Origin of the sequence: Microbacterium trichothecenolyticum, assembly GCF_041938625.1 — a bacterium.
In the GTDB taxonomy this organism is placed as follows: Bacteria; Actinomycetota; Actinomycetes; order Actinomycetales; family Microbacteriaceae; genus Microbacterium; species Microbacterium trichothecenolyticum_D.
Genome location: NZ_CP169427.1, coordinates 4207533 through 4636707 on the forward strand (window position 1 = coordinate 4207533; position 429175 = coordinate 4636707).

A 429175-nucleotide genomic window follows, 5' to 3' on the forward strand; every position below is an offset into this window, starting at 1 on the left:
CCCGAGACGCGGTCCCCGGCGTCCGTCACGATACGGAGGTAGGCGGCGGAGTAGTCGGGGTCGGGGTTCATCGCGTCGGAGCCGTCGAGGCTCAGCGACGTGGGGAATCGGATGTCTGTCGTCTCGAAGGCGACGATGCGGCTCACGGGGCGTTCTCCAGCGGTTCGCGGTTCGGGGAGTCGAACCGCTCGAAGTGTAAACATCGGATGTCTATACTGTCAATCACGCCCGCGGGCCGCGACGGCATCGACGCCGCCCCGCATCGAGAAATCCAGGAGAGCCATGAAGTTCGCGCGCCTCGGCGAGTCCGGCAGTGAGATCCCCGTCGTCCTCGACGCAGATCGCTACCTCGATCTGCGCCCGCTCACATCCGATGTCGACGGTGGATTCCTCGCCGATGACCCCGTCGGCCGGACGACCGCCGCCATCGCCGGAGGACTCCTCCCCGAGCTCGCAGGCGCCGCCGGGCTGCGGATCGGCGCCCCGATCGCCCGACCGAGCGCGGTGATCTGCATCGGACAGAACTATGCTGCGCACGCGCGCGAGTCCGGTGCGGAGCCGCCGACCGTGCCCATCATCTTCCTGAAGACCCCGAACACGGTCGTCGGACCGAACGACGCCGTGACGATCCCGCGCGGCAGCGAGAAGACCGACTGGGAGGTCGAGCTCGGCGTCGTGATCGGCGGCCGCACGGCGTACCTCGACAGCCCTGACGAGGCCGACGCGCACATCGCCGGCTACGTCGTCGCCAACGACGTCTCGGAGCGCACGTTCCAGATGGAGATCTCGGGCGGGCAGTGGTCGAAGGGCAAGATCGCGCACGGCTTCAACCCGACCGGTCCGTGGCTGGTGACACCCGACGAGGTCGACGCGCAGAACCTCGGCCTGAAGAGCTTCGTGAACGGCGAACCCCGTCAGGACTCGAACACGAGCGACATGATCTTCGACGTGCGCGCCATCGTGCACCACCTGTCGCAGTTCGTCACCCTCGAGCCCGGCGACCTGATCCTCACGGGCACGCCGCAGGGCGTGGCGTTCGGCGGGAAGTTCCCCTACCTGAAGGCGGGCGACGTCGTCGACATCGAGATCGAGGGTCTCGGCGCGCAGCGCCAGGAGTTCGTCGCATGGGAGGCGCGCCGATGAGCGGGCAGCAGCTGGACGGCCTCGTCGCCGTCGTGACGGGCGGGGCGTCGGGCATCGGCGCCGCGATCGCGACCGCGCTCGCCGACGAGGGCGCCGAGGTCGCGGTGCTCGACCTCGATCCGTCGGGCGCCGACCCGCGCTTCGCCGCGTTCGCCGCGGATGTGTCGGACCGCGCCGCGGTCGACCGGGCGATCGCCGCCGTCGGCGATCGGTTCGGGCGCATCGACATCCTCGTGAACAACGCGGGGGTCGGCGCGCAGGGCGACATCGCCGCGAACGACGATGCCGAATGGGCGCGCGTCTTCTCCATCAATGTCACCGGCATCGCGCGCGTCACGGCGGCGGCGCTGCCGTGGTTGCGGAAGTCCCCGTCCGCCGCGATCTGCAACACGTCGTCGATCGCGGCCACCGCGGGCCTGCCGCAGCGTGCGCTGTACAGCGCCTCGAAGGGCGCCGTGCTCTCGCTCACCCGTGCGATGGCCGCCGACCATCTGCGCGAGGGCATCCGCGTCAACGCCGTCAATCCCGGCACCGCCGACACCCCGTGGATCGGTCGCCTGCTCGCGAGCGCCCCGGACCCCGTGGCCGAGCGCGCCGCCCTCGAGGCCCGCCAGCCCCACGGCCGGCTGGTGTCGGCCGCCGAGGTCGCCGGGGCCGTGCTCTACCTCGTGAGCCCGTCGTCGGGCTCGACGACCGGCACCTACATCGAGGTGGACGGCGGGATGTCGCCGCTCCGCCTGCGCCCCGCCGGCTCCTGATCGCTCAGGCCCGGCGGTAGACGGGGCGGGCCGCGGCATCCGTTCCACAGGTCAACCGCGCTTCCACAGGACGAATCCCCGTGGGGTGCCCCAGCGATGGTGGAGTCTGGTCCTGTGGAGGAGATGAACTCAGGGAGTAAGGATCCCCGGGCTGGTGGGCGCCATCAGTACACGCCGGCCGAGCGGGCCGAGGCGGTGCGGATCGTTCGGTCGTCGAAGGGGCGCACGATCTTGGAGATCGCCGCGGAGTTGGGCATCAATGACAAGACGTTGAACCAGTGGGTCGTGCAGGCGCGCAACGCGGACATCGATCCGGAGGGCTCGATGACGGATGCCGCGAAGCGGCGGATCCGGGCGCTGGAGAACCAGGTCGCGCAGTTGGAGAAGGATCTCGAGTTCGAGAAAAAAGCGCGGGCCTTCACCCAGGCGATCTCACTGCGTCGGAGAAATTCGAAGTGATCGATGGGTTGAAGGCAGACTTCGGGATCAAGTACCTGTGCGGCAAGCTCGGTGTGTCCGAGTCCGGATATCACGCCCGTCAGAGCCGGCCGCTGTCGGCGCGGGAATCGCGGCGGTGGCAGACGACCTCGCGAGTGCTGGGTGCGTTCGTGCAGTCCGGCCGCGCGGATGGGCACCGCAAGATCGCCGCGACACTGCGCGCCGACGGCTACAGCGTCAACGACAAGACCGTGCTCGCGGTGATGCGGGATCTGGGCGTGATGGCTCCCGCGGCCCGGGCCGCGTATCGGAAGGCGGCCGCGCGTGCCCGACGCACACCGGACCCCGCCGACCTGGTGCAGCGCCGCTTCAACGACACGATCCGGCCCGGGACGGTGCTGGTGGGCGACATCACATACGTCGCCACCGCGGAGGGCTGGTTGTATCTGGCGACCGTCATCGACCTGGCCACCCGCATGGTGATCGGCTGGGCAACCGGGAAACGACAGACCGCGGAGCTGGTCGTCGCCGCCATGAAACGTGCCCAGGCGACCGGTCACGTCCAGCCCGGTGCGATCTTCCACTCCGACCACGGCACCCAGTACCGCTCCAAACGGTTCGCCCGCTTCTGCACCCGTCACGGCATCCGCCGCTCGATGGGTGAGAACTTCGAATGCTGGGACAACGCGGTCGCGGAATCGTTCTTCTCGAAGATCAAGAACGAACGACTCCGCTGGCTGCAGCTGACCACCCGCCGCCACGCGACCCGAGAGATCGCGGACTACATCGAACACTTCAACACCACACGCCGGCACCAGACCCTCGGCTACGCCACCCCCGCCGAGACCATGACCCGACTCACAACCCGACCCGCTGCAATCGCAGCCTGAAACGAAAGGAGCAGGGACCGACTCCACGACACGCGGAGCGCCCTACCGGCGATCGTCCTGCGGAACGCCGGTTGACCCGTCGAGCAGGCCCGCACCGCACGACGCCGCCGCGCCGCGCGCGCCGCGGCATCCGTTCCACAGGTCAACCGCGCTTCCACAGGACGAATCCCCGGCGATCGTCCTGCGGAACGCCGGTTGACCTGTCGAACGAGGCGGATCGTGGGTGCGCGCCGCAGAGCCTGCGGCGGGACGGATGCCGCTACCCCAGGCGGTAGACGCGCTCCGTGTTCTCGGCGAGCACCGCCTTCTGGCGGTGCTCGCCGACACGGTCGGCCAGCCACGACGTCACCGTGTCGAGCCAGCGCCCGTACGGACCGGAGACCGGCCAGTCGCTGCCGAACAGCAGGCGGTCGGGGCCGAAGGCGTCGAGCGCCACGTCGAGGAACGGCCGCACCTGGGCGTCGGTCCACTCGCCCGTCGATTCCGCCGGCAGGCCGGAGAGCTTGCACACGACGTTCGGGCGCTGTGCGAGGTCGCGGAGCGACTCCGCCCACGGCGTGCCGTCCGCCGGCTCGACGTCGCCGGGCGATCCCACTTCGGGCTTGCCCAGGTGGTCGAGCACGATGGCGAGGTCGGGCAGGGCGTCGGCGAAGGCGACCACATCGGGCAGCTGCTCCCACCGCACGCACGCGTCGAAGGTGAGTCCGGCGGCGGCCACCGCCTCCGCCGAGCGCAGGAATCCCGGCCGCAGACAGAACCCCTCCGGCTCGGACTGCAGCAGGCGTCGCACCCCGACGACGACGGGCCGCTCCGCGAACGCCGCGAGGTGCTCGTCGGACGCCTCGGGGTCTTCGAGCGGTGCGCGTGCCACGATGCCCCGCACCGGGACGCGGGAGGTCAGCGACGTGACCCAGTCGACCTCGGCGATCGCCTGCTCGGGCGCGCACTCCGCCTGCACGAAGACGAAGCGGCAGTCCGCGTCGGGGGCGTCCTGCAACGCGATGTCGAGCTCGTCAGGCCCGAAAGATCGGAGCAGAGGTCCTTCGAGCCACTCGTAGGTCAGGGCCTCGGGGTCCCAGAGATGGAGGTGTCCGTCCACGACTCGCATGTCAACATCATGCCGCCGACGCGCGGTGGTAGCAGCATCCGTTTGTTCTTGACATCCGATGTCTAAGATGAGCCCGTGGCCGTCACCGACGAAGCGATCGAGAAGATCAAGGACATGATCGTTCGCGGCGAGCTGACCCCCGGGTCGCGCCTGCCTCCCGAGAAGGACCTCGCCGAGCGCCTCGGACTCTCGCGCAACTCGATGCGCGAGGCCGTCAAGGCGCTCGAGGTCATCCGCGTGCTCGACGTGCGGCGCGGCGACGGCACCTACGTCACGAGCCTCGAGCCGAAGCTGCTGCTCGAGGCGATCTCGTTCGTCGTCGACCTCCACGACGACGACTCACTGCTGGAGATCTTCGCCGTTCGTCGCGTCCTCGAGTCCCACGCGACGGGGCTGGCGGCGCAGCGAGCGGATGACGACGACGTGGCGGGATTGGATGCCGAGATCCGGGGCGTCGCGACCGACACCGACATCGAGTCCCTGGTCGAGCACGACGTGCGGTTCCACAGCGCGATCGCGCGGCTCGCGGGCAACGACTACCTGGCGAGCCTGCTGGAGAGCCTCACCAGCCAGACCGTGCGGGCCCGTGTGTGGCGCGGGCTCACCCAGGCGGGCGCCGTCGAGCGCACGCTCGCCGAGCACCGCGCGATCCTCGACGCGATCGCCGACCACGACATCGAGCTCGCCACGGCGGTCACCCAGGTGCACATCTCGGGCATCGAGCGCTGGCTGCGCCAGGCCCGCGACGCCTGACCGCCGCCGCCCCGGCGCGCGTGACGCGCCCCCGGCCGGCAGCATCCGTCGACATCGCGCGATCTCGCCGAGACGACATGATCGCCGCGCACGCAACGTGTCAGCTCGGCGAGAACGCACGATCGCTGCACCGCCGCGCGCCGCGCCCGGCCGCGACGCCCGGCTACGCGAAGCGCACGGTCTGCTGCAGACGCGTGCGGTAGTCGAACACCTCGTTGCCGCCGATGTCGCGGGCGCCGGTGATGCCGCGGCGCAGCACCGTGGCCAGCGCGCTGCGCGAGACCACGGCCACCCGCACGCCGCGCACGCGGCCGATCTCGTCGATGGGGGTGAGCACGTCCTCGTCGGGCAGCACCACGATCGCGCCGCTGAACCGCACGCCCGCGGCGCGCGCGATCACGCGCATGCGCGAGAGCAGCTCGGCGAGGGGAGTGCCGGGCACGCCGTCGCCGACGAACTCGCCGCGGCGGATGCGCACCGGGCCGCCGAAGTCCTCCGACAGCACACCGTACAGACCGCTCGGGCCGAGCACGATGTGGTCGACCTTCGCGTCGGGGTCACCATGGCGCCCGGCGGCCGCCACGTCGTGCCACACCGTGTACCCCATGCCGAGGTCGGCCACGACGCGGGCCGTCGCCTCCTCGGCGAGCGCGTCGGCGAGCAGGCGCCGCAATGCCACCGGCGCCGAGCGCACGAGCGCGGGGTCGTACGGGTCCTCGAGCGTGACGCCGCGCCCCGCCCACTCGCGGATCAGCGTGAGATACCGCTCGCGGCGCCAGCCGCCGGGGTGCCCGTACGAGCGGGCGCGCGGACGGGTGTCGGACCGGGCTGCCGGGGGCCGCCAGCCCGACCACTCCGGAGCCGCCGCCTCGCCGAACCCGTGCCCGCGGTCGTACGCCGCGCGCGCATCCGGTGTGCCGACGAGTTCCCACGCCCGCTGCACCTGGATGAACACGGCCGCGTCGCCGCCGGTGTCGGGGTGGGTCTGCCTCAGGCGCAGGCGGTACGCCTTGCGCAACGTCTCGTCGTCGACCTCGGGGTCGACCGCGAGCACCTCGTAGGCCGACGCCGAGAGCGGACTGTCGAACACGTGCCCTCCCCCGGGACTTCGATGACGGATGCTGCGCGCCGCCGTCGGCGGCGGAGATCAGGTTACGTCACGCCGGCGTGTCCGGCTCCGCGCGCCGTTCGTTGCGTCGCGCGTAGGCGGCGGCGCTGCGGCTCGACAGGGCGAGCAGCAGCAGGATGTCGATGCTCAGCGACAGGAACGTACCCGCGATCTCGATCTCCTGCCCCTGCGCCCACCACGCCGTGAACGAGGTGCTGATCGACAGCACCGCGATGAGCATCACGAAGACGCGCGCCCAGTTGACCCCGCGGTACACGAAGAAGGCCAGCCCGAGGTCGATGAGGAGCACCGTTGCGCCGGTGCCGATGACGACCCACAGCGCGGCTTGCCTGCCCTCCGGCGTGGGGTCGAACCCGTCGAGCACCGAGTCGGGGTCGGACAGGATCGCATCCCACCCCGTGGCGATGCTCACGAGCACGACGACGCCGGCGATCACCCGCAACAGGATGAGGAGAACACCCGCTACGGTCGAGATCGGCCGCTTCATCTCCGGGTCGAAGCGCGGCGGTTTGAGCAGTCGCCCGGCCGGCTCGTACGCCGGCCGCTTGTGCGGTGCGGGCATCTCGGTGGTCACGCCACCACCTCCCCCGCGCTCTCGACGCGCGGCTGGACCGCGCGCACGTCCACGATGGGCAGGTCCCCGTCGGTGCGGATGCTGTCGCCGCCGCCGTTGCGGGCGTGATAGCCGGTGGCGAAGTCGGCGATGACGTCCACGGTGACGCGGGGGTCGGCACCGCAGATCGACGAGACGATGTGGTCGCGCTCGACATCGGTGTCGGCGTCGATGCGGTGCGTGACCTGCAGCGTGAACAACGAGAGCCCGACGCTCGTGTCGAACGTGCCGGCGGCGAGCCAGTCGACGCGGCGCCCGCCCGGCAGCAGCCAGTCGTCGGGGCAGCGCCAGAACCGCACGTGGTGGCGCTGAGCGGGGTTCCCGTCGACCTCCTGCTGGTAGGCGAAGTCCTGCTGGCGGCCGAAGAGGAAGAGCGGGCTCACCGGCGCCTCGTCGTAGCTGCGCCGCGTGAGCGTCGACGTGATGATGCGCCACGACGAGCCGAGCGTCACCGGATCCGCCTCCGTCCAGCCGGCCGCCTCGAGCGAGGCGCGGATCTGATCGCCGGTGCCCTGGAACGCGAGGTTCACCGGGTCGCCCAGGAGCCCGTCACTGGTGCGGGTGCGCCCGATGAAGTAGTCGGGCACGTAGATCGTGGTGAGGATGCGGTGCAGCCTCGGCAGCACGAGGTAGGCGAGCAGCACCCAGAACACGAGGAAGAACGGGATGCCCCACCACCCGACGTGGAACGTCTCGGTGAGGCTGAGGTACGCGAGCCACAGTGCCGCGAGCCCGGCGAAGACGAAGAAGAACCAGTCGATCGCGACGCCGATCGAGTAGCTCCTCCGGTGCCGGGTGCTCACGATCCCTCCTCGTCGCCGATGCCGGCGTCAGCCCCAGAGCGGGACGTCGGGCCGGTGGGCGAGGGCGGTCTCGCCGACGTCGTCCGGCAGCTCGGCCAGGGTCGCCGGCTGCCAGCGGGGGGTGCGGTCCTTGTCGATCACCTGCGCCCTGATGCCCTCCGGCAGGTCGGGCTGGGTCGTCGCGAACCACATCACCAGGCCGTACTCCTGGTCGAGCGCGTCCCTGAGACCCGGGAGTTCCCGAGCCCGACGGATGGCGGCGAGCGTCACCGCGAGACCGGTCGGCGACAGTTCGCCGAGCAGGTCCGCGGTGGCGGATGCCTCGGGCTCGGGGCGCGCCCGCAGTCGCTCGACGATCTCGGCGACGGTGTCGGCCGCGAACGCGTCGTCGATCCACTCCCGCGCGGCGATGAGCCTCGACGGAGCCGGCGTCTCATCGAACAGCAGCACGAGCTCGGCCGGGCTGGACGGGTCGGCGCGCGTCTCGAGCGCGTCGCGGACGGCGTCGAGGTTCTCGTGGGGCACGTAGTGGTCGGCGAATCCGGCGTAGATCGCGTCCGAGGCATCCATCACCGCGCCCGTCAGCCCGAGATACTCGCCGAGGCGGCCCGGCGCGTGGGCGAGCAGCCACGTGCCGCCGACGTCGGGGGTGAAGCCGATGCGCGTCTCGGGCATGGCGAGCTGCGAGCGCTCGGTCACGATCCGGATCGCCGCGTGGCCCGCGACACCGATGCCGCCGCCCATCGTGATGCCGTCGGCGAAGGCGACGAACGGCTTGGGGTACTCGGCGATGCGCGCGTTGATCGCGTACTCGGCGCGGAAGAACACCGCCGCGTCGTCGGCACGGCCGCTCGTGACCTGCTCGGCGAGCCCGCGCACATCGCCGCCGGCGCACAGTCCGCGCTCGCCGGCGCCGTCCAGCAGCACGACGTCGACCTCGGTGTCGTGCTCCCACGCGTCGAGCGCCGCGTGCAGCTGCTCGACCATCTCGAGGTTGAGCGCGTTGATCGCACGAGGCCGGTTGAGGGTGAGGTGCCCGAGGCCCCCGCTCGTGCTGACGAGGACGGTGGGCTCGGCGGCGGTCTCGGCGAGGTCGGTCACGAGCGCAACGTTACCGGCCGCGCCAACTTCTCCCACGCTGAGACCGGATTTCCGCCAGGATGGGACGCAGTTCTGCATTGAGTCCGCAATGGAGCGGCCCCGTACATTGCCCCGCGGGGTGTCGCCCACGACCGACGAGAGGGTTCGGCATGCCCGGAGGCCAGTCGCTGGAGTTCTCAGCTGTCACGAAGCGCTTCGGCGCCGTCACGGCAGTCGCAGGTCTCACGGCTCGGGTCGAACCGGGAAGGGTCACCGGATTCCTCGGCCCGAACGGCGCCGGCAAGACCACAACGCTCCGGGTGCTCCTCGGCCTCGAGAAGCCGACCGACGGCCACGCCACGATCGGCGGCAAGCGCTACGCCGAGCTCGACAAGCCGCTGCAGACGGTCGGCGCCGTGCTCGAGGCATCCAGCTTCCATCCGGGCCGCACCGCCGCCGCGCACCTCACGATCTACGCGCAGGCTGCCGGACTCGCGAAGACGCGGGTGGGCGAGGTTCTGGACCTCGTAGGACTGACGGATGCTGCGAACCGCAAGGTCGGCGGATACTCGCTGGGCATGCGCCAGCGCCTCGGCCTCGCGTACGCGCTCCTGGGCGACCCGGGCGTGCTGGTGCTCGACGAGCCGGCCAACGGACTGGATCCCGAGGGCATCCGCTGGATGCGCGGGTTCCTCCGCCAGCTCGCCGGCGAGGGCCGGACCGTGCTCGTCTCATCGCACCTGCTCGCCGAGGTGCAGCAGACGGTCGATGCGCTGCTGATCATCTCGCGCGGACGCCTGGTGTTCGAGGGCGGGGTCGACGAGCTGACGGACCCGCGCGAGTACGCCACCGTCGTCGACTCCCCGGACCGCGCCGCGCTGGCGTCCGCGCTGAAGGCCGCCGGCGTGCCGTTCGAGGTGCTGCGCTCGGGCCTCACCGTGCGCGGCGTCGACCCGACCGCGGTCGGCGCGGCGGCCGCCGCCGGCGGCGTCGCGCTGTCGGCGCTGCACCGCCGCGGCCCGGCGCTCGAGGAGGTCTTCCTCGACCTCGTGAACGGCACGCGCATGCATCCGAGCGCGGCCGGTCATGCCGTGACCACGGATGCTGCGCCCTCGGCCCCGCCCGCAGAACCCGCCGCCTCCGAATCCGATGAGGCGGCCGAATCAGCGCTCACGGCCGCCGAGCTCGACGCCGAGGCGACCGCCGCCCCCGGAGCCGCCACCGCACTGGCTGCTGCCGCCGGCGCCGCCTGGGCCGCAGAGCGCGACGCCTCCCCCCGCTCGTTGAGCGAGCGAGGAACGCGCTCGTTGAGCGAGCCTGCGAGTCGAGACGCAGAGATGAAACGCCCTGAGCCCGGCACAGACACCGAGCCCGAGACCGGCACGACGCCGGCCCCCGTCGCCTACGCGGTCGCGAGCACCGGCGTGATCGACATCGTGCCCTCCGCAGCGCCCGAAGACGCCGACCCCGACGTCGAGGCCATCGGCCAGATCGACGAAGAGCTCTCGGCTGAGCCCGAGGGGGCGCCGATGTCCGAGGAAGAGGCGGCGGCGGCGGCCGAGTCGGCGCCCGAGCCGGAGCCCGAGCCGGCGTCGGAGCGCGAGCCTGTGCTCGAGCCCGAGCCCGAGCCTGAGCCTGCGCCCGAGCCCGAAGTCGCGCCCGAGGCTGGGTCCGAGCCCTCGCCCGAACCCGAACCCGCCCCCGCCGCGGCCGATCCGTGGGCGCCCGAGGACGCGGATCCCGACGTCGACGCCATCGGCGAGATCGACGACGAGCTCTCCGCCCCCGAGCCGCCCGACGCCGACGACGACCGCCCGTGGGAGCACTACGTCAAGACCGACTCCGACATCGAGGCCGACGCCTTCTTCGCCGCCTTCGACCACACCGACGCCCCCGACGGCGAATCGAACCCCGACGCCGAGCCCGAGCGCAAGCCCGAGCCCAACGCCGACCCCGAGCGCAGGCCCGAGCCCAACGCCGAGCCCGAGCGCAAGCCCGAGCCCAACGCCGACCCCGACGCCGAGGCCGACCCCGAGCGCAAGCCCGAGCCCGAGCCCGAGCCCGAGGCATGGGTACCGCCGGAGGCCGAGCCCGAGGCATGGGTACCGCCGGAGGCCGAGGCCTTCGAGGACGCGGTCGCCCACACCCCGCCCACGGACGCCACCGAACCACCGCACGAGTCCGGGGACGAAGCATCCGTCTCCTCCGAAACGGATCGGGACGCCGACGCCGTCACCGCACCCGCCGACGAGGAAGGAGGCGACCGATGAGCCTCACCGCCGCGACCCGCGCCGAGAGCACGAAGCTCTTCTCGACGAGCATCTGGTGGATCCTCGCGATCGTCCTGTTCGCGTACGTCGCCTTCACCGCGGCGGCGCTCGGCTTCGTCTACGCGGCCGCCGCGACCGGGGCGCTTCCCGGGAACGCGCCGCCGCTGCCCGAGGAGGGCCTCGCCGCGACGCTGTACAGCACCGCGACCACCGTCGGCTACGTCTTCCCGCTGCTCGTCGGCACGCTGATGGTGACGGCGGAGTTCCGTCACAAGACCCTGACCCCGACGTTCCTGGCGACGCCTCGCCGCGGCCGTGTGCTCGTCGCGAAGCTCGCCGTCGGCGTGCTGATCGGCGTGGTGCTCGGCGTCATCGGCATCGTCGCGGCGGTCGGCACGTCGGCGGCGTTCCTCGCGGGCTTCGGCCTCGAGACCGACATCACCTCGCCCGACACCTGGGCGATGCTCGGACGGATGCTGCTCGCCTACGTCCTCTGGACGCTCATCGGCGTCGGCGTCGGCGCCCTCGTGCGCAACCAGGTGGGCGCGATCGTCGGCGTGCTGGTGTTCACGCAGTTCATCGAGCCGATCGGGCGCACCGCCGCCGCGTTTGTCGAGGGGCTCTCGGATGCCACGCGCTTCCTCCCGGGCGCGGCGAGCGATGCGCTGGTCGGTGCGAGCGTCTACACGGCGACCATCCCGCAGGGCTCGGCAGATCCGCTCGAGTGGTGGGCGGGCGGGCTCGTGCTGCTCGGCTACGCGATCGTGTTCGTGGTGCTCGGCCACCTGGTGAGCTGGCGCCGCGACGTCAGCTGAGGCTCCCGCCCCCGGTCGTCGAGCGAGCTTGCGAGTCGAAACGCAGAGTCGAGACGCGAACGATCAGACGGCGGGCGCGGGTGCCGGTGTCTTGCGCCCGCGCGGCTTGCGCTCGGGAACGACGGGGATGGTCCCGGTCTCGGCCGCGATGTCGACGACGTCGGTCGGCTCGGCGGCGACCTCGACGCGCAGCGCCTGAACGAGGGCGAGGCCGTGGCGCGTGGTCAGGATGACGCGCTGATACTCGGGGTGGCCCTCGAGGTCGATCACGACACTGGGCCGGTGCCGGCGGATGATCGCGAAGTCGTCGCCGCCCGCTGAGCGCCACGTGCCCATGGCGACGATGCCGCGCACGTGCGTGCCCGGGCTCGGGACGCCGCGCAGCCACGTCCACGCGTCGTCGGTGAGCTGCACCTTGGTGATCGTCGAGCGCTCGATGACGACATTCCCCTTGCGGAATGCCAGGGCGCGCTCGGACACCGACAGCACCACTTCGAGCTGCGTCGAGTCGAGCAGCAGGGTCACCATGTGCCCAGTCTGCCAGCGCGAGCGGGTGGAACCGGCCTCATTTGCTTACGGGAGGGCAACGATCCTTCGCCCCCGGCACCCGTGTGCGGTGCAAGACTGGATCGGTGACCGTCGTGTCCCCCTCCGTCACCGCGTCTCCCGCCGCGGCCTCACTCGCCGCCGTCGACGCCGCGCTCGACCGCGCCGCAGCGGGAGCCCGGCTCGATGCGGCCGACGCCGAGACCCTGCTCGGCGCGACCGGCGCGCGGTTCGAGCGTCTGCTCGAGATCGCCGGTGATCTGCGCGACGCAGGGCTCGCAGCATCCGGTCGCCCTCGTGTGATCACGTACTCGCGCAAGGTGTTCGTGCCGCTCACGACGCTGTGCCGCGACCGCTGCCACTACTGCGTGTTCGTCGACACCCCCGGTCAGCTCCTCAAGAAGCACAAGCCCGCGTACATGTCGCCCGAGCAGGTGCTCGCCGTCGTGCGGCAGGGCCAGGCGATGGGCTGCAAAGAGGTGCTGCTGACCCTCGGCGACCGCCCCGAGGAGCGCTGGCCCGAGGCGCGCGCATGGCTGGACGAGCACGGGTTCGCCTCGACGATCGCGTACGTCGCGCACATCGCGCGTCTGGTCACCGCCGAGACGGGGCTGCTCGCACACGCCAACCCGGGGGTGATGAGCGCGGAAGAGCTGCGGATGCTGCGTCCCACGGCGCCGTCGATGGGCATGATGCTCGAGACGACCTCGCGCCGGCTCTACGAAGAGCCCGGGCAGGTGCACTTCGGCTCGCCCGACAAGGACCCGGTCGTGCGGCTCGCGGTGATCGACGCCGCTGGGCGCGAGCGCGTACCGTTCACGACCGGCATCCTCGTCGGGATCGGCGAGAACGTGCGCGACCGCGCCGAGTCCCTCGTCGCGATCCGCGATGCGCACGAACGGCACCAGGTGGACGGACAGGGCCACGTGCAGGAGGTGATCGTGCAGAACTTCCGCGCGAAGCCCCGCACCGCGATGCAGGGTGCGCCCGACGCGGAACTGCTCGAGTACGTCACCGCTGTCGCGGTCGCCCGGCTCGTGATGGGGCCGCGGATGCGGATCCAGGTGCCGCCGAACCTGTCGGACGCCACGGAGTTCGGCCTGCTGGTGCGCGCCGGCGCCGACGACTGGGGCGGCGTCTCGCCGCTCACCGCCGACCACGTCAACCCCGAGCGCCCGTGGCCGCACCTCGACGACCTCGCCCGCATGACGGCCGAGCTCGGGTTCGAGCTGCGCGAGCGGTTGACCGCCCAGCCCGAGTTCGTGCTCGACGGTGAGACGTGGATCGACCCCGCCCTGCGGCCGGCGGTGTCGGCGCTCGCGGATCCCGCCACCGGCCTGGCCGCAGCATCCGTCCCGGCCGCCCTTGCGGCGAATCGCGGCGGTTCGACCGAGTCGACACGTTCCACGCGCACGCAAGACCGCGACTCGGCGGCAACGCCTCGACTCAATGCCGCCCAGCGAGACCTCGCGGGGGCCGACCGGGAAATCCTGGACCCTGCGGCCGTCCCCGCGGGGGGCACGGCGAATCGCGACGTTTCGACCGAGTCGACACGTTCCACGCGCACGCAAGACCGCGACTCGGCGGCAACGCCTCGACTCGAAGCCGCCCACGGCCGGCGCGGCGCCAAGCGGCTCGCCGAGACGGCGGCGGCCGACCCGCTCGCGCTCGACGACGCCGAGTGGGTCGCGCTCCTCGAAGCCACGGGCGAGGACCTCGACCTGCTCGCGGCGACCGCCGACGACGTGCGGCGCTACACCGTGGGCGAAGCCGTCACCCTCGTGGTGAACCGCAACCTCACGTCCACCGGACTCCGTGCGGCCCCGACCGACGACCCCGCAACCTTCACCCTCGACGACGTCCGCGCGATCGCGGCGGACGCCTGGGACCTCGGCGCCACCGAGCTCTGCGTGCAGGGACTCCTCCCCGCGTCGGAAGACGCCTCGGCCTACCTCGACATCGCGCGGGCGGTGAAGGCCGTGGCTCCCGGCATCCATCTCCATGCCTATCGTCCTCAGGACGTGCGCGACCTCGCCGACCGCTCGGGTCGCGGCCTCGAGGGCGCCCTCGCCGCGATGCGCGAGGCCGGCGTCGACACGGTGCCCGGCACCGGCGTCAAGGTGCTGAGCGAGCGGGTGCGGCAGCTCGTCGCGCCGACCGACCTCGAGATCGACCGCTGGGTCGAGGCCATCACCGCGGCGCACCGCGCCGGGTTCCGGTCGACGAGCGTCATCTTCTACGGACACGTCGAGACCGCCGAAGAGCGCATCACGCACCTGCGGCAGCTCCGCTCGATCCAGGACGAGACCCGCGGCTTCAGCGAATTCGTGCCGATTCCGCTGCCCGGTCCTGCGGGCGGCGTTCCCCTCATCCCCGGCCGCGGACCGCTCGACGAGCACCGCGCCATGGTCGCCGTCTCGCGATTGCTGCTGTCGGGCAGCATCCCGCACGTCCAGATCCCGTGGACGCGCGTCGGGCGCGAGGCATCCGTCGTCCTGCTGCAGTGCGGCGGCGACGACCTCGGCGGCACCCTGCTCGACGGTCGCGTGAAGCCGGAGGCCGGCATCGAGCACGGCCTCGAACTGCCCGTGACGGATGCCTCGGCGATGGTCGCACGCCTGTTCCGGCCGTTCCGCCTGCGCACCACGACCTACGGTCAGGTGGGCCCGCGGTGACCCGCGTCGAGGTCGCGATCGTCGGCGCCGGATTCGCCGGCATCGGCGTGGCGGCGGCGCTGCGCCGGGCCGGCCGCGACGACTTCGTCGTCCTGGAGCGGGGGGCATCCGTCGGCGGGACCTGGCGCGACAACACGTATCCGGGCATCGCGTGCGACGTGCCCTCGCACCTGTACGGGTTCGCGGCGCACCCCAACCCGACCTGGTCGGGCACGTATGCGAAGGGCGCGGAGATCCACGCCTACCTCGAGCACGTCGTCGATGCCGAGGGCCTGCGTGACCGGCTGCGGCTCGACACCCCCATGCGATCGGCCCGATGGGATGCCGCGCACGACGTGTGGCGCATCCACACGCCCGGGGAGACCGTCGTGGCCGACGTGCTGGTGCTCGCGTGCGGGCGACTGACCGAGCCGACGATCCCCCGGATCGCCGGACTCGAGCAGTTCCCGGGGCCGCTGTTCCACTCGGCCCGGTGGGATCACTCGGCCGAGCTCGCCGGCGCGCGCGTCGGCGTGGTGGGCACCGGAGCCAGCGCCGTGCAGATCGTGCCGGAGCTCGCCCGCACCGCCGCGCACGTGACACTCTTCCAACGCACCCCCGCGTGGATCGTGCCCCGCGGCGGCGACGACTACTCCGACGCGGACCGCGCCCGGTTCGCCACGACGCCGCAGGCGCTCGAGGCGCTCCGCGCCGACCTCTACGCGGAGGGCGAGGCGCGCTTCGCGTCACGGTCGGGCGACTCCGCCGCTGCGTCCGAGGCCGAGGCCGTGGCGCTCGCGCACCTCGAGCGCCACGTCGCCGACCCCGCGTTGCGGGCCGCCCTCACTCCGGACTACGCCTTCGGCTGCAAGCGCGTGCTGCTGTCGGACGACTTCTATCCGGCCGTCGCGTCCGACGCCGTCTCGCTCGTGAGCTCGGCCCTCGCCGAGGTGGAGGGCTCGACGCTCGTCGCCGCGGACGGCAGCCGTCACGCGGTCGACGCGCTCGTCCTTGCGACCGGGTTCGCCTCGACGCGGCAGCCCTACGCGGACCTCGTCGTCGGCGAGGGCGGCGTGACGCTCGCCGAGCACTGGTCGGGGGGCATGACGGCGTTCGCGTCAACCGTCGTCGCCGGGTTCCCGAACCTTTTCGTACTCAATGGCCCGAACGCCTCGCTCGGCCACTCGTCGTCCGTGCTCATGATCGAGGAGCAAGCGGGCTACGTCACCCGTGTCCTCGACGCACGCGCCGGTCGCGCGCTGCGCGTCGACCCCGAGGCTGAGCGAGCCTACACCGACGAGATCGCGCGGGCCGCGGCATCCACCCGCTGGATGACCGGCGGATGCCGCAACTGGTACGTCGACGAGCGCTCGGGTCGGCTCGCCCTGCTGTGGCCCGGAACCGTGGATGCCTTCCGGGAGCGGCTCGCCCGCGCCGACGGCTCTGAGTTCCTGCCCTCGCCCGAACCCGCTCCCCTGCACCGCTGAGAGGAAACCCATGCCCGTTCCCCTGCGCTTCGGCTACAAGGCCTCGGCCGAGCAGTTCGGCCCGGCCGAACTGCTCGACTACGCGATCCAGGCCGAGGAGGCCGGGTTCGACTCGGTCTTCATCTCAGACCACCTGCAGCCGTGGCTGCACGACGGCGGGCACGCCCCGGCATCCGTCCCGTGGCTCGGGGCGCTCGGCGCGAAGACCTCGAAGGTGCTGATCGGCACCTCGGTGCTGACGCCGACGTTCCGCTACAACCCGACCGTCGTCGCGCAGGACTTCGCGACCCTCGGCGTGATGTACCCGGGGCGCGTGATCCTGGGCGTCGGCACCGGCGAGGCGCTCAACGAGGCGAACCTCGGCATCACCTGGCCCGACCCGCCGGAGCGTTTCCAGCGGCTCAAGGAGGCCATCGGACTCATCCGCCGGCTGTGGTCGGAGGACCGCGTCAACTTCGACGGCACCTACTATCACGCGCACAACATCACGATCTACGACAAGCTCCCCGAGCCCGTGCCGATCTACATCGGCGCCGCCGGCCCCGCCGCGACGCGACTCGCGGGCCGCATCGCCGACGGCTTCATCACGACGTCGGGCAAGAAGCGGGAGCTGTACACCGAGACCCTGCTGCCCGCGCTGCATGAAGGGCTCGAGAAGGCCGGCCGTCCGGCCGACGCCATCGACACGCTGATGGAGATCAAGGTCTCGCTCGCGGCGACGCTCGACGAAGCGCGCGAGAAGACCCGCTTCTGGGCGCCGCTGGCGCTCACCCCCGAGGAGAAGATGGGCGTCGACGACCCCATCGAGATGCAGCGCCTCGGCGAGGCGCTGCCGATCGAGCGTGCGGCGTCGCGGTTCATCGTTTCGGACGACCCCGACGAGCACGTCGAGCGCATCGGCTGGTACATCGGCCTCGGGTTCCGCCACCTCGTCTTCCACGATCCGGGCCACGACCAGGGCGCCTTCCTGCGGATGTACGGCGAAGAGATCCTCCCGCGCCTGCGCGCGAAGTACGCGTGACCCCGCTGTTCCGCCGGCGGGGTCGCAACTCCTCAGATTCAGTGGCGCCACCGCTCAGTTCGACCGCACCGACCCCGTCACGCGCGAAAACTGAGGAGTTGCCGTCGCCGCGGTGGGTCGTGGTGGTGCCGGTCAAGCCCTCGGCCCGCGCGAAGTCGCGGCTCGAGGTCGACGGCGTCGGCCGCGCGGATCTCGCCCGCGCCATCGCCCTCGACACCCTCGCGGCGGCGAGCGCGTGCGAGCTCGTCGCGCAGGTCGTGGTGGTGACCGACGATGCCGCACTCGCCCGCGAGGCCGCGATGATCCCGGCGCTGCGGTTCGTCCCGGAAGGCGACGCGCGCGGACTCGACGCCGCGGTAGCCGCAGGCGTGGCTGCCATCGATCCGGGAGGACGGATGCCGCGCGCCGCCCTTCTCGGCGACCTCCCGGCGCTGCGACCCGCCGACCTCGCGGACGCACTGCGGGCCGCAGCATCCGTCCCCCGCGGCGTCGTTCCCGACGCGGAGGGCACCGGCTCGACACTCGTGACGGCCGGAGTCGGCGTCGAGTGGGAGTCGTCGTTCGGCGATGGCTCGTTCGCACGGCATGTCGCGCTGGGGTGCCAGGCCCTTCGGATTCCGGATGCCTCGACCCTGCGTCGCGACGTCGACACCGCGGCCCAGTTCGAGGTCGCTCGGGTCCTCGGCCTGGGTCAGCGCACGGCTGCCCTGGTGGAGGCCGTCCGCCCGACCTGACCGCAGGTAACCGAACTGCCCCCTCCGCCCGGACAAAGGCGGGCGGATCCCCGCCATCCGGCGCTATCGCCCGCTGCACGCGAATAGCGTGAGGGTATGAGCGACTACCAGGTGCTGGAGATGGGCGGGCTCGACGCGTGGCGGGCGCACTACGGCGGGTTCACGCCCGACCGCTCGCGCGACGGCCGCCGCGTCGTCGACCACGACATCACGATGCAGTACATCGGCATGACCGCGAACGCCTTCGAGCCCGGTGAAGAGGCGGGCTACTGGCACTCCCACGCGCGCGTCGAGGAGCTGTACGTCTTCCTCGCCGGGCGCGGGCAGATGGGGCTGGACGACGACGTCGTCGACGTCGGCCCCGGCACCGTCGTGCGGGTCGGGCAGGGCGTATTCCGCACCTGGCGCGCGACGCCCGACAGCCCCGAGCAGCTGCGGTGGCTGTGCATCCGCGCTGGGGGCACGGAGCTTCCCCACCTTCCCGACGACAGCACGCGCGACAACGACCGCCCCTCTCCCTGGGGGTGAATGCGGCGGATCAGGCGACGAGCAGGTAGACCGCGCCGACGATCGTGAAGACGATCACGAGCTTCTCGAAGACCGACTGCGGCATGCGGTCGGCGAGCCAGCGGCCTCCGAGCGCGGCCCCGACGACGAGTGGCACGAGCACGAGGTCGATAAGCAGTCCGGGGACGGTGATGATGCCGATGCCGATCGAGAACGGCACCTTGAAGAGGTTGACGATCGCGAAGAACCAGGCGGCCGTGCCGAGGAACGCCTTCACCTCGAACCGGGCAGCGAGGAAGTACATCGACATCACCGGCCCGGCGGCGTTGGCGACCATCGTGGTGAAGCCGCCGAGCGTGCCGTAGGTCGCGGCGGCGACGCGGTGCGAACCGCCGGTCTCCACTTCTGCGACGAACCGGCGGCGCAGCAGGGTGATCGCGATCACCGCGAGCAGGATCACGCCGATCGACTTCTTGACCCACACATCGTCGGCGAACCACAGAAACACCACGCCGAGCAGTACGCCGACCACGACCGCGGGCGCGAGTCTGACCAGGGTGCGCCAGTCCGCGTGCCGGCGGTACATGGTCACGGCGAAGATGTCGGCGACGATCAGCAGCAGGAGCAGGACACCGGTCGACTGCTTCGCCGGGAGCACGGCCGCGAAGATCGCGACGGCGATCGTGCCCGCGCCGGGCACGGCGGTCTTCGACAGGCCCACGACGACGGCGCCGATGCCGAGCAGAGCCCAGGCCCACCACGCGAGTTCGGGCACGTTCAGACTCCGGCGGCGGCGAGCGCCGCCTCTCCGAGCGCGGTCTGGCGCTCAGCACTCGCGCTGAGCGACGAGGGAGCCGAAGCGTCCGTCATCCAGAGCGGGCGGACGAGCGGACGGATGCCGAGTCCGGCGACGTCGACCGCGAGAGCATCGTCCTCTTCGGCGAGGAGCCACGTATCGAGCAGCCCTCCGCTCGCGCGGCTGCCGTACAGAGCCGCCACGGCCGCAGCGGAGGTCTCGACGCCGATCGCGGTGAGGCACACGTCGGCCATGCCGCGCACGACCTTGCCGCCGATGATCGGCGAGACGCCGACGATGGGTGCCGGCGTCGAACACAGCGCCTCGCGCACGCCCGGCACGGCGAGGATGGGGCCGATCGACACGACCGGGTTCGACGGGGCGAGCAGCACGGCGTCGGCCTCGGCGATCGCCTCCGCGACCCCGGGGGCTGCGGAGGCCGCCTCGATGCCGGGATTCTCGAACCTCGCCGGGGCGAGGGTCGCGCGGTGGCGGGTCCACCACTCCTGGAAATGCAGGCGCGTGCCGTCGTGGAGCACGACGATGGTGTCGACCTCGGTGTCGGTCATCGGCAGCAGTCGCGCGCCGAGGTCCCAGCGGTGCGACATGCGCTCGAGCACGTCGGTGGGCGTAAGACCTTCGCGCAGCCAGCCGGTGCGGGCGAGGTGCGTGCCGAGGTCGAGGTCGCCGAGGGTGAACCAGGGCCAGCCGGCGCCCCACTCCTGCAGCTCGTGGTTGACGCGCTCGCTGTCGCCCTGGCGGCCCCAGCCGCGCTCGGCGTCGTTGACGCCGGCGAGCGCGTACGTGATCGAGTCGACGTCGGGCTGCAGTCGCACGCCCGACAGCCAGATGTCGTCGCCGGTGTTGACGACGACGGTGAGGGCGGCGGCGGTGTCGTCGACACCGCGGGCGCGCAGCGCGCCGCGCACGCCGAGGACGAACCGGGAGCCGCCGACGCCGCCCGCGAGCACGACGATGCGGGGCGTGCCGGTCACGGGGGCGTCAGTTCCGGGTGTCGAGCCCGCCGAGACGCGGAATCATGCCGGTCTTCGGGGCGAACTCGTCGGCCGCGTGAGGGAGGGAGAACTTGCCGACCGCGTCGATGAGGGCGTCGACGGTCTGGGCATCGGCGATGACGTCGACGTCGAGGCCCGCGCGACGCGCGTCCTTCGCGGTGCGGGGGCCGATCGCGGCGATGAGCGTGGTCTCGGGGATCACGGGGAACTGCTCGTGCACCTGCTGCGCGACCGAGCCGCTGGTCACGAGGATGGCGTTGATGCGGCCGGACTGGACGTCTTCGGCGATGCGCTCGGTCACCGGCACCCCGACGGTGCGGTAGGCGACGACGCTGCGGACGCGGTGCCCCGCCTCGGTGAGCATGCGGGTGAGGACCGGCTTCGCGATCTCGCTGCGGAGGGTGAGGATGTCGCGGGCCTCGGGCTCGAGGGCGATCAGCTGCTCCGCCATGCCGGCCGCCGAGTTGTCCCGCTCGGGCACGAGGTCGACACGGTAGCCGACGGCGAGGAGCGCCGCCGCCGTCGTCTCGCCCACCGCGGCGACCTTCGTCGTCGCCGGGACGACGGCGCGATACGCGTAGAGGACATCGACCGTGGTTGCACTGGTGACGGTGAGCCACTCGAACTTGCCGGCGGCGAGGTCTGCGAGCGCCTGGTCGAGCGACGCCTGGTCGTTCGTGGGGGCGAAGTTGATGAGCGGAGCGATCACGGGCGTCGCGCCCTGGCGGCGCAGAGTCGCTGCAACACCGTCGCCCCAGGGGCCGCCACGGGGCACGAGAACGCGCCAGCCGGTCAGGGGTTTGACGGACTGCTGCTGTGCTGCGGCGGTGTTCATAAGGGGGTCGACTCTCGATGATGCTCAGTCGGCCGCCCAAAAAGAAGATCGAGGCAGCCGATGCGCGATTCGAATCGGGTTCGCGCGATCGGCAGCTAACGCATCATTGCACTGCCTTGCCTCCCGAGCATACCCCCGATCGCGAACGGCGTTACCCCGCTCAGGGCGGGGAGCGGGAATGCCGGCCGGATCAGCGGGTATAGAGACGCACGAAGCCCCAGACCGCCGCCCCCACCGCCGCAGCGCCCGCGATGACGGCGACCGCGGTCAGCGCGGGGTTGCGGCGGTTGAACGCTCGGGCCCGCTCGATGCCGTCGTCGACGGCACGCTCGACGCGACGCGGGACGTTCGCCTTCTCCTCGATGGCGGCGAGCGCCGCCTTGAGCTCGGTCCTCGCCTGTTCGACGGGATCGTTGATCCCGAGGGGCACAGCGGTGCGAGGCAGCGCGACGGAGTTCTTCGACAGCGGCACGGGCGCGTCAGAGCTCATCGCGCACCTCCTTCACGTCCAGGGCGATCGATTGGACCGGGTTGCGGCGCTCGCCGATCCGGCGGAAGTAGAGGACCCCGATGATCGCGAAGACCGCCGTGACGATCAGCATCGCGAAGAACACGACGAGGGCCGACAGCCACACGGGCCACCACGACGACAGCCCCGCGATCACGAACGTGCCGAACACCGGGACGGACCAGAACAGCACGAACAGCGCGGCGAAGACCCAGAGGGCTCCCCATCCGCCGTCCTTCGCGGTCTTGGCGAGCCAGGCCTTCGCGGCGTCGATCTCCGCGATGACGAGGTTGCGGACCAGCTCCGGGATCTCTCCCAGGAGGGTGAGCAGACTGTCGTCCGCGCGGTCACGGAAGCCGCGGGGGGTGGTCATCACGTCAGGCCCCGCCGCGCCCGTTCTCGGAGGCGTCGTCGATGGCGTCGTCGACAGCGTCCTTCACGGCCTTGGCGGAGGTCTGCGCCGCCTTGCCCACGTCGTCGGCCGAGTCCTTGCCGACCTTGATCGCCGCATCGAGCTTCTGGCCCGCGGTTCCCTTCGAGCCGGCGGCCTGCGTGACCTTCACAGCCGACTCCCACAGCGTCGACGGCAGCGCCATGGCCTGGGACTTCGCGAAGTCCTTCACCTTGCCGACCTGCGTCTGCACGGGCTCGGTGTTCCACACCTTCAGCCACTGCGTCTTGATCTGCTCGTAGCGCTCACGACCCGCGCGCGTACCGAGCACATACCCGATCGCGAGTCCGACGACGAGTCCAGCCTTGCCCTTCATGAGGTCTCCTCACGCTCGGTGTGACCTGACGACCTTCCCAGGGTAGCCCTGTATGCCGATTCCGGCATCCGCCCTTGACAGGGCCCGCACTGGGAGGGTTCATTCCGCCGCCGCGGCACCCCACAGCGCATCATGACGAAGTCGATCCGCTTCTTCCTGCGCGTCGGCGACGACCTGCGCGAGGCCGCTTCCCGACAGCCAGGCGCCGACTGCGGCGAGCCCCGGCGCGCGGGCGATCGCCGCGCGGGCGGCGTCGGTGCGATGGCGCCGGCCGAGGGTCGACGCGGGAGGAACGAGGGTGTACGCATCGCGACGCGCGCCGGCGATCCGGCCCTCGTCGAGCTCGACACCGAGGAGGACGGATGCCTCGGCCGCGGCCATCACCGCGGCATCGGCGTCGGACAGTCCCTCGGTCGCGGGCGCGATCCCCGGGGCGCCGAAGGCGACGCGCAGCACGTGGCGCCCCGCGCCCGCCTCCTGCGCGAGCCACTCCCAGCGAGCGGTCTCGTGGACCAGGCCGGTCGCGCGTGAGGCGCCGGGGACCGCGTGGACATGGGCGCCGCGCGGCGCCGTATCGAGCTCGGGGCCCTCCACCACCAGCGTCACGACGTCGCGGGCGATGCCTGCGGCGGCGACGTCGGCGAACTCGGGGGCGCCGAGCGCAGCGGCCAGGAGCGAGCGCGCCGTGCTCTCCTCGGTCGCGACGATCACCGCGTCGGCGTGCAGCCGATCCGGGGCGGCGGCCGCGATCGTCGCGAGCTGCACCGTCCACCGCCGGTCGCTCCGGACGAGAGCCGTCGCCATCGCTCCGGTGTGGATCGCGACCTCGCGCTCGGCGAGCCTGTCGGCGAGCGCAGCCGTGAGCTGCGGCATCCCCCCGCCCAATCCCTCGATCGACGAACCGGGAGCATCGACGCGCACATCGGCGACGGCGCCGCCGAGCCACCCGGTGCGGGTGAGGGCGTTGCTGAGTCCGGGGGCGGCGATCTCGACGTCGACGTCGACGGGGTCGAGACCGAAGCGGTCGATGGTGAGGGGTGCCACCAGGCGGTCCAGGACCTTGTCGCCCATCCGGCCGTGCACGAGGCGACCGAGGCTGCGCTGCGTGCCGATCGTGAGCGGCGGGCGGAGGCGGTCGATGTACGCACGCCACGTGCCGTCCCAGCCGATGATCCGGCGCACGCTCTCGTCCCACGGATTGGCGGGGATGCCGAGCACCTGTTCGACGGGCAGCGGCGCCGCGGCGCCCTTCGGCAGACCCGCGATCCACTCGCGGTCGTCGCGCGGGCGCACGATCGCAGCATCCGGGAGCACCTCTTCGGCGAGTGCGCGCACGGCGCCGCCCCGCGTGGACCAGCAGGTGACGCCGGTCTCGAGGTCGAGTCCCGCGATGCGGGCGGACCCGATGATGCCGCCGAGGCGGTCGGATGCCTCGACGAGCGTCACCGCCATGCCGACCTTGGCGCACTCCCAGGCGGCGACGAGTCCGGCGATGCCGCCGCCGATCACGACCACCCGCGTCTCACGGGCGTGGTCGACGAGTTCCTGGAACGGCTCCGCGGGGACGGTCACGGCATCCATCCTCCCACCCGCGAACTGTGACGCCCGGGGCCGCGGTGGGAGACTGGGCGCATGACGCTCCACATCACGGGCGACGACGCCGCCGACCGCCTGCTCACCGACGACCCGCTCGCGCTGCTGATCGGGATGCTGCTGGACCAGCAGGTCGCGATGGAGACGGCGTTCGCCGGACCGCTCAAGATCTCGGAGCGCGCGGGGACGCTGGATGCCGCGGCGATCGCGAGCTTCGACCCCGAGGCGTTCACCGAACTCTTCAAGGCGACGCCGGCGGTCCACCGGTTCCCCGGGTCGATGGCGGCCCGCGTGCAGGCGCTGTGCGCGGCGGTCGAGCAGGACTGGGGCGGTGACGCGTCGGCGATCTGGACGCGCCCCGCGGCGGATTCCGACGCGGCGCCCGATGGCGCGACCGTGCTGAAGCGACTCAAGGCGCTGCCGGGCTTCGGCGAGCAGAAGGCCAGGATCTTCCTCGCGCTGCTCGGAAAGCAGTACGGCTTCACCGGCGCCGGCTGGCGCGACGCAGCCGGTCCGTACGGCGACGAGGGCTCGTTCCGGAGCGTCGCCGACATCGTCTCGCCGGAGTCGCTGACGAAGGTGCGCGAGCACAAGCGCGCGATGAAGGCTGCGGCCAAGAGCTGACGCGGGGCGCTCGATGAAGAAGACCGGAGGGGATGTCGACGAGTTCGTCGCCGCCGTGCGGCCGGCGAAGCGCCAGCGCGACGCCGTGACGATGATCGAGCTGCTGCGCGAGGTCACCGGCCGGGAGCCCGAACTCTGGGGCACGATCATCGGCTTCGGCTCGTGCCACTACCGTTCGGCGGCCGGGAGCGAGGGCGACGCCCCGATCGCCGCATTCTCCCCGCGACGCGAGTCCACGACGGTGTACACGCTGCGCACCGCAGCGCACGGTGAGCGGCTCGCGAAGCTCGGCCCTCATGACACGGGCGTGAGCTGCCTGTACCTCAAGGATCTGGACCAGGTCGACGCCGAGGTGCTCCGCGAGATCGTCGCCGAGGACTACCGCTGCGTGCTCGCGGGCGAGACCGGCGAGATGACCTACACCGTCACGGACTGACCGCCCTCGGCCCAGCGCTCTCGAGGGGCCTTCAGAAGGGGGCTTCGCCATCGTAGGGTGCGGCGAGGAGTCGGGTGAAGATCGTGGAGGCACGAACTGCGCGGCGGAGAGCGGTTTGTCGACGCAGCGGCGTTGGGACATCCAGTGGCGGCCATCGCCGGGGCGCCACTCGTCAGCCGCGATCCAGCGGTCTCGACCACGCCATCTCGCGACCGAGCTGACCTGTCTGCCGGAACAGCTGCACCTGGTGGGTGTCCGCCAGCACCAGCGCGAGCTCCTCGCGATCGGCGGGTGCGAAGTCCAGGATCCGCCAGAACGGTCCAGAGCGGCGGCTGAACAACCAGGCGGTCGTAGCCCCTTCATCTGCGGCTCGGTCCAAAGCGAAGCGCGCCAGCGCCGTACCGCTCCCCCGCGACCGTCGCGTCGGGCTCACCGCGACGCTGCGGATCAGCACATGCCGACCGTCCGCGCTGGACTCGTAGCCCGCGCTGCCGACGATCGCGCCCATCGGGTCGCGCTCGAGCCAGAGCCGAACACTCGGCGCATCCAGGCCGCTCAACGTCAGATCCGCGTCGGTCAGGAAGGCCGTCAGTGCCACGACTTCGGTCGGCCCGCACCCCTCAAGCTCCACGCCGCCAGTCAATCATTCGGGTTCTCCACATCCCGGCCAGGACTGGACACCAGGTCCCAACCGCTGGCTAGGGTGGGGGGAACCCGCCCGGCCCGCCCCACTCGCCTGGAGACAGATCATGCTGCCGTTCCTCATCGTCGGAGGCGTCGGCCTCGCCGTGCTGCTGATCTCGCTCATCGTCGGCGACATCTTCGATCACTTCGACATCGGCGACGGCGCCATCTCAGGCACCGCCCTGGGCATCGCGGCGGTCGTGTTCGGGGCGTCCGGCGCCCTCACCACCACGAACGGGCTCGACACCGTCTGGGCGTACGTGCTCGCCGCCGTGCTGGCGGTCATCGCCTACGTCATCGCCGTGGTCCTCGTGAAGCGCATCACGAAGAGCTCGGACGGGGTACCGGCCTCGGCGCTGGGCCTGTCGGGCGTCACGCGCTCCACGGTCTCGCCCGCGGGCGGCGAGGTCAGCCTCGACGGTCCGCACGAGGTCGAGCGACGCCTCGCCTACGCGGACGACACCATCGCCGAAGGCGTGCGCGTGCGCGTCGTCGAGCACTCCGGCACCCGCGTCAAGGTCGTCGCGGAGTAGATCCCCACCGCGGTCCGGTCCGGGAACACCGGGCCGCGGCATCCAACGAGAAAGGTCGTCCATGACGAACGAACTCATCCAAGTGATCGCCGCCATCGCGCTCGTCGTGGCGGTGCTCGGGCTCATCACCTTCATCGCACGGCGCATCCGTCGCGTCCCCCCGAACGAGGCGCTCGTCATCGTCGGGCGCGGTGCCGGGCGCCCGGCGCCGGGCGAGACCGGCAGCGGCCAGCGCGTCGTGATCGGCGGCCGCACCTTCGTATGGCCGATCCTGCAGCAGGGCTTCTCGATCTCGCTCGAGCAGCGTCAGATCGGCATCACGGTCGAGGGCGTCGACAAGAACCGCATCAAGATCGCGATCAAGGCGTCGATCAACTTCAAGGTCTCGGGCACGGAGGACGGTGTGCGGCGTGCGGCACAGCGCTTCCTGTCGCAGCAGGACCTGCTGACCGAGATCATCAAGGAGTCGCTCGAGGGGTCGCTGCGCTCGATCGTCGGCGACATGACGATCGAGCAGATCATCTCCGACCGCAAGAGTCTCTCCGACCGCGTCGTCGCCGAGACCAAGGCGGACCTCGTCGAGCAGGGCCTGCAGGTCGACCTCCTCAACATCAGCGACATCTCGACGCCCGGCAGCGACTACCTCGCGAACCTCGGCCGCGCCGAGGCCGCCCGCGCCCGCCAGGTCGCCGAGATCAGCGAGGCAGAGGCATCCCGCGCGAGCGAGTTCGCGCGCATCGAGGCGTCCGAGCAGATCGCCGAGCGCCAGAAGGCCCTCGCCCTCAAGCAGGCCACGATCAAGGCCGAGACCGACCGCGCGAACGCCGAGGCGCAGGCCGCGGGCCAGCTCGCGACCGCCGAGCAGGACAAGCTCGTCGCCGTGCAGGAGCGCGAAGCGCTCACCGAGCAGGCGCTCGTGACCCAGGAGCGTCTCGACATCGAGATCCGCAAGCCCGCCGAGGCCGAGGCGTACGCCGAGGTGCAGCGCGCGACCGCTCTGCGCGACGCGGCCAACGCCGCGACCGAGGCCGACGCGTTCAAGCGCACGAAGATCGCGGAGGCGAACAAGGTCGCGGCCGTGCAGGACGCCGAGGCATCGGCCGCCGCCGTGCGCTTCGCCGGTGAGGCCGAGCGCGACAAGCAGGTCGCCCTGGCCGCCGGTATCAAGGCCGAAGGTGAAGCGCGGGCCTCGGCGATCCAGGCCGAGGGTCTCGCCGAGGCCGCGTCGACCGACGCCAAGGCCCTCGCGCTGCAGAAGTACGGCGAGGCCGCGCTCGCGCAGGAGATCATCTCGCGTCTGCCCGACATCGTGCGCGCCGCGGCCGAGCCGATCGCCTCGATCGACAAGCTCACGGTGGTCTCGACCGACGGCGCGTCCGAGATGACGAAGACCGTCGGCCGCGTGCTCGGCGAGGGCACCGAGGTCGTGAAGGGCCTCACCGGCCTCGACCTCACCACGCTGCTGCAGGCCTTCGCGCTGAAGACGGCGGGAGCGGATGCTACGGCCCTCGCCGACGGCGCGGGCACCGCTGCGAAGAAGGCGGCGAAGGACGCCGCCGCCGCGATCGGCGGCTGACCCCTTCTCGGCGAAGCGCCCGGTCCGCCGAGGGCCGGGCGCTTCGCCGTTTCCTTCGCCGTCCGGTGCGGCTGGCTTGCGCCGGCAGGTCGATGCGAGCCCTGCCGGTCGGCGGCGACTGCGGCAGTTTCCTGCGAGTGCTGCGTCATACGACGGCACACTCGCCGCAAAGTGCAGCACTCGGGTGGCTGTCGGGGTTCGACGGCCGTCGCCGGGGACTGGAGCGTCGCCCGCCGGAGCCTACTTCAGCACGCGGCCGCTCACCGCGAGCGTGAGCCGTCGCGGCATCACCCGCGCCGCCCAGGCGCCGAAGGCGTTGGCGCGACCGGAGACGACGCTCGGCGGTACGTCGTCGCGATCGAGCCGACGGAGGGTCAGCTCGACCACCTGCGCCGGCGTCTGAAAGCGCCCGACGGCCGCGTCGGCGCCCGTGATGTCGAAGAACTCGGTGCGCGTCGCCCCCGGGCTGACCGCGATCACGCCCAGCCCCGAGCCCTTGGTCTCGTGCGCGAGGGCCTCGGTGAAGCTCAGCACGAACGCCTTCGTCGCCCCGTACACGGCCATGTTGGGGCATGGCTGGTAAGCGCCCGTGCTCGCGATGCCCACGAGCGCGCCTCGCCCGTCGGCGATCATCTCCGGAAGCACCTCGCGGGTGATCGCGACGAGTGCCGCGACGTTGACCTGCACCATCTCGCCGATGCGCGCGGCGTCGGCCTCGGCGAACGCACCCTTCATGCCGAACCCGGCGTTGTTGACCAGGGTCTGCACGCGGATCCCCCGCTCGTCGAGTTCCCGCCGGAGGGCGGCCGCGGCATCCGGTCGCGTCAGATCCAGGGCGATCGGCGTCGCACGCACCCCGTGGTCACGGGTGAGCCGGTCCGCCAGATCGCGGAGCCGGTCCTCGCGGCGGGCGACGAGCACGACGTCGGCGCCGCGGGCGGCCAGCTGCGTCGCGTACTCGACGCCGAGTCCGGCGCTGGCGCCGGTGATGAGCGCGGTCGTGCCGCGGTGGTCTCTGGTCATGGCAACCAATGTAGACACTGACAGCATTGTTGTCAATGCCAACATCACGCTAAGGTGGGAACGTGACGGAGCGTACTTACCACCACGGCAACCTGCGCGCCGCGCTCCTTGAGCGTGCATGGGACGCCGTCGACGCAGAGGGCGCCGACGCCCTGTCGCTGCGGCAGCTCGCACGTGACGTCGGGGTCAGCCACGGGGCATCCGCTCGCCACTTCCGCGACAAGCAGGCACTCCTCGATGCCCTTGCGGTCGAGGGGTTCGCACGCCTCAACGCCGCGCTCGGCGCAGCGGTGTCGGGCGATGCACCGTTCGCCGACCGGTTCCACGCCGCCGGCGACGCCTATGTGAGCTTCGCCGTGCGGCACCCCGCGATCCTGCGCACGATGTACACCGCGAAGCACCACGAGGCGGCGTCCGCCGAACTGATAGAGGTCAGCCACGTCGCGATGCCCGCGCTCGTTGCGCTCATCACCGCCGCGCAGGAGGCGGGCGAACTGCCGCCGGGCGCGGCCGAGGAAGCCGCCGTCGTCGCCTTTGCGGCAGTCCACGGCGTGGCGACGCTCGCGACCGACGACCTGCTCGACGGCTTTCCCTGGCAGGACGCCACCGCCGCCACCATCACCGCCGTGTGGCGCGGGCTCGTCTCGGCCGGCTCATCGACCCGAACCGCCTGAGGCGACGCACGTGCCGCGTCCCGACGGGTCGCGGCATCCGTCTCCCGGATCAGGAGATCTGGCGACGACAGGACGATCCACGCCGACATGCCCTGCCTCCGCCAGATCTCCTGATCTCGCAAACGGCGGAAACGACGGATGCTGCGACCCGGCGGGGTCGCAGCATCCGCCCTTCGGCAAGCTCAGGGAGCGGGAAAGGTCAGGCGCCCTTCAGGCGCTCCGCGAGGTAGGCGTGCAGGCCGTCGAGCGGCACACGCTCCTGGCCCATCGTGTCGCGGTCGCGCACGGTGACGGCGCGGTCGTCGAGCGAGTCGAAGTCGACCGTGACGCAGAAGGGCGTGCCGATCTCGTCCTGGCGGCGGTAGCGGCGGCCGATGGCGCCGGCGTCGTCGAAGTCGATGTTCCAGTCGCCGCGCAGCTGCTCCGCGACCTCGCGGGCGATCGGCGAGAGCTGCTCGTTGCGGGACAGCGGGAGCACGGCGACCTTCACGGGAGCCAGGCGCGGGTCGAGCTTCAGCACCGTGCGGGTGTCGGTGCCGCCCTTCGCGTTCGGCGCCTCCTCCTCGTGGTACGCATCGACGAGGAACGCCATCATCGCGCGGGTGAGGCCGAACGATGGCTCGATGACGTACGGGATGTACTTCTCTCCCGAGGCCTGGTCGAAGTACGTGAGCGACTGGCCCGACGCCTCGGAGTGCGAGCCGAGGTCGTAGTCGGTGCGGTTGGCGACGCCCATGAGCTCGCCCCACTCCTTGCCGGCGAAGCCGAAGCGGTACTCGACGTCGATCGTGCCGTCGGAGTAGTGGGCGCGGTCCTCTTCGGGCACGTCGAAGCGGCGCATGTTGTCGGGGTCGATGCCGAGGCCGACGAACCAGTCCCAGCACTCGTCGACCCAGTGCTCGAACCACTCCTGCGCCTCGGCGGGCGGCACGAAGTACTCGATCTCCATCTGCTCGAACTCGCGCGTGCGGAAGATGAAGTTGCCGGGCGTGATCTCGTTGCGGAACGCCTTGCCGACCTGGCCGATGCCGAACGGGGGCTTCTTGCGGCTGGCGGTGAGCACATTCGAGAAGTTGACGAAGATGCCTTGCGCCGTCTCGGGTCGCAGGAAGTACAGGCCCGACTCGTCGTCGACGACGCCGAGGTAGGTCTTGACCAGGCCCGAGAACGCCTTGGGCTCGGTGTACTGGCCCTTCGTGCCGCAGTTGGGGCAGGGGACGTCGGCGAGGCCGTTCTCGGCCTTGCGCCCCTTGCGCGCCTCGAAATCCTCGATCAGGTTGTCGGCACGGAAGCGCTTGTGGCAGTGAAGACACTCGACGAGCGGGTCGGTGAAGGTCGCGACGTGACCGGATGCCTCCCACACGCGTTTGGGCAGGATGATCGACGAGTCGAGGCCGACCATGTCGCCGCGGCCGCGCACGAACGTCTGCCACCACTGACGGCGGATGTTCTCCTTGAGCTCCGTGCCGAGGGGACCGTAGTCCCACGCCGACCGCGACCCGCCATAGATCTCACCCGCTTGGAACACGAACCCGCGATGACGGGCGAGGGCGATGACTTTGTCGAGGCGAGACTGCTCGGCCACGGTGGCTCCAATGGTCGGGAGGGGGATGCACGAAGGTGCGAGAGGCCGCTTGACGCGGCATCCGTCAATCCTAGTCGTGCGGCGCCGGACGGATCCGGTGAGGAATCCGGGACTCTGGCGCGCGGGCCAGGACCGGCCTAGCATGTGCGGCATCGAGCGGACGCAGCGATGGGGAGGCTCCGTCATGGACGAGACCGCGACCGAGAAGACCACCGAGCAGGGGGCCGAGGAGTTCGGGGGCCGCGTGTTCGGCCAGCTGCTCGAGGCGATGGAGCTGCTGTCGATCTACCTGGGAGACCGGCTCGGTCTGTACGAGGCGCTCCTGCAGGGGCCCGCGACGTCGGCCGAGCTGTCGGCGCGCGCCGGCGTGCACGAGCGCTACGCCCGGGAGTGGCTCGAGCAGCAGGCTGTCGCCGGCATCCTCGAAGTCGATGGCGACGCGACGTTCCGCCTGCCGGCCGCGCAGGCCGAAGTCCTCACCGACCCCGCCTCGTTGGCGTACTCCGCACCGTTCGCGAGGCTCTTCGTGTCGGCCGCAGCCCAGATGCCCGCGCTGCTCGACGCCTACCGCTCGGGTGGCGGCGTGCCATGGGCGCGTTTCGGCGTCGACGCCCGCGATGGTCAGGGCGACGTCAACCGGCCCTGGTTCGAGCAGGCGCTGGCGGGGGCACTCGCTGCCGTGCCTGCCGTGCACGGCGTCCTCTCGCGGCCCGACGCCGGGATCGCCGACGTCGCGTGCGGCCACGGGTGGTCGACCATCGCACTCGCCCGCGCCTACCCCGACGCCATCGTCGACGGCTTCGACCTCGACGAGCCGGCGATCGCGTCGGCGCGGGAGCACGCGGCCGGGATCGAGAACGTGACCTTCTCGGAGCTGCGCGGGGAGCAGCTGGCTGAACAGGGCGAGGAGCGGTACGACGCGGCATTCCTCTTCGAGGCGCTGCACGACATGCCCGACCCGATCGGCGTGCTCTCGGCGATCCGCCGGGCTCTGCGCCAGGACGGGATCGTCGTCGTGATGGACGAGGCCGTCGCCGAGACGTTCGCCGCGCGCGGCGACGAGGTCGAGCGCGCGATGTACGGGTACAGCCTCCTGATGTGCCTGCCCGATTCGATGTCGACGCCCGGCTCGATCGCCACCGGCACCGTCATGCGACCCGCCACGCTCGAGCGGTACGCGCGGGAGGCGGGTTTCAGCGCCGTCACCGTGCTGCCGATCGAGGGTTTCGCGGCGTTCCGGTTCTACCTGCTCGAGCCCTGAGCGCCACCCGGCCCGGTGTCATCCTGTGCGCGGTCGAACGCGCGATCCCACTCCTGCAGCTCCTTGCGCCGGCCGATGAGGCCGTCGAGCGACACCTGGAAGTGGAGGCCGCGGCGCGCGTTGACCTGCTTGATGTTCTCGACGAGCTCGGTCGAGAACGACGTCAGCGCGGTCCGCACCTCGCGGACGCGTTCGACGGGGTCGTCCCACAGGTCGGGGTGCTGCAGGATGTCGAGCAGGTAATCGCGGTCGAGCGCCGCCGTGAGCTTGCGCAGCGTCTCGCCGTACTCGACGGCGGCGGTGGCGCGCTGCCCCTCGTCGCCTTGACGGTCGAGCCGGTCGAAGAGCTCGGTCGTGTTGTTCGCGACGGTCACGATCTCGCTCGCCACCTCGGTGGCATCGCGATTTCCGGATGCCCCGGCCGCCGCGTACTCGCCGCTCAGCGCGCGCAGCCGCTCGACGAGCGGGCGCACGGTGTCGGGAAGCGGCGCGTGATGGCCCGCCGAGCCGCGGCGGCGACGGAGCGACCTCGCCATCGTGAAGGTCGCGGCGCCGAGCGCGACCAGCACCGCGACTCCGACCGCCAGGCCGATCGCGAGGCCGGCATCCCCGCCGCCCTGGCCGGAGTCGGAGGGGGTCGCGGCGACCACGCCGTCGACGGTCTGCAGGATCGCGCCCTCGAGCGAGTCGGCCGAGTTCTCGGCCTCGTTCGCGATGAGGGTCGCTTCGCCGGCCTCGAGCACGCGGGATCCGGCGGAGAGATCGTCGCCGACCGCGACGATGATCGTCTGGTAGCCGGGCAGCCCTGCGAGCTCCGTCACGATCTCTGGCCCCGTCGCCTCGAGCGCGGCGTTGTCGGAGAACACCGCGACGGCGATCGACTCGTCGGTCACCTGCTGCTCCAGCGTCTGTCGCAGGGCGTCCGCCCCCGACACCTCGTCGGACACGTAGACGTTGTTCTGCGCGAGCGCGTCTGCGGCCTCGCCGACGTAGACGCCGCCGGTTCCGTCGGCGGCCCAGGTCTGCAGCATCCGTCCGCCGTTCAGAAGTTGTTGATGACGGACGCGAAGACGAGGTCGATCTTCGCGGCGTCCGACGCGTCGAACCACTGGCCGCCGGTCGCCTCGGCGATCCGCTGCAGAGCGCCGGTGTCGGCGCCCTCGCCGTACGCGATCGGGAAGATGCGCACCGGGGCCTCGTCGCCGCCCTCCTTCGAGGAGGCGCCGATCTTGGCGACGAGCGAGTCCAGCGAGATCTCGGAGTCGGTGTCCTGGCCGTCCGACAGCAGCACGATCGCGTTGATCCGGCCGGGCTGCGCCCGCGCGACCATCTCGTCGTAGGCCGCGGCGATCGCGTCGTACAGCGGCGTGCCGTCGCGGTGGGCGAAGCGCAGGTCGTCGAGCGAGGAGTCGACGGACTCCCGGTCGGACGCCAGCGGGGACACGTCCCGCAGCACGACGATGTTCTCGCCGGCCGCCGACTCCACGCCGGTCGTGAACGCCCATACCCCGACCTCGTCCGACGAGCGGAAGTGGCCGAGGGTGGCCTGCGCGCCCTCGATCGCGCCGTCGAGCTTCGAGCGGCCGTCGCCGATCGCCTCGTCCATCGAGCCCGAGATGTCGATCACCTCGAGCACCGACGACGGCTTGCGGATCTGCGTCCACTGGTCGATCGCGGCCGACACCACGTCGACGGCCGGCTTCGGCAACGTGATGGCGGGCCCGGCGGGATCGACCCCGTACTCGGCCGTGAAGAGGTCGCCCAGCGGCACCGAGGCATCCAGCGGGCGGAAGCCGTAGTCGGGAAGGATCTCCTGCGCCGCATCGGTCTGCAGGAACGCCGCGAACGCCGCGCCGGCCTCTGCCTGCTCGCGCGTGACCCAGTCCGCGCCGAGCACCGTGATCGGATTGTCGGACCACATCGAGCCGCCCGACGGGTACACCGCGACGAGCTTCTCCTTCGGCGGGGTGAGCGTCTCGCCCGGCTGGACCGTGTGCGAGTCGGGGTTGCCCTGGTTGTAGTTGAGCAGCGACGTCTCTTCGAGCGCGACCGCCGAGACGTACCCCGAACCGCCGGCCCCGTTCTGCGTCTCGTCGTAGAGCCGCGTCAGGACCTTGCCGGTCGTGTCGCCGTAGTGGATCACGCACTCCTCGAACACGCGCGAGAACTCCGCGGCCGCGGCCACGTCGTCCGCGGTGAGGTCGGCGGACTTGCCGGCGGCCTCGTACGACTGCATCAGGATCGCCGAGAGCCCGGTCGTCGAGGTGTTGGGGTTCGTCTTCGAGATCTTGAACGATCCCCACAGCGGCTTGCCGACGCTCGCCCAGCCCTCGGGGTCCTGGCAGAGCGCCTCGAAGTCGGAGATGCCGATCGGCGACGCCGGGTAGCCGAGCGCCTTGGCCATCGTCTCGGGAACGCCGAACACGACCGGCGTGTGGGTGAACGATTCGGGCTCGCCGACGAGGGAAGCGGATGCTGCGGCCGCGACCCGATCGGTCCAGACGGTCGACGCGGGCGACCACATCGCCGGCCAGCGGCGCGTGTCGTCGTCGGGCCAGTCGCCGCCCGCCGTCAGGAAGCGGGTCGCGTCGCCCGACGAGACGTTGATCGGGTGCACCGTCGCACACTCGGCGAGCTCAGCGTGCTGGGACGACTCCTTGAAGGCGTCGGCCAGCGCGTCGAGCATGTTGACCTTCTCGGACGAGGTCGCGACGACGACACTCGTGCAGCCGTCGTCGGCGAAGTCGCCGTCGCCCCGTCCCTCGGTCACGGGGTCGGCTCCGAAGCACCCGGTGAGCGCGATCGCCGAGGCGATCAGCAGCGCCCCACCGGCGGAGAGACGCGGTCGGATCCGGGCGAGGGGCGAACTGTCGGCAGGCGAGCGCCGGCTTCGTGCGGCCATGGCAGAAGCCTAAGGCTCAGCGGTCGGCCCGCACAGACGCCGGGAACCTTCCCTGGCGCGGGATCAGGCCTCACGCAGGGCGTCGCGACCCACGTCGGCGATCGAGCTGTGGCCCGACAGCCCCAGCGTGATGTCGAGCTCGGCGAGCACGTTGCGCACCACCTCGCGCACGCCGGTCTCGCCGGCGATGCCGAGGCCGTAGGCGTAAGGGCGCCCGAGCGCGACCGCGGTCGCGCCGAGCGCGAGCGCGATGAACACGTCGGAGCCCTGCCGTACGCCGGAATCGAACACGATCGGCACGCGCCCGGCGACGCGCTCGGCGATCGTGGGCAGCACCTCGAGAGTCGGCACGGACTGGTCGATCTGGCGCCCGCCGTGGTTCGAGATCCAGATGCCGTCGACGCCGGCGTCGAGGGCGCGGATCGCGTCGTCGGGATGGACGATGCCCTTCAGGATGATCGGCAGCGACGTCCACCGCCGGGCCTTTGCGAGGTCGTCCCACGTGAGCGCGGGAGTCGAGAACACGTCGAGGAACGTCTCCACCGCCGCGCGCGGCAGCGGCGAGCGCAGGTTCTCGCGCACACTGCTCGTCCCCGTGAGCGCCGCGCCCTTGCGCGCGATGCGCACTCCCGCGGCGACCGCTTTCGGGGTGACCTTGACGGGCGGTGCAGCGTCGGCAGCAGCATCCGTCCCCCGCGACCGCTCGCGCACCAGCTGCTGGAAGACGGGGTCGCTCGAGTACTGCGCGATGCCCATGGCGCGGGTGAACGGCAGGTAGGCGAGGTCGAGGTCGCGCGTGCGCCAGCCGAGCAGGTGGGTGTCGAGCGTCACGACGACGGCTTCGCACCCGGATGCTTCGGCCCGGCCGAGCAGCGACGCGTTGAGCTCGTCGGAGGCCGACCAGTAGAGCTGGAACAGCCGCGATCCGTCGGGAGCCGCCGCGGCGATCTCCTCCATCGGGAAGGACGCCTGGTTCGAGAGCGTGTACGGCACGCCGAGGGAGGCCGCGGCCCGTGCCACCGCGAGGTCGGCGTCGGCGTGGGCCATCTCCATGACCCCGAGCGGGGCGAGCAGGAGCGGGGTCGCACGGCGGACGCCGAGGAAGTCGATCGACAGGTCGCGCGCCGACACATCCCGCAGCGGCCTCGGCCACACCTGCCACCGGCCGAAGGCGGCGCGGTTCGCGGCGACGGTGCGCTCGGCGCCCGCTCCGCCGGCGATATAGGCGAACGCCTCGGCGCTCAGCGCCTTGCGCGCCGCGGTCTCGAGGGCGTCGGTGTCGACGGGCACACGAGGCCGGGTGCCGCTGATGCCGGCGCGGTAGATCTCGGACTGCGTCCGGCGTGAGATGCCGCGAGATGTCGCGACGGGGTCTGCGGGCGCGGCGCCACTGTGAGCCATGGCGCCAGCCTAACCAGGGCGCTCCGCGGGCTCTGCGCGAATACACGATGGTGCGGATGCCGCGAATCGCGGCATCCGGCGATGTCAAAGATCGAGCTGCCGGTCGAGGTTCACCGCCGCGTTGATGAGCGACAGGTGGCTGAACGCCTGGGGGAAGTTGCCCAGCTGCTCACCGGTCAGCCCGATCTCCTCGGCGTAGAGCCCCAGGTGGTTGGCATACGTGAGCATCTTCTCGAATGTCAGGCGTGCTTCTTCGGTGCGTCCCGTGCGCGTGAGCGCGTCGACGTACCAGAACGAGCAGAGCGTGAAGGTGCCCTCCGAGCCGCGCAGCCCATCGGGCGACGCGGCCGGGTTGTAGCGGTACACGAGGCTGTCCGACACGAGCTCCGCCTCCATCGCCTCGAGAGTCGAGAGCCACTTCGGGTCGCGCGGTGAGACGACGCCCATGACCGGCATGATGAGGTTCGCGGAATCCAGCACGTCGCTCCCCTCGTGCTGCACGAAGGCACCGCGATCGGCATCCCACGACGTGGCCATGAGCTTCCGGTAGACCTCATCGCGCTGGCCGCGCCATCGCACGATGTCGGCGGGTCGGCCGCCGGATTCGGCGAGACGGATGCCGCGATCCAGCGCCACCCAGCACATGAAGCGCCCGAACGTGAACTTCTTCCGTCCACCGCGGGTCTCCCAGACCCCCTCCTCGGGCTGATCCCAGTTGTCGCAGACCCAGTCGAGCATGCGGCTCACGTCGGACCATTCGCCGTCGCTGAGATGGAAGCCGTGCTCGGCGGCGAGCCGGATGGAGTCCATCGCCTCGCCGTAGATGTCGAGCTGCAGCTGGTCGGCCGCGCCGTTGCCGATGCGCACCGGCGACGAGTCGCGATAGCCGCGCCACTGCGGCAATGTCGTCTCTGCGAGATCGGACGTTCCGTCGACGCGATACATGATCTTGAGCGGGCCGGACTCGTCGCCCGCGCTCTCCTGCACCCGGTCGGTGAGCCACTGCACGAAGGCCTCCGCCTCGTCGCGGTAGCCCAAGCCGAGCAGGGCCTGCACCGAGAACGATGCGTCGCGGATCCAGGTGTAGCGGTAATCCCAGTTGCGCTCGCCCCCGACCTGCTCGGGCAGGCCCGCCGTGGGAGCGGCGACCAGGGCGCCGGAGGGCGCATAGGTGAGGAGCTTCAGCGTGATGGCCGATCGGTGCACCATCTCGCGCCAGCGGCCCCGATACGTCGAGCGTCCCACCCAGTCGCGCCAGAAGCGCTGGGTCTCGAGATACATCCGCTCGAGCTCATCGATCGAGACGCGACGCGGCGCGGCGCCGCCCGTCTCGATGAGCACGCCCGTGCGCTCGCCGGCGTGCAGCGTGCCGTGGACGCGCAGTCCGCCTTCGACCAGTTCGATCGTGCCCGCCTGCTGCTCGCCGCGGCGGATGATCTCGCCGACGCGGTGCACGGTGAGCGACTGATCCCCGCCCCGGAACAGCACCCCGTCGCCGAGCGCCGGTTCGACGCCGGTGTGCGCGACGGTCCCGTACGTGAACGCGGGCCTGATCTCGCCGACGAACGTCATGGACCCCCGGACGACGCGGATGAGACGCGCGATGCGGTGCCGATCGGTCGGTTCGTCGCCCGCGATGGGCATGAAGTCGAGGACCTCGCCGACGCCCTCCTGAGTCATGAACCGAGTGAGCAGGATGGCCGTGTCAGGAAGATACAGCTGCCGAGTCACGTAATCGTCGGTCTCGGGGCGCACGCGGCAGAAGCCGCCGCGCCGCGCGTCCAGGAGCGACCCGAACACGCTCGGCGAGTCGAACCGCGGCGCGCAGAACCAGTCGATCGACCCCTCGGTGTCGACGAGCGCGGCGGTCTGCAGGTCGCCGATCAGCCCGTGGTCCGAGATGTCGGGATACTCGCTCATGGGTCCGCCCCCTGCTCGTGCCTGCCATCCGCCGTCGGTGGCGCCGGCACGATGTCGAGCACGCGCGCGGACATGGCGCCAGCCTAGTGGCGCGCGTCCCGCCGGCAGCAGGGACTTCCCCGCTTCTTGCGCCGGGTCGGTCCTCACGCAGCGCGCCGCGGGGTCCGACGTCGGCAATCGCGTCGAGCCCGCCGCCGACACGGTCCGTATACGTATCGGCGACGGGGGTTGGGAAAGCGCTCGCCGGGAACCTTAGGGCATCGGACGCCGGCTGCGCAAGGCGTGCCGGTCACCTCGTAAAAACGTTTCACGAAGTTCTTGCCTCACGACGCGACGCCGTGCCAGACTGCGAGCGACCGCGCACGGGAAACGCTTTCCGTGCGGTCGACAACAAAATCGGACCGCGACCCCGTCGCGATCCACCGGACAGGGCTCGAGTCCGTACGCGCCCGGTTCACAGACGACGGATGCCGCGACGCCGCGGTGTGCGCCGTCATCCTTTGCCGATGCTGACAACAGGAGGAACCGTGCCCCACGTGTGGCGACCTGCACCTCACGCCCCCACCGCCCGCGCACCCCGCCGCGGGCTTCGACTCACCGCGATCGCCGGCGCCACCGCCGTGGTCGCGGCGCTCATCACCGCGACCCCCGCCGCGGCCCTGCTCCCCGCGGCCGAAGACGGCGCCTGGCGATTCGACTTCGGCACCGCGACAGGCGCCGTCGCCGAAGGCTGGCAGCAGGTGCGGACGACGTCGCTGTATACCGCCGAGGCAGGCTGGGGCGTCACCGTCCCCGAGGGCGCCACGCTGTTCGACCGCGATCGCAGCACCGACGGCTCCCCTGTCGGCCCGATGGAGGACGACTTCGTCGCCGGCACGAACTGGGGCTTCCAGCTCGACGGCGTCCCCGAGGGCGACTACGAGGTCACCGTGACGATCGGCGACGGTCTGAGCTCTGCGTCGGGCACGAACGCCACCGTGACCCTCGAAGGCGTCGCCCAGACGCGCATGACCTCGGCGCGCGGCCTCCACACCACGGCGACGTTCAGCACGACCGTCACCGACGGCCAGCTCACGGTCGGCTTCACCGGCTCGGGTCTCGGCGCGTACGTCAACGGCCTCGTCGTCGCCCCCATCGTGCCCGACGCGCCCGCCGAGCTCGCCACGACCCGCGTCGCCTGGAACGGCGTCGACCTGACGTGGGCCGCTGTCGAGGGCGCCACGACGTACCACGTGCTCCGCGCAGCCGTGGCGAACGACACCACGGGCGAGTTCGCTCGGATCGCCGAGACGACCGACCCCTCCTACAGCGACACCTCGGTCGCCGAGGGCGCCTCGTACGCCTACGCGGTCGTGGCCGTCAATGACGACGGCGTGACCTCCGCCCCCTCCGCGGAGGTGCGATCGGGCGTCATCCCCGAGCTCGTCGCCCCCGCGGCGCCGGGCGACCTCGCCGTCGCGCAGGTCACGCGCGACGCGGTCGTGCTGTCGTGGTCGGCTGTCGCGAACGGCGACGAGTACGTCGTCGAGCGCGCCGGCGCCGACGGTGTCTTCTCCGTGCTCGCGACGGTCGCGACGCCCGGATACACGGATGCTGCCGACACGGCGCAGCAGTGGACCTACCGCGTCAGCGCGCGCAACCAGGCGGGTGCCTCGCCGGCCTCGGCACCGGTCACCTCGAACATCTACACCGCTCCGGCCCCGCTTCCCGCGGGCGACGTGGTGACGTTCGACTTCGGTCCGGGCCAGGTGGCCGAGGGCGCACTGTCGGTGACGTCGTCGACGGCGTACAACGCGGAGTGGGGCTACGGCTTCTCGACCGCGCCGAGCACGGCGACGCCCGACGTCGACCGCGGTGGCGACGACCCCCTGCGCGGCGACTTCGTCGCGGCAGCGGGCTCGACCTTCGAGGTCGACCTCGGCGCCGGCGACTACTCGGTGCGCCTCGTGTCGGGCGACGCAGAGGCGCCGACCACGACGACCGTGACGGCCGAGAGCATCGCGAAGGTCCTGGCGAACCCGCAGGCCGCGGGCGCGTACCTCGACATGTCGTTCACGATCGCCCTCGTCGACGGCACGCTGACCCTGCAGTTCGCGGGCGACGCGCCCGCCGTCAACGCCCTGACGATCACACGCCTGCCAGCGCGTGTCGCCGGGGCCATCTCGACGGCGTTCATCACGGGCGACTCGACCGTGCAGACCTACGATCCGATCGCCTACGCACCGCAGGCCGGCTGGGGCCAGATGATCGACCGGTTCTTCGCCGACGACATCGCCTTCGCCAACCACGCCATCGGCGGCCGCTCGTCCAAGAACTTCATCACGCAGGGCCGTCTCGACGAGGTGCTGCGCAGCATCCGTCCCGGCGACTACCTCTTCGTGCAGTTCGGGCACAACGACGCGACGCAGGGCGTCGACGACCGATACGCCAGCCCCGCGGACTACAAGGAGTACCTGCAGGTCTACGTCGAGGGCGCGCGCCAGCGCGGCGCGACCCCGATCCTCGTCACGCCCGTCTCGCGGCGCAGCTTCGACGCGGCGACCGGCCTCTTCAACGTGAGCTTCCCCGAATACGTCGACAAGATGAAGGAGCTCGCGGCCGAGGAGGACGTGCTGCTCGTCGACCTGTCGGCGTCCAGCCGCGCGTACCTGAACGAGATCGGCCCGGAGGCGGCGAAGGCCGTGTTCCTGCACGTCGATCCGGGCATCTTCCCGAACCGGCCGGCCGGCATCGTCGACGACACGCACTTCCAGGAGTACGGCGCCATCCAGATGGCACGGCTCATCGCGCAGGACGTCGCCGACCTCGACTCCCCCCTCGCCGCGAAGGTCGCCGACGTCGCACCACCCGCCGACGTGCCCGCGGCCCCGCAGAACGTGGTGGCCGGCGCGATCAGCAACGGCGGCGCGACGTTGCAGTGGGACGCCTCGCCGACGGCCGACATCTACAAGATCTACCGGCAGGCCGTCGCCGACGCCGCGCCCGAGTGGACGCTCGTGGGCATGGTGACGCAGACCAGCTCGATCGTGCAGGGCCTCGCCGAGGGCACCGGCTACCGGTACCGCGTCGTCGCGGTGAACGGGCGCGGCGAGTCCGCCCCGAGTGCCGCCGTGACGTTCACGACGAAGCAGGCGCTGTACAAGTACGACTTCCAGCTGGCGGGCAACCCGCTCATGGCGGGCTACACCGAGGTCAACCCGAACACGGCCTACACGGCCGAGCGGGGATACGGGTTCCTCAACACGCTCGCTGCGAACGCCGGCCGTGACCGCGGCGCCGCCACCGGCTCGAACGACCTCGTCCGCGACTTCGTGCTGCCGGGCGACAGCTCGACCTTCGCCCTGGACGTGCCCAACGGCACCTACTCGGTGAAGACGTACTCCGGCGACTGGATCGGCTCGACCCGCACGAGCTTCCGCATCGAGGGCAAGGAGGCCGGCACCGGCAACGCCGGCACGGGCAGCGTCAACTCGACGCTGCGCGGACCGTACCTCGTCACCGACGGGCAGCTGAACGTCGAGGCGTACGGCGCCGCGGCGGGGACGCGCCTCAACGGCCTCGAGATCACGCCGATCCTGCTCGGGCCGGTGGGCCTCGAGGTCGCCGATGTGAACGCCGACCCGGCAGCACCGAGCGTGTCGCTGGCGTGGGACGCCGAGCCCGGCCTGACGTGGAACGTCTACCGGACCTCGCCCTTCGACGCGAAGCCGGTGCTCGTCGCCGCGGTGAGCGAGCCGGCGTTCGTCGACACGACCGCCCGCGTCGGGCTCGACTACGCGTACCACGTGACCGCCGTCGACCAGACGAAGCTCGAGTCGGTGCCCTCGGGCACCGTCGAGGTCTCGTTCGTCGAGGCCGATGTCGCGCCGCCGGCGACACCGTCGGGGCTCGCGGTCGAGAGCATCGAGAAGCGCTCGGTGGAGTTCTCGTGGGCGCAGCCGCTCGGCGCGCTGTACTCCCTGGTGTTCCGATCCGAGGTGGAGGGCGAGCGCGGCGAGCTGATCGGCGTGGCCGACGCGGGCCGCTACACCGACACCGACGTGCTCACCACGATCCCGTACTTCTACACGGTCGTCGCGGTGAACGCAGGCGGCGCCGGCGCGGCCTCGGCACAGCTCGGGACCGAGGCGGTGACGGTGCTGCAGCGGCAGGCCGAGTACCTCGACCGTGCCCCGGCGGCGGTGTCGACGGATGCGGGCAACCTGGTGTCGTGGCGCATGCTCGGCACCGATCCCGACAGCGTCGCCTTCCACGTCTACCGCGACGGCACGCGGATCACCTCCACGCCGGTCACCGACTCGACGAACTATCTCGACGAGGCCGGGGGCGCAGCATCCGTCTACTTCATCACCACCGTGCTGGACGACGTCGAGACCACTGAGACGGTCTCGTTCGGCGTGCAGACCGGCGCGTACCGGGCGGTGCCGCTCGACAAGCCGGCCGACGCGTACAGCAAGGACGGCCAGCCGTACACGTACTCCGCCAACGACACCAGCGTGGGCGACGTGGACGGTGACGGCCAGTACGAGCTGCTCGTGAAGTGGGACCCGTCGAATGCGAAGGACAACTCGCAGGCCGGCTACACCGGCAACGTGTACCTCGACGCCTACCGGCTCGACGGCACGCGGCTGTGGCGCATCGACCTGGGGGTGAACATCCGGGCGGGAGCGCACTACACGCAGTTCCAGGTGTACGACTACGACGGCGACGGCCGGGCCGAGGTCATCATGAAGACCGGCGACGGCACGATCGACGGCGTCGGCCAGCCGATCGGGAACGCCAGCGCCGACCACCGCAACAGCTCGGGCTACGTGCTGACCGGGCCGGAGTACCTCACGGTGTTCAACGGCCTCACCGGCGCCGCGATCGACACCGTCGACTACGTGCCCGCCCGCGGTGATGTCGGGGCCTGGGGCGACGCGTATGGCAACCGGGTCGACCGGTTCCTCGCGGCGACGGCCTACCTCGACGGCGAGCACCCGAGCGCGGTCTTCAGCCGTGGGTACTACACCCGCGCGGTGATGGCGGCGTACGACTTCGACGGCTCGCAGCTCATCCAGCGGTGGGTGCTCGACTCGAACGACGACGGCAACGAGGGCTTCTACGGGGAGGGCAACCACAACCTGTCGGTCGCGGACGTCGACGGCGACTCGAAGGACGAGATCGTCTTCGGCTCGGCGACGGTCGACGACGATGGGGAGCTGCTCTACTCGACCGGTCTCGGCCACGGCGACGCGATCCACGTGTCGGATCTCGTGCCCTCGAACCCGGGCCTCGAGGTGTTCGCGGCCCACGAGGAGATGGGTGCGGCGGGCAACCGCGGCGCGACCATGCGCGACGCGCGCACCGGCGAGATCCTGTGGGACATCCCCGCGGTGAAGGACACCGGTCGCGCCGCGTCGGGCGACATCGACCCGCGCCACGAAGGGTCCGAGGGATGGGCCATCGGCGGCGACGCGGCGTGGAACTCGCCGGTCGGGCAGTTGAAGTCGTCCACGGGCGAGCTCATCGGCGAGAAGATCCCTGCGGCGAACTTCCTCGCGTGGTTCGACGGCGACCCGCTCCGCGAGATCGTCGACCACGACTGGGACGCCACCACGTCACAGGGCGTGCCGACGATCGCCAAGTGGAACTGGGAGACCGAGTCCGCCGACGTGATCGTGAAGGCCGACGGCGCCCGGTCGAACAACTCGACGAAGGGAACACCGAACCTGCAGGCCGACCTGTTCGGCGACTGGCGTGAGGAGATCGCGTGGCGTTCGGCGGACTCGACCGAGCTGCGGATCTACGCGACCACCGCCGAGACCGACCTGCGCATCCGCACGCTGATGCACGACCCGGTCTACCGCCTGTCGGTCGCGTGGCAGAACACCGGCTACAACCAGCCGCCGCAGACCTCGTTCTTCCTCGGCGACGGGATGGATCTGCCTGAGGCGCCGCGCATCGCGGTCACCGGTGACCCTTCGGGAGCGACGGATGCTACAGCCCCGGTGCTCTCCGGAGTCCCGGCCGACGGCACGCTGCTGCCGAGCACGGCGACGTTCACGGTGGCGGTGAGCGCGGACGACCCCGAGTCGGGCGTCCGCAACCTCGACATCGCGTTCGACGGCGTGCCGGTCGCGCCGGGACAGCAGATCGCCCTCGCCGACAAGGTAGGCGTGCACACGCTCACCGTGAACGCGGTCAACCACGACGGCCTCGTCACGGCCGCCTCGGTGCAGCTGCTGGTGTTCGACGACGAAGGCGCGACGGCGGCCCCTGGCCGCGGTGCGCTGTCGACGAACTCGGGCTGGGAGGACGGCCTGCACGACGGCACGTTCACGGTGTCGATGAACCTCTGGTCGGGGGTCAACGGCGCGGTGTACAAGCTGTACGAGAACGGCACGCTCATCTCGACGAAGCTGCTCGACGCGAACTCGCCGAAGGCGCAGCTGTCGACCGTCGACGTGTCGGGCAAGCCCAACGGCACCTACGTGTACACGGGCGAGCTGATCAACGCGAAGGGCACCACCGCGACCACCTCGGTGACCGTGAAGGTGAAGGATGCCGCGCCCGCCACGCCCGTCCTCTCGCACGACAACTGGGACAAGGACGGCAACTACACGGTGACGGCCAACCTGTGGTGGGGCACCAACGGCACGACCTACCGCCTGTTCGAGAACGGCACGGTGATCGACCAGCAGTCCCTCACCGCCGCTTCCCCGAACGCGCAGCAGGCCTCGACCGCCGTCGCGGGACGCGCACCAGGCACGTACATGTACGTCGCCGAGTTCGCGAACGCCGCCGGAGCCACCAGCTCGAAGTCCATCACGGTCACGGTGAAGTAGCCCGGATCACGCAGACGCGGCCGGTCGCCCTCGGGCGGCCGGCCGCTTCGCGCTCTGCGCCGAGCCCGGGGCGTGTCGACTTCGCGCGCCAGAGCGCGCTCCGCTAACGACCGATACGTGGCCTTTGCCCCCTCTCGTTGAGCGAGCGAGGAACGAGCGAGTCGAAACGCGCCAGGGCCGGCGTCAACGCAGGGATCAGCCGCCGAAGCCGCACCAGGCGCCGACCCAGGTCAGGATCTTGCCGCGCATCTCCTCGCCGACGAAGAGCTCGACCTCGCCGGGCTCGCCGTCTACCTCGATGCGCAGCGGGAAGATCGTGCCGCGCTTGTCCTCCTGCACCGCGTGCGGGTCGCAGCGGGTCGGCGTGAGGGGCAGCTGAACCACGACGGGGTCGGCGTCGTCCGCCGTCACGTGGAGGTCGAGGCGGTACAGGTCCTGGTCCGCGGACAGGCCGTCGAAGTCGAGCAGGTTCGTGCGCTCGACTCCGACCAGGGTCGCCTCGGCCTTCCCGGTCGGGGTGACGGTCAGCTCGAGCGCGGCTGGCTCGCCCGACGGTGACGGGGTGAATCCGGTGAAGGCCAGGGCCGCAGCATCCGTCACCCGCTCGAGCAGGCACTCGCGGGCGTGCAGCGCGGCGACGAAGCCGAGCGGGTCAGGAGCGGATGCCGTCGCCTCGGTGCGGCCGGAGTCCGAGACGATCTCGATCACCGCCTCGGCCTCCCCGTCGTCGGGCACCGAGCACTCGACCTCGGGGAGCTGGACGCGGATGTCGGCGGAGCCTCCGGCGGGGATGGTGCTCGCGCGACCGGCGATCACGCGCTGGGCCGTGCCGTCGAAGCGGGGGTCCTCCACGTGGACATCGCCCACGGTCACCGCGGTGTCGGAGGCGTTCGAGATCCGCACCTGCGCCTGGCGGGGTGCGACGTCGGAGCGCAGCTGGTGCAGCTCGACCGTGAGCGCCGGCGTCGGTGCCGGCGTCGGTGCCGGCTCGGGCGGGGAAGGCGTCGCCGCGCAGCCGGTGAGCACGATGGCGCAGACGAGGATCGCGGTGACCCGCGGGGGTGCGTCACGCCACGGCATCCGCAAACGTCCCGGCGGCTACCGCGTGAGGGTCTCGCGCGCGACGGTGAAGTCCTCGAGCGCGACGGGGTCGATGTCGACGCCGAGCCCGTGGCCGATCGGTACGCGCACGTGCCCGTCTTCGAGCACCGCCGGCTCGGTGACGATGTCGCGCGTGTAGAACCGGCTCGAAGCCGACACGTCGCCGGGCAGAGTGAAGCCCGGGAGCGCCGCGAGCGCCGCGTTGGCCGCGCGGCCGATGCCCGTCTCGAGCATGCCGCCGCACCACACCGGCACGCCGGCCGCGAGGCAGCGGTCATGGATCCTGACCGCCTCGAGGTACCCGCCGATGCGGCCCGCCTTGATGTTGATGACGGATGCCGAGCCCAGCGCGAGCGCGTCGGCCGCCGCCTTGTCGGACACGATCGATTCGTCCAGGCACACCGGGGTGCGCAGGCGCTTCGCCAGCGTCGCGTGGTCGACGAGGTCGTCCTCCTGCAGCGGTTGCTCGATGAGGAGGAGGTCGAAGCGGTCGAGCTCGGCCAAGGTGTCGGCATCCGCCATCGTGAAGGCGGAGTTCGCGTCGACCTGCAGCGGGATCGCCCCGAAGGCATCGCGCACCGCGGCCGTGTCGGCGACGTCGCGACCGGGCTTGATCTTGATCTTGATGCGCACGTAGCCCTCGTCGAGGTAGCCGCGCACGTTCTCGACGAGCGCGGCGGGATCGCGCTGGATGCCGACCGACACCCCGCTCGGCACCCGATCGCGCACGGCCCCGGCGTACTCGGCGAAGCTGCGCCCCTCGGCGCGGAGCGCGGCGTCGAGCACGGCGAGCTCGAGTCCGGCCTTGGCCATGCGATGACCCTTGAACGGTTCGAGGGTCTTCGCCACCTCCTCCGGCGCGAGGTGCTCGCGGTCGAGGAGCGCCGGGGCGAGGAAGCGCAGCGCGACGTCCCACGCGCCCTGCGTGTACTCGCTCGAGTACAGCGGATCGGCCTGCGTGACGATCTCGCCCCAGCCGTCGCCGTCCGCGGTGAGCGCCCGGACGACGATGACCTCGCGCACCGTCTCGGTGCCGAAAGACGTGGTGAACGGAGCGACGAGCGGCAGGTGCAGCACCCGCAGCTCGAATCCTTCAAGGGTGACGGATGCTGCCGGGCGGGCGATGGGCATGCGCTCAGCGTACGCCCGGCCGCCGCCGGAGCGAGGCGGTCAGTGCGCGAAGCGCGCGGTCGCGCCGTCTCGGAGGACCGGGACGTACGTCGACCGGGCGACCCGCGGCCGCCGGCGACGCGGTTCTGCCGGCGGGTGCGCCGTTCCCCGCAGTGCGTCGCTGAGAGCGACGATCAGAGTCTCGATGTGCTCGCGCATTGCTTCTTCTCCTCGGTTCGTGTGAGAAGAGCGGCGGGCGTGTGCGCTGATACGTCCGTCTGCCTACCTGTCCGTCACGGTACGCCGGGGTTCCGACATCCCGGCGCCCTCTGTTCACCCGTCACGACGTGCCGCGCGAGCCAGCACTTTGCGACAGGTGAACGGTCTTGCGAATCAGCTTCGAAGGTCAGATGGGGAGTTCGGCGAAGGCGCGCACCGGGAAGGTGCCGAAGCCCTCGACCGCGGGCGGTGCGGCGGTGAAGCGGGCGCCGCGCGGCGGCAGCGAACCGAGGTTCGCCAGGTGCTCCACCACGTGCACGCCGGCACCGAGCAGCAGCGAGTGCGCCGGCCGTTCTCCGCCCGACTCGGTGTCGTCGATGTTCACCGAGTCGATCCCGACGAGCACCGCGCCGGCGTCGACGAGCCACTGCGCCGCCTCGCCCGTCAGGAACGGCGCGCCTACCCCATACTCGGGCTGACCGAACCAGCGGTCCCACCCGGTGTGCAGCAGGACGGCCGCGCCACGCACGTCGCGATCGGCGAGTGTGGATGAGCGGATGCCGCGGCGCGAGGCATGCCACGCATCCTCGAGGTGGAACACCTCGGCGCGCAGGCCCACGAGCGACGACAGGTCGAGGCCCGCCAGATCACTGCCGTCGGCGTACCGGTGGAACGGGGAGTCGAGGTACGTGCCCGTGTTGCCGATCATGTGGATGACATCCATCGCGAACTCGGTGCCGGGAGCGTAGCGGGCGCGCGAGTCCTCTCGGGTGAGGTGGGGCGTGATCGTCGGGGCAGGAAGGCCCGGGTAGGTCACGAGCCCGGCACGGATCGGGTGGCTGAGATCCACGACGCGCGTCCCGCTGGTCGCCGAGGGCGCGGCATCCACTCCCCTGCTCCCGCGATGCGGCTCCTCGACGATGCGCAGGCCTCGGAGCTCCACCTCGTCGACGAGCGCGAGCCCGAGGTGCGCGATCAGCAGCCGGGCGATCTCGTCCTCGGACGCATCGGCGCCCGGAAGGTCGAGCCGGAACCCCGTGCCGGCGAGGCCGCCGCCGTTCGCGAAACGGATGTCGAAGTCGAAGTGGGCGCGGTACTCGGGCATGGCGGTCAGCCTAGGGGCGCAGCATCCGTCAGCCAGCGGAGTGAGCCGCACAATGGCAGGCGATCCGTGCGACTCGGCAGGATCGCTCCGTCGGATGACGATGGACCGCAAGAACGAGGCCGACGGCACACCGGCATGACCGATGAGGAGAAGCGGCGCGATCAGCTGACCTCGGCGCCGAACGCGGTGGGGTCCGACGCGGACCCGCGCATCGACGTCACCCATCGTGGGGGCCTCACCCGCATCGACATCCGCGACGACGCCGACGTGCGGCCGGGCGATCCGACCCGCGACCCCGGGGAGCAGTCAGGGCCGGACCAGCAGGTACCCGCGGTCGTCGTCGAAGCCGCCGATGACGAGGCCCTCGGCCAGGTGCGCGACGAGCTGCTCGCGCACGTGCGCGCGCCAGACCGCGGCATCCACCGGTGTCTCTCGGCGGAGGGTCTCGATGTCGTGCGGGATCTCGACCGATGCGACCACACGCTCGTCGTCGGGCGTGGGAACCGGAGGCGCGGCGAGCGCCCACGACACCATGATCCGGTCGGTCTCGTCGCCGCGGTTGACGCCGTCGTCCATGGGTCCGTAGTGGTTCACGAGGTACTCGGTGACCCGGGTGCCGAGCACGCGCAGGTTGAAGTGGGCATTGCGGGCGACGAGCGGGTCGAAGGTCCACGTGATGTGCCCGACGCCGCGCTCGAGCCCCCACTCCTGCTGGTGCCGCTTCAGCACGCGGCCGAGCCCCTGCGCCTGGTGGTCGGGCAGGACCCCGGTGATGTGGCTGTGCATCGAGCGCGCGGCGGGCTCCGCGAAGAAGGCGACGGATGCCCCGACCATGCGGTCCTCGTCGTAGAGACCGACCGCATAGTTGCCGGCGTGGGCCAGGGCGCGCAGCAGGTTCGGCGGCATGCCGCCGCGGTCGCCGCCCCACACCTCGGCGAGGACGGCCGATGCGCGGTGCACCTCCTCGACGGTGTCGAGGAAGCGGATGTCGATGCCGGGCGGCGTCACGGTCTCGGCCATGTGCTCACGGTACTCCGCCGCTCGCGCATCTCGTCTTCGCGTTTCGACTCGCAAGCTCGCTCAACGACCGGGCGGGGGCAGGGCCCGGTGCCTGCAGCCCGAGATAGCCTGAACTGATGGGTACGGGTGACGAAGACGCGAGAAGAAGACTCACCCGGATGCCCCGCCAGGGCGCCATCGTGGCGGTCCTGGCGATCGCGGGGCTCGCGTCGTCGTTCATGTTCACGCTGGTCGTGCCGATCCAGTCGAAGCTCCCGGAACTCCTGAACGCGAGCCGCGACGACACCGCCTGGGTCGTGACCTCGACCCTTCTCGCGGCCGCCGTGATGACGCCGATCGCCGGGCGCCTCGGCGACATGTACGGCAAGCGCCGCATCGTCCTCGTGCTGCTCGCGCTGCTGGTGGCGGGATCCGTCATCGCCGCGGCATCCACCGGCATCGTCGGCGTGATCATCGGCCGGACGCTGCAGGGCGCCGTGACCGGCGTGATCCCGCTCGGCATCTCGATCCTGCGCGACGTGCTGCACGAAGACAGGGTCGACTCGGCCATCGCGCTGATCAGCGCGACGCTGGGCGTGGGCGGCGCGCTCGGCCTGCCGATCAGCGCGTTCATCACCGAACGCAGTGACTGGCACGTGCTGTTCTGGGTGTCGGCGGCGCTCGGTGCTGTCGTGTTCGCGCTCGTGCTGTGGATCGTGCCGGTGAGCGCCCTGCGCACGGGCGGGAAGTTCGACTACGTCGGCACCCTCGGCCTCGCGGTCGGCCTCGTCGGCGTGCTCCTCGCGGTGTCGCGCGGCAACGAGTGGGGCTGGACCTCTCCCGCTGTGCTCGCCTGCGGCCTCGGCGGTCTCGCCGTGCTGCTGCTGTGGGGCTGGTACGAGCTGCGCATCACCGATCCGCTCCTCGATCTCCGTGTCGCCGCACGCCGCCCGGTGCTGCTCACGAACCTCGCCTCGATCGCGTTCGGCTTCTCGCTGTTCGCGTCGAACGTGATCTACCCGCAGATGCTCGAGCTGCCGGCCGCGGCCGGCGGCTTCGGCCTGTCGCTCGTGGCCGCGAGCCTCATCGTCATGCCGGCGGGCCTCGTGATGATGGTGCTCTCGCCGTTCTCGGGCCAGCTCGCGCGCACGGTCGGGCCCAAGCTGCTCCTGGTGGTCGGCGCCATCGCACTGGTTGCCACCTACGCCTTCACGCTCCTGTTCTCGAGCGAGGTGTGGCAGATCCTCGTCGCGAACATCGGCATCGGCTTCGGCATCGGGTTCGGGTACGCCGCGATGCCGATGCTCATCATGCGCTCAGTGCCCCAGTCCGAGACGGGCGCGTCGAATGGTCTCAACGCCCTCTTCCGCTCGCTCGGCACCAGCACCGCCGCCGCCGTGGTCGGCGCGGTGCTGGCGACCTTCGCGGTCGAGATCGACGGTGTGCCGGTTCCCGACCCGGCGGCGTTCCACATCTCGTTCCTGCTCGGCGGTGGGGCGGCGCTCGTCGCGCTGCTCGTGGCCCTGTTCATCCCCCGCCATCACTCGCCCCAGGAGCGGCATCCGTCCCTCCCCGAGTGACTCGCGAGCGCTGCTCCTCAGCTGAGGAGCAGCGCCTCGTCCCTCACCTGAGGACGACCGACCGGGGGCGTGCGCGCCGGGGTCTATCGCGCCGGAGCGCCCCGTCGCTAGCCTGACCTCTACCGGGGGCGACGGGAGCAGACGCATGGACGGGCGCGATCAGGGCTTTCAGGGGGACGACGCGACGGGGCGCGACCGCAAGCCCGAGCAGGTCCCGGTCGGCCCGCCCGATGGCGCGACCGCGGCGGCGGACGCCACGCGCACCGGGACGGTCGCTGCGGCGAGCGGAACGGATGCCGCGGGCACCACCGCCCCGACAGACGGCGCCGACCACGACACGAGGTTCTTCGGGCAGCCGTGGGCGCTCGCGCACATCTTCGGCGTGGAGATGTGGGAGCGCTTCAGCTTCTACGGCATGCAGGGCATCCTGCTCATCTACATGTACTACTCCGTCGCCGACGGCGGCCTGGGCATTCCCGAGGCGACGGCGACCGGCATCGTCGGCGCCTACGGCGGCACGGTCTACCTCTCGACGATCCTCGGCGCGTGGGTCGCCGACCGCCTCCTCGGCTCGGAGCGCGTCCTCTTCTACAGCGCCTGGGTCATCATGGCGGGCCACATCGCCCTCGCCCTGCTGCCGAGCGTCTGGGGGCTCGGCGTCGGCCTCATCCTCGTCGCCGTCGGGTCGGGCGGCCTGAAGGCCAACGCGACCGCTGTCGTCGGCACGCTGTACTCCGCAAAGGACCCTCGCCGCGACGCGGGCTTCTCGCTCTTCTACCTCGGCATCAACCTCGGCGCGTTCCTCGGGCCGATCGTGACCGGGTTCCTCCAGAGCAACGTCGGCTTCCACTGGGGGTTCGGCGCCGCGGCGATCGGCATGGCGATCGGCCTCACGCAGTACTCCTTCGGCCGCAAGCAGCTGCCGGCCTCGTCGCGCATCGTCGCGAACCCGCTCCCCGCGAACCGCCGCGGCATGATGATCGGAATCGGAATCGCCGGCCTGGCGGCGATCGTGGTGCTCGTGCTCACCGGCGTGATCCGCGCCGACAACCTCGCGGGCATCGTGATCCTGGTGACACTCGCCGCGGCGATCGCCTACTTCTCGGTCATCATCTCGTCGCGTGCGATCAGCGGCGACGACCGGTCCCGCGTGATCGGCTTCATCCCGCTGTTCATCGTGAACGTGGGCTTCTGGTCGCTGTACCAGCAGCAGTTCACGGTGCTGACGATCTACTCCGACAAGCAGCTCGACCGCACGATCTTCGGCTGGGAGATGCCGGTGTCGTGGGTGAACTCGATCAACCCGATCTTCGTCATCATCCTCTCCGGCGTGTTCGCCGCGATCTGGACCAAGCTCGGCGACCGCGCGCCGTCGGCCCCGGTGAAGTTCTCCCTCGGCGCGATGATCATGGGCGTCGCGTTCCTGCTGTTCCTGCCCTGGGCGAACGGTGCACCGAACTCGACGCCGCTGATGGCCATCGTGATGATCCTGTTCGTGTTCACGATCGCCGAGCTGTTCATCTCGCCACCGGGCCTCTCGGTGACGACGAAGCTCGCGCCGGAGCGCTTCCACACCCAGATGGTGGCGCTGTACTTCCTGTCGATCGCGCTGGGCACCGCGATCGCCGGCTGGCTCGCGCAGTTCTACGACCCCGAGGACGAAGTGCCGTACTTCACGATCCTCGGCGGCATCGCGATCGTGCTGGGCCTCGCCCTGCTCGCCGCGGTCAAGCCCGTGCTGAAGCTGATGCGGGGCGTGCGCTGAGAATCACGGATGCTGCGGGCCGCGGCATCCGGGATCCGCGCGGGTTCGCTGATCCCGATGCGCGGCATCAGCGGATGCCGGTTCCCGCCCGATCCGGGGCGGGCTAGCGTCGCGTCCATGACCAGGTATCCGGGCATCGCAGGCCGCACGATCGTCGTCACCGGGGCGGGAGGCGGCCAGGGCGCCGCGGAGGCGCGTGTGCTGGCGGACGCGGGAGCGCGCATCATCGCCACGGACGTGACGGATGCTGCGACCGCCGCCACGCCGGGCATCGAGTACCGGCGCCTCGACGTCTCGGATGAGCGCGATTGGGTCGCTCTCGCCTCCTCCCTGACGGAACTCCTCGACGGCGAGCCGCTGCGCGGCCTCGTGAACAACGCCGGCATCACGCATCGTGCGCGGCTCGGCACCGTCGAGCGCGCGGACTGGGATCGTGTGCTCGCGGTCAACCTCACGGGGCCGATGCTCGGCATCCAGGCGCTCGCGCCACTCATGGGGCCTGGTTCGTCGATCGTCAACATCGGTTCCTCGGCCGCACTCAACGCGCACTACCCCGTGGCGTACACGACGTCGAAATGGGGGCTGCGCGGTCTCACCCATGTCGCGGCGACCGAGCTCGGGGCACGCGGCATCCGTGTCAATGTCGTGCACCCCGGCTTCATCGAGACGCCGATGACCGCGAACGCGCCCGAGGCGATGCGGGCCGCGCAGCTCGCCCTCACACCGCTGGAGCGTCTCGGCCGTGCCGACGAGGTCGCCGAGGCCGTCGCGTTCCTGCTGTCGGACGCGGCGTCGTACCTCACCGGCGCCGAGATCCCGGTCGACGGCGGAGCGACGTCGTCGGCGGGCGCCAAGTTCATGGCCGACCGCATCGCGGGCGTCTGACCGGTCCCCCGGGGCCGCTCCGGCACCGTCGCGATCACGCGATCTCGCCGAGTCGACACGTTCCGCGCGTGCGGATCGTGTCATCTCGGCGAGAGCACACGATGTCGACAGCGCGACCTACCGGGCGACCTCCTCGACACGCGCGACGTCCAGCTGCTCGACGAGCTTGCGGGCGCCGCGCACGGCGATCGCGACGCTCATGAGCGTCGGGTTCATCGTGTTGGCCGTCGGGATCAGGGCGTTGCCGCCGACGACGAGGTTGTCGAACCCCCACACGCGCGAGTACGGGTCGGCCACCGACGTGCCGTCGTCGGCCGGCCCCATCCGCAGCGTGCCCATGTAGTGCAGGCTCGACCCGTTGGGCAGCAGCCGTGGCTCGGCGACGAAGGCGCCGAGGGCGGCGCCCGCCCGGCGGACGCGCGCGGTGGCCTCGTCGAGCTCGGGCTGCTCCGCATCCGTCAGCGCGTACTCGATCGTCATGTTCGGGAAGCCGCGGTAGTCGAGCTCGCTGTCGTCGAACGCGACGCCGTCCTCGACGCGCGGGTGCTTGCGCACGCCGTAGCCCATGTTCACGTAGCCCCAGCGGTTGCCCGCAGCGGGGTGCGAGGGGTCGAGCTGGAAGGGCGGGTTCTCGGCGTACATCACCTGCAGCGAGTACGGGTGGTCGGGCTCCGAGAACGGGATGCGGTTGACGGCCGCGACCGGGTCCGCCGCGTTCTGGGCGCGCCGCGCGAGCTCGGCCGCGAACTCGTCGTCCGTGATCAGCGCGCTCATCCGCTCCTCGTCCAGGGCGACCGTCGTGATGACGACGTGGTGCTCGGTGAGGTAGCGCCCGAGGGCGCGGGGACGGATGCCGCTGGCCCACAGCAGCTGCGGAGAGCGGAAGGCGTCGGCGGCCACGACGACCACATCGGCCGGGAAGAACGAGACCTCCTTCGTGCGGAGGTCCTCGATCGTCACCCCGGTGACCACGCCGTCTTCGTGCTCGACTCGGCGCACGAGCGTGAGGTCGCGCAGCTCGAACCGCGCCGACTCGGGGGTGCCCTCCACGATGAGGGGTCCCAGGACCGTGTTCGCTCCGGCCCACACCATGGAGCCGTCCGGCTGCGGATCGCCGGCGACGGGCAGGGTGCTCACGCCGTAGCCGGCGGGCAGCTCTGCGCCGAACTCGTCGTTCAGGAGCGAGCGGATCGCGGTGCCGATGGGCGAATCGGCGAACGCCGCGTGCTGCGCGTGCAGGAGACCTTCGGCGGTCGAGATCAGGTCTTCCCACTCGGCGTCGTCGATGAAGTCGACCTTCTCGCTGAAGGCCGGCCGGGGGATCGCGCAGGTCCAGTGCGCGCCCTGGCCGCCGACGTTCGTGGCGGCGGCGGCCGCCGGGAAGGTGGGCGCGTGCGCCGACCCCGGTCCGCCGAAGTCGAGCAGATGTGTGCCCTGCCGTGCGGTGAACATGCCCTCGACGACGACGCCGGCGGGGATGCCGAGGCTCTCGCGGAACGCTCCCGACTGAGGCCCCTGCGACATCTCGCGAGCGCGCGCCTTCTCATCGGGATCGGCGATGTTGCGGACGCTCTCGCCGGGGACCGCGGTGAGCTGCGGGCCGGCCTCGAACATCACCACGCGAGCGTCGGGGCTCGACTCGAGGATGACGCGGGCGTAGGCGGAGCCGATGGGTCCTGAGCCGACGATGGCGACGGTGGGGGTGGAAGACATGGGAGTACCTCTTCTGATCACGCGGTGAGGGGTTCGGAACGGGGGGCCGGTGCGGGCTCGGACTCGTCGGAGAGCCGGCCGGCGGGAAGGAGGAACGCGGCGACGACGCCGGCGGCGTAGGTGACCGCGAGCGCCGCGAAGACGGGAGCGAAGACGCCGCTGTAGATGGCGGCGACCTCGGTCTGCACGGCGATGGATGCCTCGTGCACGAACTGCGGCGTCAGCGTCGCCGCGTCGAGCGACTCCGGCAGCAGCGCGGCGACGCCGAGGCCGATGACCCCTCCCACGATGGCAGTCGCGACGGTCGAGCCGATCTGGCGCACGAGGTTGACGGTGGCGGTCATGCTGCCGGTGTCGCGCCGGGGCGCGGCGCTCTGCACCACCGCGATGACGAGGCTCATGAACGCGCCCGTTCCGATGCCGACGACGGCCATGACGACCATCGGCACCCAGAGGGGCAGCCCCACCGGCAGCAGCGACATCACGAAGAGCCCCGCCGCGCCGAGAGATGTGCCGACGATGCAGTAGACGCGATAGTGGCCCGTGCGGCTCACGAGCCACCCGGTCACGAGGTTGGACACCAGCATCCCGAACACGGTCGCGATCGGGACGAGACCCGACACCGTCGCGCTCGTGCGGTAGGCCATCTGGAAATAGGTCGGCAGGTAGGCGGTGATCGAGAAGAGGCCGACGCCGATGATGGCCGACAGCGCCGTCCCCGAGGCGATGGTGCGGTTGGCGAAGAGCCGCAGCGGCACGAGCGGCTCGGCTGCACGCAGCTCGATGAGGAAGAACGCCGCGAACGCCGCTCCCGCCACCACGAACAGGACGACGGATGCCGCGACCCGCGTGGGATCGCCGACCCAGGTGACGGCGAGCACGAGCGCGACCATGGCGACCGCGAACGACACCGCGCCGGCGATGTCGAAGCGCCGTCGCCCGAAGCCGGGCAGGCGCGGCACGGCGACGAGCGCCAGGAGGAGGGCCGCGATGCCGAAAGGGATGTTGATCCAGAACACCCAGGGCCAGCCCCAGTAGTCCGTGATGAGGCCGCCGAGGACGGGGCCGACGAGGATGGCGACGGGGAAGGCGGCGCCGATGATCGCCATGTACCGCGGGCGCTCGCGCGGCGTGGTCACGCGCGCGACGATCGTCTGCGACATGAGGTGAAGGCCGGCCGAGCTCATGCCCTGCACGACACGGGCCCCGATCAGCTGCGGCATGTCCTGCGCGAAGCCGCACGCGAGCGAGGCGACGAGGAAGAGCACGAGCGACACGAGGAAGACCCCGCGGGGGCCGGCGGCGTCTCCGAGCTTGCCGAGGATGGGCAGCAGCACCGTGCTCGCCAGCGTGTAGCCGACGACCACCCACCCCATCTGAGCGAGCGCGCCGAGCTCACCGGCGACGGTCGCGAGCGAGGTCGCGACGATGGTGTGGTCGAGGGCTCCGAGGATTGCGACCGTCAGCAGGGAGACGATCAGGAGGCGGAGCCTCCACGGTGACATGCTCATACGCGTTCTGGCCCGTACGACCGGGCGATCGACGCGACGGGGTGTGCCCCTGCGCGGCTTCGCCACAGGGAACGGGCCCTTCCGGGCCCCGACGTCACCGTCGATTCTAGCCATTCTTTAGTCGAAAAATAACTAAAGAATCACGGCCGAGTTCGTGCACGGGAGCGCGTGCGCGCCGCGGGCAGCTCCGGGGCGACGACCGGCGCACCCACCGTCCCGATGAGCTCGCCGATCCCCTCGACCGTCATGCGCACCTCGTCGCCTTCGCGCAGGGCCGGGATCGCGGACCCCCTGCCCCACAGCTCGCCGAGGCACCCGCCGTTGCCGACGGTTCCGCTTCCGAGCACGTCTCCGGGCACGACCCGGGAGTTGCGCGACGCGTATGCGACGAGCTCGGGGAACGGCCATCCCATGTTCGACACGAGGTCCTCTCCGACGAGCTCGCCGTTGATGCGCACCTCGGCGCGGATCGCGAGGAAGCCGTCGTCGTCGAGGTACGCCTGCAGCTCGTCGGCCGTCACGATCCACGGGCCGAGACTGGTGCCGAAGTCCTTGCCCTTGGCAGGCCCCAGGCGCACCTTCATCTCGCGCGCCTGCAGATCACGCGCCGACCAGTCGTTCATGATCGTGTACCCGAAGATGCGCGCGGCCGCATCGGCCGCGGTGAGGTTGGACTCGCCGACCCCCGGAGCGTTGCCCACGACGACGGCGACCTCGAGCTCGAAGTCCAGGCGCTCGGAGACCGGCGGGGCGACGGACTCGCCCGGCCCCAGGATCGTATGGGGGTTGGTGAAGTAGAAGGTCGGCGCCTCGTACCACTCCGGAGCCACGAAGCTCTTCCCCTCCACACCCGCGCTCACCCCTTCGACGTGCTCCTCGAAGGTGACGAAATCCCGCACGGATCCCGGGACCAGCGGCGCCAGCAGGCGCACGGCGCCGAGCGCCGTGCCGGACTCGCCCTTCACCCGGCCGAAGGCGGCGTGCGCAGCATCCAGCCCCCCGGCGAGGATGTCGGCGACCGTCTGGCCGTCGGGGAACGCGATGACCCGATCCTCGACGACGAACCCCTCGTCGATGCGGGCGCCGTCGGCCGTCCAGCGCGCGATCCTCATGCGGAGACCTTCGTGCGCAGCAGCTCCGCGGCGTTGCCGGCGAGGATGCGGGCTGTGATCTCGGCGGGGAGGTCTGCCGAGCGCACGAACGCGACCGGATCGTCGAGCCCCATGTCGAACGGGAAGTCGCTGCCCAGCACCACGCGCGAGCCGCCGGCGACCTCGACCAGGTGACGCACCGCGATCGGGTCGTGCACGACGGTGTCGAACCACAGCTTCTTCAGGTAGCTGGACGGCTCGTGCGCGCAGCGTCGCGCCTCGGGCCGCACCCGCCACGCCCGGTCCGAGCGCCCGATCGCGAACGGCAGGTATCCGCCGCCGTGGGCCACGACGATCTTGAGGCCCGGATGCCGGTCGAGCACGCCCGCGAAGATGAGGTGCGACAGAGCGACGGCGTTCTCGGTCGGCTGCCCCACGGTGTTCGAGAGGTAGAAGCGGTCCAGACGCTCGTCGAGGCTGCAGCCGAACGGGTGCAGGAAGATCACGCACCCGAGCTCGGCGGCGCGCGCCCAGAACGGCTCGAGGCGCTCGTCCGACAGCTCGACGTCGGCGGCGAACGACGAGATCTCGACGCCGGCGAGACCGCGTCCGAGCACCGCGTCGTCGAGATACTCGACGAGGTATGAGGGATGCTGCAGCGGCACGACGCCGAGGCCGACGAGGCGGTCGGGAGCCTGAGCGACGTGCTCGGCGATGAGCCGGTTGATCTCGCCCGCGATCCAGCCCGCGAGGCCCTCGTTCGCCCACGGATAGAAGTGGTTCGGCGAGACGCTGACCCACTGCCGGTCGACGCCCTGCTCGTCCATCGCGGCGAGTCGCGCGTGCACGTCGGTGAGCTTCGGGATCCGTGCGCCGACCATGGCACCCGAGGCCTGCAGGCTCTCGACGCCGTTGCGCCGGCGCTCGAGATCCGCGGCCGCGGCCACTTCCTCCGGCGCCCGGCGCTCGACCTCCGCATGCAGGGCGGGCAGCAGCAGGTGCGCGTGGACGTCGACGACCGGCATCCGGTCGCCGCTGACCGTCACGAGCTCAGTCATGCGGGAACCGCCATCTGATGCGCGATGCCGAACATGAGCCCCGCGACGTCGGCGTCCCGGACGCCGTCGAGCTGCCACTGGCCGAGCTGGACGGATGCCTCGACCACGGCCTTCGCGCGTGGCAGCCGGCGCGCGTGGAACTGATCCCACAGCGACGCGTCCACCTCGTCGCGGTCGATCAGCAGCTCGGTCAGCACGAGCGCATCCTCGAGGCCCTGCGCGGCACCCTGCGCGATCGTCGGAGGGCACGAGTGGGCGGCGTCTCCGATGAGCACGACCCGGCCGCGGTTCCACGGCTCCTCGACGATGTGCTTCGTGAACCACGTGTAGTTGGCGTGCGCGCCACCCTCGAGGTCGGTGCGGATCGAGTTCCACGGACCCTCGTAGGCGCGGGACTCCTCGAGCATGACGCGGGTGGCGTCCTCGTCGCTGATGTCGAAGCGGTCCTGCGCCTTCTCGACGAGGAAGGCGTACATCGTGCCCTCCCCGGTCGGCGTGTAGCCCGCGATGTACACGGGGCCGCCGTAGTAGAGCTCACTGCGCACGACCTCGGCCGGCCGCGAGACGAACGAGCGCCAGATGCCCATGCCGGTCGGCTCGGGCTTGGCCTCGATGCCGATGAGCCCGCGCACAACGGAGTTCAGGCCGTCGGCGCCGATCAGCAGGTCGTACGCGCCGGCGGAGGTGCCGTCGACGAAGACCTCGACCCCGTCAGCGCTCTGCTCGAGCCCCGTGACCTTGGCGCCGAAGCGCACGTTCGCGCCGGCCTTCTGCGCGTGATCGAGCAGGATGCGGGCCAGCGCGGGCCGCGGCATCCCCATCGCCGCCGGGTAGTCGGGTCCGCCGGTCTTGACGTCCGGAAGCTCTGCGACGATCGGCGCACCCGGGCCGGGAGCGCGCAGGTTGAGCCCCTCGAAGGAGTAGCCGGCGGCGCGGATGTCGTCCCACGCGCCGAGCGCGTCGAACACGCGCAAGGCGTTGCCCTGCAGCGAGATGCCGGACCCGAGCGCGCTGAGCTCGGGCTTCGCTTCGAAGACGTCGACCTCGACGCCGGCCTTGGCGAGCTGGATGGCGGCGGCGAGCCCGCTGACGCCGCTGCCGGCGATCGCGACCTTGTTCACTGCGGTCATGTCAGAACCTCTCTGTTCTTGGTCTTCGGGTCTAGAGAATCGCGACGGGGTTGATCGGCGAGCCGACCGCCCCCGTGATCGGCAGCGGAGCCGCCGACAGCAGGAAGTCCCACCGCCCGCGCGCCGCGCACGCGTCGGCGAGGGCGTCGAGATTCCACATCTCGCCGATCGTGAGGCCCATGTTCGGGATCACGACCTGGTGCAGCGGCTGGAACGCCGGAGCGTCGAACTCGTTGGGCCGCACTTCGAAACCCCACGTGTCGGTGGCGATGGCGGCGATCTCGGTGCGATGCAGCCACCCGGCGGTGGTGAGCGACAGGCCCGGCGCCGGTCCGCCGGCGTAGTCGCCCCATCCGTCGCGGCGCGTGCGCGCGTATTGGCCGGTGCGCACCAGCACGATGTCGCCGCGGCCGACGCGGCTCGACGCGCCCTGTGCGGCGATGGTCGCCTCGAGGTCGGCGACGGTGATCGCGTAGCCGTCGGCGAGCTCGCCGGTGTCGGGTGCGAGATGACGGCCCACGTCGAGCAGCACACCGCGCGAGACGATGACGGATGCCGCGTGCTCGATGCCCGTGACGAGGTCGCCCTCGCTCGTCACGACGTCGCCGGCGCGCCGGCCGTTCCAGGCGTTGCCGTGGTCGAAGATGTGGCCGAGCCCGTCCCACTGCGTGGAGCACTGCAGCGGCATCGCGATCACGTCGTCGGCGCCGCCGATGCCGTGCGGGAAGCCCTGGTTGCCGCGCTCCGCGTCGGTGCCGGTGTCGGTCATCGTGTGCACCGGGTTGGTGCGCCGGCGCCATCCCTTCTGCGGGCCGTTCGTGTCGAACGCCTGCGCGAGCGAGATCACCTCGCCGTCCTGCACGAGAGCGGCGGCCGCGACGCGCTTGGCGGCGTCGATGAAGTTGAGCGTGCCCAGCACGTCGTCCTCCCCCCAGCGGCCCCAGTTGCGGAAGGCCTCCGCGCGCGCGGCGATCTCGGCCGCGGGATCGGTGCGGTCGAGGTCGGCCGGGTTCTCACCGGTCATACGCCGGTCACCCCCTCCGCGACGCAGCGGACGACCTGGGTCCCGAGACCCTGGATCGTGCCGGTCATGACGTCGCCGTCGCGCAGGAACCGCCGCCAGTGCTGGCCGTTGCCGGCAGGGCTCCCGGTGAGGAGGATGTCGCCGGGAAGCAGCGGCATCGTCTGCGACGCCCCGGAGATGAGCGCGGGGATGTCGAACAGCAGGTCGCTGGTCGAGGCATCCTGCATCACGTCGTCGTTGAGTTCGAGCCGCACGTTCAGGTCCGACCCGTCGACGAACGGCGCAGGTACGAGGAACGGCCCGGTCGGGAGGAACCCGGGGGCGTTCTTGGAGCGGTACCAGTCGGTGCCGATCTCCTTCATGTCTTTGCGGAACACCAGGTCGCGCGTGGTCACGTCGTTCACGATCGTGTACCCGGCGACGTGACTCAAGGCGTCGTCGCGGGAGACGCGGAACGCCTCGCGGCCGATGACCACGGCGAGCTCGAGCTCCCAATCGTGGACGTCGCTGTAGGCCGGGAGAATCAGCGCGACGTCGTCGCCGACCACGCACGCGGGAAGGCCGATGAAGAAGTACGGCTCGCCGTTCGCCTTGCGCTCGTCCATCATGCGGGCGGCGAACTCGCGCGCCTCGTCGGGCGTGCGGTCGGTGTTCTGCGTCAGCCCGGCGGCCACGAGCTCGATGACGTGCTGACGGTAGTTCGCACCCGTCTGCAGCACCTGACGCGGCTCGACCGGAGCTGTGAGTGCGACGTCGGCCAGCGGCATCCATTCGCCCTCCGACTCGACGAGCGCGCCGAGGCGGTCCCAATCGGGTGCGGCGAGGAACGCGTTGAGGTCGGGCGCGCCCAGGTCGTCGGCGTCGAGCGGGCGGATGCGGTCGCCCGCGACGAGGCCCAGGCGCACGTCGGCGCCCTCGCGGTAGCGGGCGAGGGCATAGGGGGCATCGAAGCCGGCGGTCAGGTCGTGGTGCGTCATCAAGGTCTCTTGCTCTCCATCGTGCGAGGTGGTGCGGCCAGGAGCGGGATCGGCTCCGCTCCTGGCCGGGTCTGTCAGCCCTGGCCGTGCTTGGCGTAGGGATTCAGCAGGGCGTCCTTGATCTCGTCGGGAACGCCCTCCTCCGTCGCCGACGGACCGTCGGCGGGCGGGAAGGACTCCGTCATCGACATCGGCATCGCACTGTTGCGGTAGAAGTTGTTCGACCCCTGCGACGGCTTCCAGGTGTTGGCCTCCCAGTCGGGGACGTAGTTGCGGTAGCCGCCGGTGTTGAGCTCGATGCGCAGGCTCGAGGGCTCGCGGTAGTACAGGAAGTTCTGCTCGCCGATGCCGTGGATCGACGGGCCGTACTCGATCGGGTAGCCGTTCTCGCCGAGGATGTCGGCCGCGATGAGCAGCTCCTCGCGGGTGTCGACCCAGAACGCGTAGTGGTTCACGCGGCCGGCGCGGGTGGAGCCGTCGAGGACGACGCCCAGGTCGTGCGACTTCTCATTCGTGGTGAGGACGGAGAAGACCGAGATGGGCGCCTCGTCGAGCACCGTGCGGGCCATGAAGCGGAAGCCGAGCACATCGACGTACCACTTCACGAAGCCGTCGACGTCGCTCGTGGCGATCGTGACGTGGTCGAGCTGGCGCGGGGCACCGGCGACCTTGCTGCGACGCGAGGGTCGGTCGGGGTAGATCGAGGCGGCGTCGCCCTCGGCGTCGTGGTGGCGCGTGACATCCCAGTGGAGCGTCAGCGTGTGACCCCACGGCCCCGTGAACCGGTACGCGCGGCCGATCTTGTGGACCTCGACCCACTCGCCCCGGACACCGGCGCCCTCGACGCGCTGGGCGGCCTCCTCGAGCGCCTCGGGGCTCGAGGTGCGCCATGCGGCGGTCACGAGACCCGGCTCGTCACCCGGAACGACCACGAGGGAGTAGGCGTAGTAGTCGCCCCAGCAGCGGAGGTAGACCGCGCCGTCGACGCGGTCGACGACGGTGAGGCCGACCTGCTTCACGTAGAAGTCGACGGATGCCTCGACATCCGGCGACGTGATGGCCACATACGAGAGATGCGACAGAAGCTTGATCATCTTCGATCCTTTTCGGTGAGTCGTCGGGGTGATCCCGTCACCCACTTTCGCCGAAGTCAGGCATATCGAGGAATCCCATATCGGCTATCTCTCGGATCACCGACGTTTATGCGGATCGTCCCGTACGCAGGGCGTCGGCGAGCGCGGTGTCGTGGCGCAGATCCGCGAGGTCAGAGGACCGCCGGGTCGTGTCTGCCGCCGCGATCGCGCGGCGGAGCGCAACGCGCTCGGAGCTCTCGAAGCGCGCAGGCAGGATGCGTCGGCCCGCGGCGTCGGTGATCGCCACGACGGTGTCGCGGTCGGCGTCGATCTCGACGCGCGCCCCGGCCACCGTCGTGATCCGCACGCGACCGAGGGACGGTGCTCCGGATTGGAGGGCGGCAACGACCGACACCACCGCGCCGTGCTCGGATTCGAGGAGACCCAGCACGCGGCCGCCCCACGACTCGGCCGCGCGGAGCATGAGCGGAGCGCCCGCGATGACCCGCGCCCAGCCGATCGCGTCGCGCAGCGCCAGGGCGAGCGTGCGAGCAGGTGCATGACATTCGACGACGAGTGCGCCGGCAGCCGGCAGGCCCTCGATCGAGTCGCTCACCCCGGCGACCATGTCGGCACGGAGCAGGGGCCGCTCGACGACCACAGGCGTCGCATCGGCGAGGGAGGCGAGCGCATCCAGCGATTCGACCGGGGCAGCAGAGGGCCGGGCGACGACGACGGCGGCGGCGCCGGCGCTCGCTGCGTCGGAGGCGCCCTGCCACCACGCGTCGTCGCCGGCAACGACGACGACGACGCCATCGACGTCATGGCTCGCGATGGCACTGTCGGGCAGCTCGGCCACCGCGACGCGGTACGGCTCGAGGTCGGCACGGACGCGGGTCGTCATGATGCGGCTCCGATCAGCTCGGCCGCCGTCTCGGCCAGCTGCAGGCCGTAGCGGGCGTCGTCGAGCAGCTCGTCGTACTCGACAGGCAGGCCGGCATCCAGCAGCTCCGCGAGGGCGCGCCACTCCGCGACGTACCCGTCGCCGGGGTCGTGCGCGTAGATCGTGTCGCGCCCGTCGGCGGCGCGCACACGCACGCGCGCTCCGCCCGCGTGCACGAACGGCGGCGGGAAGCTGACGTCCAGCCGGTCGGTGGTCGTTGCGACGGCGATGCGCCACAGCGTGTCGGCGCCGTCCGGAAGCATCGCCGTCGTCAGCTGGACGGGGATGCCGCTCGCGACGAAGCCGACGGCGTATCCGACAGGGGGCAGCGCACGCGCGAAGACGACGCGCTCGAAGCGCGGCGCCAGGTCGCGCACGAGCGGCAGATCGTGGATCGCGAGCCCGGTGAGGAGCTGACGCACGACGCCCGCCGCCACTTCGGCGCGCGTGAGGTCGGGAACGCCGCGCCCGACCGCCGCCGCCTCGGGGAGCTCCGTCACGAGCTCGTGATAGCGCGCGTTCGGCGGCAGCGCGAGCGTCACCGAGATCGACACGACGGGCCCTCCCGACGCCGTGAGGTGGTGCTTGGCGCGTCCCCACGCCGGGTCGAAGTAGTGGTTGGTGCCCACGATGAGCGCCACGCCGGCGCGGCGGCACGCCTCGACGGCTTCCTCCGCCTCGGCGACCGTCGTACCGATGGGCTTCTCGCAGAACACCGCGCGCTTGCCCGCTGCGACGGCCGCGACGATCTGGGCCGCGTGCTGGGCGGGCGGGCTGCAGATCGCGACGACCTCGACCTCGGGGTCCGCCATGATCGCCTCGGCGCCGGTCGACGACCGGGCGTCGACGCGGGCCGCGAGCGCGGCCGAACGGCCGCTGCCCCCGTCGGCGATATGCACGACGCGGAAGGCATCAGCCAGGCGCTCCAGGGTCGGAAGGTGCAGCGCCGCCACCCCGGGACCGGCACCGACGATACCCACGCCATGCGTCATGACGCCTCCTTACTTCGGCTGGAAGCGTACCTAAGTTCGAAGCAGTTTGACTATACATATCGCGATTTCCGCATCTGCCGCGCGGTGTTATGTAAGAATCGACCATGGCCAGAGAGTCCACCCTGCGGTTCGGCGCACAGACCGACGAGATGACGAGTCTGCTGCGCATCGTGAACATGGTTCGCACCGGCGAGGCCACCACGCGTCCCGAGATCGGGCGCGTGACCGGACTCGGCCGCGGAGTCGTGACGCAGCGCGTCGACCACGCCATCGAGATGGGCTACCTCGCCGACGGCGAGTTCGGCCCCTCGTCCGGGGGCCGCGCACCGCGCACCCTCCGGTTCCGCGGCGACGCCGGTCGCATCGTCGTCTGCGCACTGGGTGCGCTTCACATCCACGTCGGCGTCGCACTCCTCGACGGCGACGTCATCGATCAGGAGCATGCGCCGTGGGACATCGCGCGCGGCCCGGCCGAGACCCTCGACAAGGCCCTCAGCATGATCGACGAGGTGCTCGCACGCACCCCGGACGTGCCCGTCTGGGGCATCGGCGTGGGCGTCCCCGGCCCGGTGGACTTCGACAGCGGCCGCCCGGTCGCGCCGCCCATCATGCCCGGCTGGAACGGGTTCGACGTGAGGCGCCGCTTCGAGCAGCGTTACGACGCGCCCGTGTGGGTCGACAACGACGTGAACCTCCTCACATTCGGTGAGCGGGCGCGCCGCGACGACGACCGCCTCGACCTCATCTACTGCAAGATCGGCTCGGGCATCGGCGCCGGACTGCTCTCGCATGGCCGCATCCATCGCGGCGTCAACGGCGCGGCCGGCGACATCGGGCATGTGCGGGTGCGCGATTCCGACGCCCTCTGCCGCTGCGGCAAGGTCGGCTGCCTCGAAGCCGTCGCCGGCGGCTGGGCGATGATCCGCGATGCCCTCGCCGAGATCGAAGCCGGCGCCACCGGCGTGCTCACCGCCGCTGTCACCGAGGGCGAAGAGCTCACGCCCGAGCGCATCTCGCTCGCGGCCGAGAACGGGGACGCCCTCGCGATCCGGCTCGTTCAGCGCTCGGCCCGCGTGGTCGGCGAGTCGATCGCGGCGCTCGTCAACATGTTCAACCCGTCGGTCATCGTGATCGGCGGCGCGATGGCCGGCGCTGGCGAGCTGCTGCTGGCCGAGGTGCGCCAGCGCGTGTACGAGCTGTCACTCCCCCTCGCGACCCGCGATCTGACGATCGCGCAGTCCATCAACGATCGGGGCGAGCCGTTGCGGGGCGGCGTCGAGATGGTGCGCGAGCAGCTCTTCGAGGTCACCTTCCCCCGCTGGTTCGGCGATGGGCGACCCTCCGTCGGCGCGATCCGGGGCCCGCTCGACGCCGCAGCGTGAGCAAGACGTCACACACTCTCGCCCACTTCTTACGAAAATCGATAAAAGCGTGTAGCTTCCTGTCTGAAGCCGCTGGACCCGGCTCCGACACGAGGGAGTGAACACGATGGCGTTGCCGCTGCTGCTGGACGATGCGCTCGTCGCGACGGAGTCGGGCTTCGCCCTGCGCGTGAGCCTGCCGTGGATCCGCTCGATGCCTCTCGCCGGCGTCACCGACCTCGCGGTGCACGTCGACGGCTCCCCCGCTCCCGTCACCATGCGGCTCGACGGCCGTGACGTCGAACCCGCCGTCCTCGCGGCCGAGCCCGGGTGGTGGTTCATCCAGGATCGCCTCGAGCTGCGCGGTGGACGGATGCTGCGGCCCGGCGCCCACGATGTCGCGGTGTCGTTCGTGCTCGTGGTGCCGTACCTCCAGGCCGGGCCGTCCGGGCCGCTCACCCTGCCGTTCCGCGCCGAACGTGCGCTCGACCTGGGGGACGCAGCATCCGTTCGCCCGTACTCGACCGCGGCACGCGCGATCGTTCGCGAGCCGGAGGGCACGTCGCAGGACGACGTTCCGGGCGAGTGGACGATCTCGGCGAGCGCGTTCAACTGGACGCCCGAGGTGATCCGTGCCGAACGGCCCGCCGCCGACATCGCGGTCGGTGTGGTCGAGGACCGCGTCGCGTCGCACATCGAGATCGAGGCCGGGCAGGTGTGGCGCTCGTTCCCGGAACCGTCGGACGCGGAGGTCGACGCTCTCCGTGAGCGCCTGGCCGCCGCGGACGGTGCGGTGACGATCGTCGGCGCGAGCCTCGACGACTGGGCTTCGGCCACGCGCCGGCGCACCGAGGAGGAACGGCTCGCCTTCCTCGTACCCCAGCTGCGCGCCGCCGCACGGCTGGGCGCCCGGGGCGTGCGCGTGCCCTTCGGCCAGACCGGGCCCGAGCTGCTGCGGCTCGCACAGCCCGTGCTCCACGAGCTGGACGTGGTGCTCTACGAGGAGATCCAGGGCCAGCAGACGCTCGATGTGCCCGCTGTCGCGACGAACCTCGAACTGCTGCAGGAGCTCGATGACCCCCGCATCCGCGTGCTGATCGACATCAGCCTGCTCATGCCCTCCTTGCCGCCCTCCTACCTCGAAGAGCTGCGCGACGGGGGCGTCGACGAAGACCTGGTCCGGCGCCTCGAGACCGAGTGGCGCGCACCCGAGACCCACCAGGCCGTGGTCGCGATGCTCCGCGAAGGCCGCGTGCCGCCCGCGGTGCAGACGCTCTTCATGAACCTGCTCGTGCGCTTCGGCCGCTCCGACGTCGCCGAGCTCGAGCCGCTGCTCCCGCTCACATCGGGGGTGCACCTCAAGTTCTGGGATCTCGACGACACCGACGGACGCGTGTCACGGCCCATCGGCGACATCGGGGCGGCGCTGCGGCGCACCGGCTTCGCCGGGACCCTCACCAGCGAGTGGGGCGGCCACGAGTGGCTCGACGCCGACCCCACGACGACGACCCGAGCGCACCTCGACCTCGCCCGCGGCGTGCTGGCCGCAGCATCCGTTCCGGCACGCTGACGGGCGTCCGAGCGGCGTCAGCCGCCGGTGGGAGTCCAGGCGCTGCCGTTGTCCGAGCTGCGCCCGACGGCATCGAGGACGCGCTGGATGTGGAGGCCGTCGTCGAACGAGGGCTCGGGCTGCGTACCCGACGCGATCGCGGTGACGAGGTCGGCGACCTGGTGGCTGAAGCCGTGCTCGTAGCCGAGCATGTGCCCCGTCGGCCACCAGGGCGCGAGATAGGGATGGTCGTGCTCGGTCACGAGGATCCGCCGGAAGCCCTGCTCGGTGTCGGGGAGGGTCGCGTCGTAGAACCCGAGCTCGTTCATGCTCTCGAGGTCGAACGAGATCGCACCGAGCGATCCGGCGATCTCGATGCGGAGCGCGTTCTTGCGCCCGGTCCGGAAGCGCGTCGCCTCGAACGATGCGAGCGCACCGGACGCGAGCCGGCCGGTGAAGAGGGCGAGGTCGTCCACCGTCACGGCGCCGCGCTCCTGACGTGCCGTTCCTGAGAGCCCGACGCCCTCGCCGAGCAGCGGACGCTCGGTCACGATCGTCTCGAGGATGCCCGAGACCGTCTCGACGCGCTGCCCGGTGATGTATTCGGCCAGGTCGACCGCGTGGGCGCCGATGTCGCCGAGGGCTCCCGAGCCCGCGCGGTCCTTCTGCATGCGCCAGGTCAGCGGCGCCTCGGCATCCATCAGCCAGTCCTGCAGGTACTCCGCGCGCACCTGGCGGACGTCGCCGATGCGGCCCGCCGCGACCAGGTCGCGCGCGAACGTCGCCGCCGGCACCCGACGGTAGGTGAAGCCCACCATCGAGCGCACGCCGCGGGCCGCGGCACGAGCAGCGGCATCTGTCATCGCCTGCGCCTCGGCGACGGTGTTGGCGAGAGGTTTCTCGCACAGCACGTGCTTGCCGGCGTCGAGGGCGGCGATCGCGATCTCGGCGTGCGTGTCGCCCGGCGTGACGATGTCGACGAGATCGATGTCGTCACGGCTGATGACCTCGCGCCAGTCGGTGGCGCTCTCGCGCCATCCCCACTTCTTGGCCGCGGCCGCCACGGCCGAGGCATCCCGCCCCACCACGACGTCCATCGACGGCGACAGCGGGAGGTCGAAGAAGCGGGGTGCGACGCGCCAGCCTTGCGAGTGCGCAGCCCCCATGAAGCCGTAGCCGATCATGGCGACACGCAGCGGCCGGGTGCCGGAAGCGGTTTCGTCGGTTGTCAACGCGGTGTTCCCCTCGTGAGGCGGTCGCGGGCGCCCGCCGTTTCGACGGACGCCCGCGAGGAATGACTTACTCGAAGGACAGGTCGATGTACTGGTCGACGTTCTCCTTCGTGACGACGGGTGCGTCGAGCACGACCCGGTTGGGGATGCTCGGCGTGATGAGGTCGCCCATGGTCTTGCTCTGCGCGATGAGGCGCGCGAGCGCGACGCCGTCCGCCGCCTGGGTCGACGGGTAGATGACCGTCGCCTTCAGCACCGTGTCGTCGGCCTCGATCGCCTCCATCGCGCTGCGGCTGCCCGCGCCGCCCATCATGAAGAACTCGTCGCGACCGGCCGAGTCGATCGCCGCGAGCACGCCGATACCCTGGTCGTCGTCGTGGTTCCAGATCGCGTCGATCTGCGGGTTGGCCGCGAGCAGCTGAGATGCCGCAGCCTCGCCGCCGGCGACCGTGAAGTCGGCTGCCACACGGGCCGACACCTCCAGGCCGCAGTCCTCCAGCGCGTCCGCGAAGCCTTGCGAGCGGTCCTGCGTCAGCGGCAGCGAGTCGATGCCGGCGATCTCGGCGACGAAGCCTTCGCCACCGAGCTGCTCGCAGATGTACGTGCCCGCGCTCACCCCCATGCCGTAGTTGTCGCCGAGGATCGTGGTGCGCGCGGCGAAGGGGCTGGAGAACTCGCGGTCGACGTTGATGACCGGGACGCCGGCCTCCATCGCCGCGATGGCCGCCTCGGTGAGGGCCGCGCCGTCGGTCGGCAGAAGCACGATCGCGTCGACGCCGTCGTTCACGAAGGTCTCGACGGCGGCGATCTGGGCGATCGGGTCGTTGGTGCCCTCGGCGACGCGGAGCTCGACGTCGTCGAAGCTGTCGGCGGCCGCCTGCGCGCCGGAGTTGATGGCGCCGAGCCAGCCGTGGTCGGCGGCGGGGCCCGAGAAGCCGATGACGACCGTGTCGCCCGACTCCGCGTTCTCCTCGGACGTGGTGCCCTGGTCGACGACGTTCTCCTCGTCGGCGCCGGTGCCGGTGCAGCCCGCGAGAAGTCCGACCGCCGCGACGGCGGCAGTACCGGCCAGCAGAAGCCGTGTGCGCACCTTCAGGTGTGAGCGCATTCTTTCCTCCTTGAAATGTGATGCAGTGCGGCAGCGCACGGGGCGAGCTCCGGAGCAACGGCGCACGGGCCTACCGTCCACGCTGACGGGCTCACGGTAGCAGGCGCATGGGAATTGCGACAGCTTTTGCATTAGTTGCGGCAGAAGCGTTTTTACGCAACTTTCGCGCTGGGACAGGGAATTACCGCATCGTCGCACTCACAGACGACCTCGCAAGAGGCCATCGACGCGTTCGAGGCCGCATGTTATGTTCATGCCGTGATCAAAGACGACCATGAATCGGCGTTACTCGTCGTCCAGGGCGTGACGAAGTCGTTCGCGGGTGTCAAGGCGCTGCGCGGCGTCGACCTCGACGTCCGCGCCGGCGAAGTGCACTGCATTCTGGGCCAGAACGGTGCCGGGAAGTCGACACTCATCAAGACGCTCGCCGGGGCCCACAGCCCGGACGAGGGCACGATCTCGTGGCTCGGTGAGCCGGTCCAGATCCCCAACCCTGAGTCGGCCATCGAGCTGGGCATCGCCACGATGTATCAGGAGCTCGACGTCGTCGACGGTCTCACCGTCGCTGAGAACATCTTCCTCGGCCATGAGCTGTCGCGCGGCGGGTTCACGAAGCGCTCCGAGGCGGCCAAGCAGACGCGCGAGCTGCTCCGCCGGCTCGGACACGGCAACCTCTCACCCCACACCGAGGTCGGCTCGCTGAGCGCGGCGAGCAAGCAGATCGTGAGCATGGCGCGCGCCCTCTCGCACGACATCAAGCTCATCATCATGGACGAGCCCTCCGCCGTGCTCGACAGCGAGGAGGTGAAGAACCTCTTCCACGTCGTCAGGGAGCTGACCGCATCGGGCATCGCGGTGGTCTACATCACCCATCGTCTGGAAGAGATCCGCCAGATCGGCGACCGCATCACGGTCCTGAAGGACGGCAGGTCGATGGCGAGCGGCATCCCCGTCTCGGGCACGTCGACCGCCGAGCTCATCAAGCTCATGACCGGTCGTGAAGTCGCGAATGTCTTCCCGGCACCCGTGCCGGTCCCGGCCGACGCCCCCGTCGTGCTCGAGGTGCAGGATCTGGCGCTGTCGGGCGTCTTCGAAGACGTGTCGTTCTCGGTGCGCGCCGGTGAGATCGTGGGGCTCGCGGGCCTGGTCGGATCGGGACGCTCCGAGATCCTCGAGACCATCTACGGCGCACGTCGCTCGACGAACGGCACGGTGAGGGTGGCCGGCGACGAACTGCGGCGCGGATCGGTCGTCGCGGCAGTGGGTGCGGGGATCGGTCTCTCGCCGGAAGAGCGCAAGAGCCAGGGGCTCGTGCTCGACGAGCCGGTCTACTTCAACGTCACGCTCGCGTCGATGAGGCGGTTCGCGAGGGCGGGATTCCTCGACGAGCGCGGCGCACGAGCGGCGGCCCGCGCACAGATCGAGTCGCTCGAGCTGCGTCCCGCCGACCCCGATCGCCCCACGATCACGCTCTCCGGCGGGAATCAGCAGAAGATCCTGCTCGCGCGCTGGCTCGTGCACGGCACCAAGGTGCTGCTGCTGGACGAGCCGACGCGAGGCGTCGACGTCGGCGCGCGCGCCGAGATCTACGCGCTCATCCGCGAGCTCGCCGCCGCAGGGAACGCCATCGTGGTGGTCTCGAGCGAGATCGAGGAGGTGCTCGGTCTCGCCGACACCGTCCTCGTCATCGCCGACGGCCGCATCCTCGAAACCCGCCCCGCCTCCGAGATCGACGAGCACGGCGTGCTCGACCTCGTCATGAAAGGAACCGCCGCGTGAGCGAGCAGACCACCGGGACCGCTGGGGTCCCCACCGCCAGCGAGGCACCGCCGCCCGCCGGTGCGCCCGAACCCGCCCAGACATCCGGAGTCCGCCGCGTGCTGTCGGGGTCGGTCGGACGCAACCTGGGCCTCGTCGTCGCACTGCTGCTCCTCGTCATCGTGGGAGCGGTCACCGCACCCGACACGTTCTTGAGCGTGAGCAACACGCTCACGATCCTGCGCCAGGCGTCGATCCTCGGCGTCGTGGCCATCGGCATGACCCTCGTCATCACGGCGGGCGGCATCGACCTGTCGGTCGGCTCGGTCCTCGGTCTCGCGTCGGTGGTCGCGACGCTGGCCGCCATCCAGGACCTCGCCGACCAGATCCACTGGATCCTCATGATCGTGATCGCGCTGCTCGTCGGCGTGGCGGCCGGCCTCATCAACGGCATCGTCATCGCATACGGCAAGGTCGTCGCCTTCATGGCGACGCTGGCCATGCTGATCGCGGCCCGCGGACTCGCCGAGGTGCTGGCGGAGCGCCGCACGCTCCAGGTGAAGGACCGCGACTTCATCCAGTTCCTGAACCTCGACATCATCGGCGTCGACATCCTCATCTGGATCTTCGCGATCGTCGCGGCGATCGGCTGGGTCGTGCTCAACCGCACGACATTCGGCCGGCGCACCGTCGCCATCGGCGGCAACCGCGAGGCCGCCCGCCTGGCGGGCATCAATGTCAAGCGGCACACCATGTGGCTCTACGCGATCTCGGGACTGTGCGCCGGCATCGCCGCGATCATGTACCTCGGACGCACGACAGCCGGCACCTCGACGCACGGCACGCTTCTCGAGCTCGACGCGATCGCCGCCGTCGTCGTCGGCGGCACGCTGCTCGTCGGCGGCCGAGGAACCATCACGGGCACCGTGTTCGGCGTCCTCATCTTCACGACGCTGACGAACGTGTTCGTGCAGAACAACCTGAACTCGTCGATCCAGGCCGTCGTCAAGGGCGTCATCATCGTCGTCGCCGTGCTCCTGCAGCAGCGCTTCGCCAGGCCCACGGGTCGCGCGACGTGAGCGCCCCGGCCGTCGCCGGGGCGCGGCATCCGTCGACTCCCCGCTTGCGGACGCGCCACCTCCCGCAACTGATTGACTGAGTCGTGGTCACTCTCTCCTCTGAATCGGCCGTCGCCGGCAGCGGCGCGATGGAGCTGTTCCAGCTGCTGCGGGACGGCGTGCCCCGCACGCGCGCCCAGCTCGCGAAGTCCACCGGTCTCGCGCGGTCGACGATCGCGGCCCGTGTCGAGGAGCTCATGCGGATGGGGCTCATCATGCCGGTGGCGGATGCCGCGTCCACCGGTGGACGACCCCCCTCTCAGTTCGCTCTCAACCCGAGCGCCCGGGTGGTGCTCGCGGCAGACATCGGCGCATCGCACACCACGGTCGCGGTGGTGGACCTCACCGGGGCGATCCTGGCCGCGCGCACCGAGTCCCTCGCCGTCGCGGAGGGGCCTGAGCGCGTACTCACGTGGGTGGTGGACGCCGCGGTCGGGCTTCTCGAAGACGCCGGGCGCGACGTGCGCTCCCTCGTCGCCATCGGCATCGGCGTGCCGGGTCCGGTCGAGCACTCGACCGGGCAGCCGGTCAACCCGCCGATCATGCCGGGCTGGAACCGGTTCGACGTGCCCGGCTGGGTTCAGCAGCATCTCCAGGTGCCGGTGCTCGTCGACAACGACGTCAACATCATGGCGCTCGGCGAGCGGGCCACGGCGTGGCCGACCACGGCGCACCTCATGTTCGTGAAGGTCGCCACCGGCATCGGCGCGGGCGTGATCTCCGGCGGCGAGCTGCAGCGGGGCGCGCAGGGGGTCGCCGGCGACATCGGCCACGTGCGCGTCGCGCGAGGTTCGTCCGTGCCGTGCCATTGCGGCAATCAGGGATGCCTCGAAGCCATCGCCTCAGGACCCGCCATCGCCCGTGCGCTCCGGGCCCAGGGGGTTCCCGCCGAGAGCGGCGACGACGTGGTGGCACTGGTCAAGCAGGGCAACCTCGATGCGATCCAGGCGGTGCGCCAGGCGGGACGCGATATCGGCGAGGTGCTGACCGCCTGCGTGAGCCTGATGAACCCGTCGGTGATCGCGATGGGCGGCTCGATGTCGCGCGTCGGGGAGCACCTCATCGCGGGCGTGCGCGAGGTCGTGTACACGCGCTCGATGCCGCTCGCGACCGAGCACCTCGCCATCGTGCCGTCGGCGGCCGCCGAGAACGCGGGGGTCATCGGGGCGGGCATGCTGGCGATCGAGCACGCGCTCTCGCCTGAGGCCTTCCACTCGCTCGCCGGCTGACCGTTCAGCGCGGGTGGCCGTCGCGGCCCGGCGGCCGCATGTGCAGAAACTTCTTACGAAATCAGACACAAGCGTGTAGCTTCTTGTCGAAAGCTGAGCTGTCAGTCGACCGCGGTCGACCTCGGCATGCACACCCGAGCCCCAAGGAGCACGATGACGTCCCCTGACGTGCACGCACAGGATGCGAAGCGGATCAAGTGGAGCTACATGGACCACTGGCGCGCGAACGGCCCCGCAGGCCCCTATGACCAGTGGCAGTCGCGCCGCGCGATGACCAGATTCCTGCGGCAGGTGGCCGCCGTGGGCTTCGATGCGATCGACACGTTCGACTTCCGCATCTGGCAGATCTTCGAGCAGTACGGATCGGTCGCCAACTACCAGGAGTTCGTGCAGGAGCAGGGACTCGAGCGCATCGTGAACACCTTCCACGGCGTCTACTACACGCCCGATCGCTATGCGCCCGAGGTTCCGGCCACGCACGGCACGATCCTCGACGACTTCAAGGTGACGATGGATCGCTGGTCCGACATCCAGCTCGAGAACATCATCGTGATGCCGGGATCTCGCTACTTCGACGAGGCGGGCGTCCCTGACGACGGTCTCAAGCATGCCGCCGACATCTGGGGGAAGGTCGGCGAGCTGACCCAGGATTACGGCGTCAACCTGACCTGCCACCACGAGTTCTACGCCGGCATCCGCACGCGCGACCAGATCGACCGCTTCTACTCCTATGCCGACCCGCGGTACGTGAAGTTCTTCGTCGACACCGCGCAGCACTGCATCGCCGACGTCGACCCCGTCGACGTGTACGAGAAGCACCACGAGCGCGTGACGGGATTCCACTTCAAGGACACCCGGTTCAAGGACACCAACGAGGACTACCGCATGTTCCCGGACGCCGAGGTGTCGGCGAAGACGACCGAGAAGTGGTTCTACGAGATGGGCACCGATGAGGGCCTCGTCGACTTCGAGTCGATGATGCGTTCGGTGCGGGACCACGGCTATACCGGCTGGATCAGCGTGGAGCACGACAAGGCCGACAAGCTCGGAGGGGACTACTCGGAGAGCACGGCGATCGCGCGGTGGTACGCGAAGAACGTCCTCGACGGCATCTATCAGGAGAAGAGCGCATGACCGGCATCCGTTGGGCGTACGCCCTCAACCAGTGGGACACGAACATCGATGCGTTCGTGCGCAAGCGCGAGCACGAGCGCGCCTTCAAGACCGTCTCGATCAGCGGCTTCTCGGCAGTGGAGCTCACCGCGGTGAGCTTCGGTGCGTGGGAGCCCCTGGGGACTCCGCAGCAGATCACCGACCTCCACGGATCTCTCGACGGCTTCCGCGAGGTGCTGCGCGCATGCGCGCTCGAGGGGGTCTCCAGCTACGTCTACGACCCCTTCGTCGGGTTCGACGTCGAGATGGGCCGGGGATACGACCCCCTGCTGGAGACGAGCATCCCGAAGATCACCGAGACTGCTCGGTGGTTCGCGGGCGCGCTGCGCGCTCTGGGCGGTGACGTGCTGGTCGTGCGGCCGGCCGGCTCGGCGTGGCAGACCGGCCCCCTCAGCGATGAGCAGATCGAGGCCTTGGCGCGGTGCTGGAACACCGTGGGCGCTGCGGTCGCCGAAGACGGAGTCGCGCTCGCCCTGCACTTCGACTTCCTGTCGGCGCTGCGCCTCGACAACGGGCTCGAGCGGCTCCTCGCCGCAACCGATCCCGAGCTCGTCGGGCTCGCTCTCGACACGGCCGAGTTCGCCATCGCCGGGATGGACCCGGTCGACTTCTACACCCGGCACGCAGCGCGGGTACGCCACGTGCAGCTCAAGGATGGTCGCGCCCTCGTCGACGATGAGGAGGCCCGCACGTCTCACGCGGAGCACTTCGTGCGCACGGAGGGTGGAGCCCGCGGCATCCTGCGCTGGTTCTTCGAGCCGACGGACGAGGACGGGCTCGTGGACTTCGTGGCGTTCACCGAGGCGCTGGCCGACCACGGCTACTCGGGCTGGATCGTGGTCGAGTCGGACCAAAGCCCGCACCCCGCCGAGAGCACGATGGTGAGCGGCTGGTACGTCCAGCAGGTGCTCGCGCCGATCCTCGAGACCGCTCGGTCGATCGCGACGCCAGTCTGACCATGGATCCACGATGACGACGGCTCCCGGTCCACGGATCGGGAGCCGTCGTTCGATTCAGCGAGGTTCAAGGCCCGCGGCGCGATAGATGTCGTCCACGACACGCATGGTGCCGACACCACGCTCGGCGTCGAGGATGCTGGGAGAGCCGTCCGCCAGCACGGCGACGAGGTGCTCGAGCTGCCGCGCGTAGCTGTTCTCACCCTCGGCGGCCTTGTCTTCGAGAACGACCTCGTCCCCCGCGCTGACGCGCAGCGTCGCTCCCCACTGCGGCACGATGACGCTCGTGGCCTCGAGCCGGGCGTCCGACCCCTGGATCCGCAACGACATGGCGCCTTGGTCGTCGCCGATGAAGGACGAGCGCACGTGCGCGGGAGCGCCTGACGGCAGCCGCAGGATGGCATCGGTCTGCAGGTCGATCCGCGGGTCGTCGTCGGAGAGCACCGCCGCGGCCGACGCGACGACGGGCTCGCCCCACGCGGCCCGGATGAGGTCGACCGCGTAGCACCCGACGTCCATGACGGCCCCGCCGCCGAGGTCGCCGTCGAGGCGGATGTTGCCGGGCTTGACGACGAAGTGGGGGATGCTGAAGTCGACGTCCACGCGCTCGATGTCTCCGAGCACGCCCGACCCGATCACCTCGAGAAGACGCCGCGTGAATCCGTGGAGCCGGTAGTGGAAGCCGACGAATGCGCGCCGGCCCGTCGCGGCGGCGGCCTCTGCGATGGCTGATGCGGTCGCACCGTTCACCGACAGCGGCTTCTCGCAGAGGACGTGCTTCCCCGCCCGCAGCGCACGGATCCCCCATTCGGCGTGCGTGATCGGCGGGAGTGCGAGGTACACGAGATCGATGTCGGGATCCGACAGGATCGTCTCGTAGCCGCCGTGCTTCGGCAGGTCTACCCGCTCGGCGAAGGCTCGAGCGCGCTCCGGGTCTCTCGCGCCGATCGCGACGACGCGAACGCCCTCCACCTCGCGGGCAGGCTCCACCATCGCGCGTTCGGCGATGCCACCGGCACCCAGGATGCCGATTCGCAGTTCCGACGCCATCGTTCAGCCCTCGTGGTTGTAGTACGGCCAGGGCAGGAACCGGCGCTCGCCGCGGCGGTCGGGGCCCTCGAGCGTCACCTCGCCGGTCGCGGCCCACTCGACGCCGCGCGGGAACATGCGGATGAACTCGATGCGCCGGAACGTGTCGATGTCGTGACCGATGGTGATGGTGAACGACCGACCTTCGCCGTACTCGTTGATCCACGCGATGGGCTGGTCGGTGTTCATGCCGTTCAACGCGGCGATGCCGCCCTCGGGGATCTCGACCGGGTAGTGCGACATCGGCCACATCGGCGCCTTCTCGTACGACTCGAGGTCGTCGAACGTGGTGAGCAGCACCTGCGCGCCCTCGTAGAGGTCCACGCCCGTCAGGATGTCGTCGCCGGTCACGGTCCAGCGGGCACTGATCCCCTCGGTGATCGGATGCCGCGGCTCCACCGTGTCGAGCTGCGCCTCGCCCCATGGCCGGGGGCGGAGACCGGTCTCGTAGGCGCTGAGCTTCGCCCCGCGCATCACGTTGTACTCCTCGGGGTAGCCCCAGCGGTCCTCCTGCGCGGCGGAGCCGTGGAACCACACGATGCCCTTGCCGTCGTCGTGCACGAACTTGAGGATCGCGGCATCCGTCTCCGGTCCGAACCCGACCGCCTTCTCGAAGAAGCCGTCCCGACCCTCGAACACCACGATCAGCACGTCGTACTTGTCGATGATGTCGGCGCCGAGCCCGCGCGGGTCTTCGACGACCCGCACCTTGAAGCGCCCGGTGTCCTCGAGAAGCGTCGTGATCCACTGGTTGTGCAGGCGGAAGCTGCGGTGCTCGTTGTCGTGCTCCCGGGTCATGTGCCCGGACAGGATCAGCACGTTCAGCACATCGGTCATGGATTCTCCTTGCGTCAGCTGCCTCCGGGCACGCCGAACACCGGCCCCATCGGGCCGGTCTTCAGCCGTGCCGCGGCTAGTCGGTCTTGGTCGAGAAGGCGGCGTCGAACGCCGCCGCCGGCGGAGTGATGGCGTTCAGCTTGCGGACGAACTCGATGGCCTCGGGGGCACCGTCCAGGCGGTCCATGCCGGCGTCCTCCCACTCGATCGAGGTGGGCCCGTCATAGCCGATCGCGTTGAGCGCGCGGAAGAGCGGCTCCCACGGCACGGCGCCGTGTCCGGTCGACACGAACGTCCAGCCGCGACGCGGATTCGCCCACGGCAGGTGCGATCCCAGCACGCCGTTGCGTCCGTCGAGGTTGGTGATGGACTCCTTCACGTGCACGTGGAAGATGTGGTCCGCGAAATCCAGGACGAACGCCACCGGGTCCAGCTGCTGCCACATGAAGTGCGACGGGTCGAAGTTGAGCCCGAAGCTCTCGCGGTGCCCGATCGCCTCGAGCGTCGCCTTGGCCGTCCAGTAGTCGTAGGCGATCTCGCTGGGGTGCACCTCGAGGCCGAAGCGCACGCCGACCTCCTCGAACACGTCGAGGATCGGGTTCCACCGGTCGGCGAAGTCCTGGTAGCCGGCGGCGATCCACTCGTCGGAGGCCGGCGGGAACATCGCGACCGCCTTCCAGATCGACGAACCCGTGAAGCCGTTCACGGTCTTCACGCCCAGCTTGGCGGCGAACCGGGCGGTGTTCTTCATGTCCTCGGCGGCCCGCTGACGCACCCCTTCCGGCTCGCCGTCGTCCCACACCCGCGCGGGCAGGATGTCCTTGTGGCGCGCGTCGATGGGGTCGTCGCACACCGCCTGGCCGGTGAGGTGGTTCGAGATCGCCCACACCTTCAGGCCGTTGCGCTCGAGGATGTCCTTGCGGGACTGCACGTACTCCGCGTCGTCCCAGCGGGACACGTCGATGTGGTCGCCCCAGCAGGCGATCTCGAGGCCGTCGAAGCCCCATTCGCCGGCGAGCCGCGCGACCTCCTCGAACGGCAGATCGGCCCACTGGCCGGTGAACAGGGTGATCGGACGAGGCATCGAAGCTCCTTTGCTTTGTTGTTGCTATAAACCTATCCGGGGATCCGCCCGGAGCAACCGGTCAGCGCGAGATCGTCTCGGCCGCGACCGATGCCTCGACGCTCACCCAGCCGGACCCGGTCGCCGCGCTCTCCTCGACGGCCGCGAGCACACGCTGCACCGACAGCCCCTCCGCGAAGGACGGGTGCGGGTCGGTGCCCTCGGCGATCGCGGTCACGAGGTCGACGACCTGGTGGCTGAACCCGTGCTCGTAGCCGAGCATGTGGCCCGCAGGCCACCACGCGGCGACGTACGGATGCTGCGCCTCGGTGACGAGGATCCGCGTGAAGCCCTGCGTCGCCTCGGGCGCCGTGCGGTCGTAGAACCAGAGCGTGTTGAGGTCTTCGAGGTCGAACCGCAGCGCGCCGGTGGAGCCCGACACCTCGATCGAGAGGTCGTTCTTCCGTCCGGTGGCGAAGCGGCTGGCCTCGAACGAGACAAGGGCTCCTGAGGAGAGGCGCCCCGTGAAGAGGGCGATGTCGTCGACCGTCACGTCGCCGACGCCCTCCGCTGCCGTTCCGGAAAGACCGGAGCCTGACCCCTGCAGCGGCCGCTGCTTGACGATCGTGTCGAGCACGCCCGAGACCGCGGTCACGTCGAGGCCCGTCACGAACTGCGTCATGTCGATGATGTGGGCGCCGATGTCGCCCAGCGCCCCCGAGCCCGCGTGCTCCTTCTGCAGGCGCCACGCGAGCGGCATCTCGGGGTCGACGAGCCAGTCCTGACGATAGGCGGCGCGGACCTGGGCGATCTTGCCCACGGCGCCCTGCGCGACGAGGTCGCGCAGGAACGTCACGGCGGGCACGCGGCGGTAGGTGAAGCCCACCATCGAGCGGATGCCGCGCGCGGCGGCGCGGGACGCGGCATCCGCCATCGCCTCCGCCTCGTCGACCGTGTTGGCCAGCGGCTTCTCGCACAGCACGTGCTTGCCGGCCTCGAGTGCGGCGATGGCGATCTCGGCGTGGGAGTCGCCGGGCGTGACGATGTCGACGATGTCGATGTCGTCACGGGCGATCACCTCGCGCCAGTCGGTCGCCGACTCCTGCCAGCCCCACTGGGCCGCGGCATCCGCCACCGCCTCGGCGTGGCGCCCGACGACGACGGCCATCTCGACGTCGTCGGGCAGGCCGAACATACGGGGAGCCTGCCGCCATCCGACCGAGTGCGCAGCTCCCATGAAGCCGTACCCGATCATGGCCACGCGCAGCGTCATGCCAGCACGACCTCGCGCTCGACGGGCACGCGGTTGGTGACGTAGCGGCCGGGGCCGCCGTCGGTACCCGGCATGATCTGCATGTACAGCAGGCGCATCGTCAGGACGACCTCGACTGTGAGCTTCTCGCCGGGCTCGGGCGTGCGACCCAGGTCGATCACGACCTCGGGCTTGTCGGCGACGAACCACAGCGTCTCGGACTGCTCGGGCAGCTCTTCGATGCGATAGCTCTTGCCCTGAAGCTCGAAGCGCAGGGAGTCCTTGGGGATCTCGACGCCGTTGACGGATGCCGCGACATCGTCGACCGCCGAGAGCCAGAGGCTCCGGTACCAGGGCAGCTGCACCGCGACGGCGATGCCGCTGTCGGTACGGCAGACGTCCTTCTCGGAGAAGAGGGAGTTGTGGGTGGCCATGGCTGATCCTCAGGCGTAGGTGTCGGTGAAGGTCTCGTGCGGCACCGGCGGGGCGGGCTCGAGCTTCTGCACCGTCTGCGGGCTGTACGGGTGGTTGGTCGAGGGCACCGGCTCGTCGGCCGGCGGCATGAAGACGGGCTTGCCGTCGTCGCCGAAGTACATGAGGTCGAGGTCGAAGGCGCCCTGGTTCTTCAGGCCGAAGCTGACCCAGTTCTCCTCGAACGGCGCGCGGGCGAGCTCGTAGCAGCGGAACTTCCAGAACTTCCACTCGCCGTCCTGCTTGAGGAAGTCGATCGCGTACTTGCACCACACCCAGTGCGCCCAGACTTTCTTGCCGAGCACCTCCTCGGGGGAGTACATGTCGGGGAAGGCCTCGGCGACCTTGGGGTCGGTGAGGCCGGACTCCGTGCCCGCCATGAGCCACACGCCCTTGGCGGTCTTGCCGTCCGCGGCGACCTCGATGACCGGCGTCGTCGTGGCGTGCAGGATGAGCTTGCCCTCGGGGTGCGGGCGGTCGCGGTGGTAGCGGGTCACGCTCTCCCACGTCGTGTACTGGCCGGCGTTGGTGTATCGCGCGCGGATGCCCTCCGTGCCCTCCTTCACCCACAGCGGGATGATCTGCTCATCCTCGAAGGCGTTGTGCAGGTACATGTACCGGTTGAACAGGTTCTCGACCTGTCCGCGGTCTTCGGCGCGCTGCGCGAGCCGCTGCGCGGCGACGAGCTGCTCGCGCAGGTCGGCGAGCTCGGCGGCGAGGTCGGCGACCGAGATGTCGGTCGTCGTGGTGTCAGACATTGGCGGTCTCCTTGGACTGCTCGGCGACGGTGTCTTCGATGGCCTTGCGCATGAGCGCGTGCTGCTTCTTCACGAGGTCGATGGGGTCGGCCTCGCCGAGGTCCTGGAAGGCGTGGCCCTCCCACTCGCTGGACAGGTATCCCTGGTACCCGCCCACGACGAACTGCTTGACGATGCGCGGGATGTCCATCGCCGGCTCGTCGCCGTTCTCGTCGATGTCGTAGAACTTCGCATGTACGTGGAAGATCTGCGGCATGATGTCCAGCCACTCCTCCGGCGGTACGAGCCCGTGCATGTTGAACGCGAGGCGCGTGTGCGGTCCGAAGCCGACCGGGTCGACACCCTCGCCGATCAGATAGTCCTCGAACTTCTGGTTGCGCTCGTTCATCGGCATCGGCTCGTGCCAGATCTCGTCCATCACCGCGAAGTGCTTCGGATCCATGCCCATCAGTTCGAGCTGGTCCAGCAGCAGCGGAGACAGCGAGTGCATGGTCGACGAGAAGTCGGCGGTGAAGCCGAGGCGCTCCGACTGCAGCTCGTCGTACATCTCGCGCATCTGCACGACGGCCGGATTGTTCGGCCCGGACGGCGCGTGGATCTCGTAGCCGAGGTACTGGTCGTACTTCTCCGCGAGCGGCAGGAGGCTGCGCAGCAGCTCCTTGCCGTGCGAGCGGATGACGACCTTCTTGAAGCCGAGCGTGTGCGCGGTCTTCAGCTGGCGGGCGAGGAAATCGTGCTCCTCGTCCGGCGTCATGTCGCGGTCCTTGCGGCGGCCCATGTCGAGGTTCGTGCCGACGGCGCTCGCCTCCAGGCCGTACTTCTCGAGCGAGTCGAACCAGAGCTTCACGAACTCCTGGTCGACGTCGGGGTACGTGCGCAGCAGCTGCGCGATGTTGAACTCGACGCCCGGCCCGATCCCCTCCTCGGCGACGGCGGCGATGAGGGTCTCGGGCGTGTAGAGGCCCGCGGCGAACTCGCTCGTCAGAGAGTACAGGGTGGTTCCGAGCTTGATGCCGGTGCCGGCGATGCCGTCGGTCATGCGGATGCTCCTTGCGTGGTCGGGAGCCAGGCGGCGAGCTGGGCCCGCGCCTCGGCGAGGTCGGTGGTCATGCGCGAGCCGGCGTGGGCGGCCGCGGAGCGCTGCACCGCCTGCTCGTCACGGATGATGTCGAAGGGGCTCTGCCAGTAGTTCCAGTGCCAGCCTTCGTACTCGCTGGAGATGGCGCCGTTGTAGCCGTTTTCGACGAGCAACGTCACGAGGTCGCGCACCGGCACCGAGGGCTCTTCGCCCGACTCGTCGATGCCGAAGAACTTGCCGTGCACATGCTTGATCCACGGGAAGATCTCGAGCCAGTCGTCGACGCGGGCCGGGCCGAAGAGTCCCGTGCCGTTGATGCCGAAGTCGATTCCGAGGTCGGGCCGCCCGTGCTGCGCCGCCAGCCCGATGAACCGTCCGAAGCGCTGTCCGTGATCGGCCTGGTCGGCCGGCGGACCCTGGTGGGAGAACTCGTCCCAGAGTCCCGTGACCGCGGCCAGCAGCTCCTCCGACGCGCCGCGCCGGCGGTAGGCCTCGATGAGCGAGGGCGCGAAGCCGGAGACGGTGGCACCCCAGTCCATGGTGAAGCCGAGGAACGGCGAGCCGACCTTCTCGTACCGGTCGCGCAGCGCCAGGATGCGCGGGTGGGAGGCGTATTGGTCGGCGTGCACCTCGAGGGCGAGCGTGACGCCGTACTCCTCGGCGATCGGCGCGAGCGCCTCCATCGAGTCGGGCGTGATCGAGATCTGCACACGGGCGATCGGGAAGCCGAGCGACGCTGCGGCCGCGATCTGACGGCGCATGTACTCGAGCAGCTCGTCCTGCGTGAGAAGGCGATCGCGGTGGATGCCGATGTCGGCGTTCACGGCGAGCGACGTGGTCACGAGCCCGACCTCGTCGACGAGGTCGCGGAACCAGCCGGCGAACCGGTCGTCGATCTCGGGGAAGCCGCGGAAGCTCGAGAAGCCGATGATCTCGAGGCCCGGGCCGAACCCGTCGGCGGCGACCTTGCGGATGAGCCCTTCGAGGTCGTATTCGCGGCCGTGGAAGGCGCGGGTGAAGCTGTAAAGCGTGACGCCCTGAATGGGCGCGCCCTTGGTCTCCGGGGCGCTCATGCCGCCACCGCCTTTCGTGCGGTCATGGTCTTGGCGTCGTGCTCCTCGATGTGGAGCACTTCGTCGGCGCCGATGACGATGTAGGGGATGTAGAGGACGAGGCCGACCTCGACCTTGTGCTCGGCGTCGTCCGGGAGCACGAGGTCGCCCGACAGGACGGCCGAGTCAGTGGGGAACCACCACTCCTCCGTGTTCGGGACGAGCTCGTCGAAGGTGAAGGTCTGGCCGTTCATCCCCCAGCGAAGGGAATCGGCCGGCACCTCGACGCCGTCCACGGTGAGCGTGGCGCGGCCGATGCACGACGCAGGCAGTGCGCGGTACCAGGGCAGGCGAACCTCGACCGAGACGCGGCCGCCCTGGGTCGTGAGCGTTCCCTGCTCGATGATGCGATCGGGGATCACAGAGTCCTCCTTGACACTTAATTCTTCTTTCTACACTGTAATGTCTTAATCAGACATAAGCAAGGAGCTATTGCGGTCGCGGGCGATGCGACGAGCACCACGGACCGCGAGCGCGACCGACGTGAGTGTCGGATTGCACGCCGTCGGGGTCGGGATCACCCCGTTGCCCGCCACGAAGAGACCGGGCACGCCCCAGACTTCGCTGTCGGGGCCGCAGACACTGCGACCGTCGTCGGTCTCGCCCATCCGCGTCGTGCCCTGGTAGTGCAGCGAGGCGCCCAGAGGCATCGTGAACGGACGGTCTCCGATCGGCTCGCCGACGGCCTTCGCCAGCTCGACGATCTCGATGCGTGCCCGCTCGAGAACCTCGTGATCACGCTCCGTCAGCGTGTAGTGGAGGCGCATCGCCGGCATGCCGTACGAGTCGCGCTCGGAGTCGGAGAACTCCACACGGTCGTCCCACTGGAGGTCCTTCGCGCAGAAGAGCCCCAGCCCGACGATCGACCCTGGAATCACGGGATCGTCGTGGGCGAGCGGCACAGGCGATGCGTCCAGCTGCATGATCTGGCCGTGGAACGGCATGTCGTCGGTGAACGGCACCCAGCTCACGCCGCTCTGTTCCGAGAGGGTTCCGGATGCCGCGATCTGATCGTGCGCAGGAGGCTCGACGCCCCGCAGCCGGGCCGCGTAGACCACCTGCGCCTGGTCGTTGAGCATGCGGCCGAGCGCCGCGGGGCGGATGCCGGACTCCCACAGCACCTGCGGGGTGCGCAGCGCGTCGGCGGCGACGACGACAGTGCGTGCGCGCACCTCGTGGATCTCGCCGGTGCGCAGGTCGCGCACCTCGACACCGGCCGCCCGGCCCTCTTCCACGAGCACGCGCGTCACGAGCGACTCGTCGAACAGCGAGAAGTTCGGGTTGGCGCGCGTGACGTCGCCGAGCACCACGTCCGAACCCGACCACACCAGGCGGCCGTCCTCGCGCCGGTGCACGGCGAGCGGCATGCGCTGTACGCGCGCGGCTACGTCACGGTCGTCGTCGACCACCGCGGCCAGCCGTTCGCGCACGAGCGCGGTGAACGGCGCCGAGTCGAAGGCATCCGTGGTCACCCCCAAGAGGCGATCGCCCTCGTCGAGCAGGTCGTCGAGGTCGGGGAGGAAGGAGATCCGCTCGCTTCCGCCCGGTCGCGGGCAGGCGCCGGTCCAGTGCGCCGCCATGCCGCCCACGTTGCTCGAGAAGGCGGCGACCGGCAGCCCGTCCTCACCGTCGGCCTGGTAGCCGTCGGAGAGGAGATAGGTCCCGGGGCGCGCGCGTCGCATGCCGGATGTGACGGCGCCCGGGTTGTTCACGGTCGCCTCACCGGCCCCCGGCCCCTCCGATCGCCGCTGCGCCTCGGCACGGCGATCGGCGTCCTCGATGTTCTTCACATGCGCGCCCGGCGGGTCGGAGACCGTGGGCCCGACCTCGAACATCGCGATCGCAGCATCCGGAGCCTCCTCGCTGAGGATGCGCGCGTAGGTCGCCCCGGCGGGTCCGCTGCCGACGATCGCGACGTCGACCGCCGCGGGGTATCGGCTCACGCCGAGACCGCCAGCTCGCGGACGAGGGCGACGGATGCTGCGGACTCGACGGTCGGGTAGTACTCGAGGCCGATCGGCCCGTCGTAGCCGCTCGCGCGGAGGATGCCGAAGCGCTCGGCCCAGTCGAGCGAGCCGGTGCCGGGCTCGCCGCGGCCCGGAGCATCGGCCAGCTGCACGTACTTGACGAGATCGCCGGCGTTCGCCAGCTCCGCGGCCATGTCTTCGCCCTCGACGGCGGAGTGGTAGATGTCGTACAGCACGCCGAACTGCGGGGAGGCGACGCCCCGGGCCACGTACACGGCCTCTGCTGTGCGGTCCAGCAGCGACCCGGGGTGGTCGACCCGCACGTTGACGGGCTCCAGCACGAGCGTGATGCCGGAGCCGTCGATCTGCGCGATCGCCTTCCGGTAGATCTCGATCAGCTTGTCGAGCTGCACCTGGCGCTTCCAGCCGCCGAAACCGGTTCCGCTGCCCACGACGATCCGGGGGCAGCCGAGGTCCTGCGCGATGGAGACGCCCTCGTCGAGCTTGCGGTAGAACTCCGAGTGGTCCCACGGCGGGATCATGAACTGGGTGCGCGGCTCCGCGAGCTGAGCGGTGAGCTGAGTGCCGGTCTCCTGCAGGGCGGCCTTGAGAGCGGGCAGATCCTTCGGCGTCGCCGGGGCGTCCGCCCCGGTCGGCCCCCACATCTCGACGGCGTCGAACCCCGCCGCGGCGGCGGCCCGCACACGGTCGTGGTAGTCGCCGGCCTCGGTGAAGAGCAGTTCGATGTTGGGTGCGAGTTGATACATGACGTCTCCGGTCGGTGTGTCGGATGAGTGGGCGACGTGCGGATGCTTCTCAGCCGTCCGCTCGACGATCCGGCCGCCCCCGAATCGGTGCTGGAGGTCAGCCCTTCAGGCCGCCGCCGAAGCCCTGGATGAACTTCTTCTGCGCGAACATGTAGAACAGCAGGATCGGGATCATCGAGATGATCACGACGGCGAAGATCTTGTTCCACGCCGAGACGAGTCCGCCGACATAGGTGTACATGGCGACGGGAAGCGTCTGGGTGGTCGATCCGCCGAGGAAGATCAGCGAGTTGAAGAAGTCGTTCCAGACGATGAGGCCCGCGAGGATCGCCACCGTGCCCGTGGCCGGTGCCATGAGCGGGAGCACAACCCGGAAGAAGGCCTGCGTGGGCGATGCGCCGTCGATCACAGCGGCCTCCTCGTATTCGGTGGTCAGACCGCGGAAGAAGCTCGCGTAGAGGAACACCGACAGCGGCAGCAGGATGCCGATCCACAGCAGGATCATGCCGATCGCGTTACCGGTGAGACCCACCGAGCGCGCGCCGATGTAGAGGGGCACGGTTCCCAGCTGCGCGGGGAGGATGATGGCGATGAGCACCAGATAGAACGTGAAGTTCGTCCACGCCCTCGTCCGCCGCGTGATGACGTATGCGGCGACCGAGCCGAAGAGGACCAGACCGGCGACGGCGCCGCCGGTGATGATCACGCTGTTGAGGATGCTCATCGGGATGCTGTTGCGGCCCCCGGTGGTGAGCACCTCGACGAAGGCGGTGAAATCGAGCGAGGACGGGGGCGTGAGGGCGCTCGTGGTGAGCGCCTCCTCGTCGGTCTTGAACGCCGTGGCGATGAGGAAGTACAAGGGCAGCAGCCCGAGGAGGGTGACGACCCAGATGGCGACCTCGCGGGCCGCGGTGAGCTTGGTGTAGCGGAACATGTCAGGCGGCCCTTCCGACGGCGTCGCGGTCGCGGGTGGCGTACTGCTGGAGGATGGCGAAGACGAGGATGATGAGCGTCAGCACGAGCGCGAGCGCCGAGCCGAAGCCGAACTGGCCGAGCGAGAAGGCCTGCTTGTAGACCTGTGTCGCGAGCGTCTCGGTGGCGCCGGCCGGGCCGCCGCCCGTGAGGGCGAAGATCTGGTCGAAGATGCGCAGGCCCTGGATGATGCCGAGCGTGGTGGCGATGGCGATGGAGGGACGGATGGCCGGCACCGTCACATTCCAGAAGCGCTGCCAGATGTTCGCGCCGTCCAACGCGGCCGCCTCCTCGATCTCCACCGGGACCGACGCGAGGCCGGCCAGGTAGATGACCATGACGAAGCCGGTCTGCTGCCAGACGACGGTGAGCAGGATCGCCCAGATCGACCAGGTCGGGTCGGCCAGCCACACCTTCTGCCACGACTCCAGTCCGATCGCCCCGAGGAACCCGTTGAGGGGGCCGTTGAACTGGAAGATGAACTTCCAGATGTACGCGACAGCGAGCGGGCTCAGGACCACCGGCAGGAACAGCAGCGTCCGCAGGATGTAGCGCGTCTTGAGCGTCCGGTTGATGGCGAGCGCGAAGCCGAGCCCGAGGATGTTCGTCAGGATGACCGAGCCGAACGCGAGGAAGAGCGTGTTCACCACGGCGCCGACCATGAGCGGGTCGTTGAAGATCCGCACGAAGTTGTCGAGGCCGATGAACTCCCAGTCGCCGAGGCCGGTCCAGTTCGTGAAGGCGAAGAACCCGCCCGTCAGGGTGGCCATGTAGTGGACCGCGATCACCAGGATGATGGCGGGGAGCGCCCACCACCAGTGCCCGTAACTGATCAGGGGCCGTCTGCCGCGTGGGCGTGGGGTACGGCGTGCTTCGGGAGGCACCGTGAGGGTGCGAGTGGCATCGCGCTCGATCGTCACTGTCATCTGCTCTCTGACCTCGTCGTCACGCGCCGCGATTCAGCGGCGCACTGCCACTTTCACACACTTGCGTCGAAAGCACACATTAGTTCTAGCGATATCCGATATAAGTGGCGCGTGCCACTGCGTGGCCGGTGGGCCAGCGAGGATGAAGGTCATGCCCCCGACACCGCCGTCGCCGCCGACCCCGCCGGAACTCTGGGATCGCTTCATCGATCCTCCGGACGCTGCCCGCCCGCGGGCCTGGTGGCACTGGATGGACGGCAACGTCGATCCGGCCGGCGTCGTGCGGGACCTCACCTGGCTGCACAGCGTCGGCGTGCGCGGCGTCCAGCTCTTCGACGGAGGGATGGGCGTTCCCGTGGTCGTGCCGGAGCCCGTGCGACCGGGGTCCCTGGCGTGGCACGAGGCGATCCAGACGGCACGGCGCACCGCCGCCGACCTGGGCCTCGAGCTCGCCGTGGCCACCTCGGCGGGGTGGAGCGCGACCGGAGGCCCATGGGTCGAGCCCCGCGATGCGATGAAGAAGGTGGTGTGGTCGGAGGCGATCGTCGAGGGCGGTGGCGGGCGCACCTCCGTACTGCCCCCGCTCCCTGCCACCGCCGGGCTCTTCCAGGACGCGGGTCGGTGGGGTGCGGCTCCGCGTGAGCCGTGGGCGACCGATTGGCGCGTCGTCGCCTTCCCGGCGGAGGACGCCCACGCCGTGCTGCAGCCGGACCGGATCCGTGCGTCGAGCCCCGTGGCGGACACCGACTGCCTCACCGACGGCTCCTTCGAGGCGGCGCTCGCGCTGCCTCGCGATCCGGACGCGTGGTCGTCCGTCTGGCTCGAGGCCGAGTTCGACGAGCCGGTGACGGTGCGTGCAGTCACCGTGGGCCTACCCGGCCCGCGCGGTTTCGGCGCGGCGCCGCCTCCCCACGCCGTGCTCGAGGCCGGCGACGGCGACGCGGGCTTCCGGCCGATCGCGACACTGGATGCGACCACCGTGCCGGCCCGCACGGCGTCGTTCGCGCCTGTGACCGCCCGGCGCTTTCGCCTGGTCCTCTCCGGCGCGAGCGCGGCCGAGGCGCTCCCGCCCGTCGCCGACGGTGTGCGCACACCGCCGGTGCTGCGCCGCAGCGATGCGTTCCTCGTCTCGGAGTTCGCGCTGCGCAGCGGCGGCCGGGTGCACTGCGCCGAGACGAAGGCGGGATTCGGCGCCGCGCCGGACTACTACGCCGTCGATACGGACGAGCGCGCAGACAGCGCCGCCGTGCGCGCCACGGACGTGCACGACCTCACCGCGCTCGTCAACGACGGACGGCTGGAATGGGATGCTCCGCCCGGACGGTGGCGCATCCTCCGGCTGGGTGCCTCTCTCACCGGCCAGACCAATGGCCCCGCGCTCGCCGACGTGACCGGGCTGGAGGTCGACAAGCTCGACGGATCACGGGTCGCTGCGTTCCTGGAGCGCCATCTGGCGGCGTTCGAGGCGGAGTCGTTCGACGCACTCCTGAGCGACAGTATCGAGGCGGGCAGCCAGAACTGGACGGACGCCATCGCCGAGAGGTTCCGCGAGCTGCGGGGCTACGACCTGACGACCTGGCTGCCGACGCTCGCCGGATACGTGGTGGGCGGCGCGGAGGCATCCGACCGCTTCCTGTACGACTACCGGCGCACGCTCGCCGAGCTCCTCGCGACGGAGTACTACGGCACGCTCGCGTCCGAGGCCCACCGTCGACAGATGAGCTACTACGCCGAAGCCCTCGAGGACGGGCGTCCTCAGCTCGGCGACGACCTGGCCATGCGGTCGCACGCCGACGTGCCGATGGGGGCCATGTGGACCTTCGACCCCGAGTCCGGGCCACGGCCGACCTATGTGGCCGATCTCAAGGGCGCGGCATCCGTCACCCATGTCCATGGCAAGAGCTGGACCGGCGCGGAGGCGTTCACGAGCTTCGACCGGCCGTGGGCGTCGTCGCCGCGCAGCCTCAAGCACGTCGCCGATCTGCAGCTCGCGCTCGGCGTCACCCGCTTCTGCATCCACACCTCGCCTCACCAGCCGCTCGCCGCTCCGCCGCCCGGCGTGGCCCTGGCGCCCTTCCTGGGTCAGGCGTTCACGGCGGCCGAGACGTGGGCGGGCATGGCGAGGCCGTGGATCGACTACCTGGCGCGCTGCTCCGCACTCCTGTCGGCCGGCGAGCCCGCGGTCGACATCGCCCTCTTCGTCGGCGAGGAGGCGCCGGTCACGGGTCTCTTCGACGACGCCCTCGACACTGCGGTGCCCCGCGGATTCGACTTCGACTACGTCGGCCCCGACGGACTGGCGCTGTTGCGCGTCGATGAAGACGGCCAGCTGCGATCGCTCGGCGCCCGCTACCGGCTGCTGCTGCTCGGCGGCTCCAGCCGACGGCTCACCGTGGCGACGCTGCGTCACCTGAAGCTCCTCGTCGACGCGGGGGCGACGATCGTCGGCCTCCCTCCCGAGAGCTCTCCGTCGCTCGGCGACGACGACGAGGAGTTCCGCCGCGTCTGCAACGAGATCTGGGCGTCCGAGCGCGACACCGGCCGGGTGATCGCCACGTCGGACCTCGCCGCCGCACTGGCCGTCCTCGGCGTGCGCTCCGACGTCGAGATCGCCGGGCCCCCGGTCCGCACCATCGCGCGCATCGTGGACGGGCGGCGGATCACGTTCCTGGCCAACCCGGCCGCGGAGGGCGTGCGGGTGCGGGTCTCCGTCCCTGAGCACGTCGGCGCCCTCAGCCTCTGGGACCCTGTCGAGCTGAATGCGACTCCACTGCCCAGCATCCCGACGGACGACGGTCGCATCGTCGCGGAGATCGGCCTGCCGGCGTTCGGATCGGTCTTCGTCGTGCCGTGGGCAGCGGACCCGGCCGGCGACGCGGGCGCTGTCAGAGACGCGGGCGCTGTCGGAGACGCGGCATCCGTTCACCGTCTTCCGCTCGGCAGCCGACCGTGGTCGTTGACGTTCCCGGCCCGACGCGAGATCGCACTGCCCGGAGGGCCGGTGCTGTGGACGGAGCTCGACAGCCAGTCGCGCGGCTTCTCGGGGACGGCGGTCTACCGGGCCGACTTCGAGGTGAACGGCCCGCTCGACGCCGGCCGCGTCTGGATCGACCTCGGCCGCGTCCACGACATCGCGAGGGTGGTCGTCAACGGCGTGGACTGCGGCGTCGCGTGGACGGAGCCGTTCCGGGTCGACGCCACGTCGGCGCTGCGCGTCGGGGCCACCGTGCTGGAGGTCGAGGTGGCCAACCCCTGGCGCAATCGACTGATCGCAGAGGCCGTCCGGCCGTCCGGCGAGATCTTCGCCCCGATGACGGGGGTGTTCGAGCCGTCGGCGGAGCCGCTGCCGGCGGGACTCGCGGGACCGGTGACCGTGCTCTTCGAGAACGGCCGCTGACCGGGCGGAATGTGCGGATCAGCGGGGCTATTGCGCCGTATAAACGATACTAATGTCAGAAACCGGCGAATGTGTGTCAAAGTGAATTCGCGGCCAGCGGCCGAGCCAGCAGCCCGAGCTGGCGACAACGAAGTCACGAAAGGGTCGAAATGCCACAGCACACAGCTTCCCGGCTCCGGTGGCCGCTCCTTGCGGCGCCCATCGCGGGAGTCCTCATTCTCGCCGGCTGCAGCGGCGGCGGCGCCGATGACGGCGGCAACACCAACGACGACGGGGGCGACACCGCCGCCGGCTTCTCGCTCATGGTCGCTCAAGCGAACGACCAGGACGACTACTGGGGCGAGACCGCGGCGAAGTACACCGAGGAGACCGGTGTCGAGATCGAGGTCATCCCGTACCCCTCCGACGCGTACAACACGCAGGTCACGACGCAGCTGCAGGCCGGCAATGCGGCGGACATGATGATCCTCGCTCCTGGCACCGGCCAGCCGATCTCCGTGGTGAACCTCGCCGAGGCCGGCTTCCTCGAGCCGCTGAACGAGACCTCCGCCGCCACGATCCCGGCGGGAACCGAGGCCGAGTACACCTACGACGGGAACATCTACGCGCAGCCCGCTGCTCTCGTGCCGGTCGGCTTCATCTACAACGGCCCGGGCGGCGAAGAGGCCGGGATCGACGAGTACCCGGCCACGTACGAGGAGCTCCTCGAGGCGTGCACCACGGCGCGTGACGGGGGCAAGACCTTCACGGTGCTCGCGGGAGGCGTTCCGTTCAACACGGGTCTCTTCTCGATGCTTGTCTCGGCGACCCGTGTATACGCCGAGACGCCCGACTGGAACGAGCAGCGTGCCGCCGGCGACGTCACCTTCGCCGACAGCGGCTGGCGCGACGTTCTGGAGGACGTCATCGAGATGAACGACGGCGGATGCTTCCAGGACGGCGTCGCCGGTGGCACGTTCGACTCCATCACCCAGGGCATCGGGTCGCAGTCGTCCCTCACCGCCGCGGTCCCCGGCTCCGCGGCGTCCTCCATCGCGAAGGGAACCGGTCTCGACCTGACGGTGCAGGCCTTCCCGCCGGCCGACGGCGGCGAGCCCTACACCCTCGCTTCGGCGAACTACGCCTGGGCTGTCAACGCGGCATCCGAGGACGACGTCAAGGCCTCGGCGCAGGAGTTCCTCGACTGGCTGGCCACTCCGGAAGAGGCCCAGGCCTTCGCCGAGCTGTCGGCCTTCGTCCCGATCACGGGTGCCACGGCAGACAACCTGCTGCCCATCTACGAGCCGATCGGCGACCTGCTCGAGAACGGCGACTACGCGGGGCTGCCCAACGCCACGTGGCCGAACCCCGCCGTCTACGACGCGCTCGGCGTCGGCGTGCAGGGCCTGCTGACCGGCCAGAAGACCGTCGACCAGGTTCTCGAGGAGATGGACGCAGCCTGGGACAGCTGAGCCCGGACTGATTGCGGGTGGGGATGCCGCCCGGGGCTTCGGCCTCGGGCGGCATCCCTGTTCCACGAGGAGAAGGAGGAGCGATGGACCGCACCCCACGCGTGAGCCGGCTGCTCGCGGACATGACGGATGCCGAGAAGCTGGGACAGCTGCAGATCGTGTTCCGGCCCGACCCCGCCGACGCGGCGCAGCTCGTGCGCACGGGACTCGGATGTGTCTTCTGGCCGCCCTCGGCCGGCGCGACGAACGCGCTGCAGCGCGTCGCCGTCGAGGAGACGCGGCTGGGCATCCCGCTCCTCGTCGGACTCGACGTCGTCCACGGCCAGCGCACCATCGCCCCCGTCCCGCTCGCGCAGGCCGCCGCCTTCGACCCGCCGCTCGTGACCGCGCTCGCCGCGCTCGCGGCGGCGGAGGCGCGGTCGGGCGGGGTGACCTGGACGTTCTCGCCCATGGCCGACATCTCCCGCGACCCGCGGTGGGGGCGCGTCGTCGAGGGCTTCGGCGAGGACGTGCACCTCACCGGGGCGATGACGCGCGCCATGATCCGCGGCTACCAGGGCGACGACCTCGCCTCTCCCAGGTCGATCGCGGCGACCGCGAAGCACTTCGTCGCGTACGGCGCGCCGGAGGGCGGGCGCGACTACAACGGCGTGGATGCCTCGGAGCATCAGCTGCGCAACGTCTACCTCGAGCCGTTCCGCACGGCCGCGGAGGCCGGCGTCGCTTCGGTCATGGCGGCCTTCAACACCGTCGCGGGCGTGCCGATGCACGCCAACCGCAGGCTGCTCACGGGCGTCCTCAAGGACGAGTGGGGGTTCGACGGCGTCATCGTCGGCGACGCCGACGGTGTGCGGAACCTCCTCCCCCATCGCGTCGCGGAGACCGTCGGGAGCGCGGTGCGCCTGGCGTTCCACGCCGGCCTCGACATCGAGATGGGCGGTGCCGCGGCGGAGCTCGATGCGACCGAGCGCGCAGGACTCGATCGGACGCGTCTGGATGACGCCGTCGCGCGCGTGCTGACGCTCAAGGAGCGGCTCGGCCTGTTCGACCGCCCTTACGTGGACGAATCCGTCGAGATCACGGAGCCCACCGCCGACTCGCGGGCGCTTGTGCGCCGCGCAGCGGCACGCTCGGCCGTCCTGCTGAAGAACGACGGCACGTTGCCGCTCGAGAACCCCCGTCGGGTGCTGCTCACCGGCCCGTACGCCGACTCCACCGATCATCTCGGCGCGTGGACCCAGTACTTCGGCGCCCGCGCGGGGACGATCGTCGACGCGTTGCGCACGCGTCGACCGGACCTCCACCTCGAGGTCGTACCCGGCGTGGACTTCCTCGGCGACGACACCTCCGGCATCCCCGCCGCCGTCGCTGCAGCAGAACGCGCCGATCTCGTGGTCGTCTGCGCGGGCGAGCCCAGCGCCCTCTCGGGCGAGGCGGCGTCGCGCAGCGACCTGCGCCTGCCGGGCCGGCAGGAGGATCTGATCCGTGCGATCGCGAGCACCGGCACGCGCTTCGTGGTCGTTCTCGAAACCGGCCGGCCGCTGGTCGTCGCGGACTGGATCGATCTCGCGCCGAGTGTGCTCGTGGCGTGGCACGGCGGCACGGAGGCTCCCGCGGCGATCGTCGACGTGCTGCTCGGCGACGAGGATCCGGCCGGTCGCCTTCCGATCTCATGGCCACGCTCGGTCGGGCAGATCCCGATCCACTACGCGCACGAGAACACCGGCCGCCCCGCGTCCACCGGCGGCCGCCTCACCACGGAGGAGAGCGACGTCGGACTCCACGGCCCCGACAACGTGCAGGACAAGTTCACGTCGAAGTACCTCGATCTCGAGCTCGGGCCGCAGTTCCCGTTCGGCCACGGCGCCGGGTACGCGGCGTTCTCGCACAGCCCTCCGCGCGTCTCGGCTGCCGACGTCGACCGCGCGGACCTCGAATCGGGAGCATCCGTGACGCTCGAGATCGAGGTGGCCAATACGTCCGGGCGCGCCGGCGATGAGGTGATGCAGGTGTACCTCGAGGATGTCGTGGCGAGCGTGGCACCGCCTGTCCGCCGACTCGTCGCCTTCGAGCGCCGGGCGATCGCTGCCGGTGAGACGGCGGTGTTCTCGTTCGAGATCGGCTGTGCGCAGCTCGGCTTCTGGGCGACGGATGCTGCGTCCCCGGCGTTCGTCGTCGAACCGGGCCTCTTCCGGCTGCACGTCGGCGCGACCCTGCAGGCGACCCAGGCCGTCGAGCTCCGCGTCAGCTGAGCGGCGTGTACCGGAAGTCGCGGAACCGCACCGCGCCCGTCCCGGCCGCGTAGAGTGCGGGCCGGAGGCTCAGCAGGTCGGCCATGGTGTTCGCGTGGTAGCCGGACGTCTCGTAGCGGATCGCGTGCCGGGTCCATTCGCCGCCCGGCTCGCGGTACCAGCCGGTGACGACGTGCTCGTCATTGCGCAGCCGCAGCTGCAGCAGGCGAGTGCGCGGCGCGGGCTCGCGCCAATGGGTGACGTGCCCGCCCGCGTAGCTGAGCATGCGCTCCCCGTCGATGGCCATGCCGCAGAAGAGCCGGTCGTTGAAGAAGAGGAGCAGACCCGCCTCCGCCCCGTCGTCGAGCAGCTCCACGTCGACCTCCACCTCGTAGGAGTGGTCGCCGGTCAGCAGCGCCAGCGGAGAGGTGCTGCCGGGTCCCGTACCCTTCGCGGCGAGGACGAGTCCGTCGTCGACGCGCAGGCGAGAGGCCTCACCGGGTGACGGCGCGTGGAAGGCCCATCGCTCCCCCAGCCGCAGGACCGAGAAGTCGTCGTCGAAGGACCTCGAGCCCCGTTGCGGAGCAGCACCGGCCGGCGCTTCCAGCTCTCCGCCGATGTCGTCGCGGAGGCCGACAGGCCAGCCGTCGTCGGTCCAGCCGATCGGCTCGAGGAGGATCTGGCGGCCGAGCGTGCGGTACCCGTTCTGGTAGCCATGCGAGATCATCCACCACTCGTCGCCGTCGGGGCCGGGCAGCATCGTCGCGTGCCCCCTCGACCACCATGCCTGCGCGGCATCCGTGGTCCTGGCCACGGGGTTGTGCGGACTGTTCTCCCACGGTCCGTGGACTGAGCGGGATCTCGCGACGATGACCATGTGTCCGGTCGGCGGTCCGCCTGTTCCTCCGACAGCGCTCACGAGGTAGAACCACTCGCCCCGCCGGAAGAGCTTGGGCCCTTCGAGGGCATACGCCTCGGTGATCCACTCGTCGGGGTACCGCCAGCCGTCGTACACCTGCTCGAGTTCGCCGGCGGTCGCGAGGCCGTCGTCGGTGAGAGGGATGCGACGGATGCCGTTGACGAAGAGGTGGCGTCTGCCGTCCTCGCCCACGACGTGGCCGGGGTCGATCGCCCATCGGACGCCGAGGTCGATGGGCTCCGACCACGGCCCCGCCATCGAGTCGGCATGGATCACGAAGATCGACGGCGCCTCCAGCTGCGACCACGGGGCCGGGATGAACGGGATGTAGATGAAGAAGCGTCCGTCGTGCTGGGCGATGTCGACCGCGAACGTGCTGCCGAGCGGCTCCGGAAGCGCGGCGCACTCGTAGGTCCAGTTCACGAGGTCGCGCGAGCGGTACAGCAGCAGTCCCGGCGCGGCCTCGAACGACGAGTACGTCATCCAGTACTCGTCGCCGACCCTGATGATCGCCGGGTCGGGCCGGTCGCCGGCCAGGATCGGGTTCGTGAACGTCACACCCGAGGCGCTCACGTCGCGGCTCCACGCCGTGCAGCCTCGACGGCCGGCACGGCGCCTGGTCGCGCTGCGGCGATCCACTCGGCGACGACAGGCGACGCCGCGAAACGTTCTGCCATCAGCAGGTACCCGGCAGCGCTGGGATGCAGCCCATCCGGCAGCTCCTGCAGGTCGCCCTCGCCGAAAAGATCCAGTCCATCCAGGGAGAACAGTGCGGGGTCTTCCGCGGCGCGTGTCCGGACGATGTCGCGCAGGATCTCGCGCACCGAGCGCAGGGTGAGGGGCGGGTCGAAGATGTCGGGCGTACGGACCGGGGTTCCGCGTCGCTCGCCGGTCTCGGGGTCGGTCACGGTCGGGCCCGGTGTGTCCTCGTGCATCGGGCAGATGATCGGCGAGATCACGAGAATCGGGGCCGTCGGAGCGCCATCGCGGATCGTGTCGAGGAATCCGTGCACGGCGGGAACGAACGTGCGCCGCTTCATGGTGTCGCCACCGACGATGTTGATGCCGACCTTGAGGCTGAGCAGGTCCGCGGCCGAATCGCGCATCGCCCGAGCTGTGAACTGATCCAGGTGGGCGTTCGCGGCGAAGCCGAGGTTGGTGACGTCCAGACCCAGCTGGTCGGCCGCAGCGACCGGCCACACGCCACGGGGTGTCGCCGCCTCGAGGCAGTGGCTGATCGAGCTGCCGTGATGCCACCAGCGCAGCCGGTCGAGGGGCTCGGCGGGCCGAAGCAGGGCATCGGCGCGCGCATCTTGGATCTCGACGGTGTCGGTCTGCGGCAGCCACACGACGACGCGGCGCTCCCCGACACCCGTTCCGCCGAGCTCGAACCGCACGACGGCGGGCTCGCCCTTCACGAATCGCGGACCGCCGGGCTCCGCCAGATGCAGTTCCGAACCACCCGTCACGCGGACATCGTCGACGGGCCGGCCGTCGACGGTGGCCGAGAACACCGCGAAGCGGACATGCTCGGGAACCCAGGGCAGATGCAGACCGGTCGTCTCGACGGTGAGCTCGATCCACGTCGCCGCCGTCCGGAACTCGCAGCGCACACCCGAGGCCTGCTCCGCCGCGATCCGCATCCAGTCCGAGTCGCACTGCGCCCGGGCGCGCAACGGCAATCGCAACGGCGTCAGGCCGGTCGCGCTGATCTCGACGTCGACAGCCCCGCGCAGGCTCGCCCGGATGAGGTCGGCCGTCTCCTGATTCATCTGATTCCCTCGGTGCTCGGCTGACAGCGTGCGCCGCCCACGGCGACCCTCAGAATTCTCTTCGCTGGGGCGTTGAGCGTGCGATCCACTCGGCGACGGCCTGGATCGTCGGCAGCGCCGTCGGATCGGCGGGCTCGTTGATGTGGCCGTGGCCGGCGCCGGCCTCGAAGTGGACCGAGACCGGGATGCCGGCGGCATCCAACTGACGCGCGAACGCCTCGCCCGACGGGCGAAGATCGTCAAGCTCGCACACGACGATCAGCGTCGGCGGAAATCCCCCGGCCGGACCCAGCGCCGCGAAGGCGTGAGGATCACCGAGCCCCTGCACCGAGCCCGCGAAGTTGGAGGCGAGCGCACCATGCGGCGAGTCCGGGTCGACATGGCTGGACGCCTCCGGTCCGTTCGGATGCACGACGGGATAAACGAGGACGAGCCCCGCAGGGCCGTGCTCGCCGGCATCCCGCAGCCGCGCAGTCGCACCGGCCGTGAGGTTGCCGCCCGCGCTCGCGCCGCCCAGCGTCACCGCCGTCGACGGAACGCCGAACAGCTCGTCGGCGTGCGCCAGCGCATAGTGCCACGCGCTCAGCACATCGTCGGACGGCTCGGGGAAGTGCACGTCGCCGAGGCACTTGACGTAGTCGACGGCGAGCACCGGGATGCCCCGGGCCGCGAGCTCCAGCGCGACCCAGTTCGACTCCGGCATGTCGAGGTGACCGCCGATGAAGGCGCCGCCGTGCACCCACACCAGGGCGCGGCCGGATGCCTCGGCCGAGGCATCCGTGTACAACCGCGCCGGCACCGCACGGGCAGCACCGTCGATCGAGATCTCGCGCGTCTCGACGTTCGCGAGGTGCGGGAAGCGACGCTGCAGCGACGCGGTGTCGATGTCGGGGCGCGGGTCGGCCGGCTCGCCCCTCTCGCGGAACAGGCGCAGCACGTCGGGGAGCGGCAGCGTGCGGAAGTCGACCTCCGTGTCAGACACGCGCACCTGCCACGGCGTGCATCGAACGACGGATGAGGTCATGCTGCTGGCGCACGAGCACCAGCGGGTCTTCCTCGCCGAGCTCGGCGAAGGCGTGGCCCTCCCACTCGCTCGACCAGTAGCCGCGGTAGCCGCCCTCGACGAAGACGCGCACCAGCTCCGGGTAGTCGATGGCCGGCTCCTGGCCGTTCTCGTCGATGTCGTAGAACTTCGCATGGACGTGCGTGATCTGCGGCATGATGTCGGCCCACTCGCGCGGGTCGACGTGGCCGTGCATGTTGAACGCGAGGTGCGCGAACGCGCCCAGCCGGCCCGGATCGAAGTCGCGGCCCTTCAGGTAGCCGATGAACTCCTGCTGCCGCTCCTGCATGGTGGCGTCGGTCGCCCAGATGCGCTGCAGCTCGGCGAGCGCGTCGCCATCCAGACCCGCGCGCTCAACGGCCCGCAGCAGCGTCGGCGACATGCTGTGCATCGTGGACGAGAAGTCCGCGACGAATCCCAGCAGCGGCGAGTCCAGCTCGGCGTAGGTGTCGCGCACCTTCATGATCGGCTCGGCGTTCGGCCCCATCGGCGCGTGGATCTCGTACGCCAGCTGGAGCTCGAGGGTCTCCGCCACCGGCAGCAGCCGGCGCAGCAGCTCCGGCTTCGCGGACTGGATGCGCACCAGCGGGAACCCGAGCTTCTTCGCGCCCTGGAACATCAGCTCGCTGAATTCGAACTCCTCGTCGGGCGTCATGTCGCGGTCGCGGCGGCGGCCCATGTCGAGGTTCGCGCCGAACGAGCTGGCGTCGAAGCCGTGCTTGTCGAACGCGGACCGCCATTGTGCGACGAACTCGTCCGACACCAGCGGGTACGTCGGCAGCACCTGCGACGCGACGATCTCGATGCCCGGACCGATGCCGAGCTCGGCCACGCGGTCGAGCAGGCCGTCGAAGTCGTACCAGCCCGCGCGGAACTCGGCACTCGCGGAATAGAGCGTGAGACCGAGCTTGAACGGGTCGTCCGCTGCGGCCGGCGGCGGAGGCGCGATGTCGGTCGCGGTCGCCGGGGGCGCGGCATCCGTATCGGTCACCGTCAGGGTGAATGCCTGGCGCACGACGTTCGGCACGTACATGCCGGGGCCGCCGTCCTGGCCGGGCGCGATCTGCATGTAGGGCAGGCGCAGCTCGCCGATGAGCTCGACCTCGTGCTGCTCGCCGAGCGCGATGGGCTGGTCGAGCCGCGCGACGAGGAGCGGATGCTGCTGCAAGAACCACAGCGTCTCGCTCTGCTGCGGCAGCTCGGCGATGGAGTAGCGGGTGCCGTCGAGCTCGAAGGCGAGGTCGTCGGCCGGGATCTCGACGCCGTCGACGGTGAGGCGCAGCGTCGAGACGGACGAGAGCCACAGGCTCCGGTACCAGGGCAGGGTGAGCGTGAGTGCCAGCCCGTCCGGGTGCGGCCGGAGGCTGTCTTCGGCGATGAGTCCGTTGGGCATGGTTCTCTCCGGTGGGGTGTCAGATGCGGGAGGCGATGGAGCGGATGAGCGAGTGCTGGCGACGCACCTGTTCGATGGAGCGCCACGGGATGCGCTCGCCCTCGTATTCGCTCGAGAGGTAGCCCGTGTAGCCGGCGTCCTTGAGGGCGCGGAGGACCGGCTCCCACGGAATCTGCTGGTCTTCGAGGTTCTCGTCGATGTCGTGGAACTTCGCCTGGATGAAGACGACGTACTCCGCGATGTCGGCGATGTCGGCGGGGTCGACGGCGATGCCGTCGAGGAAGGCGGGGCGGCGGCCGGGCAGCTCGCCGGGCTTCAGCGGGATCGGGCGGTCCTGGAAGATGCCGGTGTCGAGCAGCAGGCCGAAGTGCTTCGTCCCCGTGCGCTGGATGAGGCCGATGTAGTCGTCGACGACCTCGTGCTTGATGGGCGTCGGCGAATGGATCTCGGGGCAGATGACGACGTCGAGCTCGGCGGCGAGGTCGAGCGAGCGCTCGACGGACTCGGTCCAGATGGGGTGCGGGACGAGGTCGCTCGAGACGACGCCGATCTTCGGACGCACGAAGCGGAAGCCGAGGCGCTTCGCGAGACGCAGGTCGCGCTGCAGCATCGCCGCGCCCTCGGTCGCCGTCAGATCGCGCGCGTTCACGCCGCTCGAGTGCAGGCGCGTGTCGATCCACGAGCCGTAGTTCGTCGGCTCCAGCGAGTACTTCTCGAGGAGAGCGAACCAGCGGTCGATCCACTCGGTCGTGGGCTCGGGGTACCGCTCGATGTGGCCTTCGCCGAGGATCTCGATGCCGGTCGCGCCGACGTCGGCCACCGCCGCGAGCGCGGTCTCGAGGTCCATGACGGTGCCGTAGTCGGTCATGAAGCTGTAGAGGCTGACGCCGTACCGGAACGGGCCGCCGTCCTCCGACGAGGTCAGCGTGATGTGCCGCGACACCTCGTAGGTCGACGGCTGGTGCTCCTGGGGGATGTACGACATGCGCAGGCGGAGCTGGATGGAGACCTCGTGCGTGCCCTCGGGAAGCCCGCCCGGGTGGGGCACCGTGACGATCGCGGCCTCCTCGAGCGGCCAGCGCACGCCCTCCGAGTCCCACAGCTCCTGCAGCGAGTAGGTGCGGCCGGCGAAGGTCCAGAGCGGCACCTCTGCCGGGACGTCGACGATGCTTCCGACACGGACGGCGACGCCGTCGATGAGGGATGCCGCCATCCCGCGGTACGACGGCATGCGCACGCGGAACTGGAAACCGGTGATCTCACCGCCCTCGCGGACGTTGCGGAAGCCCACGGACTGGATGAGATCTCTCTCGAGAAGCATCGATGCTCGCTCTCTGGTTCGGGACCGCGCTGCTGCGGGCCGGGAGTCCTCTCGAGCGTATCAGCGTTAGGCGTGATTTAGACATAAGTAAGTCTGATGTGCGCATAATCGCCATCCAGGCCGCGCATCGTTGCGAACGATGCCACCTCCCCCTCGCATAGATTGCACGGATACACTGGGCGGAGGCATCCCGAACCTGGAGGAGCACACCGTCGTGTCCGATCAACCGCTGCTCTCCCGGCTCGATCTGAACCTCCTGGTCGCCCTGGACGCACTGCTCACCGAGCGCAGCGTGACTCGCGCCGCCGAGCGGCTGCACCTGAGCCAGCCGGCGCTGAGCGCCTCGCTCGCCCGGCTGCGGACCCACTTCAACGACCAGATCCTCGCGCGTCGCGGAAACACCTACGAGCTGACACCGCTCGCCCTGCGCCTCACCGAGCACACGACGACCGCACTCGAGGCCGCCCGCCGCGTGTTCGAGAGCCAGGCGACGTGGAGCCCCCGAGATTCGACCCGCGAGTTCTCGATCTACGGCTCCGACTACGGCTTCGCCACCATCGGCAGCGAGGTGTCGCGGCTCGCCGCCGAGGCCGCCCCGGGCGTGCGCTTCCGGTTCATGCTGCACAACCCCGCGATCGTCGACGATGCGCTCAACCGGCTGCGCTCGGCCGACGGCATGGTGATCCCGCACGGCTATCTCGTCGACCTCCCCTACGCGGACCTGTGGCGCGACGGCTGGGTCGTCGTGGCCGCGGAGTCGAACGAGCAGGTCGGCGACGAGCTCACGATGGACGTGCTCGGCGCCCTGCCGTGGGTCTTCACGTACCAGTCGCGCACGGCCTTCACCTCGGCCGCCCGCCAGTTGCAGCAGCTGGGCATCGAGCCCCACGTCGAGGCCGTCGTCGAGAGCTTCCTCGCGCTCCCGCACTTCATCGCCGGCACCAACCGCCTCGGCCTGATCCAGGCGGGACTCGCCCACGTCGCCGAGTCCGTGGCAGGAGTGCGCACGCTCGAGGCGCCCTTCGACGCCACGCCCGTCGTCAATGCGCTGTGGTGGCACCCCGTCCACGGCCGCGACCCCGAGCACGCCTGGATGCGCGGCATCTTCGAACAGGCCGTAGCATCCGTGTCCAATCGCCCGACCTCCGTCGTGACCCAGCCGGTCTGATCCCGCCGCGGGTTCTACTCCCGGGAGACCGCGATCTGCTCGGGCTCGAGCTGCACCGCCCAGCCCTCGATCGTGCCGGCATTCTCGTACTCCTCGATCTGCAGGATCCGGCGGCCGCGCTCGACCGAGTGGGGCAGCGACGCCGTCACGAATGCGCTGAGCGTGAGCCACGCGTTCTCCTCGAAGGCGATCCCATCGAACACGAGCACGTTCGCGTCGACGATCTCGCGCGTGTCGGCGGCCGCTCGCGGCGATGCCGCCTGCACGGCACGGGCGCCGTTGACCTTGTTGGCGGCGACGACTCCCGCGAAGCCCTCGCTGAGCACGAGCGTTCCGAACGCGTCGACGCCGGCATCCTGATCCGCGACCACGGCGGCGCCGACACGGATCGAGAAGATCGGGTAGTCGTCGCCGGGGTCGAGCTGGTCCGCGCCGTGCCAGACCACCTCGTGGCCCGCGGCCTTGGCGCGGGCCTCAAGGGCGCGACCGAGTTCGTAGCCGCCGTGATCCGCGGCGAAGTGGATGCGTGCCATGGGATGACCCTCCTCGTCGATCTCGATCACACCGGCGGCGCGACGAAGAGACCCTTGTCGATGTCGTTGAAGGATTCGCGCGCGATGAGCTCGCTCATCTCCTGCGCGGTTCCCCACTGATCCTGGTTCGACACGTCCTTGATGTTGAGCCGGTGGGGTTCCCACGTCTCCTCGTCGACCACCGACAGCTCGGTGGTGTACTCGATCGTGTTGCCGGCGGGGCTGAGGAAGTACGCGAACGTGTTGTCGCCGGCGTTGTGCCGACCCGGACCCCAGATCATCCGCGCGCCCGAGCGCAGGATCTTGCCCGCGCCGCGCATCCACTCCTCGATGCCGCGCATCTCGAACGAGAGATGGTGCAGCGAGTGATGCGGGCCCATGGCGATCGCGACCGAATGGTGCGTCGGGTTGCAGCGCATGAAGTGCATCATGCTCGTGCCGTCGGGACGTGTCAGCGAGTCCGAGATGGTGAAGTCGAGATGGTCGATGTACCACTGCGCAGACTGCTCGAGGTTCGCGGAGTTGAACACGACGTGCGAGAGCTTGGCCGGGATGGGCTCGCGCTCACGGATCTTGCGTGCCTCGCGTGTCTGGTAGCCGGTCGAGAACTCCAGCACGCGCCCGTCGCCGTCGAACACGCGGAAGCCGTACCCGCCGCCGAACCCCGTCAGCTCCTGCGGCTCGTGCACGAACTGCACGTCCTCGGAGTGCAGCTTGGCCGCGAGCGCCTCGAGATCGCCCCGGTCGGCGACGGCGAACGCCGCGAGGTCGACACGCTTGTCGCCGCGACGCAGGCGCAGGATGAAGGGCTCGCTCGAGCCTTCGGCGGCGAGGTGACTGAGGCCGTCCTCGGCAGCGACCTCGGTGAGCCCCCAGTGCTGGACGAAGAAGTCCCGCTCCGTCTCGAAGTCCGGCACGGCGAGGGCCGCATATCGGAGGTGGGACACCAGGCGTCGGGTCATCATCGACTCACTTTCTTGAGGACGATTCCATGCTCACCCACCATCCGATATCGAGGAAGTTGATATTGCCGATCGACCGCATCAGCCTCGCTGATCAGACACGAACGCATCGACCCGGCGCGAGGCAAGCGTCGCACCGAGGGCGGTCAGCCCAGCCGCGACGAGCACGACCGCCCCCGACACCGCCATGTTCGCCGTCGGCCCGTAGGTCGCGGTGAGCTGGCCGCCGGCCCACGAGCCGCCCGCGATCCCCACGTTGAAGAGGACCACGATCGACGCGCTCGCGAGGTCGCGGAGGCGATCGGATGCTGCGCGCATGAGCGCCGTCTGGATCAACGGGAACATCGCGCCGGTGCCGGCACCCCAGAGCGCCAGGGCGATGACCACGACGACCGTCGCATGCGGCGCCGCGGCGAGCGCGGCGAAGGCTCCCACGAACACCAGCAGGGTCGTGGTCAGGGCTGTCCGTGGGAACCGATCGGCGAGGCTGCCGGCCACCGCCACCCCGACCATGCCCGCGGCGCCGAACACGAACAGCAGCGCGCTCGCCCAGCCGTCGGCGATCCCGGCCGACTCGGCGAGGTACGGCCGGATGTAGACGAACGCGAGGAACTGCGCGAGGCCGATCAGCAGCCCCGCGATCCCGAACGCCACCAGCGGCGGGAGCGATCGGTCGTTGCGCAGCGGCGCGCGCTCCCCCGCGGCGACGGGCTCGACCACCGACCGCGGAAGCCTGCGGTACACAACGGCGGCGAGCAGCAGCATCCCGATCCCCATCGCCGCGAACGAGACCCGCCAGCTCGTCAGCTGCGCGAGAGCCGTCGCGACGGGAAGGCCGAGCACCGTCGCGACCGTGCCACCGCCGGTCACCACGGCGAGGCCGCGACCGAGCTGCGCGCCCGACAGCAGCGATGACGCGTACACGATGACGATCGCCCAGAACACGCCGTGCGCGACCGCCGCGACCGCCCGGGTCGCGAAGGCGAACTCGTACGTCGGTGCGAAGGCGGTGGCGACGTTCGCCACCGCGAACACGGCGAGCGAGACCGCGACCACGATGCGGCGGTCGATGCGGCGCGTCGCACGCGTGAGCGGGATGCTCGTCGCGATCACCACGATCGCCCAGACCGAGACGAGCAGCCCGATGCGCAGCGGGTCGACGCCGAGGTCGCGGGCCATCTCCGGCATGAGCCCGGCCGGCAGCGACTCGGCGGTGACGGTGACGAAGACCCCCAGCGAGAGCAGCACCAGCGCACCGAGTGGGAAGCGTGAGACGGAGGTTTCCGGGAGGGTGACGGAGACTGTGGACGAGGTCATGCAGCGAGGCTAAACTTTCACATCAATGTCAATGTCAAGCTTTCGGGGCCGACACGGGAGGCATCGCGGCATGAAGATCGGCGAGCTGTCGCAGCGCACCGGCATCCCCGCACGGATGCTGCGCTACTACGAGGAGCAGGGACTGCTGGCGTCCGAGCGCTCGGCGAACGGCTACCGCGCGTACGACGAGGCTGACGTGGAACGCGCGACGCGCGCCCGCGGCCTCGTGCAGGCGGGGCTGTCGACGCGACTCGCCAAGGTGGTGCTCGACGTCGAAAGGCAGTGCGCGATGGCAGAGCCGACGTGCTCACGCGAGCTCGCCGAGATGCTCGCGACCGAGCTCACCGCGCTCGACGACCGCCTCGCTTGCCTCACCAAGAGCCGCGACGCGGTCGCCCGCTACCTCGACCTCACCCGCAACGGCGACCTCGTCCGCGGCCCAGGCGCCGACTGAGCCGCGCGCCCGGCCCCGACATCCTCGAAACAGGTCATTCCCGCCGAACCCGAGGGCCACGTCCCCGTGTTCGGCCGAAACGCCTTGGCTCGGCGACGCCGCCTCAGCTACGGCTCGAGCGTGAGCGACGCGGCGATCGGCACGATCTCCTCGCGCAGCGCCATGATCTCGCGCACGTGCTCCTGCAGGCGCTCGTCCTCGGCGAGCTCGGGGGTCCACTGCGGGACGGGCTGAGCGACCCCGTCGGAGCCGGGGACGACAAAGACGCTGAGGCACTGCGTCGTCAGCGTCCGCTCGTCCGGCGTGCGCGGATCGGCGGTCCACACGCGGGTGCTCACGTGCATGCTGTGCGGGCTCGTGTAGACGATGCGCGCGTCGACGTCGACGAGGTGGCCGATGACGACCGGAGCGAGGAAGTGGATGCCGCCGGAGTAGACGCCGACCGCGGCGCTCGCCTCGTCCCCGTCCTTCGCCCACGCCGCCGCAACCGCGTAGCCGGCCTCGTCGATCCAGCGCATGACCGTGCCGCCGTGCGCCTTGCCGCCGAAGTTCACCACGCCGGGCGGCGCGAGGAACGTCAGCGTGATACGCGGGGCGGTCGAGGCCTCCGTGTAGTCCTCCTCGAGCATGAGGCGCTTGATCTCGGCGCGCGATTCGATGCGCTCCAGCGCCCCCTCGGCGAGCTTGTGGTCGGAACGGGTCACCGGGGTCCACGCCGGCACCTCGGTGGGCCGCCCGTCGGCGCCCTTCGCCACGAAGACGAGGATGCACGTCGTCGCCGGCGTGTACAGGCGCTCGCTGACCTCGGTCGACGAGACGGTGACCACCACGTGCATGCTCGTGCGCCCGGTGTAGACGATGCGCGCCTGCACCTCGATGAGGCTGCCCGGCGCGATGGGCCGCCGATGGCGGACATTCCCGACGTAAGCCGTCACGCAGTACGCCCCGGCCCAGCCGACGGCGCACGCGTAACCGGCCTTGTCGATCCACTCCATGACGCTGCCCGCGGCCACCGAGCGTCCACCGGCGGCGGTGTCGGCGGGGACCGCCATGAACCGCATCGTGATGCGGTCGTCGCGGGCCGCGGCCCCGGAGGTGGTGCTCATGCCGTCAGAGTACGGGCCGCAGCATCCGCGTGTCCCGTGGATGTCGCGCCGGCCGACCTCAAGAAGCGGCGTTCCTTCGCACAGGGCAGAATCGAACAATGGCCGTCTCCCCGCACCTGAATCCCGACCACGCCTGCCTCATCGTCCACGGCAGCGACCAGCCGGGGATCGTGGCGGCGGTCTCGGCGATGATCACGCGCATCGGCGGCAACATCGTCGCGTTCGACCAGTACTCCGACAACCCCGAGGGCGGTGCGTACTTCCAGCGGGTGGTGTTTCACCGGCCGGGCTTCGCGGCCGACCGCCCGTACGTCGAGGACGAGATCGCCCGGACGCTCGTCGGGTTCGACCTGGAGTGGTCGCTGACCGACCAGTCAGTGCCGAAGCGCATGGCGATCCTGTCGTCGAAGCAGGACCACTGCCTGCTCGACCTGCTGTGGCGCCACCGCCGCGGCGACCTGCCCGTGACCGTGCCGATGGTGATCTCGAACCATACGGCATCCGCCGAGGACGTCCGCTCGTTCGGCGTGCCGTTCTTCCACGTGCCAGGCGTCGCCGGCCCCGACAAGTCGGCGTCCGAGGCGAAGATCCTCGAGCTGCTGAAGGGCAACGTGGATTTCGTGGTGCTGGCGCGCTACATGCAGATCCTGTCGGGCGACTTCCTCACGGAGCTCGGGGTGCCGGTGATCAACATCCACCACTCGTTCCTGCCCGCATTCATCGGCGCCGAGCCGTACAAGAAGGCCAAGGAGCGCGGCGTCAAGCTCATCGGCGCCACCTCTCACTACGTCACCGATGACCTCGACGAGGGCCCGATCATCGAGCAGGACACCGTGCGCGTCACCCACGGCGACTCGGCCGCCGAGCTCGCGCGCCGCGGCGCCGACGTCGAGCGCCAGGTGCTCTCCCGTGCCGTGCTGTGGCACGCCGAGGACCGCGTCATCCGCCACGGCAACCACACGATCGTCTTCTGACCTTCGGGTCGACGCGGCGCGGCTGGAGGTTGTCGCGGCTCCGGTCAGACGAGCCGCAGCTCGGCGTCGATGGCCGCGGCCGTCTCCCGCAGCGCGGGCAGGTGCCGCTGGAGCACGTGCTCGACGGTGTCCCGCGTCGCGCTCGTCGAGACGTTGACCGCGGCCACGACGTCGCCGCGGCGGTCGTGCAGTGGCACCGCCACCGAGCGCAGGCCCGGCTCGAGCTCGCCGTCGACGAGGGACCAGCCCTGTGCGCGCACGCGGTCGAGCTCCTCGCGCAGCGCGGTCGCGTCGGTGACGGTGCGCGCGGTGAGGGACGGGAGGACGGATGCTGCGAACAGCTCGTCGACGGCACCATCGGGCATTCCCGCCAGCAGCACGCGCCCCATCGACGTCGCGAACGCGGGGAACCGGGTGCCGATCGTGATGCGGACGCTCATGATGCGCCGAGTCGGAACGCGCGCGATGTAGACGATGTCGCCGCCGTCCAGGACGGCCGCCGAGACGCTCTCGTCGACCTCGCGCGACAGTCGCTCCAGGTGAGGCTGCACGATCTCGGGGATCGACAGCGCCGAGAGGTAGCTGAACCCGAGCTCGAGCACCCTCGGAGTCAGCGAGAAGGTGCGGCCGGCCGCGCGGACGTAGCCCAGCTGCTCGAGCGTGCGCAGGAACCTGCCGGCGGCCGCGCGCGTGATGTCGGCGCGGCGCGCCACCTCGCTGAGCGTCAGCTCGGGGTGTTCGGCGTCGAATGCACGGATGACGGCGAGCCCGCGCGCCAGCGACTGGACGACGTCGCTGCTGCGCCCGCCCTCGCCGGCTGCCGGGTCGACGGAGGCATCTGCGGACGAGGTCACCGGCTCACCCTACCGATGCCGCCACAGGCGTCGGACCGGGTCGACGGCTGCAGGCTCCTGCGCCCGCTGCGTCGTGCGACGCCGCACTCACAGGAAGCGGGAGCGGTCGCGCCAGGCCGCCTGCCATGTTCAGCGCTCGAGCACGACGGCGAGCCCCTGCCCGACGCCGATGCAGATCGCGGCGACCGCGACACCACTGCCGCGACGGGCGAGCTCGTGCGCGGCGTGCCCGATGATGCGGCCGCCCGAGGCACCGAGCGGGTGGCCGATCGCGAGCGCGCCGCCGTGGATGTTGACGCGCTCGGGGTCCAGGCCCGACCACCCCTGGATGTCGGCCAGCGACTGCGACGCGAATGCCTCATTGAGCTCGACGAGGTCGACATCCGCCCACGTGCGACCGGCGCGGGCGAGCGCCTTGTTCGCGGCCTCGATCGGCGCCAGCGGGAACACGTCGGGGTCGACGCCGTGCGCCGCGCGCGCGGTGATCCGGGCCAGCGGCTCACTCGGGAGCGCGCCCTCACGGCCGAGCAGCACCGCGGAGGCGCCGTCGTTGATCGGCGACGAGTTGCCGGCTGTGACGCTGCCCTCGCCGTCGGGGGCGAACAGCGCCTTCAGGCCGGCGAGCTTCTCGACCGAGGTGTCGTCGCGGATGCCCTCGTCACGCGCCAGCTCGGCGCCAGGCACCTGCACGATCTCGCCGTCGTAGACGCCGGCGGCCCACGCGGCCGCGGCGAGACGGTGCGAACGCACCGCGAACTCGTCCTGCGCCTCCCGCGAGATGCCGTGCTCGCGGGCGATCTTCTCGGCGGACTCGCCGTTCGAGATCGTCCAGTGCTTCGGCAGCTTCGGGTTCGTCATCCGCCACCCGATCGACGTGTTCCACAGGGTCTGGTTGCCCACGCTCGGCCACGGCCGGGGTGACTTCTCCACGACGAACGGCGCACGGCTCATCGACTCCACGCCGCCCGCCAGCACGATGCCGACGTCGCCCGCGTCGATCGCGCGCGACCCCTGGATGACCGCCTCCACCGACGACGCGCACAGCCGGTTGACCGTGACGCCGGGCACCGACGTCGGGAAGCCGGCCAGCAGTGCACCCATGCGCGCGACGTTGCGGTTGTCCTCACCGGCCTGGTTCGCGTCGCCGAAGATCACATCGTCGATGCGCGCCGGGTCCAGTCCGGTCCGCTCGATCGTCGCCTTCATCACGACGGCGGCGAGGTCGTCGGGGCGGACGCCCGCGAGGGCGCCGCCGGCGCGGCCGAACGGGGTGCGGACGGCGTCGTACACGTAGGTGGCCATGTCATTCACCTTCCCGGATGCTGCGGGTCGCGGCATCCGTCAATTCCAGGCCCGTGAGCTCGGCGAGGAGCTCGACGGTGTTGTCGCCGAACGCCTCGCGCACCGCGAAGCCGTCGGGGGTGACGTCGAAGACCGCGTGGTCGGTGTAGACGCGCGTGACGCACCCGACGCCGGTGAGCGGGTAGGTGCAGGCTTCGACGAGCTTCGACTCACCGGTCTTGGTGAGGAGGTCGGTCATCACGTACACGTTCTTCGCGCCGATGGCGAGGTCCATCGCGCCGCCCACCGCGGGGATCGCGCCGGGCGCGCCGGTCGACCAGTTGGCCAGGTCGCCGGCCTGCGACACCTGGAACGCGCCGAGCACGCACACGTCGAGATGGCCGCCGCGCATCATGCCGAACGAGTCGGCGTGGTGGAAGTACGAGGCTCCGGCGAGCGCGGTGACCGGCTGCTTGCCGGCGTTGATGAGGTCGGGGTCGATCTCGCCCGGTGCGGGCGAGGGGCCCATGCCGAGCATGCCGTTCTCGGTGTGGAGGATGATCTCCTGGTCGTCGGGCAGGTAGTCGGCGACCAGCGTCGGCGCGCCGATGCCGAGGTTGACGTACGAGCCCTCGGGGATGTCCTGCGCGATGCGGGCCGCGAGCTGCTCGCGGGAGATGCGCGTCGCCTTCGTTGCGGTCTCGGTCACTGGTCGACCTCGCTTCCGGATGCTGCAGCCCCCGCCAGCGGGCGGCCTTCGATGTCCACTCCCCCGACGAACGCGCCGGCGTCGAGCCACCCGCGCTCGCCCACGGCGACGACGCGGTCGACGAAGATCCCGGGCGTCACGACCGTCTCCGGGTCGATCGAGCCGAGCGGCACGATCTCGTCCACCTGCACGATCGAGGTGGTGGCGGCCGCGGCCATGATCGGCCCGAAGTTGCGTGCGGTCTCGCGGAAGACGAGATTGCCCCACCGGTCGGCGCGATACGCGCTCACCAGGGCGAAGTCGGCCTTGATCGGGTACTCGAGGGCATAGATGCGGCCGTCGATCTCGCGGGTCTCTTTACCTTCGGCGAGCTGTGTGCCGACGCCGGTCGGCGAGAAGAACGCGCCGATGCCGGCGCCCGCCGCCCGGATGCGCTCCGCGAGGTTGCCCTGCGGCACGAGCTCGAGCTCGATCTCGCCCGCGCGGTACAGGCCGTCGAACACCCACGAGTCGTGCTGACGCGGGAACGAGCAGAGGATCTTGCGCACGCGCTTCTTCGCGAGCAGCGCCGCCAGGCCCACGTCGCCGTTGCCGGCGTTGTTGTTGATGATCGTGAGCTCGCTCGCCCCCTGGGCGATGAGCGCGTCGATCAGCTCGACGGGCTGCCCGGCGCGCCCGAACCCGCCGATCATGATGGTCGCTCCGTCGGGGATGCCGGCGACGGCCTCCTCGACGGACGCCACGGTCTTGTCGATCACGAGCAGCCTCCTCGCTTGTTCGCTCTGCGAACACATGTACGCTCTGCGTCCCAGTGTACGTCAGGAGATGCGGTCGCCGAAACCCCCACGCCTGCCGCGTCGCGCCTTGAGGTCTCCGGGAGCACCCAAGGACGCGGCATCCGTCGCCCCCACCCTTTGCGAGATCAGGAGATCTGGCGGACGCAGGACGATCCGCGGCGAAACGTCCTGTGCTCGCCAGATCAGGAGATTTCGGAGAGGAGAGGTAGCACGCCCCATCCTGTGCGAGATCAGGAGATCTGGCGGACGCAGGACGATCCGCGGCGAAAGGTCCTGTGCTCGCCAGATCAGGAGATTTCGGAGAGGCAGAGCGCGCTCAGGACTCCTCGGCGAACACGTCCTTCGCGATGCGGAACGCCGTGTTCGCGGCGGGGACGCCGCAGTAGAGGCCCGCCTGCAGGATCACTTCCTTGATCTCGTCGACCGTGAGCCCGTTGCGCAGAGCCGCGCGCAGGTGCATCGCGAGCTCGTCGTGGTGCCCGAGCGCGATGAGCGCGGTGAGCACGGCGACGGACCGCGACCGGCGGTCGAGCCCCGGACGCGACCAGATGTCGCCCCACGCGACGCGCGTGATGAAGTCCTGGAAGTCGGCTGTCAGGTCGGTCGTGCCCGCGATCGCGCGGTCGACGTGCGCGTCCGAGAGCACCTCGCGGCGGACGACCATGCCCTGGTCGTAGCGCCCCTCGTCGGTGAGGCCCTCGCCGTCCGGGCGGCTCACGCGGCACGCTCCGCGGCGACGGTGCCGAAGAAGTCGAGCAGCACCGCGGCGGTCGCCGCCGGGGAGTCGGCGGGCGCCAGGTGCGAGGCATCCGGGATCCCGATCGCCTCGCCCCGCTGCACCCCGGCGGCGATCTCGCGAGCGGATGCCTCGGGGGTGACCGCGTCGTGATCACCCCACACCGCGAGCACCGGGGTCGCGATCTCGCCCAGCCGGTCCCGCACGTCGAAGACGGCGAGCGCGTCGCAGCAGCGGGCGTAGCTCTCGTCGTGGGTGTTCTGCAGCACGTGCAGGAGCCGCCCGGTGAGATCGGGGTCGCGCTCGATCGAGCCCGGCGCGAACCAGCGCTCCGCCGAGCCGATGATGAGGCTCGACGTGCTCTGCGCCCGCACCTGCGCGGCCCGCTCGCGCCAGCCGTCGGCCGTGCCGATCTTCGCGCCCGAGCACAGGATCGCCGCGGCCGGGATGCGGTCGCCGTGGCGCAGCAGCAGCTCGAGCCCGACGGCGCCCCCGAGTGAGACTCCCGCATAGAGGAACGGCCCGTCGATCGCAGCGGCGACAGCGTCGGCGAGCTCGGCGATCACGAACGCGGCGGTCGACGCGGGAGCGGCTCCGTGCCCGGGCAGATCCCACGCGACGACGCGGTAGTGCTCGGCGAGCGACGGGATCACGCGGTCCCACAGCAGCGTCGACGTGCCGAGCGACGGCCCGAGGACGAGCAGCGGCGCGTCGTCGGAGCCGACGGGGTCGGTGAGGGAGATGGCGGGGACGGTCACGCGTCCTCCTCCTCTGCGGTGCGGGTGGCGGCCTCGTCGACGAGGCGGCCGGCGAGTCCGGTGTAGCGGGCGGGGTCGAGCAGATCGGCCATGAACGCCTCGGGGGTCGCGCCGCGCTCCGCGGCGAGGGCGGCGACGTCGGGCGACGCCGCGAGGAGACCCGCGAGGTCGCCGCCCGCGGCGACCTCGGTCACGAGATCCGCCACGCGAGCCGCACCCAGCACGGGTCCGAGCACGATCGAGAGGCGCTCCGAGACGATGAGTCCGCCGGTGGCCGCGAGGTTGCGCGCGACCGCGTCGGTGTCGACATGGAGGCCGGCGAGGAGTGACGCCGCATGGGCGGTCGCGCCGAGCGCGAGGCGCAGCAGCTCCCGGAGCGTCGGCCACTCCGCGTGCCACGCGCCGTCGGGGCGTTCGTCGGCGGCGAGGGCCGACGCGAGATGCAGCGTGGCGCCGAGCTGGGGGGCCCGCAGCGCGGCCGAGCGGATGAGGACGGATGCCGCGGGGTTGCGCTTCTGCGGCATCGCCGACGACCCGCCGCCGGCGCCCTCGGCGAGCTCGCCGATCTCGGTGCGGCTGAGGGTCGCGACGTCGGTGGCGATCTTGCCGACGGCGTCGATCGCCTGCACCAGCGCGTCGCCCAGTTCGGTGATCGGCCAGCGGTTCGTGTGCCAGGGCGCCTCGGGCGCCGCGAGTCCGAGCTCGTGCGCGAAGGCGGCGGGGAGCGCGGCAGCGGCGTCCGACCCCGCGATCTCGGCGAACGACGCCAGCGTTCCGGCGGCGCCGCCGAGCTGGGCCGGCAGTCGGTGCTGCACGTCCTCGACGCGCTCCTTGGCACGCTCGACAGCGCGGAGCCACCCCGCGGCGCGCAGTCCGACCGTCGTGGGCACGGCGTGCTGCGTCAGGGTGCGTGCGGCCGCCACCTCGTCCCGCCGCGAGCGGGCGAGCGAGCGCAGTGAGACCTCGGTGTGCACGAGCGCCGCGACGATGCGGCTCGTCGCCGCACGGGCGACCACCATCGCCGCGGTGTCGACGATGTCCTGGCTGGTCGCACCGCGGTGCACCCAGAGACGGGACTCGGCCCCGACCCGCTCCTTGAGCCGCCCGACGAGCGGGATCACCGGGTTGCCGCCGGCGACGGCAGCGGCGGCCAGCGCGGTGCCGTCGACGCCGTGGTCGCGGCATCCGCGGAGGGCGCCCTGCCAGCCGAACTCGGTCTCGATCTCGTCGACCGCCTCGGCCGGGGCGACCCCCGCTTCGACCCAGGCCCGCGCCAGCGCGACCTCGGCCGTCACCAGCGCGTCGAGGTACGCGGCATCCGTCACCGTCTCGTCGTGACCGACGGTCACGGGCGAGAGCAGCCCCCCATCGAGTGCGGGCCGGTCACGGTCAGAAGGCAAGGAACACGGTCTCCTTCTCGCCCTGCAGGTGGATGTCGTGGTGCAGGTTGCCGTCCGGCAGGCGCGTCGCGATGAGCGTAGCGCGCTCGTCGGCGTCGAGCGAGGACAGCAGCGGGTCGGCGGCGAGGAGGTCCTCGCGCTCGGGCAGGTAGATGCGCGTCACGAGCTTGTCGGGCAGGCCGCGCGCGAACACGATGACGGAGTAGAACGGCGCGCCGCCGTCGATCGGGCCGGGGTTGCGGGTCCAGAACTCGTAGCGGCCGACGTCGGTCGTCGCCGCGCGGCCGAAGCCCGTGAACGAGTGGTCGTCACGGCGGAATGCGCCGTGGGCCCGCGGGATGCGTCCGTTCTCGTCGGCGCTCCAGATCTCGATGACGGCGTCGGGGATCGGGTTGCCGGCGCCGTCGAACACCGTGCCACCGAGCACGATCGCGCCCGGGCTGTGCGGGAAGACGACCTGATGCTTCTTGTCGTAGTCCAGGCCGAAGGCGAAGAACGGGCCGACGGTCTGCCCGCCGGTCGCCTCGTGGGTCTTCGGACCGAGGTCGCGCTTGGTGCTGGGTGCGGCGGCCATCAGTGGTCTCCTTCTTCGGGCTCGAACCAGGTCGCGTCGGGGCCGTCGACGACGATGTCGAAGCGGTAGCCCATCGAGAACTCGGGCACCGACAGGTCGTGGTCGTACAGGCCGATGAGACGGTCGCGGTCCTTCTGGCGCCAGATGGTGTTGTAGATCGGGTCGAGCGGGAACAGCGGGTCGCCCGGGAAGTACATCTGCGTCACAAGGCGCTGCGTGAAGCCGGAGCCGAAGATCGAGAAGTGGATGTGCGCCGGCCGCCACGCGTTGACGTGGTTCTTCCACGGGTAGGCGCCCGGCTTGATCGTCGTGAACTTGTAGTACCCGTTGTCGTCGGTGACGATACGGCCGGCGCCGGTGAAGTTCGGATCGAGGGGGGCGGGATGCTGATCCCGCTGGTGGATGTAGCGGCCTGCGGCGTTCGCCTGCCAGATCTCGACCAGCTGGTTGGTGACCGGACGCCCCCACGAGTCGAGCACGCGGCCCTCGACCGTCATGCGCTCCCCCTGGGGCTCGCCGGTGTGCTGCAGCGTCAGGTCGGACTCGATGGCCGCGACGTCGCGCTGGCCGAAGGCCGGCGACCACAGCTCGATCGTCTCGGGGTCGACGAGCTTCGGGTTCTTGGTGGGGTGGCGCAGCAGGCTCGACCGGTACGGCGGGAAGTCGTGCAGGCTCATGTTGAGCCGCTCCCCGGCCGCCTCCCGCCGCGCTGCGGCGGCGTGGTAGTCGACGATCTCCTGCGTGATCTCGCGCTGGGTGAGCTGGTCGGGCGAGGCCAGCAGCGACTCGGGAGCCGCCGCGGTCTGCTCCAGCACCACCGACGACGAGAACGCCTCCTCGCCCCGGGGATCGGGCTGGGCCTGTGTCATGAGGTCTCCTTCGACGACTCGGGTCGTCCCAGGGTCGCACCCTCGCGCCCTCTTGACGCCGTGGATTCCCGCTCAGCGGGAATCACGGATGCTGCAGCTCGCAGCATCCGTCCCCCTCACGCGTTGTGCGGGGTCGGCTCTGTCGGCGTGCGCTCGACCTTCCCGGCATCGCGCGCTCGCGCTGTCGAAATCGGCGATCGCTGCCGCTCTCGCACCACCTCTCCCGCTCGCGCGGTCGAAATCAGCGATCGCTGCTGTTCCGTCCGAGCGCGAATGCCGATTTCGACCGCGCGAAGCGCGAGGCCACGAGGGACCGTGCGAAGCGCGGGCCCGCCCAGCCGCGGGACGCCCGGCCGCGCGACGAGCCTCAAGGAGCCCGGAGGTCGTGGTGGAGGTCCTTCGCGGCCTGCACCACGAGCGGTCCGAGCCGGCGCTCGTCGGCGCGGGCGAGGTGCACGACGAGGCCCAAGGCGACAGGCGGCAGGCCCTCGACGCGCGGCAGCGCGGCGGCGACCGAGACGTTGCCGAGCGTCATCTCCTCGCGGGTCGTCGCGTAGCCGAGAGCGCGCGTGCGGGCGATGTCGGCGCGGAGCTCCTGCTCGGTCGTGATCGAGTTGACCGTCTCGCGCTCGAGCGGGGCCGCGAAGTACTCGCGCAGCCACCCCTCGTCGCGCGTCGCCAGCAGCGCCTTGCCCACGCCGGTCGTGTGCAGCGGGCCGCGCCCGCCCATGCGGCTCAGCGTCGGGATCGACTGGCGGCCGGTGAGGCGGCCGACGTAGAGGGCGGTCGTCGTCGCAGGCGTCGCACCGTCGAGCACCGCGAGGTGCACGTTCTCGCCGGTCGCCTCGTACAGCCGCACCATGTGCGGAAGCGCCGTCTCGCGCAGCCGCAGCGACAGCGGCGAGAGCTCGCCGAGCTCCCACAGCCGCGGGCCGATGGCGTACGTGTGGCCGGGCCCCCGCGTGAGGAGCCCCTCGGCCACGAGCGTCGCGAGCAGCCGGTGCAGCGTCGATGACGCGAGCCCGGTGCGCGCGGCGAGTGTGGTCGCAGTGACCGCCGGCTCATCGTCGGTGAAGCACCCGAGCACACGAAGCGTGCGCGCGAGCACCCCTTCGCCCTCCGCCATGGATCCTCCCCGTGCGACGTTACCCGCCTGCCGCCCAGCACCAACTCCTCAGATCCGAACTCGTTCCGCCGTGCCCGCGCGTGGAATCGGCACCGTCGACCGATTGTGAGGAGTTGCGGTCGTGTTACGGGAGCGAGTTGCGGGTGCGGCTGGGTCGGCTGGGGTCGGAGCGCGCATGCACCGGTGTGGGCGACCGGGCACGAACTCCTCAAGAGTCGACGCCACGAGCGGCTGAGCTCCTGGCGATTGGCCGTGTGAGCCGCACCTTGAGGAGTTGCAGCTGCGTGGCTGTGGGACAGTGGGCGCATGGCCAACTCGCCCTCCGGCGACTCGATGACCGAGCGCATCGTGCGCGTCCTCGAGACGTTCACGGCCGAGCGCTCGATGCAGTCGGCCGCCGAGATCGGCCGGCGCGCGGGCCTGCCGTCGTCGACCGCGCATCGGATCGTGGACGAACTCGTCGACGCGGGCCTGCTCGAACGCGACGAAGACCGCCGTGTGCACCTCGGCATGCGCCTGTGGGAGCTCGCCCTGCGAGGCTCGACGGCCCTGCGCCTGCGCCAGGCAGCGCTTCCCCACATGGAGCAGGTGCAGGCCCGCATCCGCGAGCACACCCAACTCGCGGTGCTCGAGCAGGACGAGGCCCTCTTCCTCGAGCGCCTCTCCCACCCCGACGCGGGCGCGAACATCACCCGCGTCGCCGGCCGGCTGCCGCTGCACGCGTCGTCGTCGGGCCTCGTCCTGCTCGCGCATGCCCCGTCGGCCCTCCGCGAGCGCGTGCTCGCCGGCCCGCTGCGCGCCCTGGCCCCCGAGACGGTGACGGATGCTGCGCGCCTGCGCCGCCTCCTCACGGAGGTCCGCCGCACCGGCGTGGTCATAGCGCCGGGCTCGATCGAGGCGGTGTCGACCGGTGTCGCGGTGCCCGTCCGCGACGCGGGCGAGGTCGTGGCCGCACTGTCGGTGGTGCTGCCGCGCGACACGCCGCCCGAACCCGCGGTCGCCGCCCTCCGTGACGCCGCCGCCGGCATCGAGGGCAGCCTCCGCGCCGACCGCCGCTGACGCACGCTCCCCTGTCACGCACTGCCGCACGCGCCGGCACATTGCGACAGGCGAGCACCCGGCCACCCGAGGCACGGACCGCTCCCCTGTCACGAACTGCCGCACGCGCCGGCACATTGCGACAGGCGAGCACCCGGCCACCCCAGGCACGGACCGCTCCCCTGTCACGAACTGCCGCACGCGCCGGCACATTGCGACAGGCGAGCACCCGGCCACCCCAGGCACGGACCGCTCCCCTGTCACGAACTGCCGCACGCGCCGGCACATTGCGACAGGCGAACGCTCGGCCAGCGAGAACGGACCGCCGAGCAGACTCCCGATGAACGGGAATGTGGACGAACCGCGCGCGGGACGGCCCACACTGGGGCGAGGCATCCATCTCACATTCACGAACGTCGAAGGAGACGTCCATGTCCACGATCCGCACCCGCGTCGCCATCGTCGGCGCCGGCCCGGCCGGGCTCCTGCTGTCGCACCTGCTCGGGATCGCCGGCATCGAGTCGGTCGTCATCGACCAGCGCTCGCGCGAGGAGATCGAGACGACGATCCGTGCCGGCATCCTCGAGCAGGGCACGGTCGAGATCCTCGACTCGTCGGGTGCGTCGAGCCGCGTCCGCACGGTCGGCCACCGCCACGACGGCATCGAGCTGCGCTTCGCCGGCCACGGCCACCGCATCGATTTCGCCGACCTCGTCGGCCGGGGCGTCTGGCTGTACCCGCAGCACGAGGCCCTCAAGGACCTCATCGCAGTGCGCCTCGACAAGGGCCAGGATCTCCGCTTCGGCGTGACCGCCGTGCTCGTCGAGGACGCAGCATCCGATCGCCCCCGCGTCATCGCGACCGACGCCGACGGCGCGCCCCTCGAGATCGAGGCCGAGTTCGTCGTCGGCGCTGACGGATCGCGCAGCGTCGCTCGCGAGGCGGTGACGGGTTCATCGACGGGCGGGTACTTCCGGGAGTACCCGTTCGCGTGGTTCGGCATCCTGTGCGAGGCGCCGCCGAGCGCCGACGAGCTCATCTACAGCAACTCTCCCGACGGCTTCGCGCTCATCAGCCAGCGCAGCGCGACGGTGCAGCGCATGTACTTCCAGTGCGACCCGAACGCCGACCCGAACGCCCTCAGCGAGGAGCAGCTGTGGGAGGAGCTCCAGAAGCGCGTGCCCGGCACCACCCTCAAGGAGGGCCGGATCTTCCAGCGCGACGTGCTGCGGTTCCGCAGCTTCGTCGCCCACGAGCTGCTGCACGGCCGAGTCGCGCTCATCGGCGATGCCGCGCACACCGTGCCGCCGACCGGAGCGAAGGGCATGAACCTCGCCGTCGCCGACGTGCTCGTGCTCGAGCGGGCCCTCCGCGCCCTGCTGCTCGAGAACGACGACCGGCTCATCCAGGCCTTCCCCGAGAAGGCCCTGCACCGCATCTGGAAGGCGCAGCACTTCTCATGGTGGATGACCAACATGCTGCACGTCGCGCCCGACGCGTCGGACTTCGACCGCCTGCGCCAGCTCGGCGAGCTGCAGTCGGTCGTGGAGTCGGAGGCCGGTCGCCGGTTCCTCGCCGAGGCGTACACCGGCTGGCCGCTGGAGGGCCTCGCCTGACGCGGCGGCGGTTCCGCCGTGAGGCCGGTTCGGGGCGCGGCGCGTACAGACGGGGCGCACGTCGCGCGCGCCGAACGGAGGCGCCGCGCCCCGAACCGCGACCACCCGGAATGCCGCTGAACGGGAATGAACGGATGCCGCGGCCTGCGCCTCGGCTATAGTCCGGTGCCTATGGCCTCACCGTCGCGGACCGCACCGCCCGAGCCGTCGCGGACGGCCTCGGCCCTGATGCTGCTCGCGGCCGTGTGCCTGGTCGCGATGAACATGCGGCCGGCGATCACGGGGCTCGGGCCGCTCCTCGACCAGATCGGCGCCGACACCGGCATGTCGGTCTCGGCGCTGGGCCTGCTCGCCGCAGTGCCGCTCATCGCGTGGGCGCTGTTCTCGCCGCTCGCGCATGACCTGAGCCGCCGGTACGGGCAGCCGCGGGTGTTGCTGTGGTCTCTGCTGGTGCTGCTCGCGGGCACTCTCGTGCGCTCGATCCCGGGTCCGGTGGCGAGCCTGTGGATCGGCACCGCGATCATCGGCATCGGGATCGCCATCATCAACGTGCTCATGCCCGCGGTGGTCAAGCGCGAGTTCTCCGGCCACGTCCCCGCCGTGACCGCCGCCTACACCGCGCTGCTCGCGGGGCTCGGCGCCGTCTCGTCGGGCGTGGTCGCGCCGATCTCGCACATCGAGCTCGGCGGCGATCCGGCCGGGTGGCGCTTCGCTCTTCTCATCACGGGCGCCGCGCTCCTGCCGTTCGCGATCGCCGCGTGGTGGTGGGCGCACCGGGGCGCCGGGCGCGCGCACGATCGCTCCTCGACACCGCGCGGACGCACCGGCATCTGGCGCGACCCGATCGCCTGGCTCGTCGCCGCCTACATGGGGCTGCAGGCGTCGATGTTCTACATGTTCGTGACCTGGCTCGCGCCGCTGTCGATGTCGATCGGACGCTCCGAGGTCGTCGCCGGCATCGACGTCATGGTCTACCAGCTGTTCTCGCTCGCCGGCTGCCTGCTGCTGCCGCTGGCGCTGCGGGGCGGCCTCGAGCGCTGGGCGCCGGCGCTCATCCCGTCGCTCGCGATCGTCGGCGTCGCCGGCCTCATGATCGCGCCGGGCGGCGTGCTGGTCTGGGGCTCCCTCATCGGGCTGACCGGCGGCGCGACGCTCGCGATGTCGCTCACGCTCATGGCCCAGCGCGCCCGCGACCACGACACCTCGGCGGCGCTGTCGGGCATGTCGCAGTCGGTCGGCTATGTCATCGCCGCGCTCGGCCCGATCGCCTTCGGCGCCCTGCACAGCCTCACCGGAGGCTGGACCGCGTCGCTCGCGCTCGTCCTCGCCGTCCTCGTGGCCTTGACGGCGGTAGGCGTGTTCGCCGGCCGCGACCGCTACGTCCTCGAACGTCGCTAGCGGGACGGATGCTGCGCCCCCAGGCTCACTCGCCGGGGAAGGCGAGCGTCCGCAGCAGCGTGGCGAGCGTCGCACGCTCGGTCTCCGACAGGTCGGCGTGCACGCGCTCTTCGGCCACACGGGCGGATTCCCGCGCCGCGCCCGCGAGCGCCCGCCCGGCTTGCGTCGCGACGACGACGTTCGCGCGCCGGTCGGCCGGGTCGGGCTGCCGCTCGACGAGCCTGCGCGACTGCAGCTCGTCGACGAGGCTCACCACCTGGCTGGGATCGAGCCGGAGGAACTCGGCGAGCTCGCGCTGCGAGGGCCGGGCGTCGCCCGACGTCAGCACCAGCACCGAGTACGACCGCGCCTTGAGCCCGTGCGCCGACAGCGCGGCGTTCCCCGCGGCGAGCGCGATGGCGTTGGCCCGCGCCAGAAGAAAGCTCAGGTCGTCGCTGAGCGCCGACGAGCGCAGGCCGGGTGAGGCGGCGACGTCAGCGGCTTTCGGCATGGCCACGATGCTAGTCCAATTCATGGACGAACGGAATGATTGACTTTTTCAACAGTTGGGTCTTCAATGGACCCGACACGAAGGAGTTCACGCATGTCTTCGCACGCACCGCTCGACGGCAAGGTCGCCATCGTCACCGGCTCGGGCCGCGGCCTCGGCCTCGCCTACGCCCAGGAACTCGCCCGGCGGGGCGCCGCCGTCGTGATCAACGACGTCGACGAGGCCACCGCCGCCGACGCCGTCGCCACCATCGAAGCCGAAGGCGGCCGCGCGGTCGCCGTCGTCGCACCGGTCGGCCCCACCGAGACCGCGAAGCAATTGGTGCAGACCGCCGTCGACACCTTCGGCCGGCTCGACATCCTCGTCACCAACGCCGGCGTCCTGCGCGACACCGTGCTGTGGAAGATGAGCGACGACGACTTCGACACCGTCATCAACGTGCACCTGCGCGGCACCTTCACCTGCGTCCGCGAGGCAGCCACCTGGATGCGCGAGCACGAGGTGCCCGGCCGCATCATCTGCATCGGCTCGCCCACCGGCCAGCGCGGCAACTTCGGCCAGACCAACTACGCCGCCGCGAAGGCCGGCATCGTCGGCATGGTGCGCACGTGGGCCCTCGAGCTCACGCGCGCCGGCATCACCGCCAACGCGGTCATCCCGGTCGCGGCGACCGCCATGACCGCGACGGTTCCGTACTTCGCCACCGCCGTCGAGGCCGACGCCGCGGGAGAGCCGATGCCCGCCTTCTTCCGCCACGACCTCGGGTTCGGCACCTCGGACGACGTCGCAGGACTCATCGCCTATCTGGCATCGGATGCTGCCGCCGCCGTCACCGGTCAGGCGATCGGCATCGGCGGCGACAGGCTGCAGCTGTGGTCGCACCCCGAGGCCGTCGCGACCGCCTACCGCGAGGGCGGCTGGTCGTACGACGACCTCGAATCCGGATTCGCGGAGGCGATCGGCGCGCCGCAGACGGTCGGCGAGAAGTTCCCGCCGCTCCCGGAAGAGCTGCAGCGCCCGTGACCGGCTACGAACCGGCGATCGACCTCGACGCGATCACGGCGATCGACGTGCACGTGCACATCGAGGTCGACGGTCACGGTCACGCCTCGCTTCCCGAGGATCTCGCCGCCGGCGCGGCGAAGTACTTCAGCACCGACGGCCCCAATCCCGACCTCGACTCGGTGGCGGAGTACTACCGCGAGCGCCGCATGGCGGCCGTCGTGTTCACGGTCGACGCCGAGACGCAGCTCGGCCACTCCCCGCTCTCCAGCGCCGACATCGCCGACGGCGCCGCCCGCAACAACGACGTGCTCATCCCGTTCGGCTCTGTCGACCCCCGCAAGACGACCGCGATCGACGACGCGCGCCGCCTGATCGACGAGCACGGCGTGCGCGGCTTCAAGTTCCACCCGACCGTGCAGGGCTTCGACCCGTCCGACGAGGCGCACATCCCGCTGTACGAGGTGCTGCAGGAGGCCGGGGTTGTGGCGCTCTTCCACACCGGGCAGACCGGCATCGGCGCGGGCCTTCCGGGTGGGCGCGGCCTGCTGCTGGGCCTGTCGAACCCGATGCTGCTCGACCCGGTCGCGGCGCGGTTCCCCGAGCTGCAGATCATCATGGCCCACCCCTCGGTCCCCTGGCAGGACGAGGCCCTCTCGGTGGCGACCCACAAGCACAACACGTGGATCGACCTGTCGGGCTGGAGCCCCAAGTACTTCCCCGAGCCGCTCGTGCGCGCCGCGAACTCGTACCTGAAGAAGCGGGTGCTGTTCGGCTCGGACTTCCCCCTGCTCACCCCCGACCGGTGGATGAGGGATGCCGAGACCATGGGCTCCTTCAAGCCCGAGGTCATGCCGGGCATCCTGAAGGACAACGCGGCGCGGCTCCTCGGGCTCGGAGGCTGACGTGCCTGCGCTCGAGGCGGATGCGACGTTCGGGTTCGACCCGTACGCGATCGCGGCTGCGCATCTCAGCCCGGCCGCGCGGGCGGCACTCGAGCGTCTGCAGCAGACGCTGGAGCGCAGCATCCGTCCCCTCCTCGCCGAGGCGTGGGAGACGGCCACCATGCCGCCCGAGGTGCTCGAAGCCCTCATCCCGCTCGACCTCATGCAGCCGGAGGGGATGGATGCTGCGGAGGCGGCGTCGAGCGTGTACTCCGGGTTCCGCAACTACGTGCTGGCGCGCACCGACGTGTCGGTGGCGACGTTGTACAACGCGCAGTCGGGGCTCTTCCGCACCGCGATCGCGCTGGGCGGATCACCCGCGCAGGCGGCGGGGCTCGACCCGCGCGTGCGGACCTTCGATCTGAAGGGCGTCTTCGCGCTCACCGAGCCGGAGCACGGGTCCGACATCGCCGGCGGTCTCGCCACCACCGCGCGCCGCGAGGGCGACGCGTGGGTGATCGACGGCCGGAAGAAGTGGATCGGCGGGGCCGCGGCATCCGATGTGCTCGTCGTGTTCGCCCGCGATGTCGACGACCACGCGGTCAAGGCGTTCCTCGTGCCCACCGACACGGCGGGCGTGCGGCTCGAGGCGATCGGCGGCAAGGTCGCGCTGCGTCCCATGCAGAACGCGGTGATCGCGCTCGATGGCGTGCGGGTGACCGAGGCGGAGCGCCTCCAGAGCGTGAACGGCTGGCGTGACGTGGCGCGGATCCTGCGCGCGATGCGGTCCGACGTCGCCTGGATCGCCGCCGGTCTGCAGGCCGGCGCGCTCGACGCGACCGTGCGCTACGTGCGGGAGCGCCACCAGTTCGAGCGGCCCATCGGCGGCTTCCAGCTCGTGCAGGAGAAGCTCGCCCGCATGCTCGGCAACACCGTCGCCTCGCTCGCACTGGTCGTGCAGCTGTCTGCCAGGCAGGACGCGGGCGAGTTCGCCGACGAGAACTCCGCGCTCGCCAAGATGCAGACCGCCCGGCTCGCACGCGAGACCGTCGCGCTCGGACGCGAGGTGCTCGGCGGCAACGGCATCCTGCTCGAGCACGACGTCGCCCGGTTCTTCGCCGACGCCGAAGCCGTGTACTCGTACGAGGGCACGCACGAGATCAACGCCCTCATCGTCGGGCGCGCCCTGACGGGCGCCTCGGCCTTCACCTGAACCATCCGACCGATCGAAGGAGACCCCATGACCACCACCGTCGACTACGCCGACGTCGCAGGCCTCGCCGGCACCGACCTCGGCTGGACCGAGTGGCTCGAGGTCACGCAGGAGCGCGTGAACCTCTTCGCCGACGCCACCGACGACCACCAGTGGATCCACGTCGATCCCGAGCGTGCCGCAGCGGGGCCGTTCGGCGGTGCGATCGCGCACGGCTTCCTGTCGCTGTCGCTGACCGTGAAGTTCTGGTCGGAGCTGTTCGATGTCACCGGTGTGACGACGCGGGTGAACTACGGACTCGACAAGGTGCGGTTCGTGTCGCCGGTCAAGGTCGGGGCGCGCGTGCGCGGCGGCGCCGTCATCGCCGAGGTCACCGAGATCTCCGGCGGCTACCAGTTCGCCGTCGACCAGACCATCGAGATCGAGGGCGGCGGCAAGCCCGCCGTCGTCGCCCGCGGTCTGTACCGCTTCTACGCCTGACACCCCGGTCGCCGCGCGAGGGAGCGCAGCGACCGAGTCGAAACGCCTCGAGGGAGAGGACTCCGCAACGATGCACAGGGGAATCGGGTTCTGGCTGGCCAAACGGCGCCTGAAGAACCCCGACAAGACGGCCGTCGTCTTCGGCGACCGCGAGCTGACGTACCGAGAGCTGGCGGATGCCGCCGACCGCGTCGCAGCCGTGCTGTGGCACCGCGGCATCCGCCGCGGCGACGCTGTCGCGTACATCGGCGAGAACAGCCCCCAGTTCCTGCAGGTGATGTTCGGCGCCGCGCAGCTCGGCGCCGTGTTCGTACCCGTCAACACTCGGCTCGCGGCGCCCGAGGTGAAGCATCTGCTCGTCGACTCCGGCGCGCGCGCGGTGGTGCTCGACGACGAGTTCGTGGAGCGCGCGATGGCGGGCGTCGAGGCGGGCCGGATCGCCCACGTCATCGTGACCGGCGAGGGTCTTCCCGAGCATCCCGGTCTGGCGCGGCTCGTCGCCGACGCACCCGGCGGGCACACGGTGGCCGATGTCACGCTCGACGACCCGGCCGCCATCATCTACACGTCGGGAACGACCGGCAAGCCCAAGGGCGCCGTGCTCAGCCACGGCAACCTCACGTGGGTCGCCCTCAACTGCGTCGTCGACTACGACGTGGTCTCGGCCGACGTGTCGCTGATGATCTCACCGCTGTTCCATGTCGCCTCACTCGGCATGGGTGCGCTGCCCGTGCTCCTGAAAGGAGCGACGCTCGTGCTCGAGAAGGGCTTCGAGCCGGGCCGCGCTCTCTCGCTCATCCAGGAGCGCGGGATCACGATGCTGAGCGGCGTTCCCACGACGTACCAGATGATGGCCGACCATCCCGCCTGGGCGACGACCGATCTCTCGACGCTGCAGAAGCTCACGTGCGGCGGCTCGGCCGTTCCGACGCGGATCCTCAACGCCTACGAGGAGCGCGGGCTGTCGTTCTCGCAGGGCTACGGCATGACCGAGACCTCTCCCGGCGCGACGTCGCTCGCACCCGCGATGACCCGTGAGAAGCAGGGCAGCGTCGGGCTGGCGCACTTCTTCACCGAGGTGCGGATCACCGACGAGCACGGCGAGGTCGTGCCGCGCGGCACCGTCGGCGAGATCGAGGTGGCCGGGCCCAACGTCTTCCTCGGCTACCACGGTCAGCCGGAGGCGACCGCGGCGGCGTTCACCGACGACGGCTGGTTCCGCTCCGGCGACCTCGGGTACCTCGACGCCGACGGCTACCTCTACATCGCCGACCGCCTGAAGGACATGATCATCTCGGGCGGCGAGAACATCTACCCGGCCGAGGTCGAGAACCTCATCGCCGACATCGAGGGCATCTCGGGCGTCGCGGTCGTGGGCGTCCCCGACGAGCGCTGGGGTGAGGTCCCCTGGGCCGTGGTCACGCTCCGTGAGGGCGCCGAGGTCGACACCGAGATCGTCCGCGCGCACCTCGACGGACTGCTCGCGCGCTACAAGCTGCCCAAGAACGTCGTCGTCGTCGAAGACCTCCCGCGCACCGCATCCGGGAAGGTCCGCAAGGCCGACCTGCGCGAGCGGTTCGGCCGGGGCTGACCGCCCGCCGCGGCGTCACAGCGGATACTGTCCCGGCTCGCGCCGCACCGTGATCCATCGCGTCTCGGTGAAGGCGTCGATGTTCGCCTGAGCTCCTCCGTGTCGGGACCCGGTGCCCGACGCGCCGACCCCGCCGAACGGCGCGTTCGCCTCGTCGTTGACCGTCTGGTCGTTGATGTGGACGATCCCGGTCGGGATGCGCTGCGCCATCGCGAGCGCCGTCATGACGTCACGGCTCACGATCCCGAGCGACAGGCCGTATTCGGTGGATGCCGCGAGCTCGACCGCCTCGTCATCGGTGGCGTACGAGACGACCGAGGCGACGGGCCCGAAGACCTCCTCGTGATGGGCGGCGGCGTCCGCGGGGGTGCCCGCAAGCACGGTCGGGCGATAGAACAGGCCGTCGTACGAACCGCCGGCGCGCAGCTGTGCCCCCTGGGCCACGGCATCCTGGACCAGCGTGTGCACGCGATCCCGCTGGACCTCGTCGATGAGCGGACCGAGGTGCACCTGACCGGTCGCGGGGTCGCCGACATGCATCGACTCGGCCTTCGCCGCGAGCTTCGAGACATACTCCTCGAACAGGGACTCGTGCACGATGTGGCGTCCGACGGTCATGCAGATCTGGCCCTGGTGGAGGTAGGACCCCCACGTCGCCAGGTTGACGGCCTGATCGACATCCGCATCCTCCCGCACGATGAAGGCCGAGTTGCCGCCCAGCTCGAGGTGCGCCCGCGTGAGGTGGCGCCCCGCCGACTCGCCGACGATCCGACCCGCTCGCGTGGAACCCGTGAATGCGACCACGCGCACGTTCGGGTCGGCCACGATCGCCTCGCCCACCTCCGCACCGCCGGGGACGAGCTGGAGGAGGCCTGCCGGGAGCCCCGCCTCCTGGAAGATCCTCACCATCGAGACGCCCCCGGTGACGACCGTGCGGGGGTCGGGCTTGAGGAGCACGGCGTTGCCGAGTGCGAGGGCCGGAGCGACGGCACGGATGCCGAGGATGAGCGGCACGTTGAAGGGCGAGATGACTCCCACGACGCCGACCGGCACCTGCTGCGCGAGCGACAGGCGGGGCTCCTCGCTGGCGAGGATCGAGCCGAGCGGAGCCGACGGCAGCGACGCCGCCTCGTAGCACTCGGCCGCCGTGACGTGCAGGGCGAAGCCCGCGAGCGCCGGGATCGCGCCCACTTCGCGGATGTTCCAGCCCATGATCTCGTCGGCGTGCTCCTCCCACAGCTGCGCGGCTCGGCGGAGCACGGCGGCCCGCGTCGGGTGAGGCGTGGCCGCCCACTCGCGCTGCGCTCTCGCGGCGCCTTCGGCGGCTCTCGCGACGTCGGCAGCCGAGGCGATGCCGACCGTCGCGATCGCCTGTCCGGTCGCGGGGGCGACGGAGGCGATCTCGCCGCCGCCCGCAGCGACCCACTCGCCGTCGATGAAGACCCGGCCGGCGAACGCGGCCGTGTCGATGAGGCTGGCGCTCGCGGTCTCGATCGTGGTGGACATCGTTGTTCCTTCCTGTGGCGCGTCAGCCGTGGCTGCGCGCGAGTCTCTGAGCCCGCCGGCCCTGTGCGCTCTCCGACCATCCCCTGCGCACGACCCGTGCGGCGTCGGCCGCGAGGTCGAGAGCATTGTCGAACGGAGTGCGCCAGATCGCCAGCATGTCTCCGGCGGGTGAGCCCACGAGCGAGCGGGAGAAGGCTTCCACGCCCCAGCGCCCGGTGTACCCGTCGTCGAGCGCCTGCCGCACGACGCCCGCGATGTCGACGACCCCGGTCGAGAGGGATCCTCGACCGGACTGCCCCAGCTCGAGATACCCGAGCCTCGGCAGCGCCGCGCGGATCGCCCCGGCCATGTCGGCCTCCTCGATCGCCATGTGGAAGGTGTCGAGGTGGATGCGAAGGTTGTCGGATCCGCTCAGTTCGACGAACTCGACGGCCTGTTCCGCCGTGTTGATCGCGGACGTCTCGTAGCGGTTGAGCACCTCGAAGGTCATCGCCACGCCTTCGCCCGCGGCGTAGTCCGCCACGGCGCCCACCTCTCGCGCGGCGCGCACGAGCGCAGACCGTGACGTGGGCCCGCCCGGCGGGCCGAAGCGGCCGTACGGGACCCCGTTGAGCTGATCGGCGCCGACCGCGATCGCGAAGTCGACGGCGTCGCGGAGGACGGCCGCACCGGCGCGACGCTCCGCGTCGTCCTCCGACGACACGTCCGCTCCGGGACCTTGACCGGTCATCGCGATGGGGACGAGCTCCACGTCTGCGAACACGCGACGCAGGGCCGCGGCATCCGTCCGCGACGGATCGAGGGGTGGGAGGACCGCACGCCGGTACTCGAACGCGCGCAACTCACCCAGCAGGGGCGCGAGGGCCGCAGGTGTCGCATCGGCCACCGCGATGCTGACGTGGAACGCGAGGTCGAGGTCGAGCTCGACGGAGGGGTTCATGCGCCTGTCCCGTCGTCAGAACACCGGCAGTGTGAACCGCTGCTTGAACGCCGAGTATCCGTCGTCGACGTGGACGACAGTTCCGTTGATGGCGTTCGCCTCGTCCGATGCGAGGAACGCGACCACATTCGCGATCTCCTCCGGCGCGGTGAGCGCGTTGCGCAGCTGCTCCGATGCGAAGAGCTGCTTCAGATCGTCGGAGAACTGGTTGATGATCGGGGTTCCGACGCGGCCCGGCGTGATCGCGACCGCGCGCACGCCGTAATCGGCCAGCTCATACGCGGCTGACCGGGTGAACGAGATCACGGCCGCCTTCGCCGCGCTGTAGCTGAACGCGAGCTCCGCGGCCTGCTCTCCGTAGATGGACGACGTCGAGATGATCACCCCGCCCGTCCCCTGCCGCCGGAACTGCCGTCCGGCGGCGAGGATGCCGTGGTAGACGCCGTCCTGATCGACGCGGATCATGGGCGCGTAGTCGACCGCCGGGTCGTGCTCGAGCAGCGGCTTGCCGCCCGCGATCCCGGCGTTGTTGAAGATGACATCGAGCTTGCCGAACGCGTCCACGGACGCCTGCACGGCGGCCTCGACCTGGTCGTACACCGACACGTCGACTCCGACCGCGACCGCGCTCCCCTCCGGGAGGGTGTCGACCACCTCCTGCGCCCTCTCGGATGCGATGTCGGCGACCGCCACCTTGGCGCCCTCCGCGATGAACTTGCGGACGGTCGCGAGTCCGATCCCGCTGGCGCCTCCCGTGATGAGGGCCACCTTGCCTGCCAAACGCATGTCGTCTCTTTCGTGTGTCGTGGTTTCGTCGAGGGAAGGCTCAGCGCCGGTGTGCCGGCGCCGGTGGAGGCGGTGGTCCCGCCTCTCACCGGCGCCGACGTCGTCAGCCGAGCTTGTCGGACGGGGTGATGTCGGCGGCGTTGTCGATGTCGACGAGCGTCGTGCCGACCGCTTCGAAGTTCGACTCCGGCATGGTGCCGTCCTCCTGGAACGCCACGATCGCCGCCATCACGTCGTCGTTAATCGAGGGCCACGGCTGCTCGACCGTGGCGAGGAAGGGTCCTCCGGCCTGGATCGCCGCGATGGCCTCACTCGTGGCATCCACACCCGTCACGACGGTGTCGCCGCCCGCCTCGGTGACCGCCTGCGCGGCGCCGAGGGCGGCGTCGTCCCAGCCGACCCAGACGGCGTCGAGGCCCCCGGGATTCGCGGCGAGGTAATCCGCGACGAGGGCGAGGGCCTCGGTGCGGCCGGTCGCGGGCGACACGACCTGCTGGATCTCACCGCCGGCGAGCTCGCCTCCCGCCGCCTCGATGTCCTTCGCGGCGAGGCTCGCCCGCATCCGGATGCCCGCGTGCGGGTCGTGACCGATGACCATGATCTTCTTGCCGTCGAGGCCGCCGATCTTGTCCGAGATCGCCCCCAGCGTCTGGTCGACGATGCCCTGCTGGTCGGTCGTGATGTCGAGTGCGTAGGCATCGGTGGGCTCGGTGGCCGCGTCGATCGCGAACATCGGGATGCCGGCATCCTTCGCCGCCGTCACGATCGAGCCGATCGAGGCGACGTTGGTGTAGCCGTTGTAGACCGCGTCGGCCCCCTGGCCGATCGCGCTCTCGACCGCGGGGTTCATCTTCTGGAAGTCGAAGTCGCCCTGGATCATCGTGAGATCCCAGCCGAGCTCGTCGGCCTGCTGCTCGACGGCCTTGACCCACCAGGCGCCGATCGGCGTCTGGTTGCCCGAGGTGAACGCGACGACGCGGAACGGCGCGTCGCCCCCGGCATCCTCGGTCGATCCGCCGGCGCCGCCGCCGGACGAGCATCCGGTCAGGGCGAGGAGGGCGACCGCCGCGGCCGCGATGGCTTTCACTGATGTACGCATGGAACTACTCCTTTGTGTCGTTGCGTGTTGTGTCGACGGGTGCTCGGGGCCGAAGCCCCACAAGGGGAGATGAGGGTCTGAGGGTCAGCGCTCTCGATGTCGGAGGGACGAGAGGGTCACGGCGGCGATGATGATGAGGCCGGTGACCACCTGCTGCACGTACGCGTTGACCCCGAGGACGTTGAGGCCGTTGCTCATCACGCCGATGATCGCGACGCCCACCATGGTTCCGCCGATGTTCGCGGCGCCCGACCGCACGACCGTCATGCCGAGGAACACTGCAGCCACCGAGAAGAGGAGGTTGTCCTCGCCCTGCACGGCGCTCGCGCTTCCGAGGCGGGCTGCGAGGAGGATTCCGCCGACGGCTGCGACGAGGCCCGCGATCGAGAAGGCCAGCAGGCGCGCGCGGCGCACGTTGACACCCGAGAGGCGCGAGACCTCGGCGTTGCCACCGGTCGCGTACCACCGACGACCCATGGTGGTGTACCGGAGCACGAACCAGAGGACGATGGAGATGAGGATCGCGATGAACACCGGGAGCGGGATCTCGAGGAAGCGCCCCTGACCGAGGCTGTTGAACTCGGGCGGAAGGTTGAACAGGGTGGTGCCCGCCGTGACGAGGAATGCCAGACCCGTCACGGATGTCAGCGTCGCGAGGGTCGCGACGAAGGCGGACAGGTTCAGATAGGCGATCAGCAGCCCGTTGACGATTCCGATGAGGAGGCCCACGGCGAGCCCGATGAGGATCGCCACGGCGACCGGGATTCCGTCGATCATGAGCGCTGCGACCACCGCGCCGGCGAGCGAGGAGGTCGCCGCGACCGAGAGATCGAAGTCTCCGACGACCATGACGATCGTCTGCGCACCCGCGATGATCGCGAGGATCGCGACCTGATACAGGATGTTGCGGACGTTCGTGAACGTGAGGAACACGTCGGGCCGCATCGCGAAGAAGAACACGACGAGCGCGATCAGCGCGATGACGGTTCCCGCCGAGAGGAGCGTCTGCCCCACCGAGCGGCGCGGGACCGCGACCGTGTCGGTCGTGTCCTCGATACCGGGGTTACGCATGGTCGTCATGCGAGTCCGCCTTTCCGTAGCAGTAGCTGAGGAGGACCTCTTCGTCCGCCCCTTCGGCCGCGACCTCTCCCGAGATGCGGCCCTCGTGCATGATGAGGATCCGATCGCTCATCCCGATGAGCTCGGGAAGCTCGGAGCTCACCGCGATGACGGTCGTTCCCTCCGCGGCGAGCCGCCGGATCAGCCGGTAGATCTCGCCCTTCGTCCCGACGTCGATCCCCCGCGTCGGCTCGTCCATCAGGAGGATGCGCGGCCCCCGCGCGAGCATCTTGGCGAGCACGACCTTCTGCTGGTTCCCGCCCGAGAGCTCGCCGACCGGCTGACGCTGGCTGCGCGCCTTGACGCGGAGGTCGGTCATCCCGCGGCTGACGATGTCGGAGATGCGGGCGCCCGACACCACCCCCATCGTGCTGATCGCGGGGATGTTCGCGAGCGCGATGTTGTCGCGGATGGTCGAGCCGAGGATGACTCCCTGACTGCGGCGCTCCTCCGGCACCAGCGCGATACCGGCTTCCAGCGCACGTTCGACTCCCGGGGAATGACGCAGGACCTTTCCGTCGACGGTGATCGTCCCGGCCGCGTGCCGCTGAGCGCCGGAGAGGATCCGCAGCAGCTCGCTGCGGCCCGAGCCGGCGAGCCCCCCGATGCCGAGGACCTCGCCGCGCCGGGCGACGAACGACACGTCCTTGACGCGCCGGCCATCGAGGCCCTCGACGGCGAGGGCCACCTCGCCCGTCGTCGCCGGCGTGCGCTCCGGGTACAGCTGACCCGCTTCGCGGCCCACCATGTTGGAGATGACCTCGTCGATGTGCGAATCGGCGACGTCCTTCGTCACGATCGTCTTGCCGTTGCGCATGATGGTCAGCCGGTCGCACAGCTCGAAGACCTCTTCGAGGCGGTGCGACACATAGACGATGGCCACTCCCTCGTCGCGCAGCCGGCGCAGCACGGAGAAGAGCTCGGTGATCTCGGTGTCGGTGAGCGACGCCGTCGGCTCGTCGAGGATGAGCACCCGCGCGTCGGTGGCGAGCGCGCGGGCGAACGCCACCATCGTCTGCTGGACCGGAGAGAGCTCGCCGGCGAGCTTGCCGAGCGGGATCCGCTGATGGATCCGGTCGAGCTGCTCCTTCGCCCGACGTCGAAGAGTGCGCCACTGCACGACCCCGCCGCGATTGGGCGTCTCCTCGCCGAGCAGGATGTTCTCGGCGACGCTCAGCGACGGGATGATCGACAGCTCCTGGTAGAGCGCGACGACTCCGGCGCGCTTCGCCACACGTACGTTGCCGAACTCGACCTCTTCACCCGACCGCCACAGCGTCCCCGCGTCGGGCGCGTAGATGCCGGTGACGATCTTGATGAGCGTCGACTTCCCCGCACCGTTCTCGCCGAGCAGCGCGTGGATCTCGCCCGGGAGCACGGACAGTCGCGCCCCCTCGAGCGCGTGCACACCGTCGAACCGCTTGACGATGTCGCGCGCTTCGAGTGCGGCGGTCGTCGTGGTGTCGTCCACCAGGGTCACGATCGCACCCCCTCTTCGTCGATGGCATTGCAGCGGAGGACGACCTTCGGGTGCTCGCCGCCGAGATGCGCCGCGAACGCAGCGGGTGCGTCATCGAGGTCGAAGACAGCGGCCGTGAGCTCGTCGACGTCGAGGTGCGGAAGGATCTGCAGGGCGCGGGGGAAGGCGTACGGAGAGACGAAGACCCCGGTGATCGTGAGCTCCTTGAGGTACAGGTAGTCCGAGAGGTTCAGCGGCATCTCGAAGTCCGCGGGATACATCGCCCCGTAGACCACGGTCGCGCCCTTGGCCGCGATGTCGAGCACGCCCCGCACCGCTCGCACCGAGCCCGAGGCGTCGATGACGACGTCGTAGCCCCGCCCGTCGGTGAGCTCGAGCGCACGGGCGACCTGGTCCTCCGACACCGGGTCGATGGTGTACTCCGCTCCGTGCCGGCTCGCCATCTCACGGCGCGCCGCGATCGGCTCGATCATCGTGAGGGAGGTTGCACCCGCCATGCGCATCACCTGGAGCGCCAGCTGGCCGATCGGCCCTCCCCCGACGATCGCGACGCGGTCGCCGACGCGGGCGCGCGTCTTGTCGGCGATCCGCACCGCGACGGAGGTCGGCTCGAGCAGGCACCCCTTCAGCAGGGAGACAGCGTCGGGCAGCCGGTACACCTGCGACTCGTGCCACGTGATCGTCTCGGCCATGCCGGGCCGGTTGTACTCCTGGATGTTCTCGCAGAACTGCTGCCGGCCCTCCTGGCACGGGCGGCACGTGCCGCAGAAGCGGAGGAAGTTCCCCGCGACCCGGTCGCCCACCCGCAGACCGTTGCGGTGCGCCCGCTCTCCCAGCTCCTCGACGACACCCGAGATCTCGTGGCCGAGCCCGATCGGCACGGCCGTGCCGAAGTACCCCTCCGCGAGGTGCGGATCGGAGCCGCAGATCGCGGCGTAGGCGACCCGGATCCGGACGTCCTCCGGGCCGAGCGGCTGGGCCGGGAAGTCGACGACGTCGATCAGCCCGCGGGCATCCGGATCGGGATCCCGGAGGCTCCCGATCCTCGTGACGGCGACAGTCCTCACTTCACGCCCTCCTCCTCTTCGAGCATCGTCGTCACCCGGCCGCGAGCACGCGGCGGAGGGCCGCGACGGTCGCGCTCAGTCCGTAGCCGTGCTTGTCGCGCAGCTGCTCGTCCTCGCCGAAGCCGGCGTACACCTGAGGGATGCCGAGCCGCTCGAAGGCGGTGAGGTGCACGCCGCGATCGGCGAGGACGTCGGCGATCCGCGAGGCCAGGCCGCCGTAGGCGAGGTGGTCCTCCAGCACGACGAATCGTCCGTCCGTCTCGTCGGCGCACTCGAGGACGAGGGCCTCGTCGATCGGCTTCAACGTGAACATGTCGACGACGCGGATCGACCGGCCGTCCTCGGCGAGCTGCTCGGCCGCCTGGATCGCCTGCGCCACCGTCGTGCCATGCGTGAAGATCGTGGCGTCGGTGCCCTGGCGCGCGACGATCCCCTTGCCGATGCGGATGTCGTGCTCGCCGGGCTCGTAGAGCACCATGTCCTTCTTGCCGACGGCGAGCCGGATGTAGAGCGGCCCGCGCATCGTCATGGACTGCCGGAGGATCTCTCCGACCATGAGCGGGTCGCCGATCGAGGTCACCGTCATGTTCGTCAGGGAGCACATGAGTGAGAGGTCCTCGACCGCGTAGTGGGTGGAGCCGCCGTTGCCGACGAGTCCTCCGTGCGTGCCGATGATCTTCACCGGAAGGTTCGGATAGCAGACGTCGGTGCGGATCTGCTCGAGCGCGCGCATGCTGAGGAACGGCAGCATCCCCGACACGACCGGGATGTTCCCGTCGTAGGCGAGGCCGGCCGCGATGCCGACGCTCACCTGTTCGGCGAGGCCGACGTCGAGGAAGCGGTCGGGGAACTTGTCGCGGAACTCCACGAGCGTCGCCCCGATGTCCGGTGTGATGACCCAGAGGTTCGAGTGGACGTCGCCGAGCTCGGCGAGAGTCGTCCCGATGACCGAGCGGGCACCGAGGAACTCTCCGAACGTGAACGTGACGGGCATCAGACCGTCTCCTTCCTGCGGTTGGACTCGAGCGATGCGAGCGCTCGCTCGAGATCTGCGGCGCCCAGCGAGCCGGCGTGCCAGGCGAGGTTGTGCTCCATGAAGTCGACGCCCTTCCCCTTGACGGTTTCGGCGATGACGACGGTGGGCCGGTCGCTGTCGGCGGCAGGGAGGGCATCGATCGTGGCGACGAGCTGCGCCATGTCGTGGCCGTCCGTCTCGACGACGTTCCAGCCGAAGGCGCGCCACTTGTCCGGGTAGGGCTCGAAGACGACGCGCTCCTCGGCGAAGCTCGTCATGAGCTGCCGGTTGCGGTCGATGAAAGCGACGAGGTTGCCGAGCCCGTTGCTGCGGGCGGCCATCGCCGCCTCCCAGACGCTCCCCTCGCCGGTCTCGCCGTCCCCGAGGAGGCACACCACACGGTGGTCCTCCTTGCGGTGGCGCGCGCTCAGCGCCATTCCGACGGCCAGGGGCAGGCCGTGCCCGAGCGAGCCGGTCGAGCACTCGACTCCCGGGAGCTGAACCTTGCACGGATGCATCCCGTACGCGCTGTCGAGCTGCCCGTACGTCTGGACGATCCCCTCGTAGGAGAAGAACCCCCGCATCGACATCGCGATGTACATGCAGACGGCAGCGTGACCTTTGCTCAGCACGAACCGATCCCGCGCAGGATTGGCGATGTCGTCCGGGTCGACGCGCAACCCGTAGTGGAACAGCGCCGTGAAGATGTCGGCCGCCGAGAGATCGCCGCCGATGTGAACCGCGCCCTCGTACGTGCCGCACAGGTGCAGCAGCTTCGAGCGCAGCTCGAACGCGAGCTCCTCCAGCTCGGCGACGCCGGGCCGCTGGCCGGTCTCCAGGGTGTGCGTTCCCATTCCATGCCTCCTCATCGACTGACACCGTGTGAGGTCGATCAGACGCCGCGGGAAGGTCGTCATCGACACTCGCTCTCGTCCCCGTGGCTGCGTCGCCGGGGTGACGCGAGTGACGCTAACACAATCTGCTTTACACGTAAACAGGAATATGTCTAAACACGTTGACATCTGTCTGATCGAGGGGGATCGTGGATGCCACACCCGGCCCGCGCAGCCCGCTGGAGCGCGCGTGCGCCGACCCGAACGACACAGAGAGGTGCGAATTCGATGACTGACACGCTGAGCACGGCCGCAGAGCTGCGGACCGGCTTGTTCATCGGGGGCGAGGCCCGCGAGACGCAGGAGACACTCGCGATCGCCGATCCCGGCAAGCCCGGGGCGATCGTGGGGCACGCGGCATCCGCGTCCGAACAGGACGTCGCGGATGCCGTCGCGGCCGCGCGTGCGGCCTACCCCGCATGGGCGGCGCTGTCCCCGCAGGAGCGCGCGGCGAAGATGGCCGAGGCGATCGCCGGCATCGCCGACGACCGCGATGAGGACGCCGCCGTCCTGTCGCAGGAGAACGGCAAGATCAGATTCGAGTCCTGGGTCGACGCCCTCGTCTTCGAGATCCGGTGGAACCTCGCGCTCATGCTGGCCGACGAGGTCGACAAGGGCCACACGCTCCCGGTCGTGCCCGGGGCGATCCCCGTCTCGACCGACGTGTCGTACCAGCCGCTCGGAGTGGTGACGGTGATCGTGCCCTTCAACTGGCCCATCGCGATCCTCGGCGCATCGCTGCCGCATGCCCTGCTCGCCGGCAACACCGCGATCGTGAAGCCGCCGCCCTCGGCGCCGCTGGCCACCACGCGCGTCGTGCAGCGCGTCGCCGAGAAGCTGCCCCCCGGGGTGCTCAACATCGTGACCGGCAAGGACGAGAACATGGGCGCTCTCATCACCGACGTCGACAAGGTGTGCTTCACCGGGTCGGTCAACGGCGGCAAGCGGATCATGGAGATGGCGTCGAAGAGCCTCACGCGGGTGACGCTCGAACTCGGGGGGAACGACGCCGCCGTGCTGCTGGAGGACGCGATCCTCGACGACACCCACCTCGACCGGCTCTACGCGGCGATCTACGACACCACCGGGCAGATCTGCATGAACGCCAAGCGCGTGTTCGTGCACCGCTCGCGACTCGACGAACTCGTCGCCGGGATGGCACGGCGACTCGAGCGGGCCAAGATCGGATACGGGCTCGACGAGGGCACCACGATGGGTCCGCTTCACTCGCCCGCCCAGAAGGCGTTCGTCGAGGAGATCATCCAAGAGGCGAAGGATGCCGGCGCCGACGTCCGCGAGTACGGAGAGCTGCCCTCGGGCGACCTCGCCGGTGGGAACTTCCTGCGCCCCGCGATCGTCGTCGACCCCGAGCCCTCGCTGCGCGTGGTCACCCAGGAGCAGTTCGGTCCGGTCATCCCGATCATCCCCTTCGACACCGAAGAAGAGGCGGTCCGCCTCGCCAACGACACGTGGGGCGGCCTGTGCGGCTCGGTGTGGACGGCCTCGCCCGAGGCGGCACAGCGCGTCGGCTCGCAGCTCGTGTGCGGGTACGTCTGGATCAACGATCACGGCGCCACGCGCCTCGACCTGCGCGCGCCCTTCGGCGGCATGAAGAAGTCGGGCATCGGCCGCGAGCAGGGTATCGAGGGCGTCCGCGCCTTCCAGGACACCCGCGCCATCGCGACCATCGACCCCGAGGCGCTCGCGGCTATGGCGCACTGAGCCGGCGCAGCACGCACGCGGTCCTGCGTCCCCTCGGGGGCGCAGGACCGATGCCTCTCTGTCAGACTCTTCACACGAAAGGAGCCGGATGCCTCCGCAGCCCGCCCCCACCACACGGCCCGTCCTGCCGCCCGGAACGGTCACCGAGCCGCTCGGCCACGCGCTGGATCCGGAATCCTTCACCCCCCGCCTTCTGGCGCTCCTGTCCAACGCCCTCGTGTGGCGCGAGTCGCACGAGCTCCGCCGCCGCTTCGGGCTGGGCACCAACGAGTGGCGGGTGATCTCCGCGCTCGCGATCCGGCCAGGCGCGTCGGCGACTGAGATCTCCGAGTTCCTCGGAGTGAACAAGGCCATCGTGTCCAAGAGCGTCAGCGCACTGGTCCAGCGCGAACTGCTCGTCCTCTCGGATGGGCCGCGGGGCTCGCGGCCGATGTTTCTCTCGAGCGCGGGCGCCGAGATGCACGACGCCATGCTGCCGATCTCGATGCGGGGACAGGAGCTCATCCTGTCGCATGTGAGCGGTGACGACGTGGAGCGGTTCAACGGTCTGCTTCACCGCATGCTCGAGGAGCTGCGCGATCTTCAGATCGTCGAACGCACACTCGCCCGGGCTGCCGAGATCGAGGCGGAGCACTGACCGACCTCGACATCGAGGGCGACCGCTGACCCTCGGGCGAGGTGCGCATGAGCGTCAGGATACCTATTGATATTGCCTATGCATATAGGTATCTCTGACTCCGCCCCGTCCGCTGCGGCTGTCGCGTCAGCCGACGAGACCGGCGAAGTCCCGGACGGCGGGGAACGCGAACTCGCGGTGCCGGCGCGTGAAGAGCGCGGCCGATCGGTCCGCCGGCCAGTCCTCCCCCATGTACTGACGAGGAAGCCGTGGGTCGGCGCGCAGCAGTGCGAGCCAGTCCGCCACGAGCAGCGTCCGCGCCGTGACGGGAGGAAGATCGGATGCCGCATCCTCGCGGTCCCAGTGCTCGATGAATTCGAGATGGGCCTCGCGGATGCGCTCGATGTCCCAGGCCACGCGCACCGCCTCGGCCATGGGGAATCCCTCCAGCTCGGTCGCCGAGAAAGCGGTGATCGAGGCCGGCGGCACATCCGGGATGATCGCGTCGAGGGCGGCGGCCAGGTCGACCGCACCCGGCGCGATCCACAGGCCGTCGCGCAGCACCGCGAAGCCGGACCACGTCAGCGCCGCCCGCAGGCGGTGGCGCAGGTCGCGCAGGTGCTCGGGCACGCTGAAGGTCACGAGGGTCCAGCCCTCGCCCTGGGGTTCGAACGGGGCCGGCCCGTTGACTCGACCGGATGCCTCGCGGAGCACCTCGCTGCCGTGGGCGGTCAGCTCGAAGCCGATCTCGCGTCCGAGTCGCCGGCGCTCGAGGAGCCCGCTGTCGACCATGCGGTCGAGGTTGGTCCGCACGGCCGACGCGGCGACCCCCGCGCTCTCGAGCGTGCCGATCAGAACGCTCGCGCGGAGCGGCTCGAAGTAGCGGTCGCACACGAACTCGCCGAAGAAGGCCAGGAGCAGCTGCCGCGGCTTGCGCGTGAGCACAGAGGTCTCGGCGGTCGAAGCGACGAGCACCGCGGGCCCCGGGGCGGCTGACGAACTCACGCGGCAGCCCCTGGGCGCACCGCCTCACCGCGCTTGGCACGCTGGATCTGCTCGTACACGTGCGTGCGCAGCTCTGTGAACCGGGGCAGGGCCCGTGTCGTGATCTGGTCCCGCTCGGGGGCGAGGTCGATCGCGAGGTCCTCCTGGACCCAGGTCGGCGACTTCGAGAGTACGATGACGCGCTCGCCGAGGTAGACGGACTCGTCGATGTCGTGCGTGACGAACAGGATCGACATCCCGCGCTCGCGATGGAGCTTGCGCACCAGATCCTCGAGGTCGGCGCGGGTCTGCGCGTCGACCGCCGCGAAGGGCTCGTCCATGATGAGCACCTCGGGCTCGTACGCGACGGCGCGGGCGATGGCCACGCGCTGCTGCATGCCGCCCGACAGCTGCCAGGGGTAGCTGCCCGTCGCGTGCTCCAGACCGACGGCGCTCAGGGCGTCGTCGACGAGCCGATCGCGCTCGGCGCGCGTGAGCTTCTTGTGCTTGAGCGGCAGCTCGACGTTCCCGCGGACGGTGAGCCACGGGTACAGGCTGCGGCCGTACTCCTGGAACACGAGGGCCATCTTCGGCGGCGGGGCGGTCACCCGCCGCCCGCCGAGCTCGACGACGCCCGAGGTCGGCTTGAGCAGGCCGGCGATGCACTTCAGCAGCGTCGTCTTGCCGCATCCGGAAGGGCCGACGATGCACACCAGCTCGCCGGCATCCATCCGGAATCCGATGTCGCCGATCGCCTCGACGTTGCCGGTCGACGACTCGTAGACCTTCCGCAGGTGCTCGACGTTCAAGAGCGTCGACGTTGTCTGAAGCGGCTCAGGCACGCTCCACCTCCTTGATTCCGTGATACCAGCGCAGCACGCGTCGCTCGACGAGACCGAAGATCGCCGCGAGCAGGATGCCGATGAGCCCGAGCAGCAGGATGCCGCTCCACATCTCGGCGATGAGATAGTTCCGCTGGAAGTAGACGATCTGATAGCCCAGCCCCGACGACGAGTACGCCAGCTCCGAGATCACCATCAGGATGAGGGCGATCGACAGCGACTGCCGCACGCCCGCCATGATGCGCGGACTCGCCGCGGGCAGCACGAGGTAGCGCAGGCGCTCGCCCGGCGTCACCGCGAACGACCGCGCGGTCTCTGTCATGACGGAGTCGGTGGAGCGGACGCCCTCGATCGTGTTCAGGAGGATCGGCCACACCGAGCCGACCACGATGACCACGATCTTCATGGCGTCGGTCGGTCCCATCAGCACCACGACGATCGGCAGCAGCACCGGTGGCGGCACGGCGCGGAAGAACTCCAGCATCGGCTCGAGCAGCTCGCGCAGCCAGCGATTGAGGCCGATCAGCGTGCCGGCGACGATGCCGACCGCGATCGAGATGACGATGCCGATCGCCAGCCGACCGAGACTCGGCAGCACATCGGTGACGAACGCGGGGCCGATCCAGGTGTCGACGAACGCGTCGAGGATCTCGAGGGGCGGCGGGAAGAACAGCGCCGGGCTGATGGTGGCCCAGATGCCCCAGATCACCAGCAGGACCAGAGGCAGGCCGATCGCGTAGAGCGTGCTCTCGCCGATCTTCGCCCATACCCGTGAGCGCCGGCGCGGCGTCACGACGGTGCTCGTGTACAGCGTCACAGGACCTCCTCCCCTCGCACCGACTGGTGCCAGGCGAGCGAGCGGCGCTCGATGGCGCGGAACACCAGGTTGATGAGAAGGCCGAGGATGCCGGTCACGATGACGAGGGCATAGACCACGGGCCAATTGCCCGCCGACTGGGCGAAGACGATCTCGCGGCCGAGCCCCGGATTGCCGATGAACATCTCGGCGGTGATCGCGAGGATCAGCGCCACCGCGGCGGCGAGGCGCAGCCCTGTCATGAGGTACGGCAGCGCCGTCGGGAACACCAGGTTCACGATGCGCGAGCCGCGCGAGAGCCCGAAGCTGCGCGCCGTGTCGCGCGCGACGGTGTCGACGTCGGCCACGCCGTAGAGCACCTGGATGAACACCTGCCAGAAGCTGGCGTAGACGATGATCACGAGCGCGGATTCGATGCGCAGGCCGAACATGAGGATCGCGAGCGGGATGAGGGCGACCGAGGGGATCGGCCGCAGGAACTCGACCGTGGTGTGCGTCGCGCGGCGCAGGAACGGGACCAGCCCGATGATCGTGCCGAGCACCGTGGCGAGCACGGTCGCGATGACGAGGCCCAAGCCCCACGCGGTCATCGTGCGGCCGACGTTGCGCCAGAACTCGAGGTCGCGCATCTCCTGGCCGAGGGCGGCGAGGGTGACGGTGGCGCTCGGGAAGTACCGCGGGTCGACGAGGCCGAGCGTCGGCAGCATCTGCCAGGTGACGAGGAAACCGAGGATGCCGGCGATGCCGAGCGCGATCTTGCGCAGCGTGCGCGACCGGCGGGCACTGCGCGGGCGCGGCGGCGTGGCGACGATCAGGGGAGCGTCAGCGGTGGCCATCGGCGGGTCCGATCTGGAGGAGGCGAGGGGGATGACGGGACGCGGGAGGTGGCGGATGCCGCGGGGCGCGGCATCCGTCACCATCTCGTCGTGCGACTACTGCTGCTGGAGCAGGCGGTCGTAGTCGGGCTCGGCGTCGATGTAGGCGAACTCGACGGCGAGGGCGCCGAGGTCCTCGATTCCGGCGCCGCCGAGGTCCCACGTGAAGGTGGGCAGCGTGATGCCCGCCGCGGCCTCCTCGGGGATGTCGAGGTTGGTCGCGATCGCGGCGCGCACGGCCTCCTCATTGTCGGTCGCCCAATCCAGCGCCTCGGCCATCGCCTCGGAGTACGCCGTCACGAGGTCGGGGTCCTCATCGAGGATCGCCTGCGTCGTGATGTTCGTGAGCACCGACAGCCCGGGGATCGTCGCCTGGTAAGGCTGTACGACCGACACTCCGCCGTCACCGACGATCATCGCGCGGAACGGGTCGGGCGCCCACGCGGCGTCCATGGTGCCCGCTTCGAGCTGTGCCGGCACGTCGGGGAACGCGACCTCGACGAACTCGATCGTCGAGGGGTCTCCGCCGTCGTCCTGGACGGCCTTGCGGATCGTCAGGTCGCCGGCGGCGCCGATGGTGTTCACCGACACCTTCTTGCCCGCGAGGTCGGCGGGCCGCATGATGCCCGAATCGCCCAGCGCGACCACCGCGTTGACGTCGGTCTCGTCGGCGAGGCTGTTGGCGTAGTTCCCGACGATCACGACGCCGAGATCCTGCTGGTCGGCACGGATGGGCCCGAACGGCTGGCCGATCGCGAACTGGATGTCGCCGCTGAGGAGCGCGGGGATCGCGTTGGCGCCGCCCTGGGAGGGCACCACCTCGATCTCGAGGCCGTGCTCCTCGAAGATGCCCTCATCGATCGCTGCCCACAGCGCGCCGGTCTCGGCGATGGGCAGCGCGGCGACGCGCACTTTGGTCAGCTCGCCCGAGCCGCCGGCGTCCCCGGTGGACGTGGCGGTGGACGCGGGATCGGCGGCGGAATCGGTGCAGCCGCTCAGGGCGAGCGCGGCAGCGGCGAGAACGCCGAGGGTGACAAGACTCTTCTTCATTGACGGGCCTCTCGTGACGGTGCGGGTGCGTCGGCGGCCGGGTTTCGTCCGACGCGGAGCCGGAGTCCTCACCTCGGCGTGCCGGACACAAGTCATCGTGCGCCAGACGCGAGCGATTGTCAACAGTTTCGTGACGCCCGTCACAATTCTCATGAACTAAAGCCCTCATGCATCCGTTCAACGGAACCGCGAAGCGCCCCACCTCCCGCCGACACGGAGGATGACAGGGCTTCATCAGGCAATTGGCTATTGCCATTACCTATGTCCATAGGTATTCTGACATCACTCCCCGCGGTGCGAAGGCGCCCGCGCCGAGGAAAGGACCTCGATCAGTGGCACACCAGACTCCCGTCTCGCCGAAGGCCGCAGCGCTCGTCGACGGCTTCTCGCTCGAGATGACCGGCAAGGATATCGCCGGTCTCGAAGAGGCCCGCGAAATGATCCCGCCGGGGACGAAGATCAACGTGACGTTCCTCGGCAACGAGGACCTCGAGATGCGCGTCGCCGCCGCGAAGGCCGTCAAGGAGATGGGCTTCGTCCCCGTCCCCCATCTCTCGGCTCGCCGCTTGCGGTCGCAGGCCGAGCTCGAGGAGTTCCTCGGCCGTCTGCAGGAGGTCGGCGCCACCGAGCACGTGTTCGCGGTGGGCGGCGACCCGGCCGAGCCCGAAGGGCCTTACCCGGACTCGCTCACCGTGATCCGTTCGGGCGTGCTGCAGAAGTTCGGGGTCCGCGAGGTCTCCATCGCCGGCTACCCCGAGGGCCACCCCGACATCTCCGACGACGTGCTGTGGAACCACCTCGACGAGAAGGCGCTCGCGCTCGCGCAGGCGGGATTGGATGCGGTGATCCTCACGCAGTTCGCGTTCGACACCGATCCCGTCATGACGTGGATCGACGCGGTGCGCGAACGCGGGATCGACGCACAGATCCGCATCGGCACCCCCGGCCCCGCCGGCATCAAGCGCCTGCTGGGCTTCGCCCGCCGCTTCGGCATCGGCGCCAACGCGATGATCGTCAAGAAGTACGGCTTCTCACTCACCAATCTGATGGGCACGGCCGGACCCGACCGATTCGTGTCGGACCTCGCCACCCTGCTGGCCGACGACCCGACGTCGGGCGACGTGAAGCTGCACTTCTACACGTTCGGCGGCCTGCTGGCGACGAGCAACTGGGCGCGGGAGTTCGTCGCGGCGCAGTCCTCGGGGGCGCGCCGATGACGACCCACCTGGACGTGAGGCGCGATCACGCCTGCCTCATCGTGCACGGGCCCGATCGGTCGGGCATCGTCGCGGCGGTGACGGCGCTCGTGGCCCGCAACCAGGGCAACATCGTGACGCTCGATCAGTACTCCGACAATCCGGAGGGCGGCGAGTTCTTCCAGCGCGTGGTGTTCCACCGCCCCGACCTCCAGGCGGCACTTCCCGAGATCGAGGCCGACCTCGACGAGACGCTCGAGCCGCTCGGACTGGAGTGGCGGATCACCGACCAGTCCATCCCCAAGCGCATGGCGATCCTCGCCTCGACGAGCGACCACTGCCTGCTGGAACTGCTGTGGCGGCACCGCCGCGGCGAGCTGCCGGTCACCATCCCAATGGTCATCTCGAATCACACCAACACCGCGGAGGACGTCCGCAGCTTCGGCATCCCGTTCTTCCATGTGCCGTCGCAGGGGCCGGACAAGTCCGCCGCCGAGGCGAGGATCGTCGAGCTGCTCAAGGGCAACGTCGACTTCGTCGTGCTGGCCCGCTATATGCAGATCCTCTCCGACTCGTTCCTCGACGAGGTGGGGGTGCCGGTGATCAACATCCACCACTCGTTCCTGCCCGCCTTCATCGGCGCCGCGCCCTACCGCAAGGCGAAGGAACGGGGCGTCAAGCTCATCGGCGCGACCAGCCACTACGTCACCGAAGACCTCGACGAGGGCCCGATCATCGAGCAGGACGTCGCCCGTGTCACCCACGCGATGACCGCGGCCGATCTCCAGGCCCGCGGCGCGTACGTCGAACGGGCGGTGCTCTCCCGCGCCGTGCAGTGGCACGCCGAAGACCGCGTCATCCGACACGGCAACCACACGATCGTCTTCACCTGATCAAGACGGATGCTGCGGGCCGCAGCATCCGTCATCACAGACCACACAACCCACGAACAGAGAGGTTCCCCATGGCGAAGAATCTGCAGGAGCTGCTCGACGCGCAGAACGCCGTCGAGATGCTGCGCAACTCGCAGATCGGCTCGTACATCTACCCGGTGGTCCCCGCGGACTTCCAGAACTGGATCAAGGAGCAGCGGGCGTGGCGTGACACGGCCGTGCTCTACGACCAGTCGCACCACATGGACAATGTGTTCCTCAAGGGCTCGGACGCGATCCGGCTGATCTCCGACACGGCCATCAACTCGGTCGCGACCTTCCCGGTGAACCGCGCCAAGCAGTATGTGCCGACGACCGCGTCGGGCCACGTCATCGGCGACGGCATCCTCTTCCACGAGGCCGAGGACGAGTACGTCTACGTCGGCCGCGCGCCGGCGTCGAACTGGCTGCTCTACCACGGCGAGACGGGCGGCTACTCGAACCTCGACATCACCGTCGACCGCCGCTCGCCGTCGCGCCCCTATGGCGACGCGGTGAGCCGCCGCTACTACCGGTTCCAGATCCAGGGTCCGGCGGCATGGAACGTCATCGAGAAGCTCAACGGCGGGCCGCTCGAGCAGCTGAAGTTCTTCAGCATGTCCGAGATGCAGATCGGCGGCGCGAACGTCCGCACCCTGCGTCATGGCATGGCGGGCGCCCCCGGCCTCGAGGTCTGGGGCCCGTACGAGGACCACCACCGCGTGCGCGACATCATCGTCGAGGCGGGCGCCGAGTTCGGCCTCGTGCCGGTCGGCTCCCGGGCGTACCCGTCGAACACGCTCGAGTCCGGCTGGATCCCGTCGCCGCTGCCGGCGATCTACTCCGGCGAAGAGGAGCGCGGCTACCGCGAGTGGCTCGGCGTCGACAGCTACGAGGCGACCGGCACGCTCGCGGGGTCCTTCGTGTCGGAGGACATCGAGGACTACTACCTCACCCCGTGGGAGCTCGGCTACGGCTCGTTCGTGAAGTTCGACCACGACTTCATCGGCCGTGACGCGCTCGAGAAGATCGACCCCGCGACGCAGCGGCGCAAGGTCACGCTCGCGTGGAACGCCGAGGACGTCACGAAGATCTTCGCCTCGCTCTTCGACACCGAGGGCGAGAGCTACAAGTTCTTCGACCTGCCGCTGGCGAACTACGGGTCGGCGAACTACGACTCGGTGACGGATGCCGACGGCAACGTCGTCGGATTCTCGATGTTCACCGGGTACAGCGCCAACGAGAAGCGCGCCCTGTCACTCGCGACAGTGAACCCCGATGTGCCCGAGGGCGCCGAGGTGACGGTCGTGTGGGGCGAGCCGAACGGCGGCACCACGAAGGCCTCGGTCGAGCCGCACAAGCAGCTCGAGGTGCGCGCGGTCGTCTCGCCCGTGCCGTACTCGACGGTCGCCCGTCAGACCTATCACGGGGGCTGGCGCACGCAGTACCAGCCGGCCTGAGCCGTCCGGTCGCAGCGAACGGACCGAAGGGGTCCGCCCACGCCGGGCGGGCCCCTTCGGGCATTGCGGGCGACGTCGCGCCGGGGCAACCCGATCCTGTCGCTACGCTCGGGAACGAGAGGAGACGCATGAGTCTGCGCTACGCACTGCTGGCGATCCTGCGGGTGGGGCCGCTGTCGGGCTACGACCTGCAGAAGCAGTTCCACCAGTCGGTCGGCCACGTGTGGCACGCGCCCGACTCGCAGATCTACCCAGAGCTGCGCAAGATGGAGGAGCTCGGCCTCATCGAGGGCGAAGAGCAGCCGCGCGGTGAGCGCGGCACGCGGCGGATGTACCACGTGACGGAGGCCGGCGAGCAGGCGTTCCTCGCATGGATGAGCTCTCCCCTGGACTATCAGCGCGTGCGCGACCCCGCGCACCTGCGCGCCGCCTATCTCGAAGCGGCGACCCCCGAGGCCGCGCGCACGTTCCTCGAACGGCACATCGCCCAGTGGGAGGGCGAGCTGGCGCAATGGGAGGGCGAGCTCGAGCGCATCGACGCCGTCGCCAACCCGATGCTGGTGCGCCGGCTCAGGGTGACGCCCGACGCCGACCGCGAGCGCACCATCGCGTACAAGCGCTTCGCCTACGAGGGCCTCGTCGAGCGCGCCCAGGGGGAGATCGCCTGGGCCCGCCGAGGCCTCGCACTGGTGGATCGCCTGGGACCCTGACCCCCGTCCCCGTCCCCGTCCCCCGTCCCCCGTCCCCCGTCCCCCGTCCCCCGTCCGGCCCCGATCCGCGAGAGTGCAGCTGCTCGCCGAGAGGTAGGGAACCAACCACCCTCTCGTCCACCAGCTGCACTCTCGCGGTCTGCATCCCCGGGCCGGCGACGCCAGCCCGGGGATGCAGGGGCGAGGGTCAGGGCTTGCCGGCCGCCTTCTTCACCTTCTGGGTCTCGGCCGAAAGCAGGGTCTGCGCGACGAGGTCGTCTGCCGACACCGTCACCCGGACCCGCAGCTGCACTCCGACGAGGTCGGCCGTGGGGCTGAACGACGCCTCCGTGGCTCCGGCGACAGGTGTGCCGTCCGCGATCCACTGGTAGGCGAGCGTGGCGCCCTCCGGCCCATCGACCTGCGCGGTCACCACCTCGCCGACGCGCGGGGTGCCCGCGACCACCGGCGCGGCTGCGGTGACGGTGTCGGTCGTCCCGAAGTCGAGCCACGTGCCTTCCAGCGGCTTGTAGCCCTGCGGGCGCTCATCCCAGTCGCAGACGCCCGCCGGGAACGTCGCGAGCAGTCGCGCCCACTGCGCGTCGCTCATCGCCGGATAGTCGGTCCGCGCCGGCTGTGTCAGCGCGCACTTGAGACCGTCCGCGATCAGCGGCATGCCCGCCTCCGCCCGCGGCTGCGAGTGGTACGGGTACAGCGTGTTGCACGCCGTCGACGGGTCGTCGTAATCGAGCGGCTCGGCGATGAACGCCAGCTGCGCGTCGAAGCAGCCGTCGACGAGGTCCGCTGGCCGCGCGGCTATGGTGCGTGCACGGTCGCCGGGGCCGCCGGCAGCCTCGATCGCGTCGAGCCAGTCCTCCAGCTTGTCGAGCGCGGCCACCCGCATCTGGTTGGTGTTGGCCGTTATGTTGGCGCCCGTCCAGTTGACGTGCGTGCCGGCGTCGCCGTAGGCCGCGAGCATGCGCTCGCGGATGATGGCCGACCGGTACCGCTCGTGGAAGTCGCCCGTGGGGTCGGTGTAATTGCGGATCTCGATCACCGGCGTCCACGCCAGACCGCCCGTCATCATGTTGATGCGCCCGGTCTGGTACGCCCGCTCGATCGCCTCGACGCTCGCCTCGGAACGTGCCGCGGTGCGGTTGCCGTCGACGCCCATGCCGCCGACCTGCTCGTTCAGCGACACGAACTGCTCCACCGTGATCTCGCCGCTCTGCAGGGCGTTCCAGCCGTACTGCACACCGACGTTGTCAGGCTCCACGCGCAGGCCGCGTCCCTCGGCATCCGTGCCGTAGACGTTCTTCACCATGTCGGCGATCGTGCACCGGAGGCCGTCGGGATTCGACGGCGACCAGCGGTCGGCGACCGGGATCGCCGCGTTGCAGCCCCGGTTGGGGTCGTCGACACCGTCGAAGAACGTGAATCCGAAGCACGTCCCCGACAGGGCGTGCCCCGTGACCGCGACCTTCTGCGCGTCGGTCCAGCCGGCGCCGGCCGGCGAGTTCCAGTAGTTGAGGAGACCTCGGCAGTCGTGGCCGCCGATCGTGGTCGACCGTTCGTCGGGGTACCCGATCTCGCCGAGCACGCCGTCGAGGATGCCCGGGTAATTGTTGGCGAGCAGCAGCTGCTGCATGGTGCCCGCCGACCCGCCCGAGCCGATCGTGTAGTCGACGGGTCCGAGCTGCTCGACGACGTGCTCCTTGACCATCATCGCGGTCTCGGCGCTCGTGACGTCGTTGCAGTTCTGCGCGTAGACGTTGAACGTCGCCGAAGCGACCGCGTAGCCGCGGCTGAGGAAGAGGTCGTTCTGCACGCCGCCGGTGCTGCTGCCCTGCCAGTACCCGACGCCGCACGCGCCGCCGAACGTGTAGACGAGCTTGCCGTTCCAGCCCGGGGTGGCCGTCCACGGTGCGGGCTCGGCCGTGCCGGGGACGTGGAGCACCGCGGTCTCGTAGACCGCGCGGTTGATGGTGCCGCGCTCGATGCGCACGATGAAGGGGACCGTCTCACCGTCCACCGTGGTGGTGGCGAGGTCGGCCGGGGTGGATCCGTCGGTCGGATAGTTCGCGAACTGTCCGGCAGTCGTGCGGTAGCGGTAGCTGACCGAGGGAGCCGCGACGTGGCAGTCCTCGTCGACCGCGCCGAGGTTCCACGGCGCGCCCGATGCCGTGCAGTACATGGGATGCTGCGGCCCCGAGAACACCGGACCCGTGACGGGGTGGTTCTCGATCTCGAGCTCGGCCTGCACCTGGCCGTTCTTCTTGGTGACCTGGATCTCGCTGACGCCCAGCGGCAGTCCCTCGACCAGCCCGATCAGCCGCCCGTCGACCGGGTGGAACGATTCGGTCACGTCGACACCGGCCGACACGATGCGGAAATCGTCGCGGGCTCCGGCCACCGAGACCAGCGCGTCGCCGCCGGAGACGCTGTCGGCGCGCCCGGACTCGATATCGATCGTGACCGGCTGCGAAGCGCTGACCGCGGTCGGCAGGGACAGGCCGGCGAGGATCAGTCCCGCCGAGGCGAGCACCCCCATCACGAGCGGCCCGGTTCTGGATCTCTTCATTGCACCCTCCGTCGACGTCGTCGTCATGGCGCAGCATCGTCGCTGCCGCCTACGCGACAGAGTAGAACTCGTGGTGACGCTCGTCAACGAAAGATTAAGTGTTAGCCTGCTCCGTCATCCGGCGTCGGGTGACACGCTGTGCGAGGTCGGCGTCGATCCCGCCGACCAGCGCGCGGACGCGACTCTCCGCGGCGTCTCCGAGCTCGTTGTAGCGCCGCGCCCACGCCCGGCGCGTACCGGCACGCGGCCAGTCGCCGGGCACCAGCTCGGCGGGCATGCCGGTGTCGAGCAGGCGGAACACCTGCCAGCCCAGCATGAGCCGCATGCGCTCCACGAAGGCCGCCACGGGCCCATCCGGCTGTCCCGGCTTCATGGCGGCCGCGAATCGTCGATACTCGGCGGCGATGTCGTCGAGGTTCCAGGCCGACTGCGCACCACCCGCGATCGTCGTCTGGAGGGTGGCGCGCATCGCCGTGACGTCGCCGACGCCGAGGTCGCGAAGCTCGGACATCGCCGCCGCGGCACGATCACGTGGCGACACCCACACGCCGTCGTACAGCGGCGCGAACCCGAGCCAGCGGAGCCGGGATCGCGCGAGGTGCCGCGACGACCGCTCGGACTCGGGGATCGAGAAGGCGAGGACCGTCCACAACCCGTCCCATGAGGGCTCGACCAGACCGAACGACTCGAGCCAGGCGCCCTCCTCCTCGACGATCTCCAGAGCCCGCGGGGTGAGGCTGTGGGTCGTCCGCCGGCCCGCCCGCTCGGCCACCAGCAGCCCGCCGCGCACCATTCGGGCCAGCGTCGCCCGCGCGGCGGCCTCCTTGAGACCGAGGTCGGTCAGCGCGGTCACGAGGGCGCCGGTCGGAAGAGGATCGTCGACGCCCCACCAGTAGTCGCCGAAAACGGTGAGGACCTGTCGGACCGGCGAGACCCGGCGGAACTCGGGCGAGCCGGCAGCGTCCTCGGCGAGAGTCATGCGTGACATCCTCCCACCGGCGCCGGTGGACGATATCACGCTCGAGTGGTGAGTCAAGATTGGCGACGATTTTCGCGCGAATTTCGTATGAGATTCTTCGCGATCATCGGCTCCTCGCGAGATAGTGTCAGTGCACGGACGAAGACGCCGAAGGGGGTTGGCCAGATGACGGATGCTGCGGTGCTGAGCGACGACGAGACCACAGAGCGTCCCGACCTGACGCAGGTGATCCGCGAGGCGATCCTCGACGCGCAGTTCGCGCCGCATCAGCGCCTCATCGAGGCCGATCTCAGCGAGCGCTACGGCGTGTCGCGGGCCTCCGTGCGCACGGCCCTGCTGAACCTCGCCGGCGAAGGGCTCGTCGAGCGCCTCCCCAACCGCGGGTCGCGCGTCCGCGCGATCACGGTCGACGAGGCGATCGAGATCGTCGAGGTGCGGATCGGCCTCGAGACCCTGTGCGCCCGCAAGGCCGCCGAGAACCTCACCCCCGCCGACGCCGAGGAGCTCCGGGCGCTGCGCGCCGACATCGAGGCCGCGATCGGGTCGGGCGACCTCATGGGGTACTCGCGCCTGAACCAGGAGCTCGACCGGCGCATCCGCGACCTCAGCCGTCACGGCACCGCGACCCAGCTTCTCGAGCGCCTGCGCGCGCAGTCCGCTCGCCACCAGTTCCGGCTCGCCTTCCACCCGGGCCGCGCCGCGACGTCGGCGCCCGAGCACGTCGCGATCATCGACGCGATCCTCGCGAAGGACCCCGACGCCGCCGAGGCCGCGACCCGCGCCCACCTCTCGGGCATCGTCGAGGTGCTGCACGGCATGGAGTGAGAAGCGGCGGCGGGTCGCAGCATCCGTCTCCCGCATCAGGTGATCTGGCGAGAACAGGACGATCCGCGCCGAATCATCCTGCCTCCGTCAGATCTCCTGATTTCGAGAACGGCGGAGGGGCGGACGGATGCCTCCGCCCGCCCTTCCGCCGGGCTCAGGTCACTGACCCCATGACTCGGCCGGGGCGTAACCCTTGCCGTTGTACTTCTGCACCTGCACGGTCGAAACCGCGGGCTGGCCGTCGACGGTGGTGTCGACGGTGGAGCCTTCGAGCATCAGCGGTGCCGTGAAGCCCGAGACGTCGCGCAGCGCCTCCATGAAGTTCTCGCGCGTCGGCTCGGTCATGTTGCCGAAGACCTCCTCGAGCGTCGCGCCGATCTGGTACGACCAGACGCAGTGCGGGAACGCGGGGACGTCGGGGTAGTTCGCGTACTCCGCGAGCTGCTCGAGGAAGGCGGCGCCCTCCTCACTCTCGGCGAACGTCGGCGCGGCCGCAGACTGCGCGAACGCGACGGTGTAGACGCCGGGGAACGCCGTGGCGCCACCGGGCTCGAGGATGGCCGTCGGGCTCGACGTGTTCGACGGCAGGAACCACGAGGGCAGCCAGCCCAGCTCCTGCGTCTTCTGCAGCGACGAGATCACGAGCGGTGTGATCGACATGGCGTTGAAGAACACGTCCGCGCCCGAGCCGGCGAGCTCGGTCAGCTGCGCGTCGACCGAGGTGTCGGTGGCCTCGTAGGTGAGCTCCTTGACGACCTCGATGTTGTCGGCACCCTCGATGGCCGACTTGAAGCCCTCGACGTAGCCCTCGCCGTAGTCGTCGTTCTGCGACAGGATCGCGACCGTGTGGTCTTCGCTCGAGCTCGCCAGCAGCTCGCCGAACGCCTCACCCTCGTTCTGGTAGATCGGAACGAAGCCGAGCTGCCACGGGCTCTCCTCCTGGTTGCTGAAGATGGGGTCGCCCGTCTGGATCAGCACCTGCGGCACCTCGTCGGCGATCGCCGCGTCGCGCCACGCCCGGTTGGTGGGCGTGCCGAGTCCGGCGGTCATCGCGAACACACTGCTCTTGAGCTGGTCGTAGTTGGCCTTGGCCTTCTGCGGGTCGTACTCGTCGTCGAGCGCCTCGATCTCGACGGTGCGGGTCTTGCCGTCGCCGAACTCGACGCCGCCGTCGGCGTTCTTGGCACCGAAGTAGGCCGTGATGCCGGCGACGGTGCACGTGCCGGGGCCGGCCGTGGGTCCCGACAGCGGAGTGGTGATCCCGAGGGTGATGGAGTCGTCGGTGATGCCGGGACTCGCCGCAGCGCCGCCGTCCTCCGTGCTGTCCGGCGAGCCTCCGCCGCGCGCGCAGCCGGCAGCGAGCACGGCGACGATGCCGATTCCCGCGACGACCGAGGCGACGCGCATCCTTCTGCGATTCGTGCTCATGGGTCCTGCCTCTCTGTGTGGTTTACGACTGCGTCGTAGGGGGTGGGGGTGATGGCGTCGAAGGGGATCCCAAGGCGTCGTCGACGGTCGAGGATCCCGTAACGGATCCTGCGGCATCCGCCTGCATCGCTCCGCCGGCCGGTCCGCGCCCGGTGCCGGCATCGCGGCGGCGGCGACGCCACAGCCGCGGCAGGGACACCAGGCCGCCCGGGAGGATGAACAGCACGACGAGGAGGATCGCGCCCTGGAGCATCGCCGTGATGTTCGGGTCGATGAGGTTCGTGATCTGCGGCAGCAGCACGTACCAGGCGCCGCCGAGGAGCGAGCCGATGATGCTGCCGGCGCCGCCGATGACCATCGAGGCGAGCAGCTCGATCGAGTGGCCGAAGTGCAGTGTCTCGGGCGACGTGTACTGGATCACGACCATATAGAGGAAGCCGCTCACACCGCCGATGAGCGAGGCGATCGTGAACGCCAGCACCTTGTAGCGGTAGGGCGAGACGCCCATCGACGCGGCGACCGCCTCGTTGCCCTTCACGATGGCGAACGCGCGCCCGTACTTGCCGCGCACGAGGTTGCGCGTGAGCAGGAACGTGATCGCGCCGATGAGGATCACGATGTACAGCTGCCACTGGTCGTCGTAGAGGCCGGTCCACTCCGGCGCGCTCGAGAAGCGGGCGGAGGTGCCCTGCGATCCGCCGGTGAAGTCCGACAGCCGCTTCGCCAGCGGCAGACCCACGAGCGGGAGCGCGATCGTCACCATGGCGATCGCGAGACCGCCGAGGCGCGCCGCGGCGAGCGCGACCAGGAGTCCGAACACGGCCGGCACGATGCACGCGAGCGCGAACACGAGCACGATGTTCCAGTCCTGGTTGACGCCGTACGCCGTGACGTACGCACCGACGCCGACGAAGAAGATCTGGCCCAGCGAGACCTGGCCGGTGTAGCCCATCACGACGTTGAGGCCGAGGACGGCGACGGCGAAGACGCCGATGCGCGCGATCGTCTGGTTGGCGAACTCCGGCAGGATCAGCGGCCCCACGATGAGCAGCACGACGACGAGGCCGACCCCCGCCCACTTCACCCAGGGGCGCGTCCAGAACTCCGCGGTCGAAGGCATCAGACGCGCACCACCGCTTTCCGGCCGAACAGGCCCTGTGGCCGCACGATGAGCACGACGAAGATGAGGATGAAGGGCACGGCGATCTTGAGGTCGTGTCCGATGAAGGGGACGTAGACGGCGGCGAGGTTCTCGAGCACGCCGATGAGCCACGCCGCGACGACGACGCCGATCGGGCTCGAGAGACCGCCGAGGATGCAGGCGGCGAGCGCGTAGACGAGCGCGCCGTCCATCATCCCGGGCGTGAGGGTCAGCTGCGGCGCGACCAGCACGCCCGCCACCGCGCCGAGCACGGCGGCCAGTCCCCAGCCGACCATGAGGTTGCGCCCGACGTTGATGCCCGAGAACGCCGCCGAGCCGGGGTTGATCGCGACCGCCCGCAGCGCCAGGCCGAGCTTCGTGCCGAGGAACAGCGCCTGCAGCAGACCCATGATGACGACGATCACAATGATCGTGCCGAGCGAGCGGACGCTGATCACGGCTCCGCCGATCCGGATCGTCTCGAGCGGGAACAGCGACGGGAAGAGGCGGTTGTTGTACGTCCAGATCCAGGCGCAGAGTCCGGTGATGAAGGTCAGCAGGCCGATCGTCACGACGACCGCGGTGTCGGGGTCGCCGCGCTCGAACCGGCGGAGCAGGTAGCGCTCGATGAGCGCGCCGAGGAAGAACGAGATCACGATCGCGGCGAGGATCGCCAGCACCAGCGGCACGCCGAACCCGTTGAGGGCCCACGCGATGTACGCCGACAGCACGGCCATGCCGCCCTGCGCGAAGTTGATGAGGCCGGTGGCCTGATTGACGAGCACGATCGCGAGAGCGAGCGCGGCGTAGATCGACCCCGTCGACAGGCCGTCGATCACGAGCTGGATGAACGTGCCCACCATCAGCCTCCCAGGTACGCGCGGCGGATCTCGTCCATGCCCTTGAGCTCCGCGGTCGCGCCGGTCAGGACGTTGCGCCCCGTCTCGAGCACCGTCGCGCTGTCGACGAGGGTGAAGGCGAGGTTGGCGTTCTGCTCGACGACGAGCATCGCGATGCCCGACTCGGCGCGCAGCCGCCCGATCGCCTGGTACACGGTCTTGGCGGTGCCGGGGGCGAGACCGAGGGATGCCTCGTCCAGCAGCATCAGGCGCGGCCGGGCCATGATCGCCCGGGCGATGGCGAGCATCTGCTGCTCGCCGCCCGACAGCGCCGATCCGTTCGAGCGGATGCGGTCCTCGAGCTGCGGGAAGAGCTCGAGGCAGTAGTCGACGTCGGCGCGGATCGCCGAGGCGTCCTTGCGGCGGTACGCGCCGACCCGGAGGTTCTCGCGCACCGTCAGATCGGAGAGCGTGCCGCGGCCTTCCGGCACGTGTGCGATGCCGAGGGCGGCGACCTGGTCGGGCCGCAGACCCTTGAGGTCCTTGCCGTCGAAGCGGATCGTGCCGGTCGAGCGGACGGTGCCCGATATCGCGCGGAGCGTCGTCGTCTTGCCGGCGCCGTTCGCACCGAGGATGCCGACCGCGCCACCGTCGGGAACGGTCAGCGAGACGCCCTCGAGCACCTGCACGCGCCCGTAGAACGCGCGGACATCGACGAGCTCAAGCAGCGTCATCGACCGCGTCCTTTCCGAGGTAGGCCTCGACGACGCGCGGGTCGGCCTGCGCCTGCGCCGCCGAGCCCTCCATGAGCTTGCGGCCGTGGTCGAGCACGACCACGCGGTCGGTGAGCGCCGAGATGAGCCCCATGTTGTGCTCGACGATGACGACGGTGATGTCGTCGTCGCGCACGCGCCGCACGGTCTCGATGAGCTGCTCGACCTCGGAGTGCGGGAGCCCCGCGGCCGGCTCGTCGAGCAGCAACAGCCGCGGCTTCATGAGCAGGGCACGGCAGAGCTCGACGCCCTTGTGCAGGCCGTGCGACAGCTCGTCGGCCCGCGTGCGGGCGGCCCAGCCGAGACCGTGGCCCTCGAGCAGGTCGAGCGCCTCCTTGCGCAGCGCCTTCTCGGAGCGCGTGGTGCGGGGCAGCCGCAGCGACCACTCCGCCGGGCCCCCGGGCAGGCGGCTGTGCGCGCCGAGGAGCACGTTCTCGAGGACCGTCTCGCGCAGCTGCAGCGCCGGGTGCTGGAACGTGCGGGCCAGGCCGTGTCGCGCGAGGGTCGCGGGCGGCGAGCCGAGCACCTCGTCGTCGTCGATCGTGATCGAGCCGGCGCTCGGCCGGTAGTGGCCGCTCACGCAGTTGAAGAGCGAGGTCTTGCCGGCGCCGTTGGGGCCGACCAGGCCGGAGATCTGGCCGGGCTCGACCGTGAAGGTCACGTCTTCGAGCACCTTGACACCGCCGAAGTGCAGGCTCACGTCGCGGACTGCGAGCCGAGCGCCCATGGCCCCACCTTTCGCGTCGTCGCGTGGTCGTGGTCGTTCCGGGAGTCGAGTCCCTCCCGTGCTTGGGAAACTACGGATCCGCGGCCAGATTGTCAACGATTTTGGTGTGAAGTTCCGCGACCGTGATCTTCGACACGATGCTGGCGCGCAGCGCGCGGGGGCACAGCATCCGTTTCCGTTCAACGGAATCGCTCTGTCGAGGCCGGCCGGAGCGCTCTTACGCTGACCGCAGGTTCCCCAACCGACGAAGGAAGGTCGACGATGACCACGATGACGGACACCAAGACGGAGTCGCTCGCGCAGGCGATCGACCGCGCCGGCAGCCCCGTGGAGCTGCTGCGCAACCAGAACTGGCCGGCGTTCACGTTCCCGGTGGCGCCGGAGTTCACGAACTGGCGCGACGAGCAGCGCGCGTGGAACACGTCGGTGGCGCTGATGGACCAGTCGCACCACATGACACAGCTGTTCCTCGACGGCGCGGACCTCATTCCGCTCTTGAGCTCGATCTCGCCGAACACGTTCGCGACGTTCCGGCCGGGCGTCGCGAAGCAGCTCATCTCGGTCAACCAGGACGGCTACCTCATCGGCGACGGCATCCTGTTCTACAACTCCGAGGGCCCCGAGGGTGTGGTGCTCATCGGGCACCACATCCTCATCGACTGGGTGCGCTTCAACGTCGAGAAGGCGCAGGCGGACGGCAAGGACGTGCGCTACCGCCTCGAGGCGAACTCGCACATGCGCCAAGGTCCGCCGACGTTCTACCGCTACGAGCTGCAGGGACCCCACGCCGACACCGTGATGGAGAAGGTGTTCGGCGGGCCGGTGCCCGAGATCAAGTTCTTCCACATCGGCGACGTCGAGATCGCGGGGCGCCCGGTCAAGGCGCTGCGCCACGGCATGGCCGGGCAGCCGGGCTTCGAGTTCTACGGCCCGTGGGAGGACAGCGAGGTCGTCCTCGACGCACTCATGGAGGCGGGTGAGGAGCACGGCATCCGCCGCGTCGGCGCGAAGGCGTACTCGTCGTCGCCGCTCGAGTCGGGGTGGGTGCCGACGCCCTTCCCCGCCGTCTTCGACGACGACTTCGCCGAGTACCGCGAGTGGCTGCCCGCCGCGCGCATCGGATCGATCGGCGGATCGCTGTATTCGACCGACGTCCACGACTACTACATGACGCCGTTCGACATCGGGCTCGGGCGCTCGGTGCGCTTCGACCACGACTTCCACGGCCGCGAGGCGCTCGAGAAGCACGCCGAGAACCAGCGCCGCCGCAAGGTCACGCTGATCTGGAACGCCGACGACGTCGCCGCCGTCGTACGCTCGCAGCTGGAGCCCGGCACGCCGGCCAAGTACCTCGACTTCCCGAAGGCGCGGTACGGGCTGTACCAGATGGACCAGATCCTGAAGGACGGCGAGCAGGTGGGCATTTCGACGGATGCCGGTTACGTGGCGTACGACCAGCTCTACATGTCGCTGGCGACCCTGGACGCCGGCATCCGCGACGGCGACGAGGTCGAGGTCGTGTGGGGCGAGGACCCGATCTCGCGCAAGGACTCGGTCGAGCAGCACCGGCAGGTGCGGATCCGCGCGACCGTCGCCCCCGCGCCGTACCACGACTACGCCCGCACGGTGTACCGCCAGAACGCCTGAACCGCCAACCCCGCGCCGGCGCCCGGATTCCGCTGAGCGGAACCGCGGCGCCGGTGCGGGGTTAGCATGGCGGCGTCGTCGAGGAGGATGCCGTGGCACGAGGATCGGCCGGAGAGTCGGTGCTTCACCGGCACCTGCGCGTGCTCGAGAGCTTCGACGCGTGGCATCCGTTCCTCACGCTGACCGAGATCGCCGACGCGTCGGGCATCCCGCCGTCCACCGCGCACCGCCTCATCGCCGAACTCGAGCACGAGGGCCTCCTCGAGCGCCTGCCGGATCGCACCTACCGCCTCGGGGTACGGCTCTGGGAGTTCGCGAGCCGCACGCCCGGCGCCGTCGGGCTGCGCGAGATCGCCCGCCCGTGGCTGGGTGCGGTGCACGAGCGGGTTCGTCAGCACGCGCAGCTGGGCGTGCTGAGCGGCCGGGACGTGCTCTTCATCGATCGGATGTCGACCCGCGACGCCGTCGTCAACGCGACGCTGATCGGGGGCCGCATCCCGCTGCACGCATCGTCGAGCGGGCTGGTGCTGCTGGCATACGCCGATGCGGCGCTCGTCGCCGACGTGATCGCCGGAGGGCTGCGGACGTACACCGCGCGCACGATCCGCACCGGACCCGAACTGCGCGCGCAACTGCGCCGCGTGCGGGAGGAGGGCTACGCCGTCACCGAGGGGCACATCCACCCCGAGTCGCGCGGGATCGCCGTGCCCGTCACCGGACCCGGCGGCACCGTGTACGCCGCGATCGGTGTCGTGGTGCCCAACGACGGCGCCTCGACGCATGCGTACGCCGAGCTGCTGCGCCGCGCCGCCGCGGGCATCGCGCGCGACCTCGCGGTCGCGTACCGGCCCGACGTCGACGAGCGGACCCACGGCATCCGCTCGCTGGTGAGCGGCTCACGACGCTCGCTCGAGTATCTCGAGAGCCTCGACACCGACCCGCGCGGCTCGGGTACTCATCCCGCCCTCGGCCCGACGCCGGTGCCCTAGGGTCTGCAGCATGACGACGATCGCGGTCCTGGGGCTCGGCGAAGCCGGGCGGCGGTACGCGCGCGGCCTCGCGCACGCCGGAGCGGAGGTGCGCGGCTTCGACCCCGCGCACGATCTCGGCGACCCCGATGTGCCGCAGTTCGCCTCCCTCGCCGATGCCCTCGCCGGGGCCGACGTCGCGCTGAGCCTCGTGACCGGCCATGCTGCAGCATCCGTCGCTCGCGAAGCCCTGCCGCATGTCGCCGCGGGTGCCGTATACGCCGATCTCAACACGGGGGCGCCCGAGCTCAAGCAGCGCATCGCCCGGCTCGCCGCCGACCGCGGGCTCGCGATGGCCGACGTCGCGGTGCTCGCGCCGGTGGTGCGCGCGGGACACCGCACGCCGCTGCTCGCCAGCGGACCGGGCGCGCGGGAGTTCGCCGCGCGGATCGGGCCGTTCGAGGTGCCGGTCGACGTGGTCGACGGCGACGCCGGCGAGGCCGCCCGCCTGCGGCTGCTGCGGAGCGTGTTCATGAAGGGCCTCGCGGCGCTCGTGCTCGAAGGGCTCGGCGCGTCGCGTGCTGTGGGCGCGGAGGACTGGCTCCGCGCGCAGATGGCACAGGAACTGGGCCCCGACGGCGCCGCGCTGATCGACCGCCTCGTCGACGGCTCGACGACGCACGCAGTGCGCCGCGAGCACGAAGTGCGCGCCGCCCTCTCCGCGCTCGAGGCGTCGGGCCAGCACGCCGACATGACCCGCGCGACGCTCGCGTGGTTCGAGCGGCTGGTGGCCGAGCGCGACCACGACTGACGCCACTCGCCGAGGTGGCACAACACGCCGTCATCGCCGGGGCGACACGACCACGAGCGCCACCTTCGTCGGCCGCGCGCCGTCCCGGGCCCGCCCCGTGCCGAGCCCCGGCCGACGGCGCCTGCAGCCCCGGGCCCGACCGCGCCCAGCGCCGTGCCCGGCCGACCGCGCCCCGTGCTGCTACACCGCCGCGGCGGCCGTGCGCCAGCCGCCGTGGTACTCCTGGCGGGCGGTCACGGCGTACGGCACCGGGCTCACCACCGCACGCACCGCCAACTGCTCGTGCGGCTCGACGGTGGTCTTGCGCGAGCCGCCGTCGGGCTCGCCCCACACCACGCGCACCTCGGCGCCGATCGGCACGTCGCGGTCGACGGTCGCGAGCGACAGGCCGCGCTTCTCGTTGGCCGTGACGCCCGTGAACAAAGACAGGCCGATCGTGTCGCCATCGGCGTCGATCACGGCGTCGTAGTTCGACGAGCCGTAGTTCGCGTTCGGCAGGTCGAAGAACTGGTACCCGGGGCCCTCGCGGTCGATCACGGTGGTGAGGAGCTTGGCGAGGTCTTCGTCGTTCCACGCGAGCGTGACCTTCTTGCGCTGCGTCTCGGGGTCGACCTGCTCCAGCGCCTCGCGGCCGATGAAGTCGTGGTCGAACTTCACGAACGAGCCGTAGCCGAGGTCCCACGGGTTGAGGTAGTAGTCCTCGATGTCCTCCGACACGAACGACCCGGCGAGCGCGTTGATCGCCTCGTAGCTGTTCGCCGGGAGCCACTCGCGGTAGCGGCGCTCGATGTCGCCGCCGGTGTAGATCGCCGGCAGCGGCGACGGGATCCAGCCCGACTCGAGCGTGTTCGACGAGTACGCGCGCGAGCCGCACGGCTCGAGGCCGAACTCGCGGCCCGCCTCGAGCACCGCGTCGCGGATGCGCCCGTGCTCGGCGTACGGGCCCCAGATCTCCAGGCCCGGCGCTCCGGCCATGCCGTGGCGGAGCGTGCGCACGTGCTGCCCCGCGATCTCGAGCTCGCCCATGTGGAAGAACCGCACCTGCTCGACCTCGTGTCCGGCGAGCTTCTCGATGATGGGCCACGCGTTCGGCCCCTGGATCTGGAACCGATAGAACTCGCGCGTCACCGCCGCGCCGTACGGGCGCGACGGCGAGCGGTCGTCGTAGCGGGTCTCGACGTCATAGCCGCCGGTCTCGGCGTGGAACTGCAGCCAGTTCGCGCCGGGCGCGCGGCCGACGTAGACGTACTCGTCCTCCGAGAGATGGAACAGGATGCCGTCGCCGATCACTCCGCCCGTCGACGAGGTCGGCACGAACTGCTTCGCCGTGTTCACCGGGAAGTTCGCGAACGAGTTGATGCCGGTGTCGGAGAGCAGCGTGAGCGCATCCGGTCCCGTCATGAAGAAGTTCACCATGTGGTGGGTCTGGTCGTAGAGCACGGCCGTCTCGCGCCAGGCCTTCTGCTCGCGCCGCCAGTTCGAGAACTCGGCCGGTACCACCGGGTAGATATACGTGCCCAGCTGCGAGTTGCGGAGCATCTCGACGACGCTCCCCCGCTCGTCCATGAGTTCCTGCAGATTGCTCGCCATGCCTGTCTCGACTTCCTCGTCCAGTGGGTGATGCCGGGTGACCTGACCGCGATGCTACGTGGCGGCGATACCTACAGCCAGAGGTATTTGGTCGCCACGATTGTAGACAATTTGTTGACCATTTCGCCACCGGTATGGTTCGCTGGCCCCATGACAGACACCGCCGTCGACACGCTCCTCGTCGTCAGCGCCCACGCCGGCGACTTCGTGTGGCGGGCGGGCGGCGCGATCGCCGCCGCGGCCCTCCGGGGCGAGCGCGCGGTGGTCGCCTGTCTCTCGTACGGTGAGCGCGGCGAGTCGGCGAGCCAGTGGCTGGACGGCAAGTCGCTGGACGAGATCAAGCGCATCCGGCGCGACGAGGCCGAGGCCGCAGCATCCGCTCTCGGAGCCGAGATCGAGTTCCTCGACCTCGGCGACTACCCGCTCGTCGAGTCGCGCGACGCGGTGTCGCGCCTGGTCGACCTGTACCGGCGCGTGCAGCCCACGCTCGTGCTCACGCACACGCTGCGCGATCCGTACAACGGCGACCACCCCGCGGCCGCCCGGATGGCGCTGGAGGCACGCGTGCTCGCGCAGGCGATCGGCGTCGCGAACTCCGACGGCAGCTACCCCGGCAAGGACGACATCATCGGCGCCCCGCCGGTGTTCTTCTTCGAGCCGCACCAGCCCGAGCAGTGCGACTTCACTCCGAACGTGCTCCTCGACATCACCGAGGCGTTCGGGCGCAAGCGCGCCGCGATGGAGTGCCTGCCCGCGCAGAAGCACATGTGGTCGTACTACACCGACCTCGCGATCCGCCGCGGCGTCCAGCTCAAGCGCAACGCCGGCCCGAACCTCGGCCTCCACCACGAGACCATGGGCGAGGCCTACATGCGGCACTTCCCGCAGGTCACCGCGGTGCTGTCGTGAGCGGAGTGCGCCCGTGATGAAGCCCGTCATCGTCACCGACATCGAGCGGACGGATGCTGCGACCGCCCGCGCGCTCGGATCCCACGGCGTCGCGACGGTGCACGAGGCGATGGGCCGTACGGGACTCGTGGGTCCTGGCATCCGTCCCATCCAGGACGACGTGCGCGTCGCCGGAACCGCGGTCACCGTGCTGAGCCACCCCGGCGACAACCTCATGATCCACGCCGCCGTCGAGCAGTGCCGCGAAGGCGATGTGCTCGTGGTCACCACGACGTCGCCCTCGCTGGACGGCGCGTTCGGCGAGCTGTTCGCGACGGCCCTGCAGGCGCGCGGCGTGCGCGGGCTCGTCACGACGACCGGGGTCAGGGACATCGCGGAACTGCGCGGGATGGGCTTCCCGGTGTGGTCGGCGGCCGTGTTCGCGCAGGGCACCGTGAAGGCGACGCCCGGTTCGGTGAACGTGCCCGTGGTGATCAACGGAGTGACGGTGCGCCCGGGCGACGTGATCGTCGCGGACGACGACGGCGTGCTGTGCGTTCCCCGGCGGGACGCGGCCGAGGCCCTCGCCGCCGCCGACGCGCGCATCGCGAAGGAGGAGGCCGACCGCTCCGCGTACCGCGGCGGTGAGCTGAGCCTCGACCGCAAGGGACTGCGGCCGCTGCTCGCCGAGCTCGGCATCGAGTACGTCACGCAGGCCGAGTACGAGGCGCGCGACCATGAGCGCGCCTGACTCCGTGCAGGGCGGCATCCGCTGCATGCTCATGCGGGGCGGCACGTCGAAGGGCGCGTACTTCCTCGCCACGGATCTGCCGGAAGATCCGGCCGAGCGCGACGACCTGCTGCTGCGGATCATGGGCTCGCCCGATCCGCGCCAGATCGACGGCATCGGCGGCGCGCACCCGCTGACCAGCAAGGTCGCGGTGGTGTCGCCGTCGAGCGCCGAGGGCGTCGATGTCGACTATCTGTTCCTGCAGGTCGGGGTCGACACGGCGACAGTGGCCGATGCCCAGACCTGCGGCAACCTGCTCGCCGGCATCGGTCCGTTCGCGGTCGAGCGGGGCCTGGTCTCTGCCACGGGCGCGCGCACGACGGTGCGGATCCGGCTCCTCAATACCGGGGATGCCGCGACTTCGGTCTTCACCACGGTCGACGGCCGCCCCGACTACGACGGCGATGCCGCCATCGACGGGGTTCCGGGCACGGCGTCGGCCATCGAGCTCGAGGTCGGGGGCGGTCCCGGCAAGGCGCTGCTGCCGACCGGCCACCCCGCCGATGACCTCGACGGCGTCACCGCGACACTCATCGACAACGGGATGCCGGTCGTGCTCCTGCGCGCCGACGAGCTCGGCGTCGACGGCTCCGCGTCGCCCACGGCGCTCGAGGCCGACGCCGATCTCGCCGCGCGCATCGAGCGCATCCGGCTCGCCGCTGGCCCCCTCATGGGACTCGGCGACGTGTCGGCGCAGACGGTGCCGAAGATGATCCTGCTCTCGCCACCGCGCGCGGGCGGCGCGATCTCGACCCGCGCCTTCATCCCGACGCGCGTGCACACGGCGATCGGCGTGCTGATGGCAGCATCCGTCGCCGCCGCCCTTCGGATCCCCGGCGCGGTGGGGCACGACATGGCCGGCCCGCTCGACGAGGAGGACACCGCGATCGAGCACCCGAGCGGCACCTTCCCGTCTCGCGTCCGCGTCACCACGGACGAAGCCGGCGCCTGGCGCGCGACCTCGTTCTCCCGGCGGACGGCCCGCAAGCTCTTCGACGGCACGGTCTTTCCGAGGCCGCGCCGATGAACCACGTCAGAGAGGACGCCCCATGACCGCCGACACATCGTTCGACGTCGCCCACCTCGCCCACGTCGAGCTGCTGACGCCGACCCCGACCGAGAGCCGCTGGTTCTTCGAGGACCTGCTGGCCATGCGCGTGGTCGCCGAAGACGGCGACTCGGTCTACCTGCGCACGTGGGACGAGTACCAGCTGTACACGATCAAGCTGACGGCATCGGATGCTGCGGGCGTGGGTCGCACGTCGTTCCGGGCGTCGTCGCCGCAGGCGCTGGAGCGGCGCGTCACCGCGATCGAGGCGACAGGCCTCGGGCGCGGCTGGGTGGACGGCGACGTGGGCTGCGGGCCGACGTACGAGTTCACCGACCCCGACGGCCACACGATGGGGATCTTCTACGAGGCCGAGCGGTACGAGGCCGGTGACGACGACCGTCCGGCGCTGAAGAACCAGGCCTCGCGGTTCCCGGGCCGGGGTGTGAACGCGCGCCGTCTCGACCACATCAACTACCTCGCGAAGGACGTCGAGGCGAACGGCGCGTTCCTGCGCGACGCGCTGGGGATGCGCGAGTCCGAGCGCATCCGCCTCGACAGCGGCAGGTTCGCCGCGTGGTGGTTCCACTTCTCGCTGAAGTCGTACGACGTCGTCTACTCCGACGACTGGACCAAGCACGGCAACCGGCTGCACCACATCGCGTTCGCGCCCGACACCCGGGAAGACATCCTCAAGGCCGCCGACATCTTCCTCGAGAACGGCATCCACATCGAGTCCGGCCCGCACAAGCACGCGATCAACCAGACGTTCTTCCTCTACGTCTGGGAGCCCGGGGGAAACCGCATCGAGTTCGCCAACGCCGGCGCCCGACTCCTGCTGGACCCCGATCAGCCCGTCGTGGAATGGACGGAGGCCGAGCGCCGCAAGGGCCAGGCCTGGGGCATGAAGACGATCGAGACCTTCCACACCCACGGCACCCCGGTGGTCGACGCGCCCGGTCACTGAGCCCGGCGCGCCCGGCTCAGCTGCCATCTCGGGTTTGGGGCGCATTCACTCCGTTGGGGCGCAGATTCTGCGCCCCAACGGACGAAATGCGCCCCAAACCCGAAGCGCGGGGCCGAGGTCGGGGCTCAGCGCCAGACGTCGGCGGCGATGTCGACGACCTCGCGCACCTTGGCCCACTGCTCGTCCTCGGTGAGGACGTTGCCCTCCTCGGTCGAGGCGAAGCCGCACTGGGGGCTCAAGGCCAGCTGCTCGAGCGGGGCGAACGCCGCAGCCTCGTCGATGCGATGCTTCACCGCATCCACATTCTCGAGCTCTCCGGTCTTCGACGTGATGAGCCCGAGCACGACCGTCTTCTCGCCCTCCGGCAGGAACCGCAGCGGCTCGAAGCCGCCGGCGCGCTCGCTGTCGTACTCGAGGAAGTAGCCGTCGTAGGCGGTGTTGCCGAGCAGCTGCTCGGCGACCGGCTCGTACCCGCCCGACGAGATCCACGTCGAGCGGAAGTTGCCGCGGCAGACGTGCGTGGTGATCGTGAGGTCGTCGGGCTTGCCGTCGAGGATGCGGTTGAGGATTCCGGAGTACCGCTCGGCGATGCCGTCGGTGTGGATTCCGCGCTCGCGCGCCTTCTCGAGCTCGACCTCGGAGCAGAGGTACGCCCACGCGGTGTCGTCGAACTGCAGGTAGCGGGCGCCGGCGTCGTAGAACGCGGCGACGGCGTCGCGGTACGCCTGCACGAGGTCGTCGACGATGTCGTCGCGGCCGTCGTACCCCGAGCCCTCGAGGTGACCCGGCTCGAGGCGGAAGTCGAGCACCGTCGGCGCCGGGATGCTGAACTTCGGCACCGCGCCGGTGCTGCGCTCGAGGAGGCTCTTGAGCGAGCGGAAGTGGTCGAGGAACGGGTGAGTGTCGCTGAAGCCGATCTTGCCCGAGATCTCGATGCCCCGGGGCTTGGTCTGCACGCCCTGGAACTGGATGCCGTGGTCGAGCTCGACGATCTCGACGCCGTCGAGCAGGCCGAAGAAGTCGAAGTGCCACCACGAGCGGCGGAACTCGCCGTCCGTCGCGAGCTTCAGGCCGGCGTCGGCCTCGCGCACGACGAGCTCGGCGATCGCGGTCTCCTCCGCGACCCGCAGCGCATCGGCGTCGATGTCTCCGGCGGCGAAGCGGCGACGCGCCTCGGCGAGTTCAGCGGGACGGAGGAAGCTGCCGACGATGTCGGCGCGGAACGGCGGTGTTGACACCCTCGCAACGGTACCCGATGCCTTCCCCCATAGGTACTCGCCCGTCACCCGGCGTCACCAAACCACGGCGAGAGGCGCGGGTTCAGAAGACGTACTCCATGAGGTCCGTCCCCAGGATGCGGAAGGCCTCGTGCGCACGCAGGCGGTGCGAGATCGACAGGTCGTCGAAGCACACGATGAGCGCGTACGACACTCCGGCGCGCGGGCCTGCGAGCACACCTGCCTCGACACGGATGCCGGCATCCCGGCCGGTCTTGTTGATGAAGAGCAGGCCGTGCTCGTCGTTCTCGTGCGAGAACGGGTCGAGGCCGGTCGCGGAGGCGACGAGCGACAGGTCGTGGTTGAGGCTCAGCCACTCGGCGACCTGGGCGCTCACACGCGGCGAGACGACCTGCGAGTTGACCAGCGCCGCGAACACCTCGGCCAGCTCGCGGGCAGAGCCGAGAGCGAAGTGCGGAGCATCGTCGGGCCCGCGCTCGTCGCGGAACCGGTCGAGCAACGCCGAGCGGGCGAGACCGAGCTCCTCGATGCGGGCGCGCACGGCGGGGATCCCCACGCGGCGCAGCAGCGCGTTGGCGGCGAGCGCGTCGCCGGTCGACGCGGTGAGCACGGCGAGGTCGACAAGGGGAAGGGCGGGCGCCTTGAGGTGCTGCCACACTCCCCCGACGCCGACCGGCTCGATGTGCGCGCGGTCGATGATCTCGAGCGGCTCGAGGCGCCCCGACTCGAACGCGGCCGCCACCTCGATGAGCAGCGGCACGACGCCGAGCCCGGCCACCGGCAGGGTCACGAAGTCGTCGCCCGACAAGACGGACGTGCCGCGGTCGAGGTCGGTGATGCGCACCGAGATCTTGGCCCCGGATGCGGCGAGATCGTCGAGCGCCTTCAGCGTCGACGTGAACGAACGACGACCGGCCGCTGCCCTCTTCGGCAGCCGCCGACCGGTGCTCCGCCCTGCCCCCCGCAGCGACTCGGCATCCTTTCTGGGCTCCATGCCCACGGAGTTTCCCTCCCCTTGACGTTGTTGCGGGGTGATCGGGCCGCGCGCGGCCCGTCCGTCACCAGATGGTGACGCGCTGGTCCTCGTCGAGCCAGAGCGCATCCGACTCGGTCACACCGAACGCATCGTAGAACGCGTCGATGTTGCGCACGATCTGGTTGCACCGGAACTCGTTGGGCGAGTGCGGATCGATCGTGAGCAGACGGATGGTCTCCGCATCCCGCCCCTTCTGCTGCCAGATCTGCCCCCAGCTGAGCAGCAGTCGCTGGATGCCCGTGAAGCCGTCGAGCTCGGGCGCGCCGGTGCCGTCGAGCGAGAGCTCGTAGGCCTTGATCGCGATGCCGAGGCCGCCCAGGTCGCCGATGTTCTCGCCGATGGTGAGCGCGCCGTTGACGTGGTTGTCGTCGGCGAGCCCCTGCGGCACGAGGGCGTCGTACTGTGCGATGAGGTTCTTGGTGCGCTCCTCGAAGGCGGCGCGGTCGTCGTCGGTCCACCAGTCGCGCAGCGACCCGTCGCCGTCGAAGCGGCTGCCCTGGTCGTCGAAGCCGTGGCCGATCTCGTGGCCGATGACCGCGCCGATGCCGCCGTAGTTGGCGGCGGCGTCGCGCTCGACGTCGAAGAACGGGTACTGCAGGATCGCCGCCGGGAACACGATCTCGTTCATGAGCGGGTTGTAGTACGCGTTGACCGTCTGCGGGGTCATGAACCACTCGTCGCGGTCGATCGGCTGGCCCACCTTCGCGAGCTGGCGGTCGTGCTCCCAGACATGGGCGCGGCGGACGTTGCCGACGAGGTCTTCGGCGTCGATCTCGAGGGTGGAGTAGTCCTTCCACTTCACCGGGTACCCGATCTTCGGGGTGAAGGCGTCGAGCTTCGCGAGCGCGCGCTCCCGGGTCTCGGGGCTCATCCACTCCAGGTCGGCGATCGACTGCCGGTAGGCCTCGATGAGGTTCGCGACCAGCTCGTCCATCGCCTCCTTGGCAGCGGGCGGGAAGTGGCGCTCGACGTAGACGCGGCCGATGGCCTCGCCCATCGCGGCCTCGGCGAGGCTGACGCCGCGCTTCCACCGCTCGCGGTTGACCGGGACCCCGGTCAGCTGCGTGCCGTAGAACCCGAAGTTCTCGGCGACGAACTCCTCCGAGAGGAACGGCGCCGCGGAGTGCACGACGGCGAACCGCAGCCACGCCTTCCAGTCCTCGAGGCGGTCCTCGACCAGCAGCGCGCCAAGCCCCTCGAAGAAGCTCGGCTGGTAGACGTTGATCTCGGCGAACGCGTCGGCGTGGTCGGGCGCCGCGCTGTCGCGCCAGGGCGTCAGGTCGACGCCGACGAGCTCCTGCACCTCGTCCCACGTCTTCAGGTTGTACGTCTTGACCGCATCGCGGCTCGAGACGTTGTCCCAGTGGTGGGTGGCGAGCTCCGTCTCGATCGCGACGATCCGGTCGGCGGATGCCTCGGCCTCGGCCACGCCCGCAAGCTCGAGGATGCGCTGCACGTGCGTGCGGAACGCGATGCGTGTCTCCTGGAAATTGTCGAGACGGTAGTAGCTCTCGTCGGGCAGCGACAGTCCGCCCTGGATGAAGAACGGCACGTAGCGCTCGGGGTTGCCCGGGTCGGGCTCGAAGTAGAGGTGGATCAGCGCGGCGACCCCGTCCCGCTCGAACTCGCCGATCGTGCGCAGGAACCCGGGGATGTCCTCGATCGCCTCGACGCGGGCCAGCGACTCGGCGAGCGGGGCGGCGCCCTGCGCCTCGATGCGCTCGGTGTCCATGAAGCTCGTGTAGAGGTCGCCGATCTTGCGGGCCTCGGTGCCGGGTTCGGCCTGCTGCGACTCCTCGACGATCGCGTGCACGTCCTTCTCGGCCTGCTCCGCGATGAGGTGGAACGAGCCCCACCGCGCCTTGTCCTCCGGGATCTCGGTCCGTTCGAGCCAGCTGCCGTTGACGTGGCGGAACAGATCGTCCTGGGGGCGGATCTCGGCGCTGAGTTCCTCGAGCGCGAGACCGGAGCGGGGGGCATCGGTCATGCGTTCCAGGGTAGTCGTCCCGAGCCTGGACAACTCTCGGGAGCGGCCGGATCGCCGCTCGTGACGACATTGTGATGAACGGATGCTGCGCCAGGGCGTCGGCGCCGCCTCTTAGGCTCGTGGGGTGACGACCGACACCCTGAACCGCGACATCCTGCGGCTCGCGGTGCCGGCGCTCGGCGCCCTGATCGCCGAGCCGCTCTTCCTCATCGTCGACTCCGCGCTCGTCGGCCACCTCGGCGTCGAGCCGCTCGCCGGCCTCGGCATCGCGAGCGCGGTGCTGCAGACGATCGTCGGGCTCATGGTGTTCCTCGCGTACTCGACGACACCCGCGGTCGCGCGCCGGTTCGGGGCGGGCGACCCGTCGCGTGCGGTGTCGGTGGGCATCGACGGCATGTGGCTCGCGCTCGGCATCGGCGCGGTGCTGGCGCTCGTCGGCTACGTCGCGACGCCGCTGCTCGTCGGCCTGTTCGGCGCGACGCCCGAGGTCGCTCAGCAGGCCGAGATCTACCTCGGCATCTCGATGTGGGGCCTGCCCGCGATGCTCGTCGTGTTCGCGGCGACCGGACTCCTGCGCGGCATGCAGGACACCGTGACGCCCCTGTGGATCGCCGGCCTCGGCTTCGCCGCCAACGCCCTGCTCAACTGGCTCTTCATCTACGGCTTCGGCTGGGGCATCGCGGGCTCGGCGATCGGCACCGTCGTCGCCCAGTGGGGCATGGTCGCCGCGTACGCGGTCGTCATCGGGCGGCTCGCGCGGCGGCACGAGGCATCCGTCCGTCCACAGCGCGACGGGGTGCGGGGCTCGGCGCGATCCGGCGGCTGGCTGTTCCTGCGCACGGTGTCGCTGCGGTTCGCGCTGCTCGCGACGGTCGCCGTCGCGACCGGGCTCGGCACGGTCGAGCTCGCCGGGTGGCAGGTCGCCTTCACGATCTTCTCGACCGCGGCGTTCGCGCTCGATGCTCTGGCGATCGCCGCCCAGGCCCTCATCGGCAAGGGCCTCGGCGCGGAGGACAGTCCGCTCGTACGCCGCGTGCTCGGCCGCACCGTCGCGTGGGGCGCGTGGTTCGGCGTGATCACCGGCGCGATCATCGGCGCGCTGTCGGGGGTCATCGGGCTGGCCTTCACCGGCGACGCCGGCATCGCGACGCTCGTGCAGCCCGCCCTCATCGTGCTGGCGATCGCTCAGCCCGTGTGCGGCATCGTCTTCGTGCTCGACGGCGTGCTCATCGGCGCGGGAGATGCGAAGTACCTCGCGATCGTGGGGGTGCTGAACCTCGTGCCGTTCGTCCCCGCGCTCGCTCTCGTGGCCTGGCTGCACCCCGTGGGTGCCGCCGGGCTCGCGTGGCTGGCCGTCGCGTTCTTCGGCGTCTACATGCTCGCCCGGCTCGCCACCCTCGGCTGGCGCGTGCGCGGCTCGGCCTGGCTCACCGCCGGGGCGTGACCGGCGTTTCGACTCGCGAGCTCGCTCAACGACCGGTGTGACGGCGGCACCATTCGTACATGACGACCGCCGCGGCGGCGCTCGCGTTGATCGAGCGGGTCGAGCCGTACTGCTCGATCTGGACGGTTCCGGATGCTGCCGCCAGCGCCTCCGGCGACAGCCCCGGTCCCTCCTGGCCGAAGAGCAGCACGCACGCCTCGGGCAGGTCGGCGGCGGGCAGCGGCAGCGAGCCCTCGACGTTGTCGATCGCGATCACGGGGAGGGACGCGGCATCCGCCCATTCGGTGAATGCCGCGACGGTCTCGTGGTGGCGCACGTGCTGGTAGCGGTCGGTCACCATCGCGCCGCGGCGGTTCCAGCGGCGCTTGCCGATGATGTGCACCTCGGCGGCGAGGAACGCGTTGGCGCTGCGCACGATCGAGCCGATGTTCATGTCGTGCTGCCAGTTCTCGATGGCGACGTGGAACGCGTGGCGGCGCGTGTCGAGGTCGGCGACGATGGCGTCCATCGTCCAGTACCGGTAGGCGTCGACGACGTTGCGGGCGTCACCGTGGGCGAGCAGCTCGCGGTCGTAGCGCGGATCGTCGGGCCACGCGTCCGGACCGCCCGGCCACGGCCCCACGCCCACCGGCAGGGTGGGCTCGGCGGGCTCGGCGGCGCTCGGATCGGGCGGATTCACCGGCCCAGGCTATCCGCCGCGGAGCGCGCGCCGCGATCGGGCGATCAGGTGTGGTGCACCTGGTGCCACTGGCCGCGTCGCGTCTCGGCGAGCGACGCCCGCCATACCCGGCGGGCGGGCCGCGCCATCCTGCGCTCCCGCACGCCCTCCATCACGTGATGGATCGCCGCGACCAACTTCGTCGTCATCTGTACCGCCTGCTCTCGAGGATGTCGAATCAGGCATATCGCCGATCGCGGTCGAAGTGACTGGGGGTTGACACGCCGACACCGACGTGCCCGACCGGTCGCATTTTTCGGTGGTCCGAAACGGCGGACGTTCTCGGTATGCCGCGGCTACCGCAACCGCGTGTGGACGACGATCGCGGGGATCGCAGCATCCGTCTTCCTCATCGCCCTCAACGCGGTTCTGCTGTACCTCGTGCTGACGGGGCCGATGAGGGCCGCCCGGTACCCTGAAACCGTGGCCTCCCCCGCGATCGACGACTACCTGAAGACGATCTACCACCACACCGAGTGGCAGGACGATCGCATCACGCCGTCGCAGCTGGCCGCCGAGCTCGGGCTCGCGCCGTCGAGCGTCACCGAGATGGTGCAGAAGCTCGCCGCGCAGGGTCTCGTGACGCATCGCCCCTACGGCCCGGTGTCGCTGAGCGAGGCCGGCGAGCTGCGGGCCGCCGCGATCATCCGGCGGCACCGGCTCATCGAGACGTGGCTCGTGCGCGAATTCGGCTACGCGTGGGACGAGGTGCACGACGAGGCCGAGGTGCTCGAGCACGCGATCAGCGACCGGCTGCTCGAGGGCATCGACGAGCGGCTCGGTCGCCCGCGCTTCGACCCGCACGGCGATGCGATCCCGGATGCTGCGGGCCACGTCCATCGCGAGCCCTTCGTGCTGCTGGCGGCGGCGCCGGCGGGTCATGTCGGGCGGGTGCTGCGGGTGAGCGACCGCGACCCCGAGCTGCTCCGGGCCGTCGAATCGGCCGGCGTGTCCGTCGGCGCGACCGTGACGGTGACGGATGCTGCGACTCTGGGGATCGCCGGGTCCGAGGTGTCCCTGCCCGAGGCCGCGGCCGACGCGGTGTGGCTCAGCGCCTGACGCGCGCCGCGATCCCGAACGGCCAGCGAACGCCTGTCGCGGTCTCGGCGACGTCCCACAGGCGCGCGGCCACGACCGGGTCGCGGGTGATCTTCGAGGCGGTGTGCTTGCGGGGCTCGCCGCGCGAGCCGGTGCGCGGACCCCAGAACTCGCCGCCCTCGACGTCGGGGTCGGTGAGCGCCCGCACGAGCGGCCAGGCGCCGTGCTCCTTCGACTGCGCCATCGCCGCCTGCAGGTTGTCGCGGAAGCGCTTGGCGCGGGAGGGCTCGTTGACGCCGACGATGCCGGGAGTGCGGCCGCCGGTCGAGTAGCCCGGGTGGGCGACGACGCTCGCGACCGGGATGCCGGCCGCCCGCAGGCGGCGGTCGGCCTCGAAGCCGAGCGCCATCGTCGCGACCTTCGACTGCACATACGCGCGCCAGGCCGAGTAGCCGTCGACGAGCTGCGGGTCGACGGGGTCGTACGGCGTGAGCGACGTCGACATGCTCCCGACCCACACCATGCGCCCGTGGGCCTCGGCGAGGGCGGGCAGGAGCTCGCCGGCGAGCGCGTAATGACCCAGGGCGTTGGTGGCGAACACGACCTCGTGCCCGTCGATCGTGGTCTCGCGCGTCTTCGGCGCGTGGACGATCCCGGCGTTGAGCAGCACGCCGTCGAGGGCGCCCTTGCCGCGCACGCTCGCCGCGGCGGAGCGCACCGACGCCAGGTTCGAGGTGTCGAGGATGAGCGGCTCGGTCGCGTCGGGGGCCGCCTCGGGCACCCGGCGTCTGATCGCAGCGCGTGCCGCCGACAGCCGGTTCGGATGGCGCGCCGACATGAGCACGCGCGCTCCTGCGCGCACGAGCTGTTCCGAGGCGAAGTAGCCGAGGCCGGCGTTGGATCCGGTCACGAGGTACACGCGTCCGGAAAGGTCTGGGAGGGTCCGGGGGTCCCACGTCACGGGAACGACCCTACGCCCGACCGGCACCTAGTCTGGACGCATGCGGACCCGCGCGGACATCGAATGCTGGCTCACCGACATGGACGGCGTGCTGGTCCACGAGAACACCCCCATCCCGGGGGCATCCGACCTCCTCCAGCAGTGGACCGATCAGGGCGTGCCGTTCCTGGTGCTCACGAACAACTCGATCTTCACGCCGCGCGATCTGTCGGCCCGGCTGCGGGCCTCCGGCCTCATCGTGCCGGAGGAATCGATCTGGACCTCCGCCCTCGCCACCGCCGACTTCCTCAAGTCGCAGATGCCCGGCGGCTCGGCGTTCGTCATCGGCGAGGCGGGCCTGACGACCGCTCTCCACGAGGCCGGCTTCATCATGACCGAGACCGACCCCGACTATGTCGTCGTCGGCGAGACCCGCAACTACTCGTTCGAGGCGATCACGAAGGCGATCCGCTTCATCAACGCCGGCGCCCGCTTCATCGCGACCAACCCCGACGCGACCGGACCCTCGACCGAGGGCGTGCTGCCGGCGACCGGTGCCATCTCCGCGCTCATCACGAAGGCGACCGGCATGGAGCCCTACGTCGTCGGCAAGCCGAACCCGATGATGTTCCGCTCGGCCCTGAACCAGATCGGCGCGCACTCCGAGAACACCGGCATGATCGGCGACCGCATGGACACCGACGTCGTCGCCGGCATCGAGGCGGGCCTGCACACCGTGCTCGTGCTGACGGGCATCAGCGACGACACCGAGATCGCGCGCTACCCGTTCCGCCCCGACGAGGTGCTGGATTCGGTCGCCGACCTCCTCGACCGCGAGCCCGTCGAGTCGGAGGACCCCGAGCTTCTTTAGGCGCGAGCTCCCGCAGGGCACCGCCCCCGCAGCATCCGTCCCGCACCTCAGATCTTGGCGATTCGCCAGATCCGGCGCGGTTCTCCCCAGCTCTTCGGCGACTCGCCAAGAACCGGCGCGTCAGGCACGCGGTCGATTTTGGCGACTCGCCAAGAACCGACGCGCAAGGCGCCGATTGTGGCGACTCGCCAAAAGCGGCTGTGTAGGGACGACATCGGGAGAACGGATGCTGCGGCCCGGGGCCTGCGACAGATGAGGTGCGGCGGGCTTCCGCAGCGCCCGCCGCACCCCGGGCCCGCCGCGCCGGTCGGGCCGCACCCGGTCAGGCCGAGACCGCGGCGCGGACGTCGAGGTCGGCGGCGTCGAGGCGGGCGCGCACGTCGGCGTCGAGCACGAGCTCGGACGCGGCGAGCGCCTCCTCGAGCTGCGCGACGCTCGAGATGCCGACCACGGGGATCACCGGCACCTCCGCACCGAGCAGCCACGACAGCGCGACCTGGTTCGGGGTCGCACCGATCTCGGCGGCCACGTCGTGGAGCGCGCGCACGCGCTCGCGGTTGGATGCGTGGCGCATCGGGGCCCACATCGGCTTGTCGTCGCGGGCGAACGCGCCCTGGTGCAGCGGCGAGTACGCGGTGATCGTGAGCGGCGGCCGGCCGTCGGTGCCGGCCGCGGCGACGTAGTCCAGGAGCTCGGCCGACACGTCGTTCGTGCGGCCGAACCCGGGGCTCGGGTAGACGTAGCTGTACCCCTGCTGCACGACGCCGTATGGGTCGACGCCCTGGCGCAGCGCCTCGTCGCGCGCCTCGATCAGGCGCCACAGTGCGACGTTCGAGATCCCCGAGATGCCGACGAGCCCCTCGCGCTGCAGCTGCCCGAACGCGGCGACGGTCTCGGCGATCGGCGTCTCGCGGTCGTCGACGTGCCCGTACAGCACGTCGATGCGGTCGACGCCGAGGTGCTGCAGGCTGAGACGCGCCTCGCGGGCGACGACCTCGCCCGACCGCCCCTGGAAGTTCGTCGGCTCGACGTTCTGCAGGGGCAGCGCGGGATTCTTCTTCGCGGCGCCGAGCTTGGTGGCCAGGCGCACATCGCCGAGGCCGCCGCGGCGGCGGATCCACGCGCCCAGCACGTCCTCGCTGTCGCGGCCATGCCCGCCGACCCACGCGTTGTAGTTGTTCGCGGTGTCGACGAAGGTGCCGCCCGCGTCGGCGAAGCGGTCGAGGATCTCGAGGGATGTCGCGGTGTCGGTGCGCGTGCCGAAGAACATGGTGCCGAGGCACAGGGTCGAGACCTCGAACGAGGTCGTGCCGTTGGAGATGGTGCGGTACTGCATCGGAGTGCCCTTCTGTGGTTCGTAATCCCATCGTGGATCGCGGGCGGTCTGGGAGTACGATCCGATTCCATGGCAGAAACCCAGACCAATCCGGTCGCCTGGGAGACGCTCCTCGATCTCGCCGCGTACGACGGCCCGCGTCACGTGAGGCTGGAGCAGGCGGTGAGGGATGCTGTCGCCACCGGGCGCCTGCCCGCCGGCGCCGCGCTTCCCCCGAGCCGGCTGCTCGCTGCGTCTCTCGGGGTCTCGCGGTGGGTCGTCACCGAGGTGTACGGGCGGCTCAGCGCCGAAGGCATCCTCGATGCCCGCACCGGTTCGGCGACGCGGGTCGCAGCATCCGTCCGCGCCACCGCTTCGCGGCCCGTCCCGGAGGCTGCCGTCCCGATGCGGCGGCCCCGCTACGACCTCGCGCCCGGCGTGCCCGACCTGCGGAACGCGCCGCGGGCGCAGTGGATGCGCGCGATGGCCGAGGCGCTGAGCCAGACGCCGGATGCCGAGCTGTTCCGCCTCGACGGTGATGTGCCGGCGGCCCGCACGGCGCTCGCGGCGTATCTGTCGCGGTCGCGCTTCGCGCGGGCCGACGCGGACGCCGTCGTGGTCACGCACGGCGCGGCCGACGGCATGCGGCGCGTCGCCCGGGCCCTGCGCACCCTCGGGCACACCGCGCTCCTCGTCGAGGATCCGTCGTGGCAGCGCATGCGGCAGGTCGCCGCCGCGGAGGGGCTGACGTCGGTGCCCGTTCCCGTGGACGACGGCGGGGTCGACGTCGCGGCGCTGGCCGAGGCGTCCATCCGCACCGGCGCGCGAGCGGCCCTCGTGACGCCCGCACACCAGTTCCCGACGGGGGTGCCGCTGTCGGCCGAGGGGCGCGAGCGGCTCGTCGCGTGGGCCCGCTCGTGCGACGGGGTCGTGATCGAGGACGACTACGACGCCGAGTTCCGCTACGACCGGCGCCCGATCGGCGCGCTGCAGGCGCTGGCACCCGACCGCGTCGTGCTCGCCGGCAGCCTCAGCAAGACCGCGACCCCCGCGCTCGGACTCGGCTGGCTCGTGCTGCCGCCGTGGCTGCGCGACGCGGTGCGCGACGCAGGATCGGCGGCCCCGTCGACGCTCGACCAGCTCGCGCTCGCCCGCTTCCTCACCTCCGGCGGTCTCGACCGGCACCTGCGGGGCGCCCGCACGCGCTACCGGCGGCGGCGCGAGGCGCTCCTCGCGGCGCTCGATCGCGCGCTGCCCGAGTGCCGCGTGTCGGGCATCGCTGCCGGGCTGCATGTCGTGCTCGACCTGCCCCCCGGCGTGCGGGCGGCCGACGTCGTGCGCGCCGCCGAGCCCCGCGACCTCGGCCTCACCGACATCCGCCGCTACCGTGTCTCACCCGACGCGCCGGCACCCGAACGTCTCGTGCTCGGCTACGGCGACCTCGCCGACCCCCTTGTCGACGACGCGGTGCGCCTGCTCGCCGCCATCGTGCGCGAGGTCGGAGGCTCCCGGTAGGGTCGCGGCATGGGCGCGCTCGACGACGGCGAGATGGTGGAAGCGACGGATGCCGCGGCCTGGCGCTCGTGGCTCGACGCGAACCATCGCACCTCCAAGGGGGCCTGGCTCGTGCGGGCGCGACCGGGCTCGGGGATCGAGGTCGTCGGCTACGAGGACGCGATCCTGCAGGCGCTGTGCTTCGGGTGGATCGACGGTCCGGTGCGCTCGTTCGACGACGCGCGCGGGGGCCTCTGGTTCGCGCCGCGGCGCGCGACGAGCGGGTGGGCGGCGACGAACAAGGCGCGGCTCATCCAGCTGGAGGAGGCGGGACTGATCACCGAGGCGGGCTATCGCGCGGTCGAAGTCGCCAAGGCCAACGGCGCGTGGACCGTGCTCGACAACGCCGAGGCGCTGCGCGAGCCCGACGACCTCGCGGCCGCGCTCGACGCCGTCCCCGCCGCGCGCATCGCGTGGGACGCGTTCCCGCCGTCGAGCCGCAAGCTCGGCATCGCGAACGTCGACATGGCGCGGCGTCCCGACACGCGGGCCGCGCGCGTCGCGAAGATCGTGGCGGATGCCGCCGAAGGGAAGCGCCCGTGATCTCCGAGACCGAGCAGACTCTGCTCCTCCTGACCGCCGCGATCATCACGCTGGGCACGCTCACCGTCATCATCTGGCAGTGGTGGCGCGGGCGAGGCAAGGGCGACTGAACCCCGAGCCCTCCCGGCGGCGGGCACGACCCGTCGCCGGTCAACCCTTGCGCTGTTCGCGGTACGCGCGCGGGCTCATGCCGTGCATGCGGCGGAACTGCCGCGAGAAGTAGAACGGGTCGTCCAGTCCGATCCGGCGCCCGACCTCGGCGACCGGCAGATCTGTCGTGTCGAGCAGGGAGCGGGCACGCGCCATCTTCAGCGCCTGATGGTGGGCGAGCACCCCGCCGCCGGTGGCCCCGCGGAACAGCGCGGCGAGGTGCGATGGCGACACCCCGACCATCGCCGCGAGCTCCGCGACCTGCACGCGCCCGCCGATGCGCTCCTCGAGATAGCGCATGGCGCGCTCGAGCGGTGCGCCCTCGCTCGGCAGCGCCCGGTCGGCGGCGAGCTGGGTGAACAGGCGCCACGCCATGCCCGACGTCGCGACCAGGTGCGCCGGCGTCGTCCCGCTCGCGAGCGACACCGCGATCTCATCGAGCAGGGCGGTGACGCGGTCGACCTCGCGCAGCGACACGGTGAGCCGTTCGGGACGGATGCCGGCTGCCGCCGTGAGCTCCGGGACGTCGGTCCCGCGCACGTGACACCACCAGATCGTCCAGGGGTCGGTCGCGTGCGCGCCGTAGGAGTGAGCCACGCCACCAGGGATGACGATCGCCGTCGAGCTCCCCACGCGCGTGCGGACGCCCTCCGCCTCGATCCATCCCGACCCGGCGACGCACACGATCACGATCGTCTCTTCCGCTCCGCCGGGACGGTGTCGCCCATGGTGTCGCGCGCGAGGGAAGCACCCGGCATCCGTCACCAGCATCCGCCGCGTGACCGGTCGCTCGAGCGCGGCGTCGACGAGCGGGCGCGGGACGACGCTCAGTCGCTCCCGTTCGAACCCCTCGGCGCGCTCCATTCCGGCATCCTGTCACGAACCACCGTCGGATCGTCCAGGTCTCCCGCATGATCCGCCATGGTCGCGGGGTCCGCCGCGACGTACTTTTGCCAGGTGACCGACGACGCCGACGCTCCGAGCCGCATCGAGCTGCCCGATGCTCCCCCCGATCAGGCAGCGATCCTCGCGGCGGGTGGCGTCGCGTGCTGGAGCGAGCCGCTCTGGATCGACACCTACGAGCCGGGAGAGCCGGATCCGTATCCGCTGTTCCTCGACCGCAGGGTGTACCAGGGGTCGAGCGGCAAGGTGTACCCGCTGCCGATGATCGACAGCGTCGCGCATGAGAAGGCGCCGCGCGCGTGGCAGGCGATCCACCTCGAGAACGCGTTCGTGCGACTCGCGCTCCTCCCCGAGATCGGCGGTCGCATCCACATCGGCTACGACAAGGTCGCCGGCTACGACTTCTTCTACCGCAACAACGTCATCAAGCCCGCGCTCGTGGGGCTCGCCGGCCCGTGGATCTCGGGCGGTGTCGAGTTCAATTGGCCGCAGCACCACCGGCCGGCGACCTTCCTGCCCGTCGATTCATGCATCGAGCGCGAGGATGACGGCGCCGTCGTCGTGTGGCACAGCGATCTCGACCCGCTGCAGCGCATGCGCGGGATGCACGGGGTGCGCCTGAGGCCCGGCTCGTCGCTGATCGAGCTCGAGGCCAGGCTGCACAACCGCACCGATGTGCCGCAGACGTTCCTCTGGTGGGCGAATGTCGCCGCGCGTGCGCACGAGCGGTACCAGTCGTTCTTCCCCGACGACGTCGCGTACGTCGCCGACCACGCCCGCCGCGCGATCACGGCGTTCCCGCGCGCCGACCGCCCGTACTACGGCGTCGACTACCCCGCGCTCGCGGCCGAGCGGGCTGACGCCGACCGCATCGACGTGTACAGCAGTATCCCGGTGCCGACGTCGTACATGATCACCGACACCGACGACGCGTTCTTCGGCGGCTACGACCACGCGGCCGATGCCGGGTTCGTCCATTGGGCCGATCGCGCGATCTCGCCGGGAAAGAAGCAGTGGACGTGGGGCGACGGCCCGATCGGACGCGCGTGGGACGACCAGCTCACCGACGGCGACGGCCCCTACGTCGAGCTCATGGCGGGCGTCTACACCGACAACCAGCCCGACTTCAGCTGGCTGCTTCCGGGCGAGACCAAGCGGTTCCGGCAGTACTGGTACCCGATCCACGGGACGGGCGCCGTCCGGCAGGCGACGACGGATGCTGCCATCGGCGTTCGCGACGACGCCGGCGCCACCCGCATCTCGGTCATCGCGACGCGCGCGTACCCCGCGGCCGTGATCGAGGTGCGTCGTGACAGCGGCCTGATCGCGCGGTGGGACGCCGACCTGGCACCTGACGCGCCCTTCGCCGCCGTCGCGGAGGTCGCGGCCGATGCCGTCGGCCTCGAGGTGCGCGTGCTCCACGCCGGGGAGCCGCTCGTGGTCTGGCGCGCGCGAGCCGCCGCCGCAGATGAGCCGTGGGTCGCGACGGCCCCGCTGCTGCCCGAGGACATCGCGTCGAACGACGAGCTGTACGCCACCGCCGTGCACCTGCTGCAGTACCGCCACCCCACCCGCTCGGCGGTGCCGTACCTGCACGAGGCGCTGCGCCGCGACCCCGGCGACTCCCGGGCGGCGACCGCGCTCGGCGCATGGCACCTCGCGCGAGGCGAGTATGCCGCGGCGCGCGATCTGCTCGGGGCGGCGATGGAGCGCCTCACGCGGCGCAATCACAACCCCCGCGACGGCGAGACGGCGTACCTCCTCGGGCTCGTGCACGAGCGGCTCGGCGACGACGAGGCCGCCGACCGCGCGCTTGCCAAGGCGGCGTGGAACGCCGCCTTCGCTCCGGCAGCCACCCTTGCACGGGCGCGCCTCGCGCTCCGGGCGGGATCGACGACTGCCGCGCTCGAGCTCGCCCGCTCGGCCGCGCCGATCCCCGAGGCGGGGCGGGTCGAAGCCCTGGCGCTCGCCCGCCGCGGCGAGGGCGCAGCATCCGTCTCCCGCATCACCGCGCTGCTCGCGACCGACCCGCTCGACCCGGCGACCCGTGCGCTCGCAGGCGAGCCGATCGATCGCGACGCGCGCACCGCGCTCGACGTCGGAGCCGAGTTCGCACGGGCGGGCGCAGTCGACGAGGCGCTCGCGGCCACCGCGGTCGCGGTCGAGACAACGCCGTCGGCGGGTCTCGCCGGTCCGCTCCGCCACTACCTGCGCGCACACTGGCTCGAGCGGGCCGGCCGCGCCGACGAGGCCGCCCACGAGCGCGCCCGCGCGCGCGAGACCACGGCGACGCTCGCCTTCCCGGCCGGCCTCGACCAGTACGATGCGCTCGTCGCGGCGGTCGCCGCCGACGCCGACGACGTCGTCGCGGCGGGCCTCCTCGGCATGTGGCTGCTCGACGCGGGCCGCCACGCCGATGCTCTCGCCCGGCTGCGTACCGCGACCGAGGGCGGCTCGACCGACCCGGTGGTGTGGCGCAACCTCGCCATCGCGCTCGTCGCGGCCGGCGGCGACGAGGAGGCGGATCTCGCCCTGGTCCGGGCGCTGTCGCTGCGGCCCGACGCGCGACTGCTGTTCGAGCGGGACGTGCTCGCGGTGCGGAGGGGGATGGATGCCGCGACCCGCCTGTCGCTGCTCGAGCCCCACTCCGCACTGCTCGGTGCCCGCGACGACCTGGCGGTGCGCCATGCCACCCTGCTGCTCGACGTCGGTCGCGTCGACGAGGCGTGGACGCTGCTCACGACCCGGCGCTTCCGGCCGTTCGAAGGCGGCGAGGGCCGCGTGATCGCCGCGTTCGACCGAGCCTCGTGCGCCCTGGCGGACCGCCTGCTGCCGACGGCACCGGCCGCGGCGGCGACGATCCTCGAGGCGGGCTTCGAGCCGCTTCGCTCGCTCGGCGAGGGCCGCCACCCGGCGGAGCCGCCGGTGCAGCGGTGGGTGCTGCTCGGTCAGGCACGTGCCGCCTCCGGCGACACCGCCGGCGCACGCGAGGCCTGGCGGGCGGCGGTGTCGCCCACGCCGCTGGCGGTGGCGCCGCGCGAGGCGGACGAGTCCATGTACTGGACCGGTGTCGCGCACCTCCACCTGGGCGACAGCGACGGCGCGGCGACGGCGTGGGACGCTCTCGAGGCCCGCGCGTCCGCGCTGCGCGCCGCGCGCGACGAGGTCGACTATTTCGCGACCTCGGTTCCGGAGCTCACGCTGTTCGACGCCGACAGCGCGGCCGCTCGCGCCGCGACGGCCGCCGAGCTCGAGCGTCTCGCCGCTGTCGGCCGGGGTCGGTGAGGGGAGGAGCGCCGTCGCCCGCGCTCAGCGGCCGACCACCGCCTCGGCGTCGACGCGGCCGAGCTTCTCGGGGTTGGCGATCGAGTACACCTGCGTGATGCGCCCGGCGACGACGGTCAGGCTCACGACACCGACGAGCACTCCGTCGAGCTCCATGCGCACCCCCGGCTGCCCGTTGACCCACGTCGACGATGCCACCAGCGAGCCCTCCACCTTCGCCAAGCCGCCGATGAGGTAGCGCGCGAGCCGATCCGCGCCGACGATCGGCCGACGGGCGGCACCGCGGACCTTGCCGCCGCCGTCGGCGACCGACACGACGTCGGGCGCGAGCACGTCCATGAGTCCCTGCAGGTCGCCGCTGTTGAGCGCGACCACGAGTCGCTCCACCACCTCCTCGTGCTCGGTCGGCCCGACGGTGACGCGAGGCCGGCGCGCGGCGACGTGGTCCTTCGCCCGGTGGGCGATCTGCCGCACGGCCGCAGGCGTCTTGCCCACGGCATCCGCGATCTCGTCATAGGGCACGTCGAACACCTCGCGCAGCACGAACACCGCCCGCTCGGCGGGACCGAGCGTCTCGAGCACCGTGAGCATCGCGATCGAGAGGTTCTCGGCGAGCTCCACGTCGTCCGCGACGTCGGGGCTCGTGAGCAGAGGCTCGGGAAGCCACTCGCCGACGTACTCCTCGCGCCGCCGCGACACCGTCCGCAGGTGGTTGAGCGCCTGCCGCGTGACGATGCGCACGAGGTAGGCGCGCGGCTCCTGCACGGTGTCGCGGTCGACCACCGCCCACCGCAGCCACGACTCCTGCAGCACGTCCTCGGCGTCGGCCGCCGAGCCGAGCATCTCGTAGGCGACAGTGAACAGCAGGCTCCGGTGCGTGACGAAAGGATCGTCGACGTCGGCGATGCTCATGGTCGCGAGCCTACGCGGAGGCGCCGACGGCGGACCGGGTCGCGAGCGGTGGCAGCCCGCAGGCATCCGCGAAGTGCTCGGAACGGATGCCGAGCGCGATGTTCATCCGCGCCGACATGTTCATGAATGCCACGCGAGCCGCCAGTTCGACGAGGCCGGCGGGGCCGAGGTCGGCGAGGAGCGCGTCCGAGAGCTCGTCGGTGACCGCGGGCGGCGTCTGACTCGCCGCCTCGGCGTACTCCATCACGCGGCGCTCGAGCGGGGTGAACACGGTCGACTCGCGCCACCGCGGCACCTCGCGCACCTTCGCCGCGTCGACATCGCGGTTTCGTGACATGAAGTAGTTGAAGTCCAGGCAGAAGCTGCAGCCGATGGTCGCCGCCGACGCCATCACCGCAAAGGTCGCGAGGCTCGGGTCGAGCTCGTGCCAGCCCTCGACCTTCTGGCCGATGCCGATCGAGTCCTTCATCACACGACGGTGGTGCCACAGCACACCGACGGAGTCGGGCACGCGGCCGATCATCCTGCGCGCGGCGAACTTGATGATCGCGCCCTGCGCGCCGGTGACCTCTGCGGTGGGGATGCGGGTGTCGCTGGTCATGTCTACCTCCGTGTCGGATGAGTCCTTCGACATGGAGACACCGGCCGCGGCCGGCGTGTGACACCCCGCGGAGAATTACTGCGGGGCGAGACCCAGGTCGTCGAGATCGATGGCCGCGAGCCACTGCAGCCCCTCGGCCTCGACGGCCGCCTGCGCGCCGGTCTTGCGATCCACGATCACGGCCACCGCGACCGGCTCAGCGCCCTCGCGCCGCAGCGCCTCGACGGCCTTGAGCGCCGACTGACCGGTGGTCGAGGTGTCTTCGACGACGACGACGCGCTTGCCCGCGACATCCGCCCCCTCCACCTGGCGGCCGCGGCCGTGGTCCTTCGGCTCCTTGCGCACGACGAAGGCGTCGAGCGGCTTGTGGGTGCGCGCGGACTCGTGCATCACGGCGTTCGCGATGGGGTCGGCGCCGAGCGTGAGACCGCCGACGGCGACGATGCCGTCCACGTCGCGGATGAGGTCGAGCATGATGCGCCCGATCGACGGTGCCGCCCGGTGATCGAGCGTGAGCTTGCGCATGTCGACGTAGTAGGTCGCCTTCTTGCCGCTCGAGAGCGTGAAGTCCCCGTGGAACACCGCCTCGTCCTGGATCAGCGCGATCAGATACTGGCGGTCGGCTTCGAGCTGGGGCGTGGAGGCGGCGGTCATGCCCTCGATTTTACGGATGCTGCGTCCCCGGCGCCGCTCAGGAGCCGATGGGTACCAGCTTCTTGTAGGTCGTCGAGAAGCCCCACTTCTGCGCCGAGCCCCGGTATGCGCAGGATTCGCCCGCGTAGATGATCCCGCCGGAGTTCGTGATCGACCACGCGGTCGAACGCTGGGCCGCCAAGCATGCCGTGCTGGTCGTGTAGCCCGACTTCACCACCGTGAATGACTTGTATCCCATCGTCGCGGCCTGGGCGGGTGCTGCGGCGGCGAGGCCTGCGCCCGAGGCGACGCAGACGGCGAGGACGCCGGCGAGCAAGCGATTCTTGACGGTCATGACGGCCCTTCTCGTGGCTGGTGGCGCCTCAGTCTTCCACAGCCGGGTCGCTTCGGTTCGATCCTCGCGCGGCGGGCCTACAGGGCGAGGTGCAGCCGCAGCGCGTCGTCGAGCGCGCCGAGGAGTTCCGTCGGGACCCAGCCGACGATCCCGGCGACACGCGCGACGGCGATCGTGCGCACCTGCTCCGCCTGCGCCTTGGAAGGTCGCTGCAGCCCGGTCTGCTCGGCGGGAAGAAGCACCTGGAAGTCGTGCACGTGCGCGACATTGGATGTGACGGGTACGACGGTGATCACGCCGCCCACGCGTACCGCCGCGGCGTTCGCGGTGTTGTTGCTGACGACGACGACGGGGCGTGTGCGTGATGCCTCGCTTCCGACCACCGGATCGAGAGACGCCAGTACGATCTGACCGCGGCGCAGAAAGGGGATCGTATCGGTCATGCGACGCCGTCACCGGCGGCCGCGCTCCACACGTCTTCTTCTCCCGATTCCCGCCACTCACCGAACGCCTCGGCGTAGGCGTCGGCGAGTCGGCTTTCACGCAGGAGTCGCACGGCTTCCTGTACGGCGGCAGAGCGGCTCTCGAAGTGACCGTCGAGCGCTTCGCGATCGAGGAACTCGACGTCCGCCTGGCTGAGGCTGACGCTCACCTTCATGAAGGACATAAGTCGATGCTACTCCGGTAGCATCGCCATGCCTACCGGTTCGAGCTTCATTCCTCGATCGGGTGGCCGCTGAGCATCGCGACGTCGTGCGGGGCGGCGCGGGACGCGACGGCTTCGCGCCTCTCGTCCTGACCGGTGGCCCCGGGCGGCAGCAGGGCGGCGACCGCGCGCGACACGGCCGGGTCGGGTGCGACCTCGGCGAGCGCGTCGGTCCGTGCGAGCGCCAAGCGGGCGGCGGCGGCCGTGCCGGCATCTTCCGACGTCGCGAGGCGCTCGAGCGCGGGCTCGGCGGCGCCGATGACGCCCGCCCCGAGCAGGCTCTGGACCACATCGCGATCACGCAGATCCGCGGCGAGCGCGGCGTTCTCACCCGCGGTGCGCACGAGCACGGCCGAGTTCGACGTGAGCGTCTCGCCCGGCCGCACGGCGAAGCGCGCGACGACCACGTAGCGACCGGGAACGGGGAACAGCGGCTCGCTGCCCTCCGACACGAGTGGCACCCCCGCGATGAGGCGCTCTCCCGCGGCGAGCTCGACCGAGCGCGGCGCCGAGTCGGCCGGCCAGGGCCACGCGGCGCGCGCGACGCGCCCGTCAGGCCCCGTCACCTCGACCTCGAGGTCGCCCTCGATGAGGTTCAGCCGGGCGCTCACGGTTGCCGCACCGCCGACCGCCACGACGTCCACCTCGGCGTAGGCGATGCGGTCGAGCGGAACGGACTCGCCGGCGAGCCGGAGCCGGAGCTCCAGCCCGCCGCCCTGCGCATCGGACGTCACACCTCGATCCTTCCCCTGCGCGCCCCCGTTGTCACCGGGTCAGCGCCCCCGCGGCGAGACGAAGTCCGCGGCGATCTGCTCGGCCGCCGCGACGTCCTTCCCGGCCGCCGACCTTGCGCCGCCCTTCGCGCGCGCCTTGAGCGCCGCCACCGTGTCGGCGACGACCGGCGCATTCTTCTCCGTCGGGCTCGCGACCGTCACGGCGAGCGCGGCGACGCGTTCGGCCGATCGGCCGGCCAGCGCCAGTTCGAGGAAGTGCGCCGCTTCGTCGGGCGCGGCGTCCCGCACGCCGCGGGCGCGGACGTCGGTGAACGAGCGCGCCAGCGAGTTCGCGAGCACCAGGGCGCCGGCCGCACCCGTGTCGGTGTCGCTGTGCTGCTCGGCCAGGTCCGTCAGCACAGCTCGGGCGGCAGCATCCGTCGCGAAATCGCCCATCGCGATCGCGCGCCCGACGCCCGGCGTGAGCGTCTTGGCGCTGATGTCGACCTCGGCGTCGGAAGCGGGACCGCGCACGTCGACGGTCACCGGCGCCGACCGCACGGTCGTCACCGGATCGACCTCGAGCTGCGCGGCGACCGTATGACGCCCGGGCTCGGTGAATGTCACGCCCTGGTTCGTGAAGAACACCTGGACGTGATTGCGGATCGACGCACCCGGCTGCAGCACCGTCGTCGGCCTGGGACCGCAGCCGATCGCGACGTCGACGAGGTGCTCGAGCGACCGGTCGGGCGGGGTGTGCACGAAGACGAGGTCGCCCTCCGACAGGTTGATCAGCGTGGTGACCGTGCGGGGCTGGTCCGACACGTTCGTCAGCACGACCTCGGCGGTGACGTACTCGCCGACGAACGCCTGCGCGGGCATCGCGACCGTCAGCTCGAGGGCGTCGTCGGCGGTGTCACCCGCGAGACCCGCGACGTCGACCGGCGCCGGCAGGCCTGCCGACAGGTTGCCATGCCCCCACCCGAAGTTCTTCCACCCGGGCCGCACCTGCGGATCGGGAGAGTGGATGAGCGACGTGCGATCGTGCTCCGAGAACACGAACGCCGCGTTTCCCGGGTAGGGGTTCGCGACGGTCGCGAAGCCCATGACATCCCCGGTCTGGTTCATGATCTCGATGCCGATGCCCGGGTTGTGGACGTCGTGCTTCGGGTGCCACAGGTTGAACGCGTGCCCCGCCTCGTGCACGAGCGTGCGCAGGAACGCCGCCGGCACCTCGTCGAGCGGGCGGCCTCGCGCCGCGGCGGCGATGAACGAGTCGTCGCCGAGCTGCACGTCGGCGAACCCCGCAGCGCCCTCGCGCGGCACGGTGTCGTCGTCGAACATGATCCCGAACAGCCCGCCCTGCGACGAGCCCACGAACAGCCACAGCCGCCACTGCTCCCCGGCCACGGCCTGGCGGTGCCCCGACATGAGCGTCGCGAGCTCGGCGTTCGTGAGGGCGGCATCGTTCGGCACGTCGATCTCGTCCGTGACGACGGTGACGTCCCAGCCGGCCGAGGCATAGACGGAGCGCACGTTCGCCGCGGCACCGGAGCCGATGGTGGCGGATGCCGGGAACACCCGGTTCACCATGGCATCGACCTCGATGCGGCACCCGCGGTACATCGGCGACGTCTTGCGGGCCGTGACATCGGTGACGGTGCCACCGATCGAGAGTGTCCCGGTCATCCGCTGCGACGGCGCGACGAGCGCGGACGCGGGCGCCACCACGAGTGGCCGCCGGCAGCGGAGCGTGAGTGTGCCGGTGTCGGTGGAGACGAACTCCTGCGTCGTACGGTTCCACAGGTGGCGGACGATCTGCACGGTGAGGGTGCCGTCGGCGTAGGTGGCGCCGTGGGAGCGGAAGTACCACGAGTACTCGGTCTTGGGGAACGCGGGGTACGTGCGCCGGCTCACCGGGAGCACGTCCGAGACCGCGGTCTCGTCGATCGCGCCGAGGTCGCCCGCGCCGAGGTCGCCCGCGTCGGCGTCGGCGCCCGCGGACGGCCTCGGGTCCGGGATCGGGACCGGCCGCTGCACCTCGCCGAGCACCGGCGGGAAGACGCGCCGCGAGTACATGTCGCCCGAGATGCGCAGCGAGGAGGCGCCGACCTCGATGCGCAGGGCGCCGCGCACCTCGGGGGCGAACACGGTGCGCCGCTCGAGCTCGAGCAGCCAGGAGCCGTCCAGCGTGCCGATCGGGCACGGCCGGGTCGGGAGTTCGGGCCGGATGATCGGCGCGCCGATGAGCTCGCCGTCGGCGTCGAACTCGAGGGGCTCGTCGGCGTGCGCCGCGGAGGCCGCGTGGCCGCAGCCGCAGTCGTGGTCCATGGTGGGGTCTCGCTTTCCCGACCGCGGACGCGGCCGCTGACAGAAAGGAGAATCCTCCTCGCGGCACTGATACGCCAGGGGTTGCGGCATCCCGTCCCGCCTTTCGACGTCCGCCGCCCCGCCTAGGCTTGATCCCATGCGCCTGGCCACCTGGAACGTCAACTCGATCCGCGCGCGGGTCGACCGCATCGTCGACTTCGCGGTGCGCGAGCACATCGACGTGCTCGCGATGCAGGAGATCAAGTGCAAGACCGACCAGTTCCCGTTCGACCGGTTCGAAGAGGCCGGCTACCACGTGGAGGCGTACGGGTTCTCGCAGTGGAACGGCGTCGCGATCGCCAGCCGCGAGCCGCTCACGAACGTGCGCACGTCGTTCCCGGGAATGCCCGGCTTCGAGAAGGGGCACAACGGCCCCGACGCTCCGCAGGAGGCCCGGGCGATGGGCGCGACCATCGGCGGCGTCGAGGTGTGGAGCCTCTACGTGCCCAACGGCCGCTCGCTCGGCGACCCGCACTACTACTACAAGCTCGACTGGCTGTCGGCGCTGCAGCAGTACACCTCCGAGTCGCTGACCGCGAACCCCGACCTCGCGCTCGCCCTGGTGGGCGACTTCAACATCGCTCCGACCGACGCCGACAACGGCGACCCCGCCGTCGTCCCGGGCTTCTCGACGCATGTGTCGCCGCCCGAGCGTGAGGCGTTCGCCGCGTTCGACAGCGTCGGCGTGCAGGATGTCGTGCGCCCGCTGATCCCCACCGGCTACACGTACTGGGACTACAAGCGCCTGAAGTTCCCCCGCAACGAGGGCATGCGCATCGACTTCATCCTCGGTTCGCACGCGATCGCCGACGCCGTCACCGGTGCGACGATCCACCGCGACGAGCGCAAGGGCGAGCTCCCGAGCGACCATGTGCCGGTCGTCGTCGACCTCGACCTCGAAGGCCCGGACGACGACGATCGCCCGATGATCTTCTGAGATTCCGGATGCTGCGGCCTGCGGCATCCGTGATCTCCAGAGAATCGTCGCGAGAGATCTTCGCGCCGCGCGTCATGATTTCGTGGCGGCGACGTCTTGCCTGTTGTACCCCCGTTCCGCGCGATGCCGGACGCCCCCTCCAGGAGCTTCCCCGCAGCGCGTCGTCAGCCCGTCGGTGACCCGCCGGGTGACATCCGAAGCGCCACACGGCGAGGAGAGAAGTGTCCACCCACCAGAGTGCCGCCGTCGACGGCCCGCTCGCCGAGCGCTCCGACGAGGACCTCGTCGCCGCAGCGCGCACCGGCGACGATGCGGCCTACGCGGTGCTGTGGGAGCGTCACGTCGCGAGCGCGCGCAGCGCGGCGCGGGCGGTGAGCCCGAACATCGACGCGGATGACCTGGTGTCGGAGGCATTCACCTCGATCCTCTCCACGATCCGCAAGGGCGGCGGCCCACAGGACGGCTTCCGGCCCTACCTGTTCGCCACCATCCGCAACGTCGCCGCCTCGTGGGGTCGCCGCGCCGCCGAGACGCCGCTCGACGATCTCGACGAGCGGTCTGCGGACTCGGCCGCGGAGTTCGCCGAGCTCGTGGCCGACCGTTCCGTCCTCGCGCAGGCGTTCCGCGATCTCCCGGCTCGCTGGCGGACGCTCCTCTGGTACCTCGAGGTCGAGGGCATGAAGCCACGCGAGGTCGCGCCGCTCCTCGGCATGAGCGCCAACGCCGTGTCGGCTCTCGCGTACCGCGCACGCGAGGGCTTCAAGCAGGCGTGGCTGCAGGCCCACATCAGCGATCCCGCACGACCCGCCGATTGCCGCTGGGTGTGCGAACTGCTCGTCGCGAGTGAGCGCAAGGCTGTCGCGCGTCACGACCGCCGGCGCCTCGACGCGCACCTGCGCTCGTGCCGGGCGTGCCGCATCGTCGCGGCCGACATCGAGCATGTCTCGCAGAAGCTCCGCATGGTGCTGCTGCCTCTTGTCCTCGGCGGGGCTGGGGCCCTCGCCTATACCGCCGATGCCACTCCGGCCGTGGCAGCGGTGATCGCCGGAACGCCCACCGGGGGTGGCGGGGCGTCCGGCTCTGGGGAGACAGGCGTCTGGGGCGCCTCTGGCGGGGGTGCCGGCGCGGGGGGCGCCGGCACTGCCGCCCTCTCCCTCACGGGGATCGCGGTCGGCGTGGGTGTGGTGGCCGTGGCCGCCGCCGCGGCGGTCGCGATCGCACTCGCGCCGTCGTGGAGCGCGCCGGCGCACGAGCCCGCGCCCGCCGCCGCGACGGACCGCCAGACGGATGCTGCCGCCGATCCCGCGACCGCGCCCGAGGATGCCGAGACCGAACCGGTGGAGCCTGCGGCCGCGCCGGAGGTCGAGGCATCCGTGATCCTTCCGGGGAGCGAACCCGCGCCGCGGGTGGAGCCCGCACCGGCACCACGACCGAGCGCACCGGCGACGACGAACCCGGTGCCCGCCCCGAGTCCGGCGCCGACTCCCGCTCCGACCCCGACCCCGACTCCGGATCCGGACCCCGTCGTCAGCGCCTCACCCGCGCTCGACGCGGTCCGCGACCTCGATGCGCCGGTTCCGGCGCCGATCACCGGCACGGGTACCGCGGGTGCCTTCGTCGCGCTGATCGACGAGACGGGTTCGACCCTCTCGACGACCGCCGTCGCCGCCGACGGGCGGTTCTCGGCTGTGATCCCCAGCGAGCTGCTGCGTGTCGGCCTGACGGTGCGCGCGGTCCAGACGGCGCCCGGCGCCGAGCCTTCCGCCGCGAGCCCGGCGGTCGGCCCGTTCACCCTCCCCGTCCCGACCGTGACCGCCTTGGACGGATCCCTCGACGCACCCCTGCAGGAGGCAGACTTCGACGGCCGCGCCGACGACGTCTACCTGCTGCTGGACGGCCGGCGCGGGCAGACCGTCGCGGTGTCGGTCGACGGCGTGTGGACGGGCAACCTCCACGTGCTGACGGGCACGCCGCTGCTGCGCGTCGTGCACGACGTGGCCGTCGGCGACCACGTGATCGGCCTCCGCTACGTCGACCCCGCCACAGGCCGCGAGGGCCGCACCGCGACGGTGACGATCCACGCGACCCGGTGACCCCGGGTTCGCGGCCGCGCTCACGACGTTTCGACTCGCCCGTTCCTCGCTCGCTCAACGAGCGGGCAGGGCAGAACGTCTGACACCGCTCCACGAGCGGGGGCGGTGTCCGGACGACCTCAGTCCTCGGGGCCCATCTCGCCGGTCTGCGGTGCGCCCGGCGCCGGCCCGTATCGCAGCTGCAGCACGCCGAGCGGGCCCGTCACGGCCGGCTCGAGCAGCCTGACGTTCGCGGGATGCGCACCCTCGGGGAACACCTTCTTGCCCTGACCGAGGACCACCGGATAGACCCACAGGGTCAGCACGTCGAACAGCTGCTCCTTCAGCAGGGTCTGCACGAAATCGACGCTGCCGATGACGTGGATGTTCTCGTGCTTGTCGCGCAGCGCCTCCACCTCGCGGTTCAGATCCATGCCGAGCTGCGTGGACCCCTCCCACTCCAGGGTGGGCAGGCCGCGCGAGGCGACGTACTTCGGTGCGCTGTTCAGGGCGTCCGCGATCTTCCCGGACTGGTGCGGCCAGTATCCGGCGAAGATGTCGTAGGTGCGCCGCCCGAGCAGCAGTGCGTCGAGCTGGGAGATCCCCTTCCCGATCGAGGCGCCGATGACCTCGTCGGGGAACGGCGCCTGCCACCCTCCGTAGGGGAACCCGTTCGAGGGGTCCTCCTCCGGGCCGCCGGGCGCCTGCGCGACGCCGTCGAGGGTAGTGAAGAGGTCGATGTAGATGCGACCGGTCATGGCCGCCTCCTTCCGTGCCGGGGCGGGCTCACGCGACCAGCGCGACCCCGGGGTCGATGGGGATGTGGAACGTCTGGGCGAACCGCTCGAGCAGCGTCGCGTCGCCCGCGACGACGGCGAGCACGTCCTGGTCGAGAGCGTCGGCCGGGGTCAGCTCGCCCGAGATGAGGCGACGGATGCCGGGACCAGCCGCGAAGACGAGATCGGGCTCCCCGGCTGTCGAGGCCTGCGTCCCGAGCCGCGGGTCGACCGGACGCCCGGCCGGCTGGACCTGCGCGATGCGCAGCCCCGATGCGTCGACGTGCACGCGCAGCACGACGTCGCCCACGTGCAGCTCGTAGTCTGCGGGCGGCAGCGCGGTCGCAGCATCCGTCTGAAATGCCGTCCGCAGCGCCATCGTCAGCGAGTCGGCCGTGACGACGTCCTCGGGCTGGGGCTCGCCCATCTCCTGGAAGCCCCACCGGCCGAGGGCGAGCACGATCGGCTCGAGCTCGCGGCCGTACGGGGTCAGCTCGTACACGAGCCCGCAGTGCAGCAGCGGCACGCGGCGCACGACACCGCCCTCCTGCAGCTCCTTGAGCCGTGTGGAGAGGATGTTGGTGGGGATCTTGGGCAGCCCCTGCTTGAGGTCGGTGTAGCGGCGGGGGCCGACGAGCAGATCGCGGACGATGAGCAGCGCCCACCGCTCCCCGATCAGCTCGACGGCCGTCGTGACACCGCAGTACTGCCCGTAGCTGCGGGACGCCACCTAGGCCTGCGCCTGCTCCGCCATGAACGCCTCGGGTCCCTTCGCGGCGGCCTCGGGGTCCATCCACATGAACTGGATGCCGTTGCCGTCGGGGTCGATGAGGTCGCGCGCGTACATGAAGCCGAAGTCCTGCGGCTCGCCCGGTGCGGTGCCACCGGCGGCGACGCCCGCCTCGACGATCCGGTCCACGTCCTCGCGGGTCTCGCGGCTGATCGACAGCAGCACCTGCGCGTGCGTCTTGGGGTCGGCGAACTCCTTGTCGGTGAACGTCGCGAAGTACTCCCGGGTGAGCACCATGAAGAAGATCTGGTCGCTCCACACGACGCACGCGGCGTTCTCGTCGGTGAAGAGCGGGTTCAGCGCGCAGCCGAGGGCCGTGTAGTACGCCTTCGAGCGCTCGAGGTCGTTCGTCGGGATGTTGACGAAGATGTGCGTCATTGCCTTGCTCCTTGTGACCGTGGGCGTCGACCGGACTGGCGACAGAAGAATGGTTGCAAAAAACAAGCACGCTTGTCAATAGCAAGTAACGGACGGATGCTGCGGTCCGCCGCATCCCCGTTCCACCTCCGTCTCACGGGGGATGCCCCGGAACCCGCGGCCCCGTAGCGTGGAGGGATGTCCGACCTGGCTTCCGCGCGCCCCGCGCGGCGCCCCGCGCGGCGCCCCGCGCCGACCGCGGGCGAGCTGCGCAACGACGTGTGGCTCGCCGGTGCCCTCTTCGTCGCAGCGGTGATCAGCACCGCCCTGGGCTCGGTGGCCGGGGTCTACGGCGACGACGCGAACGCCGGCATGCAGTGGGCGCTGCTCTACAGCCTCGGGCTCACGGCCCCGCTCGCGGTGCGACGGCGCTTCCCCGCGGTCGTCGTCCTGGCGATCGCCCTCGTGTTCTTCGCGGGTGTGACATTCCGCATCCCCGACCTGTACGTCTCGAATATCGCGATGTTCATCGCGATGTACACCGTCGGCGCGTGGGTCGACGACCGCCGACGGGCGATGTGGGTGCGCGTCGGCGTGATCGTCGCGATGTTCGTCTGGCTGATCGTCACGATGTTCCAGGCGGCGATCGACCCGTCCGACGAGGCGCTGTCGCAGGCGGGTCTCTTCTCGCCGTTCGCGGCGATGCTGCTCATCCAGCTGCTCGTCAACGCCGGGTTCTTCGGCGGCGCGTACTACATGGGTGACCGCGCGTACGCCGCCGCGATGTCGCGCGCCGCGCTCGAGGAGCGCACGCACGAGCTCGAGCGGGAGCGCGAGGTCACCGCCGCGCAGGCCGTGGCACTGGACCGCGTGCGCATCGCGCGCGAGCTGCACGACGTCGTGGCGCACCACGTCTCGGCGATGGGGGTGCAGGCCGGCGCCGCCCGCGCCGTGCTGGACCGGGATCCGGATGCTGCGCGCGGAGCGCTGCGCGGAGTCGAGGCGTCCGCCCGCTCCGCGCTCGTCGAGCTGCGGCAGCTGCTCGAGACGCTGCGCACCTCCGGCGGCGACGCCGAGGGCGGATCGACCGTGCACCTCTCGGCGCTCGCGGACCTCGTCGCCCATGCGAACGACAACGGCCTGCCCACCACGCTCACGATCGTCGGCGACGCCGTTCACCTGCCCGAGCTCGTGCAGGTGAACGTGTACCGCGTGGCCCAGGAGGCGCTGACGAACGCACGCCGCCACGGCGGACCGGATGCTGCCGCCGACGTCCGCCTGCGCTACGCGCCCGACGCCGTCGAGCTCGAGGTCGTCAACTCCGGCCGCGCCGTCGCCGCGCCGATGCGGCCGGGCCTCGGCCTCGTCGGCATGCGTGAGCGGGCCGCCGCCTCGGGCGGCGAGCTCAAAGCGGCGCCGCGCGCCCGCGGCGGGTTCCTCGTCCGGCTGCGCGTGCCGCTCGCCGTGCCGGCCGAGGCGGTCGGCGCGTGATCCGCGTGCTCCTGGTCGACGACCACGCCGTGATGCGAGCCGGCTTCCGCATGATCCTCGAGTCCGCGGGAGACATCGCCGTGGTCGGCGAGGCCTCCACCGGCGTCGAGGCGGTGGCCGCAGCATCCGATGTCCGTCCCGACGTGATCTGCATGGACGTGCAGATGCCCGACATGGACGGGCTGGAAGCGACGCGGCGCATCGTGGGTTCGGTGGAGGCGGCGGTCGTCGTCGTGACCACCTTCGACCGCGACGACTACCTCTTCGACGCACTCGCCGCCGGCGCGAGCGGATTCCTCCTGAAGAACGCCGGCCCCGAGGAGCTCATCTCGGCCGTGCGGGTCGCCGCCGCCGGTGACGCGCTGCTCGCCCCCGAGGTCACCCGCCGCGTGATCGCCCGCTTCGCCGCCGCGCCCGTCACCGAGGCCCGGTCCGCCTCCCCCTCCCCCTCCCCCGACCGCGAGAGTACAGCTGGTGGACGAGATGTCGGGGCGTTCCCTACCTCTCGGCGACCAGCTGCACTCTCGCCGGAAGTGGTGGGGGACGGGCCCGTGGTCGAGCTCACCGAGCGCGAAGGCGAGGTGCTGCGGCTCGTGGCGCAGGCGATGAGCAACGCCGAGATCGCACAGCGGCTCTACATCGGCGAGGCCACCGTGAAGACGCACGTCTCGAACGTGCTGCAGAAGCTCGGCACCCGCGACCGCGTCGCCGCGGTCGTCTACGCCCACCGCCACGGCCTCGTCTGACCCGCCTCGCCCGCCCTGCAGCCGCCTTTTTTGGCGACTCGCCAGAAACCACCGGAAGAGCGGCCTTTCTTGGCGACTCGCCAGAGGGCAAGGCCGCCGGAACGTGAGCATCGCACTGCGCCTTTTGGCGAGTCGCCAAGAGCGCCCCCGAAACGCCGGGGGTTTGGCGAGTCGCCAAGACGCGGGCGGGCGATCCAGGGAGGGAACGACGGATGCCCCGGCCCCGGCGCCACGAGGGGCGTCAGGTCCGGGGCATCCGGGGTGCGGGAACAGGTCGTCGGTCCGGGTGAGGCCGACCGGGGGGATTACGCGGCGACGGGAACCGCGGCGTAGCGGTCGACCAGGGCGCCGAAGGCCTGGAGGTAGCCGATGAGGAAGTCGGCGGTCTGCTCGCTGGTGACCTCGCCGGTCTCGGTGAACAGGCCCGGGGTGGTCTGCACGTAGCCCTCGGGCTGGCCGAGCGTCGGGGCGTTGTAGTGGCTGAGGATCGCCTTGAGGTGCTGCTGCGCCGCCGCGGTGGCGATGCCGCCGCCCGACGTGCCGATGACGGCGGTGGGCTTGCCGTCGAACGAGCCCTGGCCCCACGGGCGGGCCGACCAGTCGAGCGCGTTCTTCAGGACGCCGGGGATCGAGCGGCTGTACTCGGGCGTGATGATGATGACGCCGTCGACGTCGGCGATGGCCTGCTTGAAGTCGCGGGCGACCTGCGGGAAGTCGGCGTCGAAGTCGGGCGAGTAGAAGGGGAGGTCCTTGATCGGGATCTCGACGAGGGTGGTGCCCTCGGGGGCGAGACGCTCGAGGGCCTTCGCGAGACGACGGTTGATGGAGGTCGACGAGATGCTGCCGACGATGTAGCCGATGGTCCGCTCGGTCATGTGGGGTTCTCCTTGAAAGCAAAGGCGTCCCCGGTGGGGACCACCGTGGACGTTCCACATCCATGCAAGCACATGCACGGGTGATCTATTCCGGCGCATGAAAGATCTCTCATCCACCCGCTCCCCCGCACGGCGGACCCCTGCCGAATCCGCCCCACGGGGGAGGCCTCAGCGCGCTCGCATGCGTAGCGTCGGCTGCAGGGGAAGCGAGAGGAGAAACGGATGCTGCAGCTGCGCGGTATCGGCAAGAGCTACGGAGGGCGCCGCGTGCTCGACGACGTGTCGTTCGACGTGGGGCCCGGCCGGCTGACCGGCTTCGTCGGCGGGAACGGCGCGGGCAAGACCACCACCATGCGGATCGTGCTGGGGGTGCTCGCCGGCGACGCCGGCACCGTCACCCTCGACGGCGCCGAGGTCACGGCCTCCGACCGCCGACGCTTCGGCTACATGCCCGAGGAGCGCGGGCTGTACCCCAAGATGAAGGTGCACGAGCACATCACCTACCTCGCGCGACTGCACGGGTTCTCGAAGACGGATGCTGCGACCCGCGCCCGCGCTCTGCTCGAGCAGCTGGGGCTCGGCGAGCGACTGAACGACAACGTCGAGACGCTCTCGCTCGGCAACCAGCAGCGCGCGCAGATCGCCGCGGCACTCGTGCACGACCCGCAGGTGCTGATCCTCGACGAGCCGTTCTCGGGCCTGGACCCGCTCGCGGTGGACGTGGTCGCGGGCGTGCTGCAGCAGCGCGCCGCTGCCGGCGCCGCCGTGCTCTTCTCGTCGCACCAGCTCGACGTCGTCGAGCGGCTGTGCGACGACCTCGTGATCATCGCCGGCGGCACCATCCGCGCGGCCGGGGCCCGTGACGCCCTTCGGGCGCAGCACTCGACCCGCCGCTTCGAGCTCGTCTCGGCCGGCGACGCCGGCTGGCTGCGCACGGAGCCCGGCGTCGAGGTGCTCGATTTCGACGGCGGCTACGCGGTGTTCGACGTCGACAGCGACGAGACCGCGCAGCGGGTGCTGCGCCGGGCGGTCGCACAGGGTGATGTCGCGAGCTTCGCGCCGCAGCATCCGTCCCTCGCCCAGATCTTCAAGGAGGTCATCCAATGAGCACCACCGATACCCGCCGCGGCGGCACCGCGTTGGGCGCAGGGCAGGCGATCTGGCTCGTCGCCGAGCGCGAGATCGGCTCGAAGCTGCGCAGCAAGGCGTTCGTCATCTCGACGGCGATCCTGTTCCTCGGCGCGCTGGCCCTCGTGATCTGGGGCGGCTTCCAGGCGGCGAACACCACCGGCACACCGGTGGCGGTGACCGCCGACGCGCAGCAGTATGTCGCCGGCGCGGAAGGCCTCGACGTCACCGACGTTGCGGACCGCGCCGCCGCCGAGGCGCTCGTGACCGACGGCGAGGTCGATGCGGCCGTGGTGGGCGACTCGTCGTCGCCGCTCGGGTTCGCGATCGTCGCCGAGTCGTCCGCGCCGACGTCGCTGATGCTGCAGCTCGCGCAGGTGCCCCCGGTCGAGCTCCTCGCCCCCGAGGAGGGCAACGCCGCGCTCGGCTACATCGCCGCTGTCGGGTTCGGCGTCGTGTTCCTGCTGGCCGCGTCCCTGTTCGGCGGCACGATCGCGCAGAGCGTCGTCGAAGAGAAGCAGACCCGCGTGGTCGAGCTGCTCATCTCGGCGATCCCGGTGCGGTCGCTCTTGGCCGGCAAGGTGATCGGCAACACGGTCCTCGCGATGGGGCAGATCCTGATCCTCGCCGCGATCGCGATCATCGGCCTCACCGTGACCGATCAGACCGCACTGCTGCAGGGGCTCGGCGCCCCCATCGCCTGGTTCGCGATCTTCTTCCTGTTCGGCTTCATCCTGCTGGCCTCGCTGTTCGCGGCGGCCGCCTCGATGGTGTCTCGCCAGGAGGACATCGGCTCGACCACGATGCCGCTGACGATGCTCGTGATGGCGCCGTACTTCCTCGTCATCTTCTTCAACGACAACCCGGTGGTGCTCGCGATCATGTCGTACGTGCCGTTCTCGGCGCCGGTCGGCATGCCGATGCGCATCTTCCTCGGCCAGGCGCAGTGGTGGGAGCCGCTGCTGTCGATCGCGATCCTCATCGCGACGTGCGTCGCCGCGATCTTCGTCGCCGCCCGCATCTACGAGAACTCGCTCCTGCGCATGGGCGGCCGCGTGAAGCTGTCGGAGGCGCTCGCCGGCTGATCCCCGTGCCCGATCGTTGAGCGAGCTTGCGAGTCGAAACGCCTCTGACACGGCGCAGTCCGCCAGTCCGACGCGTTTCGACTCGCTCGTTCCTCGCTCGCTCAACGAGCGGGAACGGGGTCCTCACTCAACGAGCGGAAACGGGGTCCTCACTCAACGAGCGGGAACGGGGTCCTCACTCAACGAGCGGGAACGGGGTCCTCACTCAACGAGCGGAAACGGGGGCGCTGCCTCCTCGTCCTGCCCCTACTGCTCCCCCATCATCTGCGGCTCCATACGGCCGACCGAGATGACGTTGCCCGCGGGGTCCTTGAACCATGCGATGTCGGGGCCGCCTTCGAAGCCGCGCGAGATGCCCTTCTCGTCGGTGCCGTAATCGGGGTCGGTGTAGATCTTCGTCACGACACCCCTCGCGTTGAGGTCGTCGACCGCGGCGTCGACGTCGGCGACGCTGAAGTTGAGGATCGTGAACACGGCCGGCTCGTGATCCTCCTTCGGATAGACGAAGATGCTGCCGCCGCCGGGAAGCGCGATGGTGAAGCCGCCTCCCATCTCTTCGTAGACCGTGACGTCGAGCCCCAGGGTGTCGCGGTAGAAGGCCACGGCCTCGCCGACGTCGGGTACAGCGAAGCTCGAAAATGGCCGATCGGGTGTGAACATGACAGCCTCCCAGTGGTTGTGCCGCCGCCAACGATCCTCTTGCCCGCAGGGCGTGTCCAGAGGGGTCGCGGCGCACCTTCGCGGCGTCGAGGGCGCGGCGTAGACTCCCGGCATCCGTACGAACCGAGACAGCGCTGTGACCGTCAACGGGCGGGTCGTCCCGCTCGTCGGCACCGTCGCGCACGCCACCGCGCTGGACTGGCTGCGCGGTCTCGGACTCACCGGCGCGAAGGAGGGCTGCGCCGAGGGCGAGTGCGGCGCGTGCGCCGTGCTGGTCGCCACGGCGGGGCCCGAGGGCGCCACGGCGTGGACGCCCGTCAACGCCTGCCTGCTGCCGGCGCACGCGCTCGACGGCCAGGAGGTCGTGACCTCCGAGGGGCTCGGTTCGCCCGACGACCTGCACCCGGTGCAGCGGCAGCTCGCGGCCGCCGGCGGCTCGCAGTGCGGCTACTGCACGCCCGGGTTCACATGCGCGATGGCCGCCGAGTTCTACCGCGCCGACCGCGAGGCGGGCGCGGTCGACGCCGAGCACGGGGCGAACGGGTTCGATCTGCATGCGATCGGCGGCAACCTGTGCCGCTGCACGGGTTACCGTCCCATCCGCGACGCGGCTTTCGCGCTCGGGATGCCGCGTCCCGATGATCCGCTGCGGGAGAGGTTGCGCGAGCCGGCGCCGCCCGCGGTCGCCACCGACGTTCGGGCGGACGACGGGCGTTTCGTGCGACCTGCGAGCCTGGACGAGGCGCTGCAGCTGCTGCGCGACGAGCCCGACGCCGTCGCGGTCGCGGGGAGCACGGACTGGGGCGTCGATGTGAACCTGCGCGGCGCGCGCGCACCGCTCGTGGTCGCGATCGACCGCCTGCCCGAGTTGAAGGCTCTCGGGTTCGCCGGCGACGCGGTCGAGATCGGCGCCGCCGTTCCGCTCTCCGAGATCGAACGCCGCGTGGGCCCGCGCGTCCCGCTGCTCGCGCAGCTGCTCCCCCAGTTCGCGTCGCGCCTCATCCGCAACCGCGCGACTCTCGGCGGCAACCTCGGCACCGCCTCCCCCATCGGCGACGCGGCGCCCGCCCTGCTCGCGCTCGGCGCGTCCGTCGTGCTCGTCTCGGCCGACGGCGGCGAGCGCGAGGTCGACCTCGCCGATTACTTCACGGGGTACCGCACGTCGGTCAGGCGCCGCGACGAGCTCATCCGCGCTGTGCGCATCCCGCTTCCGCAGCCCGGCGTGACCGCATTCCACAAGATCGCGAAGCGGCGGTTCGACGACATCTCGTCGGTGGCGGTCGCCTTCGCCCTCGACCTCGACGACGGCGTCGTCACGAACGTACGCATCGGCCTCGGCGGCGTCGCCGCGACGCCCCTCCGCGCGTATGCGACCGAGCACGCCCTCGACGGACGCCCGTGGACCGCCGCGACGGTGGCAGCAGCATCCCTCGTCCTGCAACAGGAGGGGACGCCGCTCGACGACCATCGCGCGAGCGCCGCGTACCGCGCCCGCATGCTCGGTATGGCGCTGCCGGCGCTCTTCGCGGCGTCGGCCGACGAACCGGAGGCGACGGCATGAGCTCGCTCGCCGATCGTCCCGAGAACCCGGTTGTCGGCCGCCCGGCGGTGCACGAGAGCGCAGCCCTGCACGTCACCGGAGCCGCCGTCTACACCGACGACATCGCCGCGCGCGCCCACGGCGTGCTGACCGCGTGGCCCGTGCAGTCCACGTCGGCGCACGCGCGGGTCACGGTCGACGTCGCGCCCGCATACGAGGTGCCGGGGGTCGTCCGGGTGCTGACCGCCGACGACGTGCCGGGCGTCAACGATGCGGGGGTCAAGCACGACGAGCCCCTCTTCCCGCGCGAGGCGATGTTCTTCGGGCATGCGCTGGTGTGGGTCTTGGGAGAGACACCGGATGCTGCGCGCCGGGGCGCCGCCGCCGTCACGGTGACCTACGAACCGCTGCCGTCATTGATCACGGTGCAGGAGGCGATCGCCGCCGGGTCGTTCCAGGGCGTGCCGCGCACCATTGCGCGCGGGGACGCAGCATCCGCTCTCGAATCCTCTGCGTTCGTGTTCGAGGGCGAGAGCGCGGTCGGCGGGCAGGAGCACTTCTCGCTCGAGACGCACGCCTCGTTCGCGGTGCGCGAGCCCGATGGTCGCTACTTCGTGGAGTGCTCGACACAGCACCCCTCCGAGACGCAGGAGATCGTCGCGCACGTGCTCGGCATCGCGTCGAGCGAGGTCACCGTCGAATGCCTGCGCATGGGCGGCGGCTTCGGCGGCAAGGAGATGCAGCCGCACGGGTTCGCGGCGATCGCGGCGCTGGGCGCGAAACTCACCGGACGCCCCGTGCGCCTGCGCCTCAACCGCACGCAGGACATCACGATGTCGGGCAAGCGCCACCCGTTCCACCTGACGTGGCGAGCGGGCTTCGACGCCGACGGACTCCTGCAGGCGCTCGACGCGACGCTCACCGCCGACGGCGGCTGGAGTCTCGACCTCTCCGAGCCGGTGCTCGGCCGCGCGCTCTGCCACGTCGACAACGCCTACTGGATCCCGAACGTGCGGGTGCACGGCCGCGTCGCCCAGACGCACAAGCCGTCGAACACGGCGTTCCGAGGCTTCGGCGGCCCGCAGGGCGCGTTCCTCATCGAGGACATCCTGGGCCGAGCAGCGCCCGCGCTCGGCATCGATCCGCTGGAGCTCCGCGAGAAGAACTTCTACCGGCCCGGCCAGACCACGCACTACGGGCAGCTCGTGAAGGACGCCGGGCGGCTGCCCGCGATCTGGAACCGGCTGCGCGCGTCGTCCGACCTCGATGCCCGGCTGCGGGAGGTCTCGCGGTTCAATGCCGCGCACGCCGACCGCAAGCGGGGCCTCGCGATGACGCCGGTGAAGTTCGGCATCTCGTTCACCTTCACGTCGTTCAACCAGGCCGGCGCGCTCGTGCTCGTCTACAAGGACGGCTCGGTGCTGATCAACCACGGCGGCACCGAGATGGGCCAGGGCCTGCACACCAAGATGCTGCAGGTCGCCGCGACCGCGCTCGGTGTGCCGCTCGAGGCCGTGCGCGTCGCCCCGACCCGCACCGACAAGGTGCCGAACACGTCGGCCACCGCCGCCTCGTCGAGCGCAGACCTGAACGGCGGCGCGGTCAAGCTCGCGTGCGAGGAGATCCGCGGCCGGCTCGCCGCGGTCGCGGGCCGCCTGCTCGGCGTCGACGCGCGCGACGTGCGCTTCTCCGACGGGTACGTCACCGCGCTGGGCGGAGGCGAACGGATGCTGTTCGCCGATGTCGTCGCGGCCGCCTACCTGCAGCGCGTGCAGCTGTTCGCCGCGGGCTACTACCGCACCGAGGGGCTCCACTGGGACGCCGACCGCCAGCAGGGGTCGCCCTTCAAGTACTTCGCCTACGGCTGTGCCGCCGCCGAGGTCGAGGTGGACGGCTTCACCGGCGCGTATCGCCTGCGCCGCGTCGACATCGTGCACGACGTCGGCGACTCGCTGTCGCCGCTGCTCGACATCGGCCAGATCGAGGGCGGGTTCGTCCAGGGCACGGGGTGGCTCACGCTCGAGGAGCTGCGATGGGACACCGGCGACGGACCCACCCGCGGGCGCCTGCAGACGCCGTCGGCCAGCACCTACAAGCTGCCGAGCTTCTCCGAGATGCCCGAGGAGTTCCACGTCGCGCTCTTCGAGGACGCCCGCGAAGACGGCGCCGTGTACGGGTCGAAGGCTGTGGGCGAGCCGCCGCTGCTGCTCGCGTTCAGCGTGCGCGAGGCGCTCCGCCAGGCGGTCGGGGCGTTCGGGCCGGGTGGGCGTTGCGTCGAGCTCTCGTCGCCCGCGACCCCCGAGGCGGTGTTCTGGGCGATCGAGGCGATGCGCGGCGCGGGAGGTGCGGGCGCAGCATCCGTGTCCCGGGATGGAACGGATGCTGCGACCACCGGCCCGACGGAGGACTCGGGGTCAGCGGAACCCGACCTGCTCACGGCGGGCCGCTGAGGGCTCGGCCGTGGACTGGCTCGACGCGGTGCGGACCCTGCGCGACGCCCGCACGCCCGCGGTGATCGTGACGCTCGCCATGGTGCGGGGGCACGCGCCGCGCAACGGCGGCGCGAAGATGGTCGTCTCGCCGGGCGAGGTCTTCGAGACGATCGGCGGCGGCAACCTCGAAGCCACCGCCGTCGCGCGCGCCCGCGCGATGCTGGCCTCGGGCACCGCCGAGCCGGAGCTGCTGACGCTCACCCTGAGCGACAAGGAGACCACCGAGTACGGGGTGCAGTGCTGCGGAGGAGAGGTCACGTTGATGCTGGAGCCGGTGCGGGTCGTGCCGTCGGTAGCGGTGTTCGGGATGGGGCATGTCGGGCTCGAAGTCGCGCGAATCCTCGCGCGCCAGCACCTCGACCTGCACCTCGTGGACTCGCGGGAGTCGATGCTGTCGCCGTCGCGGCTGGGGGTGAACGGCGTGCCGGGGCCGCTCGCCGACGCGGTCGCGGGGGTGCACGTGCACCACGCGCCGGTGCCGGAGGTGGTGCTCGCGTCGGTGCCGGCCGGGACGCACGTTCTCGTCATGACCCACGACCACGCCGAAGACCTGGCGATCGTCGACCAGGCGCTGCGCACCGAGGGCATCGCCTCGATCGGCCTCATCGGCTCGCGGTCGAAGTGGGCCCGCTTCCGGGCGCGCCTGCACGAGGCCGGCCACGACGAGGCCGCCCTGGCCCGGGTGACGACCCCCATCGGCCTCCCCGAGATCCCCGGCAAGCAGCCCGCGACGATCGCCGTCAGCGTCTCCGCTCAGCTGCTGCAGCTGATCGAGGAAGCTGCTCCCGTACCGCCGGGCTGAGCCGTTCTTCAGATCAGGAGATCTGGCCTACACAGGACGTTTCGGCGCAGATCCCCCTGCCTTCGCCAGATCTCCTGATCTCGCCGACGGCCTGGCCGACGCCGGCTCGGGGAAGACCGATCAGTACTCTATGCGCGACGAATTCCGGCCCCATTCGGTGAACGGCGCGACGCGGTGCTCGGGGACGAGCTCGATCGATTCCACGGGCATGATGTCGCGGTGCTCGGGGTGCCCGTCGAAGTAGCGGTAGAAGACCGCGTCGTCGAAGCCCGCGGCTGCGGCGTCCTCGCGGTCGGCGGCGAAGTAGACGCGCTCGATGCGGGCCCAGAGCGCGGTGCCGAGGCACATCGGGCACGGCTCGCAGCTCGAGTAGAGCGTCGCACCGGTGAGGTCGAACGTGCCGAGCCCCTGGCACGCCCGCCGGATCGCGACGACCTCGGCGTGCGCCGACGGGTCGAGGTCAGCCGTGACCCGGTTCACGCCCTCGAAGATCTGCCCGTCCGCCGACACCACGACCGCGCCGAACGGACCGCCCGCGTGGCGGACGTTCTCGGTCGCGATCTCTATGGCCCGGGCGAGGTGGCGGGCGGGCGTCCCGTCGGTGGAGGACATCAGCCCCACCCTACGAGCGCCCCGCGCCGTGCGCACCACCCCTCGCCGCGCGCCCCGTCAGCGCTCGACGAGCACCCCGTCGGCGTCGGCCCACACGTGCTTGCCGGGCGCGAACGCCACGCCTGCGATGACAACCGGCTCGTCGACCTCGCCGACGCCGGCCTTCGCGCTCTTGCGCGGGTTCGATCCGAGCGCCTTGACCCCGAGGTCGAGCTCGCCGATCGCGACCCGATCGCGGATCGCGCCGTGCACGATGAGCCCCGCCCACCCGTTCTCGACCGCGGACGCCGCGATGAGATCTCCCACCAGCGCCGATTCGAGCGATCCGCCGCCGTCGATCACGAGCACAGCCCCCTCGCCCGGGGTGGCGAGCACCGCCTTCACCAGCGCGTTGTCGCGGTGGCACCGCACGGTGCGGATCGGCCCGTCGAACGCGACGCGCCCGCCGAGGTCGTGCAGCTGCAGCGCGAGCGAGTCGAGCTCGTCGCCGCGTTCGTCGTAGAGGTCGGCCGTCGCGGTGGTCATGGCTTCACGCTATGACGGATGCCGCGGGCCGCAGCATCCGTCATCCGGAGAAGTTCTCGCGGCCTTCTGCGAACCGCAAGAACCCGCGTCAGGAGAGGGCGGGCGGGTTCTCGTCGGGGTGGAGCGTGCTGAAGAACGAATATGTCTCGCCGTCGGGGTCGGGACCGCGCTCCTTGAACTCGTTGACGAGCTCGTACAGCCGCTGCCGGAACTCGTGCAGGTGGTCGGGGGTGAGCTTCAACCCCATCCACGTGGCGTCGAGGTCCTCGGGGTCGACGCCCTCGATCTGCTGCAGGAAGGTCTCGATCAGCACCGGCGACCCGCCGGGCATCGACGTGCGCCACGAGAGCCCGGTCGCGCGATACGGCACCTCGCGCGCACCCTGGGCGCCGGTGCGCTCGGCCTCGGCCGCGAGGTAGCCGGTCTGCACGAGCGTGCGGACGTGGTGCAGCATCGTGCCCGGGTTCACGCCGAGCAGCTGGGCGAGCTCCTTGTTCGTGCGCGACTCGAACGCGCACAGCCGCAGCACCCGCAGGCGCAGCGGCGAGCTCAGGGCGCGCATGCGCGCCTCCGCCTCGGGATCCCCCGGGCGAAGCTCGATCCGCTCCTCGGACTGGTCGGCCACGAGGCCAGCATATCCCGAGTGATTGACAGATCTCAATCAGTGACGCACACTGATTGGCATGTCTCAATCAGACGAGGTCCGTGAGGCCGAGGACGTCGACGACGCCGTGCTTGTGGAGGCGCAGGCCGAGGCATCCGGCCCACGGTCTCGCGTCGACGAGGCGGCCGAGGCGGATCAGGCTCTGCACAAGGCACCGACGCTCCCGGGGGCAGCCAGAGGATCCCTGTGGCGCGATGCCAACTTCCTGACGCTGTGGGCGGGCCAGGCATCCAGCCAGTTCGGCGCGCAGATCACCGAGCTCGCGATCCCCGTCCTCGCCGTGCTGCTGCTGAACGCGAGCGAGTTCGAGGTGGGCGTGCTCAACGCCGCGAACGTCGCGGCGTTCCTCGTGATCGGGCTTCCTGCCGGCGCCTGGATCGACCGCATGCGCAAGCGGCACGTCATGATCTGGGCCGACGGCGTGCGGGCGGTCGCCCTCGCATCGCTTCCGCTGCTGTGGTGGGCGGGCGCTCTGCAGATGTGGCACGTCTTCGCCGTCGCCCTGATCATGGGCGTCGCGACCGTGTTCTTCGACGTGTCCTACCAGAGCATCATCCCGTCACTGGTCCGGCCGAACCAGATCGCCGAGGCGAACGGCAAGCTCCAGTCGACGTACGAGCTCGCCAACATCGCCGGCCCCGGCATCGGCGGCTGGCTCATCGGCGTGCTCACGGCGCCGTTCGCGATCCTCGCCACCGTCGGCACCTACGTCGTCTCGCTCATCGCGCTGCTGCTCACCCGCGACCACGAGGAGCGCCGCGCGGCCGAGGACCGCGCCCCGATCCTGCACGAGATCCGCGAGGGGCTGAAGTTCGTCTTCACCGAGAAGCTGCTGCGCCGCATCGTCGGGTTCACGGCCACCGGGAATTTCTTCAACACCATCGCGATGACGATGCTGCCGATCTTCCTGCTGCGCGAGCTGGGCTTCAGCCCGGAGTCGATGGGCCTCGTGTTCTCGCTCGGCGCGATCGGAGGCTTCGTCGGCGCAATCGCCACTCCGCACATCGTGCGGTGGATCGGCGAGGCGCGCGCCATCCCGGTGAGCGCGATCGCCATGAGCGTCGCGGCGTCGCTCCTCCCGGTCGCCGCCCTCGTGCCCGCGGTGGCCTTCCCGCTGCTGGTCGCGCAGTTCTTCGTCTCGAGCTTCACCGTGCTGCTCTACAACATCACTCAGGTGACGTTCCGCCAGCGCATCACGCCGGCACGACTGCTGGGGCGCATGAACGCGTCCGTCCGGTTCGTCGTGTGGGGCGTCATGCCGGTCGCCGCACTCCTGTCCGGGGCACTGGGGACGTGGCTCGGTGTGGTCCCGACGCTGTGGATCGCCGCCGCCGGCCAGCTGCTCGCCTGCCTGTTCGTGGTGATCGCACCCTTCTGGTTCATGCGAGAGCTGCCCCACGCGCACAGCGAGGCTGCCGCCGGCTGAAGGCCAGGATGCTTCGGCCCGCCGCGCAGGGTGTGGGCCGAGGCATCCGTTTCTCCTCGGGCCGCAGCATCCGTCCCCGCAGCGCCGATCCGCGAGACCGGGGATTCTCTCCGAGACCGAGAACGACGTCCTCGGTCTGGGCCGGAACGCCTGGGTTCGACGAGAAGATGGCGGGTTGGCCGTGCGGTACCCGACGCCCCGGATTCCGGCAAGGTCGTGCCCTGCGGGGCCCGAGCATGCTTAGGTTGCTCCATGACGGCCCGCATCGTCTCGATCGGCACAGCTGTTCCGCCCACGCGCATCGCGCAGGAGGTCGCGCGCGACATCTTCGCGGCTCAGGAGGGAGCTGATCGGCTGGCGCGGCGACAGATCCACGCGGTGTTCGACGCGTCGGCGATCGCGCAGCGGCACACCGTGCTGTCGGAGTTCGTGACGGGCCCGGCGCCCGCGCCCGTGCCCGCCGCCTTCGTCGACGGGAAAGGGCGGCTCCTCTCCCCCACCACGGGCGCGCGCAACGAGCGCTTCATCGCAGCGGCGCCGGAACTCACGGCCGCCGCCGCACGCAACGCCCTGGCCGACGGCGGCGTCGATCCCTCGGCCGTGACCCACGTGGTGACCGTCTCGTGCACCGGACTTTTCGCGCCGGGCCCCGACTACCGACTCGTGCGCGATCTCGGCCTCAGCCCGACGGTCGAGCGGTGCCACCTCGGTTTCATCGGGTGCGCGGCGGCGCTGCCGGCACTGCGGGTCGCGTCGGCGCTGGCGGCGACGCGGCCGGACGCCGTGGTGCTCGTCGTGTGCACCGAGCTGTGCACGCTGCACCTGCGGCCTTCGAACGATCCGCAGCAGATCGTCGCGTCCTCGGTCTTCGCCGACGGCGCGGCAGCGGCGATCGTCACCGCCGACCCGTCCGTCGGGAACCCCGGGGGACTCGACCTCGACAGGTTCGGCACCGCCCTCACCGAGGAGGGCGAGACGGACATGGTCTGGACGATCGGCGACAACGGGTTCGAGATGATCCTGTCGGCCGAGGTGCCGCGCATCATCGGCCGCGAGATCCAGGGTGCGGTGGGGCGATTCCTGGGCGACGACGCTCGGCCCGAGGTGTGGGCGGTGCATCCCGGCGGGCGGAGTGTGCTCGATCGCGTCGAGACCGGACTCGACCTCGCGCCGGAGGCCCTCGCGGCGTCGCGCGCCGTGCTGCGCGACTTCGGAAACATGTCGAGCGCGACGATCCTGTTCATCCTCGCGTCGCTGCTGCGCGACGACGACGTCCCCGATGGCGCGCGCATCGCCGGGCTCGCCTTCGGCCCGGGCCTCACCGTCGAGTCGGCGCTCATGACCCGGCGCCGCCCGGCCTTCGCGACCGCCGACGACGCCGACCTCGCCCTGGCGGCCTCCGCGTGAGGGCGGTGCCGGCATGAGCCTCGCCGTCCGCGACGACCGGCTCGCCGAGCTCATGGACGATCCGGCCTGCGACCCGGACCTGCTGCGCGCCACGCTCGTGCGCTTCGGCACGGTCAACCGCCTGGTGTCGGGCTGGGGTGTCGTGTACCGCGGACGGCTGCGCACTCACCTGGCCGCGCTCGGCCGACCGGCGCATGTGCTCGACATCGGGTCCGGCGGCGGAGACCTCGTCGCCCGCCTCGCCGCAGCCGCCCGGCGCGACGGACTCGACGTGACCTGGACCGGCATCGACCCCGACCTGCGTGCGCACGAGGTCGCCGTGGCACGCACGCCGATCCCCGGGGCGACCTTCCGGAGAGCGGATGCTGCCACCCTCGTCGCCGAGGGGCTCACGTACGACGCGGTGCTGTCGAACCACGTGCTCCATCACCTCGGCGACGACCTCGGGCACTTCGCCGAGGAGTCCCTCGCGCTTTCGCGCGGCATCGTGCTGCACAGCGATATCGCCCGCTCGCGCCTCGCGTACGGGCTCTACGCCGTGGGCATCACACCCTTCCAGCGCGGCACGTTCCTCCGCACCGACGGCCTCCGCTCGATCCGCCGCAGCTACACGCGGACGGAGCTCACGGCCGCACTCAAGGGCGACGACCCCGGGGTCTGGTCGGTGGAGCGCCCGGTGCCGTTCCGGCTCGTGGCCGTGGCGCGTGGCCGTGCGTGACGTCACCGTCGTCGGCGCCGGACCGGTCGGGATGCTGCTGGCCGGCGAGCTCGCCCGCCGCGGCGTCGACGTCGAACTCCTCGAGCGGAGACCCGCTGTCGGCGACGGCACCCGGGCCATCGGCATCCACTCCCCCGTCCTGGCCGCGCTCGAACCGTCCGGTCTCACGGACCGCCTGCTCGCCGAGGCGGTGCGCGTGCGACGCGGCCAAGCCCGGTCGCGAGGCCGGCTGCTCGGCACCGTGCACTTCGATGTGCTGTCGGCGCGCTTCCCCTTCGTGGCGACCCTGCCGCAGGCGAGCACCGAGTCCGTCCTCGGCGCCGCCGCTCCGGAGCCGCTGCGCGGCGCGTACGTGCTCGCGGTGATCCCGCGCCGGGATTCGGTGGTCGTGCGGGCGGGGATCCTCGGCCGCCCCGTCGAGTCCGAGAGCCGCATCGTCGTCGTCGCCGGCGGAGGCGCGGCACGCGATCTCGTCTACCGTCCGGGGGCCGTGCCTGCGCGTGACTATCGCGACCGGTATCTGATGACGGATGCTGCCGCCGACGCCGACGCCGAGCTCGCGGTGATCCACCTCGATCCCGACGGCGTGCTCGAGTCCTTCCCATTGCCGGGCGGCCGACGGCGGTTCGTCGCATGGGACCCGCCGGGTGCCGGCGACGAGCCCGAGGACCGCGTACGGCGGCTGCGCGACGCGCTGGCTCGTCGCGGGGAGGGGGCGGCGGCCGACGCGGTGTCGACGGCGACGTCGTTCGGCGTGCGCCGAGTGGTCGCGCCCCGACTGCGCCACGGCCGTGTCTTCGCGATCGGAGACACGGCCCACGAAGTCAGCCCCATCGGCGGGCAGGGGATGAACCTCGGCCTGCTCGACGCGGTGACGCTGGCGCCGCTCCTCGCCTCCTGGACGCGCACCGGCCGAGCGCCCGACACCGGGCTGCTGCGGTGGGAGGCCCGTCGCGTCCAGTCAGCGCGGCGCGCGGCCGCGCTCGCGAGCGTGAACACCGCGCTCGGCCGTCCGAGCGGTCGCGGCGACGCGCTGCGGCGCGCGACCGTGCGCGCGATGCTCGCCGGCCCGTCGGCCCGGCTGTTCGCCCGCGCCTACTCGATGGGCTTCGACTTCGACGCCTGATCCCGGCGTTCCCCGGGTGTCGGCGCCTGAGCCCGGCGTTGCCCGGGGTGTGGGCGCACGGCGTGCCCTTGGGGCGCGCGAGATGCGCCCCGAACCCGGATGACCAGCCGGGAACGGATGCCGCGCCCCGCTGCCCGCACGGTCAGAACCACGACCGCGCCGACGCGTCAGGCGACGAACGCGCTGCCTGACGCCACGAGCTGGGCCGCCAGGAGCAGCGCCGCCAGCATCACGAGCCGGAACAGCGTCCGCGTCGGCGGCCGCGCCATCGCGCGCCACGCGGTCGCCCCGGCCACCGCGACGACGGCCCCGAAGAAGACCCACGACACCGGCGACACGGCGGCGAGGTCTCCGCCGGCAGCCCCGAGCAGCACCGCGACCGCACCCCCCACGACGGCGAGCGCCGCGACGATCGCCGACACCCGCGGCCCCAGGCGGTGCGGCAGGCCGCGCACCCCGGTGCGGGCATCGTCGTCGAGGTCGGGCAGCACGTTCGTCAGGTGCACGGCGGCGCCGAGCGCGGCGCCGGCGACCCACGCCCACCAGGCCGCGAACGCCGGGTCGGGGGCCGACAGTGTGGCGAGCGACGGGAAGATCCCGAAGCTCACCAGGAACGGCACGATCGACCACGGGGTCGACTTCAGTCCCGCGTTGTAGGCCCACGCTGAACCGAGGGCGAGGGCGTGGGCTGCCAGCATCCGCCATTCCAATGGCACCGAGAGAACCAGAGCCGAACCCAGCAGGCCGAGCGCCGCACCCCAGGCGACCCGCGCTGACACGTCCCCGCGCGCGATCGGCTTGTCGGTGCGCCCCACCGCGCGATCGCGCGCCGCGTCGAGGGCGTCGTTCGAGATGCCCACCGACAGCTGCCCCGCGAACACCGACGTGGTCAGGAGCACGAGCCGCCATGCCTCGAGCCCCGTCGCGATGCCGAGCGCGAGAGCGAGCGCGGTCACGACGAGCGTCGGCCCCGGATGCGAAGAACCCCACAGAGCACGGACGGTGCGCACGGGTCGATGCTCTCACGGGCCGGCCGGCGACACGGGAGGTCAGAGAGGGAATGTTCTCAGGTCCATGTCGTTGCATGGATCTGGGCCGACGGGGTCCCGGCAGAAATCGCTCGACCCCAGAGGAGCAGCCCATGTCCACTCTCACCACCCGCACCGCCGAGACGGACGCGCCCATCATCGACGTGCTCGCCGAGCGCTGGAGCACCCGCATCTTCGACCGCGAGTCGGTCATCGACGAAGCCGCCCTCGCGAGCGCGCTCGAGGCCGCCCGCTGGACGCCCACCGCCGCCAACACGCAGGCCTGGCGCGTCATCGTCGCCCGCCGCGGCTCGGCCGCGCACGCGACCGTTCTCGGTTCGCTCGCCGGCTTCAACAGCGCGTGGGCGGGCGACGCCGCCGCGCTCGTCGTCTTCGTCGCCGAGACCTCGCGCGACGGCGAGCCCCTGCGCTGGGCCCAGTACGACACCGGCCAGGTCGCGGCGCACTTCACCGTACAGGCTCACGCCGACGGTCTGTCGACGCACCAGATGGGCGGCTTCGACCGCGACGCCATCACCGCCGGCTTCGGCCTCAGCGCCGATTTCACCCCCGTCACCGTCATGGCGATCGGCGAGCTCGGCGACATCCGCACGGCCTCCGACGAGCTCCAGGCGCGTGAGAACGCCCCGCGCGTGCGCCGCCCCGTCGCCGACTCGGTGCTCGTGAACGACTGATCCACCCCGGATCCGTTTCCGCATCCCCAGGTCATCCTGGGTTCGGGGCGCATTTACTCCGTTGGGGCGCAGAATCTCCGCCCCAACGGAGAGAATGCGCCCCAAACCTGCAATGGCGACCCAGGCCGGGCGTCAGTCGTCGAGGAGCTCCGCCTCGATCACGTCGTCGTCCTCGGCCACCGGCGCGGGCGGGCCGTCGCTCGTCAGCACCAGCGAGGAGCCGTCGGCCGCGACGTCCACTCGCACCACGTCGCCGTCGCGCACGCGGCCCGACAGGAGTGCCATCGCGAGACGGTCCTGGATCTCGGACTGGATGAGGCGGCGCAGCGGCCGTGCACCGAACACCGGGTCGTAGCCGCGCTCGGCGAGCCAGGCCCGTGCGTCGGGGGTCACGGCGAGCGTCAGGCGGCGGTCCTTCAGGCGTCGCTGCAGCGCGTCGACCGCGAGCTCCACGATCTGCGCAAGATCGTCCTCGCTGAGCGCCGAGAACATCACGATGTCGTCGAGGCGGTTGAGGAACTCCGGCTTGAACGCCTGTCGCACGATCGCCATGACGGCGTCGCGCTTCTGCTCGGTCGACAGGGTCGGGTCGATGAGGATCGGCGAGCCCAGGTTCGACGTGAGGATCAGGATGACGTTCGTGAAGTCGACCGTGCGACCCTGTCCATCCGTCAACCTCCCGTCATCCATGACCTGCAGCAGCACGTCGAAGACCTCGGGGTGCGCCTTCTCGACCTCGTCGAGAAGCACGACCGAGTACGGACGCCGGCGCACGGCCTCGGTGAGCTGGCCGCCCTGCTCGTACCCGATGTAGCCGGGAGGGGCGCCGACCAGGCGCGACACCGAGTGCTTCTCGCCGTACTCCGACATGTCGATGCGCACCATGGCGTGCTCGTCGTCGAAGAGGAACTCCGCGAGCGCCTTAGCGAGCTCGGTCTTGCCGACGCCGGTCGGGCCGAGGAACAGGAACGAGCCCGTCGGGCGACCCGGGTCGCTGATGCCCGCACGAGAGCGGCGCACAGCATCCGATACCGCCTTCACGGCGTCCTTCTGCCCGATCAGGCGCTTGCCCAGCTCGGCCTCGAGGTGCAGCAGCTTCTCGGTCTCGCCCTGCAGCAGCCGACCGACCGGGATGCCGGTCCACGCCGCGATGACCGCAGCGATGTCTTCGTCGGTGACCTGCTCGTTGACCATGCGGTCGCCGGCCGGCTCTTCGCGCTCGGCCTCGATGAGCTGACGCTCGAGCGCGGGGATCTCGGCGTACAGCAGGCGCGACGCCTTCTCGAGATTGCCCTCGCGCTGCGCGCGCTCGGCCTCCATGCGGGCGGCGTCGAGCTTGGTCTTGAGGTCGCCGACGCGGTTGAGCGACGCACGCTCGCGCTCCCACCGGCCCTGCAGCTCGGCGAGCCGCGCCTGCTCGCCCGCGAGCGTCTCGCGGAGCGCAGCGAGGCGCTCCTTCGAGGCGTCGTCCTTCTCCTTCTTGAGGGCGAGCTCCTCGAGTTTGAGGCGGTCGACGTGGCGGCGCAGCTCGTCGATCTCGAGCGGCGCCGAGTCGATCTCCATGCGCAGGCGCGACGCGGCCTCGTCGATCAGGTCGATCGCCTTGTCGGGAAGCTGTCGCGACGGAATGTAGCGATGGCTGAGGGATGCTGCGGCCACGAGCGCTGCGTCGGCGATCGCCACCTTGTGGTGGGCCTCGTACCGCTCCTTGAGTCCGCGCAGGATCGCGACGGTGTCTTCGACGCTGGGCTCGCCGACATAGACCTGCTGGAAGCGGCGTTCGAGCGCAGCATCCTTCTCGATGAACTCGCGGTACTCGTTCAGCGTGGTCGCGCCGATGAGGCGCAGCTCGCCGCGGGCGAGCATGGGCTTGAGCATGTTGGATGCCGCCACCGAGCCCTCGCCGCCGCCCGCGCCCATGAGGACGTGCAACTCGTCGATGAACGTGATGATGCGGCCGTCGGACTCGGTGATCTCCTTGAGCACGCTCTTGAGGCGCTCCTCGAACTGGCCGCGGTACATCGCACCGGCGACGAGGGCGGAGATGTCGAGGGTGACGAGCTCCTTGTTCTTGAGCGACTCGGCGACATCGCCCGCGACGATGCGCTGGGCGAGGCCCTCGACGACGGCGGTCTTGCCGACGCCGGGCTCGCCGATGAGGACGGGGTTGTTCTTGGTGCGGCGGGTCAGCACCTGGCTGACCCGCCGGATCTCGCTGTCTCGCCCGATGACGGGGTCGAGCTTGCCCTGGCGGGCTCGGTCGGTGAGATTGATCCCGAACTGCTCGAGGGCGCTCTGCGCGTCCTCCTGCCCGGGCTGTTGCGTGGCGTTCATGTGTCTCCTGAAATCCGTGGGCGTCAACGTGTTCGTAAAAGTTGAGTCGTAATGGCTCAAGTTTACCAGTGGCCCCTCCGAGGAGCAATGGGCGCTAGCCCTCGACCTCCGCCCGGGCGTCGGCGTAGGCGCGGCGCAGCCCCTCGCCCACCCACTCGGTGCCGCGGTAGACGTTGTCACCGCCGATGTCGGCGGTGAGCCCGCCGGCCTCGAGCTGGGAGAGGACGCGATCCTCGGTGGCGACGACCTTGAGGGTCGAGTCGGCGTCGCGCAGCTCGGCCGCGAAACGACGCAGCACCTCGACGTGCGAGAGCCCGATCTCGTCGGTACCGCGCAGGCGCACGATGACCACCGAGCCGCTCGACTCGCGACTGACGTCGGGCAGCTGACGCTCGAACACCGGCGCACTCGCGAAGAAGAGGCTGCCGTACGGCTGCAGCACGAGCACCTCGCCCGGTGGGACCACGGCGGGCGGATCGGTCTCGCGCATGCGCCCGTCGTCCATGACGCGCACCGCCCGGACGCGCACGCTGTTCGACTGCTCGGCAACGTACAGGATGACGCCGAGACCGACGCCGACCAGGACCGCGAACTGCAGCGGGATGATCAAGGTGAGCCCGAAGGTGACGGCCATGATCGTCGTCGGCAGCGCCCCCGACTTGATCACCGAGTACACCCGGCTGGGCTTGATCGCGCGCCAGCCGACGACGATCAGCAGGCCCGCGAGCGCCGGCATCGCCACGAAGGCGACGACGTCCGCAAGGAGGAACACGACGACCGCCATGACGGCGCCCGCGACGAAGAGCGAGAGCCGCGTCTTCGCCCCCGCCTGCACGATGAGCGACGACCCCGACATCGACCCGCCGACCGGCATGCCCTGGAACAGCCCCGACACGACGTTGCCGAGCCCCTGCCCCATGAAGTCGCGGTTCGCGTCGGCGCGCTTGCCGTCGGCGGTCGGGATGCCGGCCGACACGGCCGCACCCTGCACGAGCCCGATGAACGTCAGCGACAGCGCGGGGATCAGCAGGTTCGGCGCGTCGGCGATGCTGGGCAGCACCGGCGCCGGCAGGCCGCGAGGCACATCGACGATGTCGCGCAGTAGCGCAACCGAGTCCTGCACCCACAGGTTCAGCAGCACCGCGCACGCCGAGCCCACCACCACGGCGATGACGAGGCCCATGCTCCCGACGCGGGTCGGCAGGAGCACCACGATGATGAGCACGGCGATCACGCCGACGACCAGCGACGGAATGTTCCACTGCCCGACGTGCACGAGCACGTCGATGGTCTTCAGCAGACGGTTCGCCCCCTCCGCCTGATAGCCCGTGAAGTTCGACAGCTGGCCGAGGATGATGTTGACCCCGATCGCCGTGACGAACCCCGTCATGACCGCCGTCGGCACGAAGCTGATGAGCCTGCCGCCCCGCAGGAGGCCCGCGATGACCATGATGATGCCGGTCAGGATCGCGAGCGTGAAGAGCCCGCGGTCGGGATTCGGAAGCGTCTCGAGCCCCGCGTCCGAGACGACGAGGGCCATCGCGCTCGTCGCCTGCACCGCCATGAACGCGCTGCTCGTGAGCACCGCCGCCCCGACCATGCCGAAGAGGTAGCCGTAGAGGCCGGCGAGCGGGTTGACCCCGGCGAGGAGCCCCGCCGCAAGTCCATCGGGCACCGCCTCGACGCCGAGGATCACGCCCGCGACGGCGTCTTTGCGCAACGTCTTACGGGAGAACCATGTCCTCGGATCGAACCCCACGCGTCACACGCTAGCGAAGGCCTCGCCCTCCCCGGAGGGGTCATCGCCGACGCGCGGAGTCATCCGGTGCAATTCACGCGACATGCATGAAGCGATCTCTTCCCAGGATTCTCCCAGGATCGCTAATGTGACGCCTAGCGGGATGGAACGCCCGCCCGGGCGGCGACGCCGCCCGCGTTGAACGGCCTCCCCGGGCCGACATGAAGGGACCCTCGCCATGACCAACACCGACGTCAACACTTCCGGATGGGCAGGATGGGGCGTCTTCGCCGCCGTCGTGCTGATCGTTGGCGGCACCATCGACGCTTTCCACGGCCTCCAGGCCCTCATCGGCCCTGACACGGCCTACTTCCTCGGGCAGGAAGCGCTGTTCTCCATCGACATCCAGGGCTGGGGCTGGTGGCACCTGATCGCCGGCGCCCTGCTGATCCTCGTCGGCGTCTTCCTGCTCCTGGGCGCGACCTGGGCCCGCATCACCGCGATCGTGCTCGTCGCGATCAACGCGATCGGCCAGATCACGCTCATCTCGGTGCAGCCGTGGCTGTCGATCGCGCTCCTCGCGATCGACGTGCTCGTGATCTACGCGCTCACCGTGCACGGCAAGGAGATCGACGCCAAGAAGGCCTGACCCGTTCGCAGGGGTGCGGCACCCGCTCCTCTATGCGACGGACACGAGAACGGATGCCTCGGCTCCCGCTTCGGCGGAGGCGGGGGCATCCGCCGTCTCGAGGTCGCACGCCTCGTCGAGGTGGCAGGCGAAGCGCGACCGGTATGCGGTCGGCGTCGTGCCGAGCACGCGGGCGAAGTTCTGGCGGAGCACCGCCGCCGACCCGAACCCGCTCTCGTACGCGATGCGGTCGAGGCCGAGATCGGTCTTCTCGAGCAGGCGCTGCGCGTGGATGATGCGCTGGCGGGCGAGCCACGCCGCGGGCGTCGCCCCGAAATCGGCCTTGAATCGGCGGGCGAACGTGCGCGGCGACATGTGCGCTTTGGTCGCCAACTGGTCGACGGTGAGGTCGAGGCGCAGGTTGTCGAGCATCCAGTCGGTGACAGGCGCCAGAGACAGCGACGTCGTGGCGGGCAGCGGGTTCGCGATGAACTGGGCCTGGCCGCCGTCGCGCTGCGGCGGCACCACCATGCGTCGCGCGATGATGTTGGTCAGCTCGGCGCCGAGCTCTTGGCGCAGCAGGTGCAGGCAGGCGTCGAGGCCGGCCGCGGTGCCGGCACTCGTGATGATGCGGCCGTCCTGCACGTAGAGCACGTCGGGGTCGACGTCGATGGACGGGTACATGTCCTTCATCCTCTGCGCGTACATCCAGTGCGTCGTCGCGCGCCGGCCGTCGAGCACGCCCGACGCGGCCACGACGAACGACCCGCTGCACACGCTCAGCACCCACGCGTCGCGGGCGACCGCGGCGCGGATGACATCGAGCACCCGATCGTCGATGTTGCCCCAGTACTGGTGGGGAACCGGCGACACCACGACCAGGTCGGCCTCGTACGCGAAGGACAGATCGGCGTCGACGTTGATCGAGAAGCCCATCTTGGACTGCACGACGCCGGGGTCCGGCGTGACCACGCGGAAGTCGAAGTTCGGGATGCCGTCGTCGGATCGGTCGAGGCCGAACGCCTCGCACGCGACTCCGAACTCGAACGGCGCGAAGCCGTCCGTGACGATGCAGGCCACCGTTTTCATGAGAACCTCCGCGTCTGGCAGTTTTCCTACGATGCGTGGCTATTCTGCCACTCGTGGCAGTTCCTCCGCAAGCGTAGCGTTTCTGCCATGTTCATGGTGATTCTTCTCGCAGCCCTGTCCGCGGTGGCCCTCGCATCGACGATCGCCGCCCTTCGCAACGACGGTTACCGTCGCCTTCCCACCGATCGCACCCGCCTTCCCTGACCCCATAGCGAAAAGGGCAGGTCGGTCCGCCGCTTCGCGCGGAGCCGACCTGCCCTTCTGCATCCTCGGTCAGGCGGTGACGCGGGCGTAGACCTCGACCATCGCCGCAGTGCGCGACGACTGCCGGAAGCGCTCGCGGATGGTCGGGTCCGGCACGCGGGGCGTTCCGGCGGAGATATCGGATGCTGCCACCCGCAGCGCGTCCGCCAGCGCGGCGACCGACGGGTCCGGCGTAGCCCCGTCGCCGACCGCCCAGAAGCCCTCGCCGAGCTCGGCCGCCAGATCCGGGTCGCTGACCACCGACGGCGTGCCGAGCGATGCGGCCTCGAAGATCGTCATGCCCTGCGTCTCGAAGCCGATCGAGGTCTGCACGACGGCGTCGGCGGCAGCGATGCGCCGCAGAGTCTGGGCGTACGGCATCCGTCCCGCGAAGATCACGGCCGCACGAGGCTGGAGCTTCTCGACGAGGCGCCGCGCCGTGCGCAGCTGTCCGCCGCCGCCGATGACCTCGACCTCCGCCTCGATGCCCGACGCGGCGAGCGCCTCGAGGAAGGGCATCAGTCGCTTCTCGGGGCTCATGCGCCCGAGCCACACGAACCGCGGCAGCCCGGAAGCCCGCTCGGCGGGCGCCATCGCGAGCACCTCGTCGAGCACGTCGTCGTCGATGCCGTTCCAGATCACGTCGACCACGCCGGCGGCCGACGACGCCCCCGCGCCGGGCACGACGCCGTTCGCCTCGAGCCGGCGCGCGAAGTGCGTCGACGGCGCGGTGATCGCGGCGGCCCGGGCGCCGAACCGGCGCAGGTACGCCCAGCCGTCGTGACCGCGCTCGGACTCGCCGACGCCCCGGCCGAGCGCCCGCCGCTGCCAGGCGTTCAGCACCCGCAGCACGGTCTTCGGGAACGGCGTGGTCGCCTCGATGCCGACATCGAGCCGATTGTGCATCGTGTGGACGATCGGGATACCGTGACGCTCCGCGTACCGCACGCCGATGAACGCACCCCAGAAGTCGCCCTGGATGTGCACGACGTCGACCGGCGGACGGCCTGCCAGCGCAGCATCCAACCATCGATCGGTACGGCGGCCCGGCCACGACATCGAGTACTCGCGATCCACCGTGATGGGGATCGACGGCAGATCGACGTACGACCGATCGGCCGCGGCACCCCGCGCCCGCGGCCCGTGCATCGCGGGCGCGACGATCGTGACGGTGTGCCCGGTCTTCTCGAGGAAGCGGCGCTGCAGCCTCATCGAGACCTGCGCACCGCCGAGGGACTCGGCGTGCTGGTCGCCGAACATCACGACGTGCACGGCGGCCTACTCGGGCAGGGGCTCGTCGCGGTACAGCGCCTCGAACGTGTCGAGCGTGCGCTTCATGTCGTGCACTTTGACGCCCTCCAGCGAGCAGCGCTGCATGCGCACGCGCTCCTCGGGCGCCTGCGTCAGCACGGTCGTGAGCTTGGCGGCGAGGTCGTCGACGTCGCCGGGCCGGAAGAGGTACCCGTTCTCGCCGTCGTGCACGAGGTGCGGGAGTGCGACCGCGTCGGCGGCGACGATCGGCAGCCCCGAGGCCATGGCCTCCATGGTCGCGATCGACTGCAGCTCGGCGATCGAGGCGATCACGAAGAGGCTCGCGTTCGTGAGCAGCGCGCGCAGCTCCTCGTCGGTGGTGTGACCGTGGAAGTGCACACGGTCGCCCAGGTCCAGCTCGGCGACGAGCTGCTCGAGGTTGCGGCGCTGGTCGCCCGAGCCGACGATGTCGAACCGTACGTCGAGCGCCGGGTCGAGCTTCGCGATCGCGCGCAGCACGACGTCGATCTGCTTCTCGGTCGTGAGCCGGCCGACGAACACGAGCCGGTGCGCGTCGCGGGGCGTGAGGTCGGCCGTGTAATTCGAGGCTTCGATGCCGCAGCTGACCGGGATGACACCGTCGATGTCGATCGTGCGCTCGAGGAACTCGGCGGCCTTGCGGGTCGGGGTCGTGACCGCGCGCGTCATCTTGAACGTGCGTTCGGCGTCCTCCCACGCGAGCTTGACCGCGTACTGGGTCCACGACGGCGGGAGCACCGTGAAGTCGAGCACGTTCTCGGCCATCACGTGGTTCGTCGCGACGACGGGGATGCCGCGCTTGCGCGCCTCGCGCGTGAGACCGCGGCCGATCACGATGTGGGATTGGATGTGCACCACGTCGGGCTGCACCTTGTCGAGCACGCGGCGGGCGTAGTACTTCGAGCGGAACGGCAGCACGAACGTGAGCCAGTCGTGCGGATACCAGCGCCACGATGGCAGCCGGTGCATCGTCATCGGCTGGCCCTCGACGACCTCGGTGAAGGTGCCGTGGTCGCGGTGCCTCTTGCTGGGCGCCATGACGTGCACCTCGTGACCGCGCGCGACCATGCCGGCGGCGAGGCGCTCCGCGAAGCGGGCGGCGCCGTTCACGTGCGGGAGGAACGTGTCGGCGCCGTACAGGATCTTCAGGGGGCGAGGACTCGCGGCGTCGGCGCGGGTGTCGTCGGGCGTCGCAGGATCGGTCACGGGGTTGGGGGCCTGTCTGTGCGGCGGGGACGCGCGGCAGCGGCTGGCGCCGCGCGCCTCCACCCTACCCGAGGCGTTTCCGGGGCCTCCCCAGGAACGCGCCCGTCGCGGCACGTACCCTGGTCGCATGCCCCGACTGCAGGCAGACGCCGATCCGAACCTCTGGGTGCCCGTGACCGAGTCGCTCGGCTTCCGAGGACGCCGTCACCGGAAGACGGCGATACGGATGCTGCTCAACCAGGCCGGTGGTCTGATGGTGGGCCCCGCGGGCGCGACGCCGATCGAGTCGTCGGGCGCCGCGAGCGGGCAGCCGCGCTCCGGGAACGGCTTCGCCGCCTGGGCGATGAGCCAGGCTGCGCCGTTCCTCATGCGCAGGGCCGCCGGACGCGTGCTGGTGTGGGTCTGGAAGGCCGACGCCGAGCTCGTCGTGGTGATGGCGCAGGTGCAGCAGGCCACGAACGACCTCCGCGCCGCCCGCGCGATGATGCCGATGGAGTACGACGACACCGAGTCGTTCCGCAACCCCTATCTCGGCGTCGGCGAGAAGCTCGAGATGGCGCTCCCCTCCGACACGCGCACCCCGCCGTTCGCCACGTACACGTGGGACACCGGCACGCACTTCGTCACGGTGACCGCGGTGTGCTCCGACCGCGAGCGCTTCGGCACCGTGATCGGCAGCGTCGACGACCTCGCCCGCACCCTGCGGGTCGTGGACGATCTCACCGTCGGCGAGTCGCCCGAGGTGCTCCGCATCGAGCCGAAGAACTGAAAGACTCGCGCAGGTGACCGCGTCGCAGCATCCGTCCGCCCATCGCCCGTTGCGGATCGGCGTGCAGCTCGCGCCGCAGCACGGGTCGTACACGGCCTACCGCGACGCCGTGCTGCGCGCGGAGGAGCTCGGCGTCGACGTCGTCTTCAACTGGGACCACTTCTTCCCGCTCACGGAACCGTTCGAGGCTGCGCACTTCGAGGCGTGGACGGTGCTGGCCGCGATGGCCGAGCAGACCGAGCGCGTCGAGTTCGGTCCGCTGGTCAACTGCAGCTCGTACCGCAATCCCGACCTGCAGGCCGACATGGCCCGCACCGTCGACCACATCAGCGCCCGCGCGACGGGGACCGGCCGGCTCATCTTCGGCACCGGCTCGGGGTGGGCGCAGCCCGACTACGACGCGTACGGCTACGAATTCGGCACGGTCGGCTCGCGGCTCGACGACCTCGCCGCGGACCTGCCGCGCATCCGCTCCCGCTGGGATCGCCTCAACCCGCCGCCCACCAGGCCGATCCCGATCCTCATCGGCGGCCAGGGCGAGCGCAAGACGCTGCGGCTCGTCGCTCAGCACGCCGACATCTGGCACACCTTCACGCGGCTGGACGACCTGCCCCGCAAGATCGGCGTGCTCCACGACTGGTGCGCGCGCGAGGGCCGCGACCCTGCCGACATCGAGCTGTCGACCGGGTACACGGTGCGCGGCTTCGGTCCCCTGCTGGAGGGAACGGATGCTGCGTCCCGCCTGTACGACCTCGGTTTCCGGCTGATCGTCCCGGCGATCGACGGGCCCGACTATGACCTCGCGCCGGTGAAGGCGCTCCTGGAGTGGCGCGACCGGATCAACGGCGTCTGAGCGCGCTCGGCCGATACGGTAGCCACGCCGGTATCGCTCGACAACCTCAGGAGGACGCCCATGGGCGCCGTCATCGGAGAGATCCTTCCCCTCGCCCTCGGCGTGGCGATCAGCCCGATCCCGGTCATCGCGGCGATCCTCATGCTCCTGTCGCCGAAGGCGCGGGTCACGAGCGTCGGGTTCCTCCTCGGCTGGGTGCTCGGCATCGTGGTTGCGGTGACCGTGTTCACGCTGCTGTCGTCGATCCTCCCCGGGCAGGACGCGGATGACTCGAAGCCGATCCACGGAGTGATCCAGCTCGTGCTGGGTGCGGGGCTGCTCCTGCTGGCGCTGCGTCAGTGGCGCGGGCGGCCGAAGGCGGGCGAGGAGGCCACCATGCCGAAATGGATGCAGGCGATCGACAAGGTCACCTTCCCCGGGGCGTTCGGCCTCGGCTTCCTCCTCTCGGCGGTCAACCCGAAGAACCTGCTGCTGGCGGCGGCGGCCGGCGTCGACATCGGCTCGGCCGGCCTCGACACCGGGGCGATCGTGCTGGTGATCGCGGTGTTCACGCTGATCGCGGCATCCACCGTCCTCGTCCCTGTGGTGGGGTACCTCATCGCCGCGGAGAAGCTCCGCGGCCCGCTCGACGCGCTGCGGGTGTGGCTGGGCAAGGAGAACGCCGTCATCATGGCCGTGCTGCTGCTGGTCATCGGCGTCTCGCTCATCGGCAAGGGCATCGGCTCGTTCTGACCCTCACTCGTCTGCTCACCTGTCACGATGTGTCGGGTCGGGCTGCACTTCGTGACAGGTGAGCAGCGAAGCTCGGGGGTCTCGCGCGCCCGGGCTACGGTGGAGCGGTGACTGCGGCGACCCACGACCAGGTGCTCCTCGACGGCGGTGTGTTCCGCATGGGGTCCGACGAGTTCTCCCCCGACGAGCAGCCCGTCCACGAGCGCGAGGTCGCCCCGTTCCGCATCGATCGGTACGCCGTGACCAACGCGCAGTACGCCGCGTTCGTCGACGACACCGGGTACGTCACGGTCGCCGAGCGCGAGCTCGACCCGGCCGCGTTCGAGGGCGCGGATCCCGCCGACCTCGTCCCGGGAGCGATGGTGTTCACGCCGACCCCCGGCCCCGTCGACCTGCGCGACTGGCGCAACTGGTGGCGGTGGCAGCCGGGGGCGTCCTGGCGCCGGCCGTTCGGACCCGAGTCGTCGATCGACGCGAGGATGCAGCATCCGGTCGTCCATGTCGCGTTCGCGGACGCGACCGCCTATGCCGAGTGGGCGGGCCTGCGGCTGCCGACCGAGGCAGAGCACGAGTACGCCGCCCGCGGCGGGCTCGAGGGCGCGCGGTTCGCGTGGGGCGACGAGCCGTACCCGGGCGGCGTGGCGCAGGCGAACTCGTGGCTCGGGCGGTTCCCGTACGACAACCAGGGGGTCGGGGATGCCGCGCCCGTCGGCTCGTACGCGCCCAACGGCTACGGGCTGTACGACATGACCGGAAACGTGTGGGAGTGGACGACCGACTACTACACGCCGCGCCACCTGCGCCTGTCGGACACGCCCGTCGACGCCGGCAAGCGCGCGAACCTGCTCGCCGCGGCGAGCGCGCAGGACGGCTTCCCCCAGGTCCCGCGCCGCGTGCTCAAGGGCGGCTCGCACCTGTGCTCGCCGGACTACTGCCTGCGCTTCCGCCCCGCGGCGCGCTCGCCGCAGGCCGAGGACACCGGCATGTCGCACATCGGCTTCCGCTGCGCGAGCGACGCCTGACCCGCCCCTCGCCCCGACCCCGGCCCTCCGCTCGTTGAGCGAGCGAAGCGAGTCGAAACGCCCCGAGCGCGGCGCAGACGCCTGACGGGTGCCCGACCCCGGCCCCTCCGCTCGTTGAGCGAGCGAAGCGAGTCGAAACGCCCCGAGCGCGGCGCAGACGCCTGACGCTCACCTCGGCCGAGGAGCGCGCCGATCGCTGGCCACACACCGCGCACGCAGCATCCATCCGACAACGCACGCCGGCTCGAGCGCGCCCGGGACGGGCGCGACGCGCCGCAGGATCACGCGTCATGAACGACGCGCTGCGGCGTTCGGCGATGCCACACTTACCCCGTGGACTCCGGTTTCTTCGCCAACCAGACCTGGTCGCTCGCCGCGCTCGTGCACACGGCCATCGTGATCACCGCGCTCATCGTCATCCCCCGCGGGCGAAAGCCCACCGCCGCGATGGCGTGGATCCTGCTCATCGTCATCCTCCCGGGCATCGGCGTGGTGCTCTATCTCGTCATCGGCAACTTCCGCCTTCCGGCGAAGAGACGCGCCGAGCAGGCACGGATCGACGAGATCATCCGCGGCAGGGTGACCGACAATGCTCTGGACGAGACGGATGCCGCGTGGCCGCGGTGGTTCCAGCGCGTGGTGCAGCAGAACCAGAACCTGACGGCGCTTCCCGCCTCGAACGGCAACCAGGCGACGCTCCTCCCGCACTACCAGGAGTCGCTCGACGCGATGACCGCCGAGCTCGACACCGCGAAGGACTTCGTGCACATCGAGTTCTTCATCGTCGGGTGGGACGAGGCCACGCGCGGGTTCTTCTCCGCGATGGAGCGGGCCGTCGCACGAGGCGTCACCGTGCGCCTCCTGGCCGACTACGTCGCGACCAAGAAGGTGGCCGACAGCAAGAAGATGCTGGCCGAGCTCGACCGCATCGGCGTGACCTGGGCGTGGATGCTCCCCGTCGAGCCGTTCAAGGGCAAGTACCAGCGCCCCGACCTGCGCAACCACCGCAAGATCGTCGTGGTCGACGGCCGCGTCGCGTTCATGGGGTCGCAGAACCTCATCGCCCGGCACTACGACTCGCCGAAGAACATCAAGCGCGGCCTCAAGTGGCAGGAGCTCATGACGCGACTGACCGGGCCGGTCGTCGCATCCGTCAATACCGTCTTCCTGTCGGACTGGCTCATCGAGACCGGCGAGGACCTGTCGGCGACGGCCCACGTGCCGCCGCCGCAGCTCGAGGTGTCGACCGCGCCCGACGCGCTGCAATGCCAGGTCGTGCCGTCGGGTCCGGGCTATGACACCGAGAACAACCTGCGGCTGTTCCTGTCGCTCATCTACGGCGCGACCGAGAAGGTCATCCTCACGAGCCCGTACTTCGTGCCCGACGAGGCGATGGTCTACGCCATCACGAGCGCCTGCCAGCGCGGCCTCGAGGTGCAGCTGTTCGTCTCCGAGGTCGGCGATCAGTTCATGGTCTGGCACGCGCAGCGGTCGTACTACCAGGTGCTGCTCGAGGCGGGCGTGCGGATCTTCCTGTACCCCGCGCCGTTCATCCTGCACTCGAAGCACTTCTCGATCGACGACGACATCGCCGTGATCGGCTCGAGCAACATGGACATCCGCTCGTTCAGCCTCAACAGCGAGGTCTCGCTCATGGTGCGCGGCGAGTCGTTCGTCACGGGCATGCGCGAGGTCGAGCAGGCCTACCGCGACGCCGGCCGCGAGCTCACCCTCGAGGAGTGGAAGCGCGAGCCCGCCAAGGCCACGTTCCTCGACGGACTCATGCGCCTCACGTCTGCGCTGAACTGACGTTCTGGTCGACGGATGCTGCGGCCCGCAGCATCCGTCCCTCGACCGTGCGCACCGAGTGCTGCACTCTCAGGTAACCGCGCCGGCGTCCGACGCAGCGGTTGCAGGAAAGTGCAGCACTCACGGGCAAGCCGCTAGACCTTGAGGTTCTGCCTCGGCACCACGACCTCGCGGATGATCAGCAGGATCGACGCCATCACCGGCAGGGCGACCAGCACGCCGACGATGCCGGCGAGCGCGCCACCGGCGAGCGCGCCGATGAGCACGAGCGCCGCGGGGATCTCGATCGCCTTGTTCATGACGCGCGGGCTCACGACGTACGACTCGATCTGGATGTAGACGAGATACGCGATGAAGAAGATCAGCGCCTGCTCGGGGCTCGTGAACAGGGCGATGATCGATGCGAAGATCCAGAAGATGACCGAGCCGAACAGCGGGATGAGCGTCACGACGAACGCGATGACCGCCATGAGCGCAGGGAACGGCAGTCCGATCACGAGGTGCAGGACGAAGACGACGCCCGCGTTGATCGACGAGAGGATGACCGAGCCGATCAGGGCGCTGCCCACGGAGTCGGTGATGCGCTCGGTGAGGTCCGCGAGGCGCACACGGCTGTGCGCCGGCGCGAGGTCGTAGAAGGCGCGCTTCGCGGCGGTGAGCGACGCGAGGAAGTACAGCGTCAGCGCGATGACGACGAAGCTCGCCGAGATCGCCGCGACGAACCCGACGCCGACCGCCAGCACGCCGCCGCCGAGCGCCGCGAGGGTCGACGGCGCCGAGATCCACGCGGCGATCTGCTCGAGGGCTCCGAGCACCGCGACCTGCGCGTCAGGAGTGAGCCGCGCGAACCAGTCGGACTGCGGGATGTTCTCGACGAGCTCGGGGATCGCCTGCACGAGCTGCACGATCTGGGCGACGACCGGCGGCAGCACGAAGACGAAGAACGCCACCGCGATGAGGGCGAAACCGCCGAAGACGATCGCGATGCCGGCGCCGCGCTTGACCTTGTGGCGCTCGAGCATCCGCACGATCGGGTCGAGGCCGATCGCGAGGAACATGCCCAGGATGATGTACACGAGGATCGTCGAGATCGACCCGATGGCCGTCCCGAGCACGATCGCGGCGAGCACGCCGATCGTGACGAGGAACCCCGTCGCCAGCGGATGGTCGAGCCCGGCCAGCACCTTGGCGAAGCGGCGGGGATGCTGCTCGACGACCACGGCGTTCACGCCGGCGTCGGAGCTCTCGGGTTCATCCGTCATGAGGAACATGATGCCGCCAACCCGTCCCGAAATCGTACAGATCGCGTCATGTGCAGACGGCGTGTTTGGGGGTAGTGTCACGACCACGGCACGCGCAGAGACTGCGGGCCTCAACTTCACAGCGGCGGGCCGCGGTCCGTCCCGACGATTGGCTACCTCGTATGGGCAACTTTGGGGAACTGCTTCTCTGGTTCTTCTGGATCTTCGTTTTCGTCGCGTATCTGATGGTGATCTTCTCGATCATCGGCGACCTGTTCCGCGACCACGAGCTGAACGGCTGGTGGAAGGCTGTCTGGATCCTCTTCCTCATCTTCGTGCCGTTCCTGACGGCGCTGGTCTACCTGATCGCCCGCGGCAGTGGCATGCAGAAGCGCTCGATCGCGCAGGCGCAGGAGCTGCGCGCCGCGCAGGACGCCTACATCCGCCAGACAGCCGGATCCGGAGGATCCAGCGCGGCTGACGACATCGCGAAGGCCAAGTCGCTGCTCGACTCGGGCGCGATCTCGCAGGCCGAGTTCGACGCCCTCAAGGCCAAGGCGCTGGCAGCCTAAGCCGGCACCGGAACAGGAGAAGACATGACGACCTTCGACTACGGCCCGATCGAGTTCTACGCGATCGGCTTCGAGGGCGACCGCCCGGGTCCGGCGGTGCTCCAGGCGATCGACGACCTCGTCGCCGCGGGCACCGTCAACGTGCTCGACCTCGTGTTCGCCCGCCGCTCGCCCGAGGGCGAGATCGAGGTGCTCGAGCTCTCCGACACGATCGACGACGGCGCCCCGGCGCTCGACCTCGCGGGCCTCGCGGGCCAGGAAGACATCCTGTACCTCGCCGAGAACCTCGAGCCGGGCTCGTCGGCCGCGATCCTCGTGGTCGAGCTGCTGTGGGCCAAGTCGTTCGCCGCGGCGCTGTACGACGCCGGCGGCGCCGTGATCGCTCGCGAGGGCATTCCGGCACCGATCGTCAACGCGTTCCTCGCCGAGAACGCGGACTGAAGGAGGAAAGACACATGCCACTCGGAAGAATGGGCCGTCCCGGCCTGATCGGCATGGCCGCCCGCACCGCTGTCGTCGCCGGCACGGCGACGGCCGTCTCGGGCAGCGTCGCGCGCCACCAGCAGCAGAAGTACTACGACCAGTCGCAGCAGCAGGCCTACGAGGCCCAGGCGCAGCAGGCGGCCATGGACCAGGCGGCGGCGCAGGCCGTCGCCAACGCCCAGGCCGCTCAGGCTGCGCAAGCGCCCGCGCCGGCGGCTGCTCCCGCTGAGGACGACCTGATGGCCAAGATCACGCAGCTCGCGCAGCTGCACGCTCAGGGCATCCTGTCGGACGAGGAGTTCGCGGCCGCGAAGGCCAAGCTTCTCTCCTGACGCATCCCGTCGAGAAGGCCGCGTCCCCTCCGGGGTACGCGGCCTTCTTCGCGTGGGACGGATGCTGCGTTCCGCCGCCCGATCCGAAGCCCGCTGCTCAGCCGCCCGGGCGGTCGTCGCCGCCGTCGCCGAGGCCGGGGTGCCACTCCGAGCGGGGCCCGTCGGGCTCGTCGGGCGCCGGCGCGTCGATGGCGCGCTCGACGTGGCCGGGAGCCCCGGGGCCCCGGGGCCGCTCGTGCGTGCGCGCGGCGCCGGGCGCGGCATCCGGGGCGCCGGCCGGCAGGGCGAGTGCGTCGATCTTCTCGATCAGCGACCGCACCTGCGCGCGCGTGGCGGGCTCCTCGTCGTCATGGTCGCGGCCGGCGCGCTCGAGCACCCAGGACGCGAGCGCCGCCGTGATCACGCCGGCCAGCGCCACGCCGCCCAGCATGAGGCCGACTCCGACCCATCGGCCGCCGGCGGTGATCGGCGTGTAGTCGCCGTATCCGGTCGTGGTGACGGTCACGCACGCCCACCAGATCGCGATGTCGAACGTCGTGATGTTGGCGCCCGGCGCGGGACGCTCCGCCTCCAGCACCGCGAGCGAGGCCAGGTAGATGAGGATGACGGACGCGCCCACGCCGTAGACCAGGATCTTCGTGCGCAGCGCGCCGCCCGCCGTCGTCTTCATTCCGGGCACGTAGGTCAGCACGCGGAGGAGCCGCACGAGCCGCAGCACCGGGATGAGCGCGAACGTCAGCGCCGCCAGATGCTTGCGGAACCACAGCCGCCTGTCATCGGCCAGCATGAGACGCACCAGGTAGTCGGCGATGAACATCGCCCACGTGACGAGGATGACCGTCGTGGCCACCACACGGCCCGGCCCCTGGAGGTCCGCGATCACCCGCCACGAATAGGCCACCAGGTAGGCGAAGCTCGCGACGATCAGCGACGCCGAGGTGCGCTTGTGCCAGGTGAGCTCGTCCACAGCCGAATCATGGCGCATCCGCGCCCCCGCGCCTGGCGGGACGCGCCCCGCCGCGCGCGATCGTGACGCGCGTTCCTCGCGGCAGACGCCGTGAGGCCGCTATCGTGTGGCCATGCCCGGCCCCTCCGCCGCCTCGCCCGCACCGGCCACGCCCCCTGGTCCCCAGCTCACCGTCCGCCGGCTGGTGCTGCTGTCGATCCCCGCGATCATCATCGGCGTGGTGTCGGCGCTATCGTTGTGGCTGCTCAACCAGGTCGCAGCCCAGCTCGACGGTGTGCTGTGGACGAACCTGCCGAAGTCGCTGGGCATCGCGTCGGACTCGCCGTGGTGGATCTTCGCCGTCCTCACCTTCACCGGCATCGCGGTCGGGCTCGTGGTGTGGCTCGTGCCGGGCCATGCCGGCCCGGACTCCGCGACGACCGAGCTCGCGGCCTCGCCACTCAAGATGTCGGTGCTGCCGGGTCTCGCGGTCGTGGTCATCCTCAGCCTCGCCGGGGGCGTGAGCCTCGGTCCCGAGAACCCGATCATCGCGATCAACGTGACGCTCGCGGTCGCGATCGTCGCCCGGATCTCGAAAGCGGTGCCGCCCGCGCTGATCGGGGCGCTGGCGATCTCGGCGACCATCGGCGCCCTGTTCGGCACGCCGGTCGCCGCCGCGCTCGTCTTCACGGGCATGGTCGGCGAGTTCAAGATGGGCGGGTCGCTGTGGGACAAGCTGTTCCTCCCCCTCGTCGCCGCCGGTGCGGGATCGGTCACGACCTACCTGCTCGGCGACAGCTTCGGCGCGCAGGCGCCGTTCGACCCCTACGGCGGACCGCAGCCGTTCGACCTCCTGCTCGGCGCCATCATCGCGTGCGGGGCGGCCGCATTCGGACTCGTCGGCATCTATCTGTTCCCGCTCGTGCATCGCGCCTTCCACGCGCTGCGGCATCCGCTGATATTCATCACGCTCGGTGGGATGGTGCTGGGTGTGCTCGGAGCGATCGGCGGGCCGATCACGCTCTTCAAGGGTCTCGATCAGAGCGCCCAACTGCTCGCCGACCCCAGCGCCTACCCTCCCGGGCAGCTCACCGTGATCCTGCTCGTCAAGATGGCCGCGCTCGTCGTGGCGGCATCGTCGGGGTTCCGCGGCGGCCGCATCTTCCCGGCGGTGTTCCTCGGGGTGGCCGCGGGCCTGCTCGGGGGGGCGCTGCTGCCCGCGCTGCCCCTCTCGCTCGCCGTCGCGTGCGGAATCCTCGGCGTTGTGCTGGCGATCGCCCGCGACGGCTGGGTCGCCCTCTTCGTCGCCGTTGCGCTCGTCGACGACATCACGGTGCTCCCGATGCTCTGCATCATCGTGCTGCCGGCGTGGCTCATCGTCACGAAGGCGCGCGAGATGCTGATCACACCCGACGACCTCGCGCGCGAGCGGCCAGGCGCCCGCCTGCCGTGGGACCAGCCGGCCTCAGCCCGCTGACGGGATCCGCTGTTCGTCCTGCTGCAGCGCCGCCGCGTTGCGGATGAACAGCACGATCCAGGTGAATACGAGGATGCCGGCCACCAGCTCGACCGCGGTCAGCGTGTAGTAGCCGATGAAGAAGAACACGGCGAGCAGCAGCGTGACCGCGAGGAAGAGCCATCCGAGCGCGACGAAGGCCCGCGGGATGCCGGTGATCCACTTCGGAAGCGCGATCACGAGCACCCCGAACGCGGCGACCATGCCCGACGCGACGCCCGTGTGCAGCGCGAAGAACCTGTCGACCGGGAACAGTCCGACCATTCCGAGGAACACGCCCAGCACGATGAGGGTCACGCGGACGCGGCCGATGCCCTTCGGGTTCGCCGTCGGGATTCCGCGCGTCGAGTACCGGGCGAGCGTCGTCACGAGGAAGCCCGCGACGATGATCGTGATGTTGAACGCGAAGGCCGACACGTTCGACGACATGCCGAGGGCGCTCAGGTTGTCCTTCCACCAGTTCGGGTCGCTCGCCGTGAGCATGCTCGCGAGGACGCCGAACACCAGGAACACGGCGAGCACCACCGCGAGCAGCTGCAGATCCATGTGGGTCGCCGAGTAGAACGCGAGGTAGCCGCTCATCGCCGCGGTGGCGCCCGCGAGGAGGAGCACCGGGAGGGCGAAGACCGTCGCACCGATGAAGGCCTGCTCGAGGATCACGGCGAGCAGCGTCCAGCCGAGCAGCGCGATCACGCCGTGCGCGAAGGCGAGGGCCGCGACGTCGATGTAGTCCAGCAGGTGAAGGCGGCGGCCGCCTTCGTGGCGGTGCACGACGATGCGGCCCGCGACCACAGCGAGGAACGCCACGACGCCCGAGGCGATCGCCGCGAACTGGCCGACCGATCCCGGACCCGAGATGGGCGCCGCCTGGAACTGGAACACGACCAGCGACACCAGGGCGACGAGGACGAAGGAGATCGCGCCGACGCCGAGGGCCAGCGACTCCAGCGAGCGCTCGCTCGAAGCGTCGAACATGCCCGCGGCGCCGCGGGGTGAGGCGGGCTGCCCTGGGGTGGGTCGGTCGAGCGAGGTCTGGGTCATCGGGGGCTCCGGGAGGACTCGGGTGGTAGGGGCGAAGGGTGGATCAGGAGTCGGAAAGGGATACTCGGGCGGCGGACGCGGGGGTGGCCGTGCGATCTCCCGACAGCCATCGGAGCCACAGTGAGCCAGGATCGCCCTCGAGCACCAGCGTCCGGACGAACAATGTCAGCGGGATCGAGAGGATCGCACCCAGCGGGCCGATCACGAAGGTCCAGAACACGACCGAGAAGAAGCTCAGCGTGAGGCTGAGGTCGACCGCGTCGCTCACGAACTTCGGCTGCACGAGCACCTGCAGCACGACATTCACGACGCAGTAGATCGCGATGACCGCGAGGAACAGCGGCCAGCCGCCGACGACGAAGGCGAGCACCGCCGGCGGAATGAGCCCCAGCACGAACCCGATGTTCGGGACGAAGTTCGTCACGAACGCGAGGACCGCCCACACGATGGGCGCGGGCACACCGAGGGCCCAGAGCGCCAAGCCGTCGATGATCGCGACGATCGCGCCGAACGACGCATTCACCACGTAGTAGCGACGAACCCCCGTGTTGAGGCGTCCGATCCGGGCGAGGACGGGGCGACGGCCGGCGCCGAAGACCCGCTCCGCGTCGCGATATCGTGCCGCGTCGGCCGCCGTGAAGATGATGTACGAGACGACGAAGAACAGAGCGGTGACCACCCCGATCACCGTGCCGCCGATGCTCCCCACGAGCCCCAGCAGCGCCTGGGGATCGAGGACCGAGGCCGCAGCATCCGTCGCCTGCTGATCCAGCCCGACGGACTGAAGCCACGCGAGGAAGTCGTCGAGGCTGCCGCGCAGCTGGTCGAGGTAGTCCGACACGAGGCCCGCGAACTGCACGCCGGCGACCCACAGCAGGACGCCCATGACGGCGAGGACGAGGTAGGCCAGCAGGATGACCGCGGTCGTACCGGTCCAGCGCGGCCAGCCGCGCCGCTCCAGAGGGCGGCGGACCGGTTCGCAGATCACGACGAGGACGATGGCGAGAGCGAGCGGGCCGATCAGGCTCCGCGCGAAGTACACCCCGGCGAGCACCACCACGGTCGCGGCGAGCACGAGCAGAACGCGCAGGCTCGGCGAGATCGCAGGGGGCGAGGCGGGCTGCGCGGCGCGGTTCACGACGCCAGAGTAGCGATCTTCCGCATCGCAAGCGGGCAGTGCCACACTGGGCGCATGTCTACGATCGACGCCTCGCCCATCGGCCGCACGTGGGCCCCGCTGCCGTCCTACGCCGACCACATCGCCGAAGGCCGCGCCGCCCGCGAACGCAACCCGCGCGAGTCGCTCGCCGAGCTGCCGACGAACGACCGCGATCCGATGGGGATCCTCGACGCACAGGATGAGGACCGCGTCCCCGAACTCGTGCCGCTGCGCACCGAGCGCATGGCCGCGAGCGCATTCGCGTTCTATCGCGGCACGGCCGCCCTGATGGCCGCCGACCTGTCCCGCTCGCCGTCGAGCGACGTCAGCGTCGGGTCGTGCGGTGACGCGCACGTGTCGAACTTCGGGCTGTATGCCTCGCCGCAGCGGACCCTCGTGTTCGATCTCAATGACTTCGACGAGTCCGCGTGGGCGCCATGGGAGTGGGACGTGAAGCGGCTGGTGACCAGCATCGTCATCGCCGGGCAGTCGACAGGACGCGCCGACTCAGTGGTGCGCGAAGCGTCGCTCGATGCGGTGCGCGTGTACGCGCGCGCGGTCGGCACGGGCGCCAAGCGCAGCCCCTTGAAGCGCTACTACGACCGTTTCGACGCCATGGCCGCAGAGCGAGCCGTGGACGACGACACCCGCGCCGCCATCGACTCCGCGATCAAGGAGGCCGAGAAGCGGACCGGAGCGCGTGCGGCGAAGAAGATGACGCAGGTCGATGCGGAGGGCCGCGTGGTCTTCCTCGAGGCGCCGCCGACCATGACCCACATCGACGCCCAGTCGGAGGAGCGCGTCCTCGGAGTCTTCGACCAGTACATCCAGTCGGCGAACATCGACATCCGCGCACTGCTGCAGAAGTACCGCATGTCGGACATCGCCCTGCGTGTCGTCGGGGTGGGCAGCGTCGGGACGCGATGCTTCGTGATCTCGATGCAGGACGGTGACGACGGCGTGCTGCTGCTCCAGGGCAAGGAGGCGGGCAAGAGCGTGCTGATCGAGTACGGCAAGGCCGAGCAGCCGGAGGTCGTGACGCGATTCATCGACCAGTATGGCGACGGCGGTCGTGTCGTGGGCATGCAGCGCATCCTGCAGTCGGTCTCCGATCCGTTCCTGGGTTTCGTGCGCCGCACGACGTACGGCGCGCAGCGCGACTTCTACGTGCGCCAGTTCCGCGACAAGAAGGGCGGGTTCGACATGGACGAGCTCGACGACTCCGCCTTCCTCTGGTACGCCGACGCCTGCGCAGCGACGCTCGCGCGCGCACATGGGCAGTCCCCGCTGTCCGCCGCCGTTGCGGGCTACGTCGGCGGCGGCAAGGTCGCGGGAGAGGCGATCCTCGAGTGGGCATACAAGTACGCCGACCTGTCGCGCGCCGACTGGGAGCTCTTCCGGAAGCACCGCAACGTCGAGACCGCGCCAGCGTGAGCGATGACGGATGCCGCGGCCCGCGGCATCCGTCATCCGTCGGCGCGGGCCGATCCGCCAGCAGGTGGGTGCGCGGAGAGCCACTCGTTCGCGACGAGCTTGGTGACCTTGAGCAGCCACGCGTCGGTGATGACCTCGCGAAGCTGGTCGAGATCGATGCCGTCGAGGCGGACCAGCACCGCGGGGTACCCGTCGAAGTGCGGGATCGTGAAGAACGCGTCGGGGTAGGTCTCGAGCAGGGCCTCCTTGACCTGTGCGCCGTCGGTGCGCACGCCCACGACCTCGCCGGGCGGCCATTCGCGCCCCAGGGCCGAGAGCTGCTCGAGATCTCGGCTGCTCGGCCCACGCTGCCAGACGAACACCCCGGCGGGCGTCCGCCAGCTCGCGCCGCCACGGTGCCCGTCGACGCGCTCGACCACGCCGGGGAACCCGAGCGCGATGACGCGGACGTCGTCGAGGGTGGCCATGCCCTCCATGATGCGCCCGATCCCGACGCAGGTCGAGCCGTTGATTGTTCGGCTGATCAGGACCGATAGGGTACGAATCACCGGGCTGCGTCTCCCTCGCGCGCCCGGAGAGGGGTCTCGCGCATGCCACGATTCGACCGCCCGCGTTTGCGCCGCCTGGTCGCCGGCCTCACCGCGACACTGCTCGCCGCCACGGGCGCGGTGGCGGTGGGCGCGATCGACCCGCCCCCGGCGGCCGCGGCGTATCCCGAGTCGGTCAACCCCTTCGCGATCGCGGGCGGCTTCACCGTCTACGCGCGGAACAACGCGCTGCTGCAGAACCAGGAGACCGAGGGCAGCATCGCGGTGGGCGGCATCGCAACGGTCGCTCCGCAGGCCAGCCAGTACACGATCATCCACGTGTCGGCCGGCACCGGGAACTACGATCTGCCCACGGTCGACGGCGACCCCACGCGCTTCCTCGTCAACCGGTACAGCACCGCGAGCACCGGCATCCTCGCCATCACGAGCGCCGGCACGACCGATCCCGCGTTGTGGGGCGACCTCAAGATGGTCCAGCGCGACGGCGGCTGGCAGGCGTTCACGCGCGCCGACTGGCTGCGCCTGAACCAGAATCCCTCCAACGTCGACCAGACGCCGCTGATCGACGCGACCCACCAGCAGTATCCGGCGGATGCTGCGCCCCCGGCCGGCGCGGTCGGCAACGGCAGCATCTACACGGCGAACACCTCCGACACCGCGGTCGCCGACTACGTCGAGGCGAACCGCGACGCATCGTGGGAGGAGGCGTCGAGCTGCTTCGATGACATCGCGGATCCCACCGCGGGCGTCGGCTACCCCGTCGGAGTGGCGGAGGACGCCGGCGACCGCGTCGTGCTCGAGGAACTGAGCCCCGACCAGCCGAACGTGGTGGACTACGCGGCGATCGCGGGCGCGTCGCTCATCCAGTTCTCGCCCGGACCGACGCCCGGCGTGTCGAACCCGCTGGTCATCCGCGTGCCCGAGGGGACGACCGAGGTGATCGGCGCACGAGCGGACCCCCAGGGCGTGCACTCGCCGTACATGGTGTGGGACCTCTCGCAGCTCACCGGCGACGTGCTGGTGAGAGCCGGACAGGCACGGATCGACGGCTCGATCTACGCCCCCGACGCCTCGGTAACCGTCGACGCGGCACCGCTGGACGGTCAGGTGATCGGCCAGAACGTGACCATCAAGGGCGGCGAGGTCCACTCCTTCCTGTTCTCGGGCGAGATCTCGTGCGACGACGCGAGCGGCACGTTCGAGGTGCGCAAGGAATTGGCAGGCGGGATCGAACCCGGCGATCTGCCCGCCGGGTCGACGTTCACCGTCAACTTCCGCGCCGTCGACCCGGACGGGAACGTGAGCGGCGGCTCGCTCGAGGTGCCCGCCGACGGGACGCCGGTGCCCGCAGGCGAGCGGTTCCCGGAGGGCACCGAGGTCACGTTCGACGAGATCGCCCCGGAGACCATCCCCGGCTGGGAGTGGGGCGCGGCCGAGATCGAACCGAACCCGCTCACCATCGGGACCGGTACCGCTCAGGTGGTCGTGACCAACACGGCGACCGAGCTCACCGGCACCTTCAGCGTGTCGAAGTCGATCGACGACCCCTCGGGCGAGCCTCCGGTCCTCGAGGGGACGGTGCCCGTGACGTGGATCGCGCGGTACGGCGGCGAGCAGATCGGCACCGGCACGATGGACGTGCCGTTCGACGGGACGGTCGTCGATGTCGGGCAGCAGTTCCCGGTCGGCACGCGCATCATCCTCACCGAGAACCTCGGCGGAATCGATCCACCGCCGGGCTACGACTGGAGCGGAATCGGCTGGAGCCCCGGCCGGACCTTCGTGATCACCGATGCCGGCACCACCGTCGCCGTCGAACTCACGAACGTCGTCACGCCGACCGATGACGGGCGCACGATCACGATCGTGAAGCACGCCGAAGGCGCTGCTGCGGACCCACGGTTCGGCTATGCGGTCACATACAACACGAACCCCTCCCCTGAGCGCGCGACCCTCCCCCTTCCGGTCGGCGAGCCGCAGCTGATCGACGACCTCGAGACGGGGACCGAGACACTCGAGCTGGCCGAACTGCCGCCGACGCTCGACGGCGACCCCGTGGCGGACCTCGACGACTGGGTGCCGCCTGTCATCGACGTCACGATCGGTGAGGAGACGACGCGTTACGAGCCCGACGGATTCGGCGACATCGTCGAGATCCCGCTGCCCGCCGACTCCGACGCCGACATCGAGATCGAGGTGACGAATGCGTTGAAGGAGGGCACGTTCACCGTCTCGAAGGAGTTCGACGGCATCCCGCCCGACCAGGTGCCTCCGGGGCTGGAGTTCACCGTGGTCTGGACGGCCTACTTCCCGACGACGGAACCTGAGGACGTGATCCAGCAGGGCGTGCTGCGGGTCCCCGGCAACGGCGAGCCCGTCGGCCCGGTCGACGAAGCGGGTGAACCGCTGCTGTTCCCCTACGGCACCGTCGTGACCTACGAGGAGCAGGCTGCACCGACGATTCCGCACCTCTCCTGGCTCGGCGCCGCGTTCGACCTCGAACAGCTCACGATCGGCGCGGACGACCAGGCGGTCGTGCACGCGACGCTCACCAACGACGCATCGCTGATCGAGGGCACTTTCCTCGTCCAGAAGAACATGGACGGCATCGAGCCGGACGACCTCCTCGTCGACTCGTTCACGATCGACTACGTGGCGCATCTGCCCAGCCGTGACGTGCTCGTGGGCCGGTTCGAGCTGCCGGCCGATGGGACGCCCGCAGGCCCGGTCGACAGCCAGGGCAACCCGATCTCGTTCCCGATCGGCACGGTCGTCAACGTCCTCGAGGAGGACTCCGGCCCGTCTGCGCTCCCCGACGGATACGAGTGGGGTGAGACCACGTGGAGCCCCGGGAACTCCGTCGAGATCGAGCTCAGCGCGACGCCGCCGGTGCTCGAGGTGACGAACTCGGTGGTCGCAATGACCCGCTGGGCCGTCACGAAGGTCGTCGCAGGGAACGGCGCATCGTCGGTCCCGGTGGGCACGACGTTCCCGGCCGACTGGTGGCTCGACGGGGTCGCTCAGCCCCGCATCGAGCTCGAGCCGAACGTCACGATCACGTCGCCCTACTTCCCGGTCGGGACGATCATCGAGGCGCGCGAGGCAGACCTGCCGTCGGTCCCCGGGGCGGACTGGGGTACCCCGGTCTGGACGGTCGACGGAGAAACCCTTGTGCCCGACGAGAACGACAAGGTCACGCTGCCGATGTCAGAGGTCCGCACCCCGCAGACCGCGGAGCTCACTTTGACCAACACCCTGACCACGCGCCCGCTGCCTGCGACGGGCGGCGGTGGGCTCTCGCCGTTGGTCCCGCTCGGCGCCGTCGGCCTGATCGCGGTGGGCCTGCTGCTCGCCATGCGACGCGCGCGACGCGTCTGACGCACGACCGCGATCGCTCGCGAAGAGGGAGGGGACGCAGCATCCGTCCCCTCCCTCTTCCGTGAATCACGCGTCCGGAGTCTGCCCGGCAGTTTCGTCCCGAAGCTCGATCGGCGTGCGAGGGCGCCACACCACCACCTCGGTCGCACGCCGCACGCGCGTGCCGTGCCGGAGCGTCACGACCGAGCCGGTGGAGCCGGCTGCGAAGACGCGTGCGCCCGGCCGCTTCTCGAGCTCGGCGCGCATGCGCTCCTCGAGGTCGCGCACGCGGCCGTGGAGCTCCTGCACGCGGTTCTCGAGCTCGATGATGCGCACGATCGCGGGGAGGCCGATGCCGTCCGACGACATGCGGGCCACCTCGCGGAGCTGCTCGACGTGACGCAGCGAGTAGCGCCGCGACCCGCCCTGCGTGCGGGCGGGCACGACCAGCCCGAGCCGGTCGTACTGACGGAGCGTCTGCGGGTGCATGCCCGACAGCTCGGCGGCGACGGCGATCGCGAAGATCGGGGCATCCTCGTCGATGTCGTCCTCGGTCATTTCGTCACCTCACAGATCCCGGTCGTTGAGCGAGCCTGCGAGTCGAAACGTCCCGCACCGACGTCGCACGTCCGTCCGAGGCGTTTCGACTCGCTCGTTCCTCGCTCGCTCGACGACCGTATACATGGGTCAGCCCTGTGCCTTGGCCATGAGGTCGGCGCGGGGGTTCTCCTTCGACTCGAGGCTCTGGAAGCGCTCGAGCGCTTCGCGCGCGGCCTCGTCGAGGTGCGACGGCACGGCCACCTGAACCTCGGCGAGGAGATCGCCGGTGCCCTTCGCGGTCTCGACGCCGCGTCCTTTCACGCGCAGCACGCGGCCGGACGGAGTGCCCGGGGCGACGCGCAGCCGCACCGGATCGCCGCCGAGGGTGGGCACCTCGATGGTCGCGCCGAGCGCGGCCTCGGTGAACGTCACGGGCACGGTGACGCGCAGGTTGAGTCCATCGCGCGTGAACACGGGGTGCGGACGCACGGTCACCTGCACCACGATGTCGCCGTTCTCGCCGCCGTCGGGCGAGTGACGCCCGCGGCCGCGCAGCCGGATCTTCTGCCCGTCGGCGACGCCCGCGGGGATCTTCACCTTGAACGGCTTGCCGTCCTCGCCCTGCAGCGTGATGGTCTCGCCCTTGGTCGCGGTGAGGAAGTCGATCGTCGTGCGCGCCGTGACGTCGGCACCGCGGGTCGGGCCGCCGAAGCCGCGATAACCGCCGCTCGGCTGCCCGAACCGCCCGGAGCCGAAGCCACTGCCGCCCTGCTGCTGGTTGAACATCGCGAAGATGTCGTCGAAGTCCTCGGCGCTCTGGTAGCGGGCGCCGCGGCCCTGGTTGAACATCGAGAAGACGTCCTCGAAGCCGCCGGCGCCGCCCTGACCGCCCGCCGTGAAGCGCGCACCCGAGCCCATCGCGCGGATCTGGTCGTACTCCTTGCGCTGCTCCGCATCGGAGAGCACCGAGTACGCCTCGCTGACCTCCTTGAACTTCGCCTCCGCGGCCGCGTCACCCTGGTTGGAGTCGGGGTGGTACTTCCGCGCGAGCTTGCGGTACGTCTTCTTGAGGTCAGCCTCGCTGACGTCCTTCGAGACGCCCAGCACCGAGTAGAAGTCCTTGTCGAACCAGTCCTGACTGGCCATGGAGCCTCCTTCGGGCTATTCGGCGGGAACCGCGACGACGACCTTCGCCGGACGCAGCTCCACCGAGCCGAGGCGGTAGCCGACCTCGACGACCTCGACGATCGTCTGCTCGGTCGCGCCCGGCGTCGGCACCTGGAAGATCGCCTCGTGCTGCTGCGGGTCGAACGCCTCGCCGGCCGCGCCGTACGTGGTGAGTCCGATGCGCTCGGCGACGCCGCGGAGCTTGTCGGCGATCGCGGCGAACGCCGACCCCTCTTCGAGGTCGCCGTGCTTCTCGGCGCGGTCGAGGTCGTCGAGCACCGGCAGGATGCCCTTCGCGACCGCGCCCTGGGCCCGCTCGATCTCGACCTCGCGCTGCTCCTCGGTGCGGCGGCGGTAGTTGGCGTACTCCGCCTGCAGACGCTTGAGGTCGTTCAGCAGCTGCGACTCGAGGTCGGCGAGCACGGCGTCCTCAGCCGCGGCGTCGGCGTTCTGCGCGGCGCCGAGGATGTCGTCGACCGTGAGCTCGTCGTCCTGCCCGTCCTGCGGCGCGGGGCCGGAGGCGTTCGCCTCCGACCCCTCGCCCTCAGGCCGGACCTCTTCGCCGTCGCCCGGTTCTTCGACCGGTTCGGGGTTGTGGTCCTTGTTCGCCATGGTTACTTCTTCTCGTCCTCTTCGTCGACGACCTCGGCGTCGACGACGTCCTCATCGGACTCCGTCGAGGCCTGGCCGTCACCGGAAGCGCCGGCCGCAGCATCCGGAGCCGCCTGCGAAGCCTGGCTCGACGCATAGATCGCCTCGCCGAGCTTGCCCTGGCTCTGGTTGAGCTTGTCGAACGCGGTCTTCACCGCGTCGTCGTCCTCGCCCGCGAGAGCGGTCTTGAGCGCGTCGACGTCGGCCTGGACCTCGGTCTTGACGTCCTCGGGGAGCTTGTCTTCGTTCTCCTTGATGAGCTTCTCGATGGAGTACGAGAGCGTCTCGGCCTGGTTGCGGACCTCCGCCGCCTCGCGCCGCTTCTTGTCCTCCGCGGCGTGCTCCTCGGCCTCGCGCACCATGCGCTCGATGTCGTCCTTCGGCAGCGACGAGCCGCCGGTGATCGTCATCGACTGCTCCTTGCCGGTGCCCTTGTCCTTCGCGGACACGTGCACGATGCCGTTCGCGTCGATGTCGAAGGTGACCTCGATCTGCGGGATGCCACGCGGAGCCGGCGCGATGCCGGTCAGCTCGAACGTGCCGAGCGGCTTGTTGTCGCGCGTGAACTCGCGCTCGCCCTGGAAGACCTGGATCGCGACCGACGGCTGGTTGTCGTCGGCGGTCGTGAAGGTCTCCGAGCGCTTCGTCGGGATCGCGGTGTTGCGCTCGATGAGCTTCGTCATGATCCCGCCCTTGGTCTCGATGCCGAGGCTCAGGGGGGTCACGTCGATGAGGAGGACGTCCTTGCGCTCGCCCTTGAGGACACCGGCCTGGAGGGCGGCGCCGACGGCGACGACCTCGTCCGGGTTCACGCCCTTGTTGGGCTCCTGGCCGCCGGTCTCCTTCTTGACCAGCTCCGAGACCGCGGGCATGCGGGTCGAGCCGCCGACGAGGACGACGTGGTCGATGTCGCCGACCTTGATGCCGGCCTCGCGGATGACGTCCTCGAACGGCTTCTTCGTGCGGTCGAGGAGGTCCTTGGTGAGGTCCTCGAATTTCGCGCGGGTGATCGTCTCGCTGAGCGACACGGGGCCCGAGTCGGTCAGCGACAGGTACGGCAGGTTCACCGAGGTGCTGGTCGAGCTCGAGAGCTCCTTCTTCGCCTGCTCCGCGGCCTCCTTGAGGCGCTGCAGCGCGATCTTGTCGCTCGAGACGTCGACACCGGTGGTGTCCTTGAACTGCTTGATGAAGTAGTCGACGAGGCGCTGGTCCCAGTCGTCGCCGCCGAGGCGGTTGTCACCGGCGGTGGCGCGCACCTGGATGGTCGAGAAGTCGTCGTCCTTGCCCACCTCGAGGAGCGAGACGTCGAAGGTACCGCCACCGAGGTCGAAGACGAGGATGAGCTCGTCCTCCTTGCCCTTGTCGAGGCCGTACGCGAGAGCCGCGGCGGTGGGCTCGTTGATGATGCGCAGGACGTTGAGGCCCGCGATCTCGCCCGCCTCCTTGGTGGCCTGGCGCTCGGCGTCGTTGAAGTACGCCGGGACCGTGATGACGGCATCCGTCACCGTGTCGCCCAGGTACTGCTCGGCGTCGCGCTTCAGCTTCTGGAGGATGCGCGCGGAGATCTCCTGCGGCGTCCACTTCTTGCCGTCGACGTCGAACGTCCAGTCGGTGCCCATGTGGCGCTTGACCGACGAGACGGTGCGGTCGACGTTGGTGACGGCCTGGCGCTTCGCGGTCTCGCCGACGAGCACCTCGCCATCCTTGGTGAACGCGACGACCGACGGGGTCGTGCGGAAGCCCTCGGCGTTCGCGATGACCTTGGGCTCGCCGCCCTCGAGGACGCTCACGACCGAGTTGGTCGTACCGAGGTCGATTCCAACAGCACGTGCCATGTGTATCTCTCCTTCATATAGGCGCAGACGGATGCTGCCACCCGGGGTTACAGGGAAGTCTTCTCGCAACCCACCATGAGGTTGAGTCGCGATGGCTCAACCATACGCCCGGGGTGCAGCATCCGTCAAATCAAAGTTGATAACTAGCGACTCAACTTTCCAGCCGCCTCAGGACCCGCCGCACGCAGACGCCGACATCGCCTAGATCGAGTGCGCGAGCGTCTGCAGCGCGATCACCAGCACACCGAGGGCGAGAAGGATGCCGAGAGCCAGGAGCTTCTGCCCCCAGCTCAGGCGCGCCCGCCGCACCGCCACCCACCCGATCACGCCGAGCGTCGCGATGTAGACGATGCTCGAGATCCGCAGCGACGTCGCGAGCTCCATCAGATCGAACCACGCGAGCAGCAGGAGGATGCCGGGGACCACCATCGTGGAGAGCGCTCCGCCGGCGACGCGGAGCAGCACCGCGAATTCCGCCCGGCTCGGGAACTCCTGATGCACCGCCAGATGCGACACCACGTCCGACACGAACCCCGCCGCGGTGATTCCGATCACACCGAGGACGAGGGCGAAGAACGCGTGATCCGGCTCGGCGTGCTCGCCGGCCGACACCACCAGCACGATGGCGAGTCCCGTGAACGTCGCGTACACGCGCTCCTTGAAGTACCGGACGAAGGCGTCCTGCTGACCGCGGGACCCGTCGAGTCGTCGCTGCTGCCTGCGAGAGAGGGAACGGGAGCCGTCCGGGTGCTCTTCGTCGGTCATGCGGTCACCCTAGAACAGTCGCCACACGGATGCTGCGGCATCAGGCCGCACTCACCCCTCGTCGGCGACGGCCGGCCTGCACCTGCCCCGCCCACGCCTCGAACCACCGCGTATCGGGCAGCCGTGCCAGGAGAGGGCCGGCGATCATCGTGATCAGCACATAGGCGGTGGCGAAGACGGCGAGCGACCTGTCGACCCCGGCGCCGACAGCGAGCCCGGCGATCACGATCGAGAACTCCCCGCGGGGGGTGAGCGCGAAGCCCGCACGCCATCGGCCGGCCTCTGCGATCCCCGCGGCGCGAGCCGCCAGGTATCCGGTGAGGACCTTCGTCGCCATCGTCACGATCGCGAGTGCCGTGGCCGGGAGGAGGAATCGGACGATGTCGGCCGGATCCGTCGACAGGCCGAAGAACAGGAAGAACACCGAAGCGAAGAGGTCGCGCAGCGGCGCCAGCAGCCGATGCGCGTGCGCCGCAACGGGTCCGGAGATCGCGATGCCCACGAGGAACGCGCCGACTGCGGCCGACACGTTCGCCTGCGCGGCGAGTCCCGCCACGATGAGCGTGAGCCCGAGCACGGACAGCAGGAGCACTTCGGCGTTGCGCGACCACACGAGGCGCGAGACGAGCTGGCCGTGCCGCAGCGCGATGTAGAGGATCAGCATGACCGCCGCGAGGGAGACGACGACGGTCACGACGGCCGCGCCGGCGTCGAGACCGATGAGGACCGCCATGAGGACCGGCAGGTAGAACGCCATCGCCAGATCCTCGATGACGAGGATCGACAGCACGACGGGCGTCTCACGGTTGGCCAGACGCCCCAGATCGTGCAGCATCCTCGCGATCACGCCCGACGACGAGATCCACGTGATCCCGGCCATCGCGAGCGCGGCCACCGGTCCCCAGCCGAGCATGAGCGCGACCAGAGCCCCGGGGATCGCCCCCAGGAGAGCGTCGAGCGCGCCGGCACGACGAGAGCGACGGAGGTTGCCGAAGAGCTCGTCCGCCGTGTACTCGAGCCCGAGCATCAGCAGCAGGAGGATCACGCCGATCTCGGCACCGACCTCGATGAACTCCTCCCCCGAGCTGAACGGCAGAAGTCCGCCCTCCCCGAAGGCGAGTCCGGCCAGGAGGATCAGCGGGATCGATGAGATCCCGAGCCGCCCCGCGAGCCGGCCGAGCAGGGAGATCCCGAGGAGGAGCGCGCCGATCTCGATGAGGACGAGCGCCCCGTCGTCCATGTCATGCCCCGTCGATGATCCGCGCGAGATGCTCGAGGCCCTCGGGGGTGCCCACGGCCACGATCGTGTCGCCCACGATCAGGGGGTCCAGGGGACCGGGTGCGGGCATCACGGCGCCCCCGCGGACGATCGCCACGATCGAGCACCGCGTCAGGGTCCGTGCCCTCGTGTCGCCGAGGGGACGCCCCGCGAACGGGCTGTCGGCGCGCAGGGTGATGTTGGCCGTCGACAGGCCGTCGATCTGCTCCCGCAACCCGGCCAGCTGGGTGAGGATCACGGAACCGCCGAGCACCTCCGACAGGGCGGTGGCCTCCTCGTCGGTCAGCGCGAGCGTCTGTGCGGCACGGTCGGGATCCCGCGCGTCGGCGACCGCGAGCTCGCGACCGCCGTCCCGGAAGGTGATCACCGAGAGTCGGCGACCGGCGCTCGTCTCGAGGTCGTGCCGCACGCCGATCCCCGCCAGCTCTGCACGTTCCACATGCACGGACATGCCCTCATGATGGCACCGCGCGCGAGGTCGTGGGTGAGGAATCTCGCGCGCCCGATGCCGCGGCCCCGGGCGGTTCCACACTCGGGCAGCGCTCTTCAGCGGCGGGTGTTCAGCCGCCCAGCATCCCTTCCACCGCCTGGTTCGGCTTCGGGTCGGGCAGGCGCCGCATGCGGAACCCGTTGAGCACGCCCAGCACGGCCGCGAGGATCGGGATGAGCAGTGCGACCTGGAGCGCGATGTGGCGGGCCTCGGTGTTGATGCGGATCACTTCGGCCGACGCCTCCGGCGGCTCGTCCGCGAGGAGCTGCTCGAGACCCGTGTTCGACATGAGCTCGGCGTCCTCCTCCAGCACCGTGGCCACCTGCTCCTGCTGCTCGCTCGTCAGCACCGTGCTCGAGTACGCCAGCGACGTGAACGACGCCGCGAGGGTGGCGAGCATGATGGCGCCCGCGAACGCGAGGCCGAACGACAGGCCGAACGAGCCGGCGGCGGAGTTGACGCCCGCGGCCTCGCTGACCCGCTCGTCGGAGATCGGCGACAGCGTGTAGTTGTTGAGCTGCGACACGAGGAGGCCGAGGCCGCAGCCCGCGATGATGAGCGGGATCGTGAGCCACCACCCGGTGTCGGCGATCGGCACGAGCGGCACGATGGCGATGAGGCCGACGGCGGCGAGCGAGAAGCCGACCAGGATGAGGTTCGCGGGGCGTCCCTTGGCCCGGCGGCCGGCCCAGATCGCGACGGCGAACATGCTGAGCGACAGCGGCGCGATCGACAGGCCCGCCTGCAGTGCGTTGTACTCCAGCACCATCTGCAGATAGAGCGGAAGCACGATCATCGTGCCGCCGAGCGCGATCTGCTGCAGAAGCTGCCCGCTCACGCCGGTGCGGAACGGCTTCGAGGAGAAGAGCGCCGGATCGAGGAGGACCGGCTTGCCCTTCTTCTTGCGCGAGTTGAGCCACCACGCCAGGCCGCCGAGCGCGACCACGCCGAGGCCGATGATGATGCCGACATAGCCGCCGCCCTCCTGCCACACCAGGATGCCGAGCACGACGCCGCCCATGCCGATCACCGAGAGCGCCGCGCCGACGAGGTCGATCGAGCGGTCGCCGGTGTACTTCACGTCCTTCACGAGGCCGGCGCCGAGCAGCACCACGAGGATGATCAGCGCCTCGAGACCGAAGGCGACGCGGTACGACCAGAAGGTGGTGATGAAGCCACCGAGCAGCGGGCCGACCGCGGCCGCGATCGCGGCCGATGCGCCCACCAGCGCGTACACGCGTTTCTGGTGCGAGCCGGCGAAGTTGCCGTGGATGAGGGACTGCATCGACGGGAGGAGCAGGGATGCCCCGATCCCGCCGATGACCGCCCAGAAGATGATGACGGCGGTCAGGCTCGTGGCGAGCGTCATCGCGACCGCGCCGACCGCGTAGCCGAGAAGACCGAGGATGTACGCCAGCTTGCGCCCGATGAGGTCGCCGGTCTTGCCGCCGATGAGGATGAATGCCGCCGAGACCAGGGCTTCGAGGGCGATCGCGCCCTGCACGCCGCTGGCGGTCGTGCCGAGCTCCTTCACCACCGCCGAGATCGAGACGTTCATGATCGACGTGTCGACCACGAGCACGAACATCGCCATGGCGAGGAGGATGGCCAGGCGACTGTTGAACTTCGTCTCGGGCGAGGTTTCCCCTGTCATGAACGAAGCAAACCATCGCGGCGCTTGGGAGCGCTACGTTGATTCCGCACCAGTTCACCGAAGGGTCCTAGTGTGACCGACATGAGCTCACCCGCCCCCGGCTCCGACGAGTCCGGCACGCCGTCGACGCCCGCTCCCCCGGCGGGGCCCGGCGCCTCCACCGAGCACCCGCTGTCGACGGCGGCCCTCCACACCGACGGCCTCGACGACACCCCGGTGCCACGGCGGCGCGTGTTCGCGTGGGCACTGTGGGACTGGGCGACGCAGCCGTTCAACTCGGTCATCCTGACCTTCGTCTTCGTGTCGCTGTACCTCGTCTCCGACGCCTTCCTGCCGGCCGACATCGCGGCGCAGAACGAGAACGGCGACATGGTGTGCTCGACCGCGGCGGACGCGGGCACCGCGTACTGCGGCGCTCTCGCCGATCTGTCGGAGTGGTACGGCTGGGTCACCTTCGCCGCCGGCATCCTGATCCTCCTGCTCGCGCCCGTGCTGGGCCAGCGCGCCGACGCCGCCGGCACCAAGAAGCGCTGGGTGGTCGGCGCGACCGCGGTGCTCGCGCTCCTGCAGTTCGCTCTCTTCTTCGTCTACTCCGAGCCGCAGTTCTTCTGGCTCGGCGCGATCCTCGTCGCCCTCGGATCCGTCTCGTCCGAGATCGCGGGCGTCAACTACAACGCGATGCTCGTGCAGGTCTCGACCCCGAAGACGATCGGCCGCGTCAGCGGTCTCGGCTGGGGCCTGGGCTACATCGGCGGCATCCTCGCGCTCGCACTCGTCGTCGTGCTCAACACCGTCGGCTGGTTCGGCCTCGACGTGTCCGACGGCCTGGCCTATCGCCTCATCGCGGTCGGCGCGGCGGTGTGGACCGTGCTCTTCGCGCTGCCGTTCGTCTTCCTCGTTCCCGAGTCGCCGGCAGACCCGGGGCGCCGGAAGGTCGGCTTCTTCGAGGGCTACGTCGTGCTGGTGCACGACATCGTCGCGCTCTTCCGCGAGCACCGGCCGACGTTCTGGTTCCTCATCGCGAGCGCCGTCTACCGCGATGGCCTCGCGGGTGTGTTCGCGTTCGGCGGTGTGCTCGCCGCGGTGTCGTTCGGGTTCAGCGCGACCGAGGTCATCGCCTTCGGCATCGCCCTGAACCTCGTCGCGGGCGTCTCGACGATCATCGCCGGCCGCCTCGACGACCGCTTCGGCGCCCGGGCGGTCATCATCACGGCCCTCACGATCCTCATCGTCAGCGCGCTGTTCGTCTTCTTCTTGCGCGAGGGCGGCAAGCCGGTGTTCTGGGTGGGCGGCATCATCCTGTCGGCCGCCGTCGGACCGGCCCAGGCGTCGAGCCGGTCACTGCTCGCGCGCGTCACCCCGACCGGCATGCAGGGCGAGGTGTTCGGCCTCTACGCGACGACGGGCCGCGTGATGAGCTTCCTGTCGCCGCTCCTGTGGGCGCTGTTCATCGGCTGGTTCGGCGCGACCCACTACGGCATCCTCGGAATCGTGATCGTGCTGCTGGTCGGGCTCCTGCTGCTGATCCCCGTGAAGCTGCGGCCCAAGGACATCGCCCGCTGACCGCGGCGGATCGATCCGCCGGTCGCAACCGCCCTCGCATCGGATACCCTCGCTTTCGGGCAGCATGCGGACGGGGGGTCGTCGCGCACGCGTGCCTCACCTCGCCGAACCCGAGAGGCACCGTGACGACCCCGCTGATCCAGCGCCAACGCGCCGAGCGCCTGCGCGCCGCGCGTCACCGCCGCGCCGTCGCGTATTGGTGGGTGCTGATCGCGTGGCTGCTGTCGATCTGGATCGGCACGTCGGTCGTCCCGAACGAGTGGCTGCACGCGCCGGCGCTGTTCGGCCATCTGGCCTCCGTGATCGTGGGACTCGGGGCGGCCGTGCTGCTGGAGATGAGCGGACTGCTCTGGATGCTGCGCCGAACGTCTCTTGACGACCTCCGGCGCACCGAGCCCCCGGTAACCGCCCTCGCGTGGCTGGGCATCGCGGGCCTGTTCGCGACCGGTGCATTCCTCCAGCCGGACCTCTCGCAGCCGCTCACCGCGATCAAGATGATCGCGGTGCTCGTTGCAGCGATGAACGGCGTCGCGATGACGAGGCTGACCGACCAACTCGACCGGCTGCCAGGCAGAGTCCGGTTCTCGGCGCTCCCCGCGACGTTGCGGCTCTGGTGTGTCTGGAGCGCGGTCGTGTCGCAGAGTGCCTGGTGGACGGCGGTTCTGATCGGCATGTTGAACACCGCCTCTCGGTGATCTCTCGGCTTCCTCTCCCTCGCCTCGCAACATCACTCGGGTTAGGCTCTAGCCACACACCGGATCTTGGGACCGGTGACCCCCCGCCCGGCCTAGCGGCCGTACCCGCTTCGAGGATTCCCCCCATGCGCGATGGAACGCGCGGCAACGAAGACGTCCCTGGCCCCCGCCGGGGCCAGGCCTCCGCACCGAAGACCGCACCTGAGACATCGACACCTCCGTCGACCCCTGCTCCGACCTTCTCGACAGCCGCCACGACCCCGAAGCCCTCGAAGCCGTCCGCCATCGACGAGCGCCGCGAGCGCCGTCGCAAGCGCCGCCGGCAGGCGATCATCGCGACGACGATCGTCGGCATCGTCGTGCTGGTCGGCTCGATCGGCACCGTGTCGTATGCGATCATCTCGAACCTCTCCGGCGGCGAGCCTGAGACCGCCGCCCCCGCTCCCGAGGCCCCGGTCGTCGCCGAACCGATCGTCTTCCCCGAGGACGAGCCCGCTGCCACCGCCGGCGCTGAGCCCTGCGCGACCGTTCAGGTGCTGTCGTCGTTCGAGAACGCCGAGATGGCGGAGGGCCTCGCCGCCGCCTACAACAGCCAGCCGCGCAATGTCGCGGGCTCATGCGTCACCGTGACCACCGCCCGCGAGAAGTCGGGCGTGGCCGCCGCTGTCGTGGCGACCGGCTTCCCGAACCTCGCCGACGACCAGAAGCCCACCGTGTGGCTCCCCGACTCGTCGACCTGGGTCGACGTCGCGCAGTCCGAGGGCGCCACCAACCTGCGCGCCGAGGGCACGAGCGTCGCCCTCTCCGACATCGTGCTCGCCATGCCCGAGAACCTCGCCGCCGCGATCGGATGGGATGCCGAGGCCCCGACGTGGACCGAGATCTTCGAGTCCGCAGGCGACCCCGACCTCTGGAGCGGCCTCGGCCACCCCGAGTGGGGCGCGTTCAAGCTGGGCAAGACGAGCCCGCTCGTGGCGACGAGCGGCGAGGCCGCGATGTTCGCGTCGTACGGCACCGCCGCCGGATCGATGACGGACTTCACCGCCGCGCAGGTGCAGGACCCCGCCGTGCAGGCGGAGGTGCACGAGAACGAGACGGCGACGAGCCACTACATGGCGACGCCGGAACACTTCCTCTGGCACGCGCGTCAGGCCGAGGCATCCGGATCCGCTGCCGACTTCCTCTCCGCGGTCATCGTCGACGAGAAATCCGTGTGGGACTACAACCGCGGCATCACGAGCCGCGACGGCATCACACGCACTCAGGCCGATCCGCCGGCGGAGCAGCTCGTGCCGATCTACCCGGCCGACGGCTACTACACGGCCGACAACCCCGTGATGCGCCTCACCGGCGGGTGGATCGACCCGGTCGAGTCGGAGGCGGCGGCGGACTTCATCCGCTTCACGCACACCGCGCAGGGCCAGGCCGCCGTTCGCGCGGCCGGCTACCGCGACCTCAATCGCGACCTCGACGAGGGCGTCCAGCAGGTCGGACAGCTCGAGGGCGACCAGGGCGGCACGCTCACCTTCCCCGCTGCCGATGTCGTGACCGCCGTGCAGGCGTCGTTCCCCGACGTCCGCAAGCGCGCGAACGTGCTGTTCCTCCTCGACGCGTCCGGCTCGATGGACGAGCCCATCTCGGCGAGCGACACGAAGCTGACGCAGGCCCGCAAGGCGATCGAGGCCGCCCTCGGCCACTTCACGAACGGCGACGACGTCGGCCTCGCCGCCTTCGCGCAGGCACCCGACGGCGCAATGGTGCCGGGACTCGTGTCGCCGGTCTCCGACATCGGCGCGTCGCGCGACGGCTTCCTCGGCGCGCTCGGCGGCATCACCTCGATGGGCGACACCCCGCTCTACCAGGCGGTCGACACCTTCGCAGCGCAGCAGGCGGCGTCGTGGTCGAGCGACCACATCAACGCCATCGTGCTGCTCTCGGACGGCGAGAACGACGCCCCGAACGCCCCCACGATCGGTGCCGAGCAGATGCTCGCGAACCTGAAGGACATGCACCACGCCACACCGGTGCTCATCTTCACGCTCGCCTACGGCGCCGACGCCGACGTGGCGACGCTGCAGTCCATCTCGAGCGCCACGGGCGCGCACTACTACGACGCGACCGACCCGTCGAAGCTCGAGGCCGTGCTCGGCGATCTCGTCACCAGCTTCTGACCAAGCCCCCGCACCGCGGCCGGGATACCGGTCGTTGAGCGAGCTTGCGAGTCGAAACGCGCCGAACCGGCGCGTAACAGTGGGCCCGCGACTATGACCCGCCGGGCCAGGAGTCGGCGAGCTTCGTCAGCAGCCGTGCGAGCTCCGCGCGCTCGGCGTCGGTGAACGCGGCGAGCGCCGCGTCGATCGCCTCACGCCGCTCGCCGCGGAAGCCGCGCACCAGGCGGGTGCCGGCGTCCGTCAGCGCGACGCGCGTGCGGCGGGCGTCGTCGGGGTCGGCCTCGCGCCGCACCAGATCGAGCTCAACGGCCTGCTGCACGAGGCGCGACGCCCGTGGCTGATCCACGCCCACGGCGTCGGCGATCTCCCCCACGGACAGTGGATGGGATGCTGCTGCCAGCGCCTCGAGCAGCCTCATGCGCGCCGGACCGCCGAAGCGACCGCCACCCGCCCACGGCGGTGCGCCCAACCCGGGGCCCGTTCCCCCGCGACCCCACGGACCGCCGCGACCCGGGAAGCCGTGGATCGAGCCGTCGGGGTGGACGTGCTCCGAGCCATCGGCTGGGTGCCCGTGCGGACCGGCGTGGCCATGTGCGTGCGGGCGTGCGGAGTGCGGGCCGGGGCCCTCCATCCACGGCGGACGAGGGCCTCGTCGTCCGCGGAGGCGGGCGAGGGCGGCAGCGATCGCGTCGGACGGGTCGTCGGGAGGAGACGGCATCTCTCCAATTTACATGCGACTTGACATGAATCCGGAATGCATGTCACACTGCATGTACATGCACTTCGACATGTATCACTCGGCGGCCTCCGCGCCGCCCCCGAAAGGACTTCCCCATGAACGGCATCAATGACAACGAAGAGAATGGCACCCGCCCCGCCGACAGGCGCCCGCTCGGCTACTGGCTGCGCGCGGTCGACGGGCTGCTGACGCGCGAGTTCGCGACGGCGCTCGAGGCCGAGGGCATCTCGCGACGCGACTGGATGGTGCTGAACGTGCTGTCGGGCGACATCGACGCCCCCGAATTCCGCGAGCGCCTCGCCCGTAAGGGCAAGCGCCTGCGCGGCCTCGAGGAGCGCGGCTGGGTCGAGGAGCAGGGCGACGGCACCTGGATCCTGACCGACCTCGGTCGCTCCGAGCAGGAGCGTATCGGCGCGATCGTCGAGGGGCTCCGTGCCCGCGTGGTCGCGGCCGTCGGCGACGACGAGGCCTATTCAGCCCTCACCGGCTCGCTCGAGAAGATCGCCCGTGAGCTCGGCTGGGACGAGAACGCCGCCGACCGCGAGCGCGGCTTCGGCGGCTTCGGGCGCCCCGGCTTCGGCCCCGGCTTCCGTCCGGGCTTCGGTCCGGGCTTCGGTCCGGGCTTCGGCGGGCGTCCGCGTGCATTCGACCCCGACATCCACGACGGCTACGGCCACAATCGTCACCGCGGCTTCGCCCCCGGGCGTCCCGGCCACCCCGCCGAGCGCTTCGACGAGCCCATGCGCGGCTACGGCGACGAGGGCTGCCACAGCCACCACCCCAACCACCACGGCCGCGGCCACGGTCACGAGGCCCACGGCCACGGCGGCCACGAGGCCCACGGCCGGGGCGGTCACGGCAGCCACGGCGGCCACCACGGCCGTGGCGGACGCCGCACCCAGCAGGCGTACGAGCGCGGCTTCGACGCCGGCTTCGCACGCGGCCGGGAGTCCGGCGCGGCCTGAGCCGCAGCATCCGTTGCCCGAAGGGTGGTCCCCGCAGACGCGGGGATCGCCCTTCGGCTTTTGCGCGTCCTCGACTGAGGAGCAGTGCCGAATGCGGAGCCACGCCCTCCGGTCGCTCCTCATCTCGGCCGAGATCCCCAACTGAGGACGCCGGCTCAGGTCCTCAACTGAGGATGCAGGGCACCCACACCGACGGCGCTGTCACACGCGCGACACGAGCCCGAGGCACAATGGGCCACATGCCCCAGCCCGCACTCCTCGCCATCTCGCACGGCACGTCGTCGCCGGCGGGGCAGGCCGCCGTCGCGGCGCTGGTGGACGCCGTTGCGCAGCGGCTGCCCGACGTCACGGTGCGGCTCGGGCACGTGGATGTGCAGCAGCCGGATGTCGCGGCATCCCTCGACGCGATCCCCGAGGGGATGCCCGTCGTGATCGTTCCACTGCTGCTCTCGGCGGGCTATCACGTGCGCGTCGACCTCATCGAGCAGTCCGCGGGGCGCGACGACGTCGTCATCGCTCCGGCGCTCGGTCCCGACCCGCGCCTCGTCGACGCGCTCCTCGCCCGCCTGGAACCCCTCGGCCCCGAACCGGACGACCGCCTCGTGCTCGCGGTCGCCGGCTCGACCGACGACCGCGCGAACGAGGACTGCCGAGAGATCGGACGGATGCTGGGCGCCCGCCTCGACCGGGATGTCACCGTCGGCTTCCTCGCCGCTGCCGACCCCCGCGTCGACGTCGCCGTCGCGGACGCCAAGACGCACGCCGCGCGCGTCCTCGTCGCCGACTACCTCCTCGCCCCGGGCTACTTCCACGACCTCGCCGTGAGGCTCGCCGCCGGCGCCCCGGTCGCGCCGCCGCTGCTCGGTGACGACGAACCGCCGGCACCCCTCGTCGACATCGTGGTCGATCGCTACAACGAAGCCGCCGGGTAGCGCCGCCCGGACACCGGGCTCCCCCTCCCGCTGCCGCCTTCGCCGACGCCGTCGCCGCGACTAGCGACGTTCCGACCGAGTCAACGCGTTCCGCGCGCTCGGAACACCTCGACTCGGTCGGAACGCATCGACCCGGCTTCCTCGAGGCGACCAGGTCCGATCTCGGATCGAGTCCACAAAGGGCCGCACCCGCAACTGTGTGACGCCCCATTACGTCGGTTAACGCCTCTTGACGCTCAGATAGGTCTGGCGCGCGACCGCTTCTAGATTCGCGGAATGGACTCGATAGGGTCCCGCCCGGGGGACGCCCCGGGATTCACCCCGGAGGCCACCGTGACCATCAGCGACACTGAAGCGCTCGCCGGCGCAGAGCGACCGCGCGCGGCCGTGCGCCCGCCGCGCCCGTCGTCGAAGCCGAACGGCCAGTGGAAGGTCGACGGCACCACCCCGCTCAACGGCAACGAGGAGTGGAAGCAGGTCGACAACGGTCTGAGCGTGCGCGACCGCATCGAGAACATCTACTCGCAGGGCGGCTTCGCGTCGATCGACCCGACCGACCTGCACGGCCGGTTCCGCGTGTGGGGGCTCTACACCCAGCGCAAGCCCGGCATCGACGGCGGCCGCACCGCGACCCTGACCCCCGAAGAGCTCGAGGACGAGTACTTCATGATGCGCGTGCGCATCGACGGCGGGCAGCTCACCACCGAGCAGCTGCGCGTCATCGCGGGCATCTCCACCGACTTCGCGCGCGGCACCGCCGATCTGACCGACCGCCAGAACGTGCAGCTGCACTGGGTGCGCGTCGAGGACGTGCCCGAGATCTGGCGCCGCCTCGAGGCCGTCGGCCTCGGCACCACCGAGGCGTGCGGCGATGTTCCCCGCGTCATCCTCGGCTCGCCCGTCGCCGGCATCTCGGCCGACGAACTCATCGACCCGACCGCGCAGATCGACGAGATCACGTCGCGCTTCATCGGCGACGAGACGCTTGCGAACCTGCCGCGCAAGTTCAAGTCCGCGATCACCGGTCACCCGAGCCAGGACGTCGTGCACGAGATCAACGACGTCGCATTCGTCGCCGTCGAGCATCCCGAGCTCGGCATCGGCTACGACCTGTGGGTCGGCGGCGGCCTCTCGACCACCCCGCGCCTCGCGGAGCGCCTCGGCGTCTTCGTGTCGCCGGAGCGGGTGGCGGATGCCTGGCACGGCGTCGCGCAGATCTTCCGCGACTACGGCTACCGGCGACTGCGCAACAAGGCGCGCCTCAAGTTCCTCCTCGCCGAGTGGGGCGCCGAGAAGTTCCGTCAGGTGCTGCAGGACGAGTACCTCGGCTACGCGCTGCCGGATGGCCCCGCCGCGCCGAAGCCGCTCACGCAGGGCGACCACATCGGCGTGCACAAGCAGAAGGACGGCCGCTTCTACATCGGCGCGACGCCGATCGTCGGCCGGGTCTCGGGTCCGACGCTCGCGAAGCTCGCCGACCTGGTCGAGGCGCACGGCTCCACCCGCCTGCGCACGACGCCGCATCAGAAGCTCGTGTTCCTCGACATCCCCGAGGAGAACGTCGAGCCGTTCATCGCCGCCCTCGACGAGCTCGGCCTGTCGGCGCGCCCCAGCCTCATCCGTCGCGGCACCATCGCGTGCACCGGCATCGAGTTCTGCAAGCTCGCGATCGTCGAGACCAAGGCGTACGCGACGGCCGCGGTGCTCGACCTCGAGAAGCGTCTCGAGCAGTTCGAGCTGCCGCATCCGATCTCCCTCCACGTCAACGGCTGCCCCAACTCGTGCGCCCGCATCCAGACCGCCGACATCGGCCTCAAGGGCCAGCTCGTCACGATCGACGGCGAGCAGGTGCCGGGGTACCAGGTGCACCTGGGTGGCGGGCTCGTGAACGCCGACCGCGACGACGCCGGCCTCGGCCGCACGGTGCGTGGCCTCAAGGTCGCCGCCGACGGCATCGCCGACTACACCGAGCGCGTCGTCAAGCGGTTCCTCGCCGAGCGCGACATCGAGGCCGACGAGACGTTCGCCCAGTGGGCGCACCGCGCCGACGAGGAGGCCCTCCAATGAGCGCCGCTGCGCGCCGCGGCGAAGCTGACGCCGCCGGAAAGGAGCTGACGCAGTGACCGTCTCCCTCGCCCCCCGCGTCGCGACCAAGCGCACCCACGAAGAGCTGAAGGCTCTCGCCGAGCAGGGCAACCTCGAGCTCGGCAGCCTCACCGAGCACGAGGCATCCGCTGCCGAAGTGGTCGCGTGGGTCGCGCGGAATTTCGGGACGGATGCTGCCGCCGTCGCCTGCTCGATGGCCGATGCCGCTCTTCCCCACCTCGTGGCCGAGCAGCTTCCCGGCGTCGACGTGCTCTTCCTCGACACCGGCTACCACTTCACCGAGACGTACGCGACGCGCGACGAGGTGCAGCGCGCGCTCGACGTGCGGATCGTCGACATCACGCCCGACCAGACCGTCGCGGAGCAGGACGCCGAGTTCGGCGCCAGGCTCTTCGAGCGGGACCCGGGCCTGTGCTGCGCGCGCCGCAAGGTCGCGCCCCTGCAGTCCGCGCTCGGCGGTTACGAGGTCTGGTTCACGGGCGTGCGCCGCGACGAGGCTCCGACCCGCACGAACACGCCCCTCGTGACGTGGGACGAGCGCAACGGACTCGTGAAGGTGAACCCGGTCGCGGCGTGGAGCTTCGACGACGTGCTCGCCTACGCCGCCGCGCACAAGGCGCCGGTGAACCTGCTCGTCGGGTTCGGCTACCCCTCGATCGGCTGCGAGCCGTGCACGAAGCCGGTCGCGCCCGGCGAAGACCCCCGATCCGGCCGCTGGGCCGGCTCCTCGAAGACCGAATGCGGGCTCCACGAATGACCCTCTCGAACACTCAGGGCGTTTCGACTCGCTCGTTCCTCGCTCGCTCAACGACCGGGGAGAGCGCGCTGACGACGCTCGACCTGCTCGAGGCCGAGGCCATCCATGTCATCCGCGAGGTCGTCGCCGAGTTCGAGCGGCCTGTGCTGCTGTTCTCCGGCGGCAAGGACTCCGTCGTCGTGCTCCACCTCGCCACGAAGGCCTTCGCGCCCGGCAAGGTGCCGTTCCCGGTGCTGCACGTCGACACCGGCCACAACTTCCCGGAGGTCATCGCCTTCCGCGACGAGACCGTCGAGCGACTCGGCATCCGTCTCGAGGTCGCCAGCGTGCAGGACTACATCGACGACGGCCGCCTGCAGGAGCGCGCCGACGGCACCCGTAACCCGCTGCAGACGCTGCCGCTGCTCGACGCGATCGCCGCCGGCCGGCACGACGCCGTCTTCGGCGGCGCCCGGCGCGACGAGGACAAGGCGCGCGCCAAGGAGCGCATCATCTCCCTGCGCGACGAATTCGGCCAGTGGGACCCGCGCAACCAGCGCCCGGAGCTCTGGAGCCTGTACAACGGCCGCCACACGCCGGGTCAGCACGTGCGCGCCTTCCCGATCTCGAACTGGACCGAGCTCGACGTCTGGCGCTACATCGAGCGCGAGGGCATCGCGCTGCCGCCGCTGTACTTCGCGCACGAGCGCGACGTGTACGCCCGCGACGGCATGTGGCGCCCGGTCGGCCCGTTCTCGCCGCCGCGGGAGAACGAGACCGTCGAACGCCGGCTGGTGCGCTACCGCACGGTCGGCGACATGAGCTGCACCGGAGCGGTGGAATCGGATGCTGCGGACCTCGCCGCGATCGTCGCCGAGGTGGGCATCTCCACCATCACCGAGCGCGGTGCGACCCGCGCCGACGACCGCCTCAGCGAGGCGGCCATGGAGGACCGCAAGAAGGACGGGTACTTCTAAATGTCACTCGATACTCAGAGCGTCTCGACTCGCTCGTTCCTCGCTCGCTCAACGGGCGGGGCGGAAGGCACGCTGTTCCGGTTCGCGACGGCGGGCTCGGTCGACGACGGCAAGTCGACGCTCGTCGGGCGCCTGCTGCACGACTCGAAGGCGATCCTGGCCGACCAGCTCGAGCAGGTCGCCCGCACGTCGGCCGACCGCGGCTTCGCGCACGGCGCCTTCGACTTCGCGCTGCTCACCGACGGCCTGCGCGCCGAACGCGAGCAGGGCATCACGATCGACGTCGCCTACCGCTACTTCTCGACGGGGGCGCGGTCGTTCATCCTCGCCGACTGCCCTGGCCACGTGCAGTACACGCGCAACATGGTCACCGGCGCGACGACCGCCGACGCCGTGATCGTGCTCGTCGACGGCCGCAAGGGCGTGCTCGAGCAGACCAAGCGGCACCTCGCCGTTGTGGCCCTGCTGCGCGTTCCCCACGTCATCGTCGCGGTCAACAAGATCGATCTCGTCGGCTTCTCGCAGGAGACGTTCGCCGACGTCGCCGCCCAGGCCGAGGCCGTCGCGGCCGAGCTCGGGATCGAGGACCTGCACGTCATCCCGGTGTCGGCGCTCGAGGGCGACAACATCGTCGACCGCTCGGAGCGCACGCCCTGGTACGAGGGTCCGGCGCTGCTCGAGCTGCTCGAGACCCTTCCCGCCGCCGGCGACGCCGAGCGCGAGCTCGAGCCGCTGCGCCTGCCCGTCCAGCTCGTGCTGCGGCCGCAGGGCGGCCTCGCTCCCGGCATCGGCCCGGCCGAGGCCGAGCGCCTGCGCGACTACCGCGCCGTCGCCGGCCGCATCTCGAGCGGTGTCGTGCGCGTGGGCGACCGGGTCGAGATCTTCCCGGGCGGCTCGGCGACCACGGTCACCGGCATCCGTGCTGCGGGCGCCGAGGTCGAGGAGGCGACGGCTCCGCAGTCCGTGTCGCTCGAGTTCGACCGCGACATCGACACCGCGCGCGGAGCCCTCGTCGTCGCGGCCGGCACGCTTCCGGCGGCTCGTCGCGAGTTCGATGCCGAGCTCTTCCAGCTCGACGCGCGGGCGCTGACCCCCGGCATCCGTGTTCTCGTGAAGCACGGCACGGCGACCGTGCAGGCCATCGTCGCGCAGATCGAGTCGCGCTACGACCTCGACGCGCTCACCCACGTGCCGGCCCACACCGACAGACCAGCACAGACGCTCGAGACCAACGACATCGGCCGCGTGCGGCTGCGACTGGCGGCCGACCTGCCGCTCGAGGCGTACGCCACCAGCCGCCACGGGGGCTCGTTCCTCGTGATCCATCCGTCCGACGGCGCGACGCTCGCCGCCGGCATCGTGCGCGACTGACCGCGCGCTCACCCCGCACCCGCAAGACCGAAACGAAGGAGGCGACACCGTGAACAAGATCCGCACTGCGACAGCACTCACAACCCTGGGACTCGTGGCAGCGATGATGGCCGGGTGCGCCTCCGCCGCGGCGGAGCCGGGTGACGCCGCCCCGGTTGACGAGGTGCGCCTGGGGTATTTCGCGAACGTGACCCACGCGCCCGCGCTGGTGGGGCTCGAGGAGGGCCTGTTCGCCGACGCGCTCGGCGACGTGGAGGTCACCACCCAGGTCTTCAACGCCGGTCCGGCCGCGATCGAGGCGCTGTCTGCCGGCGCGATCGACGCGACCTACATCGGCCCGAACCCGTCGATCAACACCTTCATCCAGTCCGGCGGGGAGTCCGCCCGCATCGTGGCCGGCGCTGCGACCGGTGGCGCGGCGCTCGTCGTGCGCGACGGCATCGACGACCCGGCCGACCTGGAGGGCACCACGATCGCGACGCCGCAGCTGGGCAACACCCAGGACGTCGCGGCCCGGGTGTGGTTGGCCGATGAGGGCTTTGAGACCGACACCTCCGGCGGCGGCGACGTGCAGATCACCCCGACCGAGAACGCGCAGACGCTGACGCTGTTCCAGGACGGGCAGCTGGACGGCGCCTGGCTGCCCGAACCGTGGGTGTCCCGGCTGATCGTCGACGCCGGCGCGCACGTGCTGCAGGACGAGGCCGACCTGTGGGAGGACGGGCAGTTCCCCACCACGGTGCTGCTGGTGCGCACCGAGTTCCTCGACGAGCACCCGGATGTGGTCGCCGACCTGCTGACCGGCCACGAAGCCGCGGTGCAGTGGATCGCCGACAATCCGGATGAGGCGCCGACGGTGATCAACGGCGCGATCGAGAAGGAGACCGGCAAGCCGCTCGCCGACGCGGTCATCACCCGGGCGCTGGAGCACGTGAGCTTCTCCGTCGACCCGCACGCCGACACGTTCCAGACCCTGGTCGAGAACGGCATCGAAGCCGGCACGCAGAAGGACGGCTCGATCGAGGGCCTGTTCGACCTGCGCCTGCTGAACGAGCAGCTCGAAGCCGCCGGAGAAGAACCCGTCTCCGCCGCCGGACTCGGCGAGGACTGAACATGACCACCTCCCCCGTCAACGCCTCGGCGCCCGCACCCGGCACGACCAAGCCGCTCGCCCCGAGCTTCGACAGCGTCACACCGGTGCCCGTCGCGGCGCCCGCTCCCGCACCCGCCGTGCGGATCGACGGCGTCTCCAAGCGCTTCGGCTCCGGTCCGATCGTGCTCGAGGACGTCTCTCTCGACATCGCCCCGGGCGAGTTCGTGTGCCTGCTGGGTGCGTCGGGCTGCGGCAAGTCGACGCTGCTGAACCTCATCGCCGGCCTCGACAAGCCCAGCGCGGGTCGTATCGAGACCCCCGCCGAGGGTTCGGCCGTCATGTTCCAGGAGTCGGCGCTCATGCCGTGGCTCACCGCCCGCAAGAACGTCGAACTCGCGCTGCGCCTGCGCGGCGTCGCCCGCGGCGAGCGCCGCGAGAAGGCGCTGGCCCTCCTCGACACCGTGAACCTCGCGGATGCCGCGGAGAAGCGCCCGCACGAGCTGTCGGGCGGCATGCGCCAGCGCGTCGCGCTCGCGCGCGCCCTCGCGCAGGACCGGCCGGTGCTGCTGATGGACGAGCCGTTCGCCGCGCTCGACGCCATCACCCGTGATCTGCTCCACGAGGAGCTGGAGCGCGTGTGGCGCGCGACCGGCCGCACCATCGTGTTCGTCACGCACAACGTGCGCGAGGCCGCCCGCCTCGGACAGCGCGTCGTGCTGATGGGCAGCCGCCCCGGCCGAATCGTGCAGCAGTGGCAGATCACGAAGACCACCGGCCGGCGCATCGAGTCGCCCGAGGTCGCCGCCCTCTCGGTGGAGATCACCGAGCAGCTGCGGAAGGAGATCCGCCGCAATGCCGCATGACACCCGGACCCCCGCCCGGTCGTTGAGCGAGCGAGGAACGAGCGAGTCGAAACGCCTCGAGTCGACCGGCGTTTCGACTCTGCGTTCCGACTCGCAAGCTCGCTCAACGAGCGAGGGAGACGACCTGCGCTCGCTCGAAGCCGGACTCGACCGCCTGCAGACCGACGCCGAGCGCGGTCCGAGCCGCTGGCGCCGCATCACCGCCAGTGTCGTGCCCCCCGTCGTCTTCGTCATCCTCCTGATCGTCGCGTGGCAGCTCTACGTCGTGATCGCCGACCCGCGCCCCGACAAGGTTCCGAGCCCCGTCGACGTGTGGAACGCCCTGGGCCTCGCGTGGGACACGGGGCGCCTGCAGGAGGCCGTCGCGACGAGCCTCGAGCGCGGAATCGTCGGCTTCCTGATCGCGATCATCGTCGGCACGCCCATCGGGCTGCTGCTGGCCGAGGTGCGCCCCATCCGTCGCGCGGTCGGTCCCATCATCTCCGGCCTGCAGGTCCTGCCCTCGGTGGCGTGGGTGCCCGCCGCGATCATCTGGTTCGGCCTGTCGGACGCCACCGTCTACTTCGTCATCCTCATGGGCGCCATCCCGTCGATCGTCAACGGTCTCGTCGCCGGCATCGACCAGGTGCCCCCGCAGCTGCGCCGCGTCGGCACGGTGCTGGGCGCCTCGCGCTGGCAGCTGGCCACCTCGGTGATCCTCCCCGCGGCCCTCCCCGGCTACCTGGCCGGCCTCAAGCAGGGCTGGGCGTTCTCGTGGCGCTCGCTCATGGCGGCGGAGATCATCGCGACGGGCGGCTCGATCGGCTTCGGCCTGGGCTCGATGCTGCAGCAGTCGCGCGAGCTGGCGGACCTCGCCGGTGTGCTCGCAACCATCATCCTCATCCTCGCGATCGGCATCCTCATCGAGCTCGTCTTCTTCGGGCCTCTCGAGCGACGGATGCTGAAGCGCCGGGGTCTGCTCATCACGGGAGGCGCCCGATGACCGGCAAGGTCTGGCTCGTCGGGGCCGGCCCCGGCGACGCGGGCCTGCTCACCGTGAAGGGTCTCCGCGCCCTCGAGGCAGCCGATGTCATCGTCGCCGACCGCCTGGGCGCCCGCTCCGTGCTCGACGGGCTCGCGGCCGACGGCGTGGAGCTCCGCGCCGAGATCGTCGACGTGGGCAAGCGACCCGGACACCACGCGGTGCCGCAGGACGCCATCAACGCGCTGCTCGTCCACCTCGGCCAGGAGGGCAAGACCGTCGTCCGGCTCAAGGGCGGCGACCCGTATGTCTTCGGCCGCGGCGGCGAGGAGCTGCACGCGTGCCAGGACGCGGGTGTCGCCGTCGAGGTCGTGCCCGGCATCACCAGCGCCATCTCGGTGCCCGCGATCGCCGGCATCCCGCTCACGCACCGCGGCGTCGCGACGGCCTTCACCGTCGCCACCGCCCACGACCAGATCGAGGCGCTCGGCGGCGGCCGCGACCACACGGTCGTGCTCCTCATGGGCATCGGCACCCTCGCGAACTCCGCGATCACGCTGGCCCGCGGCGCGCGCGGCGCGGACTGCCCCGTCGCGGTGGTGGAGGACGGGTACGGCGCACGTCAGCGTGTCACGGTGGGCACGCTCTCGACCATCGCGCACCAGGCCGCGGAACGAGGCATCCGTTCCCCCGCCGTCGTGGTCGTCGGCGACGTCGTGCGGCTCAGCCCGTACGCGCCCGCCGAACTCGCGACCCTCGATCTCTCCCAGTACGACCCCCTCACCCCGCCGCGGCGCGCCTGACCGGCCGCCCCCGCGCTCCCTCCGCCTGACCCGAAAGAAACCACAGTGACTTCTTCGAGCCTCCAGAACCTCCGCGTCGCGATCGTCGGCGCGGGGCCCGCCGGCATCTACGCGGGCAACATCCTCACGAACTCCGTGGTCGAGGCGGGCGGTACCGTCGCCATCGACCTGTTCGAGTCCCTGCCGGCCCCTTACGGCCTCATCCGCTACGGCGTCGCGCCCGACCACCCCCGCATCAAGGGCATCGTGAACTCGCTGCACGAGATGCTGGATGCCGGCACCACCCGGTTCATCGGCAACGTCGAGGTCGGTCGCGACATCTCGATCGACGAGCTGCAGGAGCGCTATGACGCCGTGATCCTCGCGACCGGCGCGATCCGCGACGCCGCGCTCGACATCCCCGGCATCGACCTCGAGGGCTCTTACGGCGCCGCCGACTTCGTGGCGTGGTTCGACGGCCATCCCGACGTGCCGACCGAGTGGACGCTCGACCAGCGCGAGGTCGCCGTCATCGGCAACGGCAACGTCGCGCTCGACGTCGCCCGCATCCTGGCCAAGCACGCCGTCGACCTGCGGTCGACCGAGATCGCCGACAACGTGCTCGCCGGACTCGAGGCCTCCGCCGTCACCGACGTCCACGTCTTCGGCCGCCGCGGTCCCGCCGACATCAAGTTCACGCCGATCGAGCTGCGCGAACTCGGCGAGGTCCCGAACGTCGACATCGTCGTGAGCGACGAGGACTTCGCCTACCTCGAGGGCTTCACACCCGCGAACAACCAGCTCAAGGTCATGCTCCGCATCCTCGAGAGCTGGCGCACCCGCGAGCTGTCCGGCGCGAGCCGCCGTCTGCACCTCCACTTCTACCACTCGCCCGTCGAGGTGCTCGGCTCCGAGCGCGTCGAAGGCCTTCGGTTCGAGCGCACCGAGCCCGTCGAGGACGGCCGGGTGCGCGGCACCGGCGAGTTCCGCGAGTACCCGGTGCAGCAGGTGTACCGCGCCGTCGGCTACTACGGCACGCCCGTCATCGACGCGCCGTTCGACGAGAAGGCCGGCGTCGTGTCGAACGTCGAAGGACGGGTGAAGGATGCTGCGGTCACGGGTGACGTCGACGCTCCGGTGATCGCCGGTCTCTACGCCACGGGCTGGATCAAGCGCGGACCCGTCGGTCTGATCGGCCACACGAAGTCCGACGCGATGGAGACCATCGCGCACCTCGTCTCGGATGTCGAGGCCGGGCGCCTGTCGGCGCCGACCGTGGACGGAGACGTGCTCGACCTGCTGGAGGAGCGCGAGGTGGCCTTCACGACGTGGGACGGCTGGCTCGCCCTCGACGCGCACGAGCGCGAGCTCGGCGCGAACCACCTGCACACGCGCGAACGCGTCAAGGTCGTTCCTCGCGACGAGCAGGTCGCGATCTCGCGGGGAGCCCTCGTCAAATGACGTACGTGATCGCCCTGCCGTGCGTCGATGTGAAGGACCGCGCCTGCATCGACGAGTGCCCGGTCGACTGCATCTACGAGGGTGAGCGGTCGCTGTACATCCACCCCGACGAGTGCGTCGACTGCGGTGCCTGCGAGCCGGTGTGCCCGGTCGAGGCGATCTACTACGAGGACGACCTGCCCGAGGAATGGCAGGACTACTACACCGCGAACGTCGAGTTCTTCGACGACATCGGGTCGCCCGGCGGTGCGGCCAAGACCGGTGTCATCGCGAAGGACCACCCGGTCATCGCGACGCTTCCTCCCCAAGGAGACGGCCATGACTGACAAGCCCCAGCTCACCCGTCACGATGTGTCACCGGCCGCCGCAGATCGTGACAGGGGAACAGGAGCACCCTCGACCGAGGTCGATGTCGTGATCATCGGCGGCGGCCCCGCCGGGCTGTCGGCGGCGCTCAACCTCGGGCGCGCCCGTGCGTCGGTGGTGCTCCTCGACGCCGGTCGTCCCCGCAACGCCGCGACGCTGCGCTCTCACGGCTTCCTCACGCGGGACGGCGTCCCGCCGCTCGAGCTGCGCAAGCTCGCGCGCGCCGAGCTCGCCGCTTACCCCAACGTCCAGGTGTTCGACCGCACCGTGGTGACGGCGCTGCAAGAGCGCGACTGCGGCGAGGGGCTCCGCTTCCTCGCGGCGCTGCAGGGCCGGGGCGCCGGCATCCCGCCCGCCGTCTCGGCACGCTCGGTGCTCGTCGCGACCGGCCTGCGCGAGACGCTCCCCGCCATCCCGAGCCTGCGCGCCTTCTACGGCATGACCGTGTTCAGCTGCGCCGCGTGCGACGCGTGGGAGCTGCAGGACCGGCGGCTCGCTCTCATCGGCGAGACCCGCGACCTCGCCGCGCGCGCCCGTCTCATCGCCCGCTGGACCGACAAGCTCACCGTCTTCACCAATGGGACCGACGCCGTCGACACGGTCGAAGAGGCCGAGCTCGCAGCATCCGGGATCGTCGTCGAACGACGGGTCATCGACGACCTCGAGGGCGACCGCGGCACCGTCACGGCCGTGCGGCTCGTCGACGGCGTACGGGTCGAGATCGACGGCGGGTTCGTGCGGCCGCAGTGGCACCCCGCCCTCGACTTCGTGGGCGGAATCGACCTCGAGCGCGACGGGTTCGGCAACCTGGTCACCGACCGCTCAGGTCGTACGTCGGTACCGGGTCTTTATGCCGCGGGGGATGCTGCCTCCCCGGGTCCGCAGCAGCTCATCGTCGCCGCGGGGCAGGGTGCCCGCGCGGCTGCCGTGCTGGTGCACGATCTCGTCGGGGTGAGCACCGCCCACTGAGCGCGCGGGCGCTCCCGAGGGTGCGCCGCACGATGTTCATCGATCGGACACCTGGGCGTTCCGCTTCCCGTCGCCGCGGTCGACGAGGATGTCGCCGATGTCCGACGACCTGGCCGGCGATCCGGCTGCCGAGCTGAAGGCGCTGCGGCTGCGCGCGTACGGGCCGGACGCCGACATCGACGACGATCCGCGGGCGCTGAGCCGGCTGCGCGAGCTCGAAGCGCGAGCCGCCGGCGTGCCCGAAGTCGATGCCCCGGCCCCCGCGGCGGCGCGCCCGGCCACCGAACAGGACGGCCCTGTCGCGGCTCGCGACATGAGGGGATCGTGGTGGGAGCGGCACCGCGCGCTCCTCTGGGGCGGCTCGTTGCTGATCGCCGTCCTCGTCGGGGCGGCGGCCGGCTCCGTGGAGCTGCCGCCGGGTCGGGAACGGGTCGCGGTCCTCGCCGAGGACGCCGACGGACTGTGGCCGGAGCAGATGTGGGGCGCGCGACCACCCGACGGTGTGACGTTCGACGAGTACCTCGGGCTGACCGCGATCGCCTCTGCCCGCGACTTCGGCAACGGCACCAACAGCACGTGCCTCTGGGTGTATGACTCCGAATCGGTCAACTTCGGCTTGTCGGCAGGATCGTGCACCGCCGGCTCGGCCCCCACGTCGACGACGATCGCCGTCACCTCGCAGGCCCCCGCGGCCCTGCTCGAGGAGTTCGCCGAAGGCACTGTTCTGCAGTTCGTCCGCGACGACGACCGCGTGATCGTCTACGCGCAGCAGCCGTAGGAGCCGGGCGTCACCGCTCGCCGGTGGAGTCGGCGGCCAACGCCTCTCGGCCGGGCGCCAGCATGTCGTGCACCTGCCCGCCGCGGGTGTGGGCGGGTGTGACCGTGTCAGGCCAGTCCGCAATCTGCTGCTCGGCCCAGTCCGCCCACGAGATGATGTGGTCGTAGTGGCCGATCATGAACGTGTTGGCGAGTGCGAACAGGTGCTTGCGCTCGGGGAAGGTGCCACCGGTCGCGCTGATGAACGCCGCGTAGCGCGCGAACATCTCGCGGTTCGCGAGCGCCTGCTCACGGGTGCGGGCGAGGGTGGCGCGCAGATCCTCGAGCGAACCCTGGTCCGACAGGAGCACCCGCACCATCCCCTCGAACTCGACGGTCGGCGGGCGCACGGGAGTGCGCAGCCACGCGGCGAGCGCCTCGCGCCCCTCAGGGGTGATCGAGTAGATCGTGCGGGCGCGCTTGCCGGTGTGCTCCTGGCGGGTCGCGACGAATCCGGCCGTGTGGAGGCGGTTCAGCACCGCGTAGCGACCCCGGTCGGCGGACGGCCAGAGCTGCGAGACACCGCGGCCCAGCTGCTCGGCGAGCTGGTACGCCGACCAGTCGCGTCCGGCCAAGAGGCCCAGGGTGAGGTACCCGGTGACCGTGGGTTCGCGTTCGGGCACGACAAGGCTCCTTCCCCGCCGGCGTTCGGGTCACCGTCGCAGAACGTAAAGGCTATCCCGCGACGCTGCAACGACCTTATACTGCAGATTGCAGTAACCATCGGCGCGGCATCGTGTGGGGACAAGGCCTGCGCCGCGGGTGGGCCAAGCGTGGGGACGATGACCCACCCATGCGGCGGGCGATCTGGGGATCGCCCGCCGCACATCTCCGTGCGACACTGGCACCAGGCTGGGGGCGCGACGATGCGCCACGGGGAGGGGATGGCTGTGATGTCCACGCCGATCGACTCCTCGCGCGACGAGCTCGCCGCACTTCGCGAGCGCGCGTACGGGCGTGACGCCGATATCCTCGACGACCCCGTCGCCATGGCCCGGCTGAGCGAGCTCGAGGAGCAGGCGGCAGCGGCGAACGCGGCGAGCATCGCGGCGAGCGTTGCGCGGACGCGCATCCCGATCGACGGCGGCTCCCCGCGCAGGACGGCCGTCGAACCGTACGGCGAGGACTCGGACCCACCGGGGCCTGCCTTGACTCGCTCAGAGGGGACGGATGCCGCGGCCCCGACCACGCCGGGTCGCGACGGCCGCGACGCCCCCGCGCCGGCGGCTCTCGGCGCTGTGGACGCGGAGACGGAGACCGGCGGGACGGTCCCCGCGCTCCCTCCTGTCGCCCCCGGCGCGTCGGCCGGTGCCTTCGGGCGCGAGGGCCCCGCGGCGGATTCACCGAGCGACGTCGGTGACGACGCCCTCGATCCTGAGGCTGCGGGTGCCGGGGGGACCGCGCCCGCCCGCCGGTGGTGGCGGCGCATCCCGGTGCTGTGGGCCGCCTCGGTCGTCGCCGGGGTGCTCGTCGGCGTCGGCTTGACGGTGCTGGTGCAGACCATGGAGGCCGGCAGGGTCGGCGTCCTGCAGGTGGACCCGGAGGCGGAGTGGCCCGAGGACGTGTGGGCGGGAGAGACCGACGACTCACGTGCCTTCGAGACCTTCTACGGACTGACGGTGCTGTCGCAGCCGCAGCTGACAGGTGATGGAACCCAGAGGCCGGTCCCGTGCCTCATCGTCTTCAGCGGGGTGGGTCGCAACCCCTCGTACCTCGGCGGTTCGTGCGGCGCAGGTGAGTTCCCCGCGCAGGCGGCCTTCGTCGTCGGCCGGCAGGCTCCGTCGGAGCTGCGCGACCGCTTCCCCGCGGGAACAGCACTGCAGTTCGTGCTCGACGGCGACCAGGTGCACGTATACGCACGCGAGCCGCGCATCGTCGAGCCCACGCCCTGAGCGATTCCGGCGCCGCGGCTCGCGGCATCCGCTTCTCTTCAGACCTGCCGGTCGAGTTCGAGCCGCATCCTGCCGATCAGCCGGCGCTGGTGGCGGCCGCGCTCCGGCACGGGCTCACTGCCTACGACGCCACCTGCCTGGTGCTCGCCGAGCGGACCGGCAGCGCGCTCGCCTCCCTCGACGAGCAGCTGGGGCAGGCCGCGCGAACGGCTGGGGTTCCGCTCCTGCCCTGATGACGGCGGGCACGGGCGCGGGAAGGGTCAGGCGCCGCGGCTCCCGGCGTCGGTCGCCCCGACGTCGCTGCGGTGGAAGTTCTGGAAGGAACGGGATGCTGTGGGCCCGCGCTGCCCCTGATACCTGTTGCCGTACGGACCCGAGCCGTACGGGCTCTCGGCGGGCGACGTGAGGCGGAAGTAGCAGACCTGGCCGATCTTCATGCCGGGCCAGAGCTTGATCGGCAGCGTCGCGACGTTCGAGAGCTCGAGCGTGACGTGGCCCGAGAAGCCGGGGTCGATGAAACCCGCGGTCGAGTGCGTCAAGAGGCCGAGGCGGCCGAGCGACGACTTGCCTTCGAGGCGGGCGGCGATGTCGTCGGGAAGGGTGATCTGCTCGAACGTCGACCCGAGCGCGAACTCGCCCGGGTGGAGGATGAACGGCTCTTCGGGGTCGACCTCGATCATGCGCGTCAGCTCAGGCTGGTCCTCGGCGGGATCGATGAAGGGGTACTTGTGATTGTCGAACAGCCGGAAGTAGCGGTCGAGCCGCACGTCGACGCTCGAGGGCTGCACCATCGCGGGATCCCACGGGTCGAGCGCGAGGCGCCCCGCGTCGATCTCGAGCCGGATGTCGCGATCACTCAGCAGCACGGAGCCAGCCTATCCGGACCGTGCTGTTATGCTGGCCGGGCGCTGTAACAGGCGCGCGAACGCCGGGATGCCGGCGTCCGGGGCTGTAGTTCAATGGCAGAACTTCTGCTTCCCAAGCAGACAGCGCGGGTTCGATTCCCGTCAGCCCCTCCATGTCCCCCGCGATCGCCGCCCACGAGTACTCGCCCTGGGATTTCTGGAGCGAGGCGACGACCTCGCAACGCGAGGCCCAGCTGGCACTCCAGCAGACCGTCGTTTCCGGCCGTCCCGATCACGAGCTCGGCGAGCAGTGCTTCCTCTCCGAGCTCGCCTCGATCGACAACGACACGCTGCGCCTCGGCGATCGCACGTACGTCGCGGCGGGCGCCTACCTCACCGGCGACCTCCGCGCCGGCGCGGACTGCAGCATCAACCCCTACACGGTGATCCGCGGCCGCGTCACGATGGGCGACGGCGTGCGGATCGGCGCGCACACGTCGATCCTCGGGTTCAACCACTCCATGGAGTCGGGAACGCCCGTCTTCCGCCAGCCGCTCACCTCCAAGGGAATCGAGATCGGCGACGACGTCTGGATCGGGTCGCACGTCGTGATCCTCGACGGCGTCCGCGTCGGATCACACTCGGTGCTCGCGGCCAGCGCCGTCGTCACCAAGGACGTGCCGGCCGGAGCCGTCGTCGGCGGCAACCCCGCGCGCTTCATCCGCTGGCGCGTCGAGCCCGACGACACCGGCATCCACCCCGACGCGGCGGCGGATGCTGCCGCCCGGGGCACGGAGGACCGGCCCGAGATCGCCCAACAACGCGAGCCCGCCGAGACGCCGCCCGAGGTGCTCGCCGCGCTGGCGGCTGCCGCGTCGGAGGCTGCGTCCGAGGCCGCGTCGGGAGACGGGTCCGAGGCCGCGTCCGAGGCCGCGTCGGGGGCCGGTCCCGAGTCCACGCCGGAAGGGGCTCCTGGGCCCGCGACCGGCATCGACGCCGCGCGCACCTCGGAACCGTCGTCCGGGCCGAGGCCCGAGCAGGCGACCGCGCCGGCGCACCCCGACGCCGCTGCCCGCGCCGCCACGCCCGCCCTCACGCGGGGTGTCGCGACCACCTCGGCCGAGACCGACGACACGGCAGGCCTGGCCGAGCGCATCGCCGAGCTCGCCTCACGCGCGCGGGACGAGGCATCCGTCGTCCTGCAACGCGCGTGGAACGACGACCTCGGACTCTTCGCGGACCGACCCGGTGCCGCACCCACCGTTCGCGCGCAGGCCGACGCGATCGAGATCGCCGACCTGCTCCTCGGCACCGCGCCGCCGCAGGCGCCCGTCGACACGCAGATCCGCCGGCTGCAAGGCTGGCAGGATGCCGCGACCGGCGCGGTCGCTCCCCTCGGTGCGGACGGGCGTCAGCGGGAGGGCCTCGGGTTCTCCCACGAAGACGTCGCGTATCACGTGCTGAGCACGGGCTATGCGCTCGATCTTCTCGGCTCGGCATTCCCTGCTCCTCTCACGTGGGTGACCGCGGCGACGCCGGAGCGCGTCGTCGAGTTCTGCGAGAGTCTGCCGTGGGCCACCGACGCGTGGGGCGCGGGGCACCACATCGACGGGTTCGGCACGGCGATTCTGTGGACGAAGCGGGCGGGGCGTCCGATTCCGGCGGGTGTGGAGGAGGCGCTGTTCGGCTGGCTGCTCCTGGGCGCCGACCCGCACACCGGCATGTGGGGATTGACGACCCCCGATGGCGGGCTGCTCCCCGTCGTGAACGGCTTCTACCGCGCTTCGCGCGGCACGTTCGCGCAGTTCGGCGTGCCGCTGCCCCACCCCGAGCGCGTGATCGACACGGTGCTGCGCCACGCCCGCGATCCCCGCTGGTTCGCGCCGGGCGCGCGGAACGCGTGCAACGTGCTCGACGTCGCGCACCCGCTGTGGCTCGCGCGCGGGAACGGCTATCGCGACGACGAGGTGCGGGGACTCGCCGCGCGATTGCTGTCCGACGCCCTGTCGACCTGGATCCCGGGCGCGGGCTTCTCGTTCCGCGAGCCGAGCCCGACGACCCGCGGCCTCGCCGAGACCGAGCCGGGACTGCAGGGCACCGAGATGTGGCTCGCGATCCTCTGGTACCTCGCCGATCTTGCCGGCGTCGCCGATGCGCTCGGTTATCGTCCCCGCGGCGTGCACCGGCCAGAGCCCGCGGCGACGCTGCGACCTTAGGCGCGACACGCGCGAGGATTCACGGATGCCGCTGTCCGAGGCATCCGTTACCGTCCCGGCATGTCCACGAGTAGGGTCGAGCGATGCGCGCGATCCCCGCCAGCCTCGACACCGCGGTCGTCGCCGAGATCGAGCAGCGACTGGAGTCGGTCGCGGCGGAGCACGGCGTGCGCATCCCGTGGGCGATCGAGAGCGGCAGTCGGGCGTGGGGATTCCCTTCGCCTGACAGCGACTACGACTGCCGATTCCTGTTCGTAGGTCCGCGCGAGCGTTACCTGACGCTCTGGCCGGCGCGCGATGTCATCGAGACGCCGCTCGACAAGGTCTTCGACGTCAACGGCTGGGATCTGCCGAAGGCGCTGACCCTGATCGCGCGCGGCAACGCGACGCCGATCGAGTGGCTGCGCTCCCCCATCGTCTACGGCGGCGACACCACGTTCCGCGACGAGCTGCTGGCGTACGCGTCCGCCGTGGTGGAGCGCGCGGCGATAGCCCGCCACTACCTGCATGTGGCGCGGCGGCAGCAGTCCGGTCCTCAGACGCTGAAGCGATTCTTCTACGTGCTCCGGCCGGCCGCCGCGCTGCGGTGGCTCGCCGATCACCCCGGCGACGCGCTCCCGCCGATGGACCTGCCGACGCTGCTGTCCGAGACCACGGTCTCGCCGGAGATCCGGGATGCTGCCACCGACCTGATCGCGCTCAAGTCGGTGACACGCGAACTCGGCTCCGGGGAGGCGCCCGCGGTTCTCAGGCGATTCGCCGCGCGGGAGCTGGAACGCGCGGAAGCGTCCGAATCGGTGGCGCCGGTTCCGGATCCCGGCGAAGTGAAGGCGCGGGCGGACGAGCTGTTCCGGCGACTCGTGGGCTGAGGACGGCGGACGGTGGCTCGCGCGGGTGCGTGTACTGTCACGTTCATCGGGGCGCGATCGCCGCATCCGTCGCGGGGCCGTCATGCACCAGCGCGCGAAGCCGCGGAGGCGGCCGCGTGACCGATCGCTCCCGTGAGGCCGAAGCGGACGCCGTGAAGGAGACTCCGACGAGTCAGGAGACCCAGTGACACACCAGAGTTTCGCCGACATGAGTCCGCGCGCGAGACGGCGAGCAGCGTGGGGAGTCACGGGCCGCGTGATCGCCACCTGGGCGGTATTCACGGTCGCCTATTTCCTGTTCCCCGTCGGCACGTATTCCATCATCGACTTCGCGCTCAAACTGCCGCTCGTCATCCTGCTCGTGGCGGGGATCATCCTGTGGCAGCTGCGTCAGATCACCCGGGCGACCCACCCAGAGCTGCGGGCGGTCGAAGCCCTGGGCTGCATCCTGGCCGCGTTCCTGGTGCTCTTCGCCGCGCTGTACCTGTCGATGTCGTATGCGGCCGTGGCGACGTTCACGGAACCGCTCGACCACATGAGTGCCCTCTACTTCACCGTGACGGTGTTCGCCACGGTCGGGTTCGGCGACATCAGCGCGAAGACCGACCTCGGCCAGGCCGTCGTCACCATCCAGATGATCCTCGATCTGGTGCTGATCGGGGCGGTCGCCCGGCTGCTCATCACGGCCGCGCGGACCACCCTGCGGCGCTCGCCGTCGTGACCAGGTCGATGTCGGAGGACCTTCGTATATTTGTTCTATGAACTCCTCGGCGGCTTGCTCCCCCGCGATGCGGTTGACGGATGCTGCCGCCCGCGTGGTCGCCCGGCTCGGCGAGGGCGCGGCCGACGTGGGAGAACTCGCCGACGACGAACTCCTGGAGCTGCTCGCCGACACGACGGAGGCGCGCAAGGCGCTGGAGCTGATCGTCGCCGGCGCCTCGGCCGAGGTATCGCGGCGCTCGTCACGCGAGCTCGGGTATAAGGGTCTGGCTCAGCGGAAGGGTCTGCGCACGGGGACGGCGCTCGTACAGCAGATCACCGGGCTCGGGCGCACCGACGTGACCCGGGCCGTGGACGCGGGCAACGAGCTCGCTCCTGCGGTGGTGGAGCCTGTGATCGACGTCGAGAGTGCGGTCGCAACGCAGGCGCCGCCTGTCGAGGAGTGGCTCGGCACGCTTCGGGGTGCGCTCGCGTCGGGCCGCGTGACGCAGGCGCAGTTCCAGGCGATCCGTGCGGGGCTCGGCGAGCCGCCTGTCGAGCGCTACCCCGAACTTGCGCCGGACTTCCTCCCGCGGGCGTGGGGCCGCGCCGTGCAGGTGCTTCTCGAGGAAGCTGCGGTGCTGCCCGTGGAAGACCTGCGCAGCCAGGCGCGCATCGTGCGAGACCGGCTGGATCCGGTCGGCGTGACGCTCCGATTCGAAGAGCGCTTCGCGGCTCGTTCCTTCCGCACGTGGACCGACCAGGACGGCCGCCGCCACGGGCACATCCTCTTCGACGATGAGGCCGGCGCCTGGGTCGACGCGCTCCTGCAAGCCTCGCTCCGCCCGCGTCGCGGGCCCCGGTTCGTCGGCGCAGACGCCGTGGCGAAGACACGCGCGGCCGACGCCGACGAGCGGACGAACGAGCAGCTGCAATACGACACGATCATGGCTGTGATGCGCACGGGCGCGAACGCCGACCCCCAGCAGGCGTTCGGCGACCGGCAGCCGGGGGTACGCATCGTCGTAGAGGCGTCGGCGGTTGCCGGTGGCGATGAGCGCGGTGAGATGCAGGTCACCGGGGTCGGCCATATCGAAGACGGCGGACAAGCACTGCCGGGCGGGGTCATCGAGGCACGTCTGTGCGACTCCGGAGTGATCGCCGTGATGTGGGGGCCGGACGGCCGCCCACTCGACGTCGGACGCGAGCTTCGCCTGTTCACGCGAAAGCAGCGCATCGCGATCGCCGCCCGCGACGGCGGGTGCATGTGGCCGTCCTGCGGCGCCCCGATCTCGCAGTGCGAGTACCACCACATCGATCACTGGTGGGAGGATCACGGCCGCACCGATGTCGACGTCGGGATCGCACTGTGCCGCAACTGCCACCTGCGACTGCACAACCAGCGGTGGCGCATCACGCGAACGCGAGATCCGATCACCGACGCCGACACGTACTGGCTCCATCCACCACCCGACCCCGCCACGGGCGAGATCGGCGCCCCCGTCGAGTTGAGATCCAAGTCGCCCCGGCGATTCGAGGCGGCGTAACCGACCGCACCAGACGACCATCCGCGTCGAGACATCCACGCATTCGCCGAGGGGACGATCCAACCCCCACCGACGCGGGGAGCGCGGTCGATCTTGGCCCTCAGCACGTGCTGGGGAACGGACTTCGGGGCGCAACATCTACCGTTCTGCGAGTCGGTGCCTCGGAACGGTTCCCTGCCGTACTGTGAGCGGATGGCGTTCGATCCTGCTGATATCGGGGCATTCGTGGCGTTCGTGCGCTCCGAAGCGCAGGGCGTTGTCGCGACCGTCACACCGTCGGGAGCGCCCGAGGCCGCGCTCGTCGGGATCGCCGCACTCGACGACGGCACGTTGGTGTTCGACACGCTGGTCGGCTCGCGCAAGGCGAACAACCTCCGCCACGATCACCGCATCGCCGTCGTCATCGGAACGGACGGCTCGGTGTCGGCGCAGATCGACGGCTTTGGCACGATCGTGCACGGCACGCTCCGCGAAGAATACGGCGGCGCCTACAACGCGCAGTTCCCCGGATCGCGCGCACTCGACCCGGACTTCGCGGTCGTCGTCGTGCGCCCCGCGTGGGTGCGGGTGTACGACGCGTCGACGAGCCCCGCCGAGATCACCGAAGCGCGCTGGTGACCCCACCGGCGGCGACCGCCGGATGCAGGTGCTCGGACGAGAGCGCCACGACCGCCTGACGAGCGCCGGCGGCGAGGCATCCGTCCAGTCCTTCACCGGTGAGCGAGGCGGCGAGGAACCCGGCGAAGAACGCATCCCCTGCGCCGTTCGTGTCGACCACGTCGACGGGGATGGCCGCGACCGTCGCGCGCTCCCCCGACGCTGCGAGCGCGATGGCGCCCCGTGCGCCGAGGGTGCACACGGCAAGCCGCGGACCACGGTCGAGACAGCTCCGCATGAGCGCCCAAGGATCGTCGGTCGCGTCGTCGTTCATGAAGACGACATCGGCGGCGCGAAGGAATGGCTCGTGGAACTCCGCCGAACCGTCGTAGTCGTGCAGGTCGGTCCAGATCGGGGCGCCGGTGCCACCGCCGAGCTGGCGCTCCACCAGCGCCGCACCCACCTCGCTCAGGTCGACCACCGCGATGTCCGCGTCGGCGAGGGCGCCTTCGACGCCGTCGATCGTGTCGACGCCTGCGGGCGAGGGCGTCGCGAGGTAGAGACTCACGCGCTCCCCCGCCGCCGTCATCAGGTTCGCGTGGCGCTCGGTGCGCTCCGAGGCGTAGGCCTCGACCGTGACACCGGCAGCGTCGAGCGCGGCCGACACGCGACCGCCGTCGTCGTCGGCGCCCAGCAGCGCGTGGAGGGTCACGTCGACGCCGAGGTCGGCCAGGTGCAGCGCTTTTCCGGCCGACGTCCCGCCGAGGGTGTGCAGGTCGCCGAGCGCGAACTGCATGTGCGGCACCGGCTCAGGAAGCCGGTCGAGGAGGACGAGGTGGTTCCACGAAGCGGGTCCGCACACGGCGACCCGGGCGTCAGCGAGGGGCATCCCCCCAGTCAACCAGCCGTCCCACCGGATGACGACGAGCCTGGCACGGGATTGACGCTCAGGAGGTCGAAGGAACGCAGTCCTTGAGCCGACCCGGAGAGATCGGTCGCGAGTACGTGCTGGTCGTCGTGGACGACGATGTGGTCTCGCGGGTGCAGAGCCCCGCGAACGACTTCTCGGATCTCTGAGCCGCGCCCCGAACGCTGCTCTCGCGGCTATCTGAGCGGCCAGGGCGCCCACGTGCGGCCCGCGGCGAGCGCCGACCTCGCAGCGGCCAGCCGCTCGACGGGGTGATCCTCGGCGCGTGAGGTGCCGCCCCGCCAACCTCCGGGGAACTGCAGCCGGAACGACACCGGCAGCTCGGCGCGCGCCGTCAGCCGTTCCGAGAGGCCGCCTTCCACGACGGCGAACACCGTCTCTTCGAGCGCTCCGGCGCACGTCTCCCACGTCTCGTCGCACGCGTCGCAGCCGCACACGGGGAAGAAGGCGTCGACGAGGAACCCCGCATGGAGATGGATGCCGGGAAACGATGTGAACACCACGGTCAATGGCGACGCCGACCCGTCGATCGGTCGCAGGCGCACCGCGCGCACGGCATCCGCCGGCACCCGCGCCAGATCCGCGGCGAGACCGAGCGCGTCCTCGATCGCGACGTCGAACGAGGCGCTCAGCCATGCGATCAGCGCATCGGCCACGTCATGCAGCGGCGCGAACCGCTCGAGGTTGCTCGTCACCGAGTAGGAGTCGCCCGGCGGCGACCCGCGACCCCACCGCTCGCCGTACGGGATCGGCGTCCCCGAGTCGTCGGCGAAGACCCGTCGCGCCGGTGAGGGGCGCAGGTATCCGGGCATGCCGCCAACCTATCGCGGGCCTACCGCCCCGCCGCGGAGCTGCCTACTCCTCGCGCGGGCCGAGGTCGGGTTGGGCGACGAAGCGCACGACTGCCTCGGTCACGCGATCCAGTTCGACCACCACGACCACGTTCTCCCCGGTGTTCAGCACGGCCGCCGGAACGTAGAGCGTGCGCTGCGGACCGCTCGACCAGTAGCGCCCGAGCAGGAAGCCGTTGACCTGCGCGAAGCCCTTGCCCCAGCCGCTCGTATCGAGGAAGAGATCGGTCGGCTCATCGAGCACGAACGAACCCCGCAACACGAACGGCGCGACGCCGGTGTTCGATGAGGCGGCGGCCGCAGCATCCGTCCGCGAAGCACCGAGAGCGGCGACATCGATGGGCGTCGCGGTCCACCCGGTGAGGGACGCGCCTGCGAGCGTCACCGGACCGATGAGGCCCTTGGGCTCGCCGAGGCGCACGTCGTAGTTGACGCGGCCCTGCTCCTCCACGAGCACCCGCAGCCGGCGGCCCGCGGGAACGACGAGGGCGTCCTCGTGACGTGTGCGCGACAGCGTGCCGACCGACACCCCATCCACCGACACCCACGCGTGGTCGCGCACCTCGCCGAGGCGCAGCACTCCCCCGCGGCCGTCGAGGTCGGTCTCGTACGAGACGAGCGCGCTGAGGTGACCGAGTTCCTCGAACGTCGGCGGAACTTCGTGACGGGACACGGATGCTGCCACCGCCGCCCCGACCGCCTCCAGGGCGATCTCGAATTCGGGTGCCGGACCGCTCGTCGCGGGCAGCTCATCGGGCACCGAGGCGTACTTCGCGATGACGTCGCGGAACGCGAAGTACTTCTCGGTCGGATCGCCGCGCTCGTCGAGCGGGGCGTCGTAGTCGTACGAGGTCACGATCGGCAGGTAGCGGCCCTTGTCGTTGGCGCCGTTCGTGAGCCCGAAGTTGGTGCCGCCGTGGAACATGTAGAAGTTCACCGACGCCCCCGCTGCCAGGAGCGCGTCGAGCTCGGCCGCCGACGCGGAAGCCGGCGTCGTGTGGTGGGCGTTGCCCCACCAGTCGAACCAGCCGTCCCAGAACTCTGCGCACATGAGGGGTCCGGTCGGCTGATGCCGGCGAAGGGTCGCGAGGCGCTCTGCCGCACGCGAGCCGAACGAACCCGTGAGGTGCGCGCCCGCGACGCTGCCGTCGCTGAGCATCTGGTCGGTCGGCTGGTCGATCGTGGTGAGCGGGACCGTGATGCCGGCGTCCCTCGTCACCCGCACGAGGTGCTCGAGGTAGGCGGTGTCGCTTGCGTAGGCGCCGTACTCGTTCTCGATCTGCACGAGGATGACGGGTCCTCCGCGGTCGATCTGCCGCGGGGCCACGATCTCGTAGACGCGCTCGAGGTACGCCGTCACCTCGGCGAGGTACAGCGGCTCCGAACGGCGCAGCCCGACACCCTCCAGGGCGGTCAGCCACACGGGGAGGCCGCCATTGTGCCACTCCGCGCAGATGTACGGTCCGGGCCGCACGATCGCGTGCATTCCCTCGGCGGCCACGAGGTCGAGGAACGCTCCCAGGTCGTTCCAGCCGGTCGCGTCCCACTCGCCGCGCACGGGCTCGTGGGCGTTCCAGGCGACGTAGGTCTCGATGGTGTTGAGCCCCATGAGCCTCGCCTTGCGGATGCGATCCGCCCACTGCCCGGGGTGCACCCGGAAGTAGTGCAGCGCCCCCGCGAGCACGCGGAAGGGCTCGCCGTCGAGCAGGAAGTCGGTCTCACCGATCGCGAAGCGCTGCTCGCCTGTCACGTTCCGCTGTTCCGCACGGCCATCTGAGACAGGTGAGCGGTCTTCAGCGGGGCTCATCGGGCCGCCGAGCCGGTGCGAGCGCGGAGCACCGCGGCGAGGCGCTCGAGCTGCGACGCGTCCTCGAGGGCCGATCCGACGGCGGCGACACGCACACCGGCGTCGAGGAACTCGTCGACATTCGACGCGTCGAGTCCACCGGTCGCGACGAACCTCACCTGCGGGAACGGCCCGCGGATGTGCCGGAACCAGCCGCTCCCGAGCCACGTCGCGGGGAACGCCTTGAGCCACGTCAGCCCGAGCGAGACGGCGAGCTGCACCTCGCTGGGGGTGGCGACGCCGGGGAGGATCGGGATGCCGGCATCCTGCGCGGCGCGCACCACTACGGGGTCGAGACCCGGTGAGACGAGGTACACCGCGCCGGCGTCGGCGGCCCGCGTCACCTGCTCGGGGGCGATGATGGTGCCGGCGCCGACGCTCTTGCCGCGGGCGGCCGCGGCCTCCACGACGGCACGGAGGGCGCGCTCGTCCTCGTCGGTCTGCAGCGGCACTTCGACGGAGTCGATGCCGAGATCCCACGCCGTCTCGGAGAGGCGCACCGAGCGCTCGACGCCCATGCCGCGGAGGATCGCCATGAGCGGAGCCCCGGCGAACGCGCTGTCGAACCAGGCGGCCTGGGCCGCAGCATCCGTGTTGCTCGTCGATGAGTGGGGCTGGGAGGTCATTCGAAGGTCCTTCGTGCGTGAGTCCGGGAGAGCAACGGGGTTTGGGGCGTCATCTGTCCGTTGGGGCGGAGAATCTGCGCCCCGACGGACAGAACGCGCCCCGAACCCGTCAGGTCGGGAGGCCGGCAGGCTCGTCGATCGAGTCGGTGGTGGTCTGCAGCGTGCGGGCGGCGCGGGCGTGACCCGCCCGGAGGCGGTCGGGTACGGCCTCGCCCGACAGGCGGCCGGCGAGGTACCCGCCGGCGAACGCGTCGCCGGCGCCGACGGGCTCGACGACCTCGACGACGAGCGCGGGCTCGAACACCACCTCGTCGCCGACGAACGCGGTCGCGCCGATGTCGCCGTCCTTGACGATGAGCTCGGCGACGCCCGGCAGGACGGCGCGCACCTCCGCCGCGGTCGGGGTGCCCCACAGCGTCTCGGCCTCGTCGCGGCCGACGAGCACGATGTCGGCGCTCCGGGCGAGCTCGAGCAGCGCCGGGCCGGCGGTCGCGACATCCCACAGCGGCGCGCGGTGGTTGACGTCGAACGAGACCGGCGCGCCGTGCTCCCGGGCCCGGTCGATGACCCGCGACAGGAACGCGGCGGCGGAGGCCGAGATCGCCGCTGTGATGCCCGACACGTGGAGCAGGTCCACCTCAGCGAACGATACGTCCTCGGCGTCGGCCTCCGACAGGTGCGCCGCAGCGGACCCCCGGCGGTAGTAGAGCACCCCGTTGCCGGGGTCCTTCACGTACAGCCCGGTCGGGTGCCCATCGTCGAACACGACGCGCGAGACGTCGACGCCGCGAGCGGTGAGCTGCCGCGCGATGCGGCGCCCGAGCGCGTCATCGCCGAGCCGGCTGAACCACACCGCGTGGTGTCCGAGGGCGGCCACATGGGCGGCCACGTTCGACTCCGCTCCCCCGGCGTCCAGCAGGAACGCGTCGGCGTCGGCGACGGGCGTCGCGACGACCGGGGTCACCATCGCCATCGTCTCGCCGATCGCGAGCAGAGTCCGGGGCACCCCGCCAGCGTAGTCAGACTGCTTCCCTGTCACGATGTGCCGGTTTCGTCAGCACATCGCGACAGGTGAGCAGCGGACCACGTCGAGCGGATCGACACCGCGGTCATCGCAGGTGGGTGACGGGGGCGGCGTCCATGTCGTCGAACGCCTGGTTCTCGCCGGCCATCGCCCAGATGAACGTGTACGCCGACGTGCCGACGCCGGAGTGCAACGACCACGAAGGCGAGATGACGGCCTGGCGATCGGCGATCACGAGGTGACGGGTCTCTTCGCGCTCGCCCATCAGGTGGATCACGCGGGCGTCCTCGGGCAGGTCGAAGTACAGGTAGCACTCGGTGCGGCGGTCGTGGGTGTGCGCCGGCATGGTGTTCCACATCGAGCCCGGGTGCAGCTCGGTGACGCCCATCACGATCTGGCAGCTCTTCACGCCGTTCTCGTGGATGTACTGGTTGAGCGTGCGCCGGTTCGAGGTCAGCTGGTCGCCGAGCTCGCGCACGGTGCCCTCGCCGGGCGATACGAGCGCCGGCGGGTAGGAGGTGTGGGCGGGAGCCGAGAAGAGGTAGAACTGAGCCCCCGTCTCACCGGACGCGTCAGCGAACGACACGTTCCTGATGCCGCGGCCGAGGTACAGGCACGCGCCCTTGACGAGCGTGTAGACCTCGCCGTCAGCGGTGACCGTGCCGGTGCCGCCGACGTTGATGATGCCGACCTCGCGGTGCTCGAGGAAGTAGTCGCTGCGGATCTCGGGGTACCCGCCGAGCGCGAGCACCGCGCCCGCGGGCACCGCGCCGCCGAGCACGATGCGGTCGTGGTGCGTGTATGTCAATCGGATCTCGCCCGGCACGAAGACATCCGGGATGAGATACGTGTCGCGCAGGTCCTGCGTCGTCATGCCCGGGATCTGGGCGGGGTTGGTCGCGTAGCGCTGCGGGATGTTCGTCTGGGTCACGAGTTCTCTCCTGGTTCTGCGTGGGGGTGCTTACGGGTCACCGGACGAGCCAGCCGCCGTCGACGGGGATGACGGCGCCGGTGACGTAGGCGGCCGCATCCGAGGCGAGGAAGACGAACACGCCTTGGAGATCGGATGCTGCGCCCCAGCGTCCTGCGGGGATGCGCGACAGGATCGACGCGGCGCGGTCCTCGTCGGCCCGCAGCGGCGCGGTGTTGTCGGTCGCCATGTAGCCGGGGGCGACGGCGTTGACGGTGACGCCCGCGGCCGCCCACTCGTTCGCGAGAGCCTTGGTGAGCCCCGCGACGGCGTGCTTCGAGGCGGTGTATGCCGGAACGAGAATGCCACCCTGGAACGACAGCATCGACGCGACGTTGATGATGCGGCCGCTCCCCTGCGCGAGCATGTGGCGGCCCGCTGCCTGCGACAGATGGAACACGGCGTCGAGGTTGATCGAGAGTACGTCGTCCCAGTCGCCGGCCGGGTACTCGGCGGCGGGGGCGCGGCGGATGGTGCCCGCGTTGTTCACGAGGATGTCGAGCCCGCCGAGCTCGGCGACGACGTCGTCGACCGCCGACACGAGCTCGTCGGGCCTCGCCGACACGAGGTCGCGCTGCACGCGGCGCGCCCGGCGGCCGGTCGCCTCGACGAGCTCGGCGGTCGCCGATGCATCGCCCCGGTCGAGCAGTGCCACGTCGGCGCCGGCCTCGGCGAGCGCGACCGCGGCGCCCTGACCGAGCCCTCGGCTCGACCCGGTGACGAGCGCGACCTTGCCATCGAGGCGGAACGAATCGAGGATCATGCGGCGGACTCCTGGCTGGCGATGAAACGGGTGGTGAGCTCGCCGAGGCCCGAGATGCGCACGGTCACCGCGTCGCCGTCGGCGAGCGGGCGGTGCGTCTCCTGGGCGGCGGGCAGCTTCTGCGGTGTGCCGGTCGAGACGATGTCGCCCGGTTCGAGGGTCAGCACCTGGCTGAGGTGATGCACCACATACGCGACCGAGAAGATCGTGGTCGACGTCGACTGCGACACGGTCACGACCCCGTCGCGCACGACCTCGACGAGGAGATCCTGCGGGTCGGGCGCCTCGTCGGGCGTGACGACCCACGGCCCCAGCGGCGCGAAGCCGTCGGAGCACTTGCCCAGGGCCCACTGGCTCTGCCGGCGCTGCCACGCGCGATCCGACACGTCGTTGAGGATCGTGTAGCCGCCGACATGGTCGAGGGCGTCCTCGAGCGACACGCGCTGCGCGCGGCGGCCGATGACCACCGCGACCTCGCCCTCGTAGTCGACGTCGGTCGCTCCGGGTGGGATGACCACCGCGTCGTTCGGACCCGCGAGCGTGTTCGCCGTCTTCACGAACACGTCGGGGTACTCGGGATCGTTCGCCGTCGGGTCGACACCGTCCGGCACGTGCCCGCGGTAGTTGTACCCGAGGCACAGGATCTTGCCCGGCACGACGGGTGCCCGCAGCTCGGACGCGTCGAGCACCGGCAGGGAATCCAGGTCGGCCGACGCCACCGCAGCCTTCGCGGCGGCCAGGGCCGCAGCATCCGCCAGCAATTCCGTCACCGAACCGGCGATCGCGCCCAGGTCGAGCACCCGATCGCCCGTGACGACCGCAGCCGGCCGGCCGCCGTCCGAACCCGCGTAGGTGACGAGCCTCACCAGTACTTCCTCCACTCCGGACGCGCGACGCGCATCAGAGCCTCGAGGTAGAAGTAATCGCCCCAGAGCGTGCCCTCGTCGACGCCGTTGTCCTTCGGCAGGTCGTACACCGAGTGCAGGATCAGCGCGTCCGAGTCCTCGGCGTTCACCGGCGTGTAGTTCGCGATGAGCGACGCCAGGATCGAGTGGGCGCGGGCGGTCCACTCCGCGGCGGCCGCAGCATCCGTCTCCACCTTCGCGAGCTCGAGGAGCCCGCACACCGCGATCGCGGCGGCGGAGCTGTCGCGTGGGGCGTCACTTCCGTCGGTGTAGACGAGGTCCCAGAACGGCACCTCGTCGGCCGGCAGGTGGCGCAGGAAGTACTCCGTACAGCGACGGGATGCCTCGAGCAGGCGCTCGTCGCCGGTCACGGCGTAGTTCATCGCGAAGCCGTAGATGCCCCACGCCTGGCCGCGTGCCCAGCACGACTCGTCGGCCGCGCCCTGCTCGGTGCCGCCGCGAAGTGCCTCGCCGGTCTCGGCGTCCCAGTAGAAGGTGTGGAACGTCGAGTCGTCAGGGCGGAGGATGTGCTCGCGCAGCTGCGCCGTGTGGCGCACGACCGCGTCGGCGAAACGGTCCTCGCCGGTCTGCTCGTGAGCCCATGTCAGCAGCGGCATATTCATGAGGCTGTCGATGATCGTGCGGCCGCGCTGCGCGGGGTCGGAGAGGTCGCCCCACGCCTGGATGATGCCCGCGGGCTCCAGGAACCGGCGCATCAGGTGGTCGGCAGCGAGCAGCGACGCGTCGCGCGCCCTCGGATCGCCGACCAGACGCCACGCCGCCACGGTCGACAGCGTGTAGAGGAAGCCGAGGTCGTGGGTGTCGAGGTCCTCCTCGGCGCGCACGCGCCGCTCGAAGTCAGCCGCATCGAGCCGTGCCGCCTCGCGGTAGTCCTCGTCGCCCGAGAGCTCCCACGCGAGCCACAGCATGCCGGTGCGGAAGCTCGTGGTCCAGCCGCGGTTGCCGCCCAGCGGGATGTTCCCGAGAGCCGGGCGCAGTTCGTAGCGGTCGTCCACCGTCGTGTCATCGGGGTACGAGCCCCCGAAGGTCGCGATGTTGCGCCGGATCGTCGACAGCGCGGCGGCGATGGCCGCCTCGGTCGTGGTCTCGGTGGTGCCCGCAGCGGGCGAGGTGGACGTCATGGAGGGATTCCTTCTGAGGTATATACGGAGAACGGATGCCGCGGGCTCAGGCCTTCGCGGCGGCCTTCTCGTCGAGGTCGAGCACGGGGCGGAGCGTGAAGCGCGAGTTGGTCCACGCGAAGAAGAGAGCGGCGGACGCCGTGAGACCGAGTCCGAGGGCAGGCGCGGTGGCGAAGACGGCGACCTGGGCCGCCAGTGCGGCCAGCGACGCGGCCGTGAGGTACCACCGGCGCATACTCAGGTGGAGACTCGCACGAAGCACGTCGCCCAGCCGTGCGGTCGGGACCTCCGCGATCGCGACCAACCCGACGAGCCCGACCGCGATCGCGAGCAGGGCCAGCACGCCGAGGAGCGGGACCGTGAACACGGCGACGGCCGTGGTCGACAGCATCCGCACGTCCACGAGCAGCACCACGACGACCGCCGTGACCGCCGCGCCGATGAGGAGCGCACGCCGCCACGTGGCGCGCAGCCCCGCGACGAACGCGCGGATCGGACCGAGCCCGCCGGCCCCGTGCTCGCGGAACGCGCAGAACGCGGCGGCGAGTCCGGGGGCGGCCAGCGGCGCCGCGACGGCGAGAGCCGGCCACGAGTACAGCGGGTCGGTCGTGACCAGCAGCACCACGAGCGGCAGCGACGTGACCACCAGCAGCAGGTTCACGATGAGCCCGAGGTAGATCATCCCGATCAGGGACGCCCACGTCTCGTGCGACACCAGGCCGTTGAGCTTCTTCATGGCATCAGCCCTTCAGACCACTCGTCGCGATGCCCTCGACGAAGTACTTCTGGCCGAGCAGGAAGATGATCGCGATCGGGATGACCGAGATCGTCAGGCCCGCGAACAGCAGCGCGTAGTTCGTGTCGTAGAGGTTCGAGACGAAACCCTTGAGGCCGAGCTGGATCGTCCACAGGTCGGGGTTGCGCAGGTAGATCAACGGGCCCAGGTAGTCGTTCCACGTGTTGACGAACGTCAGCAGCGTCAGCGAGGCGAGTGCGGGGATGGACAGCGGCAGCATGATCCTGCGCCAGATCGCGTACTCGCTGAGTCCGTCCAACCGCGCCGCCTCGGAGAGCTCCTCGGGGATCGTCTCGTAGAACTGCTTCATCAGGAACACGCCGAACGCGCCGAACGCCTGCAGCAGGATGATCGACCACAGCGTGTTCGACACCTTGAAATTCGACAGCAGGATGAACTGCGGGATCATGTACGACTGCCACGGCACAGCGATCGTGCCGACGTACAGCAGGAACAGCACGTCGCGGCCGCGGAACCGCATGCGCGCGAAGCCGTAGGCGGCGAACGAGCCGGTCAGCACCTGCAGGAACGTGACGACCACGGCCAGGAACAGCGTGTTGCGGATCCAGACCAGCATGTTCGACTCGGTCCAGATGTCGATGTAGTTCTGCCACACCCACGTCTCGGGCAGCCACTTCACCGGCACCGAGAACACCTCGTTCGCCGACTTGAACGAGCTCAGCACCATCCACACGAACGGCGTCAGCAACCCGATGGCGAAGATGACCAGACCGACGTACATCGCGATGCGCGCGATGCGGCGACCGGGCGTCATCTTCTCGGTGGGGATCTCGGGCTGAGGCCCGGGCGACTCCTCCGCGAGCTTGCGCAGGCCACGGCGGTTCGCTGACGGGGCCGTGAAGTCCGAGACGAGCAGCTCGGCATCCTTCTGAATCTGCTCGGCCATCAGATGCTCCGCTTCTTGTTCCACAGGAACTGGAGGATCGTCACGATGATGCACATGAAGAAGAGCACCACGGCTGCCGCCGAGGCGTAGCCGAACTGGCTCTCCTCGAAGCCCTTGCGGTAGATGAACTGCGACATGACGAGGGTGGACTGACCCGGGCCGCCGTCGGTCATGACGAGGATCAGGTCGAAGATCTTGAACGAGTTGATCGTGAGCATCACCGTGACGAAGAACATCGTCGGGCGCAGGCACGGGAGGGTCACGTTGACGAACCGCTGCCACACGTTGGCGCCGTCCATGCGCGCCGCCTCGTGGAGTTCGCGCGGCACCGTCTGCAGGCCCGCGAGGAACAGGATCATGTAGTAGCCCATGTCGCGCCATGTCGAGACGATGACGACGGCGGGCATCGCCCACTCCGGCGAGGTGAGCCATCCGGGCGGGTTCTGGATGCCGATGAACCGGAGGAACTCGTTGATCGGGCCGTACTCGGGGCTGAAGAGCAGGTTCCACACGACCGCGATCGCGACGATCGAGGTGATGTAGGGGAAGAACGCGGCGGTGCGGAAGAGGGCGACGCCGCGGAGCTTGTTGTTGAGCAGCAGTGCCAGACCCAGCGCGACGACGATCGTCAGCGGGATGTGCAGCACCGAGTAGTACAGGGTGTTGAAGACCGCGATCTGGAAGCTGCCGTCGCCCATGAGGCGCTGGAAGTTGGCGAGGCCGACCCAGTTCGCCGTGCCGAAGACGTTCCAGTTCGTGAACGACATGTAGAACAGCACGACGATCGGGATGAGGGTGAGCAGCCCGAAGCCGATGAAGTTGGGAAGGATGAAGCTCCACCCGATGAGGGTGTTGCGCAGCCGCAGCCGCGAGCGCCTGCGGCGCGCGGGGGGTGGCGCTGCCGCGGTGCCGGTCTCGTCGGCGGTGATGGTCGCCATGGCGGACCTCCGGGGTGCAGATGGTGGTGCGGTGACCGGCCCGCCCGCAGGAGCGGGCCGGTCACCGGGTTCAGATTTCGGCGGATCCTCCGCCGATCGCGTCAGCCCTCAGGCCTCGGCGTGAAGGGATGAGGTCAGCCGACCTCGTTGGCGACGCGGTCCTGCGCCTCCGTGATCGCGTCGGAGACGCTCTTCGAGCCCGACATGATCGCGGTGTGCATGTCGCCGAGGATGCCCTGGATCGCCGCCGCCTTGTTCGACGTCGGGTTCTCGGGGTGCACCTCGTGGGTCGAGTACGCGAACTTCGAGAGGTCGTCGGTGGGAGCACCGTCGACGGAGAAGTACGTCTCGACGACCGCGTCGGTCAGCAGCGCCGGCGTGATGCCGATGCCCGCGAGGATCTGCGCGCCCTCTTCGCCCGCGGCGAAGGCGAGGAAGTCCTTCGCGGCCTGGACCTTGGACGCATCGATGGCGGCGTTGATGCCGAAGCCGGTCGGGTCGCCGAAGGTCACCGGGGTGTTGTCGAGACCGGCGGTCGACGAGTCGACCTGCGGAATCGGCGCGATGCCCCACTCGAAGTCGTCGGCGTCGCCCGAGGCCTGCTGCGCGATCAGCGTCGCGACGAACCACGTGCCCATCTGCAGCATCGCGGCGTTCTGCTTGCCGAACTCGCCCTGGTAGGTCAGCTGGTTGGCCTTCGCGGTGTTGAAGTCGACCTGGTCGCCCGAGTCCTGCAGAGCGAGCACGTTGTCGTAGAACGGCTCCATGTAGTCGTACTCGCCCTCGAGGATGTCGCCGGGGGCCTGCGCGTTCGCGAAGCCCTGGACCGTCGACTGCCAGTTGTGCAGGTACGCGGCCTTCGCGGCGCTGCCGGCGCCCGCGAGGCCCGAGTTCAGCGCGTCGGCAGCGTCGGCGTAGTCGTCCCACGTCCACGAGCCGTCGGGGTACTCGACGCCTGCCTGGTCGAAGAGGGCCTTGTTGTAGTACAGGACCCACGAGTCGTTGCGGTAGGGCACCGCGTAGGCCGTGCCGTCGACCTCGTACGACTTGGCGCCGCTGATGCCGTCGGGCAGCTCGACGTCCGACACGTCGAGGAGCTGGCCGCCCTCGACGAACGTCGGGACGAACTTGACCTCCTTCTGCGTGATGATGTCGGGGCCCGAGCCCGCGGCGAGGTCGGCGGTGAGGAGCGTGTTGTACTCCGCCGCGTCGTAGCCCTTGAGCTCGATCGTGACGTCGGGGTTCTCCTCGTGGAACGCGTCGGCGAGCGCCTGGAACTCCGGCGTCGTGTCGAGGCTCCAGCCCGAGAGGGTGAGCGTGACCGGACCCGACGACTCCTCGGGCGCGGCCGCGTCGCCGGAGCCGCTGCAGCCGGCGAGAGCGAGCGTTGCGACCACGGCGATGCCGGCCGCGGCAGCGTATGAGCGCTTCATTCTGGGGGTACTCCTTTGTGGTTGCGGACCCATCCTCGGGCCCATCGGGTTACCGGTTCGCGGGGGATCCGGGGTGTGCGAGGCGACTCGTGGTCGCCGTTCCGTCCGGCCAGGTGACCGTGACGGTGGTCTGGTCGTCGTCCTCCTCGAGGGCGACGGCGGCTTCCGCATCGGCGGGCGATGCGAGGTCTGCGGTGGTGAGCTCGACGAGCGTCGCGCTCCACGTGCCCGGCTCGACCGGGAACGACACCAGCGGCGCGGCGGCGACCGGGCCCAGCGGGCTGGCGTCTTCGCGGGTCTCGACGCTCGCTTCGCCGGTGCCGAGGAGGGGACGGATGCTGCTGCTCAGCGCTGAAGCAAGGGCTGATGCCCGCGGCATGTTCGCGATCACCGAGGCGGCAGCATCCGTTGTGGCACTGTCGACGTTCTCGGCCGCCAGCGCCCAGCCGCCCACGCGGAGGCGGAGCGACGCGGCGTCGACGCCGGACTCGAGGGCGTCGACGCGGACGAGACGCACCTCCCACGGACCGCGCACGAGCGAGTGCACCTCGACGACGCCGGCGATCTCGATGTCGCCGTCGACGCCCGAGCCGTGGCGCTGGGCCGAGGGCCGCACGTCGATCCAGTGGGCACGGGAGACGGATGCTGCGATCCCGACGCGGCCGCCCTCGCCGGGCTGCACGCGCACGTCGACGAGCTCCATCGCCGCGCGATGGGTGGCGCGGCCGGCGGCGTCGACGAGGGCCACGGACTGCTCGAGGGGCTCCTCGAACGCCCGCTGGTTGGCGAGCGGGCCCGCGGCGGTCGCGTACCCGATGCGGGCGTACAGCGGCGAGTCGCCGACGAGGCTGCCGTCGGCGGCGTGGTCGGTGCCGTGGTTGACGATGCGCACGATGCCGTCGGCCTGCGTGCCGGAGATCACCCAGCCGGCGGGGCGCACGGTGCGCAGCTCGTCGCCCGACTCGATGGGCAGCGGCTCGCTCTCGGCGGCCCACACCGGGTGGTCGGCCGGAAGCGCGATGCCGAGGAGGCCCTTGACCGCCCAGTACGGCGAGCCGGGGCCGGAATACGACTGGGCGAGCTCGCGCCACTCGTGGTGCCAGCCCATCGTGAGGACGCCGTCCTCCCCCGGGACGCGGTCGGCGAAGTGCGCGACGACGGCGTTGGCGGCCCGGCGCAGCTGCCCGAGCGGCACGGACGGGACCTCGGCGATCGCGCCGACCCAGAACGGCGCCGCGGCGGCGAAGCGGTAGATGAGGCTGCGGCCCTGCAGGAGGGGCGAGCCGTCGGCGCCGACGAGGGTGATGGCGTCCTGCAGGAAGCGGTCGAGGCGCGCGATGTCACCGGGAGTGCGGCCTGCGGCGAGGTCTTCGGCGCCCTGCATGCGCGACCACAGCACGGGGTAGGTGTGCAGCGCCCAGCCGACGTAGTGGTCGTACGAGCGCTCGAAGCCATCCGAGATCCAGCCGTCCTCGCGCACGAGCACGTCGTGCAGGGCGAGGTCGTCGGCGATGTCCTCGGCCGACCACGGCCCGCCGACCGAGCGCAGGAACGTCTGCACGACGATGCGGAACCACAGCCAGTTCGTCTTCGGGTACGTCGCGTCGCCCACGACCGGGGCGAGGTAGTCGATGACCCGCTGCTGCGTGAGGGCGTCGAGGCGGTCCCAGATCCACGGACGCGTCATGTCGAGCACGAGCGCGAGCGACGCCGCCTCGACCTTGGCCTGCGCATGCTCGTCGAGCCGCACCCAGCGGTCCTCGGCGTCCGGGTCGACGCCGGTCACGATGCCGCGGCGGTAGAAGTCGGCGAGCTCCTCGGTGCCTTCCCCGCGCGCACCGGCGATGCGGAAGCCGGCGAGGAGGAACGTGCGGGCGAAGCCCTCGAGGCCATCCACGGCGTGGCCGTAGCCCCCCTCGGCACCCGGGAAGTGGATCCGGCCGGCACCCGGCGAGGCGAAAGTGCGTGCCGTGTCGAGCAGACGATCTGCGTAGGCGAGCCACTCGTCGCGTGTCCAGTCGAAACCCGTCGCGATGTGCGCCGACGTGTTGAGCTGCTGGACCGTCACTGGGATCTCCCTTGATGCCTTCTTCCCCGCCGGAACCAGATCAGCGGAAAGCGAACGTTTGGGACTGTAGCAACCCATTTCGTTCATTGCAAGGTTGTTTAAGATTCGTTATGATCGTTTATGATCGCTTTGGGTTCGGGACGAACCTCACGGCGACGATGGATCCCCACCAATGGTGAATCAACGAGGAGGAACCTTGACGACCGCGACGGATGCCTCGACCGCAACGTTCGAGGGTGACCTGGCCGCCGTCTACCACGGGCAGGCAGGCGCCCACGGCGCCGCCTTCGGCGCGGCCCTCGCGTCCCTTCTCGCCACGCCCGAGCGCGCGCTGCCGATCGCCCCCGCCGAGGACCGCACGGTCTGGGGGCCCGAGGGCAGCGCCGACCCCATCGCCGTCGCCGACGTGATCGCCCGCGCCCACGAGGATCTCGGCCGCCCGTGGGGCGTGCCGCTCGCCACCGCCGCCGCCCGTATCCACGACGACGGCGACCGCGAGGGCTGGGAGTCCGTCGTCTTCGAGCGTCAGCGACGCCTCGCCCGCGCCGCGATCGCCGCCGCCCACCACGCCGCCCCTCTCGACCCTCTCGCCCCTCCCTCTGATGTTCGGTCGTCACAGAGGTACGCGGATCCTGCCGATCGCCGGACATCTGTGTCGAACGAGCACGGGCAGGACGAGCTCGGCGGCCGGTTCCTCGCGGAAGTCCTCGACGGCGTCTGGCTGATCTGCGAGCAGAGCTCGTGGTGCTGGCCGGCCCACGACGACGCGTTCCGCGCGCGCGGGTCCGTCCTCCCGACGGTGACCGCGCCGTACCTCGACCTCGGCGCCGGCGAGGCGGTCGCGCTCTTGACCTGGATCGACCAGCTCCTCGGTGCGCGGCTCGAAGCCCGGTATCCCGGCATCCGTTCCCGCATCCGCCACGAGGCGCGCGTGCGGGTGTTCCAGCCGTTCACCGAGCGCCGCGATTGGCACTGGCTCGGGCTCGACGGCGACGTGCACAACTGGAACCCGTGGATTCACGGCAACGTGATCACCGCCGCGCTGCGGCTGCTCGACGACCCCTCCGAGGCGGATGAGCGCGCGCGTATCGTCGCCCTGGCCATCGAGGGCATCGACCGCTACGTCTCGGTGCTGCCTGCCGACGGCGCGATCGACGAGGGCTACGCGTACTGGTGGAACGGCGCGTGCCGCGCGCTCGAAGCGCTCGACATCGTGCGCCACGCGACCGGGGGAGTGCTCGACGCGTCGGCCATCCCGGCGCTGCGCGAGACCGTGGCCTTCCCACACCGCTCGCACCTCGGCGGCGACTGGTACCTGAATCTCGCCGACGGCCAGGCCCGCCCGCCTGCGGCGCAGCCGTGGCACGCGCTGCATCGTGCGGCGCGGAACGCGGGAGACACGGATGCTGCGGCCCACGCCGCGTCACGTCGCTCTGCGGGCACGCCTGCCGCGACCGAGCACGAAGGCTTCGGCCGCCTCCTGCGGGGCATCACGGATGCGGCCTGGGTGGGCGCGGCGCAGGAGGCGTCGCCGTTCCCCCGCGAGGTGTGGCTGCCCTCGACCCAGGTGCTGCTGGCCCGGGAGCAGAGCGGCACGCCGCACGGCCTCACGGTTGCGGTCAAGGGCGGGCACAACGGGGAGCACCACAACCACAACGACGTCGGCTCGTTCGTCGTCGCGTCGGACGGCGTGCCCGTCGTCGTCGACGCCGGCCGCCCGACCTACACGCTGCAGACCTTCGGCCCCGGCCGCTACGACATCTGGACGATGCAGAGCGGCTGGCACAACGTGCCCGTGATCGGCGGCGTCGAGCAGAGTCCGGGCGTCGAGTTCGCGGCCTCCGAGGTCGAGGTGGACGGCGCCTCACTCTCGCTGGAGCTTTCGGGCGCCTACGCCGTCGCGTCGCCCTGGCGGCGCACCGTGCGTCTCGAGCGCGCCGCGCGCCGCGTGGTCATCGAGGACGCCTGGGAGTCGGAGGGAGCTCGACCCGCCCAGGTGCGGATGCTGCTGGCCGGCGACGTGCGGCGGGACGCAGCATCCGTCATCATCACGCCGCTCGATGGCGCGACCCCCGTGCGGATCTCGTGGCCCGAGCCGGTGGAGGCGTCGCTCGTCGTGCGCGAACTCGACGACCCGATGCTCTCCGACGTGTGGGGGCCACGACTCACCCGGCTCGATCTCGACGTGACGACCGCCGACGCGGTCGCCGTCACGGTAGAACTGGACCTGACGAACGCGGAGGACGCCCGATGACCGACCAGACACCGGCGCTGCTGGCCGCCGAGCGGCGGGCGCATGTGATGGCCACGCTCGAGCGCGACGGCGCCGTGCGGGTCGCGCAGCTCATGGACGAGCTCGGCGTCGCTCCCGTGACACTGCGCCGCGATCTCGCCCAGATGGAGCGCGAGGGACTGCTCGTGCGCGTGCACGGCGGGGCCGTGCCGCCCGCGGGCGGGCTCGATGACGTGGAGTCGGGGCATGCGCTTGCCGCCACGCGCACCGGCTCGATCGCGATGCTCGTGCCGTCGCTGAGCTTCTACTGGCCGAGCGTCGTGCGCGGCGCCGAGACCGAGGCGACGCGCCACGGTCTGCGCGTCGTGCTCCGCGGCGCGTCCTACGAACTGCAGGACGAGCGCCCCGTGCTCGAGCGGCTCGTGCACATCGAGGGCGTGCGCGGTCTCGTCGTCGCGCCGAACACCGACACGCCCCACGCGCAGGACGTCGTGCAGTGGCTCGCCGAATGCGGCGTGCCGAACGTGCTCGTCGAGCGCGACGCCGTGCTGCTCCCGGATGGCAGCCCGGTCGAGAACGTCACGACCGATCACGCGCTCGGCGCCGTGCTCGCGGCCCGGCACCTCGCCTCACTCGGCCACCGCCGCGTCGGGCTCATCATCGCGCGGGACTCACCCACCTCGCGCAAGATCGCCGCCGGCTGGCAGGCGGCCTGCCTCGAGCTGGGGCTCACCCCGTCCGACCACTTCGAGACGAGCCTGCCGCCGCGCACGAGCCCCGATTTCTCGGCCGTCGTCGATGCCACGCTCGACGCGGCGCTGTCGAACTCGGTCACGGCGATCCTCGTGCACTCCGACCCGGAGGCGATGGCGTTCGTCGACCTCGCGCTGAACCGCGGCATCTCGGTGCCCGGCGACCTCTCGGTCGTCGCGTACGACGACGAGGTGGCCGAGCTCTTCACACCCGCGCTCACCGCCGTGAGCCCGCCGCGCAACTCGGTGGGCCGGGCGGCCGTCGACCTGCTGGCGCGCCGCATCGAGGACCCCACGCGCCCGGTGCACCGCGTCGTGCTGAACCCGACGCTGAACGTCCGCGGCTCGACCGCGCCGCCGCGCGGCGCGTAGGCGCGCAAACGCCCGCGGCTCGCTAGAGTGCCGCCATGGGGGAGGACGTCCCGGCACAGGAGTTCACCCGCGCCGATCGCACTCGCCACCGCGAGAAGGTCCGGCGCAACCTCGACGTGTTCGCGCGCATGCTGCGCGAAGCGCACTTCGACACCGACGACCCGTTGACGGGCCTCGAGGTCGAGCTGAACCTCGTCGACGAGGCGGGAGACCCGGCGCTGCGCAATGCCGAGGCCCTGGAAGCGATAGCGGATGCCGCGTTCCAGACCGAGCTCGGACAGTTCAACATCGAGATCAACGTGCCGCCGGCTCGCCTGCGCGAGGGCGGTCTCACGACGTTCGAGGAGGGGCTCCGCCGCAGCCTCAACCACGCCGAGGATCGGTCATCGACCGTCGGCGCCCACCTCGTGATGATCGGCATCCTGCCCACCCTCGCGGAGGGGCACCTCCGGCCCGACAGCATCAGTGCGAATCCGCGATACCGGCTGCTCAGCGAACAGATCCTCGACGCACGCGGCGAGGACATCTCGATCAAGATCGACGGGCCGGAACGACTCGTCACGACCGCGGACTCGATCCTCCCCGAGGCGGCGTGCACAAGCACGCAGCTGCACGTGCAGACGTCGCCGGAGTCGTTCGCGGCGTACTGGAACGCCTCGCAGGCGATCGCCGGCGTGCAGCTGGCGATGTCGGCCAACTCGCCGTACCTGCTGGGCAAGGAGCTGTGGCGCGAGACGCGGATCCCGCTGTTCGAACAGGCCACCGACACCCGCAGCGAGGAGCTGAAGGTACAGGGAGTGCGGCCGCGGGTGTGGTTCGGCGAGCGCTGGATCACCTCGGTGTTCGACCTCTTCGAGGAGAACGTCCGGTATTTCCCGGCGCTCCTGCCGATCGTCCACGACGACGACCCGATGGCCGTGCTCGACGGCGGCGGCATCCCCGACCTCGCGGAGCTGCGGCTGCACAACGGCACGATCTACCGGTGGAACCGCCCGATCTACGACGTCGCCGGCGGGGTGCCGCACCTCCGCGTGGAGAACCGGCTGCTCGCAGCCGGACCCACCGTCGTCGACATCATGGCCAACGCCGCGTTCTACTTCGGGCTCGTGCGGGCGATCGCCGAGAACGATCGTCCGCTGTGGTCGCAGCTGTCGTTCACCGCGGCGGAGGAGAACTTCCACACGGCGGCTCGCGACGGCATCGACGCCCAGTTCTACTGGCCCGGCGTCGGCCAGGTGCCCGCGACCGAGCTCGTGCTGCGACGCCTCCTGCCGCTCGCCCACCGAGGGCTGGAGGCCTGGGGCGTGGAGGCAGCCGTCCGCGATCGCCTGCTCGGCATCATCGAGGGGCGGTGCCTCACCGGCGTCACGGGCGCCGGCTGGTTCACGGACCGGATGCACCGGCGGGCCGACATGGACCGTTACGACGCGCTGCGCGCCACCCTGCTCGAGTACCGCGCGGCGATGCACACGAACGAGCCCGTGCACACCTGGGAGTGACCCGCCCCTGGGCGATCAGCCGGCGAGGGCCGCGGCGCGCCAGTCCGTGAGCACGCGAGCCGCGGCGCGCGTGTGCGCCCACGGCATCTGCGGCACCTCGACACCGCCCTCCGCGAGCGCGAGCGACAGGGCGTCGGCCTCGGCGGCCATCGGCTGCACGGTGGGCAGTTCCAGGACCCGCTCGTCGGCGCCGCGCCGCACGATCAGCGTCGACGGACTCTCGGTGCGGCTGCCCCACACGTTCGGCAGCACGACCTCGGCGTCGGCGAAGCGCAGCACGCCGGTGTCGGGCAGGTTCTCGATGACCGACGTCGCGATCCCGGCCGTCAGGTCGCCGAAGGCGAGCTCCGCCGACGCGGTGCCGTCGACGCCCCCCACCAGCTCGGCTTCGAACGACCGGTACTCCGGCGTGATCGGCCGGCCCGCCGCGGCCGCGAGGTCGATCGCGAGTGCCAGCGGGTAGCAGCCCACGTCGAGGATCGCACCGCCGCCGACCGCCGGGTCGAACAGGCGCCCCTCACGCGTGCCCGCGTCGAAGCCGAAGGCACCTTCGAAGCGCTCTGGCGCGCCGAGCTCCCCGCCCGCGGCGAGTTCCCGCAGGGCGTCTGCGAACGGCCCGAACCGCGTCTTAAAAGCCTCGAGGAAGGGGCGCTGCGTGCGCTCGGCGGTCGCGAGGATCCGCTCCACCTCGTCGAGCGTCGGGCTCGCGGGCTTCTCGCACAGAACGGCCTTGCCCGCTTCGAGCGCGCGGATCGCGAGGTCGGCGTGGGCGGTGTGGACTGTCCCGACGTACACGGCGTCCACGTCGTCGCGCGCCAGGATCTCGTCGTACGTCCCGGAGGCTGCGGCCCCGTGCTCCGTCGCGAAGGCCGACGCACGCTCGGCCGACGAGCTGCCCACGGCGTGCAGCATCCCGTGTTCCGACGCACGAAGCCCGACGACGAAGTCCCGGCTGATCCACCCCGGCCCGAGGACCGCCCATCTCGTCTTCGCGTGAGTCACGCCCCGATGCTACCGAGCCGCAGCCGTCTCTTGGCGAGACCGCAGAAGAGCACCGTAGATCGGCCGGGATCGGTGCTGTTGTGCGGTCTCGCGTGCGTGCGGACCGGGAACGGATGCCGCGACCGCAGCGTCAGGCGATCGGCTCGGCGGCTTCGCGCGCGGCGCGGGCGGAGGAGCGGATGGCGCCGATGCTCGCGGCGATCACCAGCGCGATGCCGAGGATCTCGAGCCAGGTCATATGTTGCCCGAGGAATATGAAGCCCGCGAGGGCCGCGGTCGCCGGCGCGAGGCTCATCAGGATCGCGAAGACGGCCGCCGGCAGGCGCCGGAGCGCGATGAGCTCGAGCGCGTACGGGATCGTCGACGACAGCACCGCCACAGCGGCACCGAGCGCGACGAGCTCGATCCGCAGGAGGGCGGCTCCGGCATCCGCGATCCCGAACGGCAGGGCGATCACCGCGCCGACGGTCATCGCGAGCGCGAGCCCGTCGAGCTGCGGGAACGCCCGCCCGACGCGCGCCGAGGCGAGGATGTAGAACGCCCAGCTGCCCGCGGCGCCCAGCGCGAACAGCACACCGAGGGGGTCGAGACGGTCCCACCCCCCACCGCCCAGTGCGACGACGCCCGCGAGGGCGAGCAGCGCCCACAGCCACGCTGAGGCGCGGCGCGCGGCGACGATCGACAGCACGAGGGGCCCGAGCACCTCGATGGTCACGGTGACGCCGAGCGGCAGGCGCTCGAGCGCGAGGTAGAACAGGCCGTTCATCAGCGCGAGCACGAGCCCGAACTGCGCCACCGCCGTCCAGTCGGCGCGCGAGTGGCCGCGCACGCGAGGCCGGGCGATCAGCAGCAGCACGATCGCCGAGAACACGAGGCGGAGCATCACCATGCCGAGCGGCCCGACCTGTGGGAACAGCAGCACGGCGATCGACGCGCCGACCTCCTGACACGCGAGGCCCACGATCACCAGCAGGATCGCGGGCGTCGCCCCGGAGCGACCGGAACCCGTGACCGCTGCGCCGCCGGATCCTGCCCCGGCGTTCACTCCGCTGCCGGAGGCGTGCAGACCGCGAGGGTGTCGATCGCGGCGTGGTACTGCTCGGCGGTCCACGGAAGACCCGCCGCCGGCGCCGTCTCGCCGGCAGTCGCAGGGGTCTTCGACGCGATCGCCGCGAGCTCCCACGCGAGGTACTCGCCCACGGCGGCGTCGGCGGCCGAGTTGTTGAGCACGACCGCCACGGTCAGACCGGTCGTGGGGTCGGCGAACGCGGCGGTGATGTAGCCCGGCACCTTGCCGTACTGGCCGATGAGCGAGCCCGCGATCAGCGCGCCGCCGTCCGCGGCGTACCACGACGGGGCGTCGGCGGCGACCGCGACCGGCGCGTTGAACCGGTCGTCGTCCTCGACGAGCGCACCCGACGCCAGCGACTGCACGTAGCGGCCGAGATCGTGGATGTCGGTGATCACGCCGGCGTCGGTGAACCCGCTGCTCGACGAGGCTGTGGTGAGATCGAGCGGCTGCGCGCAGTCGAGCGCGCCCTCGGCGTTGTTGACCGACTGCCCGCCCTTGAGCACACCCGAGGAGGGCAGCTCACCGAGCGCGGTGGCGTCGAGCCCCAGCGGGTCGGCGACGTAGCTGTGGATGAGGTCGGCGGCGGTCTGGTCGGTCGCGCGCTGCAGCGCGAGGCCGAGCAGCACATACCCGGCATCGGAGTCGCGGTATGCGGCGCCCGGGTCGCTCGTGCGCGGCTGGCCGAGGCCGAAGCTCGCCAGGTAGCGCGGGTCCCACACCCGGTCGGGGTTCGAGAGCCACGACGAGTAGAGCTGGCCGGCGTACGAGCCGATGCCGGACGTGCCGTCGCAGAGCTCGATGAGCGTGACGTCCTTCAGGTCCGGCACCCCGGAGACGTACTCGGTGATGCTGTCGTCGAGCTCCACCTTGCCCTCGGCGGCTGCCTCGAAGAGCACGTCGCACGTCATGGCGCGCGTCACCTTGCCGGCGCGGAACACCAGGTCGTCGGTGACCTCGCCACCGCCGTCGGGCCGCTGCGTGCCGAGGCCTGCGACCCAGCTGCCGCTCCACGGCGCCCAGACGCCCACGATCGAGCCGGACGACCCGGTGACGCCCATCGCGTGGGTGACGGCATCCGTCAGCTGCTGCACGGTCTCATCGGCGAAAGCCGCCGTCGTCTGAGGGGGCACATCGGGCTGGATATCGCCGTCGAACGAGCACCCGGCGAGGAGCAGCGCGGACGTCATGGCACCGGCGAGCACCGCGATGGCGCGTCGATGTGTGGAGCGGGTCCGCATTCTCACCCCCCGATGATCGTGCAATGAATTCAAACACACCATCGGCGCCTGCGTTGAACGGCGATCCGTAGGGTGAAGGCATGACCAGTTCTTCTTCGACCGGCCGCGGGCGCCGCTTCGACGACGCCGCGCTGACCGGCGTGCTCGGCCACATGAACGGCGACCACGCCGGCGACAACCTTCTGATCTCGCGCGCGTTCGCCGCGGGCGCGGGAGTGGCCGATGCGGAGATCACCGCGGCGACGATGACGGGGTTCGACGGGGATCAGGGTGTCTGGCAGGCGACGCTCGACGACGGCACGACCGCCGAGATCGCGGTGCCGTGGCCGACAGGCCCGATCACGGAGCGCCGCGAGGTGCGGCGCGAGATCGTCGCGCTGTACGACGAGGCGTGCCGCCGGCTCGGAGTCGCGCCCCGGCCGCACGCATGAGAATATTGGGGGTTAGGTTCGCCTTATCTTCAGTTAGCATGAAGGTATGAGCGACCCGATCCCGTTCTCCGCCGCACTGCGCGAGCGCTCCAGCAGCTCGCACTCCTCGAGCGAGCATTCGGGCTTCATGGCCGACCTCATGAAGGGGGAAGGCACGCGCGAGGACTACGTCGCACTCGTGGTGCAGCACTGGTTCATCTACGAGGCGCTCGAGCGCACCGCCGGCCAGATGCGCAACGACCCGGTCGCCGCCGTGTTCATCTCCGACAAGCTCACGCGGCTGCCCGCGCTCGAGGCCGATCTCGAGTTCCTCGTCGGTCCGGACTGGCGCGACCGCATCGAGCCCCTGCCGACCACGCGCCGCTACGTCGACCGCATCAACGAGGTCGGCGCGACATGGGCGGGCGGCTTCGTCGCCCACCACTACACGCGCTACCTCGGCGATCTTTCCGGCGGCCAGTTCATCGGCCGCCTGATGGCGCGCCGCTTCGGGTTCGAGACGAACGGCATCGGCTTCTACCTCTTCGACGACATCGCCGACCCGAAGGCCTTCAAGGACGTCTACCGCGAGCAGCTCGACGCCGCCCCATGGGATGCCGCGGAGCAGGAGCGCGTGATCGACGAGGTGCTGCTCGCCTACCGCTTCAACACCGAGCTCTTCGAGGACCTCGCCGCCGCCAAGTCCGCCCAGGCCCCGCACGTCGCCTGACGCACGTCGCCGGACCCGCGTCGCCGGACCCGCGTCGCCGGACCCGCGTCGCCCGCCGCGTGTCAGGCCACCGGCGTCCCGCGGACCGCGGACGCCATGAACCGCCGCACGTCGGGATCGACCTGGATGTCGCGGGGCCGCAGCGGACGTGACAGGTACAGCCCGTCGAGCGAGGTCAGCCGTGACAGCGCGACGTACGTCTGCCCCGGCGCGAACGCGCCCGATCCGAGGTCGATGATCGCCCGATCGTAGGTCTTGCCCTGCGACTTGTGGATCGTGACCGCCCACGCGAGCCGTAGCGGGAACTGCGTGAACTCGGCGACGATGTCGCGGGTCAGCTGCTTCGAGCCCGGGTTGTACGAGTAGCGGTACTTCTCCCAGACCGACGGCTCGACGTCGAACTCCTCGCCCTCGACGTCCACGCGTACGGTCTCGCCCGCGATGCGGGTGACCGTGCCGATCGTGCCGTTGACCCATCGCGGCGGTTCGCCGAACGCAGCCGTGTCGTTGCGCAGGAACATCACCTGGGCCCCGACCTTCAGCTTGAGCTCGAGATCGGCCGGGTACGCGGCATCCCCTCGTCCGAAATCGCCGTTGACCTCCGCCATCGCCGTCTGCTCGCGCCCCACCAGCTCGCCCAGGTGGCGCCGGTTGATGTTGTTGACGATGTCATTGCGGGTCGCGAGCGTGATGATGGGGTGCTCGCCGTCGAGCGGATCCGGGGGAGTGCGGGCGCCGGTCGTGTTCAGCACCTCGGCGATGTCGGCCGTGACCCGGCCGTAGCGCACCGCGTTGAGCATCGCCTTGAACGCCGGGTCGGACTGCCGGTGGATGTCGACGAGCTCGCGGATGTTGAGGTCGGCCCCGTACGACCCGACGTCGAGGATGCCGTCGGTCGCGGTCTCGCCGACCCAGACCTTCGCGTCGAAGAACCAGAACGAGCGGTAGTGGTCCTGCACGTACCGCAGCTCGTCGCCGCGCGGCGGCACGGGGGCGAGCTGGTACGGGTCGCCGAACATCACGATCTGCGTGCCGCCGAACGGCTCGCCGCGTCGTCCGCGCGCCTTGCGCAGGGACCGGTCGATCGCGTCCATGAGGTCGGCGTTGACCATCGAGATCTCGTCGATCACGAGGGTGTCGATCGCGTTGAGCAGCTTGCGGGTCGCGTCGGACTGGTCCTCGTCGTGCGAGCCGATGATGCCCAGCGGCAGCTTGAAGAGCGAGTGGATCGTCTGGCCCTCGACATTGAGCGCAGCGACCCCCGTCGGCGCGCACACCGCGATCTGCTTGTTCGTGTTCCACGCGAGGTGCTGCAGCAGCGTCGACTTGCCGGTGCCCGCGCGCCCGGTCACGAACACGTGCTCGCGGGTGTCTTCGATGAGCCGGAACAGCGCCTCCTGCTCGGGAGACAGAGGCGGAGTGTTCACCGACTCATGTTAACGAGCGGATGCTGCTTCCCGGCCCTGTGCGCCGGGATCGGTGGACACCCGCGCACTGTCCACAGGCGGTTCGTCGGCCTCGCGCCACAGTCCGGTGCCGGCCACGACCTCGTCCATGATCGCCCGGAACCGCGGGCACGTCGTGATGTCGTGGGAGCGGCAGCGCAGGGCATGCTCGGTCATGCGTCGCGAGCGCTCCATGTCGGCCATGCGGCGTTCGAGGTCGGCGAGGTGCGCCTCGAGCACGCGGTGCCGTTCGGGCGCCTGTTCGTCGAGCAGCACGGCGATCTGCTCGAGGCTCATTCCGGCGTTCTTGCTCCGCACGATCACGCCGACGCGCACCAGGTCGTCGTCGCCGTAGCGGCGGCGCCCGCCGCCGTCGCGCGCGGGGCGCAGCAGCCCCATCTCCTCCCAATGCCGGAGCACGTTCGTGGGCAGCGAGAACCGGGCGGCGGCGTCTCCGATCGGCAGACTTGACTTCATGTCGACATGAAGTCACAGGATCGAGGCAGACGCAACCCGACGAGAGGATCCCCATGTACGACGTGATAGTGATCGGCGGCGGTCCCGCCGGCCTCCAGGCCGCGCTCACCATCGGCCGCATGCACCGAACCGTGCTCCTTCTCGACTCCGGCGAGTACCGCAACGCCACGGTCGAGCACGCCCACAACCTCCTCACCAACGACGGCCGCAGCCCCGCCGAGCTGCGCCGCATCGCGCGCGAAGAGCTCGCCGCGTACGACACGGTCGAGGTGCGCACGACGGCCGTCACCGCCGTGTCGGGCGAGCTCGGCGCGTTCGGGGTGACCACCCCCGCCGGTGTCGAGCGCGCCGCGCGACTCGTGCTCGCGACCGGAATGCGCGACGAGCTCCCACCCGTCCCCGGTCTTGCCGAGCAGTGGGGCCGCCTCGTCGCGCAGTGCCCGTTCTGCCACGGCCACGAGTTCGCCGGCCGCCGCGTCGGCATCCTCATCGACGGCGAGCACGCCGGGATGATCGAACGGATGCTGCGCCCCGTCGTCGCCTCCGCCTTCATCGCGCGACCGGCCGACGTGGCGCTGGTCACCGAGATCGACGGCGGGCTCGAGCTCTCGCTCGCCGACGGGTCGGTCGAGCACGTCGCCGGCGTCTTCACCGCGGCCACCGCCACGCAGCGTGCGCCGTTCGCCGAGCAGCTCGGCTGCGGCGTCCTTCCCAGCGGCGGGGTGGAGATCGACGCGATGGGCCGCACGACCGTCCCGGGCGTCTACGCGGGCGGCGACATGGCGCATGTGGCGGCGGTGCCGGGCCCGATGGTGTCGCTCGCCGCCGCGATCGCCTCCGGCCAGCTCGCCGGCGCGAGCGCGGTGCGCGACGCGATCATGCCCTGAGGGGCCCGCGTGGAGTGCGTGCCAACCGGAAGAGACTCCACGTCCAAAGATTGCGGTCCACAGGGGCCTCCCGGCCACGCTTTCCTAGACTGGGCGCGTGGACCAGGGGGTGATGGACACGTCGCCCGGCCGCGCGAGTGCGCCGCCGGCTGCTCCGGCGACCCCGGAGCGCGACGTCATCCAGCCCCCCGCCAAGGGGCGCACGCGCCGCCGTCTCGCGCTCGATCTCACGCTGCTCGGCGTCGTCGGCGTCCTTCTCGTGGGCGCCGCGTTCGCGGCCTGGGGAGTGATCCAGCGGGAGTTCTACAGCCCGAAGGCGTTCGTCGAACGGTACGTGCAGCTGCTCGCCGAGGGGCGGGCGGCCGATGCGCTCGCGGTGCCCGGCGTCGCGGTGAGCTCCGCCGAGCTCGAACAGGCGGGCCTCCCGCCGACGGCGTCCGAGGCGCTGCTGCGCAGCTCCGCCCTCGCCCCGATCCGCGACGCGCATGTCGTCTCCGAGGAGCAGGACGGCGACGTCACGCACGTCACGATCGAGTACACGGCACGCGGCCACGACGGGCGCACGACGTTCGCGGTCGAGCCGGACGGCGCCATCGGCCTCGCGCCGACGTGGCGGTTCGCGAAGAGCCCGCTCGCCGTCATGAACCTCGGCGTCACCGGCTCGATGGTCTTCGACGTGAACGGGTTCGAGATCGACAAGCGCCAGGTCTCGCCCGACGGGGCGGACGCCGACCCCGCCGCCCCCGTCTCGCTCCTCGTCTTCTCGCCCGGCGTGTATTCGGTGTCGGTCGACACCGCGATCTCGAGCACCCCGGGCGTGGCCGTGCTCTCCGACAGCCCGTTCCGGGCGATCCCGGTGAACGTGGTGGCCCAGCCCACCGAGAAGTTCCTCGGCGTCGTGCAGGAGAAAGTCGAGGAGTTCCTCACGTCCTGCGCCACGCAGGAGGTGCTGCAGCCGACCGCGTGCCCGTTCGGCTACTTCGTCGAAGACCGCATCACGTCGCTCCCGAAGTGGTCGATCACGCAGCAGCCGACGGTCGCGGTGGAGCCCGACGGCGACGGCTGGTCGATCCTCGCCGCCGACGCCGTCGCCCACATCGAGGTCGGCATCCGCTCCCTCTTCGACGGCCGCGTGCGCGCGGTCAGCGAGGACGTCCCCTTCATCGTCAAGGGCACGATCACCGTGCGCCCCGACGGCACCGCGACGATCGTGGTGACCGGACCCGACACGACCTGACGCCGAGCGCCGACCCGCAGGGATCGCGCACAGGGTCTGCACCCCGCGGACGTGCCCTTCCGCCAAGATGGGTGCCGGGGTCGATGATGAGGTCGATGGAAGGCATCGCGCGCTGGATTCCCGCGGTCGGGGTCGCACGCGACTACAAGCGCGCGTGGTTGTGGCCCGACGTGCGGGCGGGCCTCGTCGTGACCGCGCTGCTGATCCCCGCGGGCATGGGCTACGCCGAGGTCGCGGGCCTGCCGCCGGTCACCGGCCTCTACGCCACGATCGTGCCGCTGCTCGTCTACGCGATCTTCGGTCCCTCCCGCATTCTCGTGCTCGGGCCGGATTCGTCGCTCGCCCCCATCATCGCGGCGGCGATCCTGCCCCTCGCACTGGGCGACGAGGCGCAGGCCGTCGCACTCGCGGGGCTGCTCGCGATCATGGTCGGCGCCCTCCTCCTGGTCGGCGGGCTCGTGCGCCTGGGCTTCGTCACCGACCTGCTGTCGAAGCCGATCCGCCTCGGCTACCTCAACGCGATCGCGGTCATCGTCATCCTGTCGCAGCTGCCGAAGCTGCTGGGGTTCTCGGTCGACGCGCCGACGCTGTGGCAGGGCGCCGTCGGCCTCGTCGAGGCGATCGCGGCGGGAGAGCTCGACCCCATCGCGACCGCCTTCGGCGTCGGGTCGCTCGTCGTGATCTATGTGCTCCGCGCCCTCCCCACACGTGTGCGCATACCCGGCACGCTGGTCGTGGTGGTGCTGTCGATGGTGCTCGTCGCGATCCTGGGTCTCGAGACCGCGATCCCCGTCGTCGGCGCCCTCCCGCAGGGACTCCCGGCGCCCGCACTCGGCGGACTGGAATGGACGGATGTCGCCGCCCTCGCGCTCCCGGCCGCCGGCATCGCCCTCATCGCGTTCACCGACACCGCGGTGCTGTCCCGCACCCTCGCCGCCCGTCGTGGCGAGAGCGTCAGCGGCAGCCAGGAGATGGCAGCGCTGGGCCTGTCGAACATCGCCGGCGGCGCGCTCGGCGGCTTCCCCATCTCGGGGTCGTCGTCGCGCACACCGGTCGCCGAGCAGGCCGGCTCCCGCACGCAGCTGACCGGCGTGGTCGGCGCAGTCCTGCTCATCGTGTTCATCCTCGTGCTCCCCGATCTCACGCGCTTCCTCCCGTCGGCGACCCTCGCCGCCGTCGTCATCAGCGCTGTGATCAGCTTCATCGACGCCCGCGGGTTCCTCCGGCTGGTGCGCATCAACGCCGTCGACGCCGTGCTCTCGGCTGCCGCCTTCCTCGGCGTGCTCGTGTTCGGCGTGCTCCAGGGCATCGCGATCACGATCGGCCTGTCGTTCATCGCGTTCGTCAACCGCTCGTGGCGGCCGTACAAGGCCGAGCTCGGTCTCGTCGAGGGTCTGCGCGGCTATCACGACCTCTCGCGCAATCCCGAGGGGGAGCGGGTGCCGGGGGTCGTCATCGTGCGGTTCGACGCCCCGCTGTTCTTCGCGAACGGAGCGATCTTCGACGACTGGGTGCGCTCGCGGGTCCGTGCCGCCGGCCCCGACGTGAAGACCGTCATCCTCGCCGCCGAGCCCATCACCGACATCGACACGACCGCGGCAGAGGAGCTCCTCGAGCTCGACGAGTATCTCGAGGCACGCGGCATCCGGCTCATCATCGCCGAGATGAAGTCGCCGGTCGTCGACTCCCTCGCCCGCTACGGACTCACCGACCGGTTCACGCCCGACCGTTTCGCCCCGACCGTCGGCGCGGCTGTCGACGCGGTCACGGGCACGCTGCGCAGCGACATCGGGGGGACGAGATGGGATGCTGCGCCCGAAAGCCCTCGCCGCGACCCGGGTGACGATGCCTCCGGAGCCGCGAAAGGGTAGGTCTCAGCCGCCGGTGCGCGCGTCGCGCTCGGCGAGGGCGGCCAGGCGGGCGTTGTACGCCTCGAGCTCGGCGTCGCCGGTGCGGTCGGCGTGGCGGTCGCGGCGCTTGGTCTCGCGATCGTCGCTGCGGCTCCACTGGATCGCCACCGTGATCGCGAGGATGAGCGTCGGGATCTCGCCGATCGACCAGGCGATGCCGCCGCCGGTGTACTGGTCCTCGAGGGGAGTCGCACCCCAGGTGCGGCCCATCGAGCCGAACCACTCGGCGATCATGAGGCCCTCCTGCATCATGATCGCGATGCCGAAGAACGCGTGCATCGCCATGACGCCGATGAGGAGGAGGAGCCGCCCGGGGTACGGCAGGCGGTAGGGCACGGGGTCGATGCCGATGAGGCTCATCACGAAGAGGTACCCCGTGATGAGGAAGTGCGCGATCATCCACTCGTGTCCGAGGTGGTCGTACAGCGACCAGCGGAACAGGTCGGTGTAGTAGAAGACCCAGAGCGAGCCGATGAAGAGGCCGGCCGCGACGAACGGGTTCGTGAGGATGCGCGCCACCGGCGAGTGCACGACCCAGAGCAGCCATTCGCGGCCGCCGCGGGTGCCGTCGTCGCGCTTGTGGATCGCGCGCGCGGCGAGCGTGATGGGCGCGCCCGGCACGAGCAGCAGCGGGATCGCCATGGTCAGGAGCATGTGCCCGACCATGTGCATGCTGAAGAGGTAGTCCTGGTAGACGTTGATCACACCGCCGGTGACCCAGACGAGCAGCAGCCAGCCGACGACCCACATGATCGTGCGGTACACCGGCCACGCGTCGCCGCGGCGGCGCAGACGCCACACGCCCACGAGGTAGAAGAAGATCGCGAAGCCGGCGATGACGGCCCACAGCAGGTCGATGTTCCACGCCGTGAACCAGCGGTCGATCGTAAGCTCCGGCGGCAGCGGCGCGCCGGTGAGGCGCTCGGCCGGTGTCGGCGTCTGCGGGATCAGCGGCGCGACCGGCGGGGGCGTGCGCGCGAGGGCTGCCGCCGCACCGCTTGCGACCCCCATCATCACGAGCTCGAAGGCGATGAGGGTCCAGAAGGCGCGGGTCGCAGCATCCTGGATCCGCATCTTGCCGATGAGGCGGGTACGGTACCAGGCGCCGAACAGGCCGAGCGCGACGAGCGCCAGGATCTTCACACCGAGGATCGCTCCGTACGGCGAGATGAGCGCCGACCAGTCCTGCAGGCCGATCGCCGCGCGCACGGTGCCCGACACGGCCACGACGACGAACGCGGCGAGCGCGATGCTCGAGTAGCGCGCGACGGTGGCGACGTTGTCGCCGTGGGACTGCAGCGGCCGCACGATGACGATGAGCAGCAGCCCGCCCAGCCACACCGCGGCGGCGATGATGTGCAGGATCAGCGCGGTCATCGCCTCGTGGTGGAACGCCTCCTCGCCGGAGTGGCCCTGGGTTCCCATCGGGACGAGGGATGCTGCGGCCAGGAGCGCGACGAAGAAGGTCGCGGTCCACGAGCGCACGGCGAAGGTGAGCACGGTGAGTGCGGCGCCGGCGATCGTGGTGATGAGCCACGTGCGGCCGACCTCGGTCTCGACGATGAAGCGCCCGAGCTGGGCCCCGAACTCCGGACCGATGCTGAGCACCGGGTTGAAGGCGTCGACGAACGTGAGGAATCCGGTGGCGGCCGCCGCCATCGTGAAGACGGCGGCCGAGATCGATGCAGTGTCGAGGGCGACGTCGAATTCGCGATCGCCCGCACGGAGGGTGAAGAGGGCCGTCACCAGCACGCCGACCATGCCGGCGGCGGCGAGGTTGACGAAGAGCTTGGCGGTCGGCAGACCCCAGCGGGCGAACGGCCCCGGGTCGGCGATCGCGAGCGGCGCGGCGCCGCCCCCGAACGCCAGCGCCCACACCATGACCGCCAGCGCGGCCATGACGAGGAGCACGGGCCCGACGGCCCGCAGGGCGCGGGGGTTCATCCCTCCAGCCTACGTTGCGGTACCTGTGCGGCTTCCCGCCCGGAACAGCGGAGAGGGGATGCCGCGAAGTGCGGCATCCCCTCTCCGGAGGTCTGCGTCGGAATTACTTGACGGCGGCCTTCAGCTTCGAGCCGGCGGTGACCTTGACGCGCTTGCCCGCGGGGATCTTGATCTCCTCGCCGGTCTGCGGGTTGCGGCCCGTGCGAGCCGAGGTGGCGACCTGCTCGAAGGCGATCCAGCCCGGGATCGAGACCTTGCTGCCGGCGGCGACCGCGTCGGAGACGGTGGAGAAGAGGGAGTCGAGCACGCCAGAGACGGCGGACTGGCTCTGGCCGGTCGCGCTCGCGATGCTCGCGACGAGCTCGGTCTTGGTGATGGTCTTGTCGGCCATTTGGTATGTCCTCCAAAGACGACGAGTGCCGTCTTGTCATTGCTCGGACCGGATGGCTGCGCCCCCCGGCTGGTCCTATCGACCGGTCCCGAATGTACCTGACCCGGCCGACAGAACCGCGTATTTCTGCGGATTTCTGCCGATTACGGCCGCGTGTCGTGTGAAAGGAGTGACGGAAGTGACTCCTGAGCCCCGATTTCGCCGACAGCGTTCAGGCCTTGTGCGCGGCGATGAGGTCGCGAGTGGTGCGGGCGAACGCCGGGCCGACCCTGTCCTGGCCGTCGAGATAGCCGCCGACGAGCGCCGCATCGCGCAGCAGGACGAGGGATGCTGCGACCCCCTCGGGATCGCGCAGCCCCGCTGCGTCGGCCAGGTGCCGCAGGGTCTCGCGGAACCACTCGCGGTGATCGGCGATGAGCGCGCGCACCGGCCCTTCGTCGGGATACTCGGCCGCCGCGTTGATGAACGGGCAGCCGCGGGTGTGACGATCGCGGATGTCCTGCTCGATGCCCGCGACCACGAGGTCGAGCAGCACGTCGGGGTCGTTCGAGACCTGCGACGCCTGCGCGAACAGCGCCCGCAGGCCCTGGTCCTCGCCCTCGAGGTAGGCGAGCACGAGGCCCTCCTTGCCCGCGAACTGCTTGTACATCGTGGCCCGGGTGACGCCGGCCTCCTCGATGATGCGGTCGACCCCCACCGAGTGGATGCCCTCGTTGTAGAAGAGCTGCGTCGCGGCGTCGAGCAGACGCTGCCGAGCGGGTGATGCGTTGCCCATGGTCCCTCCATCTTGCCTGTTCAGATTTTTTTCGTGAATCTGAGGAATAGTCTTGCCTAGATAGAACGTTCGGTCTACCATCGGATGCATCAGCCGGAGACACACCAGGATCCGGAACCTGAGACCCCGACCGAAACCACCGCAGGACCACACAAGGAGCAGGAAATGAACACCACGACCAAGACCCCCATCGTCCTCATCCACGGCCTCTGGATGACCCCCAAGAGCTGGGACACCTGGGCCGAGCGCTTCCGCGCCGCCGGCCACCAGGTCATCGTCCCCGGCTGGCCCGGCATCGACGACCGCACGGTCGAAGACATCCGGAGCAACCCCGAGGCACTCAAGGGCATCGGCCTGAAGCAGATCGCCGACAACTACGAGCGGATCATCCGCGAGCTCCCCGAGAAGCCGATCATCATCGGCCACTCCTTCGGGGGAGTCCTCACCCAGATGCTCGCGGACCGCGGCCTCGGCGTCGCGTACGTCGGCGTCGCACCTGGACAGACCGCCGGCGTCACCACGCTGCCGCTCTCCACTCTGTGGACCGGCACCCCCATCCTGTCGAACCCGTTCGGCATCAACGGCGCCAAGCCGCTCTCGAAGCGCCACTTCCACTTCACGTTCGGCAACGATCTTCCTCGCTCAGCCTCCGACGAGCTCTGGGAGGAGTACGCGGTCAACTCGTACAACCGGGTCTTCTTCGAGGGGGTCTCGTCGGTGCTCAACGAGAAGGGCGGCGTCACGCACGTCGACTACGGCCGCACCGACCGCGCACCGCTGCTCATCATCACCGGCGAGATCGACCACGTCGTGCCGCCGGCCATCGGCAAGGCCCTCGTGAAGAAGTACCAGGCCTCGGGCAGCCCCGCCGTCGTCGAGTACAAGGAGTACGCCGGTCGCACCCACCGCCTGGTGAGCCAGGACGGCTGGGAGGAGATCGCCGACTACGCCCTCCAGTGGGCCACCACCCACCAGGTGCGCGAGACGGAGGCCGCACAGTAGACGGATGCTGCGCCCCCGCGCCGCGCCGACACCACCCGGTCGTCGAACTCCCAGTCACGTCTGGTGGTTCGGCGGTCGGGTGGTGTCCCGGCCGGTGTCCGCGGTGGGACGCAGAGGCCCGGGGTTCGCAGAACCCCGGGCCTTCCCCCTGCCTCAGGCGTGCAGCCGCCTCAACGCGGCGACCACGTCGTCGTGCCAGCGGCGGGCGGCAGGCAGCGCGCCCGTGAAGATCGGGGTGTCGTGGGTCACGCCCTGATAGCGGACGACGCTCGCGTCGACACCGGCCCGCCGCAGCGCCGCTCCGTAGGCGTCGCCGTCGCCGCGCAGCGGGTCGTACTCGGCGGTGAGGATCACCGCGGGTGGCAGGCCTTCGTGCGACGCGGCGCGCAACGGCGACGCGTACGCGTCCCGGGCATCGGCCGGACGGGCGAGGTAGGTCCGGGCCACCGAGCGCAGCTCCCGCGTCGTGAGGAACCGCGGGATGCGCAGCGCGCGCATCGCACCGAGGTCCATATGGGCGCCCGTCAGGTCGACGACGGGCACCTCGAGCACCTGCACGCCCAGCGGGTGCTGTGCGCGGTCGCGGTTGGCGAGGGTGACCGCGGCGGCGAGGCATCCGCCCGCCGAGATGCCGAGCACCCCGATGCGGCTCGGGTCCACGCCGACCTCGCCGGCCGAAGCGAACAGCCAGTCCAGCGCCGCGTAGCCCTGCTCGACCTGCACCGGGTAGCGGTGCTCGGGCGCGAGCGCGTAGTCGACGGCGGCGATCGCGACGTGGGCGTCGACGCAGCGGCGGCGGTACGCAGCATCCGTTGTCGGAAAATCGATGCCCCCGATGCGGAAGGCCCCGCCGAAGAAGGCCAGCACGGCGGGCACCGGCGCATCGCCGACGACCGACGGATGGTAGATGCGCACACGCACGGCGGGATGGCCGGTCACGGGGACCTGATGCTCGGTGATGCGCACCTCGGGTCCCGGGGTGCCGACGGTGCTCAACTCGGTGCGGTCCCACGCGAGGGCAGCGCGACGGTGCCGCGCGCGGGCCCGGGCATGCGGGCCGAGCGCCGGAGCGGTCTTCCCCTTCTTCGCCGGCTTCGCGTCGGCGACCGGCGCCGCCGCCGGAACGATCGGCCCGCGGCTGAACGGCCACAGAGCGGTGAGGCGGGTCCGCACGGTGCTCATCGCCTGATCGAACATGTACCTGCGGTGCACTCGCAGGCGCTCTTCGAAGAACGGGTCCAGCGGCATGGTTCCATCCTCCCGCCCGCGGCTGCCCGCTCGCGCATCGGTTGACAGACGATGGAATCCGGGGTTCCGGCGACGACCTGTCCGATCCGGGCGGCGGGCGCATAGTGTGAAGCCATGGCCGTGGTCAGCACCATCGCCGGCGTCATCCTGATCGCCATCGCCCTGAACGACGTGTTCCACACGCTGCTGCGCCCGGCGTCGACGGGGCGGCTGACGACGCTCGTGTTCCGGGCGACCTGGTCGCTGTCTCGACGACGCCGCCGGCTCACCGCCGGCGGACCGCTCACGATCCTCGCCACCATCGCCGTCTGGATCGTGCTGGTGACTCTCGGCTGGGCGCTCGTCTACCTGCCCCACATCCCCGCCGGCTTCTCGTACAGCGGCGTGGACCCCGCCGACTACAACCCGTTCCTCGAGTCGCTGACCTACTCGCTCGTCGCCCTGACGACGCTCGGCCTCGGCGATGTGGTGCCGGCCGAACCGCTGATCCGCCTGCTGTCGCCTCTGGAGGCGCTCACGGGCTTCGCGCTGCTGTCGGCATCGGTGTCCTGGTTCATGCAGGTGTACCCGGCGCTGGCGCGGCGCCGCGCGCTCGCGGTAGAACTGACGAGCCTGCACACGTCGGGGCTCAGCACCCTGCCGCCGACGGTGTCACCGGGGTTCGCAGCATCCGTCATCGCGTCCATCACGCGCGCTTTCGCGGAGTTGACCGCCGACCTCGTGCAGAACACCGAGATCTTCTACTTCACCGAGCATGACGAGCGGCTCTCAGCCGCACGCGCCAGCGGCTACGCGATCGAGCTGCGAGATGCGGCGCTCAGGGCGAGCGACCCCGATGTGCGCGCCGCCGGCACCCTGCTCTCGCACGTGCTCGACGAGCTCGCGCGCGTGCTCACCGACCAGTATCCGCACATCACCGGCGAGTCGACGGATGACGTCTTGCGGGCGGCCGCAGGGAGCCACGGTCACGTCCTGTCGTGACGTGACGTCCCGGCCGTGCGTCCGGACGACACCTCGATGCGGTCAGGCCGTCGACTCGCGCGCGACCACGCGGAACCCGGTGACGTGATCCCTGGGCTGCCAGTCCGGGGCATCCGTCAGCCGTGCGAGCAGCAGTTCGACCGCGAGCCGGGCGACCTCCTCGTGATCGGGGTTGATCGTGGTGAGGCTCGGCACGCTGTACCGGGCCTCGAGGATGTCGTCGAAGCCGACGACACGCACCTGGTCGGGTACGGAGATCCCGCGGTCGGCGAGTCCTCGCATCACGCCGAGCGCGACGGTGTCGGTGATGCACACCACTGCGTCCAGTCCGGCGCCGGCGTCGACGAGCTGGTGCGCGGCGGTTCGCCCGTCCTCCAGGCTCAGATGATGGCGTTCGGCGACGAGCGATGGATCGAGGTCCATCCCGTGATCGGCCAGCGCCCGCCGGTACCCTGCGTGCCGGAGGGATGTCACGCTGAGCCGGTCCGGGTCGCCGCCCTGCACGATGGCGATCCGGCGGCATCCCCTCTCGATCAGGTGCGTCGTCGCGGCGTAGGTGCCCTCCTCGTTCGGGAGCGCGATGTGATCCACCGGCGCGCCGAACATGCTCTCGCCGAGGATCACCATGGGCATGTCGGTGTCGAGCAGTTCGCGGTCGGCGGGTCCGAGACCGACCGCCGACAGGATCAGGCCGTCGTACATCCGCGTGCGTGACGACGCGATCGCCGAGAGCTCGTTCTCGCGCGACGCCCCGGTGCGCTCGATCGCGACGCGATAGCCCGCATCATGCGCCTTCGCGATGATCCGCGACGCCAGCTGCCCGAAGTAAGGCGACTCGACCTCGGGCACGGCGAACCCGATCGTGTTGGTGCGCCCCGCCCGGAGGTTGCGGGCGGCGACGTTGACCCGGTAACCGAGGTCGTGGATCGCCTTGAGCACCCGCTCACGCGTCTCCGCGCGCACATGCGGGTGGTTGTTGAGCACGTTCGACACCGTCATCGGCGAGACGCCGGCAGCTTTGGCGACGTCTCGCAGGGTGGCCATTGCCGAACTCTATCCCTCGGCCGTCCCAGGTCGGCCGTCAGGCCAGCTGCAGCGCGACCGTCGCGAACGAGTGCGCCGGCAGGGTCACGCGCAGCGTGCCGTCGGTGAGCTCGGTCTCCAGCGCAACCGGGGCGACGGAATCGGGCGCCTCGGCCGTGTTGTGCGCGGCGGCGGAGTCGCCGGTGAGGACCCGGGCGGTCGCGGACGACACGGCCCTGCCGCGCAAGTCGACGTCGATGGTGAGGGATGCCTCGGCGTCGAGGTTGCTCAGCGACAGCAGCGCCGTCGAACCGGTCGTGCTGGCCGACGCCGACACCACCTGCAGCGATCGGCCGTCCGCCTCGCGGGCGTCGGGGGCCTCGAGGACGTGGACGGCGAGCGACGTCGCATCGTGGTGGCCGCGGTTCATCTCGAAGACGTGGTACGTCGGCGTGAGCACGAGGGCGCCGGTCTCGGCATCCGTCAGCAGCATCGCCTGCAGCACGTTCACGGTCTGCGCGATGTTCGCCATCACGAGACGGTCGGCGTTGCGGTGGAACGCGTCGAAGTGGACGGCGGCCACGAGCGCGTCACGCACGGTGTTCTGCTGGTACAGGAATCCGGGGTTGGTGCCCTCCTCGACATCCCACCACGTGCCCCACTCGTCGAGCACGAGCCCGACCTTCTTGCCGGGGTCGTACGCGTCCATGATCCGGGCGTGTGCGCTGATGACGCGTTCGATGTCCTGCGCCTTCGACATCGTCGCGTAGTAGTCCTCGGTGGAGAACGACGTGGCGCTGCCCTTGTGCTCCCACGTGCCGGCGACCGTGTAGTAGTGGAACGAGATCGCCTGGAAGATGTTCTTCGGGTCGTGCTGGCAGCCGAGGCAGTTGAGCGCCTCCATGAGCGCCGTCGTCCACGTCACGTCGTCATCGGACGCGCCGGCGGCGATGCGGTAGAGCTTGTTGTCGCCGTGGTCCCGGCAGAAGGTCGCGTAGCGGCGCGCCTCGGCGGCGAACTGCGGGGCGGTGAAGTTGCCGCCGCAGCCCCAGGCCTCGTTGCCGATGCCCCAGAACGGGACCTTCCACGGCTCGTCGCGCCCGTTCTCGCGACGCAGGCTCGCCATAGGGCTGTCGCCGTCGCGCGTGAGGTACTCGACCCAGTCGCTCATCTCCTGCACGCTGCCGCTGCCGACATTGCCGCTGACGTACGCGTCGGCGCCGAGCATCTCGCACAGGTCCATGAATTCGTGCGTGCCGAAGTGGTTGTTCTCGACGACGTCGCCCCAGTGGGTGTTGACCATTCGCGGCCGCGACTCCTTCGGGCCGATCCCGTCGCGCCAGTGGTACTCGTCGGCGAAGCAGCCGCCCGGCCAGCGCAGGTTCGGGATGCCGATGCCCTTCAGTGCCTCGACCACGTCGAGCCGGATGCCGCGCTCATGCGGGGTCGACGAGTCCTCGCCGACGTAGAAGCCGCCGTAGATGCAGCGCCCCAGGTGCTCGGCGAAGTGGCCGTAGAGGTGGCGGCTGATGACCGGACCGGGGACGTCCAGGTCGACGACGGCGCGGGCGTGGAGGTCGGGCACGGGTGTTCTCCTTCGAAACGTCGGGTCAGGCGATTTGTAACGATACACACCACACCGTCGGATGTCGAATGAAAGCAGAAGGCCCGGAGTTCCGAGGAACTCCGGGCCTTCTGTGAAGCGGGTGCTTACCAGCTCGACTTGGTCACGCCGGGCAGCTCGCCACGGTGCGCCATGTCACGGAAGCGGACACGCGAGATGCCGAACTTCGTGAGGACACCGCGGGGACGGCCGTCGATGACGTCGCGCGAGCGCAGGCGGACCGGCGACGCGTTGCGGGGCAGCTTCTGCAGGCCCACGCGAGCGGCCTCGCGCTCCTCGTCGGTCGACGTCGGCGAAACGAGCGCCTTCTTCAGCTCAAGGCGCTTGGCGGCGTAGCGGTCGACGACCTCCTGGCGCTGCTTGTTGCGCGCGATCTTGCTCTTCTTAGCCATGGATCAACGCTCCTCTCGGAAATCGACGTGCTTGCGGATGACCGGGTCGTACTTCTTGAGCACGATGCGGTCGGGGTTGTTGCGGCGGTTCTTGCGCGTGACGTAGGTGTAACCCGTGCCCGCGGTCGAACGCAGCTTGATGATCGGACGGACGTCCTGTGCCTTCTTGGCCATTAGAGCTTCACACCCTTCGCCTGGAGGTCACGAACGACCGCCTCGATGCCGCGAGCGTCGATGACCTTGATGCCCTTGGCCGAGACGTTGAGCTTGATGCTGCGACCCAGCGACGGAACGAAGTAGGTCTTCTTCTGCACGTTCGGGTCGAAGCGGCGCTTCGTCCGGCGGTGCGAGTGCGAGATGTTGTGACCGAAGCCGGGAACTGCTCCAGTCACCTGGCACACTGCTGCCATAGTGATGTCTCCTTAGTACCGTGAGGCCGGACGGCCCCACCCAAGATCCCTTGTCTGCACCCCGCGCCCGACCCGGCCGATGAAGGCCTGCGATCTGGTGTGGGATACGTACTGCGTGCTGGAGGCGCGCAGACAAAGAGTCAGTCTAGCACGGACGGATGCTGCGACCCGCCGAGTCCCACCCGCGCCGGACATGCCGCATCCCGGCGATCAGGCGGCCAACGTGTAGCGGAATCTTCCGGCGAGGCGGGGAGTGCGTTTCGCGTCGATCCATGGTGGCGGGATCAGCCAAACCCTCGCGCCGACGCCCGGTCCGTCGACCCTGATCTCCCAACCGTCCGAGTGGAGCCGATGGTGGCACCCGGTGCAGAGCAAGACGCCATTGTCGAGGTCGGTGCGTCCGCCGTCGCGATCCCACCACTCGAGGTGGTGCCCGTGGCACCAGGCCGGTGGCGCTCCGCAACCGACGCATCCGCCGTCGCGTTCGCCCAGTGCGAGCTTCTGCGCCGGGGTGAACAGACGCTTCGCCCGCCCCCAGTCGAGGATCTCGCTGTCGCCCCCGAGCACGCACGGGATGATCTGCGCGTCCGCCGCCAGGCGGCGCACCGCTGACGCCGGGATCGGCTGGGCGATGCCATCGATCGTCGCGACGCCCGTGCCCGCCTCCAGATCGGCGAGATCCATCCGCACGACAACGGTGGCGGTGACACCGGTCGGCACCTGGTCGCACCCGGTCACATGACGGCAGATGTCGGCGAGTGCGTCGGCTTGCATCTGCCGCACCGAGCGCGGGTCGCGCTCGGCCTCTTCAGTGTGCTCGTTGCGACGCAGCGCGGCGCCGACGTAGGCGTCGAGCGCCGCCTTGACCGGCGCGCCGGTCTCAGGGTCGAGCTTGCCGGAGATCACCAGCATCCCGTCTCGCTCCTGAATCTGGAGGGTCCGCTCAGAGACGAGCTGCTCGTGCCGCGGCTCGACGCCGTCGGGATCGAGGTGCGCCTCGGCGCGGACCAGGAGCTTGCCGAGCTCGTCGGAACGCAGGCCAGGTGCGAGTCTCACGAGCTGCCGCTCGGCGTCGTCGAGCCGGACCGCATCGACGCGCACCGCCAGACGGTCGAGCAGGGTGATGATCGCCGCGGCTGCCGTCATGCCGATCCGGCCGCCCATCATCGCCTCGGCGACATGCGGATGCTTCGCCGGCAGGGCCTCGCCGGTGAGCGAAACCCGCGGCGCGGTCGCCTCACCGACCTGCACGATGCGCACCGCCTCACCGACACTGGAGCCCGTGGTGGTCGAGATCAGCACCGCCGGCGAGGCGAATCCCTGCTTCTTGGCAAGCGAGTCCTTGCCGAGCTCGCGCCGCGACTGCCGTGAGATCTCGGCCGCGACGGGGGCGAACGCGGCGTCGACATGGCGCTTAAGCGCACCGAACGCTTGGTTGACCGCCACCAGCTCGCCCGGAGTCAAGGCTGAGGCGGGGCGATCACCGCCCGCGGTCGCCAGCGCGCGCAGCGCTTCTGCGATGCCGTCGAGCGGTGTTGTTTCCATGGCTCGAGGTTAGAACATACCTCCGACATTGAGGCCGTCCCCGAGAACCGACTGGAAGTGGAGCCCCGGGCGGCGGCACCCGACCACCGTGCGCCTCCTGGCGTTGTCCCGTCCCCGCGATGCCCTCCCTCTGCACACGCATACCGTCACGGGAATGCGTCCTCGGGGTTGCTCCAAGACACCGGGCGCCGGCGGCGCGCCGCGTTGTGCGCCCCTACAAAATCCCGCGCCGAGCCGCACTTCGGGTGGACCATGTCGTCAATCCCGGGAGAGGGGATGGACATGAGCGACTGGCACGACGACGGCCCACTGTGGCCCGCGTCTCCCTACGACCTCGCCGACGCGCACCGGTGCCCGTCGTGCTTCACCGCGGTCACGGCGCAGCTGTGCCCCGCGTGCGGCTTCGCGCTGATCGACCCGCGTGCGCCGCGGGTGCTGGAGCTCGGTCGCCAGATGCTCACCCTCGAGCTGTCGCGCCAGCAGCTGATGGACAAGATCCGCCTCGCGCACGCGACGGCGATGGCGACGAAGACGGATGCTGCGCCCGCAACGCTCGCCGCGCCGCCAGAGCTCGTCGCGGCCGAGACCGTCGCCGATGCGGGCGTCGCGGTGCACCTGGCACCCGCCACCGAGGCGCTGCTCGGCGGCGCGGCGCCGCCGACCGGCGCCGTCCCCGTCGTCGCCGCGCCGGCAGCCGCCTCCAGCACGGCGCCGGAGTCGATCGAACTGATGACCGCCGCGGAGTCCAGGACGGACTTCTGGTCCACCGCAGCCGGCGCGTCGCCGATTCCTCCCGTGCCGCCGCTGCCCTCCGCCTCGGCCCTTCCGTCCGCACCGCCCGCGTCGGCGTCTCCTGCCCCCTGGGGGCCGCGAAGACCAGGACCTTCCGAACCGGCCGCGGTGGCAGCATCCGCTCCCCGTCGCCGGCTGACCGTCCCGGTGCTGCTGCTGATCGTCGGAGTCTCGCTGGTCGGCGTCGCCGCCGTGTTCTTCCTGCTGCTGGCCTGGTTCGTCTACGACATCACGGTGCGCGCGCTCATCATCGGCGGCATCACGCTCGCCACGATCGCGCTGGCGTCGTGGCTGCGGCGGCGCAGCCTGACGGCTACCGCCGAGGGGATCGGCGTGCTCGGCGTGGGACTGCTCGCCCTCGACGCCTGGGCCGTGCGGGCGAACGATCTGTTCGGCACCGGGTCGACCGATGCGGCGCTGTATGCGGGAGTATCCGCTCTCGTCGTCGCGGTGATCTCCCGCCTGTGGGCGCGCGTGTCGCACCTGCGCGGGCCCGACCTCGCCGCGTCGCTTGCCCTGCCTGCGGGCCTCGGCTTCCTCGTGGGCGGGCTGACGTCGCTGCCGCTCGCCGAAGCACTGACGGCCGGCCTGCTCGGGGCGGCCGCCGGCGGGCTGGCGCACGCGCTGCCCGCACCCTTCTCGTCGGCGCGGCGCGGCCGGAACGCCGTCGCGGAGCGCCTCGTGCTCGCGCTGAGCGGCGTGGGTGCGCTGGTCGCGGCGGGTGTCTCCGCGGCGCTCTTGACCTGGGACGCGCTTCCGGTGGTCATCTGGTCGAGCATCGGGCTCGTCGTGCTCGGCATCGCGCACGCGTGGCTCGCCCATCGGCCGGTCGACGGCGCGCCCTTGCCTGCCGCAGCGGTGGTTTCAGGGGTCGCCTCGGTGGTCGCGGTGGCCGCCGCGGGTCTCGCCGGCTGGCAGCTGGCCCTCCGCAGCGACCTCGCGGTGTACGGCGTGCTCGTCGCACCGGTGCTCGCCGTGCTGATCGCGGTGGCCGTCGACATCGCGCGAAGCCGTCGCGGCACGCGCGCGTGGCTGCCCGCGGCGATCGCGTCCGCCGTCATCGCGGGGGTGTCGATCGTCATCGTGGTGATCGACTGGGGCATGCAGGCCATCATCGCCATCCGCGCCTCTTGGACGGCGTGGCGCACGGATGCCTTCGCCGCGCCTGTCGCAGCACCCGATGGTCCGCTGCTCGCGGTGATCGCCGCCGTGGTCATCACTGGGCTGCTGTTCGCCGCTCCCACGCTCGCCGGCTCGTGGCCGCGGCAGCTCACGCCGGTGGTGGGGACGATCGTCCTCCTCGTCGCGGGCGCGCGCACGGCCGTGCCGGGCGTGCTCGTCGGCATCGCCGCCGCGCTGGTCATCGTCGCTGTCGTCGTCGCGATCCTGGGGAACCGTGATCGGCGCCGCGGCGATGACGCCGACGCCGCGCCCGTACCTGCCGCCGGCCTCATGGCGCGCGGAGTCCCGGTCGGGTACCTGATCGCCGGCGGGATCGCCGCCGCGACCGCCTACGCGGGCGGCGTGGCGACGCCGTGGCTGTGGCTCGTCGGGGTCGCCGTCGCAATGGCATACCCGATCGCGCTGCGGCTGGCACTGCGCCCGAACGGGGTGGCCGCGGTAGCGGCGGCACTCGCTCCGGTGGCCGTCGCCGCCCTGTCGACTCCCCTCGCTGCGGGCGCGACGTCCGCGGTGACCGGACTGTACGGCGAGGCGACGCCCGTCATCGCAGTGCTGTTGCAGTGGGTGGCTCTGGCGACGCTCGTCGCTGCCGTCGCGCTCCCGCTCGAGCGGGCGAGTCGCACCGGGCTGGCCGCAGCCGCCGAGGTCCTCGCCGCGATCGGGCTGGTCGGCACCGTCGGGGCAGTCGCGGTGAACCCCGCCGCCCTCTCCGAGAACGCCCTGCTCACCGCGATCGGCGAACCGGGCCTCGGTATCGCGCGCGGCGCGCTCCTCCTCGCGGGTCTCACGATCGTCGCGTTCGGCCTCACCCGCATCTCCGGCGTGCCCACGATCCTGGCCGCGGCCCTGACGGCGCCCCTCGCCGCCGCGACGGCGTACGACGTGCTCGGCACCTTCGATCTGCGCTCGACGGACTGGGCGCCGCTCGTCCTCACCGCCGCCGCGGCCGTCGTGCCACTCGTCTCGGCGGCCACCATATCTGGACGCCCGGCCACCGGCGACGCGCCGCCCGCGCTCGTCCCGCAATGGCCGGCCGACATCGCCCCGGGACTGTTGCGGCCACGTCCTGCGGACCCCGGATTCCGCCGGCTGGCCGCCGACCTCGGCGCGGCCGTCACGGTGCTCGTCGTGGTGTGGCCGGTGACGCCTCTGCTGGCGTGGGCCGCACTCGCGATCGTCGCACTCGGCTTCGCCGCGGCATCCGTGTCCCGCGGCTGGGTGGGGGCGCTCGCGGCCGACCCGGCCGACGATCGCTTCGCGTCGAAGCGGGAGGGGATGCCGCTCCTCGACGCTCCGCGCCGCCTGCTGGCGTGGCCGGCGGTCGTCGCGGCGATCGCGGCGTGGTGGTCGTGGCTCGACGCCGGCACTCCTGACACGTCCTTCACCGTGGAGTCGTACGTGGTGCCGTCGGCCGTCGTGCTGGTGGTCTTCGCCGCTCTCCTGGTGCGGCTCCGCCGCCGCGTCGAGGCGAGCATCGCGCTGGCGGGCGGTCTCGCTCTCGGCCTTTGGGCGCCCGCGATCGAGGGATGGTCGGGCGAGACCCTGCGAGGCGTGGTCATCGCGCTCGTCGCCGTGGCGGTGTGCCTGGCGCTGTCGTTCACGCCGGTGCGCAGCATCCGTCCCGCCGCTCCTCTCGGCGGCGCAGTGGCGGTGATCGCGATCGGACTCGTCGCCGTCGAGCGCGCGTTCGAGGGGCAGGGCCCGCAGGTGCTCTGGCTCGTGCTGCTCGTCGCGGTCGCGTACGCGTCGGGCTGGGGCGCGACGCTCGCCCGGCCGAGCCGCTTTTCGTCGGGACTGTGCGCGCTGGTCGTGCCGCCGGTGGCGCTCGTCGCCGCGATCGTCGCGATCGTGCCTGTCGCCGACGAGCCGCGCATCGTCGCCGGGACGATCATCATGCTCGCCGCGCTGCATCTTTCCGCGGCGGGCCTGGACCGCTTGCCGCTGACCGGCACGACCCGCTGGATCTCGCTCGCGGGTGCCTTCGTCGTCGGAGTGGTGGGCTTCTTCCTGGGCGCGGCGACCGAGGTCGAGGCCGTGTCGCTCCCCGTGGCGGCGATGTGCCTCGTCGGAGCCGTGCTGGGCATGCTCCGTCGCCGACGGGCCGGCGCCGTCTGGCCCGGTGCCGAGGGTCCGGCGTGGATCGTGGGCCTGGTGCTCGCCACGGCGCCGAGCCTCCTGGTCGCCGCGGAACCCGCGCGGGTCTGGGCGTACCTGGCGCTCACCCTCGCGGCCGCGGCCGGAGTGGCCGCGGTGCGGGAGCCGGCGCGAGAGGTGCCGGCCGAGCAGTTCTCCTCTTCCGCCGCGCCCGCCGCACCGCCGGTACAGCCTGCGATGCCACCGGCGTACGAGCCGCCCGTCGGTGTCGCCGTCGCGCCGTCCGCGCCGCGGACCCCGCGATTCGTCGACGTCTGGACCCTGCGCACCCCGACGGCGATGCTCCTCGGCCTCGCCGCCGTCGTGATGGGCCTGCGCGGGCTCGTTCCGCCGGGCTTCGACGGCGAGGCCGTGGCCGCCATCGTCGCGGGCCTCGGCGCCGTCGTGGTGGCGGTGCTGCTGACGGCGCGCGGAGCGACGGATGCCGGCGCACGCGGCGCGGCCGCCCTGGCCGCCGCCGGGGCGGCGCTGCTCGTCGCGATGTCGCTCACGCGCCCCGAGGCCGATCTCGTGCTCACGACCGTGACCGCCGTCATCGGCGGCGTGCTCGGCGTCGCCGGCGCCTCGGTGCTGAGCCTGCGCCGCTGGGCGCCGCTGGGCGGCGGGCTCGCCGTCGGCGGGCTCGTCGTCGCGGTGGTCGCGTGCGGCATCCGGTTCCTCGAGGTCGCGCCCGCCGGCGGCCTCGAACCCGACCTCTGGGCGGTGGCCGGCGCGGGGATCGCGGGGGCGATCGCGCTCGCGGCGCTCCGCGCGACGCCGTCCCGGGTCGTCGGCCTCACCGCCGGCGCGGGCTTCGCGGTCGCGTCGGTGCTGTTCGCCCTCGCCGAGCTGCAGCTGCTGCTCGTGCAGCAGACGGGCGACGAGCTCCGCACCGCCGCGGTGATGTCGGCGCTGACCGCGGCGACCGTCGTCGGCGTCGCCGCCCGCGCGCGGCTCGGTCTGGCCCTCGCCATCGCGGCGGCCATCGCGGGCGCGGGCTTCGGCATCCTGGCGCTCACGGTGGGCGACGTCCGCCCCATCGAGCTGGTCACGGTGCCGCCCGCGCTCGGCGGCATCGCCTACGGCGTGCGCACCCTCCGCCGCGCACCGGAGTCGCGCACCTGGCCGACGCTCGGCCCATGGCTGGCACTGCTGACGGTGCCGTCGCTCCTGCACGACTTCGGCGGATCGCCGATCCCGGGCGCCGCGGACGAGCCCTGGCTGGGCGAATCCGAGCTGTGGCGCATCGTGTCGCTCGGCGTCGTGGGGATCGCGATGGTCGTGATCGGCGCGATCTACCGGCTGCAGGCGCCGCTCGTTCTCGGCTCGGGGGTGCTGATCGTGCACGGCGTCGCCCAGCTCTGGCCGTGGATCTCCACCACCTACGTCGCGGTGCCGTGGTGGCTGTGGCTCGGCCTCGGCGGCGCGCTGCTCATCTTCATGGCCGCCCGCTACGAGAAGAACATGAAGGCGCTGCGCACGACCGTCGTCGCGGTCACGTCGCTGCGCTGACCTCGCGCGCGCCGCGTCCCCATCGGAACGGCGACACCGTCTCATCCCCCGGGATCCAGTAGCGCCACGGGAACTCGGCGGTGCCCGCCACTCCTGCCACCCCGACGCGCGGCCCCGACGCCACCTCGGTGAGCGGGTCGATGAGCAGTTCGAGGCGGGCGACCGCGCCGTACAGGGGTGCGCCGGTGATCGCGTCGATGCCGTCGTGCAACGGATGCCGCAGCCCCACCGCGTCGCCGAACCGACCGGGTCCGCGCGCCAGGTCGCGCGGTGCGCGGGCCGCCGGTCGGCGGCGGGTCGCAGCATCCGTCCCCTCCAAGACCTGACCCGCCCGCAGCAGCACACCGCCGGCGATGCCTTCGGGACCGCACACGACGTTCACGCAGGAGTGGATGCCGTGACTGAGGTAGACGTACAGGTGCCCGGGCTCGCCCCACATCGTGGCGTTCCGGGCGGTCCGACCCATGCGCGCGTGCGAGCCGGGATCGGGCACCGGCCCGGTGCCGCGGCCGTGGTACGCCTCGACCTCGGTGAGACGCACGGCCACCGTCTCACCCTCGAGCACGGTCGTGAGCCGCGCTCCGAGCAGGCGCGGCGCGACGTCGGCCGGCAGGCCCCGCAGGTCGGCTCGGGTCGCCGCACGCCAGAGGTCCCGCGCCATGGGGCGAGTCTACGTCCGCGCGCCGACGCAACATGCACGTCGGGTGGCCGCGGTGAGCGCTACTGTTCCCGCATGGGGAAGTGGTTCGTGCTCATCCTGCTGAGCGTCGCGCAGTTCATCATGGTGCTCGACAGTACGGTCATGAACGTCTCGATCTCGACCGTCGCGCATGACCTCGGCACCGACATCTCGGGCATGCAGGCGGCGATCACGTTCTACGCGCTCACGATGGCGGCGTTCATGCTCACCGGCGGCAAGCTCGGCGACCGCTGGGGCCGCAGCCTCGCGTTCCGCATCGGGTCGATCGTCTACGGCATCGGCTCGCTGACCACGGCCCTCTCGCCGAACCTCACGGTCCTCATGATCGGCTGGTCGCTGGTCGAGGGCCTCGGTGCGGTGCTCGTGATCCCCGCGATCGCCGCCCTCGCCGCGATCAACTACACCGGCCGCGAGCGCGTGGTCGCGTTCGCCGTGCTCGGCGCGGTCACCGGCGGCGCGGCGGCAGCAGGCCCGCTCATCGGTGGTCTCGTGACGACGTACTCGTCGTGGCGCTACGTCTTCGTCGCCGAGGCGGTCGTCATGACCCTCGTGCTGATCGTGTCGGGACGCATCAAGGACGTCCCCGGAGACCGCACGCTGAAGATCGACCTCCTCAGCGTCGTGCTCTCGGCCCTCGGCCTCGGACTCCTCGTCTACGGCATCCTGCAGTCCAAGACGTGGGGCTGGTTCCAGCCGCTCGACCCGCCGGTCGTCAACGGTCAGCCGTTCGCGCCGCTCGGCATCTCGCCCGTGGCGTACCTGATCCTGCTGTCGATCGTCGTGCTGTGGCTGTTCGTCAAGCGGCAGCAGCAGCTCGAGCGGAGCGGCCGCGTGCCGCTGCTCAAGGTCAGCCTCCTGCGCATCACAGCGCTCCGCAGCGGCCTGACGATGTTCATGGCGCAGTACTTCGCGATCGCGGCGCTGTTCTTCGTCGTGCCGGTGTACCTGCAGACCATCCTCGGGTACGACGCCCTGCAGACGGGCCTCAAGATCCTTCCGCTGTCGCTCGGGCTCATCCTGTTCTCGATCCTCGGGTCGCGGCTGTCGACGGTGCGCTCGGCGCAGAACATCGGCCGCATCGGGCAGCTCACGCTGGGCCTCGGCGTGCTGGTGGTGTTCCTTGCGGTGCAGCCCGAGCTCGCCGACTTCGCCTTCGCCGCCGGCATGTTCGTGGTCGGCGCCGGGTTCGGCCTGCTCGCCTCGCAGCTCGGAAACGTCAACATGTCCGCCGTTTCCCAGTCCGACACGTCCGAGGTCGGCGGCCTCCAGGGCACCTTCCAGAACCTCGGCTCGTCGTTCGGCACGGCGATCGTCGGTTCGGTCTTCATCCTGCTGCTCACCTCGGGCTTCACGGCAGCGGTGGAGCAGAGCGAGACGATTCCCGACGACATCCGCAGCCAGGTCGTCGCGACGGCGTCGAAGGGCGCGCCGATCATCTCGCAGCAGCAGGCCGAGGACCTGCTGACGGATGCCGGGGCCGACCCCGAGTCCGCCACCGAGATCGCCCAGCTCTACGCCGACACGCAGGTCGAGTCGCTGCGGCAGTCGCTGTTCTTCGTCTTCGCGCTCACGGTGCTCGGCCTCATGCTGTCGAGCGGGCTGCCGTCCACGCTGCCGGTCCCGGCGGCCTCGAAGACGGACGACGAGGACGCAGCATCCGCTCCTCCCGCCTCCGGCCCATAAGCCGAGCCGGCGTCGACATCGTGTGATCTCGCCGACCGCGTACGTTGCGCACGTGCGGTTCGTGTCACCTCGGCGAGATCGCACGATCCGTGCGGGACAGCGGACGGATGCTGCGCCTCGATGCCCGGCGGAACGCCGAGGCGCGCCCCGGGCTCAGCGCGGAGGCACCTGGCACCACGAGATCGAAGCGCCGTTGAGGGCGACGACCGGATCGCCGTCGGCGACCTCGAGGATGCGCGTCTCGGGGCGCTCCGGCATCGGGTGCTGGTACGTGTCGTAGGAGTTCGTCACGGCGTCGGGCGCCACGAGCACCGAGAGGTAGCGGGCGCTGGGCGACACGCACACCTGGATGACGGCATCCGTGTCGGCGATCTCGGTGAGCATCGTGGTCGCGCCGTCCGCGTCCAGGTGGGCAACCGACGTACGCCCGGTCGGCACGCCGTCGGCGTCGAGCACCGCGGCCGTGCGGATCGTCGAGCCGTCGGGGAGCGGCGTGACCGACGACGCTCCGCCGAGATCGATGTCGGGCTCGACCAACGGCTCTTCGCTCGCGTCGGTGAGGTCGATGACCGCGGCGTGGTCGAGGCGGTCCACCACGGCCTCGCTGGATCCGCGGGCGATGCCCTCGATCGTCATCGCGTCGCCGAGCGCCGTGGGTGCGCCGCTGCCGGCCTCCGACCCGGTGAGCAGCAGCGACCCGTCGAACGAGAGCAGCAGGATGCTGTCGGTGTCGGGCACGAAGCGCCATTCCGCCACGCGAGGGTCGGCGCCCTCGACCTCGATCGCGATCGGCTCTGCGGTCGGGTCGCTGAGCGACGCCGTGTAGAGCCGGCTCTCGCGGCCGGAGTCGGCGCTGAGCTCGGCATCCGAGAAGGTGTACCCGATGCGCTCACCGCGGTCGGCGGTCTGCAGGTTCGACACGAATCCGTCGCCGGGGAGCGGAAGTTCGCGCGCGTTCTCGCCGTCGAGGTCGGTCACGATGAGCCCTGCCTGGTCGTCGTCGGTGCGCACCGAGACGACGAGGTGCTGGGCCGTCGCGCGGAAGTCCTCGATGTGTTCGTGCCGGAACACCGGCACCGCGTTCTGCCCGCTGAGGTCGGTGCGGTAGATGAGGTCGCCCGCATTCGTCCCGCGCTGCATCAGGAACACCTCGGTCGGCGGCGTGCGGAACGTCTCGGTGATGGTCGCGGTCGGCCCGCCGCCGAGCGACGCCACGTCGTCGATCGTGACGGTGTACTCGGTGTCGTCCCACAGCGGCAGCGTGAACCGCACGCCGACGCTGCGCCCCGACGTATCGACCGCGAAGGGCGTCGCGGGCGTGATCGTCACCTGAGAGGGGTCGACGTCGGCGAGCGACTGCGTCGTGGTCACGATGAGACGGGCACCGGATGCTGCGGCCGCCGCCTCCGGATCCACGGACGCCTGCGTCACCCGCGGCCCCTGCGCGACGCTCGCGGCCGCCCCGGCGAGCCCGAGCACGGCGAGCAGGCCCGCGACGATCGCGAAGGTCCCGACGAACGCGCGGCCCCGACGACGCCGGGACCGCGAACGACGTGTGCGCGCGTCAGTACTCATACGGGTCCTCGGGCTCGGCGATCTCCTCGACCGCGGCCGCGTCGACGACGAGCTGCCCGTCCGACGAGGAGCGCACGGTGCCGGTGATCGTGACCCACTGCCCGGTGTCGGGCGCGCCCGCGCCGGCCACCACCGGAAGGCTCGCCGGCTGCGCGTCGATGACGCAGTGCGTGATGACCAGGCGCGTGAGGTCGAAGGCGCCCCCTTCGCCCGGCGTCACGAAGCCCGTGAGCTCGACCGTCTCGCCGTCGAACGCGTCGGGGTTGGTCGCCGTCGCGAACACCGTCGCCCACTCGCCGACTCCGAACGACGCCGTGTCGCCGGTCGAGGCGAGCTGGATCGTGTCGGAGCCGCCGAACAGCGGCGTCGCGCCCACGTCGCGCGACATCGCGAGCTCGGCGCTCAGCGAGGCCGGGGGAAGCACGAGGGTGAGGACGACGACCCCGGATGCCGCGACCCCGCCGGCGACCGTGGCAGCGAGCCCGAGCGGGTGCGGCGTGTGGTGGTCGTGGTCGTGGTCGCGCTCGTGGTTGCCGTGCCCGAACTCCTCAGATTTGAGAGAACCCCGGCCTGACCGCCCCGAATCCTGCGAGCCGGGCACGGATCTGAGGAGTTGTTGCTCGCCGCCGGCGCGGACCGCCGCGCTCGCGCCGTGGTCGTGGCCGTGGTCGGCCTCGGCGCCGAGCGGCAGCGCGAACGAGGCGACCGCCCCGATCAGCACGAACACCGACATCGACACCGCGAACCAGGTGGAGTCGGGATTGATGTACAGCCCGAGCCGTCCGGTGACCGCGAGGGAGATCGTGAAGACGGCGAGCGCCGCGGCGAGCCCGACCCCGAGCCACCGCGTGCCGACGAAGCCGGCCCTACGCAAGGAGGTTCACCGCCGTTCCGATCGCGAAGGCCGACAGCACGACCACCACGACGATGCCGCCGAGTGTGCGCCACGTGAACGTGGTGCGCATCAGCGCGAGCATCTTGACGTCGACGAGCGGCCCGACCAGCAGGAACGCGACGATCGACCCGGGCGTGAACGTCGAGGCGAACGACAGCGCGAAGAACGCGTCGACGTTCGAGCAGATCGACACCACCATCGCCAGTGCCATCATCGCGACGATCGACAGCGCCGGGTTGGCACCGATGGCAAGCAGCGCCTCGCGCGGAATGAGCACCTGCACCGCTCCCGCGAGCGCCGAGCCGATGACCAGTGCGGGCATCACCGCGCGCAGCTCGATCACGAACTGCGCGAGCGTGCGACGCCACTTGCCGCCCGGCTCGTGCACCACGAGGTCGCACGTGTCGCGGAAGCGGTCGGTGAGCAGCGCGTCGGGAGACGGATGCCGCGAATACAGCCATCCGATGAGGTTGGCGATCGCGTACCCGCCGAGCAGGCGCGCGACGAGGATGCCGTCGCTGAAGCCGAACGCCTGGTGCGTCGTGATGATGACGATCGGGTTCACGATCGGCGCCGCGATGAGGAACGTCAGCGTCTCGGGGACCGAGAATCCGCGCATGAGGAGGCCACGAGCGAACGGGACGTTGCCGCACTCGCACACCGGCACGATCATGCCGAGGAGCGACAGCACCGCGCGTCGCGCCCACCCGCGCCGCGGCATCCACCGTTCGATGACACCCGGGGGCACCCACACCTGCACGACGATCGACAGCACGACGCCGAGCGCCACGAACGGCAGCGACTCGATGAGCACGCTGATCGCGAGCGTCAGACCGTCCTGCGCGCGGGTGGGGAGGGACGCCGGGAACAGGGTCGGCGCGAGCCAGTCGATGAGGAAGAGGCCGGCGACGACGGCCACGCCCACGCCGAGCCAAAGCAGGGCACGCGCCTGCGCGGACGGCTGGGGCGCAGCATCCGTCGTCGATCCGTGGCGGTGCTCCGCAGAGCGTTCACGTGTTCCGGGGTCAGTTCGCGTCACGCTGGGCATCCCGGGCGGCCGCGCAGTTCGCACAGAGCCCGAAGATGTCGACGACGTGCTCGGCGTCGCGGAATCCGTGGCGCTCGGCGGTGCGCTTCGCCCACTGCTCGACGTCCGTCGCCTCGATCTCGACGGTCAGTCCGCAGGAGCGGCAGATCAGATGATGGTGATGGCCGGTGCTGGAGCAGGCGCGATAGAGCGCCTCGCCCTCGGGGCTCTGCAGCGAATCTGCCTCGCCCTGGGCCGCGAGTCCGGCGAGCGCGCGGTACACGGTGGCGAGTCCGATGCCGGTGTTCTCGCCGCGCAGGGTGGCGTGCAGCGACTGCGCGCTGACGAATCCGCGGGCGTCCGACAGCGCTTCGCGCACGCGTTCGCGCTGCCACGTGTTGCGCTGGGCCATGGTGGGGAGTCTACCGAGGGGTTCTGTGCGTCTCCCGGGCGCCCATCACCCCTCGCCCCTTCTGCTCACCTGTCACAGACTGTCGCCGCGGGCAGCGCTTCGTGACAGGGGAGCAGGTCGTGGCGCGGGTCATCGGCCGGGCTCCGCGACGGCGACGCGCGTCACGCGGTCGCGGCGGGAGCCGACGACGCGGCAGACGACGTAGATCAGGAACGAGATCGTGGTGATGTACGGGCTCACCGGGAGGGTGCCCATGATCGCGAGCAGGATGCCGCCCACCGCCGACACGAAGCCGAACAGCGCCGACAGCAGTGGCACCGACAGCGGGCCCGACACGATCCGCATCGCCGCGGCGGCGGGGGTGACGAGCAGGGCCATCACGAGCAGCGCGCCGATGATGTGCACGGCGACGGCGACGATGAGGCCGAGCAGCAGCATGAACCCGAGCGAGACCGCGGTGGTCGGCACGCCGCGCGCGGCGGCCGACTGCGGGTCGAGCGAGTCGAACCGCAGCGGCCGCCAGATGAGCAGCAGGCCCAGCAGCACCACGGCGCCGATGCCGATGAGCCAGCCGAGCTGCCCGGTCTGCACCGACACGATCTGGCCGGTGAGCAGGCTGAACCGGTTGGCGCTGCGGCCGTCGTAGAGCGAGAGGAACAGGATGCCGAGACCCAGCCCGAACGGCATCAGCACACCGATGATCGAGTTGCGGTCGCGCGCCTTCGCGCCGAGCACTCCGATGAGAGCGGCCGCGATGAGCGAGCCCACGATGGATCCGGTGACGACGTCCCACCCGATGAGGAGCGCCGCCGCGGCACCGGCGAACGACAGCTCGCTGATGCCGTGCACCGCGAACGCCATGTCGCGCTGTATGACGAAGACGCCGACGAGTCCGCCCACCAGCCCGAGCACCGCGCCCGCCCATACCGAATTCGACACGAGCGCGAGGATCTCGCCGTAGTAGGGCAGACCGCCGAACATCGCGTCGGCGATGTCGTTCCCGTTCATGCGTCGGCCCTGTTCATTCGTGGGATGAGGGGTCGTGATGGTGGTGGGATGCCTCGGCATCGGGCGCGCCGACCACCACGAGCCGGTCTCCCGCCCGCAGCACGAAGACGTGCGCGCCGTAGAGCGCCGTGAGCACGTCCGAGCGGAGCACCTCCTGGGGCGTCCCGAGGGTGAACCGCCCGTTCGCGATGTACAGGATGCGGTCCACCTTGCCCAGCAGCGGGTTGATGTCGTGCGTGACGAGCAGGACCGCGGCATCCTTCTCCCGGCGATGCCGGTCGATGAGGCCGATGACCGCCTGCTGGTTGGCGAGGTCGAGGCTCGTGAGCGGCTCGTCGCACAGGAGGAGCGGCGGGTCGTCGGCGAGGGCCTGGCCGGCTCGCAGGCGCTGCTGCTCGCCGCCGGAGAGGAGGCCGACGGGGCGGTCGGCGAAGTCGCGGGCGCCCACCGCGTCGATGAGGGCGTCGACGCGGGCGCGGTCGCCGCGGCGCGGGATCGGGAGGCCGAAGCGGTGGCCGTCGACACCGAGCGTCACGAGGTCGCGGCCCCGCAGCGAGGTGTCGCGGGGCAGTGGCCGGGCCTGCGGGATGTAGCCGATGCTGCGACTGCCCTTGTGGGCCACCGGCTCGCCCTCCACGGTGATCTCGCCGTTCGACAGCGGCTCGAGGCCGAGGATCGCGCGCAGCAGCGTCGTCTTGCCGGAACCGCTCGGCCCGAGTACGGCGACGAGCTCGCCGGCGTGGACGTCGAGGTGGAGCCCCGCCCACAGCTCCCGGTCGCCGCGCTGGAGCGCGGCGTCCCGGATGCTGAGGATCACGGGACGCTCCGCGCCGCGGGGCGCCGGCGTCACGCGTCCAGCGCTGCGCTCAGCGCCTCGATGTTCGCCTGCATCCACGAGATGTAAGTCTGCCCCTCCGGCAGCGTTTCGGAGAATGCGATCACCGGGATGCCGAGCCCGTCGGCCTCGTCGACGATCTGCTGGGTCTCGGCGCCGCCGGTCTGCGTGTTCGTGATGACCACGCTCACCTCGCCTGCCTTCACGAGATCGAGGGATTCGAGCAGCGTCGCGGGCGCGACATCCTGTCCTTCCTCCACCGCCTCGCTGAACTTCTCGGGCGTCACGTTCTCGAGACCCGCCGCCTGGACGAGGTAGACGGGCACCGGCTCGGTGACGAAGACCTGCACGCCGCCGTGCGCCGCGCCGATCTCGTCGAGCGACGCCTCGAGGCCGTCGACCTCGCCGGAGAACGCCTCGGCGTTGGCGGTGAAGGTCTCGGCGTCGTCGGGGCTCAGCTCGCCGAGCTCGACCGCGATGGCCTCGGCGACGTGCACGATCGTGTGCGGGTCGTACCAGACGTGCTCGTTGAACCCCTCGACGTGCTCGTGGTCGTGGTCGCCGTGGTCGTGGGCGTGGGTACGGTCCTCGGCGTCGTCCGCGCTCTCGTCGTCGTGGCCGGCGTTCTCGGGCCAGTCGTGCGAGTACTCGACCGCAGTGACGACCGGCGCGTCGGTGCCGCTGGACTCGATGAGCGCGTCGATGAACGCGTCATACCCGCCGCCGTTCTCGATGACGAGGTCAGCCTTCGACACGGCGAGCTGGTCGCGCGCGCTCGGCTCGAACGAGTGCGGATCCTGCGACTCGTTCGTCACGATCGACGTGACGGCGACGAGATCACCACCGATCTCCTCCGCGATCTGCCCGTACACGTTGGTCGACGCGACGACCGCGATCTTCCCGTCGCCTTTGTCGTCGCCCGCGGCCGTGCCCGCGCATCCCGCAAGGACGAGAACGGATGCTGCCGCCAGGCCGAGCACGGACAGGGAACGTCCCAGGGAGGTCATGCCCTCGAGCCTAACGCTAATGAGAATCGTTCTCAAACTGAGGATCGATTGCACCTCTCACATCAATGAACTTCCGGCTCACACGTCCATCAGTCGTCGCCGCGCCGATGAACCTCCGGCTCACACGCCCTCGGCGGGTCCGGTGCGTCGATGCAGGTGCGTGGCGGCGCAGACGGGAGGACCCTTACCTGCACGTGTGAGCCGGAAGTTCATCGAGCTTTTCGGCGAGGCCCTGCCGTCGTGGGCTGAGCCGCGTCAGTCGAGGAGGAGCGCGGGCTCCTCGAGGATCGAGGCGACGTCGGCGATGAAGCGCGACATGCCGTCGCCGTCGACGACGCGGTGGTCGAACGACCCCGCGACGGTGGTGACCCAGCGGGGGCGCACCTCGCCGTCGACGACCCACGGCTTCTGGCGGATCGTGCCCAGTGCCACGATGCCGGCCTCGCCGGGGTTGATGATCGGCGTGCCCGCGTCCATGCCGAAGACGCCGATGTTCGTGATCGTGATGGTGCCGCCGTGCTGGTCGGCGGGGGTCGTCTTGCCCTCGCGCGCGGTGAGCGTGAGCTTCTCGAGGGCGCGGGCGAGCTCGCGCATCGAGAGGTCCTGCGCATCCTTGATGTTGGGCACGAGGAGGCCGCGCGGGGTCGCGGCGGCGATGCCGAGGTTCACGTAGTTGCGCACGCGGATCTCGGCGCCGCCCTCCACATCGACCCACGCGGCGTTCACCATCGGTGTGCGCCGAGCGGCCCAGATCACGGCGCGCGCCATGATCAGCAGCGGCGAGACCTTGATGTCGGCGAAGTCCGGCGAGGTCTTGAGGCGCTTGACGAGCTCCATCGTGCGGCTGGCGTCGACGTCGGTCCACACCGACACGTGCGGCGCCGAGTAGGCCGACTGCACCATGGCCGACGACGTGGCCTTGCGCACACCGCGCACCGCGATCGTCTCCTCGCGGCCGGCGGCGTCGGGCGCGGGCGTCGACGGAGCGACGGCGGCCGGGCCGGGCGCCGGCGCGGGCGCCGAGACGGGGATGGTCTGCTCGCGCTCACGGCCCCACTCCGGGGTCTCGATGTTGCGGAAGACGCTGGCCTGCGACGCGTGCCGCACGACATCCTCGCGGGTCACCTCGCCCGCGGGGCCGCTGGGTGCGACGGCCGACAGCTCCACCCCGAGGTCGCGCGCGAGCTTGCGGATCGGGGGCTTCGCGATCACACCGACGGATGCTGCGACCCGCTCCTCGGCCGGAACCGCGGGCTTGCGCCGCCGCGACTGGACATGGCCGCCGGTGCCGTAGCCCACGAGCACCGCGCCCTCGCCGGCCTCGGCGGGCTCGCCGTGCTCGGACTGTCCGACGGTGGCGGGGGGCGCAGCATCCGTCTCCGATGCGATCGTGATGATCGCGGCGCCGACGTTCACGGTCGCGCCTTCGGCCGCGAGCAGCTCGCCCACGGTGCCGGCGAACGGGGAGGGCAGCTCGACGAGCGACTTGGCGGTCTCGATCTCGACCAGCACGTCGTTGACCGCGACGCTGTCGCCGGGGCCGACGCGCCACTGCACGATCTCAGCCTCGGTGAGGCCTTCGCCGACATCGGGGAGGACGAACGTCTGGGTGCTCATGTCATGTCCTTTCGGATACCCGGTCGTTGAGCGAGCTTGCGAGTCGAGACGCCTCCGACGATCGCGCACACCCGGGGAGATTCGACTCGCTCGTTCCTCGCTCGCTCAACGACCGAGACCCTCAGTAGGCGAGGGACCGGTCGACGGCCTCGAGGATGCGGTCGGCGTCGGGAAGGTAGGCACCTTCGAGCTTGGCCGGGGGGAAGGGGGTGTCGAAGCCCGACACGCGCAGCACGGGCGCCTCGAGCGCGTAGAAGGCGCGCTCCATGACGGTCGCGGCGACCTCCGAGCCGAGCGAGGTGAAGCCCGGGGCCTCCTGCGCATAGACCATGCGGCCGGTGCGGCGGACGGAGTCCAGGATCGGGCCGTAGTCCACCGGCGACAGCGAGCGCAGGTCGACGACCTCGATGCTCGTGCCCTCGGCCTCGGCGAGCACGGCCGCCTGCAGCATCGTGGTCACCATCGCGCCGTGGCCGACGAGGGTGACATCGGTGCCGCGGCGGACGACGCGCGAGGCGTGGAGCGCGAGGGCGCGCGCCGACGTGTCGACTTCACCCTTCTGCCAGTACTTGCTCTTCGGCTCGAGGAAGATCACCGGGTCGGGCGACGTGATGGCGTCCTGGATCATCCAGTAGCCGTCGTTCGGTGTCGAGGGGCTCACGACCCGGAGGCCCGCGGTGTGCGTGAAGTACGCCTCAGGGCTCTCCTGGTGGTGCTCGACGGCGCCGATGTGCCCGCCGTACGGGATGCGGATCACCACGGGCATCTGCAGCGCGCCCTCGTGGCGGTTGGTGAACTTGGCCAGCTGGGAGGTGATCTGGTCGAACGCGGGGAAGACGAACCCGTCGAACTGGATCTCGACGACGGGCCGGAAGCCCGCCATCGCGAGCCCGATCGCGGTGCCGACGAGTCCCGACTCCGCGAGCGGGGTGTCGAGCACGCGCTGCTCGCCGAACTCGGCCTGCAGTCCCTCGGTCACGCGGAAGACGCCGCCGAGCTTGCCGATGTCCTCGCCCATGAGGAGGACCCGGTCGCTCCCGGCGAGCGCGGCGCGCAGGCCGGCGTTGATCGCCCGGCTGAACGGCATGGTCTGCACGGCGGGCGCGGCCGGGTCGGTGGCCGGTGCCGTCGTGTCGGTGGTCGAAGTGCTCACGATGCGCCTCCTTCGAAGGATGCCTCGTAGTCGGCGAGCCACTGCCGCTGCTCGTCGATGAGCGGATGCTGCTCCGAATACACGTGCGCGAACATGTCGTCGCGGTCGAGCCCGCCGAGGGCGTTGGTACGCGTGCGGACGTCGTCGGCGAGCGCCTGAGCCTCGGCCTCCACATCCGCGAAGAACGCGTCCGACGCGCCACGACCGACGAGGAACGCCTTCATGCGCGCGATCGGGTCGCGGCGGCGCCACGCCTCCTCCTCGTCGGAGGTGCGGTACTTGGTGGGGTCGTCGCTCGTGGTGTGCGCGCCGAGGCGGTACGTCATCGCCTCGATCGCCTGCGGTCCGCCGCCGGCTCGCGCGTCGTCGAGCGCGGTGCGGGTGACGGCCCAGCTCGCGAGAACGTCGTTGCCGTCGATGAGGGTGCTCGGCATGCCGTAGCCCTCGCCGCGCTTGTACAGCGGCGAGCGCGACTGCGTGGCGACGGGCACCGAGATGGCCCACTGGTTGTTCTGCAGGAAGAACACCTCGGGCGTGCGGTAGCTGGCGGCGAACACCATCGCCTCGTGCACGTCGCCCTGGCTGGACGCCCCATCGCCGTAGTAGACGATGACGGCCTCGTCGCGGTCGAGGTCGCCGGTGCCGCAGCGGCCGTCGAAGACCAGCCCCATGCCGAAGCCCGTGGCGTGCAGCGTCTGCGAGCCGAGCACGAGCGTGTAGATGTGCGTGTTGCCGTTCTTCGGGTCGGTCGGGTCCCACCCGCCGTGCGTCAGGCCGCGCATCACGCGGATGATGTCGATGGGGTCGACGCCGCGGATCTTCGTGACCACGTGCTCGCGGTACGACGGGAAGAGGTGGTCCTGCGCACGTGCGGCGCGGGCCGAGCCGACCTGTGCGGCCTCCTGGCCGTGGCTCGGGGGCCAGAGGGCGAGCTGGCCCTGGCGCTGGAGGTTCGTCGCCTGCACGTCGAACGCGCGGATGACGGCCATGTCGCGGTAGAACGCCTCGAGATCGGCGTCGCCGAGACTCTCGACGGCCTCCCGATACGGTTCGGCGGCAGGGCTCGGCGCGAACGTTCCGTCCGCCTCCAGAAACCGCACCAGGGCGGGATCGTCGACCGGGATCATGAACTCACGCTATCTCTCCGTGCATGCGCGTTTCTGCATGCGTTCGACAAGGGATACCGAGATCCACCGGACGCGATCGACAAACGCACCCGCGCTCATCCCTCGTGGCGAGCGGCGACGGTCGCCGCGATCCGGAGCACCTTCTCGACGGATTCCTCCTCGCCGACCGAGATCCGGATGCCGTCGCCGGCGAACGGCCGCACGATCAGCCCCGCCTCCTCGAACGTCGCCGCGAAGGCCGTGGTGTCATCGCCGGTCGGCAGCCACACGAAGTTGCCCTGCGCCGCCGGAACGTCCCAGCCGGCGGTGCGGAGCCCCTCGGCGAGCCGGTCGCGGCGGTCGGCGATGACGCGCACCCGCTCGAGCAGTTCCTCCTCGGCGTCGAGGCTCGCGAGCGCGGCCTCCTCGCCGTGGGCCGTGACCGACAGCGGGATCGCGGTGCTGCGGGCCGCGTCCAGCACGCGCGGGTGACCGATCGCGTAGCCGACGCGGAGCGCGGCGAGTCCGTAGGCCTTCGAGAACGTCCGGAGCACGACGACGTTCGGGCGGCCCGACCCGCCGAGCACGCGGAGCCCGTCGACGGACTCGGGGTCGGTGACGAACTCGGCGTACGCCTCGTCGAGGATCACCAGCACGTCGGACGGCACCTTCTCGACGAAGGCGTCGAACTCGGCCTGCCTGACGATCGGGCCGGTCGGGTTGTTGGGACTGCACACGATGATCGCGCGGGTGCGGTCGGTGATCGCGGCCGCCATCGCGTCGAGGTCGTGGCGGGCACCCTCGGCGAGCGGCACCTGCACCGCGGTCGCGCCGGCGACGACGGCCAGCCACGGGTAGGCCTCGAACGACCGCCACGCGTAGATGACCTCGTCGCCGGGACCGGAGGTCGCGAGGACGAGCTGAGCGAGGATCGAGACGCTGCCGGCGCCGATGTGGATCGAGTCGGCACCGACCCCGAACCGCTCGGCCAGGCGCTCCCGCAGGCGCGCGGCCGTAGCATCCGGATATCTGTTGAGCGCCGACGCGTTCCGCACGCGCTCGAGCACGCCGGGCAGCGGGTCGAAGGGGTTCTCGTTGCTCGACAGCTTGAACGCGTCTGCACCGGCCTGCCGGCCCTGCTTATACGGCGGCAGGGCGGCGACCTCCGGGCGGACGCGGACGGGGATCTCAGGGGCGTCGGTCACGCCCCGAGTCTACGAGCGGGGGATCAGATGCGCCTCCCACGTCCGCGCCGAGGACTCCAGGTCGACACACCCCTCCGCGACCCCCACCACGAGGTCGAATCCCTCCTCCGTGGTCATGTCGTGGCGATACCCGTTGACCCACAGGAAGGTGACGCTGAGCGTCCAGCCGCTGCGCTTGTTGCCATCGACGAACGGGTGATTGCGTACAACACTCTCGAGCAGCGCGGCGGCCTTGAGGCTCAGCGAAGCATAAGCGTCACCTCCGAAGAGCGTGGTCGCCGGCCGCGCGAGCGCAGAGGCGAGCAGCCCGGCGTCCCTGATGTGGAATCCCAGTCTCGACGAGACGTGGAGCGCGTCGTCAAGGGTGAGGAACTCGGTCACGCGTCTTCGAGCCGACGAAGAAGCTCGGCGTCGTGGCTGAGCACGAAGTCGACGGCTTCGTCGACGGCCGCGCGGCGACCGCGTCGGGCGATGATGAGCTCCACGCCCTGCAGCACCAGCGCGTGCTTCGAGACGTGCTCCGCCTCGGCGATCGCGTCGAGCGCACGGTCGAGTTCTTCGGGGAGCCGGACAGTCATGGCCATGCCCTCAGGGTAAGTCGGTACCAATTCGGTATCAAGGGCATCGGTTTGCTCCTATCGGCCCGTGGGAAGGCCGTGGAAGACTGGGCCCACTATGGGCTTCCTCATCCGCGTGGTCATCAACGCCTTCGCGATCGGGGTCGTGACCCTGATCCCGGCGCTCCAGGTCTCGGTCATCCCGTTCCCGCCGGGCGAGACGCTCCAGCTGATCCTGACCCTGCTGATCGTCGCCGCGATCTTCGCGCTCGTGAACACGATCATCGGCACGGTCATCAAGGTGCTGGCGTTCCCGCTCTACATCCTGACGCTGGGTCTCATCGGCCTCCTCATCAACGCGTTCCTGCTGTGGCTCACCGCGTGGTTCACGAGCTTCTGGAACTGGGGCCTGCGCGTCGAGGACTTCTGGTGGGGCGTCGTCGCGGCGATCATCATCACCCTCATCAACTGGGTCGTCGGCATCGTCATCCGCCCGCGCAAGGACTGACTCAGCCCGCACCGCGCGTCGCCGCGTACTCGGTGACCTCGACCGAATCGGCGCGTGAGAGCTCGGCCAGCACATCGCGCAGGGCGCCGACCCGGGGGTCCGCCGAGGCGTCGACGAGCGCCGCCGTCTCGGCGTACGCGGTGAGCCGGTGCGCCGGCAGCCGCGGCTCGTCCGTGCCGGCGTCCGGATCGAAGACCCGCTCGGCGACGAAGCTCCCGGGTGCGCCGACCGCGGCCGCGTGGCCGCCGACGGCGAGCCCGGCGACCGGATCGTCGGTGTGCCGCAGCGTCACGCTGAGCGTTCCGCTCCCGACGTCGGCGTCGACAGGAGACCCGATGGACACCAGCGTCCGCGTGTCGTAATCGCCCTCCAGCGCCAGGTGCGCGCCGATCATCGCGCCCTGCGAGAACCCGAACACGTGCACGGCGTCGCCCGGCCGCACGCCCGCCTGCGCGAGGGCGAGCTCGGTCGCCGCGTACGAGTCCGACACGTTCCCCGCGTACAGCTCGAGGTTGGACGCGTTGTCCCACGCTTCGTCGCCGCCGACGTCGAACGACTGCATGCCGGCGAGGTACACCGCGTACTGCCGCGACCCGTCGGGCATCGTGTACCGCTCGACACGCACCCGCGAGTCGCCGGCCCCGGGCATCCGCTCGGTCACGGCGGCCAGGCTCCGCGGCGCCACGGCCGCGGGCGACCGCGACGGCGGGGTCCCCGCGCCGATCGAGGCACCGGCCGCGCCGACGACCGGAGACGCGGGCGCGACGCGCGTCACGGTGACCGGGCCTGCCGTACCCGAGAGCCGCGCGTCCCTCGCGAGCCGCCCCGCGCCCGCGATCCCCGCGAGGGCGGCCCCGCCGAGGGTGAGCAGCCCGGCTGCGCCGCCGACCACGACCGAGCCCGGGTCGCTGACCTCGCCGCCCACCGCCACGCCCCATTGGGTCGCCTGGCGCACGAGCTCGGAGGGCCACATGACGGCGCGCTCGAACTGGGCTCCGAGCGCCATCCGCCATGCGTCCGGATGCGCGTCGACCAGCGCGGTCATCCGGGCGTCGAGGCGCTGCGCCCGGGCGGCGTCGCCCGCGAGCACGGCGGCGCGGTGCTCCGCCTCGATCTCGACCATCTCGTACGCGCAGCCGGCTTCCCGCAGCGCCGCGGCGATCTCATCGGCCTCCGTCTGCACGCCGTCGAGTTGCGCGGCGAGCACGGAAGCCGAGGCCCGGGCATCGGCGGTGTGCTCGGGCAGCGCCCCGAGCTCCGCGCGCAGCGTGCGAAGTCGCACTGCGATCGCGGCGAGCTCCTCCCGGGCGGTGTCGAAGCGGACCGCGGCCGCCCAGAGCGTCGCCGTGTCGACGGACACCGCACCGCCGCCGCGGATCTGCAGGCCGTCGTCGACCCGCGGCCAGTGCTCGGCGAGCAGGCCGATGAGGCCCTCGTTCGGGCCGAGGCGCCCCACCTCGGGCGCCAGGTCGGGGTTGTGGAGATCCGGGATGGGCTTCGCGTCGCTCATCGCTGCGCCCCCAGGAGCAGGCCGGCGAAGGATTCCGCGAAGGCGGCACGGTCCTGCGCCCGGGTCACGTCGTACCGGGCGTTCTCGGCCAGGCACGCGAGCCCTGAGACGTCGCCGGCCCACATCGTCGCCCGATCGTGGAACGCCGTCGCCGCCTTCGCCTGCCAGTCGACGGCGTCGGCGAGTCCGCGGGCGACGAGTGCGGCATCCGCGATCCGGTCGATGAGCCGTGCGAGTTCACGCGCCGCTTCGGCGAGCTGGATGGATGCGGCGGCGGTCGGTGGAAGCAGTGTCACGCGTCGATCGTCGCGCCGGGGGGCCGGCGGCGGGAGGCGTCGGCTGCGATCTGTTCACAGCTCGCGGGCCGGGCCTGCTGTGGAGGAGCCCGCACACACGCCGGAGGGGCGCCGCTCCTCGGAACGACGCCCCTCCGGGCCGCGCTGTCGCGGACTATCGGCCGACGGCCACCTCGACGGTCTCGGTCGCGGTGTTGCCCGCAGCATCCGTCGCCGTCCAGGTGAAGCGGTAGACGGCGCCGAGCACGGCCTTGACCTCGAACGTGTCGTCGTCGACCTGCGTCCACGACGCCTTGGCGCCGGTGTCGCTGACATCGGTGAGCTCGACGCTCACCTCGCCACGGTCATCGGCGGCGTCGATCGTGAACTCGATCGTGCGCATCTTGTTGTTCGGCGGCCACACGTGCGACGGGTCGACCGCCACCTCGACGGTGGGATCCGTCGTGTCGGGCGTCAGGTTCAGCCCGACGATCACGGGGTCGTGGTCGCTCGACCGGTACGGGTCGGGTGCGTAGAGCGCGTCCTGCGCCGGCAGCTTGAACGACATGTCGTAGTCGATCAGGCTCGGCTCGTCGGCGTTGATGTGCCACGACGACACCGCCGACACGTCGGCGGTCAGCGCGGGCTGCGCCAGCGCGTAGTCGAGGTAGCCCAGCTGCCCGTCGAAGACGTACGAGTACGCGTGGTCGCCGTTGAACTGCTTCTCCAGGTCGGTGAAGCCGCCCGCGACGAACGCGTCGATCGAGTCCTCGTAGTCGTACGAGTTCAGGTCTCCGATCACGATCGCCCGCCCGTCGGGCGCAACCGTGGTGTTCAGCCAGTTGGTGAGCGCCTTGGCCGCGGCCGTGCGGGATTCACTGCAGTTGCCCTGGCCGTCCTTGAGATCAGGGCTCTCGCTGCACGCCGAGCCCTTCGACTTCAGGTGGTTGACCGACACGACGAACTCGTCGCCCGACTCATTCGCCGCGAACCGCTGCGTGAGGGCGGGACGGTGGCGATCGTCCGACCAGGTCGGGTCGACGGCGCTCGTCATGAGCTGGTACGCCCCGACCGGGGTGACCGTCGAGGGCTTGTAGATGACGGCCGTGGCGATGGCGTCGGTGCCGATGACTCCGGTCGTCACCGGCACGTAGGTGCCTGCGCCGACCTTTGCGTTGAGCGCGTCGGCGAGCGCCTGAACCGCGGTGCCGTTGTTCTCGATCTCGAGCAGACCGAACACGTCGGCGTCGATCTCGGCGAGCGCCGCCACGATCTTGGCCTGCTGCCGCTGGAACTCCTCCTCCGAGTCGGCGCCGCGGGTGCGGTCGTCGTCACGGTCGTCCGTCGGGGTGGGGTCGATCGTGGTGAAGTAGTTCAGCACGTTGAAGCTCGAGATCTTCAGATCGCCGCCCACGTCGGGCACCGCCGGACGCGCGTTCGCGACGGTGAAGTCGGCACCGTCCGTCGGCTGCACGCCCCACGTGTCGAAACGGTAGTCGAGCACGCCGACGGCGTTCTGCACGAGGTCGCCGCTGCGGAACGAGTGGTCGAGCGTGAAGATCTCACCGTCCGGGTGGATGGCGGGGTCGGGGTTCTGGCTGCCGCGCCCGTCGTCGAGAGTGATGCTGTTGTCGAGGTTGGCCGCGGCGAGTGTGTTCGCCGCTGCCCCCGGCTCGACGACCGCGGTCGGCTGGTCGAGGCGCCCGTTGGTGAGCGTGATCGTGCCGAAGCGGCCGTACTCGAACGTCTCGCCGATCGCGAGGTTCTGCGGCAGCGTCACGGACATGCCCTCGAGCGCCTCGCGCTGCGCGGTCGTCGCCGGCAGGGCGAGCTGGGCCGGCGCCGGCAGCGCCTGCCCGGTCGCGCACACCTCGACGTCGGCGGCCGCGATCTGCGTGAGGCCGAAGTACTCGGCGACGTCGCCTGCCACGCTGACGACGTCGCCGACAGAGACGTCGGTGATGCCGTCGCCGTTGCCCGGTGCGTTGTCCGCATCCTGCTGGTACACGAACACGCCGTCCGAGGTGGCGGGGTTGCCGTCACCGGCGTCCTGCACGTAATACCCGTCGAAACCGCCGGTCTGGAAATCGCCGACGACGACGCCCTCGATCAGCACGTCCTGTCCCTGGATCGGCGACGCCGCCTCGGAGCCCTGAACGAAGCCGATCGTCACGGGGGCGGCCGCGCAGTCCGCGACCGGATCGGGGTCGGGCTCGGTGTCCTGCCCGTGCGAGCCTAGGCCGTCGAAGGTGTTGGACGCGTATCCCGTCCACTCGACGGCGGGGTCGAAAGCGTTGGAGCCGTCGGCGTCGCCGACGAGGATGCTCGCGTTGCGGCGAATCGTGTTGTCGGCGGTCGACGTGAGCCCGGCGCCCCACTCGCTGCCCGGGTCGACGCCGATCTGGCCGATGACGTCGACCGCGACGCCGTTCTTCACGAGCGCGACGGCGTCGTCGCCGTTCCACAGGCTCGCCGTGGTGGTCTGGTCGGACGCTGCGATGATCGCCGGGTTCACGGGATTCGCGTCGCTCGTCTGCTGGGCGAAGACGAAGACGTCGCCCGCGGCGACGGTGCCGTTCAGCGCGAGCGTGGTCGCGGTGGCGGAGCCGTTGAAGTAGATCCGGAGGACGTAACCGTCGGCGGCAAGGTCCACGGCGGCACCCGACGGGTTGTAGAACTCGATCGCCTTATTGAACCCTGAGCCTTCGACGTACTCGCTGATGAGCAGATCGCCGGATGCTGCGGCCGCGGGCACGGCGAAAGCCACGACTCCTGCGGAAGCCAGGGAGAGAGCCGCTATCGCGGCTGCCACTCTACGGGGGGAATGGGACACGGAACCTCCACGAACGACAGCGATCGGTGGATCGCGATTGGGGACGCGGGCAGGCAGGGGTCGCCGCCCGTTCGTCACAAGCTAGGGGAGCAGCATCCGTCATCGGAAGACCTCCGAGGGAGAACTCCTTAACGTTCGGTGTCCGCTCGGTCCAGAATGGAACCCATGACCGCGACCGACGCGACGCCCTTCCGCGTCGTGTTCGTGTGCACCGGCAACATCTGCCGGTCGCCCATGGCGGAGGTGGTGTTCCGGGGATTCGCGGATGCCTCGGGCCTGGGCTCGCGCGTCGCCTCGACGAGCGCCGGCACCGGCGACTGGCACGTGGGCGAGCAGGCCGACCTCCGCACGATCGAGGCCCTCGAGCGCGCCGGCTACGACGGGTCGCACCACCGCGCGCGTCAGTTCACGCACTCGGACTTCGCGCGCAGCGATCTGGTCGTCGCACTCGACCGCAGTCATGAGCGCATCCTGCGTGGCTGGGCCCGCAGCGAGGGTGACGCCGACAAGATCGCGCTGCTGCTGTCGTTCGATCCGGCCGCCCGCACGATGGACGTGCCCGACCCGTACTATGCGGGCCCCGGAATGTTCGACGAGGTGCTCGGTATGATCGAGAGTGCGAGCCGGGCGCTCTTCCGGCAACTCGAACCCGCCATCCGCCCGGTGCCCTGAGCACCGGCATCGACGGCGTCTTCGACGGCATCGACGGGAGCCACCGTGACTTCTCTCCACTCTGCCCCTCTTCCCTGGCAGCCCCTGAGTCCCCTCGACGGGCGCTACCGCCCCGCCGTGGGCGAGCTCGGGGAGTACCTCTCGGAGGCGGGCCTGAACCGCGCCCGCGTCGAGGTCGAGGTCGAGTGGCTCATCGCCCTCACCGACCGCTCGCTGTTCGGCACGTCGCCCCTCGCCGACGCCGACAAGGAGCGCCTGCGCGCGCTGTACCTCGAGTTCGGGCAGGCCGAGATCGACTGGCTCGCCGAGAAGGAGTCGGTGACGCGTCATGATGTCAAGGCCGTCGAGTACCTGGTGCGGGACCGCCTCTCGACGCTGGGGCTCGACGCGATCGCCGAGCTGACCCACTTCGCGTGCACGAGCGAAGACATCAACTCCACGTCGTACGCCCTCACGGTGCAGCGTGCCGTGCAGCGCGTGTGGCTGCCGAAGCTGCGCGCCGTCATCGCCGCGCTCACCGAGCTCGCCGTGAACCACCGCGACGCCGCGATGCTCTCGCGCACGCACGGCCAGCCGGCGACGCCCTCGACCATGGGCAAGGAACTCGGTGTGTTCGCGTGGCGTCTCGCCCGCGTCGCCGACCAGATCGAGGGCGGCGAGTACCTGGCGAAGTTCTCGGGCGCCACCGGCACGTGGTCGGCGCACCTCTCGGCTGCTCCCGACGTCGACTGGCCTGAGGTCTCGCGCGCGTTCATCGAGGGCCTGGGCCTCGACTTCAACATCCTCACGACCCAGATCGAGTCGCACGACTGGCAGGTCGAGCTGTACGACCGCGCGCGCCACGCCGGCGGAATCCTCCACAACCTCGCGACCGACATCTGGACGTACATCTCGATCGGCTACTTCACGCAGATCCCGGTCGCCGGCGCCACGGGCTCGTCGACGATGCCGCACAAGATCAACCCGATCCGCTTCGAGAACGCCGAGGCGAACCTCGAGATCGCGGGCGGACTGCTCGCCACCCTTTCGCAGACGCTCGTCACGAGCCGCCTGCAGCGCGACCTCACCGACTCGACGACGCAGCGCAACATCGGTGTCGCGTTCGGGCACTCGCTGCTCGCGCTCGACAACCTGCAGCGCGGCCTCACGGAGATCTCCCTCGCCGAGGACGTGCTGCTGGCCGACCTCGACGCGAACTGGGAGGTGCTCGCCGAGGCGATCCAGACCGTCGTGCGCGCCGAGATCGCGGCCGGCCGCTCGCAGATCAGCGACCCCTACGCACTTCTCAAGGACCTCACCCGCGGGCGGCGCGTCGGCGCCCCCGAGCTCGCGGAGTTCGTGCGCGGGCTCGACATCGGCGACGAGGCCAAGGAGCGCCTCCTCGCCCTCACGCCGGCGACCTACGACGGCCTCGCCTCGAAGCTGGTCGACGAGCTCGGCTGACCCGGGCGGGGCCGGGATCGCGAGGCGTTTCGACTTCGGGCGCGAGAGCGCCTTCGCTCAACGACCGGGTACTCGACGTGTTTCCCGGTCGTTGAGCGAGCTTGCGAGTCGAAACGTCGCGACGCGGCGACGACGCCACCCGCACCGGTCGCCCGGAGTCAGGCCTTCGGATCACCGGATGCTGCGGCATCCGGCTTCTGATCCTGCTCGGGGCCGTCGGAGTCGTCGTCGAAGAGAACCGGCTTGTCGATCTGCTTCGTCACCTGCGCGGGGTCGACCGCGAGGAGCAGCAGCGACACGATGAGCAGCACCGCGATGAAGCTGATGCCGGCGATGACGAGGGCCGTGACGACCGCGCGCTCGGCCTCGCCGGGGGCGCGCTGCTGGAAGAAGCCCATCGACACGAGGGTCACGATGCCCGCGAACAGGGCGGCCGCGAAGGCCAGCCCGAGCAGCTGGAGGGGCTTCATGAGGTCGCGGCGGGTGGGGCTTTCGTGGCTCACGCGGAGTCCTTCTGCGGGGTGGGATCGGCGGACGCGGACGCCTCCGCCGTGAGGTCGGGGTTATCGGCCTCTGCGGGGCGCGGCGAGAAGCCGGCGATGCCGAGGTACACGGCGACGATCGCGGCGTAGCCGCCGAACAGACCGACGCCGATCGTGATGCCGGTGAGGGTGAACGTGGCGTGCGCCTCTTCGATCGTGTAGTCCAGCGCGTACGCGGGCTGTACGAACAACAGTGCGACGCCGAGGAGGATCGTCAGGGCGCCGACGACCGCCGCGTCGCGGCTCTCGGAACGGGGACCGACCAGCGCGGCGGGCCGCGCGTCAGCGACACCGGGCGCGATCTCACGTCGCTCGCGACGGCCGAGGAGGCCGCGCCAGCCCGCGATGAGTTCGATGACGCCGCTGATGAGCGCCCATGCGATCACGATGACGAAGTAGCCGGTGACGGTGCGGAGCGGATAGAGGCCGCTCGCCATGCCCGCGACGACGGCGACGCCGCCCAGCGCGGCCGACGGCCAGCGGAGGCCCTTGGGGTAGACCAGCCACACCGCGAGCAGAAGCACGAGTCCGGTCGCGATCGTGAACCCGCTGAACACGGAGCTGCCGACCAGCGCGGAGTGGTCGGGAGAGAACGTGATCATGAGCGCGGCGAGCGCGGCGAACGCGGCGCGTGCGAGCTGCACGTGGCGCACGGCGAACGTGCGGGAAGCGGCTGAGGTCACGGTGTTCCTGCGGAGCGGAGGGTTCCCAGATGTGGGAACGGATGCCTCCAGTCTACGTGCGTCGCGCCTGAGAGCTTCCGGCACCTCGGCTGCCGGCGTCGGGTCAGTCCAGGGTGTCGAGGATCGCGGTGAGAAGCTCGAACGTGGTCAGCGGCGAGATGATCGCGAAGCGGAGCACGGGCTCGCCCGCGTGAGAGCTCGGCACGACGAAGGCCTGCTGCTCGTCGAGGAGGCGGGCCGACCATGCCTCGTAGTCGGCGAGCGTCCAGCCCTCGCGACGGAACACGACGACGGACAGCTGCGGGTCGCGCACGAGCGACAGGCCGTCGCGCGACTCGATCTCGTCGGCGATGCGGCGGGCGAGGTCGATGCCGTACTCGATCGTGGCGCGGTACTGGTCGGTGCCGTGGGTGGCGAGCGAGAACCACAGCGGCAGGCCGCGCGCCCGGCGGGTGAGCTGGATGGCGAGGTCCGACGGGTTCCAGTCCGGCTTGCCGGTGAGGGTGTCGAGGTACTCGGCCTTCTGCGTGTGGGCCGACAGCCCGAGAGCGGGCTCGCGGTAGATGAGCGCGCACGCGTCGAAGGGGGCGAACAGCCACTTGTGCGGGTCGACGATGACCGAGTCCGCGAGCTCGACGCCCGCGAAGACGGGGCGCATGCTCTCGACGAGCATGGCCGCCAGTCCGTAGGCACCGTCGACGTGGAACCAGATGCCGCGCTCGCGCGCCACCGCTCCGACGCTCGCGATGTCGTCGACGATCCCGAAGTTGGTCGTGCCGCCGGTGGCGACCACCGCGAACACCGCTTCGCCGTGCTGGTCCAGCACGCTCGCCAGCGCCTCGCCGTGCAGGCGCCCGTTCGCGTCGACCTCGGCCGTCGCGACATCGACGTCCATGACCGCGGCCGCCGACGCGATCGACGAGTGCGCCTCGGCGCTGCACACGATGACCCACCGGGGCGGGGTCGGGCGTCCCTCTTCGGCTGCGCGGCGGCGCGCAGCATCCCGTGCCGTCACCAGCGCCGAGAGGTTGCCGATCGTGCCGCCCTGCACGAAGACGCCTCCCGCGCCCGCCGGCAGGCCGAACTCCTTCGCGAGCCAGTGCAGCACCTCGTTCTCGGCGTACACCGCGCCGGCACCCTCGACCCACGAGCCTCCATAGATGGCGGATGCCGAGACCACGACGTCGAACGCGAGCGAGGCCTTGCTGGGGGCCGAGGGGATGAACGACAGGTACCCGGGGTGGTCGGTCGACACGCACGCGGGGGCGAGGACGTTCTCGAAGAGGGCGATCGCGCGCCGCGAGCCGATGCCCTCGGACGTGATCGAACCGGACGCCAGGCGCTCCAGGTCGCGTGGGGTCATCGGCTTGTCGAGCGGCACGTCCTCGTACAGCGCCCGGCGCCGCGCGTACTCGAGCACATCCTCGACGGTGTGACGCGTGTCGGCCGAGATCGCGTGCATCTGGTCGGGGGCGCTGGGCGAGGTCATGGGGTGCTCCTGCCGGTCGGGTGACACCTCACGCTAGAGGGGCGGCGGGCGCCGTTCAAGGGAGCGCCTGTCGCGGGCTGCTCGGACTGCAACGTCGTGCAACGTGCCCGCGCCTACCGTCGGATCAGAGGGCGGCGAACGCCCGCCCCAGGGAAGTGATATCGATGACGATCCTGACCGACTCGCACGCAGCCACCGCGACGCCTACTGGCACGATGCGCGCAGCCGTGGTCACCGCGCCCGACCGGCCGCTCCACGTGCGCGACGTGCCCATCCCCGCCCCCGGTCCCGGTCAGGCGCTGGTCAAGGTGCTGACCACCGGCGTCTGCCACACCGACCTCCACGCTGCCCGCGGCGATTGGCCCGTCGCACCGAAGTCCGACCTCATCCCCGGCCACGAGGGCTACGGCCGCGTCGTGGCCCTCGGCGACGGCGTCACCTCGCTCGCGGTCGGCGACCTCGTCGGCAACGCGTGGCTCTGGAGCGCCTGCGGTGTCTGCGAGTTCTGCCGCACCGGGTGGGAGACGCTGTGCCCCGACCAGCAGAACGGCGGCTACTCCGTCGACGGCAGCTTCGGCGAGTACATGCTCGTCGACGAGCGCTTCGCCGCCCGCATCCCCGAGGGCGCCGACCCCGTCGAGGTGGCCCCGATCCTCTGCGCGGGCGTCACCGTCTACAAGGGACTCAAGATGACCGAGGCCCGCCCCGGCGAATGGGTCGTGATCTCGGGCATCGGCGGCCTCGGCCACATCGCGGTGCAGTACGCGCGCGCGATGGGCCTGCGCGTCGCCGCCGTCGACATCGACGACGCGAAACTCGAGCTCGCCCGTCAGCACGGCGCCGAGCTCACGGTCAACGCGCTCACGCAGGATCCCGCCGCGGTCGTCCAGGAGCGCACGGGCGGCGCGCACGGTGTGCTCGTCACCGCGGTGCACCCGAAGGCCTTCGGCCAGGCCCTCGGCGTCGCCCGTCGCGGCGCGACCATCGTGTTCAACGGCCTCCCGCCGGGAGACTTCCCCGCCGACATCTTCGACATCGTCCTCCGCGCGATCACGATCCGCGGATCCATCGTCGGCACGCGGCAGGACATGATCGAGGCGCTCGACTTCTACGCGCGCGGCCAGATCCACCCGACCGTCGCCGTGGAGTCGATCGACGACATCAACGACATCTTCGAGCGCATGGAGCACGGCAGGATCGACGGCCGCATCGTGATGCGGTTCGAGTGAGACCCACGGGGTGACGCGGGACGGATGCTGCGGGCCGCAGCATCCGTCCCATCCATGCTCGCAACCGGCGGGGCACCGGGATCGAGCAGGAATGGAGAAGCACCGCCGAAACGCCGTGGGTAGCGTGAGGATCACGGGACGCGAAGGCGCCCACGAGCGTGAGGAGAGCATCATGGCGAAGACGACATCGGACGGCCTGTCCCAGGAGGAGCGGGAGGCGGTCAAGCAGCGCGCGAAGGAGCTGCGCGACCAGGCCAAGGCGGGCAAGAGCCGCGAGGCGGGCACGAAGCAGGTGCTCGAGGCGATCGCGAAGCTCGACGGCACCGACAAGGAGATCGCCGAAGGCCTGCACAAGGTGGTCGGCGAGGTCGCCCCCGACCTCGTGCCCAAGACGTTCTACGGCTTCCCCGCCTACGCGAACGCGAACGGCAAGGTCGTGGTCTTCACCCAGCCGGCCTCGAAGTTCAAGACCCGCTACGCCACGATCAACTTCGACGAGCCCGCCCGTCTCGACGACGGTGACATCTGGTCGACCGGCTTCGCCGTGCTCGCCTGGACGCCCGCCGTCGAGAAGAAGATCAGCGAGCTCGTCGCCACGGCGGTGGCCTGAGTTCTCACGGCCGGCGCACCTCGGGGCGCAGCATCCGTCATCGATACGGATGCTGCGCCCCGCCGTCGTCGGTGAGGTCAGTGGTCGTGGTCGGCCGGCGCAGCGGCCGCGCGGTCGGCGTGACCGAGGGGGCGGCCGGGGGCGATGCGGTCTCGCACGCGACGTTTGAGGGCGACGATGTCGGGGAAGCCGCCGTCGGCTTTGCGCGACCACACGAGCTCGTCATCGGCGTAGACCTCGAAGATCCCGCCCGTGCCGGGCTCGAGGGTCGCGCCGCCGCCCATGAGCTCGTCCTGGAAGGTGGTGAGGAGCTCTTGCGCGATCCATGCCGCGCGGAGCATCCACGCGCACTGCGTGCAGTAGACGATGCGGATCGTGTGTGTCATGCGGCTCTCCCCTCCGTCGCGAGGAACTCCTGGGCCGCTTCGCGGAACACGCGCGACCCCGGCGCGTTGAAGTGGTGCCGGCCCGGGATCTCGAGGAAGGTGCCGTTCGGCGCGGTGGCCGCGAGGGCTCGTGAGCGCTCGAGGATCGCGTCCTCCGACCCCGTTGCGAACAGCACCCGCTGCCGCGGCGGCCGCTCGGGATCGGGGTCGGCGTCACCGAAGCGCATGCCCTCGGCGAGTGCGATGAGGGCGCGCAGGTCGTTGTCGGGCACGCGCTCGGCGAGCTTCACGTAGTTCTGGGTGACGGGATCCTCGACGGGTATGCCCTGTTCGGCATACGCGCGCGCCTGCTCGATGCGCAGCCGGCCGAGCGGGCGCCCGTCGGGGATGCCGCCCAGCACCGCGCGGCTCACGTGCTCCGGCGCGTCGACCGCGAGCTGCCATCCGACGCGGGCGCCCAAGGAGTAGCCGACGTAGCGGACGCCGTCCACGAGATAGGTGTCGAGCACGGCGATGAGGTCGGCGACGAACGCGCCCATCGAGTATGCGAGCGGGTCGTCGGGCTTGTCACTCGCACCGTGGCCGCGCTGGTCGACGCCGATCACGCGGTACCCGGCGTTCGTGAGCATGCGCACCCAGCCGGTCTCCACCCAGTTGTCGCGGCAGCTCGACGCGAAGCCGTGCACGCACAGCACGGTCTCGGCGTCCGGCTCGCCCCACGTGTACGTGGCCACCTGGTATCCCTCGGCCGACATGATGTAGCTCGGCGACGGCATCTCTGTGCGCACGATCGGGGCGACGGCATCCATATCGCCATTCTGCTCCCACGCCCGCGCGCGTCTTCCCACCGGAGCCGGGAGAACGGTTCCCAGTCTTTCCGCCCGGGCGGAAAGGACGCGGAGGCTACCTCGCCGCACGCCGAATTTCAACCGGGCTGAGTGTCGGGCGGGCTCCGAATACGTTCACGTCATGAGCACCGACAACCGCGACCACCGCACGACGGACCCGCGGAGGACCGACGGGGACGTGGCTCGTGATCGCGACCTCACCCGCGACCCCGATGCTGACCGCACCCGTCCTCTCGACGCGACCCCCCGGACCGACACCACCCGCGAGCCCGGCGTGGTGACCGACCGCGACCGCGACGGCGTCCCCGACGCCCAGGAGACACGCCGCGCCCGCGACATCGACGGCGTCGCCGAGCACCGCGACGCATCGTTGCGCGACGTCGTCGTCGCGCGCGAGCGCGAGCGCTTCGGCGGGATCAAGTTCGGCAGTGCCTTCTTCGGCTGGCTCACGGCGCTGGGCGCGCTCGTCGCGCTGACCGCCGTGGTCGCGGCGATCGGCGCTGCCACAGGCCTCACCTCGCCCCGGGCGGTCGACGCCGCCGCCGAGGCCGCGACAGACGACATCGGCGCGGCGACCATCATCGGCGCGATCGCGATCGGCCTCGTGCTGTTCGTGGCCTACTTCGCCGGCGGCTACGTCGCCGGCCGGATGGCGCGCTTCAGCGGCGCCAAACAGGGCTTGGCCGTCTGGCTGTGGGCGATCGTCATCGCGATCGTCGTCGCTGTGATCACACTGATCGCGGGCAGCCAGTGGGACATCCTCGCGAACGTCGACATCTTCCCGCGTATCCCGGTGATTGCCGACACGGCTACCCTCACCGGCATCCTCACCGCCATCGGCGCCGCAGTGATCACACTCGTCGCCGCGATCCTGGGCGGCATGGCGGGCATGAGCTACCACCGCCGCGTCGACCGGGTCGGCCTCGACGGTGTGGACAGCGTCCGGTACTGAGCCTCGCACATCGAAGTCACCACGAAACGGAAGGGGATCCGAAATGGGTCTGGATGACGACATCAAGCACAACGCCGAAGACATGAAGGGCAAGGTCAAGGAGAAGGTCGGCGACGCGACCGACAACGAGCGCCTGCAGGCCGAGGGCGTGGCCGATCAGGCCAGCGCCAAGATCAAGAAGGCCGGCGACGACATCAAGGACGCGTTCACCGACGACCGCTGACGAATCGCACGACGACGCCTCGGGCCCCCGGCGGGCCCGGGGCGTCGTCGTGTGCGGGCCCGGTTCAGAACACGTCCCACTCGCGCGCCCGCTCGACGAGGGCGTCGATGACGCGCGTGGTCGCCGGCGACGGCGGCTCGCCGGCCCGGATCGCGAGGTGCAGCGTGTTGATCGGAGCCTCGTCCGACCGGTGGAGCACCTCGACGGTGCCCGCGCCGATGGCGGGCTCGGCGAGGTAACGCGGCAGCGCCGAGACGCCTGCTCCCGCCACAACGGCCGCGAGCACCCCGCGCAGGTCGGGCACCGTGATCGCCACGGCGTTCGCGGGTCGATGGCCGAACTGGCTGCGCCAGTAGCGGCGCACGATCGACAGGTCGGCGTCGTAGGCCACGAGCGGCAGGTGCTGCAGCGCTCTGGCGGGGTCGGTCGCGAGGCGCTTCCGGTCGATCGTGCGGGCGAGCGCCGGCGCTCCGACGAGCACGAACTCCTCGTCGACGAGCCCGCGATAGCGGATGCCGCGCACCGGCGTCCGCACCGACGACACCACCACGTCGAGCTCGCCGTCGGCGAGTCGCGCGAGCAGGTCGTGCGCGAGGCCCAGCGTGAACGCGAGGCTCACGCCCTGGCCGGTGAGCGGCGCGAGGGCGGGGATGACCCGCGCGGCCACGACGTCGCTCGCGCCGCCGATGCGCACCGTGTCGACGGGCCCGGTCGTCGCCGGCGTCGCCCAGACCTCCCGCAGCCGGTCGACCGGCCCGGCCACGCGCACCGCCAACGCGTCGCCCGCGGGCGTAGGGACGGCTCCGCGCGCCGAGCGCGTGAACAGCGGCGTGCCGAGCTCCGCCTCGAGCCGCACGATCCGCTCGCTCACGGAAGGTTGGCTCACGCCGAGCCGCGCGGCCGCCGCCGTGATCGACCCGGCGCGGTGCACCTCGACGAACGTGTGCAATAGATCGAGCTCTTGCACGCAGCATCCACCCATCAAGAAATCTATGACTGGGTTACAGCATAGGAAATGATGCCGATGGATGCCCCGTTCCCTTCGTGGGCGGCTCGCGCGAGTCGCCGACCTGAACAGGAGAAGACATGGCACACGTACTCATGGCGGTCACCGGCGCGGACGCCATCGCGCTCAACGACGGCACGGCGCACCCGACCGGATTCTGGGCAGAGGAACTCGTCGAGCTGCACCGCGGACTCGTCGCCGCGGGCCACACGGTCGACATCGCGACGCCCGGCGGCGTGCGCCCGCCGGTCGACCCCGGCAGCCTCGGCGGGGACTCCGCGGACGAGCTGCGCGGCTACCTCGCGTCGATCGACAGCCTGCTCGCCCACCCGCGCGCCCTCGCCGACGTGAAGATCGGCGAGTACGACGCCCTCGCGCTGCCCGGCGGCCACGGCCCGATGGTGGACCTCGCCACCGATGCCGACCTCGGGCGGCTCCTCGTCGACGCGGTCGACCGCGACGCGGTCGTCGGCGTGCTGTGCCATGGTCCGGCGGGGCTTCTGAGCGCCGTGCGCGAGGACGGCTCGTTCGCCTTCGCGGGGCGCCGGCTCGCGGTCTTCACCGACGAGGAGGAGCACCAGGGCGGGCTCAAGGACGCCTCGCCGTACTTCGTTCAGTCGCGGCTGCGCGATCTCGGCGCGATCGTCGAGTCGGGCGAGCCGTGGTCGGTCACCGTCGTCGCCGACGGCACCCTCGTGAGCGGGCAGAATCCGCAGTCGAGCGTGGCGACGGCCCAGCGGCTCGTCGAGGTGCTCGCGACGCGGTGACGTTCACGGCAACGGATGCTGCGGGCCGCAGCATCCGTTTCCGTGTCGGTGCGACGGGTCAGGCGACAGGCTGCTGCAGCTCGGTCACCCAGGTCGACTGCGGGCCGTCGGCCTGGAGGTACACCTCGCGGCAGGGGCCGTCGAACTCGCCGCCGTCGGCCGCGACCGCCTGCATGAAGGCACCCCACGCGGCGCCGATGCCGCTCATCTCACCGCGGTAGGTCGTGACGGCGGCGCGCTCGGCAGCGGGCAGCTCGACGACCTGCCAGCCGTCGCCCTCGACCGGCTCGTCGCCGGCGATCCACGAGACCCACACGCGCAGGTCGCCGCCCTCGAGCGACTCGTACCAGAACGTTCCGGGCTCGCGGTAGTCGACCCCCGCAGCCTCGAGGGCGTCGTGCAGCGGCGGCGAGATGCGGTCGATCACGGCGGGGACGTCCTCACCGCCGGGCGCCACGCCCGATGCCGCGTAGACGGTGACGGGTTCGAGCCGGCGGTATTCGATGGCGGTCATCCTGTGCTCTCCTTCGAGGTGGGGCGGCGATCGTCTCTCGCCCCCTGCATCCTCGTCCTGGGGGCGGACACAGGGGCGCGGCACAATGGCACCGTGCCCATTCTCAACAAGGACATGGTCCTCTGCATATCCCTTGCCGCCCGTCCGTCGAACATCGGCACCAGGTTCCACAACTTCCTGTACGACGAGCTCGGGCTGAACTTCATCTACAAGGCGTTCACGACCGACGACATCGAGGCGGCGATCGGCGGGGTGCGAGCACTCGGCATTCGCGGCTGCTCGGTGTCGATGCCGTTCAAAGAGGCGGTGATCCCGCTCGTCGACGAGATCGAGCCTTCCGCCGCGGCGATCGAGTCGGTGAACACGATCGTCAACGACGGCGGGCGCCTCGTCGCCTCGAACACCGACTACGAGGCCGTCGCCGAGCTGCTCGAGCGGCACGCGGTCGACCCCGCCCTTCCGGTGCTCGTGCGCGGGTCGGGCGGCATGGGCAAGGCGGTCGTGGCCGCGTTCCGCGGTGCGGGCTTCGACGATGTGACCGTGGTCGCCCGCAACGCCGAGGCCGGCGAGCAGATCGCCGCGAAGTACGGCTACCACAGCACGACGACCGACCCGGCACCCGGGCACGCGGTGCTGGTGAACGTCACCCCGCTCGGCATGACGGGGGCGGATGCCGACACCCTATCGTTCTCGCGGGAGCACGTCGCCGCGGCGCAGACCGTGTTCGATGTCGTCGCCTACCCCGCCGAGACGCCGCTGATCCGGGCGGCTCGGGATGCCGGCATCGCGGTCATCACGGGTGCCGAGGTGATCGCGCTGCAGGCGGCCCGGCAGTTCGAGCGGTACACCGGCGTCACGCCGACGCTCGACCAGATCCAGCGCGCCTCGGAGTTCTCCCGGCGGTAAGCCGGCTCGCAGCCGGTCGCGAGCCCGGGGATTCCTGCCGAGACCGGGGACGTCGCCCTCGGTCTCGGCGGAAACGCCCGGGCTCGACGATTCCGGCGACGTGTCAGGGCACGCGGTAGCCCGCGGCGCGGAACAGCTCGTACCACTCCGCGCGCGTGAGGGGGATGTCGGAGCCCTCCGCGGCACCGCTCACCCGCTCGGGGTTCGTCGTGCCGAGCACCACCTGCATGAGCGCCGGGTGGCGGGTGATCCACGCCACCGCGATCGCGATCGCCGGCACGTCGTAGGTCTTCGCGAGACGCTCGATCGCGGCGTTGAGCTCGGGGTGGTCCGGCGAGTCGAGGAACACGCCGGTGAAGAAGCCCGCCTGGAACGGCGACCACGCCTGCACCGCGATGTCGTGCAGGCGGCAGTAGTCGATGATCCCGCCGCCGTCGAGCGTGACGGACTGCTCCTCGCCCTGCATGTTCGCCGCGACACCCTGCGCGATGGTCGGGGAGTGGGTGATCGACAGCTGGATCTGGTTCGCGACGATCGGCTGACGCACGGACTTCTTCAGCAGATCGATCTGGCGCGGCGTGTGGTTCGAGACGCCGAACGCGCGCACCTTGCCCGCGGCCTCGAGCTCGTCGAACGCGCGTGCGACCTCGTCGGGCTCGACCAGGGCGTCGGGCCGGTGCAGCAGCAGGATGTCGATGTAATCCGTGTCGAGGGCGCGCAGCGACCCCTCCACCGACTCGACGATGTGCTCGTACGAGAAGTCGAAGTACGGGCCTTCGCGCACGATGCCCGCCTTGGTCTGGATGGTGATCTCCGCCCGCTCCGAGGGCGTGAGCTTCATCGCCTCGGCGAAGCGCACCTCGCAGCCGTGGAGGTCGCGGCCGTAGATGTCGGCGTGGTCGAAGAAGTCGATGCCGGCGTCACGTGCGGTGCGGACGAGCATGCGCACCGCGTCGTCGTCGAGATCCTGGATGCGCATGAGGCCGAGCACGACGTTGGGTGCTGGACGCTCGATGCCGCTGAGTTCGATGGTCTTCATGGGTTCGCTCTCGGGTCGGGGCAGTACTGCCCGGTCCACGTTAGGCATCGCCCACAAAGAAGTCCAACAACTGTATATTCTGCGATTGAGAAGCAGGACGAATGGATGCTGCGCCCCGCGGCTCCGTGAGACAGGAGGCGTCATGGAGCATCGCCAGCTGGAGTACCTGGTCACCCTCGCCGAGGAGCGTCACTTCACGCGCGCGGCTGAGCGGTGCCGCGTCTCGCAGTCCGGGCTGTCGGCCGCGATCCGCCGCCTCGAGCAGGAGCTCGACGCGAAGCTGTTCGAGCGGACCACCCGCTCGGTCGAGCCGACGCCTGCGGCCCTCGCGCTCCTGCCGCACGCCCGCGAGATCCTCGCCCAGGCGGCCGCGGGGCGGGACGCCGTCATCCGCGCCTCGCACCAGCTCGCCGGGTCGCTGCGTGTCGGTGCCGAGCAGTGCCTGGGCGCCATCGACGTGAATCTGCTCCTCGAGCGCTTCCACCGCCGCCACCCCGCCGTCGACATCCAGTTCGTGCAGGCGGGGTCGCATCAGCTGGTCGACCACATCACGGCCGGCGAACTCGACGTCGCCTTCGTGGCGAGCTCCGACCCGGCGCCGGCGCCGGCGCTCGAGGAGCTCGCGCGGATTCCGCTCACGCTCCTCGTCCCGCCCGGCCACGCGCTGGCCGAGCGCCCGGTCTCTCGCTGGAAGGACCTCCGCGACGCCGACTTCGTGGACTTCCGCCCGGCGTGGGCCCTGCGCACCATCAACGACGACGCGTTCCAGCGGCATGGCGTCGAGCGGCGCGTGCGCTGCAGCGTCGACGACGTCCACACCCTCCTCGACCTCGTGGTGCGCGGACTCGGCGTCGCGATCGTGCCGCAGCATGTCGCGAACAAGCCGCAGGCACGGGGACTGGTCGCCCTGCCCGTCCCCGCCGGCGCCCCGGAGTGGGTGGTTTCGACCCTCGTGGCCGGCACCGCCTCGCTCGCGCCCCGCCTGCTCGAGATCCTCGACGAGGAGCGTGCCGAAGCCGAGGCCGCATGACCGTCGTGCTGGTCGAGGGCGAGAGCGACCGGATCGCCCTCGAGACCCTCGCGTCGCGGGCGGGGGTTCGGGTGCCGCGGGTCCATGTCGTCGGCGGCTCCAAGGGCGCCCGTCGCGCCGTCGCAGAGCTCACCGGGGAAAGGCTCGTCGGACTCGTCGACGTGGGGGAGCGCGCCGACTTCGAGCGTGTGCTCGAGACGGTGTTCGTCTGCGATCCCGATCTCGAGGCGGAGTTCGTGCGGGCTCTCGGGATCGAAGGGGTCGAGGCGGTGATCGCCGAGCAGGGGGAGCTCGACTCGTTCCGAAGTCTGCAGCGGCAGCCGTTCCAGCGCGATCGCCCGGTCGAGGCGCAGCTCGCGCGCTTCTTCGGCGGCCGCAGCGGCAACAAGGCCCGCTACGCCCGGCTGCTCGCCGAGGCGGTGCCGCTCGAGCGGGTGCCGCCGCCGCTCGCTGCGCTGCTCGCTGCGCTCTGACCGGGACCGCACCGTGCTCTGATCAGGGGTCGTGCGGCAGCATCCGTCGTCCTGGCGGGTCATGAGACCGTTCTCACCCGCCGATCGCCGCCCGTTCACCGGGCGGTCGCGGGTCGGTCGCCCGCTCGTCAGCGCACGGCCGATCGGCACCGGTTGCGTCGAGGCATGAGTCGAATCCCCACACGACGCGTCCTGCCGCGCCTTCTCGCCGCGGCAGCAGCGACGGCCACCGCCCTCGCCCTCCTCCCCGCCACCGCGGCCTCCGCCCAGCCCGTCGCCGCGGCGTCCGCGAACTCGCAGTCGCCGTACGTGCAGACGCACGTGCCGACCCTGGTCGCTCGTGCCACGCTGTCGGCCGACCATCTCGAGCCGGGCCCGGCATCGGGTGCCCTCGCCGGCGCGGCCAACGGCCGCACCGGCCCGTGGGACGGCCAGGTCATCCCCGGCTTCTCGGCCGCAATCGACAACGGCGACGGCACGTTCTGGGCCCAGCCGGACAACGGGTTCGGCAGCAAGGGCAACTCGGCCGACTTCCTGCTGCGCAACTACCTCGTGCGCCCCGCCTGGCAGACGGCCGAGGGCGGCGCCGGCGAGATCCGGATCGAGCGGTTCGTGTCGTACAACGACCGCAACAACGTGCTCGACTTCCCGATCGTGAACGACGGCACCGCCGACCGCCTGCTGACCGGCGCCGACTTCGACATCGAGTCGGTCGTGAAGGCCAAGGACGGCACGTTCTGGGTCGGCGAGGAGTTTGGCCCGTTCCTGCTGCACTTCGACGCGGAGGGCACGCTGCTCGAGGAGCCGTTCGCGCTCGACGGCGCCAAGTCGCCGCAGAACCCGTACCTGCAGCCGGGCGAGACCCCGCGCGTGCGCGCGAGCCGCGGCTTCGAGGCCCTCGCGGCCTCGGTCAGCGGGCGCTACCTGTACCCGGTCGTCGAAGGCTCATACGCGGACGACAGCGACCTGCGCCGCCGCGAGATCCTCGAGTTCGACACGCGCGCCGGCGCCTACACCGGCCGCACGTGGAGCTACCAGACCGACCAGGAGCCGAACGTCATCGGCGACGCGTTCACCGTGCGGGGCGACGTGCTGCTGCTCATCGAGCGCGACGACTTCGAGGGCGAGCAGGCCGTCACCAAGCGCGTGTACGAGGTGGACCTGCGCCGCACCGACGCCGAGGGCTACCTCGAGAAGACCCTCGTGCTCGACGCCCTCCGCATCGCCAACCCGAGCGGCATCGGCGCGGGCGACGGGTACGGCACCGACGAGATCTACTCGCTGCCCGTGCAGTCGTTCGAGACCGTCGTTCAGTTGAAGGACGGCAGCCTGCTCATCGGCAACGACAACAACTACCCCGGCAACGACGCGCGCATTCCCGGCACGCCCGACGACACCGAGTTCGCGATCATCGACCTCGACAAGACGAAGATCGAGCCGTCGACGGTCAGCCTCATCGGCCACCGCGGCGCGAGCGGCTCGCGTCCCGAGCACACGCTCGCGGCGTACGAGACGGCGATCGTGCAGTGCGCCGACTACATCGAGCCCGACGTCGTGTCGACGAAGGACGGCGTGCTCGTCGCCCGTCACGAGAACGAGATCGGCGGCACCACGGATGTCGCGTCCCACCCCGAGTTCGCGGCGCGCAAGACCACGAAGCTCATCGACGGCACCTCGATCACCGGCTGGTTCACCGAGGACTTCACGTTCGCCGAGCTCCGGACGCTCCGCGCCAAGGAGCGGCTGCCGCAGACGCGTCCCGCGAACACCGCGTTCGACGGGCTCTACGTCATTCCCACGCTCGACGAGGTGATGGACCTCGCGCGCCACTCGGTGAGCTGCGACGGCCGGCCCGTCGGCGTGTACCCCGAGACGAAGCATCCGTCGTACTTCGACTCGATCGGTCTCTCGCTCGAGGAGCCCCTCGTCGCGGCCCTGCAGGCGAACGGACTCGACCGCGCGAACGCACCGGTGATCCTGCAGAGCTTCGAGACCGCGAACCTGCGCGACCTCGCGCGGCTCACCGAGGTCACGCTCGCGCAGCTCGTGAACGGGTCGGGCCGCCCGTACGACTTCGCGCTCGCGGGTGACACGCGCACCTACAAGGACCTCGTGACGCCGGCCGGCCTCGCCGAGATCGCCACCTACGCCGACGGCGTGGGCCTCGAGAAGTCCGTCATGATCCCGCGCACCGCCGACGGCCGCCTGGGCACGCCGACGCCGGTCATCGCCGACGCGCACGCCGCCGGGCTGACGGTGCACGGCTGGACGTTCCGCGCCGAGAACCAGTTCCTGCCGGTCGACTTCCGCTCGAGCGCCGACCCGGCCGCCTACGGCGACCTGGACGGCGAGATCCGCGCGTTCGTCGCCGCGGGCATGGACGGCGTCTTCAGCGACCACCCCGGCATCGCCGCGGTGACCATCGACACGGTGACCCTCGCGGGCTGAGCCGGTCGACGACCCATCGCACCGACGAAGTGGGTGATGCTGCGGCATCACCCACTTTGTGCGATACGGCACGTCACGAGTGCCTGGCACAATGCGGAGGATGACCGATCTCGATACCCTCGCCACCGAGTCGTACCTGTACGGATTCCCGCTCGTCTTCAACCTCGAACAGGTGATCCGCTACACGACGACCGGTGTCGGGGCCAACCCGCAGGCGCCGTTCAACACGTTCTCGCACGCGCGCACCCTGGCCTCGGCCGCCGACACGTTCGTGTCGATCAACAACGACACCGTCTATTCGATGGCCTCGCTCGACCTCGGGGTCGGGCCGGTCCGCCTCTCGGTGCCGACCACCGACCGGTACTACGTGCTGCAGTTCGTCGACGCCTGGACCGACAACTTCGCCTACGTCGGCACACGCGGCACGGGCGACGAGGCCGGCGAGTACCTGATCGTCCCGCCCGCATGGGACGGGGATGCTGCAGGCTTGACCGTCGTGCACGCGCCGACGCGCGTGGTGTCGATCGTGGGGCGCTGGTCATGCGCGGGCACCGACGACCTGCCGGCCGTCCACGCGCTGCAGGATGCCACAACGCTCACGCCGCTCGATCCAGACGCTGTGGCCACGGGCATCCCCGCGGTCGAGCCCCAGGGCGACGACGTGCTCGACTTCTGGGAGAAGTACCGCGTGTGGTCGCAGACGTTCGCGCCCGCTCCCCGCGACGAGGCGCTGCAGGCGTCGTTCGCCGCCCTCGATCTCACGAGCGACGCGCCGGTCGGCCGGCGGAACGAGGAGCAGCAGGCCGCGCTGCGCACCGGCTTCCGGGCCGGCGCGGGCGTGATCACGAAGGCGATGGCGGGGGCTGCCACCGGCGCGAAGCCGGGTGCCTGGTCGAACACCCTCCACGTCTTCGACTACAACCTCGACTTCTTCGAGGTCGGCACCAAGGACGACGCCGCGTGGAAGATCGCCGACCCGAAGGTGCGGATCGTCGAGCGCGCCGTCGCCGCCCGGGCGGGCCTGTGGGGAAACCACGGGTACGAGGCCGCCTACGTGATGACGTTCCTCGACAGCCACGGGCAGCCGCTCACGGGTGAGCACGAGTACGAGCTTCGGCTCTCGCCGCCGCCGCCCGTCGCCGCCTTCTGGTCGGTCACGATGTACGCGCTGCCGGAGTTCTACCTCGTGCCGAACGAGATCGACCGCTACTCGGTGGGCGACCGCACCCCGGGGATCGTGACCGACGCCGACGGCGGTCTCACGATCCGCATCAGCCGCACGCGGCCGTCGGATCCGGATGCCGCGGCCAACTGGCTGCCGGCACCGGAGGGTGCGTTCCGCCCGATCCTGCGGATGTACATGCCGGGCGAGGCGGTGCTGAACGGCACGTACGCCCCGCCGCCGATCACCCGCCTCGACGCCTGACGATCCCGGACGCCCGTGAGACGGAGGGCGGGCGGGGCACCGGGTGCGCGGCCGCCACAGCACGGGGGCCGGGGCGGCGCGGCGCCGGGCAGGGCGCTCAGCGTACGCGGCGGCCGTGGGCGAGGTCGATGAGCCGGGAGAGCACATCGCCGGCGCGCAGGCCGTTGTGCTCGTGCTCGCTCGTGATCCACGGCGTCACGCCGGGGAGGAGACGTGCCGTCTCCATGGAGAACTCGAGCGGCACGTAGACGTCGTTGACATACACCGCAGCGGCGCCGCGTGCATCGGATGCCGCGATCGCGTCGGCGTCGTAGAGCGACGGCCACTCGAACTCGGCGAGCGCCAGGGTCGCGTCGCGCCACGGCTGGAACCCGGGGACCGTGTCGAGCCACTCCCGGCGCACGTGCTCGCCCGTGAAGAGCGTCGGGTCTTCTCGGAAGTCGACGGGCTCGGTGCGCTCGGCCGACCACCGGGTGGCATGACCGTCGGCGTAACTCGACTCGTGGAACACATAGTACAGCGGGTTGCGCGCGCCGAACGGCATCGCCGCGGCGAGGTCGTGACGGAAGGCGTTCGACCGCGGGTCGCGTTCGAGCAGGCCCCACAGGGTCTGCCAGCCGTCGTTGGTGCCGAGCGCCGAGCCGACCGAGCGCACACGCGAGACCGAGGCGACCTCGCCGCCGGGGAGCACGAGCTCTCCGTCGACCGCGAGATCGATCACGCGTCGCATCGCATCGCGGTGAGCCGGGAAGCGGCGGTAGTACTTCTCCGACTCCTCGCGCATCTTGTCGTACGTCAGCGCGTAGACGTCGTCGGGATGCCGCCCCACGGCGCTCAGACCACCGGTGATGTAGACGTGCTCGAGGGACGCAGCATCCGTCGAGAGATACGCCAGAGTGGTGAACCCGCCGAAGGACTGCCCGAGGACGCTCCACCGCTCGGCGCCGAGGTGCTGGCGCACGGCCTCGCCGTCGCGCACGATCGCGTCGGCGCGCAGGTGCGTGATGTACTCGGCGAGCTCGGAGGCGTCGCGCTCGAGGTCGTCGTCGCCGACGGGGGTGGAGAGTCCGGTCCCGCGTTGGTCGAGCAGCACGACGCGGTAGTGCTCGAGCGCCGCGTCGAGCCACGACGGCCCCGACGGGGAGTGGAACGCGCGAGGCGCCTCGTGCCCCGGCCCGCCCTGCAGGAACACGAGGTACGGCAGGCTCTCGCCGCCCTCTCGCGTGACGACCGCGGCGTGGATGTCGATCGTTCGCCCATCGGCCGGATCGCCCCACACCAGAGGCACCGTGAGGAAGTGGTCGTCGATGGTCAGATCCTGCATGCGGCGCGTCGTCACGGACATGCGAACGAGCCTAGGCGCCGCCGCCGACGTCGATCGTGGAACGGACGGTGACCGTGAAGTCATCGACGTTGCGCAGGTGGGAGCGAATGCTGGATTCCGCCGCGGTGGCGAGGAACGAGGCATCCGTCTCCGCAGCGGCGATGACGATCGCGTCGCCTTGGAGGCGGTGTCCGACCCAGCGAAGGCGGACTCGGTCGATGCGCTGGACGCCGTCGACGTGCTCGATGGCGTGCTCTGCGCGGGCGACGAGTTCCGGTTCGACACCGTCGAGGAGCCGGCGGCCGACGCTGCGCACCGTGCCGATGAGCAGCACGAAGATCGCGGCCGCGATGATGAGCCCGACGATGGGATCGGCGAGCGGGAAGCCGAGAAGCACGCCGATGCCGCCGAGCACGACCGCCAGAGACGTGAAGCCGTCGGTGCGGGCATGGACGCCGTCGGCGACGAGCGCCGCCGAGCCGATGCGCTTGCCGACCCGGATGCGGTAGACGGCGACCGCCTCGTTGCCCGCGAATCCGATGACGCCCGCGGCGATCACCCACCCGAGGTTGTCGAGAGGCTGCGGATGCAGGATGCGGTCGATCGCCTGCCAGGCCGCGATCACGGCCGACAATGCGACGACGAACACGATGAACAGCCCAGCGAGGTCTTCGGCGCGGCCGAGCCCGTACGTGTAGCGACGGGAGGCGGCGCGACGGCCGAGCACGAACGCGATCCACAGCGGCACGGCCGTGAGGGCATCGGAGAGGTTGTGGACAGTGTCGGCGAGGAGAGCGACCGAGCCGCTGAACGCCACGACGATCGCCTGCACCACGGTCGTCGCGAGCAGGATGACGAGGCTGATCTTCAGGGCGCGGACGCCGGCGGAATGCGCCTCCATCGCGTCGTCGATCGAGTCCGCGGCATCGTGGGAGTGCGGCACGAACAGCTCGTGAAGGACGCCGCGGAAGCCGCCGGGGTGGGAGTGATCGTGGTCGCCGTGCGAGTGGTGGTGACCGTGGTCGTGGGTGCCGTGACCGTGGTCATGGGTGCCGTGGTCGTGGTCGTGGGTGCCGTGGTCGTGGTCGTGGGTGTCGTGGGAGGAGGAGTCGTCGTGGTCGGCGTGGTGCCGGTCCTCGTCGTGGGAGGGGGAGCCGTCGTGGTCGGCGTGGTGCCGGTCCTCGTCGTGGGCGTGGTGTCCGGTGGTCTTCGCGCTCATTCGGGGGTCTTCTCCGTGTGGTGGTGGCGGGGGGTGCCGCCCAGCGAGTGCTCGGCCTGGTAGATCGCGTCGGCGACCAGGCGCGAGGCGTGCTCGTTCTCGAGCCGGTAGAACACGCGCTGACCCTCCTGACGGGTCGAGACGATGCGCGCGAGCCGGAGCTTGGCGAGGTGCTGCGAGACGGCCGCCGGGGACTTCTCGACGATGTCGGCGAGGTGGTTCACCGACAGCTCGCCCGAGTCCTGCAGCGCGAGGACGATCCGCACCCGGGTGGCGTCGGCGAGCATCGCGAAGACCTCGACCGCGAGTTCGACGAAGGGGCTGTCGACTGCGTATCCGCATCCCTGCTTATCTGCACTCATACGCAGATACTACGACATCAAGGTCATGTGGCAGAGCGGCCGTGACTGCCGCCCCCTCCTGACTCAGCCTCTCGCGCGCCGCTTGTCGCGGGATGGCACGAACCGGAACCGCCGCGGCCGCCGGGTCGCACCCTGGGCGACGGTCGGCAGCACGATGGGCTGCGTGACGATCGCGTCGACGACCATCGAGCCGTCGGTCGGACCGATGACCGCGATGGGGGTGGTCGGCGTCGCGACCATGGGAGTCACTGGCTGCCTGGCGAGCCGACGGTGCGCGTGGATGTACGCGGGCACGAGCACGACCACGGCGCCGAGCCACGCGAGCGGGTTGCTCGCCGCGACGCCGATGAAGCCGAAGATGCTGCCGAGCACGACGGCCGCGCCGACGCGCATGACGAGCTCGATGACTCCGGTAACGGTGGGGATGAGGGTGTGGCCGAGCCCCTGCAGAGCGCCGCGGAGGACGAAGAGGATGCCGAGGATCCAGTAGGTCGCGCCGTTGATGGCGAGCATCTGCGCGGCGAGGTCCACGACCTCGGCCGAGCCTTCGTCGATGAAGAGGCGCACCGTCATCGCCCCGAAGGCGATGAGCAGGGCACCGAGCACGATGGCCGCACCCACCGACATCCACGTGGCCTGGATCACGCCGCGGCGGATCCGGTCGGGTCGGCCGCCGCCGTGGTTCTGGGCGACGAACATCGACACGGCGAGGCCGAGCGACTGGAGCAGCGCGACCGCGAGGCCGTCGACGCGGGATGCTGCGGTGTAGGCGGCGACCGCGTCTGCGCCGAGCTCGTTCAGCGCGACCTGCACCGACAGCGTTCCGATCGCGATGATCGAGGCCTGGAAGCCCATCGGCAGACCCAGGCGGAGGTGCTCCGCGAGCTCGGCCCGGCTCACACGCCAGTCGCTGCGACGGACATGGAGCACCGGCATCCGTCGCCGTACGAACTCGAGGCACAGCAGCACCGAGATCGCCTGCGACACCACGGTCGCGAGCGCCGCGCCACCCACGCCCCAGCCGAACGGGCCGACCATGACGATGACGAGCACGACGTTGAGCGCGCACGCGAGCGTGAGGAACACGAGCGGCGTACGCGAGTCGCCGATGGCGCGAATGATCGCCGACAGGTAGTTGAAGAACATCATCGCGCCGGCGCCGAGGAAGCTGATCTGCGCGAAGACGATCGCGTCGTCCATGAGTTCGGCGGGTGTCTGCAGCAGCTCGAGCAGGGGTGCCGTGAGCAGCGGTGCGCCGACGGTGAGCAGCAGCGTGCAGATGCGGGTGAGGATCGTGCCCGCCGCGACCGAGCGCCGCACCGCCGCGTCGTCGCGCGCGCCGAACGCCTGCGCCGTCGGGATCGCGAAGCCCGACGTGAGACCCCACGCGAATCCGAGCAGCAGGAACAGCATGCTGCCCGTCGCGCCCACCGCGGCGAGCGCGTCGACGCCGAGATGGCGCCCCACGACGACGGCGTCGACGAAGTGGTACAGCTGCTGCACCACGTTGCCGATGAGCAGGGGGACGGAGAACAGGACGATGACGCGCCACGGGCGGCCCGTCGTCAGGGCGGTGGTCATGAGGGCGGCTCTCGAACGAGAAGACGAGGGGGGACGGATGCCGCGCCCGCAGGCGACGGAGAGGTGCCGAGTGGCAGACGCCCAGTGTATCGAATCGATTCGGAAGCGCCATCCTCGGTGCGGGTATTTGCGCAAAACCGGGATGGCCGATTCGATCTTCGTGTCGACCATCGTGTCGTACAGATGTTCGCCTTTCGCCCTTCCCTCTTCGGCCAGGAGTCGCTAGAATATGGATCAGAGATTCGAAGAAGGCGCCCTTCAGCGGGGCTCAGAGATGGCGCGGTTTCGGCCGCGGGCAGGTGTTGAGGTGGATCGCGTGTGATGCGCGGGAATCTCGCCCCGTTTTCTCTCTGACTGCGAGTCTCATGTCTGCGATCCCCGCCCCCGATCCCGGCGCTCACGACGCCGGCGACGATGCTCGTACGGCGTTCGTCCGGCTGGGGCGGCTGGTCGACGCGTTCGAGTCCGGCCGCAAGTCCCGTGCGGTCGCGGAGGCGGCGGAGATCCGATTGCTGGCGGATGCCGCCGCCGCCGTGGCACGACCGCCACACGCGTCGCCGGAGCGGGCGCGGCGGGCGGAGCTGGACCGGAGGGCGCTGGTGGCCGACCTGGCGACGTCGACCCGGGTCTCGGAGTGGACCGTGAACCGGCTGCTCAGCGAAGCCAGCGATCTATGCGATCGGTTCGCGGCCGGTGTCGTGGCGCTGGAGCGGGGCGAGATCTCCCGGCAGCACCTCGCGGTGATCCACGACGCCGGCGCTCCGATCTCGGACGACGCCGCCCGCGCCGAGTTCGTAACGCTGGCGTTGGCACGAGCGACGAGCCTCACGCCGGCCCGGCTGGCCTCGGTACTGCGAGCGATCGCCGAACGGTTCCTCGAGCACACCCTCGAGGAGCGTCACCGGAACGCCGTCGCCGGGCGTCGCATCGAAGTCGTCGATCTGCCGGACGACATGGCCGCGCTGACGGCGATCATGCCCGCGACACTGGCGCACGGCATCGAGGACCGCCTCACCCAGCAGGCCCGCTCCGTCATCGCCGCCCGCGGCACCGGCGTCGGCGACGTCGAAGACGCGGACGAGGTCGACGAGGTCGACGAGGTCGACGAGGTCGACGAGGTCGACGAGGTCGACGAGGTCGACGAGCGCACCATGGACCAGCTGCGCGTCGACATCCTGACCGACACCCTGCTCACCGCCGGCCCCACGGACTGCGTCGCCGGCACCGGGCTGGACGCGATCCGCGCCACCGTGCAGGTCACTGTCCCGGTACTGGCCATGACCGGGGCGTCCACCGAGCCGGTCCTGCTCGCCGGGTACGGCCCGATCGACCCCGACACCGCCCGCATCCTCGCCGCCGGCGCCCCCGGCTGGGAGCGCGTGATGACCTCCCCGGTCAACGGGTGCGTGCTCGCTGTCGATCGATACCGGCCGGGCGCCGCGCTGAACCGGTTCCTCGCCGCCCGTGACGAGCGCTGCCGATTCCCCGGCTGCCGCCGCCCCGTCTGGCGCTGCGACATCGACCACACCATCCCCGCCGCCGAAGGCGGGCCCACCCACCACGCGAATCTCGCCCACCTCTGCCGTCGTCATCACACGCTCAAGGGCGTCACCGCGTGGTCGGTCGAGCAGGTCTCACCTGGCGTGCTGGTCTGGATCAGCCCCACCGGCCGCAAGCACACCGACCACCCCGAACCCGTCGTCAGATTCGTGCCCGATGTCACCGTCGACCGGATCCGCCGCAGGATGCGCGAGCCCTGGCTGTTCGACGCGGACGACCCGCCCGGATCCCCGGGCGCACCACCCTTCTAGCCGGATCGCCGAGTGGCGGCATCCGTCATCGCGCTCCCGCGAATCGCCACGCGGCGCAGTCCCGTGACGAGCACGCCGCCGACGAGAAGGGCCCCTCCGACGACCTCCGCGGTCGTGGGGATCTGACCGAGCAGCAGCGCCGCCGACGCCATCGCGACGACCGGGGCGAGCAGCACCCACGGCACCACCGCGGCGGACGGGTTCCGCGCCAGCAGGCCGTTCCAGATCGAGTAGCCGATGATCGTGCAGAGCACGGCGGTGTAGAGCGTCGACACGAGGGACTGCCAGCCGAACGCCGCGAGCCCCGCGGCGATCGCGGACGGACCCTCGACCACGAACGAGAGCATCAACGCGGGGATGGGCACCACCAGCGCCGACCACACGGTGAGCGACAGCGAGCCCAACCGCCCAGGTCCGCTGACAGCGCCGGCGCGACGCGAGATGACGTTGCCGATGCCCCATGAGAACGCCGCGGCGAGCGCCAGCGCCACGGCGAGCGCGGGCGCGTCGCCGCCTCGGCCGGCCGCGACGATCGCGAGCCCGACCACGCCGAGTGCAACGCCCGCGATCTGAGGCACGGTCGGGCGTTCCCGGAGAACGGCGGCGGCGATGAGGATCGTGAACACCGCCTGCGCCTGCAGCACGAGCGCGGCGAGCCCCGGCTGCAGCCCCAGCGCCATCGACGTGTACAGCAGCCCGAACTGCCCGAGGCTCATGAACAGGCCCACGCCGACGACCGTGCGCCACGACGTGCGCGGCCGCGGGACGACGAAGACCGCGAGCGCGACCACCAGGAAGCGGATCGCGACGAACAGCAGGGGCGGCACGCCCGCCATTCCCCAGTCGATCACGACGAAGTTGAACCCCCAGAACGATGCCACGGCCGCCGCCAGCACCATGTCGCGTCTCTTCACGAGTCCCACTCCACCCGAACCATGGATGAAGCACCAGCGATGCTTTCTCCATGAAACGATGTAGCGTTGCTTCATGATCGACCTCGAAGCGGTGCTGTCCCTTCGCGCGGTCGCCACGCAGGGCAGCGTGGTCGCCGCGGCGACGAGCCTGGGCTACACACCCTCCGCGGTGTCGCAGCAGGTGAAGCGCCTCGAGCGCGAGACCGGCATCGCCCTCCTCGAACGCGCCGGACGCGGAGTGATCCTCACCGAGGCCGGCACCCGCCTCGTCGTCGCCTCCACGCCGATCCTCGCCGACCTCGAGCGCCTCCGCGCCGATCTCCAGCTCGCCGCCGGGATCGACGACCGGGTGGTGGGCGAGATCAGGCTCGCCGCATTCTCGACCGTCGTGCGCGGACTGGTCATCCCGGTGCTGAGCGAGCTGGCCGAGCGCCACCCCGACCTCTCCGTGCCGTTGCGTGAGAGCGAACCGTGGGAGACGATCGCGCTCGTCGCGTCGGGCCAGCGCGACCTCGGCATCGTGCATCGGTGGGGCGGCGTCGCCTTGGCGATGCCCGACCACCTCGTCTCGACGCCGCTGTTCACTGATGTCGCCGACGTCATCCTGCACCGCGACCACCCGCTCGCCGGTCGCAGCGCACTGCACCCCGAAGAACTGGCCGGCCAGACGTGGGTCGCGACGTTCGAGGCCACGATCTGCCGGCAGTGGCTGCGGCGGCTCTTCGACGGCGTGCCCAACGCGCCGCACATCGTGCATGAGTCGATGGAGTTCCAGAACCACCTCGAACTCGCGCGCGCGGGCCGCGCGGTCGCGCTCGTGCCGCGGCTCGGCCGGGGCGACCTCGGCCCCGACCTCGTCGCGATCCCGACGGTCGAGCCGGCGTCGACGCGCGACGTCCTCGCGGTCCACCGCCGCACGCAAGAGGATTCGCCCGCGCTGCGCACCACGCTCGACGCATTCGTCGAGCACGCGCGCAGAATGTGACATCACGGATGCTGCGGCCGCAGCATCCGTCCCCCGCTTCAGGTGTGCCCGACCTCATACGCCGATACGAGGTCGCGGAACCCGTCGCGGAATCGCGACGGGTCGTGACATGATTCCTCCAACCGCGGAGGGAAGCAGCATGAAGCGGTCGCGAGAGGTCTCGGCAGAGGACTCGTCCCTGCCGCCTTACCGGCGCACTTTCGCCGGAGTGCTGGGCGGCCTCCTGGGACTCCTGGTGCTGAGCGTCATCGCCGGCGTGCTGGTCGTCGCCCCCCTCGCCCCGGCCATCGCCATCTCCGGGCACGCGGCCAGTTCCGCCGTGTCGCTGTTCGACGGCATGCCCAGCTACCTCGAGATCGACCAGCTGATGCTGCCGACCACGATCTACGCCCGCGACCCCGCCAGCGGGCAGGACGTCGAGCTGACCTCGTTCTACGACCAGAATCGCGAGCCCGTCGAGTTCGACCAGGTCTCGCTCGTCATGTACGACGCGATCCTTGCCTCCGAGGACCCTCGGTACTACCAGCACGGCGGCATCGACATCCTCGGAACGACCCGCGCTCTCCTCAAGAACGCCCAGGGCGGTCAGACGCAGGGCGGTTCCTCGATCAGCCAGCAGTACGTGAAGAACGTGCTGGTCCAGCGCTGCGAACGCGACGCGGAGACGGTGTACGAGACGAACGAGGCGGGTGAGACGGTGGTCGACGAGAACGGCCCCGTGGTGAAGATGACTCGCGACCAGGTGCTGCAGGAGTGCTGGAGGGACGCGACCCAGGCAGAAGGTGTCGAGGGCTACGAACGCAAGCTCCAGGAGATCCGCTACGCCGTCCAGCTCGAGCAGAAGTACTCGAAGAACGACATCCTCCTGGGCTACCTCAACATCGCGAACTTCGGCGGCACGACCTACGGCATCGAAGCCGCGGCGCGCTACTACTTCAGCACCACGGCCGCGAACCTCACCCTCACCCAGGCGGCGACGCTCGCCGGCATCGTGCAGAACCCCAATACGTTCCGTATCGACCGGTCCGCGGGCTCGATCTTCGGGGCCGACGGCACCCGGTACAACAAGGCCGCCGACGGTCTGGTCGACGACGTCACCCCCGGCACCCTCGCGGGGCTCGACACCCTCCTCGACGAGGGGACGATCACACCGGAGCAGTACCTCGCCGCCGGCGACGCCTACAGCGCGACCAAGGGCCGGCAGCTCTACGTGCTCGACCGGATGCGCGAGGACGGCCGCATCACCGCCGAGCAGTACGTCGCCGCGGCGATCGAGCCGATCACCCCGGCGCTGCAGCCGCCGCCCACCAGGTGCGGGTCCAGCGCGGCACCGTTCTTCTGCCAGTACGTGGTGAACACCGTGCAGTCGGACCCGGACTACGCGAGCGCCTTCGGCGAGACGCCGGAGGACCGGCAGAAGTCGCTGACGCGTGAGGGCCTGAACATCTACACGACACTGGACTGGAACCTGCAGAACGCTTCGCAGGACGCCATGCACCGGTACGCACCCGAGACGGTCGCGGGCATGTCGTTCGGATCGGCGTCGGTCAGCGTTGAGGTCAACACGGGCCGCATCCTGGCGATCAGTCAGAACAACCGGTTCACGGAGGACCGCGATCTCGCCCTCACCGACCCGGTGTACAGTTCGCTCGTCTACGCGGGCGACATGATGCACGGGGTCTCGACGGGATTCCCGACCGGATCGACCTTCAAGCTGTTCACCCTCGTCGACTGGCTCGAGACCGGGCACACGTTGTCCGACTCGGTGAACGGCACCCTGCGGGCCATTCCCCGGCTTCGTGACCGCTGCGAGGGCACCTGGATCAACCGCGAGAACCACGTCGTGCGCAACTTCGGCGGCGCCGCCGGCTACGTGGGAACGCCCATGCAGTTCACGGCGCAGTCGCTCAACAGCGGGTTCCTCGGAATGGCGGAGCAGCTCGACCTGTGCGACATCGAGAACGTCGCGGCCCGGATGGGTGTCGCCCGCGGAGATGGCAACCCCGTCGACCTCGACGGCGCCGCCTCGATCATCGGCACCAACAACATCGCGCCCGTCGCCATGGCCGGGGCGTTCGCGACCGTCGCCAACGGCGGCGTCTACTGCATCCCTCGCGTGATCGAGCGCGTGGTCAACGCCGACGGCACCGAGCTTCCGGTCCCCGGTGACCGGTGCACGCAGGCCATCAGCCCCGAGGTGGCGGCGGCGACGGCGTTCGCGCTGCAGGGCGTCATGCGCCCGGGCGGCACCGGGTCGGGGGGCAACCCCAATGACGGCACGCCACTGCTGGGCAAGACGGGAACACACGAGAACATCCAGACGTGGCTGGTCGAGTCGAGCACTCGCGTGGCGACCGCGGTGTGGGTCGGGAACACGACCGGCTTCGGCGACGTGTTCCGGTCGTTCTACAACGGCCGCGCGCTGTCGACGATCCGTCTGCCGATGACCAAAGACATCCAGGCGGCCGCCAACCGGCTCTACGGGGGCGATGGCTTCCCCGCTCCTCCCGGCAACCTGGTGCGCCGCGCCGCTCCGCCGCCGCGCCCCGGTCCGGCGCCCGCTCCTGCTCCCGGCCCGGACCAGCCGCCGGACAACAGCGGCCCGGGGAACGGGAATGGGAACGGCAACGGGAACGGCAACGGCGACGACTGATCCGCTGAGACACGGGGGCGGCCGGCCGGCCGGCCGCTTCAGTCGAAGTACTCCCAGTTCCCTTCGGAGATCACCTCGACGACACCGTCGACGACCGAGATCGCGGTCTGGTCGTCGATGGCGTAGGCGCGGCCGGGGATGTTCGCCGCCCAGCGCCGCGCGCTCTCGGTGGTGTTCGACGACCAGCCCGGGTAATCCAGGTGGGGGAAGATCGAGAAGTCGACGACCCCGATGGTCTCGTCGGTGCCGCCGGGCCTCCAGTCGACGAACTCCGGGCCGACCCGCGGCGTCATCACCATGCTCCCCGCGCTGACGCCGACCCAGACGGTGTCGTCGAGCGAGGGGAGCAGATCGGCGAGGCCCGACTCCCGCATCCAGTGGGCGAGGTAGACGGCTTCTCCGCCGTCGACGAGCAGCACGTCGGCCTCGCGGACCCATGGCACCCAGCGGTCCGCGCCGATGGTCGGCAGTGCCGTGAGCTCGAGGACCCCGACCGACTTCCATCCCAGATCGACGAGACCGACCTCGCCGTCCCATCGGCCGGCGACGGAGCGCCAGACGCTCTCGGGCGAGCACATCGGCTGCCCCCACTGCGCCGTCGGCACGAGGAGCGCGTCCGAATCTTCGATCGGCTTGCCGAGCAGTTCGACGAGCGCAGAGCGGATGCTGTCGTTCGTGACTCCGCCGGAGGTGAGGAGCAGTTTCATGCGTACCACTCTTATGCCCACGGCTCTCGGCGTCGAGACGACGGGATCCGGCGCACCGCTCCGGGATACCTTCGTTCCTACGGTATGTGCCCGTACCAGCCCGCCGACCTGAGCTGAGTGAGACCCTCGCGAGACGATCTCTGTCGTGAAGGAGCGGGAGTGGGAGCATTGTCCCGTGAGCGATCCACGGCCACGGCTCATGGACATGCTGGCCGCCCTGTCCCTGACGACGGATCTGGGGATGGGCCAGCCGCCGGAGACGATGCTGAGGTGCTGCGTCTTGGCGACTCGCCTCGCGCGGGAGATCGACCTGTCCGAAACGGATGTCCGCGAGGTGTTCCTCGGCTCGCTGGTTCGGCACCTGGGTTGCACGGCGACGGCGGTTATCGAGGCCCGCGAGCACGGTGGTGACGAGCTCGTCTCCCGCGCAGCGGCCCAGCTCACGGACTTCGGCGACCCGCGAGAGATGCTGGCGCTGACCCTGGCTACTGGCCGCGGAAGGGGGGCGCGGCGGCCGCTTCTCGTCGCCAGGGCAGCGTTCGGTGATGTCGTGCACGGCAAGGAGATCCTCACGACCGTCTGTGATGCCGCCTCGCTCCTCGCCGGCCGCCTGGGTTTCGGGCGCGGAGTGCAGGAGTGCGTTGAGCAGCAGTTCGAGCGGTGGGACGGAAAGGGGCCGCGCGGCCTCGCCAGGGAAGACATCACACTGCCGGCCCGCGTGAGCGAGGTGGCGACGCAGGCCGTGCTGTGGTCGGCGGCCGGAGGGCACGATCGGGCGCTTGCAGTGGTGACGCAGCGCTCCGGCGGCTGGTTCGACCCACGGGTCGCCGAGGTGTTCACGCGAATCGGGCGCGAGCTGATGAGGGAACTCGACGCCGACGATCCTTGGCAGTCGCTCCTCGAGTCGGAGCCGGCGCCGGTCGCGTACATAGGCGAGCCCGAACTCGACCGAGTAGCACAGTGCTTCGCCGACATGGTCGACCTGAAATCGCCGTACACCGTAGGGCACTCTTCCGAGGTCGCCAGGCTGGCCGAGAACGCAGCGCGCGTCGTCGGGCTCGACAGGAAGGAGGCCGTGGTCCTCCGGCGTGCGGCGCTGCTTCACGACCTCGGCCGCGTCGGGGTGTCCAGCGGGATCTGGGAGAAGCGAGGAACGCTCACCCGCAGCGAACGGGAGCAGGTCCGGATGCACCCGTACCACACCGAGCGGATCCTGGCCTGTTCGGTGGCTTTGGAGCCGCTGGGTCGGATTGCGGGGCTACACCACGAGCGCCTCGACGGCAGCGGCTACCACCACGGGCTCTCGGCCTCTGCGATCCCGATGCCTGCCCGGCTTCTGGCGGCCGCCGACGCGTTTCAGACCTCGACCCAGGCGCGCCCTCACCGACCCGCGAACACCCCTGAACGGGCAGCCGACCTGCTCATCGCGGAGGCTGGTGCGGGGCGTCTCGACGCCGACTGTGTGAGGGCGGTGGTCGAGGTCGCCGGTCAGCCCCGACCGCTGACACGTCGGGACTGGCCTGCCGGCATCAGCGCCCGAGAGGTCGACGTGCTCCGGCTCCTGGCTGCAGGCCTGTCGAATCGGGAGATCGGCGCAGCGCTGTCCATTTCGCGACGTACGGCAGAACACCACGTCCAGCACATCTACGCCAAGATCGGCCACTCCACCCGCGCTGCCGCAGCTCTGTTCGCCATGGAGCACGATCTCCTGCAGGCGTAATGCTTCACGACAGGGCGAAATCCCGGATGATCGCTGCCACCATCGCAGGGTCGGTACGGTGCGCGACGTGCGCGTGCCCGACGAGGACCCGTGTCCGCGCACTCGGGATGGCGGTCAGCGCGGCGTTGGTCGCCTCCCTCACCGCGGGCGGGCTCTGCGATCCGGCGAGCATCAGGGTCGGTGCGACGATGCCGTCCAGCATGCCGTGTCGGTAGGACCACCGCTGCTCGGCCCGGGCTTCGCGGACGACGGTCGGCGCCGTGGCGACGCGACCGGCCCACGCAGGTTCCGACCGCCTCTCGGCGATCTGCTCGTCGGTGAACTCCAGCAGGTCGCGCAATACCATCACGATCGCCGCCTCGAAGTCACCGTCTGCCACCACCTTCTCCGCCCGGTCGATCCAGCCCGCAGGGTAGGCGAGACCCAGGCCGGGTTCGTACAGCACGAGGTGGCTGACGTTCCGGGTAAGGACCGCAGCGCCCATCGCGCAGCCCGCCCCGAACGAGTGCCCCCACAAGACCACCGGATGCCCGGTCCGGTCCGCGACCGCGTCCACCACTGTCGCCACGTCCGCGAACTCCCGCTCGAGTGAGTAGACCGGCCCGTCGCCGCTGGCTCCGAAGCCCCGGCGGTCCATCGCGTACGTCGTGAAGTCAGCCCGAAGCTCGGCGACCAGCGCGGCCGAGATGGAGTGATCCTGGATCGATCCGTGGACCAGGACCAGCGGCGGCCCCTCGCCATCCACCCACACCGCCAGGTCGACATGGTCGGGCGAACGCACCGTGAACTGCTGTGCGACGGCCCCGCTGCCGCTCGTCACGACCATGCCCCCGTCCGCGCGTGGATGAATGCGAACAGCCCGGCCAGGTACTGCTCCGGGTGTGTGACGTGAGGGATGTGCCCTGCACCCGCGTACGTCCGGCGCACGGCGTGAGGCAGAAGTTCGGCAAGTCGATCGATCACCTGGCCGAACAGGGGCGGGCTGTGGTCCCCGGATGTGAGCATCACTGGCCCGTAGTACCGCGCCAGTGCGACCTCGTCGATGGCCGACGCCTCTGGGTCTCGGCTCTCGTCCAGGAATGTCGGCGCGTTGTGGATCATCGTCTGACGCATGCTCTCGGACAGTTCAGCCCACGTTCCGGGACCGAACGCCACCTCGTCCACGAACAGCTCGGCCGCACCGGCATGGTCTCCCGAATCGATGCGCCCCGCGACCTCCGCCAGCGGACCGTTCCTCAACGCGGCAACCGCGGCGGCCTCGACGCTGCCCTCCCGCAGCAACGACCACAGCGGCGGCTCGTGGACGACGATGCCGCGCAGGATGTCCGGGCGGGCGGAAGCGAGCTGGAGGGTGATGGCCGCCCCGGCCGAGTTGCCGACGACCCAGGCCGGAGCGAGAGCAAGGTGCTCGATCAGCGCCACCAGGTCCGCCACGTCCTCTGTGAAGCTCCCCTGCCCTGGCAGCCGGTCGCTCTCACTGTGGCCCCGTCGGTCGTAGACGACCACCCGGTGGTTCTCGGCCAGGCCCGGAATCACGCGATCCCAGTTGTGGCGTGATCCCCACGACCCGTGTACCAGTACGAGAGCCTCGCCGGTCTCTCCCATGGAGGTGTACGCGAGCCGCACCCCGTTGACCACGACGAACCCCGGAGTCTCCGATCCTGCGAGCGCATTCGCGATGCTCATCCTCCTCGTCCCTTCGCTCCTCGTGCTCCACGCCACGATCCGCAGGCCCGGCTGAGCCGTCCTCAGGGGGCCGTCGTCGTGACGACCGCCTTCTCGTCGATGAGTGACTTGTGTCGTTCCGAACAGTCTGTGTGGCCGGAGGACCGGCGTGCATCGGCAGACCTACCCATTCAGCGTTCGCAAGCGGGCAGGCTGGCCACCGCCGGCAGGCAGGAGGGTTGCCCTGGTGAACTGCGCGCGGCCGGGCCTATGCCGCCACGCGCGTCCGCCGTCGCGCGAGCATCCGTCCCAGCAGGCCCTGCCGCGGGCTGAACAGGTACACCAGCGCGAAGACGGCGCCCTGCACCACGACCACGAGGCCGCCCGAGGCCGCGTCGATCCAGTAGCTGATATAGATGCCGACGACGGATGCTGCCGCCGACAGCGCCGGTGCGATGACGAGCATGCGCCCGAATCTGTCGGTGAGGAGGTAGGCGGTGGCGCCCGGGATGATCAGCATGGCGACGACGAGGATCACACCGACGACCTGCAGCGCCACGACCGCAGTGAGGGCGAGCACGCCGAGGAGGAGCGCACCGAGGAACCGAGGCGACAGCCCGATGGCGAACGCGTGGATCGGATCGAACGCGTAGAGGGTGAGGTCGCGACGCTTGACGAACAGAACGGCGAACGACACGGCCGCGAGCACCGCGATCTGGATCAGCTCGATCGTCGAGACTCCGAGGATGTTGCCGAAGATGATGTGATTCAGATCGGTCTGGCTGGGCGTGACCGAGATGAGCACCAGGCCGAGCGCGAACAGCGTCGTGAAGACGATGCCGATCGCGGCATCCTCCTTCACGCGGGTCGTGCCGCGGATGAGTCCGATGAGGGCCACAGCGAGGAACCCGAAAACCAGAGCGCCGAGGGCGAACGGTGCGCCGACGACGTACGCGAGCACGACCCCCGGCAGCACCGCGTGCGAGACGGCGTCGCCCATCAGCGACCAGCCGATCAGCACGAGCCAGCACGAGAGCACGGCGCAGACGATCGCCGCGATGACGGTGGTTACGATCGCGCGCACCATGAACTCGTACTGCAGCGGCTCGAGGAGGAAGTCGATGATGCTCATGCCGCCGACTCCCCCGGCGCACTAAGGCCGAACGCTCGGGCCAGGTTCGCAGGCTTCAGCGCCTCGTCGACCGTGCCGTGGAAGAGTACCCGACGCAGCAGCAGTATGGCGTCGTCGGCGAGGTCGGGAAGGGCGTGCAGGTCATGCGTCGACACGAGGACCGTCCTGCCATCCGCCACCAATTCGCGCAGCAGCCGCACGATCGTCGCCTCCGATCTCTTGTCGACGCCCGCGAACGGCTCATCGAGGAGCAGGATGCCCGCGTCCTGGGCGATGCCGCGTGCAACGAAGGCCCGTTTGCGCTGGCCACCCGACAGCGCTCCGATCTGCCGGTCGGCGAGATCCTGCAGCTCGACGCGCTCGAGCGCCTCGTCGACCGCCGCACGATCCCCAGGCTTGGGCCGCCGCGTCGGCCCGAGGTGCCCGTACCGGCCCATCATGACCACATCGCGCACGGAGACGGGGAAGGCCCAGTCGACGTCCTCGCTCTGCGGCACGTACCCGAGCATCCCGCCCTTGCGGGCGGCGCCCGGGGTGGCGGCCCCGAGCCGCACCACACCGTGGGTGGGGCGGATCCTGCCGATGATCGTCTTGAAGAGCGTCGACTTGCCGGAGCCGTTCATGCCGATGAGTCCCGTCACCCGCCCAGGCTGCACCTCGAGCGACACCCGGTCGAGGGCGACGACCTCGCCGTAGCGGACGGTGACGTCGTCGACGGTGATCGCCGCGGTCATGAGTCAGTCAGAGCGGCGACGATCAGGTCGGCGTCGTGACGGATCAGGTCGAGGTAGGTCGGCACGGGCCCGTCGGCCTCCGACAGCGAGTCGACGTAGAGCGTGCCGCCGAACGCGGCGTCCGTCGCGTCGACGACCTGCCGCATGGGCTTGTCCGAGACGGTCGACTCGCAGAACACCGCCGGGACGCCGTTGTCGTCGACGAACTCGATCGCTGCGGCGATCTGCTGCGGCGTCGCCTGCTGCTCGGCGTTCACCGGCCAGATGTACGCCTCCGTCAAGCCCGCGTCGCGCGCGAGGTAGGAGAAGGCGCCCTCGCAGGTGACCAGCGCCCGCTCGTTCTCGGGCAGGGTCGCGAGCTCTGCGACGAGCTCGTCCTGGATCTGCTGCAGGCTGACCTTGTACTCCACCCCGTTCGCCGCGAAGTCCTCGGCATGAGCGGGGTCGAGCTCGCTGAACGCGTCGACCATGTTGTCGACGTACGTCTGCACGTTCAGCGGGCTCATCCACGCGTGAGGGTTGGGTTTGCCCGCGTACGCGTCAGCTGCGATGTCGATCGGATCGATGCCGTCCGAGACGACGGCGTGCGGCACGTCGATCGACTCGACGAACTGGGAGAACCACGCTTCGAGTCCGAGTCCGTTGTCGAGGATGAGGTCCGCATCGGATGCGCGCGCGATGTCGCCGGGCGTCGGCTCGTAGCCGTGGATCTCGGCGCCCACCTTCGTGATCGACTCGACCGCCAGATGCTCACCGGCCACGTTCTGTGCGATGTCGGCGAGCACCGTGAACGTGGTCAAGACGACCGGCCGCTCGTGAGCCGATGAGCGACCCGCCACCGACGCGCACCCTGTCAGCGCCGCGCCCGCGACAGCGGCGGCGACGAAGGCGGTCAGCGCCGCGCGCAACAGTAGACGGCAACTTTTCGGCATACCGAAACTCTACGTTTTCGGTATCCCGAAATCAACGACGCGCGACGTCTTCCTCCCGACTCGAGGGAGACCCGGCGTCGAAAGGTGGCTTCGGGTCGTACTCAATTGCCGACTGGATGCGCTGCGCCGACGACTATGTAAATTCTGCGGACAGATGTCTCGAATGGGCGGGTTGAACGGCCCTAAATGTCCATGATCGGCGCGCGCGATTCCGAGGGGAAATGTCCCAAGTCGCGGTAGCTCAGTCGTTGTGGTGGTCGGCGGGGTCTTCGAGGATCATCCCGACCGAGGTTGCGCAGGCATCCCCCCGCCACGCCTCGACTCCCTCACGGACTGCGAAGACGGCGATCACGAGGCCAGCGATCGCGTCGACCCACCACCAGCCGAACAGGCTGTTGAGCAGGAGCCCGATCAGTACGGCGCCGGAGGGGTAGGTGCAGATGAGGGTCTGTTTGGAGTCCGCGACGGCCGTAGCAGGACCGAGCTCCCGCCCCGCGCGGCGTTCAGCGAGCGAGAGGAAGGGCATGATGACAACACTGAGTGCGGTGATCGCGATACCCACCGGGGAATGTTCGACCTCAACCCGGGCGATCAGCGCGAGTAGTGAGCTCGCGGTGACGTAGGCCGCGAGGGCGAAGAACGCGATCGCGATGACGCGCAGCGTGCCCTTCTCCCAGCGTTCGGGATCGCGGCGGGTGAACTGCCATGCGACGACCGCTGCAGAGAGCACTTCGATCGTCGAGTCGAGCCCGAAGCCCACCAGTGCTGCCGAGGAGGCGATCGTCCCGGCCGTGATCGCCACGATTGCTTCGACGAGGTTGTAGCCGATCGTCGCGAAGACGATCCATCGGATGCGGCGCTGCAGGACGTGCCTGCGGTGATCGGTGAGCGTGTGGGTGGCGCTCATGCGCAGCTACATTTCTCGCCGGCGCAGCATCCGGGTTCGACGTAGAGCACGACGCGCAGGAGCTCGTCGAGCGCCGGCGCCAAGTGTTGGTCGGCAAGCCGATACCAGGTCCGTCGTCTATCGGGAACCGACTCGACGAGGCCGCAGCCGCGAAGACACGCCAGCTGGTTCGACATCACCTGGCGTGAAACACCCAGCGCGTCGGCCAGATCGGACGGGTACGCCGGAGCCTCCCGCAGCGCGAGCAGGACGCCCGCTCGCGTCGGGTCCGACAGCGCATGGCCAAGTCGGGCAAGCGCAGCGGTGTGCGTGACAGTGGCAGTCATCGTCGGCATGGCAGCGAGGATGCACGGAAGGGACTGTCTGAATAACGGTGTGTGGGTCCGGCCTGATCCGAAAGGAGACGGCCGTGGCTGACACGACCGAGTTGTTGGATGACGCGATGATCGATCCCGTGACGGGAGAGATCATCGATCAGAAGGACCTTGCCGAGCGGTTGCTCGCGCAGGCGAAGGAGCAGGGCGTGAGTCTGGTCGGCCCGGGTGGGCTGCTCAACCAGCTCACGAAGAACGTCCTCGAGACGGCGTTGAACGCGGAGCTGACCGAGCATCTCGGGCACCAGCATGGCGGCACGCCGGCTGGCGAGAATATGCGCAACGGCACCCGGACGAAGACGGTGCTCACCGAAATCGGTCCGGTCGAGATCGAGGTCCCGCGCGATCGCGACGGGTCGTTCGAGCCGGTGATCGTCCCCAAGCGGAAGCGCCGTCTGGACGGGATCGATCAGATCGTGCTGTCCCTCAGCGCCCGCGGGTTGACGACCGGGGAGATTGCCGCGCACTTCGACGAGGTCTACGACGCGAAGGTCTCCAAGGACACGATCAGCCGGATCACGGAGAAGGTGGCCGGGGAGCTCGCGGAGTGGTCCTCACGTCCGCTGGATCCGATCTACCCGGTGATCTTCGTCGACGCGATCGTGGTGAAGGTCCGTGACGGGCAGGTCCGCAACACCCCGTTCTATGTCGTCATGGGCGTCACCGTGAACGGGGAACGCGACATCCTCGGGATCTGGGCCGGTGATGGCGCGGAAGGCGCGAGGTTCTGGCTGCAGGTGTTCACCGAGCTGAAGAACCGTGGTGTGGAGGATGTGTTCATCGCGGTCTGCGATGGGCTGAAGGGTCTGCCCGAAGCGATCAACACGACCTGGGAGCGGACGGTGGTGCAGCAGTGCATCGTGCACCTGATCCGCAACAGCTTCCGCTACGCCGGCCGACAGCACCGCGACGCGATCGTGAAGAGCCTCCGGCCCGTCTACACGGCGCCCAGCGAAGCCGCCGCGAGGGACCGATTCGTCGAGTTTGCGGCCGAGTGGGGCGGGCGGTATCCGGCGATCGTTCAACTGTGGGAGAACGCGTGGGCGGAGTTCGTGCCGTTCCTCGAGTACGACGTCGAGATCCGGAAGGTGATCTGCACGACTAACGCGATCGAGTCGATCAACGCCCGCTACCGGCGAGCGGTCCGCGCCCGCGGACACTTCCCGAACGAGGCCGCAGCGATGAAGTGCCTCTACCTCGTGACGCGATCACTTGACCCCACCGGCGGCGGCAGGGCACGCTGGGCGATCAGGTGGAAGCCCGCGCTCAACGCGTTCGCGATCACCTTCGCCGGACGGTTCGAGAAGACCGCTCACTGAAACCGCCGGACCTCACACACCGTTTATCGGACAGTCCCAAGTACGACGGCTGCCTCCGGTCCGGTGATGAACGCGCCGCTGGGAAGGATTCCGGGCGCTGTTTGTCGCATCATGGCAACTCTCGACATCGTGTCGGTGTGAGGGCATCGACGAACGGGGGCGCGCTCGATCAGCTCATGCGCACGCATTCGCGCTGCCCGACATGTCAGAAATGTCGTCGTCCCTCTTTGCCAGGCTGATTGTGAGTCGGTTCACGATCAGTAGGGACGCGGGTAATGACGATCAGTCCGGGATTCACGGCCGCGGAGATCCGCGAGCTCGTGCACGAGTATCAGGTGCAGCCTCACGGGCAGAAGGGTCCGTGGCTGAACGCGCGGGGCGTGTCGTATAAGCGGATGCGGCGGTGGCGGGACGCGGTGTTCGAGGGCGAGCTCGACCGCGGGCTGATCCCGCGAGAGGGTAGTGAGATGACCGTCCCGCCGAGCAAGCGCACCGCGCTGGAGAAGCAACGTGCCCGAGAACGCGCCGCGCAGGCGGCCGAGGTCGAGCGGCTGACCGCGCGAGTGCGGGAGCTGGAGGAGACCAACAAGGCGCTGGGAAAAGCTATCGGGCTCTTGCACACGATGAGCGAGCAAGAGCCCGTCGAGCTCCCGAGGAAGAACGATCCGAACGGTTCCTGAACGTCGAGAACGACCTCGTCATCGAGCTGGCCGGGATCCTCGGATCCCAGCGGCGGGCGCTGAACTTGGCGGGTGTGTCGCGGTCGACGTGGCACTATCGGCAGCATCCGCGAGAGCGCGTGGCCGATCCGATCCCGCAGACCGAGCGGGCGTATGAATCGCGGATCAGCGCGGTCGATCAGGAACGGATCAGCGAGCTGATCCTCGCCGGGTGGGCACAGCACAACTCCGTAGACCATTCGTTCGCGACCGCATGGGATGCCGGGGTGATGCTCGCGTCCAGGCGCACCTGGTGGCGCATCGCGGCGCGGATTGAGGAGCAGATGCTGCGCCCGACGATCCCGACCCGCAAGGACCGCCGGCAGCCGCGGAACAAGCCGGTGCTGAAAGCGACCGGCCCCGGCCAGGTGTGGTCGTGGGACATCACGGACCTGTACTCACCGTGGCGGGGGAAGGTGTTCAAGGCGTACAAGATCACCGACATCTTCTCGCGGAAGATCGTCGGCTGGCGGGTCGAGGACCGTGAGGCTGACCACCTCGCTGTCGAGATGTTCGCCGCCGCGATCGCCGTGCACGGCGCGCCGCAGGTGGTGCACGCCGATTCTGGCGCCGCAATGACCTCGAACCTGCTCCGCGACTTCCTCCGCGAGCAGGGCGTGGAACTCTCCCACAACCGGCCGTACACGTCGAACGACAACCCGTTCTCCGAGGCCGGCTTCCGGACGATGAAGTATCGGCCCGGCTACCCGAAGGTGTTCACCGATCTCGACACCGCCCGGCACTACATCGCCGGATACGTGTCCTGGTACAACGAGCAGCACAAGCACTCCGGGATCGCACTGTTCTCACCCGAGCAAGTCCACGACGGCACCTGGACGCATGCCGGGGAAAGGCGCGATCGAGCGCTGCAACGCTACTTTACCGAGCACCCCGAACGCTTCCGCGCGCGGCCCCGAACACCAGCGCCCGCGACCACCGTCGGCACCAACCTGCCCGACCAACAGCCACAAAAGCAAGCCGCATGACTCCACACAGCTTGACATCGCGCGCTCTGGACAAGTTCGCTGGGAATTTGACCTGTTCAGCCGGCACCCACAGCTACCCGAAGTCGCCGGGGGCCATGTCGGTGAAACGGGAGAAGTGGCCCTGGAACGCGACTGTGATCGTGTCGGTGGGGCCGTTGCGGTGCTTGGCGACGATGAGGTCGGCCTCGCCGGCGCGGGGGGAATCCTTCTCGTAGGCGGCCTCGCGGTGCAGGAGCACGACCATGTCGGCGTCCTGCTCGATCGAGCCCGATTCACGAAGGTCGGAGAGCGCCGGCTTCTTGTCGGCGCGCTGCTCGGCGCCACGGTTCAACTGCGACAGCGCGATGACGGGCACGCCGAGCTCCTTCGCGAGGAGCTTGAGCGCACGCGAGAACTCCGAGACCTCCTGCTGACGGGACTCGACGCGCTTGCCCGAGGTCATGAGCTGCAGGTAGTCGATGACGACGAGCTTGAGGCCCGCGCGCTGCTTGAGCCGACGGCACTTCGCACGGATCTCGACGAGCGTCATGTTCGGGCTGTCGTCGATGTAGAGCGGGGCGTTGTTGATGCGGCCTCGGGTCGCGGCGACGGTGGTCCAGTCGCGCGAGTCGAGCGTGCCCTTGCGCATCGACTGCAGCGGGATCGCGCCCTCGGCGCTCAGCAGGCGCATCGCGATCTCGCTGCGCCCCATCTCGAGCGAGAAGAAGATCGTCGGCATGTTGGCCTTGATCGCCGCGGAGCGCGCGAAGTCGAGCGCGAGCGTCGACTTACCCATCGCGGGTCGCGCCGCGATGATGATCATCTGACCGGGGTGCAGGCCGTTCGTCAACGAGTCGAGTCCCGAGAAGCCAGTCGGGATGCCGGTCATCTGGCCGTCGCGACCGCGCGCCGCCTCGATCTCTTCCACCGCAGCATCCACCGCGATCGTGAGCGGCACGTAGTCCTCGGCCTGCTCCGCACCCGTCACCGAGTAGATCTCGGCCTGCGCGTTGTTGACGAGGTCGAGCGCCTCACCCTGACCCGAGTACCCCATCTGCACGATGCGGGTTCCGGCATCGACGAGCCGGCGCAGCAGCGCACGCTCCGACACGATCGAGGCGTAGTAGCCGGCGTTCGCGGCGGTCGGCACGATGGAGGTGAGCGTGTGGAGATAGTCGGCGCCGCCGGCGCGCTGCAGCTCGCCCGTCTTGATGAGCTCGTCGGTGACGGCCACGACATCCGTCGGCTCGCCGTGCGAGTAGAGGGTGAGGATCGCCTCGAAGATCAGCTCGTGCTTGGGCACGTAGAAGTCGGTGCCGCGCAGCGTCTCGATGACGTCGGCCACGGCGTCCTTCGAGAGCAGCATTCCACCCAGCGCGCTCTGCTCGGCGAGCAGGTCGTGCGGGGGAGTGCGTTCGAAGTCGCGAGGACCCCCCATGCGCTCTTCGGAGATGTCGGCGATCGACATAGGCTGCGCGTCCTCCCTACCGTTGTTCACATCATCCGAGGTCTCTCGGTGGCATCGGGACGGCTCGCCGAGTCGGCGTGCCGGGGCACGAGCGAATAGCGGGATGCCACGGCATCCCGCCTTCCCCACCTGCTCTGTCTTGCGATTCCGGCCGCCGTCGCGTCACCGAACCCAACACGGAGGCGCGACGCCCGAATGGGCCGCACCCCACGCTAAGGATGGCCTCCGACAGCCGCAACACACCCTGTGGATAACTTTGTGGAGAGCGGGGGAGAAACGCCGTCGCACCTGTGAGCAACCCCTGTGGAGAACTCACCCCCTTTCTGGGGGTTATGTCCTCGAAAATCCCTCTGACCAGGCCCTGCGTAATTCACACCCTGTGGAGAGAGATGTGGTTGAAGTCAGGGTTGAAGGTTTGGTCGCGAACGCTGTCCTGTGCACAATTGCGCGGCGCCCGCCGCGGATGGCGGTCCCCCAGGCGGGGACAAGGGACTCGTCGTCCAAAGGGGCTGGACAGAGCGAATCGCGAGGGAGTAATCTCTCAACTCCAGGCACCCTCACGCACGATCCGTTCGGAACGTGCGGCTCTTTCGTCGTGGGAGGTGAACGTGGAGATCGCAACCTCGCAGCTGCCGAGGATCGTGCGGCTGGCCCTCATCGGGGTCGGGACCGCGTTCGCCTGGATCGTCGTCTCGCTGGTTCTCGGCCTCGGCTTCGGACACGCGCACGCCGACGAGCCCGACGACGCAGGAGCACTCGGGGGTGCCCTCGGAGCCGTGACTTCGCTGGTCGACACGACCGCGTCGACCGCCACCGGCACGGTCTCGACCGCGACGACCGGCGTCACCGAAGCCGTCAACACCGTCGTCGCCACGGCTCCCGCTCCCGTACAGCAGCCGGTGAGCCAGGTCGTGCAGACCGTCGGCACGGTCGTCACGACGGTGACCCAGCCGGTCGCGGAGGTCGTCTCGGGCGGCGTCGTGAGCGACATCGCCGAGCCGGTCGTCGACCTCGTCACCGAGGTGCCGGTCGTCGGCGGCATCGTCTCGGGCACCGGTCTCGATGACGCCGTCACCGACCTCGGCGGCACGGTCGACGAGACCCTCGGCGGTCTCGTCGGCGCTGTCGACGAGACCGGCGCGACCATCGGTCAGCCGCCGGCAACAGGCCCCGGCAACCCTGCTCTGCCCCTGATTCCGCAGCTTCCCGACCTTCTCGGCAGCTCGGCGGACTCGTCGGTGCCGAGCGCCGTCGCGCTTCTCGCCGCGCGGACGGATGCCGCGGCCACTCTCTTCACGACGACAGCGCGTGCGTTCGGCCACTGGGCCGCGGCATCCGTCTCCGAAGCGGCCACGCGTGCCGTCGTCGTCGTCTCGTCCGCCGCGCTCGTCGCGGGCGGACTCCTCGGCTCTGCAGGCGGACTCTGCCTGTCGTTGTCTTCCGCGGGACCCGGTGGTGCGGGTCCCGGCGCCTGGGCGCTCGCTGCCCTCCTTCCGCTCGCCGCACACCGTGCCTGGGTGCGCCGTGCCGGACCGGAGGACGAGCACGCCCTGCCGGCGCCTGCCGGATCCACCGACGTCTCCCCCGACTGATCGGGTCTCGGCCGCCCCGCTCATCCGAGCCCGGGCGCCAGAGCATCAGCGCGCCTTCCGCGCTGAACAGCGCGGCTCCTTCCCGCGCTGAGAACCGATCAATCCACAAAGGGGAACATCATGCGCACTTTCTACAAGCGCGCCCTCTGGGGCACGCTCTTGGCCGGCGGCATCACGCTGCTCGGCGCGACGGTCGCCAACGCGGCCGAGACCACCGGTGACGACGGACTGCTCTCGGGCAGCCAGGCCGTCATCGACATCACCGTCCCGGTCACGGTGAGCGGCACGTCGCTCTCCGTCCTCGGCGACTCCTCGTCGGGCGGCGCGACGAGCGCTGCTCCCGCTCCGTCACCGGCTCCGGCCGCGTCCACGGGCGGCACCGACGGCGTCGGCTCGGGCTCGCAGGCACTCGTCTCGGTGAACGTCCCGATCACTGTCAGCGGCAACTCGGTCGCGGTCGTCGGCGACAGTTCATCGACGGATGCTGCCACCGCCGCACCCGCGCGCGCTTCGGCCTCTGCTGCCGAGACGTCGGGCGAGGACGGCGTGCTATCCGGCACCCAGGGAATCGTCTCGGTCGCCGCGCCGGTGACCGTGTCGGGCAACGCGATCTCGGTCGTCGGCGACAGCTCGAGCGAGGGCGCGACCACGTCGCCCGCGTCTTCGGGCTCTGCGGCGGCCGCCGAGGCCTGGACCGACGGCGAGGACTCGCTCCTCGGCGGCACCCAGGTCGTCGCACCGGTCACCGCCCCGGTCACCGTCGCGGGCAACGCGGTCTCCGTGATCGGCGACAGTGAGTCGACGGATGCTGCCACCACCGCCCCCGGGGCGGGCTCCGCGAACGGCGGGCCCACGGGCACGACGGGCGGCGAGGACTCGATCCTCGGCGGCACGCAGGTCGTCGCACCGGTCACTGCACCGATCACCGCGTCCGGCAACGCCGTGTCCGTGATCGGCGACAGCTCGAGTGAGGGCGCCGCCACGGCACCGTCGACCGGCTCGACGGGCGGCGACGCCTGGACCGAGGGCGGGGACTCGATCCTCGGCGGCACGCAGGTGCTCGCGCCGATCGCCGTGCCCGTCACCGTCGTCGGCAACGCGATCTCGGGCGTCGGCGACAGCGAGTCGACGGGTGCCGTCGCGGCCCCTGGCACCGGCACGGGCGGCACGAACGGAAGCACCGGCGGTTCGGGCTCGATCCTCGGTGGGACCCAGATCCTCGCTCCGATCTCGCTGCCCGTCACCATCGGCGGCAACGCGGTCTCGGTGATCGGCGACAGCACCACGGTCGACGCCGTGGTGCCGACGGACCCGACCGACCCGACCGACCCGACCGACCCGACCGACCCGACCGACCCGACCGACCCGACCGACCCCACCACGCCGGGGAACGACGGGACGCCCGGTGACGACGGCACGGACGGCACGCCCGCCGCGGCGGTCACCGTCACCGGCTCGGCGGCTGCGGCCGGCACCGCCACCCAGCTCGCCGCGACGGGAGGGACGGGTGTGATGCCGTTCCTGCTGCTCGGGCTCTCGCTGTTCGCAGCGGGCGCCATCGCACGCGCGTCGCGGCGCCGCTCCGCATGAGTCGAGGGGCACTCCGGCGTTCCCCGGGTGCCCCACATCGACCCGCGTGAGCACGCGGGAGGGCCGAACCCCAGCGGCCCTCCCGCCCTGACCGCCCCCGATCGCGACGCCCGGCCTTGCCTGGACGGCCTGTCGCGATCGGGGGTTCCACGCCCATCTCCGCCGTGCGGTGTCCCGGCGATGCCTGGCCCGGTCCGACGCACCCGGAGATGCCACGAGCGGATGCCGCGACCCGGGGGGCTCGCGGCACCCGCCTCGTCATGCCGGCGCGTTGCGCACGCGTGCCCTCCTCGCCAGAGTGGAGGGATGCCGCTTCCCGAGCCCTACCGCCTCACCCCCGTCGACGCCGACCGGCTCGAGGACGTCCTGCGCCTGGACACCTGGGCGTTCCCCACCGAGCGTTCCGTCGAAGCGCTGCGGGAGCTGCCGAGCCCGCTCAGCTGGGATCGCACGTACGGTGTCGCCCGCGTCGACGACGACGAGCTGCTCGCCGGCTTCCACGGCGCGTATCCGCTGCGCGCTTACCCGGTCCCCGGCGCCGAGGTCGCGTGCGGCTGGCTCACGTGGGTCGGCGTGCACCCCGGACACCGGCGCCGCGGCATCCTCCGCGGCATGATCGAGCACCACTTCGCCGACTGCCTCGCGAACGGCGAGGCGATCTCGGGTCTGATGGCCGCCGAGACCCCGATCTACGGGCGCTTCGGGTACGGCATGGCCTCGACCCAGCTGAATCTCACGATCCCCCGGGGTGCCGCACTCCGCCCGGTGGCCGGGGCGTCGGACCTCGAGGTCGAGTTGGAGGAATGGGATGCTGAGGCCCACGGCGATCTCGTCGCCTCGATCCATCGCGACTACGCGCGGCGGCCGCCCGGCCTCGGCCGACCGGGGTGGGCGACGCGCGAGACGCCCGAGCAGCGCGCCGCCCGCGAGGCCGACCCGCCGGCGTTCCGCAGCGGAAAGGAGTCGCTGCGGCTCCTGCTGGTGCGCGACGCGGCCGACAACACGCTCGCGTACGCGACGTTCCGTCGTGCGACGTCGTGGGAGCGCGCCGGCGCCGAGGGCACCGTTCACGTGCGCGAAGCGGTCGCGCTGACCGCCGCCGCGGCGCACCGCATGTGGTCGGTGCTGCTCGACCTGGACCTCACCAGCCGCGTCAAGATCGCGAACCTGCCCGTCGACGACCCGATCGTGTCGCTGCTCGTCGACATCCGCCCCGCGGTACCCGACTACCAGGACAACTCGTGGATCCGCCTGCTCGATCTGCCGGCGGCGCTCGGCCAGCGACGCTACGCGGGCGACGTCGACGTCGTGCTCGAGGTGACCGACGCGATGCTGCCCGCCAACGCGGGCCGCTGGCGCGTGCGGGCCGGCGCGTGGGAGCACGCCGAGGTCGCAGCATCCGATTCCGAACCCGACCTCGTGCTCGACATCCGCGAGCTCGGAGCGGCGCACCTCGGGTCGATCTCGCTCGCGGCGCTCGCGCAGGCGGGGCTCATCGAGGTCCGCACGCCGGACGCGCTGCGCGCGGCGTCGGTGGCATGGTCCTGGCCGGTTGCGGCCGGCGCGAACTGGATCTTCTGACCCGTGACGTTTGTCACGGGCACATCGTGACGCCCGTGTGAGGGTTGCGGGCCCCGCCGGCGCGACGCTGAGGACATGGAAACCACACAACCCCTCGCCCGGCCGGCGACGGCGGTCGCAGCATCCGCCGTTCCGCTCGCCGTCGACGCGACCGACCTGCGCAAGTCGTTCGGGGCGGTCCGCGCGGTGGACGCGGTCACGCTCCGGGTGCACCCTGGCGAGATCGTCGCCTTCCTCGGGCCGAACGGCGCGGGCAAGACCACGACGATCGACCTGCTGCTCGGCCTGTCGGAGCCCGACGCCGGCGCGGTGCGCGTGTTCGGCGAGTCGCCGCGCGCGGCCATCGCGCACGGCCATGTGTCGGCGGTGCTGCAGACGGGCGGACTGCTCAAGGACCTCTCGGTCCGCGAGACGCTCGAACTGACGGCGAGCGTGTTCGCCGACACCCGACCCGTCGACGAGGTGCTGCAGCGCGCCGGCATCGCCGAGATCGCCGGCCGTCGCGTCGGCCTCTGCTCGGGCGGGCAGCAGCAGCGGCTGCGCTTCGCGATGGCGCTGCTCTCAGACCCGGGCGTGCTCATCCTCGACGAGCCGACCACCGGCATGGACGTCGAGGGCCGGCGCTCGTTCTGGCACGCCATCCGGGCCGACGCCGCGCGCGGTCGCACCGTGCTGTTCGCGACGCACCACCTCGACGAGGCCGACGAGTACGCCGACCGGATCGTGCTGATGAGCCGGGGGCGCATCGTCGCCGACGGGCCGACCGCCTACATCAAGAACATGGTGTCGGGCCGCACCGTGACCGCGACGGTCACCGATGCGGACCCGGCCGCGCTGGCGGCGCTTCCCGGCGTCGACACCGTCGAGGCGCTGGGCGACCGAATCAGCATCTTCACGAGGGACTCGGACGCCGTCGCCCGACACCTTCTGACCCGCACCGATGCGCGCGACGTCGGAATCGCCGCACAGACCCTCGAGAGCGTCTTCCTCGCCCTCACGTCCGAAGGAACGGCATCATGACCACTGCCACGCAGACCGACCGGGTATCGCTCCAGCGGCGGATTCCGCCGCTGGGCGGCTTCACCCTCACCTACCTGGGCATCGAGCTCAAGCGCAAGCTCCGGGGCCGCCGCGTCCTGCTCTTCATCGTCGCGTTCCCCATCGTGATGTTCGTCATCATCGGGCTGCCGCTGCGCGACCAGCCGCTCACGGCCACGCCGCTCTCACAGGGCGGGCCGTCGGTGGCCGCGTACATCATGGTGTCGATGGCGATGTACGGCGCCATGATGTCGGCCACGCAGACCGGTGCGGCCATCGCGATCGAGCGGGCGCAGGGATGGAGCCGTCAGCTGCGACTCACCCCGCTGAACCCGCTGGTGAACGTGATCGTCAAGACGATCGCCGGCATGCTGCTGGGCCTGCTCGCCGTTACCGGGACCTCCCTCGCGGGGGCGCTCAGCGGCATCCAGCTCTCGCCCGCACAGTGGATCGCGACCGGTCTGGCCGCGTGGCTGCTCGCGAGCGCCGTCTTCACGACGCTCGGCCTCATGATGGGCTACCTCGTGCCAGGCGAGGGCGCGGCGCAGATCACGAGCCTTGCGATCGTGCTGCTGTCGTTCCTCGGCGGGCTGTTCACCCCGCTCGGCGCGATGCCCGACTTCGTCCAGGTGATCGCGCAGTTCACTCCGGTGTACGGCATCAGTCAGATCGCGCGGTCGCCGCTCACCGGTGCGGGGGTCGACCTGCTGTGGTTCGTCAACGCGGTCGCGTGGTTCGGGATCTTCGTCGCCGGTGCGGCGTGGGCCTTCCGTCGCGACACCAAGCGGGTCTGAGGGCTCTAGGGTGAGTGCCATGCACGCGATTCGGCGTGACGACGGCGTCGATGCCGGCCCTCAGGGAGGGCCGGCACGGCGTCTCGAGGCGACGATCCGGGCGACCGGCCCGTTGCCTCGCGCCCTCTGGTCACGGACGACCGCCGGCTGGTACGTCGGCGCGGGGTTCGCCCTGGTCTGGCTCGTCAGCCTCACGCAGGAGGTGATCGCGCAGTCGCCGTCCACCGCGGCCGCGACGATCGGCGTGACCCTCGTCGTGGCGTTCGCGATCGCGTTCCTCATCTCCGCCCCACTCGCGTGGACGCTTGCCCACCGCGGCCGGCTCGCAGTATGCGCGGTGCTGTTCGCCCTGTCGTTCAGCCTGTTCCCCTGGCTGGGCTGGGACATCGCCCCGACCTGGGCCTACGTCGGTGTCACGTTCGGCATGTGCGTCTTCCCGTGGCGGTGGACGTGGCCGACGATCCTCGGGCTCGGGGTGCTGGCCCTCGTCACCGATGGCGTCACCGGCGGCTGGGACGAGAACGTCCTCTGGGTTCCAGCCGTCATCGTCTCGATCTCGCTCGTGATGGCGTCGATCGCCCGCACGACGGCGGCCATGAGCCAGCTGCGGCACGCGCAGAAGCAGCTCGAGGCCCTGGCCGTGGAGCGCGAGCGCGGGCGGGTGGCACGCGACATCCATGACATCCTCGGCCACTCGCTCACCGTCGTGACCGTGAAGGCCGAGCTCGCCGGCCGGCTCGTCGACGTCGATCCGCAGCGCGCCAAGGCCGAGATCGCCGAGATCGAGTCGCTCGCCCGAGGCGCCCTCGCCGACGTGCGGGCGACCGTCGCCGGGGTCCGCACCGTGAACGTGAGCGGCGAGCTCGCCGCGGCCCGGGCTGCGCTGGAAGCCGCGGGCATCGCGGCCGAGCTGCCTTCGTCGACGGATGCTGTGCCGCCGGGTCGCCGCGAACTCGCGGGGTGGATCGTGCGCGAGGGAGTCACCAACGTCGTGCGGCACTCCGGCGCGTCGGTCTGCCGGGTGACGCTGGGTACCCACGAGGTGGAGATCGCCGACGACGGCGTCGGGCCGTCGGACTCGGCGGACGGGTCGACCGGGCTGAGCGGCCTGCGCGAGCGCGTCGAGGCCGCCGGCGGACGCCTGGCTGTCGGGCGCAGCGACCTCGGCGGCTTCCGCCTGCGGGTGACGCTGTGATCCGGCTGCTCATCGCCGACGACCAGGCCCTCGTACGCGGTGCCCTGTCGGCCCTGCTGGGGCTCGAGTCCGACATCGAGGTCGTGGCCGAGGTCGGTCGAGGCGATGAGGTCGTCGACGCGGCGCTCGCGGCGCACCCTGACGTCGCGATGGTCGACATCGAGATGCCCGGGCTGGACGGCATCGCGGCGGCCGCGGCCCTCCGTGCGGCGCTCCCGGCGTGCCGTGTGCTCATCGTGACGACGTTCGGCCGGCCCGGCTACCTCACGCGCGCCATGCGGGCCGGCGCGTCGGGCTTCGTGGTGAAGGACACTCCCGCCGCCCAGCTCGCCGACGCCGTGCGCCGCGTCGCCCAGGGGCTGCGCGTCGTCGATCCCGTCCTCGCCGCGGACTCGCTCGCCCAGGGCGACTCACCGCTCACCGAGCGCGAGACCGACGTGCTGGCGGCCGCGCAGACCGGCGGCTCGATCGCCGACATCGCCCGCCTGCTGCACCTGTCCGAGGGGACGGTTCGCAACCACCTCTCCGCCGCGATCGGCAAGACCGGCGCTCGTAACCGCGCTGACGCCGCCCGCCTCGCCCAGGAGAACGGCTGGCTCTGACGCCGCGATCCGCCAGGCGCGTGCCACAACTCCTCCTGGCATGCGCGGGCCCGTCGGCATCATGGCGGTCGTCGGGCCGTGCGGGCTCATTCCGGAGGAGTTGCGGTACACGCGATCACTGAGAGACGACGGATGCCGCGAACCCGAAGGTTCGCGGCATCCGTTTCGCTGTACGTCCCGAAGGGATTACTTGGCGGCGACCACCTGCAGGGTGATCACGGCGGTGAGGTCGTCACGCAGACGGACCGTCGCCTCGTGCTCGCCCACCGACTTGATCGGCGACGTGATGTGGATCTTGCGCTTGTCGAGCTCGCCGAGACCGGCGGCCTTGACGGCCTCGGCCACGTCGGTCGTCTTGACGGCGCCGAACAGGCGGCCCTCGGCGCCGGCCTTGACGGCCAGGCGGACCTTGTTGGTCTCGAGGTTGTTCTTCAGGGCCACGGCCTCTTCGTGGTCGTGGATCGCGCGCGCCTCGCGGGCGGCGCGGATCGACGCCACCTGCTTCTCGCCACCGCGGGTCCACGCGACCGCGAAGCCCTGGGGGATGAGGTAGTTGCGGGCGTACCCGTTCTTGACCTCGACCACGTCACCGGCGCTTCCGAGCCCGGCGACCTCGTTCGTGAGAATGAGCTTTGCCATGTGGGTACTCCTTAGCGGCCAGCGCCGGCGTAAGGCAGGAGCGCCATTTCGCGCGCGTTCTTGATCGCCTTGGCGATCAGACGCTGCTCCTGCACCGAGACACCGGTGATACGACGGGCGCGGATCTTCCCGCGCTCCGAGATGAACTTGCGGAGGGTGGCGACGTCCTTGTAGTCGATGACGCCGACACGGATCGCCTTCGCGGGGGCCGCGTTCTTCGCGCCCTTCCGCGGCTTCCGGCGGTCGCCGGTTGCCTTTCCAGCCATGGTGTTTCCTTTACGTTTTGCTGATCAGATGCCTCGTCACGGGGCATCCGGAATCTGTTGCTGAGATCTGACCGATCAGAACGGGGTGTCGTCGCCGTAGGCGCCCGGGGCAGCCCACGCGTCGCCGCCGCCGGCACCGCCGGCGTTCTGCGAACCGGGGGTCGACCACGGCTCGTCGGCGACCTGCGGACGCGACTGACCGCCGCCTCCGCCGAAGCTGCCGCCGCCACCGCCGGAGCCGCCCGCGGCGCGGGTGACCTGAGCGGTCGCGTAGCGCAGCGACGGGCCGATCTCGTCGACCTCGAGCTCGATCGCGGTGCGGTTGTTGCCTTCGCGGTCCTGGTAGCTGCGCTGCTTGAGGCGGCCGGTCGCGATGACCCGCATGCCCTTCGTCAGCGAGCCGGCCACGTGCTCGGCGAACTCGCGCCACACGCTCGCGCGGAGGAACAGCGCTTCGCCGTCCTTCCACTCGTTCGCCTGACGATCGAAGTTGCGAGGCGTCGACGCGATCGTGAAGTTCGCGACGGGCAGCCCGTTCTGCGTGTACCGCAGTTCGGGATCAGCCGTGAGGTTGCCCACGACGGTGATGATCGTCTCGCCGGCCATCGTCCTTACGCCTTCGCAGCCTTGGCGGTCTTGCGGGCGGCGCGCTCGTCGGCACGCTGCTTCTCCGAGGCGATCATGGCGATCGCTTCCTCGGCGCGGAGGACCTTGGTACGCATGATCTGCTCGCTCAGGTTCAGCTGGCGGTCGAGCTCCTGCGTGGTCTCAGCCGTGGCGGTGAAGTTGACGACGGCGTAGATGCCCTCGGTCTTCTTCTGGATCTCGTAGGCAAGACGGCGCTTGCCCCAGATGTCGATGTTCTCGATGGTGCCGCCGTCGGTCGTGATGACCTTCAGGAACTTGTCGAGGTTGGCGCCGACCTGGCGCTCGTCGATCTCGGGGTTCAGGATGACCATGAGCTCGTACTGGTGCGTCACTAACCCACCTCCTTCGGACTAGAACGGCTGTCGGGCATTTCCCGGCAGCAGGAGGGTGTGTAGCACGTCGTCCGGTCAGTGCGCAGACACGCACGTATGCGGACAACCCTCCTATGGTACCGGATCGCCGAGCAGACGCCGAACCCACTCCCGATCGGCGTCGGGCCACGGCGGCGCGAGCGGGTACGCGGGCGGCGTGGCGGAGAAGGAGATCGGATGCCGCACCCCCGGCACCTGCGCGTCGCCGGCGTGGGCGACGGGGTCGAGGCCGAGCGCGCGGGCGCGATCGAACGCGGCGTCCATCGTGAGGATCGGGGCGCAGGGCACGCCGGCCGCCGTGAGCAGCGCCTCCCACTCCGTCGCCGGACGGACCGCGAGCGCCTGGACGAGCACGGGGCGCAGCTCGGCGCGACCCGTGCTGCGATCGGCGTTGCGGAGGAAGCGAGGGTCGGTGGCAGCATCCGGAATCTGAAGCACCCGGCACAGCCGCTGGAACTGGCCGTCGTTGCCGACCGCGAGCACGAGTTCGCCGTCGGCCGTCGGGAACGGGCCGTAGGGGTAGACGCTCGGGTGGTCGTTGCCGAGTCGCTCGGGGACCACGCCCGCGATCGCATACGCGCCCGACTGGTTCACGAGCGCCGACAGCGCCGACGACAGCAGGTTCACCTCGACGTGCTGGCCCTCGCCGGTGGCGTCGCGGTGCCGGAGTGCGGCGAGCGCACCGAGACCCGCGTGGAGGCCGGTCACGACGTCGACGATGGCGACCCCGGCCTTGGTCGGCTCGCCCTCGGGCGCACCGGTCACGCTCATCAGTCCCGACAGCGCCTGGGCGAGCACGTCGTAGCCGGGGAGCGCCGAGTCGGCGCCGAAGCCGGTGATCGAGACGTACACGGCTCGGGGATTGACGGCGTGCACGCTGTCGAAGTCGAGGCCGAACCGGTCGAGCCCGCCCGGCTTGAAGTTCGCGATCACGACGTCGGCGCGGTGAGCCAGTGACCGGGCGAGGGCGAGATCCCCGGGAACGTCGAAGTCGAGGGTGATCGCCCGCTTGCCGCGGTTGATCGACAGGTAGTAGGTCGCCTCGCCGTCGTGCGACGGGGGCATCCAGTGCCGCGTCTCGTCGCCCGCCGGGCCCTCGACCTTGACGACGGTCGCGCCGAGGTCGGCCAGCAGCATCGTGCAGTACGGGCCGGCGAGCACGCGCGAGAAGTCCGCGACCACGACGCCCGCGAGCGGGCCGGGCGAGCGTTCCTCGGGATCCGTCATCGGAACGCGCCGAGCCCGGTGAGATGCTGGCCGAGGACGAGGGTGTGCACCTCGTCGGTGCCCTCGTAGGTGCGCACCGACTCGAGGTTCGCCGCGTGGCGGATCGGCGAGTTCTCGAGCAGCACGCCGTCGCCGCCCAGGATCGTGCGGGCCTCGCGCGCGATCTCGATCGCCTCGCGCACGTTGTTGAGCTTGCCGAGGGAGATCTGGGTGGGCGTCAGAGTGCCGGCATCCTTGGCGCGTCCGATCTGGAGCGCCAGCAGGGCGCCCTTCTGCAACTCGACGACCATGTCGACGAGCTTGCGCTGCGTGAGCTGGAATCCGGCGATCGGCTGCCCGAACTGCTCCCGCCGCAGGGCGTGACGGAGGGCGGCCTCGTAGCTGTCGCGTCCGGCGCCGAGCGCGCCCCACACGATCCCGTACCGCGCATCGTTGAGGGCGGAGAACGGTCCGCGCAGTCCTCGCGCTCCGGGAAGGAGAGCGGATCCCGGCACGCGCGCGTCGTCGAAGTGCAGCGCCGTCTGCACCGACGCCCGCATCGAGCCCTTCGGCTCGAGCACCGTGATCCCGAACCCCGCGGCGTCGGTCGGGACGATGAAGCCGCGGACGCCGTCGTCGGTCTGCGCCCAGACCACTGCGAGCTGCGCGATCGAGGCGAGACCGATCCAGCGCTTGGCTCCCGTGATCACCCAGTCGTCGCCGTCGCGGCGGGCGAACGTCGTCATGCTGGACGGGTCGGATCCGGCGCCCGGCTCGGTGAGCCCGAACGCGCCGATCACCTCTCCCGCCGCCATGCGCGGCAGCCACTCCCGCTTCTGCTCGTCGCTGCCCCAGCGGTGGATCGAGCCCATCGCGAGCGAGCCCTGCACCGACACGAACGTGCGGATGCCCGAGTCGCCGGCCTCGAGTTCGAGCGCAGCCAGGCCGTATTCGACGGCGCTGCGGCCGGGGCATCCGTACCCCTCCAGCTCCATGCCGAGCACGCCCAGGCGTCCGAGCGCGGGCGCGAGCTCGACGGGGAAGTGCGCACGGTCGAACCAGTCCGCGATGTGCGGGCGGAGCTCGGCGTCGACGAAGGCGCGCACCCGGTCGCGGATGGCGCGCTCGTCGGGGCTCAGCAGTCCGTCGATGCCGAGGATGTCGGAAGCCTCGCGCAGTGCGGCGAGATCGTCGGGGTCACGGCGGACATCGGGCACGGCGCCTCCTCGCGTCGGTGCGCGCTCACGCGCGTCTGCGTCGATTCTGCCGTGTCCCCGCGCGGCGCGAACCCACGGCCGAGCCCGCGCACCCCGCGCGAGTAGCCTGGCCGCGTGACCGATCCTCACCCCGGCGCCGATCCGCGCTCCGGCACCGCGGGCGCCTCCACGTTCGACGCGCGCCCGCTCGCCGAGCCGGTTCCCCGCGCTGCGGCGCGCGCGTTCGCCCAGGAGTTGCGCCGCACCGGGCGGCTGCCCGGGGGGATGACGAGCTCGAACATGGTCGTGGCGATCGTCGTCGTCGCGATCGTGGTGGTCTTCGGCTCCGTCTTCCTCACCATGATCACAAGCATCATCGGGGCGTTCGTCTCGGTCGCCGCGGGTGACGGCGGCGGCGCTGTGCTGTTCAGCTTCGTGCCGTTCGTGGTGATGGGCGTGGTGATCGCGCTCGTGATCGTCGGCCTCTTGCGCGGCACACGGTCGGGCGACGAGCGCAGATACCGGCTCGACCGCTTCGCCCGCGCGAACGCGATGAGCTACCAGCCGCAGCTCGACAACCCCGGGCTTCCCGGGATGATCTTCTCGATCGGCAGCAGCCGCCAGTCGAGCGACCTCGTGCGCGGCGACCGCCCGCGCTTCGTGGAGTTCGCGAACTACCGGTACACGACGGGCTCGGGCAAGAACCGGCAGACCCACCAGTGGGGCTACGTCGCCGTGAAGCTCGACACGCCGCTGCCCCACATCGTGCTCGACGCGACGAGCAACAACGGCCTGTTCGGCTCGAACCTGCCGCTCACCTTCGACAAGGACCAGCGCCTCAGCCTCGAGGGCGACTTCGACGAGTACTTCTCGCTGTACTGCCCCGCGGACTATGAGCGCGACGCGCTCTACCTCTTCACGCCCGACATCATGGCGCGCTTCATCGACAACGCCGCCGCCCTCGACGTCGAGATCGTCGACGACTGGCTCTTCCTCTACGCCAGACGCGACTTCTCCACCCTCGATCCCGCGACGTGGGCGTGGCTCTTCTCCGTCGTCGGAGCCCTTCTCGACAAGTTCGCACAGTGGGCGCGGTGGCACGACGAGCGGCTGGCCGCAGCCGCCGCTGCTTCGGTGACGGATGCCGCGCCCCTCGGTTCCGCGGCGGTCCCGGGCGGCGCGGGCCAGGGGGGCGCAGCATCCGTGCCGTTCCATCCGCCGCTCGACGCGCTGCGCCCGCCTCCCGGCGTCGCCCCGGAGGGCCGGCGCCTGCAGCGCGGCGTGCCGTGGGTATCCGTCATCGTCGGCGGCGTCGTGGTGCTGTTCTGGATCCTCACCCAGATCGGGCCCGCGTTCCTGCGCTGAACCAGGCCCGGCACGGACGCACGCGCGTATGCTGTCGGGCGTGCATTCGACGTTCACGACGCCCGGCGGGCGTGAGGGGGTACTCGGCGCGCATCGCGCCGAGCGGAGGTAGCCGCGCGCGTCGCCGGGCCTGAGGCCCGCTGCGACGCGGCTCGACTCTCCGCGGACCGGTCGGTCCGCGGCATCCGGATCGTCGCCGACCCTTCGGCGACCCCCTGTGAACTGCGCTCTATGAAAGAGGAATCATGCACGCCTTCACCGAGAAGGACATCCGCGCGTCCTTCGTGAACGCCTCGCTGCGCGAGCGGAACGCCGTCATCGTTCCGGACCTTGCCCACGTGAGGTGGGACGGTCTCGACTACTTCGGCTGGCGCGACCCGAAGCAGCCGCTCGCCGGCTTCATCGTGGTGCCGGTCGACGACGAGCCCGTCGGCATCCTGCTGCGCCAGACCGAGCAGCGCACGCGCACCCGCGCGCAGTGCTCGTGGTGCGAGGACGTCACCCTGCCCAACGACGTCGTGCTCTTCGGCGCGAAGCGCGCCGGCAAGGCCGGCCGCAACGGCGACACCGTCGGCACCCTGCTGTGCGAGGGGTTCGAGTGCTCGGTCAACGCCCGACGGCCGATGCCGCCGGCGTACCTGGGCTTCGATGTGACGGCCGCGCGTCAGCGTCGCATCGAGGCGCTGCGCGCCCACGCCGAGGGCTTCGCGCGCGACATCCGCGACAGCGCCTGAATCAGGTGACCTGCTGCTCCTGTCGTTGCTACAGCGGCAGGAGCAGCGGCACCATCACGACGCTCACGATGAGCACCAGCACGGTGAACGGCACGCCCACCCGCACGAAGTCGCCGAAGCGGTAGCGTCCCGGCTCGACGACGAGGGTGTTCACCGGCGACGACACGGGCGTCATGAACGCGGAGGATGCAGCGAGCATCACGATCATCGCGAACGGATACGGCGACGCCCCGAGATGTTCCGCGGCGGTGATCGCGATGGGGGCCATGAGCACCGCCGTCGCGGTGTTGGAGACGAACAGCCCGATGACGGCGGTCGTCACGAACAACGCCGCGAGGATGACTGCGGGCCCGGCGCCCCCGAACGCGTTCAGGAGGGCGTCAGCGGCGAGATCGATGCCGCCGGTCACTTCGAGCGCCTGCGCGAAGGGCAGCATGCCCGCGATGAGGAGCAGCGTCGGCCAGTGGATCGACCGGTAGGCCGATGGCATGTCGATCACGCGGAAGAGCCCCATAAGGAGCGCGGCGATCAGGGCCGCAATGACGTTCGGCACGATGCCCGTCACCATCATCACGATCATCACAGCGACGCTGAGCAGCGCGAACGGCGCGCGGTCGGCGGCCGGCGCGACCTCGTCACCCTCGGTCGGCAGGTCCATCGGGGCGAAGTCCCGCGCCTCCTCGCGGAAACGGTGGATCTGATTCCAGCCGCCCGTCACCAGCAGGGTATCGCCCGGACGCAGCCGTCGGTCGCTGAAGTCCTCGCCCGCCGCGTGCCCCGCGTGCCGCACGCCGAGCACCGTCACCTCGTACTCGGTTCGGAAGTGCAGTTCACGGATGCTGCGTCCCCTGGCTCGCGAGTCGGGGGTGACGATCACCTCCGCCATGCCGACCTGCCGGGCGTACGAGTCGAAGAAGTCACCGACGACGTCGAGACGCTCGAGGTCGAGTCGTCGACGCTCTGCCGGCGATGGCGCGATGTCGAGGACGATGGTGTCGCCGCGCTGCACCACTGTCTCACCCGCCGTCGTGAGAGTCGTCCCGCGCAGGAAGCGGGTGCGCTCGAGCCCGAGCACAGAACTCAGGGACGGGGCGAGGTCGGACCTGGCGAGAGTGCGGCCGATGAGGGGTGAGGCGGCGCCGACGCGGTAGCGCCCCGTCCTGCCGTCGACCGCGTAGTCCGCGATGAGGCTGCGGAACGTGCGGCGTTCGCTCCCGGGGACGCCGCGGTCGTCGCCGAGGAACCGGCGCGCCACCAGGACGTAGCCGATGCCGAGCGCCAGGATCACAAGGCCGAACGGCGTCACGCTGAAGAAGCCGAATCCGTCGAGCCCCATACGGCGCAGCTCTGCGTCGACGACGAGGTTCGGCGCGGTGGCGATGAGGGTGAGCATGCCGCTCATGAGGCCGGCCATGCTGAGCGGCATCATCAGCTGCCGGGGCGACAGGCCGGTCCGGGCCGCGATGCTGAGAACCACGGGGATGAAGATCGCCACGACGCCGGTGGAGCTCATCACGGCGCCGAGCGCAGCGACCGAGAGCATGAGCAGCACGATGAGTCGCGGGGTGTTCTTCCCGGCCTGGGCCGAGAGCCAGTCGCCGAGGCGGTAGGTGACTCCCGTGCGCGAGAGGCCCTCGCCGACCACGAACAGCGCGGCGATGAGGATCACGTTCGGATCGGCGAAGCCGGCCAAGGTCTCGGGCACCGTCAGCACGCCGGTGAGCGGCAGGGCGACGATCACGAGGACCGCCACGACGTCCATGCGGGGCCGGCCGATCGCGAACAGCACGATCGTGATCGCCAGCAGCGCGAGTACCAGGATCAGCTCGCCGCTCATCGAACCTCCGCCCGCCGGCCGGGCCGCAGCATCCGCCCGCTCTGCGCATGCTACCGACAGCCCGCGTTCGGATCGCTCGATCTCGCCGACATCACCCGTTGTTCACGTACGGAACGGGTGATCTCGGTGAGAGCACGCGATGTGGTCACGCGAGCGTAGCGCTCGGTCCGAGGTCGAAGTGCACGAGCTCCTCGGCGTCGAGCATGCGGCTGCGGATGATGAACCGGTTGCCCGTCGGACCCTCCACGCTGAACCCCGCTCCTCGGCCGGGCACGACGTCGATCGTGAGGTGCGTGTACTTCCAGTACTCGAACTGCGTCTCGGAGATGAAGACCTCGACGGGGTCGTCGAGGCCCGCATCGAGGTCGCCGAGCTTCACGTCCGAGGGCCCGGTGAGGAACATCCCCACCGGGTAGCACATCGGGGCGCTGCCGTCGCAGCAGCCGCCGGACTGGTGGAACATCAGCGTGCCGTGCTGCGTCGTGAGCTGCCGCAGCAGGGCGGCCGCAGCATCCGTCACCGCCACGCGTGAAAAGGTGCGGGTCTCGGCCATCGCGTTCTCCTCTGGATGTGGTGCGACCCGGGCGGAGGCTGTGGGGCTCGCTCCGCCCGGGTCCTGTGGGGAGCGCCGGATCAGAAGAAGCCCATCGCTCCGTCGGCGTACGACACCAGCAGGTTCTTCGTCTGCTGGTAGTGGTCGAGCATCTTCAGGTGGTTCTCGCGACCGATGCCGGACTGCTTGTAGCCGCCGAACGCCGCGTGCGCGGGGTACTGATGGTAGGTGTTCGTCCAGACGCGACCGGCCTCGATCGCGCGACCGGCCCGGTACGCGGTGTCGCCGGAGCGGCTCCAGACGCCTGCGCCGAGGCCGTAGAGCGTGTCGTTGGCGATCGAGATGGCGTCGTCGAAGTCGTCGAACGACGTCACCGAGACCACGGGTCCGAAGATCTCCTCCTGGAAGATGCGCATGTCGTTCGTGCCCTCGAACACCGTCGGCGTGACGTAGTAGCCGCCCGACAGTTCGCCGCCGAGGTCGGCGCGCTCACCGCCCGCCAGCAGCTTCGCGCCGCCGGCCTTGCCGATCTCGATGTACGACAGGATCTTCTCGAGCTGGTCGTTGGATGCCTGCGCGCCGATCATCGTCGCAGGATCCAGCGGGTTGCCCTGCACGATCTTGCCGACCCGGTCGAGGGCGTCGCCCAGGAATCCGTCATAGATCGAGCGCTGGATGAGCGCGCGTGACGGGCACGTGCAGACCTCGCCCTGGTTGAGGGCGAACAGCGTGAAACCCTCGAGCGCCTTGTCGTAGTAAGCGTCGTCGGTGGAGCGGGCGACGTCCTCGAAGAAGACGTTGGCGCTCTTGCCCCCGAGCTCGAGCGTCACCGGAATGAGGTTCTGCGACGCGTACTGCATGATGAGGCGGCCGGTCGTCGTCTCGCCCGTGAAGGCGACCTTGCGGATGCGCTTGTGCTGCGCGAGCGGCGCGCCCGCCTCGATGCCGAAGCCGTTGACGATGTTCACGACCCCCGCGGGCAGCAGGTCGCCGATGATCTCGAAGAGGAACAGGATCGACGCCGGCGTCTGCTCGGCGGGCTTCAGCACGACGCAGTTGCCGGCGGCGAGAGCCGGGGCGAGCTTCCAGGTGGCCATGAGGATGGGGAAGTTCCACGGGATGATCTGCCCGACCACGCCCAGCGGCTCGTGGAAGTGGTACGCCACGGTGTCTTCGTCGAGCTGGCTGAGCGAGCCCTCCTGGCCGCGCAGCACGCCGGCGAAGTAGCGGAAGTGGTCGACGGCGAGCGGGATGTCGGCGGCCAGCGTCTCACGGACCGGCTTGCCGTTCTCCCATGTCTCGGCGACGGCGATCCGCTCGAGGTTCTGCTCGATGCGGTCGGCGATCTTGTTGAGGATCACGCTGCGCTCGGCGGGCGTCGTGCGCTTCCACGACTCGAACGCCTTCCATGCGACGTCCACCGCACGGTCGACGTCCTCGACCGTGCCGCGGCCGACCTCGGTGAAGGGCTTGCCGGTGACGGGCGTGATGTTCTCGAAGTACTGCCCCTTGATCGGCTCGACGAACTCGCCGCCGATGTAGTGGCCGTAGCGGGGGCGGTAGTCGGCGATCGATCCTCGCTGCCCGGGTGCGGCGTAGACGCTCGAGACGCCCTCTTCGACGATGGTCATTGCTGGTCTCCTTCGACGCGTTCCGCGACGGTCGTCGTCGCGATGCGTCGAAGGTAGGCCGCGCAACGTTGCATGATGTTGCGACGGCGTCCAGGATGTTTCGACTCTGCGTTTCGACTCGCAAGCTCGCTCAACGACCGCGTTCCTCGCTCAACGAGCGGGGGTTGGGGTCAGTCCCCGGACTCGAGCCTCTCGATGCGGGTGACGAGGCCGGCGCGGCGGGGCGAGCGCGCGGGCAGCATCGACAGGCACAGGCGGAGCAGCTCGACGTCGTCGGATGCAGCATCCGTCTCCGCGTACGCGAGGAGGACGTCGACGGATGCCTCGGCCATGAGTGCTTCGCGCAGCGCCACGCGGACGGTGTCGCGGAACTCCTCCACGCCCGGCGCCACCGAGTCGGGCAGCACGTCACCGCGGTAGGCGGCGAGAGCGACGCGGTGCGCCCCACGATCGAGCAGCGACAGCACCTGGTGGGCGTCCGTCTCGACCTCGACGCCGAGGCGGTACGGCCGCGACTCGGGCACGAGCGCGGGGGCGGCGGTCGTGAGCGCCTTGCGCAGGCGCACCATCTCGGCGCGGAGGGTGACGGATGCTGCGTCCCCCGCGCTCTCGCCGTACACGAGGTCGCCGAGCCGCTCCGCCGACAGGCCCTGCCGGTGCACCGCGAGCATCAGCAGCAGCTCCGCGTGGCGCGGACCCAGCTCGGACACCGTCTCGAAGCCATCACCGGTGACCTCGAGCTGCGCGCGGTCGCGGCCGAGCACGCGCAGCGTCGCGCGCGTGGGCTCGACGCGCCTGGCGGGCGCGCGACGCGCGGGTCGTGGCGGGTCGGCGCGAGCCCGGAGCCGCGCGACCAGGAGCTCGCCCTCGATCGCCCGGGCCGTCGCATCCACCAGCAGCTGCGCCTGAGGGGTGACGGCCTCGAGCCCTCCGGTCACATCGATCACACCGAGGATGCGGCGCGTCTCGGGGTCGTGCACGGGCGCTGCGCTGCACGACCACGGCTGCACAAGCCGGTTGAAGTGCTCGGCGCCGGCGATCTGCACCGACCGGTCGAGGGCGATCGCAGTGCCCGGCGCGGCGGTGCCCACCGCGTCCTCCGACCAGTTCGCGCCTTCGACGAAGCCCATGTCGCCGGTGAGCCGGCGCACGTTGCGGTCGCCCTCGACCCACAGCAGGCGCCCCGCCGCGTCGCCCACGGCCACGACGACGCCGGATTCGGATGCCTCACCCGGAAGCAGCAGCCCGCGCACCATGTCGATCACCGCCGAGAGCGGATGGGCACGGCGATAGGCCTCGAGCTCCTCGGCCGTCAGGTCGAGGGGAGGCAGCGCCTCGGCGCCGACGAGGCTGTCGAGCGAGCGGCGCCACGAGTCGCGCACGAGCAGGCGGACGTCGTGCAGCCGCTCGTCGGCGGTGTTGCCCGCGACGAGTTCCTCGTGGGCACGCTCGATGAGCAGACGGGAGGTCTCTGGCGACACCTCGCGGCGCTGCGACCAGGAAGATGACACGGCGGCTCCGATCGACGTCGGTGGAGCGTGCCTCCAGTGTAGGTGTGCGCGGTCTAGGCGCGCGCCGCCCACCACTCCCGCAGACGGCGCTCGGCCTCGTCTTCGCCGACGACGCCCTCGTCGAGGCGCAGGTCGAGGAGGAACCGGTAGGCCTCACCCACCTCGCGGCCGGGTTTGAGCCCCAGCACCTCCTGGATGCGGTTGCCGTCGAGCTCGGGGCGCATCGAATCGAGCTGCTCCTGGGCGGCGAGCTCTGCGATGCGGCGCTCGATGTCGTCGTAGGCGCGGGCGAGGCGCGTCGCCTTCTTGACGTTGCGGGTCGTCACGTCGGCGCGCGTGAGGATATGGAGGCGGTCGAGCTCGGCGTCGGCGTCACGCACATACCGGCGCACGGCCGAATCGGTCCAGGCGCCCTCGGAGTAGCCGAAGAAGCGCAGGTGCAGCTCGATGAGCCGGCTCACGGTGGCGATCGTCGCGGAGTCGAAGCGGAGCTCCTGCAGGCGTTTGCGGGCCATCCGCGCGCCCTTGAGGTCGTGGTGGTAGAACGTGACGCCGCCACCCGGCTCGAGCCGGCGGGTCGCGGGCTTGCCGATGTCGTGCAGCAGCGACGCGAGCCGCAGCGCCACGTCGGGAGCAGCATCCGGATTTCGAAGCTTCTCGAGCTCGATCGCCTGCCGCAGCACCGTGAGGGAGTGCTCGTAGACGTCCTTGTGGTGGTGGTGCTCGTCGACCTCGAGCTGCAGCGCGGGGATCTCGGGCAGGAACTCGGCCATGAGTCCCGTCTCGACGAGCAGGCGGATGCCGCGTACCGGGTCGTTCGTGGCCAGCAGCTTCACGAGTTCGCCCTGGATGCGCTCGGGGCTCACGATCTCGAGCGTGCTGCGCAGCTCCTGGATCGCGGCCTCGGTGTCGGGGTCGACCGCGAAGCCCAGCTGCGAGGCGAAGCGGGCGGCCCGCAGCATCCGCAGCGGATCGTCGCCGAAGCTGACCGCGGGGTCTGTGGGGGTGCGCAGGATGCCGCGGACGAGGTCCTCGACGCCGCCGGTGGGGTCGACCAGCGTCTGCCCGGGAACCCGCAGCGCCATCGCGTTCACGGTGAAGTCGCGGCGCGCGAGGTCACCCTCGATGGTGTCGCCGAACTCGACGGTGGGCTTGCGCGTGACGCCGTCGTAGCTGTCGGCGCGGTACGTCGTGATCTCGACCTGCTCGCGGTGCACGCGCGCGCCGATCGTGCCGAAGGCGCGGCCGATGTCCCACTGTGCGGTCGAGATGGGCTTGACGATCCGCAGGATGTCGTCGGGGCGCGCGTTCGTCGTGAAGTCGAGGTCGTTCGTCGGGCGGCCGAGCAGCGCGTCGCGCACCGGACCGCCCACGATGGCCAGGTCGAAGCCGGCGTCGGCGAAGGCGCGGGCGAGCGTGGCGACGACGGGGGATTCGGCGAGCGCGCCGAGGCGCGCGATGCCCTCGGCCATGTTGAGCATGGCCTCCAGCCTACCGAGCCGTCCTCACGCGAATCGCAGGAACCCGGTGAACGTCAGCTCGCGCACGCGGGGCAGCAGGTCCGCGCGGAGCGCGCCGGCGTCGACCTCGAGCAGATCGGCGATCGCGTCGATGAGCACCCCTACCGCGAGGTCGCCGTCGCACGCCCCGACGAGGGCCGCGAGGCCGGGATCCACGCCCAGCGCGCGCCCGAATCCACCGCCCTGGCGCAGCTCGATGACCGTCGGATCCTCGGCTCCGGGCAGATGATGGCGCGCCTCGGTGACATCGGCGGCGACGAGGAGGACGGATGCCGCGAGCTCCGCGTCGTCGAGCGCGCTCAGGCGATCGTGCGCCTCGAGGGCGGCCGCGAGGTGTGCGCCGAGCCCCTCGCCGGCGAGCGCCGTGTGGAGGGTCTCGTACCGCGCGAGGGTGGGGGACCCGTCGGCCGGGCGCCGCAGCAGCAGGTAGCCGAAGCCCACCTCTGTCACCGCGCGCGCCGCGAAGTCGTCGAGCCACGCATCGACGAGCCTCGCGAAGCCGGGCGTGCCGGGCAGCGTGCCGCCGTCGCGCACCCACAGCTCGGCGTACGACAGCGGGTCGAGGCTCTCGCGTTCGACCACCCAGGCGTCGAGCGGCACCGGCGACGACTCGACCCATCCGCGCACGCGCTCGAGGCCCGGCATGCCGTCCCGCGTCTCCCAGTTGCCCAGCAGCTGCGCGACGCCGCCCGGCGCGAGGTGCTCACCGACGCCCGTCACGAAGGCGGCCACGACGTCGTCGCCCACCATTCCGCCGTCGCGGTACTCGTACGCGGGCACGTCGGCGACCCGCGGGGTGATGACGAACGGCGGATTCGACACGATGCGGTCGAACTCCTCGCCGGCGACGGGCTCGAAGAGGCTGCCCAGGCGCACCTCGATGCCGTCGATGCCGTTGAGGAGGGCGTTCAGGCGCGTGAACGACAGCGCGCGGGGCGAGATGTCGGTCGCCACGACGTGGCTCACGTGCGCACGTGCGCGGAGAGCCTGGATGCCGCACCCTGCCCCGATGTCGAGCGTGCGCTCCGCGGGGGTGGGAAGCTGCAGTCCGGCGAGCGTCAGCGACGCCCCGCCGACGCCGAGCACGTGATCCTCCGGAAGCGGCCCGCCGAGCGCGGCCTCGTCGAGGTCGCTCGCGATCCACCACTGCGCCGTCATCTCATCTCGGCCGGGTCGGGAGGCGTCGGCGTACGACTGCGGCCTCACCACCGCGAGCGGGCGCACCTCGTCGCCGTCGATCTCGGCGAGCCCCAGCCGGACGAGTCCTGCGGCGCCCGCTCGCGAGAGGGATCGGTCGACGGATGCTGCGGCTTGCGGCATCCCGAGCACCAGAAGTCTGCCCAGCACCGCGAGGGCATCGCCGCGGTCGCCGAGGGCGCGCGACGCCGGCGACCGGAGGCCGCGCGCGATCGCGTCGTCGGCTGCGGGGCCCCACGCGTCGCGCAGCGCTTCGGCGGTGAAACCCGCGCTGTGGAGGTCGGCGGCGAGGTCGCGGCAGAGGTCGGTATCCGGTTCGGGGAGCACGGCTCCATTCAACCGCGCCGCCCGCCCTCCGGCGGGCTCGGAGGCGCGGACCGTAGAATCTCCTCGATCGTGCGGTCAGGACATCGCACAGGAGCGAACCCCCCGACAGGATGATCGTGACTTCACCGCGAGCCCCGCGGCGTGCCCCGCGCCTCGTGACCGCCGGCTTGGCGGCCGTGGCGGTGCTCGCCGGGCTTCTACTGCCGGCTCCGGCGATCGCGGCCGACCCGTCCCCGACGCCTTCGCCGACCGCGACCTCCGCCGTCCCTGCGGGTGTCAGCGTGTTCACCCTCTCGCCGAGCGCGAACGGCATCGTGCGGCCGGGCGACGCGCTCAGCGTCTCGGTGTCGCTGCAGAACGGGACCGATGCCCAACTCGCGCCCGCGGACGTCACACTGTCGCTCGGCAGAACGCCGATCGCCGACCGCGACGGGCTCGGCGATTGGCTCGACGGCACTGCCGCCGATACCGCCGTCGAGGCGATCGGCACCGACACGATCCCCGTCGTCGAGGCGGGTGGCTCCCAGATGCGCGGCATCACGATCCCCGCCGACGATCCGGCCCTCGCAGGCCTCGCCCCGGGCGTGTACCCGCTCGCCGCGTCGTACCCCGGGACCGACGGCACCGTGACATCGAGGAGCACGATGATCGTCCCGCCCACTGAGGCGACGGACGTCGGCATCGGTGTCGTCGTGCCGATCACCGCGGGCGCCCTCAGCGACGGTCTCCTGACCGCGGAGCAGCTGGCCGAACTCACCGCGCCCGACGGCGACCTCACCAATCAGCTCGACGGCGTCACCGGAACCGCGGCGATCCTCGCCGTCGACCCGGCCGTGCCCGCGTCGATCCGCGTGCTGGGCACGTCGGCGCCCGAGTCCGCGCTCGAGTGGCTCACGCGCCTCGAGAGCATCCAGAACTCGCGGTTCGCCCTGCAGTTCGGCGACGCCGACGTCACCGCGCAGCTGCAGGCCGGCCTGGCCCGGCCGCTGCAGCCCACCTCGTTCACCGCCTACATGTCGGAGTCGAACTTCTCGGCGCCGGTGCCGACGCCGACACCGACGCCCACCCCGGCACCATCGGGCACCCCGACGACCGAGCCCACGCCCCAGCCCGACAGCGCCCTGCCGAGCACCGAGGCACTGCTCGCGGTCGGCCCCGCCACCCGCCAGGGCGTGTACTGGCCCGCCGACGGCACGGCGGACGCCCAGATCGTGTCGAGCCTGGCGGGCATCGCGACCGACGACGGCACCGCCCCGGTGACTCTCATCCCGTCGTCCACGACGGACGCCGGCTCGGACGGCGACACCGTGTCGGCGCACGGCCGGGTCGGCGACGGCGAGGTGCTCGTCTACGACAGCGAGGTCTCCGACGCCCTCGACGACGCGTCGCAGCAGGAGGAGTCCTGGCTGCGCGGTGCGCCGCTCACCACCGCCACCGCCTACCTCGCGTTCGCGGCGGCCGAGACGAACGGCCCGCTCCTCGTCACGGTCGGACGCGGCGACGGCCGCTCGCGGGTCGAGCTCGGCGCGGCGATCTCCGCCGCTTTCTCCGCGCCCGACGTGACACCCCGCACGATCGCGACGGTCGCCGCGGGCGAAGCCTTCGACGTCGAGCTGACCGACGTCGAGTCCTCGCCGGAGCGCGCGGCCGCAGCATCCGCTCTCGTCGGGGACGAAGGCGAGCTCGCGCGGTTCGCGACGATCCTCGATCAGCCATCCCTGCTGAACGGACCCGAGCGCGCCGACATCCTGCAGCTGCTCGGCGTCGCGTGGGTCGGCGACGCCACCTGGCCGGCCGTGCTGGCCGACCACCGCGCTGCGACCGCCGGCACCCTGGACTCGGTGGCACTGCTCCCCACGAGCCCGAGCGACCTCTACGGTTCGAGCGCCGCCCTGCGGTTCTGGGTGCGCAACGACCTGCCGTACCCCGTCAACCTCGTGCTCTACACGACCCGCGACAACCTGCGCCTCGACGTGCAGGGCGAGACCCCCATCGTCGCGACGCCGCAGAGCAACACGCGTGTCGAGGTGCCGGTGCAGGCGCGCGTCGGCCGCGGCGACGTCACGCTCACCCTGCAGCTGCGCAGCCCCGCCTTCGTCGCCATCGGCGAGCCCCAATCCGTCGACGTCAACGTCTACGCCGACTGGGAGGCCGTCGGCATCGCCGCCCTCGCCGTGCTCGTCGGCATCCTCCTCCTGTTCGGCATCGCCCGTACCGTGCTGCGTGTGCGCCGTCGACGGAAGGGGACGGATGCTGCCGCCCCGGGTGATCCAGATGCTGAGGCGGGTGCGGGGGTCGAGCCGGAGACGGCTGACACCCGGGCCAAGGTCGGCGCCGAGGGTGCCACGCCGGAAGCCGGAGGTGAGCCCGAGGCCGCGGCCCACGACGTCGGCGTGCCCACAGCGACCGAGGGGAACGAGAAGTGAGCGGGATCGGGCGAGCGAGCGTGCTCATCGGCGCCGGCACGATCGTCTCGCGCCTCACGGGGTTCCTCCGCGGCATCGTGCTCGTGGCCGTCGTCGGCGCGGTCGGCAGCCGCGCGGGTGACGCTTTCACGACCGCGAATCAGCTTCCCAACAACATTTACGCGATCATCTCCACCGGCCTGCTCACCGCGGTGATCGTGCCGCAGATCGTCAAGGCGGCCTCCCACCAGGACGGCGGCCGCGCGTTCATCTCCAAGGTGTTCACGCTCGGCACGGTCGTCCTGCTCGTCGCGACGGTGCTCGCGACCCTTGCAGCACCGTGGCTCGTGCGGCTCTACGCGCCCGGCTACGCGCCCGATCAGCTCGCGCTCGCCACCACGTTCGCGTATTGGTGCCTTCCGCAGATCATCTTCTACGGGCTGTACGCGCTCGTCGGCGAGGCGCTCAACGCGCGACGGATCTATGGCCCGTTCACCTGGGCGCCGATCGTCAACAACATCGTGTCGATCGCCGGCTTCCTCGTCTTCCTCGCGCTGTTCGGCGGTCCGGTGACGGAGGTCGTGGACTGGACGCCGACGATGATCGTGCTCCTCGCGGGCACCGCCACTTTCGGCATCGTCGTGCAGGCGGTCATCCTCTTCTTCTTCTGGCGTAGGACCGGGCTTCACGTGCGTCCTGACTTCCGCTGGCGCGGGGTCGGTCTCGGTCAGATCGGCCGCCTGGCGGGATGGACCTTCCTGATGGTCGTCGCGGGTCAGCTGGCGGGGCTGCTGCAATCCCGCGTGGTCTCGGAAGCCTCCGGTGCCGGACCCGCCGCCGCGGTCTCGGCGAACGCGTGGCTGCTGTTCATGCTTCCGTACTCGATCATCGTGCTCTCCATCGGCACCCCCTATTTCACCCAGCTCAGCGAGCACGCCCATGCCGGCCGGGACGACGACGTCCGGGCGGACATCGGCCGCAGCATCCGCACCCTCGGCGTGTTCATCGTGATCGCGACGTTCGCGCTGGCCGCGGCCGCGGTTCCCGCCTCGCGCATCTTCACGAACTCGTCCGATGACGCCGTCGATGCCGCGTGGGTGCTGCTCGCATACCTGATCGGGCTCGTGCCGCTCGCGGTGCTGTTCGTCATCCAGCGGACGTTCTACGCCTACAGCGACACCCGCACGCCTTTCTTGTTCACGCTGCTGCAGTGCGGAATCGTCGTCGCCACGGCGTTCGGTGCGCGGGGGCTGGTCGACACCGGCGTCATCGGGCTGGAGTACCTCGCCGCGGCTGTAGCCGTCGGCCAGTCGCTCTCGAGCATCGTCCAGGTCGTCCTCGCAACATGGCTGCTGCACCGGCGGCTCGGGAGCCTGGCGATTGGATCATGGATGCTGTCGCTCGGCCGGTTCGTGCTCGCGGCGATTCCGGCGGCCGCTGCCGGGTGGCTCGTGTTCCTGTGGTTCGGAGGCCCCGACGGCTGGACGGCGTCGAGTCAGCTGCTCGGAGCGGTCGGCGCGGCCGTCATCGGCACGGTCTCCATCGCGGTGTACGTCGGCTTCCTGGCGCTGCTGCGGGCGCCGGAGCTCTCGGTCGCCACCGGCCTCGTGCGCCGCCTCCTGCCCGGCCGCCGCTGAGCTCGGCCGCCATGTGTCCGCGAGGGGCGCGGGGGACGGTTCGCGGAATGCCGCGCGGTTACCATGTGTTGAGGCATCCGGAGCCATCGCGTGTGTCATGACATGCTCCGCGAGGCTTCACGAGGAAAGGTGCGCACGTGCGTCAGGTCATCATCATCGGTTCGGGTCCCGCGGGCTACACGGCGGCGATCTACGCCGCCCGTGCCAACCTGAGCCCGCTCGTCGTGGCGAGCTCGGTCGAGGCCGGCGGCGAGCTGATGAACACCACCGAGGTCGAGAACTTCCCCGGGTTCCCCGAGGCGATCATGGGGCCCGACCTCATGGCGAAGATGCAGGAGCAGGCCGAGCGCTTCGGCGCCGAGGTGCTCTACGACGATGTCGTCTCGCTCGACATCGACGGCCCGGTCAAGAAGGTCACCCTCGGCAGCGGCGCCTCGCACGAGGCGGACGCCCTGGTGTTCGCGACCGGTTCGGCTCCCCGCAAGATCGGGATCGAGGGTGAAGCTCGGCTGTCCGGCCGTGGCGTCTCGTACTGCGCCACGTGCGACGGGTTCTTCTTCCGCGAGCGCGTGATCGCGGTCGTGGGTGGCGGCGACTCCGCGATGGAGGAGGCCACCTTCCTCACCAAGTTCGCCTCGAAGGTCTACATCATCCACCGCCGTGACGAGCTGCGCGCCTCGAAGATCATGCAGGAGCGCGCGTTCAAGAACGAGAAGATCGAGTTCGTCTGGAACAGCGAGGTCGTCGACATCCTCGGCGACGAAGCGGTCACCGGCGTGGTCCTCGAAGACACCGTCGACGGCTCGCGGCGCGAGCTCGCGCTGGACGGCGTCTTCGTCGCGATCGGCAACGACCCGCGCACGCACCTGGTGCACGACAAGCTCGAGCTCACCCCCGAGGGCACCGTGTGGGTCGACGGCCGTTCGTCACGCACCTCGGTCCCGGGTGTGTTCGCGGCCGGTGACGTCATCGACCCCACCTACCGTCAGGCTGTCACCGCCGCGGGCAGCGGCACGGTCGCGGCCCTCGACGTCGAGCACTTCCTCGCTGCCCTCGGCGAGGCCGGCGCACCTGCGCCCGACGCTGCTGAGATCGACGGGCTTCCCGGAGCGGAGCCGGTCGCGAAGGTCGACGCGGCCTAGCGCGAGGACGAGCGCCGCGCAAGCCGGGAACACTTCTCGCGCGTGTCGCGTTGAATGAGCGTGGACAGACTTCCCACAGAAGGAGAAACACACATGACCGCCAAGGCGACGACTTCCGCCACTTTCGAGCAGGACGTGCTCCAGGCCGATGGTCCGGTGCTCGTGGACTTCTGGGCGGAGTGGTGCGGGCCGTGTCGCATGGTCTCGCCCGTCCTCGACCAGATCCAGTCCGAGCACCCCGACAAGATCACGATCCTCAAGCTCAACGTGGACGAGAACCCCGACCTCGCGATGAAGTACCAGATCACCTCGATCCCCGCGATGAAGGTGTTCAACAACGGCGCCGTCGAGACGACGATCATCGGCGCGAAGCCGAAGTTCGCACTCGAGCAGGACCTCGCGGCCTACATCGGCTGAGATCCCTCAGGCTTCCACGAAGACCCCGCCGACTCGTTCGGCGGGGTTTTCGCCGTCTACCGGGTGTTTCTCGAATATGCCGGTGGCAGCATCCGAGATCCCTTCAGATTTCTTCGTGAGCAGTGTCGATCTGCGCGAGGCTTGTTCGACGCACAAGGTGAAGGGGCCGAACGGGCCTCGAACCGGGCCATCAACGCCCCGACGAAAGGGAATCCCATGCGTTACATGCTCATCATGCAGGTGGGCGCCGAGGCTGCTGCGGCGTTCGACCCCGAGACGTTCGACATGGCGGAGGCGTACGCCGCCATGGGCCGCTACAACGAGGAGCTGCAGAAGGCCGGGGTGTTCCTGAGCGCCGAAGGGCTGTCGGATGCGTCCGAGGGGTTCCGCGTCGACTTCGACTCGGTCCCGCCCGCTGTGACAGACGGACCGTTCGCCGAGGCGCGCGAGGTCTTCACCGGCTACTGGATCCTCGAGGTGGCGTCGCGCGAAGAGGCTGAGCACTGGGCGCGAAAGTGCCCGCTCGGACCCGGCACCGCGCTCGAGGTGCGACGCGTCAACGAGCTCAGCGACTTCGACCAGAACGACGAGTGGATCGCCAAGGAGAAGGAGTGGCGCGCCGCCAACTCGTGACGTGGGCGCTCGAGCCGCGTTCGTCAGCTCGCTTCGGCACGCACCGTCGGGTCCCACCGGCGGTGCGTGTTCGCGTCGCCGAGCAGAGCCCAGACCGCACGGGTCAACGGCGGATAGTCCAGGGCGATCTGGCGCAGCACCCGGTAGTGACGGCTGGCGCTCGGCCGTGACCCGCCGTCGGCCGCGATGTTCTCGGCGCGGAGCAGGTAGACGACGAGTTCGTCGACGGACGGCAGATCGTCCATGAACTCCCACGGGTCCTCGCCGGCGCGAAGGCGCTCGTGCACCAGCACCGAGAGCTCGTCGGCGGCCTCGGCGCGGAGCAGCTCGAGGCTCGCACGCCGCCGCGGGTTCTGCTCGTCGCTCGCCATCAATCCAGGGTAAGGGGCGATCCCGACACCGGGGCACCCCGTTTACGCTGAAACGCATGACCCCCGACGACGATGCCCACGCTCGCCGTGCGGTCGAGGCCGTGTGGCGCGAGGAGTCCGCTCGCATCGTCTCGGCGCTGGCTCGGCACACCGGTGACTTCGCCTGGGCCGAGGATCTCGCCCAGGAGGCGCTCGTCGAGGCTCTCGCGACGTGGCCGGGCAGCGGCATTCCGGACAATCCCGGAGCCTGGCTCATGTCGGTGGCGAAGCGACGCGCGATCGACGGGTGGCGCCGACGCGAGCGGATGTCGCAGCGCGAGCCGCTCTTCGTGTCGGAGGCGCTCGTGGCCGAGGCGATCGACTCGGTACCCGACGACGCCGACCCCGACCGCATCGACGACGATGTGCTGCGCCTCGTGTTCGTCGCGTGCCACCCCGTGCTGCCCGCGCAGGCGCGTCTCGCCCTGACGCTGCGCACGGTGGCCGGTCTTACCACCGAGCAGATCGCCCGGGCACTGCTCATGACCGTGCCGACCGTGCAGCAGCGGATCGTGCGGGCCAAGCGCACCCTCGCCGCCGAAGGCGTGCCGTTCGAGGTGCCTGACCGCGCCGAGCGGCCGGCTCGGCTCGCCAGCGTGCTGCAGGTGATCTACCTGCTCTTCACCGAGGGCTACTCGGCTGCGGAGGGGGAGGGGCTCATCCGCCCCGACGTCGCGCGCGAGGCGGTGCGGCTCGGACGCCAGCTGGTCGCGCTGCAGCCGGGTGAAACCGAGATCTGGTCGCTCATCGCGCTCATGGAGTTCCAGTCGTCACGTTTCGCCGCCCGGATCGACGCCGACGGTCTGCCGGTCACCCTCGAGGATCAGGATCGCCGCCGGTGGGACCGTTCCGCCATCACGCGCGGCACCGAGGCGATGAGACGCGCGGGCTCCTCCACCCGCGGTCTCGGCTACTACGGGCTGCAGGCCGCGATCGCCGAGTGCCATGCGGTCGCCCCCACGTTCGCCGACACCGACTGGGAGCAGATCCTCCGGCTCTACGACGGTCTGGAGTCGATCGCGCCGTCGGCTGTCGTCCGCCTCAATCGCGCCGTCGCGCTCTCCATGGCGCGCGGCCCCGAGCCGGCTCTCGCCGTGGTGGACGAGCTCGCCCCCGAGCTGTCGGGCTTCCGCCCGCTGCCCGCCGTGCGCGCGGAGCTCCTGGAACGGCTCGGACGAACGGATGCTGCGGCCGCCGAGTTCCTCGCCGCAGCGGCGCTGCCGGGCAACGCGGCCGAGGGCGAGGCGCTGCGTCGGCGTGCCGCGGCGCTCGGAGCGCTATGACGCCTCGAGGGCCCCGTACTCCGTCTCACCGAGCTCCGCGAGGATCCGGTTGAGGTCCTGAATCGTCGCGAAGTCGATGCTGATCTGGCCTTTTCGTGCCGTGAGCGCAATCTTCACGCGGGTGTTGAGCCGGTCTCCCAGTCGTCCGGCGACGTCGTCCAGGTGCGCCCGGCGCGAGCCGGCCTGCGGCTTCGCCGATCGGGTGGGGGAGGCATCCGTGAGCTTCGCTGCAGCTTCCGCGGCGCGGACCGACAGATCCTCGTTGACGATCTTGTCGGCGAAACGCTGCATCGCCGTCGCGTCTTCGAGCGACAGGATCGCGCGCGCGTGTCCCGCGGTGAGAACTCCTGCGGCGACGCGCTGCTGTACGGGCACGGGGAGCTTCAGGAGGCGGATCGTGTTGCTGATCTGCGGACGCGAGCGGCCGATGCGCGTTGCGAGCTCCTCCTGTGTGATGCCGAAGTCTTCAAGCAGCTGCTGGTATGCCGAGGCCTCTTCGAGGGGGTTCAGCTCCGAGCGGTGCAGGTTCTCGAGCAGGGCATCGCGGAGCAGGTGCTCGTCGGCGGTATCGCGGACGACCGCGGGGATCGAGGTGAGACCGGCCTCGCGCGCTGCGCGGGTGCGCCGCTCACCCATGATGAGCTCGTAGTCGCCCTTCTCGTTGAGCCGCACGACGACGGGCTGGAGGACGCCGAACTCGCGCACGCTGTGCACGAGCTCCGCGAAGTGCTCGGGGTCGAAGTTGGTGCGCGGCTGACGCGGATTGGGCACGATGTCGTGGGGGTCGATGTGTGCCAGCCGGGCACCGGGCACCTCGACGAGGTCCTCGTGCCCGTCGGACTCGCCGGCGTCGACGGGCGGCTCCGCCTCGGCCACGGCGACGGCGCGGGGGAAGAAGACGTCTGCGGGACGCTCGTCGGCCTGCTCACTGGTCGGGATCAGTGCGCCGATTCCGCGTCCGAGTCCTGTGCGCTTCGCTGCCATCATGCGCCCCTTTCATTCGAGGCGCTGTCGCGCCGGATCATCTCGACAGCCGCTTCACGGTATGCGACGGCGCCGGCCGACTGTCCATCGTAAGCGAGAACGGACTGCCCGAAGCTCGGCGCCTCCGAGACGCGGACCGACCGCGGGATGATCGTGTCGAGCACTTCAGCGGGGAAGTGGGCGCGCACCTCGTCCGCGACCTGCTGCGCGAGCCGCGTGCGCCCGTCGTACATCGTGAGCATGATGGTCGACAGTTCCAGGCGCGGGTTGAGGTGCTTCTGGATCATCCGCACCGTGCCGAGCAGCTGGCTCAGCCCTTCGAGTGCGTAGTACTCGCACTGAATCGGGATGAGGAGTTCACTCGCCGCGGTGAACGCGTTGATGGTGAGGAGCCCGAGCGAGGGCGGGCAGTCGATGAGGATGAAGTCGAGCTCCCCGGCGTTCGCGGCCAGGTAGTCGTCGACGGCGACGCGCAGGCGATGCTCGCGTGCGACCTGCGACACGAGCTCGATCTCGGCTCCGGCGAGGTGGATGGTGCTCGGCGCGCACAGCAGGTTGGGCGACTCCGGGCTCACCTGGATGATGTCTGCGAGCGGGAACTCATCGATGAGCACGTCGTACACGCTCGGCGTATCAGCGGTGTGCGGCACTCCCAGTGCCGTCGAAGCGTTGCCCTGCGGGTCGAGGTCGATCACGAGCACCTTCGCCCCGCGCTCAGCCAGGGCGGCGGCCAGGTTGACGGTGGTGGTCGTCTTGCCGACCCCACCCTTCTGGTTCGAGACGGTGAGGACTCGGGTTCGACCGGTGAGGTGGACGTCGGCCTCTTCGAGCGCCTTGCGGCGTGCGGAGAGGTCTGCAAGTTCTCGCGCGATGGGGGAGTCGTCTTCTTCCTGCGCGAGTGCGGCGCCGTCTTGCTGCACGATGGGGGATTCCTCTTCCTGCGTGACGGTGGAGCGCTCGATCGGTGCGACATCTTCGCGGGGTGTGACGTCTTCGGGGGGTGAGACGTCTTCCGGGGTGGAGTCAGCGTACTCGCCTGCGGCGACATCGCCGTCGGAGTCGGCCGATTCGTCTTCGCCGCCCGGCGAGGGGATCTCGTCGGCAGCGACGCCTTCGTCGGATACGGTGGCTTCCGTGTTCGGAGGAGCATCGCCGTCGCCGGTCTCCCGGGAGGACGCGTCCTCTGTCGCGTGAGACTCCGGTGTCCAGACGGCGGGCGGCTCATCGGACGAGAAGGATGCTTCAGCCTCGATCTCGTCGGGTTGTTTCACGTGAAACTCTCCCCCGTGACCGAGCCGCTCAACATCGTCTTCCACCCTATCCCGCCTTCCCCCCATCCCCAGCCGCCGAAGCCACTTATTCATGCGTTCCTTACCGTTTCGCGTGGGTGATCCACCCTCCCTAGTCAACATCGGGTGACCCAGGAGAGCACGCCAACCCGCCGCTCGATTGCGACTGAGAAGTCCCTCATATAGCGGGGGTCCCTGGAAGTCGATCGGACCCGCTCACCCCGCGTCGGAGGAGGCGGGAGATCGGCGATCATGCGCCGTCTCCCGGGCTCCCCCGGCGGGAGTCCGGGGCCGTTACGGCACGGACACCCACTCAGCGCAGCGGTGATAGCTCAGCGTTTCACGTGAAACATGCGGGAACCCAAGTACGATCCGCGGACGTAGTCGTGACGGGCGTTCCCTTTACCGGCAGTCTGACGTGTGATCTCGCTGGATGTCGCGTCGTGGCCACATCCCGGGATCATCGCGCACGTCGGTGCGCGCGGCGATCGGAGGATCCTCACGGCGCACCTTCGCTTCGGCGATGCCGCCGCGTTCGGTTGCCGGGAGATGTGCGTCGTTACGGGACGACCGGAAGCGAGTCGCGGTGCTCCACGTCCGCGTTGCGGTCGAGCCCTTCAAGCGGGGAAGGTTTCACGTGAAACTCACCGCGATGCCGTTCCGGGTCCGATCCCGCGATGTCGCCGGGAGCCGCCATTGTCTTCAGACCGATTCCCTCTTCCCATAGCGGGCACTGTTCACGAGCCTCGCTTTCGATCCGCACTCGACGAGTCCGCTGGTCTGCGCCGCCAGTCACAATCGCCACCCCACCCGGGCGAGTGCTCACGACCGGCCCGCAACTTGTCGTTGCGAGTGCGCCTTGGACAATGACCCCGTGTCTCGTTCCAGATGACCGGTTGCCGCGGTGTGCACTCGCCTCACGTGGCTGTCGCCGCTGATCGAGTGGTGGATGCAGGACTGCCCAGCCGTGGATGCCCAGCCTCATCACGTCTGGCACTTCCTCGGGACACATCTGCGCCGGCGTCACGATGTCGAGCAGGGTTGCTCCTTCGTCTGACAACGCGCTCAGCGCACGCGCGCCTCGGCCTGCGAGGTGGCCGCCGACACGCCGAGCCACACCGAGCACACAGGCTGAGCACGCGGATGTACTCGTGTGGCGCCGACGAACCGGCGATGCGGCCAAGGTCGACGTTGTGTGGTGCGGATGCGGTCCAGTGGTCCCTGCACTTCGGGCCGCTTCAGGCGTTGACGACCGCACCGCCAACGACGGCGGTCGCCGGCGCGGCACCGCCAGCGACAATGCAGGTCGGCGCGCGGACCCACGTGTCGGACGGGCGCGCTGGATATCGCTGACGCGCGGCGCGAGCACGAGTACGCAACCCCGGGGAGATGCTTCATGCGCGCTCACTGCCACATGGCACCGGGAATCCTTCAAACCACTAGCGGCAGGAGAGCGCCCGACATGTTTCACGTGAAACGGTGTGCGGACCGTACGTGTTCTGGGCGACTGCCGCGCAGAGCCGCGTCACACAGCGCCCCCGTGCGCGCGGACCACCCCGCGAATGCGAAGACGCTTCGATCTGGCGCCATCAACCCCGAACCAGCCCGTCGGGCGGTACGGCAGCGTCGCTCTCTTGACGGGTGAGATCGAACACGTCGCCTCCTCGGATGACGTGTTCGGCACACAACGCTTGGCACCCGAAAAGGACCTGTTGGGGCTCGCGGGGCTCCGACTGGCCGCGCGGCTGCCCCGCCGGGGAGCACGACTTCGATGGCTAGCTTGACGCCTGTGCATCGGCTCACCGGATCGTGGACGCGTAGACGCCATCCGTCGCAACTCACCTCCCCACTCGGCGCGGCCCAAGGCACGCAGCCGGCGCCCTCCAGCGTACAAAGCCCGGTCGCACATCGACTGGCCGTCCTTGATTGCTGGTGTGGGAATGACGGGCTCCGGCGCACCCACGACGATCCAAGATCGATCTCAGGCCCTGCCCTGCTCACCGCGGAGTAGGTCGGCACGCAGTCACGCGAGCGCCCGTCGGATCGCACTGCCTGGGCGCATTTCGCCTCGATCCCGGCCAGCCGTGGGCAGTCTGCCGACAGCGCCAAGCGCACACACAGACGGATCATGTTTCACGTGAAACACCCCGCGTGCGCGTCGGACGTGACGGAGGACGCCCGCTGCACCAACGTGGGTCACCCATCTCGGCGGTCGCGGTGCAAGGCAACGGGTCGATGGAGGCGAGCGAGGTCACCCGAGAAGTACTGCGAGACAGATTCCGGTTCTCCAGCGCACGAAGACACGACGGAACCAGTGAAGGCCCCGCCAGCATGTCCGGCGGTCAACGCGAACGTGCGCAACGCCGGACGCCGGGACATCTCGGGCACCACAGTGTTCAGCACCGCGACAAGACCCATCCAGTCGACCGAATGGAACTCGGGGACAGAGTTCCCTCACTCCTCGTGACCACCAGCCCTCGGACGATGCGCGCCAGCCGCAGAATCGCGGCCAGGCCCATCTGTAAGCCCGGCCGATCGTGCTGTTGGAGGCTCAACCTTCATGCAGTCGACGCCGCGCGCACCCATCGATGGGGGGGAGCAGCGGTCCCGCGATCTCTTGCACGACCGTGCCGTCCGTGCGGACGGCTGCCTGGTTCGGCGTACCCCGCCGTCGCCGCGGCTGCCTGCACCATGAGCTGGCGGCCACGGGCGCGGTCAGCCGGTAGTCATGTTCGCTGCACGGACTGCGACACACCCATCAGCGGCAATACTGCCGGACCCGCAGGTTCCGGGGGAGCGGTCAACCCACCGGCTGAGACCATCGATATCCGCTTCCGATCGCGACACCAGGCAGCGGCGCGCTCTCTCATCCTGAGGTGGGTCGACGACAGGAGACCGCGGTGCACCTCGACGGGCTGTCTGAGTCCGCGTCCGTCATGTGGTCATCTTGGAGCGCAGGCACGATCACGATCCGCGTCATGCGGCGTGCGGACGACTCGCGCACCTGGAGCGCCTGCAACGGGTGGCGCCGCGACGTTGAACACCTGGGCGCGCCGCGCCCGGCGACTGCGCCGACGGCGCCGACTGGTACGCGACGTTTCACGTGAAACAATGCGTGGCACCCACATCAACGCTCAGGCCGCCGGTCAGCGGATACGAGAGCGGGGCGGCACGGTCACGGTGTTCTGAAGCTCGTCAATGCGGCTACGCGCGGTGCTGACTTCAACCGTCGCAGACTTGCGCCAGGTCAGCATTGGTGGGTGTTTCACGTGAAACACGCGTGTGGCGGCGGTTCGGCGCGCTCTTGCTTTCCTCAACAGCGGCTCCCCCCGGCCTTCCTGCGGTCCTGCAGTCCTACGCTCCTGCCGTGGCAGACCATCAGGTCGCCGCCGTCTCCGACACTCGGGCCACGCCACGCGACGGATTCGAGGATCGACGCGCATAACGGCGCCTACGCGGGAGCACAGCGACGGGGTCTCGCCCATATGGCACCTCAGCCCAGGGGAGCGTGGACTCCATGGCGGCGAGATGATCGAAGTGGCGCCGGAGCATGCGAATCACGCCGTCGGTTCACGAGCACCAGATCGCGTGCCGCGCGCGGCGAACCGCACCGAACGGGGCGCGAGGGCCGGCGTGTCACAACTCAGCCTGCGCGCCTCGGTGCGATGTGAGTCACACTCCTCACCGCGACGCCGCAACCTCGAACTCGCCGTTGCAGACGTTGGGTGCGCCGAGGTCGCCTTTGATGCGGCCCATGTTTCACGTGAAACATCCCTGCTGTGTTGCCCGTTGGTCACTCACGACTACTCGCGACACGGGAAGGACGGCGTGAACGCAAGGCGATCCACAGCGCATCGGAACGATAGGGGAGCGCCGGGGCACTGAACCTCCGCGACACGGCGGTCAGATGCTCGGCGCTGGCTCGACCCATTTCGCCTCACTCGCTACTTCCAGACTCATTCGCGCACACGAACGGTCGTCAACGTCGCGGCCACGAACGAGCCGCACCCGTACGTGTCGAGAATCGTCTCCTGCGCCGCGCTCAACCCGTTTCGACTCGCTCGTTCCTCGCTCGCTCAACGACCGGGAGCCTTCGTAGAGGAACCCCGATCGGCAGCGCAACGAAGACGAGCCGCGCCCGTACGTGTCGAGAATCGTGACGTACGCCGCGCTCAACCCGCTTCGACTCGCTCGTTCCTCGCTCGCTCAACGACCGGGAGCCTTCGTAGAGGAACCCCGATCGGCAGCGCAACGAAGACGAGCCGCGCCCGTACGTGTCGAGAATCGTGACGTACGCCGCGCTCAACCCGCTTCGACTCGCTCGTTCCTCGCTCGCTCAACGACCGGGAGCCTTCGTAGACGAACCCTGATCGGATCCGCACCCGTACGACGTCGAGAATCGTGACGTACGACCGTAATCAACCCGTCTCGAATCGCGAGTTCGCCACTCGCTCAACAACCGGGGAAGCTTCGTAGGCACCTGGCCCCAGCGCGACGAACGACGGTCCGAACCGGCCAGGCGACGCTGAGACTCGTGACGGGCGCTGCGCTCAACAACCGGGAACCTGCCGACACGAACCGCGCCCGGCTGCATATCCTTCGCCGAGAGGTTGCCGAGGCCGATCAGCGGACGGTCGCGCGGATCACCCGCGACGGCTCTGGGAGCAGACCCTCGCCGACGATCTCGACGCGCGGGTTCTTCACCTTGAACTTGCGCAGCTGCTTCTCGGCGGCCTCGATCTCGTTCGTGGCGCTCGTGCCCTTCAGGAGGATGAGCTCGCCGCCGTCGCGGACCAGGGGAGCGGTGATCGGCACCAGCGTCCGAAGAGCGCTGACGGCGCGCGCCGTCACGGCGTCCAGCACCGGCCCGCGCTTCCAGTCCTCGGCGCGTGCGCGAAGCACCTCGACGTTGTCGAGCTTCAGTGCGTCGGCCTGCTCCGACAACCACGCGACCCGGCGCTCCATCGGCTCGATCAGGACCCACTCGACGTCAGGGCGGGCGATCGCGAGCACCAGGCCTGGCAGACCGGCACCCGAGCCCACGTCCCCGACGCGGCCTGAGAACAGGGGAGCGATCACGGCGCTGTTCAGGATGTGACGGGACCATAGACGCGGCGGTTCGAGGGGGCCGATCAGGCCGCGCTCCTCACCGTCCTTGCCCAGCGCGTCGGCGAATTGCCGCGCGACCTCGATCCGGTCACCGAAGATCTCGGCGGCGGCCGCGGGTTCCTGCTCGATCTCGATCATCGACACTTCGACAAGTTCAATACGAATGTTTCACGTGAAACGTGCGGCTCAGCCGCGACGGATCACCGTGTGGCGGTCGGCGCCCTCGCCGTACGACTCGGACACGAAACCGCGCTCCGCCACGATGTCGTGGACGACCTTGCGCTCGTAGCTCGACATCGCAGGCAGCGATGCCTGCGAGGCGCCGTCGTCCAGGCGTGCGATCGCGCGGTCGACGAGAGCGGTCAACTCGTTCTGCCGCGCGTCGCGCGAACCGCCGATATCGAGGATCAGGCGCGAGAAGCGACCCGTACGGTTCTGCACCGCAATCCGGGTGAGTTCCTGAAGCGCCTGAACGGTGTCGGGCGCCGCGATCAGGGCCACCGACCCGCCGGAGGGCGCCTCGACCGAGACGTAGGCGCGGCCCGCGCGCACGTCGAGGTCGAGGTCGCCGTCGATGTCGGCGATGTCGAGCAGACCCTCGATGAAGTCGGCGGCGACGTCGCCTTCCTCCTCGAGCTGAGCGACGGTCGCGGGGGCCCGCTCCTCGCGTGCGTCGACGGGGGCGTACTCAGGGGACGTGGTCATGGCGTGATCCTCGTAGGTGACGTCGGTCGGGTGCGTGCGATCAGGAAGCGGAACCGGTGCCGGGCGCGCCGGAGTCGGTCCCACCGGAGACCTGTCCGCCCTGCTTCTGCCCGGGCCCCTGCTGCTTCTGGCCCTGCTTCTTCGCTCGCTGCTTGCTCACCGGCTGCTGACGCTTCGGCGCAGCCGCCTTGGCACGCTCGGCCTCTTCATAGAGGCGCTGCTGCTCGGCGAGGTACTTCTCCATCGGGACGACCTTGCCCGAGGCGTCCAGCGCCTTGCCCTTCTTCGCGAGACGCTCTTCGCGCGCCTTGGCCGCGTCGGAGCCGGGGGTCGGCATCTCGCGGATGACGAGGAACTGCTGGCCCATCGTCCACAGGTTCGAGACGAACCAGTAGATGACGACACCGAGCGGGAAGAAGACACCCGAGAAGATGAAGCCCAGCGGCAGGATGTAGAGCATGATCTTCTGCATCTGGTACGCCTGGCCGGTCTTGGCCTCGGGGGACAGATTCTTCGAGATGATCTGCAGCTGGGTGAAGAACTGCGACGCGATCATCAGCACGACGAGCACGACGAGGATGATGATCGCCGGGGTGTTGCCGGTGTTCACCGCGTCGATGAGCGTCTCGTGCAGCGACGCGACGCCGAACAGCTTCGCGTTGTAGAACTCCTGCGTGAGCTCGGCGTTGAGGAGGCCGACGCCACCGATGCCCGCCGTGGCGTGCTTGGTCACGTCGTTGAGCACACTGAACAGCGCGAAGAAGACGGGCATCTGCACGAGCAGCGGGAGGCAGCTCGAGACGGGCGTCGTGCCGTGCTTCTTGTACAGCGCCATCGTCTCGCGGCTCATGGCCTCGCGAGAGAGCTGATCCTTCTTGCCCTTGTACTTCTCCTGAACTTTTCGCAGTTCAGGAGCGATTTCCATCATTTTGCGCTGGCTCTTGATCTGCCGCACGAACAGCGGGATCATCGCCGAACGCACGACGATCACCAGACCGATGATCGCCAGCACCCACGTGATGCCGTCAGCCGGCGGAAGCCCGATCGCGGTGAAGAGCCAGTGCCAGAAGACGAGCACCGCCTCGACGGCCCACTTGAGCGGCCACAGGATGATCCCGAAGAGATCGAACCCGCCGTTCGTCGCTGGAGCGGACGGCGAGGGCGTCGAGGCGAGGGCTGACAAGAGATCCATGCGGAGGATCAGTCCTTTCCGGTGGGGGCAGGCACGACGAACCCATGGCGGGTCAGTGCGTGCCGGAAGTTCTTGCGGGGCGGCACGTCGTCGACGCCGCCGGCCGCCCAAGGGTGACAGCGTGCGATGCGCGCCGCGGTCAGCGCCGATCCGACGACCACACCGTGCTGCTGCACCGCGCCGACGGCGTACGCCGAGCACGACGGGTAGTACTTGCAGACGTCGCCGTAGGTGTGCGAGATCGTGGCCCGGTAACCGTGCAGCAGAGCGAGCAGCGCGTTGCGGGGGAGCAGTGGGATGCTGCGCAGGGAGTCGGATGCCGAGAACTCGGCGTCTCCGAACGCGTAGGCGGGAAGGACGCTCATGCGGCCCTCCGTGCGAGGCACTTGACGACGTCGCTGCGCAGATCATCGAACGAGGCGGAGGCCGCACTCGGCAATGCGCGAATCACGACCTCACTGCCCGGCGCAACCGCGTCGATCGACTCGAAGCACAGCGCCTTGAGCCGGCGACGGACGGTGTTGCGCACGACGGCACCACCGACCTGCTTGCTCACGATGAAACCGAACCGCGCCGGACCATCGGTCACGACGCGGTTCACGTAGGTGATGGTGTGCGCTCCGGCACACCGACGACCCCGACGGACGACGGCCTTGTACTCCGATCCGCGGGTGAGTCGGTGCGGCCTCGCGAGCACCGCTCGGCTCAGGCCGAGAGCTCGGTGCGCCCCTTGGCGCGGCGAGCCGAGAGGATGCTGCGGCCGGCGCGCGTGCGCATGCGGGCGCGGAAGCCGTGCTTCTTGGCGCGGCGACGGTTGTTGGGCTGGAAGGTGCGCTTGCTCATGGGAACTACTTCCGATCAGGTGTCACCGGGACGCTCGAGACCGGGGACGTGTGTACAGGGGCGACTGCCACGAGGGCATAAGTCAACCGATTAAGGCTACGTCGAGATGCCCGAGAACTCAAACCGAGCGCAGAACGTGTCATTATGCACCGGCGAGGCGATCGACCCTGGCACCGACACGCAGGCCGGTTCTACAGTGGAGTTTGCTCACGCGACGCCTCCTGACTAGCGTGGCTCCGGCAGTTATCCACAGGCCTGCACCGACGTTTTCGCGGCCTCCGGTGGAATCATCAACAACCCGGGGGGGCC

Annotated in this window: 388 protein-coding genes and 1 tRNA gene (1 of these 389 running past the window's edge); 160 read left to right on the plus strand and 229 right to left on the minus strand. The window is 70.6% G+C overall.

The window, feature by feature from the left end; all coding sequences use genetic code 11:
- Positions 1 to 146 carry the 5' end (the start) of an L-fuconate dehydratase gene (locus ACEYYH_RS19445; protein ID WP_374975940.1) on the minus strand. 1150 nt of this gene lie to the left of the window's left edge, so 146 of the gene's 1296 nt are visible here — the first part of the coding sequence; the start codon lies at positions 144 to 146; its stop codon lies beyond the left edge, outside the window.
- Between the two features lie 136 nt (positions 147 to 282).
- On the opposite strand from ACEYYH_RS19445, the gene ACEYYH_RS19450 reads away from it, so the two are divergent.
- From ACEYYH_RS19450 to ACEYYH_RS19465, 4 genes are all read left to right on the plus strand, one after another.
- A complete protein-coding gene (locus ACEYYH_RS19450; RefSeq protein WP_374975941.1) occupies positions 283 to 1143 on the plus strand; it encodes a fumarylacetoacetate hydrolase family protein in 861 nt (286 codons plus the stop codon).
- Positions 1140 to 1901 carry an SDR family NAD(P)-dependent oxidoreductase gene (locus tag ACEYYH_RS19455; protein WP_374975942.1) on the plus strand — a complete coding sequence of 254 codons (762 nt, stop codon included), beginning with the start codon at positions 1140 to 1142 and terminating at the stop codon, positions 1899 to 1901. Before ACEYYH_RS19450 ends, ACEYYH_RS19455 begins: the two co-directional genes overlap by 4 nt.
- A 123-nt stretch (positions 1902 to 2024) precedes the next feature.
- Complete coding sequence (locus tag ACEYYH_RS19460) at positions 2025 to 2360, plus strand: transposase (protein ID WP_374978152.1); 336 nt, start codon at positions 2025 to 2027, stop codon at positions 2358 to 2360.
- On the plus strand, positions 2357 to 3229 hold the full coding sequence (locus tag ACEYYH_RS19465) for an IS3 family transposase (protein WP_374975770.1): 873 nt from the start codon (positions 2357 to 2359) through the stop codon (positions 3227 to 3229). The genes ACEYYH_RS19460 and ACEYYH_RS19465 overlap by 4 nt, the downstream gene beginning before the upstream one ends.
- Before the next feature lie 259 nt (positions 3230 to 3488).
- Here ACEYYH_RS19465 and ACEYYH_RS19470 read toward each other — a convergent pair whose 3' ends face one another.
- The gene (locus tag ACEYYH_RS19470; RefSeq protein WP_374975943.1) at positions 3489 to 4337 is read right to left on the minus strand and encodes an amidohydrolase family protein; all 849 of its coding nucleotides are present in this window, start codon (positions 4335 to 4337) and stop codon (positions 3489 to 3491) included.
- A 75-nt stretch (positions 4338 to 4412) separates the two neighbouring features.
- Between ACEYYH_RS19470 and ACEYYH_RS19475 the strand changes: the two genes are divergently transcribed.
- The gene (locus tag ACEYYH_RS19475) at positions 4413 to 5090 is read left to right on the plus strand and encodes a FadR/GntR family transcriptional regulator (RefSeq protein WP_374975944.1); all 678 of its coding nucleotides are present in this window, start codon (positions 4413 to 4415) and stop codon (positions 5088 to 5090) included.
- A 163-nt stretch (positions 5091 to 5253) separates the two neighbouring features.
- On the opposite strand, the gene ACEYYH_RS19480 is transcribed toward ACEYYH_RS19475, so the two are convergent.
- The 4 genes from ACEYYH_RS19480 to ACEYYH_RS19495 form a co-directional block, all read right to left on the minus strand.
- Entirely contained in the window at positions 5254 to 6180 is a 927-nt protein-coding gene (locus ACEYYH_RS19480) for a DnaJ domain-containing protein (RefSeq protein ID WP_374975945.1), read from the minus strand.
- 67 nt (positions 6181 to 6247) lie between these two features.
- Positions 6248 to 6793 (minus strand): hypothetical protein, encoded by a 546-nt coding sequence (locus ACEYYH_RS19485; RefSeq protein ID WP_374975946.1) that lies wholly within the window; start codon positions 6791 to 6793, stop codon positions 6248 to 6250.
- Positions 6790 to 7635, minus strand: a complete 846-nt coding sequence (locus ACEYYH_RS19490; RefSeq protein ID WP_374975947.1) for an LssY C-terminal domain-containing protein — start codon at positions 7633 to 7635, stop codon at positions 6790 to 6792. The genes ACEYYH_RS19485 and ACEYYH_RS19490 overlap by 4 nt, the downstream gene beginning before the upstream one ends.
- Before the next feature lie 27 nt (positions 7636 to 7662).
- Positions 7663 to 8736 (minus strand): enoyl-CoA hydratase/isomerase family protein, encoded by a 1074-nt coding sequence (locus tag ACEYYH_RS19495; protein ID WP_374975948.1) that lies wholly within the window; start codon positions 8734 to 8736, stop codon positions 7663 to 7665.
- Positions 8737 to 8885: 149 nt separating this feature from the next.
- Between ACEYYH_RS19495 and ACEYYH_RS19500 the strand changes: the two genes are divergently transcribed.
- Positions 8886 to 10985, plus strand: a complete 2100-nt coding sequence (locus tag ACEYYH_RS19500; protein WP_374975949.1) for an ATP-binding cassette domain-containing protein — start codon at positions 8886 to 8888, stop codon at positions 10983 to 10985.
- Positions 10982 to 11800 carry an ABC transporter permease gene (locus ACEYYH_RS19505; protein WP_374975950.1) on the plus strand — a complete coding sequence of 273 codons (819 nt, stop codon included), beginning with the start codon at positions 10982 to 10984 and terminating at the stop codon, positions 11798 to 11800. The genes ACEYYH_RS19500 and ACEYYH_RS19505 overlap by 4 nt, the downstream gene beginning before the upstream one ends.
- A gap of 63 nt (positions 11801 to 11863) precedes the next feature.
- Here ACEYYH_RS19505 and ACEYYH_RS19510 read toward each other — a convergent pair whose 3' ends face one another.
- On the minus strand, positions 11864 to 12328 hold the full coding sequence (locus tag ACEYYH_RS19510) for a hypothetical protein (protein ID WP_116195508.1): 465 nt from the start codon (positions 12326 to 12328) through the stop codon (positions 11864 to 11866).
- Between the two features lie 104 nt (positions 12329 to 12432).
- On the opposite strand from ACEYYH_RS19510, the gene cofG reads away from it, so the two are divergent.
- From cofG to ACEYYH_RS19535, 5 genes are all read left to right on the plus strand, one after another.
- Positions 12433 to 15021, plus strand: coding sequence for a 7,8-didemethyl-8-hydroxy-5-deazariboflavin synthase CofG (cofG, locus tag ACEYYH_RS19515; RefSeq protein WP_374975951.1), 2589 nt, complete (start codon positions 12433 to 12435; stop codon positions 15019 to 15021).
- A complete protein-coding gene (locus ACEYYH_RS19520; RefSeq protein WP_374975952.1) occupies positions 15018 to 16487 on the plus strand; it encodes a flavin-containing monooxygenase in 1470 nt (489 codons plus the stop codon). The genes cofG and ACEYYH_RS19520 overlap by 4 nt, the downstream gene beginning before the upstream one ends.
- A gap of 10 nt (positions 16488 to 16497) precedes the next feature.
- Complete coding sequence (gene fgd, locus ACEYYH_RS19525) at positions 16498 to 17508, plus strand: glucose-6-phosphate dehydrogenase (coenzyme-F420) (RefSeq protein ID WP_374975953.1); 1011 nt, start codon at positions 16498 to 16500, stop codon at positions 17506 to 17508.
- Between the two features lie 98 nt (positions 17509 to 17606).
- A complete protein-coding gene (gene cofC, locus ACEYYH_RS19530; protein WP_374975954.1) occupies positions 17607 to 18242 on the plus strand; it encodes a 2-phospho-L-lactate guanylyltransferase in 636 nt (211 codons plus the stop codon).
- Positions 18243 to 18338: 96 nt separating this feature from the next.
- Positions 18339 to 18770 (plus strand): cupin domain-containing protein, encoded by a 432-nt coding sequence (locus tag ACEYYH_RS19535; RefSeq protein ID WP_374975955.1) that lies wholly within the window; start codon positions 18339 to 18341, stop codon positions 18768 to 18770.
- A gap of 10 nt (positions 18771 to 18780) precedes the next feature.
- On the opposite strand, the gene ACEYYH_RS19540 is transcribed toward ACEYYH_RS19535, so the two are convergent.
- The 7 genes from ACEYYH_RS19540 to ACEYYH_RS19570 all read right to left on the minus strand — a co-directional run bounded on the left by ACEYYH_RS19540 (position 18781) and on the right by ACEYYH_RS19570 (position 24252).
- A complete protein-coding gene (locus ACEYYH_RS19540; RefSeq protein WP_374975956.1) occupies positions 18781 to 19524 on the minus strand; it encodes a sulfite exporter TauE/SafE family protein in 744 nt (247 codons plus the stop codon).
- Between the two features lie 2 nt (positions 19525 to 19526).
- Positions 19527 to 20540 carry a 2-phospho-L-lactate transferase gene (gene cofD, locus ACEYYH_RS19545; protein WP_374975957.1) on the minus strand — a complete coding sequence of 338 codons (1014 nt, stop codon included), beginning with the start codon at positions 20538 to 20540 and terminating at the stop codon, positions 19527 to 19529.
- Positions 20541 to 20547: 7 nt separating this feature from the next.
- Complete coding sequence (locus ACEYYH_RS19550) at positions 20548 to 21396, minus strand: uroporphyrinogen-III synthase (RefSeq protein ID WP_374975958.1); 849 nt, start codon at positions 21394 to 21396, stop codon at positions 20548 to 20550.
- 190 nt (positions 21397 to 21586) lie between these two features.
- Positions 21587 to 21886, minus strand: coding sequence for a hypothetical protein (locus ACEYYH_RS19555; RefSeq protein WP_116195501.1), 300 nt, complete (start codon positions 21884 to 21886; stop codon positions 21587 to 21589).
- On the minus strand, positions 21876 to 22277 hold the full coding sequence (locus ACEYYH_RS19560) for a phage holin family protein (RefSeq protein WP_116196957.1): 402 nt from the start codon (positions 22275 to 22277) through the stop codon (positions 21876 to 21878). Before ACEYYH_RS19560 ends, ACEYYH_RS19555 begins: the two co-directional genes overlap by 11 nt.
- 4 nt (positions 22278 to 22281) lie before the next feature.
- Positions 22282 to 22671 (minus strand): hypothetical protein, encoded by a 390-nt coding sequence (locus tag ACEYYH_RS19565; protein WP_116195500.1) that lies wholly within the window; start codon positions 22669 to 22671, stop codon positions 22282 to 22284.
- Positions 22672 to 22770: 99 nt separating this feature from the next.
- A complete protein-coding gene (locus ACEYYH_RS19570; RefSeq protein WP_374975959.1) occupies positions 22771 to 24252 on the minus strand; it encodes a protoporphyrinogen/coproporphyrinogen oxidase in 1482 nt (493 codons plus the stop codon).
- 51 nt (positions 24253 to 24303) lie between these two features.
- Here ACEYYH_RS19570 and ACEYYH_RS19575 point away from each other — a divergent pair, with 51 nt between their 5' ends.
- A complete protein-coding gene (locus ACEYYH_RS19575; protein ID WP_374975960.1) occupies positions 24304 to 24888 on the plus strand; it encodes an HhH-GPD-type base excision DNA repair protein in 585 nt (194 codons plus the stop codon).
- A gap of 13 nt (positions 24889 to 24901) precedes the next feature.
- Positions 24902 to 25324: a DUF1801 domain-containing protein gene (locus ACEYYH_RS19580; protein WP_374975961.1), complete on the plus strand. Its 423-nt coding sequence runs from the start codon at positions 24902 to 24904 to the stop codon at positions 25322 to 25324.
- A gap of 172 nt (positions 25325 to 25496) precedes the next feature.
- On the opposite strand, the gene ACEYYH_RS19585 is transcribed toward ACEYYH_RS19580, so the two are convergent.
- Entirely contained in the window at positions 25497 to 25955 is a 459-nt protein-coding gene (locus ACEYYH_RS19585; protein WP_374975962.1) for a GNAT family N-acetyltransferase, read from the minus strand.
- Positions 25956 to 26073: 118 nt separating this feature from the next.
- Here ACEYYH_RS19585 and ACEYYH_RS19590 point away from each other — a divergent pair, with 118 nt between their 5' ends.
- Together ACEYYH_RS19590 and ACEYYH_RS19595 are read left to right on the plus strand one after the other, a co-directional pair.
- The gene (locus tag ACEYYH_RS19590; protein WP_374975963.1) at positions 26074 to 26541 is read left to right on the plus strand and encodes an NfeD family protein; all 468 of its coding nucleotides are present in this window, start codon (positions 26074 to 26076) and stop codon (positions 26539 to 26541) included.
- Between the two features lie 61 nt (positions 26542 to 26602).
- A complete protein-coding gene (locus ACEYYH_RS19595; RefSeq protein ID WP_374975964.1) occupies positions 26603 to 28117 on the plus strand; it encodes a flotillin family protein in 1515 nt (504 codons plus the stop codon).
- A 240-nt stretch (positions 28118 to 28357) separates the two neighbouring features.
- Here ACEYYH_RS19595 and ACEYYH_RS19600 read toward each other — a convergent pair whose 3' ends face one another.
- Positions 28358 to 29140 (minus strand): SDR family NAD(P)-dependent oxidoreductase, encoded by a 783-nt coding sequence (locus tag ACEYYH_RS19600; protein WP_374975965.1) that lies wholly within the window; start codon positions 29138 to 29140, stop codon positions 28358 to 28360.
- 62 nt (positions 29141 to 29202) lie between these two features.
- Between ACEYYH_RS19600 and ACEYYH_RS19605 the strand changes: the two genes are divergently transcribed.
- Positions 29203 to 29814, plus strand: coding sequence for a TetR/AcrR family transcriptional regulator (locus ACEYYH_RS19605; protein ID WP_374975966.1), 612 nt, complete (start codon positions 29203 to 29205; stop codon positions 29812 to 29814).
- Positions 29815 to 30013: 199 nt separating this feature from the next.
- On the opposite strand, the gene ACEYYH_RS19610 is transcribed toward ACEYYH_RS19605, so the two are convergent.
- A complete protein-coding gene (locus ACEYYH_RS19610; protein ID WP_116195491.1) occupies positions 30014 to 31399 on the minus strand; it encodes a glycine--tRNA ligase in 1386 nt (461 codons plus the stop codon).
- A gap of 184 nt (positions 31400 to 31583) precedes the next feature.
- Here ACEYYH_RS19610 and ACEYYH_RS19615 point away from each other — a divergent pair, with 184 nt between their 5' ends.
- Positions 31584 to 32660: a class I SAM-dependent methyltransferase gene (locus ACEYYH_RS19615; RefSeq protein ID WP_374975967.1), complete on the plus strand. Its 1077-nt coding sequence runs from the start codon at positions 31584 to 31586 to the stop codon at positions 32658 to 32660.
- Here ACEYYH_RS19615 and ACEYYH_RS19620 read toward each other — a convergent pair.
- The 4 genes from ACEYYH_RS19620 to ACEYYH_RS19635 form a co-directional block, all read right to left on the minus strand.
- Complete coding sequence (locus ACEYYH_RS19620; RefSeq protein WP_374975968.1) at positions 32642 to 33691, minus strand: hypothetical protein; 1050 nt, start codon at positions 33689 to 33691, stop codon at positions 32642 to 32644. The two genes, ACEYYH_RS19615 and ACEYYH_RS19620, sit on opposite strands and share 19 nt — an antisense overlap.
- 11 nt (positions 33692 to 33702) lie before the next feature.
- Entirely contained in the window at positions 33703 to 35562 is a 1860-nt protein-coding gene (locus ACEYYH_RS19625) for a substrate-binding domain-containing protein (RefSeq protein WP_374975969.1), read from the minus strand.
- Positions 35563 to 35625: 63 nt separating this feature from the next.
- Complete coding sequence (locus tag ACEYYH_RS19630; protein ID WP_374975970.1) at positions 35626 to 36963, minus strand: alpha-hydroxy-acid oxidizing protein; 1338 nt, start codon at positions 36961 to 36963, stop codon at positions 35626 to 35628.
- Between the two features lie 84 nt (positions 36964 to 37047).
- Complete coding sequence (locus tag ACEYYH_RS19635; RefSeq protein ID WP_374975971.1) at positions 37048 to 38883, minus strand: glycoside hydrolase family 15 protein; 1836 nt, start codon at positions 38881 to 38883, stop codon at positions 37048 to 37050.
- 506 nt (positions 38884 to 39389) lie between these two features.
- On the opposite strand from ACEYYH_RS19635, the gene ACEYYH_RS19640 reads away from it, so the two are divergent.
- Positions 39390 to 45710: a fibronectin type III domain-containing protein gene (locus ACEYYH_RS19640; RefSeq protein WP_374975972.1), complete on the plus strand. Its 6321-nt coding sequence runs from the start codon at positions 39390 to 39392 to the stop codon at positions 45708 to 45710.
- A gap of 195 nt (positions 45711 to 45905) precedes the next feature.
- On the opposite strand, the gene ACEYYH_RS19645 is transcribed toward ACEYYH_RS19640, so the two are convergent.
- From ACEYYH_RS19645 to ACEYYH_RS19665, 5 genes are all read right to left on the minus strand, one after another.
- Positions 45906 to 46790, minus strand: coding sequence for a hypothetical protein (locus ACEYYH_RS19645; protein ID WP_374975973.1), 885 nt, complete (start codon positions 46788 to 46790; stop codon positions 45906 to 45908).
- A gap of 18 nt (positions 46791 to 46808) precedes the next feature.
- Positions 46809 to 47942 (minus strand): o-succinylbenzoate synthase, encoded by a 1134-nt coding sequence (gene menC, locus ACEYYH_RS19650; RefSeq protein WP_374975974.1) that lies wholly within the window; start codon positions 47940 to 47942, stop codon positions 46809 to 46811.
- Positions 47943 to 47981: 39 nt separating this feature from the next.
- Positions 47982 to 48140, minus strand: coding sequence for a hypothetical protein (locus tag ACEYYH_RS19655; protein WP_374975975.1), 159 nt, complete (start codon positions 48138 to 48140; stop codon positions 47982 to 47984).
- A 187-nt stretch (positions 48141 to 48327) separates the two neighbouring features.
- Positions 48328 to 49245 (minus strand): cyclase family protein, encoded by a 918-nt coding sequence (locus ACEYYH_RS19660; protein ID WP_374975976.1) that lies wholly within the window; start codon positions 49243 to 49245, stop codon positions 48328 to 48330.
- A gap of 306 nt (positions 49246 to 49551) precedes the next feature.
- Positions 49552 to 50265 (minus strand): GNAT family N-acetyltransferase, encoded by a 714-nt coding sequence (locus ACEYYH_RS19665; RefSeq protein ID WP_374975977.1) that lies wholly within the window; start codon positions 50263 to 50265, stop codon positions 49552 to 49554.
- Between the two features lie 158 nt (positions 50266 to 50423).
- Between ACEYYH_RS19665 and ACEYYH_RS19670 the strand changes: the two genes are divergently transcribed.
- The 3 genes from ACEYYH_RS19670 (at position 50424) to ACEYYH_RS19680 (ending at position 54474) form a co-directional block, all read left to right on the plus strand.
- On the plus strand, positions 50424 to 51824 hold the full coding sequence (locus tag ACEYYH_RS19670) for an MFS transporter (protein WP_374975978.1): 1401 nt from the start codon (positions 50424 to 50426) through the stop codon (positions 51822 to 51824).
- Positions 51825 to 51969: 145 nt separating this feature from the next.
- Positions 51970 to 53589 (plus strand): peptide MFS transporter, encoded by a 1620-nt coding sequence (locus ACEYYH_RS19675; protein ID WP_374975979.1) that lies wholly within the window; start codon positions 51970 to 51972, stop codon positions 53587 to 53589.
- 117 nt (positions 53590 to 53706) lie between these two features.
- Positions 53707 to 54474, plus strand: coding sequence for an SDR family NAD(P)-dependent oxidoreductase (locus ACEYYH_RS19680; protein WP_374975980.1), 768 nt, complete (start codon positions 53707 to 53709; stop codon positions 54472 to 54474).
- A gap of 117 nt (positions 54475 to 54591) precedes the next feature.
- On the opposite strand, the gene ACEYYH_RS19685 is transcribed toward ACEYYH_RS19680, so the two are convergent.
- From ACEYYH_RS19685 to ACEYYH_RS19730, 10 genes are all read right to left on the minus strand, one after another.
- Positions 54592 to 56187, minus strand: a complete 1596-nt coding sequence (locus ACEYYH_RS19685; RefSeq protein ID WP_374975981.1) for a GMC oxidoreductase — start codon at positions 56185 to 56187, stop codon at positions 54592 to 54594.
- A gap of 17 nt (positions 56188 to 56204) precedes the next feature.
- Positions 56205 to 57692, minus strand: coding sequence for an MDR family MFS transporter (locus tag ACEYYH_RS19690; protein WP_374975982.1), 1488 nt, complete (start codon positions 57690 to 57692; stop codon positions 56205 to 56207).
- Between the two features lie 146 nt (positions 57693 to 57838).
- Entirely contained in the window at positions 57839 to 58810 is a 972-nt protein-coding gene (locus tag ACEYYH_RS19695) for a fumarylacetoacetate hydrolase family protein (RefSeq protein WP_374975983.1), read from the minus strand.
- Positions 58807 to 59847 carry an amidohydrolase family protein gene (locus ACEYYH_RS19700; protein ID WP_374975984.1) on the minus strand — a complete coding sequence of 347 codons (1041 nt, stop codon included), beginning with the start codon at positions 59845 to 59847 and terminating at the stop codon, positions 58807 to 58809. The genes ACEYYH_RS19695 and ACEYYH_RS19700 overlap by 4 nt, the downstream gene beginning before the upstream one ends.
- Positions 59844 to 60977 (minus strand): FAD-dependent monooxygenase, encoded by a 1134-nt coding sequence (locus ACEYYH_RS19705; protein WP_374975985.1) that lies wholly within the window; start codon positions 60975 to 60977, stop codon positions 59844 to 59846. Before ACEYYH_RS19705 ends, ACEYYH_RS19700 begins: the two co-directional genes overlap by 4 nt.
- Positions 60978 to 61008: 31 nt before the next feature.
- Positions 61009 to 62001 carry a cyclase family protein gene (locus tag ACEYYH_RS19710; protein WP_374975986.1) on the minus strand — a complete coding sequence of 331 codons (993 nt, stop codon included), beginning with the start codon at positions 61999 to 62001 and terminating at the stop codon, positions 61009 to 61011.
- Positions 61998 to 62978, minus strand: a complete 981-nt coding sequence (locus ACEYYH_RS19715; protein ID WP_374975987.1) for a fumarylacetoacetate hydrolase family protein — start codon at positions 62976 to 62978, stop codon at positions 61998 to 62000. The genes ACEYYH_RS19710 and ACEYYH_RS19715 overlap by 4 nt, the downstream gene beginning before the upstream one ends.
- Positions 62979 to 63052: 74 nt before the next feature.
- Positions 63053 to 64072: a VOC family protein gene (locus tag ACEYYH_RS19720; protein WP_374975988.1), complete on the minus strand. Its 1020-nt coding sequence runs from the start codon at positions 64070 to 64072 to the stop codon at positions 63053 to 63055.
- Between the two features lie 106 nt (positions 64073 to 64178).
- Positions 64179 to 64955: a hypothetical protein gene (locus ACEYYH_RS19725; protein ID WP_374975989.1), complete on the minus strand. Its 777-nt coding sequence runs from the start codon at positions 64953 to 64955 to the stop codon at positions 64179 to 64181.
- Positions 64952 to 65986: a Gfo/Idh/MocA family protein gene (locus ACEYYH_RS19730; RefSeq protein ID WP_374975990.1), complete on the minus strand. Its 1035-nt coding sequence runs from the start codon at positions 65984 to 65986 to the stop codon at positions 64952 to 64954. Before ACEYYH_RS19730 ends, ACEYYH_RS19725 begins: the two co-directional genes overlap by 4 nt.
- 104 nt (positions 65987 to 66090) lie before the next feature.
- On the opposite strand from ACEYYH_RS19730, the gene ACEYYH_RS19735 reads away from it, so the two are divergent.
- Both ACEYYH_RS19735 and ACEYYH_RS19740 read left to right on the plus strand, forming a co-directional pair.
- Positions 66091 to 67368: an ROK family protein gene (locus ACEYYH_RS19735; RefSeq protein WP_374975991.1), complete on the plus strand. Its 1278-nt coding sequence runs from the start codon at positions 66091 to 66093 to the stop codon at positions 67366 to 67368.
- Positions 67369 to 67474: 106 nt separating this feature from the next.
- Positions 67475 to 68917, plus strand: a complete 1443-nt coding sequence (locus ACEYYH_RS19740; RefSeq protein ID WP_374975992.1) for a hypothetical protein — start codon at positions 67475 to 67477, stop codon at positions 68915 to 68917.
- Positions 68918 to 68934: 17 nt separating this feature from the next.
- Here ACEYYH_RS19740 and ACEYYH_RS19745 read toward each other — a convergent pair whose 3' ends face one another.
- Both ACEYYH_RS19745 and ACEYYH_RS19750 read right to left on the minus strand, forming a co-directional pair.
- Positions 68935 to 70080 (minus strand): Gfo/Idh/MocA family protein, encoded by a 1146-nt coding sequence (locus ACEYYH_RS19745; RefSeq protein ID WP_374978264.1) that lies wholly within the window; start codon positions 70078 to 70080, stop codon positions 68935 to 68937.
- 115 nt (positions 70081 to 70195) lie between these two features.
- Complete coding sequence (locus ACEYYH_RS19750; RefSeq protein WP_374975993.1) at positions 70196 to 71236, minus strand: substrate-binding domain-containing protein; 1041 nt, start codon at positions 71234 to 71236, stop codon at positions 70196 to 70198.
- A 303-nt stretch (positions 71237 to 71539) separates the two neighbouring features.
- Between ACEYYH_RS19750 and ACEYYH_RS19755 the strand changes: the two genes are divergently transcribed.
- From ACEYYH_RS19755 to ACEYYH_RS19775, 5 genes are all read left to right on the plus strand, one after another.
- Positions 71540 to 73015: a sugar ABC transporter ATP-binding protein gene (locus tag ACEYYH_RS19755; protein WP_374978265.1), complete on the plus strand. Its 1476-nt coding sequence runs from the start codon at positions 71540 to 71542 to the stop codon at positions 73013 to 73015.
- A complete protein-coding gene (locus ACEYYH_RS19760) occupies positions 73012 to 74073 on the plus strand; it encodes an ABC transporter permease (protein ID WP_374975994.1) in 1062 nt (353 codons plus the stop codon). Before ACEYYH_RS19755 ends, ACEYYH_RS19760 begins: the two co-directional genes overlap by 4 nt.
- A 128-nt stretch (positions 74074 to 74201) precedes the next feature.
- Positions 74202 to 75341, plus strand: coding sequence for an ROK family transcriptional regulator (locus tag ACEYYH_RS19765; RefSeq protein WP_374978266.1), 1140 nt, complete (start codon positions 74202 to 74204; stop codon positions 75339 to 75341).
- 153 nt (positions 75342 to 75494) lie between these two features.
- Positions 75495 to 76475 carry a sugar phosphate isomerase/epimerase family protein gene (locus ACEYYH_RS19770; RefSeq protein WP_374975995.1) on the plus strand — a complete coding sequence of 327 codons (981 nt, stop codon included), beginning with the start codon at positions 75495 to 75497 and terminating at the stop codon, positions 76473 to 76475.
- A complete protein-coding gene (locus ACEYYH_RS19775; protein ID WP_374975996.1) occupies positions 76472 to 77470 on the plus strand; it encodes a sugar phosphate isomerase/epimerase family protein in 999 nt (332 codons plus the stop codon). The genes ACEYYH_RS19770 and ACEYYH_RS19775 overlap by 4 nt, the downstream gene beginning before the upstream one ends.
- Before the next feature lie 57 nt (positions 77471 to 77527).
- Here the strand turns inward: ACEYYH_RS19775 and ACEYYH_RS19780 are convergent, their stop codons facing one another.
- From ACEYYH_RS19780 to ACEYYH_RS19840, 13 genes are all read right to left on the minus strand, one after another.
- Complete coding sequence (locus tag ACEYYH_RS19780; RefSeq protein ID WP_374975997.1) at positions 77528 to 78520, minus strand: Gfo/Idh/MocA family protein; 993 nt, start codon at positions 78518 to 78520, stop codon at positions 77528 to 77530.
- Positions 78521 to 78523: 3 nt separating this feature from the next.
- Positions 78524 to 79396, minus strand: a complete 873-nt coding sequence (locus tag ACEYYH_RS19785) for a ThuA domain-containing protein (protein ID WP_374975998.1) — start codon at positions 79394 to 79396, stop codon at positions 78524 to 78526.
- 76 nt (positions 79397 to 79472) lie between these two features.
- Positions 79473 to 80480: a sugar phosphate isomerase/epimerase family protein gene (locus ACEYYH_RS19790; RefSeq protein ID WP_374975999.1), complete on the minus strand. Its 1008-nt coding sequence runs from the start codon at positions 80478 to 80480 to the stop codon at positions 79473 to 79475.
- A 61-nt stretch (positions 80481 to 80541) separates the two neighbouring features.
- The gene (locus tag ACEYYH_RS19795; protein ID WP_374976000.1) at positions 80542 to 81732 is read right to left on the minus strand and encodes a Gfo/Idh/MocA family protein; all 1191 of its coding nucleotides are present in this window, start codon (positions 81730 to 81732) and stop codon (positions 80542 to 80544) included.
- On the minus strand, positions 81729 to 82145 hold the full coding sequence (locus ACEYYH_RS19800; protein WP_374976001.1) for a DUF6379 domain-containing protein: 417 nt from the start codon (positions 82143 to 82145) through the stop codon (positions 81729 to 81731). Before ACEYYH_RS19800 ends, ACEYYH_RS19795 begins: the two co-directional genes overlap by 4 nt.
- Positions 82146 to 82154: 9 nt before the next feature.
- Positions 82155 to 82940, minus strand: coding sequence for a nuclear transport factor 2 family protein (locus ACEYYH_RS19805; protein WP_374976002.1), 786 nt, complete (start codon positions 82938 to 82940; stop codon positions 82155 to 82157).
- Positions 82933 to 83979 carry a sugar phosphate isomerase/epimerase family protein gene (locus ACEYYH_RS19810; protein WP_374976003.1) on the minus strand — a complete coding sequence of 349 codons (1047 nt, stop codon included), beginning with the start codon at positions 83977 to 83979 and terminating at the stop codon, positions 82933 to 82935. The genes ACEYYH_RS19805 and ACEYYH_RS19810 overlap by 8 nt, the downstream gene beginning before the upstream one ends.
- Complete coding sequence (locus ACEYYH_RS19815; RefSeq protein WP_374976004.1) at positions 83976 to 85091, minus strand: sugar phosphate isomerase/epimerase family protein; 1116 nt, start codon at positions 85089 to 85091, stop codon at positions 83976 to 83978. Before ACEYYH_RS19815 ends, ACEYYH_RS19810 begins: the two co-directional genes overlap by 4 nt.
- On the minus strand, positions 85088 to 85492 hold the full coding sequence (locus ACEYYH_RS19820; protein ID WP_374976005.1) for a DUF6379 domain-containing protein: 405 nt from the start codon (positions 85490 to 85492) through the stop codon (positions 85088 to 85090). The genes ACEYYH_RS19815 and ACEYYH_RS19820 overlap by 4 nt, the downstream gene beginning before the upstream one ends.
- Positions 85493 to 85537: 45 nt before the next feature.
- A complete protein-coding gene (locus ACEYYH_RS19825; protein ID WP_374976006.1) occupies positions 85538 to 87073 on the minus strand; it encodes a GMC oxidoreductase in 1536 nt (511 codons plus the stop codon).
- The gene (locus tag ACEYYH_RS19830) at positions 87070 to 87864 is read right to left on the minus strand and encodes a TIM barrel protein (RefSeq protein WP_374976007.1); all 795 of its coding nucleotides are present in this window, start codon (positions 87862 to 87864) and stop codon (positions 87070 to 87072) included. Before ACEYYH_RS19830 ends, ACEYYH_RS19825 begins: the two co-directional genes overlap by 4 nt.
- 97 nt (positions 87865 to 87961) lie before the next feature.
- The gene (locus tag ACEYYH_RS19835; RefSeq protein WP_374976008.1) at positions 87962 to 88798 is read right to left on the minus strand and encodes a carbohydrate ABC transporter permease; all 837 of its coding nucleotides are present in this window, start codon (positions 88796 to 88798) and stop codon (positions 87962 to 87964) included.
- A 1-nt stretch (position 88799) separates the two neighbouring features.
- Positions 88800 to 89762, minus strand: coding sequence for a carbohydrate ABC transporter permease (locus tag ACEYYH_RS19840; RefSeq protein WP_374976009.1), 963 nt, complete (start codon positions 89760 to 89762; stop codon positions 88800 to 88802).
- Positions 89763 to 89913: 151 nt separating this feature from the next.
- On the opposite strand from ACEYYH_RS19840, the gene ACEYYH_RS19845 reads away from it, so the two are divergent.
- The 3 genes from ACEYYH_RS19845 to ACEYYH_RS19855 all read left to right on the plus strand — a co-directional run bounded on the left by ACEYYH_RS19845 (position 89914) and on the right by ACEYYH_RS19855 (position 96862).
- On the plus strand, positions 89914 to 93159 hold the full coding sequence (locus ACEYYH_RS19845; protein WP_374976010.1) for a glycosyl hydrolase: 3246 nt from the start codon (positions 89914 to 89916) through the stop codon (positions 93157 to 93159).
- Positions 93160 to 93308: 149 nt separating this feature from the next.
- Positions 93309 to 94610, plus strand: a complete 1302-nt coding sequence (locus ACEYYH_RS19850; protein WP_374976011.1) for an ABC transporter substrate-binding protein — start codon at positions 93309 to 93311, stop codon at positions 94608 to 94610.
- An 83-nt stretch (positions 94611 to 94693) separates the two neighbouring features.
- The gene (locus tag ACEYYH_RS19855; RefSeq protein ID WP_374976012.1) at positions 94694 to 96862 is read left to right on the plus strand and encodes a glycoside hydrolase family 3 N-terminal domain-containing protein; all 2169 of its coding nucleotides are present in this window, start codon (positions 94694 to 94696) and stop codon (positions 96860 to 96862) included.
- Here the strand turns inward: ACEYYH_RS19855 and ACEYYH_RS19860 are convergent.
- Genes ACEYYH_RS19860 through ACEYYH_RS19880 form a run of 5 tightly spaced genes read right to left on the minus strand, consistent with a single transcriptional unit; the run spans position 96855 to position 103309 of the window.
- Positions 96855 to 98333 (minus strand): family 43 glycosylhydrolase, encoded by a 1479-nt coding sequence (locus tag ACEYYH_RS19860; RefSeq protein WP_374976013.1) that lies wholly within the window; start codon positions 98331 to 98333, stop codon positions 96855 to 96857. The two genes, ACEYYH_RS19855 and ACEYYH_RS19860, sit on opposite strands and share 8 nt — an antisense overlap.
- Complete coding sequence (locus ACEYYH_RS19865) at positions 98330 to 99532, minus strand: GDSL-type esterase/lipase family protein (protein WP_374976014.1); 1203 nt, start codon at positions 99530 to 99532, stop codon at positions 98330 to 98332. Before ACEYYH_RS19865 ends, ACEYYH_RS19860 begins: the two co-directional genes overlap by 4 nt.
- Before the next feature lie 49 nt (positions 99533 to 99581).
- A complete protein-coding gene (locus ACEYYH_RS19870; protein WP_374976015.1) occupies positions 99582 to 100514 on the minus strand; it encodes an alpha/beta hydrolase in 933 nt (310 codons plus the stop codon).
- The gene (locus tag ACEYYH_RS19875) at positions 100507 to 101988 is read right to left on the minus strand and encodes a DUF6379 domain-containing protein (RefSeq protein ID WP_374976016.1); all 1482 of its coding nucleotides are present in this window, start codon (positions 101986 to 101988) and stop codon (positions 100507 to 100509) included. The genes ACEYYH_RS19870 and ACEYYH_RS19875 overlap by 8 nt, the downstream gene beginning before the upstream one ends.
- 19 nt (positions 101989 to 102007) lie before the next feature.
- On the minus strand, positions 102008 to 103309 hold the full coding sequence (locus ACEYYH_RS19880) for a DUF6379 domain-containing protein (protein ID WP_374976017.1): 1302 nt from the start codon (positions 103307 to 103309) through the stop codon (positions 102008 to 102010).
- Positions 103310 to 103523: 214 nt separating this feature from the next.
- Between ACEYYH_RS19880 and ACEYYH_RS19885 the strand changes: the two genes are divergently transcribed.
- Positions 103524 to 104477 carry a LysR family transcriptional regulator gene (locus tag ACEYYH_RS19885; protein ID WP_374976018.1) on the plus strand — a complete coding sequence of 318 codons (954 nt, stop codon included), beginning with the start codon at positions 103524 to 103526 and terminating at the stop codon, positions 104475 to 104477.
- A 14-nt stretch (positions 104478 to 104491) separates the two neighbouring features.
- On the opposite strand, the gene ACEYYH_RS19890 is transcribed toward ACEYYH_RS19885, so the two are convergent.
- The 3 genes from ACEYYH_RS19890 to ACEYYH_RS19900 form a co-directional block, all read right to left on the minus strand.
- On the minus strand, positions 104492 to 105010 hold the full coding sequence (locus ACEYYH_RS19890) for an RpiB/LacA/LacB family sugar-phosphate isomerase (RefSeq protein ID WP_374976019.1): 519 nt from the start codon (positions 105008 to 105010) through the stop codon (positions 104492 to 104494).
- 26 nt (positions 105011 to 105036) lie between these two features.
- Entirely contained in the window at positions 105037 to 105975 is a 939-nt protein-coding gene (locus tag ACEYYH_RS19895; RefSeq protein WP_374976020.1) for a VOC family protein, read from the minus strand.
- A 78-nt stretch (positions 105976 to 106053) separates the two neighbouring features.
- Positions 106054 to 107289: an MFS transporter gene (locus ACEYYH_RS19900; RefSeq protein WP_374976021.1), complete on the minus strand. Its 1236-nt coding sequence runs from the start codon at positions 107287 to 107289 to the stop codon at positions 106054 to 106056.
- Positions 107290 to 107359: 70 nt separating this feature from the next.
- On the opposite strand from ACEYYH_RS19900, the gene ACEYYH_RS19905 reads away from it, so the two are divergent.
- Positions 107360 to 107743 carry a MerR family transcriptional regulator gene (locus ACEYYH_RS19905; protein ID WP_374976022.1) on the plus strand — a complete coding sequence of 128 codons (384 nt, stop codon included), beginning with the start codon at positions 107360 to 107362 and terminating at the stop codon, positions 107741 to 107743.
- A 107-nt stretch (positions 107744 to 107850) separates the two neighbouring features.
- Here the strand turns inward: ACEYYH_RS19905 and ACEYYH_RS19910 are convergent, their stop codons facing one another.
- Positions 107851 to 108849: an acyl-CoA thioesterase gene (locus tag ACEYYH_RS19910; protein WP_374976023.1), complete on the minus strand. Its 999-nt coding sequence runs from the start codon at positions 108847 to 108849 to the stop codon at positions 107851 to 107853.
- 98 nt (positions 108850 to 108947) lie between these two features.
- Between ACEYYH_RS19910 and purU (ACEYYH_RS19915) the strand changes: the two genes are divergently transcribed.
- Positions 108948 to 109823: a formyltetrahydrofolate deformylase gene (gene purU, locus ACEYYH_RS19915; protein WP_374976024.1), complete on the plus strand. Its 876-nt coding sequence runs from the start codon at positions 108948 to 108950 to the stop codon at positions 109821 to 109823.
- A 44-nt stretch (positions 109824 to 109867) separates the two neighbouring features.
- Here the strand turns inward: purU (ACEYYH_RS19915) and ACEYYH_RS19920 are convergent, their stop codons facing one another.
- From ACEYYH_RS19920 to ACEYYH_RS19965, 10 genes are all read right to left on the minus strand, one after another.
- A complete protein-coding gene (locus tag ACEYYH_RS19920) occupies positions 109868 to 110677 on the minus strand; it encodes an IclR family transcriptional regulator C-terminal domain-containing protein (protein ID WP_374976025.1) in 810 nt (269 codons plus the stop codon).
- Between the two features lie 129 nt (positions 110678 to 110806).
- Positions 110807 to 111979 (minus strand): thiolase family protein, encoded by a 1173-nt coding sequence (locus tag ACEYYH_RS19925; RefSeq protein ID WP_374976026.1) that lies wholly within the window; start codon positions 111977 to 111979, stop codon positions 110807 to 110809.
- A 1-nt stretch (position 111980) separates the two neighbouring features.
- A complete protein-coding gene (locus ACEYYH_RS19930; protein ID WP_374976027.1) occupies positions 111981 to 112667 on the minus strand; it encodes a 3-oxoacid CoA-transferase subunit B in 687 nt (228 codons plus the stop codon).
- A complete protein-coding gene (locus ACEYYH_RS19935; protein WP_374976028.1) occupies positions 112664 to 113425 on the minus strand; it encodes a 3-oxoacid CoA-transferase subunit A in 762 nt (253 codons plus the stop codon). The genes ACEYYH_RS19930 and ACEYYH_RS19935 overlap by 4 nt, the downstream gene beginning before the upstream one ends.
- Positions 113426 to 113780: 355 nt before the next feature.
- On the minus strand, positions 113781 to 114182 hold the full coding sequence (pcaC, locus tag ACEYYH_RS19940) for a 4-carboxymuconolactone decarboxylase (protein ID WP_374976029.1): 402 nt from the start codon (positions 114180 to 114182) through the stop codon (positions 113781 to 113783).
- Positions 114179 to 114958 carry an alpha/beta fold hydrolase gene (locus ACEYYH_RS19945; protein ID WP_374976030.1) on the minus strand — a complete coding sequence of 260 codons (780 nt, stop codon included), beginning with the start codon at positions 114956 to 114958 and terminating at the stop codon, positions 114179 to 114181. The genes pcaC and ACEYYH_RS19945 overlap by 4 nt, the downstream gene beginning before the upstream one ends.
- Positions 114955 to 116358, minus strand: a complete 1404-nt coding sequence (locus ACEYYH_RS19950; RefSeq protein WP_374976031.1) for a lyase family protein — start codon at positions 116356 to 116358, stop codon at positions 114955 to 114957. Before ACEYYH_RS19950 ends, ACEYYH_RS19945 begins: the two co-directional genes overlap by 4 nt.
- Entirely contained in the window at positions 116348 to 116932 is a 585-nt protein-coding gene (gene pcaG, locus ACEYYH_RS19955; protein ID WP_374976032.1) for a protocatechuate 3,4-dioxygenase subunit alpha, read from the minus strand. Before pcaG ends, ACEYYH_RS19950 begins: the two co-directional genes overlap by 11 nt.
- Complete coding sequence (gene pcaH, locus ACEYYH_RS19960; RefSeq protein ID WP_374976033.1) at positions 116932 to 117801, minus strand: protocatechuate 3,4-dioxygenase subunit beta; 870 nt, start codon at positions 117799 to 117801, stop codon at positions 116932 to 116934. Before pcaH ends, pcaG begins: the two co-directional genes overlap by 1 nt.
- 367 nt (positions 117802 to 118168) lie before the next feature.
- Complete coding sequence (locus ACEYYH_RS19965; RefSeq protein ID WP_374976034.1) at positions 118169 to 118927, minus strand: IclR family transcriptional regulator; 759 nt, start codon at positions 118925 to 118927, stop codon at positions 118169 to 118171.
- Positions 118928 to 119233: 306 nt separating this feature from the next.
- Here ACEYYH_RS19965 and ACEYYH_RS19970 point away from each other — a divergent pair, with 306 nt between their 5' ends.
- The 3 genes from ACEYYH_RS19970 to ACEYYH_RS19980 all read left to right on the plus strand — a co-directional run bounded on the left by ACEYYH_RS19970 (position 119234) and on the right by ACEYYH_RS19980 (position 122979).
- Positions 119234 to 119986 (plus strand): IclR family transcriptional regulator, encoded by a 753-nt coding sequence (locus ACEYYH_RS19970; RefSeq protein ID WP_374976035.1) that lies wholly within the window; start codon positions 119234 to 119236, stop codon positions 119984 to 119986.
- Between the two features lie 410 nt (positions 119987 to 120396).
- Positions 120397 to 121581 (plus strand): 4-hydroxybenzoate 3-monooxygenase, encoded by a 1185-nt coding sequence (locus ACEYYH_RS19975; RefSeq protein ID WP_374976036.1) that lies wholly within the window; start codon positions 120397 to 120399, stop codon positions 121579 to 121581.
- Positions 121582 to 121752: 171 nt separating this feature from the next.
- Positions 121753 to 122979, plus strand: a complete 1227-nt coding sequence (locus ACEYYH_RS19980; RefSeq protein ID WP_374976037.1) for an MFS transporter — start codon at positions 121753 to 121755, stop codon at positions 122977 to 122979.
- A 25-nt stretch (positions 122980 to 123004) separates the two neighbouring features.
- On the opposite strand, the gene ACEYYH_RS19985 is transcribed toward ACEYYH_RS19980, so the two are convergent.
- Positions 123005 to 123469, minus strand: coding sequence for a MarR family winged helix-turn-helix transcriptional regulator (locus ACEYYH_RS19985; RefSeq protein ID WP_374976038.1), 465 nt, complete (start codon positions 123467 to 123469; stop codon positions 123005 to 123007).
- A gap of 93 nt (positions 123470 to 123562) precedes the next feature.
- On the opposite strand from ACEYYH_RS19985, the gene ACEYYH_RS19990 reads away from it, so the two are divergent.
- The 5 genes from ACEYYH_RS19990 to menE all read left to right on the plus strand — a co-directional run bounded on the left by ACEYYH_RS19990 (position 123563) and on the right by menE (position 128639).
- Positions 123563 to 124492 carry an SDR family NAD(P)-dependent oxidoreductase gene (locus tag ACEYYH_RS19990; RefSeq protein ID WP_374976039.1) on the plus strand — a complete coding sequence of 310 codons (930 nt, stop codon included), beginning with the start codon at positions 123563 to 123565 and terminating at the stop codon, positions 124490 to 124492.
- Positions 124489 to 125376: an amidohydrolase family protein gene (locus ACEYYH_RS19995; RefSeq protein ID WP_374976040.1), complete on the plus strand. Its 888-nt coding sequence runs from the start codon at positions 124489 to 124491 to the stop codon at positions 125374 to 125376. Before ACEYYH_RS19990 ends, ACEYYH_RS19995 begins: the two co-directional genes overlap by 4 nt.
- 1 nt (position 125377) lies before the next feature.
- Positions 125378 to 126568 carry an acyl-CoA dehydrogenase family protein gene (locus tag ACEYYH_RS20000; RefSeq protein ID WP_374976041.1) on the plus strand — a complete coding sequence of 397 codons (1191 nt, stop codon included), beginning with the start codon at positions 125378 to 125380 and terminating at the stop codon, positions 126566 to 126568.
- A gap of 27 nt (positions 126569 to 126595) precedes the next feature.
- Positions 126596 to 127048 carry a MaoC family dehydratase gene (locus ACEYYH_RS20005; protein WP_374976042.1) on the plus strand — a complete coding sequence of 151 codons (453 nt, stop codon included), beginning with the start codon at positions 126596 to 126598 and terminating at the stop codon, positions 127046 to 127048.
- A gap of 70 nt (positions 127049 to 127118) precedes the next feature.
- Positions 127119 to 128639: an o-succinylbenzoate--CoA ligase gene (gene menE, locus ACEYYH_RS20010; protein WP_374976043.1), complete on the plus strand. Its 1521-nt coding sequence runs from the start codon at positions 127119 to 127121 to the stop codon at positions 128637 to 128639.
- 15 nt (positions 128640 to 128654) lie between these two features.
- Here menE and ACEYYH_RS20015 read toward each other — a convergent pair whose 3' ends face one another.
- From ACEYYH_RS20015 to ACEYYH_RS20055, 9 genes are all read right to left on the minus strand, one after another.
- Positions 128655 to 130145: an aldehyde dehydrogenase family protein gene (locus ACEYYH_RS20015; RefSeq protein WP_374976044.1), complete on the minus strand. Its 1491-nt coding sequence runs from the start codon at positions 130143 to 130145 to the stop codon at positions 128655 to 128657.
- A 22-nt stretch (positions 130146 to 130167) separates the two neighbouring features.
- Entirely contained in the window at positions 130168 to 131085 is a 918-nt protein-coding gene (locus ACEYYH_RS20020; RefSeq protein WP_374976045.1) for a sugar phosphate isomerase/epimerase family protein, read from the minus strand.
- Between the two features lie 15 nt (positions 131086 to 131100).
- Entirely contained in the window at positions 131101 to 131871 is a 771-nt protein-coding gene (locus tag ACEYYH_RS20025) for an SDR family NAD(P)-dependent oxidoreductase (protein WP_374976046.1), read from the minus strand.
- A 103-nt stretch (positions 131872 to 131974) separates the two neighbouring features.
- Positions 131975 to 132970: a sugar ABC transporter substrate-binding protein gene (locus ACEYYH_RS20030; protein ID WP_374976047.1), complete on the minus strand. Its 996-nt coding sequence runs from the start codon at positions 132968 to 132970 to the stop codon at positions 131975 to 131977.
- Between the two features lie 84 nt (positions 132971 to 133054).
- Positions 133055 to 134050: an ABC transporter permease gene (locus ACEYYH_RS20035; protein ID WP_374976048.1), complete on the minus strand. Its 996-nt coding sequence runs from the start codon at positions 134048 to 134050 to the stop codon at positions 133055 to 133057.
- Positions 134034 to 135569: a sugar ABC transporter ATP-binding protein gene (locus ACEYYH_RS20040; protein ID WP_374976049.1), complete on the minus strand. Its 1536-nt coding sequence runs from the start codon at positions 135567 to 135569 to the stop codon at positions 134034 to 134036. Before ACEYYH_RS20040 ends, ACEYYH_RS20035 begins: the two co-directional genes overlap by 17 nt.
- The gene (locus ACEYYH_RS20045; RefSeq protein WP_374976050.1) at positions 135566 to 136636 is read right to left on the minus strand and encodes a zinc-binding dehydrogenase; all 1071 of its coding nucleotides are present in this window, start codon (positions 136634 to 136636) and stop codon (positions 135566 to 135568) included. Before ACEYYH_RS20045 ends, ACEYYH_RS20040 begins: the two co-directional genes overlap by 4 nt.
- Positions 136637 to 136667: 31 nt before the next feature.
- A complete protein-coding gene (locus tag ACEYYH_RS20050; RefSeq protein WP_374976051.1) occupies positions 136668 to 137630 on the minus strand; it encodes a transketolase family protein in 963 nt (320 codons plus the stop codon).
- Complete coding sequence (locus ACEYYH_RS20055; protein WP_374976052.1) at positions 137630 to 138505, minus strand: transketolase; 876 nt, start codon at positions 138503 to 138505, stop codon at positions 137630 to 137632. Before ACEYYH_RS20055 ends, ACEYYH_RS20050 begins: the two co-directional genes overlap by 1 nt.
- Positions 138506 to 138772: 267 nt before the next feature.
- Here ACEYYH_RS20055 and ACEYYH_RS20060 point away from each other — a divergent pair, with 267 nt between their 5' ends.
- A complete protein-coding gene (locus ACEYYH_RS20060) occupies positions 138773 to 140266 on the plus strand; it encodes an aldehyde dehydrogenase family protein (protein WP_374976053.1) in 1494 nt (497 codons plus the stop codon).
- A gap of 88 nt (positions 140267 to 140354) precedes the next feature.
- Positions 140355 to 140903, plus strand: a complete 549-nt coding sequence (locus tag ACEYYH_RS20065; protein WP_374976054.1) for a MarR family winged helix-turn-helix transcriptional regulator — start codon at positions 140355 to 140357, stop codon at positions 140901 to 140903.
- A 126-nt stretch (positions 140904 to 141029) separates the two neighbouring features.
- Here the strand turns inward: ACEYYH_RS20065 and ACEYYH_RS20070 are convergent, their stop codons facing one another.
- The 5 genes from ACEYYH_RS20070 to ACEYYH_RS20090 all read right to left on the minus strand — a co-directional run bounded on the left by ACEYYH_RS20070 (position 141030) and on the right by ACEYYH_RS20090 (position 145450).
- Positions 141030 to 141887: a PaaX family transcriptional regulator C-terminal domain-containing protein gene (locus ACEYYH_RS20070; RefSeq protein ID WP_374976055.1), complete on the minus strand. Its 858-nt coding sequence runs from the start codon at positions 141885 to 141887 to the stop codon at positions 141030 to 141032.
- Complete coding sequence (locus tag ACEYYH_RS20075; protein ID WP_374976056.1) at positions 141884 to 142708, minus strand: ABC transporter ATP-binding protein; 825 nt, start codon at positions 142706 to 142708, stop codon at positions 141884 to 141886. The genes ACEYYH_RS20070 and ACEYYH_RS20075 overlap by 4 nt, the downstream gene beginning before the upstream one ends.
- Complete coding sequence (locus tag ACEYYH_RS20080; RefSeq protein WP_374976057.1) at positions 142701 to 143525, minus strand: ABC transporter permease; 825 nt, start codon at positions 143523 to 143525, stop codon at positions 142701 to 142703. The genes ACEYYH_RS20075 and ACEYYH_RS20080 overlap by 8 nt, the downstream gene beginning before the upstream one ends.
- A complete protein-coding gene (locus tag ACEYYH_RS20085) occupies positions 143522 to 144361 on the minus strand; it encodes an ABC transporter permease (protein ID WP_374976058.1) in 840 nt (279 codons plus the stop codon). The genes ACEYYH_RS20080 and ACEYYH_RS20085 overlap by 4 nt, the downstream gene beginning before the upstream one ends.
- Positions 144362 to 144457: 96 nt before the next feature.
- Positions 144458 to 145450 (minus strand): ABC transporter substrate-binding protein, encoded by a 993-nt coding sequence (locus tag ACEYYH_RS20090; RefSeq protein WP_374976059.1) that lies wholly within the window; start codon positions 145448 to 145450, stop codon positions 144458 to 144460.
- A 395-nt stretch (positions 145451 to 145845) separates the two neighbouring features.
- Here ACEYYH_RS20090 and ACEYYH_RS20095 point away from each other — a divergent pair, with 395 nt between their 5' ends.
- From ACEYYH_RS20095 to ACEYYH_RS20110, 4 genes are all read left to right on the plus strand, one after another.
- Positions 145846 to 146667 carry a methylenetetrahydrofolate reductase gene (locus ACEYYH_RS20095; RefSeq protein ID WP_374978267.1) on the plus strand — a complete coding sequence of 274 codons (822 nt, stop codon included), beginning with the start codon at positions 145846 to 145848 and terminating at the stop codon, positions 146665 to 146667.
- Positions 146664 to 147539 (plus strand): formyltetrahydrofolate deformylase, encoded by an 876-nt coding sequence (gene purU / locus ACEYYH_RS20100; RefSeq protein WP_374976060.1) that lies wholly within the window; start codon positions 146664 to 146666, stop codon positions 147537 to 147539. Before ACEYYH_RS20095 ends, purU (ACEYYH_RS20100) begins: the two co-directional genes overlap by 4 nt.
- Before the next feature lie 71 nt (positions 147540 to 147610).
- Positions 147611 to 149017: an aminomethyl transferase family protein gene (locus ACEYYH_RS20105; protein WP_374976061.1), complete on the plus strand. Its 1407-nt coding sequence runs from the start codon at positions 147611 to 147613 to the stop codon at positions 149015 to 149017.
- 128 nt (positions 149018 to 149145) lie between these two features.
- On the plus strand, positions 149146 to 149727 hold the full coding sequence (locus ACEYYH_RS20110) for a PadR family transcriptional regulator (RefSeq protein WP_374976062.1): 582 nt from the start codon (positions 149146 to 149148) through the stop codon (positions 149725 to 149727).
- A 187-nt stretch (positions 149728 to 149914) separates the two neighbouring features.
- Here the strand turns inward: ACEYYH_RS20110 and ACEYYH_RS20115 are convergent, their stop codons facing one another.
- A complete protein-coding gene (locus ACEYYH_RS20115; protein ID WP_374976063.1) occupies positions 149915 to 152287 on the minus strand; it encodes a DUF6351 family protein in 2373 nt (790 codons plus the stop codon).
- A 94-nt stretch (positions 152288 to 152381) separates the two neighbouring features.
- Positions 152382 to 153266, minus strand: a complete 885-nt coding sequence (locus ACEYYH_RS20120; protein ID WP_374976064.1) for a PaaX family transcriptional regulator C-terminal domain-containing protein — start codon at positions 153264 to 153266, stop codon at positions 152382 to 152384.
- A gap of 165 nt (positions 153267 to 153431) precedes the next feature.
- Here ACEYYH_RS20120 and ACEYYH_RS20125 point away from each other — a divergent pair, with 165 nt between their 5' ends.
- Positions 153432 to 154091, plus strand: coding sequence for a GntR family transcriptional regulator (locus ACEYYH_RS20125; RefSeq protein WP_374976065.1), 660 nt, complete (start codon positions 153432 to 153434; stop codon positions 154089 to 154091).
- A 159-nt stretch (positions 154092 to 154250) separates the two neighbouring features.
- Here ACEYYH_RS20125 and ACEYYH_RS20130 read toward each other — a convergent pair whose 3' ends face one another.
- The 5 genes from ACEYYH_RS20130 to ACEYYH_RS20150 are packed head-to-tail and all read right to left on the minus strand — an operon-like array spanning position 154251 to position 158999.
- Positions 154251 to 155519 (minus strand): ABC transporter substrate-binding protein, encoded by a 1269-nt coding sequence (locus tag ACEYYH_RS20130; protein WP_374976066.1) that lies wholly within the window; start codon positions 155517 to 155519, stop codon positions 154251 to 154253.
- Between the two features lie 22 nt (positions 155520 to 155541).
- Positions 155542 to 156639, minus strand: a complete 1098-nt coding sequence (locus ACEYYH_RS20135; RefSeq protein ID WP_374976067.1) for a branched-chain amino acid ABC transporter permease — start codon at positions 156637 to 156639, stop codon at positions 155542 to 155544.
- Positions 156639 to 157523: a branched-chain amino acid ABC transporter permease gene (locus ACEYYH_RS20140; protein ID WP_374976068.1), complete on the minus strand. Its 885-nt coding sequence runs from the start codon at positions 157521 to 157523 to the stop codon at positions 156639 to 156641. Before ACEYYH_RS20140 ends, ACEYYH_RS20135 begins: the two co-directional genes overlap by 1 nt.
- A complete protein-coding gene (locus tag ACEYYH_RS20145) occupies positions 157523 to 158233 on the minus strand; it encodes an ABC transporter ATP-binding protein (RefSeq protein WP_374976069.1) in 711 nt (236 codons plus the stop codon). Before ACEYYH_RS20145 ends, ACEYYH_RS20140 begins: the two co-directional genes overlap by 1 nt.
- A complete protein-coding gene (locus ACEYYH_RS20150) occupies positions 158220 to 158999 on the minus strand; it encodes an ABC transporter ATP-binding protein (protein ID WP_374976070.1) in 780 nt (259 codons plus the stop codon). The genes ACEYYH_RS20145 and ACEYYH_RS20150 overlap by 14 nt, the downstream gene beginning before the upstream one ends.
- Positions 159000 to 159260: 261 nt before the next feature.
- Here ACEYYH_RS20150 and ACEYYH_RS20155 point away from each other — a divergent pair, with 261 nt between their 5' ends.
- The 3 genes from ACEYYH_RS20155 (at position 159261) to ACEYYH_RS20165 (ending at position 162425) form a co-directional block, all read left to right on the plus strand.
- Positions 159261 to 160646 carry an aminomethyl transferase family protein gene (locus ACEYYH_RS20155; RefSeq protein WP_374976071.1) on the plus strand — a complete coding sequence of 462 codons (1386 nt, stop codon included), beginning with the start codon at positions 159261 to 159263 and terminating at the stop codon, positions 160644 to 160646.
- A 92-nt stretch (positions 160647 to 160738) separates the two neighbouring features.
- On the plus strand, positions 160739 to 161635 hold the full coding sequence (locus ACEYYH_RS20160; protein WP_374976072.1) for an IclR family transcriptional regulator: 897 nt from the start codon (positions 160739 to 160741) through the stop codon (positions 161633 to 161635).
- 10 nt (positions 161636 to 161645) lie between these two features.
- Positions 161646 to 162425 carry a DUF1932 domain-containing protein gene (locus tag ACEYYH_RS20165; RefSeq protein WP_374976073.1) on the plus strand — a complete coding sequence of 260 codons (780 nt, stop codon included), beginning with the start codon at positions 161646 to 161648 and terminating at the stop codon, positions 162423 to 162425.
- A 180-nt stretch (positions 162426 to 162605) separates the two neighbouring features.
- Here the strand turns inward: ACEYYH_RS20165 and ACEYYH_RS20170 are convergent, their stop codons facing one another.
- A complete protein-coding gene (locus ACEYYH_RS20170) occupies positions 162606 to 164015 on the minus strand; it encodes an aminomethyl transferase family protein (protein WP_374976074.1) in 1410 nt (469 codons plus the stop codon).
- 150 nt (positions 164016 to 164165) lie between these two features.
- Between ACEYYH_RS20170 and ACEYYH_RS20175 the strand changes: the two genes are divergently transcribed.
- From ACEYYH_RS20175 to ACEYYH_RS20190, 4 genes are read left to right on the plus strand one after another with little or no spacing between them, the layout of a single operon-like run.
- Positions 164166 to 164924 carry a PIG-L deacetylase family protein gene (locus ACEYYH_RS20175; protein WP_374976075.1) on the plus strand — a complete coding sequence of 253 codons (759 nt, stop codon included), beginning with the start codon at positions 164166 to 164168 and terminating at the stop codon, positions 164922 to 164924.
- Positions 164925 to 164940: 16 nt separating this feature from the next.
- Entirely contained in the window at positions 164941 to 165654 is a 714-nt protein-coding gene (locus ACEYYH_RS20180) for a 4-carboxy-4-hydroxy-2-oxoadipate aldolase/oxaloacetate decarboxylase (protein ID WP_374978268.1), read from the plus strand.
- On the plus strand, positions 165641 to 166720 hold the full coding sequence (locus ACEYYH_RS20185) for a 4-oxalomesaconate tautomerase (RefSeq protein ID WP_374976076.1): 1080 nt from the start codon (positions 165641 to 165643) through the stop codon (positions 166718 to 166720). Before ACEYYH_RS20180 ends, ACEYYH_RS20185 begins: the two co-directional genes overlap by 14 nt.
- A 22-nt stretch (positions 166721 to 166742) precedes the next feature.
- The gene (locus ACEYYH_RS20190) at positions 166743 to 167708 is read left to right on the plus strand and encodes a VOC family protein (protein WP_374976077.1); all 966 of its coding nucleotides are present in this window, start codon (positions 166743 to 166745) and stop codon (positions 167706 to 167708) included.
- A gap of 125 nt (positions 167709 to 167833) precedes the next feature.
- Here the strand turns inward: ACEYYH_RS20190 and ACEYYH_RS20195 are convergent, their stop codons facing one another.
- From ACEYYH_RS20195 to ACEYYH_RS20205, 3 genes are all read right to left on the minus strand, one after another.
- Entirely contained in the window at positions 167834 to 168946 is a 1113-nt protein-coding gene (locus tag ACEYYH_RS20195; RefSeq protein WP_374976078.1) for a 5-methyltetrahydropteroyltriglutamate--homocysteine S-methyltransferase, read from the minus strand.
- 82 nt (positions 168947 to 169028) lie between these two features.
- The gene (locus ACEYYH_RS20200) at positions 169029 to 169940 is read right to left on the minus strand and encodes a serine hydrolase (RefSeq protein WP_374976079.1); all 912 of its coding nucleotides are present in this window, start codon (positions 169938 to 169940) and stop codon (positions 169029 to 169031) included.
- A gap of 64 nt (positions 169941 to 170004) precedes the next feature.
- Complete coding sequence (locus ACEYYH_RS20205; RefSeq protein ID WP_374976080.1) at positions 170005 to 171969, minus strand: M13 family metallopeptidase; 1965 nt, start codon at positions 171967 to 171969, stop codon at positions 170005 to 170007.
- Between the two features lie 124 nt (positions 171970 to 172093).
- On the opposite strand from ACEYYH_RS20205, the gene ACEYYH_RS20210 reads away from it, so the two are divergent.
- Positions 172094 to 173413, plus strand: coding sequence for an MATE family efflux transporter (locus tag ACEYYH_RS20210; protein ID WP_374976081.1), 1320 nt, complete (start codon positions 172094 to 172096; stop codon positions 173411 to 173413).
- Between the two features lie 25 nt (positions 173414 to 173438).
- On the opposite strand, the gene ACEYYH_RS20215 is transcribed toward ACEYYH_RS20210, so the two are convergent.
- Positions 173439 to 174092, minus strand: a complete 654-nt coding sequence (locus tag ACEYYH_RS20215; protein WP_374976082.1) for a TrmH family RNA methyltransferase — start codon at positions 174090 to 174092, stop codon at positions 173439 to 173441.
- A 44-nt stretch (positions 174093 to 174136) separates the two neighbouring features.
- The gene (locus ACEYYH_RS20220; protein WP_374976083.1) at positions 174137 to 174280 is read right to left on the minus strand and encodes a hypothetical protein; all 144 of its coding nucleotides are present in this window, start codon (positions 174278 to 174280) and stop codon (positions 174137 to 174139) included.
- 247 nt (positions 174281 to 174527) lie between these two features.
- On the opposite strand from ACEYYH_RS20220, the gene ACEYYH_RS20225 reads away from it, so the two are divergent.
- A complete protein-coding gene (locus ACEYYH_RS20225) occupies positions 174528 to 175190 on the plus strand; it encodes a metal-dependent transcriptional regulator (protein WP_374978269.1) in 663 nt (220 codons plus the stop codon).
- Here the strand turns inward: ACEYYH_RS20225 and ACEYYH_RS20230 are convergent.
- A complete protein-coding gene (locus tag ACEYYH_RS20230) occupies positions 175180 to 176130 on the minus strand; it encodes an SDR family NAD(P)-dependent oxidoreductase (protein WP_374976084.1) in 951 nt (316 codons plus the stop codon). The genes ACEYYH_RS20225 and ACEYYH_RS20230 overlap by 11 nt on opposite strands.
- Positions 176131 to 176170: 40 nt before the next feature.
- Between ACEYYH_RS20230 and ACEYYH_RS20235 the strand changes: the two genes are divergently transcribed.
- A complete protein-coding gene (locus ACEYYH_RS20235) occupies positions 176171 to 176980 on the plus strand; it encodes an HAD-IIA family hydrolase (RefSeq protein WP_116195407.1) in 810 nt (269 codons plus the stop codon).
- Positions 176981 to 177302: 322 nt separating this feature from the next.
- Here ACEYYH_RS20235 and ACEYYH_RS20240 read toward each other — a convergent pair whose 3' ends face one another.
- Positions 177303 to 178316: an aldo/keto reductase gene (locus ACEYYH_RS20240; RefSeq protein ID WP_374976085.1), complete on the minus strand. Its 1014-nt coding sequence runs from the start codon at positions 178314 to 178316 to the stop codon at positions 177303 to 177305.
- Between the two features lie 69 nt (positions 178317 to 178385).
- Here ACEYYH_RS20240 and ACEYYH_RS20245 point away from each other — a divergent pair, with 69 nt between their 5' ends.
- Together ACEYYH_RS20245 and ACEYYH_RS20250 are read left to right on the plus strand one after the other, a co-directional pair.
- Entirely contained in the window at positions 178386 to 179810 is a 1425-nt protein-coding gene (locus tag ACEYYH_RS20245) for a PLP-dependent aminotransferase family protein (protein ID WP_374976086.1), read from the plus strand.
- A gap of 9 nt (positions 179811 to 179819) precedes the next feature.
- Entirely contained in the window at positions 179820 to 180392 is a 573-nt protein-coding gene (locus tag ACEYYH_RS20250) for a YdeI family protein (RefSeq protein ID WP_374976087.1), read from the plus strand.
- A gap of 150 nt (positions 180393 to 180542) precedes the next feature.
- Here the strand turns inward: ACEYYH_RS20250 and ACEYYH_RS20255 are convergent, their stop codons facing one another.
- Positions 180543 to 181406: a helix-turn-helix domain-containing protein gene (locus ACEYYH_RS20255; RefSeq protein ID WP_374976088.1), complete on the minus strand. Its 864-nt coding sequence runs from the start codon at positions 181404 to 181406 to the stop codon at positions 180543 to 180545.
- Between the two features lie 57 nt (positions 181407 to 181463).
- Here ACEYYH_RS20255 and ACEYYH_RS20260 point away from each other — a divergent pair, with 57 nt between their 5' ends.
- Entirely contained in the window at positions 181464 to 184730 is a 3267-nt protein-coding gene (locus ACEYYH_RS20260) for a DUF5107 domain-containing protein (RefSeq protein ID WP_374976089.1), read from the plus strand.
- Between the two features lie 24 nt (positions 184731 to 184754).
- On the opposite strand, the gene ACEYYH_RS20265 is transcribed toward ACEYYH_RS20260, so the two are convergent.
- From ACEYYH_RS20265 to ACEYYH_RS20300, 8 genes are all read right to left on the minus strand, one after another.
- Entirely contained in the window at positions 184755 to 185642 is an 888-nt protein-coding gene (locus ACEYYH_RS20265; protein ID WP_374976090.1) for an RNA polymerase sigma-70 factor, read from the minus strand.
- A 10-nt stretch (positions 185643 to 185652) separates the two neighbouring features.
- Positions 185653 to 186243, minus strand: a complete 591-nt coding sequence (locus ACEYYH_RS20270) for a carboxymuconolactone decarboxylase family protein (RefSeq protein ID WP_374976091.1) — start codon at positions 186241 to 186243, stop codon at positions 185653 to 185655.
- 75 nt (positions 186244 to 186318) lie between these two features.
- A complete protein-coding gene (gene pyrE / locus ACEYYH_RS20275; protein ID WP_116195401.1) occupies positions 186319 to 186897 on the minus strand; it encodes an orotate phosphoribosyltransferase in 579 nt (192 codons plus the stop codon).
- Positions 186898 to 186934: 37 nt separating this feature from the next.
- Positions 186935 to 187231: a hypothetical protein gene (locus ACEYYH_RS20280; protein ID WP_374976092.1), complete on the minus strand. Its 297-nt coding sequence runs from the start codon at positions 187229 to 187231 to the stop codon at positions 186935 to 186937.
- Positions 187232 to 187308: 77 nt separating this feature from the next.
- On the minus strand, positions 187309 to 187674 hold the full coding sequence (locus tag ACEYYH_RS20285) for a type II toxin-antitoxin system PemK/MazF family toxin (protein WP_374976093.1): 366 nt from the start codon (positions 187672 to 187674) through the stop codon (positions 187309 to 187311).
- The gene (locus ACEYYH_RS20290; RefSeq protein ID WP_374976094.1) at positions 187671 to 187898 is read right to left on the minus strand and encodes a ribbon-helix-helix domain-containing protein; all 228 of its coding nucleotides are present in this window, start codon (positions 187896 to 187898) and stop codon (positions 187671 to 187673) included. Before ACEYYH_RS20290 ends, ACEYYH_RS20285 begins: the two co-directional genes overlap by 4 nt.
- 47 nt (positions 187899 to 187945) lie before the next feature.
- The gene (locus tag ACEYYH_RS20295; protein ID WP_374976095.1) at positions 187946 to 188671 is read right to left on the minus strand and encodes a hypothetical protein; all 726 of its coding nucleotides are present in this window, start codon (positions 188669 to 188671) and stop codon (positions 187946 to 187948) included.
- Between the two features lie 39 nt (positions 188672 to 188710).
- Complete coding sequence (locus ACEYYH_RS20300) at positions 188711 to 190981, minus strand: hypothetical protein (RefSeq protein WP_374976096.1); 2271 nt, start codon at positions 190979 to 190981, stop codon at positions 188711 to 188713.
- A 136-nt stretch (positions 190982 to 191117) separates the two neighbouring features.
- Between ACEYYH_RS20300 and ACEYYH_RS20305 the strand changes: the two genes are divergently transcribed.
- Both ACEYYH_RS20305 and ACEYYH_RS20310 read left to right on the plus strand, forming a co-directional pair.
- Positions 191118 to 191957, plus strand: coding sequence for an exodeoxyribonuclease III (locus ACEYYH_RS20305; RefSeq protein ID WP_374976097.1), 840 nt, complete (start codon positions 191118 to 191120; stop codon positions 191955 to 191957).
- A gap of 221 nt (positions 191958 to 192178) precedes the next feature.
- Complete coding sequence (locus ACEYYH_RS20310; RefSeq protein ID WP_374976098.1) at positions 192179 to 194050, plus strand: sigma-70 family RNA polymerase sigma factor; 1872 nt, start codon at positions 192179 to 192181, stop codon at positions 194048 to 194050.
- A gap of 119 nt (positions 194051 to 194169) precedes the next feature.
- On the opposite strand, the gene ACEYYH_RS20315 is transcribed toward ACEYYH_RS20310, so the two are convergent.
- From ACEYYH_RS20315 to ACEYYH_RS20325, 3 genes are read right to left on the minus strand one after another with little or no spacing between them, the layout of a single operon-like run.
- A complete protein-coding gene (locus tag ACEYYH_RS20315) occupies positions 194170 to 194787 on the minus strand; it encodes a dihydrofolate reductase family protein (RefSeq protein WP_374976099.1) in 618 nt (205 codons plus the stop codon).
- A 28-nt stretch (positions 194788 to 194815) separates the two neighbouring features.
- On the minus strand, positions 194816 to 195535 hold the full coding sequence (locus ACEYYH_RS20320) for a winged helix-turn-helix transcriptional regulator (RefSeq protein WP_374976100.1): 720 nt from the start codon (positions 195533 to 195535) through the stop codon (positions 194816 to 194818).
- A complete protein-coding gene (locus ACEYYH_RS20325; protein WP_374976101.1) occupies positions 195536 to 195973 on the minus strand; it encodes a VOC family protein in 438 nt (145 codons plus the stop codon).
- Positions 195974 to 196150: 177 nt separating this feature from the next.
- Here ACEYYH_RS20325 and ACEYYH_RS20330 point away from each other — a divergent pair, with 177 nt between their 5' ends.
- A complete protein-coding gene (locus tag ACEYYH_RS20330) occupies positions 196151 to 197443 on the plus strand; it encodes a sensor histidine kinase (protein ID WP_374976102.1) in 1293 nt (430 codons plus the stop codon).
- A complete protein-coding gene (locus ACEYYH_RS20335; protein WP_374976103.1) occupies positions 197440 to 198189 on the plus strand; it encodes a response regulator in 750 nt (249 codons plus the stop codon). Before ACEYYH_RS20330 ends, ACEYYH_RS20335 begins: the two co-directional genes overlap by 4 nt.
- A 305-nt stretch (positions 198190 to 198494) precedes the next feature.
- Here ACEYYH_RS20335 and ACEYYH_RS20340 read toward each other — a convergent pair whose 3' ends face one another.
- The gene (locus ACEYYH_RS20340; RefSeq protein ID WP_116195390.1) at positions 198495 to 199064 is read right to left on the minus strand and encodes an NADPH-dependent FMN reductase; all 570 of its coding nucleotides are present in this window, start codon (positions 199062 to 199064) and stop codon (positions 198495 to 198497) included.
- A 222-nt stretch (positions 199065 to 199286) separates the two neighbouring features.
- On the opposite strand from ACEYYH_RS20340, the gene ACEYYH_RS20345 reads away from it, so the two are divergent.
- Both ACEYYH_RS20345 and ACEYYH_RS20350 read left to right on the plus strand, forming a co-directional pair.
- A complete protein-coding gene (locus tag ACEYYH_RS20345) occupies positions 199287 to 200171 on the plus strand; it encodes an ATP-binding cassette domain-containing protein (RefSeq protein WP_116195389.1) in 885 nt (294 codons plus the stop codon).
- The gene (locus ACEYYH_RS20350; protein ID WP_374976104.1) at positions 200168 to 201277 is read left to right on the plus strand and encodes an ABC transporter permease; all 1110 of its coding nucleotides are present in this window, start codon (positions 200168 to 200170) and stop codon (positions 201275 to 201277) included. The genes ACEYYH_RS20345 and ACEYYH_RS20350 overlap by 4 nt, the downstream gene beginning before the upstream one ends.
- Before the next feature lie 246 nt (positions 201278 to 201523).
- Here ACEYYH_RS20350 and ACEYYH_RS20355 read toward each other — a convergent pair whose 3' ends face one another.
- Entirely contained in the window at positions 201524 to 201937 is a 414-nt protein-coding gene (locus tag ACEYYH_RS20355) for a VOC family protein (protein ID WP_116195387.1), read from the minus strand.
- A gap of 136 nt (positions 201938 to 202073) precedes the next feature.
- On the opposite strand from ACEYYH_RS20355, the gene ACEYYH_RS20360 reads away from it, so the two are divergent.
- The 3 genes from ACEYYH_RS20360 to xdhC are packed head-to-tail and all read left to right on the plus strand — an operon-like array spanning position 202074 to position 206771.
- Positions 202074 to 203498 carry a xanthine dehydrogenase small subunit gene (locus tag ACEYYH_RS20360; protein ID WP_374976105.1) on the plus strand — a complete coding sequence of 475 codons (1425 nt, stop codon included), beginning with the start codon at positions 202074 to 202076 and terminating at the stop codon, positions 203496 to 203498.
- The gene (gene xdhB / locus ACEYYH_RS20365) at positions 203495 to 205927 is read left to right on the plus strand and encodes a xanthine dehydrogenase molybdopterin binding subunit (RefSeq protein WP_374976106.1); all 2433 of its coding nucleotides are present in this window, start codon (positions 203495 to 203497) and stop codon (positions 205925 to 205927) included. Before ACEYYH_RS20360 ends, xdhB begins: the two co-directional genes overlap by 4 nt.
- 10 nt (positions 205928 to 205937) lie before the next feature.
- Positions 205938 to 206771 carry a xanthine dehydrogenase accessory protein XdhC gene (gene xdhC, locus ACEYYH_RS20370; RefSeq protein WP_374976107.1) on the plus strand — a complete coding sequence of 278 codons (834 nt, stop codon included), beginning with the start codon at positions 205938 to 205940 and terminating at the stop codon, positions 206769 to 206771.
- Between the two features lie 120 nt (positions 206772 to 206891).
- Here the strand turns inward: xdhC and ACEYYH_RS20375 are convergent, their stop codons facing one another.
- The 3 genes from ACEYYH_RS20375 to ACEYYH_RS20385 form a co-directional block, all read right to left on the minus strand.
- Positions 206892 to 207383 carry a nucleoside deaminase gene (locus ACEYYH_RS20375; RefSeq protein ID WP_374976108.1) on the minus strand — a complete coding sequence of 164 codons (492 nt, stop codon included), beginning with the start codon at positions 207381 to 207383 and terminating at the stop codon, positions 206892 to 206894.
- A gap of 57 nt (positions 207384 to 207440) precedes the next feature.
- The gene (gene rraA / locus ACEYYH_RS20380) at positions 207441 to 207908 is read right to left on the minus strand and encodes a ribonuclease E activity regulator RraA (RefSeq protein WP_374976109.1); all 468 of its coding nucleotides are present in this window, start codon (positions 207906 to 207908) and stop codon (positions 207441 to 207443) included.
- Positions 207909 to 207996: 88 nt separating this feature from the next.
- The gene (locus ACEYYH_RS20385) at positions 207997 to 208533 is read right to left on the minus strand and encodes an ArsR/SmtB family transcription factor (protein WP_374976110.1); all 537 of its coding nucleotides are present in this window, start codon (positions 208531 to 208533) and stop codon (positions 207997 to 207999) included.
- A gap of 58 nt (positions 208534 to 208591) precedes the next feature.
- Between ACEYYH_RS20385 and ACEYYH_RS20390 the strand changes: the two genes are divergently transcribed.
- The 4 genes from ACEYYH_RS20390 (at position 208592) to ACEYYH_RS20405 (ending at position 213249) form a co-directional block, all read left to right on the plus strand.
- Positions 208592 to 209998, plus strand: a complete 1407-nt coding sequence (locus tag ACEYYH_RS20390; protein ID WP_374976111.1) for an MFS transporter — start codon at positions 208592 to 208594, stop codon at positions 209996 to 209998.
- A gap of 252 nt (positions 209999 to 210250) precedes the next feature.
- Positions 210251 to 211405: a type III polyketide synthase gene (locus ACEYYH_RS20395; RefSeq protein WP_374976112.1), complete on the plus strand. Its 1155-nt coding sequence runs from the start codon at positions 210251 to 210253 to the stop codon at positions 211403 to 211405.
- A 13-nt stretch (positions 211406 to 211418) separates the two neighbouring features.
- Positions 211419 to 212123, plus strand: coding sequence for a methyltransferase domain-containing protein (locus ACEYYH_RS20400; RefSeq protein WP_374976113.1), 705 nt, complete (start codon positions 211419 to 211421; stop codon positions 212121 to 212123).
- On the plus strand, positions 212116 to 213249 hold the full coding sequence (locus ACEYYH_RS20405) for an FAD-dependent oxidoreductase (RefSeq protein ID WP_374976114.1): 1134 nt from the start codon (positions 212116 to 212118) through the stop codon (positions 213247 to 213249). Before ACEYYH_RS20400 ends, ACEYYH_RS20405 begins: the two co-directional genes overlap by 8 nt.
- A 167-nt stretch (positions 213250 to 213416) precedes the next feature.
- On the opposite strand, the gene ACEYYH_RS20410 is transcribed toward ACEYYH_RS20405, so the two are convergent.
- Entirely contained in the window at positions 213417 to 214259 is an 843-nt protein-coding gene (locus ACEYYH_RS20410) for a UbiA family prenyltransferase (protein WP_374976115.1), read from the minus strand.
- A gap of 131 nt (positions 214260 to 214390) precedes the next feature.
- Here ACEYYH_RS20410 and ACEYYH_RS20415 point away from each other — a divergent pair, with 131 nt between their 5' ends.
- Positions 214391 to 214972, plus strand: a complete 582-nt coding sequence (locus tag ACEYYH_RS20415) for a nitroreductase family protein (protein ID WP_374976116.1) — start codon at positions 214391 to 214393, stop codon at positions 214970 to 214972.
- Between the two features lie 132 nt (positions 214973 to 215104).
- Here the strand turns inward: ACEYYH_RS20415 and ACEYYH_RS20420 are convergent, their stop codons facing one another.
- Both ACEYYH_RS20420 and ACEYYH_RS20425 read right to left on the minus strand, forming a co-directional pair.
- Positions 215105 to 217306, minus strand: coding sequence for an ATP-dependent Clp protease ATP-binding subunit (locus tag ACEYYH_RS20420; RefSeq protein ID WP_374976117.1), 2202 nt, complete (start codon positions 217304 to 217306; stop codon positions 215105 to 215107).
- Between the two features lie 94 nt (positions 217307 to 217400).
- Positions 217401 to 219065, minus strand: a complete 1665-nt coding sequence (locus ACEYYH_RS20425) for a SulP family inorganic anion transporter (protein WP_374976118.1) — start codon at positions 219063 to 219065, stop codon at positions 217401 to 217403.
- A 217-nt stretch (positions 219066 to 219282) separates the two neighbouring features.
- On the opposite strand from ACEYYH_RS20425, the gene ACEYYH_RS20430 reads away from it, so the two are divergent.
- The gene (locus ACEYYH_RS20430) at positions 219283 to 219693 is read left to right on the plus strand and encodes a hypothetical protein (RefSeq protein WP_116196942.1); all 411 of its coding nucleotides are present in this window, start codon (positions 219283 to 219285) and stop codon (positions 219691 to 219693) included.
- A 30-nt stretch (positions 219694 to 219723) separates the two neighbouring features.
- On the opposite strand, the gene ACEYYH_RS20435 is transcribed toward ACEYYH_RS20430, so the two are convergent.
- From ACEYYH_RS20435 to ACEYYH_RS20445, 3 genes are all read right to left on the minus strand, one after another.
- Positions 219724 to 220761, minus strand: coding sequence for a GlxA family transcriptional regulator (locus tag ACEYYH_RS20435; RefSeq protein ID WP_374976119.1), 1038 nt, complete (start codon positions 220759 to 220761; stop codon positions 219724 to 219726).
- 273 nt (positions 220762 to 221034) lie between these two features.
- Positions 221035 to 222276: a glycosyltransferase gene (locus ACEYYH_RS20440; RefSeq protein WP_374976120.1), complete on the minus strand. Its 1242-nt coding sequence runs from the start codon at positions 222274 to 222276 to the stop codon at positions 221035 to 221037.
- 6 nt (positions 222277 to 222282) lie between these two features.
- Positions 222283 to 223500: a glycosyltransferase gene (locus tag ACEYYH_RS20445; RefSeq protein ID WP_374976121.1), complete on the minus strand. Its 1218-nt coding sequence runs from the start codon at positions 223498 to 223500 to the stop codon at positions 222283 to 222285.
- Positions 223501 to 223627: 127 nt separating this feature from the next.
- Between ACEYYH_RS20445 and ACEYYH_RS20450 the strand changes: the two genes are divergently transcribed.
- The 5 genes from ACEYYH_RS20450 to cls all read left to right on the plus strand — a co-directional run bounded on the left by ACEYYH_RS20450 (position 223628) and on the right by cls (position 228685).
- Positions 223628 to 224269: a hypothetical protein gene (locus tag ACEYYH_RS20450; protein ID WP_374976122.1), complete on the plus strand. Its 642-nt coding sequence runs from the start codon at positions 223628 to 223630 to the stop codon at positions 224267 to 224269.
- A gap of 13 nt (positions 224270 to 224282) precedes the next feature.
- A complete protein-coding gene (locus tag ACEYYH_RS20455) occupies positions 224283 to 225122 on the plus strand; it encodes an LLM class F420-dependent oxidoreductase (protein ID WP_374976123.1) in 840 nt (279 codons plus the stop codon).
- A 60-nt stretch (positions 225123 to 225182) separates the two neighbouring features.
- Positions 225183 to 225854, plus strand: a complete 672-nt coding sequence (locus ACEYYH_RS20460; protein WP_374976124.1) for a GAP family protein — start codon at positions 225183 to 225185, stop codon at positions 225852 to 225854.
- Between the two features lie 107 nt (positions 225855 to 225961).
- Positions 225962 to 226876: a formylglycine-generating enzyme family protein gene (locus tag ACEYYH_RS20465; RefSeq protein WP_374976125.1), complete on the plus strand. Its 915-nt coding sequence runs from the start codon at positions 225962 to 225964 to the stop codon at positions 226874 to 226876.
- Between the two features lie 333 nt (positions 226877 to 227209).
- Positions 227210 to 228685 carry a cardiolipin synthase gene (gene cls / locus ACEYYH_RS20470; protein ID WP_374976126.1) on the plus strand — a complete coding sequence of 492 codons (1476 nt, stop codon included), beginning with the start codon at positions 227210 to 227212 and terminating at the stop codon, positions 228683 to 228685.
- Here the strand turns inward: cls and ACEYYH_RS20475 are convergent.
- The gene (locus ACEYYH_RS20475; RefSeq protein ID WP_374976127.1) at positions 228666 to 228809 is read right to left on the minus strand and encodes a hypothetical protein; all 144 of its coding nucleotides are present in this window, start codon (positions 228807 to 228809) and stop codon (positions 228666 to 228668) included. The genes cls and ACEYYH_RS20475 overlap by 20 nt on opposite strands.
- 10 nt (positions 228810 to 228819) lie before the next feature.
- Positions 228820 to 229947, minus strand: a complete 1128-nt coding sequence (locus ACEYYH_RS20480) for an AI-2E family transporter (RefSeq protein WP_374976128.1) — start codon at positions 229945 to 229947, stop codon at positions 228820 to 228822.
- Between the two features lie 161 nt (positions 229948 to 230108).
- Here ACEYYH_RS20480 and ACEYYH_RS20485 point away from each other — a divergent pair, with 161 nt between their 5' ends.
- From ACEYYH_RS20485 to ACEYYH_RS20495, 3 genes are read left to right on the plus strand one after another with little or no spacing between them, the layout of a single operon-like run.
- Positions 230109 to 230498 carry an SHOCT domain-containing protein gene (locus ACEYYH_RS20485; RefSeq protein WP_374976129.1) on the plus strand — a complete coding sequence of 130 codons (390 nt, stop codon included), beginning with the start codon at positions 230109 to 230111 and terminating at the stop codon, positions 230496 to 230498.
- A gap of 24 nt (positions 230499 to 230522) precedes the next feature.
- Positions 230523 to 230939, plus strand: a complete 417-nt coding sequence (locus ACEYYH_RS20490; protein WP_116195365.1) for a DUF6325 family protein — start codon at positions 230523 to 230525, stop codon at positions 230937 to 230939.
- Positions 230940 to 230953: 14 nt separating this feature from the next.
- Positions 230954 to 231313 (plus strand): SHOCT domain-containing protein, encoded by a 360-nt coding sequence (locus ACEYYH_RS20495; RefSeq protein WP_374976130.1) that lies wholly within the window; start codon positions 230954 to 230956, stop codon positions 231311 to 231313.
- 97 nt (positions 231314 to 231410) lie between these two features.
- On the opposite strand, the gene ACEYYH_RS20500 is transcribed toward ACEYYH_RS20495, so the two are convergent.
- Positions 231411 to 232280: a potassium channel family protein gene (locus ACEYYH_RS20500; RefSeq protein WP_374976131.1), complete on the minus strand. Its 870-nt coding sequence runs from the start codon at positions 232278 to 232280 to the stop codon at positions 231411 to 231413.
- 112 nt (positions 232281 to 232392) lie between these two features.
- Here ACEYYH_RS20500 and ACEYYH_RS20505 point away from each other — a divergent pair, with 112 nt between their 5' ends.
- Positions 232393 to 233736: an ion channel protein gene (locus tag ACEYYH_RS20505; protein WP_374976132.1), complete on the plus strand. Its 1344-nt coding sequence runs from the start codon at positions 232393 to 232395 to the stop codon at positions 233734 to 233736.
- On the opposite strand, the gene ACEYYH_RS20510 is transcribed toward ACEYYH_RS20505, so the two are convergent.
- Both ACEYYH_RS20510 and ACEYYH_RS20515 read right to left on the minus strand, forming a co-directional pair.
- Positions 233725 to 234816 (minus strand): DUF998 domain-containing protein, encoded by a 1092-nt coding sequence (locus ACEYYH_RS20510; RefSeq protein ID WP_374976133.1) that lies wholly within the window; start codon positions 234814 to 234816, stop codon positions 233725 to 233727. The two genes, ACEYYH_RS20505 and ACEYYH_RS20510, sit on opposite strands and share 12 nt — an antisense overlap.
- Positions 234817 to 234859: 43 nt before the next feature.
- The gene (locus ACEYYH_RS20515) at positions 234860 to 235954 is read right to left on the minus strand and encodes an AI-2E family transporter (RefSeq protein WP_374976134.1); all 1095 of its coding nucleotides are present in this window, start codon (positions 235952 to 235954) and stop codon (positions 234860 to 234862) included.
- A gap of 54 nt (positions 235955 to 236008) precedes the next feature.
- On the opposite strand from ACEYYH_RS20515, the gene ACEYYH_RS20520 reads away from it, so the two are divergent.
- A complete protein-coding gene (locus tag ACEYYH_RS20520; protein ID WP_374976135.1) occupies positions 236009 to 237409 on the plus strand; it encodes a DUF2252 domain-containing protein in 1401 nt (466 codons plus the stop codon).
- 32 nt (positions 237410 to 237441) lie between these two features.
- Here ACEYYH_RS20520 and ACEYYH_RS20525 read toward each other — a convergent pair whose 3' ends face one another.
- Complete coding sequence (locus ACEYYH_RS20525; protein ID WP_374976136.1) at positions 237442 to 237876, minus strand: MmcQ/YjbR family DNA-binding protein; 435 nt, start codon at positions 237874 to 237876, stop codon at positions 237442 to 237444.
- A 123-nt stretch (positions 237877 to 237999) separates the two neighbouring features.
- Here ACEYYH_RS20525 and ACEYYH_RS20530 point away from each other — a divergent pair, with 123 nt between their 5' ends.
- Complete coding sequence (locus tag ACEYYH_RS20530) at positions 238000 to 241335, plus strand: DUF5979 domain-containing protein (RefSeq protein ID WP_374976137.1); 3336 nt, start codon at positions 238000 to 238002, stop codon at positions 241333 to 241335.
- A gap of 66 nt (positions 241336 to 241401) precedes the next feature.
- On the opposite strand, the gene ACEYYH_RS20535 is transcribed toward ACEYYH_RS20530, so the two are convergent.
- From ACEYYH_RS20535 to ACEYYH_RS20570, 8 genes are all read right to left on the minus strand, one after another.
- On the minus strand, positions 241402 to 241872 hold the full coding sequence (locus ACEYYH_RS20535; protein ID WP_374976138.1) for a heat shock protein transcriptional repressor HspR: 471 nt from the start codon (positions 241870 to 241872) through the stop codon (positions 241402 to 241404).
- 129 nt (positions 241873 to 242001) lie between these two features.
- On the minus strand, positions 242002 to 243000 hold the full coding sequence (locus ACEYYH_RS20540) for a DnaJ C-terminal domain-containing protein (RefSeq protein WP_374976139.1): 999 nt from the start codon (positions 242998 to 243000) through the stop codon (positions 242002 to 242004).
- Between the two features lie 15 nt (positions 243001 to 243015).
- Positions 243016 to 243633 carry a nucleotide exchange factor GrpE gene (locus ACEYYH_RS20545; RefSeq protein WP_116195355.1) on the minus strand — a complete coding sequence of 206 codons (618 nt, stop codon included), beginning with the start codon at positions 243631 to 243633 and terminating at the stop codon, positions 243016 to 243018.
- A 2-nt stretch (positions 243634 to 243635) separates the two neighbouring features.
- The gene (dnaK, locus tag ACEYYH_RS20550; protein WP_116195354.1) at positions 243636 to 245507 is read right to left on the minus strand and encodes a molecular chaperone DnaK; all 1872 of its coding nucleotides are present in this window, start codon (positions 245505 to 245507) and stop codon (positions 243636 to 243638) included.
- A gap of 201 nt (positions 245508 to 245708) precedes the next feature.
- On the minus strand, positions 245709 to 246272 hold the full coding sequence (locus ACEYYH_RS20555; protein ID WP_374976140.1) for a hypothetical protein: 564 nt from the start codon (positions 246270 to 246272) through the stop codon (positions 245709 to 245711).
- A gap of 40 nt (positions 246273 to 246312) precedes the next feature.
- Positions 246313 to 247512, minus strand: a complete 1200-nt coding sequence (locus ACEYYH_RS20560) for a cation:proton antiporter (RefSeq protein ID WP_374976141.1) — start codon at positions 247510 to 247512, stop codon at positions 246313 to 246315.
- Position 247513: 1 nt separating this feature from the next.
- Positions 247514 to 248002, minus strand: coding sequence for a cation:proton antiporter regulatory subunit (locus ACEYYH_RS20565; RefSeq protein ID WP_374976142.1), 489 nt, complete (start codon positions 248000 to 248002; stop codon positions 247514 to 247516).
- Positions 248003 to 248111: 109 nt separating this feature from the next.
- Positions 248112 to 249695 carry an MFS transporter gene (locus ACEYYH_RS20570; protein ID WP_374976143.1) on the minus strand — a complete coding sequence of 528 codons (1584 nt, stop codon included), beginning with the start codon at positions 249693 to 249695 and terminating at the stop codon, positions 248112 to 248114.
- 81 nt (positions 249696 to 249776) lie between these two features.
- Between ACEYYH_RS20570 and ACEYYH_RS20575 the strand changes: the two genes are divergently transcribed.
- The 3 genes from ACEYYH_RS20575 (at position 249777) to ACEYYH_RS20585 (ending at position 254124) form a co-directional block, all read left to right on the plus strand.
- Positions 249777 to 251258 (plus strand): MFS transporter, encoded by a 1482-nt coding sequence (locus tag ACEYYH_RS20575; protein ID WP_374976144.1) that lies wholly within the window; start codon positions 249777 to 249779, stop codon positions 251256 to 251258.
- A 122-nt stretch (positions 251259 to 251380) separates the two neighbouring features.
- Positions 251381 to 251953, plus strand: a complete 573-nt coding sequence (locus tag ACEYYH_RS20580) for a hypothetical protein (RefSeq protein WP_374976145.1) — start codon at positions 251381 to 251383, stop codon at positions 251951 to 251953.
- A gap of 125 nt (positions 251954 to 252078) precedes the next feature.
- Positions 252079 to 254124: a substrate-binding domain-containing protein gene (locus ACEYYH_RS20585; protein ID WP_374976146.1), complete on the plus strand. Its 2046-nt coding sequence runs from the start codon at positions 252079 to 252081 to the stop codon at positions 254122 to 254124.
- Between the two features lie 91 nt (positions 254125 to 254215).
- Here ACEYYH_RS20585 and ACEYYH_RS20590 read toward each other — a convergent pair whose 3' ends face one another.
- A complete protein-coding gene (locus ACEYYH_RS20590) occupies positions 254216 to 254842 on the minus strand; it encodes a MarR family winged helix-turn-helix transcriptional regulator (RefSeq protein ID WP_374976147.1) in 627 nt (208 codons plus the stop codon).
- A 116-nt stretch (positions 254843 to 254958) separates the two neighbouring features.
- Here ACEYYH_RS20590 and ACEYYH_RS20595 point away from each other — a divergent pair, with 116 nt between their 5' ends.
- From ACEYYH_RS20595 to ACEYYH_RS20660, 14 genes are all read left to right on the plus strand, one after another.
- Positions 254959 to 255828 (plus strand): MarR family winged helix-turn-helix transcriptional regulator, encoded by an 870-nt coding sequence (locus ACEYYH_RS20595; RefSeq protein ID WP_374976148.1) that lies wholly within the window; start codon positions 254959 to 254961, stop codon positions 255826 to 255828.
- Positions 255829 to 256067: 239 nt separating this feature from the next.
- Positions 256068 to 256760 (plus strand): sirohydrochlorin chelatase, encoded by a 693-nt coding sequence (locus ACEYYH_RS20600; RefSeq protein ID WP_374976149.1) that lies wholly within the window; start codon positions 256068 to 256070, stop codon positions 256758 to 256760.
- 339 nt (positions 256761 to 257099) lie between these two features.
- Positions 257100 to 258827, plus strand: a complete 1728-nt coding sequence (locus ACEYYH_RS20605; protein WP_374978270.1) for a nitrite/sulfite reductase — start codon at positions 257100 to 257102, stop codon at positions 258825 to 258827.
- A 52-nt stretch (positions 258828 to 258879) separates the two neighbouring features.
- Positions 258880 to 259623 (plus strand): phosphoadenylyl-sulfate reductase, encoded by a 744-nt coding sequence (locus ACEYYH_RS20610; RefSeq protein WP_374976150.1) that lies wholly within the window; start codon positions 258880 to 258882, stop codon positions 259621 to 259623.
- Positions 259620 to 260579 carry a sulfate adenylyltransferase subunit CysD gene (gene cysD / locus ACEYYH_RS20615; protein WP_374976151.1) on the plus strand — a complete coding sequence of 320 codons (960 nt, stop codon included), beginning with the start codon at positions 259620 to 259622 and terminating at the stop codon, positions 260577 to 260579. The genes ACEYYH_RS20610 and cysD overlap by 4 nt, the downstream gene beginning before the upstream one ends.
- Positions 260580 to 261950, plus strand: coding sequence for a sulfate adenylyltransferase subunit 1 (locus ACEYYH_RS20620; protein WP_374976152.1), 1371 nt, complete (start codon positions 260580 to 260582; stop codon positions 261948 to 261950).
- Positions 261951 to 261999: 49 nt separating this feature from the next.
- Positions 262000 to 263061 carry an ABC transporter substrate-binding protein gene (locus ACEYYH_RS20625; protein WP_374976153.1) on the plus strand — a complete coding sequence of 354 codons (1062 nt, stop codon included), beginning with the start codon at positions 262000 to 262002 and terminating at the stop codon, positions 263059 to 263061.
- A 2-nt stretch (positions 263062 to 263063) separates the two neighbouring features.
- Positions 263064 to 263906 (plus strand): ABC transporter ATP-binding protein, encoded by an 843-nt coding sequence (locus ACEYYH_RS20630; protein ID WP_374976154.1) that lies wholly within the window; start codon positions 263064 to 263066, stop codon positions 263904 to 263906.
- Positions 263896 to 264888 carry an ABC transporter permease gene (locus ACEYYH_RS20635; protein ID WP_374976155.1) on the plus strand — a complete coding sequence of 331 codons (993 nt, stop codon included), beginning with the start codon at positions 263896 to 263898 and terminating at the stop codon, positions 264886 to 264888. The genes ACEYYH_RS20630 and ACEYYH_RS20635 overlap by 11 nt, the downstream gene beginning before the upstream one ends.
- The gene (cobA, locus tag ACEYYH_RS20640; RefSeq protein WP_374976156.1) at positions 264885 to 265670 is read left to right on the plus strand and encodes a uroporphyrinogen-III C-methyltransferase; all 786 of its coding nucleotides are present in this window, start codon (positions 264885 to 264887) and stop codon (positions 265668 to 265670) included. The genes ACEYYH_RS20635 and cobA overlap by 4 nt, the downstream gene beginning before the upstream one ends.
- Positions 265671 to 265715: 45 nt before the next feature.
- Positions 265716 to 267110, plus strand: a complete 1395-nt coding sequence (locus tag ACEYYH_RS20645) for an FAD-dependent oxidoreductase (RefSeq protein ID WP_374976157.1) — start codon at positions 265716 to 265718, stop codon at positions 267108 to 267110.
- A complete protein-coding gene (fdxA, locus tag ACEYYH_RS20650) occupies positions 267107 to 267436 on the plus strand; it encodes a ferredoxin (RefSeq protein ID WP_374976158.1) in 330 nt (109 codons plus the stop codon). The genes ACEYYH_RS20645 and fdxA overlap by 4 nt, the downstream gene beginning before the upstream one ends.
- Positions 267429 to 268445, plus strand: a complete 1017-nt coding sequence (locus tag ACEYYH_RS20655; protein ID WP_374976159.1) for an NAD(P)/FAD-dependent oxidoreductase — start codon at positions 267429 to 267431, stop codon at positions 268443 to 268445. The genes fdxA and ACEYYH_RS20655 overlap by 8 nt, the downstream gene beginning before the upstream one ends.
- A gap of 97 nt (positions 268446 to 268542) precedes the next feature.
- Positions 268543 to 269223, plus strand: a complete 681-nt coding sequence (locus tag ACEYYH_RS20660) for a hypothetical protein (protein ID WP_374976160.1) — start codon at positions 268543 to 268545, stop codon at positions 269221 to 269223.
- A gap of 10 nt (positions 269224 to 269233) precedes the next feature.
- Here the strand turns inward: ACEYYH_RS20660 and ACEYYH_RS20665 are convergent, their stop codons facing one another.
- Entirely contained in the window at positions 269234 to 269884 is a 651-nt protein-coding gene (locus ACEYYH_RS20665; RefSeq protein ID WP_374976161.1) for a PadR family transcriptional regulator, read from the minus strand.
- 270 nt (positions 269885 to 270154) lie between these two features.
- Here ACEYYH_RS20665 and ACEYYH_RS20670 point away from each other — a divergent pair, with 270 nt between their 5' ends.
- On the plus strand, positions 270155 to 271153 hold the full coding sequence (locus tag ACEYYH_RS20670; protein ID WP_374976162.1) for a hypothetical protein: 999 nt from the start codon (positions 270155 to 270157) through the stop codon (positions 271151 to 271153).
- Positions 271154 to 271413: 260 nt separating this feature from the next.
- On the opposite strand, the gene dcd is transcribed toward ACEYYH_RS20670, so the two are convergent.
- Entirely contained in the window at positions 271414 to 272019 is a 606-nt protein-coding gene (gene dcd / locus ACEYYH_RS20675) for a dCTP deaminase (RefSeq protein ID WP_116195336.1), read from the minus strand.
- 79 nt (positions 272020 to 272098) lie between these two features.
- Here dcd and ACEYYH_RS20680 point away from each other — a divergent pair.
- The 6 genes from ACEYYH_RS20680 (at position 272099) to ACEYYH_RS20705 (ending at position 277947) form a co-directional block, all read left to right on the plus strand.
- A tRNA-Gly gene (locus ACEYYH_RS20680) sits at positions 272099 to 272172 on the plus strand.
- Positions 272172 to 274214, plus strand: coding sequence for an acyltransferase (locus ACEYYH_RS20685; RefSeq protein WP_374976163.1), 2043 nt, complete (start codon positions 272172 to 272174; stop codon positions 274212 to 274214). The genes ACEYYH_RS20680 and ACEYYH_RS20685 overlap by 1 nt, the downstream gene beginning before the upstream one ends.
- An 83-nt stretch (positions 274215 to 274297) precedes the next feature.
- Positions 274298 to 275083 carry a DNA polymerase beta superfamily protein gene (locus ACEYYH_RS20690; protein ID WP_374976164.1) on the plus strand — a complete coding sequence of 262 codons (786 nt, stop codon included), beginning with the start codon at positions 274298 to 274300 and terminating at the stop codon, positions 275081 to 275083.
- A gap of 184 nt (positions 275084 to 275267) precedes the next feature.
- Entirely contained in the window at positions 275268 to 275804 is a 537-nt protein-coding gene (locus ACEYYH_RS20695) for a potassium channel family protein (RefSeq protein WP_374976165.1), read from the plus strand.
- A 37-nt stretch (positions 275805 to 275841) separates the two neighbouring features.
- Complete coding sequence (locus ACEYYH_RS20700; protein WP_374976166.1) at positions 275842 to 277329, plus strand: DUF222 domain-containing protein; 1488 nt, start codon at positions 275842 to 275844, stop codon at positions 277327 to 277329.
- Between the two features lie 192 nt (positions 277330 to 277521).
- Positions 277522 to 277947, plus strand: coding sequence for a pyridoxamine 5'-phosphate oxidase family protein (locus ACEYYH_RS20705; RefSeq protein ID WP_374976167.1), 426 nt, complete (start codon positions 277522 to 277524; stop codon positions 277945 to 277947).
- Here ACEYYH_RS20705 and ACEYYH_RS20710 read toward each other — a convergent pair.
- From ACEYYH_RS20710 to ACEYYH_RS20775, 14 genes are all read right to left on the minus strand, one after another.
- Positions 277928 to 278815 carry a carbohydrate kinase family protein gene (locus tag ACEYYH_RS20710; RefSeq protein ID WP_374976168.1) on the minus strand — a complete coding sequence of 296 codons (888 nt, stop codon included), beginning with the start codon at positions 278813 to 278815 and terminating at the stop codon, positions 277928 to 277930. The genes ACEYYH_RS20705 and ACEYYH_RS20710 overlap by 20 nt on opposite strands.
- Before the next feature lie 215 nt (positions 278816 to 279030).
- A complete protein-coding gene (locus tag ACEYYH_RS20715) occupies positions 279031 to 279666 on the minus strand; it encodes a DUF6226 family protein (protein WP_374976169.1) in 636 nt (211 codons plus the stop codon).
- Between the two features lie 43 nt (positions 279667 to 279709).
- A complete protein-coding gene (locus tag ACEYYH_RS20720) occupies positions 279710 to 281455 on the minus strand; it encodes a beta-galactosidase family protein (RefSeq protein ID WP_374976170.1) in 1746 nt (581 codons plus the stop codon).
- Between the two features lie 53 nt (positions 281456 to 281508).
- Positions 281509 to 282177 (minus strand): bifunctional 4-hydroxy-2-oxoglutarate aldolase/2-dehydro-3-deoxy-phosphogluconate aldolase, encoded by a 669-nt coding sequence (locus tag ACEYYH_RS20725; RefSeq protein ID WP_374976171.1) that lies wholly within the window; start codon positions 282175 to 282177, stop codon positions 281509 to 281511.
- Between the two features lie 109 nt (positions 282178 to 282286).
- The gene (locus tag ACEYYH_RS20730) at positions 282287 to 283183 is read right to left on the minus strand and encodes a sugar kinase (protein ID WP_374976172.1); all 897 of its coding nucleotides are present in this window, start codon (positions 283181 to 283183) and stop codon (positions 282287 to 282289) included.
- 103 nt (positions 283184 to 283286) lie between these two features.
- Positions 283287 to 284132: a 5-dehydro-4-deoxy-D-glucuronate isomerase gene (gene kduI, locus ACEYYH_RS20735; RefSeq protein WP_374976173.1), complete on the minus strand. Its 846-nt coding sequence runs from the start codon at positions 284130 to 284132 to the stop codon at positions 283287 to 283289.
- A gap of 37 nt (positions 284133 to 284169) precedes the next feature.
- A complete protein-coding gene (kduD, locus tag ACEYYH_RS20740) occupies positions 284170 to 284934 on the minus strand; it encodes a 2-dehydro-3-deoxy-D-gluconate 5-dehydrogenase KduD (protein ID WP_374976174.1) in 765 nt (254 codons plus the stop codon).
- Positions 284931 to 285800, minus strand: a complete 870-nt coding sequence (locus ACEYYH_RS20745) for a fumarylacetoacetate hydrolase family protein (protein WP_374976175.1) — start codon at positions 285798 to 285800, stop codon at positions 284931 to 284933. The genes kduD and ACEYYH_RS20745 overlap by 4 nt, the downstream gene beginning before the upstream one ends.
- Positions 285797 to 286981 (minus strand): glycoside hydrolase family 88 protein, encoded by a 1185-nt coding sequence (locus ACEYYH_RS20750; protein ID WP_374976176.1) that lies wholly within the window; start codon positions 286979 to 286981, stop codon positions 285797 to 285799. The genes ACEYYH_RS20745 and ACEYYH_RS20750 overlap by 4 nt, the downstream gene beginning before the upstream one ends.
- A 46-nt stretch (positions 286982 to 287027) precedes the next feature.
- Positions 287028 to 287717 carry a ferredoxin-NADPH reductase gene (locus ACEYYH_RS20755; protein WP_374976177.1) on the minus strand — a complete coding sequence of 230 codons (690 nt, stop codon included), beginning with the start codon at positions 287715 to 287717 and terminating at the stop codon, positions 287028 to 287030.
- Positions 287718 to 287721: 4 nt separating this feature from the next.
- Positions 287722 to 288684, minus strand: a complete 963-nt coding sequence (locus tag ACEYYH_RS20760) for a carbohydrate ABC transporter permease (RefSeq protein WP_374976178.1) — start codon at positions 288682 to 288684, stop codon at positions 287722 to 287724.
- Entirely contained in the window at positions 288684 to 289622 is a 939-nt protein-coding gene (locus ACEYYH_RS20765; protein ID WP_374976179.1) for a carbohydrate ABC transporter permease, read from the minus strand. Before ACEYYH_RS20765 ends, ACEYYH_RS20760 begins: the two co-directional genes overlap by 1 nt.
- A gap of 134 nt (positions 289623 to 289756) precedes the next feature.
- Entirely contained in the window at positions 289757 to 291055 is a 1299-nt protein-coding gene (locus ACEYYH_RS20770; RefSeq protein WP_374976180.1) for an ABC transporter substrate-binding protein, read from the minus strand.
- 49 nt (positions 291056 to 291104) lie between these two features.
- Positions 291105 to 293123, minus strand: a complete 2019-nt coding sequence (locus ACEYYH_RS20775; protein ID WP_374976181.1) for a DUF2264 domain-containing protein — start codon at positions 293121 to 293123, stop codon at positions 291105 to 291107.
- Positions 293124 to 293319: 196 nt separating this feature from the next.
- On the opposite strand from ACEYYH_RS20775, the gene ACEYYH_RS20780 reads away from it, so the two are divergent.
- From ACEYYH_RS20780 to ACEYYH_RS20790, 3 genes are read left to right on the plus strand one after another with little or no spacing between them, the layout of a single operon-like run.
- The gene (locus ACEYYH_RS20780; RefSeq protein WP_374976182.1) at positions 293320 to 295377 is read left to right on the plus strand and encodes a heparinase II/III family protein; all 2058 of its coding nucleotides are present in this window, start codon (positions 293320 to 293322) and stop codon (positions 295375 to 295377) included.
- Complete coding sequence (locus ACEYYH_RS20785; RefSeq protein ID WP_374976183.1) at positions 295374 to 296480, plus strand: substrate-binding domain-containing protein; 1107 nt, start codon at positions 295374 to 295376, stop codon at positions 296478 to 296480. Before ACEYYH_RS20780 ends, ACEYYH_RS20785 begins: the two co-directional genes overlap by 4 nt.
- A gap of 35 nt (positions 296481 to 296515) precedes the next feature.
- Entirely contained in the window at positions 296516 to 297979 is a 1464-nt protein-coding gene (locus ACEYYH_RS20790; protein WP_374976184.1) for a glutamate-cysteine ligase family protein, read from the plus strand.
- A 15-nt stretch (positions 297980 to 297994) separates the two neighbouring features.
- Here ACEYYH_RS20790 and ACEYYH_RS20795 read toward each other — a convergent pair whose 3' ends face one another.
- From ACEYYH_RS20795 to ACEYYH_RS20805, 3 genes are all read right to left on the minus strand, one after another.
- Positions 297995 to 298981 carry a Gfo/Idh/MocA family protein gene (locus ACEYYH_RS20795; protein WP_374976185.1) on the minus strand — a complete coding sequence of 329 codons (987 nt, stop codon included), beginning with the start codon at positions 298979 to 298981 and terminating at the stop codon, positions 297995 to 297997.
- Positions 298982 to 299111: 130 nt separating this feature from the next.
- Positions 299112 to 299954: a DMT family transporter gene (locus tag ACEYYH_RS20800; RefSeq protein WP_374978271.1), complete on the minus strand. Its 843-nt coding sequence runs from the start codon at positions 299952 to 299954 to the stop codon at positions 299112 to 299114.
- Between the two features lie 68 nt (positions 299955 to 300022).
- Positions 300023 to 301291: a serine hydrolase domain-containing protein gene (locus tag ACEYYH_RS20805; protein ID WP_374978272.1), complete on the minus strand. Its 1269-nt coding sequence runs from the start codon at positions 301289 to 301291 to the stop codon at positions 300023 to 300025.
- Between the two features lie 80 nt (positions 301292 to 301371).
- Here ACEYYH_RS20805 and ACEYYH_RS20810 point away from each other — a divergent pair, with 80 nt between their 5' ends.
- The gene (locus ACEYYH_RS20810; protein ID WP_374976186.1) at positions 301372 to 301722 is read left to right on the plus strand and encodes a DUF2470 domain-containing protein; all 351 of its coding nucleotides are present in this window, start codon (positions 301372 to 301374) and stop codon (positions 301720 to 301722) included.
- Positions 301723 to 301768: 46 nt separating this feature from the next.
- The gene (locus ACEYYH_RS20815) at positions 301769 to 302431 is read left to right on the plus strand and encodes a heme oxygenase (biliverdin-producing) (RefSeq protein WP_374976187.1); all 663 of its coding nucleotides are present in this window, start codon (positions 301769 to 301771) and stop codon (positions 302429 to 302431) included.
- A 62-nt stretch (positions 302432 to 302493) separates the two neighbouring features.
- Here the strand turns inward: ACEYYH_RS20815 and ACEYYH_RS20820 are convergent, their stop codons facing one another.
- A complete protein-coding gene (locus tag ACEYYH_RS20820; protein ID WP_374976188.1) occupies positions 302494 to 303858 on the minus strand; it encodes an ATP-dependent RecD-like DNA helicase in 1365 nt (454 codons plus the stop codon).
- Between the two features lie 9 nt (positions 303859 to 303867).
- Positions 303868 to 304353 (minus strand): MerR family transcriptional regulator, encoded by a 486-nt coding sequence (locus ACEYYH_RS20825; protein ID WP_374976189.1) that lies wholly within the window; start codon positions 304351 to 304353, stop codon positions 303868 to 303870.
- 53 nt (positions 304354 to 304406) lie between these two features.
- Between ACEYYH_RS20825 and ACEYYH_RS20830 the strand changes: the two genes are divergently transcribed.
- The 3 genes from ACEYYH_RS20830 to ACEYYH_RS20840 all read left to right on the plus strand — a co-directional run bounded on the left by ACEYYH_RS20830 (position 304407) and on the right by ACEYYH_RS20840 (position 308348).
- Positions 304407 to 305240 carry an NAD(P)/FAD-dependent oxidoreductase gene (locus ACEYYH_RS20830; protein ID WP_374976190.1) on the plus strand — a complete coding sequence of 278 codons (834 nt, stop codon included), beginning with the start codon at positions 304407 to 304409 and terminating at the stop codon, positions 305238 to 305240.
- A gap of 112 nt (positions 305241 to 305352) precedes the next feature.
- A complete protein-coding gene (locus ACEYYH_RS20835) occupies positions 305353 to 306477 on the plus strand; it encodes a hypothetical protein (RefSeq protein ID WP_374978273.1) in 1125 nt (374 codons plus the stop codon).
- Positions 306478 to 306572: 95 nt separating this feature from the next.
- Complete coding sequence (locus ACEYYH_RS20840; protein ID WP_374976191.1) at positions 306573 to 308348, plus strand: SulP family inorganic anion transporter; 1776 nt, start codon at positions 306573 to 306575, stop codon at positions 308346 to 308348.
- A 3-nt stretch (positions 308349 to 308351) separates the two neighbouring features.
- On the opposite strand, the gene ACEYYH_RS20845 is transcribed toward ACEYYH_RS20840, so the two are convergent.
- From ACEYYH_RS20845 to ACEYYH_RS20855, 3 genes are all read right to left on the minus strand, one after another.
- On the minus strand, positions 308352 to 310331 hold the full coding sequence (locus ACEYYH_RS20845; RefSeq protein ID WP_374976192.1) for a cytochrome c oxidase assembly protein: 1980 nt from the start codon (positions 310329 to 310331) through the stop codon (positions 308352 to 308354).
- 103 nt (positions 310332 to 310434) lie between these two features.
- Positions 310435 to 310722, minus strand: coding sequence for an HU family DNA-binding protein (locus tag ACEYYH_RS20850; protein ID WP_045301792.1), 288 nt, complete (start codon positions 310720 to 310722; stop codon positions 310435 to 310437).
- A 211-nt stretch (positions 310723 to 310933) separates the two neighbouring features.
- Positions 310934 to 311497, minus strand: coding sequence for a TetR/AcrR family transcriptional regulator (locus tag ACEYYH_RS20855; RefSeq protein ID WP_374976193.1), 564 nt, complete (start codon positions 311495 to 311497; stop codon positions 310934 to 310936).
- A gap of 165 nt (positions 311498 to 311662) precedes the next feature.
- Between ACEYYH_RS20855 and ACEYYH_RS20860 the strand changes: the two genes are divergently transcribed.
- Positions 311663 to 312499 (plus strand): alpha/beta hydrolase, encoded by an 837-nt coding sequence (locus ACEYYH_RS20860; RefSeq protein WP_374976194.1) that lies wholly within the window; start codon positions 311663 to 311665, stop codon positions 312497 to 312499.
- Positions 312500 to 312652: 153 nt separating this feature from the next.
- Here ACEYYH_RS20860 and ACEYYH_RS20865 read toward each other — a convergent pair whose 3' ends face one another.
- Positions 312653 to 313747, minus strand: a complete 1095-nt coding sequence (locus ACEYYH_RS20865) for an alpha/beta hydrolase (RefSeq protein WP_374976195.1) — start codon at positions 313745 to 313747, stop codon at positions 312653 to 312655.
- Positions 313748 to 313861: 114 nt separating this feature from the next.
- Here ACEYYH_RS20865 and ACEYYH_RS20870 point away from each other — a divergent pair, with 114 nt between their 5' ends.
- Complete coding sequence (locus ACEYYH_RS20870) at positions 313862 to 314728, plus strand: ion channel (protein WP_374976196.1); 867 nt, start codon at positions 313862 to 313864, stop codon at positions 314726 to 314728.
- A gap of 42 nt (positions 314729 to 314770) precedes the next feature.
- Here the strand turns inward: ACEYYH_RS20870 and ACEYYH_RS20875 are convergent, their stop codons facing one another.
- The 6 genes from ACEYYH_RS20875 to ACEYYH_RS20900 all read right to left on the minus strand — a co-directional run bounded on the left by ACEYYH_RS20875 (position 314771) and on the right by ACEYYH_RS20900 (position 319722).
- Complete coding sequence (locus ACEYYH_RS20875; protein ID WP_374976197.1) at positions 314771 to 315772, minus strand: LacI family DNA-binding transcriptional regulator; 1002 nt, start codon at positions 315770 to 315772, stop codon at positions 314771 to 314773.
- A gap of 37 nt (positions 315773 to 315809) precedes the next feature.
- The gene (locus ACEYYH_RS20880) at positions 315810 to 317336 is read right to left on the minus strand and encodes an alpha-N-arabinofuranosidase (protein ID WP_374976198.1); all 1527 of its coding nucleotides are present in this window, start codon (positions 317334 to 317336) and stop codon (positions 315810 to 315812) included.
- A 125-nt stretch (positions 317337 to 317461) separates the two neighbouring features.
- Complete coding sequence (gene rpsN / locus ACEYYH_RS20885) at positions 317462 to 317767, minus strand: 30S ribosomal protein S14 (protein WP_018173549.1); 306 nt, start codon at positions 317765 to 317767, stop codon at positions 317462 to 317464.
- Positions 317768 to 317770: 3 nt separating this feature from the next.
- Positions 317771 to 317941 carry a 50S ribosomal protein L33 gene (gene rpmG, locus ACEYYH_RS20890; RefSeq protein ID WP_018173550.1) on the minus strand — a complete coding sequence of 57 codons (171 nt, stop codon included), beginning with the start codon at positions 317939 to 317941 and terminating at the stop codon, positions 317771 to 317773.
- Positions 317941 to 318177 carry a 50S ribosomal protein L28 gene (rpmB, locus tag ACEYYH_RS20895; RefSeq protein WP_116195225.1) on the minus strand — a complete coding sequence of 79 codons (237 nt, stop codon included), beginning with the start codon at positions 318175 to 318177 and terminating at the stop codon, positions 317941 to 317943. Before rpmB ends, rpmG begins: the two co-directional genes overlap by 1 nt.
- Positions 318178 to 318387: 210 nt before the next feature.
- On the minus strand, positions 318388 to 319722 hold the full coding sequence (locus ACEYYH_RS20900; protein ID WP_374976199.1) for a DUF222 domain-containing protein: 1335 nt from the start codon (positions 319720 to 319722) through the stop codon (positions 318388 to 318390).
- 282 nt (positions 319723 to 320004) lie between these two features.
- On the opposite strand from ACEYYH_RS20900, the gene ACEYYH_RS20905 reads away from it, so the two are divergent.
- Positions 320005 to 325341 (plus strand): SCO7613 C-terminal domain-containing membrane protein, encoded by a 5337-nt coding sequence (locus ACEYYH_RS20905; RefSeq protein ID WP_374976200.1) that lies wholly within the window; start codon positions 320005 to 320007, stop codon positions 325339 to 325341.
- On the opposite strand, the gene ACEYYH_RS20910 is transcribed toward ACEYYH_RS20905, so the two are convergent.
- On the minus strand, positions 325325 to 326002 hold the full coding sequence (locus ACEYYH_RS20910; protein WP_374976201.1) for a DNA-3-methyladenine glycosylase: 678 nt from the start codon (positions 326000 to 326002) through the stop codon (positions 325325 to 325327). The two genes, ACEYYH_RS20905 and ACEYYH_RS20910, sit on opposite strands and share 17 nt — an antisense overlap.
- A gap of 72 nt (positions 326003 to 326074) precedes the next feature.
- Between ACEYYH_RS20910 and ACEYYH_RS20915 the strand changes: the two genes are divergently transcribed.
- Positions 326075 to 327724, plus strand: coding sequence for an MFS transporter (locus ACEYYH_RS20915; RefSeq protein WP_374976202.1), 1650 nt, complete (start codon positions 326075 to 326077; stop codon positions 327722 to 327724).
- Positions 327725 to 327877: 153 nt separating this feature from the next.
- Here ACEYYH_RS20915 and ACEYYH_RS20920 read toward each other — a convergent pair whose 3' ends face one another.
- The 13 genes from ACEYYH_RS20920 to ACEYYH_RS20980 all read right to left on the minus strand — a co-directional run bounded on the left by ACEYYH_RS20920 (position 327878) and on the right by ACEYYH_RS20980 (position 340148).
- A complete protein-coding gene (locus tag ACEYYH_RS20920) occupies positions 327878 to 329299 on the minus strand; it encodes a hypothetical protein (protein ID WP_374976203.1) in 1422 nt (473 codons plus the stop codon).
- Positions 329289 to 330173 carry a TIGR03943 family protein gene (locus ACEYYH_RS20925; RefSeq protein ID WP_374976204.1) on the minus strand — a complete coding sequence of 295 codons (885 nt, stop codon included), beginning with the start codon at positions 330171 to 330173 and terminating at the stop codon, positions 329289 to 329291. The genes ACEYYH_RS20920 and ACEYYH_RS20925 overlap by 11 nt, the downstream gene beginning before the upstream one ends.
- Complete coding sequence (locus ACEYYH_RS20930) at positions 330166 to 331233, minus strand: permease (protein WP_374976205.1); 1068 nt, start codon at positions 331231 to 331233, stop codon at positions 330166 to 330168. Before ACEYYH_RS20930 ends, ACEYYH_RS20925 begins: the two co-directional genes overlap by 8 nt.
- Entirely contained in the window at positions 331220 to 331633 is a 414-nt protein-coding gene (locus tag ACEYYH_RS20935) for a transcriptional repressor (protein WP_116195219.1), read from the minus strand. The genes ACEYYH_RS20930 and ACEYYH_RS20935 overlap by 14 nt, the downstream gene beginning before the upstream one ends.
- A gap of 129 nt (positions 331634 to 331762) precedes the next feature.
- The gene (locus ACEYYH_RS20940) at positions 331763 to 332641 is read right to left on the minus strand and encodes a metal ABC transporter permease (protein WP_374976206.1); all 879 of its coding nucleotides are present in this window, start codon (positions 332639 to 332641) and stop codon (positions 331763 to 331765) included.
- Between the two features lie 13 nt (positions 332642 to 332654).
- Complete coding sequence (locus tag ACEYYH_RS20945) at positions 332655 to 333458, minus strand: metal ABC transporter ATP-binding protein (RefSeq protein WP_374976207.1); 804 nt, start codon at positions 333456 to 333458, stop codon at positions 332655 to 332657.
- A 29-nt stretch (positions 333459 to 333487) separates the two neighbouring features.
- On the minus strand, positions 333488 to 334483 hold the full coding sequence (locus ACEYYH_RS20950) for a metal ABC transporter substrate-binding protein (protein WP_374976208.1): 996 nt from the start codon (positions 334481 to 334483) through the stop codon (positions 333488 to 333490).
- A gap of 255 nt (positions 334484 to 334738) precedes the next feature.
- Positions 334739 to 336100 (minus strand): dihydrolipoamide acetyltransferase family protein, encoded by a 1362-nt coding sequence (locus tag ACEYYH_RS20955; protein WP_116195216.1) that lies wholly within the window; start codon positions 336098 to 336100, stop codon positions 334739 to 334741.
- Between the two features lie 121 nt (positions 336101 to 336221).
- On the minus strand, positions 336222 to 337187 hold the full coding sequence (locus ACEYYH_RS20960; protein WP_374978274.1) for an alpha-ketoacid dehydrogenase subunit beta: 966 nt from the start codon (positions 337185 to 337187) through the stop codon (positions 336222 to 336224).
- A 62-nt stretch (positions 337188 to 337249) separates the two neighbouring features.
- Positions 337250 to 338380 carry a thiamine pyrophosphate-dependent dehydrogenase E1 component subunit alpha gene (locus ACEYYH_RS20965; RefSeq protein WP_374976209.1) on the minus strand — a complete coding sequence of 377 codons (1131 nt, stop codon included), beginning with the start codon at positions 338378 to 338380 and terminating at the stop codon, positions 337250 to 337252.
- A 95-nt stretch (positions 338381 to 338475) separates the two neighbouring features.
- Entirely contained in the window at positions 338476 to 339564 is a 1089-nt protein-coding gene (locus tag ACEYYH_RS20970; protein ID WP_374976210.1) for a histidinol-phosphate transaminase, read from the minus strand.
- Positions 339565 to 339573: 9 nt separating this feature from the next.
- Positions 339574 to 339945, minus strand: a complete 372-nt coding sequence (locus ACEYYH_RS20975) for a type II toxin-antitoxin system death-on-curing family toxin (RefSeq protein ID WP_374976211.1) — start codon at positions 339943 to 339945, stop codon at positions 339574 to 339576.
- Positions 339942 to 340148, minus strand: coding sequence for a ribbon-helix-helix protein, CopG family (locus ACEYYH_RS20980; RefSeq protein ID WP_374976212.1), 207 nt, complete (start codon positions 340146 to 340148; stop codon positions 339942 to 339944). The genes ACEYYH_RS20975 and ACEYYH_RS20980 overlap by 4 nt, the downstream gene beginning before the upstream one ends.
- A gap of 91 nt (positions 340149 to 340239) precedes the next feature.
- Between ACEYYH_RS20980 and ACEYYH_RS20985 the strand changes: the two genes are divergently transcribed.
- The gene (locus tag ACEYYH_RS20985) at positions 340240 to 340629 is read left to right on the plus strand and encodes a phage holin family protein (RefSeq protein WP_374976213.1); all 390 of its coding nucleotides are present in this window, start codon (positions 340240 to 340242) and stop codon (positions 340627 to 340629) included.
- A gap of 1 nt (position 340630) precedes the next feature.
- On the opposite strand, the gene ACEYYH_RS20990 is transcribed toward ACEYYH_RS20985, so the two are convergent.
- The 3 genes from ACEYYH_RS20990 to ACEYYH_RS21000 all read right to left on the minus strand — a co-directional run bounded on the left by ACEYYH_RS20990 (position 340631) and on the right by ACEYYH_RS21000 (position 345181).
- Positions 340631 to 342139: a hypothetical protein gene (locus ACEYYH_RS20990; protein ID WP_374976214.1), complete on the minus strand. Its 1509-nt coding sequence runs from the start codon at positions 342137 to 342139 to the stop codon at positions 340631 to 340633.
- Positions 342136 to 342435: a hypothetical protein gene (locus ACEYYH_RS20995; protein ID WP_374976215.1), complete on the minus strand. Its 300-nt coding sequence runs from the start codon at positions 342433 to 342435 to the stop codon at positions 342136 to 342138. The genes ACEYYH_RS20990 and ACEYYH_RS20995 overlap by 4 nt, the downstream gene beginning before the upstream one ends.
- A 154-nt stretch (positions 342436 to 342589) precedes the next feature.
- Entirely contained in the window at positions 342590 to 345181 is a 2592-nt protein-coding gene (locus ACEYYH_RS21000; protein WP_374976216.1) for an ExeM/NucH family extracellular endonuclease, read from the minus strand.
- 231 nt (positions 345182 to 345412) lie between these two features.
- Here ACEYYH_RS21000 and ACEYYH_RS21005 point away from each other — a divergent pair, with 231 nt between their 5' ends.
- Positions 345413 to 345919, plus strand: a complete 507-nt coding sequence (locus ACEYYH_RS21005) for a low molecular weight protein-tyrosine-phosphatase (protein ID WP_374976217.1) — start codon at positions 345413 to 345415, stop codon at positions 345917 to 345919.
- Positions 345920 to 345964: 45 nt separating this feature from the next.
- Positions 345965 to 347362, plus strand: coding sequence for an adenylosuccinate lyase (gene purB, locus ACEYYH_RS21010; RefSeq protein ID WP_374976218.1), 1398 nt, complete (start codon positions 345965 to 345967; stop codon positions 347360 to 347362).
- Positions 347363 to 347520: 158 nt separating this feature from the next.
- Here purB and ACEYYH_RS21015 read toward each other — a convergent pair whose 3' ends face one another.
- From ACEYYH_RS21015 to ACEYYH_RS21025, 3 genes are all read right to left on the minus strand, one after another.
- Positions 347521 to 347865 (minus strand): amino acid transporter, encoded by a 345-nt coding sequence (locus tag ACEYYH_RS21015; protein WP_374976219.1) that lies wholly within the window; start codon positions 347863 to 347865, stop codon positions 347521 to 347523.
- The gene (locus ACEYYH_RS21020) at positions 347862 to 348587 is read right to left on the minus strand and encodes an acyl-CoA synthetase (RefSeq protein WP_374976220.1); all 726 of its coding nucleotides are present in this window, start codon (positions 348585 to 348587) and stop codon (positions 347862 to 347864) included. Before ACEYYH_RS21020 ends, ACEYYH_RS21015 begins: the two co-directional genes overlap by 4 nt.
- A 103-nt stretch (positions 348588 to 348690) precedes the next feature.
- Positions 348691 to 350076 (minus strand): pyridoxal phosphate-dependent decarboxylase family protein, encoded by a 1386-nt coding sequence (locus ACEYYH_RS21025; protein ID WP_374976221.1) that lies wholly within the window; start codon positions 350074 to 350076, stop codon positions 348691 to 348693.
- Between the two features lie 164 nt (positions 350077 to 350240).
- Between ACEYYH_RS21025 and adhP the strand changes: the two genes are divergently transcribed.
- Positions 350241 to 351305 carry an alcohol dehydrogenase AdhP gene (gene adhP, locus ACEYYH_RS21030; RefSeq protein WP_374976222.1) on the plus strand — a complete coding sequence of 355 codons (1065 nt, stop codon included), beginning with the start codon at positions 350241 to 350243 and terminating at the stop codon, positions 351303 to 351305.
- A gap of 172 nt (positions 351306 to 351477) precedes the next feature.
- A complete protein-coding gene (locus ACEYYH_RS21035) occupies positions 351478 to 351915 on the plus strand; it encodes a hypothetical protein (protein WP_116196919.1) in 438 nt (145 codons plus the stop codon).
- 77 nt (positions 351916 to 351992) lie between these two features.
- On the opposite strand, the gene ACEYYH_RS21040 is transcribed toward ACEYYH_RS21035, so the two are convergent.
- Both ACEYYH_RS21040 and ACEYYH_RS21045 read right to left on the minus strand, forming a co-directional pair.
- Positions 351993 to 352301 (minus strand): SelT/SelW/SelH family protein, encoded by a 309-nt coding sequence (locus ACEYYH_RS21040; protein ID WP_374976223.1) that lies wholly within the window; start codon positions 352299 to 352301, stop codon positions 351993 to 351995.
- Entirely contained in the window at positions 352298 to 353110 is an 813-nt protein-coding gene (locus ACEYYH_RS21045) for an alpha/beta fold hydrolase (RefSeq protein ID WP_374976224.1), read from the minus strand. The genes ACEYYH_RS21040 and ACEYYH_RS21045 overlap by 4 nt, the downstream gene beginning before the upstream one ends.
- A 160-nt stretch (positions 353111 to 353270) precedes the next feature.
- On the opposite strand from ACEYYH_RS21045, the gene ACEYYH_RS21050 reads away from it, so the two are divergent.
- Together ACEYYH_RS21050 and ACEYYH_RS21055 are read left to right on the plus strand one after the other, a co-directional pair.
- Positions 353271 to 354101, plus strand: coding sequence for a hypothetical protein (locus tag ACEYYH_RS21050; RefSeq protein ID WP_374976225.1), 831 nt, complete (start codon positions 353271 to 353273; stop codon positions 354099 to 354101).
- 43 nt (positions 354102 to 354144) lie between these two features.
- Entirely contained in the window at positions 354145 to 354324 is a 180-nt protein-coding gene (locus ACEYYH_RS21055; RefSeq protein ID WP_116195203.1) for a CsbD family protein, read from the plus strand.
- Between the two features lie 64 nt (positions 354325 to 354388).
- On the opposite strand, the gene ACEYYH_RS21060 is transcribed toward ACEYYH_RS21055, so the two are convergent.
- Entirely contained in the window at positions 354389 to 355291 is a 903-nt protein-coding gene (locus ACEYYH_RS21060; protein ID WP_374976226.1) for a LysR family transcriptional regulator, read from the minus strand.
- Between the two features lie 119 nt (positions 355292 to 355410).
- Between ACEYYH_RS21060 and ACEYYH_RS21065 the strand changes: the two genes are divergently transcribed.
- Entirely contained in the window at positions 355411 to 356097 is a 687-nt protein-coding gene (locus ACEYYH_RS21065) for a type 1 glutamine amidotransferase domain-containing protein (protein WP_374976227.1), read from the plus strand.
- 58 nt (positions 356098 to 356155) lie between these two features.
- On the opposite strand, the gene ACEYYH_RS21070 is transcribed toward ACEYYH_RS21065, so the two are convergent.
- Positions 356156 to 356611: a GyrI-like domain-containing protein gene (locus tag ACEYYH_RS21070; RefSeq protein ID WP_374976228.1), complete on the minus strand. Its 456-nt coding sequence runs from the start codon at positions 356609 to 356611 to the stop codon at positions 356156 to 356158.
- Positions 356612 to 356704: 93 nt separating this feature from the next.
- Here ACEYYH_RS21070 and ACEYYH_RS21075 point away from each other — a divergent pair, with 93 nt between their 5' ends.
- On the plus strand, positions 356705 to 357517 hold the full coding sequence (locus tag ACEYYH_RS21075; RefSeq protein WP_374976229.1) for a shikimate 5-dehydrogenase: 813 nt from the start codon (positions 356705 to 356707) through the stop codon (positions 357515 to 357517).
- 103 nt (positions 357518 to 357620) lie between these two features.
- Here the strand turns inward: ACEYYH_RS21075 and ACEYYH_RS21080 are convergent, their stop codons facing one another.
- The gene (locus tag ACEYYH_RS21080) at positions 357621 to 358556 is read right to left on the minus strand and encodes an aldo/keto reductase family oxidoreductase (RefSeq protein WP_374976230.1); all 936 of its coding nucleotides are present in this window, start codon (positions 358554 to 358556) and stop codon (positions 357621 to 357623) included.
- 142 nt (positions 358557 to 358698) lie between these two features.
- On the opposite strand from ACEYYH_RS21080, the gene ACEYYH_RS21085 reads away from it, so the two are divergent.
- The 4 genes from ACEYYH_RS21085 to ACEYYH_RS21100 all read left to right on the plus strand — a co-directional run bounded on the left by ACEYYH_RS21085 (position 358699) and on the right by ACEYYH_RS21100 (position 363933).
- Complete coding sequence (locus tag ACEYYH_RS21085; protein WP_374976231.1) at positions 358699 to 359586, plus strand: LysR family transcriptional regulator; 888 nt, start codon at positions 358699 to 358701, stop codon at positions 359584 to 359586.
- A complete protein-coding gene (locus ACEYYH_RS21090; RefSeq protein WP_374976232.1) occupies positions 359583 to 360059 on the plus strand; it encodes an ATP-dependent endonuclease in 477 nt (158 codons plus the stop codon). The genes ACEYYH_RS21085 and ACEYYH_RS21090 overlap by 4 nt, the downstream gene beginning before the upstream one ends.
- A gap of 165 nt (positions 360060 to 360224) precedes the next feature.
- Positions 360225 to 362507, plus strand: coding sequence for an esterase-like activity of phytase family protein (locus ACEYYH_RS21095; RefSeq protein ID WP_374976233.1), 2283 nt, complete (start codon positions 360225 to 360227; stop codon positions 362505 to 362507).
- Positions 362508 to 362607: 100 nt separating this feature from the next.
- Positions 362608 to 363933, plus strand: coding sequence for a DUF1254 domain-containing protein (locus tag ACEYYH_RS21100; protein WP_374976234.1), 1326 nt, complete (start codon positions 362608 to 362610; stop codon positions 363931 to 363933).
- A 97-nt stretch (positions 363934 to 364030) separates the two neighbouring features.
- Here ACEYYH_RS21100 and ACEYYH_RS21105 read toward each other — a convergent pair whose 3' ends face one another.
- The 4 genes from ACEYYH_RS21105 to ACEYYH_RS21120 form a co-directional block, all read right to left on the minus strand.
- Complete coding sequence (locus ACEYYH_RS21105; protein ID WP_374976235.1) at positions 364031 to 365278, minus strand: alpha/beta fold hydrolase; 1248 nt, start codon at positions 365276 to 365278, stop codon at positions 364031 to 364033.
- A 10-nt stretch (positions 365279 to 365288) separates the two neighbouring features.
- Entirely contained in the window at positions 365289 to 366158 is an 870-nt protein-coding gene (locus ACEYYH_RS21110; protein ID WP_374978275.1) for a cation diffusion facilitator family transporter, read from the minus strand.
- A gap of 314 nt (positions 366159 to 366472) precedes the next feature.
- Positions 366473 to 366838, minus strand: a complete 366-nt coding sequence (locus ACEYYH_RS21115) for an ArsR/SmtB family transcription factor (RefSeq protein WP_374976236.1) — start codon at positions 366836 to 366838, stop codon at positions 366473 to 366475.
- Between the two features lie 63 nt (positions 366839 to 366901).
- Complete coding sequence (locus tag ACEYYH_RS21120; protein WP_374976237.1) at positions 366902 to 368419, minus strand: MATE family efflux transporter; 1518 nt, start codon at positions 368417 to 368419, stop codon at positions 366902 to 366904.
- A 365-nt stretch (positions 368420 to 368784) separates the two neighbouring features.
- Between ACEYYH_RS21120 and ACEYYH_RS21125 the strand changes: the two genes are divergently transcribed.
- Positions 368785 to 370230 (plus strand): DUF222 domain-containing protein, encoded by a 1446-nt coding sequence (locus ACEYYH_RS21125; RefSeq protein ID WP_374976238.1) that lies wholly within the window; start codon positions 368785 to 368787, stop codon positions 370228 to 370230.
- On the opposite strand, the gene ACEYYH_RS21130 is transcribed toward ACEYYH_RS21125, so the two are convergent.
- The gene (locus ACEYYH_RS21130; protein WP_374976239.1) at positions 370227 to 371144 is read right to left on the minus strand and encodes an EamA family transporter; all 918 of its coding nucleotides are present in this window, start codon (positions 371142 to 371144) and stop codon (positions 370227 to 370229) included. The two genes, ACEYYH_RS21125 and ACEYYH_RS21130, sit on opposite strands and share 4 nt — an antisense overlap.
- Positions 371145 to 371217: 73 nt before the next feature.
- Here ACEYYH_RS21130 and ACEYYH_RS21135 point away from each other — a divergent pair, with 73 nt between their 5' ends.
- Together ACEYYH_RS21135 and ACEYYH_RS21140 are read left to right on the plus strand one after the other, a co-directional pair.
- Positions 371218 to 372129, plus strand: a complete 912-nt coding sequence (locus tag ACEYYH_RS21135; protein WP_374976240.1) for a LysR family transcriptional regulator — start codon at positions 371218 to 371220, stop codon at positions 372127 to 372129.
- Positions 372130 to 372268: 139 nt separating this feature from the next.
- Complete coding sequence (locus tag ACEYYH_RS21140) at positions 372269 to 374782, plus strand: transglycosylase domain-containing protein (RefSeq protein ID WP_374976241.1); 2514 nt, start codon at positions 372269 to 372271, stop codon at positions 374780 to 374782.
- 38 nt (positions 374783 to 374820) lie between these two features.
- Here the strand turns inward: ACEYYH_RS21140 and ACEYYH_RS21145 are convergent, their stop codons facing one another.
- Complete coding sequence (locus ACEYYH_RS21145; RefSeq protein WP_374976242.1) at positions 374821 to 375489, minus strand: Type 1 glutamine amidotransferase-like domain-containing protein; 669 nt, start codon at positions 375487 to 375489, stop codon at positions 374821 to 374823.
- 205 nt (positions 375490 to 375694) lie between these two features.
- On the opposite strand from ACEYYH_RS21145, the gene ACEYYH_RS21150 reads away from it, so the two are divergent.
- Complete coding sequence (locus ACEYYH_RS21150; protein WP_374976243.1) at positions 375695 to 377209, plus strand: HD domain-containing phosphohydrolase; 1515 nt, start codon at positions 375695 to 375697, stop codon at positions 377207 to 377209.
- 4 nt (positions 377210 to 377213) lie between these two features.
- On the opposite strand, the gene ACEYYH_RS21155 is transcribed toward ACEYYH_RS21150, so the two are convergent.
- The 7 genes from ACEYYH_RS21155 to ACEYYH_RS21185 form a co-directional block, all read right to left on the minus strand.
- Positions 377214 to 378035 carry an alpha/beta fold hydrolase gene (locus ACEYYH_RS21155; protein ID WP_374976244.1) on the minus strand — a complete coding sequence of 274 codons (822 nt, stop codon included), beginning with the start codon at positions 378033 to 378035 and terminating at the stop codon, positions 377214 to 377216.
- A complete protein-coding gene (locus tag ACEYYH_RS21160; RefSeq protein ID WP_374976245.1) occupies positions 378026 to 378895 on the minus strand; it encodes an alpha/beta fold hydrolase in 870 nt (289 codons plus the stop codon). Before ACEYYH_RS21160 ends, ACEYYH_RS21155 begins: the two co-directional genes overlap by 10 nt.
- 247 nt (positions 378896 to 379142) lie before the next feature.
- Positions 379143 to 380006 carry a metal ABC transporter permease gene (locus ACEYYH_RS21165; protein WP_374976246.1) on the minus strand — a complete coding sequence of 288 codons (864 nt, stop codon included), beginning with the start codon at positions 380004 to 380006 and terminating at the stop codon, positions 379143 to 379145.
- Positions 380003 to 380740 carry a metal ABC transporter ATP-binding protein gene (locus ACEYYH_RS21170; RefSeq protein WP_374976247.1) on the minus strand — a complete coding sequence of 246 codons (738 nt, stop codon included), beginning with the start codon at positions 380738 to 380740 and terminating at the stop codon, positions 380003 to 380005. Before ACEYYH_RS21170 ends, ACEYYH_RS21165 begins: the two co-directional genes overlap by 4 nt.
- On the minus strand, positions 380737 to 381672 hold the full coding sequence (locus ACEYYH_RS21175) for a metal ABC transporter substrate-binding protein (RefSeq protein ID WP_374976248.1): 936 nt from the start codon (positions 381670 to 381672) through the stop codon (positions 380737 to 380739). The genes ACEYYH_RS21170 and ACEYYH_RS21175 overlap by 4 nt, the downstream gene beginning before the upstream one ends.
- A 241-nt stretch (positions 381673 to 381913) precedes the next feature.
- The gene (locus ACEYYH_RS21180) at positions 381914 to 382579 is read right to left on the minus strand and encodes a cation transporter (protein ID WP_374976249.1); all 666 of its coding nucleotides are present in this window, start codon (positions 382577 to 382579) and stop codon (positions 381914 to 381916) included.
- A complete protein-coding gene (locus tag ACEYYH_RS21185; RefSeq protein ID WP_374976250.1) occupies positions 382576 to 382914 on the minus strand; it encodes an ArsR/SmtB family transcription factor in 339 nt (112 codons plus the stop codon). Before ACEYYH_RS21185 ends, ACEYYH_RS21180 begins: the two co-directional genes overlap by 4 nt.
- A 107-nt stretch (positions 382915 to 383021) precedes the next feature.
- On the opposite strand from ACEYYH_RS21185, the gene ACEYYH_RS21190 reads away from it, so the two are divergent.
- The 3 genes from ACEYYH_RS21190 to ACEYYH_RS21200 all read left to right on the plus strand — a co-directional run bounded on the left by ACEYYH_RS21190 (position 383022) and on the right by ACEYYH_RS21200 (position 385977).
- On the plus strand, positions 383022 to 384272 hold the full coding sequence (locus ACEYYH_RS21190) for an IS256 family transposase (protein ID WP_374978276.1): 1251 nt from the start codon (positions 383022 to 383024) through the stop codon (positions 384270 to 384272).
- Between the two features lie 275 nt (positions 384273 to 384547).
- Positions 384548 to 384952: a hypothetical protein gene (locus ACEYYH_RS21195; protein ID WP_374976251.1), complete on the plus strand. Its 405-nt coding sequence runs from the start codon at positions 384548 to 384550 to the stop codon at positions 384950 to 384952.
- Between the two features lie 119 nt (positions 384953 to 385071).
- Entirely contained in the window at positions 385072 to 385977 is a 906-nt protein-coding gene (locus ACEYYH_RS21200; protein WP_374976252.1) for a transposase, read from the plus strand.
- A gap of 73 nt (positions 385978 to 386050) precedes the next feature.
- Here the strand turns inward: ACEYYH_RS21200 and dnaB are convergent, their stop codons facing one another.
- Positions 386051 to 387424, minus strand: coding sequence for a replicative DNA helicase (gene dnaB, locus ACEYYH_RS21205; RefSeq protein WP_374976253.1), 1374 nt, complete (start codon positions 387422 to 387424; stop codon positions 386051 to 386053).
- A 608-nt stretch (positions 387425 to 388032) separates the two neighbouring features.
- On the opposite strand from dnaB, the gene ACEYYH_RS21210 reads away from it, so the two are divergent.
- The 7 genes from ACEYYH_RS21210 to ACEYYH_RS21240 all read left to right on the plus strand — a co-directional run bounded on the left by ACEYYH_RS21210 (position 388033) and on the right by ACEYYH_RS21240 (position 395816).
- A complete protein-coding gene (locus ACEYYH_RS21210; RefSeq protein WP_374976254.1) occupies positions 388033 to 389016 on the plus strand; it encodes a hypothetical protein in 984 nt (327 codons plus the stop codon).
- A 120-nt stretch (positions 389017 to 389136) separates the two neighbouring features.
- On the plus strand, positions 389137 to 390606 hold the full coding sequence (locus ACEYYH_RS21215; protein WP_374976255.1) for a hypothetical protein: 1470 nt from the start codon (positions 389137 to 389139) through the stop codon (positions 390604 to 390606).
- Between the two features lie 306 nt (positions 390607 to 390912).
- A complete protein-coding gene (locus tag ACEYYH_RS21220; protein ID WP_374976256.1) occupies positions 390913 to 392187 on the plus strand; it encodes a GNAT family N-acetyltransferase in 1275 nt (424 codons plus the stop codon).
- A 75-nt stretch (positions 392188 to 392262) separates the two neighbouring features.
- A complete protein-coding gene (locus ACEYYH_RS21225; RefSeq protein ID WP_374976257.1) occupies positions 392263 to 393207 on the plus strand; it encodes an ABC transporter ATP-binding protein in 945 nt (314 codons plus the stop codon).
- Positions 393204 to 394019, plus strand: coding sequence for an ABC transporter permease (locus ACEYYH_RS21230; protein WP_374976258.1), 816 nt, complete (start codon positions 393204 to 393206; stop codon positions 394017 to 394019). The genes ACEYYH_RS21225 and ACEYYH_RS21230 overlap by 4 nt, the downstream gene beginning before the upstream one ends.
- A gap of 19 nt (positions 394020 to 394038) precedes the next feature.
- On the plus strand, positions 394039 to 395214 hold the full coding sequence (locus ACEYYH_RS21235; protein ID WP_374976259.1) for a histidine kinase: 1176 nt from the start codon (positions 394039 to 394041) through the stop codon (positions 395212 to 395214).
- Positions 395211 to 395816, plus strand: a complete 606-nt coding sequence (locus ACEYYH_RS21240; protein ID WP_374976260.1) for a response regulator — start codon at positions 395211 to 395213, stop codon at positions 395814 to 395816. Before ACEYYH_RS21235 ends, ACEYYH_RS21240 begins: the two co-directional genes overlap by 4 nt.
- A gap of 186 nt (positions 395817 to 396002) precedes the next feature.
- On the opposite strand, the gene rplI is transcribed toward ACEYYH_RS21240, so the two are convergent.
- From rplI to ACEYYH_RS21270, 6 genes are all read right to left on the minus strand, one after another.
- On the minus strand, positions 396003 to 396455 hold the full coding sequence (rplI, locus tag ACEYYH_RS21245; protein WP_116195175.1) for a 50S ribosomal protein L9: 453 nt from the start codon (positions 396453 to 396455) through the stop codon (positions 396003 to 396005).
- Positions 396456 to 396466: 11 nt separating this feature from the next.
- Complete coding sequence (gene rpsR / locus ACEYYH_RS21250) at positions 396467 to 396721, minus strand: 30S ribosomal protein S18 (RefSeq protein ID WP_005054609.1); 255 nt, start codon at positions 396719 to 396721, stop codon at positions 396467 to 396469.
- A 75-nt stretch (positions 396722 to 396796) separates the two neighbouring features.
- Positions 396797 to 397327, minus strand: coding sequence for a single-stranded DNA-binding protein (locus ACEYYH_RS21255; protein WP_116195174.1), 531 nt, complete (start codon positions 397325 to 397327; stop codon positions 396797 to 396799).
- 5 nt (positions 397328 to 397332) lie between these two features.
- A complete protein-coding gene (gene rpsF / locus ACEYYH_RS21260; protein WP_116195173.1) occupies positions 397333 to 397701 on the minus strand; it encodes a 30S ribosomal protein S6 in 369 nt (122 codons plus the stop codon).
- Positions 397702 to 397812: 111 nt separating this feature from the next.
- A complete protein-coding gene (locus tag ACEYYH_RS21265; protein ID WP_374976261.1) occupies positions 397813 to 398967 on the minus strand; it encodes a CaiB/BaiF CoA transferase family protein in 1155 nt (384 codons plus the stop codon).
- On the minus strand, positions 398964 to 400163 hold the full coding sequence (locus ACEYYH_RS21270) for an acyl-CoA dehydrogenase family protein (protein ID WP_374976262.1): 1200 nt from the start codon (positions 400161 to 400163) through the stop codon (positions 398964 to 398966). Before ACEYYH_RS21270 ends, ACEYYH_RS21265 begins: the two co-directional genes overlap by 4 nt.
- Before the next feature lie 114 nt (positions 400164 to 400277).
- On the opposite strand from ACEYYH_RS21270, the gene ACEYYH_RS21275 reads away from it, so the two are divergent.
- Both ACEYYH_RS21275 and ACEYYH_RS21280 read left to right on the plus strand, forming a co-directional pair.
- Complete coding sequence (locus tag ACEYYH_RS21275) at positions 400278 to 401507, plus strand: hypothetical protein (RefSeq protein WP_374976263.1); 1230 nt, start codon at positions 400278 to 400280, stop codon at positions 401505 to 401507.
- A gap of 245 nt (positions 401508 to 401752) precedes the next feature.
- Entirely contained in the window at positions 401753 to 402241 is a 489-nt protein-coding gene (locus ACEYYH_RS21280; protein ID WP_374976264.1) for an FBP domain-containing protein, read from the plus strand.
- A gap of 28 nt (positions 402242 to 402269) precedes the next feature.
- On the opposite strand, the gene ACEYYH_RS21285 is transcribed toward ACEYYH_RS21280, so the two are convergent.
- The 6 genes from ACEYYH_RS21285 to ACEYYH_RS21310 form a co-directional block, all read right to left on the minus strand.
- Complete coding sequence (locus ACEYYH_RS21285; protein ID WP_374976265.1) at positions 402270 to 404078, minus strand: SLC13 family permease; 1809 nt, start codon at positions 404076 to 404078, stop codon at positions 402270 to 402272.
- A gap of 145 nt (positions 404079 to 404223) precedes the next feature.
- Positions 404224 to 404631 carry a DUF779 domain-containing protein gene (locus ACEYYH_RS21290; RefSeq protein WP_374976266.1) on the minus strand — a complete coding sequence of 136 codons (408 nt, stop codon included), beginning with the start codon at positions 404629 to 404631 and terminating at the stop codon, positions 404224 to 404226.
- Between the two features lie 80 nt (positions 404632 to 404711).
- Positions 404712 to 406262: an aldehyde dehydrogenase family protein gene (locus tag ACEYYH_RS21295; protein ID WP_374976267.1), complete on the minus strand. Its 1551-nt coding sequence runs from the start codon at positions 406260 to 406262 to the stop codon at positions 404712 to 404714.
- A 170-nt stretch (positions 406263 to 406432) separates the two neighbouring features.
- Positions 406433 to 407773: a transcriptional regulator gene (locus tag ACEYYH_RS21300; protein WP_374976268.1), complete on the minus strand. Its 1341-nt coding sequence runs from the start codon at positions 407771 to 407773 to the stop codon at positions 406433 to 406435.
- A 53-nt stretch (positions 407774 to 407826) separates the two neighbouring features.
- The gene (locus ACEYYH_RS21305; RefSeq protein WP_374976269.1) at positions 407827 to 409254 is read right to left on the minus strand and encodes a CCA tRNA nucleotidyltransferase; all 1428 of its coding nucleotides are present in this window, start codon (positions 409252 to 409254) and stop codon (positions 407827 to 407829) included.
- A gap of 24 nt (positions 409255 to 409278) precedes the next feature.
- Positions 409279 to 410817, minus strand: coding sequence for a methyltransferase (locus ACEYYH_RS21310; RefSeq protein WP_374976270.1), 1539 nt, complete (start codon positions 410815 to 410817; stop codon positions 409279 to 409281).
- Positions 410818 to 410933: 116 nt separating this feature from the next.
- Here ACEYYH_RS21310 and ACEYYH_RS21315 point away from each other — a divergent pair, with 116 nt between their 5' ends.
- The 5 genes from ACEYYH_RS21315 (at position 410934) to ACEYYH_RS21335 (ending at position 417051) form a co-directional block, all read left to right on the plus strand.
- Positions 410934 to 413243 carry a DUF6049 family protein gene (locus ACEYYH_RS21315; RefSeq protein WP_374976271.1) on the plus strand — a complete coding sequence of 770 codons (2310 nt, stop codon included), beginning with the start codon at positions 410934 to 410936 and terminating at the stop codon, positions 413241 to 413243.
- Complete coding sequence (gene murJ / locus ACEYYH_RS21320; protein ID WP_374976272.1) at positions 413240 to 414859, plus strand: murein biosynthesis integral membrane protein MurJ; 1620 nt, start codon at positions 413240 to 413242, stop codon at positions 414857 to 414859. The genes ACEYYH_RS21315 and murJ overlap by 4 nt, the downstream gene beginning before the upstream one ends.
- A gap of 137 nt (positions 414860 to 414996) precedes the next feature.
- Positions 414997 to 416001: a thioredoxin-disulfide reductase gene (gene trxB, locus ACEYYH_RS21325; RefSeq protein WP_116195124.1), complete on the plus strand. Its 1005-nt coding sequence runs from the start codon at positions 414997 to 414999 to the stop codon at positions 415999 to 416001.
- Between the two features lie 93 nt (positions 416002 to 416094).
- Complete coding sequence (gene trxA / locus ACEYYH_RS21330; protein WP_374976273.1) at positions 416095 to 416418, plus strand: thioredoxin; 324 nt, start codon at positions 416095 to 416097, stop codon at positions 416416 to 416418.
- 216 nt (positions 416419 to 416634) lie between these two features.
- Positions 416635 to 417051 (plus strand): YciI family protein, encoded by a 417-nt coding sequence (locus ACEYYH_RS21335; RefSeq protein ID WP_374976274.1) that lies wholly within the window; start codon positions 416635 to 416637, stop codon positions 417049 to 417051.
- Positions 417052 to 417074: 23 nt separating this feature from the next.
- On the opposite strand, the gene ACEYYH_RS21340 is transcribed toward ACEYYH_RS21335, so the two are convergent.
- Entirely contained in the window at positions 417075 to 417422 is a 348-nt protein-coding gene (locus ACEYYH_RS21340; RefSeq protein ID WP_374976275.1) for a tryptophan synthase subunit alpha, read from the minus strand.
- Positions 417423 to 417478: 56 nt separating this feature from the next.
- Here ACEYYH_RS21340 and ACEYYH_RS21345 point away from each other — a divergent pair, with 56 nt between their 5' ends.
- Positions 417479 to 418744, plus strand: coding sequence for an RNA polymerase sigma factor (locus tag ACEYYH_RS21345; protein WP_374976276.1), 1266 nt, complete (start codon positions 417479 to 417481; stop codon positions 418742 to 418744).
- Here the strand turns inward: ACEYYH_RS21345 and ACEYYH_RS21350 are convergent.
- The 8 genes from ACEYYH_RS21350 to rpmH form a co-directional block, all read right to left on the minus strand.
- A complete protein-coding gene (locus ACEYYH_RS21350) occupies positions 418739 to 419728 on the minus strand; it encodes a ParB/RepB/Spo0J family partition protein (protein ID WP_374976277.1) in 990 nt (329 codons plus the stop codon). The genes ACEYYH_RS21345 and ACEYYH_RS21350 overlap by 6 nt on opposite strands.
- Entirely contained in the window at positions 419728 to 420651 is a 924-nt protein-coding gene (locus ACEYYH_RS21355) for a ParA family protein (RefSeq protein WP_374978277.1), read from the minus strand. The genes ACEYYH_RS21350 and ACEYYH_RS21355 overlap by 1 nt, the downstream gene beginning before the upstream one ends.
- A 4989-nt stretch (positions 420652 to 425640) precedes the next feature.
- On the minus strand, positions 425641 to 426264 hold the full coding sequence (gene rsmG / locus ACEYYH_RS21360) for a 16S rRNA (guanine(527)-N(7))-methyltransferase RsmG (RefSeq protein ID WP_374976278.1): 624 nt from the start codon (positions 426262 to 426264) through the stop codon (positions 425641 to 425643).
- A gap of 48 nt (positions 426265 to 426312) precedes the next feature.
- On the minus strand, positions 426313 to 426831 hold the full coding sequence (locus ACEYYH_RS21365) for a protein jag (RefSeq protein WP_374976279.1): 519 nt from the start codon (positions 426829 to 426831) through the stop codon (positions 426313 to 426315).
- A gap of 40 nt (positions 426832 to 426871) precedes the next feature.
- Positions 426872 to 428023 carry a membrane protein insertase YidC gene (gene yidC / locus ACEYYH_RS21370; RefSeq protein WP_374976280.1) on the minus strand — a complete coding sequence of 384 codons (1152 nt, stop codon included), beginning with the start codon at positions 428021 to 428023 and terminating at the stop codon, positions 426872 to 426874.
- Between the two features lie 8 nt (positions 428024 to 428031).
- On the minus strand, positions 428032 to 428388 hold the full coding sequence (gene yidD, locus ACEYYH_RS21375) for a membrane protein insertion efficiency factor YidD (protein WP_374976281.1): 357 nt from the start codon (positions 428386 to 428388) through the stop codon (positions 428032 to 428034).
- Positions 428385 to 428720 (minus strand): ribonuclease P protein component, encoded by a 336-nt coding sequence (gene rnpA, locus ACEYYH_RS21380; protein WP_116195114.1) that lies wholly within the window; start codon positions 428718 to 428720, stop codon positions 428385 to 428387. The genes yidD and rnpA overlap by 4 nt, the downstream gene beginning before the upstream one ends.
- A gap of 8 nt (positions 428721 to 428728) precedes the next feature.
- Positions 428729 to 428866, minus strand: coding sequence for a 50S ribosomal protein L34 (gene rpmH, locus ACEYYH_RS21385; RefSeq protein WP_005054680.1), 138 nt, complete (start codon positions 428864 to 428866; stop codon positions 428729 to 428731).
- Positions 428867 to 429175 lie beyond the last annotated feature (309 nt).

What these genes read in the sequence shown, in the direction of transcription:
- ACEYYH_RS20290 (WP_374976094.1), bottom strand. Translation starts at nt 187,898, where the DNA reads ATGTCCTTCATGAAGGTGAGCGTCAGCCTCAGCCAGGCGGACGTCGAG.
- ACEYYH_RS19785 (WP_374975998.1), bottom strand. Translation starts at nt 79,396, where the DNA reads ATGACCGATGTGCTGAACGTGCTGATCCTGTCCGGGCACATGACCCGG.
- ACEYYH_RS21180 (WP_374976249.1), bottom strand. Translation starts at nt 382,579, where the DNA reads ATGAGCGCCACCCACACGCTCACCGATCACCGCAGGCACGTCCTGCAG.
- ACEYYH_RS21055 (WP_116195203.1), top strand. Translation starts at nt 354,145, where the DNA reads ATGGGTCTGGATGACGACATCAAGCACAACGCCGAAGACATGAAGGGC.
- ACEYYH_RS20435 (WP_374976119.1), bottom strand. Translation starts at nt 220,761, where the DNA reads ATGAAAACGGTGGCCTGCATCGTCACGGACGGCTTCGCGCCGTTCGAG.
- ACEYYH_RS20870 (WP_374976196.1), top strand. Translation starts at nt 313,862, where the DNA reads ATGGCCGTGGTCAGCACCATCGCCGGCGTCATCCTGATCGCCATCGCC.
- ACEYYH_RS20565 (WP_374976142.1), bottom strand. Translation starts at nt 248,002, where the DNA reads ATGTCCGTGCATGTGGAACGTGCAGAGCTGGCGGGGATCGGCGTGCGG.
- ACEYYH_RS19805 (WP_374976002.1), bottom strand. Translation starts at nt 82,940, where the DNA reads ATGTCTGACACCACGACGACCGACATCTCGGTCGCCGACCTCGCCGCC.
- ACEYYH_RS19875 (WP_374976016.1), bottom strand. Translation starts at nt 101,988, where the DNA reads ATGCCCAACGGACTCATCGCCGAAGACAGCCTCCGGCCGCACCCGGAC.
- ACEYYH_RS20480 (WP_374976128.1), bottom strand. Translation starts at nt 229,947, where the DNA reads ATGACGGATGAACCCGAGAGCTCCGACGCCGGCGTGAACGCCGTGGTC.
- ACEYYH_RS20630 (WP_374976154.1), top strand. Translation starts at nt 263,064, where the DNA reads ATGACCACCTCCCCCGTCAACGCCTCGGCGCCCGCACCCGGCACGACC.
- ACEYYH_RS20025 (WP_374976046.1), bottom strand. Translation starts at nt 131,871, where the DNA reads ATGCGTTTGGCAGGCAAGGTGGCCCTCATCACGGGAGGCGCCAGCGGG.
- ACEYYH_RS20495 (WP_374976130.1), top strand. Translation starts at nt 230,954, where the DNA reads ATGCCACTCGGAAGAATGGGCCGTCCCGGCCTGATCGGCATGGCCGCC.
- ACEYYH_RS19780 (WP_374975997.1), bottom strand. Translation starts at nt 78,520, where the DNA reads ATGGCGTCGGAACTGCGAATCGGCATCCTGGGTGCCGGTGGCATCGCC.
- ACEYYH_RS19635 (WP_374975971.1), bottom strand. Translation starts at nt 38,883, where the DNA reads ATGAGCGAGTATCCCGACATCTCGGACCACGGGCTGATCGGCGACCTG.
- ACEYYH_RS19620 (WP_374975968.1), bottom strand. Translation starts at nt 33,691, where the DNA reads ATGCTGCAGACCTGGGCCGCCGACGGAACCGGCGGCGTCTACGTCGGC.
- ACEYYH_RS20875 (WP_374976197.1), bottom strand. Translation starts at nt 315,772, where the DNA reads ATGGCCACCCTGCGAGACGTCGCCAAAGCTGCCGGCGTCTCGCCGATG.
- ACEYYH_RS20990 (WP_374976214.1), bottom strand. Translation starts at nt 342,139, where the DNA reads ATGAGCGACGCGAAGCCCATCCCGGATCTCCACAACCCCGACCTGGCG.
- ACEYYH_RS19970 (WP_374976035.1), top strand. Translation starts at nt 119,234, where the DNA reads ATGGCCAACTCGCCCTCCGGCGACTCGATGACCGAGCGCATCGTGCGC.
- ACEYYH_RS21215 (WP_374976255.1), top strand. Translation starts at nt 389,137, where the DNA reads ATGCGCACTTTCTACAAGCGCGCCCTCTGGGGCACGCTCTTGGCCGGC.
- ACEYYH_RS20530 (WP_374976137.1), top strand. Translation starts at nt 238,000, where the DNA reads ATGCCACGATTCGACCGCCCGCGTTTGCGCCGCCTGGTCGCCGGCCTC.
- ACEYYH_RS19910 (WP_374976023.1), bottom strand. Translation starts at nt 108,849, where the DNA reads ATGAGCACCACCTCCGGGGCCGCGGCCCGCGACGACCGCATCACGATG.
- ACEYYH_RS20905 (WP_374976200.1), top strand. Translation starts at nt 320,005, where the DNA reads ATGAGCGACTGGCACGACGACGGCCCACTGTGGCCCGCGTCTCCCTAC.
- ACEYYH_RS20525 (WP_374976136.1), bottom strand. Translation starts at nt 237,876, where the DNA reads ATGGCCACCCTCGACGACGTCCGCGTCATCGCGCTCGGGTTCCCCGGC.
- ACEYYH_RS20305 (WP_374976097.1), top strand. Translation starts at nt 191,118, where the DNA reads ATGCGCCTGGCCACCTGGAACGTCAACTCGATCCGCGCGCGGGTCGAC.
- ACEYYH_RS20185 (WP_374976076.1), top strand. Translation starts at nt 165,641, where the DNA reads ATGAGCGCGCCTGACTCCGTGCAGGGCGGCATCCGCTGCATGCTCATG.
- ACEYYH_RS19640 (WP_374975972.1), top strand. Translation starts at nt 39,390, where the DNA reads ATGCTGACAACAGGAGGAACCGTGCCCCACGTGTGGCGACCTGCACCT.
- ACEYYH_RS20015 (WP_374976044.1), bottom strand. Translation starts at nt 130,145, where the DNA reads ATGTCCACCACGATCGAGACCGCGAGCGCCAGCCTCATCGACACGGCC.
- rraA (WP_374976109.1), bottom strand. Translation starts at nt 207,908, where the DNA reads ATGACCACCGCGACGGCCGACCTCTACGACGAACGCGGCGACGAGCTC.
- ACEYYH_RS21090 (WP_374976232.1), top strand. Translation starts at nt 359,583, where the DNA reads ATGACCGTCGTGCTGGTCGAGGGCGAGAGCGACCGGATCGCCCTCGAG.
- ACEYYH_RS20250 (WP_374976087.1), top strand. Translation starts at nt 179,820, where the DNA reads ATGGGCGCGCTCGACGACGGCGAGATGGTGGAAGCGACGGATGCCGCG.
- ACEYYH_RS19615 (WP_374975967.1), top strand. Translation starts at nt 31,584, where the DNA reads ATGGACGAGACCGCGACCGAGAAGACCACCGAGCAGGGGGCCGAGGAG.
- ACEYYH_RS19450 (WP_374975941.1), top strand. Translation starts at nt 283, where the DNA reads ATGAAGTTCGCGCGCCTCGGCGAGTCCGGCAGTGAGATCCCCGTCGTC.
- ACEYYH_RS21065 (WP_374976227.1), top strand. Translation starts at nt 355,411, where the DNA reads ATGGCACACGTACTCATGGCGGTCACCGGCGCGGACGCCATCGCGCTC.
- ACEYYH_RS20825 (WP_374976189.1), bottom strand. Translation starts at nt 304,353, where the DNA reads ATGAAGTCAAGTCTGCCGATCGGAGACGCCGCCGCCCGGTTCTCGCTG.
- ACEYYH_RS20485 (WP_374976129.1), top strand. Translation starts at nt 230,109, where the DNA reads ATGGGCAACTTTGGGGAACTGCTTCTCTGGTTCTTCTGGATCTTCGTT.
- ACEYYH_RS19470 (WP_374975943.1), bottom strand. Translation starts at nt 4,337, where the DNA reads ATGCGAGTCGTGGACGGACACCTCCATCTCTGGGACCCCGAGGCCCTG.
- ACEYYH_RS19600 (WP_374975965.1), bottom strand. Translation starts at nt 29,140, where the DNA reads ATGACCAGAGACCACCGCGGCACGACCGCGCTCATCACCGGCGCCAGC.
- ACEYYH_RS19590 (WP_374975963.1), top strand. Translation starts at nt 26,074, where the DNA reads ATGCTGCCGTTCCTCATCGTCGGAGGCGTCGGCCTCGCCGTGCTGCTG.
- ACEYYH_RS20915 (WP_374976202.1), top strand. Translation starts at nt 326,075, where the DNA reads ATGGGGAAGTGGTTCGTGCTCATCCTGCTGAGCGTCGCGCAGTTCATC.
- ACEYYH_RS21100 (WP_374976234.1), top strand. Translation starts at nt 362,608, where the DNA reads ATGACCGATCTCGATACCCTCGCCACCGAGTCGTACCTGTACGGATTC.
- ACEYYH_RS20190 (WP_374976077.1), top strand. Translation starts at nt 166,743, where the DNA reads ATGACCGCCGACACATCGTTCGACGTCGCCCACCTCGCCCACGTCGAG.
- ACEYYH_RS20165 (WP_374976073.1), top strand. Translation starts at nt 161,646, where the DNA reads ATGACGACGATCGCGGTCCTGGGGCTCGGCGAAGCCGGGCGGCGGTAC.
- ACEYYH_RS21145 (WP_374976242.1), bottom strand. Translation starts at nt 375,489, where the DNA reads ATGAAACTGCTCCTCACCTCCGGCGGAGTCACGAACGACAGCATCCGC.
- ACEYYH_RS20935 (WP_116195219.1), bottom strand. Translation starts at nt 331,633, where the DNA reads ATGGCCCAGCGCAACACGTGGCAGCGCGAACGCGTGCGCGAAGCGCTG.
- ACEYYH_RS21105 (WP_374976235.1), bottom strand. Translation starts at nt 365,278, where the DNA reads ATGTCCGTGACGACGCGCCGCATGCAGGATCTGACCATCGACGACCAC.
- ACEYYH_RS21085 (WP_374976231.1), top strand. Translation starts at nt 358,699, where the DNA reads ATGGAGCATCGCCAGCTGGAGTACCTGGTCACCCTCGCCGAGGAGCGT.
- ACEYYH_RS20920 (WP_374976203.1), bottom strand. Translation starts at nt 329,299, where the DNA reads ATGAGTACTGACGCGCGCACACGTCGTTCGCGGTCCCGGCGTCGTCGG.
- ACEYYH_RS20135 (WP_374976067.1), bottom strand. Translation starts at nt 156,639, where the DNA reads ATGCCTTCGACCGCGGAGTTCTGGACGCGCCCCTGGGTGAAGTGGGCG.
- ACEYYH_RS20255 (WP_374976088.1), bottom strand. Translation starts at nt 181,406, where the DNA reads ATGGAGCGCGCCGAGGGGTTCGAACGGGAGCGACTGAGCGTCGTCCCG.
- ACEYYH_RS20095 (WP_374978267.1), top strand. Translation starts at nt 145,846, where the DNA reads ATGACCGGCAAGGATATCGCCGGTCTCGAAGAGGCCCGCGAAATGATC.
- ACEYYH_RS19880 (WP_374976017.1), bottom strand. Translation starts at nt 103,309, where the DNA reads ATGCTTCTCGAGAGAGATCTCATCCAGTCCGTGGGCTTCCGCAACGTC.
- ACEYYH_RS21165 (WP_374976246.1), bottom strand. Translation starts at nt 380,006, where the DNA reads ATGAGCATCATCGACTTCCTCCTCGAGCCGCTGCAGTACGAGTTCATG.
- ACEYYH_RS21120 (WP_374976237.1), bottom strand. Translation starts at nt 368,419, where the DNA reads ATGACCACCGCCCTGACGACGGGCCGCCCGTGGCGCGTCATCGTCCTG.
- ACEYYH_RS19460 (WP_374978152.1), top strand. Translation starts at nt 2,025, where the DNA reads ATGAACTCAGGGAGTAAGGATCCCCGGGCTGGTGGGCGCCATCAGTAC.
- ACEYYH_RS19795 (WP_374976000.1), bottom strand. Translation starts at nt 81,732, where the DNA reads ATGACGCTGCGCGTGGCCATGATCGGGTACGGCTTCATGGGAGCTGCG.
- ACEYYH_RS20340 (WP_116195390.1), bottom strand. Translation starts at nt 199,064, where the DNA reads ATGACCGAGCGGACCATCGGCTACATCGTCGGCAGCATCTCGTCGACC.
- ACEYYH_RS19670 (WP_374975978.1), top strand. Translation starts at nt 50,424, where the DNA reads ATGCCCCGCCAGGGCGCCATCGTGGCGGTCCTGGCGATCGCGGGGCTC.
- ACEYYH_RS20325 (WP_374976101.1), bottom strand. Translation starts at nt 195,973, where the DNA reads ATGACGCACATCTTCGTCAACATCCCGACGAACGACCTCGAGCGCTCG.
- ACEYYH_RS19705 (WP_374975985.1), bottom strand. Translation starts at nt 60,977, where the DNA reads ATGACCGCAGTGAACAAGGTCGCGATCGCCGGCAGCGGCGTCAGCGGG.
- pcaG (WP_374976032.1), bottom strand. Translation starts at nt 116,932, where the DNA reads ATGGCCGCCGCACCCAGCACCAAGCGCGACCTCGGTCCGAAGACCCAC.
- ACEYYH_RS20705 (WP_374976167.1), top strand. Translation starts at nt 277,522, where the DNA reads ATGGCGTTCGATCCTGCTGATATCGGGGCATTCGTGGCGTTCGTGCGC.
- cysD (WP_374976151.1), top strand. Translation starts at nt 259,620, where the DNA reads ATGACCCTCTCGAACACTCAGGGCGTTTCGACTCGCTCGTTCCTCGCT.
- rpmH (WP_005054680.1), bottom strand. Translation starts at nt 428,866, where the DNA reads ATGAGCAAGCGCACCTTCCAGCCCAACAACCGTCGCCGCGCCAAGAAG.
- ACEYYH_RS21150 (WP_374976243.1), top strand. Translation starts at nt 375,695, where the DNA reads ATGCTGGCCGCCCTGTCCCTGACGACGGATCTGGGGATGGGCCAGCCG.
- ACEYYH_RS20460 (WP_374976124.1), top strand. Translation starts at nt 225,183, where the DNA reads ATGGGCGCCGTCATCGGAGAGATCCTTCCCCTCGCCCTCGGCGTGGCG.
- ACEYYH_RS19990 (WP_374976039.1), top strand. Translation starts at nt 123,563, where the DNA reads ATGTCTTCGCACGCACCGCTCGACGGCAAGGTCGCCATCGTCACCGGC.
- ACEYYH_RS20180 (WP_374978268.1), top strand. Translation starts at nt 164,941, where the DNA reads ATGAAGCCCGTCATCGTCACCGACATCGAGCGGACGGATGCTGCGACC.
- ACEYYH_RS20785 (WP_374976183.1), top strand. Translation starts at nt 295,374, where the DNA reads ATGACCGACCAGACACCGGCGCTGCTGGCCGCCGAGCGGCGGGCGCAT.
- ACEYYH_RS20415 (WP_374976116.1), top strand. Translation starts at nt 214,391, where the DNA reads ATGTCCACTCTCACCACCCGCACCGCCGAGACGGACGCGCCCATCATC.
- ACEYYH_RS21350 (WP_374976277.1), bottom strand. Translation starts at nt 419,728, where the DNA reads ATGGCAGCGAAGCGCACAGGACTCGGACGCGGAATCGGCGCACTGATC.
- ACEYYH_RS19905 (WP_374976022.1), top strand. Translation starts at nt 107,360, where the DNA reads ATGAAGATCGGCGAGCTGTCGCAGCGCACCGGCATCCCCGCACGGATG.
- ACEYYH_RS20590 (WP_374976147.1), bottom strand. Translation starts at nt 254,842, where the DNA reads ATGCCGTCTCCTCCCGACGACCCGTCCGACGCGATCGCTGCCGCCCTC.
- ACEYYH_RS19700 (WP_374975984.1), bottom strand. Translation starts at nt 59,847, where the DNA reads ATGACTGAGCTCGTGACGGTCAGCGGCGACCGGATGCCGGTCGTCGAC.
- ACEYYH_RS20300 (WP_374976096.1), bottom strand. Translation starts at nt 190,981, where the DNA reads ATGGACCACGACTGCGGCTGCGGCCACGCGGCCTCCGCGGCGCACGCC.
- ACEYYH_RS19925 (WP_374976026.1), bottom strand. Translation starts at nt 111,979, where the DNA reads ATGGCCACCTACGTGTACGACGCCGTCCGCACCCCGTTCGGCCGCGCC.
- ACEYYH_RS19645 (WP_374975973.1), bottom strand. Translation starts at nt 46,790, where the DNA reads ATGCCGTGGCGTGACGCACCCCCGCGGGTCACCGCGATCCTCGTCTGC.
- ACEYYH_RS19580 (WP_374975961.1), top strand. Translation starts at nt 24,902, where the DNA reads ATGAAGAAGACCGGAGGGGATGTCGACGAGTTCGTCGCCGCCGTGCGG.
- ACEYYH_RS20375 (WP_374976108.1), bottom strand. Translation starts at nt 207,383, where the DNA reads ATGTCCTCCACCGACGGGACGCCCGCCCGCCACCTCGCCCGGGCCATA.
- ACEYYH_RS21195 (WP_374976251.1), top strand. Translation starts at nt 384,548, where the DNA reads ATGACGATCAGTCCGGGATTCACGGCCGCGGAGATCCGCGAGCTCGTG.
- ACEYYH_RS20535 (WP_374976138.1), bottom strand. Translation starts at nt 241,872, where the DNA reads ATGACCGAGGACGACATCGACGAGGATGCCCCGATCTTCGCGATCGCC.
- ACEYYH_RS19550 (WP_374975958.1), bottom strand. Translation starts at nt 21,396, where the DNA reads ATGAACACCGCCGCAGCACAGCAGCAGTCCGTCAAACCCCTGACCGGC.
- ACEYYH_RS19725 (WP_374975989.1), bottom strand. Translation starts at nt 64,955, where the DNA reads ATGACGACCCGCGTCCGTGCCGACCTCGAGCCGTACCGCGTCGCGGTG.
- ACEYYH_RS20085 (WP_374976058.1), bottom strand. Translation starts at nt 144,361, where the DNA reads ATGGCCACCGCTGACGCTCCCCTGATCGTCGCCACGCCGCCGCGCCCG.
- ACEYYH_RS19890 (WP_374976019.1), bottom strand. Translation starts at nt 105,010, where the DNA reads ATGGCACGCATCCACTTCGCCGCGGATCACGGCGGCTACGAACTCGGT.
- ACEYYH_RS20660 (WP_374976160.1), top strand. Translation starts at nt 268,543, where the DNA reads ATGTCCGACGACCTGGCCGGCGATCCGGCTGCCGAGCTGAAGGCGCTG.
- ACEYYH_RS19565 (WP_116195500.1), bottom strand. Translation starts at nt 22,671, where the DNA reads ATGAAGGGCAAGGCTGGACTCGTCGTCGGACTCGCGATCGGGTATGTG.
- dnaB (WP_374976253.1), bottom strand. Translation starts at nt 387,424, where the DNA reads ATGTCGATCGCCGACATCTCCGAAGAGCGCATGGGGGGTCCTCGCGAC.
- ACEYYH_RS19735 (WP_374975991.1), top strand. Translation starts at nt 66,091, where the DNA reads ATGGCCAGAGAGTCCACCCTGCGGTTCGGCGCACAGACCGACGAGATG.
- ACEYYH_RS20110 (WP_374976062.1), top strand. Translation starts at nt 149,146, where the DNA reads ATGAGTCTGCGCTACGCACTGCTGGCGATCCTGCGGGTGGGGCCGCTG.
- ACEYYH_RS19835 (WP_374976008.1), bottom strand. Translation starts at nt 88,798, where the DNA reads ATGTTCCGCTACACCAAGCTCACCGCGGCCCGCGAGGTCGCCATCTGG.
- ACEYYH_RS20710 (WP_374976168.1), bottom strand. Translation starts at nt 278,815, where the DNA reads ATGCCCCTCGCTGACGCCCGGGTCGCCGTGTGCGGACCCGCTTCGTGG.
- ACEYYH_RS20765 (WP_374976179.1), bottom strand. Translation starts at nt 289,622, where the DNA reads ATGGCGACCATCACCGCCGACGAGACCGGCACCGCGGCAGCGCCACCC.
- fgd (WP_374975953.1), top strand. Translation starts at nt 16,498, where the DNA reads ATGCCCGTTCCCCTGCGCTTCGGCTACAAGGCCTCGGCCGAGCAGTTC.
- ACEYYH_RS20225 (WP_374978269.1), top strand. Translation starts at nt 174,528, where the DNA reads ATGAGGGCCGCCCGGTACCCTGAAACCGTGGCCTCCCCCGCGATCGAC.
- ACEYYH_RS19855 (WP_374976012.1), top strand. Translation starts at nt 94,694, where the DNA reads ATGGACCGCACCCCACGCGTGAGCCGGCTGCTCGCGGACATGACGGAT.
- yidD (WP_374976281.1), bottom strand. Translation starts at nt 428,388, where the DNA reads ATGAGCGTCCTTCCCGCCTACGCGTTCGGAGACGCCGAGTTCTCGGCA.
- ACEYYH_RS21115 (WP_374976236.1), bottom strand. Translation starts at nt 366,838, where the DNA reads ATGAGTGCAGATAAGCAGGGATGCGGATACGCAGTCGACAGCCCCTTC.
- ACEYYH_RS19575 (WP_374975960.1), top strand. Translation starts at nt 24,304, where the DNA reads ATGACGCTCCACATCACGGGCGACGACGCCGCCGACCGCCTGCTCACC.
- ACEYYH_RS19965 (WP_374976034.1), bottom strand. Translation starts at nt 118,927, where the DNA reads ATGGCGGAGGGCGAAGGGGTGCTCGCGCGCACGCTTCGTGTGCTCGGG.
- ACEYYH_RS19660 (WP_374975976.1), bottom strand. Translation starts at nt 49,245, where the DNA reads ATGCCCGAGTACCGCGCCCACTTCGACTTCGACATCCGTTTCGCGAAC.
- ACEYYH_RS21095 (WP_374976233.1), top strand. Translation starts at nt 360,225, where the DNA reads ATGAGTCGAATCCCCACACGACGCGTCCTGCCGCGCCTTCTCGCCGCG.
- ACEYYH_RS19790 (WP_374975999.1), bottom strand. Translation starts at nt 80,480, where the DNA reads ATGCCTCGTCCGATCACCCTGTTCACCGGCCAGTGGGCCGATCTGCCG.
- cobA (WP_374976156.1), top strand. Translation starts at nt 264,885, where the DNA reads ATGACCGGCAAGGTCTGGCTCGTCGGGGCCGGCCCCGGCGACGCGGGC.
- ACEYYH_RS20940 (WP_374976206.1), bottom strand. Translation starts at nt 332,641, where the DNA reads ATGAACGGGAACGACATCGCCGACGCGATGTTCGGCGGTCTGCCCTAC.
- ACEYYH_RS21255 (WP_116195174.1), bottom strand. Translation starts at nt 397,327, where the DNA reads ATGGCCGGCGAGACGATCATCACCGTCGTGGGCAACCTCACGGCTGAT.
- adhP (WP_374976222.1), top strand. Translation starts at nt 350,241, where the DNA reads ATGACGATCCTGACCGACTCGCACGCAGCCACCGCGACGCCTACTGGC.
- ACEYYH_RS21345 (WP_374976276.1), top strand. Translation starts at nt 417,479, where the DNA reads ATGACCCCCGACGACGATGCCCACGCTCGCCGTGCGGTCGAGGCCGTG.
- ACEYYH_RS20670 (WP_374976162.1), top strand. Translation starts at nt 270,155, where the DNA reads ATGTCCACGCCGATCGACTCCTCGCGCGACGAGCTCGCCGCACTTCGC.
- ACEYYH_RS21110 (WP_374978275.1), bottom strand. Translation starts at nt 366,158, where the DNA reads ATGGAGGCGCATTCCGCCGGCGTCCGCGCCCTGAAGATCAGCCTCGTC.
- ACEYYH_RS20845 (WP_374976192.1), bottom strand. Translation starts at nt 310,331, where the DNA reads ATGAACCCCCGCGCCCTGCGGGCCGTCGGGCCCGTGCTCCTCGTCATG.
- purU (WP_374976024.1), top strand. Translation starts at nt 108,948, where the DNA reads ATGGCCGTCTCCCCGCACCTGAATCCCGACCACGCCTGCCTCATCGTC.
- ACEYYH_RS20540 (WP_374976139.1), bottom strand. Translation starts at nt 243,000, where the DNA reads ATGGCCAGTCAGGACTGGTTCGACAAGGACTTCTACTCGGTGCTGGGC.
- ACEYYH_RS20115 (WP_374976063.1), bottom strand. Translation starts at nt 152,287, where the DNA reads ATGAAGAGATCCAGAACCGGGCCGCTCGTGATGGGGGTGCTCGCCTCG.
- ACEYYH_RS20055 (WP_374976052.1), bottom strand. Translation starts at nt 138,505, where the DNA reads ATGGGAACGCACACCCTGGAGACCGGCCAGCGGCCCGGCGTCGCCGAG.
- ACEYYH_RS20400 (WP_374976113.1), top strand. Translation starts at nt 211,419, where the DNA reads ATGAGCCTCGCCGTCCGCGACGACCGGCTCGCCGAGCTCATGGACGAT.
- ACEYYH_RS20050 (WP_374976051.1), bottom strand. Translation starts at nt 137,630, where the DNA reads ATGCCCGTCACGTTCACGTTCGGAGAGTTCCTCGGTGCCCGCTCGGTC.
- ACEYYH_RS20170 (WP_374976074.1), bottom strand. Translation starts at nt 164,015, where the DNA reads ATGGCGAGCAATCTGCAGGAACTCATGGACGAGCGGGGGAGCGTCGTC.
- ACEYYH_RS20175 (WP_374976075.1), top strand. Translation starts at nt 164,166, where the DNA reads ATGACAGACACCGCCGTCGACACGCTCCTCGTCGTCAGCGCCCACGCC.
- ACEYYH_RS19765 (WP_374978266.1), top strand. Translation starts at nt 74,202, where the DNA reads ATGGAGCTGTTCCAGCTGCTGCGGGACGGCGTGCCCCGCACGCGCGCC.
- ACEYYH_RS20260 (WP_374976089.1), top strand. Translation starts at nt 181,464, where the DNA reads ATGGTCGCGGGGTCCGCCGCGACGTACTTTTGCCAGGTGACCGACGAC.
- ACEYYH_RS20270 (WP_374976091.1), bottom strand. Translation starts at nt 186,243, where the DNA reads ATGACCAGCGACACCCGCATCCCCACCGCAGAGGTCACCGGCGCGCAG.
- ACEYYH_RS20240 (WP_374976085.1), bottom strand. Translation starts at nt 178,316, where the DNA reads ATGCAGTACCGCACCATCTCCAACGGCACGACCTCGTTCGAGGTCTCG.
- ACEYYH_RS20280 (WP_374976092.1), bottom strand. Translation starts at nt 187,231, where the DNA reads ATGACCGTCAAGAATCGCTTGCTCGCCGGCGTCCTCGCCGTCTGCGTC.
- ACEYYH_RS20575 (WP_374976144.1), top strand. Translation starts at nt 249,777, where the DNA reads ATGAGCTCACCCGCCCCCGGCTCCGACGAGTCCGGCACGCCGTCGACG.
- ACEYYH_RS21185 (WP_374976250.1), bottom strand. Translation starts at nt 382,914, where the DNA reads ATGCCGACGATGACTGCCACTGTCACGCACACCGCTGCGCTTGCCCGA.
- ACEYYH_RS21140 (WP_374976241.1), top strand. Translation starts at nt 372,269, where the DNA reads ATGAAGCGGTCGCGAGAGGTCTCGGCAGAGGACTCGTCCCTGCCGCCT.
- ACEYYH_RS20635 (WP_374976155.1), top strand. Translation starts at nt 263,896, where the DNA reads ATGCCGCATGACACCCGGACCCCCGCCCGGTCGTTGAGCGAGCGAGGA.
- ACEYYH_RS21125 (WP_374976238.1), top strand. Translation starts at nt 368,785, where the DNA reads ATGTCTGCGATCCCCGCCCCCGATCCCGGCGCTCACGACGCCGGCGAC.
- ACEYYH_RS20450 (WP_374976122.1), top strand. Translation starts at nt 223,628, where the DNA reads ATGCCCCGACTGCAGGCAGACGCCGATCCGAACCTCTGGGTGCCCGTG.
- ACEYYH_RS20555 (WP_374976140.1), bottom strand. Translation starts at nt 246,272, where the DNA reads ATGACCGACGAAGAGCACCCGGACGGCTCCCGTTCCCTCTCTCGCAGG.
- ACEYYH_RS19555 (WP_116195501.1), bottom strand. Translation starts at nt 21,886, where the DNA reads ATGAGCTCTGACGCGCCCGTGCCGCTGTCGAAGAACTCCGTCGCGCTG.
- menC (WP_374975974.1), bottom strand. Translation starts at nt 47,942, where the DNA reads ATGCCCATCGCCCGCCCGGCAGCATCCGTCACCCTTGAAGGATTCGAG.
- ACEYYH_RS19510 (WP_116195508.1), bottom strand. Translation starts at nt 12,328, where the DNA reads ATGGTGACCCTGCTGCTCGACTCGACGCAGCTCGAAGTGGTGCTGTCG.
- ACEYYH_RS20315 (WP_374976099.1), bottom strand. Translation starts at nt 194,787, where the DNA reads ATGACCGGTCGCATCTACATCGACCTCTTCACTACCCTCGACGGCGTC.
- ACEYYH_RS19840 (WP_374976009.1), bottom strand. Translation starts at nt 89,762, where the DNA reads ATGACAGTGACGATCGAGCGCGATGCCACTCGCACCCTCACGGTGCCT.
- ACEYYH_RS21005 (WP_374976217.1), top strand. Translation starts at nt 345,413, where the DNA reads ATGACCGCGACCGACGCGACGCCCTTCCGCGTCGTGTTCGTGTGCACC.
- ACEYYH_RS20690 (WP_374976164.1), top strand. Translation starts at nt 274,298, where the DNA reads ATGCGCGCGATCCCCGCCAGCCTCGACACCGCGGTCGTCGCCGAGATC.
- ACEYYH_RS19745 (WP_374978264.1), bottom strand. Translation starts at nt 70,080, where the DNA reads ATGATCGGCTACGGCTTCATGGGGGCTGCGCACTCGCAAGGCTGGCGC.
- ACEYYH_RS19675 (WP_374975979.1), top strand. Translation starts at nt 51,970, where the DNA reads ATGGACGGGCGCGATCAGGGCTTTCAGGGGGACGACGCGACGGGGCGC.
- ACEYYH_RS19630 (WP_374975970.1), bottom strand. Translation starts at nt 36,963, where the DNA reads ATGGCTCACAGTGGCGCCGCGCCCGCAGACCCCGTCGCGACATCTCGC.
- ACEYYH_RS20985 (WP_374976213.1), top strand. Translation starts at nt 340,240, where the DNA reads ATGGGCTTCCTCATCCGCGTGGTCATCAACGCCTTCGCGATCGGGGTC.
- ACEYYH_RS20065 (WP_374976054.1), top strand. Translation starts at nt 140,355, where the DNA reads ATGCCTCCGCAGCCCGCCCCCACCACACGGCCCGTCCTGCCGCCCGGA.
- ACEYYH_RS19535 (WP_374975955.1), top strand. Translation starts at nt 18,339, where the DNA reads ATGAGCGACTACCAGGTGCTGGAGATGGGCGGGCTCGACGCGTGGCGG.
- ACEYYH_RS19570 (WP_374975959.1), bottom strand. Translation starts at nt 24,252, where the DNA reads ATGGATGCCGTGACCGTCCCCGCGGAGCCGTTCCAGGAACTCGTCGAC.
- ACEYYH_RS20960 (WP_374978274.1), bottom strand. Translation starts at nt 337,187, where the DNA reads ATGCCGTTCAGCCGGGCGATCAACGCCGGCCTGCGCGCCGCGCTCGCC.
- ACEYYH_RS21045 (WP_374976224.1), bottom strand. Translation starts at nt 353,110, where the DNA reads ATGGATGCCGTCGCCCCGATCGTGCGCACAGAGATGCCGTCGCCGAGC.
- ACEYYH_RS19750 (WP_374975993.1), bottom strand. Translation starts at nt 71,236, where the DNA reads ATGCGCTCACACCTGAAGGTGCGCACACGGCTTCTGCTGGCCGGTACT.
- ACEYYH_RS21175 (WP_374976248.1), bottom strand. Translation starts at nt 381,672, where the DNA reads ATGCCGAAAAGTTGCCGTCTACTGTTGCGCGCGGCGCTGACCGCCTTC.
- ACEYYH_RS21290 (WP_374976266.1), bottom strand. Translation starts at nt 404,631, where the DNA reads ATGGCCGAGACCCGCACCTTTTCACGCGTGGCGGTGACGGATGCTGCG.
- ACEYYH_RS19895 (WP_374976020.1), bottom strand. Translation starts at nt 105,975, where the DNA reads ATGATGACCCGACGCCTGGTGTCCCACCTCCGATATGCGGCCCTCGCC.
- ACEYYH_RS21225 (WP_374976257.1), top strand. Translation starts at nt 392,263, where the DNA reads ATGGAAACCACACAACCCCTCGCCCGGCCGGCGACGGCGGTCGCAGCA.
- ACEYYH_RS21160 (WP_374976245.1), bottom strand. Translation starts at nt 378,895, where the DNA reads ATGAGCATCGCGAATGCGCTCGCAGGATCGGAGACTCCGGGGTTCGTC.
- ACEYYH_RS19655 (WP_374975975.1), bottom strand. Translation starts at nt 48,140, where the DNA reads ATGCGCGAGCACATCGAGACTCTGATCGTCGCTCTCAGCGACGCACTG.
- pcaH (WP_374976033.1), bottom strand. Translation starts at nt 117,801, where the DNA reads ATGACACAGGCCCAGCCCGATCCCCGGGGCGAGGAGGCGTTCTCGTCG.
- ACEYYH_RS20395 (WP_374976112.1), top strand. Translation starts at nt 210,251, where the DNA reads ATGACGGCCCGCATCGTCTCGATCGGCACAGCTGTTCCGCCCACGCGC.
- ACEYYH_RS20770 (WP_374976180.1), bottom strand. Translation starts at nt 291,055, where the DNA reads ATGAAGCGCTCATACGCTGCCGCGGCCGGCATCGCCGTGGTCGCAACG.
- ACEYYH_RS20520 (WP_374976135.1), top strand. Translation starts at nt 236,009, where the DNA reads ATGTCTACGATCGACGCCTCGCCCATCGGCCGCACGTGGGCCCCGCTG.
- ACEYYH_RS19900 (WP_374976021.1), bottom strand. Translation starts at nt 107,289, where the DNA reads ATGACCTCGTCCACAGTCTCCGTCACCCTCCCGGAAACCTCCGTCTCA.
- ACEYYH_RS21280 (WP_374976264.1), top strand. Translation starts at nt 401,753, where the DNA reads ATGCACGCCTTCACCGAGAAGGACATCCGCGCGTCCTTCGTGAACGCC.
- ACEYYH_RS21135 (WP_374976240.1), top strand. Translation starts at nt 371,218, where the DNA reads ATGATCGACCTCGAAGCGGTGCTGTCCCTTCGCGCGGTCGCCACGCAG.
- ACEYYH_RS20205 (WP_374976080.1), bottom strand. Translation starts at nt 171,969, where the DNA reads ATGACCGATGCCCCCCGCTCCGGTCTCGCGCTCGAGGAACTCAGCGCC.
- ACEYYH_RS20130 (WP_374976066.1), bottom strand. Translation starts at nt 155,519, where the DNA reads ATGAGCACGAATCGCAGAAGGATGCGCGTCGCCTCGGTCGTCGCGGGA.
- ACEYYH_RS21365 (WP_374976279.1), bottom strand. Translation starts at nt 426,831, where the DNA reads ATGACCACGTCCCCTGAGTACGCCCCCGTCGACGCACGCGAGGAGCGG.
- ACEYYH_RS20350 (WP_374976104.1), top strand. Translation starts at nt 200,168, where the DNA reads ATGAGCACCACCGATACCCGCCGCGGCGGCACCGCGTTGGGCGCAGGG.
- ACEYYH_RS20755 (WP_374976177.1), bottom strand. Translation starts at nt 287,717, where the DNA reads ATGAAGAAGCTCAACGGCCTGGTGTCGCACGAGACGTGGGCGTCCCTG.
- ACEYYH_RS21235 (WP_374976259.1), top strand. Translation starts at nt 394,039, where the DNA reads ATGCACGCGATTCGGCGTGACGACGGCGTCGATGCCGGCCCTCAGGGA.
- ACEYYH_RS19455 (WP_374975942.1), top strand. Translation starts at nt 1,140, where the DNA reads ATGAGCGGGCAGCAGCTGGACGGCCTCGTCGCCGTCGTGACGGGCGGG.
- ACEYYH_RS21295 (WP_374976267.1), bottom strand. Translation starts at nt 406,262, where the DNA reads ATGACCATCGTCGAAGAGGGCGTCTCGAGCGTCTACGCCGCACCCGGG.
- ACEYYH_RS20620 (WP_374976152.1), top strand. Translation starts at nt 260,580, where the DNA reads ATGTCACTCGATACTCAGAGCGTCTCGACTCGCTCGTTCCTCGCTCGC.
- ACEYYH_RS21285 (WP_374976265.1), bottom strand. Translation starts at nt 404,078, where the DNA reads ATGAGCGGCGAGCTGATCCTGGTACTCGCGCTGCTGGCGATCACGATC.
- trxA (WP_374976273.1), top strand. Translation starts at nt 416,095, where the DNA reads ATGACCGCCAAGGCGACGACTTCCGCCACTTTCGAGCAGGACGTGCTC.
- ACEYYH_RS20105 (WP_374976061.1), top strand. Translation starts at nt 147,611, where the DNA reads ATGGCGAAGAATCTGCAGGAGCTGCTCGACGCGCAGAACGCCGTCGAG.
- ACEYYH_RS20125 (WP_374976065.1), top strand. Translation starts at nt 153,432, where the DNA reads ATGACGGATGCTGCGGTGCTGAGCGACGACGAGACCACAGAGCGTCCC.
- yidC (WP_374976280.1), bottom strand. Translation starts at nt 428,023, where the DNA reads ATGGATCTCTTGTCAGCCCTCGCCTCGACGCCCTCGCCGTCCGCTCCA.
- ACEYYH_RS21190 (WP_374978276.1), top strand. Translation starts at nt 383,022, where the DNA reads ATGATCGATCCCGTGACGGGAGAGATCATCGATCAGAAGGACCTTGCC.
- ACEYYH_RS20005 (WP_374976042.1), top strand. Translation starts at nt 126,596, where the DNA reads ATGACCACCACCGTCGACTACGCCGACGTCGCAGGCCTCGCCGGCACC.
- rpmB (WP_116195225.1), bottom strand. Translation starts at nt 318,177, where the DNA reads ATGGCAGCAGTGTGCCAGGTGACTGGAGCAGTTCCCGGCTTCGGTCAC.
- ACEYYH_RS19685 (WP_374975981.1), bottom strand. Translation starts at nt 56,187, where the DNA reads ATGTCTTCCACCCCCACCGTCGCCATCGTCGGCTCAGGACCCATCGGC.
- ACEYYH_RS21080 (WP_374976230.1), bottom strand. Translation starts at nt 358,556, where the DNA reads ATGAAGACCATCGAACTCAGCGGCATCGAGCGTCCAGCACCCAACGTC.
- ACEYYH_RS20955 (WP_116195216.1), bottom strand. Translation starts at nt 336,100, where the DNA reads ATGAGCACCCAGACGTTCGTCCTCCCCGATGTCGGCGAAGGCCTCACC.
- ACEYYH_RS20430 (WP_116196942.1), top strand. Translation starts at nt 219,283, where the DNA reads ATGACCAACACCGACGTCAACACTTCCGGATGGGCAGGATGGGGCGTC.
- rpsN (WP_018173549.1), bottom strand. Translation starts at nt 317,767, where the DNA reads ATGGCTAAGAAGAGCAAGATCGCGCGCAACAAGCAGCGCCAGGAGGTC.
- kduD (WP_374976174.1), bottom strand. Translation starts at nt 284,934, where the DNA reads ATGATCCTCGATTCGTTCCGCCTCGATGGCAAGGTCGCGCTCGTCACC.
- ACEYYH_RS20220 (WP_374976083.1), bottom strand. Translation starts at nt 174,280, where the DNA reads ATGACGACGAAGTTGGTCGCGGCGATCCATCACGTGATGGAGGGCGTG.
- ACEYYH_RS19850 (WP_374976011.1), top strand. Translation starts at nt 93,309, where the DNA reads ATGCCACAGCACACAGCTTCCCGGCTCCGGTGGCCGCTCCTTGCGGCG.
- ACEYYH_RS20835 (WP_374978273.1), top strand. Translation starts at nt 305,353, where the DNA reads ATGGACACGTCGCCCGGCCGCGCGAGTGCGCCGCCGGCTGCTCCGGCG.
- ACEYYH_RS19710 (WP_374975986.1), bottom strand. Translation starts at nt 62,001, where the DNA reads ATGACCGGTGAGAACCCGGCCGACCTCGACCGCACCGATCCCGCGGCC.
- ACEYYH_RS20805 (WP_374978272.1), bottom strand. Translation starts at nt 301,291, where the DNA reads ATGCGGACCCGCTCCACACATCGACGCGCCATCGCGGTGCTCGCCGGT.
- ACEYYH_RS20815 (WP_374976187.1), top strand. Translation starts at nt 301,769, where the DNA reads ATGAGCGACCCGATCCCGTTCTCCGCCGCACTGCGCGAGCGCTCCAGC.
- ACEYYH_RS19715 (WP_374975987.1), bottom strand. Translation starts at nt 62,978, where the DNA reads ATGACGCACCACGACCTGACCGCCGGCTTCGATGCCCCCTATGCCCTC.
- ACEYYH_RS20595 (WP_374976148.1), top strand. Translation starts at nt 254,959, where the DNA reads ATGAACGGCATCAATGACAACGAAGAGAATGGCACCCGCCCCGCCGAC.
- ACEYYH_RS21040 (WP_374976223.1), bottom strand. Translation starts at nt 352,301, where the DNA reads ATGACACACACGATCCGCATCGTCTACTGCACGCAGTGCGCGTGGATG.
- ACEYYH_RS20840 (WP_374976191.1), top strand. Translation starts at nt 306,573, where the DNA reads ATGGAAGGCATCGCGCGCTGGATTCCCGCGGTCGGGGTCGCACGCGAC.
- ACEYYH_RS19975 (WP_374976036.1), top strand. Translation starts at nt 120,397, where the DNA reads ATGTCCACGATCCGCACCCGCGTCGCCATCGTCGGCGCCGGCCCGGCC.
- ACEYYH_RS20490 (WP_116195365.1), top strand. Translation starts at nt 230,523, where the DNA reads ATGACGACCTTCGACTACGGCCCGATCGAGTTCTACGCGATCGGCTTC.
- ACEYYH_RS20685 (WP_374976163.1), top strand. Translation starts at nt 272,172, where the DNA reads ATGTCCCCCGCGATCGCCGCCCACGAGTACTCGCCCTGGGATTTCTGG.
- ACEYYH_RS20505 (WP_374976132.1), top strand. Translation starts at nt 232,393, where the DNA reads ATGCCCGGCCCCTCCGCCGCCTCGCCCGCACCGGCCACGCCCCCTGGT.
- fdxA (WP_374976158.1), top strand. Translation starts at nt 267,107, where the DNA reads ATGACGTACGTGATCGCCCTGCCGTGCGTCGATGTGAAGGACCGCGCC.
- ACEYYH_RS20235 (WP_116195407.1), top strand. Translation starts at nt 176,171, where the DNA reads ATGCGGACCCGCGCGGACATCGAATGCTGGCTCACCGACATGGACGGC.
- ACEYYH_RS20030 (WP_374976047.1), bottom strand. Translation starts at nt 132,970, where the DNA reads ATGCGTACATCAGTGAAAGCCATCGCGGCCGCGGCGGTCGCCCTCCTC.
- ACEYYH_RS20850 (WP_045301792.1), bottom strand. Translation starts at nt 310,722, where the DNA reads ATGGCCGACAAGACCATCACCAAGACCGAGCTCGTCGCGAGCATCGCG.
- ACEYYH_RS20355 (WP_116195387.1), bottom strand. Translation starts at nt 201,937, where the DNA reads ATGTTCACACCCGATCGGCCATTTTCGAGCTTCGCTGTACCCGACGTC.
- ACEYYH_RS21335 (WP_374976274.1), top strand. Translation starts at nt 416,635, where the DNA reads ATGCGTTACATGCTCATCATGCAGGTGGGCGCCGAGGCTGCTGCGGCG.
- ACEYYH_RS20285 (WP_374976093.1), bottom strand. Translation starts at nt 187,674, where the DNA reads ATGACCGATACGATCCCCTTTCTGCGCCGCGGTCAGATCGTACTGGCG.
- ACEYYH_RS19690 (WP_374975982.1), bottom strand. Translation starts at nt 57,692, where the DNA reads ATGTCACCGTGGAGGCTCCGCCTCCTGATCGTCTCCCTGCTGACGGTC.
- ACEYYH_RS20860 (WP_374976194.1), top strand. Translation starts at nt 311,663, where the DNA reads ATGAACACCACGACCAAGACCCCCATCGTCCTCATCCACGGCCTCTGG.
- ACEYYH_RS20420 (WP_374976117.1), bottom strand. Translation starts at nt 217,306, where the DNA reads ATGAACGCCACGCAACAGCCCGGGCAGGAGGACGCGCAGAGCGCCCTC.
- ACEYYH_RS20910 (WP_374976201.1), bottom strand. Translation starts at nt 326,002, where the DNA reads ATGGCGCGGGACCTCTGGCGTGCGGCGACCCGAGCCGACCTGCGGGGC.
- ACEYYH_RS20760 (WP_374976178.1), bottom strand. Translation starts at nt 288,684, where the DNA reads ATGGCCGAGCAGATTCAGAAGGATGCCGAGCTGCTCGTCTCGGACTTC.
- rpsR (WP_005054609.1), bottom strand. Translation starts at nt 396,721, where the DNA reads ATGGCTGGAAAGGCAACCGGCGACCGCCGGAAGCCGCGGAAGGGCGCG.
- ACEYYH_RS19720 (WP_374975988.1), bottom strand. Translation starts at nt 64,072, where the DNA reads ATGATCAAGCTTCTGTCGCATCTCTCGTATGTGGCCATCACGTCGCCG.
- ACEYYH_RS21265 (WP_374976261.1), bottom strand. Translation starts at nt 398,967, where the DNA reads ATGACGGATCCCGAGGAACGCTCGCCCGGCCCGCTCGCGGGCGTCGTG.
- ACEYYH_RS20330 (WP_374976102.1), top strand. Translation starts at nt 196,151, where the DNA reads ATGTCCGACCTGGCTTCCGCGCGCCCCGCGCGGCGCCCCGCGCGGCGC.
- ACEYYH_RS19865 (WP_374976014.1), bottom strand. Translation starts at nt 99,532, where the DNA reads ATGAATCAGGAGACGGCCGACCTCATCCGGGCGAGCCTGCGCGGGGCT.
- purU (WP_374976060.1), top strand. Translation starts at nt 146,664, where the DNA reads ATGACGACCCACCTGGACGTGAGGCGCGATCACGCCTGCCTCATCGTG.
- ACEYYH_RS19625 (WP_374975969.1), bottom strand. Translation starts at nt 35,562, where the DNA reads ATGGCCGCACGAAGCCGGCGCTCGCCTGCCGACAGTTCGCCCCTCGCC.
- ACEYYH_RS21155 (WP_374976244.1), bottom strand. Translation starts at nt 378,035, where the DNA reads ATGGTCGTGACGAGCGGCAGCGGGGCCGTCGCACAGCAGTTCACGGTG.
- ACEYYH_RS20510 (WP_374976133.1), bottom strand. Translation starts at nt 234,816, where the DNA reads ATGACCCAGACCTCGCTCGACCGACCCACCCCAGGGCAGCCCGCCTCA.
- ACEYYH_RS20585 (WP_374976146.1), top strand. Translation starts at nt 252,079, where the DNA reads ATGCGCGATGGAACGCGCGGCAACGAAGACGTCCCTGGCCCCCGCCGG.
- ACEYYH_RS20855 (WP_374976193.1), bottom strand. Translation starts at nt 311,497, where the DNA reads ATGGGCAACGCATCACCCGCTCGGCAGCGTCTGCTCGACGCCGCGACG.
- ACEYYH_RS20900 (WP_374976199.1), bottom strand. Translation starts at nt 319,722, where the DNA reads ATGGAAACAACACCGCTCGACGGCATCGCAGAAGCGCTGCGCGCGCTG.
- ACEYYH_RS19500 (WP_374975949.1), top strand. Translation starts at nt 8,886, where the DNA reads ATGCCCGGAGGCCAGTCGCTGGAGTTCTCAGCTGTCACGAAGCGCTTC.
- ACEYYH_RS20155 (WP_374976071.1), top strand. Translation starts at nt 159,261, where the DNA reads ATGACCACGATGACGGACACCAAGACGGAGTCGCTCGCGCAGGCGATC.
- ACEYYH_RS19595 (WP_374975964.1), top strand. Translation starts at nt 26,603, where the DNA reads ATGACGAACGAACTCATCCAAGTGATCGCCGCCATCGCGCTCGTCGTG.
- ACEYYH_RS19845 (WP_374976010.1), top strand. Translation starts at nt 89,914, where the DNA reads ATGCCCCCGACACCGCCGTCGCCGCCGACCCCGCCGGAACTCTGGGAT.
- ACEYYH_RS20140 (WP_374976068.1), bottom strand. Translation starts at nt 157,523, where the DNA reads ATGGTGGGCACGTTCATCCAGCTCGTGATCGACGGCCTGTCGACGGGG.
- ACEYYH_RS20980 (WP_374976212.1), bottom strand. Translation starts at nt 340,148, where the DNA reads ATGGCCATGACTGTCCGGCTCCCCGAAGAACTCGACCGTGCGCTCGAC.
- ACEYYH_RS20545 (WP_116195355.1), bottom strand. Translation starts at nt 243,633, where the DNA reads ATGGCGAACAAGGACCACAACCCCGAACCGGTCGAAGAACCGGGCGAC.
- ACEYYH_RS21220 (WP_374976256.1), top strand. Translation starts at nt 390,913, where the DNA reads ATGCCGCTTCCCGAGCCCTACCGCCTCACCCCCGTCGACGCCGACCGG.
- ACEYYH_RS20120 (WP_374976064.1), bottom strand. Translation starts at nt 153,266, where the DNA reads ATGACTCTCGCCGAGGACGCTGCCGGCTCGCCCGAGTTCCGCCGGGTC.
- ACEYYH_RS21035 (WP_116196919.1), top strand. Translation starts at nt 351,478, where the DNA reads ATGGCGAAGACGACATCGGACGGCCTGTCCCAGGAGGAGCGGGAGGCG.
- ACEYYH_RS20145 (WP_374976069.1), bottom strand. Translation starts at nt 158,233, where the DNA reads ATGACGCTGCTTGAGCTCGTCGATGTCCGCGCGTTCTACGGGCGCGTG.
- ACEYYH_RS20790 (WP_374976184.1), top strand. Translation starts at nt 296,516, where the DNA reads ATGGGGGAGGACGTCCCGGCACAGGAGTTCACCCGCGCCGATCGCACT.
- ACEYYH_RS19980 (WP_374976037.1), top strand. Translation starts at nt 121,753, where the DNA reads ATGGCCTCACCGTCGCGGACCGCACCGCCCGAGCCGTCGCGGACGGCC.
- ACEYYH_RS19830 (WP_374976007.1), bottom strand. Translation starts at nt 87,864, where the DNA reads ATGTATCAACTCGCACCCAACATCGAACTGCTCTTCACCGAGGCCGGC.
- ACEYYH_RS21230 (WP_374976258.1), top strand. Translation starts at nt 393,204, where the DNA reads ATGACCACTGCCACGCAGACCGACCGGGTATCGCTCCAGCGGCGGATT.
- ACEYYH_RS19665 (WP_374975977.1), bottom strand. Translation starts at nt 50,265, where the DNA reads ATGGCCGAGACCGTGACGCCGCCCGGCATCGACATCCGCTTCCTCGAC.
- ACEYYH_RS21170 (WP_374976247.1), bottom strand. Translation starts at nt 380,740, where the DNA reads ATGACCGCGGCGATCACCGTCGACGACGTCACCGTCCGCTACGGCGAG.
- ACEYYH_RS20950 (WP_374976208.1), bottom strand. Translation starts at nt 334,483, where the DNA reads ATGACCTCCCTGGGACGTTCCCTGTCCGTGCTCGGCCTGGCGGCAGCA.
- ACEYYH_RS21305 (WP_374976269.1), bottom strand. Translation starts at nt 409,254, where the DNA reads ATGCTCAACATGGCCGAGGGCATCGCGCGCCTCGGCGCGCTCGCCGAA.
- ACEYYH_RS19775 (WP_374975996.1), top strand. Translation starts at nt 76,472, where the DNA reads ATGACCGGCATCCGTTGGGCGTACGCCCTCAACCAGTGGGACACGAAC.
- ACEYYH_RS20560 (WP_374976141.1), bottom strand. Translation starts at nt 247,512, where the DNA reads ATGGACGACGGGGCGCTCGTCCTCATCGAGATCGGCGCGCTCCTCCTC.
- ACEYYH_RS20020 (WP_374976045.1), bottom strand. Translation starts at nt 131,085, where the DNA reads ATGAACCCCTCCGTCGAGCTCGACCTCGACCTCGCGTTCCACGTCAGC.
- ACEYYH_RS20725 (WP_374976171.1), bottom strand. Translation starts at nt 282,177, where the DNA reads ATGACCTCCCAGCCCCACTCATCGACGAGCAACACGGATGCTGCGGCC.
- rplI (WP_116195175.1), bottom strand. Translation starts at nt 396,455, where the DNA reads ATGGCAAAGCTCATTCTCACGAACGAGGTCGCCGGGCTCGGAAGCGCC.
- ACEYYH_RS19730 (WP_374975990.1), bottom strand. Translation starts at nt 65,986, where the DNA reads ATGACGCATGGCGTGGGTATCGTCGGTGCCGGTCCCGGGGTGGCGGCG.
- pyrE (WP_116195401.1), bottom strand. Translation starts at nt 186,897, where the DNA reads ATGACCGCCGCCTCCACGCCCCAGCTCGAAGCCGACCGCCAGTATCTG.
- ACEYYH_RS20830 (WP_374976190.1), top strand. Translation starts at nt 304,407, where the DNA reads ATGTACGACGTGATAGTGATCGGCGGCGGTCCCGCCGGCCTCCAGGCC.
- ACEYYH_RS19695 (WP_374975983.1), bottom strand. Translation starts at nt 58,810, where the DNA reads ATGAGGATCGCGCGCTGGACGGCCGACGGCGCCCGCATCGACGAGGGG.
- ACEYYH_RS19985 (WP_374976038.1), bottom strand. Translation starts at nt 123,469, where the DNA reads ATGCCGAAAGCCGCTGACGTCGCCGCCTCACCCGGCCTGCGCTCGTCG.
- ACEYYH_RS20810 (WP_374976186.1), top strand. Translation starts at nt 301,372, where the DNA reads ATGACCAGTTCTTCTTCGACCGGCCGCGGGCGCCGCTTCGACGACGCC.
- ACEYYH_RS20265 (WP_374976090.1), bottom strand. Translation starts at nt 185,642, where the DNA reads ATGAGCATCGCCGACGTCGACGATCCTTTCGTCACGCACCGGAGCCTG.
- ACEYYH_RS20245 (WP_374976086.1), top strand. Translation starts at nt 178,386, where the DNA reads ATGGCAGAAACCCAGACCAATCCGGTCGCCTGGGAGACGCTCCTCGAT.
- ACEYYH_RS20750 (WP_374976176.1), bottom strand. Translation starts at nt 286,981, where the DNA reads ATGACGTCCACCTCGCCCGCTGCGGGCACCACCGAGACCACGACCGAG.
- ACEYYH_RS20345 (WP_116195389.1), top strand. Translation starts at nt 199,287, where the DNA reads ATGCTGCAGCTGCGCGGTATCGGCAAGAGCTACGGAGGGCGCCGCGTG.
- ACEYYH_RS21025 (WP_374976221.1), bottom strand. Translation starts at nt 350,076, where the DNA reads ATGACCTCGCCCAGCGCCCCCGACCAGATGCACGCGATCTCGGCCGAC.
- ACEYYH_RS19810 (WP_374976003.1), bottom strand. Translation starts at nt 83,979, where the DNA reads ATGACCGACGGCATCGCCGGCACCGGCATCAAGCTCGGAACCACCCTG.
- ACEYYH_RS20060 (WP_374976053.1), top strand. Translation starts at nt 138,773, where the DNA reads ATGACTGACACGCTGAGCACGGCCGCAGAGCTGCGGACCGGCTTGTTC.
- ACEYYH_RS19770 (WP_374975995.1), top strand. Translation starts at nt 75,495, where the DNA reads ATGACGTCCCCTGACGTGCACGCACAGGATGCGAAGCGGATCAAGTGG.
- ACEYYH_RS20390 (WP_374976111.1), top strand. Translation starts at nt 208,592, where the DNA reads ATGTCTCAATCAGACGAGGTCCGTGAGGCCGAGGACGTCGACGACGCC.
- ACEYYH_RS19505 (WP_374975950.1), top strand. Translation starts at nt 10,982, where the DNA reads ATGAGCCTCACCGCCGCGACCCGCGCCGAGAGCACGAAGCTCTTCTCG.
- ACEYYH_RS20150 (WP_374976070.1), bottom strand. Translation starts at nt 158,999, where the DNA reads ATGGGCGCTCGGCTCGCAGTCCGCGACGTGAGCCTGCACTTCGGCGGT.
- rpmG (WP_018173550.1), bottom strand. Translation starts at nt 317,941, where the DNA reads ATGGCCAAGAAGGCACAGGACGTCCGTCCGATCATCAAGCTGCGTTCG.
- ACEYYH_RS19740 (WP_374975992.1), top strand. Translation starts at nt 67,475, where the DNA reads ATGGCGTTGCCGCTGCTGCTGGACGATGCGCTCGTCGCGACGGAGTCG.
- ACEYYH_RS21340 (WP_374976275.1), bottom strand. Translation starts at nt 417,422, where the DNA reads ATGGCGAGCGACGAGCAGAACCCGCGGCGGCGTGCGAGCCTCGAGCTG.
- ACEYYH_RS20655 (WP_374976159.1), top strand. Translation starts at nt 267,429, where the DNA reads ATGACTGACAAGCCCCAGCTCACCCGTCACGATGTGTCACCGGCCGCC.
- ACEYYH_RS20715 (WP_374976169.1), bottom strand. Translation starts at nt 279,666, where the DNA reads ATGCCCGGATACCTGCGCCCCTCACCGGCGCGACGGGTCTTCGCCGAC.
- ACEYYH_RS20865 (WP_374976195.1), bottom strand. Translation starts at nt 313,747, where the DNA reads ATGCCGCTGGACCCGTTCTTCGAAGAGCGCCTGCGAGTGCACCGCAGG.
- ACEYYH_RS20570 (WP_374976143.1), bottom strand. Translation starts at nt 249,695, where the DNA reads ATGACAGGGGAAACCTCGCCCGAGACGAAGTTCAACAGTCGCCTGGCC.
- ACEYYH_RS20600 (WP_374976149.1), top strand. Translation starts at nt 256,068, where the DNA reads ATGCCCCAGCCCGCACTCCTCGCCATCTCGCACGGCACGTCGTCGCCG.
- dnaK (WP_116195354.1), bottom strand. Translation starts at nt 245,507, where the DNA reads ATGGCACGTGCTGTTGGAATCGACCTCGGTACGACCAACTCGGTCGTG.
- xdhB (WP_374976106.1), top strand. Translation starts at nt 203,495, where the DNA reads ATGAGCTCGCTCGCCGATCGTCCCGAGAACCCGGTTGTCGGCCGCCCG.
- ACEYYH_RS19680 (WP_374975980.1), top strand. Translation starts at nt 53,707, where the DNA reads ATGACCAGGTATCCGGGCATCGCAGGCCGCACGATCGTCGTCACCGGG.
- ACEYYH_RS19815 (WP_374976004.1), bottom strand. Translation starts at nt 85,091, where the DNA reads ATGAGCGCCCCGGAGACCAAGGGCGCGCCCATTCAGGGCGTCACGCTT.
- ACEYYH_RS19800 (WP_374976001.1), bottom strand. Translation starts at nt 82,145, where the DNA reads ATGGCCACCCACAACTCCCTCTTCTCCGAGAAGGACGTCTGCCGTACC.
- ACEYYH_RS21050 (WP_374976225.1), top strand. Translation starts at nt 353,271, where the DNA reads ATGAGCACCGACAACCGCGACCACCGCACGACGGACCCGCGGAGGACC.
- menE (WP_374976043.1), top strand. Translation starts at nt 127,119, where the DNA reads ATGCACAGGGGAATCGGGTTCTGGCTGGCCAAACGGCGCCTGAAGAAC.
- ACEYYH_RS20700 (WP_374976166.1), top strand. Translation starts at nt 275,842, where the DNA reads ATGAACTCCTCGGCGGCTTGCTCCCCCGCGATGCGGTTGACGGATGCT.
- ACEYYH_RS20965 (WP_374976209.1), bottom strand. Translation starts at nt 338,380, where the DNA reads ATGATCCCGGTCGACGATCCCGCCCTGGTGCGGTTTCTGGAGGCGGAC.
- ACEYYH_RS20035 (WP_374976048.1), bottom strand. Translation starts at nt 134,050, where the DNA reads ATGACGACCATGCGTAACCCCGGTATCGAGGACACGACCGACACGGTC.
- ACEYYH_RS19560 (WP_116196957.1), bottom strand. Translation starts at nt 22,277, where the DNA reads ATGACCACCCCCCGCGGCTTCCGTGACCGCGCGGACGACAGTCTGCTC.
- ACEYYH_RS21070 (WP_374976228.1), bottom strand. Translation starts at nt 356,611, where the DNA reads ATGACCGCCATCGAATACCGCCGGCTCGAACCCGTCACCGTCTACGCG.
- rsmG (WP_374976278.1), bottom strand. Translation starts at nt 426,264, where the DNA reads ATGATCGAGATCGAGCAGGAACCCGCGGCCGCCGCCGAGATCTTCGGT.
- ACEYYH_RS20200 (WP_374976079.1), bottom strand. Translation starts at nt 169,940, where the DNA reads ATGGAGCCCAGAAAGGATGCCGAGTCGCTGCGGGGGGCAGGGCGGAGC.
- ACEYYH_RS20090 (WP_374976059.1), bottom strand. Translation starts at nt 145,450, where the DNA reads ATGAAGAAGAGTCTTGTCACCCTCGGCGTTCTCGCCGCTGCCGCGCTC.